Source organism: Bradyrhizobium sp. WBOS08 (genome assembly GCF_024585125.1).
In the GTDB taxonomy this organism is placed as follows: domain Bacteria; phylum Pseudomonadota; class Alphaproteobacteria; order Rhizobiales; family Xanthobacteraceae; genus Bradyrhizobium; species Bradyrhizobium japonicum_B.
The window spans coordinates 4,675,464-5,136,836 of sequence record NZ_CP028988.1; the positions used below are offsets into that span (position 1 = coordinate 4,675,464).

The window sequence follows — 461,373 nt, forward strand, 5'->3', positions numbered from 1 at the left end:
GAGGAGAAGAAGGATGAGGTGCGCTGCGTGGTGCTGACCGGCGCGGGTCGGGCGTTCTGCACCGGCGCCAACCTGCAAGGGCGCAACAACCAGTCGAAGAAGACCAAGGCCGGCCTGACGCTGGAGACCGGCTTCCACCCTTTCCTGCGCCGCATCCGCAATCTGCACTGCCCGATCGTCACCGCGGTCAACGGCCCGGCGGCCGGCGCCGGCATGAGCTTTGCGCTGCTCGGCGACATGATTTTGTGCGCGCGTTCCTCCTACTTTCTCCAGGCGTTCCGGCGCATCGGCCTCGTGCCGGATTGCGGCTCGACCTGGCTGTTGCCGCGCCTGATCGGCCGCGCGCGTTCGATCGAATTGTCGCTGATGGGCGAGCGGCTGCCGGCCGAGAAGGCGCTGGAATGGGGCCTCGTCAACCGCGTCTATGATGACGGCGTGCTGATGGAGGAGGCGATGAAGCTCGCGCGCGATCTCGCCAGCGGCCCGACCGTGGCGCTCTCTCTGATCCGCAAGCTCTATTGGGACAGCCCGGAAAATTCCTTCGAGGACCAGCTCAATCTCGAGTTCCAGTGCCAGCTGCGCGCCGGCGACACCCAGGACTTCCGCGAGGGCGTCGGCGCGTTCCTCGAGAAGCGGCCCGCGCAGTTCAAAGGCAAATGATCGAGGCGGAACTTTCGCGCAGCGTCAAGCGCTGGTGCCCGGGCGCGACCGGCGTCACGGGCGCGGCAAAGTTGTCGGGCGGCGCCAGCCAGGAAACCTGGCGTTTCGACATCACGCATCCCGATGGCGTGATCGGCGCGATCCTGCGCCGTTCGCCGAAGGGCTATGGCGCGGCGCCGACCCGCGCGGCGGGCCTTGCCGCGGAGGCGCAGCTGATGCAGCTCGCCTTCGAGGCCGGCGTGCCGTCGCCGCGCGTGCTGCACGTGCTCGTGGCGGAGGACGACCTCGGCACCGGCTTCATCATGCAAAGGATCGAGGGCGAGACCATCGCGCGCAAGATTCTGCGCGATGACGAATTTGCCGCGGCGCGGCCGCGTCTGGCACGGCAGATCGGCGGCATTCTCGCTGCCCTGCATCGATTGCCAAAGGACAAGCTGCCGGAGCTGCGCAGCCGCGGCGCGACGCAGGAGATCGCCGAGTTCGAGCGCGACTATCGCAGCCTGAACTGGCCTAAGCCCGTGTTCGAGCTGGCGCTGCGCTGGCTGCGCGACCACGATCCCGGCCCGTCCGGCGAGACCACGCTGGTGCACGGCGATTTCCGCAACGGCAATCTCATCATCGGCGCCGACGGCGTGCGAGCCGTGCTGGACTGGGAGCTCGCCCATCTCGGCGACCCCATGGAGGATCTCGGCTGGGTCTGTGTCAACTCCTGGCGCTTCGGCGAGATCGACAAGCCCGTCGGTGGTCTCGGCACACGCGAGGAGCTGTTCGCCGGTTACGAAGCTGCGGGCCGCAAGGTCGATCCGGCGCGTGTGAAGTTCTGGGAGGTGATGGGCACGCTGCGCTGGGGCATCATGTGCGGCGGCATGATGCAGCGGTTCCGCGAGGGGCCCGACCATTCGATGGAGCGCGCCATGATCGGCCGCCGCGCCAGCGAGACCGAGATCGATCTGTTGCGGCTCTTGGCGCCGCGCGGGAGCTGACACATGCAGGACGAGCCGACCCCGATCGAGCTGACCAAGTCGGTCGCCGATTTCCTCCGCAACGACATCACGCCGCTGATCTCCGGCCACCAGGCCTTCAAGCTGCGCGTCGCCATCAACATCCTCGATCTCGTGACGCGGCAGCTGACGCGGGAGGAGGGGAGTGATGCTGCGGAAGTGGAGCGATTGCGCGCGCTGCTCGGCGAGGACGGTTCGGTCACCGAGCTCAATCGCGCGCTCGCCGAGCGCATCGCCAAGGGCGAAGTCGATCTGGCAACGCCCGGTCTCGCCGAACATCTCTGGGCGACCACGATGGACAAGCTCGCCGTCGATCAGCCGAACTATGCATCGTACAAGCGGGAGCTGGGACGGGGCGGGTAGCCGTCACCCCTTCCTCCGCTGTCATCGCCCGCGAAGGCGGGCGATCCAGTATTCCAGACACGGCAGTAACGTACGGAGATGCCGCGGCGTACTGGATGCCCCGGTCAAGCCGGGGCATGACGCCGGTTATGTTGGACGTCTCGCGCGACGAACGGAGCGTCTCCTCACTTCCCCACCCATTTCGGCGGCCGCTTCTCCGAAAATGCCTTCGGGCCTTCGATGTAGTCCTGCGAGGCCACCATCGCCTGCACCGCCGGGTAGTCCCGCTGCTCGGCGATCGCCTGCTCCAGCGAGACGCCGAGGCCTTTCTGAATCGCCTGCTTGGACGCACGGATCGACATCGGCGAGTTCTTGCCGATCATCTCCGCCCAGCGCAGCGCGGCCGCAAGCGCCTCGCCCTGCGGCACCACCTCGTTGACGAAGCCGAGCTCGAAACCTTCCCTGGCGCTGACATGGCGCGCGGTGAGGATCATGCCCATGGCGCGCTTGAGGCCGATCTGCCGCGGCAGCCGGTGCAGGCCGCCGGCGAGGGCGGCGAGGCCGACGCGCGGTTCGGGCAGGGCGAAGGTGGCATTCTCCGAGGCGATGATGAGGTCGCAGGCGAGCGCGATCTCGAAGCCGCCGCCCATGGCGACGCCGTTCACCGCCGCGATAACAGGCTTGTCGCAGTCGAATCGCGAGGTGAGGCCGGCAAAGCCGCCCTTGTCCCAGCCGCGCTTGCCGCCGGCCGCCTGCCATTTCAGATCGTTGCCGGCGCAGAACGCCTTGTCGCCGCTGCCGGTGACAACAGCGATCCACTGCTCCGGATCTGCCGAGAAATCGTCGAACACCTTTTGCAGCTCGAAATGCGCATCGGTGTGCAGCGCGTTGTAGACCTCAGGGCGCGACAGCGTCACGATCGTGATCGGTCCCTTGCGTTCCACCTTGGAAAATTTCAGCTCCATCCCGTGCTCCCTGCATTTTCTCGTGAAGGAAATTGGCGTCATACTATCGCGCCTCAGTGCTCGGGCACCATCGAATTGCGCTGGTACGCCTTGCGTGGCCGTCACGTCTCGCCTTGCTTGACTTGCACGCGCTCTTCTCACCTTAATCGTGCGAAGCAAAAGTGCGCCCAGCGCCTTAACGCAAAACGATAAAATCAATCCGGGAGAGAACCTGTGGATTTCTCATTGCCTGCCGATCTCGTCGCCTATCTCGCGGAGCTCGACCGTTTCATCGCGCGCGAGATCAAGCCGCTGGAGGAAGCCGACGACAACATCCGCTTCTTCGATCATCGCCGCGAATGGGCGCGCACCGATTTCGAGAATGGTGGCCTGCCACGGCACGAATGGGAAGCGCTGCTGCGCAAGGCCAAGGACCTTGCGGATGCCGCCGGCCACCTGCGCTTTCCGGTGCCGAGGCAATATGGCGGCAAGGACGGCTCCAACCTCTGGATGGCCGTGATCCGCGAGCATTTCGCCGCCAAGGGCCTCGGCCTGCACAACGACCTCCAGAACGAGCACTCCATCGTCGGCAATTTCCCCGTTGTCACCATGCTCGACCGTTACGGCCGCGACGACCAGAAGGCGATGATCGACGGCTCGATCAAGGGCAAGTACCGCATCACCTTCGGCCTCACCGAGCCGCATCACGGCTCGGATGCGACGCACATGGAGACGCGCGCCGTGCCCGCCACGCGCGACAACGTCAAGGGCTGGATCATCAACGGCGAGAAGATGTGGACCACCGGCATGCATGTCGCGACGCACTGCGCGCTGTTCGCGCGCACGTCCGGCAATGACGGCGATGCCCGCGGCATCACCTGCTTCCTGGTGCCGGCCAAGAGCCCGGGCGTGAAGGTCGAGGAGTACATGTGGACCTTCAACATGCCGACGGATCATCCGCGCGTCAGCTTCACCGACGTGTTCGTGCCCGAGGATGCGCTGTTCGGCGAGGTCGGCCGCGGCCTCTCGCTGGCGCAATGCTTCGTGCACCAGAACCGCATCCGGCAGGCGGCGAGCTCGCTCGGCGCAGCCGTCTACTGCATCAACGAGAGCGTCAAATACGCGCGCGAGCGCAAACCGTTCGGCCGTGCGCTGGCGGAGAATCAGGCGATCCAGTTCCCGCTGGTCGAGCTCGCAACGCAAGCCGAGATGCTGCGCCTGTTGATCCGCAAGACCGCCTGGGAGATGGACCAGCTCACCGAGGAGCAGATCGAGCGCACGCTCTCGGACCGCGTCTCCATGTGCAACTACTGGGCAAACCGCCTCTGCTGCGAATCCGCCGACCGCGCCATGCAGGTCCACGGCGGCATGGGCTATTCACGCCACAAGCCGTTCGAGCACATCTACCGCCACCATCGCCGCTATCGCATCACCGAGGGCAGCGAGGAGATCCAGATGCGCAAGGTGGCGGGATTCCTGTTCGGCTATATGGGGCCGGGGAAGCATTGAGGCTTGCACGACTGTCGTAGGGTGGGCAAAGCGAAGCGTGCCCACGATCCCCTGGATACGGAAACAGATCGTGGGCACGGCGCAAACGCGCCTTTGCCCACCCTACGGCACCGCGGATCAATTCACCCGCCGATCCTTCCCCGCCCAGTACGGCTCGCGCAATTGCCGCCGCAGAATCTTACCTGAGGGATTGCGCGGCAGCGCCGGCAGGAACTCGACGCTCTTCGGAGTCTTGTAGCCGGCGATGCGGGTCCGGGTGAAGTTGATGATGTCGGTGGCGGTCGCTTGCTTGCCGGGCTTCATCACCACGACCGCCTTCACCGCCTCGCCCCACTTGTCGTCGGGCACGCCGATCACGGCGGCCTCGGCGACGTCAGGATGATCGCACAGCGCGCTCTCGACCTCGGCGGGATAGATGTTCTCGCCGCCGGAGATGATCATGTCCTTGATGCGATCATGGATGTAGAGGTAGCCGTCCTCGTCCATGTAGCCGGCATCGCCGGTCCGCAGCCAGCCATCCCTGCGCAGCGTCGCGGCGGTGGCCTCAGGCAGGTTCCAGTAGCCGGCCATGTTGGAGCCCGAGCGCGTCGCGATCTCACCGACCTGGCGCGGCGGCAGCGGCTCGCCATTCACGTCCAGGATCGCGATCTCGACGCCCGGCAGCGCCTTGCCGGCCGAGCGCATCCGCTCCAGCCCCTCGACGTGATCCTCCGGCGGCAGCGCGACGATGGTGCCCGTGGTTTCGGTCATGCCGTACAGCTGCACGAAGCCGCATTTGAACACCTCGATGCATTCCTTCAGCAGCGCCGCCGGGATCGGCGAGGCGCCGTACAGCATGTATTTCAGCCTGGAGAAATCCACCGTCCTGGCGCGCGGCTGCCGCACCACGAACTGCATCGCCGCCGGCACCATGAACAGTTTCGTGATGCCGCTGTGCTCGAAGAAGTCCAGCACCTTGGTCGGATCGAACTCGCGTGCGATCACGCCGCGGGCACCGTGATAGAGGCCCATCACGCCCCAGCCCGAGCCACCGATGTGGAACACCGGCATCGCCACCAGCGAGACGTCATCGTGCGACCACCGGTTCCACTCCGGCTTGTCCTCGGCATTGCCGGATTGCACCAGGTTGAGGAAGTTGGCGTGGCTCAGCATCGCGCCCTTCGGCTTTCCTGTCGTGCCCGACGTGTAGAGCTGGATCGCGATGTCTTTGCTGTCGATCGGAACCTTCGGATCCTCGCCGCTCTGCGCATCACGCCAGGCCGCAAAATCCTGCCATTCCGGCGCGCCGCCCTCGGTGGTGACGATGGTGCGCACGCCGGGAATCTGGTCCCTGATCTGGCGGACGAGCGTGATGAACTCCGGTCCCACGAACAGCACCGGCGCCTTGCAATCTTCGACGATGAAGGCGACCTCGGGCCCGGCGAGCCGCCAGTTCACCGGCGCCATCACGACGCCAGCTTTCATCGCGCCCATCAAGAGCTTGAAATAGAAGTCGCTGTTCTTGCCGAGATAGGCGATGCGGTTGCCGCGTCCGACGCCCATCGCAAGAAGCGCGTTGGCGACCTTGTTGGTCTCGATATCGAATTCGGCAAAGCTGGTGAGGCGGCCTTCGAACTCGTAGGCGACGGCATCGCCGCGGCTCCTGGCGCGCTCGCGCACCATGTCGGCGAGATTCGCCAGTTTCTGTGTGGACATGCTTCTCCCGTGGCGTCTTGTTTTTATACGGGGGAGTGTGGCGTCATCCGCGTGGGATGACAAGACGCTAGGCAATCGAGGGTTCGTGTCCCGGGCGCGCTGCAGCGCTTGCGCTGCTGCGCGCCCGGGACCCATTCTATCCACGTGCAAGAATCTGGGCCCCGGCTCAGCAGCGCACCACGTCGCAAGCGCGACGCGCTGCGCTGCGTCCGGGGCACGAGACTATCCCCGCTTGGCGCGGTCCTTCTCGTTCTGCGCCATGATGCTCTCGCGCGCGGTCTTCCAGTCGTCGTCGCTCCAGTCGCGGAGCTGATAGAAGTTGCCGCCCATGGCGAGGGCCTGCGCGCCGTCCATCGCGATGGTCTCGCCGTTGATCCAGTCGCAGCCACCGGAGATCAGGAACACGGCAAGGTTCTGCAATTCCTCCATGGTGCCGACGCGGCCCATCGGGTTCAACGCCTTGGTGCGCGCGCCGGCCTCGTCGCCGGGCTTGATGCGCTTGCTCATGCCCTCGGTCGGGATCTCACCCGGCGCGATGGTGTTGAGGCGGATGCCATGGCGGCCCCATTCGGTGGCGAGCGACATGGTCATGGCGTGGATCGCCGATTTGCTCATCGCCGACGGTACCACGTAAGGCGAGCCGTTGCGCACCCAGGTCACCGTGATCGAGACGACGTTGCCCGGCTGCTTGTCCGCGATCCAGCGCTTGCCGACCGCATGGGTCACGTAGAACGTGCCGTGCATGACGATGTTGGCGACGGCGTCGAAGCCGCGCGGCGACAGCTCCTCGGTGCGCGAGATGAAATTGCCGGCGGCGTTGTTGATGAGATCGGTGAGACCGCCGTCGCGAAAGATGTTCTCGACCATCTCGTCGACCGCGGGCGCGTTGCGGATATCGACGCCGTGGCTGGTGACGCGGCCGCCGTACTCGGCCATCAACTCGGTCGCGGTCTCGTCGCACACGATCTTGCGCCGGCCGCAGATGTGCACTTCGGCGCCGAGCTGGAGGAAGCGCGCCGCCATCGACTTGCCGAGACCGGTGCCGCCGCCGGTCACGAGAATGCGCCGGCCGGCGAGAAGATTTTCCTTGAACATGGCTGTTTCCCCCGTAGGGATTGTCAGTTAATTGGTCGATTGACTAAATCCGGCTGCCGGCGTCCTGTAAAGCGGCAACCGGTCAAGAACAGGGGAGAATTCGTCCATGGAAGAGCGCGTCTCGATCTCGATCTCGGAAGGCGTCGCCGACGTGCGCCTGGTGCGCGCCGACAAGATGAACGCGCTGGATCAGGCCATGTTCGAGGCGCTCGTCGCCGCAACCGAGCGGCTTTCGAAGGAGAAAGGCCTGCGCGCCGTCGTGCTCTCCGGCGAGGGCCGCGCCTTCTGCGCCGGGCTCGACATGGGGCGTTTTGCCGCCATGAAGGAGAAGGGCGGCAACGGAATTCCGGGTGGCGAAAATCGCGATCTCACCAGGCGCACGCACGGCCAGGCGAACTTTGCGCAACAGGCGGTGTGGGGCTGGCGCCGGCTTCCCGTGCCTGTGATCGCGGCCGTGCACGGCGTTGCCTTTGGCGGCGGCTTCCAGCTCTCGCTCGGCGCCGACATCCGCTTTCTGTCGGCGGATGCGCGGATGTCGATCATGGAGATCAAATGGGGCCTCGTGCCCGACATGGCGGGCACACCGATCCTGGCGAGCCTCGTGCGCGACGACATCCTGCGCGATCTCACCTATACCGGCCGCATCTTCTCCGCGCAGGAGGCGATGACGTACGGCCTCGCCACGCGCATCTGCGAGGATCCACGTGCGGCGGCGCTCGAGGCCGCGCGCGAGATCGCGGGAAAAAGCCCCGACGCGATCCGCGCTGCCAAGCGGATGCTGAACAATCTCTCGGTCGATCCGGGCCCGGCGCTGCTCGCCGAGTCCGTCGAGCAGCAGAAGCTGATCGGCAGCCCGAACCAGACCGAAGCGGTCCGCGCCAACATCGAGAAGCGCGCGCCGAACTTTGCGGATTAGCTTTCTGTCATTCCGGGATGCGCCGTAGGCGCAGGCCCGGAATCCATCGAGCCGCATGCTCTGCCTTAAAATGGATTCCGGGTTCGATGCTTCGCATCGCCCCGGAATGACGGCCTGAATGGTATCCCACATTCAACCCGACGAAAGATCGGAAAAACAACAATGAGCGAAACGTCTTACTTCCTCGGCATCGTCTCCGGCGACCGCCGACGCACCCACATGGAGGTCGCCGACCGCGCCGACCGCATCGCCTCCGGCCTCGCCAAGCTCGGCGTCCGCCCGGGCGATTGCGTGTGCATGCTGATGCGCAACGACATCGCCTTTTTGGAGGCCGCCTACGCCGCGATGCGCCTCGGTGCCTATGGCGTGCCGATCAACTGGCACTTCAAGCCGGAGGAGATCAACTACATCCTGAACGACACCGGCACGTCCGTCCTGATCGGGCATGCCGACATGCTGCATGCTCTGCGCGATGCCATTCCTGCGGGCGTTACCGTGCTCAGCGTGCCGACCCCGCCGGAGATCCTGTCCAGCTACAAGATCGATCCCGATCATCTAAGGACGCCGGACTTCGCGATCGATTTCGAATCCTGGCTCGCGCAGCACCCGCCCTATGACGGCCCGATCGTGCCGCAGCCGATGAACATGATCTACACGTCAGGCACCACAGGCCATCCCAAAGGCGTGCGGCGCAACGCGCCGACGCCGGAGCAGCAGGCGGCCGGCGAGCGCATGCGCGCGATGATCTACGGGCTCAAGCCCGGCGCCCGCGCGATCCTGCCGGGCCCGCTCTACCACTCCGCGCCGAATTCGTTCGGCATCCGCGCCGGCAAGCTCGGTGGCGTCTTGGTGCTGATGCCGCGCTTCGAAGCCGAAGAATTCCTGGAGCTGATCGAACGGTACAGGATCGACACCATCTTCATGGTGCCGACCATGTTCATCCGCCTGATGAAGCTGCCCGAGGCGGTGCGCAGGAGATACGACGTCTCCTCGCTGCGCCACGTCATCCACGCCGCAGCGCCGTGTCCGGCCGACGTCAAGCGCGCCATGATCGAATGGTGGGGGCCGGTGATCTACGAATTCTACGGCTCGACCGAATCCAGCGCCGTCACCTTCGCGACGTCGGAGGATGCGCTGATGAAGCCGGGCACGGTCGGCAAGGTCTCGCCCGGCGCCGAGCTACGCTTCATCGGCGATGACGGACGCGTGCTTGGCGTGGGCGAGATCGGCGAGATCTACTCCCGCATGGCCGAAATGGCCGATTTCACCTACCACAACAAGCCGGAGAAGCGCGCCGAGATCGATCGCGACGGCTTCATCACCTCGGGCGATGTCGGCTACATCGACGAAGACGGCTACGTCTTCATCTGCGACCGCAAGCGCGACATGGTGATCTCGGGCGGCGTCAACATCTACCCGGCCGAGATCGAGTCCGTGCTGCACGCCGTATCAGGCGTGCACGATTGCGCGGTGTTCGGCATTCCCGACGCCGAGTTCGGCGAGGCGCTGATGGCGGTGGTGGAGCCGCAGCCCGGGATTACGCTCGCTGCCTCCGATGTCCGCGCCGCGCTGAAGACGCATCTGGCCGACTACAAGGTGCCAAAACACATCGAGATCCGTAGCGGCCTGCCGCGCGAGGACTCGGGAAAAATCTTCAAGCGCCGCCTGCGCGATCCCTATTGGGAGCAGGCAGGCCGGAAAATTTAAGGCGGTGCCGTAGAGTGGGCAAAGCAAGGCGTGCCCACGAATTCTTGCTTATGGAGACAGATCGTGGGCACGGCGCAAGAGCGCCTTTGCCCACCCTCATATGGGGGTTTGTGAGTCAAGGCCTGTCGATTGGCTTGAGTGAGTTTGGCACGGTGCGAGGGCGGCGCGCGGAGCCATGCGTAGCGCAGCGCGACGACCGTGATCCGGGCGAGGATTGGCTTCCGAAGATTTATGCAGCTCACTGCATCACCTGAAAATTGTGCCATTATGGTCGGTGGTGAGCGTGGCTGTCGATGCTTGCATCTGACTCTCCGTGGGTTCGAGTGTGGAAACCCAAACCTACCGGAAAGGCCACGCTCACCGCCCATGGAATCTACGAGACAAGCGATGGGGAAAGAAATGACCGATACCGCCAACGAAGTCCTCTACACCGTCGCCGACCACATCGCGACCATCACGCTCAACGCGCCGGAGCGCATGAACACGATCTCCGGCCCGATGCTCAACGATCTGGCGCGGCTCCTTATTGAAGCCAATGAGGACAAGAACGTCCGGGTCGTGATCCTCACCGGCAAGGGTAGGGCGTTCTGCGCCGGGCTTGACCTCCGCAAAGAGCGCGACGGCAACGGTCTCAGCGCCGCGTCGTCGCCAACCACGATCAACCTCCGCAACACACCGCCGACAGTGTTACAAGCGATGGACAAGCCGACCATCTGCGCCGTCAACGGCGGCGCGGCCGGCTACGGCATGGACACCGCGCTCGGCTGCGATATCCGCATCATGGCGGAATCGTCGAAGCTCGCCGCCGCCTTCGTCAAGCGCGGCGTGGTGCCGGAATCCGGCGGCACCTGGCTGCTGCCACGCATGCTCGGCTGGGCCAAGGCGGCCGAGCTGATCTTCACCGGCCGCACGCTAAGCGCCCGCGAGTGCCTGGAATGGGGCCTCACCAACGAGGTCGTGCCGGATGCCGAGCTGATGAATCGCGCCATGGCCGTCGCGCGCGAGATCGCCGCCAACGCGCCGCTCGCGGTGCAAGCCTCGAAGCGCATGATGCGGATGGGCCTGAACGAGAACTTCTCCGACCACGTCCACCACGTCTATCTCCAGCTCCTGCCGCTGTTCAAAACGCAGGACATGGCCGAAGGCATGAAGGCGTTCATGGAGAAGCGCGCGCCGAAATTCGAAGGACGGTAGCGGGTTGCCCGTAGCCCAGAGCAATCGCATGTGGTAGCGATTTCGCCTGCGGCCATCCTTCGAGACGCCCGCCGTCGGCGGGCCCTCAGGATGAGGACCCGGTGTGCGGCACCAGTTTCGACTTGCGTCAATGCTGCTTAGCCTCATCCTGAGGAGACCGCGAAGCGGTCGTCTCGAAGGACGAGGCGCGCGCTCCGCTCGCGGAAAATGCGATATGCGCTCAATCCGGCTACACCGTCTTAGCACAGACAGATTTCGTGCCTATATAGACCGGGTCATCCACCTGCGGATCATCCAATGACCCCCGTATCCATGCTCCTCAACATCCTCTGGATCCTCATCGGCGGCGCCTGGATGGCGTTCGGCTGGGTGATCGCCGCGGTCATCATGGCCATCACCATCATCGGGCTGCCCTGGGCGCGGGCGGCGTTCAACATCGCCGTCTACACGCTGCTGCCGTTCGGTTCAAAGGCCGTTAACCGCTACGACGTCACCGGCATCGAGGATATCGGCACCGGCCCCCTCGGGGTGATCGGCAACATCATCTGGTTCGTGCTTGCTGGCTGGTGGCTGGCGCTCGGCCACGTCCTGACGGCCTTGGTGCTCGCCGTCACCATCATCGGCATTCCCTTCGCCTGGGCTCACCTCAAGCTCGCGGGCATCGCGCTGTGGCCGATTGGCAAGGTGATCGTGCCGGCCTGAGGGCACTCGGCGGCTCAAATCTCCTTCCACCAACGCCACGTTGTCGCCATGGCCAGCAGCCCAAGGGCGCCGGTGAGCGCGGTGGCGTTGTGTGAGCCGATGCGGTCGGCAAGCCACCCTAGCCAGAAGAAGCCGACCGGACCGATGCCGATGCAGACGGTGAGGACGCCGAGGATGCGCGAGCGCATCTCCGGCGGCGAAGCCAGATAGACCAGCGTGGCCTGCATCGTGCCAAAGCCGGCGCCGCCGAATCCGGTCAGGATCAAAGCGGCGCCGGCCAGCACCGGGCTCTGTGACAGCGCGAAGGTCACGACCGTTAGCATGTAGCAGAGCACGCCGCCGACGAAGGCCCGGCCGTACCATTTCGGGGTCAACCACAGCGCCAGCATGAGAGCGCCTGCGAAAGCGCCGATCCCGTCCATGGTCGCCATCAGGCCGACGCCCTCCGGGCCCAATTGCAGCCGATCGCGCCCGATCACCGGGATCATGCTGGTGAATGGCCAGGCAAAGACGTTGTAGATCACCGTCACGATCAGCACGCCGCGGATTCGCTTGTCGCTGCGCGCCCAAGCGAGACCTTCCGCGATACGCGCCAGCACCGGCCCCGCGTCCGTCGCGTGAGCGGTCCGTGCGTGGATCGTCAGGACTGTCGCCAGCGCCGCACAGTACAGCAACGTGCTCAGAAACAGGACGCCCTGGAGCCCCGCGCCGGCGAGCAGGATTCCGCCGATCACCGGGCCGATCATGCGGCTGGCATTGTTGGCGCCGACGTCGAGTGACATGGCGAGGCTCATCTTCTCGCGGCCGACGGCGTCCCCGATCATCACGCGTCGCACCGGGTTGTCCGTACACCAGCCGCAGCCGTTGATGAAGCTGGCGAGCGCGAGGTGCCAGATCTCGAGCCATCCGGCCGCGTTCAGCATTGCGAGGATGGCGGAGGTGCCGGCCATCAGCAGCACGACCACGAACAGCATCCGGCGGCGGTCCACGCGCTCCGCGAGCGCGCCGAGGAACACACCGAACAGCCCCATCGGAAGCACACGAAGCATGGTCATCATGGCGACGAGAAACGCCGATTCGGTGCGCTGGTAGACGACAATCCCCACCGCGACGGTTTCCACCCAGCGGACAGTGGCGATGATCAGCCCGACCCACCACAATCGCCAGAAGTCCGGTGCGTCGATTATCCGCCGGAACGGCGATTTGCTCACTTTATTATCTTCCTCGCGGGCACTCCTTGGCCCGTTGCTTCCACTATCGGGAGCACGCCGGACGAAACAAGCGCTTTTTCGACATGCGGTCGATGCTGGAACCAGAGCGATCTCGCCTGTGGCCATGCTTCGAGACGCCAGTGATTTGTGGGCTCTCGGGATGAGGACTGATGGCGCGGATTTCAGCGGTGGACCGCTGCTGCTGCTTGCGCGAGAACAGTGTGGATTGCTTTGCTGCGCCCGCAATGACGATATTGAGGTGGCCGTGACAGACTTGACTGTCTCGTGCCCCGGACGCAGCGCGCCCCCGGCGATGCGAAGCATCGTCCGGTTCGGCGTGGTGCGCTGCTGAGCCGGGGCCCATATTTCGGCGTGCACCTGCAGCTTCTGGATCCCGGCTCTGCGCAGCAACGCTCAGCAGGGTTGCTGCTTGTCCGGGACACGCACCCGCGGGCAGTGTGCACCGCCACCAACTTCATCTTGCGCTGCGGTAGAAAAATATCGCACACTCGGCTGTGCCGGGCACCCACGCGAGCTCGAACCAAGGAGCGAGCCATGTCCCTCCAGACCGCATCATCCGACGGCACCGATCGCGCCAACCGGCCTGAGGACGTCCAGGTCACGGAGGCCGAGGCGCGGCTGCGGGACGACATCCGCCTGCTCGGGCGCATCCTCGGCGACACCGTGCGCGACCAGGAGGGCGCCGATTTGTTCGACCTGGTCGAGCGCATCCGCCAGACCTCGATCCGCTTTCACCGCGACGAGGACCGGCTCGCCCGCCGCGAGCTGGAGCAGATCCTCGACAGCATGTCGACCTCCGAGACGGTGCGCATCGTCCGCGCCTTCAGCTATTTCTCCCACCTCGCCAATATCGCCGAGGACCAGAATAACATCCGCCAGATGCGTGCCCGCAGCGCCAATGGAGGCGGCTCTGGCGTGCTGGCGGAAACGCTCGCCCACGCCAAGGCGGCGGGCATCAGCGCCGACGGCTTGCGCGACTTTTTCAAGACCGCCCTGGTCAGCCCGGTGTTGACCGCGCATCCGACCGAGGTGCGCCGCAAGAGCACCATGGACCGCGAGATGGAGGTCGCGCACCTGCTCGACCGCCGCGAGCGCGTGGCGCTGACCGCGGAGGAGGCGGAAGCCAGCGACGAGCAGCTCCGCCGCGAGGTGCTGACGCTGTGGCAGACCAACCTGCTTCGCCGCACCAAGCTCACGGTGCTCGACGAGGTCGCCAACGGCCTGTCCTTCTACGACTACACCTTTTTGCGCGAGGTGCCGCGGCTCATCAACGCGCTGGAAGACCGGCTGGAGCAGGGCGGCGAGCAGGCCGCCGGCGAGCTCGCCTCGTTCCTGCGCATGGGCAGCTGGATCGGCGGCGACCGCGACGGCAATCCCTTCGTCACCGCCGACGTGATGCGCGGCACGCTGCGGCTGCAGTCGAGCCGGGTGATGCAGTTCTACCTGGAAGAGCTGCACGTGCTCGGCTCGGAATTGTCGATCGCGGCGCATCTCGCCGACGTCTCGGAGGAGCTGCGCAACCTGGCGGAGCGCTCGCCGGACACCTCGCCGCACCGGAGCGGCGAGCCTTATCGTCTCGCGGTCTCCGGCATCTATGCGCGCCTGACCGCGACGGCCGAAAAGCTCGAGGTCGAGATCACCCGCCGGCCCGTCGGCAAGGGTGCGCCTTACGCCAGCGTCAAGGAGCTGCAGGCCGATCTCGACGTGCTGCACCGCTCGCTGATCTCCAACAACGCCCGTGTCATCGCCCGCGGCCGGCTGCGGCTGCTCCGCCGCGCGGTGGACTGCTTTGGGTTCCACCTCGCCCGGCTCGACATTCGCCAGAACTCGGCGGTGCACGAGCGCACCATCGCCGAGCTGATGGACGCCGCCAATCCCGGCATGTCCTATCTTGCGCTCGGCGAGGAGGCGCGCATCTCGCTGCTCACCAACGAGCTGCGCTCGACGCGCGCGCTGGTCTCGCCGTTCGTCAAGTACAGCGACGAGACCATGGGCGAACTTAACGTGTTCCATGCCGCAGCGGAGGCACATGCGAAGTTCGGCTCGGACGCCATTCCCCAATGCATCATCTCGATGTGCAAGGGCATGTCGGACATGCTGGAGGTGGCGGTGCTCTTGAAGGAGGTCGGCCTCGTCCATCCCTCCGGCCGCAGCGCCATCAACATCGTTCCGCTGTTCGAGACCATCGAGGACCTGCAGGCCTCGTCCGGCATCATGGACCGCATGCTGTCGCTGCACGATTACCGGCGTCTCGTCGACAGCCGCGGCAGCGTACAGGAGGTCATGCTCGGCTATTCGGACTCGAACAAGGACGGCGGCTTCGTCACCTCGGGCTGGGAGCTGTACAAGGCCGAGATCAACCTCGTCGAAGTGTTCGAGCGCCATCACGTGCGCTTGCGCCTGTTTCACGGCCGCGGCGGCTCGGTGGGGCGCGGCGGCGGGCCGAGCTACGATGCCATCATCGCGCAGCCCGGCGGCGCGGTGAACGGCCAGATCCGCATCACCGAGCAGGGCGAGATCATCTCGTCGAAATATTCCAACGCGGAAGTAGGCCGCAACAACCTGGAGATCCTCGCCGCGGCGACGCTGGAAGCGAGCCTGCTGCATCCGCGCCGGAGCGCGCCGCGCCGCGAATACCTGACCGCGATGGATGAATTGTCGAACCTCGCCTTCAAGGCATATCGCGGCCTCGTCTACGAGACCGAGGGCTTCGTCGATTATTTCTGGTCATCGACCGTCATCAACGAGATCGCGACGCTGAACATCGGCAGCCGTCCCGCTTCGCGCAAGAAGACCCGCGCGATCGAGGATCTGCGCGCGATTCCCTGGGTGTTCTCCTGGGCGCAGTGCCGGCTGATGCTGCCGGGCTGGTACGGATTTGGCAGTGCGGTCGAGCAGTGGATCGCCGCGCACCCCGACAAGGGCATGCCGTTCCTGAAAGAGCTCTACCGGGAATGGCCGTTCTTTCGCATGCTGCTGTCGAACATGGACATGGTGCTGGCGAAGAGCTCGATCGCGATCGCCTCGCGCTATGCCGAGCTCGTGCCCGACGAAGCGCTGCGGGAGAAGATCTTCGGCCGCATCCGCCGCGAATGGCACGCCTCGATCGAGAGCCTGCTCGACATCATGGGCCAGGACCGGCTGCTGCAGGGCAATCCGCTCTTGGAGCGCTCCGTGCGCCACCGCTTCCCTTATCTCGACCCGCTCAACCACGTGCAGGTCGAGCTCTTGAAGGAGCACCGCGCGCAGAACCCGGACGAGCAGGTGCTGCGCGGGATTCAGCTGACAATCAACGGTATCTCGGCGGGGTTGCGGAATACGGGTTGAGAAGCGAATGGCGAGTAGCAAATAGAAACCCTATTCGCCATTCGCCACTCACCATTCGCGCAACCTTACACCGGATCCCAGGTGAAGATGTCGGCGGAGCGGTCGAGCTTGTAGAACGAGCCCTTCAGCGCCGGCATGCCGTGTTCGGCGATCGATTGCGGCGTCCAGCCTTCGCTCCGCTGCACCGAGCGGATCGGACGGTTCTGGCTGAACAGGAAGATCTCGTTCATGCGCACGCCGAAGATCTGCCCGGTGACGTCCTTGGCGGAATCGCCGAGCAGATAGCCGCAGAGCGGGGCGATTTTCTCCGGGCCCATCTGCTTGATCTTCTCGACTCGCGCCTTCTCGGCCTCGGTCTCGGTCGGGATGGTGCCGATCATGCGGGTCCAGGCGAACGGCGAGACGCAGTTGGAGCGGACGTTGAAGCGTCCCATGTCGAGTGCGATCGACTTCGAAAGACCGACGATGCCGAGCTTGGCGGCCGCGTAGTTGGCTTGTCCAAAGTTGCCGATCAGGCCCGAGGTCGAGGTGAAGTGCACGAAGGAGCCGCTCTCCTGCTCGCGGAAGATCCGCGCCGCGGCGTGGCTGACATAGAACGAGCCCATCAGATGCACCTTGATGACGGCCTCGAACGCCTCCACGCTCATCTTGTGGAAGATCATGTCGCGCAGGATGCCGGCATTGTTGACGACGCCGTCAAGCCGGCCGAAATGATCGGTCGCGGTCTTCACGATCTTGCTCGCCGGAATCGCTTCCGCGACGCTCTCGAAGTTCGCAACGGCCGTGCCGCCGCGCTTCTTGATCTCCTCGACCACCTCCTCGGCGGGCGCTGCGTTCGAGCCGGCGCCGTCGGACGCTCCGCCGGGATCGTTGACCACGACCTTGGCGCCTTCGCCAGCGCACAGCAGCGCGATCTCGCGCCCGATGCCGCGGCCTGCGCCGGTAACGATGATGACCTTGTCCTGCAGTGATTTGCTCATGTGGGCTCTCCGCTATGCGTTCCAAATTCCGCCGTGATTCCGGGACGCGCCGAAGGCGCAGGCCCGGAATCCATAACCACGATCGGGAGTATGGATTCCGGGCTCGTCGCTTTGCGACGCCCCGGAATGACAGCCAGTTACTTCTCGTTCGTAAACACGATCGTGCCACTTGCCGCGAACATGCCGCCGACGCCGTGGCACACCGATATCTTCGCATTGGCTACCTGCGCCGGCGCAATCCCGCGCATCTGCCGCACGCTCTCCTGCAGCGCGTACATGCCGTACATGCCCGAATGCATGTAGCTCAATCCGCCGCCATTGGTGTTGAGCGGCAGCTTGCCGCCAGGCCGAGTATTGCCGTCCGCGATGAACTTTCCGGTCTCCTCATAGGGCATGAAGCCGAGGTCGCCGAGGCCGAACAGCGGCAGGTGCGCGAACGCATCATAGATCATGAGATGGTCAACGTCCTCATGCGCGATCCCGGCCTCCTTGAAGGCCAGCGGCCCCGCGGTCTTGAACGCGCGCGAGGAGTTGAAGGTTTCCATCTGGCTGACCATCGGCGTCTCCACGCTCTCGCCGGTGCCCATGATGTAGACCGGTTTCCGCGGAAAATCCCTGGCGCGGTCGGCCGAAGTCAGGATCAGCGCGCCGCCGCCGTCGGTGACGAGGCAGCATTGCAGCAGACGGAACGGATAGGCGATCATGCGCGAGTTGAGCACGTCGGCCACCGTGATCGGGTCCTTCATCATCGCGCGCGGATTCTTCGCCGCCCATTCCCGCTGCACCACCGCCACCGAGGCAAGCTGCTCGTGCGTGATGCCATAGGTCTTCATGAAGCGCAGCACGGGAATCGGGAACATGCTGGGCGGGCCATAGACGCCGTAGGGCGCCTCGAACTGGCCGTTGAGGCTGTCGGCCGGCGTCGAGCGCGGCAATTTGCCGATCATCGACTTGCCGCTCTCGGCATGAGTGATCAGTACTGTCTTGCACAGCCCGGCCTCGATTGCCGCGGCGGCATGGCGGACGTGCAGCATGAAGGAGCAGCCGCCGACCGAGGTGCCGTCGACCCAGGTCGGCTTGATGCCGAGATAGTGGCAGACCTGCTGCGGCGTCTCGACCGCGGTGGCGAAGCCGTCGATGTCGGAGAGCTTCAGCCCGGCATCCGCGATGGCGTTGAGCGCGGCATCCGCATGCAGCTGCAGCTGCGAGGCGTTCGGGATTACCCCGAGCTCGGTGGTCTCGGCCGCGCCGACGACGGCAACCTGGTTCCTGCGCATGGCCTACCCCTTCGCCGGACGGAAGACGGGAAGGGTGATCTTGTCGTCGAGCGCTTGGAAGGCGACCTCGAGCTTCATGTCGAGCTCGAGCGCTTCGGGGGTCTGCGGGCAGTCGATGATGTTGCTCATCATCCGCGGGCCCTCGTCGAGCTCGACCACGGCGATCGCGTAAGGCGGCGTGAAGCCGGGCGCAGCGGGACGGTGGTTGATCACGTAGCTGTAGAGGAAGCCCTTGCCGCTCGCCTTGAAGATCGACACCTTGCGCGAGGCGCAGGACGGGCAGAACGGGCGCGGCGGGAAGTACACATGCGCGCAGGCGTCGCAGCGCTGCAGGCGTAATTCGCCGGCTTTGGTGCCGTCCCAGAAATGCTGGGTCTCCGGCGTCGGTTTCGGTCGCGCGCGCTGCGGTTCGGCCATTTGGCGGCTCCTCCAAGACGGGCTTGGCGCCCGCCTGTTTCGATCTTGATGCGACAATCGACCATGGTGCGTCAACGGTCCAGCAATACGCATGCATGCCATCATGCGCACAATGCTTGTGTCGAACTGAGCCAGCGCTATAGATTGCGCGCGCCAATATTCCGTGAGACAGACATGCCCGATTTTCCGACACTGGCGAAGCTCGCCGAGGACCTCGAAAGCGGCCGCACCACCGCCCGCAAGCTGGTCGAGGCGTGTATCGCCAGGATCGCCGATCCCGCAGGCGAAGGCCAGCGCACCTTCCTCCATGTCGACAAGGACGCCGCGCTCGCGGCCGCGGACGCGATGGACGGCCTGCGCAAGGTGAAGGCCGCGCCGTCGCGCTATGCCGGCATCCCGGTCTCGATCAAGGATCTCTTCGACATCAAGGGCCAGGTGACGCGCGCCGGCTCCCGCGCCCTCGACGATTCCCCGCCGGCCGAGCAGGACGCGGCGACTGTGGCGCGGCTGCGCAGGGCCGGTTTCGTCGTGATCGGCCGCACCAACATGACCGAGTTCGCCTATTCCGGCATCGGCATCAATCCACACTACGGCACGCCGAAGGGGGCCTGGAACCGGGCCGACGGGCACGTGCCCGGCGGCTCCTCCTCGGGCGCGGCGGTGTCCGTGCTCGACGGCATGGCGCATGGCGCGCTCGGCACCGACACCGGCGGCTCCTGCCGGATTCCGGCGGCCTATAACGGCATCGTCGGCTACAAGCCGACGCAGCGCCGCGTGCCGCTCGACGGCTCGGTGCCGCTGTCGTTCTCGCTCGACAGCATCGGACCGCTGGCGCGATCGGTCAGCTGCTGTGCCATTCTCGATGCCGTGCTCGCGAACGAGCCAATCGCCGCGCTGAAGCCGCGTCCCGTGAAGGGCATGCGGCTGGCGGTGCCGACCACGATCGCGCTCGACGACCTCGACGCAGCGGTCACTGAAACCTTCGAGCGCGCGCTGAAGTCGCTGGCCGATCACGGTGCCATCATCGAGCGCATCGAGATGGCCGAATTCCACGAGATCGGCCCGATGAACGCCAAGGGCGGCTTTGCCGCGTCCGAGAGCTACGCCTGGCATCGCTATCTCATCACCGCCAAGGGCGACGTCTACGACCCCCGTGTCTCCGTCCGCATCATGCGCGGCGAGGCCCAGAGCGCGGCCGACTACATCGATCTCCTCAACGAGCGTCGCTCGCTGATCGCCCGCGTCAATGCCCGCATCGCGCCCTATGACGCGCTGGTGCTGCCGACCACCGCGAACACGCCGCCGAAGATCGCCGATCTCGCCGACGACAAGGCGTTCACCACGCAGAACCTGCGCGCGCTGCGCAACTGCACCCTGATCAACATCATCGACGGCTGCGCCATCTCGATCCCTGCGCATCGCCAGGGCGACGTTCCGGTCGGCCTGATGCTGGCGGGCGCGGGCGGGTCGGACCGCCGAATCTTCGAACTTGCCGCCGGCATGGAGGCCGTCATTCGTGTTTGACCTCACTTTCACCGTCGACGCCCGGGGCACCACCACACCGTTGACGCTGCCGATCGACCAGATGGTCATTGCCGGCTGGACCGGCCGCGATCCCGTCGCGCGCGACAAGCACATCAAAGAGCTGCAGGAGATGGGCATCGCTCCGCCGGCTTCGACCCCGATCTACTACCGCGCCTCGGCGCGGCGGCTGACCCAGGACGACAGCATCGAATGCACCGGCGGCGACTCCAGCGGCGAGGTCGAGTTCGTGCTGATCGGCTGGCAGGGCCGCTTCTTCGTCGGTTGCGGTTCCGACCACACCGACCGAAAGGTCGAGGCCTATAGCGTCACGGTGTCCAAGCAGATGTGCGACAAGCCGATCGCCTCGACGCTGTGGGAGCTGGAGGACGTGATCGGGCACTGGGACAAGATGATCCTGCGCTCCTACGCCACCATCAAGGGCGAGCGCGTGCTCTACCAGGAGGGAACGCTGGACGCGATGCTGCCGGTCAAGGACCTCATCGCGCGCGGCTTTGATGGCGGCAAGTTCCCCGACGGCTGCGCCATGTTCGGCGGCACCTTTGCCGCCAAGGGCGGCATCCGCCCGGCGGAGCGGTTCGACTTCGAGCTTGAAGATCCCGTGCTGAAGCGCACGATCAGGCACGGCTATGAGGTGGTGACGTTGCCGGTGAGGGGCTAGGTCGCGCCCGGAAATCGGGTGGTTGTCGCGAGTGCGATCTGCCATACCCACTCCCGTCATTCCGGGGCGCGACGAAGTCGCGAGCCCGGAATCGATAACCACGATCGGGAGTATGGATTCCGGGCTCGCGCCAAGAGGCGCGCCCCGGAATGACGGATGGATAGGATATCGCCATGGCAATCGCGAAACGTGCTCCCGTCTATGACGCGGTCGACATCGCCGCCCATGTCGACACCCTCGATTGGCCCCGGATCACCGCCGAGCTCGACGCCCAGGGCTGCGCCGTCCTGAAGGGCCTGCTCACGCCCGAGCAATGCCGCGGCATCGCCGCGCTCTATCCCGATGACGCGCAGTTCCGCAGCCGCATCGTCATGGGCCGTCACGGCTTCGGCCGCGGTGAGTACAAATATTTCTCCTATCCGCTGCCCGATCTGATCGCGCAATTGCGGCCGGCGCTGTACGCACATCTTCAGCCCGTCGCCAATCGCTGGAACGAGGCGATGGGGATCGACATCCGCTATCCCGACAGCCATGCGGCGTTCCTGAAGCGCTGCCACGAGGCGGGGCAGGCGCGGCCGACGCCGTTGCTGCTGCAATACGGGAACGGCGACTACAATTGCCTGCACCAGGATCTCTACGGCGAGCACGTGTTTCCCATCCAGGTCGCGATCCTCTTGTCCGAGCCGGGCCGCGATTTCACCGGCGGCGAGTTCGTGCTGACCGAGCAGCGCCCGCGCATGCAGTCCCGCGCCGAGGTCGTGCCGCTGGCGCAGGGCGATGCCGTCGCCTTCGCCGTGCACCATCGCCCGGTGCAGGGGACGCGCGGCATCTATCGTGTCAATCTCCGCCATGGTGTCAGCCGGATCAGGTCCGGCCAACGCCACACGCTGGGTGTGATCTTTCATGATGCGAAATGAGCGCGAGAATTGACGTCTGATTTGTTCGACAGCGCCGCCGAGGCGCAGCCGTCGCGCGAGGAGATCGCCGACGGCGCCGTGCTGCTGCGCGGCTTCGTCAAACCGATCGAGAGCGAGCTGATCGAGGCGGTTCGCGCCATCGTGGCGCAATCTCCGTTTCGGCGCATGACCACGCCCGGCGGACACCTGATGTTGGTGGCGATGACCAATTGCGGCGAGCGCGGCTGGATCACCGATCACACCGGCTACCGCTATGATCCCGTCGATCCGCGTACCGGCGCGCCATGGCCGGCGATGCCGCCGGTGCTGCGCGATCTCGCCCGCCGCGCGGCGGAGCAGGGCGGCTTTCAAGACTTTGCGCCCGACGCCTGTCTCGTCAACCGCTATGAGCCCGGCACCCGATTATCGCTGCATCAGGACAAGGACGAGCTGGACTATTCGGCGCCGATCGTCTCGGTCTCGCTCGGCCTGCCTGCGACTTTCCTGTTCGGCGGCATGGCGCGCAGCGACAAGCCGCGGCGTTTCCGGCTTGTCCACGGCGACGTCGTGGTCTGGGGCGGGCCGAGCAGGCTCGCCTATCACGGCGTGGCGCCGCTAGCCGATGGCGAGCACGCGCTGCTCGGGCGGCGGCGGATCAATCTGACCTTCCGCAAAGTGCTCTGAGCCATTCCCAAGAGGCATCGCTGTCGTCTAAGCTTCCGCGAGGGGGGCGGCGACATGACGACTGCACAGGTCTCGAGCGGGGCGAGCACGAGCGCATCGCGCACCGGGGTCTATCTGGCCGTGCTGCAACTCGTGTTCACGCTGGGCTGGACCACCTATGTCGTCTATCTGCCGAAGCTCGCCGCCGAGGTCGGCATCGCGCCATCAGCCGTGATCCTCATTCTGATGCTGGACCAGGCGATCTTCACCATCGCCGATACCGCGATGGGGATCGCAGCCGACAGGCTCGCACCCGTCGTCGGCAGGCTCGGCCTGTTCGTCGGTGTGCTAGCGGCGATCTCTTGTGCCGCCTTCGTCGCGCTGCCCTTCGTCGCCGGCATCGGTGCCGGCGCACAGGTCTGGTTCATCGTGCTGATCGTGGTCTGGTCGATCGCCTCGTCCGCGCTGCGCGCGCCGCCGCTGACCTTGCTCGGCAAATACCGCGCCAAGCCGCAGGTGCCGTTCCTCGCGGCGCTGGCAATGCTCGGCTACGGCGTCGCCGGCGCAGTCTCGCCCTATCTCGGCGTCGTGCTGCGCGAGCACGACGCGCGGCTGCCGTTCGTGATCTCGAGCGTAGTGCTGCTGTTGACGGCGCTCGGCCTGTCCCGGATCGAGCATGATGTGGCGGTCGATACCGCGCCGCCGAAGCCGGACGAGGCGGCAAAGCCGCTCGGCCTCGTCCCGGTCGCCTTCATCGTCGCGATGGTCGCGCTTGCCCTCGGCTACCAGCTGCACTTCGCCGTGAACAGCGCGCCGTCCTACTTGCGGTTCGCCGCCCCCGGTGAATTGCAATGGCTGATGCCGGTGTTCTGGATCGGCTTCAATATTGCGATGTTTCCGGCGAGCCTCGTCGTCAGGCATCGCGGCGGCCTGATCGTGATGGGCGCCGCCGGATTGCTCGGCGCGGTCGCGGTCGCGGCGGCGGAGCTTGCCGGCAGTCTCAACACGCTGATCGCGGCGCAGTTTCTCGCCGGTGCCGCCTGGGGTTGCATGCTCATGAGCGCGGTCTCGGCGGCGCTCGCGATCGGCTCGACCGGCGCGGAGGGAAAGGTCACGGGGCTGGTGTTCTCCGCGCTCGCGCTCGGCACGTTTGCGCGCATGGCGGCCGTCGCCGGCGGTTTGCAGAAGATGCCGGAATATGCCCCGCTGCTGCACTGGACGCCGGTGGCCTGCTGGTCGGTCGCGGGCGCCGGCCTCCTGGTGATCGCAGCGGCGCGACTACAGGGCCGGTCCGGTCTCAAGGCTTCGGCGGGTGGATGAACGCCCAGGGACTGACTTCCGAATCCCGCGGCACTTCCACCGAGATCAGATATGGACCGCTGTGGCTGAGTGCTTTCTCCAGCACGGCCTTGAACTGATCCGGCGCGGTGACGCGCGCAGCCGCAACGCCGAACGATTCCGCGAGCTTGACGAAATCCGGATTGACGAGGTCGGACGCCACCACGCGGCCGTCGAAGCGTTCACGCTGGTCGCGGCGGACGTTGCCATAGGCGTTGTTGTTGAACACCAGCGTCACCACGCCGATGTTGAACTGCACGGCGGTTGAAAGCTCCTGCACCCCGAACATGAAGCCGCCGTCGCCCGTGATGGCGACCACCGGCTTGTCGGGATTGGCGACCTTGGCACCGAGCGCGGTCGGAAAGCCCGAGCCGAGCGTGCCCTGGTAGCCCGAGGTGATGAAGGTCCGCGGCTGGTAGACCGGAAACCCGTACCAGGAAGCGAAACCAACCTGCGACAGTTCGTCGGTCACGATCGCATTCGCCGGCAGCACCTCGCGCAGGATGTCGAGATACGCCATTTGCGGCTGGATGCGCTGGATCTCCGCTTGCGCGGCCGCGGTGGCCTCGCGGATCGCCTCCCGCCGGCCGCGGGTGCGGGCATAGCCGGCCTTCTTCACGGCCGCGACGAGATCGGCCGTTCCGGCCTTGGCATCAGCGACGATGGCGGCATCGACGACGACCCGGCGCATCTCAACCGGGTCGATATCGATTCGAATGGATTTCAGCCCACTCGGTTGATAGGGCCAGCGGAAGCCCGATGCCGGCAGCTCGGCGCGGGTGCCGATTGCGATCATCAAGTCGGTTGCCGGCCAGAGCTTGTAGGCCGCGGCCATGGTCAGGCCGAGCTCGTGCGCGTTGGAGACGATGCCCCGCCCGCTGCGGAAGGCGACGACGGGCGCATCGATCATCTCGGCGAGCTCGAGGATCTCCTCGCCGGCGTCGATCGCGCCGCTGCCCACGAAGATCATCGGCGCCTTGCTGGCCTTGATCAGCGCGGCCGCCTGCTTCACCAGATCGGGATCGGGCTGCGGGGCGGGCAGCGGCTCGAACACCTGCGCAGCGCCGGTGTCGGCGCGCTGGGTGAAGACGTCCCAGGGCATCTCGACCGAGGCCGGGCCGCGCCGACCCGACATCATCTCCTGGAACGCGCGCGCCACGATCGTCGGCGCGTTGCCGGGATATTCGATCCGGTCGGCCCATTTCACATAGGTGCGCAAGGTCGCGAGCTGATCCGGCATCTCGTGCAGATGGCCGCGGCCCTTGCCCAGAAACTGCGTCGGCACCTGGCCGGTGACGCACAGCACCGGCTCGTTGCAGCCGAACGCGGTCAGCAGCGCCGCGCTGGCGTTGAGCACGCCGGGGCCGGGCACCACGCTGAACACGGCGGGCCTGCCGCTGGAGCGCGCATAGCCGAACGCCATGTAGCCGCAGGCCTGCTCGTGCCGTGCACCGATCACCTTGAGCTGGGCCTGGTGGAAGGCGTCGAACAGGCCGTAGACCTGCGCGCCGGGCAGGCCGAACACGGTATCGACGCCATGTGCGACCAGGCCGCTTACGATTGCTTCGCCGCCGGTGAGGGTGGTCATTGCGCTCATCCACTTCAATTGAGGTTCAGGAATCCCCGCCGCCGCCATCTTGGCAGAACCCGCCAGCGGCTTCGAGCAACATCAGCCCGCCTGGGCTTCCGCCTTCAGGGCGTCGTGGATGTTGTTCCGCTTCCAGCTGGTATCCTTGTCGTTGATCTGCATGTCGAACGACAGCGCGAACTTGCCGGCGGCAAAGACCGGATCGAGATGGCGCGAGAGCGCCTGGAAAACGTGCTCGCCGGCCTGTTGCCGCGTCTTGAGGTCGCGGCCCTCGCCGATGCGCAGCACCATGTCGAGAAAGGCGTAGTCCTGCCTGCCGTCGGCGACCGCATAATGCTCGCAGCGGATCGCGCGCACGCGGATGCCGCCGAGCGGGAAGATGCCGGTCTCGCTGGCTGCCTTGCGCACCACCTCACACACCAGCTTCATGTCGAGACGGCCGTCGAGATTGGCCGAATATTCGATCGTGAAATGCGGCATCGCGGTTTCCTCGTTATGCCTCTTAAGCGAAGTAGCAGCTGACCGAGCCGTAGGCGCCATAGTCGGCCTGAATTGTGTCGCCCTTGCGGGTCTCGATCGGACGGATGAAGGAGCCCGCAAGCACGACCTGACCCGGTTCTAGCGCCAGCCCGAGCGGCGCGATCTTGTTGGCGAGCCAGGCGACCGCGGTCGCGGGATGATTGAGCACGCCGGCGGCGAGGCCGGTTTCCTCGAGCTGACCGTTCTTGAAACACAGCGCGCCGATCCAGCGCAGGTCTGCCTCGAGCGGGCGGATCGGTCGGCCCCCGAGCACGATGCCGGCATTCGCCGCGTTGTCGGCGATGGTGTCGAAAATCTTCCGCGTTGCTTTCGTCGTGGGATCGACGCGCTCGATCCGCGTGTCCAGGATTTCCAGTGCCGGCACGACGAAGTCGGTGGCGTTGAGCACGTCGAACAATGTGCAGTCCGGGCCTGAAAGGCGCTTGCTCATGACGAAGGCGAGCTCTGCTTCGACCCGCGTCGCGATGAAACGCCCGGTCGGGACGATCCCGCCGTCGGCAAAGAACATGTCGTCGAGCAGCACGCCGGAATCCGGTTCGTCGATGTTGAGCGCGCTCTGCATTGCCTTCGAGGTCAGGCCGATCTTGTGGCCCCTGACGATCCGTCCCTCCGCGATCTTGACGTCGACCCAGGCCTTCTGAATCGCGTAGGCGTCGGCGATGGTGATATCAGGGAAATCCTGTGAGAGCTGCCGGATCTGCGTGCGGGTGCGCTCCGCCTGATGCAGACGCCTCGCGCAAGCTTGGATATCGTCGTGGGAAAGCGCCATTTGCCATCTTACGAATTGAGGTGCGGGGAGATGCTTAACATGTTAAATGAATGCGTCAAACCCCGTTCCGGTTTGCTGCACCGCAAACTTGCGCGGTTTGAAAGGGCACCATGGTGAAAAAGCCGGTTGATCCAGCGAGCGGAAGCGCGCCCGCCGCACGACAGGTGCCGATGCGCGATTTCTCGCGCTCGCTGCCGATGTCGCTGCTGCGAGCCCGCGAGGCGGTGATGCGCCAGTTTCGCCCCTCGCTGCGCCAGCACGGCTTGACCGAGCAGCAATGGCGTATCCTGCGCGCGCTGGCGGCGATCGAAGCGGTGGAGGTCACGGAACTCGCGCGAACGGCGTTCCTGCTCGGACCGAGCCTGTCGCGCATCCTGCGCGATCTCGAAGCGCGTCATCTGATCGAGCGCAAGACGGCGAAAGCGGACCAGCGCCGCAGCATGGTCTCGATCTCGAAAGAGGGGGTGAAGCTGATGGCCGCGGTGGCGCCGAATTCGGAGGCGATCTACGCCGAGATCACGCGACGCTTTGGCGCGCACAAGCTCGCCGAATTGCAGGACATGCTGGGCGAGCTCGAACATAGTCTTGCCGGGCTCGGAAGCGCGGACGATACCCTCGCGGAGGAATGACCCCAGATATGCGTGCGTGCGCGGCGAGAGCCATGGACATTCACGCTTTTTTTCGCTCAAAGTGCGGCCCAACCCGATCGGGCGCAACAGGGAAGGAAAGGCAACGTGGCGAACAAAGTCAAAGAGATCTGGAAGTCGGGCAAGGCCGTGGTCAACGCATGGCTTGCAATTCCCTCCGGCTTCTCGGCCGAGATGATCGCGCAATGCGGCTTCGACAGCGTCACCGTCGACATGCAGCATGGCGTGCAGGATTATCTGTCCATGGTGCAGTGCTTCCAGGCGATGGACAAGCATCCGATCACGCCGATGGTCCGCGTGCCCTGGAACGAGCCCGGCATCATCGGCAAGGTGCTCGACGGCGGCGCCTATGGCGTGATCTGCCCGATGGTCAACACGCCGCAGGAAGCCAGAAACCTCGTTTCCTATGCCAAATATCCGCCGAAGGGCGTGCGCTCCAACGGTCCGATCCGCGCCGGCATGTACGGCACCGCCGGCTCCTACCAGAAGACGGCCAACGACGAGATCGTGCTGCTGCCGATGATGGAGACGCGGACCGCGGTCGAGAACATGGAAGCGATCCTCGATGTCGAGGGCATCGACGGCGTCTATATCGGCCCGTCCGATCTCGGCTTCTCCTACGGCCTCGAGCCCAAGCTCGACCGCAGCGAGCCCGAGATCCTCGCGATCTACGACAAGATCATCAAGGAATGCGGCAAGCGCGGCCTCAATCCCGGCATCCATTGCAGCGGCGCCGAAGGCGCAGCGCGCGCCATCAACATGGGCTTCAAGCTGGTGACGCTCTCGAACGAGGTCGGTCTGATGACGACCTACGCCAAGATGCAGGTCAACGCGACCCGCAAGGATGCGGGGGGCAAGGCCTGATCTCTCGTGTCCCGAACGCGATGCAGCGCGTAGCGCTGCTTCGCAGAGCCGGGACCCAGCTGCTTACCTAACACGTGGGCCCCGGATCTGCAGCGCACCGCTACCGCGCTGCGCAGCGTCCGGGGCACGATACTTTCAAGACCCAAGGGAGACCCGCCATGACCATCAGTCCCGTCATCCGCCTGCATCCCGATGATGGCGTGGTGATCGCGCGCGCCAGCCTGCCGCCGGGAACGATGGTGGCCGACGGCGTGACCACGGTCGAGCGCATTCCCTCCGGCCACAAGGTCGCGATCAAGCCGATCGCAACGGGCGAGCCGGTCAAGCGCTACGGCCAGATCATCGGCTTTGCCACGCAGGCCATCGCGCCGGGCCAGCACGTGCACGTGCAGAATTGCGGCATGGGCGATTTCTCCAAGGACTATGCCTATTGCGTCGACGTCAAGCCGACGCCGAATTTCGACCTGCCGGCGACGTTCGAAGGCATCCGCCGCCCGGACGGCCGCGTCGCCACGCGCAATTACATCGGCATCCTCACCTCGGTGAATTGCAGCGCGCATGTCGCAAGCCTCGTCGCCGACGTCTTCAAGAAGAATCCCTTCACCGGCGACAATCCGCTCGCCGATTTCCCCAATGTCGACGGCGTGGTCGCGCTGACGCACAAGACCGGCTGCGGCATGACGCAGAACGAGCCGCTGGCGCTGCTGCGCCGCACGCTCGGCGGCTATGCGCGGCACGTCAATTTCTCTCACGTCATCGTGCTCGGCCTCGGCTGCGAGGTGAACCAGATCGGCGGCCTGATGGAGGAGCAGAAGCTCGCCGGCCGCCTGCGCGCGATGGACATCCAGGAGGTCGGCGGCACCCGCAAGACCGTCGAAGCCGGCATCGCCTTCGTGCGCGAGGCGCTGGCCGACGCCAACAAGGTCAAGCGCGAAACCGTGCCGGCGAGCGAGCTCACCGTGGCCCTGCAATGCGGCGGCTCGGACGGCTATTCCGGCGTGTCGGCCAATCCGGCGCTCGGCGCCGCCAGCGATCTCATCGTCCGCCATGGCGGCACCGTGATCCTGTCGGAGACGCCGGAGACCTACGGCGCCGAACATCTCTTGACGCGCCGCGCCGTCAGCCGCGAGGTCGGCGAGAAGCTGGTCGACCTCATGCGCTGGTGGGACGAATACACGACGCGCGAAGGCGCCGAGATGAACGCCAATCCGAGCCCCGGCAACAAGGCCGGCGGCCTCACCACCATTCTGGAGAAGTCGCTCGGCGCGATGGCCAAGGCCGGCACCACTAATCTCGTCGAGGTGCTGCGCTACGCCGAGCCCATCACCAAGAAGGGCTTCGTGTTCATGGACACGCCCGGCTACGATCCGGTCGCCGCCACCGGCCAGGTCGCCGGCGGCGCAAATCTGGTCTGCTTCACCACGGGCCGCGGCAGCGTGTTCGGCTGCAAGCCGGCGCCCTCGATCAAGCTCGCCACCAACACGCCGATGTACAAGCGCATGGAAGAGGACATGGACGTCAATTGCGGCACCATCCTCGAAGGCGAGGAGAGCGTCGAGCAATGCGGCCAGCGCATCTTCGATCTCATCCTCGAGACGGCTTCGGGACGGCGGACCAAGAGCGAGAGCTTCGATTTCGGCGGCGCCGAGTTCGCGCCCTGGGTGCTTGGCGCGACGATGTAATCGCGCCGGGCGCAATCGCGACGCAGTCGCAATTGGTTGAAGTGATAAGCGACGCGCGTGGTTGCCCGCAACGCAACCATCGCTCGCTAAGTAATGATACGGAGACAGACGCCTCCCGTGCGGGTTCCCGAACTTACATCTGATTAACACTGTTCCCTTAGACAGAAGCGGTGCTGCTCCACGATGTGGTGGGCCGGCCTTTTCCAAGGATGGAAACGATGCAAGCGATACGTCCCACTGGGGTGGAACATCTCCTCGGTGAGGAGGAGCTGATCGTATCGAAGACCGATCTCAAAGGCCGCATCACCTACGCCAATGACGTCTTTCTCCGCATGGCGAAATACCCCTGGAAGGAGCTGATGGGCGCGCCCCACAGCCTGATCCGCCATCCCGACATGCCGCGATGCGTCTTCAAGCTGCTGTGGGACACGCTCCAGGCCAAGCAGGAAATCTTCGCCTACGTCGTCAATCTCGCCGGGGACGGCAGCCATTATTGGGTGTTCGCCCATGTCACCCCGACGTTCGACGACGGAGGTAACATCATCGGATACCATTCCAATCGACGCAGGCCCGATCCGGCGCCGGTCGAGAAAATCAAACCGATCTACAAGGCGCTTTGCGCGGAAGAGGCGCGCCACGCCAATGCCAAGGACGGCATGCGTGCGAGCTTCGATATGATGGTCGGTCTGCTCAAGCAAAACGGTGTCGCCTACGATGAATTTGTGCTCTCTCTCTAAGGCGCAGGGAGCGACTGCGGTCGCGTGCCTTCTCGCCGGCGTCGCGTTCGTCGGCTTGCTGCTCGGCTGGAGCGGAGCCATCGGTGCGGCGCCTCTCGGCGCGGCGATCCTGCTGCTCGGCTATTCCGCCTGGTGCCAGCATCGCGCCGCTTTGGCCGTCGATGAGGTCGCCGATGTCTGCCGCAAGGCCGCGCGCGGCGATCTCGAGGCGCGGGTCCTGAGCGAGCGGCAGGCCGGGCGGATCGGTGCCATCCAGAAGTCGGTCAACGACATGCTCGACATCACCGACGCCTTCGTCCGCGAGGCTTCGGCATCGATGGACTACGCCAGCCGCGGCAAGTATTTCCGCAAGATCCTCGCGCGCGGATTGCCCGGCTCGTTCCGCCGCTCGGCCACCGTGATCAATGCCGGCACCGACAGCCTCGGCCGCCGGGTCGTCGAGATCGCCGGCCTCGCCAATCAGTTCGGCACGCATCTCGACGAGGTTGCCGGTAGCCTCATGAGCGCCGCGACCGATCTGGAATCCGACGCCGGCCAGATGGCGGCCGCGGCGGAGGTGACCAACCGCCAGACCTCCGGTATGCGCAGCGCGTCCGAGCAGGCCTCGAGCAACGTTGCGACGGTGGCGAGCGCCGCGGAACAGCTCGCGTCTTCGATCGCGGAGATCAGCCGCCAGGTGGCTGGCTCGACCGCGAGCACCGGTCGCGCCGTCGAGGAAGCCAATCGTGCCGGCAACGAAATTCGCTCCCTCGCCGAGGCCGCGCTGCGGATCGGCGACGTCGTCAAGCTGATCAGCGAGATCGCCTCGCAGACCAACCTTCTGGCGCTCAACGCCACGATCGAGGCGGCGCGGGCAGGCGAGGCCGGCCGTGGCTTCGCGGTCGTCGCCTCCGAGGTCAAGAGTCTCGCCAACCAGACCGCGAAGGCGACCGAGGAGATCAGCGCCAAGGTCGGCGAGATGCAGCAATCGACGACCAATTCGGTCGCGGCCGTCGAGGCGATCGCCCAGACCATCGCCGAGATCGACGGCATCACTGCGAGCATTGCGGCCTCCATCCAGCAGCAGGGCTCCGCGACCCGCGAGATCGCCCGCAGCGTCCACGAGGCCTCCGCCGGCACCTCGCAGGTCTCCTCCAACGTGTCGGGCATCAGCGAAGCCGCGGCCGATACGGGCCGCGTCGCTGCCCGCGTCAACAGCGCCTCCGATCGCGTCCACGGCGAAGTCGAGACGCTCCGCCGCGAAGTGACGCAGTTCCTGCAGCGGCTGACCTCGGCGGCGTAGGGCCGCGATCGCGGCGGGATGGGGCGGGCTCTATCCGCTCGCTCGGAATCGTAGGGTGGGCAAAGGCGCACTTGCGCCGTGCCCACGCAACGGAAGTCGTGGGCACGGTGCGCAAGAGCGCACCTTTGCCCACCCTACGAGACTTGCGAGCGGAGACATACCCCTCATCCGGCGCTTCGCGCCACCTTCTCCCACAAGGGGAGAAGGAAGAAAGCACTCGACCGCATCTTGCCTAGGCACGCGCTGCCCGTTGTTAGTGCTTGATCGCACCCACATCAGGTGTTCTGCTCAAAAAAGCTGCTGGAGCACCGCCCCCCGTGTCGATCTACGTCGCATTGCATCACGTCACGCACTACAAATACGACCGTCCGATTGACCTCGGTCCGCAGACCATCCGCCTGCGCCCGGCGCCGCATACGCGCACGCCGGTCCTGAGCTATTCGCTCAAGGTCACGCCCTCCAATCATTTCGTGAACTGGCAGCAGGATCCGCAAGGCAATTGGCTCGCCCGCTACGTCTTCCCCGAGAAGACCACCGAATTGAAGATCGAGGTCGACTTCACCGCGCAGATGACGGTGGTCAATCCGTTCGACTTCTTCGTCGAGCCTTACGCCGATAGCTTTCCGTTCGAGTACCCGAAGGATCTCAAGACCGAGCTCGCGCCGTATCTCGAGACGGTCAACCCCGATCGCCTGTTTGCGAAATATCTGGACTCGATCCCGCAGGAGGCTCCGAACACCGTCAACTTCCTGGTCGAGCTCAATCGCGAGCTGCAGAAGAAGATCCGCTACATCATCCGGATGGAGCCGGGCGTGCAGACGCCGGAGGAGACGCTGGCCTCGTCCGCCGGGTCATGCCGGGATTCCGCGTGGCTGCTGATCCAGACCTTCCGTCATCTCGGGCTCGCCGCGCGCTTCGTCTCCGGCTATCTCGTCCAGATCCGCCCCGACATCGATCCGATCGAAGGGCCGCCGGAAGTGGAGAACGACTTCACCGACCTGCACGCCTGGGCCGAGGTCTATCTGCCCGGCGCCGGCTGGATCGGCTTCGACGCGACCTCCGGCATGCTCGCAGGCGAGGGCCACATCCCGGTCGCCGCCACGCCGCATTATCGCTCGGCCGCGCCGATTTCGGGCGGCGCCGGCTTTGCCGAGGTCGAGTTCGGCTTCGACATGAGCGTGAAGCGCATCCGCGAGGCGCCGCGCATCACCAAGCCTTTCTCCGACGAATCCTGGGCACGGCTCGACGATCTCGGCGAGCAGGTCGATGGCGACCTCGCGAGCGCGGACGTGCGGCTCACCATGGGCGGCGAGCCGACCTTCGTCTCGGTCGACGACCTCGAAGCGGCGGAGTGGAACACGGAAGCCGTCGGCCCGACCAAGCGCGCGCTGGGCGACGAGCTGATCCGCCGCCTGCGCGCGCGCTTCGGCTCGGGCGGTCTTCTGCATTACGGCCAGGGCAAATGGTATCCGGGCGAGAGCCTGCCGCGTTGGGCCTTTGGCTTGTACTGGCGCAAGGACGGCGTGCCGATCTGGAAGAATGCCGACCTCATCGCGAAGATCGAAAATCCGCGGCGCGCCGAGACGAAGGATGCCAAGGCCTTCATGGAAGGCACGGCGGCGCGGCTCGGGCTCGATCTCGGTTACATCGTGCCGGCCTATGAAGACCCCGCATACTGGCTTCAGAAGGAGGCTGAGCTTCCCGTCAACGTCGATCCCTCCGACTCCAAATTGTCCGATCCCGAGGCCCGCGCGCGGATGGCGCGCGTGTTCGACGAAGGTCTCGGCACGCCGCGCGGCTTCGTGCTGCCGGTGCAGCGCTGGAACGCGCCGCCGCGCTGGCGCAGCGAGCGCTGGCAGCTCCGTCGCAATCACCTGTTCCTGATGCCGGGCGATTCACCGCTCGGTTTGCGCTTGCCGATCGGTTCGCTCGGCTACGTCCCGCCGAACCAATATCCCTATATCGTCGAACAGGACCCGATGGAGGCGCGGGACAGGCTGCCCGTGTTCACGCTTCCCGCACGTCCGCAATCGCCGGTGCGGACCGCCCCTGAAAATCTCAACACCTCCATCCCGGTGCGCACGGCGATGTCGGTCGAGATCCGCGACGGCGTGATCTGCGCCTTCATGCCGCCGGTCGAGCGCATCGAGGATTATCTCGAGCTGGTCGCCGTGTTCGAAGCCACCGCCGAGGAGATGCAGCTCCCCGTCCATGTCGAAGGCTATCCGCCGCCGTTCGATCCGCGCATCGAGGTGATCAAGGTGACGCCCGATCCCGGTGTCATCGAGATCAACATCCAGCCGGCGAAGAGCTGGCGCGAGGCGGTCGAGATCACCACCGGTCTCTACGAGGATGCCGGCAAGGTTCGCCTCGGCGCCAACCGCTTCCTGGTCGACGGCCGCCACACCGGCACCGGCGGCGGCAACCACGTCGTGGTCGGCGGCTCCAGCCCGCCGGACTCGCCGTTCCTGCGCCGGCCGGATCTGCTTAAGAGCCTCGTGCTGTATTGGCAGCGGCATCCGTCGCTGTCCTACTTCTTCTCCGGCCTGTTCATCGGTCCGACCAGCCAGGCGCCGCGCATCGACGAAGCCCGGCACGACAGCATCTACGAGCTCGAGGTCGCGCTCTCGCACGTGCCGCCGCCGGGCACTCAGGCTCCGCTGTGGCTGGTCGACCGCCTGTTCCGGCATCTGCTCGTCGACATCACCGGCAATACCCACCGCGCCGAGATCTGCATCGACAAGCTCTATTCGCCGGAGGGACCGACCGGCCGGCTCGGCCTCGTCGAATTCCGCGCGCTCGAAATGCCGCCGGATCCCCGCATGTCGCTGGCGCAGCAGCTGTTGATCCGCGCGCTGATCGCGAAGATGTGGCGCGAGCCGCAACACGGCAAGTTCGTGCGCTGGGGCACCGCGCTGCATGACCGCTTCATGCTGCCGCATTTCATCTGGGACGATTTTCTGGACGTGCTCTCCGAGCTCAGGCAGTTCGGCTACCCCTTCGAGCCGGAATGGTATCTGGCGCAGCTCGAATTCCGCTTTCCCGCCTTCGGCCGCGTCCATCATGGCGGCGTGACGCTGGAGCTGCGCCAGGCGCTGGAGCCCTGGCACGTGCTGGGCGAGGAGGGCTCGGCCGGCGGCACCGTGCGTTATGTCGATTCATCGGTCGAGCGGCTCCAGGTCAAGGCGGAGGGATTCGTCGAGGGCCGCCACATCGTCACCTGCAACGGCCGCCGCCTGCCGATGACCTCGACCGGCCGCTCGGCTGAGGCCGTGGCGGGCGTCCGCTTCAAGGCCTGGCAGCCGGCTTCCGGCCTGCATCCGACCATCCCGGTCCACGCGCCGCTGACCTTCGACCTGATCGACAGCTGGAACGGCCGCTCGCTCGGCGGCTGCGTCTATCACGTCGCCCATCCCGGCGGGCGCAGCTACGACACCAAGCCGGTCAACACCTATGAAGCCGAGGCGCGGCGGCTGGCGCGTTTTCAGGACCACGGCCATACGCCGGGGCCCATCCAGCCACCGCCGGAGGAACGCACAAATGAGTTCCCCCTGACCCTCGACTTGCGGACCCCGCTCCTGCAATGAGTATGATGGTGGGGCAGGGAGAGGCGCATGGCCGAGGGCGCAGCCGAACAGGACGACAAGGCGGGTAGGGCTCCAGCACAACGTGAGAGCCAGCGTGACGGCCAGCGCCGCTTCGCGCAATGGGTCCGCGACTATCGCCGCCTGCCCGGCATCCCGGACGAGTTCTTGAGGCCCGACGGCGCCCCGCGGGCGGTCTGGAGCCGCTTCTTCGAGGCCTTCGGCGCGCTCGCGCCCGACGAGATCGAGCGGCGATTCGGCATGGCCGACCGCCACCTCCGCGAGGCCGGCGTCACCTACCGGGCCCCCGGCGACAGCGCCGATCGGCCCTGGTCGATCAGCCACCTGCCGCTTTTGATCGACGAGGCCGACTGGCAGCAGCTCTGCGCCGGCATCACCCAGCGCGCCGAGCTGCTCGAACGCGTGCTGCGCGACCTCTATGGCGAGGGACGCCTGGTCGCCGAGGGCGCGCTGCCCGCGGCCGCGATCGCCGGCAGCCCCGAATATCTCCGTCCCGTCTGCGGCGTGCCGCCACCCGGCGGGCGCTACCTGTCGCTCTATGCCGCCGATGTCGGCCGCGGGCCTGACGGCCGCTGGTGGGTGCTCGGCGACCGCACCCAGGCGCCATCGGGCGCGGGCTACGCGCTGGAGAACCGCCTGGTGCTCTCGCGCGCCTTTTCCGATCTCTACAAGTCGATGAACGTGCCGCGCGTCGCGCCGTTCTTCGAAGCCTTTCGCGACAGTCTTCGCGCGCGGGCCGACCGTGACGAGCCGCGCATCGGCGTGCTGACGCCGGGCAGCTTCAGCGAGACCTATTTCGAGCATGCGACGCTGGCGCGCTATCTCGGCTTCCTCCTGGTCGAGGGCGACGATCTCGCCGTCAGCGACAACCGCATCCACATCCGTACCGTCGCCGGCCTCAAGCGGCTCGATGTGCTCTTGCGGCGCGTGGATTCCAATTCGCTCGATCCGCTCGAGCTCGATGCGTCCTCGCATCTCGGCGTGCCCGGCCTGATCGACGTGCTGCGCAAGGACGGCGTCGTCGTCGCCAACATGCCGGGTTCCGGCGTCCTGGAGGCCCGGGCGCTGCTCGGCTTCCTGCCGGCGCTCAGCCGCCGCCTGCTCGGCGAGGAGCTGAAGATGCCGCATATCGCGACCTGGTGGTGTGGCCAGCGCGTCGCGCGCGAGGAGGTGCTGGCGCGGCTCGACGAGGTCGCGATCGAAGGCGCCTATGGGCGCGGCGTGCCCGGCTTCGACCAGAGCGGTCCGGTGCTCGCGAGCGAGCTCGATGCGACCGACCGCCAGCGCCTGATCGATGCCATCACGGCGCGCGGCATGGATTATGTCGGCCAGGAGGTGGTGCGGCTCTCGACCATGCCGGTGTGGGAGCAGGGCCAGATCACGCCGCGTCCCTTCGTGCTGCGCGTGTTCGCGGCGGCGACGCCGGACGGCTGGGCCATCATGCCCGGCGGCTTCTGCCGCATCGCCGAGCAGCCGGACGCGCGCGCGGTGTCGATGGGTGACGGGGCGCGTGCCGCCGACGTCTGGGTCGTCTCCGACAAGCAGGTCCCGACCGCGACCTTGCTGCCGGCAACCGACAAGGTGCGCATCCGCCGCATCGCCGGCGTGCTGCCGAGCCGCGCCGCCGACAATCTGTTCTGGCTTGGCCGCTATCTCGAACGCGCCGAGGCGACGCTGCGCCTCGTGCGCGCGTTGGGCTCGCCGAGCGGGCCCAACAAGGGCACCGCGGCCTCGCTGCAATCGGCCGAGCGCATCCAGCGCCTGCTGGTGGCCTGGGGCGCGGTCTCGCAGACCTCGCGCGCGGCCGCAGGGCGCATCGTGGCCGAAGCGCTGCAGAGCGAGGCGCGTTTCGGCTCGGCGCTGTCGCTGGTGCGCGCGGCGCAGCGCACGGCGACCTCCTTGCGCGAGCGGCTGTCGCCGGATGCCTGGCAGGTCATCACCGAGATGGCCGAGCGCCTTGCCTATGAGGTCGAGGACGACGACAGCGTGCTGAGCGCCGCCGAGCTGACCTTGCAGGAGCTTTCGAGCTTCGCCGGCCTGGCACAGGAGAACATGAACCGCGCCGCCGGCTGGCGCTTCCTCGACATCGGCCGCCGCATCGAGCGGGCCATCAACACCACGCGCTTCACGCGCCAATTCGCCTATGACGAGGCCTGCGACGAGGACCTCGACATCCTGCTGACGCTGGTGGATTGCCAGATCACCTATCGCTCGCGTTATCTGCTGGCGCCGCTGCTGGCGCCGGTGCGCGACCTCGCCGTGCTCGATCCCTACAATCCGCGCTCGGTGGCGTTCCAGGTGGCGACGCTGAACGAGCATATTGAAGCGCTGCCGAGCTTGAAGGAGCACGGCCTGATCGAGAAGCCGCAGCGGCTCGCGGTGGCGATGCAGGCGATGCTGGCGACGGCGGAGGCCGAGAAGCTCGAGGTCAAGATGCTGTTTGCGCTGGAGCAGGACCTGCTCGGCCTCGCGGATGCGATCGGGCAGCACTACTTCCCGCATGGCCCCAATGCCGCCCGGCCGGAAAAGCTGACGGGGCTGGCGTGATCTACGACATCCGTCACGTCACCACCTACGAATACGAGAGTCCCGTCAGCTTCGCCCGCTGCACGCTGCGGCTGGAGCCGAGAGGCGGCGGCGGCCAGGAGCTGATCTCGCACAATGTCGAGATCCGTCCGCGCCCTGCCGAGCGCCACGCGCGGCACGATTTCTTCGGCACGCTGACCGAGAGCATCGTGATCCAGGCCGCGCATCGCAACCTGCGGATCGACTCGCGTTCGCGCGTCGCCGTGTCACGTCAGCCGCCGCCGCGCGACGCCGTCAGTCCGCCCTGGGAAAGCATCCGTGACCTCGCCTTCGAAGCAACCAGCCTCGGGCCGTCCTCGCCGATCGGTTATGTCTTTGCCAGCCCGCTGGTGCCGTTGCTGCGCCCGGTCAGCGCCTATGCGAGTGCGAGCTTTGCGCCCGGCGCGGGCATCCTCCAAGGCGCGGTCGACCTCATGCACCGTATCCGCGCCGACTTCCGCTACGACGCCAAGGCAACGGTGATCTCGACGCCGCTCGGCGAGGTCTTCGACAAGCGCCATGGCGTCTGTCAGGATTTTGCCCATGTGATGATCGCGGGGCTGCGCGGGCTCGGGCTGCCGGCGGCCTATGTCAGCGGCTATTTGCGCACCATTCCAGCACCGGGCCAGCCGCGCTTGCAAGGCGCCGATGCCACCCATGCCTGGGTATCGCTGTGGTGCGGGGCGGAGCTCGGTTGGGTCGATTTCGACCCGACCAACGATCTTCTGGTCGCGAACGACCACATCGTGCTTGCGGTCGGGCGCGACTTTTCCGACGTCTCGCCGATCGACGGCATCATCGTCGGCTCGCCCAAGCAGAAGCTCGGCGTCGCCGTCGACGTGGTGCTGGTGGAGTAGGGGGCCTCGCGGCCGATTGGCGCCAGTCACCGAACCATGGTCTCGCGATCCCAGGCCTTGTAGTCGGGCGAACCCTGGGTGCGGATGGGACCGTCGTAGCCGTACTCCACCATGTGCACGGTCACGTAGTCATCGCCGAAGAACGCGACGCCGTAGGATTGCGGCAAGTCGCAGGCGCTCAGCAGCTTGGTCTCCGAAAAGAGCGGATAGCTCGCATGGTTGGTGCCGCGCAGCGACGAGACGGGAACGCCCGCAATCGATCCTGCAAGAGGCAGGTGACAATGTCCAAAGAAGACGTGGCGGATCTTGGCACGATGGCGATTGACGAGACGCCGGAACGGAGCCTCGTCGAGCAGGCCGATCTGGTCGAACGGGACGAGATGCACCGGCATGGGATTGTGATGCATGAACAGCAGGAACGGTCCGTCATGCTCGGCAAGCCGGGCCTCGAGCCAGTCGAGACGGTCGTCGCAATAGCGGCCGGCATGCGTTTCCGGATGAGCGGTGTCGAGGAACAGGCAGCGGCCGGCGGCGGTATCGTGCACGCCCTGGACGAAGCCGTGCTCGTCGGCGAGGTCGGGGAACACGCTCAGGAAGGCGGCGCGCCGGTCGTGGTTGCCGATGCACAGCCGCACCGGCAGCGGATATGCGTCGAGGCGCTGCTTGAGCCATTGATAATCGGCGAGATCGCCCCAGTCCGAGAGATCGCCGGTGATGACCATCAACTCGGCGTCATGATGGTCTTCCAGGGCATGCGCTAACGCCCGCTCGAAATTGGCGCGCGGATCGCGGCCGCCGATGGTCGCGCCGGGCGCGGTCAGGTGAATGTCGCTCAGATGCAGCAGTTTCATCGCTATCTCCAGTGATTGGGGGCACGGGGCGCCGGAGCGTCCCGTGCCGGGGCTATCGCAGACGACTCGCGGCGTGGCCTGCGCGCACGCCTCGTCCTTCGAGACGGCGCTTACGCGCCTCCTCAGGATGAGGCTAATTGGCGTCAGCGTCCGTTGAGACTGCTACCGCACACTCCGCCCTCATCCTGAGGAGCCCGCCGCAAGCGGGCGTCTCGAAGGATGGCCGCAGGGAAACGCTCTCAAGTGCGATAGCCCTGCGAGCCGGCAGATGTCGGGACGGTCAGCGCGCAGCGCCCGTGGTCTTCGGCAGCAGCTTCTGCACGTCGGCGGTCATGTCGGCGAGAACGGCCTCGGGCTCCTTGGCGCGGGCCCCCGAGATGATTGCGTTGAGATGATCCTTGATCACGTCGGTGATCTTCAGGCCGTTGTCGCCGGGGAAGGCGTACCATTTGGTGAGCAGCGCGAGCTGGCTGACCGCGGTGTAGTTGTTGGGGTTCTTGACGTAGAAGTCCTTCAGATAGACGTCGTTGGCGACCTTGTTGGGCGGCATGTAGCCGGTGGTCTCCGCCATGATCGCGGCGCCCTTGGGGCCGGTCCAGAACTTCACCGCTTCCCAAGCGGCGTCGCGCTTGGCCTTGTCTTTGGCAAGGATCAGCACGACGTTGCCGCCGGCCGGCAGCCTGCCGTTCGGAGAGACCACGTCCGGGAACGGGATCGTCTTCAGCGCGAACTTGCCGCCGGTCATCTGCGTGACCTTGTTGAGGTCCGAGGTCGAGGTGACGTGGAAGCCGGTCTTGCCCGCCGCGAACGCCGCGCGCATCGACGGCTGGTCGAGATTGGGCATGCCGCCCTCGTTGACGAGCCGCGCGATCGTGTTGATGGCGAACTTGCCTTCCGGTCCGTCGAAGGCGACCTTGGTCTCGTCGGCATTGAGCATGGTGCCGCCGCGCGCGAACACCGGGGCTTGCCACAGCCAGTTGCCGGTGATGTCCCAAGCATAGGTGACGCCGTTGGTGTCGTTGCCCAGCGCCTTGACCTTCTTGGCGAGCGCGATCAGTTCGTCCCAGCTCTTCGGCAAATTGTTCACGTCGCCGCCGGCCTGCTTCACCAGGTCGAGATTGACGTAGACGATGGGCAGCGAGATCGCGAAGGGCAGGGCATAGACCTTGCCGCCGGCGGTACCGATGTCGTACATCGCCTGATGGAAGCCCTGCTTGTCGAAATCCTTTTCGGCCGCGATGTAGCCGCCGAGCTCGGCCGGGATGTTCTTGTCGACCAGGACGCGGATGCGGTTCAGGCCCTGGAAGGACACATCAGGCATCTGGTTGGTCACGGCCTCGCGCAGCACCTTCTGGGTGGCGTCCTCGTAGGATTCGTAAGGCGCCCGCATCGTGACCTTGATCTCCGGGTGCACCTTGGCGAATTCCTCGGCGATGCGCTTGTGGGTCTCGGTGAACAGCTCCGGATAGGGATACTGCATCACGATCTCGGTCTTTGTCTGCGCGAGCGCAGATCCGGCCACGAGCGACAAAGCCGCCGCGGCGATGATGGACTTCAGCATGGATAGACTCCTGTTTGGGGTGGTTCGGTTACTTGATGCCGGTGAGGGTGATGCCCTCGATGAAACGGCGCTGGGCGAAGAGGAAAGCGATGACGAGCGGCGCGATGATCACCATCGCCGCCGCCATCAGCGGGCCGTAGCTGGTGCCAGCCTCGTTGTTGCGGAAATGGGCGACGGCGAGCGGCGGCGTGCGCAAGTGCTCGCTGTTGAGCACGATCAGCGGCCAGAAATAATCGTTCCAATGCGCGACCACGGAGAAGATGCCGAAGGCGGTCACGGCCGGGATCGCGGCCGGCAGCATCACCCGCCAGACGATGCCGAACTCGGAGATGCCGTCCATGCGGGCGGCGTCGACGAGATCGTCCGGCACCGTCTTGAAGAACTGGCGCATCAGAAAGATGCCGAACACCGAGATCGTGAAGGGCAGGACCAGCGCGGCATAGCTGTCCAGCAGGCCGGTCTTGTGCAGCAGCAGGAAGACCGGGACCGCGGTCGCCTGCGGCGGGATCAGGATCCCGAACAGCACCAGCGCGAACAGCGTCTCGCGGCCGACGAAGCGAAGTTTTGCGAGCGCGTAAGCTGCCGGCAGCGCCACCATGACCTGCAGCACGAAGATCGAAACCGTGACGATGAGGCCGTTGAGGAGGAAGCGCAGCAGATTGGCCTTGGCGAAGGCCTCGCGCAAATTCTCCAGCAGCGCGAAATGGTGCGGGATCAGGTGCAGCTCGCTGGAGAAGATCTCGGTCTGCGGCTTGGACGCGGTCGAGATCATCCAGATGAAGGGCGCCAGCATGACCGCGGCGCCTGCAATCAGCAACACGTGGCGCAGGATCGCCTGCAACGGGAAGGCAATCGCATATGGTGTGCCGGATGCGACGGCATTGGCGGTCGGCTCCCTCTCCCGCTTGCGGGGGAGGGCTGGGGTGAGGGTGCCTCCACAATGGGACAGTCCCCAAGAGGAGAAAATCCTCACCTCCTCGTGACATCCATATGCGATTGCCCTGCTTGCAAAGGGGATGAATTCGTGCGGCTCATGTGTAGTGCACCCCGCGATCGGCGAGCCGCGATTTGATCAGGGTGAGCAGAAGAACGAACACCAGGAACACGACGGTGATCGCCGCGGCATAGCCCGAGCGGAAGAACTCGAAGCCTTCCGTGTACATGGTGTGGATCAGGACCTCGGTGGATTTCGACGGGCCGCCCTTGGTCAATACGTGCACGGTGTCGAACACCTGGAACGAGCGAATGCCGGAGATCACGACGACGAAGGTCGTGACCGGCCCCAGCATCGGCCAGGTCACGAGGCGGAAGCGTGCCCAGCCGCTCGAGGCGCCGTCGATCTCGGCCGCCTCGTAGAGCTGCTTCGGGATGGAGACGAGGCCGGCGAGGAACAGCACCATGTTGAAGCCGACGGCCTGCCAGATGCCGATTGCGCACAGCGCATAGAGCGCGGTGCTGCGGTCCTGCAGCCAGGCGAAGGCCGGCAGGCCCGCGCCGCGCAGCAGCCCGTTCACCAGGCCGAATTGCGGATGCAGCATGAACTCCCACACCACCGCCATGGCGATCAGGGTCGCCATCACAGGCAGGAAGTAGATCGTCCGGTAGAGGCTGCGCAGGCTGGTGCCGCTCTGGATCAGCAGCGCGATCGCAAGGCCTGCGATCACGGCGCCGGGCACCACGATCACGACGTAAGCCAGCGTGTTGCGCAGCGCGGTCCAGAACACCTTGTCGGCGAACAGGTCCTGGTAATTGGCGAGGCCGATCCAGGCGAATTGCGGCGCGCCGAGCTGATAGTCGGTGAAGGAGAGGCCAATTACGCCGGCGAGCGGACCAAGCAGCATGATCAGCATGAGCGCTACGGCGGGCGTCACCAGGGCGTAAGCGGAATATGTGCGCCGGCTGCCATGCGCCGGTAACACCCGCCTCGCTGCGGCGGCCGGGACGATCGCCGCGTCAAGGGTCATGGAGCCGTCAGACATGGGCAACCTCGCGGATGCGCTCGGCCTGCTCCGCTCTCGGCTCGATCCGCTTCCCGGCCGAATCGAACAGCCGCACCGCATCGGGAGCGAAGCCGAACGCGACGGGACTGCCCATCGCAGGCAAGTGCCTGACGTCGGCGAGCCGTGCGATCAGGCGCAAGCCGGCGCCTTCGATCGCAAGGTGGACGAAGGCCTCCGCGCCGAGGTTTTCCAGGTGAACGACGCTTCCGGAAAATGGCCCCGCGCCCAGTTCGATCCGCTCCGGACGCACGCCGACACGGCAGTCGCCCGCGGCAGCGCCGCAGGCAAGCCGCAGAGCGATTCCCAGCACGTCGATGCCGCCGTCCTTCCTGATACGGCCGGGAAGGATGTTGATCTTGAGGCTGCCGATGAATTCGGCAACACGGATGTCGCCGGGGTCGTTGTAGATCTCTGCGGGCGTGCCGGCCTGAATCAGTTCGCCGCCCATCATGACCGCGATCCGGCTCGACATGGTCATCGCCTCGGCCTGGTCGTGCGTGACATAGATGAAGGTCGCCTTGAGACGGCGATGCAGCTCGGCGAGCTCGGCGCGCATATGGACGCGCAGCTTGGCGTCGAGATTGGAGAGCGGCTCGTCGAACAGGAAGGCTCGGGGCTCGCGCACCATGGCGCGTCCGACCGCGACGCGTTGCCGCTGTCCGCCGGACAATTGCCCGGGCTTGCGCCGCAGCAGCGGCGCGATATCGAGCTGCTCGGCGATGGCCGCGATGTCGGCGCGGATGACGCGTTCCTTGGCGCGCCGGCCCGGCAGCAGCGCCCCCAGCAGCGGCAGCCGTTCGATCGCCGAGAGGCGCCGCATCCTGAGCGGCACTGCAATGTTGTCGAAGGTACTCAAATGCGGATAGAGCGCGTAGGACTGAAACACCATCGCGAGGTTGCGCGCGCTGGGTCGAATGTGGTCTACGCCGCCGCCGTCGATGCGGACCTGCCCGGAATTCTGCGGCTCCAGCCCGGCGATGATCCGGAGCAGGGTCGACTTGCCGCAGCCGGAAGGACCGACCAGCGAGATGAACTCGCCATCCTCGATCCGGAAATCGATGCCTTTCAGGACGTCGGTGCCGTCAAAGGATTTGCGGATTGCGGAAAGTTCGATTTGCGCCATGCGCGCTGATCCCCTGCTGGCCCGTTGCGGCGCACGAGGAGTAGGAAGCGCATCTGACATTCACATAACGGTCAATGGCCCGGCTTATGGTCGCCCCAGGTTTTGCTTTCGGGGCCGGAAGACGGGGAATATCGATCTTGGGTTGCTTGTCGTGGCGTTGACCTCCTCGCGCGTCCGGGCGGTCAATGCGGTGTTCGAGACCGGCAGCTTTGCCGCTGCGGCGAGGCGGCTCGGCGTGTCGCAGCCGGCGGTGGCGCAGCTCGTGCGCGACCTCGAAGCCGAGTTTGCGGTTGCGCTGTTCGACCGGCACGCCCAGACACTGATCGCGACGCCGTTGTGCCGGCGCCTCTACGCCGCAACGAACCGGATGCAGGCACTCGAGGCGGATGCGCTGGCGATCCTCCAGCAGCGCGATGAGCTGACGGGGGGCGAGCTGCGCATCGGGCTCGGCAACGCCATGCCGGGCATGGCGCTGATCGCGGCCTTTCGCAACATGTATCCGAAGATCCAGATCAACATCGAGATCGGGAGCTGGTCGGCGATCATGGCGGCGGTGGTCGATCAGCGCGTCGACGTTGCCGTGCTGCCGGAGGTGCCGCAGGACAATCGCTTCCGTCGCGAACCCTGCGTGCAGCAGCGCGTCGTCGCGATCTGCCATCCCGTTCACGACCTCAGCCGGGAATCGCGCGTGTCCGCCGTCAGCTTGATGCAATATCCGCTGGTGTTTCGGACCCGGGATTCCGCGACCCAGCGCGTCGTGGATCGGGCCTTTCGCGCCGTCAATCTGCGTGCGAGTCCGGCGATCGTCGTCAACACGCGCGAGGGAATGCTGGAGGCCGTCGCCAACCGGCTCGGTGTCGGCTTCGTCTGGGAGCACGGCTCGAGCCGTATCGACCGCATCGCCAAGGTGGCGATCGCGGAAATGGAGGCGGAATCGCCCGAATATATCTTCTCGCTGGCCGGCAAACGCGGCAAGCTGGTCGAGCTGTTCTATCTGGCCAGAAGCCTCTCGCGCTCGGCGGATGGCGCCGACATCTTGTCCGCCCCATAAAGTAAGGGTCGTGCCCGGGGTCTTTCCGGGGTCGTCGCCTTCAGGCTGTAGCCGGGCGTGACCGCAACCGTGATGTTGCGCAGCGGGAATATAACATAATTACGAATTTTTGATGCGGAGTTTGGTCAGCCGGCCCAAGATGGGCTATGCTGGTGCTGCGTCGAGAACAACACAGAGACGTCGGGAGAGAGCGTGGGACACCAGCGGCGGACGGGGCTGCATCCATGATAACCTTACCGAGACTGGCGGCCGAATCTCTCGAGAAGTTGCTCGGTACGTTCATGCGTCGCCGGTACGACGAGACCTCTGCAAGCATCGTCGAGAGCGCGACCCGCACCGCGATGGAATGCATCGGCAACAGCGATGCGCTCTATCACAATATCGAGCATACCATGCTGGTGACGCTGGCCGGCCATTCCATCCTCAGTGGCCGGAGCCTTCACACGCATCTGTCGGCCGCGGACTACGTCCATGTCCTGATCGCCTGCCTCGCCCACGACATCGGGTATGTCCGCGGGCTGTTCGAGGAGGACGACGCCGACGGCTTCGTCATCGACGCGGCCGATACCAAGATCTCCTTGCCGCGCGGTGCATCTGACGCGAGCCTGATGATGTATCATGTCGACCGCTCGAAACTGTATGTGACGCGGCGGCTGCGTCATATTCCGGGCCTCGATCCGGAGCGCATTGCCCGCGCCATCGAGGGCACGCGCTTCCCGGCCCGCCAGGGCCAGGACTACGACGACGAGGCCTCGATCCTGCGCGCCGCCGACTTCATCGGCCAGCTCGGCGATCCCAATTATCTGCGCAAGGCCAACGCGCTCTACTACGAATTCGAAGAGGTCGGCATGAATCGCCAGCTCGGCTACGATTCGCCGGCCGATATCGTCAACCGCTATCCGCAGTTCTACTGGAACAGCGTCGCACCGCACATCCAGACCGAGATCGGCTACCTCAACAAGACCGAGATCGGCCGGCAATGGATCGCCAATCTCTACAGCAACGTGTTCCGCGCCGAGCGCGACATCTCGCTGTCCGGGCCGCAGAAATAGGCTGGTTCTAGGGATCCCAGCTCCGTAAGCAAGAACCATGCTACAAAAGACCATCACCACGGACGTCCTCGACATCGCCTATCGCGAATACGGCGCGCCGGACGGCTGGCCCTGCATCATGGGCCACGGCTTTCCCTACGACGTGAATGCCTATGCCGAGACCGCGCCTGTTATCGCCGAGGTCGGTGCGCGCGTGCTGGTGCCCTGGCTGCGCGGCTACGGGCCGACGCGCTTCCGCAGCGCCTCGACCTTGCGCTCCGGCGAGCAGGCGGCGCTCGGCGCCGATCTCCTGGCCTTCATGGACGCGCTCGATATCCGGCGCGCGGTGGTCGGCGGCTATGATTGGGGCGGGCGCGCGGCCTGCGTGGTCGCAGCGCTCCATCCGGAGCGCGTGATCGGCCTCGTCTCCGGCAATTCCTACAACATCCAGAACATCGCCCGCGCCATGGAGCCGGCCTCGCCGCCGGAGGAGGCGGCACTCTGGTATCAATATCTCTTCCACAACGAGCGCGGCCGCCGCGCGCTGGAGCGCAACCGGCGCGGCTTCGCGCGCCAGCTCTGGGCGATGTGGTCGCCGAAATGGGCGTTCGACGACGCAACGTTCGAGCGGAGCGCGGTGTCCTTCGACAACTCCGATTTCGTCGATGTCGTGATCCATTCCTACCGCCACCGCTACGCGCTGGTCGCGGGCGACCCCGCTTATGCGGAGATCGAGGCGCGGCTCGCCAGCCAGCCGCAGATCCGCGTCCCGACCATTGCGGTCGACGGCGACAGCGACGGCGTCAATCCCGGCACTGCCCATCACGCGCGCAAGTTCGAGGGCTTCTTCGAGCGGCGCGTCTTTACCGATGCCGGTCATAATCTGCCGCAGGAGCGGCCGGCGGAATGGGCGCAGGCCGTGATCGACGTCCGCAAGGCGGCTGCGGCATAGGCAGTCCAACTCCTCATCCTGAGGGCCCGCGCAGCGGGCGTCGAAGGATGAAAGGCTCCGCAGCCGGGCCTGCCTGGTTCGAGACGCGCCTTCGGCGCTCCTCACCATGAGGGTTTAGGAGTTCAGGCGCTGGACCAACCACTTCCACTCCCCCAAATTTCCCTGGTCTCCGGGAACCTTTTCCGATCGCAACCGTCCAAGCTGTGGGGCCGCTTCTGCGGCCCGTCGCAGGGGAGGATTTCGATGAAGTCGCACGTGCGTAAGCTGGAACGGGTCGCGGTGGCGCAGGCGCCGGTCGAACGGCCCGACAGGGCGGAGGTCGAGCAGGCGGTCCGGACCATGATCCGCTGGGCCGGCGATGATCCCGGGCGCGACGGCCTGCGCGACACGCCGGACCGGGTCGCCCGCGCCTTCGAGGAGTATTTTTCCGGATACGCGCAGGACCCGACCGAGATCCTGCAAAAGACCTTCGAGGAGATCGAGGGCTATGACGAGATGATCGTGCTGCGCGGCGTCCGCTTCGAGAGCCATTGCGAGCACCACATGGCGCCGATCGTCGGCCGCGCCTGGGTCGCCTATATTCCGCAAGGGCGCGTCGTCGGCATCTCCAAGCTCGCGCGCGTGGTGGACGTCTACGCGAAGCGGCTCCAGATCCAGGAGAAGATGACGGCACAGATCGCCAACACCATCAACGACGTGCTCAAGCCCGAAGGCGTCGGCGTCATCATCAAGGCGACGCATCATTGCATGACCACGCGCGGCGCGCACAAGCCCGGGACCGATCTCGTCACCAGCCGCATGCTGGGCGTGTTCCGCGACAATGCGCTGACGCGCCAGGAGCTGCTGGGCCTCGCCAATTCGGACGATTGATCCGCGCGCAAAAAGGGAAGTCTCGCCATGGCCGGGGCACAACAAGCTGGCGAGGGAACGTCCTGCCGGCAGCGAGGCCATCAGCAACTCGACGCAAGACCACTTCGCGGAACTCCGCTGAGCTGACGCGCTGACAAAAAGCAGCGCGCCGCGCGTTCACGCATGACGCCGCGGCGATAATCATCGGGGAGAAACCATGAAAGCCGCTTTGGTCCTGGCCGCAGCTCTGGCTGCCGCCTGCCTGTCGACGCCTGTCTCCGCCCAGAAATCCTACGGTCCCGGCGTCAGCGACACCGAGATCAAGATCGGCAACACCATGCCCTATAGCGGGCCGGCTTCGCCGCTCAGCATCACGGGCAAGGTGATCGCGGCCTATTTCGACGAGGTCAACGAGAAGGGCGGCATCAACGGCCGCAAGCTCAACCTGATCTCGCTGGACGACGCGTTCTCGCCGCCCAAGACCATGGAGGCGGCGCGGCGCCTCGTCGAAGGCGACGGCGTTGCCTTCATCTTCGCCACCATGGGCACGGCGCCGAGCTCGGCGATCGCGAAGTACCTCAACAGCAACAAGGTGCCGCAGCTGTTCCTGATCAGCTCGGCCTCGAAGTGGAACGATCCGGCCAACATGCCGTGGTCGATGGCGCTGCCCTGGGCGCCGAACTACACCAGCGAGGCCGCGATCGACGTCGCCTATGCCCGCGCCAAGAACCCGAATGCGCGCTTTGCGGTGCTCTATCAGAACGACGACGCCGGCAAGGAATATCTTCGCGGTGTCAAGGAGGCCCTCGGCACCGAGGCCGACAAGGCGATCGCGATGGCCTCGAGCTTCGAGGTCGCCGACCCCACGGTCGATTCCCAGGTGCTGACGCTGGCGAACACGAAAGCCGACGTCTTCCTGATCTATTCGGTGACGCCGCGCGCCTGCGCGCAGGCCATCCGCAAGGCGCACGAGGTCGGCTGGCAGCCGACGCGCTTCATCGCGAGCGGTTGCGCCAACAAGGCCACCGTGATGGTGCCGGCGGGCCTCGAAGCCGGCAAGGGCGTGCTCTCGCTCGGCGCACTGAAGCCGTTCGTCGAGACGCCGAAGAACGACCCGGCGATGACGGCTTATATCGACTTCATGAAGAAGCGCCTGCCAAATGCCGACGTCAACAACGTCGCGGGCCTCTACGGCTACACCGTCGCCGAGGCCCTGGTGGTGCTGCTGAAGCAGTGCAAGGACAATCTGACGCGCGAGAACATCATGGCGCAGGCCGCGAACCTGAAGAACGTGCCGCTGTCGCTGCTGCTGCCCGGCATCACCCTGAACACCACGCCGCAGGATTTCCGCCCGATCAAGGACGGCTACATGCTGCAATTCGACGGCAACGACTGGGTGGTCGCGAGCGAATTGCTGAAGGGGACGTGAGGGGTATCTCTCCGCGAGGAATCGTAGGGTGGGCAAAGGCGCCCTTGCGCCGTGCCCACCACCTCTCTCGGTCGCAAACAATGCGTGGGCACGCTTCGCTTTGCCCACCCTACGACACTGACTGCTTAGCCTCACCCTGAGGAGACCGCGGAGCGGTCGTCTCGAAGGGCGAGGCGCGCGCTCCATCTTTGCGAGCAGGAGACCACCCATGGACTTTCAACACACCGCCCGTTCGCTGGAGCTTCAGGAGCGCGTCCGCCAGTTCATGCGGACGCATGTCGAGCCGGTCGAGGAGCTCTATTACGAGCAGGTGAAGCCGGAAGCTGTGCGCTACAAGACGCCGCCTGTGCTGCAGGACCTGAAGAAGTTGGCGCGCGAGCAGGGGCTCTGGAACCTGTTTCTCTCCGGCGAGCACGGACCGGGTCTGTCCAATCTCGACTACGCGCCCGTGAAGGAGATCATGGGGCGCATCCTCTGGGCGCCGGAGGTCTTCAACTGCTCGGCGCCGGACGTCGGCAACATGGAGGTGCTGGCCAATTACGGCACCAGGGCGCAGCAGGAGCGCTGGCTGAAGCCGTTGCTGGAAGGGCGCATCCGTTCCGGCTTCTCGATGACCGAGCCGCAGGTCGCCTCCAGCGACGCCACCAACATCCAGTGCGCCATCAGGCGCGACGGCAACGACTACGTCATCAACGGGCGGAAGTGGTTCACCTCGGGCGCGATGAACGAGGATTGCGAGATCCTGATCGTGATGGGCAAGACCGCGCCCGACGATCCCGACCGCCATCGCCAGCAATCCATGATCCTGGTGCCCAGGAACACGCCCGGCGTCCGCATCGTCCGCGACATGCTGACCTACGGCTATGACGACGCCCCGGCCGGCCATCCCGAGATCGTCTACGACAACGTCCGCGTGCCCGCCGAGAACATCTTGCTCGGCGAAGGCCGCGGCTTCGAGATCGCGCAGGGGCGGCTCGGTCCCGGCCGCATCCATCATTGCATGCGCCTGATCGGCTGCGCCCAGCGCGCGCTCGAACTGATGTGCCAGCGCGCGGTGTCGCGCACGGCCTTCGGCAAGCCGCTTGCCGAGCAGGGCTCGGTGCGCGAGGACATCGCGCACTCCTTCTGCGAGATCGCGCAGGCGCGCCTGCTGACGCTGCAGGCTGCCGACAAGATGGACCGCGAAGGCAACAAGGCCGCGCGCGACCTGATCGCCGCGGCGAAGATCGTAGTGCCCGGCATGGCCGCCCGCGTCATCGACCGCGCCATCCAGATCCACGGCGCCGCCGGCGTCTCGCAGGACACCTTCCTCGCCCGCGCCTACGTCTACGCCCGCTTCATCCGCATCGGCGACGGACCGGATCAGGTGCACTTGGCTGCGGTGGGGAAGGAGCTGATCAGGCGCGGCGGGGTGATGGGGTAGGGCGTTGGCTCCATTGCCGGCGCCTTCGATGCAGTCGTGACGATCTCTCGTACCGGTAACCGTCCCGACAGTTCAATTCGGGCGAGATTGATTTTGGCTCACACCGATCTCAGGTGAAGTGCGACGACCGCCATCCCGAACGCAGGTCCAACCCCGATAACCTTAGGGCCTTCTCTTAAGCCGCCAATAACTTCTGTACCTCGGCGACGGTCGGAATGCGCCCGCTGCTGACCAGCTTTTCGTTGACCACAAGACCCGGCGTGGACAACACGTCATAGGCCATGATGTCCTTCATTTCGGTGACCTTGACGAATTCGGCTGGAATGTTGGCGCGGCTGGCGGCTTCGCGCGCAACAGCTTCGAGCTTCTTGCAGTTGGCGCAGCCAGGGCCGAGGATCTTGACAATTATCATGCTCATCTTCTCCTTCATCGTGTGAACGTGCTACGCGGGAGCGGCCGCGCGCTGGCGCTGCCGTAGCCAGACCAGCGAGCCGCCTATTGCGGCCACGATGAACGTCAGCGTAAGAGCCAGTGGCGCCCAACCCATGCCGTCGACCCACGCGCCGTAGATCAGGCCTGCGGTGATGCTGAACAACGCCACGGCCCCCACATAGGCGGCGGTCTTGGCGCGGCCGATCACGACCGCCACCATCAACATGCTCTGAAGACTCAATTCGGGGTCGGCCATCAGGTAGGCCAGCAGCGGACCGGGATGCATACCGAGATCGAGGAACATGCGTGCCACCGGCACTTCCACCAGAGTTGGAAAGTACATGAAGACGCCAAAGCCCACCCCCAGTGCATTGGCGAGCAGGGTGTTGCTGCCGGCAAGGCTCTCGATCCATTCCGGTCGAATGACCTGACGCACCATGCCGACCAGGAACACGCCCACCAGGAGCAGCGCAAATATCTGCTTCACGAAGCGCCAGGACTCCCACAGCCACGACCGCCAATCATCGGCAGCGAGCTTGCTCGCGAAGTGCCACACCGCCCACATGCTGAGGGCAACCGCCAGCACGCGTCCCGTCAGTCCCAGCTCCAGTCCGCCCGGCTCGGGCGTCAGGCGCGCGGCGGCCACCAGCAAGGTGGTGGCGGAGAGGCCAAGTGCCAGCCAGGTCCAGAGATTGGCGCCTTCGATGATGTTCTCCATCCCTTTCCACACGGTCGCGGCAATGAGCAACAGCAGGACAATCAGAACGGATCCGTGAAAGCCGACACCTTCCTCGCCTTTGCCAACGTCGTATGGCATCCATTGAAACAGCAAGGTCTGCCAGGCCTCGGCCCATGGCAAGGGCAGATGAACGGTCGCCATCGTGGCCGTGAACGGCCACAATTTGATGGTGCCGGCAATCAACACCGCTACAAGCGACAACAGCACGCCCAGTGCCGCCGGGGAAACGGCAGCCTGCTCGGCGAACAGGGCGTCCGTCTGGGCGTCATGGCCGACATCGTCGCGCCAGAACAGCAGTGCCATCAGCAGGCCGATTCCAATGCCGAACAGCAGGCACATCACCACGCGGGCGACGGCAAACTCCAGTCCCAGTATGCTGCCGGTGTAGGTCAACGCCATGATGTTGCCTGCAGGCGCAAAGAACAGGAAAGCGATTGCCGGGCCGATGCCCGCGCCTTTCCGGTAGATGCCTGCAAACAACGGCACGATGGTGCAGGAGCACACGGCCAGCACGGAGCCGGCTGCGGCAGCCGCCGGGTAGGATACATAGGCCGGCGTGTTGCGTCCCAGCCAGCGCGTAATGCTGGCCTTGGGGATCAGCGCCACCATTGCCCCGGCGATGAAGAAGGCCGGCAACAAGCACAGCAGGACATGCGCCGCCAAATAGGAAGCGAGGCTGCCCGTGCCGCCGATGAGCAATTTGATCGCGAGTTCCATGAGGGCGCCATCAGACCGGAACGCGCAAGTGCGGCATTGACCTGGGTCAACACAAACCGTCCCAGGGTGAATGCCGATTTCATGCCGGCGAATTGCTCAAGCGAGCGCTGTGGTCCGATTGCCCCGTCATCCCGCCTTGGCGATGCGCCCGTCTTCCGACCCCGCGCGCAGGTTCTGGAAGAATTTCTCCACCTCGCGCGACAGCGTGTCGGCGGTCTCGGCCACGCTGCCGGCCGCACTCAGCACCGAGGCGGCGGCCGTGTCGGTCTCGCCGATGGCGTCGCGCAGGGAGGTGATGTTGGCCACCAGAGTCTCGTTGCCCTGCGCGGCGCTCTGCGCGTTGGACGAGATCTCGCGCGTGGCGGCGTCCTGCTGACCGACGGCGCCGGCGATCGCGGAGGTGACCTCGTTGATCTCGCGCACCGCGCCGCCAATCTCGCGCACGGCGTCGACCGCGTTGCGGGTCGAGGACTGGATCATTGCGACGTTCTCGCTGATCTCGGCGGTGGCCTTGGCGGTCTGGCCCGCGAGCGCCTTCACTTCATGGGCGACCACGGCAAAGCCGCGGCCGGCATCGCCGGCCCGCGCGGCCTCGATGGTGGCGTTGAGCGCCAGCAGGTTGGTCTGCTCGGCGATGGCCTGGATCAGATTGAGCACGCCGTCGATGCGCTGCGTGGCCGCGGCGAGGCTCTCGATCTCGGAAATCGACTTCTCGGTGCGCTGGCCGGTCTGCTCGACCGCGCCGGCGCTCTGCCGCACCTGGCGGCCGATCTCCACCACCGAGGCGGACAGCTCCTCGGCCGCGCCCGCCACTGCCGTGACGTTGTGGGCGGCCTGCGCGGTGGCGTTGGCCGCCGTGCCGGCGCGGCTGTTCGCATCCGCGGTCACGCGGGTGATGGTCTGCGCGGTCTGGCGCATGACGGAGGCGTTGTCGCTGAGGCCGCGCATGATCGCGCCGATCGCCTCGCGAAACTGCTCGAAGGATCGTTCGATGTGGCGGGCGCGCTCCTCGCGGGCGGCGGAGTCCTGCGAGACCTGCGAGGCGAGGTTGCGGTTGCGGCGCATGGCTTCCTGAAAGACCTGGATCGCGCGGGCGAGCGCGCCGATCTCGTCGGCGCGGCCACTGTGCGGCACCACGACGTCCTCGGTGCCATCGGCGACCTGCTTGATCGTCGCGGTGATCGCGGCGAGCGGCCGGGCGATCGAGCGGGCGATGATGACGATGCCGATCACGACCAAAGCCAGCGCCACGCCGCCGAGGCAGGTCAGCACCAAGGACAATCCGTGGTTGGCCTCGGTCTGCTGCGCGATCTGCCTGGCGCGCTCGGCATAGACCTTGGACAGCACCTCGAGATCCTTGTTCAGCGCCGAGCGCACGGCGCGGTTGGCGTCGTTGTCGCCCCATTCGCGCCCTGCGGCCGCATTGATCTCGACGCCGCGCCGCACCAGCTCCTTGCGGAACTCGACGAATTGCTCGATGCGCTTCTTGAAGGTGGCGAACTGCTCGGCATCGTCTGCCTTGACGATGGTCTCCCAGCGCTTCACGACGTCCAGGATCTGCGCGTTGAACTTGAGCAGGCCGTCGCCGTATTTCTTCACCACGGCGGGCTCGGTCGACATGTAAACGCCGCGCGATTCCATCACGACCGCATAGACCAGCGAGTTGACCCGCTCGACGTTCAGCGCGGCGGCGTTCGCCGTCTCGATCGCGTTGGTCAGCTCGGTGCTGCGGCGGCTGTTGTAGTCGGACAGCACGGCGATCGCCGCCGTGAGCAGCGCGAACAGCGCGAAGATCGCGTAGAGCTTGGTGGCAAGCGTGAAACGGCCCGCCAGCTTGGCGGCATTCCCAGATCGGTCTGATGTCATGGTACTCAGGGGGCCCGGAATGGCCTGAAACGGCCGGTGAACGAGGGCGTGCAGAATTGATGCAAAACTATGCAGGATGAAGATGGATGTGGCGTTAACGCGTCGGTCAGCCCTGTTGGCCATTGGTCGAAGGAAAACTAAGATATTTCAGTGTCTTGATCCGAAGATATAGTCTTCGGATCGTCTTGGATCCGGCCAGCGGCCGACGAACCCCGGAGAGGGCCTTGGTCTACCGCCACACCATCGACGCCACGACCCACACGTTCCCGGACCTGCGCGATCTCCTGGCCAAGGCGACCCCGCCACGCTCCGGCGACCGGCTGGCCGGGATCGCCGCCGACAGCGCCGAGCAGATGATCGCGGCCCGGATGGCGCTGGCCGACGTCCCGCTCGCCCGATTCCTGCAGGAGGCGGTCATCCCCTATGAGGCCGACGAGGTCACCCGCCTCGTCATCGACAGCCATGATGCGACGGCCTTCGCGCCGGTGGCATCCCTGACGGTTGGGGCCTTCCGCGACTGGCTGTTGTCGGATGCCGCAACACCCGAGGTCCTGCGCAGGCTGGCGGGCGGCCTCACGCCGGAGATGGCGGCGGCGGTGTCGAAGCTGATGCGCAACCAGGATCTGATCCTGGCGGCGCGGAAATGCGAGGTCACCACCGCCTTCCGCAACACCATCGGCCTGAAGGGGCGGATGAGCACGCGGTTGCAGCCCAACCATCCCTTCGACGATGCCAGGGGCATCACCGCCTCGATCCTCGACGGCATCCTCCTCGGGGCGGGCGATGCCTGCATCGGCATCAATCCGGCCAGCGACGATCCGGCGGGAATCGCGCAATTGCTGCGCCTGCTCGACGAGATCATCGCGCGGCTGGCGATTCCGACGCAGGGTTGCGTGCTGACCCACATCACGACGACGCTGTCGCTGATCGGGCAGGGCGTGCCGGTCGATCTCGTCTTCCAGTCGGTCGCCGGCACCGAGGCCGCCAACCGCAGCTTCGGCGTCGACCTTGCGCTGCTGAAGGAGGCGCAGCAGGCCGGCCTGTCGCTGAAGCGCGGCACCGTCGGTCAGAACGTGATGTATTTCGAGACCGGCCAGGGCTCGGCGCTGTCGGCGGGCGCCCATCACGGCGTCGACCAGCAGACCTGCGAGGCGCGCGCCTATGCGGTCGCCCGCGCCTTTGCCCCGCTCCTGGTCAACAGCGTGGTCGGCTTCATCGGCCCGGAATATCTCTACGACGGCAAGGAGATCATCCGCGCCGGGCTGGAGGATCATTTCTGCGGCAAGCTGCTCGGCCTGCCGCTCGGGGTCGACATCTGCTACACCAACCACGCCGAGGCGGACCAGGACGACATGGACAATTTGCTGACGCTGCTCGCGGCTGCCGGCGTCACCTTCATCATGGGCGTTCCCGGCGCCGACGACGTCATGCTGAACTACCAGTCGACGTCTTTTCACGACGCGCTCTATGTTCGTGACGTCTTCGGTCTGCGCCGCGCGCCGGAATTCGACGATTGGCTGGCGCGGTCGGGCATCACCGGCGCCGATTTCCGGATTGCCGGCGATGCGGGCCTGCTGCCCGATTTTGCCTCGCGTCTGATCGCGTGAGGCGGCGCAAAGCGCCAAACTCGCTTCCTCAGGAAACTATCGGCGGCTCCAGGAATTATGCTTATGCCACAATATTGAGAAATTCCGGCTGCAGCATTACGCTATGTGTCTGGCTGGCAATTTCCGCAACCAGGTCGTGGCGGGGGAGCTTAGATGCGAGCTGAAAGTAACGGAACGTCCCGGCGGATCCTCTGTGTATTTCCGCGCTACACCTCGTCGTTCGGTACGTTCGAGCATTCCTATCCCCTGACCGACGGCGTCCGCGCCTTCATGCCGCCGCAGGGATTGCTGCTGATCTCCGCCTACCTTCCGAAAGAGTGGCAGGTCAGATTCGTTGACGAGAATCTCCGCCGCACGACCAGGGAGGAGTTCGAATGGGCCGAGGCGGTCTTCGTCAGCGGCATGCACATCCAGCGCCAGCAGATGAACGACATCTGCCGCCGCGCGCATGAATTCGACCTGCCGGTCGCGCTTGGCGGCCCCTCCGTCAGCGCCTGTCCGGATTATTATCCCTCGTTCGATTATCTCCATGTCGGCGAGCTCGGCGATGCCACCAACCAGCTGATCGAGATCCTGTCGCGCGACACCTCTCGCCCCGAGAGCCAGGTCGTGCTGACCACCAAGGATCGCGTGCCGATGACGGAGTTTCCGATCCCGGCCTACGAGCTTGCCGACGTGAAGAAGTATTTTCTCGGCAGCATCCAATATTCCAGCGGCTGTCCCTATCAGTGCGAGTTCTGCGACATCCCCGGCCTCTACGGCCGCAATCCGCGCATCAAGACGCCGCAGCAGATCATCGCCGAGCTCGATCGCCTGCGCGAATGCGGCATGACCGACACGGTCTATTTCGTCGACGATAATTTCATCGGCAACCGCAAGGCGGCGCTGGACCTGTTGCCGCATCTGATCGAATGGCAGCAGCGGACCGGCTACGTGGTCCGGCTCGCCTGCGAGGCGACGCTCAACATCGCCAAGCGGCCCGAGATCCTCGAGAAGATGCGCGAGGCCTATTTCGTCACCATCTTCTGCGGCATCGAGACGCCCGATCCCGACGCGCTGAAGGCGATGCAGAAGGACCACAACATGATGGTCCCGATCCTGGAGGGCGTGCGCACCATCAACTCCTACGGCATGGAGGTCGTCTCGGGCATCATCATGGGGCTCGACACCGACAAGCCGAATACGTCGGAGGCGCTGCTCGCCTTCGTCGAGGAATCGCGCATTCCGCTGCTCACCATCAACCTGCTGCAGGCGCTGCCGAAGACGCCGCTGTGGGACCGGCTCGAGCGCGAGGGCCGCCTGATCCACGACGACGGCCGCGATTCCAACGTCGACTTCCTGCTGCCTTATGACGAGGTCGTCGCGTCCTGGAAGCAGGCCATGGCGGTCGCTTACGCGCCGGAGAAGGTCTACGCCCGCTACCAGCATCAGTGCGATCATGTTTACACGAACCGTCTCAAGGTGCCGGTGTCGGACGAGATGAAGACCTGGCCCAACATCCGTCGCGGTCTCGTCATGCTGCGCAACATCTTCTGGAAGGTCGGCGTGCTCGGCGACTACAGGCGCGTGTTCTGGAAATTTGCGCTGGGACGCATCAGGCGCGGCGATCTCGAAGGTCTGATCGGATGCACGCTGGTCGCGCATCATCTCATCACCTTTGCGCGCGCGGCCTCCAGCGGCAGGCAGAATGCCTCGAACTATTCGATCCGGCTGCGCGAGGCCGCCGTTCCGGCCGAATGAGCGACCCGTCGGTTCCGGCCCGCCCCGCCATCGACCTCAGGTCGTTCACGCCCGCGCGCGTCGCGCTGGGCCGCACCGGTGCAAGCGTGCCGACCGGGGCGCTGCTCGATTTCACGCTCGACCATGCCCGCGCTCGTGATGCCGTGCATGCCGCCTTCGATGCGCCGCGCCTGCTCGCCGATCTCCGTGGCCTCGGCCTCGATGTCACCGAGGCGAGGAGCCAGGCGGTCGACCGCAGGGATTATCTGCGGCGGCCGGATCTGGGGCGACGGCTCGAGCCCGGCTCGGTCGAGGTCTTGAAGCGAGCGGCTTCCGCGCCATGCCAGCTCGCGCTGGTGATCGGCGACGGGCTGTCCGCCGCGGCGGTCCACGCCCATGCGGCGGCCCTGGTGGGGCGCCTGCTGCCGCTGCTCGCGGAAGGCGATGCCGTCGCCGTCGGCCAAGTCGTCGTCAGCCAAGTCGTCGTCGCCTCAGGTGCGCGCGTTGCGCTCGGCGACGAGATCGGCGCCATTCTCGGCGCGCGCATGGTCGTGATGTTGATCGGCGAGCGGCCCGGCCTGTCGGCGCCGGACAGTCTCGGTGCCTATCTGACCTTCGCGCCGAAGCCCGGCCGCAGCGATGCCGAGCGCAATTGCGTGTCCAACATCCACCACGCCGGGCTCAGCTATGACGAGGCCGCCTTCAAGATCGCCTGGCTGGTCCGCGAGGGGCTGGCCCGGCAGGTCAGCGGCGTGGCGCTGAAGGACGAGAGCGCGGACCGTGCGCCGCGTCGAATTGGCACATTCTCGCCCGGGTGACCCGCGGCAAGGGCCCGAAATCGCCGCATCTTGATCGATTCGCCCACGCTTCGCTGGCTTGCGAGAGGGGTAATTGACCTGCTAAACCCCTCGCGGCGATTTTCCGCGCATTTTCAAAGGGCAAGCCTCCCATTGGTATGGCGTTTTCAAGCCGCTCGCGGAGCGCAATAAGCTCTCAAGACCGATGATTTAGGAACTGGACAAGGCATGCTCGAAAAGCACAGCGAGAATGAGGTTCATGTCGACAAGGTCGAGCAGGGACCTACGTCCTCGATCGCCTTCGGGCTGGAGCGGCTCGGACTGATCGCCGTCCGGGCGCCGATCGTCTCCTGCATCGTCCTGGTCGCGCTGATCATCGGCGCCGTGTTCGGCATCCACCGGATCAAGATCGACGATTCGCTGTCGCAGCTGTTTCGCTCCGATACCCGCGAATTCAAGCAGTATGAAGAGGTGACGAAGAAGTTCCCGGCCGAGGAATTCGACGTCCTTGTCGTGGTCGAGGGCAAGAACCTGCTGGCGCGCGACAATTTGGAGAAGTTGCGCGACTTCGTCACCGACTTGCAGCTGGTTGACGGCACGCGCGGGCTGGTCTCGCTGTTCTCGGCGCGCCAGGCGCCGGCGCCGGGCAAGCTGCCGGCGGCTCTGTTCCCGGCCGAGCTGCCCGAAGGCGCCGACTACGACAAGTTCATCGAGACGGTCAAGAACAACGAGATCATCCGCGGCAAGCTGCTGTCGGAAGACGGGACGCTGGCGCTCATCGTGCTGTCGCTCGATCCGGAGGTCGTCGCCTCCAACAAGCTGACCAAGACCGTGGCCGACATCCGCGCGCTGATGAAGGAAAGTCTCGGCGACACCGGGCTCAACGTGCAGCTCTCCGGCGTTCCGGTGATGCAGCTCGAGATCCGCAACGCCGTCGAGCGCGACGGGCTGACCTACAACATCCTCGGCATTCTCGCCGGCTGCATCATCGCCATCATCTTCTTCCGCAAGGTCTCGTTCATGATCGCGGCGGCGTTCCCGCCGATGATCGCGATCCTGCTGGCGCTCGGCGCGCTCGGCTGGGCCAATTTCAACCTCAACATGTTCCTGAACGTGATGACGCCGCTCATCATGGTGATCAGCTTCTCGGATTCGATGCAGCTCACCTTCGCCGCGCGTGACCGGCTGATCGCGGGCCAGGACAAGTTCACCGCGTTCAAGAACGCGGTGCTGGTGGTGGGACCCGCCTGCGTTCTGACGCACGGCACCGCCGGCATTTCCTTCATCGCGCTGCAATTCTCTGACTCCGACCTGATCCGCAAGTTCGGCGAGGCGGGCCTCGCCGCCACCATCATCGCGCTGGTCGCGGTGCTGTCGCTGGTGCCGGTGTTCGGCGTGCTGTTCGTGCGCAACGAGAAGGTGTTTGCGGTCAAGTTCCAGGGCGCGGATGCCGGCGTCCAGGCGCTGCGCAATTTCTGCTACTGGATCGCCGTGCGCATGGTCGGCCGGCCAGGCCTGTTCAGTCTGATCGCCGTGCTGTTCGTCGGCGGCCTCGGCGTCATCTACGCCAATCTGGAGCCGCGCTACCGGCTCGCCGACCAGGTGCCGGACAAGCGCCAGGCGGTCGCCGCCAGCGACCGGTTGGACGCCAAGCTCACCGGCGCCAATCCGGTCAACGTGCTGATCGCGTTTCCGAAGGGGCAATCGCTCTATTCGCCGGAAACGCTTCAGACCATCGCGGAGGTGCACGCGACGGTCGAGAAATCCGCCGGGGTCGGCAATGTGTGGTCGCTGGAGACGCTGCGCCGCTGGCTGGCGGAAAAGGCCGGCAGCGGCGACGTCGCGACGCTGAAGGAATATGTCAGCGTCATCCCCGAGCATCTGGTGCGTCGATTCATCGACGCCGAGCAGGACGCCGTCGTGGTGGCCGGCCGCGTGCCGGACAAGGATTCCAGCCAGCTGCTGCCGATCGTCGACAAGCTCGACAGCGAGCTCGACGCCGTGCGCAAGAAGCATCCCGGTTACGAAATCGCGGTGACGGGCTTGGCTGCGATTGCCGCCCGCAACTCGGCCAGCATGATCGAGAAGCTGAACCACGGCCTCACGATCGAGTTTGCGCTGGTCGCGATCTTCATCGGCCTCGCGTTCCGCTCCTGGGTGGTGACGCTCGCCTGCATCCTGCCGGGCATCTTCCCGGTGGTGATGTCGGGCACGGTGCTGTGGGCGATGGGAGAGGGGCTGCAATTCGCCAGCGTCGTCGCGCTCACGGTCTCGTTCGGCCTCGGCCTTTCCGCCACCATCCACTTCCTCAACCGCCTGCGCCTGGAGAACAGGCCGGGGGTCGGCTCTGCGCTCGCGGTGGAGCGGGCGACCGTGCTGGTCGGACCGGCGCTGATCCTGACCACGGTGGTGCTGGCCTGCGGCCTCGTCGTCACCGTGTTCTCCGACCTGCCGTCGCTGCGGCTGTTCGGCTGGCTCAGCGCCTTCTCGATGGTGATGGCCCTCGTCGCCGACCTCTTCATCCTCAGGCCGACGGCGATGTGGCTGATCAATCTGCACGCCCGGCTGCAGGGGGCCGACAAGCCGGCGATCTGATCGGTTGGCGCCGGACGCTGCCCGGCACCCTCACGCTCCGATGCGGACGATCCCGTAAGGATTGAACTTGAACTCGCCCTCGGCGTAGTCCTGCTCCCGCGACAGCGTGAGCTTGCGGTCGCGCAGCGTCGCCTCGATGCCGCGCGCGGCCATGGCGTCCGCAATCTCGTCCATCAGCTTCGCCGCGTTCCGGTCGCTGCCGCGCGATCGCGCGACATAGACATCCGGCAGCCCGACGAGGTGGAAGCCGACACTTTCGTTGTGGGTGTCACCGGCGAGCGGCCGCTTGGCGAAAGCGAGGCGGCAGGTCCGGCTCATCGCTGCCGTGACGGCAAGGCCCTGGTTCGTGTTCGCGGCCGCCTTGCACTCCCGGGCCAGTTGCCGCCACCGCGCGAGGCCGTGGGCGACGCCCGCGCTCTCGCCCTTCACGGCAATGGCGCCGGCCTCGATCATCTCCTCGACGATGCGCAGGGCGGCGGCTGAATAGGCCACCGTCTTCTGCTGCTCCATCGGCGGGCTCAGCACGTAGAGCACGGCCTTGTGGTTGAGCACGGCCATTTCGTCGGCCTCGGACCACGCCTTCGGAAAGACGCGGTCCCAGCACACGCCGAACGAGCGCTCCATATGCGGATCGGGTTTGGCCTGCGAATAGGTGCGGTCGATCTCGAAGTTGAAATCCGCGATCGTCTTGACCACTGCTTCGGGAGGATGCAGCAGGCCCTCGTCCTTGCCGAGGAAGCAGAGCACGTGACGCGGCTTCACGGTCGAAGGCTGCATGGCCGCCCCTTGCCGAATTGACGGTTGCTCATTGGCGAAAGCGCGACTGGCGGCAAAGAAGCCGGCCGCCATCAGGACGTGTCTGCGAGTCGGGTTCATGGTTGCGACGATGTCAGCAAAAAGCCCCCGGGTCGCGAGAGCCGGGGGCCGTATCCTTTCGCAAGCCGGACGGGATCAGCTCTTCGTCATGGTGATGTTGACGCCGCGGATCTCGCCCTTGGAGGAGATCTGCACGGTTTGCTTGGTGCCGTTGGTGCGCAGCGAGAGATTGGCGGCAAAGCCGTTGGCCTCGACGAACACTTCGATCTGGCCGCCGCCGGCGGTGCCCTGGAGATTGCCGAAGATGTTGCGGCTGGACTCGCTCCAATTGCCGGAGATGCGCTCGCCCTGGCTGGTCACGTCGCTGGTGAGGTCGAACTTGTAGCTGTCGGAGGCGCAGTGCAGGGCCTGCTTCAGGTTGAGGCCGCTGCCGGCGACCTTGTAGTCGGCCTTGCAGCGAATGCGCTCGGTGGAGCCGTCGGACAGCGACACCGTGCCGGTGCCGCTCCATGCGCCGTCGAAACCGGCAAACGGGCCGGACGACTGAGCGTGGCCTGCCGAAACCGAGAAGAGCAGCGCCGCCCCGATGCCGGCCGCCTTGATTGCCAGTCCAGATCGCCCAAAGAATGTCATCTCGAATATCCCGTTTTAGAATGACGCCCGCTTGCGCGTGATAACGTCTCGCCACATCGAAAGTTTAGTGCTCCGAGCCAGTGGCAGGTTCAAAGCCTGGCCGCCAGAGATGGCCATTCACGACGCCTCGCGCCAGCCCGGGAGCCGCCGATTTGCGCTGTTTCGGCATGTGTCCGGCGGCAAAGGCGGGATGGAGAGATGCAGCTCTGCAACAGGTCTGCACTAAAACGCCGCAGCCTTGAATTATGACGTAGTATCAATCCCTTACATCTGTCAATCAAGGCCGAGGGAAGACCTGATTTGGTGGGTGCGGCGCCAATTTGGCCGCATTTGCCAGTGCTTGTGCCTTCTCTGAAAGCCGCTATGTCCGCGGCGATTTGCCATCAGAACAAGCCGTTCCGGTCGTCAGCCCAGTGCAGTCCGGGTCCGGTGCGATTCTGCCGCCAGAATGAAGGAATACAATGCGTAAGCTTCTCGTCGCTCTCACCCTGCTGTCGGCTTCCGTTTCGACCGCGGCATTCGCCCAGGCAGGACGCGGCACGGACGCCGAGCAGAAGGCCTGCACCCGCGACGTGCAGAAGTTCTGCCGTCCGGTCATCGACCAGGGCGATTTCACCATCCTGGCCTGCCTCAAGGAGAACCGCTCCAAGATCTCGCAGGCCTGCGACCAGGTCCTGAAGAACCACAACCAGTAAGCTCGGCCACTGGCCCACAAAAGGCGGCCCCGGGGCCGCCTTTTCGTGCCCTTTTCACCAAGGGCAGCCATCGCGAGACAGGATTGGTTTTGCGGCCGTATTCCCCTATATGGGGGCCGCGGCGGATCGCCGGCACGAGCCCGCGAGCGAACAAGCCCTTTCCATCCAGACGATTGTAAGCCAGCCCTCGATGACCTCTGCGAGCGAATTGCGATCCGGCAAGGGAGACCGCGACGAGAATTTTCCCGTCGCGTCCTGGATCATTCATCCGCGTCATCGCGCCCTGATCCTGGCCTATTACAATTTCGTCCGCACCGCCGACGACATCGCCGACCATGCGACGCTCTCGCCCGACCAGAAGCTCGCCTATCTCGACCTGCTCGAGGCGGAACTGCTCGGCAAAGGCGATAGCCAGGCCGAGGCCGTCGCCTTGCGGCGGGCGCTTGCCGAGCGCGGCATGGCGCCGCGCCATGCGCTGGACGTGCTGACCGCGTTCCGCATGGACGTGACCAAGCTGCGTTACGAGACCTGGGACGAGGTCATCCACTATTGCCGCTATTCGGCGATGCCGGTCGGCCGCTTCATGCTCGACGTTCACGGCGAGAGCACCTCGACCTGGGCCGCATCGGATGCGCTCTGCGCAGGCCTGCAGATCAACAACCACCTGCAGGATTGCGGCAAGGATTTCCGCGAGCTCAACCGCGTCTATCTGCCGCGCGATGCGCTGGCGGCACACGGCGCCTCGGTCGAGCAACTCGGGCTGTCGCAGTCGCCGCCGGCGATGCTGGCCTGCCTGCACGGGCTTGCCGCGCGCAACGAAGCGCTGCTCGACGAGGGCAGGTCGCTGGCTGCCGAGATCCGGGACTTTCGTCTCGGCGTCGACGTCGCGGTGATCCAGGCCTACGCCGACCGCATCGTGCGCCTCTTGAAGGTGCGCGATCCCCTGCGCGAGCGGGTGCATCTGAACAAGTTCGAGCTGCTCGTCTTCAGCCTTGCCGGGATGCTCGGTGAGGCCGGCCGCCGCGCGATGGGACGCAAGCCCATGTCCAGACCGGGGACCGCACATGACGCTTGAGGCGACCTCGCCCGGCGCCGATTATGGCTCGACCGCATCCGGCAGCTCCTTCTACGCCGCGATGCGCATCCTGCCGCGCGACCAGCGCGAGGCGATGTTCCAGATCTACAGCTTCTGCCGCCAGGTCGACGACATCGCCGATTCCGACGGCCCGCGCGAGCAGCGGCTCGCCGCGCTGCAAGAATGGCGCAACGACATCGACGCGCTCTATCAGGGCAATCCGCCGCCGCGGCTGAAGGATTACGTCGCCTCGGTGAAGACCTTCGGCCTCAAGCGCGAGGACTTCCTGGCGATCGTCGACGGCATGGAGATGGACGTGCCGCAGGACATCCGCGCGCCCGACATGGCGACGCTGGATCTGTATTGCGATCGCGTCGCCAGCGCGGTGGGACGGCTGTCGGTGCGGGTCTTTGGCCTGCCCGAGGACGACGGCATCCAGCTCGCTTATCATCTGGGCCGCGCGCTTCAGCTCACCAACATCCTGCGCGACATCGACGAGGACGCCGGCCTCGGCCGGCTCTATCTGCCGCGCGAGGCGCTGCTGCATGCCGGTATCACCTCCGATGATCCGAACCGCGTGATCGCCGAGCGCGCGCTGCCGAAGGCCTGCCTGCCGCTGACGCAGCGTGCGAAGGCACATTTCGAGAAGTCGGACGAGATCATGAACCGCAACAAGCGCCGCGTCGTGCGCGCGCCGCGGATCATGTCGAAATATTATCATTCCATTCTGGATCTGCTGATCGCGCGCGGTTTCAACGCGCCGCGGCAGCCGGTGCGCGTGTCGAAGGTCACACGCATCGCGATCCTGCTCCGTTACGCTTTCATCTGATGCAAAAGACAGCTCACATCATCGGTGCCGGGATTTCCGGCCTCTCCGCCGCCGTGCGGCTCGCCAATGCCGGCTTCAAGGTCGCCGTGCACGAGGCCACGCAGCAGCTCGGCGGCCGGTGCCGCTCCTATTTCGACGGCGCCACCAACCTCACCATCGACAACGGCAATCATCTGCTGCTGTCGGGCAACAGCCATGCGCGGGCCTATGCGCGCGCGATCGGCACCGAGGCGGGCCTGGTCGGGCCGGAAAGCGCGCAGTTTCCGTTCGTCGACATCAAGACCGGGCAGCGCTGGCAGATCGATCTCGGCAGCGGCCGGCTGCCGACCTGGGTGCTCGACGAGAGCCGCCGCGTGCCCGACACGGGCCTTGCCGATTACCTCAAGCTGGCGCCGCTGATCTGGGCGTCTGAGGAGACGCTGGTCGGCAAGGCCATTCCGACCGAAGGCGTGCTCTACCAGCGCCTGGTGCAGCCGCTGCTGCTCGCGGCCCTCAACGTCGATCCGCCCGAAGGTTCGGCCGGGCTTGCCGGCGCCATCGTGCGCGAGACGCTCCTGGCCGGCGGGCAGGCCTGCCGGCCGCTGATCGCCCGCGACGGTCTCAGCGCCGTGCTGATCGAGCCCGCGGTGAAGTTTTTGCAGGAACGTGGCCACATTGTTCAGCTCGGCCATGAGCTGCGTTCGTTTGCGAGCAGCAACGGCAAGGCCAGCGCGCTGAATTTCGGCGGCGAGGACGTGATCCAGCTCGGCGAGGGCGATGTCGTGGTGATGGCGGTGCCGCCGCGCGCCGCCGCCAGCCTGCTGCCGGGCCTGAAAACGCCGACCGAGTTCCGCGCCATCGTCAATGCGCATTTCCGCATCACGCCGCCGCCGGGTTCGGCGCCGATCCTCGGCGTGATCGGCGGAATCGTGGAATGGCTGTTCGCGTTCCCGAACCGGCTGTCCGTCACCATCAGCAACAGCGACCGTCTGGTCGACATGCCGCGCGAGGAGCTCGCGCAGACGATCTGGAACGACGTCTGCAAGGCCGGCGGCGTGTCCGGCGAGCTGCCGCCATGGCAGATCGTGCGCGAGCGGCGCGCCACATTTGCGGCGACGCCGGCGCAGAACGCCCTGCGCCCGGGGCCGGTCACCGCGCTGAAAAACCTGTTCCTTGCCGGGGATTGGACTGCTACGGGATTGCCTGCAACCATCGAGGGATCGGTCCGGTCCGGAGATCGCGCCGCCGATCTGGTTCTGGCCGCCAAAGCATCCTGAAAGGCGGCCCTGACGGGCAAACGTCCCGGCCAATTTCGATCCACTATCGGAGCAATCGAGCGAGATGGATTCCGTGAACGCGACCAGCCGCGAAGCCCTGAAGCCGGGGATCTTGCAACCGGGCATCCTGGAATCGAGCATTGCGTCGGCGACGCAGGGCGTCCTCGATTTCCAGCAGGCGGACGGGCATTGGGTGTTCGAGCTCGAGGCCGACTGCACGATTCCGGCGGAATACGTCCTGCTCCGCCACTATCTCGCCGAGCCGGTCGATGCCGTGCTCGAAGCCAAGATCGCCAATTATCTTCGCCGCATCCAGGGCGCCCATGGCGGCTGGCCGCTGGTGCATGACGGCGAGTTCGACATGAGCGCCAGCGTGAAGGCCTACTTCGCGCTGAAGATGATCGGCGATTCCGTCGACGCCCCGCACATGGTGCGTGCGCGCGAGGCGATCCACGCGCGCGGCGGCGCGATTCATAGCAACGTCTTCACCCGTTTCCTGCTTGCGATGTACGGCGTGGTGACCTGGCGCGCGGTGCCGGTGCTGCCGATCGAGATCGTGCTGCTGCCGTTCTGGTCGCCGTTCCACCTCAACAAGATCTCGTACTGGGCGCGCACCACCATGGTGCCGCTGATGGTTCTCGCCGCGCTGAAACCGCTGGCAAGGAATCCGAAGCGCGTCGGCATCGACGAGCTGTTCCTGCAGGATCCGCGCTCGATCGGCATGACCGCCAAGGCGCCGCACCAGAGCATGGCCTGGTTCCTGCTGTTTCGTTCGCTCGACGCCATCCTGCGCGTGATCGAGCCGCTGTTTCCCAAGAGCCTGCGCAAGCGTGCCATCGACGCCGCGCTCGCCTTCACCGAGGAGCGCCTCAACGGCGAGGACGGCATGGGCGCGATCTATCCGCCCATGGCCAACATCGTCATGATGTACGACGCGCTCGGCAAGGACGAGAACTATCCGCCGCGCGCGGTCACGCGGCGGGGCATCGACAAGCTGCTCGTGATCCACGACGACGAGGCCTATTGCCAGCCCTGCGTCTCCCCGGTCTGGGATACGACGCTGACGGCGCATGCGCTGCTGGAGGCCGGCGGCGACAAGGCGGTGCCGGCCGCCAAGCACGGCCTCGACTGGCTGATCCCGAGGCAGGAGCTCGAGCTGAAGGGCGACTGGGCGGTGAAGCGGCCCGACGTGCGCCCGGGCGGCTGGGCCTTCCAGTACAACAACGCGCATTACCCCGACCTCGACGACACCGCCGTGGTGGTGATGTCGATGGACCGCATGCGCCGGGAGCACGGCGCCACCGGCTACGACGCCGCGATTGCCCGGGGCCGGGAGTGGATCGAGGGCATGCAGAGCGACGACGGCGGCTGGGCCGCCTTCGACGTCAACAATCTCGAATATTACCTCAACAACATCCCGTTCTCCGACCATGGCGCGCTGCTCGATCCGCCGACCGAGGACGTCACGGCGCGCTGCATCTCGATGCTGGCCCAGCTCGGCGAGACCGCGGCGACCAGCAAGCACGTGGCCGACGGGGTCGCCTATTTGCGCAAGACCCAGCACCCCGAGGGGTCCTGGTACGGCCGCTGGGGCATGAACTTCATCTATGGAACCTGGTCGGTGCTCTGCGCCCTCAACATGGCCGGCGTCGACCACGGGGATCCCATGATTCGCAAAGCCGCCGCCTGGCTGGCCTCGATCCAGAACGAGGACGGCGGCTGGGGCGAGGACGCCGTCAGCTACCGGCTGGACTACAAGGGCTGGGAAGCCGCCCCCTCGACCGCCTCGCAAACGGCATGGGCCTTGCTTGCCCTCATGGCGGCAGGCGAGGTTGATCACCCGGCCGTCGCCCGCGGGGTGGAGTACCTGATTGCAACACAAAACAAAAAAGGACTGTGGGACGAGCAGCGGTACACCGCCACAGGCTTCCCCCGCGTGTTCTATCTGCGGTATCATGGTTACCCAAAGTTCTTTCCGCTGTGGGCGTTGGCGCGGTATCGGAACTTGCGGAACACCAACAGCAGGGTGGTAGGGGTCGGAATGTGACTTTGGGGACGGGGGACTATTTTACCGTGGGTCAGGCCATCGACCCGCGGCCGATACTGATCGTGACCGGATTGGTGCAGGAGGCCCGCATTGCGGCCGGGCCGGGAATGGCCGTCATCTGTTCATCCAGCAGCCCGACTCAATTGCGGGCGCTTCTGACCGTGGTGGACCCCGAGACGATTCGCGGCGTGATCTCGTTCGGCGTCGCCGGCGGGCTCGACCCGAGCCTGCGCTCCGGCGACGTGGTGCTGGCGACCGAGGTGCTGTCCGGCGACACGCGCTGGGCTGCGGGGCTCTCGCTCGGCGACGACCTGATCGAGCGCCTGACGTCGGGACGCCGCCGCGTCGTGCGCGGCAGCCTCGCCGGCGCCGAGGAAGTGGTCACCAAGCGCGCCTGCAAGGCGGCGCTGCACTCGGAGACGGGCGCTGCCGCGGTCGACATGGAAAGCCACATCGCCGCCGCCTACGCCACTGAGGCCGGGCTGCCCTTTGCCGCGGTTCGCGTCATCAGCGACCCCGCCCACCGCGCGCTGCCGGCGATCGCCCGCGCCGCAATCAAGCCGAACGGCCAGATCGACCTCGCCGCCGTGCTGCGCGGCATCGCGCGCAATCCGGCAACGCTGCACGCCCTGGTCTCGACCGGCATCGACTTCAACCGCGCGCTGCGGAGCCTGCGCGGCTGCCGGGATTATCTGATCGGGACGGAGCTGATCGGCACCGATCTGATCGAGAGCGAGGCGCTGGTGTCGAAGGCGGCCTGAGCGGGTTCGTTCGAGCTGACGAAGCAAAAGGCCCGGTCGCGCGACCGGGCCTTTTTGTTTTGGGCTGCACGGTCGTCGCCACAAATGAGCCGTCCACGCGATGGAGTTCCTTCACGCGCCAAGGGTTGAATTTAAGGTCATTCGCGCGTATCTTACGTTTGTCTTACCTCCGAAGGGTTGGGCGATGGCCGACACGGATAAGCTCACCACTGTCGTTTCCACCAAGGGACAGGTCATCCTGCCCAGCGTCATTCGTAAGGCGCGGGACTGGAAGGCTGGAACGCGGCTGACCGTCGAGGAGACTTCGGAGGGCGTCCTGTTGAAGCCTGCGCCGGCCTTTGCCGCGACGCGGCCACAAGAAGTGTTCGGCGTCTTGGCTTATCGCGGCAAGCCGAAAACTCTCGAAGAGATGGACGCAAGCGTGCTTGCCGAAGCCAGGCGGCGACATGATCGCGATTGATACCAATCTGATCGTCCGCTACCTGACCCGAGATCACGCCACTCAATCCGCGCGTGCCCGCGCCTTGATCGACGGCGAGAGGGTCTTTGCCGCCGTCACGGTGCTTCTCGAAGTCGAATGGGTGCTGCGAAGTGCGTACGGCTATCAGGCCGCGGACGTCGTGCACGCGCTTCGTGCCTTCGCGGGACTTCCGACCGTTATGGTCGAGGACGGCGCGATGGTCGCGGCAGCGCTCGACCTTGCCGAGAGGGGAATGGATTTCGCCGATGCGCTGCATCTGACGAGATCGGGACATTGCGAGGCGTTCGTCACTTTCGATCGCAAACTCGTCAAGGCGGCGAAACAGGCGGGCCATGAGGGGGTGCGCGAAGTAGGGTAATCTCGGTTGACGCGCCGGGGCTGTCCGTCTTGATCGGAGCGATGTTACTATTGTCGTAGTGTCTCACTTCAGTGGCCGGCCAGCGTGAAGCGTCGGGCAAAACACCCTAAACCCAGTCAACCCCTTCCCGCAAAAATATTCCACTTTCCCGAATTTCGGATTTGTGGCATAGAGCGGTCATTCCGGCCCTGCCAGAGGGGCGCTTCGCGATCGTCACGAGATGCGGGTCGGGGTGCGGTGGACGCGGTAGCGCCGGCGCGAGAGGCGGTGACAGGGACGGGCGACCGTTGAGTCATGCGCGACGCGCTACGACACGGCGCGGTCACAGCGGTCTTGTTGATGGTCGGGGGCGCGCACATCGGGCCCCGGATGCTGAGGCAGGGACGTCCGCGGACGGAGAAGTCGTGTGGTCCCGGCGCCCGGGGTTCTGGCGTCAAACCTCGCGGTGATGCGGCGGCCAACCGGCACGCGCATCGATCAGCGGCGAGGCGACGGGGGCAATAGTGCAACGCTCCCCGAGGAGAGCACGAAGGACACCGTTAAAACCATCCGCGCAGGGAAGGCCGGGCGACCGGCAACACCTGTGATCCACACCGTGTGCATTTTTCGTTGTGCACGGATCTGCGGGTGCCGCCGGCGCCCGGCCTTCCCTGCGCCCTCTGGTCTTTCGAGGGCGCGAAACGACAGCAAGCCTCGGGCGAAAGAAGCCGCGGGAATGCGAAGCTGTGCCTGCGAGGAAAGCGCTGATGGCAAGAGCAAGTCGGTGCCACATACGCCGTCATTGCGAGCGCAGCGAAGCAATCCAGATTGTCTCCGCGGAAAGATTCTGGATTGCTTCGCTGCGCTCGCAATGACGTGGAGAGAGCGGCGATACCCTCGCGCTCTCGTGCCCCGGACGCAGCGCAGCGTCTCTTCGACGCTGCGCTGCAGAGCCGGGGCCCATGCCGCAGCGGAGTCCGGCGCGTGCTGGGTCCCGGCTCTGCGCAGCAGCGCAAAGGGCGCTGCAGCGCGTCCGGGACACGGGATCCGGAACCCCAGCCCAAAAGAAAAGGCCCGGTCGCGATCGCGGCCGGGCCTTTTCGTGAGAGCTGCGTGCGTCCGCGCTTACGCCGCCGTCGAAGCCTTCTGTGCGGCCTTTGCCTGCGCGGCCTCGGCTTCGTCCTTGCGGATCTCGGACAGCTTCTTCTGGACCTGCTCCGAGAAGATGTACTGCGCCGGGCGCTGCTTGCTCATGTCGATCTCCGGCGCCATCGGGCCGGAGGTCTTGATGCCGCGCAGCGACACCCACATCGCCTTCAGCGGGTTGTTGAGAGCGGCGGTCGCCGCCGTCGGCTCATAGCCGCAATGGGCCATGCAGTCGGCGCACTTCTCGTAGCGGCCGGTGCCGTAGCTGTCCCAGTCGGTGGTCTCCATCAGCTCCTTGAAGGTCTTGGCGTAGCCTTCACCGAGCAGATAGCAGGGCTTCTGCCAGCCGAAGATGTTGCGCGCGGGCATGCCCCACGGCGTGCACTCGTATTCCTGGTTGCCGGCGAGGAAGTCGAGGAACAGGCCGGAATGCATGAAGTTCCACTTCTTGCCCTTGCCCATCGCGAAGACGTCGCGGAACAGCTTCTTGGTCTTGGTGCGGTTGAGGAAGTGCTCCTGGTCCGGCGCGCGCTCATAGGCATAGCCTGGCGACATCGAGACGCCGACGCCGAGCTCGACGGTGAGGTCGAGGAACTTGGCGATCTCCTCGGCCGGGTGGCCGTCGAAGATGGTAGCGTTGACGTTGACGGTGAAGCCGCGCGCCTTGGCTGCCTTGATCGCGGAGACCGCGCGGTCGAACACGCCCTTCTGCGACACCGCCTTGTCGTGGTGGTCGCGCAGGCCGTCGAGATGCACGGAGAAGAACAGGTAAGGGGAGGGCTCGAACAGATCGAGCTTCTTCTCGAGCAGCAGCGCGTTGGTGCAGAGCGAGACGAACTTCTTGCGGGCGACGAGGCCGCGCACGATCTCGCCGATCTCCTTGTGGATCAGCGGTTCGCCGCCGGGAATCGCGACCATCGGCGCGCCGCATTCGTCGGCGGCGTCCCAGCACTCCTGCGCGGTCATGCGGCGGTTGAGAATCGCATCCGGATAATCGATCTTGCCGCAGCCGACGCAGGCGAGGTTGCAGCGAAACAGCGGCTCCAGCATCAGCACGAGCGGGTAGCGCTTGCGGCCAAGCAGTTTCTGCTTGAGCAAATAGCCGCCGATACGCATTTCCTTGAAGAACGGGATAGCCATTACAAGTTTCTTTCTGGGCTTTTGAATTCGGGTGGGTCAGCTCGCGGCCAGTTGGGCCGGAAGCCGGAATTCGATGTTTTCCTCGCGGCCCGGCAACACCTGGACCTTCACCGGTCCGATCCGCCGCATCGCTTCGATGACGTCATCCACGAGGACCTCGGGCGCCGAAGCGCCGGCCGTGATGCCCACGGTCCTCGCATTCTTCAGCCACTCCGGATCGAGCTCGCTGCCGTCGGCAATCAGATAACTCGCGACGCCGGCCTCGGTGCCGATTTCGCGAAGCCGGTTCGAGTTCGAGCTGTTGGCGGCGCCCACCACCAGGATCACGTCGACCAGCTTGCTCAAGTCCCTTACCGCAGATTGGCGGTTCTGTGTCGCATAGCAGATATCCCGGATATCCGGACCTTGAATATCTGTAAAGCGGGCCTGAAGGGCCGCAATGATGTCCTTGGTGTCGTCGACCGACAGGGTGGTCTGGGTGATGTAGGCCACTGGCGTATCCGCCGGCAGCGTCAGGGCCTTAACCTCTTGAACGCTTTGAACAAGCAGCACGGGGGCGGGAACCTGGCCCATCGTGCCCTCGACCTCGGGGTGCCCGGCATGGCCGATCAGGATCAGCGTGCGGCCCTTGGTGATGTAGCGCTTCCCCTGATTGTGAACTTTCGTGACCAGGGGGCAGGTGGCGTTGAGCACCGGGAGGTCGCGCGCGGCGGCCTCTTCCTCGACGCTGCGGGCGACGCCGTGGGCGCTGAACACCGTGACCGACTTCGGCGGGACCTCGGACAGCTCCTCGACGAAGATTGCCCCTTTGTTCTTCAGGCTTTCGACGACGTGCTTGTTGTGCACGATCTCGTGGCGCACGTAGACGGGTGGGCCGTACTTCTCCAGCGCCCGTTCCACGATCTCGATCGCACGCACCACGCCCGCGCAGAAGCCGCGCGGTTGCGCCAGATAAACTTCCATGGGTTGCCCATCACGCAAGTTGCACCAATCCGCTTCAAAGTCCCCGGCGGCATGCCGATACTGACCAATGAGTTGCAATATCCGCACCATCGGTTCGCGCACGCGGTAGCCGCCCACCCCCATCGGGGCTCCGGCGCATGGAGGCGCAAGACTTTGTGTCAAAAAATCGGCAGCAAGGAAAGGTCAAATGAAACCTCCGGCCCCGTTCGAGTCCCGACGAAGGTATTATAATACGTAAACTCCCCCGAGTGCCAGGCGCGTCGAAAGTGCCCGGTCTTTCGTCACTTTCCCGCCTCAACTCCCCGGCTATACCGGCTGCCCCCGCATGATTTTGCCCGGTCTCCCGCCGTTTACTTCGAACCTCGATGCGGCGAGAACCACCCAAAACAGCAATAGGTTTCGCCTGGGAACTCCGATAAACAGCGGGCGTTTCCGGCAAGCTGTTAACCGCAGAAAGAAAAGAAGTGCTGCAAAGCGTCGTCGTTGCCATCGTCAGGGCCTGCACCCGGTTTGCCTCCCTCGTCGTCGTTATCGGGCTCCTGCTCTCGGTGGGCGCGGGCTATTACGCGTCCCGGCACTTCGCCATCAACACCGACATCAATTCGCTGATTTCTCAGAATCTCGACTGGCGCAAGCGTGACCAGCAATTCGACAAGGCGTTCGACCAGAATGAGCTGATCCTGGCCGTGGTCGAAGCCCGAACGCCCGAGATGGCCCGCGCAGCGTCAGATGCCCTCTATGCCAGGCTGAAGGGCGACAAGACCAACTTCCACTCGATGCAGCAGCTGGGCGGCGGCGAGTTCTTCGAGAAGAACGGCCTGTTGTTCCTGCCGACCGAAGAGGTCGGCAAGATCACCGGCCAGTTCGAAGCCGCCGCGCCCCTGATCGAGATCATGGCCGGCGATCCCTCGATCCGCGGCCTGACCGGTGCGCTGGAGACCGGACTTGCGGGCGTCAAGCGCGGCCAGGTCAAGCTCGACAACACCGAACGGCCCTTCAACCTGATCGCGCAGACGGTTGAGACCGTGCTCAACAAGGGCGATGCGAGCTTCTCCTGGCGCGAGCTCGTCAGCGACGAGCCGCTGAAGGATAGCGACAAACGCGCCTTCATCGAGTTCAAGCCGATCCTCGACTACAACGCATTGGAGCCCGGCAAGGATGCCACCGATGCGATCCGCAAGGCCGCTGCGGATCTGGATTTTCCGGCCAAGTACCAGGCGCGGGTGCGGCTGACCGGACCGGTCCCGATCGCCAACGAGGAATACGCCACCGTCCAGGAAGGCGCCGTCATCAACGGCGTCGGCACGGTTCTCGTCGTGCTGGTCATCCTCTGGCTCGCGCTGCATTCGTCGAAGATCATCTTCGCCGTGTTCGTCAATCTGTTCGTCGGCCTTGCGCTCACGACCGCGGCCGGCCTGATGATGGTCGGATCGTTCAATCTGCTGTCGATCGCGTTCGCGGTGCTGTTCGTCGGTCTCGGCGTCGATTTCGGCATCCAGTACAGCGTCCGCTACCGTTCGGAGCGCTACAAGCACAACGACCTCTCGGGCGCGCTGGTGCTGGCTGCCAAGCGCTCGGCGGTGCCGCTGTCGCTCGCGGCGATGGCGACCGCCGCCGGCTTCCTCTGCTTCATGCCGACCGACTACCAGGGCATCGCGGAGCTCGGTCAGATCGCGGGGGTCGGCATGCTGGTGGCGTTCATCTCGTCGATCACCGTTCTGCCGGCCATGCTGAAGCTGCTGAACCCGCCGGGCGAGAAGGAGCCGGTCGGTTACGCCTTCCTGGCGCCGCTCGACCACTTCCTGGAGAAGCACCGCGTGCTGATCGTCGGCGGCACGCTGCTGCTGGCGCTCGGCGGCCTGCCGCTGCTCTATTTCATGAAGTTCGACTTCAACCCGATGAACCTGCGCAATCCGAAGGCCGAATCGATCGCGACCTTCCTCGATCTGCGCAAGGACCCCAACACCGGCGCCAATGCCATCAACGTGATGGCCACGTCCGAAGAGCAGGCACGACAGATCGAGGCGAAGCTGGAGAAGGTGCCCGAGGTGCTCAGGGTGATGTCGCTCGACAGCTTCGTGCCGCAGGACCAGCCGCCGAAGCTGAAGCTGCTCGCGCAGGGCGCCAAGGTGCTGAACCCCGCGCTCAACCCCGATCAGATCGATGCGGCGCCGTCGGACCAGGAGAACGTCGAGGCGCTGAAATCCTCCGTCGACAATCTGCGCCGGACCGCGGGCGATGCCAAGGGACCGGGTGCGGTCGCCTCGCGCCGTCTGGCGGACGCGCTCGAAAAGCTCGCCAATGGCGACGAGGCCACGCGCAACAAGGCGCAGGACGTGTTCGTCACGCCGATGAAGATCGTGTTCGACCAGCTCAAGAACGCGATGCAGGCCGAGCCCGTCACCCTGAAATCGCTACCGCCCGACCTCGTCAGTGCCTGGAAGAGCAAGGACGGCGTCATCCGCGTCGAGGCGCTGCCCAAGGGCGATCCCAACGACAACGACACGCTGCGCAAGTTTGCTGCGGCGGTGCTCGTTGCCGAGCCGACCGCGATCGGCGGGCCGGTCTCGATCCTGAAATCCGGCGACACCGTGGTGCGGGCGTTCATCCATGCCGGCATCTATGCGCTGCTGGTGATCGGCCTGTTGCTGTGGATCACGCTGCGCCGCTTCGTCGACGTGCTGATGACCTTGGTGCCGCTCCTGGTTGCCGGCGCAGTCACGCTCGAGATCTGCGTCTTGATCGGCCTGCCGCTCAACTTCGCCAACATCGTCGCGTTCCCGCTGCTGCTCGGCGTCGGCGTCGCCTTCAAGATCTATTATGTCGTGGCCTGGCGCTCGGGCAGGACCAACCTGCTCCAGACCAGCCTGACACGCGCGATCTTCTTCAGCGCGCTGACGACGGCGACCGCGTTCGGCAGCCTGTGGCTGTCGAGCCATCCCGGCACGTCCAGCATGGGCAAGCTGCTGGCGCTTTCGCTGGTGACGACGCTCGCGGCCGTGCTGCTGTTCCAGCCGGCCCTAATGGGCAAACCCCGCAATCTCAGGGAGTAAGCAGATGTCGCCGACCGGATCGGTGGCGCTCTTCTGACCCGGTTTGGCGGCGCCGGCGGGCTTCGGGGCCGCGGGCGCAGGCGCTGGCGCGGCGGCAACCGTCGTACCTGCGGCTTTCGGCGCCGCGCCGGTGGGCTTCGGCGCGCCCTTGGCCATGGCATTGGCGGTGCTCGAGGGGATCGGCGGGCCAACCCGGGTCCAGGTCTCGCCTCCGCACAGGAAGCCCATCACGCAGCCCTTGATTTCGAGCTGGTCGGTGCCGACAGGCGTGATGGTCGCGCTGTAGATCTGGCCGTCCTGGGCGTTATAGACCTGTCCCTCCCACTGATCGGCGCCCGCCTTCTTCTTCATGTCGATCAGCGTCACCATCCCCAGCGTCGGCCTGTTCTTTTTCGAGACATCAGGATTGTTCTCGTCGCGCCCGCCGGGCTTCTTTTCCCAGGCCACGGCGCCCCACATGCTGCCATTGCATTGGGCGACGCGGATGTTGGCGACGCCGTCGGCGACCCGCCAGTCGCCGGTGGGATCGGCGGCGAGCGCCGGAGTCAGGCAGGTGTAACCGCCAGCCAGTATAAGACCGGTGTAAAGGGCTAAACGCATGGTAGTTCCTCGGCAGTGCAACATGGTTTAAAGCTGTGCTTGGAAAGTGGTCCGAAAAAGGGCAAAAGGCCGCACAGACCGATTTCAGCAACGGTCCCTTTTCAGTTGACGAGCCGGCCCTCAACCGAAGTATGTAACGGATGCACAGCCCAAATCCAGACATGTCTCAGCTATTCGCGGACCGTCAGGCCCAGCGCAGCACCCTGCATAATCGGTATCTGAACGAGCAGTTCGTTCGGGTCCTCAAGACCATCGGCTACGACGTCGGCTTCCAGAAGGGGCAGGGGCAGTATCTCTACGACCGCGACGGCGCCCGCTATCTCGACCTGTTGTCCGGCTTCGGCGTGTTTGCGATCGGGCGCAATCATCCGGTCATGCGCGAGGCGCTCAAGAGCGTGCTCGATGCCGACCTGCCCAACCTGGTCCAGTTCGACGTCTCGACGCTGGCCGGCGTGCTGGCCGAGCGGCTGCTGAAATACGTCCCGTATCTCGACAAAGCGTTCTTCGCCAATTCCGGCGCCGAATGCGTCGAAGCCGCGATCAAATTCGCGCGTGGCGCGACTGGGCGTCCCGGCATCGTCTATTGCGCCCACGGCTATCACGGCCTGACCTATGGCGCGCTGTCGCTCACCGGCGATTCGAATTTCCGCACCGGCTTCGAGCCGCTGCTGCCCGGTTGCACCCCGATCCCATTCAACGATCTGGCGGCGCTGGAAAAGGCGCTGGCCTCACGTGAGGTCGCAGCTTTCGTCGTCGAGCCGATCCAGGGCAAGGGCGTCAACATGCCCACCGACGAGTTCCTGCCCGGCGCGGCGGCACTCTGCAAGAAATACGGCACGCTGTTCGTCGCCGACGAGATCCAGACCGGCATGGGCCGCACCGGCCGCTTCCTCGCGGTCGAGCACTGGAACGTCGAGCCCGACATGGTGCTGCTGTCGAAATCGCTGTCGGGCGGCCACGTGCCGGTCGGCGCGGTGCTGACGCGCAAGGCCATCTTCGACAAGATCTTCAACCAGATGGACCGCGCCGTGGTGCACGGCTCCACCTTCTCCAAGAACGACCTCGCGATGGCCGCCGGTATCGCCACGCTCGATGTCATGGAATCCGAGAAGCTGATCGAGTCCGCCGCCAAGCGCGGCGCCGAGCTGCGCCTCGCGCTGACGCGCATGGTGCCGGGCTACGAGCTGATGAAGGAAGTCCGCGGCAAGGGCCTGATGATCGGCGTCGAGTTCGGTCCGCCGAAATCGCTGCGCCTGCGCGCCTCCTGGAACGTGCTGGAGACCGCCAACAAGGGTCTGTTCTGCCAGCTCATCACCGTGCCGCTGTTCAAGGACCACAAGATCCTCACCCAGGTCGCCGGCCACGGCAGCCACACCATCAAGCTGCTGCCGCCGCTCACCATCACCGAGGAAGACTGCAGCTGGATCGAAAAGTCGTTCGACGACGTCATCGCCGGCAGCCACAAGGTCCCCGGCGCGATCTGGTCGCTCGGCAAGACGCTGGTGGACAACGCGGTGAGAAGGTCGGCCTGAGGCCGATCGCTCAGGCCGCCTTGGGCTTGTTCACCGTCTCGATGCGGTCGAGCGCCTTGCCGAGATCACGTCTGGCGATCTGGATGTCGTAATCGTTCTGAAGATTGAGCCAAAGCTCGGCCGTCGTGCCAAGCGCCTTGGCGAGCCGAAGTGCAGTGTCGGCGGTGACGCCGGTCTGCTCACTCGCAATCCGCTCAATACGAGTGCGCGGCAGGCCGCATGTCCGCGCAAGCGCGCCGGCCGACATATTCAGAGGGATCAGAAATTCTTCACGCAGAACTTCGCCAGGATGCATGGGGTTGAGTTTCATGGGTTTGAGTTTCTTGGCCATCGTCGCGCGCTCCTAGTGATAGTCCACGATCTCGACCTCAGCGGGGCCCTGTGCCGTCCAGACGAGGCAAACTCGGAACTGGTCGTTGATCCTAATCGAATTGCTGTCCCTTGCGATCAGCGGTCAGGGCCTCGAGGCGGTTACCCGGCGGCGCCCTTAAGTCGGCGAGTTCACCTGCGGCGTGAAGATAGCGCAATTTCCGACGTGCAACCTTCACCAGGTCGGCCGGAAAGCTTTGGGACTCTCGCCGTTAAAGACCGCTTCAATCGTTTTGTCCCGAAACGTCACTGTCTGATGCGTGAGGAAAGAGATGGTATCGATCTCTGATACGTTCCCGTAACCCCCTGCGCCCGGGCACGAGACCTATTTCGCGAACTCCCGCACGGCTGCGGCCACGGCCGCCGGCACTTCTTGAGCCACGCAATGTCCGGCGCCCTCGAAGACTTGCGTGCTGGCCCGCGGAATCAGCGACAGCGCCCGCCGCGCCATCTCCCAGTAGATCGGTCCCGACTTCGCAGCGGTCGTGACGCGCACCGGGCAGTCGATCTCGGCGAGTAAGCCAAACGGATTGCCGCGGGCATCGCCAACGTAAACCTGCTCCATCGCTTCGTAGATCGGATGCAGAATTGCGGACTCGATCTCGGGCGTGCAGCAGAGTCGCACCCGGCCATGATCGAGCGGCACGAAGCCGTCGCGCACATAGGCGCGGAGCGAGGTCTCGGTCCAGTCCGCAAACGCCGGCGCCGCGCGGTAGCGCTCGAACACGGCGTCGGCGCTGTCGAATTCGGCGCGCCGGCGCAGCGTGCCTTGCAGGCGGACGACGGATTCGTCGTTCAACCCTCCCGAACGGGCCGTACGGGGGTCCATGACGGTCGGCTCCATCACGAACAGGCGCGCGAAACGTCCTGGCAGCAGTCTCGCCGCGAGCAGAAGATCGGTCGCGCCCGCGCTGTGGCCGATGCCGTAGACGTTGCGCAGCTCGAGTGCATCCATCACCTGGCGGACGTCATCGGCATAATCGAGGAAATGATAGGCCACGGGCTTGTGGCTGGCACCATGGCCACGACGGTCCAGCGCATAGACGGTGTAGGTCGATGCAAGCTCGCACGCGACCTCGTCCCAGACGGCGGCGACGAAGCCGGTGCCGTGCACGAGCAGGGCGGGCGGCTTGCCCCGCTCGCCCCATTGCAACAGGGCGAGCTCTGCGCCGGCCGGGCCGATGGAAAAGCGCTGCGGGGTGATCATGTGGACGCTACTTGGCATCCTCCAAGATCATCGTCGCACCCTTCTCCGCGATCATCGCCGTCGGCGTGTTGGTGTTGCCGGAGGTGATGGTCGGCATGATCGAGGCATCGACGATGCGCAGGCCTGCGAGTCCGTAGAAGCGCAGGCGCTCGTCGACGACCGCCATGGGATCGCTGACCGCCCCCATCTTTGCCGTGCCGACGGGATGGAAAATGGTGGTGCCGATATCGCCGGCGGCTTTCGCCAGCGAGGCGTCGTCGTCACCGACGGTGGGGCCGGGCAAATATTCGCTCGGGCGATATTTGGCGAGCGCCTTCTGCTGCATCAGGCGGCGCGTGGTGCGGATGGCGTCGGCGGCGACCTGGCGGTCGTCGCCGGTCGACAGATAATTCGGCGCGATGATGGGCTTCTCGTCCGGGCTCGCCGAGCGCAGCCGCACGGTGCCGCGCGAGGTCGGCTGGAGATTGCAGGCGCTCACGGTGATGGCGGGGAAGCGGTGCAGGGGATCGCCGAACTTGTCGAGCGACAGCGGCTGCACGTGGAACTGGATGTTGGCGCGGGCGCGCGTCGCATCGGAGCGGGTGAAGATACCGAGCTGCGAGGGCGCCATGGTCAGGGGACCGCGGCGGCGGAAGGCGTAGTCGAGGCCCATCAACCCGCGGCGGAACAGATTGTAATAGGTCTCGTTCAGCGTGCGCACGCCCTCGACCTTGTAGATCGCACGCTGCTGCAGGTGATCTTGAAGATTGCGACCCACCCCGGGCCTGTCCATGACGATGTCGACGCCGAGTGGCGACAGCCAGTCGGCGGGCCCGATGCCGGAGCGATGCAGCACCTGCACCGACCCGATCGAGCCGGCCGAGAGGATCACCTCGCGTTTCGCGCGCGCCTCGATCATCTCGCCGTTCTGGATGAAGCGCACGCCGACGGCGTGGCCTTGCTCGATGATCAGGCGGTCGACCAGCACATGCTTCTCGAGCCGCAGGTTCGCCCGCCTCAGGGCCGGCTTGAGGAAGCCGCGCGCCGAGGACCAGCGCCGGCCGCGCTTCTGGTTGACGTGGAAATAGCTGGTGCCTTCGTTGTCGCCGGTGTTGAAATCCGGGATGCGCTTGATGCCCATCTCCTCGGCGGCGTCGCCGACCGCATCGAGAATGTCCCATGACAGCCGCGGCGCTTCGATGCGCCAGCCGCCGCCGGCGCCGTGATGCTCGTTCGCGCCCAGGAAATGATCTTCGAGCTTCCTGAACAGCGGCAGCACGTCGTCGTAGCCCCAGCCGGTCATGCCGAGTTGGCGCCAGTGATCGTAATCGGCAGCCTGTCCGCGCATCGAGATCATGGCGTTGATCGCCGAGCAGCCGCCGATCACCTTGCCGCGGGGATAGGCGAGCGCGCGGCCGTTCAGCCCGGGCTCGGCCTCGGTCTTGAACATCCAGTCCGAGCGCGGATTGCCGATCGCGAAGAGATAGCCGACCGGGATATGGAACCAGATCCAGTTGTCGTCGCCACCGGCTTCGAGGATGAGGACGCGGTTCTTGGGCTCGGCCGAGAGCCGGTTGGCGACGATGCAGCCGGCGGTGCCGGCCCCGACGACAATGTAGTCAAACTCACCTTCGAGCCGCCTTGGCATTCTGCTTCCACCCAAACAAGCGTCACGCCGGGCTGGTCCCGGACATCCACGCGCTTTCTGTCCTAATAGTCGGACGTGGATGGCCAAGACAAGCTCAAGACAAGCTCAAGACAAGCTCAGACAAGTTGGAGACGAGCCGGCCGCAAGCCCGGCCATGACGAGAGGACAGGGCTACCCTCGATCTGCGGGAGTTAGCTGGACCGACGCTTGCATGGTAGATAGTCCTGTATTTCAACAAAGCTCGAGACCTCCATGCCCATCGTCAACCGCGTCGCCGACCTCCAATCCGAAATTCAGGCCTGGCGCCGGGACATCCACCAGCATCCCGAGCTGCTGTACGACGTTCATCGCACCGCAGCATTCGTGGCGGACCGGTTGCGCGAGTTCGGTTGCGATGAGGTCGTGACCGGCCTCGGCCAGACCGGCGTCGTCGGCGTCATCAAGGGCAGCAAGCCGGCCGGCGAAGGTCTCAAGGTGATCGGCATGCGTGCCGACATGGACGCGCTGCCCGTCGACGAGCAGACCAACCTGCCTTACGCCTCCAGGATCCCGGGCAAGATGCACGCCTGCGGCCATGACGGTCACACCGCGATGCTGCTCGGAGCAGCCCGCTACCTCGCCGAGACCCGCAATTTCGCCGGCGATGCCGTGGTGATCTTCCAGCCGGCGGAGGAGGGCGGCGCTGGCGGCGCGGCCATGGTCAAGGACGGCCTGATGGAGCGCTTCGGCATCGAGCAGGTCTACGGCATGCACAACGGCCCGGGCATCCCGGTCGGCTCGTTCGCGATCCGGCCTGGACCGATCATGGCGGCGACCGACGAGGTCGACATCATGATCGAGGGCGTCGGCGGCCACGCCGCGCGTCCGCACAAATGCGTCGATTCCGTGCTGGTTGGCGCCCAGGTGATCACGGCGCTGCAATCGATCGTCGCGCGCAGCGTCGATCCCCTGGAATCGGCCGTGATCTCGATCTGCGAATTCCACGCCGGCAACGCCCGCAACGTCATTCCGCAGACCGCGACTCTGCGGGGCACCATCCGCACACTCTCGCCCGAGGTGCGCAAGCTGGTCGAGAAGCGCGTGCACGAGGTGGTGGCTGGCGTTGCGCAGATCACCGGCGCCAAGATCGACCTGCATTACAAGCGCAACTACCCCGTCGTGAACAACCACGCCGCCGAGACCGAGGTGGCGCGTCGCATCGCCAAGCAGGTTGCGGGCGAAGCCAATGTGCACGAGATGCCGCCGCTGATGGGCGGGGAGGATTTCGCCTATATGCTGGAAGCGCGGCCCGGCGCCTTCATCTTCTGCGGCAACGGCGACAGCGCCGGGCTGCATCACCCCGCTTACAATTTCAACGACGAGGCGATCGTCTACGGCACGTCCTATTGGGTGAAGCTGGTCGAGGAACAGCTGGCGGCGTCGTAGTTCACGCGGCGCGCGCCGCCTTCTTCTGCAGGCTCGCGGCGATCCTCAGGTCCTCGACAAAGCGCCGATATTCCAGCGCTTTGGCTTCCGGATCTGGCAGCCGCAGCAGATAGGACGGATGCACCGTCACCAGCGCTTTTCGCCCCTCGGGAAGCTCGATGAGGCGGCCGCGGGTCTTGCCGATCGGGGTGATCTTGCCGAACACGCTTTGCGCGGCGGTTGCGCCCATCGCCACGATCAGATCGGGCTGGATCGCCGCAACTTCGCGCTCGTACCATTGCCGGCAGGCGCGGATCTCCGGCGTGTTCGGCTTCTGGTGCAGGCGGATCTTGCCGCGCGGCACGAATTTGAAGTGCTTGACCGCGTTGGTGACATAGACCTTCTTGCGGTCGACGCCGGCCTCCTCCAGCGCACGGTCCAGCATCTGGCCGGCCGGGCCGACGAAGGGATGGCCGGCGAGGTCTTCCTTGTCGCCGGGCTGCTCGCCGACCAGCATGATGTTGGCGGACTTCGGGCCTTCGCCGAACACGGTCTGGGTTGCGTCCTTGTAGAGATGGCAGGCGCGGCAATGCGCGGCTTCCTCGCGAAGCGCTTCGAGATCGTCGGCAGCGGACTTGCGTTTCATCGGAGCCTCCGGCCGCTTCTGGGGCTTGTGCGGATCGGTTGCGGCATTGGCGATCATAGCACCGGTCATGCGCTCGGCGTCCTCGATCAGGGGCTTAATGATCGAAGCCTCGGGCAGGTTCCTCCAGTATTTCTTCGGCATCTCGGCCTGCATTGCCTTCACCTTGAGCCGGGCCGGATTGAAGATGCTGGCGTAGTAGCGCCGCCAGGTTTCCTCGAGCCGGTCTTCGCCCGGCGCCTCGCTCTTGCTGACGCCCGGCGTGAACGAAAGCGAATGGCCATTCCAATGCGCGCAGAGGTCGGGAGTCAGGATCGACCAGGGCATGTCGGCAAAGCGTTTTGCGAAGAACGGCGCGGCGAGCTCGACGATGTGATGCTCCGGCTCGAACCAGGCAACGTAATGCGCCTCGCGTTCCCTGCCGATCTCGCGGAAGCGCACGAAGGCATGCATCTTATGCTCGTCGCGATGGACCGCTCTCGCCATGGCGGTGACGTGCGCAACGTCAGGATCGGTCGCGACATCGATGAGATCGTGATTGTCCTTCAGCCGAAACAGCAGCCGATAGAGGATGGCAAAGCGCTGGGGATCGCGGTGCAGGATCGCTGCTTTGGCGAGTTCGATGAATTTGCCTGACACGTTGAAGGTGCCGTCGTTCACCTCGAGGATCGGTGATGGCGCGGGCGGTGCGAACAAGTCCGCTTCGCCGCCTTGCACGGTCCAGGTGACATCGCTGGGCGGCACGTGGTGAAGCACGAGGCTGCGCGCGGCTTTGCGCCAGCCGTCGAAATCGGTTTCGGTGTCGAGGATGATGTATTGCATCAGAAGCCAAACCCCAGTTGCGTTGCCTTCGGTTTGAACCGTTCGATCAGCCGCGCGTCGTCGAGACGATGTGGTGACGGCCGGTGATCGCTGAGGACGATGAACGGCATCGCCTTGTTGCGGGGCACATGCAGCCGCGCGAGATCGGCGAGGCGGATCGTGGTGGTGCGCCGTGCCGCGATGATGCGTTCGACCGCTTTGGTGCCGAATCCCGGCACGCGCAGCAGCTCCTCGCGGCTGGCACGGTTGACGTCGAGCGGAAAGCGGTCGCGGTGACGCAGCGCCCAGGCGAGCTTTGGATCGATCTCGAGCGGCAGCATCGCGCTGTCGTCGACGATCTCGCCGACATCGAAGCCGTAGAACCGCATCAGCCAGTCGGCCTGGTAGAGCCGGTGCTCGCGCAGCAAGGGCGGCTGCACCAATGGCAAGGCGCGGCTGGCGTCCGGGATCGGGCTGAAGGCGGAATAGTAGACCCGCCTCAACTTGTATGAGCCGTAGAGATTTGAACTGGTGTGGAGAATGGTGTGGTCGGAGGCGCTGTCGGCGCCGACGATCATCTGGGTGCTCTGGCCGGCCGGCGCGAAGCGCTGCGGCTTGGCCTTCGTTCTCGTTGCGCGGTTCTCCTCGGCCTCGTCGAGCTTCAGCCGCAGCCGGCCCATGGTGCGGCGGATCGCGCGCACGTCTTTCTCGGGCGCGAATTGCTGCAGGCTGGTTTCCTGCGGCATCTCGATGTTGATGGAGAGGCGGTCGGCATATTTGCCGGCTTCCGCGATCAGCGTATCGTCGGCCTCCGGAATGGTCTTGAGGTGAATGTAGCCGCGGAAGTGATGCTCCTCGCGCAGCTTTCGCGCGACACCCACCACCTGCTCCATGGTGTAGTCGGGGCTGCGGATGATGCCGGAGGAGAGGAACAGGCCCTCGATGTAATTGCGTCGGTAGAAGTCGAGCGTCAGCTTGACCACCTCCTCGATCGTGAAGCGGGCGCGCGGCACGTTGGAGGAGGCACGGTTGACGCAATAAAGGCAATCGTAATTGCAGGCGTTGGTCAGCAGCACCTTGAGCAGGGAGATGCAGCGTCCGTCCGGCGCATAGGAATGGCAGATGCCCATGCCGGGCGCGGTCGAGCCCATGCCCTTGCCGTCGCTGGAATCCCGCTTCTCGGTGCCGCTGGAGGCGCAGGACGCGTCGTACTTGGCGGCATCGGCCAGGATCTCCAGCTTACGTTGCACGTCCATGTCTAAATCCCATTGATTCCGCTGATGAATCCGAAAGCGCGGCAATTCGATTGACTCTCCGCGCGCCGTTAGCTTTATATTAGAACATATCATGAACAAATGAGCCAGCTGCTGGTTCTTCTTTTGAAGGCCACGGCACCAATTCCTGAAGGAGCGGCGAGCATGAGCGGCGCACGTATGAGCGCGCTTGCGATCTTGCGCGGCCAGATCGAGCGCATCGAGACGGCGGAGATCGTGCATCAGCACGATCGGGTGGCGCTCGGCCACAGCGGGATCGACGACGCGCTGAAGGGCGGCCTCGCGCGTGCGGCGATCCACGAGGTGTTTTGCGAGGGGCGCCAGGGCGTGGCCGCGACGGGTTTTGTCATGGGGCTTGCGGGGCGCGTGACGGCACGCAAGCCGCTGCTGTGGGTGCGGCAGGATTTTTCGGAAGTGGAAACCGGTGCGCTGTCGATGAGCGGGCTCAAAGAGCTCGGCCTCGATCCGCGCCGCGTGGTGATGGTCCGCGCCGCCGATGTCGAGAGCGCGCTGCGAATCTCGGCCGATGCGCTTGCCTGCGACGCGCTGGGCGCCGTCGTGCTCGAGCTCTGGGGCGAGACCAGGCAGTTCGATCTGGTGGCGAGCCGCAAGCTGACGCTGGCCGCGCAAGGCTCCGGCGTCACCGGCCTGATGCTGCGCATGGCCGCGCAGCCGCTGCCTTCCACCGCGGAGACGCGATGGATGCTGCGCGCGGCGCATTCGCCGCCGGGACCTGTGTGGAACGTTTGGGGCGCGCCGCGCTTCGATGCCGAGCTTTTGCGCAATCGTCATGGCCCCTGCGGCCGGTGGATCATGGAATGGAATTGTGATGAGTGCAAGTTCAGTGAGCCGTCGACGTATTCTCAGCCTGTGGCTGCCGCGCCTGCCCATCGACCGGATTCAGCGGTTTCTTGGCAGCGCCGGACTGGGTGAATCCACGCATCCGAGCATCGTCGTCATCAAGGACAACAATGCGCTGGTGATCCATGCGCTGGACGAGACCGCCGAGCGCCTCGGCCTGTACATCGGCCAACCCTTGGCCAATGCACGGGCGATGTGTCCGGACTTGAAAGTGTTCGACGCCGATGTCGCGGCCGATGCCAAGACGCTCAGCGATATCGCCGATTGGTGCGACCGCTTCACGCCGCTGGTGGCGCTCGATCCGCCGCACGGGCTGTTCCTCGACATCACCGGCTGCGCGCATCTGTTCGGCGGCGAGGCTGCGCTGTTCACGACGCTGGTTCGTGCGCTCGGGCGGCAGGGCTTTGCCGTCGGTGCGGCGATCGCCGGCACGTCGGTCTGCGCGCGTACGCTGACGCGGCAGGCATCCGGCAGCATCGTCGCCGATGGCGGCGAGGCGGCGGCGATCGAGCGGTTTCCGGTGTCCGCGCTCGGTGCGGGCGAGGCCATCACCACGGGCCTGCGCCGCGCCGGCTTGAAGACCATCGGCGACGTCGCCTCGCGCACACGAAGCGAGATCACGGCGCGGTTCGGCGCCCGGTTCTCCACGCTGCTCGCGCATGCGCTGGGGCAGGGCGATGCGCCGATCAGCCCGCGCAAGCCGTTGCCCGATTACATCGTCGAGAAGCGCTTCGCCGAGCCGATCGCAACCGACACCATGATCGCGATGACGCTGTCGCGCCTGGCCGACACGCTGATCGCCTCCATGGAGAAGCAGGGCAAAGGCGCGCACCGGCTGGAGGCCGCCTTCTTCCGCACCGACGGCGTGGTGCGCGTGATCATGGTCGAGACCGGACGTCCCGTGACGAAAAGCGCGGTGATCGACCGCCTGTTCCGCGAGCGTCTCGATGCGCTCGCCGATCCGCTCGATCCCGGCTTCGGCTTCGACATGGTGCGCCTGTCGGCGAGCCGCACCGAGATCGTGGTGCAGGAGCAGCGCGATCTCGACGCCCATGTCCACGACAATGACGAGCTCGCCGCGCTGATCGATCGCATCGCCGCGCGCATCGGAGGAAAACGCGTCGTCGTGCACCTGCCTGAGGATACCCATATTCCCGAATGTGCAGTGATGGCCGCCCCGGCGCAGCATCATCTTGCTGCCGCCATGCAGGCCGAATGGCCCGCGCGGATCGAGAGCGAGCCGCCGCTGCGTCCCTTAAGGCTGTTCGACAAGCCGGAGCCGATCAAGGTGCCGTTCGCGGCCGTGCCGGATGGTCCGCCGCATCAATTCACCTGGCGCCGCGCGCTGCATGCCGTGGTGCGGGTGGAGGGGCCCGAGCGCATCGCGATGGAATGGTGGCGGCAGGACGGCAAGCAGCTGACGCGGGATTATTTCCGCATCGAGGATGCCGAGGGACTGCGCTTCTGGATATTTCGCGACGGTCTTTACGAGGGGGAAGTGTTCGATGGCGAGGGCAAGCCCACCTCGCCCGGCTGGTATGTGCACGGTCTCTTCGCATGAATATGTCCGCTTATGCCGAGATCGGCATCACCACCAACTTCTCCTTCCTGCGCGGCGGCTCGGATCCGCGCGCCTATGTGCATCAGGCCAGCGCGCTCGGCATTCCCGCGATCGGCATCGCCGATCACAACACGCTGGCCGGCGTGGTGCGGGCCTACAAGGAACTCGACAATGACAAGGTGCTGCGCAAGCCGAAGCTGCTGATCGGCGCGCGCATCGTTTTCATCGACGGCACGCCCGACATCTTGGTCTATCCGCGCGACCGCGCCGCCTATGGCCGGCTGTGCCAGCTCCTGACCCGGGGCAAGCGCGGTGACGACATCACGCGGATCGAGAAGGGCGAGTGCCGTCTCAGCCTCGCCGATCTCGTGGAATTTTCCGAAGGCCAACTGCTCATTCTGACGCTGCCGCATCGCTTCGACCCGGCCCAGGCGCTGGACGTTCTGGCGCAGCTGAAGACGGGCCCCGCCGAAGGCGTGTGGCTGGCGGCGAGCCTGGTCTATCGCGGCGACGACCGCCGCCGGCTGGCGCGGCTCGATGATCTCGCGATGAAGGCGAAGGTGCCGCTGCTCGCGACCAACGAGGTGCTGTATCACGATCCCGGCCGCCGTCCGCTGCAGGATGTGCTGACCTGTATCCGGGAAAAGACCACGATCGAGGCTGTGGGGCGGAAGCTGGAAGCCAATGCCGAACGGTTCCTGAAGACACCGCGCGAGATGGCGCGTCTGTTCCGCGATTTCCCCGATGCGATCGCGGAGACCATGCGGTTTGCGGACGCCATCGAGTTTTCCCTCGATCAGCTCAAATACCAATATCCTGACGAGCCGGTGCCGCCGGGCAAGACCGCACAGGGGCATCTGGAGGATCTGACCTGGGCGGGTGTCGAGAAGTATTTCGACGGCCAGATCGACGGCAAGCTGCGGGCGACGCTCAACAAAGAGCTCGCGCTGATCGCCGAGTTGAAATACGCGCATTATTTCCTCACCGTTCATGACATCGTGCACTATGCGCGCAGCCAGAACATCCTGTGCCAGGGGCGGGGATCGGCGGCGAATTCGGCCGTGTGCTACGTGCTCGGCATCACCTCGGTCGATCCGACCAAGGTCGATCTGTTGTTCGAACGCTTCATCTCCAAGGAGCGGCTGGAGCCGCCTGACATCGACGTCGATTTCGAGCATTCGCGGCGCGAGGAGGTGATGCAATATGTCTATCGCCGCTACGGTCGCCACCGCGCCGCGATCATCGCGACCGTGATCCATTACCGCCCGCGCAGCGCCATTCGCGACGTCGGCAAGGCGCTGGGCCTGACCGAGGACGTCACCGCCGCGCTCGCCGACACCGTCTGGGGCAGCTGGGGCAAGGGCCTCAACGAGATGCAGGTCCGGCAGGCCGGGTTAGATCCGCAAAATCCCATGATCAACCTCGCGGTCGAGCTCGCAACCGAGCTGATCGAATTCCCGCGCCATCTCTCCCAGCATGTCGGCGGCTATGTGCTGACCCAGGATCGGCTCGACACCTATGTGCCGATCGGCAACGCCGCCATGGACGACCGCACCTTCATCGAATGGGACAAGGACGACGTCGATGCGTTGAGCATGATGAAGGTCGACGTGCTCGCGTTGGGCATGCTGACCTGCATCAGGAAGTGTTTCGACCTGATCGACCAGCACAAGGGCGAGCGTTTCGTGCTGGCGAGCGTTCCGCAGGACGACCCCAGGGTTTACGACATGCTGTGCGCCGGGGAGTCGCTCGGCGTGTTCCAGGTCGAGAGCCGCGCCCAGATGAACATGCTGCCGCGCCTGAAGCCGCGGACCTTCTACGATCTCGTCATCGAGGTCGCGATCGTGCGGCCGGGTCCGATCCAGGGCGACATGGTGCATCCTTACTTGCGGCGGCGGAACGGGCTGGAGAAGGTGAGCTATCCCTCGCCGTCGCCGGAGCACGGCGACAGGGACGAGCTCTACAAGGTGCTGCACAAGACGCTTGGCGTGCCTCTGTTCCAGGAGCAGGCGATGCGGATCGCGATTGAAGCGGCGCATTTCAGCTCCGAGGAAGCCAATGGCCTGCGCCGCTCGATGGCGACCTTCCGCAATGTCGGCACCATCGGCCAATACGAGGAAAAGCTGATCGGCAACATGGTCGCCCGCGGCTACGATCCCAACTTCGCCAGAAGCTGCTTCGACCAGATCAAGGGGTTCGGCTCCTACGGTTTCCCGGAGAGCCACGCCGCGAGCTTTGCGCAGCTCGTCTACATCTCGTCATGGCTGAAGCATTATCACCCCGACGCGTTCTGCTGCGGCTTGTTGAACTCGCAGCCGATGGGGTTTTATGCCCCGGCGCAAATCGTCGGCGATGCCCGCAAGAACGGCGTCGAGGTCCGCGACATCGACGTGTCCTACAGCTTTGCGCAAAACACGCTGGAGCAGGGGAGCGGCAAATACTGTGCCGTCCGCCTTGGCTTCCGCCAGATCGATGGATTCCACTGGCTGGATGAAGACGAGGAGCGGCTGAAGCGCTCACAGTCGTCATTCCGGGGCGACGCGTCAGCGTCGAGCCCGGAATCCATAGCCCCGATCGGGAGTATGGATTCCGGGCTCGCGCCAAGAGGCGCGCCCCGGAATGACAACATGGAAAGAGTGCTCGACTGGGCCGACCGCATCGTCGCCGCCCGCAACCGCCGTCCCTTCACCTCGCTCGAGGACTTTGCCCGCGACACCGGTCTGCCCAAGCGGGCGCTGATCCTGCTGGCGGATGCCGACGCGTTCCGCTCGCTCGGGCTCGACCGTCGCGAGGCGCTGTGGCAGGTGCGACGGCTGCCCGACGACGTGCCGCTGCCGCTGTTCGAGGCGGCCACCGCGCGCGAGCAGCCGGACGAGCATGCCAAGCCGCTGCCGCTGATGCCGCGCGCCGAGCAGGTGGTCGCGGACTACCAGACCATCCGCCTGTCGCTGAAGGGCCATCCGATGGAGTTCTTGCGCGAGATGTTTACGCGCGAGCGCATCGTCGCCTGCAAGGAGATCAATCATGAGAACGAGCGGCGCCGCGTCCGCTGCGCCGGCGTGGTGTTGGTGCGGCAGCGGCCGGGCAGCGCCAGCGGCGTCGTGTTCATGACGCTGGAGGACGAAACCGGCATCGCCAATGTCGTGGTCTGGCCCAAGATCATGGAGCAGTACCGGAAGGAAGTGATGGGCGCGCGGCTTATCGAGGTCCAGGGCTATATCCAGAGCAGCCCCGAAAAGGTGACGCATCTCATCGCCCAGCGCATGATCGACCGCTCGCACGATCTGGTCGGCCTCGCCAACGACGCGCTGAGCCGCCAGCACCCGGTGCCGGCAGGCGCCACATTGGTCGAGCCGCTCAACGAAGACCCTCGCGCGCTCGCGGACATGCCGGCGCAGAAGATCCGCCACCCCCGCAACGTCCGCATCCTGCCGCCGTCGCGGGATTTTCATTGAGATGTGGCGCGAGCTATCACCACATTCTGAGCTGCCGTAGGGTGGGCAAAGGCGCGTCAGCGCCGTGCCCACGTTCTTTGCCTTCGTGAGAGGTGGTGGGCACGCTTCGCTTTGCCCACCCTACGAGATCCCCAGTGATAATGCCGCCCCTCAAAAATTCACCCGGTTCGAGATCGCGCCGTCCACGACGAGATTCGATCCCGTCGTGAATCCCGATACCGGGCTCGCCAGAAACACCGCCGCGTTCGCGATCTCCTGCGGCGTTGCCATGCGGCCGGTCGGATTGCGCTTCATCGCGTCGTTGTAACGCTCCGGCATGTTCTTCTCGATCATCTCCCAGACGCCGCCCCTGAAATAGACGGTGCCCGGCGATACCACATTCACGCGGATCTTCTTCTTGGCGTATTGCCGCGCCAGGCCCTTGGCCATGTGGATCAGCGCCGCCTTGATCGGGCCGTAGGAGCTGGCCGTGTCGGCCTGCGCCGCCGAGATCGAGGAGATGATGACGACGGCGGCATCGCCGTTTCTCCCGCCGCTCGCCTCGAGAAACGGCCGCGCGGCGTCGAAGGCATGAACGGCGCCGAGAACGTCGAGCCGGAAATTCTGCTCCCACGACGCGGGATCGCCGCCTTGCGCCATTGCGCCGGCATTGGAGAACAGCAGGTCGATGCCGCCGAGCTCCTTCGCCGCGCCTTCGATCCAGCCCTTCAACGCCGCGCCGTCGGTGACGTCGACCGGCCCGCCGCTGGCCTTGATGCCGTTCGCCTTCAGCTCCGCGACGGTGGCCGCAACCTGCTCCGCATTGCGTGCGCACACCGCGACATTGGCGCCTTCACCGGCGAGCGTCGCCGCAATCGCCCGCCCGATGCCGCGCGTGCCGCCGAGGACGATGGCGTTCTTTCCCTTGAGACCGAGATCCATTGTTTGGTTGTCCTTCTTGTTGGTGCAGAGAGAGTAGCTGTTTTGGCAGGAATGCTGAACTATCAATTCGTCATTGCGAGCGCAGCGAAGCAATCCAGAAATGCATCTGCGGCGACAGCCTGGATTGCTTCGTCGCAAGAGCTCGCAATGACGTGGAGAGAGACCTCGCCCACCTCACTCCGGCGCCGCTCCCACCGGCGGGCCGCCGGGTGGGCGGTGCAGGAAGGTCAGCGACGCATAGGCGCCGGTCCAGGAGCCGATTGCCGCGAAGGCGACGTAGAATGCGTTTTCGGTGTAGCTGATCACGGCATAAGAGGAGAGCAGATACCAGACCGCGCTCCAGTTCGCCGCCGGAATGCGCTTGCGCGCGATCACGGCCGAGGTGAACATGACGTAGACGGCGTCGGTGGCCGCCGTCGCGATGAATACGGCACCTGCGATGAGGGGATCGATGGCGGCCATTGCATTCCCTTATGTGCTGATGGATGGTCGTAAAAATACAGCATGATCCGGAAAAGTGTGCAGCGGTTTTCCGAAAGATCATGCTCAACTGCAAGGGAGAGAAGCAGCCATGCAAAGCCCCGCCGATATCCTCAAGGATATCTGGACCTCGGCCGGCGGCGATCCGGCCGCGCTCGAACGCGTGCGGCTGACCGGCGAGGAGCCGCAAATTCCCTCTTCATTTCGCGTGGCCGTCGCCGGCCAAGCCACGATCGCCGCCGCCGGCCTCGCCGCGGCCGAGATCTGGCGGCTGCGCAGCGGGCAGATGCAAGACGTCTCCGTCGACATGCGCCACGCCGTCGCCGAATGCCGCTCCGAGCGCCATCTGCGTCTCGACGACAAGCCGCCGCCGCCGGCCTGGGACGCGATCGCCGGTGTCTACAGGACCGGCGATGGCCGCTTCGTCCGCTGCCACACCAATTTCCCGCATCATCGCGCCGCCGTCTGCGAGGTGCTCGGTTGCGAGCCGGCGCGCGACAAGGTGCAGGCTGCGCTGATGCAATGGAGGGGCGAGGATTTCGAGACGGCAGCTTACGCGGCGGGCGGCGTGGTTGCGCTGATGCGGAGCTACGACGAATGGTCTGCATTGCCGCAGGCGCGCGCGCTCGCAGAGTTGCCGCTGATCTCGATCGAGAAAATCGGCGAAGCCCCGCCGAAGCCGTGGCCCAAAGGCGATCGTCCGCTCGAAGGTCTTCGCGTGCTCGATCTCTCCCGCGTCATCGCAGGCCCCGTCGCCGGCCGCACGCTCGCCGCGCACGGCGCTGATGTGCTGCTGGTATCGGGGCCGGCGCTGCCCGCCATCGACTGGCTTACCATCGATACCGGCCGCGGCAAGCTAACCACCTTCATCGAGCTGAAGACCGACGCGGGCAAGGCGCAATTGCGCGACCTGCTGGAGGACGCCGACATCTTCTCGCAAGGCTATCGCCCGGGAGCGCTTGCCGCGCTCGGCTTTTCGCCGGAGCATGCAGCCAAGATCAATCCCGGCATCGTCTACGTGACGCTGTCGGCCTATGGCCATGCCGGGCTCTGGGCCGAGCGCCGCGGCTTCGATTCCCTGGTCCAGACCACGACCGGATTCAATCACGCCGAGGGCCGAGCCGCCGGCCTCGATGCTCCCAAGGAATTGCCGGCGCAGATGCTCGACCACGCCACCGGCTATCTGATGGCGTTCGGCGCGATGATGGCCAAGATGCGCCAGGCACGCGACGGCGGCAGTTGGCACGTGCGTGTATCGCTGGCGCAGACCGGGCGCTGGCTCTGGAATCTCGGTCGGCTCGAAGGCGGACTGAATACCCCGGATCTTGCGGGCGAGGCCGTACATGCTGCGTTCATCGAGAGCATGCCATCCGGATTCGGCATGCTGAAGGCGGTGCGCCATTCGGCGCTGCTGTCGACGACGCCGGCGCATTGGTCTCGTCCGGCGATGCCGCTCGGCTCTCATCCGGCACATTGGCCGGCGCGAAGCTGACATGAAGCTGACAGGTCGCGATATTTTTTACGCAAACCGAAGGGCGCCAGCGTTTTTTAGGTTGTTTGAAATTCCAGTTCGGCACTATTAGCGCAACCGACAAGGCAGACATCTGCCGAGATCGTCGCAGACACGGCCGGGCTTCATGGTGGTTGAAAATACCAAGCGACTGCTGGTGTTCAGACAGCGGCTGATCACGTCCGTAGTTTTACTAGCTTTCGCCGCCGCCGCTGCCTACGGCTTCCTCGCTATGGGGCCGAAGCAAAAGAAGCACTCCGAAGTTTCCAGCCAGTCGCGCAGGAATGCGCAGGCCTTCACGCCGACGCCATCCGAATGGGCGACGCTGACGATCGAGCCGGTCAAGGCTCGCGCCTTCCGCGCCGAATACGTCACCGAAGGCAAGGTCGCCGTCGATGAGGACCGTTCGACGCCGGTGTTTTCGCCCTATGCCGGCCGCGTCACCAAGCTGCTCGCCAAGCCGGGTGAGACGCTTAAGCAGGGGCAACCGCTGTTCACGATCGAGGCCGCCGACACGGTGCAGGCCCAGAACGATTTCATCGCGGCGATGACCTCGCAGAACAAGGCGAAGTCGGCGCTCGAGCTCTCCGACATCCAGTTCAAGCGCGCCAAGGATCTCTATGAGGGCCATGCCATCCCGCTGAAGGATTATCAGCAGGCGGAAGCGACGCAGGTTCAGGCGCAGAATGACATGCGCTCCTCGGCGACGGCGCTGGAAGCGGCGCGCAACAAGCTGCGCATCCTCGGCTTCACCGACGAGGCCATCAAGGCGTTCCGGGAAAAAGGCGTCATCGATCGGGAGATCACGATCTATTCGCCGATCTCCGGCACCGTCGTGCAGCGCAAGATCGGCCCCGGTCAGTACGTCAATTCCGGCGCCAGCGATCCGGTCTTCGTGATCGGCGACCTCTCCACCGTCTGGCTCACCGCCTTCGTGCGCGAGAGCGATGCGGCTGCAGTCTGCATCGGACAGGACGTCACCGTCAACGTGATGGCGCTGCCGGGTCGTCCGCTCACAGCGAAGATCAACTATGTCGCCGCCGCAATCGACCCCAACACCCGTCGCCTGCTGGTCCGCGCCACCATCGACAACAAGGACGGCCTGCTCAAGCCGGAGATGTTCGCCAACGTCACGATCTACTCGGCGGGTGATCGCGCCGCGCCGGCGGTGCCGAAACAGGCCCTGATCTATGAAGCCGACAAGGTTCGTGTCTGGGTCGCGCGCGAGGACAAATCGGTCGAGCTGCGCCAGATCAAGATCGGCCTCGTCAATGGCAACCTGGTCGAGGTCACCGGCAACCTGAAGCCCGGCGAGCAGATCGTCACCAAAGGCAGCCTGTTCATCGACCGCGCGGCGTCCGGCAGCTGACGACGACCCAAGAAATTGAAGACCTGAATGGATCGTCTCGTCGCCCTTGCCGTCAACCGGCGCTTCCTGATGGTCGGCATGTTCGTCGCCGTGCTGATCGGCGGCCTCATCGCGTTCAACCAGCTCAACATCGAGGCCTATCCCGATCCGACCCCGCCGATGGTCGATATCGTGACGCAGAGCCCGGGACTTTCGGCGGAGGAGATCGAGCGCTACATCACGATCCCGATCGAGACCCAGGTCGCCGGCCTGAAGAACATCACGACCATCCGGACCATCTCGCTCTACGGTCTCTCCGACGTCAAGATTCAGTTCTCCTTCGCCTACACCTATGACGAGGCGTTGCAGCAGGTCTTGAACCGCCTGGCGCAGCTTGCGCCGCTGCCCGGCAACGTGCAGCCGCAGATATCGCCGCTGAGCCCGATCGGCGAGATCTTCCGCTACCGTCTCGTGGGGCCGCCGAACTACAGCGTGCTCGACCTCAAGACCATTCAGGACTGGATCCTGCAGCGCCGATTCCGCGCCGTGCCGGGGGTCATCGACGTCACCGGGTGGGGCGGCAAGAGCAAGACCTACGAGCTCCAGGTCGACTTCAACAAGCTGGTCGCCAATGGGCTGACGCTGCCGCAATTGCTGCAGGCGGTCGGCAATTCCAACGTCAATGTCGGCGGCAACACCGTCAATATCGGCCAGCAATCGGCGGTGGTGCGCGGCGTCGGCCTGATCCGCTCGATCGACGATCTCGCCAATACCATGGTGGCGCAGACCGGCGGCAATCCGGTGCTGGTCAAGGACGTCGCCACCGTCACCGTCGGCCAGAAGCCGCGCCTCGGCATTGCCGGCCTCGACGACGCCGACGACATCGTGCAGGGCATCGTCCTGATGCGGCGCGGCGAGCAGAGCTCGCCGACCATCAAGCGTGTCCACCAGCTCGTCCAGCAAATCAACAGTTCCAGCATCCTGCCGCCCGGCGTGCGCATCGAACGCATCTACGACCGAGGCGACCTGATCGAGCTCACCACCCACACCGTGCTGCACAACATGGTGGTCGGCATTGTCCTGATCGTGCTGCTGCAGTGGATCTTCCTCGGTGATCTCCGCAGCGCGCTGATCGTCGGCGCCACCATTCCGTTCGCGCTGTTCTTCGCCGTCATCATCCTGGTGCTGCGCGGGGAATCCGCCAATTTGCTGTCGGTCGGCGCGATCGATTTCGGCCTTATCGTCGATGCCACCGTGATCATGGTCGAGGCGATCTTCCGTCGCCTGACGCATACGACGCCGATCTCGGGAGCCGGGCTTATGTCGCCCGAGACGACGTTCGGCATGAAGAGCCATGCCATCCTCAGCGCGGCCGCCGACGTCTCGCGCTCGATCTTCTTCGCCGCGGCGATCATCATCGCGGCGTTCCTGCCGCTGTTCACGCTGTCGGGCGTCGAGGGCAACATCTTCGGGCCGATGGCGCGCACCTATGCCTATGCGCTGGCCGGCGGGCTGCTTGCGACGTTCACCGTCACGCCGGCCTTGTCCGCGATCATCCTGCCGGCGCATGTCGAGGAAACCGAGACCAGGGTCATGCTGATCCTGCACCGCTTGTACTCGCCGCTGCTGCAATGGGCGGTCGCCAATCGCAACATCGTGCTCGGCGGCGCGGCCGGCCTGGTGCTGATGACGGTGGCGCTCAGCCGGCTGCTCGGCCTCGAATTCCTGCCGAAGCTGGAGGAGGGCAATCTCTGGATCCGTGCCACCCTGCCGCCGACCATCTCGCTCCAGGAAGGCAATTCTTACGTCAACGAGATGCGCAAGCTGATCCGCGCCCGGCCCGAGGTCGAATCCGTCGTATCGCAGCACGGCCGTCCCGACGACGGCACCGATGCCGCCGGCTTCTTCAACGCCGAGTTCTTCGCGCCGCTCAAGCCCGTGAGCCAGTGGCCCGGCACCCGCGACAAGGAAGAGCTGACCGCGCAGTTGCTCAAGCAGCTCGACGATCGTTTCCCCGGCGTCGAGTTCAACTTCTCGCAATATCTCCAGGACAACGTCTCCGAAGCCGTCTCCGGCGTGAAGGGCGAGAACTCGATCAAGCTGTTCGGCAGCGACCTCCAGGCGCTCACCGACACCGCCAACAAGATCAAGCAGGTGCTGGCCACCGTGCAGGGCGTCACCGACCTTGCGGTCTTCACCTCGCTCGGGCAACCGACCATCCAGATCGACATCAACCGCGCCAAGGCCGCGCGCTACGGCCTTGCGCCGGGCGACATCAATGCCACGATCAAGGTCGCGATCGGCGGCGACACCGCGGGAGACCTCTACGAGCCCGGCAGCGATCGTCACTTCCCGATCATTGTCCGCCTCGCGCCGGAATATCGCAGGAGCGCGGAGGCGATCCAGAATTTGCGGATCGGCGCGCCCGGGCCGAACGGCAGCGTCACCCAGATTCCCCTCAGCGAGGTCGCCGACATCAGCCTCGTCTCGGGCGCGGCCTACATCTATCGCGAGCAGCAGGAACGCTATCTGCCGATCAAGTTCTCGGTGCGGGAGCGCGACCTCGGCAGCGCGATCGGCGAGGCCCAGCAGAAGATCGCGGAGCAGGTGCAGCTGCCGCCCGGCTCGCACATGGAATGGGTCGGCGAGTTCGGCAATCTCCAGGACGCGATCCGGCGGCTGTCGATCGTGGTGCCGATCTCGCTGGCGCTGATCGGCGTGCTGCTCTGGTTCAATTTCGGCTCGATGATCGACACGCTGCTCGCGATGAGCGTGATCCCGATGGCGATTTTCGGCGGCGTGCTCGGTCTGTTGATTTCAGGCACGGCCTTCAGCGTCTCCGCGGCGATCGGCTTCATCGCGTTGTTCGGCATCGCCGTGATGGACGGCATCATCATCCTGTCGCAGTTCAACCAGCTGATCGAAGAAGGCATGGACCGCATGACCGCGGTGGTGCGCACGGGAGAGTTGCAGCTGCGGCCGGTGCTGATGACCTGCATCGTCGCCGGCGTCGGCCTGCTGCCGGCGGCGCTGTCCGAGGGGATCGGCTCGCAGGTGCAGAAGCCGCTCGCGGTCGTCGTCGTCACCGGCATGATGCTGGCGCCGGTCGTGATCCTCGTGACCTTGCCGGTCCTGATCTCGTTCTTCTCGCGCCGCGGGCGCTGAGCGTCAGAACCCGTACAGCCGTGCCGGGTTGTCGACCAGGATCTTCTTGCGTATCTCCGCATCCGGCGCCCACACCGGCAGCTGGTTGAGCAGGCGGCCGTCGTCGATCTGATAGAGCGGCGCGATGTCGGTTGCCTTGCGTCCCTCGACTCGGCTGGAATCCGGATGCGGCCAGTCGGTGCCCCAGACGATGCGGTCCGCATTGGCCGCGATCAGAGCCCGCGCATAGGGCACCATGTCCTGGTAGTCGGGTGCGAGCTTCGAGGAGCGATAGGCGCCAGAGATCTTCACATACGCCTTGCCGGACTTGACGAGCGCGATCAGGTCGGAAAATCCGGGTTGCTCCAGGCCGAGCGAAGCCTCGAGCCCGCCGAAATGGTCGAACACGACCGGCACCGGCGCCGCCGCGACGAGGTCCCTGATCGCTGCGATCATGGCCAGCGTGGTGTAGAGCTGCACGTGCCAGCCGCGTGCCTTCATGCGCTCGACGGCGGCGGTGAAGCGCGGCCGGCCGACATTGGGATCGTTGACGCCGCCCGTCGCCAGATTGAGGCGGATGCCACGGAAGCCGTCTTGATGCATCGCATCGAGCTGAGCCTCGGTGATCTTGTCGTCGATCACGGCGACCCCGCGCGCGCTCGCGCCGCGTGCCTTCATGCCGAACAGGGTGGAGGAATTGTCGGTGCCGTAGACGCTCGGGGTGACGATCACCACGCGCTCGATATGCAGCGCCTTGTGCAGCGCGGCCATTTCTTCAGGGCCTGCCGGCTCTGGCGTATAGACGCGGCCTGCGAAGAACGGGAATTTTTCGACATCGCCATGGATGTGGGTGTGGCAGTCGCAGGCGTGCGCGGGAACGTCGAAATTGACCGGCGTCGCGGGCTGCGCCGCACGTGCGTGGGCTCTGTTGGTCATGGCGGCTCCGGCGGCAAGGGAGGCAAGCAGGACGCTGCGTCGGTTGAGCACGGGTTCTCTCCCTGCCTCGTAGTCTTGGGGTGGGATTGAAACGATATCACATCAGCTCTCTATATCCACTTCCTCAGACTTCTGAACCGAGCGGAGGCCGTCACCGCGGTCACGTCTGGAAGGTCGTGCGGCGGGTTCCCTCAGGCTGCACGAGAGTGCTTTGATGTCCGTCCGCTTGTCGTGGTTGCGCTGACAATGTCAGGCCCAACGCCCCGATGATGCGCATGACCGTCTCGAACTCGGGAGTGCCGGTTTCTCGGAGCGCCTTGTAAAGTCGGCCTTCTGAGATACGACTCCGCTCACGGCTACATGGCGTCAAAGAATCCGCTGTGGTGTTCCGAAATGGTGAGTGGCGCAGGGAGTTTCGGAAGTGTGTCGGAGGCCTACTGTCCCGACGGCGTGCGCAGGCCGTGCCAGGCGTCGCGGACCTGGTGGTAGTGCACCTCGGGCAGATAGTCCGGCGTGTTCAGGTTCAGCGTCTTGACGTCGAGATGGCCGATGGCGCTGAGCAGCGTGTAGGAGGCGATGACGCGGTCGCGCTGCGCACCGATCAGGCGGGCCTTGGCCTGGATCAGGTCGGCCTGCGAGTTCAGCACGTCCACCGTCGTGCGCTGTCCGCCGGCGGCCTCGCGCTGCACGCCCTGCAGCGCGACGGTCGCAGCTTTCACCTCGGACTCCGAGGCCGAGACCGCGACCTTGGCGCCTTCGTTGGCAACCCAGGCGCTGACCGCGGCCGTGCGCGCCTGGTTGCGAATCTGGTCGAGCACGAGCCGGCTCTGCGCCGTGATCTCCTTGGCCTGCCGGGTCTGCGCGGCGGCCTGGCCGCCGTCATAGATCGGGGCCGTGACGTTGGCGACGATCGAAGCCTGGTCCTCGGCGAAGGTGCCGAGCGTCGGATCGTTGTTGCGGCTCTTGCTGGCGCTGCCCTGGATGGTGGCGCTCGGCAGCAACACGCCTTCGGCGATGCGGATGTTGGTGGAGGCGACGTCGACGTCGAAGCTTGCGGCCATCACCGCCGGATGCTGGCGGATCGCCATCGTCATGGCGTCTTCGCGGCTCTTCGGCAGATAACGGTCGACGGCCTCGGCGGCCCGAAGCTGCGACGGTGAATTGCCGATGACCTGCGCATAGGTTGCCTGGCTGACGGCAAGCGCGACCTCGGCGGCGTTGAGATCGGCAAGGCCGCGATTGAGGCGCGCCTCGGCCTGCGCGCTGTCGGTCGGCGTGACATCGCCGGCGTTGAGGCGGCGCTGGGTGACGGCGAGCGTCTCGCGCAGGAAGGCCACGTTGGAACGCTGCGCCTCGACCAGCGACTGGTTGGCGAGCACGTTGGTGTAGGCGGTGACGGCGTCGAGCAGCACGCCCTGGCCGACATTGCGCAGCGCCTCGCGGCCCGACTGCACCTGGAGCTCGGCGGCCCGCACGTTGTTGGCGGTCCGGAAGCCGTTGAACAGGGTCTGCGTCACGGTGACGCCGATGATCCATGGCTTCAGGTTGCCGGTCTGGATGGTGTTGTCGGGCAATAGATTGCGCACTGATTGCAGGCCGGCGCTGAGGCTCGCCACGATCTGCGGCCGGTAACCGGCGAGGGCCTGCGGCACGTTCTCGTCGGTGGCGCGTTGTCGCGCCCGTTCGGCATTGAGCTGCGGATTGGTCTGGTAGGCCCTGGCGAGCGCCTCCGGCAGGGCTTCAGCCCAGGCGGCGGAGGGCAGGGCGCCACAGAGCGCCAGCGCGGCCCATGTGGCAAGCACGGCACCTGCGCCCGGTCGGCGCCGCGTCATCACGCGACCAGCTCTGGCGGCACGCCCAATCATGTAATCTCGCTTAATCCCGGCTGTCCGCCCCCGCCGACGGTGGCCTCTTAGCTGTTTAACCAGCCGAGGTCCCGCAGGCAAACTGCCGCGGGGAAAACCCCCATGAAATCCGTGCTTGTTGCAGCTGCGTCACAGGGATCCCGTGTAACGTGGGGAGCCTTACAACAGCCTGACCGTTCGGCGCCGTCACCGGTTCTTGTTCACCGGCTTGCGCTTCTCGATGAACGCCGCCATGCCCTCGGAGCGGTCCTCCAGCGCGAAGGTCGCGTGGAACAAGTTGCGCTCGACGCTCATGCCTTCGGCAAGCGTGGTCTCGAAGGCGCGGTTCACCGCTTCCTTGGCCATCGCGGCGGCAGGGCGCGACATCGCGGCGATCTTCTCGGCCGCCGCCATCACCTCGTCCATCAGCTTGTCGGCGGGCACGATGCGGCTGACGAGGCCGCTTCGCTCGGCTTCCGCCGCATCCATCATGCGGCCGGTGAGGCACAGGTCCATGGCCTTGGACTTGCCGATCGCGCGCGTCAGGCGCTGGGTCCCGCCGATGCCGGGAATGGTGCCGAGCGTGATCTCGGGCTGGCCGAACTTTGCGGTGTCGGCGGCGATGATGATGTCGCACATCATGGCGAGCTCGCAGCCGCCGCCGAGCGCATACCCTGCAACCGCCGCAATCGTCGGCTTGCGGCAACGGGCGACGCGGTCGCCGCCGATCGCGGCAAAATCCTCCGAGAACATGTCGATGAAGGCCTTCGGCTGCATCTCCTTGATGTCGGCGCCGGCGGCAAAGGCCTTCTCGCTGCCGGTCACGACGATGCAGCCGATGGCATCGTCCGCCTCGAGATCATCGACCGCGGCCGCGATCTCGCGGAAGACTCCGAAGGAGAGCGCGTTGAGCATTTTCGGCCGGTTCAGCTTGATGATGCCGACCGCACCGATGCTCTCGACGATGATGTGTTCGAACGTGCTCATGCTCCACCCACGCGTTTGATTGAGCGGGCAATGTGCCCGCTGGCGCGGATGGCTTCAAGAGGGCCGGACCGCCGGGACGCGCGGGGCCGCGCGTCCCTTGGGAACCGCGATCAGGCCATGAACATGCGCGCGGCGGACGCAAGCGTGAGCAGCGTGCCGACGCCGATGAAGATCTTACCGATCAGGGAGCTCTGGTCCCAGGCTGAGCTCTGCTGGCTGCTTGCCATTACCGGCGCCGGCCGGGGCTGGGCCTCGGTTGCGGCAATGACCGCCTTCTGTGCCGGCGGATCGTCCTGTTGCGCGGCCCGGTCGATGTCGTTGAGCTGATCGGGTGCGACGACCTGGCTCTCGGCGTTGGGGGCGCTGGTATTGTCGGCCGCGGCCTGAACATTGTCGTTGGCACGGTCCGTCATCGCGGAGGCCGCAGCCGAGGTCGGCGTGTCGGTGGCGGCGAGCTGCGCGTTGGCGTTGGCGACCGCCGGCGGCATCTGGCTCGAGGCCGGCAGGTCGTTGTCGGCCGCTTTGTTGTCGGCCGCCTTGCTCTCAGACTTGCTGTCAGGCTTGGCCTCGTCGGCCTTTGCTTGAGGATCAGCCTTGTCGTCCGGTTTCTGTGCCGTCTTGCCGGTGCTGGTGCGGCGAGACTCGTGGCGCCGATGCTTGCCCGGCTTGGCCGCGTCGGCCTGCTTGCTCGCGCTGTCCGATTTGCTCGCGGCTGAGCTTGGCTCCGCCCGCGCAGAGCCTCCGAACAGCAACAAAAGTCCGGCCACAACAATCAGGGCCGCGCGCCCGCTGGCTTTCATCATGTGATGATCTCCCCAATTCCGCCCGTCCCGGAAGCGAACAGAGACCCTGGGGCGTGACGACAGCGGGGCGGAAAATGGGAATTTTCGGGCATCACCCGGCAAGAACGGGGCAAACCGCTCTGTGCTGCCGGCCGCCGGGTGCGGGCCGGGGCGATCGGTGTTATGAGCCGTCGCGGAGATCGACGGCCGTATCGGTCGCGAGGCCCGGCCAATGATCACGAATTCGTGATCTTTGCCGCCTCGCGTAACAAATTGATCGAATGGCCGAATTGCATGGTGAGGGGCGCGCGTGCGCGGACGTGAGGACGAATGGACCGGCCTGATGCGGTCGGCCATGGCAGGCGATGATGCGGCGTATCATCGCCTGTTGAAGGCGGTCACGCCGGTGCTGCGCGCTGCGGCGAGGCGTGGCCTGGCGCGGGCCGGGCAGCCTCCCGATCAGGCCGAGGATATCGTGCAGGAGATTTTGTTGGCGGTGCACCTGAAGCGGCACACCTGGGACAGCGAAGCCCCCTTCGCGCCCTGGCTGTTCGCGATCGCCCGCAACAAGCTGATCGATGCGCTCAGGCGGCGCGGAAGGCGCATCTTCGTCAACGTCGACGATTTCGCCGAGACGCTGCCGGGCGAGGCGCCGCAGGAGACGGCTTCGGCCGGCGAAGTCGCGGCGCAACTGGGCACGCTGCCGCAGCGCCAGCGCGACGTGCTGCAGTCGATCGCGGTCGAGAGCGCCTCGATCAAGGACACGGCGTCGAAGTATTCGATGAGCGAAGGCGCGGTGCGGGTCGCCCTGCATCGCGGACTTGCGGCACTGACTGCCAAATTGCGGGACCACTAGTCATGGATACCGACCAACTGATCCGCTCGCTCGCAGCCGACAACGCTCACCGCGTGCCGCGCGTCGGGACCGTTTTGACGATGGCGCTGCTGGTGGCCGCGCCCCTGTCGATCCTGATTTTCGCGACCTTCCTCGGCATGCGGCCGGACGTGATGACGGCCATGCGCAATCCGTTCTTCGACATGAAGTTCGCGGTCACATTGTCGCTCGCGATCCCCGCGATCATCGTCAGCCTGCATCTGTCGCGTCCCGAAGCCTTGATGCGCGGCTGGGGCTGGCTGCTGCTGCTCCCCGTAGGGTTGCTGGCGGTCGCGATCGGCAGCGAGGCGATGATGGCGCCGGCGATGCCGATGACGATGCGGCTGATGGGCAAGAACTCCAGGGTGTGCCTGGTCGCCATCCCCGCGATGTCGCTGCCGCTGCTCGCAGGTGCGCTGTTCGGCCTGCGACATGGTGCGCCCTCGCATCCGGCGCTTGCAGGCGCGCTCGCCGGCCTGGTCTCGGCCGGCCTTGCCGCGACGCTCTACGCCTCGCACTGCACCGACGATTCCCCCCTGTTCGTCGCGACCTGGTACACGCTCGCGACCGCGCTGGTGACGGCGATCGGGGCTGCGGTGGGATCCAAAGTCCTAAGATACTAAAGCGGCAGCTTCACGCCGCCGGAATCGTGCTCTGCTGCATGCGGTGGAAGCGCAGCACCTGCTGCGCGGTCGACGAGCGCAGCGCCTCGTAGGTGTCGCGCAGCGTCAGCATGTCGGTCTGCGGGCCTCCCGAGAGCTTCTCGCGCATGGCGATGATGGCGCGCACGCTCGGCCAGGACACGCCCGCGACCTTGGCGAGGATCATCACGCCCTCGGTGCGGGTTTCGATCATCATGGTCTCGGCGGTCTCGACCGCGACGCCCGCGAGCGCGGCGAGCCCCGCATTGGTCTCGTCGAACTTGCCCTGCTCGGCGAAAGTGGTGAGCTGGAATTCGTCGAGGCGGCCGTCCTCGTGCAGCGATTTCACCAGCGCACGCGCCATCTCGGTCTGCTTGTTCATGGCGGCGGCGCGCATCCTCTGGGCGACTTCCTGGACCACGCTCGACACCTCGTCCGCGAACTCCGGATGCGCTGCCTCGAGCTTCCTGCGCACGCTCAAGGACGCCTTGGCGACCAGCTTCAGATAGTAATGGCGCGGCAGGTCGGGCCGCAGGCCGATGCAGGTCGCGAGGTCGTCGTCGCGTTCGGCGCGGGTGACGAGGTCGGTGAGGCTTCCCTCCGAGAGCCGCGCGCCCGGATTATTGACGGTCGACTGCACCACGTCGGCGTTGCCGCGCGTCACCAGCACGTCGGTCAGCGCCTCCGACAGCACGCGCCGGAGCGAGATCGCCTTGAGATGCGCCTGGCCTCTCGTGCGCGCGATCTCGATCAAGGTCGTCTCGTCCAGCCGTTCCGATTTCGACAGCACGGGCCCGGAGACCTCGATGACCTCGTCGAGCGCGAGCGTGCGGATGATTTGCGGCGGCGCGGCCGCGATCGGTGCGAGGCGATCGGCAAGCAGCGCCTTGGCCGACGTCTCGATCTGTTCGACCAGGCACTGGAACACGTCGTCGAACAGGCGGATGTGGTCGTCGGAATAGTCGACCGCGTTGCCCACGAAGAGATCGGTGACGCGGCGCAGCGTCTCGACCCGGCGCGCCACGGTGCCGTGCGAGAGGGCAGTCTGCAATTCCTCGAGCAGGTTCTCGGATGATTTGATGGATTTGGATCTCATTGCCCTGTCCTGGAGCGTTCGGTCCGGCGGCTTCTGTCGCGCCGGAATCAAATGGTTTGGTCAGCTGGTTGCAATGCGGTTGCGCCCTTGCGCCTTGGCGGAATAGAGCGCGCGGTCGGCGCGGGCGAGAAACGTGTCGGCAGTATCGAGGTCGCGCAGCGTCACGACGCCCGCAGAAAGGGTCACGCGCATGCCCGGGGAGAATGCACCCCAGTCGAGATCGGCGACGATGCTGCGCAGGCGATCGAGCATGCGCTGCGCGGCATCGCCCGACGTGTCCGGCAGCAGCAGCAAAAATTCCTCGCCACCGTAGCGGCCAAAGCTGTCGGATGGGCGGATATTGGCGAAAATGGTGATCGCGAAGGTGCGCAGCACCTCGTCGCCGACGGGATGGCCGTGGGCGTCGTTGATGCGCTTGAACCAGTCGAGATCGATCAGCGCGATCGCGCAGGGAGCCGAGGTCTGTCGCGACTTTTCGATCTCGGCGTCGAGAAGGCGCATGATGCAGCGGCGGTTGTAGGAGCCGGTGAGTTCGTCGAGCTCGGCCAGTTCCTCGATGCGCCGATAGGCGACCTTGAGCTCGATGCTGCGCCGGTACAGGATCTTGCGCAGGGTTGCGCCGAACAGGCCGAGGAAGGCGCACTGACCGATCACCAGCACGAAGCACAGCATCGAGGCGGTTCGCTCCAGGCGGGTGGCGACCGGCAGTCCGATCGGCAGGTCCGTGCCCAGGAAGACGAAGCCAAGCCCGCAGGTGGAAAGGCCCCAGGTGACCATCGCCTGGCGCGAGGTCATGCGCAGCGTGCCGAACGCGAAGATCAGAAACAGCACGGCGACGAACGCGACCCCGATCGTCGGCACGGCGAGCAGGAACAGCAGCTGCAGCGCCATATGCGCCGAGATCTGGAATACGGTGAGGTAGTGATCCTCAAACCGGTCGCCGAAGCCGGCTTCCGACAGCACGGTGAAGGTCCCGATGATCAGGAGACCGCCGAGCCAGAACAGCGACGGAACGGCCATGTCGACCGTGCCGCCATAGGCGTAGAGCAGCAGGACGGAGGCGCCCAGCGAATAGCTCGCGACCTGGCCGATATACATCTGGCGGCGCTGCCGGGCCCGCCGCGCCCGGACTTCGGGGGCCGCAGCCTCGGGGGCGAGGACGATATCCGCGACCTCAGCAGCATTCCTCTCGGGAAATGACGTCGCGGCCGTGCCCATGATCCCGCCAAAGGTGGATGTCAGCGTAAAAATCTACGTGGCAAGCCTTTAGGTTTGGTATCCTTTGAAACCGAATCCGAACCGTGCAGCACGGAACAAGGTGATGGGCCGGCGAAAGAAATTTTGCCGGCGGTCAGGCATCGGTTTGCGGTGCGATCGAGCCTAAGTTGGTCTTGGCGAGACAGATGTCGTGCGGCGCTGCTATGGAACCGGACGAGGCCGGGCCGCCTGTGCCGGACAGGCATTTCCGTAAGGAAGTATCTCAGTATTATGTTACCGATCTGGATTGTGGCGGCCGACGGCTGCGGGCGGGACAGGAAAAAAGCGCGTATGTGGGGTAGATCACACCGGTGCCCGTACGAGTGCGGTAAATTGAACAATTTTGCACCCCCAGTCGAACCGTCTGCTGCGCCGACCCGACCAACCTTGCGAGACGGCCTTTGAGCGTGACACAGGCGGCTTCGGACGAGGTCCTGATCGCCAGGATCGCCCAAGGTGACCGGCTCGCCATGCAGGTGCTGTACGGGCGGCACCATGTCAGGGTCTACAGGTTCGGGCTCAGGCTCGTGCGGGACGAGCAGGCGGCGGAAGACCTCATCAGCGAGGTGTTTCTCGACGTCTGGCGTCAGGCCGGCAAGTTCGAGGGCCGATCCGCCGTTTCGACCTGGCTTCTGGCGATCACCCGATTCAAGGCCCTGTCTGCGCTTCGGCGCAGGAAGGATTTCGAGCTGGACGAAGACGCCGCGAACGCGATCGAGGACACGTCCGACGATCCGGAAACGGTGGTGCAGAAGAAGGATACCAGTGCAGCGTTGCGGGGGTGTCTGACGGGCCTCTCGCCGGAACACCGGGAAATCGTCGATCTCGTCTACTACCACGAGAAGTCCGTGGAAGAGGTGGCCGAAATCGTCGGGATACCGGAGAACACTGTGAAGACGCGCTTGTTCTATGCGCGCAAGAAACTGGCCGAACTGCTGAAGGCAGCCGGCGTTGAGCGAGGCTGGCCATGATGGCTTTGAGCAAGAAGATGCTGGAGCAAGAGCCCGGTGAAATTGAACTGCTGCTGCCGTGGCACGCTGCCGGCACGCTGAACGCGCGCGATGCGCGCCGGGTCGAGGAAGCGCTGGCGCGCGATCCCGAGCTGGCCAGGCAATATGCCGCGATCCGCGGCGAATACGAAGAGACCATTCATCTGAACGAGAGCTTGGGGGCTCCCTCGGCACGCGCGATGCAGAAGCTGTTCGCCGCGATCGACGCCGAGCCGGCGCGGGCGACCGGCTCGCTGCCGCTGTCGGCGCGCATCGCGACCTTCTTCGCGAGCCTGTCGCCGCGCACGCTGGCGTGGTCGGCGGGCCTTGGCGCCGTCGCGCTCGTGCTGCAAGCCGGCGTGATCGGCGCCGTGCTGATGAAGAACCAGCCCGCGACCTTCCAGACCGCTTCGCTCTCGACCAGCGCGCCGATCACGCGCGAGCTCGGCAGCGCTGCCGCGCCGGCACGCGCCCTGGTGCGCTTCACGCCCGAGGCGCGCATTGCCGACATCACCGCGCTGCTCGACAGCTACCACGCCTCGATCATCGACGGCGCCAGGGGCGGCATGTTCCGCCTCCAGTTCGACAAGGCCATGAGCCAGGACGAGCTGGCTTCGCTGCTCGGCAAGATGCAGCGCGAGAAGTTCGTCAACCTCGCCGTCGCGGCGCCCTGAAGCATGATCCGGAAAAGTGCGCAGCGGTTTTCCGTAAAGATCATGCTTGAACGGCAAGCGGTCGGCGCGGCGCTTCTGATTGCCGGCTGTCTCGGCGTCGAGGTGGCGCAGGCGCAGGCGATCATGCGCACCCCCACCATCAGCGTGCCCTCGCGAACCCCGACCGTCTCGCCGAGCATCGCCCCGCGGGTCAGCCCCAATATCGCCGCGCGGGCCGTCAACGTCGGCCCCGGCCCTCGGACGATCGCGACCATTCCCCACACCACGACGTCGCGGATCCGGCCGCCGACGACGGTGCTGCCCCATGCGCGCTACTCGCCGAACCTGTATCCGGCCTGCACCGCGCCCTATCGCGATGCCGATGGCGAATGCCTGGCGCAGCCGAGTGCGGGCGGCGGTGGCGCAGCCAAATCCGGCAAGAAGAGCGCCGGCAAGGGCCGGGGCGACGCCACGCCGGCCGCCGCCGCCAACCTGCGCAGCTTCGCCAATGAATTCGTGGCGGAGATCGACGGCACGCTGTCGCCCGGCGATGCCGATGCGCTTGCCCGCCGGCACGGCTTGACGCGCATCTCGTCGGAGAATTTCCCGCTGATCGGAGCCACCTTCGGTCTGTTCCGCATCACGGACGGCCGTCCGTACGAGACGGTGCGGCGCGAATTCGCGGCCGACGGCAGCGTGCGCTCGATCCAGCCGAACTTCCGTTATGTGCTCCAGGACCAGAAATCGACGATCCCGAGCGGGGGCGATCCCGCCCAATATGCCCTGGCCAAGCTCCGCCTGCCGCAGGCGCATAAGCTGGCGCAGGGCGCCAACGTTACCATCGCCGTGATCGATTCCGGCATCGATGCCCGGCATCCCGAGCTCGCCAATTCCGTCGCCGACAATTTCGATGCGCTCGGCAGCACCGAGGGCCCGCACGTCCACGGCACCGGCATCGCCGGCGCGATCGTGGCGCATTCCCGGCTGATGGGCAGCGCGCCCGAAGCGCGCATCATCGCGATCCGGGCCTTTGGCGGCGCCAACGGCGGCACCGAAAGCTCGTCCTACATCATCCTGCGCTCGCTGAATTACGCCGCCGAGCACGGCGCGCAGATCGTCAATATGAGCTTTGCCGGTCCCAAGGACGCGGTGATCGAGCGCGCCATCGCGGCCACCGCCGCGCGCGGCCTCGTGCTGATCGCGGCCGCCGGCAACGCCGGCGCGAAATCACCGCCGCTCTATCCGGCCGCCAATCCCAACGTCATCGCGGTCAGCGCGACCGACCAGCAGGACAGGCTGTTCACCGCCTCCAACCGTGGCAATTACATCGCCCTCGCGGCGCCCGGGGTCGACATCTTCCTGCCGGCGCCGGACGGCAAATACCAGATGACGTCGGGAACCTCGTTCTCGGCAGCCTATGTCTCCGGCGTCGCGGCGTTGCTGCTCGAGCGCAATTACGCCTTGAAGCCGGAGGCGCTGCGCATGACGCTAGCCAAGACCGCGCGCGACCTCGGCTCGCCCGGGCGTGACGAGCTGTTCGGCGACGGTCAGACCGATGCGTTTGCCGCGGTGATGGCCGTTCCCGCCGACAGCGCCACGCCGGTCGCGGCTGCGTCCGGTACAACTAAACGTGAAGATGCCGGCAAGCGTCGCGATGAGCCCAATAGCCGCGCGATCGAACAACCCTCGCTGTCGAGCGCGGAAGAGAAATCCACGGATTTTCAGGCGGATAGGCCGACGGCGCGATAGCGGCTGCGACAAAGATGCACGCGCGCCGAAGGCCAAAAAAGCAAACGTCGCGTTGAACGTTCAGCTCCCAGCCACGACCAAATTATGTGGGAGCGGTCATCCCTCCCCATAGGTCATATCAGGCGCGAGCGCCCATCCACCCCAAGCGCCCATATGGCTCGACCCGTCCGGTTGTCCCCCCGGACGGGTCTTTTCTTTTCAGGATACTTTTTGAGCGCAGCGGATTCCGGTTCGCGTGACGAAGACGCCTCAAGACCAGAATCCGGAGCATCGATGCTTCGGGCCTCGCATTCTTTGAAACGCCGCGGACGCTCAGCTTTCGGTTGAACGGCCACGCCGGCATCCACGTCCCGCCCGGGCAAGCAAGCAGCAGGTCCGCTATGCTTGTGCGAAGCTTGACTCGAAAACGCAGCAAATCTCCGCACGACTACGGTATTTGACGACGTGGGCGGTGTCGTTGCTGGACAAGTCAAATCTTTTCCACAAAATATTCATGTCGCGTTGAAATTGATTCGTGTGCGTTGCGTCCCCGCATCCGTGTTCTCTCCTGACGGGCTGGTTCATGACACATCGCCAAGAATCCGACTGCGCGTCTGCTCGTGTCGTGGCTGCTGGCCGCGATGTCGCGGCGCGCTGGTGCGCTCTCGCCGAGCAGCGGCTGCAGCATCTCTCCGAAATGTTCGAGACCGGCCGCTGGCGCCGCTATCATTCCGAGATCGCATTCCTCGAAAACATCCAGGAAGCCAAGCTCGCGGTCCAGACCTGGCGCGCGCTCGCAACCGGTGGAGACGTCGCCGAGGCGGCGGCGAGCGTGACCCCGGCATTCGGCTGGTCGCCGGCGACCATGCCCCGCGTATTTCCGCGTGAGCAGCAGCCGCAGACCGTGCAGCCGAAGGCCGTCCACATCGCCCCCGAGACCGTCGTGCCGGTCAGGCTTGATCCGACGCCGGACGTCGTTGCCGAGATCACCGAAGTGCCGCGCGCCGCACCCCCGGCGTCATTTACAGCGCCTGCCGAGATGCCACCGCTCAAGGCTCCCGCTGCGAGGGCGCCGCTCACCGCACCCGCCGTGAGATCGCCGCTCGCCGCGCCCGCCGCAATGACCGAGTTCACCGCGCCGGAAGTGAAGCCGCCGCTCGCGGTGCCTGCCGCGAAGCCGCCGAAGGCTGTGCCTGCCGCGATGGCGGCGCTCCTGTCGCAATTCGTCCCGCCGGCCGAGGAGGTCGTCGCAGCCCCCGAGCGCGTCGTCGAATTCACCTTCAGCCTCGACGGCCTGGAAGCCAAGTACCCGCTGCTCAGGAATGCGTTCTAACGCTCCGGAGTTGGCAGAGGGAAGCAACCGCGGCTCTCGCCCCGTCATCCTGAGGCGCGAGCCCTGGGTCGCGAGGCGTCCCGTGGCGAGCCTCGAAGGATGAACGGCCCGGCCGCCAGCCGCGCCTACCTTCGGACCGCATTGCCGCCGAGCACCACCTGCGCAAATCGCTGCGCGCCCTCTGCCGACAGATCCGAGGTCACGGCACGGGCGTGATCGAGGCCGACGACGGCGCCGCGCGGGGTCTCCGAGATCATGTTGTTGTTGACGAGCGCAATGCCGGCGCCCGGCACGACGGAGACGCCCACACCCGCCAGTGCCCTGCGGATGACGTTGCCCGTGATCGCGACGTCGCGCAGATATCTGCCCCAGCCGGCGACGATGCCGTAGGACGGCGCGTTCTCGATCACGTTGCCGGTCACCGACGTATCCGCCTCGATGTAGATGCCGACGCCGGCATCGTCGTCCGGCGCGGTGCCGATCGGCCGCTTCGGGATCAGGTTGCGGATGATGTTGCCCTGGACCACGGCGATGCGGCCGCCCTCGTTGAAATTGCACACGGAGACGCCGACGGCGGCGCCATCGACCGTGTTGTTGGCGATCACCGCGGCTTCGAACGCGAACTCCGAATAGAGCGCGACCTCGCGCACGTCGCTGACGCTGTTGCCGGTGATGTGGATATTGGAGGCCGAATTGCCGCGCACCGCGGAATAGTCGCAGTTCCTGATGCGGTTGCTGCTCACGATCACGTTGCCGGCACGGAAAGCGTTGATGGCGTTGCCGTACTGGCCGGAGCCGCCGGGGCCCGCCTTGATGTTCTCGATGCGGTTATCAGCAACCAGCGTGCCGTCGTCGCCGATCGACGTGCGCAGGATCTCGATGCCGTTGTCATTGGTGCCGAGAATCGTGTTGCGGGAGACGGTGAGGCCTTTGGCATCGAACGACACCAAAGCCGTCACCGCGATGTCGGTGAAGATATTGCCGGAGATCTCGCCGGACACCTGCTCGAGCCAGATGCCGCTGCCGCCCGAATTCGTGATCTCGCAATCGGCGATGCGGACGTCGCGTCCGCCGAGCAGGTGGACCAGGCCGCGCCGGGCCGGCAGCGCAATGCCGCCGCCGTCGACGGTGATGCCGGAAAGACCGACGGAGTTCGAACCCTCGCTCAGGATCGCCGAGGTCCCGCCGGCGAAGAGAATCTTCGTTGCTCCGCGCACGCCGATCAATTGCGCGCCGTGCGGCAGCCGCAGCAGCCCGCTGCGGTAGACGCCGGGCGGCAATGCCAGCGGCATCTGCGCCCGCGCGGCTTCATCGATCGCACGTTGGAGCACGCGGGTCTGATCCTCGCTGCTGCCGGGGCGCACGCCGTATTGCGTGGCGTCGCGGCCGAGCAGGGACGTCAGCGGCGCCGCGCGCGCGGCGTCGGCCGGCATGGCCAGCGCACCGGCGATGCCGGCGGTGGAAGCTCCGATGAGGTGACGGCGATTGAGGTCCATGACGCGTCCTCCGGCGGACGCGGGCGTCCGCGAGGCCTAGGTAGCGCAGGGCGGCCGAGGGCGCGGGGATTGTTCGCGGTAGGGTTAAATGTTTACCGCAAAGATGGTGCCGTAGGGTGGGCAAAGCGAAGCGTGCCCACGATCTGGTGGCTGACGGAACGAGATGGTGGGCACGGCGCAAGAGCGCCTTTGCCCACTCTACGAAATCCGCGTGGTCCGCTGCTTCCGTGCCAGCTGCACCATTTCCATCAGCATGGCCTCGCCGGCATCGACGAGTTCCTCCAGCGTGATCCGCGGCGCCCCCTTGCGTCGTATTGAGCCGCTGCGCGCGAGCAGGGGGATATGGACGAACGCCGCAAGCTGCGGACCGCCCGCCCTGACGTTCTCGATCGCGCGCCAGCTCAAATAATTGCAGAGATAGGCGCCGGCATCGCGCGAGGACCGTGCATCGATGCCGGTGAGGCGCGCGGCGCGCAGCAGCCTTGCGGTGTGCGGGCCGAACGTCATGGCGTCCGCGCGGCCGGCGATGCCGCGCTTGCTCGATCGGGTGTTGGCGGCATCGGGCCAGAGCATGGTGACGGCATTGCGCGCGCGGGTCTCGATCCGCAGGTAAGGCGTGCGCGCAGCAAGGCCGAACATCAGAAGCGCATCCGGCTTCACTTTCGCGAGCACGTCGGGCAATTGCCCGTCGACCGCGGCATAGGTGACCGGGAAGATGTGGCTGGCGATCGCGGCATCATCGAGTGCCGGACGGCGCAATTGCGCCAGCCGTGCCACCAGCGGCTGCGTCGGGTTATGGGGGGCGCCGGGAAACGGCCCGAAGCCGGTGAGGAGAATGCGGAGTTTTTCGCTCATTGCAGCAATCCCAGGATCTGCTCGGCGGCGAGTGCCGGGGTGAGGTGGCCCTCGGCGACCTCGGCTTCGATCTTCCGGACCTTGGTGCGAACCGACGCCTCGCTGCGCAGCCGCGCCAACATGCGCTGCTCCAGCATCGACCACATCCATTTCACCTGCTGTTCGCGCCGGCGCGCGGCGAAATCGCCGGAGGCATTCATCGCCTTGCGGTGGTCGAGCACCTTCTGCCAGAGCTCGGCGATGCCGGTGCCGGCCAGTGCCGAATAGGTGACGACGGGAGGATGCCAATGCTCGGATCGCGGAGCCAGGATATGCAGCGCGCCGCGATAGTCCGCGGCGGTGATGTTGGCGCGCTTGAGATTGTCGCCGTCGGCCTTGTTGATCGCGATCATGTCGGCGAGCTCGACGAGGCCCTTCTTGATGCCCTGCAATTCGTCGCCGCCCCCCGGCAGCATCAGGGCGAGAAAGAAATCGGTCATGTCGCAGACCGCGGTCTCGGACTGGCCGATGCCGACGGTCTCGACCAGCACGACGCCAAAGCCGGCCGCCTCGCACAGCAGCATCGCCTCGCGGGTCTTCGCCGCCACGCCGCCGAGCGTGCCCGAGGACGGCGAGGGCCGGATGAAGGCGTGGTAGGAGGCCGACAGTCGCGCCATCCGCGTCTTGTCGCCGAGGATCGAGCCGCCGCTGCGCGCCGAGGACGGGTCGACCGCGAGCACCGCGACCTCATGGCCCTGTTCGATGAGGTACGTGCCCAGCGCATCGATGGTGGTGGATTTGCCGACGCCGGGCGAGCCGGTGATGCCGACACGGAACGCCTTGCCGGTGTCCGGCAGCAGCATCTGCACCAGCTCGCGCGCCAGCGCCTGATGGTCGCCGCGCCGGCTCTCCACCAGCGTGATGGCGCGCGCCAGCGCCGCGCGGCTGCCGGCGCGGAGCTCCTTGGCGAGGGTCTTGATGTCGATGGATTTGCCAATAGTCATGATTGTTTTCGCGTCCAGCCGCTAGCGGCCCGACATGCGAAGATGTCTTTCAGCGCAGGATTTCAACGGTGGAAGGTGAGCTTGAATCATGTCCCAAACGATCTCGGCTTTCGTCATATGGTAGGCATGACGTAGAAGATTTCCGAAGTCGATCATCTTGCGCCAGTCGATTTCAGGCTCGGTTCGCTTGATCTCATCCGGGATGAATCTTGAAGCCTCGCAGATGATTTCGAGAAGGCGTTCGATTGCCAGACGGGCGGTCCTTTCTGAGACGAGCTGATCGAAGCTGAGGCCCTTCACGACGCTTTCGATGTCGGTGATGGCTTCCAGAATATCTCGCAGCCGGTCTTCCGCGGTCGGCGGCATTCAGAAGACCTCAACCAGATCATCCGCGATCCGCTCGGCTATGCGCGGCTTCAGCAAGTCTCGCATCGAGATTTGCGCTCGAAGGCCGACCTCATCCTCGATCAGGTGCAGGACCCTGAAATAGTCGAACCGCGGCGTTTCCTCGCGCGAAGTGGTCTCGATCAGAACATCAAGATCGCTGTCGTGCCGGGCGTCGCCGCGGGCGCGGGACCCGAACAGGTACAGGCGGGCGACCCCCGCGGCTCTCAAGGTTGGGGCAAGCTCTCTGAGCTTTCCGACAATCGTCTCGAGCGGAATGTCTGCGACCTCTATCATGGCCCAATACTAGCACAGGGTTGCAGCCTGGCCCAGCCGCCGGGCCTCGACCGCCCGGGGTGGGGGCAGGGCGAGAACCCGCGCCGATATCACCGGCTCGCCGCTGCCGCGGCTTGCGGCTGCTTCACCTTGCGCCAGATCCACACCATCACCGGCCAGAGCAGGGCACCGATCGCCATGGCGGCGAGAATGGCTGCGATGGGACGTTCGAAGAACGGCAAAATGCTGCCGTCGGACTTGATCAGCGAGGTCACGAAGGCCTGCTCGACCATGGTGCCCATGACGATGCCGAGCACCATGGCGGCGACGGGATAGCCGTTCGTTTCCATGACATAGCCGATCACGCCGAAGGTGGCGACGGTGACGACGCCGAACATGTTGTTGCCGATCGCGAACGAGCCGACCGCGCAGCACAGCATGATGATCGGCATGATGGCCGAGCGCGGCGCCAGTAGGATGTAGGCGGCGACCCGGATCATCGCGATGCCGAGCGGGATCATCATGATGTTGGCGATGATGAACATCAGGTAGATCGCGTACATGCTCGACGCCTTCTCGGTGAACAGCGTCGGGCCCGGGTTGAGGCCCTTCATGTAGAGCACGCCGATCGCGATCGCGGCGATGGTATCGCCGGGAATGCCGAACAGCAGCGAGGGCACCCAGCCCGAGGCGATGCTGGCATTGTTGCTGGCGCCGGCCTCGACCAGGCCCTCGACGTGGCCGGTGCCGAACTTTTCCGGCTCCTTGGAGAAGCGTTTCGACATCGCATAGGAGACCCAGGCGGCCATGTCGGCACCGGCGCCGGGCAGCACGCCGATGATGATGCCGACGATGTTTCCGCGCGTCATCTGCCAGCGATAGAGCTTGGTCAGCTTCCACTGGCCGGCCAGGATGCTGCCGAATTTCCGGCGCGGCAGCGGCGGCGGCTCGGGCGTCAGCATCGCGCGCATCACCTGCGCCACCGCGAACACGCCGACCAGCGCCGGGATCGGCTCGATGCCGCCGAACAGATCGGTGAGGCCGAAGGTGAATCGCGGCACACCGCCGGGATTCTCGATGCCGATGCAGGCAACGAGCAAGCCGATGAACATGCCGGCGATCGCCTTCACCGGCGAGGAGCGCGCGACCAGAGTCGCGCACATCAGGCCGAGCAGCGCCAGCCAGAAATATTCGAAGGTCGAGAACGACAGCGCGATCTCGGCGAGTGGCGGCGCCAGGATCATCAGCGACAGCACGCCGGCAATGCCGCCGACGGCGGAGAACCACACGCCGGCCCCGAGCGCGAGCTCGGCCTGGCCCTTGCGCGTCATGGCATAGGCCTCGTCGGCATAGGCGGCGGAGGCGGGCGTGCCGGGAATGCGCAAGAGCGCGCCGGGGATGTCGCCCGAGAAGATCGCCATCGAGGATGCCGCGACGATGGTCGCGATCGCCGCGATCGGCGACAGGTAGAACGTGACCGGGACGAGCAGGGCGGTCGCCATGGTTGCCGACAGGCCCGGCAGCGAGCCGATCACGAGGCCGTATACGGAGGCTGCGAACATCGAGATGATGACCTCCCACGTGGAGATCAGCGCGAACGCATCGAGCAGGGTTTTCAGCATGGGATTACCAGGGCGTCGGCAGCAGGCCGGCGGGCAGCGGCACGCGGAGCAGCTTGCCGAAGATGAGGTGGACGGCGAAGGGCGAGAGCGCGGCGAGCGGCAGAGCCAGCTTCCACTTGGCGCCGAGCGCCGTCGAGGTGACGTAGACCATGATCGCTGCGGTGATGATGAAGCCGAGCCTGTCGGCTGCAACCACGTAGAACAGCAGCAGCAGCGGCGGCAGCAAAGCGCGCAGGTCATAGAGCCTGCTTTGCGGCGGCGGGGCTGCCGCTTGGCCGTCCTCCAGCGGGATCAGCTCTTCCTCCTCCTCGAAGGAGTGGCCGATGCCGAACACGATCGCGAGCCCGCATAGTGCAAGGCCGCAGCCGATCACCAGCGGGAACACGTTGGGGCCGACCGGCTGTCCGGGCACCGGCGGCAGGATCCAGCCGCCATAGGCGGCCGCCGCGCCGAGGGCGATGAGAAACGATCCCGTGACGGAGTCGGGAAGACGCATGGAGAGTGGTCCTGTGAAGAAGTTCTCCCTCTCCCCGCGTGCGGGGAGAGGGTCGGGGTGAGGGGGGCTCTCCGCGAGGGAGGTGAGAGTTGGACTCGCGGAGAGTCCCCCTCACCCGGAATCCGCGCTTCGCGCGCATTCCGGCCTCTCCCCGCAAGCGGGGAGAGGCGAGCAGAGCATCGCAGATCACGCCTTGCTGAGGCCGGCCGCCTTCATCGCTCCGCCCATCTGGGCGTCGCCCTTGTCCATGAAGCTGGCGAAGTGGGCGGCATCGCCCCACACCGTGCCGAAGCCGCGATTGCTCATGAAGTCCTTGAACTCGGCGGAGTCGTAGACCTTCTTCAGCGCCGCTGTGAGCTTGGTTGCGATCTCAGGCGGCAGGCCCTTCGGCGCGCCGATGCCGCGCCAGGCGCCGGTCGCGTAGTCGATGCCCATCGCCTCCTTCAGCGTCGGCACGTCCTTGAAGACCGGATTGCGCGCCGGCGCCATGATGGCGAGGCTCCTCGCCTTGCCGGCCTCGATGATGGCGCGCGCCTCCGGCACCGAGCAGGTGGTGAGGTCGAGCCCGCCGGCGGCAAGATCCTGCATCGCCGGCGCCGCGCCGTTCGACGGCACCCAGGCGACCTGGTTGGCGGGCAGGCCCATCGCCTGCATCCAGCCGACCAGCGCCAGATGCCAGATGCCGCCCTGGCCGGTGCCCGAAGCCTTGAACTTGCCGGGAGGCGCGGCCTTGATCGCGTCCGCGAGTTCCTTGACGGTCTTGTAGGGCGAGGACGAGGAGACCTGGATGCCGGGGGGATCCTCGTTCATCAGGGCCAGCGGCGTGTAGCTCTTCGGCGTCAGCTCGGTGAGGCCCTGCCAGTGCATCATCGAGATTTCGACGGTGAGCATGCCGATCGTGTAGCCGTCGGGCTGCGCGGTCGCGATCGCGCTGTGTCCGACCACGCCGGAGCCTCCGGTGCGGTTGACCACGTTGAAGGGCTGGCCGAGATCCTTCTCCAGCAGTGCGGCGACGATGCGCGCGGTCGCATCGGTGCCGCCGCCGGCGCCCCAGGGCACGATCACGGTGACCGGCCGGGCCGGATAGGCCTGAGCGAGTGCGGGCTTGAACCCGAAAGCGGCGGATGCTGCGACGGCAGCGGTCGAAGCCGCAAAGGTACGGCGCGAAATCTTGGACATTGAATGCCTCCCAGCGGCGCCCGTGACGCCGGGCGCTCTTGATCAATGGCGACATTCTAGTCGGCTTTGCAGCACCGCCGCAAGGTAGCGCTACCAAGGAGTTCGACATGTTGTGTGAAAACAGCATGCCCTTTGGATGGGCGGTCGGAAATCGGGTGGGTTTTGCCGGCATGCTTCGCCAACCTGCGCGCGTAACCACAGCCAAAGGCAAGCTATCGATAACTCAAGCCTATTACAGCGCCGTGCTGGACTGCCCGCTGGACGACGCCTGGTCGCTGATCCGCGATTTCAACAACTATCCCGCTTACATCGACGGCGTCAGCGAGAGCGTGATCGAGGACGACAAGCGCGGCGATGAAGTCGGCGCGATCAGACGCTTCTGCTATCTCGGGAACTGGATCCGGCAGCGCCTGGTCGATCATTCGGACCGGCAGCACACCCTGACCTATGCCGGTCTCGAAGCGCTGCAATATCCGCTAGAGGACGGAAACCGGACGCCGACGCCGACGCGCTATCAAGGCAGCATGCATCTGCGCCCGATCGTCGAAGGCGACCGCACCCTGATCGAATGGTCGGTTGATCTCGAGACCGAACCTGCGGACGCCGACCGCTGGCAAACCCTGTTTGCGTCCTGGATTCCCGATTGGACGGATTCGCTTGCGCGGACGTTGGTGCGGATCCATCCGCGATCCTAGCGATCGCTCACGGCTCCTCGGCGTCGCCCTTCGGCCGCGCGCCGCCGAAGATGCGGGTGCCTTCGGCGCTCAGGTAAGGCTTCAGCGTCTCCCACGGCACGAAGGCGACATACTCGCCCTCGGCATAGGGACCGACGGCGTAGGGCGGATAGAGGAAGGTGAGGCCGGAACTCTTGCCCGCTTCGGTCGAAGGCGTCAGCGTCACGGCGCCGATCTTCAGCAGGCTCGGTTTCAGCTCCTTGAACCATTCGTCGGTTGCGGTCTCGCCGGCGTCGCGCTTCTTCTTCTCCGCCTTGAGCGAGACGATGATCGCCTTCGCCATCGCCTTCATAGTCGCGCCGTTGTCGGCGGTCTCGGTGAAGAACGGACGGATCGAGATGCGCTTGGTGTCGGCCTTGTCCCACAGGATCGTGTTCACGTCCGAGTTCGGATGCGCACCCCTCGTATTCATGTAGTCGTTGCGCAGGATGCTGACATAGCGATCCGCGACGACCGAGCGGATCTCATACTTGCGCTCGAACTCCCAGCCACCGTCCCTGGAGAATTGCGGATCGGCCTTGCGCGCGGCGGCAGCTTCCGCTGCATTCTTGTCGAGCCACTTCTTGCCTTCCCGGAGGCAATCCGCCGCCAGTGCCGCGTCTGCCTTGATTTTATCGTCGAGGAATAAGCGCGCCTCGATGCTCCCAGTCTTGACGACGGCGTCGGGCTGGGGGTCGGCGGCGTGGGCGGGACTGAACAGCGCGCTGCAAACCATGGCGACAGCGAGCGCACGCGTGAGCATTGGCGCGAGAAACATCACGCAAAATCCTTCTTGCCGGAAGATAGATGCCGAAGCTACTCCGCCGCCTCGCTATGCCCAAGACGGGCGTTCAGCTTGCGGATCAGCTCCTCGGCGGCTTCCGCGATCACCGTGCCCGGCGGGAAGATCGCCTCCGCACCGGCGGCATAGAGCGCATCGTAATCCTGCGGCGGCACCACGCCGCCGACGATGATCATGATGTCGTCGCGGCCCTGCTTCTTCAGCGCGGCCTTCAGCTCCGGCACCGCGGTGAGGTGCGCGGCGGCGAGCGAGGAGACGCCGAGGATGTGGACGTCGTTCTCGACCGCCTGCCGGGCGGCTTCGTCGGCGGTCGCAAACAGCGGCCCGATGTCGACGTCGAAGCCGATGTCGGCGAAGGCCGAGGCGATCACCTTTTGGCCGCGGTCGTGGCCGTCCTGGCCGATCTTGGCGACCAGGATGCGCGGGCGGCGGCCTTCCGCCTCCTCGAAGGCGTCGATCAGCGCCTGAACTTTCTCGACCTGGTTGCCCATGCTGGACGCCTCCCGCTTGTAGACGCCGGTGATGGATTTGATCTCGGCGCGGTGCCGGCCGAACACCTTCTCCATCGCGTCCGAAATCTCGCCGACGGTCGCCTTGGCCCGCGCCGCGTCGATGGCGAGCGCGAGCAGATTGCCGTTGCCTTCGCCGGCCGAGCGCGTGATCGCCCCGAGCGCGGCATCGACGTCCTTCTGGTTGCGCTCGGCTTTCAGCCGCGTCAGCTTGTCGATCTGCAGGCGGCGGACGTTGGAATTGTCGACCTTGAGGATCTCGATGCTGTCCTCGTCGGTCGGCTTGTACTTGTTGACGCCGATCACCGCCTGCTTGCCGGCGTCGATGCGCGCCTGCGTCTTGGCGGAGGCTTCCTCGATCCGCAACTTCGGCAGGCCGGCCTCGATCGCCTTCGCCATGCCGCCGAGTTCCTCGACCTCCTGGATGTGCCCCCACGCCTTGGCCGCGAGGTCGCGCGTCAGCCGCTCGACATAATACGAACCGCCCCAGGGATCGATGATGCGGGTGGTGCCGCTCTCCTGCTGCAGGAATAGCTGGGTGTTGCGGGCGATGCGGGCCGAGAAATCGGTCGGCAGCGCCAGCGCTTCGTCGAGTGCATTCGTGTGCAGCGACTGGGTGTGGCCTTGGGTGGCCGCCATCGCTTCCACAGTGGTCCGCATCACGTTGTTGAAGACGTCCTGCGCGGTCAGCGACCAGCCCGAGGTCTGGCTGTGGGTGCGCAGCGACAGCGAGCGCGGATCCCTCGGGTTGAACGGCTTCAGGAGCTTCGCCCAGAGCAGCCGCGCGGCGCGCAGCTTGGCGACCTCCATGAAGAAGTTCATGCCGATCGCCCAGAAAAACGATAGGCGCGGCGCGAAGCGGTCGACGTCGAGGCCGGCGGCAAGGCCCGCGCGAAGATATTCGATACCGTCGGCGAGCGTATAGGCAAGCTCGAGGTCCTGCGTCGCGCCGGCTTCCTGCATGTGATAGCCGGAGATCGAGATCGAATTGTACTTCGGCATCTTTTGCGAGGTGTACGCAAAAATGTCCGAGATGATCCGCATCGAGGGCGCCGGCGGATAGATGTAGGTGTTGCGCACCATGAACTCTTTCAGAATGTCGTTCTGAATGGTGCCCGACAGCTTCTCCGGCGGAACGCCCTGTTCCTCGGCGGCGGCGACGTAGAGCGCGAGGATCGGCAGCACCGCACCGTTCATGGTCATGGACACGCTCATCTGGTCGAGCGGAATCCCTGCGAACAGCGTGCGCATGTCGTAGATGGAATCGATGGCGACGCCAGCCATGCCGACGTCGCCGCCGACGCGCGGATGATCGGAGTCGTAGCCGCGGTGAGTGGCAAGATCGAAGGCGACCGAGAGGCCCTTTTGCCCCGCCGCGAGGTTGCGGCGGTAGAACGCGTTGGAATCCTCCGCCGTGGAGAAGCCGGCATATTGCCTGACGGTCCAGGGCTGGTTGACATACATGGTCGGGTAGGGACCGCGCAGGTAGGGCGCGATGCCCGGATAGGTCTCGAGGAAATCGAGCCCGGCCAGATCAGCCTCGCCATAAGCGGGCTTCACCAGAATGCCCTCGGGCGTCAGCCATGGCTCGGCGCTGCCGGCGGGTGCTGCAGTGATTGCCCTCTCGAAGGCGACATCGGCAAAGTTCGGAATGCGGCTCATGGCTTCAACCATATCATCAATCATGATCCGGATGCTGATGGCTGACGATGGTCGCCATCTTCTCCGGTCCGTAATTCTGCTGCGTGGTCTGGCTTGGCAGGTTGGCGATGCCGACCACCCAGCCGAGCCGGGATTCGGTGCCGAACTGCCGCGTCGGGATCACCCGGTCAGGGCGATCGAAGGCGCCGGTCATGATCTCGATGCGGTCGCCGTCGATGCGGCCGAAGCTCAGCGGCGTGCCGCAGGCGGCGCAAAAGCCGCGCTCGGCAATGGTGGAGGAGCGGAAGAACGATGGCTGTCCCCTGGTCCAGGCGAAATCGGTCTTGTTGATGTCGGCAAAGGATGCGAACGGCGCACCGGCCGCCTTCTGGCACATGCGGCAATGGCAGATCGAGACACGGTTCGGCGCCGTCGTCACGGCAAAGCGCACCGCACCGCATTGGCATCCGCCGGTGAGAACGGGTTTGCTGGCGTCGGTCATGGCTGCTCCATCCGTCGGTAGGCGTCCTGCAGCGTGGCAAGCGCATCGCCTCCGGCGAAGACAAAACCCGTGACGCCGGCGGCCCGCAGCGCCGCCTCGGCATCAGCAGGACGGCCCGCCAGATAGATATGTCGGGCGCCCGCACTTTGCAGGGCCTTCGCGGCAGGTTCCGCGCGATCGGCATAGACCTTGTCGCCGGAACAGAGGCAAGCGAGCTCGGCGCCGGAGGCCTTGAAGGCGGCGGCCAGCCTGGCCGGATCGGCAAAGCCTTCGCTATCGATGGCCTCGATGCCGCCGGCCTCGAAGAAGCTCTTGGCGAAGGTCGCACGCGCCGTGAAATCGGCGGGCGTGCCGAGATTGGCCAGGAACACTTTAGGCCGCGCGCCGCGTGCCTTCAGCACGGCGTCCGATTTGTCGCGCAGCGCCTCGAACGGTTCCGCGAGCCGGATCGGCGACAGCGGATCGAACCGGTATTTCTGCTCGCCATACGGTGCCAGCGCGATCGGCGTCGCCGTCAGCACGGTTGCTTCGCTCTCGTGCAGGTTTGGGAACTCGCTGGCGCCGGTCAGCACGTCGCGGCGCTTTGCGATGTTGGCCTCACGCGCCTTGCGCGCGGCCGCGACCTTGCTCTGAAACAGGCCTTGCTGAAGCGCGGCAAAGGCGCCGCCGGCCTTTTCGCTCTCCTGGAACAGCGCCCAGGCGGCCTCGTAGAGCTGCGCGGTCAGCGTCTCGATGCCGCCGCTGCCTGCCGCGGGATCGCTGACCTTGGCGAGGTTGCTTTCTTCCAGGAGCAGGAGCTGCGTGTTGCGCGCCACGCGCCGCGCAAACGGATCGGGCAGGCCGAGCGCCAGCGTATGCGGCAGCACCGTGATCGCGTTGGCGCCGGCAAGGCCCGCTGCGAAAGTGGCGATGGTCGCACGCAGCATGTTCACGTAGGGGTCGCGCTGCGTCAGCATGCGCCAGGCCGTATCGGCGGCGATGAACAGCGGCTTCGGCGTCAGCCCGCACGCCGTTTCGATCCGCGCCCAGAGCAGCCGCAGTGCGCGGAATTTGGCCATGGTCAGGAACTGGTCCGCATCGGCGGCAAGCCGGGCATAGACCATGCCTTGCGCGGCTTCCAGCGGAATGCCGTCGCCTTCGATCGCGCGCAGGTAAGCGACGCCGCAGGCGAGCACGAAGCCGAGCTCCTGCACCTCGGAGCCGCCGGCATCGTGGATCACGCGTCCGTCGGCAGAGGCGAACGGCCCCTTGAAGCCGAGCGCAGAGAGGCCCTTGATGGCGCCGGTGATCGCGGGCGCGATTTCGTCCCAGGTGTAGGGGCTGTGTCCCCACACCGCGCAGGCCGCGAGCGGATCGAGCCCGAAGCGGATGTTGCAGGCGGCGGGATCGAGGCCTTGGCTCTTCACATATTCCGCGACATGGATCGCCGCCATCCGCGACTGCGGACCGACCTCGAGCTCGAGGCCGATCCCGGCGTCGAGATGAATATCCTTCAGGACCTTGACCACCGCGTCGGCTGATGGTTCCAGCCCGAAACCGCGCGCGCCATTGGCGCCGGCGAACACCAGCGCGAGCCCGGTCGCGCCGTTCTCCAGATCCTGCAACGCCTGCGCATTCGCGAGCGCCGCATCGGGATGGTCGATCCGCTGCATGATTTGCCAGGGCGCGGCTAGCGGCCGCCCCACCACGGGCGCGACGCCCCTGGCGCGCGGATAGAGCGGATCGATCTTGATGCCGTCATAGGTTTTGCCGAGCAGCTTCTCGAACGGCGCGCCCTTCAGTACGCCATCGACCAGCTTGCGCCAGTCTTCTGGCGTCGCCTTGGGAAAATCCGCCGCCAGCGGCAGGTCGTCAGTCACGGAGGTCATGCGGCGAGGGGCTCCCGAGCGTATCGTTATTCGCAGGCGAAATTGCCACGGCGGACCGTCCCTGCAAACGGTTGTTTTTGGTTAACCGGTATCCGGAAGCCGCTCAATGCCTTGCGTCGAGACGCTGGCGAGCCCGTCGCGCACACGAATGCCCGAGATCACGCGCTCGGGTGCGATTTCGGCCAGCGGCACCAGCACGAAGGCGCGCTCGAACAGGCGCGGGTGCGGCAGCGTCAGGTCGGGCTTCTGCAAGGACACATCGTCATAGGCGATCATGTCGAGATCGAGCGTGCGCGGGCCCCAGCGCCGATCCTTGGTTCGCGTGCGGCCGAACTTCTGCTCGACTTTCTGCAGCACGAACAGAAGCGCGTGCGGATCGAGGCCGGTCTCGATCTCGATGCAGGCGTTGATGAAGGGGGCCTGGTCCTCGTCGCCCCAGGGCGGCGTGGCATAGTCCGAGGAGCGCGCGATCAATGCGCCTTGCGCCATGCCGCAGATATGGGCGATCGCCTTGCGGAACGTCGCGCGGACATCGCCGACATTGCCGCCGAGCGCGATCAGCACGCTCGCCATGTCAGGGATGCCGCGAGCGCGTCAGCACGATGCCGACGTCGTCGAAGATCGCGGCGATCGGCGCATGCGGCTTGTGCACGGTGACCTTCACGGCGCGGATGCGCGGGAAATGCGACAGGATGGCGTCGGCCACCGCGCCCGCCGCACGCTCGAGCAGCCTGTAATTGGTGTTCTTGAACGCCGCCGTCGTGGTCGCCACGACGTCGGCGTAGGACACCGTATCGGCGAGCCGGTCGCTGCGCGAAGGCTCCGACAGGTCGGTATGGAGTTCGAGATCGATGACGAAGCGCTGGCCGACCTCGGTCTCGTGATCCATCACGCCGTGGCGGGCGTGGATCGACAGGCCGGTGACGAAGATCGTGTCGGTCATTGCTTGCCCTCGATTGCGTTCGCCACTCGCAGCGCCTGCAAGGTCTCGGCGACGTCATGGGTGCGGATGATCCTGGCGCCGCGCTGCGCGGCGATCAGATGCGCGGCGATCGAGCCGGCGAGGCGCTCTTTCGGCTCCGACGGCGATACGGAAGAGATGAAGCGCTTGCGCGAGGCGCCGACCAGGATCGGCAGGCCGAACATCTCGAACTCGCGCAGGCGCGCCAGCGCAGTCATGCTCTGCTCGGCGGTCTTGCCGAAGCCGATGCCGGGATCGAGCACGATCCTGTCGCGGGCGATGCCGGCCTTTGCGGCGATGTCGAGCGAGCGCAGGAAGAACGTCTTCAAGTCCGTGATGATGTCGATGGCGGGATCGGCATCGTCGCGGTTGTGCATGACGATGACGGGCACGCCTCTTGCCGCCACCAGCGGGGCCATGGCGGGGTCGCGCTGCAGGCCGCAGACGTCGTTGGCGATCGCCGCGCCCTGGTCGAGCGCGAAAGCCACCACCTCCGCCTTCATGCTGTCGATCGAGACCGGCACGCCAAGGGCTACGACGCCAGCCAGCACCGGCTTCAGCCGGGCAAGCTCGTCGTCCGCGCTGACCGGCCTGGCGCCCTTGTAGGGCCGGGTGGACTCGGCCCCGATATCGATGATGTCGACGCCGGCCTCGATCATCGCCCGCGCCCGTGCCAGCGCCAGCTCCGGCGCGATGAACTCGCCGCCGTCGGAGAAGGAGTCCGGGGTGACGTTGAGCACGCCCATCACCGCCGGGATCGGCCGTTCCAGCAGCGTTCGCAGCACATCTGGCCCGGCCGAGCCGGCCGGCGGGACGGATGGGGAGGGCGAGGCATTCATGGCGCCCGCTTTAGCGGGCGGGGAGGGGGAGTCAAGACCAACCCCTCGCTGTCATTGCCCGCGAAAGCGGGCAATCCAGTATTCCGAGGCAATGAGGCAATACGGAGGAGGCGCGGCGTACTGGATACCCCGCCTTCGCGGGGTATGACGAAGAAAGCGCGGAGCTAATACGTGATCTTCGGCTGCAGCTTCTTCGCCTTGGCGATGATGTCGCCGACCGACTTCTCGGACGGCAGGATTCGCAGCAGCTTCTTCTTCTCGTTGGCGTCGCGCATGCTCTGGGCGAGCCTTGCCGGATTCCTGTAGGCGAGCTCGCGCACGGTGGTGACGCCGGCGGCGCGGACCAGGCCGACCTTGGCCCGGCCCATGCCGGGGATGCGCATGTAGTCGGACACGTTGGCCCATTCCAGCAGCAGCTGCTCGCTGATGCCGGTCTTGGCGGAAAGCGCCTTGCGGCCCTTCACCGTGCCGGCCGCCTCGAGCAGCGCGTCGGTGGTGCGGATGCCCTGCGCCTTCAGCTTGTTGGCGGCAAAGACCGACAGGCCCTCAATCTCGGAGATCGGATATGTCATGATACTCGATATGAAATGCCGAACCTTCAGGCGAACTGGCTGAGGCCCGGCGTCCCCGCAACGATCTTGCCCATCTGATCCGCTCCGATTTTGTCTCGACCGTAGCGGAAAAGTTCACGGGCGACGTTCTGAATATCGGACATGCCGAGCCCCAGGCCCATCAGGCGCGTCCCGACCGCCATCAGGCCGCCTCCCATCAGCCGCGACAGTCCGCCGCCGCTCCTGGATGCCGCGATCGCGGCTTCCGCTCCGGGAATCTGATCGATCAGGGCCTGCACGCTATCGGGAGGACCCTCGCTGCGGAGGAAGCCCAGGATGATGCCGACGGTCTTTTCAGCCACAGCACTATCTATGCTGGCGCTTGTCGCCAGCCGCCCGATCAGTTCGTCCATAAGGTCCGCCCCTCAGCCGGTTTCATGCCGGAGTATTTCTTTCGAGAATGATCTTGAGCCGGTGTGATGTGAAATTCAAGCGATGAACGCGGGCGTCGAAGCGATTCATCTTCCAAGGCGCGAAAAGTGTTGCAGCGGTGCAAGAGCGGAGATGGGATCGGCGAAAAAATGCCGCGTTGCGAACGGCCCGCTCCTACTTTCGGCTGATGTCGTCCGTCTGTTTCCGGCGATGTCGCGTGCTTCGAGCGCGTTGAATGGTTTTAATCGGCGCGCGACATGCGTTAAACTACGGAACTGGTGCATTCGAGTTTCGACACGTGAAACCCGCCAAGAAGAGATCAGAGAGAATGACCGCACAGGACAGCAAGCTCGGCGATACCGACGACAAGATCTTCGTCGGCAAGGGAGACGAGCAGGCCTGGCTGACGCTGGCGCTCGCCAATCGCCACGGCCTCGTCACCGGTGCAACCGGAACGGGCAAGACCGTGACGCTCCAGGTGATGGCGGAAGGATTTTCGCGCGCCGGTGTTCCGGTCTTCGCAGCCGACATCAAGGGGGACCTCTCCGGCATCTCGGAGGTCGGCGTGCCCGCGGACTTCATCCTCAAGCGCGCCTCCGCAATGGGGCTGAATTTCCAGCCCGACCAGTTCTCGACGGTGTTCTGGGACGTGTTCGGCGAGCAGGGTCATCCGGTGCGCGCGACCGTCACCGAGATGGGGCCGCTTCTGCTGGCGCGCATGCTCGATCTGAACGACGTGCAGGAAGGCGTGCTCAACGTCGCCTTCCGCGTCGCCGACGACGCCGGGCTGACCCTCGTCGATATGAAGGATCTGCGCGCGCTGCTCGACGCCATCGTGCCCAATGGCGGGAAGAAAGCGGCGGACGCTGAGGAGGATCCGCTCGCCGTCATCCGCAAGGCCGCGCAGGGGTTCGGCAACGTCACCAAGGCTACCGTCGGCACCATCCAGCGCCAGCTCCTGGTGCTGGAGAACCAGGGCGGCACCAAATTCTTCGGCGAGCCGGCGCTGGCATTGGAGGATTTCATGAAGACCGACCGCGACGGCCGCGGCATGGTCAATATCCTGGTCGCCGACAAGCTGCTGCAGAACCCCAGGCTTTATGCGACCTTCCTGCTGTGGATGCTGTCGGAGCTGTTCGAAGAGCTGCCCGAGGCCGGCGATCTGCCCAAGCCGAAGCTGGTGTTCTTCTTCGACGAGGCGCATCTGTTGTTCAATGACGCGCCCAAGGCGCTGCTCGACAAGATCGAGCAGGTGGTCCGCCTGATCCGCTCCAAGGGCGTCGGCGTCTACTTCGTGACGCAGAACCCGATCGATGTTCCGGACCGTGTGCTCGGACAGCTGGGCAACCGGGTGCAGCACGCGCTGCGCGCCTTCACCCCGCGCGACCAGAAGGCGGTCGCGGCTGCGGCCCAGACCTTCCGGCCCAATCCGAAGCTCGACACGGCCAAGGTGATCACGGAGCTCGGCAAGGGCGAGGCGCTGGTGTCCTTCCTCGAGGGCAATGGCACGCCGGCCATGGTCGAGCGGGTGATGATCCGTCCGCCGTCGGCCCGCATCGGATCGATCACGCCCGACGAGCGCAAGGCGATCATGGCTGCAAGTCCGGTGAAGGGCAAATACGACACCGCCGTCGACGAAGAATCCGCCTACGAGATGATCCAGAAGCGCATTGCCGGCACCGCGGCGACGGCCGACAGCCCGGCTGGCGGGAGCGGCGGCGGCATTCTCGGCCAGATCGGCTCGATCGTCGGCACCGTGTTCGGCACCAACGTCAAGCGCGGCCGGCTGTCGACCGGCCAGGTCATCGCGCGCGACGTGACGCGATCGGTCACCAACCAGGTAATCGGCGGGATGGCGGCCAATATCGGCAAATCGCTCGGCGGCCAGCTCGGCGGCTCGATCGGCCGCACGCTGGTCCGCGGCGCGCTCGGCGGATTGCTGCGGCGCTAAAGGCCAAACTTCCATAGGCGCGCCTTCGGCGGGGTTGCGATGTCGTGACGTGGCTGGCACCGCCGCGGCGGCAGCGCTAAAAGCGCATCTCGACACCCGGCAATCAGGAACACGATCATGGCCAATGCGCAGCTTCAATCCGTGCTCGACCACATCGACAAGGACTTCGACAACAGCCTGGAGCGTCTGTTCGCGCTACTCCGGATCAAGTCGATCTCGGCGGATCCGGCCTTTGCCGGGGATTGCAAGGCGGCGGCGGACCATCTCGCCAAGGACATTGCGAGTCTCGGTGTTGCTACCGAGGTGAGGCCGACCGCGGGCCATCCCGCCATCGTCGGCAAGACCCAGGGAGACGGCAAGTCCGGCGGCCGGCCGCATGTGATCTTTTACGGTCATTACGACGTGCAGCCGGTCGATCCGCTCGATCTCTGGCACCGCCCGCCGTTCGAGCCCGTGGTGACCGACCACGCCGACGGCCGCAAGATCATCGTCGCGCGTGGCGCCGAGGACGACAAGGGCCAGGTGATGACCTTCGTGGAAGCCTGCCGCGCCTGGAAGAAGGTGACGGGCTCGCTGCCGATCGACGTCACCTTCCTGATCGAGGGCGAGGAGGAGGTCGGCTCGAAGAATTTCGTGCCCTTCATCGAGGCCAACAAGGACGAGTTCAAGGCCGATTACGTGCTGGTCTGCGACACCGGCATGTGGGACCGCAACACCCCGGCGATCACGACCTCGCTGCGCGGCCTGCTCTATGAAGAGCTGAAGATCACCGCCGCCAATCGCGACCTGCATTCCGGCGTGTTCGGCGGCAGCGCGATGAACCCGATCCGGGTGCTGACGAAAATTCTGGGCGGGCTGTTCGACGACGACAACCGCATCACCATTCCCGGCTTCTATGACGGGGTGAAGGATCTGCCGCCCGACATCCTCGCGCAATGGAAGAAGCTCAACCTGACGCCCGAGATGTTCCTGAAGCCGATCGGCCTGTCGATCCCTGCCGGCGAGAAGGGGCGCCTGCTGATCGAGCAGGCCTCGTCGCGCCCGACCTGCGACGTCAACGGCATCTGGGGCGGCTATATCGGCGAGGGTTCCAAGACGGTGATCCCCTCGCATGCCTCCGCCAAGGTCTCGTTCCGCCTCGTCGAAGGACAGGACCCGCAGAAGATCCGCAAAGCCTTCCGCGATTACGTCACCGCACGGCTCCCGGGCGACTGCAAGGTCGAGTTCGGCGACCATTCCGCCGCGCCTGCCGTCGCACTCGACTGGAACATGAAGCCGCTCGCCGCCGCCAGCACGGCGCTCACGGACGAATGGGGCAAGGAGACCGTGCTGATGGGCTCCGGCGCCTCGATTCCGATCGTCGCCGACTTCAAGCGCACGCTCGGCCTCGACTCGCTGCTGGTCGGTTTCGGCCTCGACGACGACAACATCCACTCCCCGAACGAGAAGTACGACCTGCGCAGCTTCCAGAAGGGCATCCGCTCCTGGGCCCGCATCCTGGCGGCACTGGCGGAAGTGAAGTAGATTCGGTGCCATAGGGTGGGCAAAGGCGCAAAGCGCCGTGCCCACCATCTCTCAATGATTACAAAGGACGAAGACGTGGGCACGCTCCGCTTTGCCCACCGTCGACACCTCTCTCCGTCATTGCGAGCGGAGCCAAACAATCCAGCGCAGTAGGGTGGATTAGCCGAAGGCGTAATCCACCAACTTCGTTCCGCACGCGCGGATGCACGGTGGATTACGCTTCGCTAATCCACCCTACGAGACCTATCCTCGTCATTGCGAGCGTAGCGAAGCAATCCAGAATCCTTCCGCGGAAACAGTCTGGATTGCTTCGTCGCATCAGCGCAAAATCGCTATGCAATCTTGTCGCGAGCTCCTCGCAATGAAGGCGGCGTGTGTCCCCAAACAAAAACGCCGCCCGGGATTGGGCGGCGTTTCATTCCAGAACGTGCAGAGGTAGTTCGGTAAAAAGACTACCTCAAACTCTTGAAAATCTCAAGACCGGTAGCCCGGAAGCTCGCGGTCGAGCTTGCGCAGCAGCGGCGGCCACACCAGGTTGGTGGCGCGCAGTTCGGCGCGATCGCGGTTGGCGAGCAGCTCGGTGTTCTTCTCGATCGCGATCTGCTCGACCGGATAGACCGGCGTGCCGAGCGCGCGGGTGCGCACCTGCATCGAGCAGGCGCGCTCGAGGTGGTACATGCGCTCGAAGGCGGAGGCGACCGAGCGGCCGACCGTCAGCGTGCCGTGATTGCGCAGCAGCATGTGGTTGTGGTCGCCGAGATCCTTCTGCAGCCGCGGCCGCTCGTCGTGGTCCAGTGCGATGCCTTCGTAGTCGTGATAGGCGAGGTCGTGGGTAACGAGCTGAGCGGTCTGGTTCAGCGGCAGCAGGCCTTCTGCGCTGCTCGACACCGCGGTGCCGTCGAGCGTGTGGAGATGCAGCACGCAGATCGCGTCCTCGCGGACCTCGTGGATCGCCGAATGAATGGTGAAGCCCGCCGGGTTGATGCTGTATTCGCTCTCGGAGAGCTGGTTGCCGTGCAAATCGACCTTGACGAGGCTCGACGCCGTGATCTCCTCGAACATCAATCCGTAGGGGTTGATGAGGAAGTGATGCTCGGGGCCGGGCACCCGCGCAGAGATGTGGGTGTCGACCAGATCGTCCCAGCCGTACAGCGCGACCAGGCGATAGCAGGCGGCGAGATTGACCCGTTGCTGCCACTCGGCCTCCGTCATATCAGACGGCACTTCCTTCAGGCGCGCTTCAGCTGGCGACATGGCTGATCCCTCCGAACATCGTTGTTGCGGGGAGGGAGCGTAGACTTGCAAATGGCTGGCAGCAAGGCGCGTCGGAAGCGCGGCACTCAAGCGTCACCCGCATGCTTGTCCGCCGTAGCTCGAAGAGCGAAGGCGGAAGTGCTACGGGAGAACATCATTTACGGCGCCGGGATCGACAGCAGGCTGGAGATGCTGCGGCCGCGGATGTCGTAGACACGGGCGAACACCACGTCGTCGCGCTTGATCTCGACCATCACCGGCGCGGTCAGGCCCTTGCAGTAGAACTCGCTGAGCGTCATGGCGAAATCGGCCGCGTTGGAATCCCAGCCGATGGTGAAGTCGGGTCCGAGGGCGACCTGCGCCGGGCGCTGCGGACCGCACACCGCGACCTTCCATTTGCGGTTCGCCGGCGGCACCTCCTGGCGCTCGACGATCTGCTCGCGCAATCCGTCGGAGGCCTGCTTCAGCGCGAGGCCCCAATAGTCCAGCATGAAGCGGTTGTCGGCGCCGCGCACGGTGCCGGCGATGTGGTTGAAGTGCGTGTATTGATAGGGATGCAGCCGGATCATCTCGGCGAGCGGCAACGCGAGGCCGAAGCAGAAGGTGGCGAGCACGACGGGCTGCCAGGTGCGGTGATTGGCGCGCAGGCGCTCCATCGCCCTAGCGAAAGCGACGCCGCCGAGCACCGCCATCGGCGGAATCACGAACACGAAATGGCGGATGCCGTTGTACAGCGCCGGCCGCTTCACCATCGCGATCGCAAGCGGAAGGGTCGCAGCCAGCGTCAGCATCAGCATGATGGTCTTGCGCCGCGCCGGCACTTCGTCTCGCGCCAGCATGGCGAAGGTGCCGAACACCGCGCCGGCCATCAGCACCAGCATCACCTCGGGCAGCTGCAGCGCGAACAGCGTCGGCAGATAGGACCACGGCATGTCGGGCACCGACACGATCGCGCCGTCGAACATCTCCTTCCACGGCTTCTCGAAGAAGTGCGAGAAGTAGGTCAGCGCCTGGAAGGGATTGCCGGGTTCCATGATCGACCACGGCCAGAGCAGGCCCATCAGGAGATAGCCGAACGCGAGGCCGGGCAGCAGCACATAAACGACATGGGCGAAGCGGCGCGCCGACTCGCGCAGGCCCTGGCTGCGCAGTTCCTCCAGGAACAGCGGGATGAAGCCGAGCACGGCGTAGACCAGGGCGAGCCCGCCGAGAACGCGGCAGCCGAGCGCAAGACCGGCGCCGAGCCCGACGATCAGGATCGTGCGCGGCGACGGCTGCGGATATTCCTCGGCGAGCCGGACGAGGCCCAGCATCAGGATGATCATGGCCACCGCGAAGGGCGCATCCTTCGGGTTCATGAACATGTGGCCGTAGAAGATCGGGCACAGCGCGAGCAACAGGAGCGCGGCAAGACCGGCGAGCGGGCCGCCGATGCGGCGGCCGAGCCGCCAGGTCACCGCGAGCCCGATCACGCCGACGATGGCGCCGACCAGACGTCGCGTCTCGAACAATTCGAGCGGAATGATCTTGTGCAGGAGGGCCGCGACCATGTCGAAGCCGCCGCCATACATGTAGAGATTGGCGAAGGAGAGCGCCGCATTGTCCTTGAAGCCGGAACCGAACATGCGCAGCAGCAGGTCGGCATATTCGGCGTGGGTGTAATCGTCCCAGCCGAGGCCATAGTCGCGGAAGGTCAGGCCCGCAACGACGGCGACCACGGCCAGCACCAGCATGGCGAGATCGTCGCAAGTCCGTTCGACCGAGCGCCGTTGAGGCGTGTCGATCGCCGACGTCGTGATGGATGTCATGGCTATTGGCGCCCCGGAATCCCCTCTTGGCCCTGCTGGTGCGCGCGGGCCTCAACCCCGGTTTCCCTATAGCGCAGTTCCATTACCAAGTAATTGGGCATTATGGCTAAATTCCTGATGCGCCGCAGCAATTCCCGATTTCAGAGCAAGCCTAGCAGTAGCTAGCCCTGTCTGAAGGGAATGTGAATAAGTCCCTGATTTCCTTCCCGTTAGGAACGCGGGCTGCAATTGGCCGTTGGCGCGGAACGGCGTATGACGATATCGTGGCGTGACGGGTCGCGTGTGGATGTGTGCGGCCGGGGGTGAGTTCGATGACCTTGGCATTGTTGATCGCGGGGATTTTCGCCGTCGTGGCGGGCCTCCTTTCGATCCTGTTCGGCTTCTCCGTGAGGGAGTTCAGCCTCGGCAGTCCCCTCATAATCGCGGGAACGATCGCCGTCTGCTCCGGACTGTTACTGGCGGGCCTCTATCTCGTGGTCGCGGAGCTGCGGGGCATCGCTCGCCGGCTGGCCGGTGCGCCGTCCGAAGTGCGGGTCAGGCCCGTGCTGCCGGGCCTCGCCGCATCAGGCGCCGTTGCGCCCGAGCTGATGCCTGCCTCGGCGGCTAGGACCGAGCCGGCGCCACCGCCGCCACCGCCCGCAGGCCTGCCGCCGTGGCAGAGCGAAGCCTCCGCGCGCGAGCGTCCGCGCCCCGAGACAGCGCCGGAGCCGGAAGCTCCGACGCCGCCCGCGACTCCGGAAGCGCCGCGCCGGCGCAACCTGTTGTTCGCCTCGACCTCGCGCAAGGAGCGCGAGCGTGCGGAGGCGAAGACGACCGAGGGCGCGCCGCCGCCTCTCGAAGCGCCTGCAGCGCCCGCGGCGCAGGACGCTCCGCCTGCCAGCTTCGACGACGCTTGGCCGAAGCCGGAGCGCATGCGCCCACCGGAGCCGCTCGTAGGTTCGCGCCGGCCGCCGCCGCGCCCGCCCGCCGCGGAAGCCGCTCCCGCGCCGCCGCCGCCCGCACCTGAGCCGGCGGCCGCACCCGAGCAGCCGCCCGTGACCGTGCTCAAGTCCGGAATCGTCGACGGCATGGCCTATTCGCTCTATTCCGACGGCTCGATCGAAGCGCAGATGCCGGAGGGCATGATGCGCTTTGCCTCCATCGATGAGCTCCGTTCCCATCTCGACCAGCGCGGCTGAGCAGAAGTGAGCGCCGCCGTTGTTGTGGCCTCGTCGGTCGTCGACTTGTCTCGGCCGAACGGCTTGTTGACAGACAATGGTCCGGCGTCGTCTATCCCGTAAGGCGCAAGGTGGAGAGAGGCGGGCCGATGTCGGACGCTGGGGCGAAGAATTTCATCGAGCTGACGGCGAGCATCGTGTCGGCCTATCTCAGCAACAATCCGACGCCGGCCGCGGAGATTCCGAACCTGATCAGCCAGGTGCACGGCGCCCTGGTGCGGGTGTCGTCCGGCCGCACCGAGACCGCGCCGCTCGAGCCGGCCAAGCCGGCGGTCTCGCTGAAGAAGTCGGTCGCGCCCGATTATCTGGTCTGCCTGGAAGACGGCAAGCGCTTCAAATCGCTGAAGCGGCATCTGCGCACCCAGTACAACATGACGCCGGAGCAATACCGCGAGAAATGGGGCCTGCCGGCCGACTATCCCATGGTCGCGCCGAACTACGCGGTGGCGCGCTCGCAACTCGCCAAGCAGATGGGCCTCGGACAGCAGCAGCGGAAGAAGGGGAAGTAGAGGCGCAGCTTTCGTAGTTCTTGTAGGGTGGGCAAAGGCGCGCTCTTGCGCGACGTGCCCACGAGTCTTCTCCAATCGCATTCAGAACGTGGGCACGCTACGCTTTGCCCACCCTACGAGAGCTCTCGATGAAGCTTCTTCACGTCGCTTCGGCGAGCGCCTCTCTCGCGTCGGTCTTGATGCGCTCGACCATGGAGCGCAGGCCGTTGGAGCGCTGCGGCGTCAGATGATCGCGAAAGCCGAACTCGTCGAACACGGCGATGGCGTCGGTGTCCAGAATCTGCTGCGGCGTGCGGCCCGAATAGAGCGAGAGCACGATCGCGACCAGCCCGCGCACGATATGCGCGTCGCTGTCGCCGCGATACCTCAGGATCGGCGCGCCATGGCTGCGGTCGACCAGCTTCTGCAGCCAGACCTGGCTGACGCAGCCGTTCACCTTGTTCTCGGCGGAGTGCTCGGCCTCCGGCATCGGTTCCAGGGTCCGGCCCAGCTCGATGACGTACCGGTAGCGGTCGTCCCACTCGTCCAGAAGCTCGAAATTGTCCCTGATTTCGTCGATCGTCGTCATGCTGGCCCATGGTTCCCGCTTCCCGCCAATATAAGGATGCGAGGCGCCGAAATCGATAGGGTTTGGCGCTAATTCGCCGCTTGAGGGCCGCGCCATTCCAGCGCGAGGTCGTCCTGGCTCAGGGTGTCGCGCGGCGCTTCGCTCGAGACGGCATCGCCTTCGCCGGCCATCGCGATCGAGCCGGTATGGTCGGGCGCCTTCTTGTCGGTCTTGTCGATCTTCTCGTTCCTGTCGTGGCCGATCTGATCTTTCTTGTCGTTGATGATCTGGTAGATCTTGCGCGCGCCGTCCTGGGCGCGCTGGCCGATGATGGTCGCGGCCTGTCCACCGACCTCGCAGGCCGCCGGCTGGCGCTTGCAGAACTGGGTCATGTCGGAGACGGCCGCGGTCGCAGCCTGAACCGCGTCGGCAGCGCCGATCTGCGGCAGCTTGTCCGATTCGGGCGTCTTGTCCCGCGGCAGGAGCACCAGCACCAGCCCGAGCCAGAATGTGATGCGGAGCAGAAAACGCATCTTGTCGACCTGTATGGTAGATCCCGTCCGCGGCGATGGTCCGCGCGCGTTCCGACCTAGCAACTCTCGATAAATCGCAAGTCATTGCCTTGAGCTTAATTCGCGGAAAATTGGCGCAAAATTCTTCGGGATCGACGGCGTCGTAAATTTTCGATTGACGCCGTGGCCCGTGATCCTGCCGGCAGGCATATCCACCAATTCGAAACCATCAGCGGGAAGATGAAACCCTGTGTTCACCATCCGCAGCGAAGACGTCGTCAAATCGTCTAAAAAGCCGCGCGATGTCCCGGCGTCCGGTCGCGCGTCCCGCCGCCTTAGCACTCGTTTAAGGTCGCTCTGACACGGTGGCTCAACGACAAGGAGGCGTTCCGGCGCGTCTTCTAAGACGATTGAGCCGAAGCGCGAGACCCGTGACAGTTTTGAGTATCATCCGCGATTGTCTCGATGCATTGCTGCATCCCTCTGCGCGTTCCGATGCGCTGATGCGAGCGCGCCATCGTGCCTTCATGGCGCCGCTGCTGCTCGGCAGCCTGGGCGCCTTCGCCGCATTCCCGGTCTATCTCGCCATGCGGGGCGCGCCGAGCGCGGTCGAGGTCGCCGCTTTCGCATGGCTGATCGCGCCGATCTTGTTGTCCTGGTTCCTGTCGCGCACCGGACGCTATGAAAGCGCGCATGTGTTGTCGTCGCTGGCACTCGCCGGCCTGATCATGGCGGTCGCGGGCAGCACCGGCGGCATCGAATCGTTCGCCGCGGTCTGGCTGGTCGTGGTTCCGCTCGAAGCCGCGCTGTCGGCCTCGCGCCGTGTCGCTGCCTTCGCCTCATTGCTCGCGCTGTCCTGTGCGGGCCTCCTGATCCTGCTCGGTCAGCTCGGTTGGTTGCCGTCAGCAGACGTCGGCGCCGCGGAACGCGGCGTGCTGATGGCCTGCGGCGTCGTCTCGGCGACGCTCTATGCCGCGGGCCTTGCCTTCGGCGCGCAATCGCTGGCACGCACCAGCGTGGCGCTGCTCTCGCGCGAAGAGGAGCGCTATCGCCTGCTCGCCCGCAACATGAGCGATGTGATCTCGCGGCATCAGCGCAACGGCGCGGTGCAGTTCATCTCGCCGGCGGCGGAGGCCATGCTCGGCCTGCCGGCGGCGCAATTGCTCGGTCACGGCCTGTTCGACCGCGTCCATGTCGCCGATCGCCCGGCCTATCTTACCGCGCTGTCCGATGCCGCGCGCGGCGAGGTGCGCAGCGTCGAGTTCCGGCTGCGGCGCGAGGCCGATGGTTCGGAGCGCGGTCAGGTCGATTTCCTCTGGGTCCAGATGCGCTGCCGGCCGGTCGACCAGGGCATGGGCCAGGATCCGCATCGAGACCTCACGCGTGAGGCCGAAGTCGTCGCCGTGATGCGCGACATCACCGACCACAAGCTGTCCGAGCAGGCGCTCGAGCAGGCGCGCAGCGCCGCCGAGGCGGCCGACGCCGCCAAGACGCGCTTCCTCGCCACCATGAGTCACGAGCTGCGGACGCCGCTGAACGCCATCATCGGCTTCTCGGAGATGATCGCGCAGGAGCAGGCCCTGATGCTGGGCGCGGCCCAGCGCCGGGAATATGCCCAGCTCATCAACGATTCCGGCCAGCATCTCTTGTCGGTCGTCAACGGCATCCTGGACATGTCGAAGATGGAATCGGGCAATTTCGAGATCGCGTCCGAGCCGTTCGCGCCGCGCGCCTCGCTCTTGCATTGCTGCAATCTGTTGGCGCTGAAGGCGCGGGAGAACGGCATCGACCTCATCACCGACGCGCCGCACGACCTGCCTGTCATGACCGGCGATCCCAGGGCCTTCAAGCAGATCGTGCTCAATCTCGTCGCCAACGCCATCAAGTTCACCGAGCGCGGCGGTCAGGTTTCCGTCTCCGCCGCGGTGACCGGCTCGCAGCTGATGCTGCGCATCAGCGACACCGGCGTCGGCATCGCGCCGGACGATCTCCAGCGCATCGGCGCGCCGTTCTTCCAGGCGGGCAAGACCTATCAGCGCCGTCACGAAGGCACCGGCCTCGGACTTTCGATCGTCAAGAGCCTCGTGGCGTTGCATCTCGGAGAATTGACGGTACAAAGCAGGTTGGGAGAGGGCACCGCCGTCACTGTCAAGCTGCCGCTCGTCTACACGCCGCCGCAAGCCAGGCCGGCCGAGAGCAAGATCGCGACGCTGACGCCGGCGCTGCGCCAGGAATTTCAAGGACAAGAATTTCAAGGACAGGAACTTCAAGGTCAGGAGCTTCAAGACCGAGCTCACGACCAGTCTCAGGACCAACCCGCTCTGGTGAAGAAAAGTGCCTAAGAAGTCTGCCAAGGACGAAGCCGCTCCGCGCCGCCGCGGTGCCAAGGCCGCGACGGTCGATGTCGAGACCGAGCGCAACCTCGTGATGCGCGTGCTGCTGCACAGCCCCAAGGATACGCTGGCCGGTCTCGTCGCGGTCGCTGCGGTCGGCGCGATCGTTGCCAATGCGCTGTTCCTGCAGACCGGCCGGCACCCGGCGCCGATGTTCGGCACCGTGATCAATCTGCCCGCGCCGTCATCGATGCAGCTGTCGAATCCCCTGCCGCGTCCGCGCCCCGTCGGCGCCGACAGCTCGCCGCTCGAGCCGCGCGCGACCGAGTTCCGCGCCGAGCCCAAGCCTGCCGAGCGCGCCGCCGAGAAGGCGCCGGAGAAGCCCGTCGAGGCGACCGCATCGACGCGCGCGAACGATCCGATGACCAACCTGGTCAAGCAGACGACCTCGACCCCGCCGTCCACCATGCGCCCGCCGGCCCCGATTCCCGTGCCGCAGAGCCCGGCCGCACGGCGTATCGCCGGGGTGCAGCGCGCGCTGTCCGAATACGGCTACGGCAATCTGAAGATCACGGGCACGATGAACGGCGAGACCCAGTCCGCGATCCAGAAGTTCGAGCGCGAGCACAAGATGCAGGTCACCGGCCAGCTCTCCGATCGGCTGCTGCGCGAGCTCGGTGCTGCGATCGGCCACCCCGTCGAATAAGCACATCCCCGCTGTCATTGACGCGGATCAACTTGCGGCATCGCCGCGAGGCGGCGTCCCGCTTGGGGCGATTTGCTTGGGATCAATGACAGCCGCCAGCCTTTGCGATCATGATCGCCCATCTTCAACGAGGAAGAGAGGGTGCCATGTTCAAGGTCTCCGTTCTGGTCTGGATCATGCTGGGTACGGTGCTGGCGGGCGTCAGCCTGATCGTCGTGCTGATGGTGCCGAGCTTCGCCGCCGATTCCATCAGAAACATCCCCTATGCGGTCGCCGTCGGCTTTGCGCTTGCCATGCCGCTGTCATATCTCGTCGCGCGCCAGATCAATGGTGGGCAAGGCATCGGCAAGGCGTGACAATCGGACGCTGACACTGGCGGCGCGCGTCACGCCGGCCTATCGTTCGACTCATGCGCTTGAAATCCAACATATGGGTCGCCGCCTATCTGCGCCGGTGCCAGACCGAAGGCGTGTTCGGCGCGGTGCGCCGGCGCGGCGCCGAGGAGGCGGGCGCGGTGTTCGTGAAGGTGTCGCTGCTCGACGGCCATGCGATGCTGTACGTGCCGGCCCCGCAGACCTCCTATGACGACGGCCGCCCCGTCGATCGCTTCTTCGTGCCGGTCGCGCCGCAACCCTTGCCGGAGCACACCATCGAGGAGCGGCTGACCAAGGAAATTCGTTTCGACCCCGATGCCTGGATCGTCGAGACCGAGGATCGCGCCGGACGGCACTTTCTGGAGCTGGCGAAGACGTAACCACCGCCGTCATTGCGAGGAGCGAAGCGACGAAGCAATCCAGAATTTCTCTGCGAAGGGATTCTGGATTGCTTCGCTGCGCTCGCAATGACGGAGCTCGCAGAGGCGTCGCGCCCAACGCTCCATCCGGGCTACGGGCTCCACCGTCCGCGCTACCGCTCCGACGATCCATCGGTGCCGGTGCGGCGCGCCGGCAGCGCACCCGGCTGCACGCCGGGCCGCGTCTGGCTCGCGCCGGCGCGGGCGCGCTGGCGTTCGCCGTCGTGCAGGGACGGCTGGTACTTGGCGCGGGTGACGGCGAGCGTGGAGCCGCGCCAGGCCGCCAGCATCACCAGCGCCGAGCGGTCGCTGAGGCGGTCGTAGAGCCGCGCCAGCCGGTACACCTCGTTCACGGAATTGCCGATCGCCGGCTTGAAGAACAGCAGGATGCGCTGGAAGTTCGGGCTCGGCATGTCGAGCGCGCGCGCCGCGACCGCGAGGGCTTCGCCGCCTGCATCGTCGACGATCTGGGCTGCGACGCGCGAGGGCAGGATCAGGCTGTCGCCGAGCTCTAGGGCGAAGCTCTCGACGTCGCCCGCGATGGCCGCCATCTCCAGGATCTGAATCGCGCGCTTGGCACGCACGGTCGGGATCCGCGGTGCGGCCTTCAGCGGGGTCTGCGCCAGATTGTGCAGGATCAGCGCGCGCTCGGATGGGCCGGCGCCGAAGAACATGTCGTGGATCTCGGCGGCGTCCTTCGGCTGCATTGCCATGCTGGCGGCCATGCGCCGTTCGGCCTCGCTCGGCGTGCGGGCTGGGGTGGGAAGCGGCGCAGGCGCCGGGATCTCGCGGGCGAGCGGAATCCTGCGGCCTTCCTGGGCCGCGACCAGCCCGAGCTTCTGCAGCACCGGCACGGGCGTCTGCGGATAGATCGCGAGCTTGGCCTTGACGGCCGCGCGCGTCGCATCGTCGACCTGGTCGATCAGCCGTGTCGCAAGCTCGGTAAATTGACGCTGCTCGTCCTCGCTGTGGACGCGGGTCTGGACATAGAGGTCGGTCAGCACGCGCAGCAGCGTCGGCCGAACATCGACGCCTTCGCGGCGGGAGAGGGACATCAGCCCGTCGAATCCGGGAAACAGCGACTTGGTCATGGAGAGATACGCGACCTGGAAAATATACTGGTCGCCAGCCTAGCGCAGGCTCCTTTAAAGGCTCGTTAAGGAAAACGAGGCGTGAAGGCCGCCGCTCGCTTTGGAGCGATCCCGTGCCTGAACGGGACGCCGCGGCCGGCCCGTGCGGCTACGGTCGCTGGGCCGCGTTTACACCCCGTTAACCATGAGCTGATCTTAATGACTCGCATGTTGCAGGGGCGCGTTCGGTCGCGCGGCAATTGAAGAGAGCTGACATGGGGACCATCATTGAATTTCCGGCCGGTCGCCGGGTGGGCTCGTCGGGCGATGTCGCTCCGCGCGCGGACATGGGAACGATCCTGATTCTTCCCGCCATCCGGATCGAGCGCGAGGCGGATGAAACCAGCGGCGACCGCGGCCCAGAGCAGGGCACAGCGCCGGGGCGTCGCCGTCGCCGTCGCTGACATCCGGCTTCAGGCAATGCCGGACACCATCCGCCAGATCCGGCCCGTCAGATCGGCCGTCCTGCTCGCACTGCTTGCCGCCACGCTCGGCGCCTGCAGCGGCGGCGATTTCGGTCGCACCCGCGAGAGCATGCGCAGCGACGACATGCATCGCTGGCTGGGCGCGGAGGTCACGTCCAGCGTCGGCCTGAAGCCTTCGCAATTCCAGCTCACCGACGAGGAGCGCCAGCTGCGCGACCTCGCCTATCCCATGATCGAGCCGCCGCTGTCGCGCCCCGCATGGAAGAGCGTGTTCGGCGACTACAAGGCGTTGCCCTCGCCCTGGCGGCAGAAGGTCGTGTTCGACCGCACCATGTACGGACGCACGCTGATCGACGAGCCGCACCGCTCGCACTCCTCCCGCTACGCGCTGCTGATCGAGGACGTGCGCAACGACATCACCCGTTTCGAGCCATTCTTCGCCTCCGCGATCCGCGTCATCGACCTCGACAGGAAGCGCGATGCCAGCATGGCCCGCGTCTCCTCGCTTTCGCCGCGGGAGAGGGACGATGCGGTCGCGCGCATGCAGGAGAACTCGCTGATCGTGCAGTGGGTGCAGCAATGCCTGGAGCAGCGCGTCTCGTCCTACCGCTGGGCGCTGGAGCGCCTGGTGATCCAGGCCCCCGACGGCATGGCTGCCGACGCCGACCGCCTGATCGGCGAGCTCGCCGCCCAGACCGCCAACCCGCCGGTCCAGGCGCAACCGCCCTACGGCCGCGCTGTCATCTCGAAGGGCTGAGCGCGCGGGCCGGCCGCCCGTCGAGGCGGCGATCGTGCGACGCGGCTTGTCGGCGCGAACCGGGCCGGACCCGGCGATCCTCCTTCCTGGCCCCGGACGGAGCCGTTGAAGCCCTGTTGAGCGCGTTCGGGAACCGCATTGATAATGCTTGTCCTTCCCGGCCGGCCGGATAGGATTGTCCCGTTTCTTCAAAGTCATTTTACCCGAAGGTCCTTCGAGATGAGCTTAGACGCCGCGCGTCCTTTCAAGAGCCGTCTGGATGTTTCCCCGCGCCACCTGCTGGCACTTGCCATTCTGCTCGGATCGGCCGGCTCCGCCGCCGCGTTGAGCAGGGAGGCAGCGCTGGAGAATTGCCGCATGAGCGTCGGCAAGCCGATCGTGCAGGCCTGCATGCGCGCAGGCGGAGGCGCCAATCTCGAAGCCTGCCGCGCCAAGGCATCGCCTCAGGTCAGGGCCTGTGCGATGGCGGCGCTGAATGCCGCCAATGGCCGCGCCAACGTCGCGGTCGAGCTTCCCAAGGAAGCTGCACCCAAGCTCGAACTCGGTACGGCGCTGCCGAAGGATTTCGTCGCGCCGCCCCGCAGCATCGCCGACATCACGGCCGTCCTCGACGGCGACAGGCCCGACGAGAAGACGATCGCGGAGTTGCAGTCGGACGCCGACGCCGTACCGACGGGGAAAGAGTCGCGGGCTGATCTGGCCCAACTCTATTTCGACCGCGCCAATGCACGTGCCCAGCTCGGCCGGCTCGCCGAAGCGATGACCGACGCCGACAAGGCCGTGGAGGTCGGGCGCGGCGCCGTCGGCCCGAACGCGCTGGGGCGGATGCTGCAGCTGCAGTCCTTGCAGCACTCGCTTGCAGGCGATCCGAAACGTGCGCTCGATATCATGCAAAGGCTGTTGCGTGAATCGGCCAGCATGCCGGGCGCCAAGGGATTGCAGTTCGTGACGAACCGCGGGATTGCGGCCGTCCTCATCCAGATGGGCGACATCGCGCAGGCTGAAGCCTATCTCCGCCGCAGCCAGACCGTGATCCAGGAGGCTCGCACCAGCGGCCATCCCAACTGGCGATCGGCTTATGCCAAGTTCGGCCAGAGCTGGGAAGGCGAGACGGAGCTCACGCGCGCCATGATCTTCGAGGCGCGCGGGCAGTTTGCCGACGCCGAGGCGGCCTATCGCAACGCCGAGCTGCGCAAGCGCGCGAGCACGAAGGCGATCCTGGCAGCGGACAATGCGCCGGCGGAAACCGTTTTGCTGCAGGCGATCGACGGCACCGTGCTGAGCCAGGCGCGCATGAAGGCCAAGCAAGGGCGCCTCGCCGAGGCCGAGGTGGATGCGCGTCGCGCGCTGCTCTCGCGCCTGAAGGACACCGGCAAGTACAACTCGGTTACGCCACGCTTCGTCATGGGCCTGGCGGGCATACTGGTCGACCAGGGTCGTTACGAAGAGGCCGAGAAGCTGGGCCGCGTCGCGCTCGAGATCAACAACAAGGTCGGCGTGCCCGAGCAATCGCAAGCGACGGTGCAATTGCTGTCGCAGCTCGCCGGCATTCTGACGCTCCGCCGCCAGAATGCCGAAGCCAGCGAGATGTTTGCGCGGATCGACAAGGCGGTCGCCGGCTGGGAGCCCCAGCGTCGCCAGGTGTTCGAGCTCAATCCCTCCCGCATCCTGTCGCTCTACGGTTCCGGGCAGTTGGACGCAGGCATCGCGGCCGCCGAGCAGCTCCTGAAGAAGCAGATCGCCCGGGTCGGGGAAAATCACTTCGATGCCGCGTCGGCTCGCGGCACGCTGGCCGTCGGCCTGATGCGTGCCAAGCGCGATGCCGAGGCGATCCGCGAGTACAAGGCCGCCATTCCGGTGATGATGGCGAGCGCCAACGAGAACGCCGATGACGAGAACACCACGGTGGTCGCCGCGCGCAGCCAGCGGCTGCAGACCATCGTCGAGAGCTACTTGGTGCTGCTCGCGAGGGCCGAAGGGACCGGCAAGGATGTCGGCGAGGAGACGTTCAGCCTCGCCGATGCCATCCGCGGCCGCTCGGTCCAGCAGGCGCTAGCGGCGTCGAGTGCGCGTGCGGCGGCCAAGGATCCCGCGCTCGCCGAACTCGTGCGCAAGGAGCAGGACCTGACCAAGCAGGTCAACGCCCAGCTCGGCACGCTCAACAATGTGCTCGCGCTCCCGGCAGCGGAACGCGACGAGAAGGGCGTTGGGCAGATCCAGGCGTCGATCGCGGCCTTGCGCAGCCAGCGGGACAAGGCGCGCCTGGAGATCAAGCAGAAGTTCCCGATTTATGCCGATCTCGTCTCGCCCAAGCCGCCGAGCGTCGCCGAGATCCGCGCGACGCTGGCCGACGACGAGGCCATGCTGTCGTTCTATTTCGGCCAGAATGGCAGCTTCGTCTGGGCAGTGCCGAAGTCGGGACCGGTGGCGTTCGCCGCCGTGCCTGCCAAGATCGGCGACATCGAGAGCAAGATCCGCAAGCTGCGCGAAGCCCTCGAGCCGCCGGCGGCGATGATCTCGGACATTCCGCCCTTCGACCTCGCGCTCGGCCACGAGCTCTACGAGTTGCTGCTCAAGCCAGTTGAGAGCGGCTGGAAGCCGGCCAAGAACCTCATCGTCGTCACCAATGGCGCGCTCGGGCTGCTGCCGCTTTCCTTGTTGCCCACGGCACCGGCCCAGGTGGCCGCCGAGGAGGACCCGCTCTTCGTCGGCTATCGCAACGTGCCGTGGCTGGCGCGAACTCATGCCGTGTCGACGGTGCCGTCCGCGGCGGCGTTGCGCACGCTCCGGCAATTGCCGCCGGGCAAGCCCGGCCGCGGCGACCTCGTCGCCTTCGGCGATCCCTATTTCAACGGTGAACAGCAGGCCGAGGCGGACGGCGGCGGGGAGAAGATTCAGGTCGCCGACGCCGGCGGCAATGTCACGCGCGGTGGCCCGCTGAAGCGGCGCAACAGTCCGAAGCTGGATGGCGTCGACAGCGCCGAGCTCGGTCTGCTGCCCCGGCTTCCCGATACCGCGGACGAGCTGAAATCGATTGCGCTGGCGCTGCAGGCCGATCCGTCGAAGGTGCTGTTCCTCGGCAAGGACGCCACCGAGAGTGCGGTCAAGACCATGAATCTGTCCGGCTTCAGGATCCTGGCCTTCGCCACCCACGGCCTCGTCCCTGGCGAGCTGAACGGTCTGACTCAGCCGGCGCTCGCTCTATCGTCGCCGGCTGTGACGGGGGAGAGCGGCGACGGTCTCCTGACCATGGAGGAGATTCTCGGCCTCAAGCTCGATGCGGATTGGGTGATCCTGTCGGCCTGCAACACCGGCGCGGGCGCCGGCGCGGGGGCCGAGGCGGCATCCGGACTCGGTCGCGCGTTCTTCTACGCCGGAACGCGTGCGCTGCTGGTGACGAACTGGTCGGTGCATTCGCAATCGGCGCGGCAATTGGTGACGGATCTGTTCAAGCGGCAGGCCGACGATCCCAGGCTGTCGCGCAGCGAGGCGCTGCGCCAGGCGGCGATGGCCCTCGTCGATGGGCCCGGCTATCTCGACAGCGAGGGCAAGACCGAGTTTGCCTATGCGCATCCGCTGTTCTGGGCGCCGTACACGATCATCGGCGATGGCGGCGTGCGGTGATGACAAGGTGAGGGAAGGGGTGAACGGACCATGATGCGGAATGTCTTGTTGGGGGTAATGGCAGCAGCTTTGTTGCTTTCGGCACCTGCGCGCGCCACGCAATTGATCACGGAGGAGGAAGCCAAGCTGCCGCCGCCGAAGGGAGCGGTCGCAGCAGACCGTCGTGGCATCCTGCGCGGTCCGAAGGTCGAATTCATCTCGCCCGGCGCTGCCGTCAGCTCACCGATGCCGCTGGTGTTGAAGTTCGAGTCGTTCGGCGGGGCAAAGATCGATCCGGAGTCGGTCAAGATGATCTTCCTCCGGACGCCGAACGTGGACCTCACCCCGCGGGTCAAGCCGTTCGTGAAGGCGGACGGCATCAACATCCAGGACGCGGAACTGCCGCCCGGCGAATACGCCGTGCGTGTCGACATCAAGGACAGCGACGGCCGGTCGGGCACGACCGTCTTCACGCTGAAGGTCGCACCCAAGTGAGCTGCCCTTATTGCTGCGCCGAAACTGCGGAGGGTGCTCTGGTTTGCGGCGACTGCGGGCGCGACATCGCCGTTCCCGCCTCTTTGGTCGCGGAGCGCGACGATCTCCTGCGCAAGCGCGAGCAGCTGCGCGATGAATTGAGGCGTGCCAGGGACGAAGTGCAAGCTATCAGACAACGACGGAAGTCGCGCTAGCGATGGAGTGTCCGTTCTGCGCCGAGACGATCAAGGACGAGGCCATCGCCTGCAAGCATTGCTCGCGGGACCTGCGCATCGTGCGGCCGATGCTACTCGAGATCGACGACATCGTCGCCGAGCTCGATAAGCTCAGGCGCGATCTCGACCGGGTCAATGTCCGGCTCGAGCGGTACAAGAACCCGCTGCGCTATTTTACGACGCATGCGGTTCTCTACGTCGCGATACCGTCCCTTCTTCTGGTGATCGCGCACGTGCTCGTGACCATCACCTTCAACGTGTCGCCGATCCCGCTTCGGATCGCCTCGATCGTCATACCTCTGCTGTTCGGATTCGTAGCCTACCCGCTGCACCGGGTTTCGACCTTGACGGCCCTGGTGCTGGCGTTCCTGGCTGCAGCCGTCAGCGTCCTGTCGATGCTGACGGTCACGGGAATTCACGATCACGTCCCGATCCTGCCGGAAGCCTGGATCGAATGGCGCGAAGTGTTCGAATATGGCGCCAGCATCCTGCTGGCCTTCGTCTCCGGCAACATCCTCAGCGTCGTGATCTTCCAGGTGCTGCCGCGCGTGCTGACCCAGGGCGGCAAGCCGAACGCGTTCGCCTTCCGCGTGGCGCGCCTGCTCGGGCAGCACGTCGGCGAAGAGCAACTGCGCCGCCGCGCCCGCCTGATCCAGGACCTGATGCAGACCGTCGGCCCGCTGGCTGGCGTCGCCGCGACCGGTGTCGGTTCCATCTATGCCGGCTTGAAGGGCCTGCTGGGATAGTCCAGCCTTTAACCCGGGCCAATTTGTCGACCGCCGTAAAGGACCCTGGTCACGAATGCTTGATCCGGATCAACGAGCGCCGCCGGCTCCGGGATATGTTAGAAAAGAGGCGTTGCAGCCCCGAAAGGCAAGTCGATCATCGATGCGGTTCGTCCGTACCATCCTGGCATTCGCGATCGCCATATCCCTGGCGATGCTGCCGGCTGGCGTGTCCGCATCCGGCCTTGCCATGTCGTCGGACATGCAGATGGCCATGCCGATCGGCGGCGACGCCGAGATGGCGATGGACGATTGCTGCCCTGACATGAAGGGAACGCCTGCCCAGACCGTCGGCTACAAATGCGGGATGGGCTTCTGCTGCGTCGGCGGGCTGGTTGCGCTCGACGACGTCAGGCCCGTCGCCTTCGGGTATTTCGCCATTGCGGCGAGCACGGTCGCCATTCCTGACGATCAGGTCGTCTCCGTCCGCGACGGCAGTCCTCCCTTCCGGCCTCCTCGAATCTGATCTCGCCAAGCTCAAGGACGCGAGCGGCATTGCCTGCGCGCGTCGACGACTGACGTGCGCGCTTCCTGCGCCACGGCGAAAGATCAGATCATGAGGACAGGACAATGCTTTCGAAGTTCAGCACAGCGGCTCTCGCCGCCACCCTTTCGCTTGCCGCTTCTGCCGCCATGGCGGGCGCCGGCGATTACGCCTTCGAGCCCGTCAACGCGCAGATGAAGAAGGGCGACGACGTCACGCTCTCGGTTCGCCTGACCAACAAGCAGACCGGCAAGCCCGTGGCGGACGCCGTCATCTTCAAGACCCGCGTCGACATGGCTCCGGACGGGATGGCGGAGATGGTCTCCGATGTCGCGCCGCTGCCCTCGAAGGAGCCGGGCGTCTACGCCTTCAAGACCGACCTGCCGATGGCCGGCCGTTACCAGGTCACGCTGTCCGCCAAGGTGCAGGGCGAGGCCGAGACCGTCACCGGCAAGGTGATCGTCACGGCGACCAAGTGAGCGTGCGGACGCCGTCCGCGGCGTCCGGACTTCCCTGTCCCATTCAGATGGACGCGCGCCCGGCGCGCGATGACACACCATGAAGACGCTGCGTCTCCTGACGATTCTCGCGCTCAGCGGCGGCCTCGCCTCGGGCGCGTATTGGTTCTCGCACGAGGGGAGTTGGTCGGTTCATGCCGAGGCGACCCTGGCTACGGCCGAGGCGAATCAGCCTCCGCTCTATTACCGCGACCCGAGTGGCGCGCCGCTCTGGTCCGCCGCTCCGAAGAAGGACGACCGCGGCCGCGACTATCTGCCGGTCTACGACGACGATCAGGCAACCGCGGCGGCCCCGAAGCCGGCAGAGGCGGCGTCGACGCGAAAGATCCTCTACTACCGCAATCCCATGGGCCTGCCCGACACCTCGCCGGTGCCGAAGAAGGATCCGATGGGGATGAATTATATCCCGGTCTACGAAGGCGATGAGGTCGACGACGGCACGGTGAAGCTCTCGCCGGGCAAGATCCAGCGCACCGGCGTGAGATCCGAGCCGGCCCGCCGGCGCGCCATCCGCGTCGCGGTCAAGGCGCCCGGCACGATCCAGCTCGACGAGCGCCGCGTCTCGGTGATCGCGATGCGCGCCGAGAGTTTCGTGCAGAAGGTCGCCGACGTCACCACCGGCACGCGCGTGAAGGCGGGCCAGCCCCTGATGGAGATCTACAGCTCGGCGGTCGCCTCCGCCGCGGCGGAATATCTCTCGACGATCAATTCGAGAACCACGGGCGGGATCGAGGCCTACGGGCGCGGCTCGCGGCAACGGCTGGTCAATCTCGACGTGCCCGAGCCTGTCATTGCCGAAATGGAGAAGACGGGCGTCGCGCCCGTCACCGTCCATTGGTCGGCGCCGCGCGACGGCATCGTGCTCGAGCGCAGCGCGATCGAAGGCATGCGCGCCAATCCCGGCGACGTGCTGTTCCGGATCGCCGACATCTCGCAGGTCTGGGCGCTGGTCGACGTCGCCGAGCGCGATCTCGGCAATGTCGCGGTGGGGCAGTCGGTGGCGGTGCGCGCGCGGAGCTTTCCCGGCCGCACCTTCAGCGGCAGGATCGCCGTGGTCTATCCGCAGGTGAACCGCGAGACGAGGACGGTTCGCGTCCGGATCGAGCTCGCCAATCCGGACGCGGCGCTGCTGCCGGACATGTACGTCGATGCCGACATCGACACGGCCGATGGCGCGCCCGTGCTGGCGATCCAGGACAGCTCGGTGCTCGACACCGGTACGCGCCAGGCCGTCCTCGTCGACAAGGGCGAGGGGCGCTTCGAGCCGCGCGAGGTGAAGCTCGGCCGGCGCGGCGGCGGCTACATCGAGGTGCGGGATGGACTCGGCGAGGGCGAGGCGGTGGTCACATCCGCCAACTTCCTGATCGATGCAGAGAGTAACCTGAAGGCCGCGCTCAAGGGCTTTGCCGAAGGAGCGCCCCAGGCTCCCGAGCCCGGTCATGCGACGGGAGAGCACAAATGATCGCCCGAATCATCGCCTGGTCGGCGCGCAATCTGCTGCTGGTGCTGTTCGGCACCGGTTTCGCCGCCGCGGCCGGTCTCTATGCGCTGATCCATCTGCCGCTGGATGCGATCCCGGACCTCTCGGACACCCAGGTCATCGTCTACACCGAATATCCCGGCCAGGCGCCGCAGGTGATCGAGGACCAGGTCACCTATCCCTTGACCACGGCGATGCTGACCGTGCCGAAATCCAAGGTCGTCCGCGGCTTCTCGTTCTTCGGCGCGTCGTTCGTCTACGTGATCTTCGAGGACGGCACCGACATCTACTGGGCGCGCTCGCGCGTCCTGGAATTCCTGAACGGTGCTGCGTCGCGGCTGCCCGCCGGCGTCAGCCCGACCATCGGTCCAGATGCGACCGGCGTCGGCTGGGTCTACCAATATGCGGTTCTGTCGAAGGAATTGAACCTGGCGGACACCCGCACGATCCAGGACTGGAATCTGAAGTTCGCGCTGGCCAAGGCCGAAGGCGTCGCCGAGGTCGCCAGCATCGGCGGCTTCGTCAAGCAGTACAACGTGGTGCTCGATCCGCAGCGGATGCGCGATCGCGGCATCAGCATGCAGAAGATCCGCGAGGCCATCCGCGCCAGCAACGCCGATGTCGGCGGCCGCACCGTCGAGCTCGCCGAGTTCGAATACGTCATCCGCGGCAAGGGCTACATCAAGAGCATCAACGATCTCGGCAACATCGTGCTGAAGACGAGCAACGGCACGCCGGTGCTGCTGCGCGACGTCGCCAATGTCGAGCTCGGACCGGACGAGCGGCGGGGCATCACCGAGCTGAACGGCGAGGGCGAGGTCGCCAGCGGCATCGTGCTGCAGCGCTTCGGCGTCAACGCCCTCGACGTCATCGAGAACGTCAAGAGGCGCTTCAAGGAGATCGCGAGCAGCCTGCCGAAATCGGTCGAGATCGTCCCGGTCTACGATCGCTCCGGCCTGATCTACGCGGCCATCGACACGCTCAAGCACACCCTGTTCGAGGAGAGCATCGTCGTCGCGCTGGTCTGCATCGTGTTCCTGCTGCACGTCCGCAGCGCGCTGGTCGCGATCCTGATGCTGCCGGTCGGCGTGCTGATGGCGTTCGGCGCCATGAAGCTGCTCGGCCTCGGCTCGAACATCATGAGCTTAGGGGGCATCGCGATCGCGATCGGGGCCATGGTGGATGCCGCCATCGTCATGATCGAGAACGCGCACAAGCACCTGGAGCGGGCAAAGCCGGACCAGTCCCGCGTGCAGATCCTGATCGATGCGGCGTCCGAGGTCGGGCCCGCGCTGTTCTTCAGCCTGCTGATCATCACCGTGTCGTTCATGCCGATCTTCACGCTGGAATCGCAGGAGGGACGGTTGTTCAGCCCGCTCGCCTTCACCAAGACGTTCGCAATGGCGGCTGCGGCCCTCTTGTCCGTCACCCTGGTGCCGGCGCTGATGGTGATCTTCGTCCGCGGCCGGATCGTGCCGGAGAGCCGGAACGTCATCAACCGTTTCCTGATCTGGGTCTATCGGCCCGTGATCAAGGGCGTGCTCCGCGCCAGGACGCTGGTGATCCTGGCCTCGCTCGTCGTGCTCGCCGTCACGATCTGGCCCGCCCGGCAACTCGGCACCGAGTTCATGCCCACGCTGAACGAGGGCACGTTGCTCTATATGCCGACGACGCTGCCCGGCATCTCGGTCACGAAGGCCGCGGAGCTGATGCAGACGCAGGATCGCATCATCAAGTCGTTCCCCGAGGTCGCCTCCGTCTACGGCAAGGCGGGGCGGGCGGCGACCGCGACCGATCCGGCGCCGACCGAGATGTTCGAGACCGTCGTCAACCTGAAGCCTAGGGAGCAATGGCGTCCCGGCGTCACCATCGACAGCCTGATCGCGGAGATGGACAAAGCGCTGCAATTCCCAGGCGTCTCCAACGCCTGGACCATGCCGATCAAGGCCCGCATCGACATGTTGTCGACCGGCATCCGCACGCCGGTCGGGGTCAAGGTCATGGGCACCGATCTCGTCGAGATCGACCGGCTGGCGCGGCAGGTCGAGCGGGTGATCAAGACCGTGCCGGGCACGTCCTCGGCCTACGCCGAGCGCGGCATCGGCGGCTATTATCTCGAGATCGTCCCCGACCGCGAGGCGCTCGCCCGCTACGGCATCCTGATCCAGGACGTGCAGGACACCATCGCCGCCGCGCTCGGCGGCCAGACGGTGACGACCACCGTGGAGGGCCGGCAGCGTTTCACCGTGAACATGCGCTATCCGCGCGACCTGCGCGACAATCCCAAGGCGATCGCTAGCGACATCCTGGTGCCGATGCCGGCGGGCGGCGCCGTGCCGCTCGGCGAGGTCGCCAAGGTCGAGCCGGCGCGCGGGCCGACCTCGATCCGGACCGAGAACGGCCAGCTCGCGACCTACATCTACGTCGACATCCGCGATCGCGACATCGGCAGCTACGTCGCGGACGCGCAACGCGCGGTGACGGAGAGCATCCAGTTTCCCGCCGGCACTTATGTGGTCTGGAGCGGCCAGTACGAATATCTCCAGCGCGCGGCAGCGCGCCTCAAGATCGTCGTGCCGGTGACGCTGACGATCATTTTCCTGTTGCTGTACCTGAACTTCAAGGCGTTGACCGAGACCCTGATCGTGATGGCGTCGTTGCCGTTCGCGCTGGTCGGCGGCATCTGGATGATGTGGTGGTTCGGCTTCAACCTGTCGGTCGCGGTCGCGGTCGGCTTCATCGCGCTCGCGGGCGTCGCCGCCGAGACCGGCGTCGTGATGCTGATCTACCTCGATCACGCCCTGGCCGAGATGAAGGCGAGGCGCGACGCCGAGGGCAGGGTCTTCACCCGGGCCGATCTCCACGACGCCATCATGGTGGGCGCGGTCGAGCGCGTCAGGCCCAAGATGATGACCGTGGTCGCCATCATGGCGGGCCTGCTGCCGATCATGTGGAGCACCGGAGCCGGATCGGAGATCATGCAGCGCATCGCGCTGCCGATGATCGGCGGGATGATCTCCTCGACGCTGCTGACGCTGATCGTGATTCCCGCGATCTTCGGCCTGGTCAAAGGCCTCCACCTGCCGCCCGAGGCCGAGGACAAGGGACAGCCGACCGAAATGACAAAGTCGATCAGCCCGGAATTGCGGGTGCTGCAGTCTGCCGAATGAGGTCGGTGATGTCGAACGGCTGTCAGAAACGTTGGGCCGATGGAATTGATCGCCGCATTGGTCGTCATCGCGCTAATATTGGGGACAGCGATGCCAGGAGATGCGCGCATGGGCTTCTACAACGACGTCATTCTGCCGCGGCTTTGCGACCTTGCGATGCGGAATAAGGAACTTGCGCCCTACCGGCAACGCGCGGCCCGCGCGGCCCAGGGCCGGGTCCTCGAGATCGGCGTCGGGTCCGGCCGCAACCTGCCGTTCTACGGAGCTACGGTGACGCAGCTTGTGGGTCTCGAGCCCGCTCCAAGGCTTCTCGAGATGGCGCGACACGCGCCGCATCTGGAGACTCCGGTCGATCTCGTTGAAGCTTCGGCCGAGGCTATGCCGATCGAGAACCGCAGCATCGACACGGTCCTGACGACCTGGACCATGTGCAGCATTCCGGACGTCGATCGCGCGATGACGGAGGCCCGCCGTGTGCTGAAACCGGGCGGGAAGCTGATCTTCGTCGAGCATGGCCGCGCGCCCGAACCGAACGTGCGCTGGTGGCAAGATCGCCTGACCCCCGCATGGATGCGCATCTCGGGCGGTTGTCATCTCAACCGGAACATCGCTGACATCTTGACTCGCAACGGCTTTCGTATCGACGAGATGCGCACCGGCTATATGAACGGGCTGAAGCCCATGACGTTTATGTACGAGGGCCAGGCGAGCCCCCGTTGATGCCTGCGACGCTCCGGCCTCGATATCCAGCGATGAAGAAAGGAATCCGAAGATGAGGGAACGCGGACATGTGATGACCCGTCGGTCACTTGCAGGGCTGATGGCGGCGGCAGTGGCGGCAGTGCTGGCCAGGCCTGCCGTTGCGGCGCAGGCCCAAGAAGCCACCATCACGGTGCATAGGGATCCGAGCTGCGGCTGCTGCGCGGGCTGGGTGCAGCATCTCCGGGACGCAGGATATGTCGTCCAGGTGGAGGAGACCGCCGATCTCGACGCGGTTCGGAATCGTCTCGGCATCCCCTCGGACCTGGCCGCGTGTCACACGGCGGAGGTCGCAGGTTATCTCATCGAGGGACATGTGCCGGCCGCAGCCGTGCGGCGCCTCCTCTCGGAGCGCCCCATTGCGAAAGGGCTCGCTGTGCCGGGCATGCCGGTCGGATCGCCCGGGATGGAAGGCGGCAAGCCGGAGCCTTACACGGTCGTGCTGTTCGGTGCCGATGGTCAAAGGCCATTCATGCGCTTTATCGGCTCGCAGGTGATCGGCTGAGCCGGATATGGCGAGCTGCGCGGGTACGCGTCTGGCGATGCTGCGATCGATGAGCTGATGCACGAGCCGAACATTGCCAATCCTCCGATGACCAGCGCTGTCGCATATGAGAGCTTTTCTCTGCGGCCATCCTTCGAGACGCCCGCTTTAGGCGGGCTCCTCAGGATGAGGGCGGAGTGCGCGGCGGCAGCTTCAACGGGCGCTGACGCCGTTGAGCGTCATCCTGAGGAGGCGCGTCAGCGCCGTCTCGAAGGACGAGGCGTGCGCGCAGGCGCCGCCACGAGTCATGCCTGCCCTGGATGACGCCAAAAGAGCCGGTGTCATCCTCCGCCGCTATGGCTGCGGCGGATAGCGGTCGAACGCCGGCAGTTCGTGCGCATGCTCCATCCAGCGAAGACGTTCGGCGACCTGGATCTGCATCGTCGCCGGCACGGCCTCGGGATCGTCGTAGGTCGCGCTCTGGATGTCGATCATTCCGGGCAACAGGCTGGCATTGAAGTAGAACAGGCCGGTGCCGCAATTGCCGCAAAAATGCCGCCGACCGTGTTCCGACGAGCTGTAGATCCTGGGCTCGCCCTTGGTCACCTTGACGGCGTTCTCCGGATACATCGTCCAGCCGACCACCGGTGCGCCGGCGTGGAGGCGGCAATCGCGGCAGTGGCACAGCGCGTGCACGATCGCGTCGCCCTCGACCTCATAACGGATTGCGCCACAGTGACAGCCGCCGGTGATGGTGCTCATGCGTTTCTCCCGATCGAATATTGGCTTTGCCGATCGATAGCTCTCGCGATTTGCGGCATCAACGGCGCAATCGGTTTGCGCTTGCGTCCTACTGTCGCGTGACAGCTGCTGCCATCACGCGCCGACCTGCGATGGGTTCTGGAGAGAATGCGTCGGGCAGACGCCTTACTGGCGGGCCGCCAAGGCCGTGGCAGCGCTGGCGGCGCCCGCTTCATACCAGCCCCGCGTCGCCTTGACGATGCGGACGACGGACAGCATCACGGGCACCTCGACCAGCACGCCGACCACGGTCGCCAGCGCGGCGCCGGAATCCAGTCCGAACAGGCTGATCGCGGCGGCGACCGCCAGCTCGAAGAAATTGCTCGCGCCGATGAGGGCGGCTGGAGCGGCGACGCACCAGGCCACGCCAAACCGCCGGCTCAGCCAGTACGCCAAGCCCGCATTGAGATAGACCTGGACCAGGATCGGCACGGCGAGGATGGCAATGACGAGCGGCTGGCTGACGATCTGCTCACCCTGGAAGCCGAACAGCAGCACCAATGTGGCGAGCAGCGCGACCAGCGACAGCGGCTGTAGCGTGCGCATGACGCGGTCGAAGCCGGCAGTGCCGCCTCGCAACAGCACCTTGCGCCACAGCTGCGCGACGATCACGGGAACCACGATGTAGAGCAGGACGGAGAGCAGCAGCGTGCCCCAGGGCACGCTGATCGAGGCCACACCCAGCAGCAGTCCCACCAGCGGCGCGAACAGGAACACCATGATCACGTCGTTCAGGGCGACCTGGCTCAGCGTGTAGTGAGGCTCGCCCTCGCACAGGTTCGACCACACGAACACCATCGCGGTGCATGGCGCGGCCGCCAGCAGGATCAAGCCGGCGATGTAGGACGAAATCTGGCCGGCCGGCAGCAGCGGCGCGAAGAGATGGCCGATGAAGAAGGAGCCGAGCAGCGCCATCGAGAACGGCTTCACCGCCCAGTTGATGAAGAGGGTGACGCCGACGCCGCGCCAATGTTTCCGCACCTCGCCCAGCGAGCCGAAGTCGATCTTCAGCAGCATGGGCACGATCATGAGCCAGATCAGGACCGCGACCGGCAGGTTGACCTTGGCGACCTCGGCGGCCGCGACCGTGCCGAAGAAGCCGGGCATGACGTGCCCCAGCGCGACGCCGACGAGGATGCAAAGCGCGACCCACAGCGTGAGGTAGCGTTCGAAGATGCCCATCGTCACGCCACGTCGTCTCGGTTGGACGTCGCGCCGTCGGAGCGGCCGATCTCGCGCAACCTGGTGCCGAGCGAGAGCTTGTCAATGCTCCGCAGCGGAAGGCTCACGAACGTATCGATCCGGTTCTTCAGATAGCGGAACGCGGTGACGAACGCAGCCTGCTTCTCCAGATCCGTGCCTTCGGCGGCGGCAGGGTCCTCGATGCCCCAGTGCGCCGTCATCGGCTGGCCTGGCCAGATCGGACAGGACTCGCCGGCGGCGTTGTCGCAAACGGTGAAGACGAAATCCATCACCGGCGCATCGGGCGCGGCGAACTCGAGCCAGCTTTTCGAGCGCATGCCGTCGGTCGGATACTCCAGGGTCTCGAGCGTGCGCAGCGCCAGCGGATGCACCGCGCCCTTTGGCGTGCTTCCGGCGGAGAAGGCCCGCAAGCGGCCGGCGCCGTCCTTGCGAAGGATCGACTCGGCCAGGATGGATCGCGCCGAATTGCCGGTGCATAGAAACAGGACGTTGTAGATCGGGTCAGGCACGGCTTCGCTCCTTCCGTTTCGGCGAGCAGCAGGATTGCAGGGTTTCGACGACGGGATTGCAGACCTCGGGACGTCCGCCGCAGCAATCGCGCAACAGGAACACCGCGATGTCGCGGAATTCGCCGAGATTGGCGCGGTACACGATCGAGCGGCTGTGCCGCTCGGAGGCGACGAGGCGCGCCCGGCTCAGGATCGCCAGATGCGCCGACAGCGTGTTCTGCGGAACCTCGAGCAGGCGGGCGAGATCGCCGGCGGCAAGACCGTCGGGCTCGTGCCGCACCAGCGTCCGGAACGCTTCCAGGCGGGTCGGCTGGGCCAGTGCGGCGAGGGCGAGGACGGCTTCTTCGTTTTCCATATATCCAGATTTATGGAATTATGGGGCCGAGTCAAGCCCCATCTCGTCCCCGGCCGCATCGTAATTCGAATATTCTAGAAATATGGTTTGACAAGCGGGGCGAACGAGTGCAGCATCAACGTCATGAAGATCGCCGATGCAGCAGCACGTCTGGAGGCCCTGGGCAATCAAACCCGGCTCCAGATCTACCGGGCCCTGGTCCGGGCCGGGCACGCGGGCATGCCCGTCGGCCGCCTGCAGGAGAAGCTGAAGATTCCGGCATCGACGCTGTCGCATCACATCAAGACCCTCGTAGCGGTCGGGCTCGTCAGCCAGGTCAGGGAATCGACCACGCTGATCTGCCACGCGAACTTTGACGCGATGCGCGGCCTCCTCGCCTTCATGGCGGCGGAATGCTGCGCCGACGAAGCCGGGTGCAAGGCGGCGCGAACGGCGGCTTGATCCTTTTGCGAGCTTGTTCGATGATTCTAGAAATATGGGAGAAGCGGGAATGGCCAGAATGAACGTCAAGACCGTCGCCATCATCGGGGCAGGGCCTGTCGGCCTCGCTGCCGCAGCTCATGTGCTCGAACGCGGCATGTCGCCCATCGTGCTCGAGGCCGGGCCTGAAGCCGCGCACGCGATCCGCCAGTGGCAGCATGTTCAGCTGTTCTCGCCATGGGAATACAATGTCGACACGGCGGCGGCGCGCCTGCTCGCGCCGACGGGATGGAATTCGCCGGACCCGCAATCCTATCCGGCCGGCAGCGAGCTGATCGACCGCTATCTGACGCCGCTCGCGACGCGCACGAAGCTGCGCGAGACAATCCGGACCTCGAGCCGGGTCACGGCGATCAGCCGCGCCGGCTTCGACAAGGCGAAGACCAGGGGCAGGGAGCTGGCGCCCTTCGAGATCCGTTATCAGAACGGCAGGGGTCCCGAGGTCCTGCATGCCGATGCCGTCATCGACGTATCGGGCACGTGGTTCTCTCCCAACCCCGCCGGCAGCAACGGTTTGCCCGCGATCGGCGAGCGCGAGCGCGCCGACCGCATCGCCTATGGCATGCCGGATGTGCGGGGCACGGAGCGCGCCAGATATGCCGGCAAGATTGTCGCCGTGCTCGGTGCCGGCCATTCCGCGGTCGGTACGCTGATCGATCTCGCGCAGCTCGCGGGCGAGGTACCGGGCAGGCAAGCGATCTGGCTGTTGCGCGGCGCCGATCCGGCCAAGGCTTTCGGCGGCGGCCGTAACGACAAGCTTTCCGCGCGCGGCGAACTGGGCTCCGCCTTTGCCGCACTCGTGACCGCCGGCAAGATCAGGGTGGAGAGTGAATTCGGTGTCACGCACCTTTCGGAGACCGAGGGTCGTCTCAAAATTTCGGCTGGCAACGGCTGCGGTGCGCGCCACGTGGTGGCGGATGAGCTCGTCGTCTCCACCGGCTTTCGCCCCGATCTGTCGTTCCTGTCCGAGCTGCGGCTGCGGCTCGATCCCGCCATCGAGGCGCCTGTCGCGCTGGCGCCGCTGATCGATCCCAACGAGCACAGCTGCGGCACGGTCCGTCCGCACGGCGCGCGCGAGCTCGCGCACGACGAGCCGGGCTTCTATCTCGCCGGCATGAAGTCCTACGGCCGTGCGCCGACCTTCCTGATGATGACGGGATACGAGCAGGTGCGCTCCATCGCGGCCGACATTGCCGGCGACAAGAAGGCTGCCGCGCGGGTCGAGCTCGTGCTGCCGGAGACCGGCGTCTGCACGCGCGGTGGTGTCGAGGCGGCGGATGCGGGATGCTGTGGCGGGCCGGCGAAGGAGGAGGCGTCGGCCTGCTGCGCCGCCGACGAAAATGCCAAGAAGGCAGGCCGCACCGGCTGCGGCTGTTCATGACCCGGTCCCACCACGGGAGGGCAATCGCATATGGGAGCGGTCTCGCTTGTGGCCATCCTTCGAGACGCCCGCCGTCGGCGTGCCCTCAGGATGAGGACCGGGATGCGCGGCACTGGTCTCAACGAGCGCCAATGCTGCTGAGCCTCATCCTGAGGAGACCGCGAAGCGGTCGTCTCGAAGGACGAGGCGCGCGCTCAGGTCTCGCAAAGCGCATATGCGATGGCCCTGCACCAGATGGGAGGAGCGCATTCGCAGCCTGAGCGGGGGATCGCTGATTGCGGCGATGTGCATCGGCCAGCTCGGCAATCTGCTGCCGCACGTGACGCTGTCGGCGAATCTGGCGCAGCATCTGATGCCGGCATGGGGGCTGTCCGCCGCCGAAGGCGGGTTGATGGCGAGCGGCTATGCGTTCGGCTACATGCTCGCCGTCCCGGTGCTGACGACGCTGACCGATCGCATCGACGCGCGGATCGTGCTGCTCTGTGGCTCCATCGTCAGCGGGCTTGCGACCATCGCCTTCGGCATCTTTGCCGAGGGATTCTGGTCGGGGACCATCATCTGGTCGCTCGCGGGATTGGGCTTCGCCGGCGCCTACATGCCGGGACTGAAGGCGCTGACGGACCGGTTGCCCGCCGGCGACACCTCGCGGGCGGTGACGCTGTACACGTCGAGCTTCTCGGTCGGCGTCGGCCTGTCGTTCCTGGGTGCGCAGATCCTCGCCGACCGCTGGGGATGGCGGAGCGCGTTCTATGTCACCGGCGTCGGCCCCGTCGCGATGGTGCTCGCGTGCCTGCTGATCGAGGGGCGGCGGCCAGCGCCGAAGTCCGGGCGTCTTCTCGACTTCGCACCCGTCCTCGCCAATCGCGAGGCGCTCGGCTACATCCTCGGCTACGGCGCCCACTGCTTCGAGCTCTACGGCATTCGCACCTGGCTGGTCGGTTTCTGGACCTTCGTCGTTGCGCATCAAGGCGAGCCGTCCTGGATGACGCCGGTGCTGATGAGCTTCTGCTTCGCCGTGATCTCGATGCCCGCCAGCATCCTCGGCAACGAGGCCGCCCTGAAATTCGGACGGCATCGCGCCATCACGGTCGTGATGATCGCCTCGGCCTGCGTCGCGCTGGTGATCGGCTTCAACGCGAGCGCCCCCGCCTGGGTGCTCGCGCTGCTACTGATGATCTACGGCGTGACGGTGCCAGCCGATTCAGGCGCGTTGACCGCCGGCATGTCCGCGGCGGCCGTCTCCGAGCATCGCGGCGCGACCCTGGCCCTGCACTCGACGGTCGGCTTCGGTCTGTCGGCGCTCGGCGCCTGGGGGACCGGCGTCGCACTCGATGTCGCCGGCGGCCCGCAGAGTGCCAGCGGCTGGCTGCTGGTGTTCATCGTGCTCGCGACCGGAATCGCGCTGGGGCCAGTGGCGCTGCTGTGGGCGCGGCGCGGGCATTCGGGCAAGCGGCCGTCGTGAACTCAGTTCCGCGGCGTGAGAAAGTCGCGCTCGGCCAGCGCAAGCGCGTCAGCCAAGAGGCGAAGCTTCCTTGTCCGATGACATGGTGCTCGCCAGAGGAGTTGCTTGCAGCTGCAAGGCTTCCGCGACGGATTGCTCCGTGCGGGTGCTTTGCACTCTCGATGATCGTAGTCTGCCGGTGTTTTGCCCGACGTGTCAAAGGTGATGACACGAAGCTTTGCGCCTCCGAGCGCGAACAAGGAGCCCAATGATTTCAATGCCCCCGCACCTGTGCATGGGGTTGTTTTCGCACTTTTTGTCTCGAGGGGGCCGAAATGGCCGCGTCAGCGCCGGCCGCGCTTGGTGTCGGCCTTGGCCGGCGGCTCGGTCTGCGGCGCGCAGGTCGCGGCCTGCAGCGTTGCCTGCGCCTGCGGCATCAGGCCGGGCTCGGGGGCGAGCGCCTTCATCACGATCAGGCCGGTGGCGGTCGGGGAATCGATGATCAGGCGGTCGGCCGCGGTGACCTCCTCGTCCTCGGGCAGCTCGCTGTGCTGCGCCTCGGTCATCAAATCGAGCTCGATCACCTTGCGGCCCGCCGAGCGGTCGTTGATGGCGTAATAGGCGATCTCGTTGCGGGTGTAGAACGACACCGAGGTGTAGGCCTGGCTCACCGGCACGGTGAGCTTGATCGGTCCGCCCGAGAGGTCGTAGCGGCAGATCGCCAGCGCGAAGGCCGGGTCCATGAACGGCATCGGCGACGTCGAGGGATCGGCGAGCGGAAGCTGGGTGACGCCGTTCACCTTCGTCATCGGCGTCAGCCGCGAATAGGCGTCCTGCGTCGCGATCCGCGGCAGCGCCAGCACGCTGACGAGATGGACCACCAGGCCCAGAACGATGCCGGCAACGATGGTGAACAGCAGGCGGATCATGAACAGCCCGCCGTGCTGATGCTGGGCATCGGCGCATCGCGCTGGGTGCGCGTGGCGACGCCGACCGGGGTGTCGTAGAGGCGCAGCATCAGCGCGTAGCGCTCGATGCCGCCGGTCGGCAGCCAGTTGCCGGCGCGCGAGCGCGAGGCGATGCGGATCTCGAACGAGCCGTCGGAGGACCGCACGATCTCCTGGCTGGTGAAGCCGTAGCGGGCAAGCGAGTTCGCGACGAGATGGCCCTTGCGGTCGTACAGCGTCAGCGTCCAGAACCGCGCCGGCGGCGTCACGCCGGAGACGATCACGTCGCAGCGGCCGTCGAGCGGCTTCTTCTTGTCGTCGGTGGTGGCGGTGAAGGCGACGCCGTCGCCGGTGCCGATCGGCAGCTCGCCGCTGCGGACGATGGTGGCGCGCGAATACGGATCGACGTCGGCGGTGCCGGTGCGCGGCCGCGCGGTCCAGGCGCCGATGGTGAGCGCGCCGATGTCGGTGCCGCGCGTCGTCGTCATCCAGGTCGCGCCGACGCCGACCACCGTCGCGAGCAGAAGGGCCGTCAATGTGATCAGGATCAGCCGCACTTGTTTCGATCAGTTCTTGCGCGGGGCCGAGGCGTTGGCCTTCTCTTCCGCATAGTTCTGCGGGAACGCGAGCGCGCTCGTCGCCGGGGATGGTTTGCTGTCGGCATCCGCCGATTTCCGCGCCGTCCTGGCTGCGTCGTCCAGCAGCTTCTCGACCCGCACCAGGATGTCGGCGCCGCGCTTGGTCAGCACCGGCGGCGGACCCGGCTTGGTCTCCAGGATCTTCGGCGCCGCGTTGGCCTGCGCGTTGCTGACATGGTGCGGCGGCAGCTTCTGGCCCATGCCGATGCCGGGGATCTCCCGGACCTCGACGCCCTGATGCGCCGCCAGCATGATGTCGTGCCAGGTCTGCGCCGGCAGCGAGCCGCCGGTCATGCGGTTGGTCGGCGAATAATCGTCGTTGCCGTACCAGACCGCGCAGGTGAAGTTGCCGGTGTAGCCGACGAACCAGGCGTCGCGATAGGCATTGGTCGTGCCGGTCTTGCCCGCGGTCGGGATGCCGTCGAGCGCGGCGCGGCGCGCGGTGCCCTCGCTGACCACGTGGCTCATCATGCCGGCCATGTCGGCGGCGACGGAGGCCGGGATTGCCTGCCGCGGCTTGGGCCCGTCGCGGTCCCAGCGCCAGACCAGGTCGCCGGCGCCGGTGCGCACCTCCAGCACCGCATGCGGCGTCACCGCCTTGCCGCGGTTCGGGAACGTGGCGTAGGCCACGGCGTGCTCGAGCACCGTGACTTCGTCCGACCCGATCGGCAGCGACGGCGTGTCGGGCAGCGGCGCCTTGAGGCCGAAGCGGCGGGCGACCTCGACGATCTTGGCGCGGCCGACCTTGGCGGGGTTCTGCGTCTTGGGCTCGTTCTTCCGGCCGATCTCGATCGACAGCTTCACCGGCACCACGTTGATCGAGCGCGTGATCGCCTGCGTCAGCGTCACCGAGCCGGAATAGGAATGGCCATAATTCTGCGGACACCAATTGCCGATGCAGACCGGACCGTCGACCACGATCGAGTTCGGCGTGTACCCGTTCAGCAGCGCGGTGGTGTAGACGTAGGGCTTGAACGAGGAGCCGGGCTGGCGATAGGCGTCGGTGGCGCGGTTGAACTGGCTGGCGCCGTAGTCGCGGCCGCCGACCATGGCGCGGATGCCGCCGTCGAGATCGGCGACGACGGTCGCGGCCTGCGTCGCGTGATAGTCGCGGCCGAACTGGCGCAGCTGGTTCTCGACCGCGTCTTCCGCCGCCTTCTGCACGTTGGTGTCGATCGCGGTGCGGACCACGAAGACGCGCTCGGTGTAGGACTTCGGGAAGGTGTCGACCAGCTTGCGCATCTCCTCGAAGGCGTAGTCGAGATAATAGTTCGGCGAGGCCTCGTCGCGGCGGTCGACCGCGAAGGCCGGATTGCGGCGGGCGCCGAACACCTGGCCCTCGGTCATGAAGCCGGCGTCGACGAGATTGTCGAGCACGACGTTGGCGCGGGCGCGTGCAGCGGGCAGGTTGATGTGCGGCGCGTACTTGGTCGGGGCCTTGAACAGGCCGGCGAGCATCGCCGCTTCCGCCAGCGTGACGTCGCGCGCCGACTTGTTGAAGTAGAAATGCGCCGCGCCATCGACGCCGAAGGTGCCGCCGCCCATATAGGCGCGGTCCAGATACAGCTTGAGGATCTCGTTCTTGGTCAGGCGCCATTCCAGCCAGATCGCGAGGAACGCCTCGTTGACCTTGCGCTCGATGGTGCGCTCGTTGCTCAGGAACAAATTCTTGGCGAGCTGCTGGGTGATCGAGGAGCCGCCCTGGCGGACGCCGCCGGCCTGCGCGTTGGTGACGAGCGCGCGCGCGGTGCCGGCGATGTCGATGCCGAAATGCTCGTAGAAGCGGCGGTCTTCGGTCGCCAGCGTCGCCTTGATCAGCACGTCCGGAAAATCTTCCAGCGGGATCGAATCGTTGTGCTTGATGCCGCGGCTGCCGATCGGATTGCCGTAGCGGTCGAGGAAGCTCACCGCGAGATCGGACTTCTTCAGCCAGTCCTCGTCCGCGGTCTCGCGGAAGGCGGGGATGGCGAGGGCGAGCATCACGACCAGGCCGCCCAGGCCCAGCGTCGCCGCCTCCGACAGCGGCTCGATGAACACCCAGCGCTTCCAGCGTCCGACATAGAACCGGTCCATGAAGGTCGAGTAGCGCTCGTAGAGCTCGCGGATGCCCTTGGCCGAGGAGAACAGCGAGGAGTCGATGCGCGCATCGAGATCCAGGAAGAAATTCCGGATCCTCTGCTTCCAATGCGATGGTATGATCTGGCGCACCTGGAACCCTTGAGGCTCGCTTCAAAAGCGTTCAAGCACCCGCCGGGGCGGCGTCGAGACGTCTTGGGGGAATGTTGCGGCAAACCCAAGGCGCCCGGCCAGCATCCGAGGGACTTGGTGTTCCTTCTAGCCGAGCAAGGCCCATAAACCAATGGTCACGCTCGCGATTTTGAACAACAGGCCTAATTGACCCCGGTTCATTACGGGCTTCGAAGGCGCCTTGCTTGCACCATCGCGGCCGCACGCCCTAGATGGCGTGGCCGTCACTCTTTTGAACCTTTGTTGAGGCGCATGACCGCAGCTCCCAAACGACCTTCAGGCCAGGAAGGATTCTTCTGGAAAACCAAGACGTTGGAAGAGATGTCGGCGGGCGAATGGGAAAGCCTGTGCGACGGCTGCGGGCGCTGCTGCCTGAACAAGCTCGAGGACGAGGATACCGGGCAGATCTACTTCACCCATGTCGGCTGCAAGCTGCTCGATGGTGCGAGCTGCGCCTGCAAGGACTATCCGAATCGTTCCGACAAGGTTCCGGATTGTGTCCGCCTGACGCCGGCCAATGTCCGCACCTTGAACTGGCTGCCGCCGAGCTGCGGCTACAAGCTCGTCGCCGAGGGGCGCGACCTCTATTGGTGGCATCCGCTGGTGTCAGGCGATCCCAACACCGTGCATGAAGCCGGCGTCTCCGTGCGCGGCCGGGTCGAAGGCAGCGAGGAGGAGATCCCGGATCAGGAGCTCGAGGACCACATCGTGCAATGGCCGGCCATTTTGCCGAGGCGGGCTCGCCTGAAGCGACGTCCGAAGGACTGAGCCGCCTCGTGCTCCAATCAATTGTTCGGGATGGCCCGGGGGCGGGATGCACCCATGCGCGGCGGTGCCTGCCCGGGAAGAACTTTGCTGTCTAGATTGGACTGCAGAGAACGAATCCTTCGCGGCGTTGCGCCGTCACACGACGTCCGAGCGAAATGAACAAGTTCGACCGGCAGGGCAATTCTGCCGACACCCAGACTTTGCCCGACGACATCGCCGAGGAGCTGTCCCGGCTGCCGAGCGAGGTCATCAGCGTCGACGACGCCCCGTCCATCACGCCGCCGGCGCCGCTGTCGCAGGACGAGGTCCGCACCATCGTCATCAGCCTGATGCTGACGATGTTCCTGGCGGCGCTCGATCAGACCATCGTGGCGACCGCGCTGCCGACCATCGGGCGCCAGTTCAACGACGTCTCCAATCTGTCCTGGGTCATCACCGCCTATCTGCTCGCCTCGACCGCGGTCGCGCCGGTGTTCGGCACGCTCAGCGACATCTACGGCCGCCGCGCCATGATCATCATCTCGCTCAGCCTGTTCGTGGCGGGCTCGGTGCTGTGCGCGATCGCGCCGAACATGCCGATGCTGATCCTGGCGCGCGGTCTTCAGGGCCTCGGCGGCGGCGGCATCATGCCCGTCGTTCAGACCGTGATCTCGGACGTCGTGTCCCCGCGCGAGCGCGGCCAGTACCAGGCCTATTTCTCCAGCGTCTGGATGGTCGGCGGCATTTTGGGCCCGGTCATCGGCGGCGTGTTCGCCGAGCACCTGCATTGGTCGATGATCTTCTGGATCAACCTGCCGCTCACGGTTGCGGCGCTCGCGCTGTTGCTGCCGAACATGAAGAAGATCCCGGTGTTCCACCGCAAGCGCAAGGTCGACTGGCTCGGCGGCGTGCTGCTGATGGCCTCGGCCGTCGTCTTCATGCTGGTGCTGACCTGGGGCGGCACGCGCTATGCCTGGCTGTCGCCGACCGTGCTGGCGATGGTGGGCGGCGCCGTCGCGCTCGCGGTCAGCTTCGTGTGGCACGCGCGCCGCGCCGACGAGCCGTTCCTGCCGCTGCACTTGCTGACCGGATCGGTGGCGCCGTTCGCGCTGACCGCCGGCGGCTGCGGGCTCGGGGCGATCACCGGCCTCACGGTGCAGCTGCCGCTCTATTACGAGTCGGTCTACCATTTGAGCGCAAGCGAGGCGGGCCTGGCGCTGATCCCGCTTGCGGCGGTCTCGACCGTCGGCGCCGCCGTCGCCGGCCGCACCATGGCCCGTGCAAAGCACTACAAGCGCGTCGCCATCATCGGCACCTCCTGGGCCGCTTTGTGCGGCCTCGGCCTCACGCTCGTCACCCTGCCGCTCTGGGGCCTGCTGACGCTGATGGCGGCGTTCGCACTGGGGCTCGGCACCACCTTTCCGGTCTGCGTGGTCTCGCTGCAGAACTCGGTCGCGCGCCCACAGGTCGGCACCATCACCGGCGCGATGAACTTCTTCCGCTCGCTGATGTCCTCGTTCACGGTGGCCGCGTTCGCGGCGATCCTGCTGATCGCGCTCGGCGTCGACGTTCCGCTCGCCGGCGAGCACCACGCCGCGGGCAGCGTTGCGATTCCCGCCGACGACATGCGCCACGCCTTCCGCTACGTGTTCGGCGCCGCCACCGCGCTGATGACCGTTGCCGCGCTGTGCCTGATCGCGATGGAGGAGCGGCCGCTGGCCGGGCCTTCGGCCAAGCAACCCGTCGAGATGGCGGAGTAGGGCTCAGCCCGCAGCATCCGGGAAGCTGCTCTTCCGCGGCAGCCGAATCGTGAATTCGGTGAACGCGCCGGGCTTGGTCGCGACCTCGATGGTGCCGCCATGCTGCTTCACCACGATGTCGTGGCTCATCGACAGTCCGAGGCCGGTGCCTTCACCGGCCGGCTTGGTGGTGAAGAACGGGTCGAACATCTTCTCCTTCACCTCGTCCGGAATGCCGGTGCCGTTGTCGCGAATGCGGATCTCGACCTGATCGCCGCGGTCGCGGGTCGCGGCGCTCACGACCGGCTCGTAACCAGCCGCCTCGCTCTCCGCCTTGCGCTTGGCGACCGCATGGAATCCGTTTCCGATCAGGTTCAGCAGCACCCGCGTGATCTCCTGCGGGAACAGGTCGGCCGAGCCGGCCGCCGGATCGAGGTCGCGTTCGAGCGTCACGTCGAATTGCGGCTGCTCGGCCCGTGCGCCGTGATAGGCGAGGTTGAGGCTCTCCTCGACCACCGCGTTGACGTCGCTCAGGCGCTGCTCGCCGCCGCCCTCGCGCGAATGCAGCAGCATGTTCTTGACGATGGAATCGGCCCGCCGTCCGTGCTGGACGATCCTGCCGAGATTGTCCTTCAGAAGTTCCGTGAGCTCGTCGACATCGGCGCGAACGTCGTTTGCGAGGGCGACGGGCGCGAGCACCTCGTTCAGCTCGTCGGCCAGTTCGGCGGAGAGCGAGGCGAAATTGTTGACGAAGTTGAGCGGGTTCTTGATCTCGTGCGCGATGCCGGCGGTGAGCTGGCCGAGCGATGCCAGCTTCTCGGTCTGCACCAGCCGGTCCTGCGCCGCGCGCAGATCCTCGAGCGACCTTGCGAGCTCTTCGGTGCGGCGCGCGACTTCGTTGAACAGGCCGACATTCTTGATCGCGATCACGGCCTGATCGGCGAAGGTCTGCAGCAGGCGGACGTGATGCTCGGCGAAGGCACCGGTCGCGCGCCGCGTCGCGATGATGATGCCAATCGCCTCGCCCTCGCTCATCAAGGGCGCGAACAGCATGCTGCGATAGCCGCGGGCACGTGCGATGTCGCGCGCGGCCGGCTCGAGCTCGGTGTCGGGCAGCTGCGCCGCCGTGCCATTGGCCACGAGCCCGTAAGGCGGAAACCGCGCGAACGGCACGGGGAACGAGGCCTGCAGCACGCGATCGCCGGCCGGGTCGGTCGGGGTGAACGCGGCAAGGTGCGCGGCGCCGTCGACATAGCGCAGCACCGCCGTCGAGAAGCCGCCGATCAGCCGGTTGGCGTTGGCGGCGATGGCGTCGAACACCGGCTGCACGTCGGACGGCGAGGCGGCCATCACCTTCAGGATGTCGGCCGTCGCGGTCTGGCGCTCCAGCGCGGCCTTTGTCTCGTTGAACAGGCGCGCATTCTCGATCGCGATGACAGCCTGGTCGGCGAAGGTCTGCAGCAACTGCACGAGGTCGGGCGCGAACGCGCCCGGCTCGGCACGCGTGACACTGATCATGCCGACCGGCGTGCCCCGGTTCATCAGCGGCATGAACAGCACGCTGCGGAAGCCGCGCAGCCGCGCCAGCTCGCGGTTCAGCTCGGGGACGTCGTCGGCCTCGCTGTCGGGAAACTGGATCGTCTCGCCGCCGCGCACCAGCGCGAAGGTCGGAAACTCCGTGATCTTGCGCGGGAACGAGGCCTTCAGCCCTTCGTCCGCCTCCGGGCTGGTCGGCGTGTAGGCCACCAGGTGCAACTCCTCGCCGATGAACTGGAGCACGGTGGCGGAGAAGCCGCCCAGCAGGCGCTTGGAGCTCGACGCAATCGCGGCGAAGACCGGACGGGCGTCGGAGGGCGAGGCCGCGATATTGCGCAGGATCTCGGCGCTGGCGCTCTGGCGATCGCGCGCAATCGCCAGCTCGCTGCGCAGCCGCGCGTTCTCGGCTGCGAGCCCAGCGGCGATGTCGTTCGGAGAGTTGGCCATTCCTGATCCGGCTTGATGCCGCGACAGGCGCGGCACAAGGCCGGATTATCACATCTTTCGCGGCGGGAGCCAGCGCCAGCGGCCGAGGCCCGGCTCACGTGCCCGGCCGCGACACCTCGGTCTCCTTGGCTGTGATGAACTCCAGCAGCACTGGAACGCCTTCCTGCGTCTTCTGGATGCCGCGCCTGATTGCGGGGACGATATCCTGCGGCCTTGTCACCCGCTCGCCATAACCGCCGAAGGCGCGCGCCATCGCGGCGTAGTCGCCGGAAATGTCGGTCGAGCGATATTTCTCGGTCGAGATCGGCATCACCTTCAGCTCGATCGCCATCGAGAAATTGTTGAGCAGGATCGACATGATCGGGATGCGCTCGCGCACCGCGGTCTCGAAATCCATGCCGGTGAAGCCGATGGCCGCATCGCCCCAGACATTGATGCAGAGCTTGTCGGGCTTGGCGAGCTTGGCGCCCATTGCCAGCCCCAGGCCGTAGCCGAGCTGCGTCGTCTTGCCCCAGCCGAGATAGGTGAGGGGCATTGTCGACTTCCAGAACGGCGAGAGCTGGTCGCGCGGGCTGCCGGCATCGTGCGTGATGATGGTGTTGTCGATGTCGACGGTGTGCTGCAAGTCCCACAGCACGCGATAGGGGCTGAGCGGGGAGTCATTGCTGGTGAGCTTCGGCATCCATTTCGCCAGCCATTCCTTATGCGAGGCCGCGATCTCGGCCGCGACCGCCGTGGCATCGCGATCCGCGGTAACGGACTTGCCGATCTCCTCCAGCAGCGCGTCGAGCACCAGGCCGGCATCGCCGACCAGGCCGATTCGAGCTTCCACATCCTTGTTGAGGTGGTTGGGATCGAGCGTGGAATGGATGATGGTCTTGCCCTTCGGCATCGCGATGCCGAAATTCGTTTCGGTGAACGAGCAGCCGATGCCGAAGATGACGTCGGCTTCGCCGAGGAATTTCGGCACCGCGCGCGGCACTGCAAGGCCGCCGGAGCCGAGCGAGAGCGGATGCGTTTCCGGGAACGAGGATTTGCCTCCCAGGCTGGTGGTGACGGGGATCGCCAGCCGCTCGGCGAGCCGCTTCAGCTGCGGCCAGGCCTGCGCGTAATGCACGCCCTGGCCGGCATAGATCACCGGCCGCTTGGCATTGACGAGCAGGCTGGCGGCTTCCCTGACATGCACGGGATCGGCGCCGTAGCGCGTGCGCAGCACCGGCGTGTAGGCGAGCGGCTCCGGCACCTCCTCGTTCCACATGTCCGCGGGGATCTCGACGATGACGGGCCCGCCGCGGCCATTCTTCAATTTGGTGAAGGCGCGGCGGAAGATGTTGGCGACCTCAGCCGCCAGGATGATCGGCTCGGACGACTTCGCGAACGGCTTCATCGCCTCGCTGGAATTGAAGTTCGGCTCGATATGCGCCAGCCGGCGCTGATAGCCCATCGGCAGCACCAGCACGGGCACGGATTCGCCGAAGCATTGCGCGACGCCGCCCATCGCATTCTCCGCGCCGGGCCCATGCTGCATGCAGAACGCGCCGATCGAGCGCCCCGAGGTCACGCGCGAGATCGCATCCGCCATGTGGATGCCGACGCGCTCCTGACGCACCATCACGGGGCGGATCTCGGCCTTCGCCGCATGCTCGATCAGATGGTTGACCGGATAGCCGCAGAGGATCTCGATCCCCTCGCGCCGCATGATTTCCGCAATGGCGGTGCCGAGCTTCATGGCGTCTCTCTCCCTGGCAAGGCCGGTTGATCCGGCGATTGGGGAGAGAGGATCAGGAAACGGCGCGATGGACAAGCGCTCCCGGTCGCGGCGATCGGAGGTCAGCCATGCAGGCGCCGATGTGCAGTGATTGCGTTGGCGCTTCAGCATCTGAGCGCGGACGCCAACGCAAGTCAGTCCTCATCCTGAGGGCCCGCCAAGGGCGGGCGTCTCGAAGGATGGCTGCAGGCGATGGGCGAGCGAAAGCGGGGCCACAATCGGTTGTGCTGCCCGACGGGCAAAACACCCCAGGGCTGGGTCGAGAGCTGCCAGCAAAAATATTCGTATTTACAGAAATTCGCTTTTGCCGTACAAGCCTGGACATCCCGCCCGCCACGAGGGGCGTTTCGCGATCGTCACGAGACGCGGGCCGGGATGCGATGGCCGCGACGGCGTCGGCGCGCATGCGAACTGCAGGGCGGGGAATCCCGTGAGCAGCGACCTGCGCGATACGACACGGCGCTGACAGCGTCTTCGCATGGCCTCGACGGCGAGCGCACGCCAGCCATCGAGAGCCCAGCGAGGATGTGCGCGGACGGAGAAGTCGTGTGGTCCTGACGCCCGGGGTTCTGGCGTCAAGTCTTGGCGGAGATGTGGCGGCCAACCGGCACGTGCATCGATCATCCGCAAGGCGACGGGGGCAATAGTGCAACGCTCCCCGGGGAGAGCACGAAGGACACCGTGAAAACCATCGCGCAGGGAAGGCCGGATGTTCCGGCATCACCTGTCGTCCACCCCGTGCGCTTTTCTGAAGCACACGCGGGACTTCGGGTGCCAGCCGGCGCCCGGCCTTCCCTGCGCCCTTGCTTTCGATAAGGGCGGAAGAGGATCGCAAAGCTCGGGCGAAACAGGCCGCGAGGATGCGAAGGTGTGCCCAACGCCAAACAGCGGTCGCGTGCCCCGGACGCAGCGCAGCGTCCCTTCGACGGTGCGCTGCAGAGCCGGGGCCCATCTATCAGCGGAACGCGCAGCCTCCCTGGGTCCCGGCTCTGCGCAGCAGCGCAAGAACGCTGCAGCGCGTCCGGGACACGAGAGACGCGGGCCGTGGCCAAACACTCTGTCATTGCGAGCGAAGCGAAGCAATCCAGGGTCTTTCCGCGGAGGCAGTCTGGATTGCTTCGTCGCAAGAGCTCCTCGCAATGACGAGTTTGCGGCGGCTTTCGCATTTCGCCGTCCGCTACGCCTTCTCCTCCAGCGCGCGGCGCAGCCTGCGGATGATGACGCCGCGGGCGCGGTCGTCGGCAGCGGCTCCGATCCTGTCGCTGATGTCGAGAACGAGCTCCGACATCTCGTTGTGCCAGTCGAGGCGGGTCACGGCCTCGGGCGCCAGCCGCCGGCGGCGGCCGACGTCGAGCACCCGCGGCTCCGGCGCGGCGAGCTCGTAGATGTCGTCCAGGATCGGCTGGTAGACCTTGGCTGCCGGAATGATGCGCCCGGCGACGCGCTCGGCGAGACCCGCGACCGCGCCTTCCTCGCCGTGGACCAGGAACAGTCCGCGGGCGATGGGGCGGCGCGCCGCGATCCAGCTGGCCATGCCGGCGCCGTCGGCGTGGCCCGAATATTCGTCGATCATGCGGATGCGGGCCGCGACCTTGATCTCGTCGCCCTGGATGCGGACCGCCTTGGCGCCGTTCTGAAGGAAGCGGCCGAGCGTGCCGTTGGCCTGAAAGCCGGCGAGCAGCACGGTGGCGCGTTCGTTCCACAGCCAGCGCTTCAGATGATGGCGGATGCGGCCGGCGTCGCACATGCCGCTTGCGGCGATGACGATATGGAATCCGGACAGGCGCATGATCGCCTTGCTCTCGTCCGGAGTCTCGGTGAACTTCAGATGCGGCGAGTTGAGCAGGCGAGAGACGTCGACGGTGGGATCGAGGCTCTCGGCATGGCGGCGAAACACTTCGGTGGCGCGGATTGCGAGCGGAGAATCGAGGAAGATCGGTGCGGTCGGAATCTCGCCGTGCTCCATCAGGTCGACGAGATCGACGATCAGCTCCTGGGTGCGCTCGACCGCGAAGGCGGGCAGCAGCAGCGCGCCGCCCGCGGCCGCCGCATCGCGCACCTCGGTGGCGAGATGCTTGCGGCGCAGCGCAGGCGTCGTGGCCTCGCGTATCCGGTCGCCATAGGTCGCTTCCGAGATGACGTAGTCGAAATCGGTTGGCGCTTCGGGATCGGGCTGCAGCAGCTTGGCCTCCGGCCCGACGTCGCCGGAAAGCAGCACGCGCAGCGGACGCGGCGCGCCGTGCTCGGCGATCTCCAGCTCGATCGAGGCCGAGCCGAGCAGATGGCCGGCGTTCCAGTAGCGGGCGCGGACGCCCGGGATCACGTCGGTCCAGCGTTCATAGTCGACCGCGCGAAACGATTGCAGCGATGCGATCGCATCGGCTTGCGTATAGATCGGGTGCACCTCCTTGCGACCGCGCGAGGCGTTGCGCCGGTTGAGCTGGGTGACTTCCGATTCCTGGATGCTGCCGGCGTCGGGCAGCATGTAGGAGCAGAGGTCGATCGTGCCGCGCGTTGCCAGGATCGGTCCCTCGAACCCCCCTCGCACCAGCTTCGGCAACAGGCCGCTGTGGTCGATATGGGCATGCGTGAGCAGCACGGCATCGACGTCGGCGGGACGAAACGGAAAGGCGCCGTAATTGAGCTCCTTCAACGTCTTCTGGCCCTGGAACAGGCCGCAATCGACCAGGAAGCGGCCGCTTGCGGTCTGGAACAGATAGCTCGACCCGGTCACGGTGCGGGCGGCACCGCAGAATCGAACGGTAATGCTCATGGAATCGTCTCCGGAAGCTGTGTCGTCGGTAGTTCGGACCGCAAGGCGGCCGCAAGACTCTCGTCGAGCGCAATCGCATTGGTTGGATGCGGCACGCTGTCGGTCGAGCGGATCGACCGGATGCCGGCTTCGGTGAATGCGGGGATCATCGCCGGCGGAAACAGCGCGTGTGTCACGACCGCATCGACCGCGGTCGCGCCCATCGCCGCCAAGGCCTTGGCCGCGGCGATCAGCGTCGTGCCGGACGAGACGATGTCGTCCACCAGCAGCGCGGGCCGTCCCGACAGCAGGCCGGGATCGGCAAAGCTGATGGAAACGGATCGATCGCCATGCCGCGTCTTTCGCGCCACCGTGTGCTGCAAGCGCAGCCGGCGCGCGATGTCGCTCACCCAGGGCTCGGACTCCATGTCGGGCCCGATCACGACGGTGGCCGGGTCGATGCCGCCCGTGGCCAGCGCGTTCGCAATCGCCGGCATGGCGGACAGGTTCTCCACGTCGATGCCTGGAAACACCGACCTGATGTCGGGGGTGCGATGCAAATGCGCATCCACGGTGACGATGCGGTCGACGGTCCTTGCGAGCAGATCACCGACGGCACGCTGGCTGATGGCTTCGCCGGCATGAAAGGCCGCGTCCTGCCGCATATAGCAGAGATAGGGCGCGACCAGCACCAGCCGCTTCGCGCCGCCGCGCCGCAAGGCCTCCGCGGCGAACAGCAGGGCGATCAGCTTGTCATTGGGTTGATCGAGCGGGGCATAGAGCAGGGTGATGTCGGCGGCGGGCGCGACGGTGACGCGCAGCTCGCCGTCGGGAAAATGATGCACGGCGATCTCGGCGCAGGACAGCCCGAGCCGGGCCGCAAGGCGCTTCGCCGCATCGCGGCCGCCGGGCAATGTCTGGAGCGCGATCGTGCTCACGAGGCCGACTTGCGCTGCGGGGCCTCGTGACCGTTGACGACGTAGCCGGTCTCCTCGGCGGCGGCATCGGCAGCCAGATCATGCTCGGGGCGGTCGAACGTGTAGACGCGATAGAGCGGCTCGCCCTGCTCGACGCGGTCGCCGATCTTCTTGAACAGGCGGATGCCGGCACCCTTGTCGAGCGGTGCGCCGGCGGTGCGGGCGAGGCGGTTCAGGCGCAGGCAGTCGATCGCGGACACGGTGCCGTCATGGGACGCCTCGACGTCGAAGCTGAGCGATCCCAGCTCGTTGCTGCAGGTCGACGGTCCCTGGGCGTCGATGATCTTCTGCATCTGCTTCAGCGCCGCGCCGCTGTCGAGCAATTCGCGCGCCCGCGCATAGCCGGCGCCGCCGCGCAGCTTCGGATCGTATTCCAGCAGATGCGCGGCGAGCCGCAGCGACTTCTCGCGCAGGTCGCGCGGCGCATCGGGCTCGTTGCCGAGCACCGCCATGACGTCATTGGCCTCGAGCACCGGCCCGATGCCGTTGCCGATCGGCTGGCTTCCGTCGGTCACGATCACCTCGACGGAGCGGCCGAAGCGGTCGCCGACGAATTCGAACAGCTTGCGCAGCCGCATCGCCTCGACGCCGCTGGTGACCTTCGCGGTCGGGCCGACCGGAATGTCGATCAACAGATGGGTCGAGCCGGCCGCGATCTTCTTGGAGATGATCGAGGCGACCATCTGCTCGCGGGTATCGAGGCTGAGCGGACGCTCGACCGAGATCAGGACGTCGTCGGCCGGCGACAGGTTCACGTGCCCGCCCCAGATCAGGCAGCCGTTGCAGGCCGAGACGATCGCCTTCATCTCCTCGACGCCGACATTCACCCGCGCCAGCACCTCCATCGTGTCGGCGGTGCCGGCAGGCGAGGTAATGGCGCGCGAGGAGGTCTTCGGGATCGGCAGGCCGTGGGCGGCGACGATCGGCACCACGACCATCGAGGTGCGGTTGCCGGGGATGCCGCCGATGCAATGCTTGTCGACGACGACAGGGGTCGGCCACACCAATTGCGTGCCGGCCTGGGCCATCGCACCGGTGAGGGCGAGCAGCTCGTCGCTGGTGATGAAGCTCGCCGAGCCGATCAGGAAGGCGGCGATCTCCATGTCCGAGTAGCGATAATGGGCGAGGTCGTTGATGATCGCGCCGATCTCGGCCTGGCTCAAGGTTCGGCCGCGGATCTTGGCGCGCACCGCCTCCAGGCTCTCCGGAGGCGCAGCGGGCCTGACCGTGACCTGCGTGCCCACGCCTTGCGCGAAGCGCCGGAACGCCGGCTCGGACAGTCCGATCTCGTCCGGTGCCGCCAGCGTATCGTCGTCCGTGATCAGCAGGGTCGCCAGCATGACCTTGTCGCCCTGGCGCAGCTCGACGCGGCTGAAGCCGCGGAAGATCTCGGCGCGCAGCGCCTTCGACTGCCTGGAGACGACGACGACATTCTCGCGGCCGGTATCGAGCCGGACCCGGCGGATCTTCAGTTGGGCGTGCGAAAGCTCTGGATGCATGGACAGGCCGGCAGGGAGGAAACTCGGCCCTCATGCTTAGACGTGGCGGCCCTGATGCTGTTGACGCAGATCATGGCCGGCGCGGCCGGCGTTACTTGATCGCCGTGCTGACCGCGTTGAACTTGCTGTTGAGGAGGGCGCCGCCCGTGTTGTTCACGGCGGTCACGATCGCCAGCGCGATCCCCGCGGCGATGAGGCCGTACTCGATGGCGGTCGCACCATTCTCATCGGCAAGGAAAGACCTAAGCAAACGCATTGCCCAACTCCTGTTCATCCGATCCAACGTATCGTCGCGTCGTCATCGAATTCGTCAATAGATCGAATAAGCTTGGTGCGCCAAAAAATTAAGCCCCGCGCGATCGCGCCTCCGCTGATACGACGGCAGTCATTAAATTAGGGTTCCGCCGGTGCGTCCAAATGGATTCAAATCGGCAGGCCCTCGCGGTCGCATCGGGAGGAGGGTGCCGCTTAACCGATTGTTGAGGCTGTTTGCCGGGCCAGCGTGCTCATCGGCGCCGTCCGGGCGCGTTCAGGGCCCGCAACATGGCGATACGGGCGAACATCACCCAGCCGCCGCCCGTCTCGGCCGCGTTGATCAGGGTCTCGACGGCGGTCTGCCAGTGCGCCTCGCGCTGGGCGTCCTCGGGCAGCTGCATGATGTAGTCCGCCGCGTCCTGGAGCGTGAGCAGCGTGCGCCTGCTGCTCACGTGCACGGGATCGTCGAACGCCGTCGACCAGGGCATGTCAGGCGGCCCGATCCGCGGGGGGTGACATCACGGCGTGATTGCAGGATGGCGCTGTCAGCCCGCCTTCTTCGCCCGCGCCGGCGCGCGGACCGGCTTGTCGGCGGCCTTCTTCGGGGCCTCCTTCGCCTTTGCCGCAGCGTCCTTGCCGCCCTTGCCGGAGATCGGCAGCAGCATCTCGCGCTGGCCCTCGACGCGCTTCTTCGGCTTCTTGGCCTTGGCTTCCTTGGCAACCTTGGCTGCGGGCGCGGTGTCCTTCTCGTTCGCGATGCTCTTCTTCAGCGCGTCCATCAGGTTGATGACGTTGCCGCCGGTCTTCGGCGCCGCCTTGGCTGCGATCGGCATGCCGCTGCGCTTCTTGTTGATGAGATCGATCAGGGCGGTTTCGTAGTGATCCTCGAACAGCTCCGGCTCGAACGCGCCGGACTTCTTCTCGACGATGTGCCGGGCGAGGTCGAGCATGTCCTTGGTGAGCTTCACGTCCTGGATGTCGTCGAAATATTCCGTCTCGCTGCGGACCTCGTAGGGGTAGCGCAGCAGCGTGCCCATCAGCCCGCTCTCGAGCGGCTCGAGCGCGATGATGTGCTCGCGGTTGGTCAGCACCACGCGGCCGATGGCGACCTTGTCCATGCTGCGGATGGTCTCGCGGATCACGGCATAGGCGTCGTGGCCGACCTTGCCGTCGGGCACGAGATAATAGGGGCGGATCAGATAGCGGTTGTCGATGTCGGTCTTCGGCACGAACTCGTCGATCTCGATCGTGTGCGTGGAATCGAGCGCGATCTCGTCGAGCTCATCCTTGGTGACCTCGATGTAAGTGTCGGTGTCGACCTTGTAGCCCTTGACGATGTCCTCGGAGGTCACCTCGTCGCCGGTCTCGGCGTCGACCTTGAGGTACTTGATCCGGTGGCCGGTCTTGCGGTTGATCTGGTTGAAGGAGACTTTCTCGGTATCCGACGTGGCCGGGTAGAGCGCAACCGGGCAGGTCACGAGCGACAGACGCAGAAAACCCTTCCAATTGGCGCGGGGGGCCATGGGCTACTCCAAACGCAACAGGGACAGACTTATGAGGATACCATCGGGGAACAACGAATCAAAGCAAGGTCGGTTGCTGAATCTTCCAACTGCGTTAACCGGCCGCTGCGCCCTGCTGTCGCTGCCCGATCCGGGCGTAACAGCCGGAACATCATATCCCATCACGCGTTGGCCCTGACATCAGCTGCGAGGAGGTCGCGGCTAATCGAAGCGACATCCAGATTGAGGGCATCATGGCAACCACGCGAGAGCAGCGTCAGATCGTGGAAACTCCGACCGAGGCGCGCCAGGGCGAGCCCGGACCTTCGGTGGCGGCGCTGCTCGCCATTTCGACCGGCCTTGCGATCCTGATCCTCGCCGTCGTTTGGTTCGTGTTCTTCCGGACCTGACGGCCGAGAGGAAGGCGGACCCTTCAGACCTGCCGCGGGTACGCGGCACATTGCGCCCGCCCTGCTGCCGGTCCGTCCGGCCGCAGGGCGGGCGCAGTCGCGTCGGCGATCGACATCCTATATGACCGAAAAGTAAGGCGGCAGGTTCCCCGCGTTCATATTCAGTTCACGCCGGAATTGCTCATCTGTTGCCGTGTTGTCGCGGTCTATTGCTGGAGAGAAGCGTGCGCCTGCTCGTTGTTGAGGACGACCCTGATCTCAATCGCCAGCTCACCAAGGCGCTGACAGACGCCGGCTATGTCGTCGATCGGGCCTTCGACGGGGAGGAGGGGCACTATCTCGGCGACAACGAGCCGTACGATGCCGTCGTGCTTGACATCGGTCTGCCGAAGAAGGACGGCATCTCGGTGCTGGAGGCCTGGCGCCGCAACGGCCGCACCATGCCGGTCCTGATCCTCACCGCACGCGACCGCTGGAGCGACAAGGTGCAGGGGTTCGACGCCGGCGCCGACGACTACGTCGCCAAACCGTTTCACCTGGAGGAAGTGCTGGCACGCATCCGCGCGCTGCTGCGCCGCTCCACCGGCCATGCCCAGAGCGAGCTCAGCTGCGGTCCGGTCACGCTCGATACCAGGACCGGCCGGGTCAGCGTGTCGGGCAATCCCGTCAAGATGACCTCGCACGAATATCGGCTTCTGGCCTACCTGATGCACCATTCCGGGCGGGTGGTCTCGCGCACCGAGCTGGTCGAGCATCTCTACGACCAGGACTTTGACCGCGACTCCAACACCATCGAGGTCTTCGTCGGCCGCATCCGCAAGAAGCTCGATGTCGACATCATCCAGACCGTCCGCGGCCTCGGCTATCTCCTGACCCCGCCGGCCGCCTGACGCGGTCCGGGGCTTGACGGACCGCCCGACAGGGGCCTTGGTCCGGTCATGACCGCCGACGTCCTGCCATCCTGCGCCTCCCGGGATATTTCCGATGGCCGCTAGCTCACTTGCCAACCGACTGTTCCTGTCGGCGACCGCCTGGCTCGTGGTGATCCTGGCCATCACCGGCGTGGTGCTGTCGTCGGTGTACAAGGACGCCACCGAGCGCGCCTTCGACCGCCGGCTCAACCTCTATCTGCGCACCCTGATCGCGGAGGTCGCCACCCCCGACGAGCCGCCGGACCGCCAGTTCCAGTCGCTGGGCGAGCCCCTGTTCGAGCTGCCGCTGTCCGGCTGGTATTGGCAGATCACGCGGACCGACACCGAAAAGCCGGAAGTGCGCTCCTCGCGCTCGCTCTGGGACAAGAAGCTGCCGAAGCTGGAGGAGCAGGGCGCCGAGCTCACCGCGGCCGGCATTCGCCTTGCCTATGTCGACGGGCCCGAAGGGCAGAACCTGCGCATGGTCGAGCGTCCCGTCGATCTCGGCGCCGACGGCAAGTTTCTGGTCAGCGTCGCCGGCGACGACACCGAGATTTTCGACGAGACGCGCAGCTTCGATTATTATCTCGGCGGCACCTTCACCGCGCTCGGCATCGTGCTGCTGCTGACGACCGTGTTCCAGGTCCGTTTCGGCCTGGCGCCGCTCAAGCGCATCTCGGAATCGATCGCCGACATCCGCTCCGGGCGGGCGGAGCGGCTCGAGGGCGAATTCCCGGTCGAGATCGCGCCCTTGGCACGCGAGACCAACGCGCTGATCGATGCCAATCGCGAGATCGTCGAGCGCGCGCGCACTCATGTCGGCAATCTCGCCCACGCGATCAAGACGCCGCTGTCGGTCATCGTCAACGAGGCCGGCGCCCACATTGCCGATCCCTTCGCGGCCAAGGTAATGGAGCAGGCGGACGTGATGCGCGACCAGGTCGCCCATCATCTGGAGCGCGCCCGCATCGCCGCGCGGGTCTCCGTGGTCGCGACCGTGACGGAGGTGGCGCCCGCGATCGAGGCGCTGCGGCGGACCATGGAGAAGATCCATCGCGATCGCGGCATCCTGGTCGAGGCCAAGGCCGATCCGTCGGCGAAATTTCGCGGCGAGCGCCAGGATCTGGAGGAGATGGTCGGCAATCTCGTCGACAATGCCTGCAAATGGGCGGTCTCACGCGTTTTCATCGAGGTCCTGGTGGATCCGCCGCCCCAGGCGGGGGCGGGCCCGCGGCTGCGGATCATCGTCGACGACGACGGCCGCGGCCTGTCGGAGGTCGAGCGGGCCCAGGTCTCCCGGCGCGGCCAGCGGCTCGACGAGTCCAAGCCCGGCTCGGGATTGGGACTGTCGATCGTGACCGACCTCGCCGCGCTCTACGGCGGCAGCCTCTCGCTCGGCGGCGCGCCGACCGGCGGCCTGCGCGCCGAGCTGGTCCTTCCGGGAATATAATCCGTTGTTCCGGCGAGGATTTCCGCCCTCGCCAAGGGCCGGCTGACGCCGGCCAGGGGGATTCAGCCCGACTTCCTAAACGGCTTCTTAAGTGGGCCCTCCTATGATCGCGCCCGGACGCATCCAAGTCCGCGATTTTACCGTGCATTACCCGGGCGCATGAGCCAGACATCGATCGAGCGGCTGAGGGAATATCTCGCGCAGCTCCCGCCGCAGGCGCAGGCGCTGCTGATGCGGGAGTTCGAGCGCGCGCTCGAGCGCGGCCAGGACACGGCGGTGGCGACCCTCGTGCTCGAGCAGTTGCGCAAGATCGTCCGCAAGACCGAGGCCGATGAAGCTCCGCCGCCGCGCACGGACGATCTGTCGCGGCTGCTGTTCCAGGTGCTGGAACCGTTCCTGGTCGAAGCCGGCGTCCCGATCCGGGTCGGCCAGATTCGCCGCTCCTCGCTCCAGCCGATCTGGCAATGGCTCGGCCGCGACGGCGCGCCGGACAAGATCAACGAATTCGAGGCCGCGCTGGCCCGCATGCCCGCCGACAGTGCGGGGCAGGTCGAGGCCTTGGCACTCAAGCTCCAGGCCGCGGCTGCGGACGCCATTTTCGCGCTGACGGGTCCCGGCGGCGGCGACAAATCGCGGGCGCTGGCCCGGGTCGGCCCGCCCAACGTGATCGAGGACCTCTATTCGATCGGAGCGGTGCTCCAGGTCCGCGAGGCCATCGCCAGCCTGAACGAGAAGCTGCCGCGGACCTTGCGCGCATTCGGCGATTCCCAGATCGCCTCGGTGACGTCGGCGCTCAACATTCCGGTGCTGCAGACGCCGCAGATGCTGCCCTTCGCGCTGTCGGTCGTGGTGCAGCGGATGACCGCGCCGTGGCAGATCATTCGCCTCGCCATCAAGATCGCCGCCTCCGACGACGAGATCCGCGTCGCGGCGACGCCTTACGGCGCTGCCATCACGATCGCGCTGCACGATCTGTCCTGTGTCGCGGCCACCTTGCGCATGGACATCAAGCGCGGCCATTTCGACAACGTGGCCGGTAATCTCAAAGCGTTGCATGACGGCGTGCGCGGTCTGCGCACCGAGCTCGACCTGCGCAACGATTCCGCCTGGGGCAAGCAGCTGATCTCGATCCGGGCCGACATCTCCAACGCGCTGCAATCCGAGATCGACAGCGTTCCCGGCCGGGTCCGCCGCATCCTGCGCCAGCGGCCCGAGAAGGACATTCCCCCGGGCGCGCGGATCGACGGTACCGAGGTGGAGGAGACCTTGGCGCTGATCGATTTCGTCGCGACCTGCCGCAATTATGCGAGCGAGCTTGCGATCAACGAGGTGACGCTGCGCACCTATTCCGATCTTCAGCAATATGTCGAACGCTCGACCGAGCAGCTGGTGCAGTCGTTGCGCGCCGCCGATCACAAGGTCCGCACCTATCGGCAACAGCAGGTGGACGCCGCGATTCGCTTCTGCCAGGTGCTGTTCGGCGACGATTACGCCTCGCTGATGAGCCGGGCCGCGCAAAACGCCGCTACCGGCGAGCGCAAATCGTCGCGCGCGAGCTGATTAAGCGCATATTTTCGTGATCACAATTTCTGGTTGACGGTGGCGGTAGCGCGCCGTACGGTTCCCGTAGAAATCCGGGGGACATCTATTTGTGGCGCATGAAACCCGTCATCAGCTCGATCGAAATTGAGAACCGTGTCGTCGTTGCCAAGTATCAAAGGCTGATGGTCGGCGCCAAAGTGGTGCTGGTCGAGAAGGCAAGCGGCCGGCAATGGTCCGAGACCATCACGCGGGTTGCGTCGCCGGTTCCCGTTGGCGCGCTGCGCATCAGATTGCCGGAGGCCGTCACGCCGGGAACGTATTTCCTGAAGGCCTTCAACGGCCACGGCGAGCAGGCCGCGCAAAGTGCGGATTTCGAGATCGGCTAAGCCGTTGGATTCGCATCGTTTCGAGACTGCGTGCGGTCGCGCCGAATTGACAATTGTCAATTGCCGCATCGTCCGGCCGTGGTGTAAAGGCACCTATAGGCGCACTTCGTGCGCTGCCGGAAGCTTGCCAGATGACGCTATGGTTCGTGTTCGCGCTGATGACGGTCGCGGCGATTTTCGCCGTGCTGTGGCCGCTTGGCCGCAAGGGACGCGCGCAAGATCAAGGTAGCGAGGTTGCGGTCTACAAGGACCAGCTGGCCGAGATCGAGCGTGATCTCGCCGCAGGTTCGATTCCGGCGCCCGACGCCGAGGCCGCGCGCATCGAGATCAGCCGCAGGCTGCTGGCCGCGGCCGCCAGCGAGCCCGCGATGGCAGCGACCTCGAACGTGACATGGCGCCGCGCGGCGGCCGTGCTGGCGCTCGCCGGCCTTCCGCTCGTTGCGATCGGCGTCTACATGCCGCTCGGCTCGCCGAAGCTTCAGGACTTTCCGCTGGCGCAACGGGAGCGCGTGCCGGGCAAAGCGCAGTCGCTCGAGAATCTCGTCGCACAGGTCCAGCAGCATCTGGAGACGAATCCGACCGACGGCCGCGGCTGGAACGTGCTGGCGCCGGTGCTGCAGCGGCTCGGCCGGTTCGACGATGCGGTGCGCGCCTATCGCAACTCCCTCACCTACAATGGCGAAAGCGCGGAGCGCCGGGCCGATCTCGGCGAAGCGATCGCGGCCGCCGCCGGCGGCGTGGTGACCGCCGAGGCCAAGACCGAGTTCGAGCGGGCCCATGCGCTGGACGCGGACGATCCCAAGGCCAATTACTTCCTCGGCCTTGCCGCCGAGCAGGACGGCCGCAAGGACGATGCAGCCAATATCTGGCGCGGGCTGCTTGCGAAAGCGCCCGCCGATGCGCCCTGGCGCGCTCTGGTGCAGACCTCGCTGGCGCGGGTCGGCGGCGGCGGCACGATGCCGGCGCTGTCCGATGAGACGATTGCCGCGTCCAAGGACATGGCCGAAGGCGATCGCAACGCGATGGTGCGGGGCATGGTCGAACGTCTGGCCACCCGGTTGAAGCAGAACGGCGACGACGTCGAGAGCTGGCTGCGCCTGGTGCGCGCCTATCTCGTGATGGGCGAGCGGGACAAGGCGATGGGGGCGTCGGCCGATGCCCGGCAGGCGGTGGCCGGCGATGGCGAGCGGCTGCGCCAGCTCAACGAAGGCCTCAGGACGCTCGGGCTCGGCGGATGACGATGTCGGGACGACAGAAGCGGAGAACGGATACGCCATGACGCGCAAGCAGCGACGTATGACCATCATCGGCGGCTCGCTCGCCGTGCTCGCGCTCGCGGCCGCGCTGGTGCTCAACGCCCTTCGCGACTCCATCGTGTTCTTCTCGACGCCGACCATGGTCGCCGAGAAGCACGTCGAGCCGGGCAAGCGGTTTCGTCTCGGTGGGCTGGTGCAGCCCGGCTCGCTGCAGCGTGGGGACAATCTCGCGGTGACGTTCGAGGTCGCCGACGGCAACGCCAAGCTGCCGGTGGCCTACAAGGGCATCCTGCCCGACCTGTTCCGCGAGGGGCAGGGCGTCGTGGCCGAAGGTGCGCTCGACGCCAACGGCGTGTTCAAGGCCGATACCGTGCTTGCCAAGCATGACGAGACCTACATGCCCAGGGACGTCGCCGATGCCCTGAAGAAGCAGGGGCACTGGAAGGACGATTACGGCGGCAAGCCCGCTGACGGCGGCAAGACATCTGATGCGGGCAAGCCGGCGACGACGGCGCAGGGCAATCCGCAAGGAGCGGTGCGGTGATCGCAGAAACCGGACATTACGCCCTGGTGCTGGCGCTTGGGCTCGCACTGATCCAGTCGGTCGTGCCCCTGATCGGCGCGCGCCTGCGCGACGCAGCGCTCATGAACGTGGCGCGCTCCGCGGCGCTGGCGCAGCTTCTGTTCGTCGGCGCTTCGTTCACGGCGCTCGTGATGCTGCACGTGAACTCGGATTTCTCGGTCGCCAACGTCTACGAGAATTCCCACTCGATGAAGCCGCTGCTCTACAAGATCACCGGCGTGTGGGGAAACCATGAAGGCTCGATGCTGTTGTGGGTGTCGATCCTCGCGCTGTTCGGCGGGCTGGTCGCCGCCTTCGGCAACAATTTGCCGCTGTCGCTGCGCGCGCACGTGCTCGCCGTCCAGGCCTGGGTCGCCGGCGCCTTCTATCTCTTCATCCTCGTGACGTCGAACCCGTTCCTGCGTATCGCGAGCCCGCCGATCGAGGGACGCGATCTCAATCCGGTGCTCCAGGACATCGGGCTCGCCGTGCATCCGCCGATGCTCTATCTCGGCTATGTCGGTTTCTCGATCTCGTTCTCCTTCGCCATCGCGGCGCTGATGGAGGGACGGATCGACGCGGCCTGGGCGCGCTGGGTGCGGCCGTGGACGCTGGTCGCCTGGATCTTCCTGACGCTCGGCATCGCCATGGGCTCGTACTGGGCCTATTACGAGCTCGGCTGGGGCGGCTGGTGGTTCTGGGATCCGGTCGAGAACGCCTCGCTGATGCCGTGGCTCTCCGGCACCGCGCTGCTCCATTCGGCGCTGGTGATGGAGAAGCGCAACGCGCTGAAGGTCTGGACCATCCTGCTCTCGATCCTGACCTTCTCGCTGTCGCTGCTCGGCACCTTCCTGGTGCGCTCGGGCGTCATCACCTCGGTGCACGCCTTCGCCACCGATCCCACCCGCGGCGTGTTCATCCTGCTGATCCTCTGCCTGTTCATCGGCGGCAGCCTGTCCCTGTTCGCAGGCCGCGCCACTTCGTTGAAGCAGGGCGGCCTGTTCGCGCCGATCTCGCGCGAGGGTGCGCTGGTCCTGAACAATCTGCTGCTCACGGTCGCCTGCGCCGTCGTGCTGTTCGGCACGCTCTATCCGCTGGCGATGGAGATGCTCGCCGACTTCAAGATGTCGGTCGGTGCACCGTTCTACAACCTCACCTTCGCGCCGCTGTTTGCCCTGTTGCTGCTGGCCGTGCCGTTCGGGCCGATGATGGCGTGGAAGCGCGGCGACCTGCTCGGCGTGACGCAGCGCCTGCTCGCTGCGGGCGTTGCCGGGCTCGTCGCCGTTGCCATCGCCTGGGGCTGGGCCACGGGCGGCAGCACGCTGGCGCCGCTCGCGATCGGGCTTGGCGTCTTCGTCATCGCCGGCGCGGTCACCGACATCGTCGAGCGGACCGGGCTCGTGCGGCTGCCGTTCGCGACCGTGCTGCAGCGGGCGCGCGGCCTGCCGCGCTCGGCCTGGGGCACCGCATTTGCGCATGCCGGCCTCGGCGTGGCGCTGATCGGGATCGTCTGCGAGACCACCTGGAACAGCGAATATATCGCGACGATGAAGCAGAACGAGGTCGCCCACATCGCCGGCTTCGACGTGAAGCTCGACGGTGTGCTGCAGCGTCAGGGCCCGAACTACCGCGAGATGATCGCCGAGTTCAACGTCAGCCGCGACGGCGCCCCGCTCAGCGTCATGACGCCGTCCAAGCGCAGTTTCACCACCCGCGGCTCTTCGACCACCGAGGCCGCATTGCTGACGCGCGGCGCGAGCCAGCTCTATATCTCGCTCGGCGACGCCAACGCCGAGGGCGCCATTGCCGTGCGCATCTATTACAAGCCGATGGTGCTCATGATCTGGTGGGGGCCGGTGCTGATGGCGTTCGGCGGCGTGCTGTCGCTGTCCGATCGGAGGCTGCGGGTCGGCGCGCCGAAGCCGGCGCGGACGAAGCAGCGCCTCCAGCCGGCGGAGTGATCCGATGCGCCGGATCATGGCCGCGTTCGCCCTGTTGATGCTGCTGGCTTTGCCTGCGGCCCACGCGGTGCAGCCCGACGAGATCATGTCGGATCCCGCCAAGGAAGCCCGTGCGCGCGAGCTGTCGCGCGAGCTGCGCTGCATGGTCTGCCAGAACCAGTCGATCGACGATTCCGATGCGCCCCTGGCGCGCGACCTGCGGCTCCTGGTGCGCGAGCGCATCGGCGCCGGGGACAGCAATTCGCAGGTGCTCGACTTCCTGGTCGCGCGCTACGGCGAGTTCGTGCTGCTGAAGCCGCGCTTCGAGCGTCAAAACGCGCTGCTGTGGCTGCTCGGACCGCTGCTGCTGATCGGTGGCGGCGTGGCGTTGTGGCTGCAAATCCGCCGTCGCGCCCATGGCGGTGCAGACGTACCTGCACCGCCGCTGACGGCCGACGAAAAAGCGAAGCTCGCGGCCTTGATGTCCGAGGAGACCAAATCTCCGTAGCCGCGCGATCATCGTTGTGGCCACGTAGTCCTACGTAGATCGCTGGCTCACCGCCGCGCGGTTCATGGTATTTTGACCTTTGTCTGGAAGCTTGTCGCGAGCTTCGATTCCAGACTCCGAGTTTCTCCGATGTTCGCGAACAGCAATCTGACGATCCGCTTCCTGGTCGGCGCCGTCGTCGCTGCACTGTTGTTCTTGCTGGGCATCGGCGGCGGCACCGGCTTCGTTGCGGTGCTCTATCTCAACAACGAGATCACCAGCCTGTCCTCGAATTTCGCCGCGCTGAGCGGCCCCGCGCGCGACCATGCCATGCAGATCTATCAGCAGGCGCAGGCCGCGTTCTCCTACTTCCTGGTCGCCTGCGGTGTGATCGCCGTCGTCGCCTTCGCGATCTGCCTCACGACCTGGTTTGCCGTCCGCAACGGCATCCTCAATCCGCTGGCGGCGATCGTCCATGCGATGCGCGAGGTCGCCGACCAGAAGTTCGAGACGCCGGTTCCGGGGCTCGGCCGCACCAACGAGATCGGCCTGCTCGCCGGCGCGCTGGAGGTGTTCAAGACCAACGGCATCGAGCGGCGCCAGCTCACCGAACGGCAGCTGCACGAAGCGCAGCACCAGGCCGAGCGATCGAAATTCCTGGACGACCGGATCAAGCGCTTCAACGATCTCGTCGCCAGCGTCGTCGATAGCGTGGCGTCATCGGCGGTGCACCTGAAGAGCAACGCCGAGACGCTGTCGCGGACGGCCAACGACACCAGCACCAAGGCCAATGCGGTGGCGAGCGCGGCAAGCCTCGCCAGCGCCAGCGTGCAGACGGTGGCAGGTTCTGCCGGCGAGATGACGAATTCGATCGGCACGATCAGCCGCCGCGTCACCGACGCGACCCAGCGCGCTGAAGGAGCGGCGTCCGAGGCGGAGAGGAGCCGCGACACCATCCACACGCTGTCGGATGCTGCCGACAAGATCGGCGAGGTCGTTCAGCTGGTGCAGGCGATCGCATCGCAAACCAATCTCTTGGCGCTGAACGCCACCATCGAGGCGGCACGGGCAGGGGAGGCCGGCAAGGGGTTTGCGGTGGTCGCCTCCGAGGTGAAGAATCTTGCGCATCAGACCAGCAAGGCGACGGAGGAGATCACCTCCCACGTCGCCAGCATTCAGGGCATCACCGCACAGACGCGCGATGCGATCGACGGCATCTCCAAGACGCTGTCGGAGATATCGTCCATCATGTCGGGCATCGAGGTCGACACCTCCCAGCAGCGCAACGCGACGCAGGAGATCACGCGCAGCGCCCAGGACGCCGCGCGCGGCACCCTCGACGTCTCCAACCATATCGTGCAGATCACTTCGACCTCCGCCGAGACCGGCCGCATGGCCGCCGAGGCGCGCGATTCCGCCGTCGATCTGTCGCAGCAGGCGGAAACTCTGAAGCGCGAAGTCGACGAGTTCATCGTCAGTGTCAGAGCGAGCTGAAGCGCGCAAAAAGCCCGTCCCACGCCATCTCGGGGGAACTCGCGTTAAGTTCCTGTGGGATCACAATTTTCGGACTGCGATTAACTGCCGCATCCGCGTTGCAGCTTCATTACGAAAGTTTAACCCCGCCGCCAGCGCACGGTAAGGCGGGAGTCCCCATCTTCAGGTCCGCAAGGTGCCGTCCTCAGGCATCACATGGATTTCAAGGCCCTGGAGATCTCTGCATGTCCGACCGTATCGACCTCTCGAACCTTCCGTCCTACCGGCAGCCGCGCCGGTCGGTGTTCTCCGCGCGCAGGCTCGCGCTGATGGCCTCGGTCGTCGCCGGCCTTGGCGCCGCCGTCTATGGCTTTGGCACGTCGACCTCGCCGGCCGACCTGTTCTCGAGCCCGGCGCATGCGCAGGTCAACAACGAGGTCCGCAAGGTCGAGCGACCCATCGGCTTCGCCGACGTTGTCGAGCGCGTGAAGCCGTCGGTGATCTCGGTGAAGGTCAACATGAAGGAAAAGACTGCGAGCAACGATGACGGCGACGATTCCTCCTCGCCGTTCCAGCCGGGCTCGCCGATGGAGCGCTTCTTCCGCCGCTTCGGTGGTCCGGAGGGCTTTCCCCCGGGCATGAAGGGCGGCCGCGGCCGCGTCGTGCAGGGCCAGGGTTCCGGCTTCTTCATCTCGGCTGACGGCTTTGCCGTGACCAACAATCACGTGGTCGACGGCGCCGACAAGGTCGAGGTCACCACCGACGAGGGCAAGACCTACACCGCCAAGGTGATCGGCACCGACCAGCGCACCGACCTCGCCTTGATCAAGGTCGAGGGCAGCTCGAGCTTCCCGTTCGCCAAGCTCGCCGACAGCAAGCCGCGCATCGGCGACTGGGTGCTCGCGGTCGGCAATCCCTTCGGTCTCGGCGGCACCGTGACCGCGGGCATCGTTTCGGCGAGCGGCCGCGACATCGGCAACGGTCCCTATGACGATTTCATCCAGATCGACGCGCCCGTGAACAAGGGCAATTCCGGCGGTCCGGCTTTCGACACCAACGGCGAGGTGATGGGCGTCAACACCGCGATCTACTCGCCCTCCGGCGGCAGCGTCGGCATCGCGTTCTCGATTCCGGCCAGCACGGTGAAGAGCGTGGTCGCCCAGCTCAAGGACAAGGGCTCGGTCAGCCGCGGCTGGATCGGCGTGCAGATTCAGCCCGTCACGTCCGACATTGCCGACAGCCTCGGCATGAAAAAGGCCGAAGGCGCGCTGGTGGCGGAGCCGCAGGCCAACGGTCCGGCCGCGAAGGCCGGCATCGAATCCGGCGACGTGATCACGGCGGTCAACGGCGAATCCGTCAAGGACGCGCGCGAGCTTGCCCGCACCATCGGCGGCATGGCGCCCGGCGCGACCGTGAAGCTCAACGTGCTGCACAAGGGCCAGGACAAGGTCGTCAACCTCACCCTCGGCCAGCTGCCGAACACGGTCGAGGCCAAGGCCGACAACGACAATGACAGCGGCAAGGGTGCGAGCAAGGGCACCGATGTCCCCAAGCTCGGCATGACCGTTGCCCCCGCCAATTCGGTGGCCGGCGCCGGCAAGGAAGGCGTCGTCGTCACCCAGGTCGATCCGAAGAGCGCCGCGGCCGAACGCGGCTTCAAGGAAGGTGACGTGATTCTCGAAGTCGGCGGCAAGAGCGTCGCCACCGCCGGCGAAGTCCGCGATGCCATCACCGCGGCGCGGACCGACAACAAGAACAGCGTCCTGATGCGCGTGAAGAGCGGCGGCCAGTCGCGCTTCGTCGCGGTGCCTCTCGCCAAGGGGTAAGCCTTCAGGAGGCTCTCGAGATGAAGGGTGTCGCCGGCATCAGTCGCCCCCGCCGCCGGCGCCCTTCGGGGAAGCAGCGTAACGTCAGCTTCCCCTTGCTACCTTCCGGTGGAAAAACGCCCCCCTCCGTCGGAAGGCCTAGGGCGGTGAAGTCCCCCCAGCTTCACCGCCCGCCTTTTTCTCCATGCCAGCGTCTCCCCCTCGGCTTGCATGGGATCGCCGCTCGCGCCATGTTTAGAGAAGGTTGACCTCCTTGACCGCCGCCGAACGCACGATGCGCCTCCTCATCATCGAAGACGACCGCGAATCCGCCGACTACCTCGTGAAGGCGTTTCGCGAGGTCGGACACATTGCCGACCACGCCGCCGACGGCGAGGAGGGCCTCGCCATGGCCGAGAGCGGCGACTACGACGTGCTGGTGGTCGACCGCATGCTGCCCAAGCGCGACGGCCTGTCGCTGATCGGCGCGCTGCGCGATAAGGGCAACACGACGCCGGTGCTGATTCTGTCGGCGCTCGGGCAGGTCGACGACCGCATCAAGGGCCTGCGCGCCGGCGGCGACGATTATCTGCCGAAGCCCTATTCCTTCGCCGAGCTGCTGGCCCGCGTCGAAGTGTTGTCGCGCCGCCGCGGCGGGCCCGCCGAGGACACGCTCTACCGCGTTGGCGACCTCGAGCTCGACCGGCTCTCGCACCGTGTCGCCCGCGGCAAGGACGAGCTGACGCTGCAGCCGCGCGAATTCCGTCTGCTCGAATATCTCATGAAGCATGCCGGCCAGGTGGTGACGCGCACCATGCTGCTCGAAAATGTCTGGGACTATCATTTTGATCCGCAGACCAACGTGATCGACGTGCACATCTCGCGGCTGCGCTCCAAGATCGACAAGGGTTTCGAGCGGCCGCTGCTGCACACGATCCGCGGCGCCGGGTATATGATCCGCGACGGCATGCGATAAGGCGAGCTCGCCCGTTGCGCCGATCGACTGGCGGCGAGGTAGCGCCTGCAATCGTCGGCTGCGTCACCGGCCTGCTGCTCCTGCCCGGACGTTGTCGGACGATATTGGCCGACCCCCTCATCGGATGGCAAGAATACCCGACGTGTGGTAGGGGACATCCCACCTGGATGAATCCGTCCCCGATCAGGAAGGATATTCAAGCTTGCAAGTCGCCGCCTTCCCGTCCGACCGAGCTGAAGAGATCCTCGTGTCGGCTTCCAGGCTGTTTGCCCGCCATAGCTATGCGAACGTGACGATGGAGCAGGTCGCAGCCTCGGTGCGATCGGTGCCGGGGGCGCTGTACCACTATTTCCGCGACAAGGAAGACCTGATCTTTCACTGCTACCTGCGCGGACTTGCGCTCTACAGGCACGAAATCGAGACCGCGGCCGAGCCCGGTATCGACGCGCTCGAGGTCGTCAGGCGATTTATACGTGCCCGGCTGCGGCCTGAAGGCCAGCGCATGATCCTGTTCACCGACATCGATGCCCTGGCCGCGTCCTACAGCAACGATGTGCACGCCAGGCGTTGGCAGAATGCCGCGCTGCTGGCCGGCATTCTGAAGCGTGGCGTTGCCGACGGCTCGATAGCCTGCGAGGAGCCGCTCCTGACGGCCGTCGCCCTCATCTCCATCCTGGATTGGGTGCCGTTCTGGTTCTCCGAGCGCGACTATTATTCGCGCCAGCAGGCGATTGATGCGATTGATGACATCATCACGCATGGAGTTTATCGGCGTGAGATTGCCTTGCCGGACATGCCTCAAGCGCCGAGCCTGGCACCGTTTCTCCAGTCCCGCTCCAAATTGAACAAGCGCGCCGCGAAGCTGGACAGGATGCTCTCGATTGCCTCTGACAGTTTCAACCGAAGGGGAGCGTCCGGCACGTCACTCGAGAGCATCGCGGCGGACGCCGGCATGACCCGTGCCGGCATCTACTATCATTTCAGCGAAAAAGAGCGCCTCTTGCTGGCTTGTTTGCGAAGAGGGCTGGCCGGCGAGATCGGCATTCGAGAGCATTTGCAGGATCTCGGGCTCGGGCCGTTCGATTATGTCGTTCAGAGAGTGCGTCTGTTGTTGATGCTGCACGACACGCCTTGCGGGCCCAAGGCGACCTACCACAACATCAACTATCTCAACGACGTCGACCGGAAGCACTATGTCGGGCAGGTGCTCGCGACGATCGGGCAGGACCAGAGAAATCATCAGCGTTGGATCGATGAAGGATATTTCCGGAGCGTCGACACCCACTTCGCCGAACGCGTTCTGACTGGAATGGGCCACTGGTACCCGATCTGGTTCAGGGGCGAGCGGAGCTGGTCTCCGATGCAGATTGCCGATCATTTTTCGCGGCTGTTCCTCGCGGGACTCAAGCCGCGTCGCGGGGTGGTATAAAGCAACCAATCAGCCGCAGATTGAGCGCAGGATTGAGGTCAAAAACTTGCCTGTGAATTCAATGTTCCGGAAGCGTGCGGTGTCCTCCCGTCTATGAGCCGCAATTATTTCTTGCACCAAAACTTTACACAGTATTCAATGTTGGGGTAGCGAAAGCTGGCGCGACCGACGTTGTGAATCAGCTTCGATCGCCAAGGAACAAGAACACGCAAAAGGGAGAAGGCCAGGATGCACAAGCTCGTAATTGCTGCGGCGGCAGCGCTGACGATGCTGGGAGGAGCAGCATACGCGCAGGAAACCATCAAGCTCGGCTACATCGATCCGCTGTCCGGCGGCGGCGCCAGCATCGGTGAAGGCGGCTTGAAGACGTTCCAATATCTGGCCGATGAGATCAACGCGAAGGGCGGCATATTGGGCCGCAAGATCGAGATTCTGCCCCTCGACAACAAGACCAACCCGCAGGAAAGCCTGGTGCAGGCGCAGAAGGCCATCGACGCCGGCGCCCGCTTCATCACGCAAGGCAATGGCTCGTCGGTCGCCGCAGCGCTGTCCGACTTCGTCACCAAGAACAACACGCGCAATCCCGGCAAGGAAGTGCTCTACTTCAACTATGCCGCCGTCGATCCAAGCCTGACCAACGAAAAATGCAGCTACTGGCATTTTCGCTGGGATGCCAGCTCCGACATCAAGATGGAAGCGCTCACCAGCTATATGAAGGATGTCCCCGCGATCAAGAAGGTGTACCTGATCAACCAGGACTACTCCTTCGGCCAGTCGGTGCGCGCTGACGCGCGCAAGATGTTGGGCGCCAAGCGGCCCGACATCCAAATCGTCGGTGACGAATTGCATCCGCTGCTGAAGATCACCGACTTCTCGCCTTATATCGCCAAGATCAAGGCTTCGGGCGCCGATAGCGTCGTGACCGGCAATTGGGGCCAGGACATCGCTCTGCTGCTCAAAGCCGCTGCCGACGCCGGCCTGAAGGTCAATTGGTACACCTACTATGCCGGCGGCGCTGGCGGTCCGACCGCGATCAAGCAGACCGGTCTGGATCATCAGGTGTTCCAGATCACCGAGGGCTTTGCCAATTCCGGCCATCAGCCGGCGATGGATTTCGAAAAGGCTTTCCGCGCCAAGGTCAATATGTCGCTGTGGTATCCGCGTGCGGTCAACGAGATGCGCATGTTCAAGGCCGCGGCCGAGAAGGCCAACTCGCTCGATCCCGTGAAGGTCGCAGCAGCCCTCGAGGACCTCAAGTTTGAGGTGCTGGATGGTGGAGAGGGCGTGATGCGTAAGGACGATCACCAGTTCTTCCAGCCGATCTACATCTCCTCCTTCGGCAAGCTCGCCGCAAACGAGCCGTTCGACGAGGAAGGCACCGGCTGGGGATGGCACCTGGTTTCCAAGATCGACACTTCCAAGACGATGGTTCCCACGACCTGCAAGATGACCCGGCCGTAAGCTGGACCGGCTTCACCTTCCCGCAGCCGGCAGCGGCTCGCGGGAAGGTCGCTGTTCGCATGCCTGCCGACGAGTTTGCCGAGGCTGTTCTGTCCCGGCCAGAGGTGTGAATATTGTGCTTGAACTGATCGTTATATCGACGCTGAACGGTCTTCTGTTCGGCATGCTGCTTTTCCTGCTGTCGAGCGGCTTGACCGTCATCTTCAGCATGATGGGGGTGCTCAACTTCGCCCATGCCAGCTTCTACATGCTCGGCGCCTTCTTCGGCTTCCAGCTCACCAAATGGATCGGCTTCTGGCCGGCGCTGTTGCTGGCACCGCTGCTGGTCGGCGCGATCGGCATGGCGGTCGAGCGCTACGGCCTGCGCAATACGCACAAGCACGGCCATGTGGCGGAGTTGCTCCTGACCTTCGGTCTTGCGTTCGCGATCGAAGAAATCGTGGCGATGATGTGGGGCAGAAGCCCCGTCGACTACCGCGTGCCGGCGCTGCTCGACTTTCCGGCCTTCACGATCTTCTCGACGAATTATCCCGCCTACAAGATTTTCATGCTGGCGGTGTCGGTCCTAATCTTCATCGTGCTGCTGATGGTGCTCAAGCGCACGCGGGTCGGCCTGATCGTCCAGGCCGCGCTGACGCATCCCCACATGGTGGGGCATCTCGGTCACAATGTCGGACGCATCTTCATGCTGGTGTTCGGCGTCGGCAGCGCGCTGGCGGGAATTGCCGGCGTGATCGCAGGTCCCGCGCTGGTGACGCAGTCCGACATGGCCGCGGCTCTGGGACCGATCCTGTTCGTGGTCATCGTGTTCGGCGGCCTCGGCTCCTTGCCGGGCGCCTTCATTGCCTCGCTCGTCATCGGCCTGATACAGACCTTTGCGGTGGCGCTGAACGGTTCGCTGGCGAGCGCGTTCGGTCCGCTCGATCCGTCGGCGGGGCCGTCCGTGCTCACCGACATTTGGAACGTCACCATCGCCCAGGTGGCGCCGATCGTGCCCTATTTGCTGCTGGTGATCATTCTGATCGTACGCCCCATGGGCCTGATGGGGACGCGCGAGACATGAACGCGAAGATGACATCGACATCGGCATCGACAGTCGCCGAGAAGTCGGCCGGCGACAGCCTGCGCTTCTACGGCATATGGCTTGCCGGCATCGCCGCGCTGATCGTGCTGCCGCTGATCTTCTCCTCCGGCGGCTCGTTGACGTCCTTCAGCCTGATCGGCATCGCGATCGTGTTCGCGCTGTCCTACAACATCCTGCTCGGCCAGACCGGCCTCTTGTCGTTCGGCCATGCGGTGCATTACGGCCTCGGCGGCTTCGCTGCGTGCCATATGATGAATGCGGTGGTCTCCCACGGCTGGCCCATCCCGCTGCCGTTCATTCCGCTGTTCGGTGGGCTCGGCGGCCTCGCTTTCGCGATCGTCATCGGCTGGCTGATGACCAAGCGGGCCGGCACCGTGTTCTCGATGATCTCGCTCGGCATTGCCGAGCTGGTGGCATCGTCCTCGTTGATCCTGCGTTCGGTGTTCGGCGGCGAGTCCGGGATATCGACCGACCGAACCGCTTTGCCGAAGATCCTCGGCTTGAGTTTCGGCCCGCAGCTTCAGGTCTATTATCTGATCGCGTTCTGGCTGGTCATCGCGGCCATCGCGATGTATGCGCTGACGCGGACCCCGCTGGGGCGGATCAGCAATGCGGTGCGGGACAACCCCGAACGCGTCCAGTTCATCGGCTATGATCCGCACGTGGTCCGCTACATCACCTTCTGTTTTGCCGGCTTCTTCGCCGGCGTGGCGGGGGGACTGGCCGCGATCAACTTCGAGATCGCCAACGCCGCCTATCTCGGCGCGATCCAATCCGGCCTCGTGCTGTTCTCGACCTTCATTGGGGGCGTCGCCTTCTTCTTCGGGCCCATCCTGGGTGCAATCCTCGTGACCTATCTTCAGCTTGGGCTGACCAGCGTCACTGGCGTCTGGCAGCTCTATTTCGGCATCATCTTCATCGGCATCGTGATGCTGTCCCCCGGCGGCATCGCCGGGCTCATCATGATGCACCGGCCGCTGGTTCGCGCCGGAACTCTGCCGACGGTGATTCCTTCCTATCTGCTCGCGGCGGTGCCGACCCTGGCCCTGGCTTGCGGCGTGATCCTGACGATCGAATCGATCGCGCGTACGCATAGCGGTCAGGGCAATCCGATCAACCTGTTCGGCATTGCCTTCAACCCGGCGTCGCCGGTGACCTGGGCGAGTGCGGCGATCCTCGTCGCCGGCGGCTTCTTCGTCGCGCGCCTGAGCTGGCGGCGGGTCGGCGAGGCATGGGACCGCGCGGCGACGGTCGCGCGCGACCGGGGGTATTTGGCATGACGGCAGCGATCGAAGTCCGCGCTGTCGAAAAGCGCTTTGGCAATGTCGGCATCATCCGCGATCTCAATCTCAGCATCGCGCAAGGTGAGCGTCACGCCATCATCGGTCCGAACGGTGCCGGCAAGTCGACGACGTTCAATCTCATCAGCGGCCATATCAAGCCGACCTCGGGCGAGGTGAGGCTGAACGGCGATGTGATCTCCGGCCTCAGGCCGTTCGAAATCAATCGGCGCGGTCTGTCGCGCTCGTTCCAGGTCACCAACGTATTCGCGCGCATGTCGGTGTGGGAGAACGTCCGCTGTGCCGTGCTGTGGGCGACGGGGCACCGTTACGCCTTCTGGAAGAACGTCGACAGCCTGCCGGAGGTGCGCGAGCGCACGGCGCAGATCCTCGACGACATCCATCTGACGCATCGGCGCGATGTTCCGGCCGGCTTGTTGACCTACGCCGAGCAGCGCGAGCTGGAGATCGGAATCACCATCGCGGGCGGCGCAACGGTCGTGATGCTGGACGAACCGACGGCGGGCATGAGCCACGCCGAGACCGAGCGCGCGGTGGCGTTGATCCGGCGCCTGACCGAGGGCAAGACCCTCGTCATCGTCGAGCACGACATGAGCGTTGTGTTCGGCCTGGCCGACCGCATTTCCGTGCTGGTCTACGGCCACATCATCGCTTCGGGCACGCCGGAGGAGATCCGGCGCGACCCGAAAGTCAAGGAAGCCTATCTCGGCGAGGAGGCGCACTGATGCTCGAGGTCAGGGACCTGCACGCCTATTACGGCAAGAGCCACATTCTCCAGGGCGTCGATCTCGACGTTGCCGCGGGCGAGGTCGTTAGCCTGCTCGGCCGCAACGGCGTTGGACGTTCGACCACGGTCAAGGCGATCATGGGCGAGGTCGCTCCGCAAGGCACGATCCGCTTCAAGGGCAAGGACATCGCCGGGCTGCCGAGCTACAGGATCGCGCGCCTCGGTCTCGGCTATGTGCCGGAGCATCGGGACATCTTTCCGGGTTTGACGGTCCGCCAGAACCTGCTCCTCGGCATCAAGGATACGCGACGTCCCGGCAAATGGCAGCTTCAGGACATGCTCGACATGTTTCCGAACCTTGCCGCGCGTGCGGATACGCCTGCAGGGGTGCTGTCAGGCGGCGAGAAGCAGATGCTCACGACTTGCCGGACCCTGATGGGCGACCCGGATCTCATCATGATCGACGAGCCTACCGAAGGTCTCGCCCCGCTGATCGTACAGCAGGTCGGCGACCTCATCGCCCGCATTGCGCAGGCAGGCGTTGCGATTCTGCTCGTCGAGCAGAAGCTGTCGATTGCGATGAAGATTTCCAACCGCGTCTACGTCATGGGGCACGGTCGTGTGGTCTTCGAAGGTACGCCCGAGCAACTGAGATCAAACAGCGACGTTCGCGCGCAATGGCTGGAAGTGTGAGGGGGCGTCCCCGGTAGCGCGCGTCCCTTTGTTGGCGGATTTGACGGCAGTGCGCTGATGGCGCCACCAGGGGCGTTGGCCGGGAACGACTGATGTTCCTCAGCGTGGTCGGGAGGGAAGCCCCACGGCCGATCACTGCCCCGGCGTCCGGCCAGCCAGGCTTACCCCAGTATCCCGTGGACGCGAGCTTGCCGGGAATTAACTTGGTTCCGGTCGAGTGCCCCTTTAACGTTCCCCGTCCGCTTATCACCTGCCGTCACGGATGGCTTTGCGCATCAGTCGTCCCAAGGGACCTGTGGGCAGGGACCACAATGTATGAAGCTATGTTATTGCAAACAAAGCGGAAATGCGAGAAGTGACGATGCTCGCGATGGCAAGCCCGGTCTTGAAACTGGACACATGATCCGTGACGGCATTCGGTAAACTCGTCCGCACCACGGCGTTCCGGCTCACGCTGGTCTATCTGCTGCTGTTCGCGATGTTCGCGGCCTCGCTGCTGGCCTATTTCGCCTGGAATACGCGGCGGCTGATCACCGAGGAGATCACGCAGACCGTCAATGCCGAGACGTCGGAGATCAGCGAGATCTATGGCCGCCGCGGCCTGCGCGGCCTCGTGCTCGCGATCGAGTACCGGGCGCTGCGGCCGGGGGCCAACCTCTATCTCGTGACCACGCCGACCGGGCAGGCGATCGCCGGCAATGTCGGCTCGCTGGCGCCCGGCGTGATGGCGACGCGCGGCTGGTCGGAGACCGGCTACCGGCGCCTCGAGGACGCCGACGACCGCGACCATCGGGCGCTGGTGCGCGTCACCGAACTGGAGAACGGCTTTCGCCTCCTGATCGGCCGCGACCTCGCAGAGCGGCGGCGACTGTTCGGCATCGTCGCCAAGGCCGCGCAATGGTCGATCCTGATCGTCGTCGTGCTCGGCCTCGGCGGCGGTGTCTTCGTCGCGCGCCGCGTGCTCCGGCGGATCGACGCCATGACGGGGACCACGCAGCGCATCATGTCCGGCGATCTCAGCGAGCGCCTGCCGGTCGGGCGCAGCGGCGACGAGCTCGATCGCCTCGCCGAGAATCTCAACGCCATGCTGGAACGGATCGAGGCGCTGATGGCGGGGCTGAAGGAGGTCTCCGACAACATCGCCCATGATCTCAAGACGCCGCTGACGCGCCTGCGCAACCGCGCCGAGGAGGCGCTGGCGCGTTCGGAGGGCGAGGCCGACTACCGGGCGGCGCTGGAGCGCACCATCGAGGAATCCGACGGCCTGATCCGCACCTTCAACGCGCTGCTGATGATCGCGCGCGCCGAGTCCGGGCAGGCGCGCGGCAACATGGATGATTTCGACGCGGCCGAGGTTGCCAATGGCATCCACGAGCTCTACGAGCCGCTCGCCGAGGACGACGGCATGACCTTGAAGGTCAGGGCCGAGCCGACGCCAATTCACGCCAACCGCGAATTGGTCAGCCAGGCGCTCGCCAATCTGGTCGAGAACGCGATCAAATACGGCAAGCCGGTGGCGCAGACCGGCGGTACCGTGGTCAGCATGGACGCCCGGCCGATTCTGATCGAGGCTCGGCGCGAGGGCGACCAGGTGCTGCTCAGCGTCACCGATCGCGGTCCCGGCATTCCCGAGGCCGACCGCAAGCATGCCGTCGAGCGATTCGTGCGGCTGGAAGCGAGCCGCACGCTGCCGGGCTCGGGGCTCGGCCTCAGCCTCGCTTCTGCGGTTGCGACATTGCATGGCGGTGAGTTGAGGTTGGGCGACGCCCAGCCCGGTCTCGTCGCCACGCTTGTGCTGCCTGTGCGGGCCGATGCCGGCGACAGGGTTGCTCCGCCAATGCCGGATGTGCCACAGAAGGTGGCATGAACCACTCCGCGCCGGGAAACGCGGACAAGCATGGCGAGAGGCTGGCCGCGCGCTTCGCGGAAGCTCCCCATATTGCCGCTTCCACAACCGACGAACGACGTCTTGAAGGCTGGCTGGGCGAGCTCGAGCCAGCCCAATCGGCTCGTCTCGAAGCGCTGCTGGCGCATCCCTTCGCGAAGGACATCCTGGCCGGTATTGCGGAATTCTCGCCCTATCTGTTCGATCTGGTGCGCGCCGACGCGGTGCGCCTGATCCGGCTGCTCGAATGCGATCCGGATGCGCATCTGGCGGAACTCATCGCGGACGCCAGGGCTGCGGTGCTCGCGGCGGCGGACGAGGCCGAGGTGATGCGGCTGCTTCGCCGCATGAAAGCGGAGACCGCGCTGCTGACCGCCTTGTGCGACATCGGCGGGGTCTGGCCGGTGATGCGGGTGACGGCGGCGCTGACCGATGTCGCGGTGTCCTCGGTGCAGGCGGCGCTGCAATACCTGCTGCGGCAGGAAGCCGCACGCGGCAAGCTCTCCCCGCCCAATCCCGAGGCGCCCGAAGAGGGCTGCGGGCTGATCGTGCTCGCCATGGGCAAGATGGGCGCGGGCGAGCTGAACTATTCCAGCGACATCGATCTCATCGTGTTCTTCGATCCCGATGCGACGACGCTGGCGGCGGACATCGAGCCGCAGCCGTTCTTCGTCCGGGTCACGCAGGGGATGGCGCGCATCCTGCAGCAGCGCACCTATGACGGTTACGTCTTCCGCGTCGATCTGCGCCTGCGGCCCGATCCGTCCTCGACCCAGGTGGCGATTTCGCGCGACGCCGCGCTGAACTATTACGAGCGCGAAGGGCGCACCTGGGAGCGCGCCGCCATGATCAAGGCGCGTGCATGCGCCGGCGATGCCCGGGCGGGCGAGGCGCTATTGGCCGAGATCGCGCCATTCGTCTGGCGCAAGCATCTCGACTTCGCCGCGCTCGCCGACGTCCACGACATGAAGCGGCAGATGCAGACCTATCGCGGCCAGAGCGAGGTCGCGGTGGAGGGGCACAACGTCAAGGTCGGCCGCGGCGGCATCCGCGAGATCGAGTTTTTCGCCCAGACCCAGCAATTGATCGCCGGCGGCCGCCATCCGGAATTGCGGGTTCGGCCGACGCTGAGGGCGCTCGACATTCTCGCTTCCAGCAACTGGATCACCCCGGCCGCGCGCGACGAGCTGACCGTTGCCTACGAATTCCTGCGTCGGGTCGAGCATCGCCTCCAGATGATCGCCGACGAGCAGACCCATGCGCTGCCCGAAGACAAGGAGGCGGTCGAGCGCTTTGCGCGCTTCTTCGGCTATCCGGATCGCGAATCCTTTGCGGGCGACCTGCTGCGGCAGCTCAAGATCGTGCAGGGGCACTACGAGAAGCTGTTCGAGGGTGACGATCCGACCGGCACGGCCAGTCTGCCGGCGCTCGACTACAGCGCCGGTCCTGACGATCCGCGCCTGCTCCAGCACTTGGCGACGCTCGGCTTCAAGAAGCCTGCCGCCTTGGCGCAGACCGTGCGCGACTGGGTCACCGGCGACTATCGCGTGTTCCGCAATGAGGCGACGCGGAATGCCTTCGTCGAATTCGTGCCGGCCCTGATCGACGGACTTGCCCATGCCGAGGAGCCGGATCGCGCCGTCGTCGCCTTCGATCAATTCCTGGGAGCCTTGCAGCGCGGCGGCCGTCTGTTCACGCTGCTCGGCCAGAACCGCGACCTCGTCGCGCTGGTGGCGCTGGTGTTGGGCGCGGCACCCCGGTTAGGGGAGATGCTGGCACGGCAGCCGCAGCTGATGGACGGCCTGATCGATCCGCGCTTTTTCGGCGCCATGCCGGACCGGCAGGAATTGTCGGGACGGTTGGCCGCGACCGTGCAGGATGCCGGCTCCTACGAAGAGTTTCTCGATCGCCTGCGCCTGTTCGGGCAGGAGAGCCTGTTCCTGATCGGCACGCGAATTCTCTCCGGCACCGTCTCGGCGCAGCAGGCGAGCACGGCCTTTGCCGACGTCGCCGAAGGCATCGTCCACACCGTGCACGGCCTCGTTGCCGACCGCTTCGCCGCCCAGCATGGCCGGATCAAAGGGCAGGAGACCGCGATCATCGCGATGGGACGGCTCGGCAGCCGCGAGATGACGGCCTCGTCCGATCTCGACCTGATCCTGCTCTACGATTTCGACAGCGACCATCCGGACTCCGACGGGCCGAAATCGCTCCAGGGTGCGCATTATTTTGCCCGTTTCACCCAGCGCCTGATCAGCGCATTCACGACGCGCACCAATTACGGCGTGCTGTACGAGATCGACATGCGGCTGCGTCCCTCGGGACGCGCCGGCCCGGTGGCCTCGAGCCTCGTCTCGTTCGCGGATTACCAGGCCAACGAGGCCTGGACCTGGGAGCACATGGCCCTGACGCGCGCCCGCGTTGTGTCGGCTTCGCCCGAATTCCGCCAGCGGATCGAGCGCGTCATCCGCGACGTCCTGACCCGCCATCGCGATCCCGCCATCACCGCCAACGACGTCGCCGACATGCGGCGCGCCATCGCCCAGGAGAAGGGCGAGGCCGATTGCTGGGATCTCAAGCACGCCGCCGGCGGCATGGTCGACATCGACTTCATCGCGCAATATCTCCAGCTCGTGCATGCGCACGACAAGCCGGAGATCCTGGACGTCAGCACCCTGCAGGTGCTGGAGAACGCATGCCGGCTCGGCGTCCTTCCGCAATCGGAGACCGAGATCCTGCGTGCAGCCGCGCGGCTCTACCACGATCTGACTCAGATCCTGCGGCTGTGCGTCAGCGACCGCTTCAAGCCCGAAACGGCCGGCAACGATCTGCAGCGCGTGATGGCGCGCGCCGGCGATGCGCCGGATTTCTCGTCGCTGGAGGCGCGCGTGAAGGAAACTCAGGGCGAGGTGCGACGCGTGTTCAGGGCGCTGCTGGAAGGCTCGTAGCCTGCTTCAGCGAGGTGAGCGCCTCGCGGACGTCGGGCTCCAGGCCCGCGCCGCCGGAATCGAGATGGGCGAAGATCGCGCGCTTCATCCTCGGGTCCCAGAACTTCTTGATGTGCTCGGCAATTCCCGGCACGGCCTTGCCGTGGCCCTGGCTGCGGAAGAACGTGCCGATCTGGTTGGCCATGTAGATCAGGCGGTCAGGCGACATCGGCAACCTCCGTGGCATGGCGAGCCACGATCCGGCCGCCATGCGTGAATATCTCGAATCCGTCCTGCCGCGCGATCGCGACCAGCGTGATGCCGGCGGCTTCCGCCGAGCGCACCGCGAGCGCGGTCGGTGCCGAGACCGCGACCATCACCGGCGCGCCGATCGCGGCGGCCTTCTGCACCATCTCGACCGAGACGCGGCTCGTCAGCAGCACCAGGCCGCCGCGAGGATCGGTGCGGCTGCGCGCCAGTGCGCCGGCGAGCTTGTCCAGCGCGTTGTGGCGGCCGACGTCCTCGCGCAGCGCGACGATGCTGCCGGTAGTCGACCAGAACGCGGCGGCGTGAACGGCGCGGGTCTGCAGGTTGATCGACTGCAAGGGCGCGATGGCCTGCATCGCCGCCATGATCTGTTCGGGCGTGAAGCTCTGCCCCTGCGGGACCACCGCCGCGGGCCGCACGGCTTCGGCGATGGACTCGATGCCGCAGATGCCACAGCCGGTGGGCCCGGCGACATGGCGACGGCGCTCGTTGATGCGGGCGGCCTCATCCGGTGCCAGCCACATCCTGAGCTCGATGCCGTCGTCAAGGCGAACGATGTCGAGCGACTTGATGTCGTCGACCGACTTGATGATGCCCTCGCTCACGCTGAATCCGACCGCGAAATCTTCGAGGTTCTGCGGCGTCCCCATCATGACGGCGTAGGTGCCGCCATTATAGGTCAGCGCCAACGGCGTCTCCTCCGGAATGAAACGCGTTCCTTCGGACGCCACGCCGTTGCGCCAGATTCCGCGATCGATCGCCTGAACCGCGACGTGCATGAGAATCACTCCGCCGCTTCGGCCGGCACGATGCGGCGAGATTGCCGCGCCTGCGCGTCATAGGCCTTCTGCCAGTCGGACGGGCCGTTCGAGGGCGACACCTGCACCGCCGTGACCTTGTATTCGGGACAGTTGGTCGCCCAGTCCGAATAATCCGTCGTGATGACGTTGGCCTGCGTGTCCGGATGGTGGTAGGTGGTGTAGACGACGCCGGGCGCCACGCGATCGGTGATCTCCGCGCGCAGTGTGGTCTCGCCGGCGCGGCTCTTCAGCCGGACCCAGTCGCCGTCACGCACGCCGCGCTGCTCGGCATCGTGCGGGTGGATCTCGAGGCGATCCTCGGCATGCCAGACCACGTTGTCGGTGCGCCGCGTCTGCGCGCCGACATTGTACTGGCTGAGGATGCGGCCCGTGGTGAGCAGCAGGGGATAGCGCGGGCCGGTGCGCTCGTCGGTCGCGACATATTCGGTCACGACGAACTTGCCCTTGCCGCGAACGAAGCCGTCGATATGCATCACCGGCGTACCCTCCGGCGCCTTCTCGTTGCATGGCCATTGCACCGAGCCGAGCTCGTCGAGCTTGGCGTAGGAGACGCCGGCGAAGGTCGGCGTCAGCGCCGCGATCTCGTCCATGATCTCGGACGGGTGGCTGTACTTCATCTCGAAGCCCATCGCCTTGGCGAGGCCGATCGTGACCTCCCAGTCGGCCATGCCGTTCTTCGGCGTCATCACCTTGCGCACGCGCTGGATGCGGCGCTCGGCGTTGGTGAAGGTGCCGTCCTTCTCGAGGAAGCTCGAGCCGGGCAGGAAGACGTGGGCGTAGTTTGCGGTCTCGTTGAGGAAGAGGTCGTGAACGATGACGCATTCCATCGCCGACAGCGCCGCCACCACGTGGCTGGTGTTGGGATCGGATTGGAGGATGTCCTCGCCCTGCACGTAGATGCCCATGAAGGTGCCTTCGACCGCGGCGTCGAACATGTTGGGAATGCGCAGGCCCGGCTCGGGGTTGAGCTTGACGTTCCACAACGCCTCGAACTGGTCGCGCACGGCATCGCCGGAGATGTGGCGATAGCCGGGCAGCTCGTGCGGGAACGAGCCCATGTCGCAGGAGCCCTGCACGTTGTTCTGGCCGCGCAACGGATTCACGCCGACACCGGGACGGCCGATATTGCCTGTGGCCATCGCGAGGTTGGCGATCGCGATCACGGTGGTCGAGCCCTGGCTGTGCTCGGTGACGCCGAGCCCGTAATAGATCGCGCCGTTTCCGCCGGTGGCGTAGGTGCGGGCGGCCTCGCGCAGGTCCTTGGGATCAACGCCGGTGAGGATGGCGGTGGCTTCCGGGCTGTTCTTGGGCTGGGCGACGAAGGCCGCCCATTCCTCGAACTCGCTCCAGTCGCAGCGTTCCCGCACGAAGGTTTCGTTGACGAGGCCCTCGGTGACGATGACATGCGCGATCGCCGTCATGACCGCGACGTTGGTGCCGGGCATCAGGGGCAGGTGCAGCGCCTTCACGTGCGGAGATTCCACCATCTCGGTGCGGCGCGGATCGATCACGATCAGCTTGGCGCCCTGGCGCAGCCGCTTCTTCAGCCGCGAGGCGAACACCGGGTGGGCGGAGGCCGGGTTGGCGCCGATGACGACGACGACGTCGGTCTCCTCGACCGAGTCGAAATCCTGCGTGCCTGCGGAGGTGCCGAAAGTGGTGGCAAGGCCGTAGCCGGTCGGGGAGTGGCAGACGCGGGCGCAGGTGTCGACGTTGTTGTTGCCGAAGCCGGCGCGGATCAGCTTCTGCACCAGATAGGTCTCTTCATTGGTGCAGCGGGACGAGGTGATGCCGCCGATGGCGTCGCGGCCGTATTTCTTCTGGATGCCGCGCATCCTGGCGGCGGCAAACGAGAACGCCTCGTCCCAGGACACTTCGCGCCAGGGCTCCTCGATCCGCTCGCGGATCATCGGTTTCAGGATGCGTTCCCTATGATTGGTGTAGCCCCAGGCGAAGCGGCCCTTGACGCAGGAATGGCCGCGATTGGCCTTGCCGTCCTTGTAGGGCACCATGCGCACGACTTCCTCGCCGCGCATCTCCGCCTTGAAGGCGCAGCCGACGCCGCAATAGGCGCAGGTGGTAACGACGGAGTGCTCGGGCTGGCCGATCTCGATCACGGACTTTTCCGTCAGCGTCGCGGTCGGGCAGGCCTGCACGCAGGCACCACAGGAGACGCATTCCGAGCCGAGGAAGCTTTCGCTCATGCCGGGGGAGACGCGGCTGTCGAAGCCGCGGCCGGAGATGGTCAGCGCGAAGGTGCCTTGCACCTCCTCGCAGGCGCGGACGCAGCGCGAGCAGACGATGCACTTGGAGGGATCGTAGGTGAAGTACGGGTTGGACTCGTCCTTCGGCATCCAATGGTCGTTGTCGCAGCCGTGGGATTTGGCGAAAACGTGGTTCTCACCCTCATAGCCGTAGCGCACGTCGCGCAGTCCCACGGCGCCGGCCATGTCCTGCAATTCGCAATCGCTGTTGGCGCCGCAGGTCAGGCAGTCGAGCGGATGGTCGGAGATGTAGAGCTCCATCACGCCCTTGCGCAGCTGCTTCAGCCGCTCGGTCTGGGTGCGCACGACGAGGCCGTTCATGGCCGGCGTGGTGCAGGACGCCGGCGTGCCGGCGCGGCCTTCGATCTCGACCAGGCAGAGCCGGCAGGAGCCGAACGCGTCGACCATGTCGGTGGCGCAGAGTTTTGGAATCTGGTGGCCGGCATCCATCGCGGCGCGCATGATCGACGTGCCTTCGGGCACCGTGACCTCGTTGCCGTCGATGGTCAGCGTCACCATCGTTTCCGATTTGGAAGCCGGCGTGCCGTGGTCGATTTCTTCGATCAGAGACATCATCGTTCTCCTATTCCGCGGCCTGAAGCGTGGCCGGGGAGGGGACGAAATCCTCCCGGAAATGCTTCAAGGCACTGAGCACAGGGTAGGGCGTGAAGCCGCCGAGTGCGCAGAGCGAGCCGAATTTCATGGTGTTGCAGAGGTCCTCGACCAGCGCGATGTTTTCGCTGACGCGCTCGCCGTTGATGATCTTCTCGATGGTCTCGACGCCGCGGGTCGAGCCGATCCGGCACGGCGTGCACTTGCCGCAGGATTCCATGGCGCAGAACTCCATGGCGAAGCGCGCCTGCCGGCGCATGTCGACGCTGTCGTCGAATACGACGATGCCGCCATGGCCGATCAGGCCGTCGCGCGCGGCAAAGGCCTCGTAGTCGAACGGCGTGTCGAACAGCGCACGGGGGAAATAAGCGCCGAGCGGCCCGCCGACCTGCACGGCGCGAACCGGGCGGCCGGTCAACGTGCCGCCGCCGATATCGTCGACGAGCTCGCCGAGCGTCACGCCGAACGCCGTCTCGAACAAGCCGCCGTGGCGGATGTTGCCGGCGAGCTGGATCGGCATCGTGCCGCGCGAACGGCCCATGCCGAAATCCGCATAGGCCTTGGCGCCTTCGGCGAGCACGAAGGGGACAGCCGCGAACGACAGCACGTTGTTGATCACGGTCGGCTTGCCGAACAGGCCGTGATGCGCCGGCAGCGGTGGCTTGGCGCGCACGATGCCGCGGCGACCTTCGAGGCTTTCCAGCAGCGAGGTCTCCTCGCCGCAGACGTAAGCGCCGGCACCGACGCGCACTTCGAGATCGAAGGCTTGCTTCGAGCCGCCGATATTCGTGCCGAGATAGCCGCCGCGCCTGGCGGCGACGATGGCAGCAATCATCGCCTCGACCGCGTGCGGATATTCGCTGCGGATATAGATGTAGCCCTTGGCCGCGCCGACGGTGAGACCGGCGATGGTCATGCCCTCGATCACCAGGAACGGATCGCCTTCCATGATCATGCGGTCGGCGAAGGTGCCGCTGTCGCCCTCGTCGGCGTTGCAGACGATGAACTTGCGGTCGGCCTTGGCCTGCGCGACGGTCTTCCACTTGATGCCGGTCGGGAAGCCCGCGCCGCCGCGGCCACGCAGGCCCGACGCGGTGACTTCGTTGAGGATGGCATCCGAGCCAAGCGAGAGAGCCCGCGCGAGACCCTTGTAGCCGCCATGGGCGCGGTAGTCGTCGAGCGAGCGCGGATCGATCACGCCGCAGTGGGCGAAGGTGAGGCGGGTTTGGCGCTTCAGCCAGGGAATCTCGTCGGTTGCTCCTATCCGCAACAGATGCGGCGCGTTGCCGGCGAGCGCGTCGAACAGCGAGGGCACATCGGCTTCCGTCACCGGACCGAAGGCGATGCGGCCTTGCGGCGTCGCCACCTCGACCAGCGGCTCCAGCCAGTACATCCCGCGCGAGCCGGTCCTGACAATCTCGATCGCTACGCCGCGCTCGGCTGCCGCCTGCTCCAGCGCCAGGGCAACCTCGTCGGCGCCGACGGCGATCGCGCCGGCGTCGCGTGAGACGAACAAACGCAAGCTCATCGCTGCGCCTCCGCAACCAGCGCATCGAGACGGTTCTGATCGAGCCGGCCGATCAGGCGGCCGTCGAGCATCGCGGACGGTGCGGTCGCGCACAGGCCGAGGCAGTAGATCGGCTCCAGCGTGACGCGATCGTCGGGCGTGGTGCCGCCGAGCGACACGCCGAGCTTCGCCTCGGCGCGCGCTGCCAGCGCATCGCCGCCGGCGGCCTGGCAGGCCTCCGCGCGGCACAACTTCAGCACATGGCGGCCGGCCGGCTTGTGGCGGAAATCATGATAGAACGTGAACACGCCATGCACTTCGGCGCGCGACAGATTGAGCGCCTGTGCCACCATGGGGATGGCGGCCTGCGGCACATAGCCGAACGCCTCCTGCAGCGCATGCAGGATGACCAGCGTCGCGCCTTCCTGGTTGGCATGCTCGGCGATGATTTCGCCGCCGCGCGTCTCGTTCCAAGGCTCAAAAACCGCTGTCATTCTTCATTCTCAACCTGAGCGTTTCCTTCCGCGCAAACTAGTTGGAATCATTCTCAGATCAATAAAGCTGTTCCGTGCTGCGATTGCGGATTCGGATCGATTTGCAAACGCTATCGGTCGATCCGAAACGGCAATTAAGGTCGTTCCGCCGGCCGGTTTTTGTGTGTTGGGAAGGAGCAGGCGTGCTAGCTTGCACGCCACGACAGAGCTCGAGGGGACGACCGTTTGATCGACAAGCTTGAATTATTGCTGGCGCTGGCGAAGGAGCGGCATTTCGGGCGCGCGGCGGAGGTCTGCGGCGTCACGCAACCGACGATGTCGACCGGGCTCAAGCAGCTCGAGGAGATCCTCGGCGTGATGCTGGTGCAGCGCGGATCGCGCTTCCAGGGTTTTACGCCCGAAGGCGAACGGGCGCTCGACTGGGCGCGGCGGATCGTGGGCGATGCCCGCGCGATGCGCGACGAGATCAACGGGCTGAAGCACCAGCTCTCCGGCGAGATCCGCATCGCGGCGATCCCGACCGTGCTCGGCATGGTGGCGTCGCTGACGACGCCGTTTCGCGCCCGGCATCCCGAGGTGCGCTTCAGCATCCGCTCGACGACCTCGTCGGAGGTGTTGGGGCTGCTCGAAAATCTCGAGGTCGATGCGGGGCTGACCTATATCGAGAACGAGCCCATCGGCAAGGTGCGCACCATTCCGCTCTACAACGAGAGCTATCGGCTCCTGACCGCGCCGGACGCGATGTTCGGTGACCGCGAGACGGTGACCTGGACCGAGGTCGGGCAGGTGCCGCTATGCCTGCTGACGCCAGACATGCAGAACCGCCGCATCATCGACCGCGCGCTGCGCTCGGTCGGTGCGGAGGCGACGCCGACACTGACCTCGAACTCGCTGCTGGTCCTGTTCACGCACGTCAAGACAGGACGCTGGGCGAGCGTGATGCCGGCCAAGCTTGCCGAGACGCTCGGTCTTTCCGACACGGTGCGCTCGATCCCGATCGTCGAGCCCGACGTCAATTACAGCATCGGCATGGTCATCCCGCAGCGCGATCCGATGACGCCGCTGATCGCGGCGCTGGTCAACGTCGCGCGCGAAGTCGCGCCGACGCTGCAATTGTAGATTCGAGCAAGCGCCTCGTCCTTCGAGACGCCCGCTTCGCGGGCTCCTCAGGATGAGGCTCCCTTGCATCGGTGTTCGCTGAAGCTGCTGCCGCGCATGCAGACCTCATCCTGAGGGCCCGCCGGAGGCGGGCGTCTCGAAGGATGGCCGCAGGCGAGCGTCCGCCGTGCGCTACGCCGCGGCCGAAATCCCCGACGCCGCCTTGATCGCGTCGCGCGGCAGGGTGACGCGGACGACGGTGCCGACCTCGATCTTGGAGCGCAGCCGCATCGAGCCGCCGTGGAGCTGCGCCAGCGAGCGGGCGATGGCGAGGCCGAGGCCCGAGCCGTGATAGGTCTTGGTGAGCTGGCTCTCCACCTGCTCGAACGGGCGGCCGAGCCGTGCCAGCGAGTGCGGCGCGATGCCGATGCCGGTGTCGGCGATCATCAGCACGATCCGGTCCTCGAGCTGCCGGCTGCGCACCACGACGCGCCCGCCGTCGGGCGTGAACTTCACCGCATTGGAGAGCAGGTTGACGATGATCTGCTTGGTGGCGCGGCGGTCGGCGACGACGGAGATGGATTTTTCGATGTCGGCGTCGAGCGTGATGTGCTTGTCCTGGGCCCGTCCGGTGACGACCCGCAGGGATTCCGCCAGCGTTCGCGACAGGTCGAGCTGTTCCAGGTCGAGCTTCATGCGGCCGGCCTCGATCTTGGACATGTCGAGGATGTCGTTGATGACCTCGAGCAGATAATGGCCGCTGGTCAGGATGTCCTGGCAATATTCCTGGTACTTTTCGCTGCCGAGCGCGCCGAACATGCCCGAGCCCATGATCTCGGAGAAGCCGATGATGGCGTTGAGCGGCGTGCGCAGCTCGTGGCTCATATTGGCGAGGAATTTCGACTTGGTCTGGTTGGCTTCCTCGGCGCGGGTCTTCTCGCGCTGGTACTTCTCGGCGAGATCGGCGAGCTCGACGGCCTGGCGCTCCAGCGCCGCCTGCGAACGCTTCAGGTCGATGACGGTGGCGCGCAGGCGCAGATCGTTGTCGACCAGCTTCTGCTCGTGTTCCTTGATGCGGGTGATGTCGGTGCCGACCGAGACGTAGCCGCCGTCCTTGGTGCGGCGCTCGCTGATGTGCAGCCAGCTGCCGTCGTCGAGCTGCGCCTCGAAGGTGCGCGCGCCCGGGCCTTGGGCAACGGTCTCGTTGTGGCGGGTCCGCACCTCCGGCATGCGGCCGACCTCGAGCACGGTCTCGTAGGAGGTTCCGGGGATGACGGCGGTCTCGGGCAGCTTGTGCAGGCGCTGGAAGTGCGAGTTGCAGAGCACGAGGCGGTCGCTCGCATCCCACAGCACGAAGGCTTCCGGAATCGTCTCGATGGCGTCGCGCAGGCGAAGGTCGGCTTCCACCGTCCTCTCGGCGAGGCTCTTCTGCTCGGTGATGTCGACGGCGATGCCGATCAGGTGGACGCTGGAATCGGTCGCGCCGCGGGTCTTCTCGCAGCGGACGCGGAGCCAGATCCAGTGGCCGTCCACGTGCTGCATGCGGAAGGTCTGGTCGATGTGGTCGATCTTCTCCGAGATGAGCTGGTCGGCGATCGCGAACAGGTCGATGTCGTCGGACTTCACCAGCGCGTTGACCTCGCCGAAAGTGAGCAGCTCGTGGCGGCCGTCGAGGCCGAGCATCGAGAACATCGACTGCGACCAGAAGATCCGGCCGCGCGACAGGTCCCAGTCCCAGAGGCCGCAGCGGCCGCGGTTGAGCGCGGTGTCGATGCGGCCGCGCACGGCGTCGTTGATGAGGTCGCCTTCGCGGGCGCGGGTGGACTGCCAGTGGAAGGCGAAGCCGAGGATCAGGACGACGAATCCCGTGGTCGCCGACAGCGTCACCGAGAGCGCGGCGTCCGAGCCCCAGATCGGCTCGTTGCGCTCCTGGATCACGGTGACGAAGCCGGGCAGCGACTTGATCTGCCGCGAGGTCGCCATCGCGGCATTGCCGCTCGGCAGCGTCATGTCGGAGATGTTGCCGTCGCGGGTCGGCGCCGCGAGCAATTGTGCCGTCGTGATGGCATCGAGCAGACGGTCGTTGCCCGAGGGATCGCTGTCGACCGGGACGCGGGCGAGGACGCGGCGGTCGATCCCAGCCGAGGTGACGATGACGTGGCGGCCCGAGGCCATGCCCCAGGACGGGATCAGGTCCGGCAGCAGCGTCGGCAGGCCGTCGATGTTCTTGAGACGCTCCTGCCGCACCGAGGTGAGGCGGTCGATGCGGTCGGCCAAGAGATCAGCGAGCGCCGAGATGTCGTGGCGGATCACCAGCCGCTTCTGACGGGTCTGGTCGACCACCTGGACGAATGCCCCGAGGCAGATCGTGATCAGGAAGGCGATGATGAGCGTCGGCACGGCGCGACGAAGCGCCGGCTCAGCGATCAAGAGCCGATGATAGGCAGGTTTCGCGATCGATTGCGCCAATCCCTTGATCGAATCGGATTGGACGCACGCGTTCGCGGCGTCTGCACGCGACATGCCTTCGGCCCCCTGAAAACCAGCTTGCAACTGAAGTCCGGAAGCAGCCCCACATCGCTTCCGAATCACAGCGATTTGAATCCAGTTTTCGCAGGCTGTCGAGAGTCAACGAATCGTTAACGCGAAATTATTCTTATCCAATGCGCAGTTTGTGCGCCGCGTTCCGCAAAGTCACGGGCGGAAGGAGTCCGAAACGAGAACGTGTGACTCTTCGCGCCCTGTTCGTCTCGTTTGCCTCGTCACGCGCGCGGCGGTTCGGCGTGACTGATCACGCGCTTCACGCTCGGGAACGCGCGCCGCAGCGCGCGCTCGATCGCGTCGACATGCTCGTGCACCTTGGTCACGCTCATCGACGGTGTCGCGCGGCAGTGGAAGTTGACGATCTCGCCCGCATCGGTGTTGCGGACCCGGACATTGTGGATGTCGTGGATCTCGCCGCCGCCGGCAAATTCTGCCAGTGCGGCGGCGATCGTCCGCACCCTCTCCGGCGTGGCGTCGACCCCGAACGGAAGTTCCGGTTCCAATGGCTCGATATGGACATCGACCTCGACGTCCTCGCCGAACTCCTCCTGGATATTGCGCTCCAGCGTGTTGGCGATCTCGTGGGCGGCCTCCAAGTGCATCCCGCCATCGACCTCGAGGTCGATGCTGACGATCAGCTTGGCCGAATCTTTGATCGTACCCAGATCGTGCACCGTGACATGGTGGACCGCGAGGCCCGAATTGCGCGCGATCACCATGATGCGGTCACGCACGGTCTCGTTGTCGCGCGCGACCGGGACGGGGGTGAAGGAAAGGTCGGCATCCCCGAATGCCTGGTCGACGGCGGCATGCGCCTTGCGCTTGATCTCCTCGACACGGTCGATCGGATAGGTTCTCGGGACCTTTGCAATGGTGTCGATGAAGGTGGTCGCCCCGACCATGCGCACGCGTAAGCGCTCGACGTCGATCACTCCCGGCACGCTGCGGATCGCGGCCGTGGCCTTCTCCTGCGCGCCCTCGGGGGCCCGGTCGACCAGCGTCTGCACCGTCGAGCCGGCCATGCGCAGGCCGAGCGCTGCGATCATCACGGCGACCGCAGCAGCCGCCGCGGCGTCGCCCCACCAGAAGCCGAGGCCGGCGAGGATCAGGCCTACGATCACGGCGAACGAGCCCATCACGTCGGAGGCGAAATGCAGTGCGTCGGCGGCCAGCGCCTGGCTCCGCGTCTCGCGCGCGGCGCGGTGCAGGGCGCGGGCGCGCCAGAGGTTGACGATGATGTCGATCACCAGCACGACGAAGGGCACGGCCGAAATGGTCGGCGGCGGGGTTCCCTCGCTGAGCCGGCTATAGGCCTCGACCAGGATGCCGCCGGCGAGCACGTAGAGCAGGGCGGTGACGCCCAGCGCCGAGATGCTCTCCAGCTTGCCGTGGCCGTAATGGTGCTCCTCGTCCGCGGGCTTGTCGGACACCCGCACCACCGCCCAGGTGATGATGGTCGCGACCAGGTCGATCGAGGAGTGCAAGGCCTCGGAGATCAGGGCGAGCGAGCCGATCGCGATCCCGACCGCGAACTTGGCCGCCGCCATGCCGCCGCTGGCGAAGATCGAGATCGCGGCGACCGAGGTCTTGTTGTGCTGGGAGGTCATGGCGGGGATTTAGCAGGGCGGGGGTGAACATCAAGCGGCGATCCACAGAAGTAGTCGCGAGTGAGTTGCAGGAGCGATCTAACTCGTGCACCGCGCTGTAGAGTGGGCAAAGCGAAGCGTGCCCACGTATCCTTCGCGACCGAGAGAGGTGGTGGGCACGGCGCAAATGCGCCTTTGCCCACCCTACGAGACCGAGGCTGGATCGACGGCTACGGCACCGTGACCACGATCTTCCCGAGATGCCTGTTCGCCTCCATGTGCTCGAACGCCCGGTCGATATCGGCGAACGCAAACACCTTGTCGATCGGCAGCTGCAGCTTGCGCGACTCCACCGCGCCCCAGATGTCGTTGCGCACTTCCGTAAAAATCTCGCGGACCTCCTCGATGGTCCGGGTGCGGAAGGTGACGCCGACATAGTCGATCCGGCGCGCCGCGTGCAGGTCGAAGTTGAAATCGGCATGGGTGCCGCCGAGCCGGCCGACATTGACGATGCGGCCCTTCACCTTGGTCGCGGCGAGGTTCTGATTGGCGACCTTGCCCGAGACCTGGTCGACGATCAGATCTACGCCTTCGCCGCCCGTCGCCTTCAGGACCTCGTCGACCCATGTCGGATCGGAGCTGTCGACTGCGAGATCGGCGCCGTACTCCTTCAACCGGCCACGGCGGGTGGCATCGGTGGAGGAGCCGATCACGAGCTTGGCGTCCTTGAGCCTGGCGATCTGCATTGCCATCAGGCCGACGCCGGAGCTCGCACCCTGGATCAGCACGCTCTGGCCTGGCTGCACGCCGCCAACAGTGACGACGGCGTTGTGCATGGTCGCGAGGGCCACCGGGAGCGTGGCGGCCTCCTCGAAATTCATGTTCGAGGGCGCGTGGAACAGCCGGCCGTGATCGGCCAGCGTGTATTCGGCGAAGGCGGCGCTACCCGAGCCCATGACGCGGTCGCCGATCTTGACGCCCTTCGCATTGGGTCCGAGCTCGGCGACCTCGCCGGCCCATTCCATGCCGAGCACGGTGCCGACACCGCCGGCCGCGCCATGGGCGTGACCCCTGCGCATGCCGGTGTCGGCGCGGTTGAGCCCGCAAGCGCGGACCTTGACGAGCACCTGCGTGCCTTTGGGCTTGGGTTGAGCGACGTCGGAAATCCGAGCGCCGTCAGGGCCGTAGATATAAGCCTTCATGAATTGCTCTCGCCTCTTGCGGTGACTATTCGGCCGCCTCGCGTTGCGGCTCAACAATCATTCCCTCCAGCCGGCCGCGAATGATCGCTTCCGCCTCGCGCACGATGCGGGAGACGAGTTCGGCGCAGCTCGGGATGTCCTGAATCAGGCCCTGGACCTGGCCAGCCGACCAGATGCCTTCGTCGGAATTGCCTGTGGCGTAGACCATCTTGCCGCGGGCGCCCGCGACGAGCTCGCGGATGTCCTCGAACTTGGCGCCTTCCTTCTCCATCGCGACCACCTTGGTCGATATCGCGTTCTTGGCGACGCGCGAGGTGTTGCGCATGGTGCGGAAGATCAGCTCGGTCTCGCGTTCGTCATTGGCGACGATCTTCTCCTTGATGAGCTGGTGGATCGGACTCTCCTTGGTCGCCATGAAGCGGGTGCCCATGTTGATGCCGTCGGCGCCCAGCGCCAGCGCCGCGACGAGGCCGCGGGCATCGGCAAAGCCGCCCGAAGCAATCATCGGGATCTTGACCTTGTTGGCGGCGGCCGGGATCAGGATCAGGCCGGGCGTGTCGTCCTCGCCGGGATGGCCGGCGCATTCGAAGCCGTCGATCGAGATGGCGTCGACACCCATGCGCTCGGCCGAGAGCGCGTGGCGCACGCTCGTGCATTTGTGCACGACCTTGACGCCATGCTTCTTGAACTCGTCGACATGCTCCTGCGGCTTGTTGCCGGCGGTCTCGACCACCTTGATGCCGGCTTCGATGATGGCGGCGCGGTATTCGGCATAGGGCGGCGGCTTGATCGCGGGCAGGATGGTGAGGTTGACGCCGAACGGCTTGTCGGTGAGGTCGCGGCAGCGCGCGATCTCCTTGGCGAGATCCTCCGGCGTCGGCTGGGTCAGCGCCGTGATGAAGCCGAGCGCGCCGGCATTGGCGACGGCGGCGACCAGCTCGGCGCGGCCGACCCATTGCATGCCGCCCTGGACGATCGGGTGCTCGACCCCGACGAGTTTGGTGAACCGTGTCTGCAGCATGGATGTGTTTCCCCCTGCGCCTCGCGTGACGCTTTCTGATCGATTGACTGCGGGAAAGATGCAGCGGGGGGTGGCAAAAGTCTATTGCGTCGCCGGGCGAGGCATCATGAGGAAGGCGAGGAGATTCCGCGGGGCGGACAATTCGGATGATCCCGTGTCCCGGACGCGTTGCAACGCCCATAGCGCGTCGAAGACGCGCGTGAACGCGCTTATGGCGTTGCTGCGCAGAGCCGGGACCCAGCAGGCCGCGCGGCATGCTGATCCATGGGCCCCGGCTCTGCAGCGCATCACTTCGTGCTGCGCAGCGTCCGGGGCACGAGAGTTCGGCTTTCATGCCAATTGCTTGTATTGAATGCGAAGCTACTGCGCCGACAGCCGCACCATCTGGCGGCCGCCGTTCATTTCCTTGAGGCGGTTGACGAAGTTTTCCGGGCGTTGCCAGCGGTTGGGGACCTCGAGGCCCATGAACTCGGCGATGTCGCCGATGAAGCCGGTGCAGTTCATGGTCTCGGCATTCCACACCGGCGAGTTCGCCTGCAGTTTCTTGATATAGGCGAACACGCGCTTGGCGTCGGCCTCGTTCAGATAGACGCGATAACTCGCGGTCAGATATTCCGGATCGAGATCGCCGTAGCTGGCGCCGGTCTCGGACGGCACGAAGGTGATGTGACCGAGCACGTAGGCCAGCGTGTCGCCGGCGGGCGTGAGGCCTGCGACCTCGACCGCCTTCTCGCTGGTCTTGCCGTACCAGACGAAGGCATGACCCCAACTCGCGGCCGTGCGGGCGCGGAAGTCGACGTAGTAAGGACCTTTTTCCACGCGCGCGACGGAGCGCCGCGTCGATTGCGGCGCCGGCCGCGACGTGGAGTCCGTCGTGGCAAGCGCATTGGCATCGCCAACGCGCTTGTTCGCTTCGTGCGCCGAAGCCGCGGGCATCAGGCACGCGATCATCGCCGCGAGCGCGAGCCCGGCAAGAATGCAGGATCCCGATCGATCAGGTTTGTTCGTCACGCTGTGCCCCTCGACTGCCGGCCGCTTACGCTGGTCTTGCGCGCATCGCGCCGGCGCGTCAGTAGCGCGCCGCGACCGGGCCGGGCGCCTTGCCGATCGGGGCCTTTCCAACCGGGCTCTTGCCAATCGGCATCTTTCCGATCGGCGCCTGCTCAGAATAGACCGGCACGGGCTGGCGGCGCGGCAGGTCCGCAGCGTTCGCAGCCGTCACCAGAGCAAGCGTGGCACCCAGAGCAATTACAATCTTCTTCACAGTGATACCCCTAGAAGGTTTGGCCCAAACACGGCCATGCCGTGCCCCCAGACACGCCTTACAGAAGGGCGGCCGAATGCGTCCAAGTTGCGGCGCACGCGGGACATGTTGGCGGCTTATGTCTGACGCGCGCAGATGTGATTTGTCCGGATGTTTCGAACGGCGCGGTGCAGGTTTCCAGGCAACGCCTCACCCGATCCGGTTCAGATTATTCCTGATCGTCGCGAAGATGCCGCCGATGTCCTTGCGCAGCGCATCGAGCGCGTTGAAATTGTCGAAGACGCGCGCGAGGCGGTCTTCGACCTCGCGCTTGCTCTTGGCGAGCGCGTCGACGCGTGAGGCGAGCGTCACTCCGGCGCTCGCCTCGATCTCGCCGACGGTCCTGGCGAGGAGATCGCGGGTGGCCCCGACCTCCGCGATCATGGCCTCGATGCCGAATACCGGCGCCTTGAGCGGGACGAGGTCGGCCTGCGCCTTCGACAGCTCCGTCTTGAAGGCGTTCAGCGTCGCAAGCGTCTCCTGCAAGGCGCCGAGGCGCTCGCGCGACTGGAGGACGAACGCGTTCAGCGCATTCTGGCGGTCTGCGAGGGACGCTCCGTCGGCGTCCGTCTCGACCTCGGCGAGCGCGCGCTCGACCTGGGCCCGGCGTTGGCCGAGCTCCTCGAAGTCGAGCCTAATGCCCTTGAGAATGTTGAAGCTGTCGTCGATGCGGGCGAGGCGCTGCTCGATCTCGATCTTGCCCTTCGACAGTGTCTCGACACGCGTGGCAAGCGGCTTCTCGCCGCCGGTTTCGAGTTCGTCGATGGTCTTGGCAAGACGATCATGGCTGAGACTGAGCTCTCCGATCAGGGCGTTGATGCCGGTGTCCGAGGACCGCAGCGGCGCCAGCTCGGCGTGGGATTTCGCCAGATCCTCCCGGTACTGATTCAGAGTCGCAAAGGTGTCCTGGACCGCGTTCACCCGCCCCAGCAGCGCCGAGACGTCGCGCGCGATGTCTCTCTGCCGGTCGGCGAGGTTGTTCCTGCGGTCGTCGGTTTCGAGGTCGTGCAGCGAGCGTTCGAGCTGGTTCTGGCGGTCGCGGATCTCGGTGAAGACGGGCTCGACCGCACGGCGCTGCTCGGCCACCTTGCCGACCATGTCGCGCAGATGCTGCTGGCGACGGCGGATCTCGGCGAGCTGGTCGTGCATGTCGGCGGATTCGTTGCGGCCCTGCTGCAGCAGTGCGCGCTGCTCGGTCTCGCCCAGCTTGTCGTGGAGGGCGGAGACCGCCTCCCGGGGATCGCTGTCGATCAGGTGCTGGACCGTGGCGTCGAGGTGGCTTTGCAGGGCGTGGGCGACGACGACGTCCTCGCGGGTCTTCTTGAGGCGCTCGCGCAGGGTGTCGAGGCGCCGGTCCTGGCGCGACAGCCGCCAGACGGAAGCGCCGATCAGCGTCAGCGCCAGCGCGGAGACCGCGCCGGCTGCGACGCGCTGCGGCGTGGGCAGGCTGGCGAACCAGGCGGGCAACTGACTGACATCGTATCCGAACACCTGCTGGGCGAAGATCGCGGCGACGGCCAGCAGGCCGAACCAGGCAACCAGGAAAAACAGCCACATCGTGAATTCCTCACGCCGGCACACATTTCCGCCATGATTGCCAACAGCGGAACCGGGCGCAAGGGGCCGGTGGGGCACCGGCCGCGCGTCGGGACGCAAATCCCCAACTGGCCGCATCAGCCGATGGGCCGGGGACGATGAAAGGCTGTAGGGACTTCCGGAAGTGGGAAATCCCTGGATTGGACCTGGCTGTCGCGGCAGTCGCCGACCCGAATCGGTGCGCGCCTTATTTCCCTAGGAAGCTCGAGCGTATCTTGTCGGCGAACCAGACGACGAAGATCGCAGCGAACGCGAGGGCAAAGTACAGAGCCGTCCACAGAAGGGCATTACCGGCAGTCGTCATGGCATCCTCCCTTGCATCAGAACTCGGTGTTTTGCCGGTGAGGATAGTGGCGGCCGCGACGGCGCGATTTGCGCAGGATCAATTTTGCCGCGCTGCAGCAAGGACAGCGCGTGGTTCGGGAGCGGGCCTGCCAAAAGACGGGCTACAGCCGAAACTCGTTGGTGAGCTCACCGATGCCGTCGATCGCGACGGTCACCGTGTTCAACTGCTCCTTCATCACGCCGACGCCGACCGAGGTGCCGACGGCGATGAGATCGCCGGGAAGCAGGGTCATGTCGTGTGAGATCCTGCTGACCAGCTCCTGCGCCGAGAAGATCATGTCGGAGATCGGGTAATTCTGCCGCTCCGCGCCGTTGAGGATGGTGCGGACCGTGAGCTTGGCCGGATCGAGGCCGGTGGCGATGACGGGACCGAACGGACCGTAATCGTCGATGCCCTTGGCGCGGGCCCATTGCGGGAAAGTGGGATCGCTGGTCAGGATGTCGTTGGCGGTGATGTCGTTGACGCAGGTGTAGCCGAAGATGAAGCTGTCGGCTTCGTCAGGCGAGACGCGGGCGCAGGTCCTGCCGATGACGATGCCGAGCTCGCCCTCATAGGTGGTCTTGCCGTCGTAGTAAGAGGGCCGGCGGATCACGGCGCCCGGCGTCGTGATGCTGGTGGTGGCCTTGAGCAGATAGAGCGGCTCCGGCGGCTCGGGCTGGTTCAGCTTGGCGGCGAGCGCGTGGAAATTATTCCAGAGCGCGACGATCTTGCTGGGGGCGCATGGCGCGAGCAGCTCGACCTCCGACAGCGCCAGCGTCTTAGCCGTGGCGGCGTTGCGGCCGAACATCTCGCCCTCATGCACGCTGATGCCTGATGCGGTCAGCGTGCCGAAGCCGGTCGTGCCGGCGTGGCGGAAGCGCAGCCACTTCTTGCTCCCGGCGGCCATCACGCCACGGCCAATGCGCGCGGATCCGCCGGCGCCGAGACGCCGTCATAGAGGCCGGCGATGCGGGCGCGCTGGGTCACCATCGCCAGCACCGAGTCGAGCGCGGGCGTCGGGATGCCTGTGAGGCGGCCCATCTCCTGCACGACGGTGACGAGCGGATCGATCTCCATCGGGCGGCCGCGCTCGAGGTCCTGGAGCATCGAGGTCTTGTGCGCACCGACCTTGCGAGCGCCCTCGATGCGGCGCTCGACGTCGACGCGGAATTTGACCCCGAAGGTCTCGGCAATCGCTTGGGTCTCCATCATGATCGCGCGCGACAGCGCACGCGTGGAGGGGTCGGTACAGATCACGTCGAGCGTCGCGTGCGTCAGCGCGCTGATCGGGTTGAAGCAAACATTGCCCCAGAGCTTCAGCCAGATCTCGTCGCGGATGCGGTCGAGCACCGGGGCCTTCAGCCCGGCGGCGACGAACAGATCGGCGAGGCGCTGCACGTCATCGGTGATCTCGCCGGAGGGCTCGCCGAGCGGGAAATTGTTGCCGTAGACGTGGCGGATCACGCCGGGCGCCTCGATCTCGGTGGCGGGATAGACGATGCAGCCGATGGCGCGCTCGGCGCCCAGCTCGCGCCACTGCCGGCCGCCGGGATCGATGCTCTCCAGCGTCGCGTTCTCGTATTGGCCGCCGTGCTTGTAGAAGTACCAATAGGGGATGCCGTTGACGGCGGTGACGATGCGGGTGTGGGGGCCGAGCAGCGGCTGCATCGTCTCGATCACGCCGGTGATCGAATGCGCCTTCAGCGTGATGATGATGTAGTCCTGCACGCCGAGCTCGGTTGGATCGTCGGTGCAGCGCGGATGCACGACGTGCTTCTCCTCGCCCGCGAGCAGCATCAGGCCGCGCTCGCGCATTGCGGCAAGGTGCGCGCCGCGTGCGATGAGGCTGACATCGGCCCCTGCGCGCGCGAGCTGAACCCCGAGATATCCGCCGATCGCGCCGGCGCCGTAGATGCAGATCTTCATGAATTCCTCGCGGGGCCCAAAGTTGGAAGTGTTGCGATGGCTCGTGCCAAGCGCTCTCTGCACCTCTCCCGCTTGCGGGAGAGGTCGGCGCGGAGCGCCGGGAGAGGGCTTTCTCCTCTTGGGGAATATCCCCCAGCGGAGACACCCTCTCCCCCGACCCTCTCCCGCAAGCGCTACTGGATTCACACATCACTCTGGTTATCCCGTGGGGGGAGCATGAGGTGGGCGCCGCGTTTCATGGCTTGGAACTCGAGCCAACCCTGAAGCATGACGACCGGACCCGGCTTGCCGTAATAGCCCCCCTTTTTCCAGGCGACGGTCGCCAAACCGTCCCAGTCCGAGCTCCATGCCATCCTCCTGTCCAGGATGGACACGGAATCAGACATCCTTTCGGTCTTCAACAACGATGTGTGAATGCCGTAGCCCGCAAGCGGGAGAGGGGGCGCTTCCTTTCCGTGGCTGAAAGTGTGCGCCTCTCTAGGCGGCCGCTTGCGGCGTGCCGTTGAGGGCCTCGTCAACGGCAGCGGCGATGTCGCGCATGCTGATGACGGAGACGAGGCTGTAATCGTCGATCACCGGCAGATGGCGGATGTGGTGCCGGTTCATCAGATGCCGGACGTGCTCGATCGTGTCGCTCGAGCTGCAGGACACCAGCTGCTGCACCGAGACGAGCTGCGAGACCTTGACGTTGACGGCGTTCGCGCCGTGCTCGGCGACGGCGCGCACCACGTCGCGCTCGGTGAACATGCCGACCGCGGTGTTTCCTTCCGAGCGGACCACGTCCTTGACCACCAGCGCGCTGATGTTGTTGGCGCGCATCAGCTTGGCGGCGATACCCACCGTCTCGTTCATTCGCACCGTGACAACGCGCGGCGTCTTCTTGCGCAGAATGTCTCCGACCAGCATTGCAACCTCCCTGGGTGAATGTTGGGAGAAGTGTGGTATACATAATGCCAATCGTCAAGCGCGGGATTTGGCCGATCCGAAAAATCTTGCGACAGCGATCCTGACGTTTGTCGCCGCGACAAAAAGAAGGGGCGCAGCGCTGCGCCCCTTTCTTGTCGAGCAAACACGTGTGGCGGTTACGCCGTCTCGGTCTTGGCGCTGCCGGTCGCTGCCGCGGTGCTCTCGGCATCGTTGCCGAGGATGAAGGCGCGGCGCAGCGGCTTGATCACGAACAGCGCCATCAGCGCCGCCGTCGCGTTCAGGGCCACCGCGACCACGAACACGGCCTTCCAGCCATAGGCCGCCGAGATCACGCTGGCGAGCGGAACGAGCAGGGAGGCGGTGCCTTTCGCGGTATAGAGCATGCCGTTGTTGGTGGTCGCGAATGTCGAGCCGAAGGTGTCGCCGCAAGTCGCCGGGAACAGCGAGTAGATCTCGCCGAATACGCCGAAATAGATCGCGGTCGCCAGCACGAAGACCGACGGGATGTGACCGTAGGCCGACAGCGTCAGGAGCATCAACGCGGCGGTGCCGAAAGCGATGAACATGGTGTGCTCGCGGCCGATCGTGTCGGAGACGAAGCCGAAGAACGGGCGGCCGAAACCGTCCAGGATGCGGTCGAGCGAGATCGCGAAGGTCAGGGCCGCCATCTGGAAGCCGGCGAGCGTGACCGGCGTGTCGGCGATCTTGAAGTCGTGCGCGATCGGGGCGATCTGCGCCGCCGTCATCAGTCCGCCCGAGGCGACCATGACGAAGACGAGATACATCACCCAGAAAACAGGGGTGCGCAGCACCTGCGGCGGCGTGAAGTCGATCCTGGTCTGCGGCAGATTGAGCTGCTTCCTCTTCGGCGGGATCGACAGCCGCGGCGGCTGGATGAAGAAGGCGAGCACGAACACGATCACGCCCTGGCCGATGCCGAAGGTCAGGAACGCGTGCTGGTAGCCGCTCGCCGCGATCATGCTTGCGATCGGCACCACGGTGAGCGCGGCGCCGGCGCCGAAGCCCGCAGCGGTGGCGCCGGCGGCGAGGCCGCGGCGGTCCGGAAACCATTTCAGCGCGTTGCCGACGCAGGTGCCGTACACCGCGCCTGCGCCCATGCCGCCGATGATCGCGGCTGCGTAGAGCAGGGTGAGGGAATCGGCCCAGGAGTTGAGGATCCAGGACAGCGCGATCATCACGCCGCCGAACATGACGACGATGCGCGGGCCATACTTGTCGACGAACCAGGCCTCGACCGGCACCAGCCAGGTCTCGGTGACGACGAAGATGGTGAAAGCGAGCTGGATCGCGGCGCGTCCCCAATGATGGGCCGCATCGATCGGATCGACGAACAGCGTCCAGCCATATTGCAGATTGGCGATCATCGCCATGCAGACGATGCCCATGCCGAGCTGGAGCCAGCGGAAGCCGGAGCGAAGAGGCGCAGCCGTGACGGCGCCGTCCGAGCTGGAAATCATCAGAACCTCCCAACGCGCCCGGTTGATTGCGATACAGGTTGGCAAGATGACCTGATGTCGCAAATATTGTGGCTTATCGTCGCAGGCGCTGATCCGGAGATTGGTATGCAATATTCCAGATTGCAAGCCCAAACTTATCCGCCTTCGGCATAGGGCCGAGTTCCAGCCGCGATCCTCTGAGCTTCCCAGCAAACGAAAACGCCCGGCCGCGAGGCCGGGCGTGTGCTCGATGAGGAGCTGTGGGAGCGGGTCAGACGGTCGAGTTTGCGACCACGACCTTGCGCCAGGGCTTGAGCACCGCGATCGCCAGCAGCGAAGCCAGGATGTTGGCGCCGGCTGCGATGATGAACACGCTGTCCCAGGTGCCCGACGATTGCTGCATGTAGTTGGCGATCGGCACCAGCAGCGCGGCGGTGCCCTTGGCGGTGTAGAGCAGGCCGGCATTGGTGGTCGCGAACTTGGCGCCGAACGTGTCGGTGCAGGTCGAGGGGAACAGCGAGTAGATCTCACCCCAGGCAAAGAACACGAAGCCGGAGAGCAGCACGAACCAGATCGGATCGTGGCCCCAGAGGTAGAGCATCCAGATGCCGAAGCCTTCCATGCCGAAGGCGATGAACATCGTGTTCTCGCGGCCGATCATGTCGGAGATCCAGCCGAAGAACGGACGTGTCAGGCCGTTGAGCACGCGGTCGATCGTGGCCGCGAACGTCACCGCCGTCATCGTCACCGCCATCAGCGTGACCGGCACGTTGTCGACCTTCCAGTCGGCCGCGATCGGCTTCAGATTGGCCGTCACCATCAGGCCGCCGGCACCGACGATCACGAACATGAAGTACATCAGCCAGAAGATCGGCTGACGCAAAACCTCGGTCGGCTGATAGTTGCGCCGGGTCTGCAGCAGATTGGCGTTCGGCACCACGTTCGGCACCTGGCCCGCCTTCGGCGACAGCAGGAAGAAAGCGAGGATGCAGATGATGATGCCCTGGCCGAGACCAAAATAGAGGAAGGTGGTCTGGAAACCGCTGTCCTTGATCATGGCCTGGATCGGCGCGACGGTGAGCGCGGAGCCTGCACCGAAGCCCGCGGCGGTGATGCCCGCGGCAAGACCGCGCTTGTCCGGAAACCACTTCAGCGCATTGCCGACGCAGGTGCCGTAGACGCCGCCGGCGCCGATGCCCGCGATGATCATGCCGAGATAATAGCCGTTGAGCGAGGTCGCCTGCGCGTTGATCGCCCAGCCGATGGCGCAGAGGACGCCGCCGACCAGCACGACGATTCGCGGACCGTATTTGTCGACGAACCATCCTTCGATCGGCACCAGCCAGGTCTCGAACAGCACGAACAGGGTGAAGGCCCATTGGATCGAGGCGCGATCCCAGCCGAACTTCTTCTGGATGTCAGGGACGAAGAACGTCCAGCCGTATTGATAGTTGGCGATCATCACCATCGCGCCGACGCCGATGGCCAATTGCGCCCAACGATAAGCATCGCTCACACGGGCGGCACCAGGAGCCGCTGCTGCCGACTGCACCATATCCGTCATTAATAACCCTCCCGAACGCGCTCATTTTTATGCATGCGCTGGCGGGCATCCTGGTATGCATTATGCCAAGATTCAAGCTGAGGACGGGGAGGTGCGGCAAAATAACGCGGCCCTGTTCACATGCGTCAAGAGCGCCGGCTTGTAAAGCCCGAACTGTCGGCGGCGTGCGGCGGCGGCGCGAGTTGATTAACGCAAATTATTGATATGGATGGTATTTTCAGCGTTGCGGCGAAACCGCGGACGCGCCGTCGAACCCCTGTCCGCTGGGGATTTTCCACGCAGCCACGCGCGCGCCGCCGGTGCACGATGGGTGGAGAGACCGCCCAATACCGTGGAATTCTATATTCCAGAAGTCCGGCCTGCGGCAATTTGGCGAGGGAAGCAGTGCGCTGGCGCCGGCTCGCGGCGCCTCAGGCCATCGAGGTGCGCAGCCGGCTGTAGCCTTCCTGGATTGCCGACCAGAACAGGGCGACCAGGCCGAGCGCCATGATCGTGCTGACGAGGCCGTTGGAGAAGAAGATGCCCAGCGATCCCTGCGATCCCAGTAGCGATTGCCGGAAGGCTTCCTCCGCCTTGTCGCCGAGCACGATGGCGAGCACCAGCGGTGCGAGCGGATAGTTGCACTTCTTCAAGAGATAGCCGAGCACGCCGAACACCAGCATCAGCATCACGTCGAAGGTGCTGTTGTGCACCGAATAGGCGCCGATCGCACAGAGCACCAGGATGAGCGGCGCGATGATGCCGAAGGGCACGCGGAGGATCGCGGCGAAGACCGGCACGCAGGTGAGCACGACGATGAGGCCGGCGAGATTGCCGAGATACATCGAGGCGATCAGGCCCCAGACGAACTCTTTCTGCTCGACGAACAGCATGGGGCCTGGCTGCAGGCCCCAGATCAGCAATCCGCCGAGCAGGACGGCGGCGGTCGGGGAGCCGGGCACGCCGAGCGACAGCATCGGCAGCAGCGCTGCGGTGCCCGCGGCATGCGCGGCCGTCTCGGGCGCGATCACGCCCTCGATCTCGCCCTTGCCGAAATTGTTGCCGCGCCGTGCCAGGCGCTTGGCTATGCCGTAGCTCATGAAGGAGGCCGGCGTCGCGCCGGCAGGCGTGACGCCCATCCAGCAGCCGATTAGGCAGGAGCGCAGCGAGGTCATCCAATAGGCCGGCAATTCCCGCCAGGTGTGCAGCACGACCCTGAGATTGATGCTGGCCTTGCCGCCGCGGAACGCCAGCCCTTCCTCCATGGTCAGCAGGATCTCGCCGATGCCGAACAGGCCGATCACGGCGATCAGGAAGTCGAAGCCGTTGAGCAGCTCGGTGACGCCGAAGGTCAGCCGCAATTGTCCCGTGATGGAATCGAGGCCGACCGCCGCCAGCGCAAAGCCCATCATCATCGCCGCGATGGTCTTGAACGGCGGCTCCTTGCTGAGGCCGACGAAGCTGCAGAAGGCGAGGAAATACACTGCGAACTTCTCCGCTGGCCCGAATCTGAGCGCGAAGCCCGCGACCAGCGGCGCAACCAGCGTGATCATGATGACGGCAAACAGCGCGCCCACGAAGGAGGAGGTGAAGGCGGCGGTCAGGGCTTCGCCGGGCTTGCCCTGCTGCGCCATCGGATAGCCGTCGAAGGTGGTCGCCACCGACCAGGGCTCGCCGGGTATGTTGAACAGGATCGAGGTGATGGCGCCGCCGAACAATGCGCCCCAATAGATGCAGGACAGCATGATGATCGCCGATGTCGGCGGCATGCTGAAGGTGAGGGGAAGCAGGATCGCGACGCCGTTGGCGCCCCCGAGCCCCGGCAGCACGCCGATGATGACCCCGAGCGTGATGCCGATGATCATCAGCATGATGTTGTAGGGCTGCAGGGCGACCGCGAAGCCGTGAAACAGATTGGCCAACTCTTCCATATCGATACGTCCTGCAGCAGTGACGGAAATGACGGCTCGGCTCTTACAGGCCGAGCCATTCCTCGAACGGACCCTTGGGAAGCGGGACCAGGAACCAGCGCTCGAAAACGAGATAGGTCAGGACCGGCATGCCGACCGCGATCGCGATGGTCGTCACCCAGCGATAATTGCCGAGCCAGCGCATGAACCAGGCGATGAAGACCATGGAGGCGACGTAGAGGCCGATGAACGGCATCGAGCCGACATAGATCGCGGTCGGCACGACGACGCTCATGACCTGGCGCAGCTGTCCCCATTCAGCGAACAGCCGGCCGTCGTCGTCGCGTTGCGCATGCCAGAGGTTGATAGCGCTCGCGCCGACGATCGCGGCGCCGATGTAGAAGGGGAAGAAGCCGGCACGCGGGCCCTCCGCGCCCCAGTTGATGCCGGCCTTCAGGCTGCCGAAGATCACGATCAGGCCGAACACGCCGATCAGCAGCGCCATGCCGATTTCCAGCGTCTTGTGTGCCGGGCCAGATGCGGATCCGGATCGTTCAGTCATGGGACCTCCAGCAGAATCGCAGTCTGTCGCGGCTACGGCCGCGCGAGGGCGATCGGCGCCCTCAGCCGTCGTCGATGTCGCGGATCAGTTCGCGGTTGCGAGGAAGCCGGCTTCCTTCATCAGGGTTTCGTGGCGCTTCTCCTCCGCCTCGACCCACTTGGCGTAGTCGGCGCCCGCCAGGAAGGTCGTGTTGAAGGCGCCGCTCTTCATGAACTCCTGCCATTCCGGCGTGGCGCGGACCTTCTTGAACAACTCGACGTAATATTCGACCTGCTCCTTCGTGGCCTTGGGCGCCATGAACACGCCGCGCAGCATGAGATATTCCATCGCGAGGCCCTGTGACTTGCAGGTCGGAATATCCTTCCAGGCCTTGCCGTCGGCGATCGGCTCGTCATAGGTCATCGGCTGGGCGTCGAAGACGCAGAGCGGACGCAGCTTGCCGCCGCGCCATTGCGCGACCGCCTCGATCGGATTGTTCACGGTCGAGTCGAGGTGATTGCCGACAAGCTGCACCGCGACCTCGCCGCCGCCCTTGTAGGGGATGTAGGTGAACTTCGAGCCGATCGCCTTCTCGATGCCGACCGTGATGATCTGGTCTTCCTGCTTCGAGCCGGTGCCGCCCATCTTGATCGAGCCAGGCGAGGCCTTCTTCACGGCATCGACGTAGTCCTTGACGCTGTTGTACGGCTTCTCGGCATTCACCCAGAGCACGAACTCGTCGAGCGCCAGCATCGCCACCGGCGTCAAGTCTTTCCAGTTGAAAGGAATTCCCGTCGCCAGCGGCGTGGTGAACAGGTTCGACAGCGTGATGATGATCTTGTGCGGATTGTTCGCCGACGTCTTCACGTCGAGGAAGCCTTCGCCGCCCGCGCCGCCGGCCTTGTTGATGACGACCAGCGGCTGCTTCATCAGATTGTGCTTGGTGACGATGCCCTGGATGGTGCGCGCCATCTGATCGGCGCCGCCGCCGGTGCCCGCGGGCACGATGAACTCGACCGGGCGGACCGGCTCCCAGGCCGCACGGCTTGCCGTGCTGCTGGCGCATGACATCGCGATTGCCGCCACAGCGACATTCAGAACGAGTGGCTTCATCTGTTTCTCTCCCTGTCGAACCCTCACCGCAGCCGCTCTTTGTCGGCTTGCGTCAGCCCATCTCAAGTCATGTGCCCGGGGGCAACCTAGCGGTTGATCTCCCAAGTCCCAATCGAAATTCTATGAGCGGGGACGACGCGCGGCATCCGGTCCTTTCGGCTAAGGTTTGGCCAGGGCGCGGCACATCTGTCCCTGGGCCGTACCTCCGCTGCGTTGAGTCCTCCGCCTGCTACCCTGGATTGTGCAATTGCTTTAGATTGATTGAAGCATGGTATGCGAGATGCCAGTAGACAAACAATCGGCTCGGGGCGTCGCGCAGTGGACTAATTGTCGCAGTTGGGGCCCGGCCGCGGGAGGCGGTGCGATAGAAAATGGCCCCGGCATGCGGGGCCATTTGATCAGATTTCGTGTCTGCGGAGGCTGCCATCCCGCCATTTGACGGGCGGGCGCCGGCCGTTACAGGCCGAAACGCGGCAGATCGCCGTTATGGTTCGAGATCTCGGCGCTTGCCATCAGAAAGCTGTCAATCGCGGCCATCAGGCGGGCGAACAGCGAGGCGGACGGGGCGAGAGCGACGGAAGCGGTCTTGGACATCGGAATTCCCTTTCTCGAGACGGCCGGTCTTAAGACAGTCAGTCTTGGCGTCTCATGGCGAAGGGGAATTTATGTATACCAGATGCCAGTGTCCACGCTCTTGTTTGCATGGCAGCATTCGATGCACTGCATTGCAGCATAATGCGGGATTGCGGAGCCGGAGGGTGGCCAAATCGTTCGCTCCGAGGCGGGATTCCGATGGCGATGGGCGCCAGGTTCTGGCCGCACTGCAGCGGACGGGCCTTGGCAGGACAAGTCAAAGCCGCTAGTGGTCTGCCCCCTTCCAGTCATCTGTCAGAGTGGTTCATGTCGAGCGCCTCGCCCGCCGTCTCGATCGGCATCGATTTTGGAACCAGCAATACGGTTGTCGCGCTTGCGGCGGACGATCGCCGGGTCGAGGCCATCCGGTTCGACCACGGCGGACAGCGCCACAGCGTCTACGTGTCGGCGCTGTGCTTCTGGGAGGACCGGCCCGGCGCCGGCGCCCAGGCCGAGGGCGGCCCGTGGGCGATCGAGACATTCCTCGAAGGCCGTCACGTCTACCGTTTCCTGCAGTCGTTCAAGACCTTTGCGGCGAGCAGCAGCTTCAACACCACGCAGGTTTTCCGGCAGCGCTTCAAGTTCGAGGACATCCTGGCGGCGTTCCTGCGGACATTGGCGCGCCACGGCGGCGAGAAGCTCGGCTTCGAGACCTCGACCATCACGGTCGGCCGCCCGGTGCGCTTTGCCGGCGGCAATCCCGACGAGGCGCTGGCGATGCAGCGCTACCGCGCCGCGTTCGAGCGCTTGGGCGCCGGCCATGCCCGCTATGTCTACGAGCCCGTGGGCGCGGCGTTCTCGTTTGCCCGCAGGCTGGAGCGCGATGCCACCGTGTTGGTTGCGGATTTCGGCGGCGGCACCAGCGATTTCTCCGTGATGCGCTTCTCGCGCAAAGGCGGTGCCCTTCGCGCCGAGCCGCTCGGACATGCCGGCATCGGGATCGCCGGCGACACTTTCGATTACCGGATCGTCGACCACGTGGTCTCGCCGCGGCTCGGCAAAGGCTCCAGCTTCCGCTCCTTCGACAAGGTGCTGCCGATCCCGAGCGGCCACTACACCAATCTGGCGCGCTGGCATCAGCTGGCGATGATGAAGAGCAACGGCGATCTGCGCGAGCTTCGGGAGCTTGCGCGCACCGCGCTCGAGCCTGAGCTGCTCGAGGACTTCATCACCATCGTCGATCTCGACCTCGGCTTTGCGCTGTACCGCGCGGTGTCCGACGCCAAGGTCGCGCTGTCGGCGCAGGACGAGGTCGACTTCCGTTTCCAAGGCGGCGGTGTCGACATCGGCACAGCCATCACGCGGAAGAATTTCGAATCCTGGATTGCCGACGACATCGCCCGGTTAGGTGCCACCGTCGACAAGGTGCTGGCCGAAGCCGGCATCGCCGCGCGCGAGATCGAGAAGGTCTTCCTGACCGGCGGCAGCTCGTTTGTGCCGGCAGTGCGAAAGCTGTTCGCCGAACGCTTCGGCAACGAGCGGCTGATGTCGGGCGACCAGTTCGAGTCGATCGCCTACGGGCTTGCGCTAATCGGGCACAGCCCGGATCCGGATCGCTGGACCGCAGGCGGCGGGCTGGCCGCGAAGACGTAGCAGGCGGCGCGCAGCGTCCCTTGCGGGAGGCTGTTCGGCGCTATTTCTGCTGAATTCGGTTCAGGTAGTCGATCACCGCGAGAATGCGAGTCCGCACCACGACCTCCGGGTTCTGCTGCGGCCCGGCCTTCTGCCAATAATAGGAATCGACGGCGTGAGGCAGGTTGACGATCGGGTTGAACCGTTCGCCCCAGATCGGCATTTCACGCGTGCCGTGCGCCGGGACCGATTTCGACCCATAGATGGTTTCGTAGACGGCGTTGGTGGGAAACACCCCGTTGTTGTTCTTGGCCAGCATGGTCAGGTCGGACGGCGGGGTCTTGAGCTGGCCGCTGACCGGTCCGTTGCCCTTTGCCTGAGGGCCGTGACAACTCGCGCATGAAGACTGGAATTCGGCCTTGCCAATGTCGACGTCTTCGGCGTGAGCGGAGGCGGCGAAACCGGCGGCAAGACCGGCAATGATCAAGCATTCGACAGCAGATCTCATCATCTCGCCTCCGATCGGCAGGGAAGACTCGTGCTCCTAGCCGCTTCGCCATCTCAACAGTTTGACGCATATCAAGACCGCACACCAGTGTCGTCGCCTGGGCAAAGGCCCGCAGCAGGCGCGCCGGCATCTTTTGCGGGGTTGAGAGAGTGCGTAGGGTGGGCCAAGGCGCGCTCTTCGCGCGCTGTGCCCACGCGTCTGTCGCCGCATCGGAAAGGTCGTGGGCACGGCGCTTTGCGCCTTTGCCCGACCCTACGATGCCGACGTCGCCGCTACTGATTGATCTCCGGCTCGACCAGCTTCGCCAGATTGCGCAGCGATTCCTGCCAGCCGAGATAGCAAGCCTCCGGCGGAATGACGTCGGGAATGCCGGCTTGCGTGATCTCGATCTCGGTGCCGACCGAGACCTTCTTCAGGTTCACGGTCACCTGAATTTCGCCGGGCAGGTTGGGGTCGTCGAACCTGTCGGTGTAGCGCAGCCGTTCGCCGGGGACGAGCTCGACATATTCGCCGCCGAACGAATGGCTGTTGCCCGTGGTGAAATTCCGGAACGACATCTTGAACGTGCCGCCGACCTTCGGCTCGAAATGATGCACGGTGCAGGTGAAGCCGTTCGGCGGAAGCCATTTCGCCATCGCATCCGCCTCCAGGAAGGCGCGATAGACCTTCTGGGGGCTGGTGGCGAGAACGCGGTGCAGGCGGACAGTGCTGGGCATGGTTGTTATCCTCTTTGTCTCGATGGGCCCGAGATTGGCGTCTATGGCCCATTCATGTCACGAGGACGACCGGGAAGCCGTCGATCCGACAAGGCGCGGCGGATTCTTTTCGCGGGTGTTCCGCCGGTCTCCTAGACGGCTGCGACATCCTGCGGCGTCATCGTGAACGCCAGCCCGTAGCGGCCGATGGTCGGATTGTTCTGCGCGCCCAGGGCGCCAAGCGACCCGGGCGAAAGCGGGCCTGCGATCACGGCCTCGACGACATCGGCATCGTAGCCTGACAGCAGCACGATCCAGTCGGCGGCGCCGTCCTTGCCGCGGATCTGCTGTTCGGTGGTGGGCGCGCTCGTCCGCGGGGTATCGGTGAGCAGGAGGTGAGCGCCGGTCAACCCCGGTTGCTGCGCCAATGTGCCGAGCGTGTTCGCGAGCTGCGCCTGCAAGTCCGTCTCGCGTCCGCCCTGCGGTGACAACCTGATCGTCGCGAGCGAAGTCGCAACGCCACCACCGAAGCTTTCGACGAGGCGGCACTGGCTGCGGATCATGCCGAGATGATGCGGCATCATTTTCGCCGACCACGGCGTCGGCGCGTTGAGCCGGTCGAGATATCCCTTCGAGGTGAGCACCTCATACTCCGCGAGCTCGTAGAGCACGAAGAAACCTTCCGCGTCCGTCCTGCTGGTCCAGCGCGATCCGCGCCGGAAGCCGGGAATGCTCATCCGCTCCGGAAAGTGCTCATGCGAATGCCAGTCGCCGAACTCGGCCCGCTGCTCCGGCCGAACGTTCCACCACATCGCGACGGCGGCCTTGCCCAGCAGTGACATGGAGAGCTCCTTGTTTTGCACAGGGCTATCGCATTGAGAGCTTTTCCCTGCGGCCATCCTTCGAGACGCCCGCTTCAGGCGGGCTCCTCAGGATGAGGACAGAGCGCGCGGTAGCAGCTTCAACGAGCACTGACGCCGATGAGCCTCATCCTGAGGAGGCGCGTGAGCGCCGTCTCGAAGGACGAGGCGTGCGCGCAGGCCGCAACCAGTGATATGCGATAGCCCCGACTTCTTGCGGGCACTTTGCCTCAACACCGACAGCGGCGGCAAGGTGTGCTCTGCTGTCCTGGTTCGCCGTTCGCGGCAGCTGGCATTCAGTTGCTCGACGCCGATCCGGCGCTGCAGGTGCTATCTGATACCCGCGCTTTCTAGCCTACCAGAACGCCATTCGTGATGTCTTCCAGGGCAAGGCGCACCATGGCGCCATCGTAAGGATCAACAGCGTAACCAACCTCGCTGTAAAAGCCGCCCCGCTACAGCCCGGCAGAGGTAATCGCGGTAGAGCGCGGGCAGTAGTTGGCTGTACGGTCAAAAGCTCGCCCAGCTACGTTGAGCGCCAGAATCTCACGCTGCGCATGCGCAGAAGGGGGGCGCGTCTCACAACGGCTTCTCAGAAATGCTCACCGACCACGCTGCGGTAGTCAGCTCGTGCGTGGCTCACTACACTTTACACCGTCTCCGAGCCCTTGGACCACGACCAGCGGTCGCCATCGGCGCTGCGGATCGGCTCTGGACGATTGGGGACCTCATTGAGGCAGTACTGCCGCAGTCGATGAGCCGGTCCGCGCAAAGCGCAACTTCATCGTAATTCGTGGTGGAAAGGGCTAGCGGCTGTGCTGCTGGTTGTAGACTCGGGATAAGGAATCACCGAGAGTTCCCGATGGTGTGCCGATTCGGCGCATCCATGGAAAACCGGGGTCGTAGGACACCCCGGGTTTCCGTGAACATCAACAAGGTCTTGGGGACGCTTGCAGAAGTCATCCACAACGGCACCGTAGTGTGCTGTGACTCGCTGTCAAGCGCCCTCTTGGCCTTTTTTGAAAAGGTCAATGAAATGAAGCCTCCGACTTATCAACTGACGTTTGATGACGCTGTGGATATCTGGCTCCATCACTGGAGCGGGGAATTCCAGCACAGAATCGCTGCACGCTACGACGTGAACCCGGGTCGGGTGAACGAAGTGCTCAAGGGCTCTCGCCATGCCGGCAGCCGCGAAGTTGCTGAAACGCGGAAGATGGCCGCTTAGCCAAGACCTACGGCGGCGCGGATACGCGCGAGTGTGCGAGAAATCCGGGCAGGAGCTACGGGGATCGTTGCGTAAATTTCCCCTTTGTATTGAGCCCAGCTAATCGCCTTCAAGCGTTCACGAGCTTCATTTGGGCTCGCGGCCTTGATCTCAATGCCCCACTCCGCGTCGTCGAATTTGTACTCGAACAAGTACCGTTGAAACTCATCTGAATTGGAGACTGACATGTTTTTCTACCTCTACAAAGACGGGCGAAGTCAATGGCGCTGGACGCTGTACGCGGCCAACCACAAGAAAATTGCGGACTCGGGTGAAGGTTACTGGAACAAGGCTGATGCCCAGCACGGCATCGATCTTGTGAAGGGCACGAACCACGCGACGCCCGTCTACGAAAAGTGAATCTGCGCAGTTAAGAAAAGATGAACGTCCGGCCGGCGTGCCGGGCGTTTTCTTTTGTGCCCTAGTTTGCAAGAGGGCGTTCCAACTAGGCCGTGCGGCCAGCGTCCCGATGTGCACTCCCGGCACGACCTTCACGATGGCATACTACCTCTGTTTTGCCCGACGAGTCAGATTTTTTCGTTAAACCAGAAATATCGTTGCTGACCAATGGGATGGCTACTGTGCATGGGGTTGTTTTTCCACTTTTTGGTTTGAGCCTGCGACGTCGCGCCTTCCCAAGCAAAAAGGCCGCCCCTGCGGGCGGCCCTTCCGTCTTGGTCGAGAAGCTGTCGCTTACTCCGCGGCCTGCTTCTGCGGCGGGTCGAGTGCGCCGGACTTGTGGATCTCGGCGACCTGGTGATCCGAGAAGCCGAGCACCGAGCGCAGGACCTCGTCGGTGTGCTCGCCGAGCAGCGGGGAGCGCTGCACGTCGCTCGGGCTGTCCGACAGCTTGATCGGGTTGCCAACCGAGACGTACTTGCCGCGGGTGGGGTGGTCGACCTCGACCACCGTGCCGGTCGCGCGCAGCGACTGGTCCTCGGCGATCTCCTTCATCGACAGGATCGGGCCGCAGGGGATGTCGTCCTTGTTGAGGATCTCCATCGCCTCGAACTTGGTCTTGGTCATCGTCCATTGCTCGATGCGGGCGAAGATCTCGTTCAGGCGCGGCAGGCGGGCGGCCGGCTTGGCGTAGTTCGGATCGGTCTTCCAGGTGGGCTCGCCGATCACGTCGCAGATCTTCTCCCAGACCGGAGCCTGGGTGATGAAGTAGATGTAGGCGTTGGGATCGGTCTCCCAACCCTTGCACTTCAGGATGCGGCCGGGCTGGCCGCCGCCGGAATCGTTGCCGGCGCGCGGCACGGCGTCGCCGAACGGCACGCCTTCGCCGAACTGGCTGTACTCCTTGAGCGGGCCGTGGGCGAGGCGCTGCTGGTCGCGCAGCTTGACGCGGCAGAGGTTGAGCACGCCGTCCTGCATCGCGGCGGTGACGCGCTGGCCCTTGCCGGTGTTGGTGCGCTGATAGAGCGCGGTGACGATGCCGAGCGCCAGGTGCAGGCCGGTGCCGCTATCGCCGATCTGCGCGCCGGTCACGAGCGGCAGGCCGTCGCGGAAGCCGGTGGTCGAGGCGGCGCCGCCGGTGCACTGCGCGACGTTCTCGTAGACCTTGCAGTCTTCGTACGGTCCGGGGCCGAAACCCTTGATCGAGGCGACGATCATCTTCGGGTTGATCGCCTGGATCTTCTCCCAGGGGAAGCCCATGCGGTCGAGCACGCCGGGGCCGAAATTCTCCACCAGCACGTCGCACTTCTTGATCAGCTCGGTGAGGACCTCCTTGCCCTTGGGGTTCTTGGTGTCGAGCGTGATCGAACGCTTGTTGTGGTTGAGCATGGTGAAATACAGGCTGTCCACGTTCGGGATGTCCTGCAGCTGGCCGCGGGTGATGTCACCCACGCCCGGACGTTCCACCTTGATCACGTCGGCGCCGAACCATGCCAGCAGCTGCGTGCAGGTCGGTCCGGACTGGACGTGCGTGAAGTCGAGAATGCGAACGCCCTCGAGCGCTTTGGTCATCGTGTTGCTCCGTACTCTTGTGTCTGCCCCTGCACCCGGCAGGGAATAAGGGTTGAGGGGTGGACTTACTTCTTCTTCTGCAGAACGCTCTGCGGATTGAGGTTGCCGATGCGGCCGCTCTCCGAGCCTGCGGCCGGATCGATCACCGCGTTGATGAGCGTCGGCTTACCGGACTTCATCGCGTCGTTCACGGCGCGCTTCAGCTCGTCGGGCGAGGTCGCATTCACGCCGACGCCGCCGAAGGCCTCCATCATCTTGTCGTAGCGCGCGCCCTTGACGAACACGGTGGTCGCCGGATCGGAATTCGCGCCGTTGACGTCGGTGCCGCGATAGATGCCGTCATTGTTGAAGATGACGACGCAGATCGGCAGATTGTAGCGGCAGATGGTCTCGACCTCCATGCCGGAGAAGCCGAAGGCCGAGTCGCCTTCCACCGCCAGCACGGGGTGGCCGGTCTCGAGCGCGGCCGCGATCGCCTGGCCCATGCCGATGCCCATCACGCCCCAGGTGCCGACGTCGAGACGCTTGCGCGGGCGGTACATGTCGATGACGCCGCGGGCGAGGTCGAGCGTGTTGGCGCCTTCGTTGACGAGGATCGCCTCGGGATAGTCCTTGATGACGTTCTTTAAGACGCCGAGCGCGCCGTGATAGTCCATCGGCGATTTGTTGTTCATCAGCTTCGGCGCCATCTTGGCGACGTTCTCTTCGCGCTTGGACGAGATCGCCTTGGTCCATTCGGCGGGCGGGGCGGTCCAGCCCGTTGCCATCGCCTGGTTGAAGGCGGAGACGACCGAGCCGATGTCGCCGACCACGGGCGCGACGATCTCGACGTTGGAGTCCATCTCCTTCGGTTCGATGTCGACCTGGATGAACTTCTTCGGCGCTTCGCCCCAGCTCTTGCCCTTGCCGTGCGACAGCAGCCAGTTCAGCCGCGCGCCGATCAGCATGACGACGTCGGAATCCTTCAGCACGGTCGAGCGGGCCGCGCCCGCGCATTGCGGATGGGTGTCGGGGAGCAGGCCCTTGGCCATGCTCATGGGGAGGAACGGCACGCCGCTCTTCTCGACGAAGCTCTTGATCTCCTCGTCGGCCTGGGCGTAGGCCGCGCCCTTGCCGAGGATGATGAGCGGACGCTTGGCGCTCTTGAGCACGTCGAGCGCGCGCTTCACCGAAGCGGGCGAGGGGATCTGCGCGGGCGCGGCATCGATCACCTTGACCAGCGATTTCCGGCCGGCCTCGGCGTTCATCACCTGGCCGAACAGCTTTGCCGGCAGGTCGAGATAGACGCCGCCCGGACGGCCCGAGACCGCGGCGCGGATGGCGCGGGCGAAACCGATGCCGATGTCCTGGGCGTGCAGCACGCGATAGGCCGCCTTGCACAGCGGCTTTGCGATCGCGAGCTGGTCCATCTCCTCGTAATCGCCCTGCTGGAGATCGACGATCTCGCGCTCGGAGGAGCCCGAGACCAGGATCATCGGGTAGCAATTGGTGGTGGCGTGCGCGAGCGCGGTGAGACCGTTGAGGAAGCCGGGCGCCGAGACGGTGAGGCAGACGCCGGGTTTCTTGGTGAGATAGCCGGCGATGCCCGCGGCATAGCCGGCGTTCTGCTCGTGGCGGAAGGAGATCACGCGAATACCGGCGGCCTGCGCCATGCGGCCCAAATCCGTGATCGGGATGCCCGGCACATTATAGATGGTGTTGATGCCGTTCAGCTTGAGCGCGTCGATGACGAGATGGAAGCCATCCGTCAGCTCCTGCTCGGTGCCCGGTGCCTCGGACTTGGTCGCGGTATTCAGCATGGGCCTTGTCTCCCTGGTCTCAAGTGGTGGGGCGAGTTGTTCGCCCTTCTGGTGAATGGTGGCAAATGAACGGCTACGTGAACAATTCCTGGCCGTGCGCTTCGACGTAAGCAGCAAGGCCGAGAGTGTGATCCCGGGCGCGCTTCTCGGCGAGCTCGGTGTCGCGGGCTTCCAGCGCTTCGATCATTGCAAGATGCTCGGGCAGCGAGGTCGCGGTGCGGTCCTTGCGTCCGATCGTCAATTGGCGATAGCCGCGCACGTGCAGCAGCAGGTCGTTGGTGAGATCGACCAGCACCGGCGATTCCGACAGCGAGATCAGCGCCTGGTGGAAGGCGATGTTGGCGCGCGAATATTCCTCGACATGGTCCTCGGGCAGGCGATCCTTGCCGAAATCCTTGAAGAAGTCGCGTAGCGCGGTGATGTCCTTCTTGCGCGCGGTGGTGGTGATGAGGCGCGCCGCCATGCTCTCCAGCGCCGCCCAGGCGCGGATCATGTCGACGATCTCGCTCTTGGTCCTTCGCACCACCATGATGCCGCGCCGTGGCACCGTCTTCACAAAACCGTCCTGCTCGAGCATCGCGATCGCTTCCCGGATCGGCGTGCGGCTGACGCCCAGGCGTTCGGACAGCGCGCGCTCGTCGAGCATCACCGGCTCCGGCGTCGAGTAGATGTCCATCTTGAGGATGGCTTCCTTCAAGGCGTCGTACGCCTTGTTCTTGAAGCTGCTCTCCGGGGCAATACGAACGATTGCGATGTCTGCCTCGGCCATGTTCGGCAACGCCTTGGTTGGTTTCCGTAGTGACACGACGAATCTCCTCCAGTGGGGAGTCGTCTTTTACAGGAATATTGACAGGAAAGTTTTTGGCATACCACATGCCAGAATGTCAAGGCGGCGATTTTTTGCGGCGTTCTAAGTGATGCAGCAGCTTGACAAGTTGGCTTCTGGCATACCAAATGCCATCGCCAGCCATTTTTGATCCAGGGCGGTGGAGTAATCTCAGGCTTGATGCCGCTCCGGCCCGCGACATGGAACAGAGCGCGGCGAATGGCAAGCATCACGGGCAGCCGCAACCACGCGCGCGCTTTGAAAAGAACGAACTGAGGTCAAGGGAGAAGCCACATGTCCAATTCCAAAGATGCCGTCCGCAAGGTGCTTGACCAGGTCAAGGCGGACAACCGCACCAGCCTGACGGCCCCGGAAGGCAAGCTGGTCTGCGACGCCTACGGCATTCCGGTGCCGAAGGAAGGCGTGGCGAAGTCGGCGGGCGAAGCCGGCAAGATGGCCTCTTCGATGGGCTTCCCGGTGGTGATGAAGATCGTCTCGCCGGACATTCTCCACAAGACCGAAGCCGGCGGCGTCATCGTCGGCCTGAAGACGGCGGACGAGGCCGAGAAGGCCTACGAGACCATTCTGTCCAACGCCAAGAAGTACAAGGCCGATGCCAAGATCGAAGGCGTCCAGGTGCAGCAGATGCTGGCCGGCGGCACCGAGGTCATCGTCGGTTCGATCACCGACGGCTCGTTCGGCAAGCTGGTGGCCTTCGGCCTCGGCGGCGTGCTGGTCGAGGTGCTCAAGGACATCACCTTCCGCCTCGCGCCGGCGACCAAGGAAGACGCGCTGTCGATGCTCGACGGCATCCAGGCGCATGAGATCCTGAAGGGCGTGCGCGGCGGGGAGCCGGTGAACCGCTCGGCGCTCGCCGAAATCATCGTCAAGGTCTCGCAGCTCGTCACCGATTTCCCCGAGATCGTCGAGCTCGACCTCAATCCGGTGTTCGCGACGCCGAAGGGCGCCACCGCCGCCGACGTGCGCATCGTCGTCGACTTCGCCTATGTGCCGAAGCCGAAGCCCCGCCCGACCGAGGAGATCGTCGCGGCGATGAACCGCATCATGCAGCCCAAGGCGGTCGCCGTGGTCGGCGCCTCCGCCGAGGACGGCAAGATCGGCAATTCCGTGATGAAGAACCTCATCAACGGCGGCTACAAGGGCGACATCTACCCGATCCATCCCAAGGCCGCCGAGATCCTCGGCTACAAGGCGTACAAGAGCGTCAAGGACGTGCCAGGCGTGATCGACGTCGCGGTGTTCGCGATCCCCGCCAAGTTCGTAGCGGCGGCGCTGACCGAATGCGGCGAGAAGAAAATCCCCGGCGCGGTTTTGATTCCGTCGGGCTTTGCCGAAGCCGGCGCGCCGGAGCTGCAGGCCGAGATCGTCGAGGTCGGCAAGAAGTACGACATCCGCCTGATGGGGCCGAACATCTACGGCTTCTATTATACGCCGGCCAATCTCTGCGCGACCTTCTGCACGGCTTACGACGTCAAGGGCCACGCCGCGCTGTCGTCGCAGTCGGGCGGCATCGGCATGGCCATCATCGGCTTCTCGCGTTCGGCGAAAATGGGGGTTTCGGCCATCGTCGGCCTCGGCAACAAGTCCGATATCGACGAGGACGATCTGCTCGCCTTCTTCGAGCAGGATCCGAACACGAACCTGATCGCGCAGCACTGCGAAGACCTCAAGGACGGCCGTGCCTTTGCGGAGGCTGCAAAGCGCGTCTCCAAGAAGAAGCCGGTCGTCGTGCTCAAGGCCGGCCGCACCTCGGCGGGCGCGAAGGCGGCGTCCTCGCACACCGGCGCGCTCGCCGGCAACGACAAGATCTACGAGGACGTTCTGGCACAATCGGGCGTGATCCGGGCCCGCAGCTTGCGGCAATTGCTCGAATTCGCTCGGGGCGTTCCGGTGCTGCCGACGCCGAAGGGCGAGAACGTCCTGATCATCACCGGTGCCGGCGGCTCGGGCGTGCTGCTGTCGGATTCCTGCGTCGACAACGGACTGTCGCTGATGTCGATGCCGCCGGATCTGGATGCGGCTTTCCGCAAGTTCATCCCGCCGTTTGGAGCTGCCGGAAATCCCGTGGATATCACCGGCGGCGAACCGCCGATCACCTACGTGAACACCGTGAAGCTCGGCCTGTCGGACGAGCGCATCCATTCGCTGATCCTCGGCTATTGGCACACCATCGTCACCCCGCCGATGGTGTTCGCTCGCAACATGGTCGAGGTGAAGAAGGAGATGGAGGCCAAGGGCTTCGTGAAGCCGATGGTCGCCTCGCTCGCCGGCGACGTCGAGGTCGAGGAAGCCGCCGAATATCTCTACCAGAACGGCATCCCGGCCTACGCGTATTCGACCGAGCTTCCGGTCGAGGTGTTGGGTGCGAAGTACAAATGGGCGCGCGGGGCAGGGCTGCTCTGAGCCTTCTTCGCGTTCTCTTGTGAGGCGACCTTGACTGGTCGCCGCGCCGGAAGTGCCTAACCTCTCCCATAGGGAGAGGTCGGCGCGGAGCGCCGGGTGAGGGGTTCCGCGCCATCGGTAACCTGAGGCCCCTCACCCGATTTGCTGCGCAAATCGACCTCTCCCCGATGGGGAGAGGTGAAACGGAGATCGCGCGCAGAGGCAGGTCGCGATGAACAAGAACGTGATCCGGCGCAAATCGCTCGAGCCCAAATCGGCTGCGGACGCCGATCATGAGATCCGCGACGGCGGCGTGCAGTCCGTCGACCGCGCGCTCTCCATCCTGGAAACGCTGGCCGAGGACGACGAAGGCTACCGCCTCAGCGATCTCGCGATCCGCACCGGCCTGTCGGCCTCGACGGTGCATCGCCTGCTCGCGACGCTGGAAGGCCGTCGCTTTGTGCAGTTCGATCGCGCCGAATCCAAATGGCACGTCGGCTCGCGCGCCTTCACGGTCGGCGCGAGCTTTGCGCGGCGGCGCAATTTCTCGACGCAGGCGATTCCATACTTGCGCAGGCTGCGCGATCTCACGCGCGAGACCGCCAATCTCGCCGTCGTCGACGACGAATTCATCATCGTTCTGACCCGCATGGAGAGCCGCGAGATCATGCGCTCGCTGACCCAGGTCGGCGGCCGTGTCCCCATGGTGACATCGGGCGTCGGCAAGGCGGTGCTTGCGACCTATTCGGACGATGATGTCGGCGCCGTCATCCGCCATCACGGCATGCCGCGCCTGACCGAGAAGTCGATCGTGCGGCCGAGCGATCTGTTCAAGGAGCTCGAAAAGATCCGCAGGCAGGGTTTTGCGCTCGACGATGAGGAGGCCTGCATGGGCCTGCGCTGCATTGCTGCGGTGGTATACAACGACTGTGCCGAGCCGCTCGCGGCGATTTCCGTCTCCGGCATGACCAGCCGCCTGACCGACGACAGATTGCCGGACGTGGGCCAGATCGTGCGCGAGGTCGCCGGCGAGCTGACCGTCGCGCTGGGTGGGGTGATGCCGACGCCTCGCTAAAGCGCAGGAATCTGGGCGCTGTCGCTGGACAGCATCGGCCGTTTTGGCTGATATGCGACCAAACGACACAATGCGGCAAACGTCCGCATGAGCCTGGAGAGCGTCCTCATGTTCCAATTTTCCGCGCGCCTTGCCGGCGCAGCCGTCGCGCTGACCCTTCTGGCAGCGACGCCATCCCTTGCCCAGCAGCTCGAGCTCAAGCTGATGGCGCCGGCGGCCCCGGGCGGCGGTTGGGACCAGACCGCGCGCTCGATGCAGCAGGCCCTGGTGGCCTCCGGTGTGGCGCGCAGCGTGCAGGTCACCAACGTTCCCGGGGCCGGCGGCAGCGTCGGCATCGCCCAGTTCGTCAACGGCGCCAAGGGCGACGGCAACCAGATGATGGTCAACGGCTTCGTCATGGTGGGCGCGCTCGCCATGAACAAGTCGCCGGTGACGCTGGAACAGGTGACGCCGATCGCGCGCCTCACCGAGGAGATCCAGGTGATTGTGGTGCCCGCGAACTCGCCGATCAAGACGGCGCAGGATCTCGCCGCCGCCGTGAAGGCCGACATCGCCAAGGTGACTTTTGCCGGCGGCTCGGCCGGCGGCGTCGACCATGTGATGGCGGCACTGTTCGCCGGCGCGGTCGGCGCGGACGCGAAGAAGATCAACTATATCCCGTTCTCCGGCGGCGGCGAGTCGCTCGCCGCGATCCTCGGCGGCAAGGTCACCGCGGGTATTTCGGGCCTCAGCGAATATGAAGGGCAGATCAAGTCCGGCAAGCTGCGCGCGATCGGCGTCACCTCGGAGAAGCGCATCCCGGGCAGCGATATCCCGACCTTCAGGGAGCAAGGCATCGACCTCGTGATCGCCAATTGGCGTTCGGTCGTCGCGCCTCCCGGCATCACGCCGGAGCAGCGCAAGACCTTGAGCGATGCGGTCGAGAAGATGGTGAAGTCGGATGCCTGGAAGGAAATCCTCAAGCAGAAGGGCTGGGATGATGCCTATCTCGGCGGCGATGCCTTCGCCGACTTCCTGAAGAAGGAAACCGTGCGGGTCACCGACGTTCTGAAGTCGGTCGGCCTGGTCAAATCATGACCTCGGGCGATCCTGCCCGGCCGCCGCGGCGCGTCGATCGCGCCGGTGTCGTCATCGCTGCGCTGCTCGCGGGTCTTGCCGCCGTGCTGGTCCTTGACGCGCGGGGCCTGTCATCCACCGCGATGTACGGCATGGGGCCGGAGGCGATGCCGGTCGTGGTCGCCAGCGGTCTTGGGCTGCTCGCGATCGGCAATTTGATCGACGCGCTGCGCGGCCATCTGCCCGCGCGCGAACGCGCCGATCCGGTTCCGGTGCTTCTGATCCTGATCGGTCTGGCGCTGCTGATCGCCATCATCGGCTTTGGCGGCGGCTTCATCCTGGCGACCTCGGCGCTGTTCGTGACGACATCGGCGGCGTTCGGGCGCCGCGCCATCCTCGTCGACAGCATCATCGCGCTGGTGATGTCGACGCTCATCTATCTCGCGTTCGACCGGCTGTTGACGCTGAGCCTGCCAGCCGGCCCGCTGGAGCGTTTGCTGTGATGGACACTTTTGCGGCGCTGGCTCACGGCATGGCGGTTGCCGTCCAGCCGATGAACCTGCTCTATGCGCTGATCGGCGTGTTCCTCGGCACCGCCGTCGGCGTGCTGCCCGGCATCGGCCCGGCGCTGACGGTGGCGCTGCTGCTGCCGGTCACCTACAAGCTCGATCCCGGCGGCTCGCTGATCATGTTCGCCGGCATCTATTACGGCGGCATGTATGGCGGCTCGACGACCGCGATCCTGATCAACACGCCCGGCGAGAGCGCCTCGATGGCGACCGCGCTCGAAGGCAACAAGATGGCCAAGGCCGGCCGCGGCGGGCCGGCGCTCGCGACCTCCGCGATCGGCTCCTTTGTGGCCGGAACCATCGCCACCATCGGTCTTGCCTTCCTCGCCCCCTGGCTGGTCGATTTCGCCGTGCGCTTCGGCCCCGAGGACTATTTCGCGCTGATGTGCGTCGCCTTCGTCACGGTGTCGGCGACCTTCGGCGATTCCCCGATCCGCGGGCTGACCAGCCTGTTCATCGGCCTGACGCTCGGCCTCGTCGGCATCGACAAGCTGACGGGTCAGGCGCGGCTCGCGTTCGGCGTGCCCGAGCTGCTCGACGGCGTCGAGGTGACGACGCTTGCGGTCGGCCTGTTCGCGGTGGGCGAGGCGCTCTATGTCGCCTCGCGCCGCCATCACAGCGAGGAGAAGCTGGAGCCGGTGCGTGGCTCGCTGTGGATGACAAAGGAAGACTGGAAACGCTCGTGGAAGCCCTGGCTGCGCGGCACCATGTTCGGTTTTCCGATCGGCGCGCTGCCCGCGGGTGGCGCGGAGATCCCGACCTTCCTGTCCTATTCGACCGAGAAGCGTCTCACCAAACATCCCGAAGAGTTCGGCAAGGGCGCGATCGAAGGCGTCGCGGGGCCGGAAGCCGCCAACAATGCCTCTGCTGCCGGCACGCTGGTGCCGTTGCTGACGCTGGGCCTGCCGACCTCGGCGACGGCCGCGATGATGCTGGCGGGCTTCCAGCAATACGGCCTCAACCCGGGGCCGCTGCTGTTTGCCGAACGGCCGGACCTGGTATGGGGCCTGATCGCCAGCCTGTTTATTGCCAATTGCATGCTGCTGGTGCTCAACTTGCCGCTGGTCGGCCTGTGGGTGCGGCTGCTCGCGATCCCGCAGCCCTGGCTCTATGCCGGCATCCTCGTATTCGCGACCATGGGCACTATCGCTGCAAAGCCGTCGGTGGTGGAATTGTCGATGCTATCAGGCTTCGGCGTGCTCGGCTTCCTGATGCGCCGGTTCGATTTCCCGATCGCGCCGGTCGTGGTCGGCCTGATCCTCGGCCCGATCGCCGAAAGCCAGCTGCGCCGCGCGCTCGCGATCAGCCTCGGCGATCCCATGACGCTGGTTCAGAGCCCGATCTCGGCGACGCTGCTTGCCGTGGCGTTGATCGCCCTGCTGGCGCCCTTCGTCTTGAAAGGGCTCGGCCGCTTCAAGGCGAACGAGGATTAGCGGAACTCGCAGTGGCAGGTGTGCCCGGTGCGTAAGGTGCCGCTTTATTTGAATTGCCCTTGCCGGCCTGCGGGGGCGATCATTGTTCGGCTGTCCAATCATGCGAGAAGTCCTCATGACCAAGCTGACTCGCTTCACCGTCGCGCCCCTGCACAGCATGACGCGCCGCCTGGCCGACGTCGCGTCTGAGCGCGTTGCGCCCGATCTCGTCATCACGGGCGGGCGGGTGCTCTCGACCTATTCCGAGCGGATCCATCCGGGCCGGGAGGTCTGGATCTCCGGCGGCCGCATCGCGGCGGTGAGGCCGATCGGTACAGCGAAGAAGGCGTGGAGCGGCGTCGCGACCTATGATGCCGCCGGCGGCATCGTCGCGCCGGGTCTGGTCGATCCGCACATACACATCGAATCCTCGATGGTGACGGCCTGCGCCTATGCCGAGGCCGCGCTGCTCAACGGCACCACCACGATCTTCTGCGACAGCCACGAGATCGGCAATGTGATGGACGTCGCCGGCGTCGAGGCGATGCTGCAGGACGCGCGCCAGGCGCCGCTCTCGATTTTTTTGACGGTGCCTTCGACGGTTCCTGCGACATCGGCTGAACTCGAGACGGCTGGCGGTGATCTCACGCCGGACAAGATCGCGGGTCTGTTCGATCGCTGGCCCGAAGCCGTAGCGCTCGGCGAGAAGATGGACTTCGTGCCGGTGACGATGGGCGACGAGCGCAGCCACGCGATCCTCGCGACCGCCCTGAAGCGTGGACGTCCGGTGTCCGGCCACGTCTACGGGCGCGAATTCGTGGCGGCTTATGCTGCGAGTGGCGTCACCGACACGCATGAGGCGATCGACCGCGACATCGCCGACGATCTGCTCGATGCCGGCGTCTGGGTATTCCTGCGCGGCGGACCGCCGACGACGCCCTGGCATTCGCTGCCGCAGGCGATCCGGACCATCACCGAGCTTGGGGCCTCGCACAAGCGCACGGCGGTGTGCACCGACGACCGCGATGCCGACGATCTCATGCTGTTCGGTCTCGACTGGGTGGTGCGCGAAGCCGTGAAGGCGGGGATGTCGCCGGAGCAGGCCTGGTCGATGGGCTCGCTGCATGGTGCGACGCGCTTCGGCATGGATGGCGACATCGGCGGGCTCGGCGGCGGCCGCCGCGCCGATCTCGTGCTGATGGATGATCAGCTGAAGCCGCAATGCACCTGGTATGGCGGCGAGCTCGTGGTCGAGCATGGCAAGATCACGTCACGTCTCGATCAGGCGTTGTCGCAGCGCTATCGATATCCCGACGCGGCTTACGCGACCGTGAAGCTCCCGGAGAAGGTTAAGCTGACGCCGGAACTCCCGGCAGAGGCGTGTACGGTCAACGCCATCAAGACCGCGCTGCCCGGCATTACGCTGATCCATGATAAGGTTAGGATCGAGCCTGCAAAGGACTGGCCGTCGCTATTTGCCCGCTACGGCCTGTGCTTCGTCGCCGTGGTCGAGCGCCACGGAAAATCGGCCGGCAATGTCGCCCACGGCCTCCTGAAGGATTTCGGCCTCAAGCGCGGCGCGGTCGCCTCCAGCGTCGGGCACGACAGCCACAACATCATCGTCGCCGGTACCAACGAGCCCGACATGCAGGTCGCGATTGCCGCCATCAAGGCGCAGCAGGGCGGCGTTTGCGTCGTTGCCGACGGCGAGGTGAGAGCACTGGTTCCGCTGCCGATCGCGGGACTCCTATCCGACAAGCGCGTCACGGAAGTGGCCGAAGAGGTCAAGGTCTTGAAGAAGGAATGGGCGGAGGCCGGCTGCACCATCCCCTACATGGGCTTCAATTTGATTCCCCTATCGGTCATTCCGGAAATTCGCATCACCGACAAGGGTCTCGTGCTGGTGCCGCAGATGGAGCTGGCGCCGCTGTTCGAGTAGGTCGATCTGGCGAGATTACTGCGCCGGGGCCGTTGCCCGCCCCTTGCATTGACTACTGATTATCAGTACATTGGTGCTGGGGCCGTACCATGGAATTCGAATGGGACAACGCAAAGGAAGGCGCTAACCGAAAGAAGCATGGGATAGACTTCCAGACCGCGGCGAAGGTGTTCCTGGATCCTTTCGCCATCGAGTTCGACGATCTCGATACCGCCGGCGAGTTGCGCGTTAACATGATCGGGCTCGTCGATGGCCGGATGCTCTTCGTCACCTACACGATGCGAGGCGAGACCGTCCGCATCATCTCCGCGAGAGGAGCAGAGCCGCATGAAAAGAGAAAACATCACGAAACTTAGGCTTGATCCGAAGAAGCCGCCAAAGTCGGATTGGCGCGCCTTCGATGCCATGAGCGAAGAGGAGCGTCATCGCGCCGCCGTTTCGGACCCTGACGCGAAGCCTGCCACCGATGCTCAGCTTGCACGTGCGAGCCGTGTCCCGAGTGTGCGTGCGCTGCGTCAGAAGCTCAATCTGACGCAGGAAGAATTCGCTGCGCGCTTTCACCTACCGCTTGGCACGGTACGAGATTGGGAGCAGGGCGCGCATCGCCCCGATAAGGCTGCGCAGGTGTTGTTGACGGTGATTGCACGGGACCCGGACGCGGTGGCGCGGGCGCTTGAAGGTTAGTTGGTGTTGTCGGCCCGGTTCATAGGGCGACGTTTCAGGGAATTACCGATCTAACCGTTTGAGCCCGCCGCGTTTTTTCCACGGCTGCCGCATCGTGGAAAATAAAATCGATCTCGTTGAGATCGGCTTCCGCGCAACCGATGATCTCGCTCGCTGACTTGAACCAAGCGAGGTCCGATATGGCGAAGATGCGAGCCGTCGATGCAGCCGTGCGAATTCTGGAGAGAGAGGGCATCTCGACCGCCTTCGGAGTTCCCGGAGCCGCGATCAATCCGCTGTACTCGGCGCTGAAGAAGCGCGGCTCGATCCACCATATCCTGGCACGACACGTCGAGGGCGCTTCGCATATGGCGGAGGGCTATACCCGCGCCAAGGCCGGCAATATCGGCGTCTGCATCGGAACCTCGGGGCCGGCGGGCACCGACATGATCACCGGGCTTTACTCCGCGATTGCCGATTCCATCCCGATCCTCTGCATCACCGGACAGGCGCCGCGGGCGCGGCTCTACAAGGAGGACTTCCAGGCGGTCGACATCGAGTCGATCGCAAAACCCGTGACCAAATGGGCGGTGACGGTGCGCGAGCCGGCGCTGGTGCCACGGGTGTTCAGCCAGGCGTTTCATGTGATGCGCTCAGGCAGGCCGGGGCCGGTGCTGATCGACATGCCGCTCGACGTGCAACTCGCCGAGATCGAATTCGACGACGAGACCTATGAGCCGCTGCCGGTCTACAAGCCCATTGCCACGCGCAAGCAGGTCGAGAAGGCGCTGGAGATGCTCAACGCCGCCGAACGGCCGCTGATCGTCGCGGGCGGCGGCATCATCAATGCCGACGCGTCGGACCTGCTGGTGGAATTCGCCGAGATCGCTAACGTGCCCGTGGTGCCGACGTTGATGGGGTGGGGCGCGATCCCCGACGATCACGTGCTGATGGCCGGTATGGTCGGGCTTCAGACCAGCCACCGCTACGGCAACGCCACCATGCTGGAATCCGACTTCGTGCTCGGCATCGGCAACCGCTGGGCCAATCGCCACACCGGCTCGGTCGAGACCTACACCAAGGGCCGCAAATTCGTACATGTCGACATCGAGCCGACGCAGATCGGGCGCGTGTTCAATCCCGATCTCGGCATCGTCTCGGACGCGAAGGCCGCGCTCGAGCTGTTTGTCACCGTCGCCAGGGAGTGGCGGCGGGCGGGCAGGCTCCGCGAGCGCCAGGCGTGGCCCGCTTCCTGCCGCGATCGCAAGAAGACCATGCTGCGCAAGAGTCATTTCGACAACGTGCCGATCAAGCCGCAGCGCGTCTACGAGGAGATGACCAAGGCTTTTGGTCGTGACACCTGCTACGTCACCGTGATCGGCCTGTCGCAGATCGCCGGCGCGCAATTCCTCGGCGTCTATCGCCCGCGCAACTGGATCAATGCGGGACAGGCCGGGCCGCTCGGCTGGACCTTGCCTGCCGCGCTCGGCGTGCGCGCGGCCTGTCCGGATCGCGACATCGTCGCACTGTCAGGCGACTACGACTTCCAGTTCCTGATCGAGGAGCTCGCGGTCGGGGCGCAGTTCAATTTGCCCTACATCCACGTCGTCGTGAACAATTCCTATCTCGGCCTGATCCGGCAGGCCCAGCGCGGCTTCGAGATGGACTATCACGTCCAGCTCTCCTTCGAGAACATCAACGCGCCCGAGATCGGCGTCTACGGCGTCGACCATGTCGCGGTCGCCGAAGGCCTCGGCTGCAAGGCGATCCGCGTCACCGATCCGAAGGACGCACAGGTCGCGTTCGCGATCGCGCGCGAACTGATGGCCAAGCACCGCGTGCCCGTGGTGGTCGAGTTCATCCTCGAACGCGTCACCAACATCGCCATGGGCACCGAGATCGACAACATCGTCGAGTTCGAGGAGGTGCTGGACCTGCCGCTCGATGAGGTCGGGACCGTCAGGCCCGGCGTGCTGCAGCCGGCGGAATAGGAAGAGCATCATGCCGAAATTCGCCGCGAACCTCACCATGCTGTTCAACGAGATGCCGTTCCTCGACCGCTTCGCAGCGGCGAAGGCGGCGGGCTTCTCCGGGGTCGAATATCTCTTCCCCTACGATTTCGACAAGGCGCAGCTGCGCGAGCAGCTCGAAGCCCATGGCCTGACGCAGGTGCTGCATAATCTGCCGGCCGGAAACTGGGCAAGCGGCGAGCGCGGCATCGCGATCCTGCCCGATCGCACCGCCGAGTTCCGTGACGGCGTGTTTCGCGCCATCGACTATGCTAGGGCGCTCGACTGCGAGCAGCTCAACTGCCTCGTGGGGATCGCGCCTGTCGATGCTGATCCGCGCGAGCTGAACGAGACGCTGGTCGGAAATCTGCGCTTTGCCGCCTCGACGCTGGCCCGCGAGAACATCAAGCTGCTGGTCGAGCCGATCAACACGATCGACATTCCCGGCTTCTTCCTCAACGGCACCGAGCAGGCGATGCAGCTGATCTCGGAGGTGCGGTCGAACAACCTCTTCCTCCAGTACGACATCTACCACATGCAGATCATGGAGGGCGATCTCGCCCGCACCATGCAGGAATATCTGCCGGAGATCGCCCATATCCAGCTTGCCGACAATCCCGGCCGGCACGAGCCGGGCACCGGAGAGATCAACTATCCCTTCCTGTTCCGCCATCTCGACGCGATCGGCTATCGCGGCTGGATCGGCTGCGAATACAAGCCGCGCACCACGACGCTGGAAGGCCTGTCGTGGCACGCCGCGCAGACGTTCGAGACGTAAGCGCGGCCACAACGACCGTGCGCCCTCTCTCCCGCGAGCGGGAGAGGTGCACCGAGCTCGCGGATGAATTTTGCTCCTCCAACTGTGAGACATCAGGCCATGATCGACATCGGCTTCATCGGACTTGGCACCATGGGACGGCCGATGGCCGGCCATCTCCTGGCGGCGGGCCATCGCGTGCTCCTGCATGACGTCGCCCCCGTTGCGCCGGAGCTGATCGCGGCCGGCGGCATTCCCTGCAAATCCGGCAAGGAGGTCGCGGAGGCGGCGGATGCGGTGATCATCATGGTGCCCGACACCCCGCATGTGGAGGCCGTGCTGTTCGGCCAGGACGGGGTCGCCAGCGGGATCTCCAAGGGCAAGATCGTGGTCGATATGAGCTCGATCTCGCCGCTGGCGACGAAGGAGTTCGCGAAGAAGATCGAGGCGCTCGGTGCCGACTATCTCGACGCGCCGGTGTCGGGCGGGGAGGTCGGGGCCAAGGCAGCGAGCCTCACCATCATGGTCGGCGGCCCGGAGCGGGCTTTCGTCACCATGAAGCCGATCTTCGACAAGCTGGGCAGAAACGTCACCCGCGTCGGCGGCAACGGCGACGGGCAGACCACGAAGGTCGCCAACCAGATCATCGTCGCGCTGACGATCGGGGCAGTGAGCGAGGCGCTGTTGTTTGCGTCGAAAGCCGGCGCCGATCCGGCGCTGGTGCGGCAGGCGCTGATGGGCGGCTTTGCCTCCTCACGGATTCTCGAAGTGCACGGCGAACGGATGGTGAAGCGCAATTTCGATCCCGGCTTCCGCATCGAGCTGCACCAGAAGGATCTCAATCTCGCGCTCGAAGGCGCGCGCTCGCTTGGCCTGTCGCTGCCGAGCACGGCGGTGGCGCAGCAATTGTTCTCGGCCTGCGCCGCCCATGGCGGCAAGGGCTGGGATCATTCGGCGATGGTGCGGGCGCTGGAACTGATGGCGGGCCACGAGATCGCCGCGGCTTGAACTGTTACGCCGTAACAGTCTCCAGATCTGGCGTCTCTTTCGCCGCAGGGAACTGGAACAACGGTCCGGCCCCGCGGTTGAAGGCGCATAGCAATCACTGGAGGCTCAAGAACATGAAGACCCGTTTTGCGATTACGTTGGCCGCCGCTTCGTTGCTGGTGTCGAGCGCGGCCTTTGCCCAGTCGACGACCGAACAAGGCGCCAGGGACGGCGCGCGTGCAGGTGGCGAAATCGGCGGACCGATCGGCGCAATGGTTGGCGGCACAGTCGGTGCAGCCGTTGGTGCCGGCCTGGAAATTCCGAACGCGGTGCTGGGCGGAATCCCGCGCAACGATTCCGTGGTGATCCAGGAGCGCGTCGTGGTCGGGGAGCCGTTGCCGCCGACCGTGGTGCTTCGTCCCGTGCCGAACTACACCGAGTACCGCTATGCCGTCGTGAACGACCGCCGCGTGATCGTCGAGCCGCGCACGCGCCGCGTCGTCAAGATCATCGACTGATCGGCGACAGTCCTATGGGTTGAAAGAATGGGCCCTGCGGAGCGTCACTCCGCGGGGCCTTCGCTTGTCGCGACGGGCCTTGCGCGAAAGCGCGTGAGCAGCCACTCGACCGCGGCCGCGAGCGCAAAGCCGATGCAGGCAGTGAGCGCGTCGACCATGAAATCCGCCAGCCGGGCGTGGCGGCCGGGTGCCCAAAATTGCATCAGCTCGAGCACGGCGATCAGGACCACGGCGGCCGCCGCGATCAGCAGGCGCCGGCGCCGATAGGCGAGGCCGAAGGCCAGCCCGACCAGGATGAATGCGAGTGCATGTTCGCCGTCTTGGCCGAGGTCGGAATGAGGACGTAGGCCGGGGGGACCGAGTGTGGCGAAAGTTACGGCGGCTGCGAGCAGCCAGGCAAATGAACGTACCAAAATGGACATTCGCTCCGCTTAGCACACATGGCAGCGGGCCGGTAACCTTCCGTCCATCAGATCGCCGTGTAGTTAATGACCAAACGTTAAAGTGGCTCGCGCACGCCGAGCCCGTGCATGAAGCGTTCCCGGATCTGCACGGGATCACGCCTCGTGGTTCCGACCCCGGGCTTGTCGTCGATCCGGACGGCGATCAGGTGTGGCTCGGCGGCGGACATCGCCGCGTCGAGCAGCCGCTCGAAATCCTCCTCGTCCGCCGCCCAGGCGCTGTTGGCAAGGCCGGAGCCGATGGCGATGGCCACGATGTCGGCGACGCCTGCCGCGGGTGTCGGCTGCGCGCCGGTGATCTGGTAGATGCCGTTGTCCATCACGACCATGACGAGGTTCTTCGGCTTCAATGTCGCGATGGTCGAGAGCGCGCCGAGCTGCATCAAGAGCGAGCCGTCGCCTTCGAGTGCGAAGACGCGCCGATCCGGCTGCGCCAGGGCCACGCCCAGCGCGATCGGGAAGGCGAGCCCCATGCTGCCCAGCATGTAGAAATTCTGCGGACGGTGGCCGGCGGCCCAGAGGTCGAAATTGGTGTTGCCGATGCCGCCGATCACGGCTTCCTCGCGCTCGAGCTTTGCGATCAGCCGCGAGGTCACGTCGAAGCGGCTCATGACCTTCGTGTTGCGCGTGTTCATGGTGGCGCTCACTTGTCGAAAACCTTGCCGCCGGTGAGCAGCGGGTTGAGGATCAGCGCCACCGGCGCCTGCGTGGTGACGGCCTGCTTGATCGAGCGGTCGGCGATGAATTCGAGTTCGTCGAGCCGGGTGATGGTGTGATGCTCGAGCGCCAATGAATCCAGCACCGGGCGCATGGTACGGCAGACCAGCGATTGCCCGTAATTGAACTCGCCGAGCGTGCCGCGTTCGGACACGAACATGATCAGGGGGATCTGGTAGGGCACCGCGAGCGAGGCCAGCACGTTGGCGAGCGTCGCAAAGCCGGAGGTCTGCATCAGCACCGCGCCGCGCCGGCCGCCCATCCAGGCGCCCGAAACGATCCCGACCGCCTCTTCTTCGCGCGCGGTGGCAAAGGTGATGAAGAACGGATCGGCGTGCAGGTTCTTGATCAACGGAGTCAGCACGCGGTCGGGCACGTAAGGGACGAGGCTGATCTCGTTTCGTTTCAGGGTTTGCAGGACGATGCCGTGCCAGCTCCCGTCGCTGGCCCCCTGTGCCGCCTGAGGAGGCGAAGTCTGCTGTTCCGCAATCGCCATGGCGATCTCCCTCGCGCCGCGCCTGCTTCTTGGTCTTTGCCATCGCCATTGCGTTGGCCGTCGCGGCAGTCTGCCGAACTTGACGGAGCGGGCGGGATTGTCAACATGTCCGGGCCGGCACCGTGATCTGCGCCAGACCGCCTGCCGTGGCCGGCACCGCCGTGTCATAAGCGGCGACGATTGGAAAATGGGGGGAGGCAGGGACGGGCGCATCGCGCTGACCTTGCGCAGTCCTTTGAGAGAGCCGGAAGGGTCCTGATGTCCGTCAACAACAAGCGTGTCTTCTACGTCAAATACCTGGCCAATCCGATCTATGTCGACATCCTGAAGGCACGGTCCGACGTCCGGCTCGACCGCATCGAGAACGAGAGTCCCGAAGACTTTTACGCGCCGATCCTGAGCGCGGCGCATGTCTACCAGATCGGCGCCGCCCGCGACGAGCTCGCCCCGCATTTCCATGTCGATGCCGCCTTCCTGAAGCGCACCCCGAACCTGCTGCTCGTCTCCAGCAACGGCGCGGGCTTCGATCCGGTCGATGTCGAGGCCTGCACCGATGCGGGGGTGCTGGTCGTCAATCAGTCCGGCGGCAATGCCCATTCGGTCGCCGAGCACGCGCTGGCGATGATGCTGACGCTGTCCAAACGCATCATCCAGTCGGATCGCCGCCTGCGCCGCGAGCGCGACGTCAACCGCAACGAGCTCGTCGGCAACGAGGTCGAGCACAAGACCGTAGGCATCATCGGCCTCGGCAATGTCGGCCGCCGCATCGCCGCACTTTGCAAGGGCCTGCTCGGCATGAAGGTGCTGGCCTACGACCCCTATCTCTCGGCCGAGGTGATGGCCGAGCGGGGTGGGGAAAAAGTCGAGCTCGACGAGCTATTGCGCCGCGCCGATTTCGTCTCGATTTCCTGTCCGCTCGACAAGGGCAGCCGCAACATGATCAGTACGCGCGAGTTTGCGCTGATGCAGCCGCATGCCTACTTCATCACCACGGCGCGCGGCTTCATCCACGACGAGGATGCGCTGCTCCAGGCGCTGCGCGACAAGCGCATCGCCGGTGCCGGTCTCGACGTCTGGTCCAAGGAGCCCCCGCCGCCGGAGCATCCGCTGCTCCAGTTCGATAACGTGCTGGCAAGCCCCCATACCGCGGGCGTGACGGTCGAGGCGCGCCGGAACATGGGCCGGATCGCGGCCGAGCAGGTGCTGGACACGGTCGACGGCAAGCGCCCGCCGCGCATCATCAATCCCGAGGTCTGGCCGCGCTATGCGGAGCGCTTCAAGCAGGCTTTCGGCGTGACGCCGGGATAGGGACAGCCACATTGCCGTTCCGGGAGGCAGCGCGGCGGGGACTCGCCGCCCGACATTGATCCGCGTCAAAATCTCCTTTTCCGGCCCGGCCTAAATGGGACTAGAGTGTGCTGTCGGGGCAGCAGGGAGGTCCCATGTCAACCTATGTCGTCAAGTTCATGAAGAACGTGCTCGGTGAGTACGGCCGGCAGAGCGAGGTTTGCCAGGGCACGCTGGAGATCGACGCCGCCGACGAGAACGAGGCCAGGGAGCAGGCGAAAGCGAAATTCTGCAAGGATCAGGCACTGCATCACTGGTCGCTGCATGCCGACCGCATCCATGTGAAGCCGGCCGACTTTCCGTCGTAAGGCTCGCTGCCTCCGGCGCGGCTCAGGCATGATCCGGAAAACTGCGCAGCGGTTTTCCGGAAGATCATGCTTAAGCAACAACTAGAGCGCGATGACGATTTATCCCGATCGTATCGCGTTTTAGCGTTTCGCCTCGCCGAACACCACCATCGGCACCGCGCGGTTGACGATCTCGCGCAGCGCGAAGCTCGATTGCACGCGCGCAACGCGCGGCAACCGGGACAGCTCGGTCCGGTGAATGCGCTCGAAATCCTGGATGTCGCGGGCCAGCACGATGAGGATGTAATCGTCGGTGCCCGACATCAGGAAGCAGCGCACGACGGAGGGGCATTTCACCACCTCTGCCTCGAAGGCCTTCAGCGCATCGTCGCTCTGGCTCTCCAGCGCGATGCGAACCAGCACAGTCGTGGTGAGGCCGAACTGGCCGAGGTCGAGCGTGGCCTGGTAGGCCTGGATGTAGCCGTCGTCCTCGAGAGTCTTCTGTCGCCGTGCGAGCGCCGTGCTCGACAGGCCGATCTTGCTGGCAAGCTCGGCATGGCTGGCGCGCGCATTGGTCGTGAGTTCCGCGAGGATCGCGAGGTCTTTCCGGTCGAGGGCCAAGGTTTCGTTTCCAGCGTGAAAGAGCATTTCGGCGCCGGAAACCGGCGCGGACGCGTGGAAACTAGCGGATATTTGCACGAAACCAAACCGGCCCCATCGCTACGATGATGATCGGAATCGATCCGTTGGCGAAGGAGCTCAAGATGCGCGTCGGTGTTCCCAAGGAGATCAAGGCGCAGGAATATCGCGTCGGGCTCACCCCGGGCGCGGTCCGTGAATATGTCGCGGCCGGTCATCAGGTCGCGGTCGAGACCGGGGCCGGCGCCGGCATCGGCGCATCCGACGAGGTGTATCGGCGGGCAGGGGCCGATATCGCCGACAGCGCCCGCGACGTCTTAGCCAAGTCCGAGATGATCGTGAAGGTGAAGGAGCCGCAGAAAAGCGAGTGGGCCCAGCTCCGGGAAGGCCAGATTCTGTTTACTTATCTTCATCTTGCGCCGGATCCGGAGCAGGCCAAGGGCCTGCTTGCCTCGGGCTGCACTGCGATCGCCTATGAAACCGTCACGGACGCGAGCGGTCACCTCCCGCTGCTTGCGCCGATGAGCGAAGTCGCCGGCCGCCTCGCCATCGAGGCCGCCGGCGCCGCGCTCAAGCGATCGGCCGGCGGCCGCGGCCTGCTGCTCGGCGGCGTGCCCGGCGTGCAGCCGGCGCGCGTCGTCGTGCTCGGCGGCGGTGTGGTTGGCACGCAGGCGGCGCGCATGGCCGCGGGTCTCGGCGCCGAAGTCACCGTGATCGACCGCTCGATCCCGCGCTTGCGCGAACTCGACGATCTCTTTGCCGGACGCGTGCGCACCCGCTTCTCGACCATCGAGTCGGTCGAGGAGGAGGTGTTCGCCGCCGACGTCGTGATCGGCGCGGTGCTGGTGCCGGGCGCCAGCGCGCCGAAGCTGGTCACACGCGCGATGCTGACATCGATGCGGCCCGGCGCCGTGCTGGTCGATGTCGCAATCGACCAGGGCGGCTGCTTCGAGACGTCGCATCCGACCACCCATAGCGATCCGACCTATGAGGTGGACGGCGTCGTGCACTATTGCGTCGCCAACATGCCGGGCGCAGTGCCGGTGACGTCGAGCCAGGCCCTGAACAACGCGACGTTGCCGTTCGGCCTGATGCTGGCCGATAAGGGTTTTGCCGTGGTGCTGGAGAACCCGCATCTGCGCAACGGCCTGAACGTGCATCGCGGGCGGATCACCAACAAGGCGGTGGCGGAAAGCCTCGGGCTGGATTTCGCTCCGGTGGAGAGCGGGCTGGCGGCGTAGAGAACAATTGCGGCCTTACCCTGTCGTCAGCCTGTACTGCCGCAGATCCGGATCGTGGGTCATGCGCCAATAATCGACGAACCGCCATGGCATTGCCGAGAACACGCGGCCGCTCGCATTGCGGTAATAGGTGCTCATGCCCGGATGCGTCCAGATCATCGCCTCGTGCTCGGCGTCGACCTTGCGGACATAATCGTCGAGCACGTCCTGGCGGACGTCGATCGCAGCGACGTCCTGCTCGATCATGTCGACCAGGCAGGCCGAGATGTAGCGGCTCTGGCACTCCGACTGGAAGATCACGCTGCCGCCATGGGCGGGGCCGGAATTGGGGCCGAGCATGCAGAAGAAGTTCGGAAAGCCGGGCACGGTGAGGCCGAGGAAAGCGGTCGGATTGTCGTTGGCCCAGGCCTGCCGCAAATCCTTGCCGTCGCGGCCGCTGATGTTGAGACGGGCCGCCATTTCCGTCACTTTGAAGCCGGTCGCTACCACGATGATGTCGGCGGGACGGTGCTTGCCGTCTGCGGTGACGATGCCCGTCTCGTCGAAACGATCGATCGCATCGGTGACCAGCTCGACATCGTCCCGCCGCAAGGTCTTGAACCAATTGTTGTCGAGCAGGATGCGCTTGCCGTAGGGCGGATAGGTCGGCACGCATTTCTCGATCAGGTCGGGCCGGCCCTGTAGCTCCGACATGATGAAGTCCGTCAGTTCCTGGCGGTGCCGGTCGTTGCCTTTGTTGACGGCGCGCTCGGGATGCGGCCATGCCGGATCCTTGCGCAGGAAAGGCAACAGGCCGTCGCCGTAGCGCCAGAACATGTTGAAGCGGTACCACTGCACATAGAACGGCAGATGCGCCAGCAGCCAGCGTGCGCCCTCGCTGATCGGATCGGCATAGCCCTTCACCGGCCGCGCCCATTGCGCGCTGCGCTGGTAGACCGTGACCGAGGCGACGCGGCCTGCGATCGACGGCACCAGCTGCATCGACGTCGCACCGGTGCCGATCACGGCGACATGCTTGCCGTCAAGCTTGATCTCATCTGACCACAGCGCCGAGTGCAGGATCGTCCCCCTGAAGTCCTCTTCGCCCTTGAAGCGGGCGCGGGAGGGGTCATTGAGCTGGCCGATCGCGCTGACCAGCGCGGTGGATTCGAACGCCTCTTCGCCGTCCTTGGTTCTCAGCGTCGAGATCCAGCGCCGCTTGCCTTCGTCCCAGCGCGACGAGGTCAGCTCGGTGTTGACGCGCAGATGCTTGCGGATGCCGTATTCGTCCGCGACCTTCTGGAGGTAGCCAAGCAATTCCTCGCGCTGGCAGAAGTAGCGGGTCCATGCATTGCCGGAGCCGAACGAGTAGGAATAGGAATGGTTCGGTGTGTCGACGCCGCAGCCGGGATAGCGGTTGATCCACCAGGTGCCGCCAAGCTCGGCGTTCTTCTCGACGATGGTGTAGGGGATGCCGAGATGGCCGAGTGCGACGCCAAGCGCAATGGCGCAGACGCCGGCGCCGACAATCAGCACATGCTGCCCGGCGAGCTTGTCGCTCGAGGGCTGCTTGCTCCAGCGCGCCTCGCGTGAGACAAATCCCATCTCCTCGCGCATCAGGGGAGCGTATTCTGGCGCGACGTTCTCGCCGAGACAGGCGCGCATCATCCTCAGCAGCAGCTCCTCGCCGGGATCGGCGATGACTGGCTTGGGCCTGCCATTTGCGAACAGCTCGACCACCGCGGCGCGGATTTCGTCCTGGATCTCCGGCGGCACGCCGGCCTCGGGGTCGGGGATGAGGCGGATATCGCGTTTGGGCAGGTACGGCGGGGCGAGCCATTTATCTTCGCCGGTCATGTGCACCAGCACCATCAGCAGGCAGCGGATGTCGCCTTCTGCGATGGTCGAAGCAAGGTCGAGCCTGTGCGGAGAGTCGATGTTCATGGCGTGTCCTGGTCTTCGGATGGACTGAAGAGGCCGCGCGTCATCAGCTTGCGATAGGCGGATATGACGTGGTCGGGAACCGCGGTGACGCCGCCGGCCGAATAGGAGTAGCGGCGGCTGAGATAGCCGCGTGCGCCCATCAGCATGTGGACGATCGCCTCGAATTCTTCATCGCTGTAATGCTCGATCGCGCCGGCAAGACGGGCCCGTCGCAGGATGCGGACATAGGCGACCGAGATGTTGTCGAGATGCTTCTGATAGCCGATCGGCGCGAAGAACTCGGCCTCGTTGAGGATGCGCAGGAATTCCGGCACCTCGCGGATGAAATCGAAGAAGGCGGCAAAGCGCTCGATCTCCTGCCGCGCCGCGTGCGCGTTGCCGGTGCGGGCGCGGATGAACTGGACCATGTCGAGGCCGATCTTCGGCAGCAACTGGTCGAGCAGCTCCTGTCGGTTCCCGAAATGATTGTAGAAGGTGCCTTGCGCGACGCCGGCTTGTTCCGTGATACGGGCGACGGAGGCCTCGGCATAACCGTGCTTGCCGACGACCTTGGTGGCGGCGTCAAAGATCTTCTGCTTGGTCCAGGCGTTGCGCTCGACGCGGTTGAGCCTTGTCACCTTGGCATTGGCTTGCGTCATTCAGACGTCTCCAGCTCGGCGCGCAGCACGCGCTTGAGAACCTTTCCAGATGGGTTGCGCGGCAGGCTGTCGCGGAAGATCAGCTGTTTGGGCACTTTGAAGCTCGCCAGCCGAGTACGGCAGTGCGCGGTGAGGGCAGGGAGCTCGAGGCGCGCCCCTTCGGCGAGCACGACGACAGCGACGGGGCGCTCGCCCCAGCGGGCGTCGGAGAGGCCAATCACCGCGACTTCGCGCACCTCAGGCAGATCGTAGATGACGCGTTCGACCTCGGAGGAGGCGATGTTCTCGCCGCCCGAGATGATCATGTCCTTCTTGCGGTCGGTCAGGTACAGGAAGCCCTCGTCGTCGAGATAGCCGACATCGCCGCTGCGGAACCAGTCGCCGAAGAAGGCGGACGCCGTCTTCTCGGGATCCTTCCAGTAGCCGCGCGTGATCTTGGGTCCCCGCAGGCAGATCTCGCCATCGACGTTCGGCGGCAAGGTATTGCCGTTCTCGTCGCGAATCTCGATTTCGACATGAGCGATGGCTCGCCCGGTCGAGCCGATCTTCTCGATCTCGCGGCCCGTTTCCATGATGGTGTCGCCGCCGACGGTCTCGGTCAGGCCGTAGGCATCGATGTAGCGCGCATTGCGGAAATATTCGGAGAAGGCGCGGATCCGCACTTCCGGCGTCTTCTCGCCGCCGCCGATCGCCCATTGCAGGCTGGAGACATCATAACGGTCCCGCGTCGGGCAGGTGAGCATCGCCGTGGTCATCACGGGGGCGAACCAGGCGGCGGTGAGCTTGTCCTCTGCGATCGCCGCAAGCGCCGTCTCCGGCTCGAAGCTGCGCTCGATATGCATGAAGCCGCCATGCCAGAGCACGGCAATGCCGGGCAAATCGAGCGCGCCGACGTGATAGAGCGGACCGACAACGAGCAGGCGCGTCTCGGCACTGAGGCCTAGTGCGACAGTCTGGTCGGCCGACTTCCAGTAGAAATTATCGTAAGTGAGCATCACCCCCTTGGGGCGATCGGTCGTGCCGGAGGTGTACATCAGCCGCATCAGGTCCGATGGCCGACGGACGTGCATCGGTGCGGGCGGGGTGTCGCCAGCCAGATGCGTGATGCTCTGCTGCGCGATCTCGTTCAGCACGACCGTCTTGGCGCCTGCTGCATTCGCGGCCAATTCCTCGTCGACGATCAGAAGCCGCGCGCCGGAATTGCCGGCGATGTAGCCGACCTCGTCGCGGGAAAGACGGAAATTGATCGGCAGGAACACCGCGCCGAAATGGCTGGTCGCAAACACAAGCTCCAGGAATGCCGCGCTGTTCTTCATCAGCACGGCGACGACATCGCCCGCGCCAACGCCCTGTGTCGCCAACCAGCCGGCGGCCTTGCGGACCCGGGCGTCGAAGGCCGCGTAGGAGATCTCCTCGCCACGATATTTCAGCGCAGGTCGGTCGGGCGCGCGGCGGGCATGAAAGGCGATGAAGCTTGACAGGTTGATCATTGCGCTTGTTTTGAGCCGGTTGGCGGCCTCATTTCCTCCCTCGATGAATTCTGACTCGTAATTCATCTTTGGCTTGACGTCACCCCCCACCCTCTGAAATCCTCGGAAATACGGAGACGACACGATCTCCGACAGGGACAGGAACGCCGACCCGCAAGAGGGAGGGGAAAATGAAGAGAACCCGCACGCCGGGCATCAGCCGCCGTTCAACATTGGCGCTGATGGGCGCCGGTGCGATGACTTTCGCCGCGCCGTGGGTGGCACGTGCCCAAGCCAAGACCGTCAAGATCGGAATGCCGACGATCCTGTCGGGCCGCGTGGCGCAGCTCGGCACGTCCTCGCGCAATGCGGTGATGCTCGAGGTGGAGAAGGTCAATGCTGCCGGCGGCCTCGCCGGCCGTCAAATCGAGATGGTGATCCGCGACTCCAAGGGCCAGCCGCAGGAAGCCGCGCGCGTCGCACGCGAGCTCGTCAACACCGACGGCTGCGAGCTGCTGCTCGACGGTGAGGCGTCGTCCGGATCGTTCGCGGTGCACGAGGTCGCACGCGATCTCGGCGTGCTCTGCATCCACACTTGCTCGGAAGCATCCTCGCTCACGGCCGATCCGAAGCAGCACATCCCCAACGCGTTCCGTTGCGTGCGTCAGGGCATCCACGATTCCATCGTCGGCGGCAGCTACGCCGCTGGAATCGCGAAGACCAAGGGCTTGAAGAAATGGGCGACCTGCTCGCCCGACTATGCCTATGGCCGCGACACCACCGGCGAGTTCACGCTGTACCTGAAGCGCTTCGCTCCCGATGTCGAGGTCATCAGCGAGTCCTGGCCAAAGCTGTTCCAGCCCGACTACACCGAGGTGGTGACGAAGATCCTGCAAGCCAAGCCGCAGGCGCTGTATTCCTGCCTGTGGGGCGGCGATCTCACCTCCTACATCGACCAGGCCAACATCTACGCGATGTTCAGCCAGATGGAGGTGTTCGCGGTCAACATGGCCGACTACACCGCACTCACGGTGGTGAAGAACCTGCCGAAGGGCATTCACTCCGGCAATCGCTACATCAAGACGTTCCCGACCACGCCGGAGAACGCCGCCTGGGGCGATGCCTACAAGGCCAAGTACAACGAATATCCGACCAACTGGTCGTGGCAGAACGCGACCGCGGTGATGTTCCTGGCCGAAGCCGCCAAGAAGGCGAACTCGGCCGACGGCAAGAAGATCGCGGAGGTGCTGAAGGGCCTCACCATCAAGTGCCCGTTCGGTGCCGACGGGACCGTGACGATGCGCGGCGACGACCACACCTTGGTCGGCTACGCCATCGGCTGGGGTACCACGATCCCGCAGGAGCCTTATGTGCCCGAGGTCAAGGCCGGCGACTGGAAGACCATCTTCGAGCTCGAGGCGGAGTGGAAGAAGAGCAAGGGCTACACCTGATGTGATGCGCGGCGGAGGCGGGCGACCGCCTCAGCCGCTTTCGTTTGGTCCTCCGCGCCGTCCCAGGCGCGCGACAATGAAAGTGCTTCCGTGGATCTCGATGCCCTTGCCGGCTGCCTTGCCAGCTCCGCCTGCCTGGTGACGCAGACCACCAGCGGCCTCATTATCGGCATGCTGCTGTTCCTGGTCGCGGTCGGACTGACCCTGATCTTCGGCGTCCTGAAGGTGGTCAATTTCAGCCACGGCGCCTTCTATATGTTCGGCGCCTATTTCGCGATGACCGCCTATCAGCTCACCGGCAGTTTTGCACTTGCGATGCTGGCGGGGGCGGCCGGTACCGCGGCTCTCGGCCTGATCTTCGAGCGCGTCTTCATGAGCCGCGTTTATGGCGCGGACGTCTTGATGCAGCTGCTGGTCTGCTATGCCTTCGTGCTGATCTTCGACGATGTGGTACGCATCATCTGGGGACCCGAATTCAAGTCGATGGGCATGCCCGCCGCATTCCAGGTGATGCCGCTGTTCATCGCCGGCGGCGTGGTGCCGCCCTATTATCTGCTGCTGATTGGTGTCGCGCTCGTCGCCGCGATCGTGCTCGGCCTCGGGCTCGCGCGCAGCCGCATCGGCAAGGTGATCCGCGCCGCCGCGCATAATCCGGGCATGGTCTCCGCGCTCGGCATCAATACCGGCCTGATCTATGGCGGCGTATTCGCGCTCGGCGGCATGCTGGCGGGCCTTGCGGGCGCGCTGGCCGCGCCAGTGCGCTCACTGACCCCCGGCATGGGATTCTCGGTGCTGATCGAATCCTTCATCGTCACCGTGATCGGCGGCATGGGCTCGATCCTGGGCGCGCTGATCGGCGCGCTGTTGCTCGGCCTCATCAGGTCGTTCGGCTCGCTCGGCTTTCCCCTGTTCACCGAGGGCCTGATGTATCTGTTCATGGTGATCGTACTGGTCTCGAAACCCACCGGCCTGTTCGGCAAGGAGGCGGCATGACCGAGCTCGAGGCCGGACGCGCCGAGAGTTCGGTGCCCGTACGCGGCGGCGTCGCGCTTGGGCGCTATCGCGACATCCTGATCGCGCTGATCGCCTTCGCGGTGCTGGCAAGCCTTCCGCTGGTCACGGGCAGCAAGGCGCTGCTTGATTTCGTCATCCGCTGCTCGGCTTACGGCCTGTTCGCGACTTCGCTCAATCTCTTGGTCGGCTACACCGGATTAACCTCGTTCGGTCATGGCATGTTCTTCGGCCTTGGCGCCTACGGCTTCGGCCTGATCATGCAGAAGATCGCCGTGCCCATTCCGGTCGCCTTCATCGCGACGCTAGCGATCACCGCAATGGTTGCCGCGATCATCGGCGCGATTTGCGTGCGGCTGAAGGAGATCTATTTCGCCTTCGTCACGCTCGCCTTCCAGATGCTGATCCACTCGACCATATTGTCCTGGGCTTCGTTCACTGGCGGCGATCAGGGCCTGCGCGGCGGCATTCCTCGGCCGGTTTTCCTCGGCGTGGATCTGTCCAATCATGTTCATCTCTATGTCACGAGCTGCGCGCTGCTCATCCTCGGCCTGCTTGCGATGCGCCAGATCGCGCAATCGCCGTTCGGCTACACGCTGCGTATGATCCGCGACAACGCCGCGCGCGCGAGTTTCCTCGGCATCGACGTCTGGCGCGCCAAGCTCACCGTGTTCGTGCTGGCCGCACTGTTCGCCGCGATGGGCGGCATGGTGATGGCGCTGTTCGTCTCCGGCGCCTATCCGGAATTCGCCTATTGGACGATCTCGGGGGAGGGCATCTTCATCAATATGCTCGGCGGCGTCTCGACGTTCCTCGGTCCGATGGTCGGCACCGTGTTGCTGCTCCTGCTCAACGACACCGTGACGCGGTTCACCGAGTATCACGGCATCGTGCTCGGCGTGGTTATCCTGTTCTTCGCGCTGGGCCTGCGCAAAGGCCTGCTCGATTTCGTCGCCGAATGGCTTTGGGATCGGCGCGATGCAGGCAAGGGGCGCTAGCCATGCTCGAGATCCGCAACCTCGCAAAATCCTTCGGTGGCGTGAAGGCGACGAACGACGTCTCGCTCGATTTCCCCGACGGCTCGCTCACGGCGGTGATCGGCCCGAACGGCGCCGGCAAGAGTACCTTCTTCAACCTGATCACCGGCGCCTTGAAGCCGGATTCCGGCCAGGTTTTGCTCGACGGCGTCGAACTTGCCGGCCGTTCACCGCCCGAGATCGTGCGGCACGGCATCGGCCGCGCCTTCCAGGTCGCGAGCATCTTCAAGTCGCTGACGGTAGAGGAAACCATGCTCGCCGCCGTCAGTGCCGACCAGCGCACTTCCGTGGTGCTGCACAAGCGCTTTCCCTTGCCTGAGACGCGAGACCGTGCCGAGCATGTGATGGAGCTGCTGGGGTTGGCGAGCAAGCGTCATCGCACGGCGGCGACGCTGTCGCATGGCGATCAGAAGCTGCTTGATATCGCGCTGGCGCTCGTGCTCGAGCCAAAGGTGCTTCTGCTCGACGAGCCGACTGCCGGCATGGGGCCGGAAGAGCGCTGGCGCATGATCGACAAGGTGCGCGAGCTCTGGGAGAGCCAGAAGATCACGGTCGTCTTCATCGAGCACGACATGGACATCGTGTTCAAGATCGCCCCAAAAATTGTCGTGCTCTGCTACGGCCGCATCCTGGCGACCGGCACGCCTGACGAGATCCGCAACAACAGCGCCGTGATCGACGCTTATCTCGGCACCGAGCACGCGGGAGCGGCTGCATGAGTGCCGTCGTCATCGAAGTCGCCGATCTCGACGTCTATTATGGCACCAGCCAGATCCTGTTCGGCGTTGGCCTCTCGGTGCGGCAGGGTGAGACCATGGCGCTGCTCGGCCGCAACGGCGCTGGCAAATCCACCACCATGAAAGCGATCATGGGTCTTGCACCGCCGCGGCGAGGCCGAGTGAGCCTGCGCGGCGCGGTGATTTCCGGCCGGAGGCCGCACTATATCGCGCGCGCCGGCCTCGGCTTCGTGCCGGAGGATCGGCAGATCTTTCCGGAGCACAGTGTCGAGGACAATCTCGTCATCGGTCGCAAGAAGGGGCCGGAAGGCCAGGACGAATGGCCGATCAAGCGCATCTACAACGTCTTCCCGCTGCTGGAGCCGCTGCGCCATCGCATCGCCGGACGCCTGTCGGGCGGCGAGCAGCAGATGCTGGCGATCGCACGCACGCTAATGGGAAACCCGGCGCTGTTGCTGTTGGACGAGCCGAGCGAGGGGCTCGCGCCGATTATCGTGCAGCGGATCGGCGAGCTGTTGCGTCAGCTGCGAAGCATCGGATCGACCGTGTTGATCGCCGAGCAGAACATGCATTTTTGCCTCGGCCTTGCGAGCCACGCCACGGTCATCGACAAGGGGCAGATCGTCTATGCCGCCGGAATCGACGAGCTGAAGGCCAACGATGCCATCCGGCGGCGTTATCTGGCCCTGTAAGTCGCGCGCCGGTGCCTAAGTAGGCCGGGAGAAGAAAACCATTGTCCGGAGCCTGCTTGACGGAAGGAGTTTTTCCCCTGCGCGACAAAAACGCCATTCGCTTCCATTGCCGTTTGGACGGGAAACGACGACATTCCCACCAGGAATTGATGGATCGGCAGCTATGGAACGCACTGGATTTGAGCCCTTCGGCGAGCAGCTGGTGTCCGCGACGGACACTCAGCCGCGGTCGCGTGCGTCAAAGATGCTGTTGCGGGTCGGCACTGGTCTGTTCTGGTCGCTGGTCGCCGGCATCGTGCTGGCGCGTGCGGCTTTCTTCGAGCCGGGCATCTATGACGGCTTCAGCCGGGTCGCCTCGCTGGCCAAGAGCTTGATCTTCTGACTCAGACCATTCCGGTCTGAGGACAGGACTTCCCTCGGCCCTGATATGTCGAAAACTTATTCCCCATCGAGCTGACGCTGCGTATAAATATTTCTCCTCGGGGAGAGATTTGTGTCGCAGAATCAAGCATCCAGTCCGGCCGATGCCAAGCCGGCCACCGCCGCAAGCCGTATCGCGGCGCTGATCCCGGGTATCCTCCTCTGCGTCGCTGTCGCCGGTGTCTCGGCCCTGCTGGAGCGGGCGGAACTGGGCTTTTTCGAGCATCCCTATGTCGAAGCGCTGGTGATGGCGATTCTGCTCGGCATGGCCCTTCGCAGCTTCTGGAAGCCTGCGCCGCGCTGGCAGGCCGGCATCGCCTTCAGCGCCAAACAGCTGCTCGAAGTCGCGGTGATGCTGCTGGGCGCCTCCATCAGCTTCGCCGCCATCGCCGCCTCCGGCATCGCGCTGCTGGCCTCGATCGCCGCGGTCGTCGTGGTCGCGCTCTGCGCCACCTTCGGCCTCAGCCGGCTGCTCGGCCTGTCGACGCGGCTGTCGATCCTGATCGCCTGCGGCAACTCGATTTGCGGCAATTCGGCGATCGCGGCGGTGGCGCCGATCATCGGTGCCAACAACGACGAGATCGCGTCCTCGATCTCCTTCACCGCCATCCTCGGCGTGATGATGGTACTCGGACTTCCGCTGCTGATCCCGCTGCTGCAATTGTCGGCGACGCAATACGGTATCCTCGCGGGCCTCACCGTCTATGCGGTGCCGCAGGTGCTGGCGGCGACGGTCCCGGCCGGCCTCGTCTCGACGCAGATCGGCACGCTGGTGAAGCTGATGCGCGTCTTGATGCTCGGACCGGTGGTCGTCGGCCTGTCGCTGGTCGCCTCGCGCTGGCAGAACGACGCCAAGAAGACCAACGTCGGCTTCTTCCGCCTGGTCCCCTGGTTCATCCTCGGCTTCCTCGCGCTCGCGACGCTGCGCTCCCTCGAGATCGTTCCGCCCACTGTGGTCGGCCCGGTGACGAAGATCACGGGCTTTCTCACCGTGGTGTCGATGGCCGCGCTCGGTCTCGGCGTCGACGTGCGCGTGCTCGCCAATGTCGGGGGACGGGTGACCGCAGCCGTGACGCTGTCGCTGCTGCTGCTGCTCGGCATCAGCATCGCGCTGGTGCATTGGTTCAAATGATCAGGGCAGAACTGCCGTAGGGTGGGCAAAGGCGCGAAGCGCCGTGCCCACGATCTCTCCAGTATGGCGACAGGTGGGGGCGCGCTTCCGCCTTCGCTCTTCGAGCTACGGCGGACAAGTCGCTTTGTCCCCCCTACGGGCTCGTCATCGCGGCAAGCACGACTGCTGAATCAGATCACATCCGCCAGGGAGTGCCCATGCAGCTCGATGCTCAGCCCCTGCATGCCCATGTCGCTGATCTCGCCGCCCATGGCCTTCAGGCTCTCTTCGCGGATCAGCGACATCAGCCCGCGGCGTAGCGCCAGGAACTCCGACGACATCATCATCGCCTGCTGCCGCGGCCGCTCCAGCGGAATCGGGATCTCCGCCTTGATCGAGCCGGGGCGCGCGGTCATGCAATAGACGCGATCGGACAGGAAGATCGCCTCGTCGATGTCGTGGGTGACGAACAGCACCGAGATCTTGAGCCGCTGCCACATATTGGTGAGGATCTGCTGCATGATGACGCGGGTCTGCGCGTCGAGTGCACCGAACGGCTCGTCCAGCAGCAGCACCTTCGGTCCCGTCGCCAGCGCGCGGACGATGCCGACGCGCTGCTTCATGCCGCCAGAGAGTTTTTCGGGATAGTGCTTCTCGAAGGCTTCAAGCCCGGCAAGGCCGAGCAGCGTACGCGCCGCGCGCTCGCGCTGCGAGCGCGGCATGCCGCGCATCTTCAGGCCGAACTCGACGTTCTCACGCACCGTCTTCCAGGGAAACAACGAATATTGCTGGAACACCATGCCGCGCTCGGCGCTGGGACCGCTGACCTTCTCGCCGTCAACGGTGACGATCCCGGTGGTGGGCTTGAGGAAGCCGGCGACCGCGTTGAGCAGGGTCGACTTTCCGCAGCCGGAGGGGCCGACGATCGAGACGAACTCGCCGGGCTTTACGTGGATCTGCGTATCGGTGACGGCCTGCACCGGTCCCTCGATGGTCTCGTAGGCGAGGGAGAAGTTCTTGACCTCGACATGGCCCTTCGGCGTGCCCGCAATCATCTCGCTCATGTCGACCTCCATGGCATCACCAATTTTCCGGCGCCTCTGATCAGGACGCTCGATCCGAGCCCGAGCACGCCGATTGCGATCATGCCGAGCGCGATGTCGGCGTACTGGACCAGCGAATAGGCCTCCCAGGTGAAGTAGCCGATGCCGTATTGACCCGAGATCATCTCGGCGGCGATCAGCGATACCCAGGCGACGCCCATGCCGACCGTGAGGCCGGTGAAGATGTGCGGCAACGAGGCCGGGAAATACACCTCGCGGAAGATCGAGCGCTCGCGGGCGCCGAGACATTGCGCGGCACGCACCAGCACGGGATCGACCAGCGACATGCCGTGCAGCGTGTTGACCAGGATCGGGAAGAACGAGCCGAGGAAGGTGATGAAGACGATGCTCTGCTCGTTGGTCGGCCACAGCATGATCGCCATCGGCACCCAGGCGATCGCCGGGATCGGCCGCAGCACTTCCGCGACCGGGAAGATGATCTCGTGCACCAGCTTGAAGCGGCCCATGATCAGCCCGATCGGGACGCCGACGATGGCGGCGAGCGAGAAACCGATGAAGATGCGCCGGCAGCTCAGCACGATGTGCATCAGGAATTTGGGATCGTGGATCGCCGTGTTGAAGCTTGCATAGACTGCGAGCGGCGAGGGCACGTTGGTGAAGCGCACGAAGAACACGACGCGATAGGTGGTCAGCAGATGCCAGACCAGCAGGAGCGCGAGCAGCGAAATCACGCCGATTGCGGTCGCGCGCAGCCCAGCCCGATTGAGCCGGTACCAGCGCAGCGCGAGTGTGCCGAAGGTAGGCGGCGCCGCAGGCTGGGCGCTGACGGCGGGCGCTGGTCCCGCCTCTGCAATGGCTGTTGCCGGCATGCTGTCCTCGGGATGTCTGAGGAGGGCGGGACTGCTCACGTCTTGCCTCCGCCGACGGCGGCCTTCACCGCGTCGTCGAAGCCGAGCACCTTGCCGCCGACCTTGGCGGCATAGGCTTCGGCGTCCTTCTTGAGCAGGAACGGGGCGACCTCGCCGTTGCCGACCGCAAAGAAGGCTTGGTCGGCGAACAGCTTGATGCCGCGCGTCGTGTCGAAGACATAGGCGACGTTGATCTTCTTGCCCTTGGCCTTGTAGTCGGCGTACGCACCGAGGGTGCAGGCGGCGGACGAGAAGGGCAAGATGCCGGCATCATCCACCCAGACCTCGCCGGCCTTGCGCGGATCGGCGATCGGCTTCTTGCAGAAGGCATCTTCGCCGGAGATCTCGTAGTTCTTCGTGCTGGCCAATTGTGCGTCGTAGTCGAGCTTCATCTCGGCATAGGCCTTGCGGATGTAGCTGTCGTCGACCCATTTTTTCGGATCGAATTCCTTCATGCGGTTGAGGTTCTGCAGAACCTTGACGTCGGCCGTGGCGGCATCGATCAGAGCGGGCTTGATCGTCGGATCGGTGGTCATGTTGCCGCTCGGCCCCAGGAAGATGTAGACGACTTCCTTGTTGATGCCGGTCCATTCCTGGATTTTTTCGGCGGCCAGCTTGGGATCGTCGCGCAGCCACTGATTGGCGGCGATCAGCGCCTTGAAATAGGCCACGACGACCTCAGGATATTTTTCGGCGAAGTCGGTGCGGACCACGATGCCGTGGAAGGTCGGCAAGTTCGTCTCGACGCCGTCGAAGATCTTGCGCGCGAAGCCGCGGAACGGCAGCAACTCGGCGAAGGGGACGAAGTCGGCATGCGCATCGATCTTCTTCTCCTGGAGATTGGTCGAGCCGACCTCCGGGCTCTGGCTGACGAGCTGGAAGAAGTCCGATGCGTAGCCGCGATCCTGCATCGCCTTCAGCACCATGCCGTGCGCGGCGGAGCCGAAGGGAACGCTGACCAGCTTGCCCTTGAGATCGGCGAGGTCGTAGTAGGGCGAATCCTTGTGAACCACCATGCCGTTGCCGGAGCCGGACAGGCTGTAGGCGGCGATGCCCATCAGCCGGCTCTTGCTCTCGGGATTGCTCTCGAAGGTGAAGCCGTTCACGATCAGGGGGTAGTCGCCCATCATGCCGATCTGCAGCTTGTTCGCCATCATCGCATTGGTGACGGGCGGACCCGAGGTGAAGTTCTGCCATTCCAGCGCGAACTTGATGTTGGCGTATTTGCCGTCCTTGGGCAGATATTTTTCCAGGAGATGGAGCTGACGGATGACGACGCCAGCGGTCACCGTGTTGGTCGTGGTGTCCTGCGTTCCGATACCGAGCGTGACGGTTTCCGCCTTGGCCGGTTGCGTGACGAGTAGCGCCAGCGACGTCACCGACATCGCGATCGAGAGCGTGGGAAGATGGCGGACCATTCTCATCCTCATTCGGTTGGATGTGCTGTGGTTGCCATGATTGGGTGAGGGCGAGGGCAGGGCAAATCCGGAATGGTGACCGCAGTCGATTAGTTGCCGGGAAAAGGTGATTGCATACTCCTTGGGCAGTCCTGCACTATAAAGCCGCTTGCCTGTGCACCGGCCTTGGTCGCAAATTCGCCTAGTCAGCTGCGTGACCGCGCATCTCCTCCAGCACGTCGGTCCGGCAGACCACGATCTGCGACCGCTTGGTCTGCACGATTCCCTTTTCCTGCATGCGCTTGAGGCTGATGGTGACCCACTGCCTGGTGGCGCCGACCATGTGGGCGATGTCGGCGTGGGTGAAAGCCGCCGCGATCACGGTGCCGTCGGCATCGTCGACGCCGTAGAGCTCGACGAGATGCAACAGGAGATGCGCAAGGCGCTGCGTGATCGAGCGCGTCCCCAGCATCTGCGCCAGCGCCGAATAGCATTTGCCCTTGAAGGTCAGGCCCTCGATCAGGCCGATGGCGAGGTTCGGGATCTCGGCGGCAAGGGACCGCAATTCCTTGCCGGGCAGGTGCACGACGCTGCAATTGCTGGACGCAACGCCGGACCATTGGTGCACGGTGCCCTCGAACACTTCGGGTCCGCCGACGAAATTGCCGACATGCCAATAGGCGAGCGTGATCTCGCGCCCCTGCGGCGAGGTGTAGAACACGCGGATACGGCCGCTCTCGATCAGCCAGATGCCGTCATGCTTGCCGCCCTGGTTGAACAGCGTCTGGCCGCGGTTCAGCACCTTTCGCCGGCCCTGTTTCAGCACCGCTTCCCGCTCGCGCGGCGACAGCTTGTCCATCAGCGGTGGCGGTCCGCCGATCCATTGCTGGTTCTCGGTGAGCAGCAGCGACGAGCTGCCCGCAGGCCGGACTGCCGGGGGAACGGCCCCGCGAACCGCATTCGCTGCCTGCAACATCGTCTGCCTCCGGAACGTTCAAATCGTTCTAAAGAGGAGCAATGTCCGTGCCAGATGGAATGCGCCAACCTCCGGCGTCATTCCGGGATGCGCGCAAGGCGCGCAGACCCGGAATCCATAATTGCGAGCGGGGGTTATGGATTCCGGGCTCGCCCTCCGGGCGCCCCGGAATGACGACATTGGTCAACGCCCCGCCAGGCTCAGCAGATACGTCTTCGGGTAAATCCCCCTGTCATGCCCGTCCGAGAACGAGATGTTCAGCCCGTAGCCGAGATCGCCGACCTCTGTGATCGCAATTCCCGGAAACGTCTCCGGGAAGCGGCCGTCGAAGCGGGCGCGCGTGCAGTGAGCGCACTTGCAGGAGAGGCGGAGTGTTTCGGCGGACACGCGCAGCGTATCGTCCTGCGTGGTGCGGACGAGAAGCGCGGCCAGATCAGCGCTGGCTTCATAGTCGGCCACGGTCGGCGCCACCAATGCGGTCATGGTCATGACGAACCTCCGGCTTCTATCTATGTCGGTGCGGGCGTGCACGAATAGCAACTAATTGCCGGGGCGGGCATGACCACCGCGCTCAGGTCGATCATCGCTCCATGAAATGGGAAACTAATCGACCGGAACTCTCACTTCCGAATTGCCGGACTCTCCTCTCTCCGAGACCTTGGCATCATCGAGAAGGAGAGACCATGAGTGCATTCCAGAAGGAGACGGTTCTGTCAGTCAAGCACTGGACCGACTCTCTGTTCAGCTTCACCGCGACCCGCGATCCCGGCTTCCGCTTCCAGAACGGCCAGTTCGCGATGATCGGGCTCGAGGTCGAGGGCAGGCCGCTCATGCGCGCCTACAGCATGGCCAGCGCCAACCACGAGGAGGCGCTCGAATTCTTCTCGATCAAGGTGCAGGACGGCCCGCTGACCTCGCGCCTGCAGAAGATCAGGGAGGGCGACATCATCCTGGTCGGCCGCAAGGCGACGGGCACGTTGATCACCGGCAATCTCATTCCTGGAAAGCGGCTGCTGCTGCTCTCGACCGGCACGGGCCTTGCGCCCTTCGCCAGCCTGATCAAGGATCCGGATGTCTACGAGAACTACGAGGCCATCGTGCTCGCCCATGGCTGCCGTCAGGTCTCCGAGCTCGCCTATGGCGAAAATGTCGTCGAAAGCCTGCGCAACCACGAATTCTTCGGACCGCTGATCCGCGACAAGCTGGTTTACTACCCGACCGTGACCCGCGAGCCCTTCCGCAATCGCGGCCGCATCACCGATCTGATCGCCTCGAACCAGCTGTTCGAGGATGTCGGGCTATCAGGGCTCGATATCGAGACCGACCGCATCATGCTGTGCGGCAGTCCTGCGATGCTGGAAGAGCTTCACGCGATGTTCTCCGCGCGCGGCTTCGTCGAGGGCAATTACAGCCGGCCCGGTCATTTCGTGATCGAGAAGGCCTTTGTCGAGCGCTGAGGCGCAAATCGCGCTCGGGCGACAACTAATTGCTATCGCCGCGACGCCCCCTGAACAACTCTGATGCAAAGGCGCCGGGATCGGCGAACCAGGAGCAAGTGATGGCACTAGATCAGATCGTCGACGGACTTTCGGAGGTTTCCTGCGATGTGCTGGTGATCGGCGGCGGCACGGCCGGCCCGATGGCGGCGCTGAAGGCGAAGCTGAAGAACCCGAAGGCCAACGTCGTCCTGCTCGAAAAGGCCAACGTCAAGCGCTCCGGCGCGATCTCGATGGGCATGGACGGGCTCAACAACGCCGTCATCCCCGGCTATGCGACGCCCGAGCAGTACACCAAGGAAATCACCATCGCGAACGATGGCATCGTCGACCAGAAGGCGGTCTATAAATATGCCCAGAACTGTTACTCGATCATCGAGGAGCTCGACAGCTTCGGCATCCGCTTCCTGAAGAACGAGAACGGCGATTACGCGGTCAAGAAGGTGCACCACATCGGCACCTACGTGCTGCCGATGCCGAACGGCGAGACCGTGAAAAAGGCGCTCTACCGCCAGCTCCGCCGCGCCCGCATCCTGATCTCCAATCGCTACATGGCGACGCGGCTGCTGAAATCGTCGGACGGCCGCATCGCCGGCGCGGTGAGCGTCAACACCCGCACCGCCGAGATGCTGGTGATCAAGGCCAAGGCCGTGATCCTGTGCATGGGCGCCGCTGGCCGCCTCGGCCTGCCGACCTCCGGCTATATGTTCGGCACCTACGAGAACGCCGCCAATTCCGGCGATGGCTACGCCACGGCCTATCATGCCGGCGCCGCGCTCGCGAACCTCGAATGCTTCCAGATCAACCCGCTGATCAAGGACTATAACGGCCCGGCCTGCGCCTATGTCGCCGGTCCCTTCGGCGCGTACACGGCCAATAACGAGGGCTCGCGCTTCATCGAATGCGATTACTGGTCGGGCCAGATGATGCTGGAATTCTACAACGAGCTGTTGTCTGGCAAGGGCCCAGTGTTCCTCCAGCTCAAGCATCTGCATCCGGACACCATCTCGGAGATCGAATCCACGCTGCACAAGGTGGAGCGGCCGACGCGCGGGCTGTTCCAGCAAGGACGCGGCGTCGACTACCGCAGCGAGTCGATTGAGATGCATATCTCCGAGATCGGCTTCTGCTCGGGCCACAGCGCCTCCGGCGTATTCGTGGACGACAATGCGCGCACCACGGTGCCCGGCCTCTACGCCGCCGGCGACATGGCGAGCGTGCCGCACAATTACATGCTCGGTGCCTTCACCAACGGTTCGGTCGCCGGCATCGACGCCATGGAGTTTGCCGACAGTCACGATTTCGCGGAGTTCGATGCGGCCGACGTCGCGATGGAGCGCGACCGCGTGATGGCGCCGACGAAGCGCGAGGATGGCATTCCGCCGAATCAGATCGAGTACAAGACCCGCCGCCTCGTCAACGACTATCTCCAGCCGCCGAAGGTCACGCGCAAGTACGAGCTCGGCATGCGCCGTCTCGCCGAGGCGAGGGAGGACATGCAGGAGCGAATGATCGCGCGCAACGCGCACGAGCTGCTGCGTGCGCTCGAAGTGCAGTCGATCATGGACTGCGCCGACATGGCCGCGCACGCCTCGCTCTACCGCGAGGAGAGCCGCTGGGGCCTCTATCACTGGCGCACCGATTTCCCGGAGAAGGACAACGAGAACTGGTTCTGCCACACCCTGCTGTCCAAGCAGGACGGCAAGATGACCAGCGAAAAGCGCGCCGTCGAGCCCTATGTCGTCCCGATCGCGGACGACGAGAAGGACCTTTACGACAAGCAGCGCATTCGCGCCTCCGCCTGATCCACCGCGCCACAGCAACAGGAGACATCAAATGCCTCTCGCGTCCTATCAGACCTCGGTTCCGGTGGTCGTCGACGACGCCAAGTGCATCGCCGACAAGGGCTGCACCGTCTGCGTCGACGTCTGTCCGCTCGACGTCTTGCGCATCAGCGACATGACCAACAAGGCCTACATGGCCTATGACGAGTGCTGGTACTGCATGCCCTGCGAGGCCGATTGCCCGACCGGCGCCGTCACCGTCAACATTCCCTATTTGTTGAGGTGATCATGTCGAGCCCGTTCGAATCCTATGACGATCTGGAAGACGCCGACGAGCGCTTGCAGGCGGCCGATCCCGCCGAGCGCCGCGTCGCCATCATCGCGCTCGGCCATTCCGGTGATCCCGCAGCCGTCGCGCATCTCGCCAACATGGTCGCCGATCCCGACGCCGGCGTGCGCCAGCAAGTGGCGATGGCGCTCGGCGAGTTCGACGGGCCGGAGGCGGCAAGCGCGCTGGTCAAGCTGCTGGTCGATCCCGAAACGATCGTCGCGGCCGCCGCGGCCGACAGCATGGCCGAGTTCAAGGATCCCGCCTGCGCGGAGGTGATCTTGCCGTTGGTGAGGCACGCCCACGCCTTCGTCCGCATGGGCGCGCTGCGTGCGCTGAAGGAGCTGCGATGCAGGGACACGCTGAAGCCGGCGCTGGAAGCGCTGCAGGATACCGATGCCGCCGTGCGCGTGCAGGCCATCGGCGTGATCGGCTTCCTCAAGCTGGAGGAATCCATCCCCGCCCTGACCGCGCTGATCAACGATCCCGACGCCCATGTCCGCCGTGCCGCCGTGAGCGCGCTGGCGTTCTCGCAGATGAAGCCGGCGGCCGAGACCATCACCCGTGCGCTGAAGGACGGCGACTGGATGGTGCGTGAGATGGCCGCGGAGACACTGGGCCTGAACGTCAATGGTGCGATCGCGGCTGATCAGCTCGTCGCTTGCCTCGCGGACGAGTTCTGGCAGGTGCGGCTGAAGGCGATCCGCAGCCTCGGGAGGATGAAGATCGAACGTGCGGTGCGGCCGATCGGCAATTGCGTCAACCACGACCAGGCCAACCTGCGCAAGGAAGCCGCCGCCGCGCTCGGCGAGATCGCGCATCCCGACGGTGAGGCATTCCTCGCCGTGATCGCCGACGATCCCGATCCCGATGTCCGCAAGAATGCGCGTTGGGCACTGCAGCAGATCGCAGCCCGCAAGGCCCGGGCAGGGGCCTAGCGGCGCCGCTCTGGACATCCGGAGCCAGACGTTTATTTGTCTTCGCCAACGAGATCGGCTGCTGCGAACGGCCGATCCCCTGGATAGAGCGAGGACGCCGCCATGACGACATTGACCGTGAAGGACCTTCTCCCCGAGGATGGAACGAAGGGGACGCTGGTCGGCCGCGTCTGGCTGCCGCAGGTGAACGGTCCGGCCGTCGTCGCCGTGCGGGGCGATGGCGTATTCGACGTCACCGCAAAGTTTCCGACCGTCAGCGCGCTCTGCGAGGAAGACGAACCGGCCAAGGCGCTCGGCGCGACCAAGGGCGAGCGCATCGGCGATCTCGAGGCCCTCGTGGCCAACACGGCACCCGATGGGCGTGATCCGAAAAAGCCCTGGCTGCTCGCGCCGGTCGATCTCCAGACCCTGAAGGCGGCGGGCGTCACCTTCGTCATCTCGATGCTGGAGCGTGTGATCGAGGAGCGCGCCAAGGGCAATCCGGCCTCGGCCGAGGCGATCCGCAAGGAGGTGACGCGGCTGATCGGCGACGATCTGTCGAAGCTCAAGCCGGGCTCCGATCAGGCCATGCACCTGAAGCAGGTGCTGATCGACCAGAACGCCTGGAGCCAGTATCTCGAAGTCGGCATCGGCCCCGATGCCGAGGTCTTCACCAAGGCCCCGACCATGTCCTCCGTCGGCACCGGCATGGATGCGGGCCTGCACCCGAAATCGACCTGGAACAATCCCGAGCCTGAACTCGTACTGTTCGTCTCCAGCCGCGGCAAGATCGTCGGCGGAGCACTCGGTAATGACGTGAACTTGCGCGACTTCGAAGGGCGCTCGGCGCTGCTGCTGTCGAAGGCCAAGGACAACAACGCCTCCTGCTCGATCGGGCCGTTGCTGCGCCTGTTCGACGACAGCTTCACGCTCGACGATGCGCGCAAGCTCGACATCAGCCTGAACGTCAAGGGCACGGACGGGTTCGTTCTCGACGGTCATTCCTCCATCAGCAAGATCAGCCGCGACCCGACCGACCTCGTCGCGCAGACCATCGGCAAGATCCATCAATACCCCGACGGCTTCGTGCTGTTCCTCGGCACGATGTTCGCGCCCGTGAAGGACCGCGATGCGCCGGGACAGGGCTTCACCCACAAGCGCGACGACATCGTCACGATCGCGGCACCCGAGCTCGGCAAGCTCGTCAACCGCATGCGCACCAGCGACGAGTGCGAGCCCTGGACCTTCGGCATCGGCGCGCTGATGAAGAACCTGGCGCAGCGGAAGCTGATCTAGCTCTTCGCCTCAGCGCAAAATACGCGATAGACGCGGAACTCTATCCACACCGTCATCGCCAGCGCAGCGAAGGCAAGCCGGAATCTTGGAGATTCTGCATTGCCTCGCTGCGTCCGCTATAGCGGGAAGAGAGCGCGCGCGACCGTTTATCGCCGCCGTTGCGGACAGAGCACTTGCATCCAAATCCGCAAAATTCCCTTTACTGCCCGTTGCATCACTGGAACAAAATCCCGCTTAGCGTGTCATAGAACCGCGCGCTGCTCCTCCGTGCATTTCCCCAAAATAGTCAAATAATATGACTAGTCGGAACCCATCTTCCGTGGAATAGTACCCGCCATCGCCCGCAAAGGGCGGTCTTTGCGGGCGCCACGCGACCGATCCGGCGCCCAGGACAAATCTTGGGAGACGCGCCTGACGATCCTCAAAGCCCTCTTTGCGGTCAGCGCCACCGCCGCGTTGCTGATCGCGCAGCCCGCCCGGCGGTGTTCGACGCCGCGTTGCGGATGCCCGGAGGCGGGCGGTTGACGGCGATCGCGATCATCCTGCTGGTGCCCGTCATCGGCGGCGCGCTGCTGCTGCATCTCACCCGGTTCGGCGCCAACGTCTACGCGCTCGGCGGCAGCCTGGTCGCGCTCGCGCGCCGGCCGGCGGCGAAGAGCGCAGGGGCCGTCCGATGACCTCGCGCATCGTGGTCATCCCGACGCGGCGGGCCCACTCCAATCATGCGGAGGTCGCCCGCTCGATCGGCATCGACATCATCGCCGGACGTTACGCGGAGGGGACGCGCCTGCCGGGCGACGCCGAGATGATCGCGATGTTCGGCGTGTCGCGGCCGGTGCTGCGGGAGAGCGTGAAGACGCTGGTCGCCAAGGGGCTGCTCACCACCAAGGCGCGGGTCGGCACCGTCGTGCGCGAGCGCGGCGCCTGGAACATGTTCGACGCCGACGTGCTGGCCTGGCACCTGGACGCCGGCATCGACAAGCGCTTCCTGAACGATCTCGCCGAGATCCGTCTTGCGGTCGAGCCGCGCGCGGCGATGCTGGCGGCCACGCGGCGGTCCGAGCAGGACCTGGCCGAGCTCCGGCACAGCATGGAGCGGATGCGGCTCGAAGCGTCCGACTCGGTCGGCTTTGCCGATGCCGACCTCGCGCTTCACGTCGCGGTGGCGCGCGCCTCCGGCAATCTGTTCATGCGCTCGATCGGCCACGTCATCGAGGCAGCGCTGCGCGCCTCGTTCCTGCTCAGCGCCCCGGTCGAGCCGGAGGACCGCGACACGGTGCTGCAATGGCACCAGAACATCGTCGATGCGATCGCGGCGGGCGATGCCGACGCCGCCTCGGAGGCGATGGTCTTCGTCATTCACAACGGCATGCATCGCCATGAGGGCACGGTTATCGAGACCGCAGCGGCCGAGACGGTGCCATCGGCCGAATCCGGAGAGAGATCGTGACGGAACTTCGCATCGCCATCGTCGGTTTCGGCAAGATCGCGCGCGACCAGCACGTCGGCGCAATTGCGGCGGTGCCGGGCGCGATGCTGGCGGCGATTGCCAGCCGCAATGCCTCGCTGCCGGGCCTGCCGCACTTCGCGACCATCGAGGAGCTGCTGGAGAAAGGTCCGCCGATCGACGCCGTGTCGCTGTGCACGCCGCCGCAGGTGAGGCGCGCGCAGGCGGCCGCGGCGCTTGCTGCTGGCAAGCATGTCATGCTGGAAAAGCCGCCGGGCGCCGGCGTGGCCGAGCTCGATCCGCTGGTCGAGATGGCGGCGCAGGCAAGGCGAACGCTGTTTGCGACCTGGCATTCACGCCATGCGCCGGCGGTCGAGCCCGCGCGACAATGGCTCGCCGGGCGACGCATCCAATCGGTGCACATCAGCTGGAAGGAGGATGTCCGCGTCTGGCATCCCGGCCAGAGCTGGATCTGGGAACCAGGCGGTCTTGGCGTGTTCGATCCCGGCATCAATGCGTTGTCGATCCTGACCAGAATCCTGCCCAGGCCGGTGTTCGTCACCGCGGCCGAACTTGCCTTTCCCGCAAACTGCCAAGCGCCGATCGCTGCGAGCCTGACCCTGACCGACATAGGCGGCCTGCCTGTGACCGCCGAGTTCGACTTTCGCCAGACCGGGCCGCAGAGCTGGGATATTGTCGTCGATACCGATCGCGGCCGGATGACCTTGTTCAATGGGGGCGCGCGCATGGCCATCGACGACAAGGTTCTTGCCGAAGCTCCCGATGAGGAATATCGCGGACTCTACCGGCGCTTCGTCGAGCTCGCGGCGACCGGCGCAAGCGACGTCGATCTGACACCGCTGCGTCTCGTCGCCGACGCCTTCCTGCTCGGCAAGCGCACAATTGTCGAACCGTTCGTGGATTAGACATGGCTGGCTCAACAATCGAAAAAGATGTCTTCGGGAGACTGCCTGATGGCCGCGATGTCGAGCGCATCGTGCTGCGCGGGGCAGGCGGATTCGAAGCGCGGATCATCACCCATGGTGCTGTGCTTCAGGCGCTGATCGCGCCGGATGCGAAGGGCGGTCATGACGACGTCGTGCTCGGCCACGACACGTTCGCCGGCTTTCTCTCGGAACGAAAGTTCTTCGGCGCCACCGTCGGCCGCTACGCCAACCGCATCGCTGGGGGGCGGTTCTCGCTGGATGGCGAGACGGTGCAGCTTGCCGTCAACAACGGGCCGAATGCCCTGCACGGCGGTCTCGATGGATTCGACCGCAAGCTCTGGGAGATCGTGGAGATCGACGAGGGCGCAGAGCCCGCAGTGACGCTCGCCTATACGAGTCCGCACGGGGAGGAGAACTATCCCGGCAAGCTCGATGTCCGCCTGACCTATCGCGTCACCGGCCCGGCCGAACTGTCGCTTTCCATGGAAGCGCGCAGCGACCGGCCGACCATCGTCAACCTGACCAACCACAGCTTCTTCAATCTCGACGGCGCAACGTCAGGCGCGTCCATCCTCGACCACCGCCTGACGGTCGCCGCCGAGCATTTCCTCGCGATCGATCCCACCGCCATTCCGCTGCCGGAGCCGCCGCGTCGCGTTGCCGGCACGCCGTTCGATTTCCGCGAAGCTCGGCCGGTCGGCGAGCGCATTCGGCAGGGCGATCAGCAATTGCAGAACGGCAGGGGCTACGACCACACCTATTGCCTCGGCCGCGACGGCAAGCTCGCGCTCGCCGCAAGGCTGGAGGCGCCGCGCTCGGGGCGGATCATGGAGCTGTTCACCGACCAGCCCGGCCTTCAGGTCTATTCCGGCAATTACCTGGACGGCACGATTTCGGGGAAGGGCGGCAAGCTGATCCGGCAGTCGGACGCCATTTGCCTGGAGCCGCACATCTGGCCTGATGCGCCGAACCGGCCGGATTTTCCGAGCCCGCGCCTCGATCCCGGCCAGGTCTATCGCCATCACACGGTGTATCGCTTTGCAGTGAGGTCGCCATGATGGAGCAGGTGCCGACCACCGTTCTCTCGGACGACCCCTGCCATCTCGGCGAGGGCCCGACCTATGACGTGACCACCGACACCGCCTGGTGGTTCGACATCCGCGAGGGACGGCTGTTCGAGGCGCAACTCGGCAGCGGCAGCATCCGCGTCCATGCGCTCGGCCGGATGGCGAGCGCGCTCGGGCGCATCGATGCCGAACGGCAGTTGATCATCGCCGAGGACGGGCTTTACATCCGCAAGCTCGCCGATGGCGCCATGACGCTGTTCCTCGCGCTCGAGGCGGACAATCCCGTCACGCGCTCCAACGATTGCCGCGTGCACCAGTCTGGCACGTTCTGGATCGGCACCATGGGCAAGAAGGCCGAGCCGAGGGCCGGAGCGATCTACGCGCTCCATCGCGGCAAGATCTCGACGCTGTTTCCCGGCATCAGCATCCCCAATTCGATCTGCTTCTCGCCGGATGGCGCCACCGGCTACTTCACCGACACTCCGCGCGCCGTGCTCTATGCCGTGCCGCTCAATCCCGCGACCGGCCTGCCGCGCGGCGAGCCGGAGGTGCTGCTGCGCCATACCGGCATTGGCGGTCTCGACGGCTCGGTGTGCGACGCCGACGGGCAGATCTGGAACGCCTGCTGGGGCGCGAGCCGGATTGACGTCTATTCTCCGCAAGGCGAACGCCTGCGCTCGCTCGGCGTGCCGGCGCGGCAGGCGAGTTGCCCGGCCTTCGTCGGCCCCGACCTGTCGCGTCTCCTCGTCACCTCCGCCTGGCAGGACATGGACACGGCCGCGCGCGCCGCCGATCCGCAAGCCGGTTACACCTTTCTATTGGAGGGCTCCGCGCGCGGTCGCGCGGAGCCCGACGTCAAGCTCGCATAGGAGACAAGAAAGCAACCACGGCACGTTCTCGACGACACGAACAGACAATCTGATACCCAAGGGAGTGAAACATGCAGAAACTGAAGACCGCATTCCTCGCACTGGCGCTGGCGGGCGCTGCGACGATGGCCACGAGCCTTCCCGCTGCCGCCCAGGACAAGGCGACCGTCGGCATCGCCATGCCGACGAAGTCGTCGGCGCGCTGGATCGACGACGGCAACAACATGGTCAAGGTGCTGAAGGAACGCGGCTACAACACCGACCTGCAATATGCCGAGGACGACATTCCGAACCAGCTCTCGCAAGTCGAGAACATGGTGACCAAGGGCGCGAAAGCACTGGTGATCGCCGCAATCGACGGCACGACGCTGTCCGACGTGCTCAAGCAGGCGAAAGCAAAAGGCATCACCGTGATCGCCTATGACCGCCTGATCCGCGGCACGCCGAACGTCGACTATTACGCGACCTTCGACAATTTCCAGGTCGGCGTCTTGCAGGCGCAATCGATCGAGCAGGGGCTCGGGCTGAAGGAAGGCAAGGGCCCGTTCAACATCGAACTGTTCGGCGGCTCGCCGGACGACAACAATGCCTACTTCTTCTACAACGGCGCGATGAGCGTGCTGAAGCCCTACATCGACAGCGGCAAGCTCGTCGTCGCCTCGGGCCAGATGGGCATGGACAAGGTCGCGACCCTGCGTTGGGACGGTGCCACGGCCCAGGCCCGCATGGACAACCTGCTCAGCGCCTATTACGGCAACAAGAAGCTCAATGCCGTGTTGTCGCCTTATGACGGCATTTCGATCGGCATCATTTCGTCACTGAAGGGCGTCGGCTATGGCAGCGCCGGTCAGCCGATGCCGATCATTTCAGGGCAGGACGCCGAGGTGCCTTCGATCAAGGCGATGCTGCGCGGCGACCAATATTCGACCATCTTCAAGGACACCCGCGACCTCGCCAAGGTGACCGCCGACATGGTCGACGCCGCGCTCGCCGGCAAGCAGGTCACGGTCAACGACACCAAGACCTACGAGAACGGCGTCAAGACCGTGCCGTCCTACCTGCTCAAGCCGGTCGTGGTCTACAAGGACAATTGGGAGAAGGTCCTGGTCGACAGCGGCTACTACAAGAAGGCGCAGTTCCAGTAACTGAGTGCCACGTCGTTCCGGGGCGCCCGAAGGGGCGAACCCGGAACCTCGAGATTCCGGGTTCGATGCTTTGCATCGCCCCGGACTGACGGCGGAGGATAAGAAGGACACGCTGCGATGACCGCCATGCTGGAGATGCGTAACGTCAGCAAGAGCTTTGCCGGTGTGCAGGCGCTGCGCGACGTCAACTTCTCGGTTCACGCCGGACAGATCCACGCGCTCGTCGGCGAGAACGGCGCCGGCAAGTCGACGCTCATGAAGGTGCTGAGCGGGGTCTACCCGTACGGCAGCTACGAGGGCACCATCGTCTTCGAAGGCGAGGAGCGGCGCTTCCGCGACATCAACGATTCCGAGGCGCTCGGCATTATTATCATCCACCAGGAGCTGGCGCTGATCCCGCTGATGTCGATCGCGGAAAACATCTTCCTGTCGCATCCGCCCTCGAAGCTCGGCGTGATCGACCGCGACGAGGTGTACCGGCGCACGCAGGAATTGCTGGCCCAGGTCGGCCTGAAGGAATCCCCGGATACGCTGATCACCGATCTCGGCGTCGGCAAGCAGCAATTGGTCGAAATCGCCAAGGCGCTGTCCAAGCGGGTGCGGATGCTGATCCTGGACGAGCCGACCGCCAGCCTGAACGAGGCCGACAGCGCCGCGCTGCTCGAGCGCCTGATGGCCTTCCGCGAGCAGGGCATCGGCTCGATCCTGATCTCGCACAAGCTCAACGAGGTCGCCAAGGTTGCCGACCACATCACCGTGCTGCGCGACGGCCGTACCGTCGACAGCATCGATTGCCATGCCGAGCCGATCCAGGAAGATCGTATCATCCGCAGCATGGTCAATCGCGATATGGCCCACCGCTTCCCGGAGCGTGACGCCAAGATCGGCGAGCCTGTGCTCGACGTCGCCAACTGGTCGGTCTACCACCCGATCCATCCCGAGCGGCAGGTGATCAAGAACGTCGATTTCGGCGTCAGGCGCGGCGAGGTCGTCGGCATTGCCGGATTGATGGGCGCCGGACGCACCGAATTTGCCATGAGCCTGTTCGGCCGGTCCTGGGGAACCAATATCAGCGGCACGATCCGGCTGGAGGGGCGGGAGATCGTGCTGCCGAGCGTCGCGGCGGCGATCGATGCCGGCCTCGCCTATGTCACCGAGGACCGCAAGCAGCTCGGCCTGATCCTGGCCGACGACGTCCGCAAGAACATCACGCTCGCCAGCCTCGATCAGGTCGCGCCAGGCCGGGTGATCGACGACATCGCCGAGCTGAAGGTCGCCAGCGACTACCGCACCCGCATGCGAATCCGCTGCTCCGACGTCTACCAGGAGACCGGCCAGCTCTCCGGCGGCAACCAGCAGAAGGTGGTGCTGTCGAAATGGCTGATGACCGACCCCAAAGTCCTGATCCTGGACGAGCCGACGCGGGGCATCGACGTCGGTGCCAAGTACGAGATTTACTGTATCATCAACGAGCTGGCGGAGGCTGGCCGCGGCGTCGTGGTGATCTCCTCGGAGATGCCCGAGCTGCTCGGCATCTGTGACCGCATCTGCGTCATGAACGAGGGCGCCTTCGTTGGCGAGTTCAGGGGCGCGGACGCGACGCAAGAGAAGATCATGCGCGCCATCATGCGCAACGAACGAAACGTTGGGAACGCCGCGCCCGCGGCCGCGGAAATGGGAGGAATGCAGCCATGACCGACAAGACGGTGTCGCTGCCCGAGGAGCGCCGGCACGGCAGCTTCATCAAGAATAATCTGCGCAACTACGGCATGCTGATGTCGCTGATCGCGATCATGCTGTTTTTCCAGGTCATGACCGGCGGCACGCTGCTGCAGCCGCTCAACCTGACCAATCTCGTACTTCAGAACAGCTACATCGTCATCATGGCGCTCGGCATGCTGCTGGTGATCGTCACCGGCCATATCGACCTCTCGGTCGGCTCGGTCGCCGGCTTCGTCGGCGCGGTGGCCGCCGTGCTGATGGTGACCTACAAGGTCGACTACACGCTCGCCTTCATCGCCTGCCTGCTGCTGGGGGCAGCGATCGGTGCGGCGCAGGGCTACTGGGTGGCCTATTTCGGCATTCCGTCCTTCATCGTCACGCTGGCGGGCATGCTGGTGTTCAAGGGGCTCGCGCTCGCGGTGCTGCAGGGCCAGTCACTCGGCCCGTTCCCGGCAACTTTCCAGAAGCTGTCCTCCGGCTTCATTCCGGAGCTGCTGCCCGAGGCCGGCACGCTGCATCCGACCTCCATGCTGATCGGCGCCGTGCTCGCGCTCGGCCTCGTCTATGCCAGCGCCAAGGGGCGGTCGCGCGAGCAAGCGCATGGCATCGAGGTCGAGCCTTACGCGTTCTTCCTGGGCAAGAGCGTCCTGCTCGCCTGCGCCGTGCTCTATTTCACCTATCTGATCGCCTCGCATCGCGGCCTGCCGAACGTGCTGGTGATCATGACCGCCTTGATCGCGCTCTACGGCTTCGTCACCCGTCGCACCGTGATCGGTCGGCAGGTCTATGCAGTCGGCGGCAATGCGAAGGCGGCGAAGCTGTCGGGCATCAAGACGGAGCGGCTGACCTTTCTCACCTTCGTCAACATGGGCGTGCTCGCCGCGCTCGCCGGCCTCGTCTTCGCCGCGCGCCTCAACACCGCGACCCCGAAGGCCGGGCTCGGCTTCGAGCTCGACGTCATCGCCGCCTGCTTCATCGGCGGCGCCTCGGCCTATGGCGGCGTGGGTCGGGTCGGCGGCGCCGTGGTCGGCGCCATGATCATGGGCGTGATGAACAACGGCATGTCCATCCTCGGCATCGGCATCGACTATCAGCAGGTCATCAAGGGCCTGGTGCTGCTCGGGGCGGTGTGTATCGACGTGTATAACCAGCGGCGGTAGTCGCTACGGTGATTCCGTAGGGTGGGCAAAGGCGCAAAGCGCCGTGCCCACCATCTCTCTCGATCGCGAAAATGCGTGGGCACGCTACGCTTTGCCCACCCTACAACGACGGCGCTACGGCAGCGGTGATTGCGTCGTGAACAGCACCGCCGCGATCGCGACGGACAGGCTCACCGCCGAGATCGTTGCCACGGTCGACAGCACCCCCATTCGCCGGAGCGCGAGGGCGAACACGATGATGATGGGGGTCGCCGTCATCAGCCCGATCTGTGCATCGCTCATCTCTTCGCTCGCCGTTTCGCGGAACCGCTCGATGGCATCCACCCTATGACGGCGGGGCGGGCGGAACGTTGCGGCAGCGCAAACGCGCCTCTGGCCGGTCGCACTATTTGTCCGGCGACAAAGTCGGAACTGCGCATGTGGGATATCTGTCCGGCGGCTTGATGCGGAAGGCAGATGTCGGCGACGGACCTCGAACAGGAAGGCAGCGGCTGGGGAATCCTGGAAGATCTTCCCGGCGATCCCATGATCTGGGTGCTCATCTTCAGCGAGCTCGCCGCCTTCGGCCTGTTCCTGGGTGCCTTCGTCGTCGCTCGTGCGCTTCACCCGGCGGTCTTCGCGGCCGGTCAGGCCACGCTTGATGCGCATCTGGCGGGACTCAACACCATCGTGCTGGTGACCAGCGGCTGGGCTGCCGCACGGGCGACGGCTGGAGCACGCGCCGGCGAAAGGGGACGTGCGCGCGGCTGGCTGTTCGGCGCCATGGCGCTCGGCGCGCTCTTCATCGCGGTCAAGCTGCTCGAATATGCCGGCGAGATCGCCTCGGGAAACGGCCTGGAGACCAGCCCGTTCTTCACGTTGTACTTCCTCCTCACCGGATTCCATCTGCTGCATGTCGGCCTCGGCATCGTGATTCTCGCCGTGGTTTCCCGGGGTGCCCGGGCGGCAAGCGTCGAGACCGGAACCGCGTTCTGGCACATGGTCGACCTGCTCTGGATCGTCATGTTTCCCATCATCTATCTGGTGCACCCGTGATTCCCGATCGTCTCGACCTGGCCTGGATCGTGTTGATCGGCCTCGCGCTCGCGACCCTTCTGGTTCCCGCGCTGGTGTCGCGACCCTTGTTCGCCAATGCCTTGCTGCTCACCTTCGCCGCCCTCAAGGGCCGCCGTGTCGTGCTCGACTTCCTCGACCTTCGCGCGGCGCCGGCGCTCTGGCGCGGCCTCGTCAGTGCCTGGATCCTCATCGTGGTGCTGTTCGCGTGGCTCGCATCCGCCATCGTCGTTCTGATCTGACCCCCATGTCGCGCATCTTCGCGCTCGTTGCGCTTCGACAAAGATTGATCGGCGCCCTTCGGCAATAAATCGCATCACCGAATTCTGAGACTCAAACCGGAAAGGATTGGCAATGGCTGAACGCCTGACCAAGTCGGCCGCTCGAAATGTGTTCTACGGCGGCTCGGCCTTTTTCTTCGCCATTTTCATAGGGCTGACGGCACACAGCCACTACTACATCGCCACGACGTCCACGGACGCAACCACGCTGACGTCGTCGGTCGCCCGCGGCAAGCATGTCTGGGAGAAGAACTCCTGCATCAACTGCCACACCCTGCTTGGCGAGGGCGCCTATTTCGCGCCTGAGGTCGGCAATGTCTGGGATCGCTGGGGCGGCAACGAGGATCCGGCCGCCGCGCGCGAGACGCTGAAGGCTTGGATGCAGTCGCAGCCCTCCGGTGCGCCGGGCCGGCGGCAGATGCCGCAGTTCAACCTCACCAACCAGGAGCTCGACGATCTCGCCGACTTCCTGGAATGGACCAGCAAGATCAAGCGGCAGGAATGGCCGCCGAACAAGGCCGGCTGAGCGCTTTCCTCTTTCAAGACAGAGAGAACCCTAGATGAAATATCAAACCCAGAAAGTCGCGATGCTGTATTTCTACGGCGCGCTGACCCTGTTCCTGGCCCAGGTCCTGTTCGGCCTTCTCGCCGGAACCATCTACGTCCTGCCCAACACGTTGTCGGCCCTCCTGCCGTTCAACATCGTCAGGATGATCCACACCAACGCGCTGATCGTGTGGTCGCTGATCGGCTTCATGGGCGCGACCTACTTCCTGCTCCCGGAAGAGACCGAGACCGAGCTCTATAGCCCGCTGCTGGCGAAGATCCAGTTCTGGATGTTCTTTGGCGCGGCCGGGGCCGCCGTGGTCGGCTATCTCTTCCACTATCACGAGGGCCGCGAATTCCTCGAGCAGCCCTTCATCCTCAAGGTCGGCATCGTCGTCGTCTGCCTGATGTTCCTGTTCAACGTGACGATGACGGCGCTGAAGGGCCGCAAGACCACGATCACCAACATCCTGCTGTTCGGCTTGTGGGGTGTTGCGATCTTCTTCCTGTTCGCCTTCTACAATCCGGTGAACCTTGCCGTCGACAAGATGTACTGGTGGTACGTCGTCCATCTCTGGGTCGAAGGCGTCTGGGAGCTGATCATGGCCTCTGTGCTCGCTTATCTGATGATCAAGCTCAACGGCATCGATCGTGAGGTGGTCGAGAAGTGGCTCTACGTCATCATCGGTCTTGCCCTGTTCTCGGGCATCCTCGGCACCGGCCACCACTTCTACTGGATCGGCGCACCCGGCTACTGGCAGTGGATCGGCTCGCTGTTCTCCACGCTCGAAGTGGCGCCGTTCTTCACCATGGTGATCTTCACGGTGCAGATGACCTGGAAGGCCGGCCGCAAGCATCCGAACCGCGCCGCGTTGCTGTGGTCGGTCGGCTGCTCGGTGATGGCGTTCCTCGGCGCCGGCGTGTGGGGCTTCCTGCACACGCTGTCCTCGGTGAACTACTACACCCACGGCACGCAGGTCACTGCCGCACACGGCCATCTCGCCTTCTTCGGCGCCTATGTGATGCTGAACCTGTCGGTGATGGCCTATGCGATCCCGCAGCTGAAGGGACGTGCGCCCTATAACCAGTGGCTGTCCATGACGAGCTTCTGGATCATGTGCACGGCCATGATGGTGATGACCTTCGCGCTGACCTTCGCCGGCGTGGTCCAGGTCCACCTCCAGCGCGTGCTCGGCCAGGGCTACATGGACGTGCAGGACCAGCTCGCGATGTTCTACTGGGTCCGTCTCGGCTCCGGTGTGTTCGTGGCAATCTCCGCGCTGATGTTCGTCTGGGCCGTGCTGGTGCCGAGCCGCGAAAAGCAGGCGGTCATTCCCGCCGCGCTGCAGCCGGCTGAGTAAACGTAAAAGGCGGCCGCGGTTCGTCGCGGCCGCCCTCTCTTTGTGAAATCCGGAGGAAGATCATGAACGCAGCACTTCTCGCCGTGGCGGCACCTCGGCCCGAGCTGCCGGCCTATGTTGCGAGCGGCAACGAATGCGCGCTGTTCGAACACGCCTGGCGCCATCAGCTCCCCGTGCTGCTGAAGGGGCCGACCGGCTGCGGCAAGACCCGCTTCGTCGCGCATATGGCGGCGCGGCTGGGGCTGCCGCTTCACACCGTTGCCTGTCATGACGATCTGACCGCTGCCGATCTCACCGGCCGTCATCTGCTCAGGGGCGGCGACACCGTGTGGACCGACGGTCCGCTGACGCGCGCCGTACGCGAGGGCGGCATCTGCTATCTCGACGAGGTCGTGGAGGCCCGCAAGGACGTCACCGTCGTGCTGCATCCTCTGACCGACGATCGCCGCATCCTGCCGCTGGAACGGACCGGCGAGGAGCTGGTGGCGCCACGCAGCTTCATGCTCGTCGTCTCCTACAATCCCGGCTACCAGACGCTGCTGAAGGCGCTGAAGCCCTCGACTCGGCAGCGCTTCGTCGCCATCGAATTCGATTTCCTGCCGCCGGAGCAGGAGATCGGCGTCGTGTCCGCTGAAAGCGGGCTGTCGCCGGAGCAGGTGCGGCCGCTGGTCGGGCTGGCTGGCCGGCTGCGTGCGCTCAAGGGGCACGATCTGGAGGAGGGCGTCTCGACCCGGCTCGTGGTCTATTGCGCCACCCTGATCGCCGCGGGCACGGCGGTCGCCGATGCCGTGCTGGCCGGCATGATCGAGCCGCTTACCGACGACCCCGACGTCAAGGCGGCGCTGCTGGACGTCGCACGCGCCGTCATCGGGTGAGGGCGCACCGATGCTCGACTTCCTCGAACTGGAGGAGACGGTCGGCCGCGCCTGGCACAGGATGGTCGGCGGCACCGCGAGCTATCCGGTTCACGACGAACACGCCGTCGCGCTGACCGAGGTGAGGGGGCGGCTCGCGGTGGTCTTCCGCGCGCTCGGCGGCGAGACCGGGGTGCAGATTGCAAGCGCAGGCGCGCGAAAATCGGGGCACCGCCTCGGCTGGCGGCAACGCATCGGCCTCGGAGACGAGCGGCTCGAGCAGCCGGGTCGTGACGCTGCGACCATCTTCCTGCCCGATCGCATCTCGATCTTTCCCGACCGCGCGTTGAACGCGGCGCTCTATAGCTGGCTTGCGGCGTGGTTCGCCGCCGCGCCGATCGACACGATCACGGAAGCCGATCCGCTGCGGCGGGATCTGCTGGTGTTGCGCCGGGCAAGCGAGACGGCGGTGTTTGTGCTCATGCAATTTCCCGGTCTTGTCGGCGATTACGCGAAGCTCGCCGCAGCAACCGCGGAAGCCCGGCCCCGCCGTCCCCTCCCGCGGATCGAACAGGAGGTCGAGCAGATCGTGCTGGCCCTGCTCGGAACCGGCAAGGCGCCTGCCGGCAAGCTGTGGCCGGCGATGATGGGCACGAGCCCGCTGCCGGACAAGGCGCCGCCGGGCTATCGATCGATCCTGCCGTGCCCGCTCTGGGGGGATTGCTGGACGCGCGAACTCTCGCCCGCTCATGCCGGCGAGGACGAATGCGCAGCGGGCGCGGAAGCCGCGGCTGAGAACGATCGCAAACGCTTTGCCGTCCGCGAGCGCGAGGACAATGCCAACCGGCGCGATCCTTTCGTGCTCAACCGCTTCGAGAAGATCCTGGCGATGGCCGAGATGGTCAATGTCGACCGTCCGGCCGACGACAGCGAGGACGAGGATGCGCAGAAGGCGGCCGACGATCTCGAGGAGATCACGCTCAGCCGCCGCACCGGCAAGCCGGCGAGCCGGTTCAAGTTCGATCTCGACCTGCCGCCGGAAGCGCTCGATGCCTCGAAGCTGAATGCGGACCTCACCTATCCCGAATGGAACTATCGCAGCGGCTCCTATCTGCCTGACCATTGCCGCGTGCTCGCAGGCGCGGCCTCCGAGCAGGGTGAGAGCTGGACGCCTGACGATGCCATGCGCCGGCACATCCGTCAGGTGCGCCGCCGCTTCGAGGTGCTGCGGCCGCGCCACGAATTGATGCGCGCACAGGCCGACGGACACGACCTCGATCTCGACGCGCTGGTGCGGGCGCAATGCGACCTGCGTGCCGGCAGTGGCGGCAGCGGTCTCGATCGCATCCATGTCGCCATGCGTCCGCAAGGGCACGATCTCGCCGTCACGCTGCTGGTCGACGTCTCGCTGTCCACCGACGCCTGGGTCGACGGCTACCGCGTGCTCGACGTCGAGAAAGAGGCGCTGCTGGTGCTCGCCCACGGGCTCTCGGCCTGCGGCGACCACCACAGCATCCTGACCTTCACTTCGCGCCGGCGCTCCTGGGTGCGGCTCGAAACGGTCAAGGCCTTTGGCGAACCGATGAGCGCGACGGTTGAGCGCCGGATCGGCGCGCTGAAGCCCGGCTATTACACGCGGATCGGCACGGCGGTGCGCCACGTCGCGGCCGAGCTCGTGCGCCAGCCGCAACGCAAGAAGCTGCTGATCGTCCTCACCGACGGCAAGCCGAACGACGTCGATCATTACGAGGGTCGCTTCGCGGTCGAGGACACCCGCAAGTCGGTGCAGGAGGCGCGCCGGCTCGGCATCGCCGCCTTCGGCGTCACGGTGGACGCCACCGCGCAATCCTACTTCCCGACCCTGTTCGGCCGCGGTGGCTACGCCATCGTCGGCAACATCAAGCGGCTGCCCGCGGCGCTACCGGCGATCTACCGGCAGGTCGCGCATTGACGAGAAACCCCGGCGCCTCGTTCTCCTGTGAGCTATTGCTCACATTGTGGGCATATGATCGAATGGCCGGATGGAGCAGGACCGGCCGAGCCCCGAACTGATCATCTTCGATTGCGACGGCGTGCTCGTCGACAGCGAGCTATTGAGCTGCCGGTGCCTGTCCGAGGTGCTGGCCGAGTTCGATATCGCGCTCAGCCAGCAGCAGGCGCTCGAGCTCTTTCTCGGCCGCAGCACCAAGGCAATCGAGCAGCATTATCGTGGCCTCGGACAGACCGTGCCGGAGAGCTTTCTGCCGCGCTTGAAGTCGCAAGTGCTGTCGACCTTCGCAGCGTCGCTGCAGCCGATCCCCGGCATTGCCGGCGTGATATCCGACTTGTCGGTGCCGTTCTGCGTGGCCTCGTCCAGCGATTTCGACCGCGTGACGCTCTCCCTCGACGTCACCGGCCTGCGGGTGCATTTCGGCGAGCGGATCTACACCGCGCAAATGGTCAGGCATGGCAAGCCGGCGCCGGATCTCTTCCTGCTCGCGGCGGAGAAGATGGGAGCGCGGCCTGCACGCACGCTGGTGATCGAGGACAGCGTCAGCGGCGTTGCGGCGGCCAAGGCGGCCGGCATGACGGTCTGGGGATTTGTCGGCGGCAGCCATTACCGCGGCCGTGATGGGCAGGCTATATTGGCCGGCGCGGGGGCCGACCGGGTCTTCGCGCGCATGAGCGATTTCTGGGAGGCGTGAGGCCCGCATGGCCGCCGACAACGACAAGTCGCGATTGGACGATGCCGCGCGGGCCGGCTGGCTTTATTTCATCGCCGGTCACACCCAGGACGAGATCGCAAAGATGCTCCAGGTCTCGCGCGCCTCGGCGCAGCGGCTGGTCTCGCTGTGCCTCGCCGAACGCCTCATCACCTTTCGGCTCGAACATCCCATCGCCGCCTGCATGGAGCTTGCGGCGCGTCTGAAGCAGCGGTTCGACCTCGTCCATTGCGAGGTCGTGCCGGCCGATCCGGCTGCTCCCCAGGCCACCGCAGGCATCGCGGAGCGCTGCGCCAATCTGCTCGATGCGACGCTGCGGTCAGAGACGCCCGTGATCGTGGCGCTCGGCACCGGCCGTGCCGTGCGCGCCGCGGTCGAGCGCGTCACGCCGATCGACCGGCCCAATCACCAGATCGTCTCGTTGGTCGGCAACATCTCCGCCGACGGTTCGGCGAGCTTCTACGATACCGTCGGCCGGCTCGCGGACCGCACCGGAGCGCGGCACTATCCGATGCCGCTGCCGTTCCTGATGTCGTCGGAGGACGAGCGCAACAAGATGGTCCGCATCGAGCCGATCGCCAAGGTGAAGGCTGTCGCGGCCAAGGCGGATCTGCGCCTCGTCGGCATCGGCCAGATGGACCAGAAGGCGCAGGTTCACGTCGACGGCTTCGTCACCCGCGACGAATTGTTCGAGATGATGCGGCTCGGCGCCATCGGCGAGATCACCGGCTGGGCCTATGATTCCAAGGGACGTCTGCTCAAGGCCGGCACCAACAAGCGTCTCACCAGCATCCCGCCGGAAGTGCCGGCGAAGACCACGACGATCGGTGCCGCGGTGGGTGCAGCTAAGGTCGCAGCCATCGCGGCCGCCCTGAACGGCGGGCTGATCAACGGCCTCATCACCGACGAGACCACGGCAAGGGCGATTCTGGAGCGGTAGGGCGGCGGGCTAGCTTCTCGCGCCGCTGTCATCGTCCGCGTAGGCGGACGATCCAGTACGGCGCGGCCTCTCTCTTAGGGCAAACCAACTTACGACACGGAGTACTGGATGCCCCGCCTTCGCGGGGCATGACACCGAGGTTTGGGCCGGCCCCTTCCGCACCGCAGCACTCATAAGTTGCGGGAGCGCCCACGCGCCTGCTTGACAACGGCCGCTGCTCCGTTGAACATACACCCAACGCGTGGGCATATGCTCAAACGCGATTGAGGGGAGGTCACCGTGAAGCTCATCCTGGGCGCCGTCTGCGGCGCATCTGCACTTTTGCTGGCCGTCCCCGCGATGGCCGAAACGACCCTGACGATCGCCACCGTCAACAACGGCGACATGATCCGCATGCAGGGGCTGACGAGCGAATTCACCAAGAAGAACCCCGACATCACGGTGAAATGGGTAACGCTGGAGGAGAACGTGCTGCGCCAGCGGGTCACCACCGACATCGCCACCAAGGGCGGTCAATTCGACGTGCTCACCATCGGCACCTACGAGGTGCCGATCTGGGCCAAGAAGGGCTGGCTGGTGCCGCTCGCCAATCTCGGCGGCGACTACGATGTCGCCGACCTCCTGCCCAAGATCAAGGACGCGGTCTCCGTCGACGGCAAGCTCTACGCCGCACCGTTCTACGGCGAGAGCTCGATGGTGATGTATCGCACCGATCTGTTCGAGAAGGCCGGCCTGAAGATGCCGGAAAAGCCGACCTGGGATTTCGTGGTCGATGCCGCCAGGAAGCTCACCGACAAGGGTGCAGGCACCTACGGCATCTGCCTGCGCGGCAAGGCCGGCTGGGGCGAGAACATGGCGTTCCTGTCGGCGATGGCCAATTCCTACGGTGCGCGCTGGTTCGACGAGAAGTGGCAGCCCCAGTTCAACACGCCGGAATGGAAGACGACGCTGACGACCTACGTCAACCTCATGAAGGACGCCGGCCCGCCCGGCGCGAGCTCCAACGGCTTCAACGAGAACCTGGCGCTGTTCAACGCCGGCAAGTGCGCGATGTGGATCGACGCCACGGTCGCGGCATCCTTCGTCACCAACCCGAAGGACTCCAAGGTCGCGGACAAGGTCGGTTTCGCGCTGGCGCCCAACACCGGCCTCGGCAAGAACGCCAACTGGCTGTGGGCCTGGAATCTCGCGATCCCCGCCGGCTCCAAGAAGACGGAGGCTGCCGAGAAGTTCATCGCCTGGGCGACCAGCAAGGACTACACCAAGCTCGTGGCGTCGAAGGACGGCTGGGCCAACGTGCCGCCGGGCACGCGCACCTCGCTCTACCAGAACCCGGACTATCTGAAGGTCGCCCCGTTCGCGAAGCTGACGCTGGCCTCGATCGACGCGGCCGATCCGAACAAGCCGACGGTGAAGCCGGTGCCTTATGTCGGGGTGCAATACGCCGCGATTCCCGAATTCCAGGGCATCGGCACCCAGGTCGGCCAGCAATTCTCGGCCGCGCTTGCGGGCTCGATGACGGTCGATGCCGCGCTGACTGCGGCGCAATCGGCGACCGAGCGCGAGATGAAGCGCGCCGGTTACATCAAGTGAACCCGAGCTCGACCTCCTGAGCTCACACTTGCGGCCATCCGCCGATTCCCGGATGGATGGCCGCCTTCTTCCCGAGGTTTCGCTTTGACGCGTTTTCTTCCCGCGAACCGGTCTCCAACTCGCTTGAAAATGCTCTGAAGGAGAAGTCAGGCATGGCAACCCTGCAGACGCAGCTCCTTGCGCGCTCGCTCCTGACGCCTGCGGTCGGGCTGCTCTTCATCTGGATGATCGTTCCGCTCGCGCTGACGATCTATTTCTCGACCCTGCATTACAGCCTGCTCGATCCCGGCTCCGAGTCGTTCGTGGGCCTGGAGAACTTCCGCTACTTCCTCACCGATCCCGCCTTCCTGGCCTCGCTTCGGAACACGCTGGTGCTGGTCGGCTCCGTGCTCGCGCTGACGATCCTGCTCGGCATTCCGCTCGCGCTGCTGATGGACCAGCCGGTGATCGGGCGCAATGTCGTGCGGCTGATGGTGATCGCGCCATTCTTCGTGATGCCAACGGTCAGCGCGCTGGTCTGGAAGAACCTGTTGATGCATCCGGTGTCCGGCCTGTTCGCCTGGCTCGCCTCGTTGTTCGGCCTGACGCCGATCGACTGGTTCAACGACGTGCCACTGTTTGCGGTGATCCTGATCGTGACCTGGCAATGGCTGCCGTTCGCGACGCTGATCCTGCTCACCGCGCTGCAATCGCTCGACGAAGAGCAGAAGGAGGCGGCCGAAATGGACGGCGCCCGCGCGCTATCGACCTTCATCTACATCACGCTGCCGCATCTTGCGCGTCCCATCACGGTGGTGATCCTGATCGAGACCATCTTCCTGCTGACGGTGTTCGCCGAGATCTTCGTCACGACAGGGGGAGGGCCGGGCCTGCAAACCACCAACATCGCCTTCCTGATCTATTCGCAGGCGCTGATCCAGTTCGACGTCGGCACCGCCTCGGCGGGCGGCCTCGTCGCCGTGGTGATCGCCAACGTCGTCGCCTTCTTCCTCGTCCGCATCGTCGGCCGCAATCTGGAGGCTTGAAGCATGGCGCGGATGGCGACGACGCGACGGGTGGTGGTCTCGACGATCGGAGCGTGGTCCTTCGGCTTCCTGATCTTCTTCCCGATCCTGTGGATGATGCTGACGAGCTTCAAGACCGAGCTCGAGGCCTTTGCCATACCGCCGTCCTTCCTGCTCTTCCACTGGACCACGGAGAACTATGCCACCGTGCAGGAGCGCAGCGACTATTTCCACCACGCGATGAACTCGATCGTCATCGCCGGCGGCTCGACGCTCATCGCTCTCTTGATCGCCATTCCTGCGGCCTGGTCGATGGCGTTCTCGCCGACCAAGCGCACCAAGGACATCCTGCTCTGGATGCTCTCGACCAAGATGATGCCGCCGGTCGGGGTCTTGGTGCCGATCTACCTGATCTACAAGTCCTTCGGTCTGCTGGATTCCCGCATCGGTCTCGTCTTCATCCTGTGCCTCGGCAACCTGCCGATCGTCATCTGGATGCTCTTCACCTATTTCAAGGAAATCCCGCGCGACATTCTCGAAGTCGCACGCATGGACGGCGCCACCATCGGCCGCGAGCTGGTCTACGTGCTGACGCCGATGGCGATCCCGGGGCTGGCGTCCACGATGCTGCTGAACCTGATCCTCGCCTGGAACGAGGCGTTCTGGACGCTCAATTTGTCGACCTCGAACGCGGCGCCCCTGACCACGTTCATCGCCTCCTATTCGAGCCCGGAAGGGCTGTTCTGGGCAAAGCTGTCGGCGGCCTCGACGATGGCGATCGCGCCCATTCTCGTCCTCGGTTGGTTCAGCCAGAAGCAGCTCGTGCGCGGGCTCACCTTCGGCGCGGTGAAGTAGAGGGGCTGCCGGATCATGGGTCAGATCACACTTCAAGGCGTGCAGAAATCGTTCGGCCCCGTGCACATCATCAAAGGCGCCGATTTGGATATCGCCGACGGCTCCTTCGTGGTCTTCGTCGGTCCGTCCGGCTGCGGCAAGACGACCTTGCTGCGGCTGATTGCCGGTCTCGAAGACGTCTCCGGCGGCAGGATCCTGATCGACGGCAAGAACGTCGTCGACACGCCGCCCGCCAAGCGCGGACTGTCGATGGTGTTTCAGTCCTACGCGCTCTATCCGCACATGAGCGTGCGCGGCAATATCGGCTTCGGCCTGAAGATGGCGGGGCTGCCGAAGGACGAGATTAACCGCAAGGTCGAGGCCGCCGCCGCCACGCTGAACCTCACGCCCTATCTCGACCGCAAGCCGCGCGAGCTCTCCGGCGGTCAGCGCCAGCGCGTCGCGATCGGCCGCGCCATCGTGCGCGAGCCCAAGGCGTTCCTGTTCGACGAGCCGCTGTCCAATCTCGATGCAGCGCTACGCGTGCAGATGCGCATCGAGGTGACGCGGCTGCAGAAGCAGCTCGGCACGACCGCGATCTACGTCACCCACGACCAGGTCGAGGCCATGACCATGGCCGACAAGATCGTCGTGCTCAACGGCGGCAAGATCGAGCAATATGGCTCGCCGCTGGAGCTCTACGAGCGGCCGGCCAATCTCTTCGTCGCCGGCTTCATCGGCTCGCCCAGGATGAATTTCGTCACCGGGGAGCTCGCTGCGCAGCAGGGCGCGACCACGATCGGCGTACGGCCGGAGCACCTCAAGATCGATCGCGACGGCGCCGGCGGCTGGCTGGGCACGATCGCGGTCGCCGAGCATCTCGGCAGCGACACCTTTCTTTATGTCGAAGCCGGTGCGCTCGGCATGCTGACGGCGCGCTATGTCGGGGAATTGAGCCTGCACGCCGGCGACCGCGTCTCGCTGTTGCCGGACCCTGCGCGCATCCACCGCTTCGACGAGGCCGGCAACGCGCTTCGAAGCTGACAAGAAACGTCAAGACAACGGAAACACCGCCATGTACCTGGAAAAATTCAAGCTGAACGGCAAGACCGCGTTCATCACCGGCGGCGGGCAGGGCATCGGCCTTGGCTGCGCGGAAGCGCTGGCTGAAGCCGGCGCCAGGGTGATCATCGGCGACCGCGACGGCAAGGTCGCCGACAGCGCCAAGGCCAGCCTGAAGGCAAAGGGCTTCGACATCGAGACCGCAATCATGGACGTGACCGATACCAGGCGGGTGGCGGAAGTCGCGAACGACCTCGTCGCCCGCCACGGCAAGGTCGACATTCTCGTCAACAATGCCGGCATCGCCCGCAGCGAAACGCCGGCCGAAACCGTCACCGACGAGCACTGGCTCAATGTCATCGACGTCAATCTCAACGGCACGTTCTGGTGCTGCCGCGAATTCGGCAAGCACATGCTGAAGGCGAAAAGCGGCGCCATCGTCAACGTCGGCTCGATGTCCGGCTTCATCGTCAACAAGCCGCAGGAGCAGTGCTTCTATAACGCCTCCAAGGCTGCCGTGCATCACCTGACCAAATCGCTGGCCGCCGAATGGGGCGCGCGCGGCATCCGCGTCAATGCAGTGGCGCCGACCTATATCGAGACGCCGCTCAACGCCTTCGTGAAGAGCAATGCCAGGATGTACGACGCCTGGATCGGTGGAACTCCGATGGCGCGGATGGGACAGGTCGAGGAGATCGCCTCCGTCGTGCTGTTCCTCTCCTCGGAAGCCGCGAGCCTGATGACCGGCAGCATCGTGCTGGTGGATGGCGGCTACACTTGCTGGTAGGCTCACCGTCAAAACCGACGGAAAGCGACCGGGAGCCACAATGCCGCGAGCGTATATCGGCGTCGACGTAGGGACCACCAGCACGCGGGCAGGAGTGTTTGACGAGGCCGGAAACCTGCTCGCGACCGCGCGGCATCCGATCCGAATCTGGCACGAGGCCGGCGACGTCGTCGAGCAGTCGTCTCAGGACATCTGGGAGGCCTGCACGACGTCGGTGCGAGCGGCGATGGCGCAAGCGAGCATTTCGCCCGACAGCATCAGCGGCATCGGCTTTGACGCCACGTGTTCGCTGGTTGTCCTCGACAGGCAGGGCGAGCCGCTCACCGTCAGCGCGTCCGGCGAGGCGCAGCGCAATGTCATCGTCTGGATGGATCATCGTGCCATTGCCGAGGCACGGCTGATCAACGAGACCGAAGATGCCGTGCTGCGCTATGTCGGCGGCTCGATCTCGCCGGAGATGGAAATGCCGAAGCTGCTATGGCTGAAGCGGCACCTTCGTGGCAGCTTCGACGCCGCCGGCCACTTCTTCGATCTGGCGGACTATCTGACCTGGCGCGCGACTGGCTCGCTGCAGCGCTCGACCTGCACCGTCACCTGCAAGTGGAATTATCTGGCCCACGACGGCGGCGGCTGGAGCGCGCAGTTCTTCAAGCGCATCGGCCTGTCGGACTTCGTGAACGAGAGATACGCCCGCATCGGCACCGAGATCGTCGCCCCCGGCGCGCGGCTCGGCCGCGGTCTCACCCGCACGGCCGCGGCCGAGCTCGGCCTGTTCCCGGGCACGCCGGTCGGTGCCTCGTTGATAGACGCCCATGCCGGCGGCATCGGCGCTATCGGCGGCCGCGACGGCTCGGGCGGGGACAGCGATGTCTGCGACCGGCTCGCCTACATCATGGGGACGTCGGCCTGCATCATGGCGACGACCAAGGAGCCGTGCTTCGTGCCGGGTGTGTGGGGACCCTATTACTCCGGCATGGTCCCGGACTTCTGGCTCAACGAGGGCGGTCAGTCTGCCGCGGGCGCCGCGATCGACCATCTGCTCAAGTCGCATCCGGCCCATGCAGAGGCCAGCGCGGCGGCGCGCGGCGAGGGGCTCGACCTCATCGACTTCCTCGAGCGCCGGATCATCGCACGCGCCGGCGATGCCAGCCGCGCCGCGCTGCTCGCCCGCGATATCCATGTCCTTCCTGAGTTCATCGGCAACCGCTCGCCCCACGCCGATCCGGATACGCGCGCGGTGATCGCGGGCCTCGATCTCGACACCGACATCGCCTCGATGGAGCGGATGTTCGTCGCCGGTCTGTGCGGGCTGGCCTATGGACTCGCCGAGGTGATCGAGGCCTTTGCCGCGCATGGCGTGCGCGCCAGCATGATGATCATGGGCGGCGGCGCCAGCCGCAGCCCGCTGGTACGGCAGATCATGGCCGACACGACGGGGCTCACCGTCGCGTTGCCGCAGACGAAGGAGCCGGTGCTGCTCGGTGCCGCGATGCTGGGGGCGGTGGCCGGCGGGGCCTATGCGTCGATCGGCGAGACCATGGCCAGGATGTCGGCGCTGGGACGGAAGAGCGAGCCGACCGCGCCCGACATGGCGGCGTTTCACACCCGCAAGCGCGAGGTCTACAAGCTGCTGCGCGAACTCGATCGCGGCAGCCGCGCGGCGATGAGCGGCATCGCGAGAGGTTGAAGGACATGCTGATTGCCTGCGGCGATGCGCTGATCGATTTCGTGCCGACGCGAACCGCCGAGGGACGCGAGGCGGTGATGCCGGCCGTCGGCGGCTCCTGCCTCAATGTCGCGATCGGCATGGCGCGGCTGGGCGCGCCGACCGGCTTCGTCGGCGGCATCTCGACCGATCTGTTCGGGCGGATGATCGCAGATCATGCCGCGGCCTCTCACGTCGACCTCGATCTCGCGACCCGCAGCGATCACCAGACCACGCTGGCCTTCGTCCGCATCGTCGCGGGCGAGTCGCACTACGCCTTCTACGATGCCGAGACCGCGACGCGGAACTGGACCTACCGGCGCGGGTCCATTCGCTTCGACACGGTCGAGGCCGTCCATGTCGGCTCGACCACCCTGGTCAACCACCACGGCGCGGCCGAGACCAAGGCCCTGATTGCGGACGCGCGGGCGGCTTCGACGATCTCCTTCGATCCGAATTGCCGGCCCAATCTGGTCAAGGACAAGCCGGCCTATCTCGCGCGCATGGCGGAGTTCGCGAACCAAGCCGATCTCATCAAGATGTCGGACGTCGACTTCGACTATCTCTTCGGCGAGGAGCCGTATCCGCAGCGCGCGCGCGTGCTGCTCGGGCAGGGCACCAGCCTCGTCGTCATCACCCGCGGCAATCATGGCGCGATCGCCTGGCACGCGGGGGCAGGCCAGATCGAGGTCGAAGCACCCAAGGTCGACGTTGCCGACACGATCGGCGCGGGCGACAGCTTTCAGGCGGCGCTGCTGTTTGCTCTGCATAAGCAGGGACGCATTGCCCGGGAAGCATTGCAGGACATCAGTGCCGACGAACTCCGCCACGCGCTGTCCTTTGCCGCCAATTGCGCCGGCCTCACCTGTACGCGCCCGGGCGCCGATCCGCCCTGGAGCAAGGAGATCACTCGGAGCTGGTAGAGCGCCTCACATCCGCGCGACCGCCTTCTCGGCGCATTTGAGAAATCTGGAGATCACCGGGCTTTGGGAATCCCGTCGCCAGCAGACGGCGATATCGAGGGAGTCGGTGGCATCGCGCAGTGGCCGGAACACGATGCCGCGCGGCGCGCCAAGCTTGGCGCAGCTCGGCACGATCGCAAAGCCTTCGCCGGCGAGAACCAGGCTCATCGCCGAATGCACCGTCTCGACCCGGCTCGCGATCGGCATCACGATCTGATGCCGGCGCAGCAGGGCCGCGACTGCGGAGGAGGCCGGATCCTGCTCCGGCGGCGGCAACGCGATCAGCGGGCGGCCGTGCAACCGCTCCATCGGCACCGCACTCAGCCGTGCGAGTGGCGAGCGGATCGGCATTGCCAGCATGAATGGCTGCACGCCGATCCGCGCCACCTGGATCTCGGGATGGTTGATGGCCGGCATGCACAGCGCGACCGTGACGCTGCGATCGAGCAGCCGGGCTTCGCGCGTCGACGCGCTGAGCTCGGCGAATTCGAGGTCGACGCCGGGAATGGATCGCCGCAGCTCCGGAATCAAAGATGGCAGCATCGCATTCGCCAGCACGAACATGTAGCCGACCGAGAGCCGCCCGCGCTTGCCGGCGGCGACCGCGCGCGCGGCTTCGGCGCCGTCGACGGCCAGCGCCAGCGCCTCGCTCGCGCGGGCCAGCAGCGCCTGGCCGGCCTCGGTCAGGTCCATGCCCCGGGTGCCGCGGCGGAACAGCGGCGCGCCGATCTCGGCCTCGAGCTTGCGGATCTGGACCGAGAGCGGAGGCTGCGCCATCCGCAGCCGCTCGGCGGCCTTGCCGATGCTGCGCGCCTCGGCGACGGCGACGAAATAGCGGAGCCGGCGAAGATCCATTGGCATACCGAAAACGTATGGGTTGACGATCAAAATCGTATTGGACGGCGAGTTAACAAAACTGTCATTCTCGCTGTCAATGTCTTGTCGGTGTCCTGGGGCCAATTGCGGCCCGCTTCGGAGCGTGATGTGGCGATCAAGGGCGACCCCTGTTTCTTGTCCGCAACCGAGCTGCGCGGCCTCATTGCCGCAAAGAAGATTTCGCCGGTCGAGATCGTCCGTGCCGTGCTCGCGCGCGCCGAGGCGCTCCAACCCGAATTGAACTGCTTCATCACGCTCTGTGGCGAGGAGGCGATGGCGCAGGCGCGCGCGGCCGAGCGCAAGCTGATGGCCGGTGAGCCGCTCGGTCTGCTGCACGGCATCCCCGTCACCGTCAAGGACATCGTCAACACCAGGGGCGTCAAGACCACCTTCGGTGCCGTTCCCTACAAGGACAACGTGCCGAATGAGGACGCCGTCGCGGTGGCGCGGCTGCGCAGCGAAGGCGCGATCCTGATCGGCAAGACCACCACGCCGGAATTCGGCAGCAAGTGCCTGACGGATTCTCCGCTGTTCGGCCGGACCCGAAACGCCTGGGACGCCTGTCGCTCCTCCGGCGGCTCCAGCGGCGGCGCGGCGGTTGCGGTCGCCAGCGGCATCGCGCCGCTTGCGATTGCGACCGATGGCGGCGGCTCGACGCGGATTCCCGCCGCCTGCAACGGCGTGGTCGGCCTGAAGCAGAGCAACGGCATCATCCCGCACAGCCAGGCGCTCGATGTGTTCGGCAACCAGACCTATGTCACGCCGACCACGCGAACCGTCGCCGACACCGCGCTGATGATGCAGGCGATGGCGGGCGAGGACGCCTGCGATCCCTGGTCGATCGGCGTGCCAGTGCCGGACTTCATCGGCAGCGCGGCGCCGCGCGGCGATCTGCGTGGGCTCAGGATCCTGTACTGCCTGACGCCGCCGGGCCGTCCGGTGTCCGCGGAGGTCACCGCCAATTTCAAGGCGAGCCTCGACCGGCTGGCAGGGCTGGGGGCCGAGCTCGAGGAATTCTCGGGCGACGGTTTCGACATCGAGCCGATCTGGCGCGCCATCAACCACACGGTCTGGCGCACGCGCTTTGCCAACCTCGCCGCCGAGCACAAGGACGAGCTGAGCGAGGCTTTCCTCAAGCAGCTCGCACTTGCCACCGAGGTCAGCGGCGTCGACTACCAGGAGGCGATGTTCGCGCGCACCGCACTGTTCCGCCGGGTGCAATCGTTGCTTGCGCGAGGGCACCTGCTGGCGATGCCGACCCTGACGCGGACGGCGTTGCCGATCGGCCAGGACTTGTTCGGCACCATCGAGATCGACGGTCGGCATTTCGACAGCGTTCGCCCGCATTGGTTCCCCTGGACCATGCCGTTCAACATGACCGGCCATCCCGCCATCAGCCTGCCTTCCGGCTTCGGCCGTGACGGCTTGCCGATCGGCTTGCAGCTGGTCGGCCGCTTCCGCGCGGATGCGGAGCTGCTGCGCGTCTGCGCCTTGTTCGAGGCCTCCGCAGGGCTTCTGTCCCGCTGGCCGGAATGACGACATGCCCCCGCAGCTAAAGGCTTGCCTCTGTCGTCCGGACATGTTGATCGTGCCGCAGCTGAGCCCTGAAGCCGAGCGCGCATGAGCGTATTTGTCCTCCGACGTCTGGTGACCTTGCTAGCGACGCTGGTCGGCGCATCGCTGATCATCTTCCTCGTGCTCGATGCGCTTCCCGGCAATGCCGCGCAGATGCTGATGGGCGCCGATGCCTCGCCGGACGCGGTGCGCGCGCTCACCATCAAGCTCGGGCTCGACCAGCCCCTGGCGGTTCGCTATCTGCAATGGATCAAGGGACTTCTGTCCGGCGATCTCGGCAATTCCTATGTCTACGGCACGCCGGTCGCCAGTCTGATCGGGGAGCGGTTGCTGCTGACCGTGCCGCTCGCGATCATGGCCATGTCGATCACGGTGACGCTGGCGCTCTCGGCCGGCGTCTACACTGCCGCCAACCACAACAAGCTCGGCGACGTCGGCGTGATGTCGCTGACGCAGATCGGCATCGCGCTGCCCAATTTCTGGTTTGCGATCCTGCTGGTGCTGTTGTTCTCCGTGCGGCTGCAATGGCTCTCGGCGGGCGGCTTTGCCGGCTGGGAGGACGGCATCTGGCTCGGCTTCAAATCGCTGCTGCTGCCGGCGATCTCTCTCGCGGTGGTGCAGGCCGCGATCCTGGCGCGCGTTACGCGCTCCGCCGTGCTGGAAGTGCTGCGCGAGGATTTCGTCCGCACCGCGCGCGCCAAAGGGCTCGGCAAGCGCGAGGTGCTGTGGAGCCACGTGCTGCGCAACGCCATGATCCCCGTGATGACGGTGATGGGGCTGCAATTCGCCAATCTGCTGGCCGGCACCATCGTGATCGAGAACGTGTTCTACCTGCCGGGGCTCGGCCGCCTGATCTTCCAGTCGATCGCCAACCGCGACCTGATCGTGGTGCGCAATTGCGTGATGCTGCTCGCGACCATGGTCGTCATCGTCAATTTCGTGGTCGACGTGCTCTACGCCTTGATCGATCCCCGCATCAAGGTCCACGACCTGTGAGCGCGCCCATGACCATCGACGCGCCCCTCGCAACGCGGCCGTTGCCGGCCCGGACCTTCTGGCGCCGCGCGCTGCGCCACCGCAGCTTCGTGCTCGGCGGCGCGTTGAGCCTTCTCGTGCTCGCCTCGGCACTCATGTCGCTGGTGTGGACGCCGTGGTCGCCTTACGAGATCGACATCGCCTCGAAGCTGCGGCCGCCGTCGGCGACGCATTGGCTCGGCACCGATTCCTTCGGCCGCGACATCCTCTCGCTGCTGCTTGCCGGCGCCCGCTCCACCATCATGGTCGGAATCATCGCCGTCAGCATCGGTCTCACCTTCGGCGTCACGCTCGGCCTGATCGCCTCGGCGCGCCGCGGCTGGACCGAAGAGATCATCATGCGCTTCTCCGACTTCACCTTCGCCTTTCCGGCCGTGCTGTCCGCGATCATGCTCGCCGCGGTGGCGGGGCCGGGCATGGTCACATCGATCGTCGCGATCGGCATCTTCCAGATCCCGACGCTGACGCGGCTGACGCGGGGCTCGGCCAATGCGATCTGGGCGCGCGAATTCGTGCTGGCCGCGCGCGCCGCGGGCAAGGGGCGCTTCCGCATCACCATCGAGCACGTGCTGCCCAACATCCTGTCGATCCTGATTGTGCAGGTCACGATCCAGTTCGCGCTCGCCATTCTCGCCGAAGCGGCGCTGTCCTATCTCGGCCTCGGCACGCAGCCGCCGCAACCGTCCTGGGGGCGGATGTTGAACGATGCGCAAACCCTGCTGTTCCAATCGCCGATGCTCGCGGTCTATCCGGGCGCAGCGATCGCCATCGCGGTGCTGGGCCTCAATCTGCTCGGCGACGGCTTGCGCGACCTGCTTGATCCAAGATTGGCGCGCGAGCGATGACCATGGCCGAGCGCTCCGACATGCCTCTGATCGAAGTCGAGAATCTCGGCGTCCGCCTCAACACCAGTCGCGGGCCGGCGCAGGCCGTACGCGGCCTCAGCTTCTCGCTGAAGCGCGGCGAGACGCTCGGGCTCGTCGGCGAGTCCGGTTGCGGCAAGTCGGTCACTGCGATGTCGCTGATGGGATTGCTGCCGGATAGCGCCGTGGTCTCGGGCAGCATCAAGCTCGATGGCCACGAGCTAGTGGGATTGCCGGATGCGGATTATTGCCGCCTGCGCGGCAACCGCATCAGCATGATCTTCCAGGAACCGATGACCGCGCTCAACCCGATGCACACGATCGGCGATCAGGTCGCCGAGCCCCTGCGACGGCACAAGACATACTCGGCGGCGCAGGCGCGCAGAGAGACGATCGCCTTGCTCGACCGCGTCGGACTGCCCGATCCTGCGCGGCGCGTCGATGCCTATCCGCACCAGTTTTCCGGCGGCCAGCGCCAGCGCATCACCATCGCGATGGCGCTCGCCTGCGAGCCGGACCTCTTGATCGCGGACGAGCCGACCACCGCGCTCGACGTTACCATCCAGGGCCAGATCCTCGACCTCATTGCCGATCTCGTCGAGGAGCGCGGCATGTCGATGATCCTGATCTCGCACGATCTCGGCGTCATCGCCGAGAACGTGCAGCGCATGATGGTGATGTATGGCGGCGCCGTCGTCGAGAGCGGACCGACCGAAGAGGTCTTCCGCCGCATGGGCCATCCCTATACGCAGGGCCTGTTCCGCGCCCGGCCGAAGCTCGGCGCGCGCAAGGGGACGCGGCTGCAGACGATCTCGGGCACGGTGCCGGAGCTGGCCGATCTGCCAACGGGGTGCACCTTCTCCGACCGCTGTCCGCTGGTGATCGATGCGTGTCGCGCCGCGCTGCCGCCGATGGTGGAGGTCGGACCGCGCCATGGCGTGCGCTGCATCAGGACCGACGTGTCGATGGCAGAACGTGTCGGAGCGCTGACCGCATGACCGCCGCGCCGCTTCTCGACGTGAAGGATCTCGAACAGCGCTATGCGCTGCCGCGGGAAAGCCTGTTCCGGGCGCCGGGGCAGGTGCGTGCGCTCAATGGTGTCAGCGTGCAGGTGGCCGCGGGCAAGAGCCTCGGCGTCGTCGGCGAATCCGGCTCGGGCAAGTCGACCTTCGCGCGGCTGGTGATGGCGCTGGAGCGGCCGACGTCGGGACAGGTCGCGCTGCTCGGCCGCGATCTCAACCGCATTCCCGCGGACGAATTGCGTCGCGCCCGCCGTGATTTCCAGATGGTGTTCCAGGATCCCTACGGCTCGCTCGATCCGCGCCAGACCATCGCGCGCATCGTGGCCGAGCCGCTGACCGTGCTGGAGGGAGCCGACCGCACCACGTTCCGCGACCGCGTCGCCGCGGTACTGCGCCAGGTCGGCTTGCGCGATGCCGACATGGAGAAATATCCGCACGAGTTCTCGGGCGGACAGCGCCAGCGCATCGCCATCGCGCGCGCGCTGATCACCCAGCCCAAGCTGATCGTCGCCGACGAGCCGGTCTCCGCGCTCGACGTCTCCGTGCAGGCCCAGGTGCTGAACCTGATGCAGGATCTCCAGGAGCAGTTCGGCCTCAGCTATATCCTGATCAGCCACGACCTCGCCGTCGTCGACTATCTCTGCGACGAGGTCGCGGTGATGTATCTCGGCCGGATCGTCGAGCAGGGGCGGCCCGAGGACCTTTTCGAGCATTGTGCCCATCCCTATACGCGGGCGCTGCTGGAGGCGGTGCCGCGGGCGCGTGCCGGCGGAGGTCGGCGGCGGCGCGGCGGCCAGGCCATCGCCTCGCAATCGGCGGCGGCGGCCGGATGTCCCTATGCCGCGCGTTGCCCGCTTGCCGAGCAGCATTGCCGCGAGGCCCTGCCTGCGTTACGCAAGGTCGGCGAGGGACACCTTGCCGCCTGCCACAGGGCGGAGGCCGTGATGGCGTTGCCGCAGGTCGCGATGGAAGGTTAGTGTCCGGAGCCGGATTGGCGTAGGCTGAAGAACGGAACAGGCCGGGGAGTTACGCATGTTGAGGAAATTGTCGATTGTCGCCGTAGCGGCTGCGCTCGTCGCGGCGCCTTTGCCCGTGCTGGCGCAGAGCAAGAAGGACAGCGTCGTCATGGGGATGACGCTGGAGCCGCCGGGGCTCGATCCCACCAATGCCGCCGCCGCGGCGATCGCCGAGGTCACGCTCTACAACATCTACGAGACGCTGACCAAGATCAACGAGGACGGCTCGGTCTCGCCGCTGCTGGCCGAGAGCTGGACCGCTTCACCCGATCTGAAGACCTACACCTTCAAGCTGCGCAAGGGCGTCAAATTCCACAATGGCGAGCCGTTCGATTCCGCGACGGTGAAGTTTTCGTTCGAGCGCAACGCCGCGCCGACCAGCACCAACAAGGACAAGAGCCTGTTCCAGGCGTTCGAGAAGGTCGACGCGCCCGACGCCAACACGATCGTGATCACCCTGAAATATTCCGAGCCAAACCTGCCTTTCCTGCTGGGACAGGCGAGCGGCTCGATCGTCGAGCCCAAGAGCGCTGGCACCAACGTCACCCAGCCGGTCGGGACCGGCCCCTATCAGCTGGGCGCCTGGGCCAAGGGCTCCTCGATCACGCTCAACAAATGGGCGGCCTATCGCAACGCCTCCGCAATCAAGCTCTCGAAGGTGACGATCCGCTTCATCTCCGATCCGGCCGCCCAGGCCGCGGCGCTGCTGTCGAACGACGTCGACGCGTTTCCGCGCATTGCAACCCGCGTCGTTGCCCAGTTCAAGAGCGATCCGCGCTTCACGGTGCTGATCGGCGGATCCAGGGCCAAGACCATCGTCGCGATCAATCATCGGAAGAAGCCGCTCGACGACGTCCGCGTTCGCCGCGCCATTCTCGCTGCGATCGACCGCAAGGCGTTGATCGACGGCGCCGTCGAGGGGTTCGGCACGCCGATCGGTAGCTTCTACACGCCGGGATCGCTCGGCTACGTCGACACCACCGGCGTCAATCCCTACGACCCCGAGAAGGCCAAGAAGCTGCTCACTGAAGCCGGCGTCACCGCGCCGCTCGAGCTGTCGCTGAAGCTGCCGCCGCCGCCCTATGCGCGGCAGGGCGGCGAGATCGTCGCGGCCCAGCTCGCCAAGGTCGGCATCGTCGCCAAGATCGAGAACGTCGAATGGGCGCAATGGCTGTCGCAGGTGTTCGCCGGCAATGGCCCGCACAATTTCGACCTCACCATCGTCAGCCACGTCGAGCCGTTCGATCTCGTCAAGATCACCGAGCCCGACTACTATCTCGGTTACAACAACGAGAAGTTCAACGCGCTCTACAAGCAGATCGTGTCGACGCCGGAAGAAGCCGCCCGCGCCAAGCTGCTCGGCGACGCCCAGCGCATGCTGGCCACCGACGCCGTCTCCGCCTACCTGTTCCAGCCGCAATGGCCCACCGTCATCAACAAGAAGCTGAAGGGCGTCTGGAAGGAAGTCCCGCAGTTCGAGAACGATTTCTCGGCCTGGGCCTGGGAGTAGGCGCACTCGATCCGGTCGAGCCCGTGACTGCAATCTTGGCCTTTCCCGTCGGGGAGAGGCCGATCGTTTGCCTGTTCCAGATCAAAAACTGAAAAACAACCCCATGCACAGTAGCCGGGCGTAGTCATTTCAATGGCTTGCGCGTTGCGCGTTCGATGGTCGAGGCGATGCGCGGGACCGTTGTCCCGCCGGGCAAAACAGCGATCTTCGCAATTCCTACGTTGCGGAACAGGAGTCCGCGTTAACCATCGCCGACAGTTTCAACCCGAACGCAATCGCTTCGAAGTTTCTTAAATTTTGCCGGGTTACCTCTGTTGGGCATGGTGACCTTGGGAGGCATATGAGCAAGCGGGCCAAACGCAGGAAGGCGGAGACGCTCGCAATCCCGATGGCGGCGCGGGTTGCACTCGGCGCCGTGGCTGTCGCCGCGTTGGGCTACGGCTTGCTGTCTCGCCCGGGGGGCGTGCAACCGGCGCGGAAGCCGGCCGCGCCCCAGGCCCAGGCATCGTCAACTCCGATTTACGTGGCGCCTCCAGTTCATGCATCAGCGCCGGCTCCAGCTTCAGCTCCGGTTCCGGCCCCCGCGCCTCTGGTCGAGCCTCCAAAAGCTGCTGACGGCCCCGGCGCTTTTGCCCGGCAGGTGGTTGACTATGCGAGCCGCCAGGCACCGGGCACCGTGATCATCGATACCAAGAACACGTTTCTCTATTTCGTCCTGAACGACACGCAAGCGATGCGCTACGGCATCGGTGTCGGCCGCGAAGGCTTCACATGGTCCGGTGAGCAGACCGTGGCCCGCAAGGCAGAATGGCCGGATTGGCATCCGCCCGCGGAGATGGTCACCCGTCAGCCTTATCTGCCGCGGTTCATGGCAGGTGGCCCGGGCAACCCGCTCGGCGCCCGGGCGATGTATCTGGGCGACACCGAATATAGAATTCACGGCACCAACAAGCCCGATACGATCGGCAAGCGGGTTTCCTCCGGCTGTATCCGGCTCACCAATGAGGATGTCGTCGATCTCTATGAGCGGGTGAAGATCGGAGCGAAAGTGATCGTGCTTCCGACGAGTGCTGCGCGTCGACCATCCCAGGGCGTGCCGTCCGACGCCGCTTTCCGGTTGCCGGACCAAGCATCGCCGTCGAACCGGTCCTTGGCAGCCAACGCGAAGATGCCGTCGTCTGGACCTGACATCGCCGAAGCCCGGTAACTCGATTCTCCATCTGAGTGAAGGCGGCGGCGCATCGTTCGGGAAACGATGCGCCGCCTCTCTCATGCGGCTCTTGCCTCGACATTGCCGATCCAGTCGCGCGCGAGCGTCACGTCGGCTTGCGACAATTGATGGCCCGCCGGCAGGATCCTATGGGTCACGCTCGCGCCAGCTTGCGAGAGCAGGGCCGCGAGCCTGGCCGAATTGCCGGCCGGCACGATTGGGTCGCCCTGACCGGACAGCAGCAGGATCGGCTTTCCGGCGAGATCCGCCGTTGGCGGATCAGACAGCGGCACCATCGCGCGCAGCAGGATCGCGCCGGCAAGCACGTCCGGCTCCAGCAGCAACAGCGCGGCGGCGATGTTGGCGCCGTTGGAGAAGCCGACCGCGACAGGCGCGGCGATGCCGTAGCGCTGCCGCGCCTCGCTCACGAAGTCGCCGAGCTCATGCGCGCGGCGGCGCACGTCTTCCTCGTCGAACACGCCTTCCGCGAGGCGGCGGAAGAAGCGCGGCATGCCGTGCTCGAGCACGCGTCCGCGCGGCGACAGCAGGGCCGAGCCGGGCGAGACCATCTTGCCGAGCCCGAGCAGGTCGTTCTCGTCACCGCCGGTGCCGTGCAACAGCAGCAGCGGAGGGGAGCCCGCGCGGGTCGCGGGCTCGAAGCGGTGGATGAAGGCGCTCTCGGTCATGACACGGTCTCTTCCAGGCTCGGCAGCACGTCCTCGATCTGCTTGCGGTGCTGCTCGAGGAATGCAGGCAGCTTGAGGTCGCGTCCCAGCGTCGCGACGGGCTCGTCGACGGCGAAGCCGGGGATGTCGGTTGCGATCTCGAACAGCACGCCACCGGGCTCGCGGAAGTAGATCGAGCGGAAGTAGTTGCGGTCCCTCTGCTCGGTCGGATGCAGGCCGTGATTGCTCACGAGCTTTTGCGCCATCCGGCCTTGCTCGGCATCGTCAGCCGCGCGGAACGCGATGTGATGCACCGATCCGCCGCCCTGATGCCCGCGCAAGAACCCCTTGGCCTCGTAGATGTCGACGATGCTGCCTTCGGCATCGCCCGCGGCCTTGAAGCGGATCACCGATCCCTCGCGGCCGGTCTCCTTGAAGCCGAACACGTCGGTGAGGACGGCGGCGGTCTTCGCCGCGCCGTCGAGCAGCAGCGTCACGCCGTGAAAGCCGCGGATCGCATGCTCGGCCGGCACGTCGCCATTGCTCCAGCCGGGCTCGCCTTCGGCACCTGCTATTCCCACCAGCGCGAGCGCCATGCCGTCGGGGTCGGTGAACGGCAGCACGGACTCGCCGAAGCGCTTCTCCAGCGCCTCATAGGCAATGCCCTTCTCGGTGAAGCGCTGTGTCCAGTAGCCGAGCGAACGTTGCGGCACGCGGAAGGCGGTCTGATGGGTCTCGCCGACGCCGCGGCGTCCGGGCGACACGCCAGCCCACGGGAAGAAGGTCAGGATGGTGCCGGGGCGGCCGGTCTCGTCGCCATAATAGAAGTGATAGGTGCCGGGATCGTCGAAATTGACCGTTTTCTTGACGAAGCGCAGGCCCAGATCCCGGGTGTAGAAGCCGAAATTGCGGATGGGGTCGCCGGCGATCGCGGTGACATGGTGCAGTCCAGACATGGTCGTCCTCCTGAGTTCGGGGGAGCGTTTTGCTCTGGCCGGAAATATTGTTCCGCTATGGATTGGAGACAATCCATGCAAATATGACGGCTATGTCTACGATTTGGAAACAATCGGCAAGGGCAGCCCTTGGATAAGCTCGGCAGCCTCCGGGCGTTCGTGAAGGTGGTGGAAAGCGGCAGCTTTGCGGAAGCCGGCCGGCAGCTGCGGCTGTCGCGTTCGGCGATCAGCAAGTACATCGCCGACCTCGAGGAGAGCCTCGGCGTCCAGTTGCTGATCCGGACCACGCGGCACGCCAGCCCGACCGAGAACGGCAAGCGCTATTTCGAGCGCGCGCTCGTCATCCTCTCGGAGGTCGAGGCGGCCGACCAGGCGGTGACGCAGGCGCAATCGGCGCCGCGCGGGCTGCTGCGCGTCAACGCGCCGATGTCGTTCGGCACCATGCGGCTCGGTCCGGTGCTCGCCGATTTCATGGCGCGATATCCGGAGCTTCAGCTCCAGATCGTGCTCAGCGACGATCTGCTCGATCCCGTGCAGGACGGTTTTGACGTGACGCTGCGGATCGCGGAACTGGAATCCTCGAGCCTGATCGCGCGAAAGATCATGCCGGTATCTCGCATGATCTGCGCTTCGCCGGATTACCTCTCGCGGCACGGCACGCCAAAACATCCGCAGGATCTGCGCGAGCATAATTCGCTGACCTATGGCTTTCTGCTGACCGGCAATCAGTGGAAGCTCACAGGGAGCGACGGCGACCACTGGATCCAGCCGGCCTGGTCGCTCTGCGTCAACAATGCCGAGGTGCTGCGCGACGTCGCGATCAAGGGCAGGGGGCTGGCGCTGCTGCCGGAGTTCATCGCTTCCGACGCTTTGAAGAGGGGCGAGCTGCGAACCGTGCTGGACGACTATGCCGCGCCGCCGCTCGCACTCTATGCGGTGTACCCGCCGACGCGGCACCTGTCGGTGAAGGTGCGGCTGTTCATCGATTTCCTGGTTGAGCGGTTTGGGCGGGAGGACGAGGGCGTGCGAACGACCTGAGACTAAGCACGAGACTCATGAGTGCGCGCATCTCAAAGTTCGATATCGAGCCGAACTTCCACATCCTCACCAATGCGCGCAAGCCTGCGCGCTCGTGTCTCCGCAATCGCCGACGAAAAGTCGTGGACCATCTCTTTCACTTCGGGCGCCAAGTCGGCCGCGTTGACGATCTTGATCACATAGGGCGGCTTGAGAGCATTCATCCCGCCGCCAAAGATCGAGTCGAGAAATGCTCCCGCAATATCGCCGTGCCATTCTGGCGCTCCTAACGCAGCCTTGAGCGCCCGTCGAAAATCCTGAGCAGTCTTCCAGCTGCTCGCATCGAGTTCGATGTCGCGCATAGCATACCAAGCAATGTCTAGCCGACGGTACGCTGCTCTTCCGGCTGGAGCAACTCGTCTAGCGCGCTCATCGAGGCCTTCTGTAGCCCGGCGAGGTCCTGCGCGGCGCTCTTGCACTCGGCGGCGGACATCGTTGCCGTCGCCTCCTCGACCTCGCGGCAGCGCTCGAACAGGCGGACGAGGCCGAGCGCGGCGGCGGCGCTGCCGAGCTGGTGCGTGGCTCGCGCGAGCTGCCTATGGTCGCCGGTCGCTGCAGAGGCGATGATGTCCTCGATCAGTCTGTCGCTGGTTTCCTGCAGCAGATGATGCAGCTTTGCGATCTGCCCCCGCCCCAGTAGCTCCTTCTGGTTGTCGAGGAAATTGCGGTCGATCAGCGCCCCCGCCGCGAGTTGCGTGGCGGCCGGCCCGGCCGGGGTATCCTCGATCGCCTCCCGCAGCGCGCTGATCAGGATCGGCTTGCTGACGATCTTTTCGATGCCGGCGTCCGCGAGGCGCTGCCGGGCGCTGGATGAGACGTCCGCTGTGACGGCGACGATGCGCGGCGTGCCCGGCAAGCCGAGCCTGCCGATCCGAGACGCCGCTTCCACGCCATCCATGTCGGGCATGTGCAGATCCATCAGGATGACGTCGAACGGACGATCGCGAGCGAGCGCGACGGCCGATGCGCCGTTCCTGGCGATCGTGGGGTGATGGCCGAGCCGCTTCAGGATCGCTTCCCCGACCTCGCAATTGACGGGATCGTCGTCGACCAGCAGCACGCGGCGCGACCGCGACGGCGGCGGCAGCACGCCTTGCGCGATGCCGCTTGCGGCCAGGCCCAGCGGCACCTCGAAGCTGAACGTGCTGCCCGCGCCCGGCGTGCTCGCAACCGTCAGCTGGCCGCGCATCAGGCGGACCAGGCGCCGCGCGATCGCAAGGCCGAGGCCCGTGCCGCCGAACCGCCGCGCGATGCTGTCGTCGGCCTGGACGAAATCCTCGAAGATCCGCTCGTGCATGTCGGGCGCGATGCCGATGCCGGTGTCGCGAACGGTGATACGCAGCAGGACGTGATCGTCGTGCCGCTCGGCGGCTGCGGCCACGGCGATCCCGCCCGACGGCGTGAACTTGACGGCGTTGCCGATCAGGTTGAGCAGGATGCGATTGAGCCGGACGGGATCGCCATGCACCGAGGCGTGGACCGACGCATCGCAGGCAAGATCGAAGGTCAGTCCCTTGCCGAGGGCCTGCGGACGCATCAGCTCGGCGGCGGTCTCGATCAACTGGTCGAGGCGGAAATTGCGCGGCTCCAGCGTCTCCGCGCTGGCCTCCAGGCGCGCATATTCGAGGATGGTGTCGACCAGGGCGATCAGCGTCTCGCCCGACGCGGCCGCGGTCGCAAGGTGGCGCCGCTGCGCCTCACCGAGGCTGCCGTCGTCGAGCAGTTGCAGCACGCCCATGACGCCGTTCAGCGGCGTGCGCAGCTCGTGGCTGACGACGGCGAGGAAGCGCGACTTGGTCTCGTTGGCCGCTACCGCTGCGCTACGCGCGCGCTCGGCGGAATCGTGCTCGGCGAGTGCGTGATCGCGAGCCTTCTCCAGCTCGGAGGTGCGCTCGATCACCTTGCGCTCGAGCGTCGCGTAGGACTCGCGCAAGTGCGCCGCCATCCGGTTGAACTGGTCGCCGAGCGCTTCCAACTCGTCGCCGGTCTTGATCGCGAGCCGCAGACCGAGGTCGCCGCTGCCAATCCGCCGCGCGCCCTGCGTCAGCAGCTGGATCGGTCCCGTCATGCGCCGGCTGAGGAAGAACGAGACCAGCACCGCACCCACCAGCAGGACGGCGAGGAGAAAGGTCGAACGGCCGATCGATGCATAGATCGGCGCATAGGCTTCGCTGAGCGGCAGCTCGACGAACACCAGCCAGCCGAGCGAGGGCACCGTCGCGTAGGTCGACAGCACGCGCTGGCCGGTCAGATCCTCCTTGACCAACCCGCCGGAGGGCGGCCCGACGCCGTCGAGCGCGGCGCGTACGTCCGCATGGCCGGACAGATCGCTGCGCTGCAGTGCCCGCCACAGATCGGGATGCGCGATCAGGACTCCCATGCGGTCGACCACATAGGCCTTGCCGGTGTTGCCGACCCTGATCCCGGTGACGAGGTCCCAGATGAAACGCAGATTGACCTCGGCGGCGATCACGTTCGGATTGCGGCCGGTGCCGCGCGTGGCGAGCGTCATGAACGGCTCGGTGTCGGCGAAGAAATAGACCGGCCCGTAATAGGCGCGGCTTTCGTTGGCGCCGCGGAAGGCGGGCGAGGCGGACAGATCGGCCTTGCTGCCGATCCGGTCGGCGACACGGCGGGACACGCGCACCTGCTCGAGCCCGCGCGAGTCGAGCTCGGCGATTTCCGCGATTGCCGGCGAGAGCCGCAGAAGACGGATGGCGTTGAGGCGCTCGTCCTCGTTGGTCGACAGCTCCGGCGGCAGGCGCGAGAGCCATCTGATCTGGCTCTCGATCTGGCCGACGAACTGGCCGATCTGGATCGCCGCGGACGCTGCCTGCTCGCGCTGGGTTGCCGCCAGCAGCTGCTTCTGCTCGCGATAGGAGAACCAGACGTCGAAGCCGGTGTTGATGGCGAGCGCGGCAAAGGCGAGGGCGAGGATCGAGTAGAGATATTTGCGGAACAGCCGCCCGGGAGGCGCTCGCAAGTCTCCCTGGTCGGCCGTCCCGTTCACTCGCGGATCTCGTCGGCGCGCGCGAGCAGCGTGAACGGAATGGTCAGTCCCAGCGAGCGGGCAACCGTGCGGTTGATCAGGAGCTCGTATTTCCGCGGCGACTGCACCGGAAGATCGCCTGCCTTGGTGCCGCGCAGGATGAGATCGACGTAGTCAGCCGAGCGCACTTCCAGCGTCGGCCCGTAGCTCATCAGCCCGCCGGCATCCATGAAGTAATGGAATGGATAGATGGTGGGCACGCGATACTTGGCCGCCGCCGCGACGACCGCCTGCCGGTTGACGACAAGGAAACTGTCGACCAACGCGATCATCGCAGCCTTGGGCGGTTCGGAGAAACGCCTGACGGCTTCGTCGATCTCCGCCGGCGCGTTGACGGGGGCGGGGACAGCGGACACTCCGGACTGCATCGCCTCCTGCTCGATCGAATCGAGGAAGAAGCGCCCGCCGCGAGGCGTGGTCGCCGGGTTGAACAGGATGCCGACGCGCGCAATGTCAGGCACGGCTTCCCGGATCAGCTGCAGCCATTTGCCGCCCATCTCGGCCGTGCTGCTGGTGAAGCCGGTGACGTTTCCGCCGGGATGCGCAAGGCTCTGGACGAAGCCGTTGCCGACCGGATCGTTGGCGGTCGCAAAGACGACCGGAACAGTCTTGGTGGCGGCAAGGACCGCCGCGGTTTCGATCGTCGATCCCGTCAGGATCACGTCCGGCTTGAGCTCGAGCAGTTCCTGAACGGCCGCCTTCAGCCTGTCCGGTGCGCCGAAGCTCGAGCGCAGCTCGAGGCGGAAATTGACGCCTTCGACCCAGCCGCGCTGCCTCAGGCCGACGATGAGATTGCCGAGGCGAGAGGTCGCGCTGTCGATCATGCTCCGCCTCGTCAGCTCGTCGTCGAGCGGCAATGCGGTCAACGAAGCGACGATCCGCATGCGGTCCGACGTCGCGCCGAGCGCGATCCATCCCGCGGCGGTTGCTCCCGCAAGACGAATGAAGCCGCGGCGATCGACCGCGAGCGCGGAAGGCCGTTCGGTCATGGAGTTCTTTGCATGCTGGCTCGCCCCAGTCCGGATGCTTAGCGCGAACGGCCGGCGTTCACAATTGATCAAAAAATGCCCTTGTGAATGTTCATTCGCAGCGTTTGGCAGCCCGATACCGTATTCGTACGCGGGCCGAGAGTCGTTGTTTCGATCTTAGTCCCCTCGACGGCGTCCTGTAACGCCTTTTGGCGTTGCAACATTTTCCGCCTCTGTTGCGGTGACGGGTCGGGGAAGTCGATTTCGCAGCTGCCGATTTTTGGAAAGCGTTCTTTCAAGTTGTTTCGAAGGTTTCCGATGCGCAAACTCTATCTCATTCCGGCCGTCGTCGGCCTGCTCACCTCCGTTGCGGCCGGACCGCTGGCAGCCCAGGGCGCCGTGCCGAAGCAGAAGGCCGCACCTGCACCCAGAGCTGCGGCGGCCGGCGCTCCCTCCGCAGCCGGCACGCCGGTCGCCGCCGGGACGAACTCGGCGGAAGCGCCGGGAGCGGAGGACAAGGTCAAGGCGATCGACGGCTTCCGCTCGGCCAAGTTCGGCATGAACGAGGCCGATGTGCGCGCGGCGATGGCAAAGGACTTCGCCCCGAAGCCCGATGCGATCAAGGTCCAGGACAACGCGTCCGAGTTGACGCGCAGCCTGCTTCTCCCCGTTCCCGAGCTGCTGCCGAACGGCGGCACCGCCGAGCTCTCCTACGTGTTCGGCTACAAGTCGAAGTCGCTGATCCAGGTCGGGGCGGTCTGGTCGAAGGGGACCGACGCGGCGATGACGCCCGAGAAGCTGTTCTCCAACGCCAACATCCTGCGCGCCCATTTCATGGGCGAAGGCTTCAAGCCCGACTCCATCGCGGTCAACATGCCCGTCGCCGGCGGCATCGTCATGTTCCGCGGCAGCGACGCCAGGGATCGCTCGGTGATCCTGCTGCTCCAGGGCACGTTCGAGACCAAGGACAACAACCGCGTGCTGACGCCGACCAGCCTGCTGCTGTTCTACGTCGCCGATGCCAAGAGCCCCGACATCTTCAAGCTTCCGCCCGGCCAGTTCTAAAGGCCTGGCGATCGCAACATTCTCCCACCCCATCGTGGATCGGCGCCAATGCCGATGAAGAGGATCTGAAATGCGCGGACCATCTGCGACGCGAGACGCTGACGAACGGGGCCTGCGCGGACTTGCGCAGTTCCGCTCGATGTCGCTGCTCTGCGCGATGCAGATGGTCTTCCTGCCGGTGTACAGCGTCCGCGGTCAGGCGCAGACGGCGAACGTCATCGTGCCGGATGGGCGCACAGGGACGTCCTTGCAGACCTCCGGCAGCGTCACCAATGTCACGACCTCGACGGTCTCCGGCAACAACGCCTTCAACTCGTTCTCGCAGTTCAGCGTCGGGCAGGGCAACACGGTCAATCTGCAACTGCCGAACGGAACGCAGAACCTCGTCAACATCGTTCGCGACGCCCCCGTCCACGTCAACGGCACGCTGAACTCCTATATGAACGGTGCGATCGGCGGTAACGTCTACTTCGCCGATCCCAAGGGATTCGTGGTTGGCCGCAGCGGCGTGGTCAATGTCGGCAGCCTCAACGTCTCGACGCCGACGCGCGAGTTCACCGACAGCCTGATCGGCACGAACGGGCAGATCAACCACTCGGCCGTCGGCAACCTCATGGCCGGCTCGTTCCCGGTCTCGCCCGACGGCAACATCCGCATCTACGGCCGGGTCAACGCCCAGGACGGCGTGCGCCTGACCGGGCAGAACGTCTATGTCGCCGGCGCCAGCCAGCGCGACATCGCCAATCTCGACCATGCCACGAAGTTCGCAGCCTCGGTCAACTCGAAGGGCCTGCGCAGCGCCGGCGCGATCACCGTCAGCAACGGATCGATCCATATCGGCGCCGTCAACAACGCTCGCGTCAACGGACGCCTCGCCGCGCACAGCAAGACCGCGACGCCGAGCAACATCACCGTGCAGGCCGGCAACAATATCGGTATCGGCGGCAACGCCAGGCTCGACATCGCGAGCAGGACGGGCAATGCCGGCGAGATCCGCCTGAAGGCGGCGCAGAACCTGACCGTGGCGGGCGGAGCCAGGTTCAACGCCAGTTCGAAGACCGGCAATGGCGGCCTGGTCGACTTCAGCGCCAACGGAATCATCGACGTCGGCCGCGGCGTTGCGGTCAACGTTGCCGCGCCGAACGGCAAGGCCGGCACGCTGCTGTTCGATCCGATCGACCTGGTGGTCGGCGATGCCAGCCAGGGCGACACCGGCGTGACGCTCTCCAACAGCTCGATCGCGAATGCGATCGCCGGGCTCAGTGCCGGTGCCGACTACCTGATCCAGGCCGATCACTCCATCACGCTCGCCGCGCATGCGGTGATCGACGCCCGCCGTCTCGACGGCTCCGGCCATTCGACCGGCAACGCCAACAACGTCATCATCGACGCGCCGAACATCGAGATCATGAATGGCGCACAGATCCTGGCCCAGTCGGTCAATTTCGGCGGGACTTCCTACGCCGACGGCAATGTGACGCTGCGGGCGACGGCGAGCGACATCAAGCTGTCCGGTCAGGCCACGGCGTCCACCGCGATCACGGTCGACGGCAAGATCACCGGCGGCACCGTCTCGATCACCGCGACCTCGACCGCCGTGTCGAGTTTCCTCGACGGTTCGCCGGTCGGGGCGCTGGCGCTCGTCGGCTCGGCGCTTGCCGGCTCGCTGCTGGGCCTCAACGGCGGCTATGTCGCGGCCAGCGCCACGGCGACCATCAACATCAACAGCCATGCCGACATCAACGGCCGCGGCGATGTCACCATTTCCGCGCATGCATCGGAGACCGCCTCGGATCCGGCGATCGCGTCCACCTTGCTCGGCAGCCTCACGCCGGTCGCGGCCGGCGTGGTCGTCGGCAAGATCGACGGCGTCGCCACGACCAACGTGGCCTCCGGCGCGACGGTCAATGCCGGCGGCAACCTCGAGATCAAGGCCCTCAACGACGCCACCATCGCCGTCTCGGCGCTTGCGGCATCGACGAGCGCGCAGATCGTCCCGACGGTGGCCTATTCCAAGGGATCGGTGACGACGATCGCCAATGTCGAGAGCGGCGCGCACATCGCCGCCGGGACCGTGAACGCGAGCGGCAGCACCCTGAAGGTGCGCGCGATCAACAACAACTCGTTCTCGACCAGCGCAACGTCGGTTGCCGCACCCGGACTGGGGGCGAGCGGCGGCGTCGGCGGAGCGTTCGCCATCAGCGACATCACGACGTCCGTGACTGCGACGCTCGGCGCATCGCTCGGAACCGATGTGGCCAACCGGATGAACGCCTCCGTTCTGGTCGAGGCGACGTCCGACACCACCAGCAACTCCACCATGGCTTCGTCCATCGCCGGGCTGCCGGCGCTGATCGCGGCGATCGAACGGGGGCTGCGCGCCGTCACCGCGCCGACGTCGATCATACAGGACCACATGTCCTCGCTGATGCCGCTGAACTTCAATTTCAAGGCTGCGGCCGCACTTTCCCTGGCCAACAGCACCCAGAGCGCGACGGCTGCGATCGCGCAGAATCCCAGCGGTGGTGCGCCGAGCATCTATGCCAGCGGCAACGTCGCCGTCGCCAGCAACGTCATCGACCGCGGCGTTCGCAGCAACGCGACGGCCAGCGCAATCACCAAGGACGTAGTGTCCGGCGAGAGCACGGCCATCAGCGCGGCCGTCGCCTGGGGCAATTTCACCCACAATTCGAATGCTTATGTCGGCAACGGAGCCTTGATCAACGCGGCGAACATCGCCGTCGACGCCGCCACCGAGCTGCCCATCACCAATACCTGGCTGAAATGGGACGGGCTCGGTGCGGTGTTGAGCCACCTCAACGGCAATCTCGGCGTTGGCGGCAACATCCTGACCAGCTATGCCAATGCCACGGCCGATGCCGGAGACACGATCGGGATCGCCGGTTCGCTGAACCATTTCGTCGTGAACAACAACACGACGGCCTGGGTCGCGGGCAGCGCGAGCCTGACCGCGACCTGCACGACCGCGGCCTGCGGCAGCAGCTGGTCGGCCGGCATGGACAATGGCGATCTCCACAGCTACGACGCCAGCATCCAGATCGCGGCGACCACGACCACGGCGTCGATCGACGCAGCTGGCAATGTCGGCACGCTCGGCTTCCTGACAGGCAACACGTCCGGCGGCTCCTCGGTTGGCGGCGCGCTCAACTTCGTCCAGTTCAACACCAAGACCATCGCCGGCATTTCGGATCGGGCGACGGTGCGCGCGGCGGACGACATCGCCGTCAACGCGATCACCTCCGACCGGTTCGTCGCGGTGGCCCCGACGTCCGGCAAGGCCGCCGGGGCGCTGGCGCTGAACGGCATCACCTCGCTCGGCTTCCTGAACAACACGACGCATGCGTCGATTTCGAGCCAGGCCACCGTCTATGCGCCGACGGTCGGGATCCTGGCACAGCAGGATCTGTCGGTGGTGACGCTGGCCGGTGCCATGAGCAGGAACACCAGCGGAGGCTCGGCGGTCGGTTTGGCGGTCGCCTACCTCGGCGCAAATGCCGACACCTCGGCCTATATCGGCGACAATCATTCCGACATTCGCCCGGGTCCGTTCAGCGCCGACGACCCGTTTGCCGGCACGGGCGGCGGCAGCGGAGCCGTCAACGTCGACAATCTGACGCTCAGCGCGACCACCTCGGGGCGCATCACCGCAGCTGCCGTCGCGGCCTCGATCTCCGAGCCGCAGGCATCCAGCTTCTCCGACAAGGCGGGCGCGGCCGGCGCCGGCGCGACCGGAGGGGCCGGAGGCGTTACGACGGCCGCGAGCAAGATCGGCTCGACCTCGGGATCGAGCACCGAAGGTTTCAGCATCGATCTCGCCGGCAGCTCGTCGATCAGCGACGTCTCGCTCGGCACCAGCGCCTATCTCAGGAATACGACGGTCAACAAGTACACCACGACCGGCACCGTGGTGACCAACACGATCGTCCAGGCGCTCAACGACACCATGCTCAACAATGGTTCCGGCTCGGCGGCGCTCAATCTGGCCGGCGCCTCCGCGCAAGGAGCCGCGATCGGCGGCGCGATCGCCGCGGCGATGTCGAGCAATGCGACGCTCGCCTACATCTACGGCACCACCATGAACAATCAGAGTTCGGTGACGGTGCAGGCGCTCAATGGCGGCTCGGAGATGGTCGTTGCCATCGGCGTCGCGGGATCGAAATCCAACGCGGCGTCGCTGTCGGCCTCGGTCGGCATCATCACCGACAGCGCCAATGCCTATATCGAGAGCTCCACGATTACGGGCCAGTCCGCGGGCGTCAACCGCGCGCTCGAGGTCGACGCCTACCAGACCACGAACGTCGCGATCGGCGGTGGTTCGCTGTACATCTCGGGCGGCCAGGCCGGCGTCGGCATCGGGCTGACCTATGCGTCGATTGCCGATCCGACGGGCGCAAACGCGACGGACGCGCATATCCGCAGCAGCTCGATCTCGAACTACGACAGCCTGCTGGTCATGGCCGCCAGCGCCAGCGTGATTGCGGCCGGCGCAGCCTCGGGCGGGGCGGGGTCGAACGGACTCGCCGGCGCCATCGTCGTCAGCGAGATCACGTCGACCACGACGGCCTATATCACCAGCGGCGCAACGGTGAACATCAACGTCGGCCGCGTGACGGTGCTGGCGGACAGCGGTGCAGTGTCGGCGCTGGATACGGCGCTTGGAAACCTCGTCAAGAAGTCGAACAACAATCTTCTCGCCTCGGACACCTGCACGGTTGCCGGCGGCACGGGCGGGCAGAACTGCATCGATTTCGGCGCGGCCGCGCTCAACGACGGCACGGGCAACGGGCCGGGGGCCAGCATCGTCTCCGTCGCCGGCCTGATTCAGGCTGGCAAGAACAATGTCGGCGCCTCGATCGTCTATAACACCATCGCGACCACCCATTCGGCCTCCATCGCCAACGTCCTGATGTCGGCGGGCAGCAACGGCAATGTCAGCGTGGGCGCGGTCGATTCGTCGAAGATCCAGGCGGTCACGATCGGCTTCGGACTTGCAACCGGGCAGTTTGCCGGCGTCGGCGGCACCACGATCAGCTCCATCGCCAATACCGTCTCGGCTTCTATCGGCAACAACCTGTCGAGCACGACCCAGTCATCCGTCACGGCTCGCAACATTTCCGTCACCGCGACCGACAGTTCCAGCATCACCGGCAGCGCCGCCCTTGCCGGGGCTTCGACGCAAGGCAGCGCCGCCGGCCTGGCGCTGGTCAACAGCAGCATCGCCAACAATGTCAGCGCCGGCGTCACCGGCTCCAAGCTGACCGCCTCAGGCAACGTTGCAATCAGCGCCAACTCGAACGCGAGCATCTCGACCGTCGCCGTCGGCATCGCGATGTCCTCGCAGGTCGGGCTGGCCGGCTCGGTCGCCACGAATCTGATGGGGACCAACGTCACCGCCAGCATCACCGCCGCCGGCACCAACGGCGCCAACGGCGCCGACGTCACCGCCACCAACAATGTCGGCGTGATCGCCGGCAACGACGACAAGGCGGCGGTGTTCGCCGGGGCCGTGTCGATCAGCAAGGGCGCGGCCGGCGGTGCGGGCTCTCTGGTGACCAGCCAGATCACCGGGACCACGGCGGCCTTCATCAGCGGCGCGAATACCAAGGTCGACGCGCTCGGCACCAGCACCACAGATACGCTGTCGGTCAACAACGGCACGCTCGTCCATGCCTTCGACCTCGGCGCCGCCCACGCGCCGACCGACGACACGCCGGATCTCTCGGAGAACCAGGACAGCGTGCGCGGTCTTGCCGTGGTCGCTAGCTCGCACCAGGCGGTCGTGACCAACGTTGCCTCGCTCGCCGCGAGCAGCGGCATCGCGATCATGATCAATCCGATCACCAACGTGATGAGCGGGGCGACCAGGGCCTATATCGACAGCGCCGCCATCGACACGCGCCTGACCTCGTCGGCGCTGGCGCCGCAGATAGAGGTCGCCGCCTCGAGCTTCTCCTATTCCGGCGCGTTCGGTGCAGGCATCGTTCCGCCCACCGGCAATGGCGGCGGTGGCGCCACCGTCATCAGCACCACCATGTCGCGCCAGACCTTCGCCTATATCACCAACGCCACGCTCGGCGGCGTCCAATCGTCGAGCGCGACGGTCGGCGCAGTCACCGTGAAGGCCAACGCGGAGCAGGATGCGTCCTCGATCGCGGTCGGCTTCAACACCGGCTCGGTCGGGCTGAACGTCTTCCAAGCGACGACGGAAGCCTATGTCGACGGCGGCGCGCTGACGGCCTCGTCGCTGACGGTGAACGCCAACAACACCACCGGCATCTTCTCCGCGAACGGCTCCGGCGCTTACGGCAGCCAGGCCGCGATCGGCGCGGCATTCCTGGTCCAGGTTTCCTCGAACCGGACCCTGGCCTATGTCGGCGACGAGTACCACTACGAGGGCGGCAGTGCGCCGCACACCACCGCACTGAATTTGAGCGGTGCGCTCGACGTTCGCGCCAACACCAAGAACCGCTTCGAGGCCTATGCGGTCGGCGGCGCGCTCTCGACCGGCACGGCAGCGATCGCCGGCATGGCCAATATCGAGATCGCCAACAACACCACCATCGCCGGTGTCTACGACACCACGCTGCAATCGGTGACCGGCGGCGCGGCCGGCGCGGTCACCATCAACGCCACCGAGGACGTCGCGATCAAGGAGATCGCCGGCGCGCTCGCGGTCGGCGCCAGCGGGGCAGGGGTCGGCGTCGGAGCCGCCGCCAACATCGTCGCGTTCAAGAGCCGGACCGTCGCGGAAAGCCGCAACAGCAATCTCAATTCGTCCGGTGCGATCAACGTCAATGCGCTCAGCACCAAGGAGGTGCTGTCCTACGCGGTGACGGCGGGCATCGGCGGCAGCGTCGGCATCGGTGCGACCGTCGGCGTCATCATGATCGGCACCAACACCGCCGATCCGGATACGCAGGGACAGCAGACCGGCCAGCTCAATCAGGGCGGCAACGGCACGATCGCGGCGGTAAACGCGAGGACCAACACCACACAGGGCAGCGACGCGGTCGCGAGCGGGACGGCCGGCAATCCCGGCAATGCAAATGTGACGTCCACCTACAACGTCAGCAGCGTACTCACCGGCGGCAATGACAGCGTCACCGCGCAGATCGCGGGCGGCAACGTCACCGGCACGCAGGTGAATGTCGGCGCCACCAGCGCCAACGCGGCCAAGATGTATCTGCTCGGCGCCGGCTTTGCGAAGAACGCCGGCATCGGCGCCGGCATCGGCTACACCAGCGTCAACAGCAGCGTGCTGGCCAATCTGAGCGCGATCGTCTCCGCGCCCTCCGTGACCGTTGCGGCGGTCGTGAAGGATGCCAGCACCGGACCTTATGCCGGCAAGACCATCGACACCGAGGCGATCGCGGGCGGCGCGGCGCTTTACTTCGGAGCGCAGGCGGCCGTGGCCTTCGGCAATGTCGCGAACACCGTGACGGCCCAGCTCGGCGGCCAGGTCACCGGCACGGGCGGCACCGGCGTCGCCGTCATGGCGCAGGATGCCTCGACCCAGGTCGTCTTCACGGGCGGCGTCACCGGCGGCGCCGCGGCGGTCGGCGCTTCGGTCGCGACGGCCGGTCGGTCGAGCTCGGTCGCGGCGAAGGTCCTGGACGATGCCACGGTCAATGTCTCGACGCTGGCGGTCGGTGCATCCAGTGCCGGCAGATTGTCGACGACGGCAACGGCGTTGGGCGGCGGCATCCTCGCCGGCGTCGGCGCGGACGCGGAGGCTCACGAGAATTCGAGCGTGACTGCCGAGATCGGCGCAGGCTCCTCGATCACGACGTCCGCGGCCGGTGTCGGCACGCTGGTGACGGCCTCGATCATGCCCAACCTGTCCAGCGAAGCGATCGGCGTTTCGGTCGGCGGCGGCGCGGTCGGTGTCGCCATCGCGAAGTCCACGGTCGGCGCCACGGTCACGGCGGATGTCGGCAACGACGTCGTCTTCTTGGGCGGTGCGCTCGCGGTGACCGCCATGGCGCTGGTTCCGACCGGCGGCACGACGACCTGGGCCAAGGCGCTCGCCGGCGGCGGTGGCTCGCTGATCGGCGCGCAGGGCAGCTACGCCAAAGCCTCCCAGAACGCGACCGTCAGCGCGTATGGCGGAACGGGGATCGAGCTTCCGAACGCAGACGTGGTCATCGCGGCCCAGAACGACAGTGCTCAATATGCCGAGGCGACCGGCCTCTCGACCGGCTTCCTGGCACTGGGGGCGACCGTCGCCGAGACCTCGTCGAATGCGCACACCTACGCCTATCTGGGCGCGCCCGCGGACATGGATAATCTCAATCACGCGGGCTATACCGGCATCCTCGAGATCACGGCGACCGGCACGGATGCCAATGTCTCCAATGCGACCGTCGGCGCAGGCGGCACCTATGCCGGCGCGGCGGCGGTCGCCACGACCAATACCACAGCGGTCACCAACGCGCGCTTCGACGGCGGCACGAGCGACGACACGCTCTATTTCGGCGGCCTCAAGATTGCGGCAGAGCACACCACCAATTATGCCGCGAGCGGCGATGCCTACCAGGCATCGACGGCCGGCGTCTCCGCCGGCAAGGCGCAGAACGACGTCGTGTCGACCACGACGGCGGAGATCGGAACTCATCTGATCATCAATTCGGCAGGTGGCGACATGGTCGTCACTTCCAACGACATCGTCAACCAGGCCGGTGGCGGCGCGCGGTCCGGGTCCGGCGGCTCGTTCTCGGGGGCGGCTGCGCTGAGCGATTCCCATGTCACCCAGACCGTCACCACCAACATAGGCGCGGGGACGATCCTCAGTCTCAACGGTGATCCGCGCACCTCGACGGGCGTGATCGACATCGAGGCCTACAACACGCTGAACACAAGGGACACGGCGAGCCTCGCCACGGCCAGCTTCTTCGCCGGCGGCGGCGCCGAATCCAACATGACGGCGAACGCCACGCTCGCGGTCAATATCAACGCCCGCGAGCTGTTCAGCGTCGGCAAGATCTTCGTCGGCTCGGCTGCGAAGATGGCGGCCTCCAACAATGCCAATGCCAGCCTCTACGGCGCCATCGCGGGCGTCGGCGCCAGCACCAACAGCTGGGTCCATGCCAACCAGGCCGTCAATGTCGGCAGCGGCACGACCATCCAGGCCTGGCGCGACATCAATATCTTCGCCGGCATGTCGGGCGACACCATCACCTTCAGCAGCATCCAGGCGACTGCGACGACGGTCGTCTACAACAATACGGCCATTCCGATCTCGACGCTTTATCGCGGCACGGCCAATGCCGGCGACACCACCAGCCTCACGCTCGCCGACGGCTCGCGGGTGCTCGGCGTTCGCGACATCTACCTGGGTGCAACCCAGGGGCAGGTGACCGCGTCCGGCAATGGCAGCAACTACAATCCGTACCTGGACATCTTCAGCGCCAAGAACAGCGACAACCACAGCCACACCAGCGGAACCGGCGATGTCGCGCTCAATGGCCTGGTGGTGGCGGGCATCAACAGCGACGTGCTCATCACGATCGAGCTCGGTGCAGGCGCACCGACGCTGAGCACGACGAGCCCCTATTCCTCGTTGTCGCCCAACCTGGAATACGTCTCCGATGTCGACCATTTCAGCCCGGTCAAGAGCTGGAACCACCAGACGGTGCAATACACCGTCGTCGGCGGCTTCAATCCCTACCAGAACGTCGTCAACCAGCTCGTCAGTTTGACCGGTCTGACCGAGACGCAAGTCCGGTCCGCCCTCGCGATCCGGACGCCGACGCCGACGATGGCGCCGTCCGGCGCCGATCCAACCGGCGACATCCAGCGCCAGATCAACGCGTTGATCCAGCAGGCGCCATATACGTCCGACGCCCCCGGCAGCGCCTTCGCGTTCGGCGACATGCTGGTGTCCGCCGGCAACGTCTCGATCCTGGCGCAGAAGCTGACCGGAAACAGCCTCGCCGGACATTCGGCGCCGGCGGTCATCGCCCGCGGCTCGCCGATGATCAAGGTCGAGAACCGCGGCCTCGACTTCATGGACTTCGCGAACCTCACCGTCACCAACGTGACCGGCGGCAACATCACCTACCGGCAGATCGACCATGTCGACCCGGATTCGCATTCCAACGTGACCTTCACCGCCACGCCCAGCGCGACGCCGATCATCGACATCTCGGCGACCTACAACCGGGTCGATCCCGACAGCGGGCTCGGCGTCGACGGCAACGGCAACCAGCTGACGCGCAAGCCCGACATCTATTTCGACGGCATCGTCACCAATGAAGGTGGTCTGCTCAAGATCACCAACAATCTGGGCAGCATCGTCGCGTCCCAGTCGCTCAATGCCGCGACCATCCAGATGGTCGCGCCCAATGGCTCGTTCGTGTTCCTCGGCGGCATCGGCAGCTTCTACAATTCCAACCACGACGTCACCGCGCAATGGGCCGGTGTCCAGTACAAGCCAGCCAACAACGACACGCTGACGGCGGTGATGGCGGCGGCGACCTTCCTCGGCGCCTATGGCGCCTACGAGTACAGCCCGCATATCGGCGCGGGCGGCAATCACCCTTATTTCTACTATTGCTGCGTCGACGGCAATTCCGGCGTTCAGCAAACGGCTGCCAACAGCACGATCTTCACGGCGCGCATGCTGATGACCTATTACGACGGACTGTCGCTCTATTCGGCGATCTTCCTGCCGATGGGATCCGGCGCACCGGGGAACGGCAATCCCAACGCCGGCAGCGTGGGCAGCGTCGCCACCCTGGCGGCAATGGAAGGACCGACGGTTCAGACCATCTCGACGGCGCCGTGGGAGCGGAACACCTATGCCGGCCAGGGCGTCTTCAGCAACACGACCTACGACTACACCACGACCTCGACGGATGCCCAAGGCAACACCGTCACCACCAACCACACGTCGACCTTCTATTCGCCGTTCAATTGCTCGGGATGCGCGGCCTACTTCCAGGTCGTCAATATCCAGAACGACGTGATCACGCCGAGGACTGCCAATACGAACGCGCAGTCGAACTGGAGCTCGACCACGCCCTCGGGATACCAGAACCCGGCGAACGCGCCCTTCATCCTGGGACAGGCGATCATCATTTCGGCGGGCGTCATCAACGTCAACGGCCTCATCCAGAGCGGCACGAGCAGCAATTACTCGGTCGACATCGGCGGCGGCGCGTTGTCCGCGATCAACAGCCTCAAGAACGACAGCGCGGCCTTCGCGCAGGCCCAGGCCAACGCCCGCAACGGCAGCTATTACGATATCACGGCCGCCGCGACGACGCGGGTCGCCAGCGATCTCAAGATCGGGGTGAGATACAATGCGCTCACCGACCAGATCCTCGTCAACGGCGTGGTGCAGGGCTCGGGCGGCTACGTCTATCTGAACGGCAAGATCATCTCGACCTCGACCGAGAACGGCGTGTCGCAAGGCACCATCGCGGTCAAGGGTGGTGCCGGATCGATCACGGTCAACAATACGACCGGGCTCCAGCTCGTCACCAACACCATCAACACCGGCGTGAGCGCGCCCAGCGTGATCCAGATCGTCGATCAGCTTCAGCAGCAGACCACGTGGTACGTCTACAATCCCTCCGCTGCGGGCGCCCAGCAAGTGTCGACGTACAGGACGGCCGGCGTCAATGCGAGCGCATACACTGGCGCCATGCTGACCGGGATGAGCGGAACGGCGGGCATCCAGTACGCGGTGAAGCCCAACATGTACTACCAATGGGTCGACACGGCGACGCTCGACCGCCCGACGACCAGCACGCAGTTCGATTATGGCTGGCACTATACGCCGAATGCGGCGACCGGGGAGAACTGGACCCGCACCGTCAGCCTGGTCGAGAACGTGATGCAGGCCACCGGCGGGGGCGGCAACACCGGCCAATTGCAGACCGCCAACTTCCAGGAAGTCATCACCGCGACCGGTTCCTATCACAATGCCGGCGGCAACACGCATCCCGAGAAGTGCTGCGGCGCGGACGCCCAGTTCAACTGGTACCAGCAGATCTACGATCATTTGACCCTGACGCTGACCAACACGGTGAAGGCGTCGAACCCGATCAACATCCAGTTCAGCGGCGGCGGTGCGAGCACGGTCAATGTCAGCTCGAACTCCGGAATCGTCATCAACGGGCCGATCAACAATCTTTCGGGGTCGACGACGGTGATCGCGACAGGTGCCAATTCGGCCATCGCGTCCGGGGCGAACGCGACCAACCCGATGATCTCGGGCAAGAACGTCACGCTGCAGGCCGATGGCGGCATCGGTTCGCTCGGCGCCAACGGGAGGCCGGTCCAGGTGCAGGTCTACGGTGGCAATCTGACCGCGGCATCGATCGACCACGACATCGCGATCGCGGCGGTCGGCGCGCTCTCGATCAACCAGGTCGCCGTCAATTCGGGTGTCTCTGGCCGCGCGCTGCAGGGCAGCGTCTTCATCTCGGCGACCGGCGACATCAACTCGGCGGCTGCTTACAACGTCGCCAGCCCGGTCGTGATCGGCAAGAATGTCGAGATCAATTCCAGCGCCGGCGCGATCGGTGCGACGAGCGCCGTCGTCAACGGCGCATCCACCCTGACCAACATCAATCCTCTGGTGATCCAGGCGACGGGGACCACGCAGCCGGACGGCACCGTCGACGGCGGTGTTCTCGACAGCGCTTCAGCCACCGGAACCTACATCGTCCAGTCCAAGGGCGATCTGCGCCTCGGCACGGTGCAGTCCACCGGCGGTCCTGTATTCCTGGAGGCGGCCGGCGCCGACGGCAACCAGGCCAGCATCCTGAACGGCCGGCCGGCGGTCGGTCTGACCCCGGCGCAGAGCCAGCATCTCCAGGACGTCTGGGCGAGCCTCGACCTGCTCAGCGGCAATGCCGCGACGAATGCCGTCAACAGCTACCAGTCGATGGTGACGTCGGCCTATAACGACTACTTCCAGCTCAGGAACATCGCCTTCCCGAACGGCAGCACCTACGCTCCGACTTCGGTGGGGCTGACCGTGCTGCGGGCGCAGGTGGCTGCCAAGCTCGGCATCGATCCCGCCGACGTCACGGCGACGCAGATGAAGACCGAGGCCACGACGCGGTTCCTGAAGGATCAGTTCCTGCTGGGCCAGATCAGCACCGACCAGCTCAAGAGCTCGCTGACGACCTTGCTCGGCAGCGCACCCGCGGATCCGTTGGGGACGCTGTTCGGCAGCTCGTTGTCGTCGACCCTGTTCACGAAGCTGTTCGACGGCGTTTCGACGGCCAATCAGCGCCTGCCGACCAATACGGCGCTGCAAACCGCGCTGAACGCCTACAATGCGAGCTACTCCTATACGCTTGCATCGACCGAACGGGTCTACGGCCTCATCACCGCGGGCTCGCAGTGGACGCAGAGCCAGCTCGCCTACACGGTGTCGTCGTCGGCCGTCGGCGCGGCGCCGCCGCCGATCGACGACAACGTGATCGCGAATGTCAGCGCCAACCAGATCATGCTCTACGCGCCGCGCGGCTCGGTCGGCAATTCGGCCGCGCCCCAGACCTTCACCTTCACCAGCGTCGATTCGTCGTCGCTGACGCCGGAGCAGAGGGGCCTGCTCGCCACGGCCGGCCCCGGCCAGCTCACCGTCGGCGCGGTCACCGACCCGACAACCCATGTCACGACCTATACGGTCAGCCTGTCGCAGCAGAACCTCGTCGTCGTCGACAATCCGATCGCGATCTCGGCGAAAGCGCTGACGAATGTCTATCTCGGCAGCAAGAACAACCTCGCGCTCGGCGGCGTCACCGCGAGCTACGGCCCGATCGCCGCCGCGCAGGCCAACGGCATCGAGGTGACCGGCCGCGGCGACGTCAAGCTCGACGCGGTCACTGGCATCTCCGCCAATGCGGGTGGGGCCGTGATTTCGGGCGACATCGCCAACCTGACCCTGATCGCGGAACGCGGCAATGTCGGCGCGAGCTCGAACGCTCTCCAGATCGCCTTCGCCGATCCCGGCAACGACCAGCTGGACCAGGTCTCGTCGGCCCAGGGCATCTATGTGAAGCAGACCACCGGCGATCTCATTCTCGGCAACATTTCTGCTGGCAATGCGATCCAGCTCGCCGCGACCGGCAGCATCTACGCCGAGGCCGGCTTCACGGACCGCGACGCGATCCACATTCTCGGCACCGACCTCGATCTGCGCGTCGGCGGCCATATCGGCTTCAACGGCGGGGCCTTCCAACCGCTGCAGGTGAACATCTCCGGCACGGTGACCGGCTCGGCAGTCGGCGACCTCAGCATCCTCGCCGTCACCGGCGACTTCGTGGTCGGCAGCAGCGGCACCTCCGGGATGCTGACGGCCGGTGGTGCGCTGACGTTGAACGTTGCGCGCGGCGCGCTCACCGTCAATGCCGGCATCGCCAGCGGCGGCCTGATGCAGCTGCTCGCCAATCGCGGCATGACCTTTGCCGCCGGCACCGGCGTGGCGCCGGTGGTTGCGACCAGCAGCTCCGATGGTGTCACGCTGGTCGCAGCGACGCTGTCGATGGGCGCCAATTCGGCCATCAACGCGGCCGGACTGATCTCGCTGACCACCACGGGCGATGCGACGATCGGCCAGCTGAACTCGTCGCTCTCCTATGCGGCGGCCTCCAATGCACCCTCGATCATCGTCACCGCCGGCGGCGTCGCCTCGCTGGGAGCCATCGTCGACAACGGCGATGGGCAGACCAAGTTCGTCGCTTCGGGCGCGGGCGCAGGGCTGTCGTTGACCGCGTCGAACGGCATCGGCAATGCGACGAGCCGGTTCGTCCTCAGCGCCGCGCGGCTGTCGGCGAGCACGAGTGCCGGCGACATCTATGTCGAGGCTCTCACCGACACCGAGGCCAGCCTGCTGTCCGCGGCGAAGGGCAGCGTCGACATCATCGGCACCGGGGGGCTGACGCTCGACCAGGTGCTGGCGGGCACCGCGACCGGCGCGAGCGGGTCTTTCCGCGCCGTGGCGAGCAATGGCAGCATCGTCATCGGCACAGCCGACAGCAGCGGCTCGCAGACGGTCCATGCGACGGCGAACGTGACGTTCAAGTTGCTCGCGACCACCGGCCATGGCGGCGATGTCGGCAACATCAACGTCACGGCCGACACCGGCTTCATCCTGGCGCAAACAGCAACCTCGGGTGGGGTGACCACGCTGGGCTCGGTCTCGGCCCACGGCTCGGCGAGCCTGCTGGCCGCTACGACCATCACCGGCAACACGTTCGCCGCCGCCACCGGTTCAGGTCTGCTGACCGCCGGCGGCCCGATCAACTGGAACACGCTTAACGTCGGAACCACGCTCGGCGCGACCGCGGAGCAGGGCAGCATCACGTTCCAGACCGCGCAGAGCGGCGGCACGCAGACCGTCCACGCCCGCGACAACGTCATCTTCAATGCGTTGACGGCGACGGGTATCAACGGCGATGCCGGCAGCATCAACGTCACCGCCGAGAACGGTTTCATCCTGGCGCAGATGGTGATGGCGGGCGGCGCGGCCACGCTCGGCTCGGTCTCGGCCCACGGCTCGGCCAGGCTGATCGCGGCGGGCACCAACACCGGTCATAACCTCACGGCCTCGACCGGCAACGCGATCCTTAGCGGCACGGTCGTTCAGTGGGACAATCTCGATGTCGGCGGCTCGCTCGGCGTCACCGCGACGACGGGTGCGATCAACCTCGGAACGGCCGTCAGTGGCGGCACGCAGACCTTGCATGCCGTGAACGATATCGTTTTCAGCCAGCTCACCACGACGGGCATCCCGGGCGATATCGGCGACGTCGACCTGCGCTCCGATACGGGTGCGATCCGCGGCGGATCGATCTCCGCCAACGGCGACACGCATTTCGTCTCGGCCGGCCCGGTCTCGCTCGACCGCATCCGGGGCAACACCATCAAGATGACCTCGCCGGGTGAGCTGACCATCGGCTGGGTCAGCGTCGTGAAACAGCTCGACCTCGCCGCCGACACGATCAACGTCAAGGGCGAGCAGATCCGCTCGACGCCGGCAATTCCGTTGGTCATGAACATCACCGGCTACAATGGCGGCGTCGCGAAGTCCGCCGACGTCGCGATCGACCCTGAACTCATCATCATCAACCAGTTCAGGGTGGTGGATGCGACCTTCTGGACCGACGCGCCCGCCGTCTCGATCATCAACGGCTACGTTCCGGGTCAGCTGATGCTGACCACGGCGAACGCGCAGGTGTTGCTCAACAATCGCACGCCCGCGCCGTCCAATTGGCCCGCGCTCCAGCTCTACCAGCCGGGCGGCGTGTTCACGATGAGCCAGGCCGGCAACGCCAATGTCAGCAATGCCTATGTGGTGTTCTACACCGGCAACATCTCGGCGACGGTGACCAATTACGGGCCGAGTCACACCTGCTGCTACGACTTCACCGGCGCCAGCATGGTGCGCAACATCTCGGTCGACGGCGAGGGCAACGAGAGCATCGAGACCTGGCTTGCGAAGAAGGATGCCGGGACGTTCTACCTGCTCGGCCTCTCCGGCCAGGCGCGGCTCGACGCGCTGCTGATGCCGCGGCCTGTCGAGGCCGTGGGCAACGGCCCCGCCGTGAACATCGAGGGGCTCAGCGAGGTGCGCAAGCCGCGCCAGAAGGGGCAGCGCGTGGATCGCGCGGGCTGGAAGGACGCTGCGGTCCAGACAATAAAACCGGCCGTGAGCCGTCTGGCGGAGGCGTGGTAAGGGAATGCGGGTTCTGCGGGCAGCTTTGGCGATCGGGCTTGCAGCGTCCTGCCTCGCATCCGCGCGCGCCCAGTCGATCAATCCCGGCGTAATCCAGACCGACGTCGACCGGCAACGGCGGCAGCTCGAGCAGCAGAGCGCGCCGCCCAAGCTCACCGGGCCGGCGGTGGTCGGCGGCGAGCGGGAGAAGTCCCAGCTCCTCAAGCCGGGCGGGCCGAAATTCCGCCTGCGCAAGGTCACGTTCGACGAGTCCAAGTTCATCACCCCGGCCGAGCTGGACGAGATCGCGAAGAAATATGTCGGCAAGGACGTCGACATCGCCGCGCTGCTGCAGCTCGTCGCCGACATCAACGCCGTCTATGCCGCGCGCGGCATCGTCACGGGTATCGCGACGCTGCCCGAGCAGGACGCCAAGGGAGGCGTCGTTCGCATCAAGCTGACCGAAGGCCGGCTGCAGAAGACGACCGTGGAGGGCAACAAGCAGACCCGCGCCGACTACATCCTTCAACGCGTGAAGGAGCCAGAGGGCGAGGTGCTCGACGTTCCCAAGCTCAACCGCGACGTGATCTGGTTCAACCGGACCAACGACGTGCAGATCAAGGCGCTGCTGCAGCCCGGCACGAGTTTCGGCCTCACCGACCTCCAGTTCGCGGTGATCGAGCCGCCGACCGACACCTTGCAGCTGTTCGTCGACAACCAGGGCGCGGAGAACACCGGGCGCTGGGAGGGCGGGGGCTTCTACAAGCGCCACGGCCTGTTCGGCGTCGATGATCGCCTGACCTTCTACGGCGTCCGCTCCGACGGCAATCTCAACGGCAATGTCGCCTACAGCATCCCGGTCAATCCCTGGGGCGGCCGCGCCGGCGTCAGCTATACCGAAGGCAAGATCAAGATCATCCAGGGTCCCTTCGTCGCGCTCGACGTCACCGGCCGCTCGAGCCAGGCCGCGGTCAATTTCAGTCAGCCGGTCTGGGTGACGCAGGATTGGCTGGTGCTGGTCAACGCCGCCTTGACCGAGGGCAAGACGGTCAGCCGCTTCGGTACGGTTGCCGTCACCGACAATCACTACGACAAGACCACGGCGGGCATCTCGGTGACCAAGTCCGGCAATACCTATTCGATCACGGTCTCGCCGGCGGTGAACTACATCGCCTGGCATGATTACGTGCTCGGCAACAACCGCGCGTTCAACACCTATACCGGCTCGCTGATCGCGACCAGCGCCGCGGGGCCGGCGAACTTCAGCGCCAACGTGCTGGCCAGCTGGCAATACACGCCGGAGACGCTGCTGCCGGGCGACCAGATCTTCTCGATCGGCGGCCCCACGACGGTGCGCGGCTATCCCTCCAACGCGGCGTCCGGCGACAGCGGCTATTATTTCAACGCGGAGCTGCACTACAATTGGTCGCAATGGCTCAGGGGCTTCGACACTTATATCTTCACCGATTGGGGTGCGGTGTATTCGACCTTCCCCGGTGTCACCGAAATGTCGTCAGTCGGCGTGGGATTTTCCTGGACCTATGCGCCGTTCATGACGTTCGAGGCGAATTATGCGACACCGCTGAAGGTGTCGGTGTCCACCCAGAACCATTACGAGGCTTATGGCCGCGTCATCTTCCGGCCGCTATTGATGTTCCAGAAGGAAAGCGCGGCGCCGGCGGCGGACAGGAGCAAGTCGTAGCGCCTGCGAGCGAAGGGACAGCATAGAACGCCGCCTCTTTCGGTCGTCATTGCGAGCGCCGCTCTCTCACCCGTCATTGCGAGGAGCCCTTGCGACGAAGCAATTCAGAATCCCTCCGCGGAAAGATCTCTGGATTGCTTCGCTGCGCTCGCAATGACGGAGGATGGAGCTGGGCCGGCCTCTACCGCCTTAGCGTAAACTCGTCCGATCCGCGCCGGTGCTCCCATTTCGCCTGCTCGAGCTCCGGCTGATCGCATTCGGCTTCCGGATAGCCGATGCAGAGATAGGCGATGAACTTCCAGCTGGCTGGCACGTCGAGGATGGCGTGCACGCGATCCGGATTGAGGATCGACACCCAGCCGAGCCCGATGCCTTCGGAGCGCGCGGCGAGCCACATCGCGGTGATGGCGGCGACCACGGAATATTCCGTGGTCTCCGGCATGGTGGCGCGGCCGAGACCGTGGCCGATGTCGCCGGTCTTGTCGGCGAACACCGCGAGATGGCCGGGCGCCTGCTCGAGGCCCGACAGTTTCAGCGTGGCGTAGCGCGCGGCGCGCTCGCCGGAATAGCGGCTCAGCGCATCGGCGTTGCACGCCCTGAAATCGTCGATCACGGCGCGGCGGCACGCGGCATCGTCGACGATGACGAAGCGCCAGGGCTGGCTGAGGCCGACCGAGGGCGAGAGGCAGGCGGTCTCGATCAGGCGGTCCATGGCGCCGTCCGGCAGACGATCGCTGCGAAAGCGGCGCACGTCGCGGCGCCACACGAACAGCTCGTGCAATTGCCGGCGGAAGCTGTCGTCGAACTCGACCATGAATCAGCCTCCGATCTGGAAGGAAGCGGCGACCAGCAGGATGATGATCTCGCCCAGCTGCTCGAACGCGCCGAGGATGTCGCCGGTCTGCCCGCCGATCTGACGGATCGCGAGCCGCGCCAGCATCAATCCGGCGAGCGACAGCAGGATGAGGCCGACCAGCGCCTTGCCCGGACCAAGGGCCAGGACGAGCGCGAGCATCCCGACGGCAAAGGCGAGGGCGATGCTCCGGCCCGGCGGCGCGCCGGCGCTTGCCGACAGCCCGTCCGGCCGGGCGGGCGGGACCAGGGCCATGAAGGCCGGCACGCCGGCGCGGGCAGCAGCATGCGCGGCGCAAAGCGCGAGTGCGACGGCAACCGGATCGGCGATGGTCGCGAGCGCGCTCCAGCGCAGGCCGAATGAGAGAATCAGCGCGCATACGCCGTAGGTGCCGATGCGGCTGTCGCGCATGATCTCCAGCTTGCGCTCGCGTGTGCGGCCGCCGCCGAGCCCGTCGGCGGTGTCTGCTAGGCCATCTTCGTGCAGCGCGCCGGTGACGAGGGCGGTCGTAACCAGAGCGAGCAGGGCAGCAAGGTTCGGCGTCAGCCCGAACCACATGGCAACCTTGTAGGCGAAAGCGCCGGCAAGGCCGACCAGCACTCCCGCGACGGGAAGCGCCCAGGTCGCGCGCGCGATTGCGCCGTCACCTGCCGGCTTCGACGATGCCACGGGAAGGATCGTCACGAACGACGCCGCCATTCTGAGATCGGCGACGATGTCTTTGAGAAGCTCGGCGCGCGGCATCATTTCAGTTTCATGGGAAGGCCGGCGACGACGAATTCGACTTCATCGGCGGCGGCCGCGATCATCTGGTTCATGATCCCGGCGGCATCGCGAAAACTGCGCGCCAGCGCGTTGTCGGGCACGATGCCGAGGCCGACCTCGTTGGTGACGAGGACAACGGGGCTCTTCAGACGGGGCAGGGCGCTGGCGAGCTCGGTCACCTCGTGCTCCCAGTCGCGCGTCGCATGCATCAAATTGGAGAGCCACAGCGTCAGGCAGTCGACAAGCCGCGCGCCGCCGCCATCGCTCGCGACCAGCGCGGACACGAGATCGAGCGGCACCTCGCGCTCGATCCAGTCGGTTCCGCGCCTCGCGCGATGCTTTGCGATGCGCGCTTCCATCTCGGTGTCGAGCGCCTCGGCCGTTGCGACATAGACGGGCTGCCCGGGAAAGGCGCGCGTGCGCATTTCCGCGCGCTTGCTCTTGCCGGATCGCGCTCCGCCGGTGATCAAGATGACGGCCATCGAGGTCTCCTTTGGGCCTGACTAATCATCAAACGCGGTCAAAGACAAAGCCGAAATCAAGCGCGAAGGGGCTTGCGCTCGCGCCTTGCTTTGCGCAACAGGGGCGGGACAGGAGGCGGGATTGGGCTTTGCGGGCGCGATGGTGGTGGCGATGGCGGTGGATGCCCTCCTGGGCTGGCCGGCATGGCTGTTCGCGCGGATCGGCCATCCCGTGACCTGGCTGGGGCAGGTGATTGCGGCTATCGATCGCGGCTGGAATCGCGCCTCCGATGCCCCGGCGCTGCGCCGCGCTGCCGGCACCGCCGGAGCGCTCTTGGTGATTGCAGTCTCCGTCGTGATCGGCTGGATGATTCAGTCCTTGCTTCCCATAGGTTGGATCGAGATCGTGCTGGTCGGCATCCTGGCCTGGCCGCTGGTCGCGCTGCGTTCGCTGCATGATCACGTCGCTGCGGTCGCGACCCCGTTGCTGGCCGGCGATATCGCCAGCGCCCGCGCGGCGGTCTCGCGCATCGTCGGTCGCGATCCCACGGCGCTCGACGAGGCCGGCATCGCGCGCGCGGCGATCGAGAGTCTTGCCGAGAACACCTCCGACGGTATCGTCGCCCCGGTGTTCTGGGGCGCGCTGTTCGGCCTTCCGGGCATTCTGGGCTACAAGGCCATCAATACGCTGGACTCCATGATCGGCCATCGCAGCGAACGGCACGAAGCCTTTGGCTGGGCCGCGGCGCGCATCGACGATGTCGCCAATTTCATCCCGGCGCGGCTGACCGGATTCCTGTTCGTGCTGCTGGCACCGCGTCGGTCGGAGGCGCTGGCGTGCATGACGCGCGATGCGCGCCGTCATCGCTCGCCGAACGCCGGCTGGCCCGAAGCGGCGATGGCCGGTGCACTCGGCGTACGGCTCAGCGGTCCCCGCATCTATCACGGCAGCATCACGAACGAACCCTGGCTCAACGAGGGCGCGCGCGATCCGCTTGCCGCGGATATCGGCGAGGGACTGACGGTCTATCGCCGTGCCATGCTGCTGCTCGCCGGCGTGCTTGCGATCCTGGCCTTCGCGTGAAAGAACGGGGCATGCGTGAGCACGGCGGAAATCTCGATCAAGCCCAGGAGCGTTTTGGCGGACGCGCCGAGGATTGGATCGATCTGTCGACCGGGATCAACCGGTCGCCGTATCCCGTGGGCGAACTGAGCGCGCGTGCGTGGAGCGCGCTGCCCTCGCGTGCCGAGATCGACGCGCTGCATCAGGCCGCGCGGCACGCCTATCGCACCAGCGCGCCGATCGTCGCGCTTGGCGGCGCGCAGGCCGCCATTCAATTGCTGCCGCAGCTTGCGCCGCCCGGCCGCGCCCGCATCCTCGCGCCGACCTATAATGAATATGCCGGGGTGCTGTCGGCCGCGGGCTGGGATGTGCAGGAGACCGGTGATCTCGACGCGTTGGCCGGTGCGGACCTCGCCATCGTCGTCAATCCCAACAATCCCGACGGCCGGAATCATGCGCCGAAGGATTTGCTGGCGCTAATGCCGCGCGTCGGCCGCCTCGTGATCGACGAGAGCTTTGCCGACGCCGTTCCGCTGCTGTCGCTTGCATCCGAAGCGGATCGGCCGCGGCTGCTGGTCCTGCGCTCGTTCGGGAAATTCTACGGGCTTGCCGGCCTGCGGCTGGGCTTCGCCGTCGGCAATGCCGCCGACATCGCCAGGCTCGCTGAGTTCTCGGGTCCGTGGCCGGTCTCGGGCGCAGCAATCGCGATCGGTTGCCGCGCCTTGCGCGACAATGCCTGGGCCGCGGCCACATCCGCGCGGCTTGCGCACGACTGCGTCCGCCTCGACGAGATGGCGCGACCGCAAGGCTGGACCTTGGTCGGCGGCACGCCGCTGTTTCGTCTCTACCAGACGCCTGACGCGCTGGCTGCGCAGGAGAAGCTGGCTCATGGCCATATCTGGTCGCGCGTGTTTGCGCGCGAGCCGACATGGCTGCGCCTCGGGCTACCCGGCAGCGAAACCGAATGGACACGCGTCGGAAAAGTCCTGGACTAGATTACGATAAACACGAGCCTGATCGCTGCAACGAGCGAGGTGCACTCCCTCTCCCGCTTGCGGGAGAGGGTCGGGGAGAGGGTGTTTCCGCAACGGGGCAATCCCCCAGAGGAGAAAGCCCTCACCCGGCGCGCGGGACGATGCTTCGCATCGCCCGGACGCGCCGACCTCTCCCGCAAGCGGGAGAGGTGAACGAGCCGCGCCACCGGTTCACCTCTAGCGCGTTAGCGCGAGCAGGCCTGCGACGTCGAGATGTTTCTCGATGTGATCGGCCAGCGCCTCGAGCGCGCTTTCGACCCGGCCCAGATAGGGCTCATTGCCGGCGGGAATGTCGAGCTTTGCCAGATACGCCTTGCGGAAATCATCCGACGTGAACAGGCCGTGCAGATAGCTGCCCTGCACGCGGCCGTCGCGCGAGATCGCGCCCTCGGGCTCGCCGTTCAGCTTTGCGAAGGGGCGGATGCGATCCGGTCCGTCGGTGCGGCCGATGTGGATCTCATAGGCCTCGATCGCCTGTTTCGTGGCAGCATGCACGGCCGCAACACGCGTCAGCGTCTTCTGCGGGCTCATCACCGTCTCGACATCCAGCAGCCCAAGTCCGGGCGTGTCGCCCGCGGGGCCCTCGATGCCATCTGGGTCGGCAACGCTGCGCCCCAGCATCTGATAGCCGCCGCAGAGGCCGAGCACGTGGCCGCCGCGGCGATGATGCGCGAGCAGGTCGATGTCCCAGCCCTGCGCGCGCAGGAAGGCGAGATCGCCGCGGGTGGATTTCGAGCCGGGGATGATGACGAGGCGGACGTCGCCGGGAATCGCTTCACCTGGGCGCACCATCACGAGATCGACGCCGGGCTCCAGCTTCAGCGGATCGAGGTCGTCGAAATTGGCGATGCGCGACAGCGCCAGGCAGGCGATCTTGCATTGGCCGGGCTTGCGCGCGTCGCTCAGGCCGAGCGCGTCCTCGGCCGGCAGCTCGCCGGCGCGCGTGAACCAGGGCAGCACGCCGAAGCCGCGCCAGGCGGTCTTGTGTTCGATCAGCCTGTAGCCGTCGTCGAACAGCGTGGGATCGCCGCGGAATTTGTTGATGACGAAGCCTTGAATCATCGCGGCATCCTCGGGGTCGATCACCGTCTTGATGCCGACGAGCTGCGCGATGACGCCGCCGCGGTCGATGTCGCCGACCAACACGACCGGTACGTCGGCCTTGCGGGCAAAACCCATGTTGGCGATGTCGGCCTTGCGCAGGTTGACTTCCGCCGGGCTGCCGGCACCTTCGACCAGCACGAGGTCGGCGCGCGCCTTCAAGCGCTCGAAGCTCTCCAGCACCGCGCCCATCAGCGAGGGCTTCATTGCCGCGTAGTCGCGCGCGCGCGCCGTGGCGATGCGCTTGCCGTGAACGATGACCTGCGCGCCGACATCGGTCTCGGGCTTCAGCAGCACCGGGTTCATATCGGTGTGCGGCTCGACGCCTGCGGCGAGCGCCTGCAAGGCCTGGGCGCGGCCGATCTCGCCGCCATCGATGGTGACGGCCGCGTTGTTCGACATGTTCTGCGGCTTGAACGGCACCACGCGCAGGTCTCGCCGCGTGAACGCGCGCGCCAAGCCGGCGACGATGAGCGATTTGCCCACGTCCGAGCCGGCCCCCTGGATCATCAGCGCGCGTGCCATCGGCGCCCTTCTAAAGCGCTTGGGATCGAGTTGAATCAAGCGGCTGCGCGCTCGGTGCACCTCTCCCGCTTGCGGGAGAGGTCGGCGCGTCCGGGCGATGCGAAGCATCGTCCAGCGCGCCGGGAGAGGGTTCTATCCTCTTGGGGAATCCCACCGCGGAGACAACCCTCTCCCCAGCCCTCCCCCGCAAGCGGGGGAGGGAGCACGCTTCCCTCGGCGCAGCATTTGAACCTGGTCTCATCATCAACTTCAGAACTCGACGCCGGCCTGCGCCTTGATGCCGGAGCGGAAGGGATGCTTGACCAGCGTCATCTCGGTGACGAGGTCGGCGATCTCGATCAGTTCGTCCTTGGCGTTGCGTCCGGTGAGCACGACGTGAGTCAGCGGCGGCTTCGAGGTGGTCAGGAACCCGACGACCTCGGCGATGTCGAGATAATCGTAACGCAGCGCGATGTTGATCTCGTCGAGCACGACCATCCGCAAGCTCTCGTCGAGGATAAGCTCCTTGGCCTTCTCCCAGCCGGCGCGCGCGGCGGCGATGTCGCGGGCGCGGTCCTGCGTCTCCCAGGTGAAGCCTTCGCCCATCGCGTGGAACTGGCAGAGCTCGCCGAAATGGCCGGTGAGCAGGCGCCGCTCGCCGGTGTCCCAGGCGCCCTTGATGAATTGCACCACCGCGCAGGGGAAGCCATGGGCGACGCAGCGCACGATCATGCCGAAGGCCGAGGACGACTTGCCTTTGCCGGCGCCGGTATGGACGATGATGAGGCCCTTCTCGCCGCTCTTGGTCGCCATGATCTTGTCGCGGGCGGCTTTCTTCTTCGCCATTTTCTGGGCGTGCCTGGCGTCGGTTTCCTCAGGTGTTTGGGTGTCCGGTTCAGGCGTCATTGGATCCGGTCCTTCGGCTTGACAAGAGGCGGCCACCGGCAAATGGTGACCCGGCGTTGGTTCCTGTCCTATGACAGGCGAAGAGGGAATGCGATAGGGGCCGAATCGGCAAGATTGGGGTCCAAAATGCAGCCGCCCCCGCGACCGTGACCGGAGAGATGCCCAAAGCCACTGATTTCCACGGAAATCGGGAAGGCGGGGATCGAAGGGCAAAACCCTGCTCCGCAAGCCGGGAGACCTGCCAGCGCGGACGAGTTTTGGACCGGCGGACGGGGTGTTCCGCGACGGGGAAACGGACCTTCTGACGAATGGTCCGTGTGCCTCATCGCCTCCCGCTGTTATCTGGAAGAGGCGATGACCGTCACACTTCACGTCTGCATCACCTGCCGCGCCGGCCAGACGCTTGGCGAGGGCGAGACCACGCCCGGCAAGCGCCTGCACGGTGCGATCCTCGAGGCCGGCGTGCCCGAGGGCGTCAACGTGGTTCCCGTCGAATGCTTGTCGGCCTGCAGCCAGGGCTGCTCGGTGGCGCTCAGCGCGCCCGGCCGCTGGTCCTATGTCTATGGCCGCCTGTCGGAGGCGAACGCGCAGGACGTGGTCGCGGGTGCTGCGGCCTATGCGGCCGCGCCGGATGGGCTCGTGCCCTGGCGCAGCCGGCCGGAAATATTCCGCAAGCAGTCGCTTGCCCGCATTCCCCCCATTGCAATCGTGCCGGAGGCCGCCGAATGAGCTCGCTCGCAAAAGTTCCGGTTACGGTGGTCACCGGTTTCCTCGGTTCCGGCAAGACGACGCTGATCCAGCATCTGCTCGCGAATCCCAACGGCAGGAAGCTCGCGGTGCTCGTCAACGAGTTCGGCAGCGAGGGCGTCGACGGCGAGATATTGAAGTCCTGCGCCGACGCCAATTGCCCGGAAGAAAACATCGTCGAGCTCGCCAATGGCTGCATCTGCTGCACCGTCGCCGACGATTTCATCCCGACCATGGAGCAATTGCTCGCGCGCACGGTGCGGCCCGATCACATCCTGATCGAGACCTCGGGCCTGGCGCTGCCGAAGCCGCTCTTGAAGGCGTTTGATTGGCCTGAGATCCGCTCGCGCATCACGGTCGACGGCGTGATCGCGCTGGCCGATGCCGAAGCCGTCGCGGCCGGCCGCTTCGCGCCCGATCCTGACGCCGTCGAGGCGCAGCGCGCGGCGGACGTCAATCTCGATCACGAGACGCCGCTGTCGGAAGTGTTCGAGGACCAGATCGCCTGCGCCGACATCGTGCTGCTGACCAAGGCCGATCTCGCCGGCAGCGCCGGGATCGAAGCGGCCAAGGCGGCGATCATTGCCGAGATGCCGCGCCGCGTGCCGATGCTGCCCATCACCGACGGCGCGATCGACGCCCGCGTCATCCTCGGGCTCGGCGCTGCCGCCGAGAACGATCTCGCCGCGCGCCCCTCGCATCATGACGGCGAGGAGGAGCACGAGCACGATGATTTCGCTTCCGTCGTGATCGACCTTCCTGAGGTCGCCGACATCGATGCGCTCGTTGCCTCCGTGCAGCGCCTGGCGCGCGAGCAGAACGTGCTGCGCGCCAAAGGCTATATCGCGGTCGCGGGCAAGCCGATGCGCCTGCTGCTTCAGGCCGTGGGCGAGCGCGTGCGTCACCAGTTCGACAAGCCCTGGGGCGCAGGTCTCAGGCAGTCCAAGCTCGTCGTGATCGGTGAGCACGGCGATATCGATGAGGCCGCGATCAGGTCAGGACTTGGTATCTGATGCACGTCGTCTTCCGCGAGAGCCGCGGTCTGGAGGAGACCGCGACGCCCAGGGACATCGGCCACGACCCGGCCGATCTCGTGGTGCTCTCGTATTCGGATTCCGACCTTGCGGCGTTCGCGGCCGGGTGGCGCCGTGGCCGCCATAGCCTTCCGTCGCTGCGGCTCGCCAATCTCGCGGAGCTGCGCCATCCGCTCTCGGTCGACACCTATATCGAGAAGACGCTGTCGCAGGCGCGCGGCATTCTGGTGCGGCTGATCGGCGGCGAATCCTACTGGTCCTATGGTCTCACGGCCCTGCAGCAGCTGGCGCAGGATCGCGGCGTCGCGCTCGCCGTGCTGCCGGCGGACGGCCGCGACGACACGCGGCTCGATGCCTACTCGACCTTGCCCCTGTCGACGCTGCGCCGGCTCAAGGTGCTCTGCGACACCGGCGGTCCGGTCGCCGCGCAGGCGGCGATCGCGCAGCTCGCGCTGGCCTCGGGACTTTATGCCGGACCGGTCACTGGCGAGCTGACCGTGCCCGAGATGGGCTTCTACGATCCCTCGCGCGGCGTCATTGCTGCGCCGGCCTCGCGTGCGGGCAGGCCGCTCGCGCTGGTGGCTTTCTATCGCTCCTATCTCACGGCCGCGGATACGGGTCCGGTCGATGCCCTGATTGCCGCGCTGCGCGAGGAGGGCTTTGACTCCTACGGCGTGTTCGTCACCTCGTTGAAAGCGCCCGGCGTCGCCGATTGGTTGCGCGCGCATCTCGCGCAAAATCCTCCGGCCGCGATCGTCAACGTGACGGCATTCTCGGCCATCGGCGACGACGGCACGACGCCGTTCGACCAAGCTTCGTGCCCGGTGTTCCAGGTCGCGCTCGCGACGGCGCGGCGCGAGGACTGGGCAGAGTCGCTGCGCGGTCTCTCGCCGGGCGATCTCGCCATGCATGTGGTGCTGCCCGAGGTCGACGGCCGGCTGTTCGCAGGCGTCGTGAGCTTCAAGTCGGCCGCGATGCGCGATCCCGATCTGCAATTCGCCCATCTGGCGCACGGGCCGGACGAGGAGCGCGTCAAGGCCGTTGCCGCGCGCGTTGCGGCCTGGTGGCGACTTGCACAGAAGCCTGCCGCCGAGAAACGGGTCGCGATCGTGCTCTCGAACTATCCGGGCCGGCCGCACCAGATCGCCCATGCGGTTGGTCTCGATGCGCTGGCCTCCGCTGAAGGGTTGCTGTCCGATCTGGCGCAGGCCGGCTTCGATGTTGCGCCGGTCGATGCGCTCGGCGAGACGCTGCTGAAGCAGAGTCTAACCTGGGACGTTGCCGATTATCGCGCGGCCCTCTCGCGCCTGCCGCAATCCCTGCAAGACGATCTCGCGCAGGCCTGGGGCGCGCCGGAGGATGATCCCAGCTGCAACGGCGGTGCGTTTCAATTCGCGGCCATCGCGTGCGGCCGCTCCATCATCGCGGTTCAGCCCGAGCGCGGCGATGCGGTCACGCGCGATGCCGATTACCACGATCTCGCCCGCACGCCGCGCCATGCTTATGTCGCGTTCTATCTCTGGCTCCGCGCCCAGGGGATCGATGCCGTCGTGCACATGGGCGCGCATGGCACGCTGGAATGGCTGCCCGGAAAATCCGTGGCGCTGTCGTCCGCGTGCTGGCCGGAAGCGCTGATCGGCGATCTGCCCGTCATCTATCCCTTCATCGTCAACGATCCCGGTGAAGCCGCGCAGGCCAAACGCCGCATTGGTGCCGTCACCATCGGCCATCTGCCGCCGCCGCTGGAAACATCCGCGGTGCCGGAAGGCTTGCGCCGGCTCGAACGTCTGCTCGACGAATATTCGACTGCCGATGGTCTCGATCCCGCGCGCCGCCAGCGGCTGATCGCAGCGATCCGCGACGAAGCGCGTGCGGCCGGTCTCGAAGACGATCTCGGCCTCGATGCTTCGGCCGCGCCGGCTGAGGCGATTCCACGGATTGATCGCTTCGTCTGCGATCTCAAGGAAAGCCAGTTCGGCGACGGCCTCCATGTGTTCGGCCGCGGCGCCTGCGGTGACGCCGAGCGCGGCGCGCTGCTTGCTGCGCTTGGCGGCAAGCGCGTCGCGCCGGGACCTTCGGGCTCGCCCTATCGCGGTCGCCAGGACGTGCTGCCGACCGGGCGCAATCTCTTTGCCGTCGACCCGCGCGCGGTGCCGACGCCGTCCGCACATGCGCAGGGGATAAAGCTCGCCGAGGAGCTGCTGCGCCGTCACCTGCAGGATCATGGCGACTGGCCGAAGGGTCTCGTGGTCGATCTCTGGGGCTCGGCGACGATGCGCACGGCGGGCGAGGAGTTTGCGATGGCGCTGCATCTGGCCGGCCTCGCGCCGCGCTGGGATCACGCCTCCGGTCGCGTCACCGGCTACGACATCGTCGCGCCGGCCGAGCTCGGCCGCCCCCGCATCGACGTCACGCTGCGCGTGTCGGGTCTGTTCCGCGACGTCTTCTCCGGCCTTGCGCAATTGTTCGAGGCCGCCTCCGAGGCGCTCGCCGCGCGCGAGGACGAGGGCGAGGAGAATCCGTATCGCCACCGCGCCTCCCGTGTGTTCGCGCCGCGGCCCGGACAATATGGCGTCGGCCTCTCGGCGATCCCCGATGCCTTCACGCCGGAGACGCGGGATGCCGCCGGCGAAGCCTGGTTGTCGGCCTCGTCCTGGGCGTTCTCGGCCGACGGCGAGATGCAGCACGATCGCGCCGGGATCGAGGCGCGGCTCGCCTCAGCCGATGCCTTCGTCCACGTCCAGGATTTGCCGGAAACCGACCTGCTGCTCGCCGCCGATTATGCCGCGCATGAAGCCGGCATTGCGGCCGCCGCTGCGCATCTCGGTGCGGCAGGACCATCGCTCTATCATCTCGACACGACGCGCCCCGAGCAGCCGCATGCGCGTACGCTGACCGAGGAGATTTCCCGCGTCGTCCGGGCGCGTGCCGCCAATCCGGCCTGGATCGCCGGCATGATGCGCCATGGTTTCCGCGGGGCCGCCGAGATCACCGCGACGCTGGAGCACATGGCCGCGTTCGCCCATCTTGCCGGCGCCGTGCCGCCGTATCTGTTCGATCTCTATTACGATGCGACGCTCGGCCATGATGACGTCCGCGCCTTCATGGCGCGCGAGAATCCGTCCGCGCTCGCTGCGATGGAAAGCTGTTTTGCGCGCCTGCACGACGCCGCGCTCTGGCAAACGCGCCGCAATTCGATCGCCGCGGCGCTGCGGGAGGCCTCATGAGCGCTTCCGCAATCAAGGGCTGGTGTCCCGGCGCGCTGCGCCCGATGCTGTCGGGCGATGGGTTCGTGGTGCGGGTGCGCCCGTTCGGCGGGCGTCTTGAAGTTCCACAGATCACTGGGCTTGCCGACCTTGCCGGGCGGCACGGCAATGGCCTGATCGACGTCACGAGCCGCGCCAATCTCCAGATCCGGGGCGTGAGCGAAGAGAGCCATCGCCCGCTGCTCGACGGCCTTGCGCAACTGCGGCTGCTCGATCCCGACGCTGAGAGCGAAGCCCGGCGCAACATTCTGGTGACGCCGTTCTGGGGCGGCGGCGACGAAACGCAGTCGCTCGCTGCCGAACTGGAGGAGGCACTCGCCGAGTGCGGCCTCGCGCTTCCGACCAAGTTCGGGTTCGCCATCGACGATGGCAGGTCGCGGGTACTCGCCAGCGATTCCGCCGACATCCGCATCGAGCGCGATCGCTCGGGCCGTCTGCTGGTGCGGGCCGACGGTGCGAGGCTCGGCCGCTCCGTCGAGCGCGGCGAGGCCGTGGGCACGGCGCTTGCGCTCGCAAGCTGGTTCATCATCTCGGGCGGCGCGAAGGGCGGGCGAGGGCGGATGGCGGCCCATATCGCGTCCGGTGCGGCATTGCCCCAATCGCTGCGGGGCGAGACCGAGCCTGCGCCCGTGATGGCCGCCTCGCGGCCCGGGCACTATCCGCAAGGCGCGATGGTCGGCGTCGCGTTCGGACAGATGCTGCACGCGACGCTGCACCACCTCGCCAGTAGCGGACATGCGCTGCGCATGACGCCCTGGCGGATGCTGCTGAGTGAAGGCAGGCGCGAGATGCCGAGCGCGCCGGGTCTCATCACCGAGCCGTTCGATCCTGCGCTGCGCGTCATCGCCTGCAGCGGCGCGCCGCGCTGCCGCGAGGCTCATGCCGATACGCGCGCGCTGGCCGCGGCGCTCGCCCCGCGCATCGCCGCCGATGCGCGGCTGCACGTCTCGGGCTGTGGCAAAGGCTGCGCCCATTCGGGCCCGGCCGCGGTCACGCTGGTCGCGACGCGCGCCGGCTTCGATCTCGTCCGCGGCGGCTCGACGCGCGATGAGCCGGTCCTGCGAGGCCTGAGCGGCGCTGACATCGTCAGCGACCCCTCCATCCTGGTGGGAGGGAATTGATGTCGCATACCTACGAGACCGATGGCGCGGCGATCTACCGGCAATCCTTCGCCACCATCCGGGCCGAAGCCGATCTTGCCCGCTTCACGCCGGACGAGGAGCCCGTGGTGGTGCGCATGATTCACGCCGCCGGCATGGTCGGTCTGGAATCGCATATCCGCTTCACGCCAGGCATGGCGGCAGCCGCGCGCGCCGCCTTGCAAAGAGGCGCGCCGATCCTGTGCGACGCGCGCATGGTCTCGGAAGGGATCACGCGCGCGAGGCTGCCCGCGGCCAACGCCGTGATCTGCACGCTTGGCGACGAGACCGTGCCTGCACTTGCGCAATCGATGCGCAACACTCGTTCGGCCGCGGCGCTCGAGCTATGGCGGCCGCATCTCGCCGGTGCGATCGTTGCGATCGGCAATGCGCCGACGGCGCTGTTTCATCTGCTCAACATGCTGGAGGATCCTGACTGCCCGCGGCCGGCGGCGATCATCGGTTGCCCGGTCGGCTTCGTCGGTGCGGCCGAATCCAAGGCAGCGCTGATGGCCGATCCGCCAGCGCCGGCGCTGACGGTCGCGGGGCGCCTCGGCGGCTCCGCGATCACCGTTGCCGCCGTCAACGCGCTGGCGAGCCGGAGCGAATAGCGATGGGACGGATCATCTGCTGCGGTCTCGGCCCCGGCGCTCCTGATTTGATGAGCGTGCGCGCCGATCGCACCGTGCGCGGCGCCAGCCACGTCGCTTACTTCCGCAAGAAGGGCCGGCCGGGCCAGGCCCGGCGCATCGTCGAGGGCATGCTTGCAGCCGGCGTCACCGAATATCCGATGGAATATCCGGTCACGACGGAGATCGCTTTCGACAGCTCCGAATACATCCACTTGCTCGCCGGTTTCTACGATGAATGGGCCGAGCGCCTGGCGCGGCTTTCGCGCGCCGTCGATGTCGTCGTGCTCTGCGAGGGCGATCCTTACTTCTACGGTTCCTTCATGCATCTGCATACGCGCCTGCAAGGCCGCGTCGAGATCGAGGTGATCGCGGGCATTCCCGGCATGGTCGGCTGCTGGAACGGCGTCGGACAGCCGATCGCGCTCGGCGACGACGTGACCACCGTGCTGATGGGCACGCTTCCCGAAGACGAGCTCGAGCGGCACATGCGCGATTCCGATGCGCTCGTCGTCATGAAAACCGGACGCAATCTTGCAAAGGTGCGCCGTGCACTCAGCTCAGCCGGCCGGCTGGATGACGCCTGGCTGGTCGAGCGCGGCACTATGCCGGGCGAGCGCGTGGTGCGGCTGGCCGAGATCGACGCCGCCGACTGTCCCTATTTCGCGATCGTGCTGGTTCACGGCAAGGGCCGGCATCTGGACGCCGCCGAATGACGGGCTCCCTGACCATCGCGGGCCTCGGGCCGGGCAGCGATGCGCTGGTGACGCCTGAGGTCACGGCTGCGCTTGCGTCCGCGACCGATATTCTGGGCTACGCGCCCTACGTCGCGCGCGTGCCGCGGCGAGCCGGGCTCACCCTGCATCCTTCGGATAACCGCGAGGAGCTGCAGCGCGCAAGCGAGGCATTGCGGCTTGCCTCCGAAGGCGGGCAGGTCGTCGTCGTGTCCTCCGGCGATCCCGGCGTGTTCGCGATGGCCTCCGCCGTGTTCGAGGTGCTCGAACAGGCGCCGCAATATCAGGCGCTTCCGATCCGCGTGCTGCCCGGCATCACCGCGATGCTGGCCGCCGCCGCCCGCGCCGGGGCCCCGCTCGGCCATGATTTCTGCGCGATCAACCTCTCGGACAACCTCAAGCCCTGGGCGGTCATCGAGAAGCGCCTGCGTCTTGCGGCCGAAGCCGATTTCGCGATTGCGATGTACAATCCGCGCTCGGCGAGCCGGCCGGAGGGCTTTGGCCGCGCGCTCGCGGTGCTGAAGGACGCCGGTTGCGGCGAGCGCCTCGTGATTTTTGCGCGCGCGATCAGCGCAGCCGATGAGAAGATCGTGACGGTGACGCTGAACGAAGCGACGCCAGAGATGGCCGACATGCGCACGCTGGTGATCGTCGGCAATTCGCAGACACGCCGCGTCGGCCGCTGGGTCTATACGCCGAGGCGGGCAGAATGACCGAGCCATTGCATCACGTCAGCGACGCTCTCGACCCGCCGCCGCTCGGGCAGCTCCGGCCGCGAGATCATGATCACGGGCAGGGCGAGCCTGCGGGCCGCGTCGATCTTGGCACGCGCGCCGTCGCCGCCGGAATTGCGGGCGACGATCCAGGCGATGCCGCGCCTGCGCATCATCTCGAGCTCCCCATCAAGCGTGAACGGTCCGCGCGATACGATCACGTCGGCCGTGAGGGGCAGGGGCGCTTCGGGCGGATCGACGAAGCGCAGCGTGTAGCTGTGCTGCGGCTTCGCCGCAAACGGCGCGATATGCTGGCGGCCGATGGCGAGGAACACGTTTGCGGGCGCCTCCGGCAGCGCGGCGACGGCGGCGGTGACATCTGCAACCTCAGTCCATCTGTCGCCGGAGGCCCTGGTCCAGGGCGCGCGCTCCAGCGCGATCAGCGGCGTACAGGTTTCCGCGCACGCTTCGACCGCATGACGGCTCATCTCGGCAGCGAACGGATGCGTCGCGTCGATCACGTGGGTGATTCCCTCACGACGGATGTAGTCGGCAAGTCCGCTCACGCCGCCGAAGCCGCCGATGCGGGTTGGCAGCGGTTGATCGGCGGGCGTGCGGGTGCGGCCGCCATAGGAATACACGGCATCAAGCCCGGCGCGCGCGATCTCCGCGGCGAGCAGGCTCGCATCGGCCGTTCCGCCCAGTATGAGGGCGCGCATCGTGTCTGATCCCTGGCTGACCATCATTGGTATCGGCGAAGATGGCCTTGCCGGCCTGTCCGAGGCAAGCCGAAAGGCGCTTGCCAACGCCGAAACTGTTTTTGGCGGTGAGCGGCACCTAGCGCTTGCGGGTGTGGCGGCGCGTGGCCGTCTTTGGCCGGTGCCATTTGATGCAGAGATCGTGCTGGGTTGCCGCGGCCGGCCGACTGTGGTGCTCGCCTCCGGCGATCCTTTCTGGTATGGCGCGGGCGCAAGCCTTGCGGAGAGGCTTGAGGCGGGTGAGTGGATCGCGCATTCGGCGCCGTCGACGTTCTCGCTGGCTGCGGCGCGGCTGGGCTGGCGCCTCGAAACGACTGTTTGCCTCGGTCTCCATGCGGCGCCGTTCGAGCGTCTTGTGCCGCATCTGGCGCGGGGGGCACGCATCATCTGCCTGGTGCGCGATGGGAACGCGACAAGTGATCTCGCGAGATGGTTGACGGAGCGCGGATGGGGCGCCTCAGCATTCTGGACCCTTGCTGCGCTTGGCGGACCGCATGAAAGTATTCGCGAGCATCGCGCTGAGAGCTGTCCAACATTTGTCCCGGGAAAGCTCGTTGCTGTCGCGCTGGAGGCGAGGGGGTCCGGCGGCCTGTCTCGCAGCTCGGGCCTGCCGGACGCTCTCTTCGCTCACGACGGCCAGATCACCAAGCGGCCTGTGCGCGCGCTGGCGCTCTCGGCGCTGTGGCCCTTCGCAGGCAGCACGTTGTGGGACATCGGCGCCGGCTCGGGCTCGATTTCAGTTGAATGGGCGCTGTGTGGCGGGACGGCGATCGCCGTCGAGGCGCGTGAGGACCGCGCGGCCAACATCCGCAGCAATGCGGAAGCGTTTGGGCTGGCTCACAAGATCACTGTCATCACGGGGAGGGCGCCCGAGGCTCTCGCTGGGCTGAAAGCGCCGGATTCCGTGTTTATCGGTGGCGGGCTCAATGAGGCGATGTTCGACGCCATCTGGTCGCGGCTTGCGCCGGGGGCGCGGCTGGTCGCACATTCCGTCACACTGGAAACCGAAGCGCTGTTCGGGGAGCTGCACCAGCGCCATGGCGGCGAGCTGATGCGAGTCGAGATCGCGCATGCCGCGCCGCTCGGCCGCTACCGCTCCTGGGAGACGGCACGTCCGGTGGTGCAATGGAGTACGGCCCGATGAAAGTCGCCGGACTCGGATTTAAGAGTCACGTGACGCTGGCCTCGCTGCGGGAGGCGCTTGTGGCGGCAGGCGGCCTCGAAGGGCTCGACGCGGTGGCAACGGTCAGCGACAAGGCCGATGCGGAGGCGCTGCAGCAGCTCGCACGCGAGTGCGGTGTGCCGATCAAGGCTGTTCCGGTTGACATGTTGACCGATATCGCAACGCCGACTCACTCACATCTCGTGATGGAGAAGTTCGGTACCGGATCGGTCGCAGAAGCCGCGGCGCTCGCGGCGGCTGGTCCTCACGCGCGGCTGATCGCGACGCGGGCCGTCTCCAAGGATCGCACTGCAACCGCCGCGATCGCGGAAGGAGACGGCGCATGACGGTGCATTTCATCGGCGCTGGGCCTGGCGCACCTGATTTGCTGACCTTGCGCGGTCGTGACCTGATCGCGGCCTGCCCGGTCTGCCTCTATGCCGGCTCACTGATCCCTCAAGGCGTGCTGGCGCATTGCCCGCCCGGCGCGCGCATCGTCAACACGGCGCCGCTATCGCTCGACGACATCATCGCGGAGATCGCCGCGGCGCATGCGGAGGGCAAGGATGTCGCGCGGCTGCATTCCGGCGATCTCTCGGTCTGGTCGGCGATGGGCGAGCAGCTCCGCCGCCTGCGCGCGCTCGGCATTCCCTATACGGTCACGCCGGGTGTGCCGTCCTTTTCCGCTGCTGCGGCAGCGCTGGAGGCCGAGCTGACGCTGCCGGGCCTTGCGCAGACGGTGGTGCTGACGCGCACGCCGGGCCGCGCCAGTGCGATGCCTGACGGCGAGAAGCTGGCCGCGTTCGCCGCGACCGGCGCGGTGCTCGCGATCCATCTGTCGATCCACCTGCTCGACAAGGTCGTCGCCGAGCTCACGCCGCATTATGGCGCGGATTGCCCGGTCGCGATTGTCTGGCGCGCGAGCTGGCCGGACCAGCGCGTCGTGCGCGCGACGCTGGCAACGCTCGATGCCTCAATCGGCACGGAGATGGAGCGCACCGCGCTGATCCTGGTTGGCAGGACGCTGGGGGCTGCGGATTTCGACGAGAGCCGTCTCTATGCCGCCGACTACGACCGCCGCTATCGGCCCGTCGGCGCCGAGCCGCGCTTTCCGGAGGCGTCGTGATGCCGGCTGGCCTCGTCATCTCCGCACCGGCCTCCGGCGTCGGCAAGACCACACTGACGCTGGCGCTCGCGCGGGCCTGGCGTCATCGCGGCTTGACCGTGCAGTGCTTCAAGAGCGGGCCGGATTACATCGATCCGGCCTTTCACGCCGCCGCCACGGGACGCGCCTCCGTCAACGTCGACAGCTGGGCGATGGATCGTGGGACGATCTTGCATCTGGTGAGCCGCGGCACGGATGCGGATATCGTGCTCGCCGAGGGTTCGATGGGCCTGTTCGACGGCGTCGCCGCGCGCGGCGTCTGCGGCACCGGCGCCACCGCTGATATCGCGGAGATGCTGGGCTGGCCGGTGCTGCTGGTGATCGACCCCTCGGGGCAGGCGCAGACCGCAGCCGCCATCGCCGCAGGCCTGCGCGATTATCGGCCCGGCGTGAGGCTCGCCGGCGTCGTGCTCAACCGCGTCGCCAGCCCGCGCCACGAAGATCTGGTGCGGCGGGCGCTGAACGATTCAGGCATCGCCGTGTTCGCCGCGCTGCCGCGCCATGCCGAGATCAGCCTGCCGAAGCGGCATCTCGGCCTGGTGCAGGCCGAGGAGCAGGCCGAGATCGGCAAGCTGATCGACGAGGCCGCGCGCTTCGTCGCCGGGCATGTCGATCTCGATGCGGTGTTGCGCTCCGCGGCTGTTTGGTCGCCGCAACCGGCGACGAGCGGCCTGAACGTGACCCCGCCCGGTCAGCGCATTGCGCTGGCGCGCGATGCCGCGTTCTCCTTCATTTATCCGCATATGCTGGAAGCCTGGCGCGCGGCGGGCGCTGAGATCGTGCCGTTCTCGCCGCTGGCCGATGAGGCACCGGACGCGAGCGCCGATGTGTGCTGGCTGCCCGGCGGCTATCCCGAGCTTCATGCCGGCAGGATCGCGTCCAATGTACGCTTTCGCAGCGGCCTGCGTGCCTTCGCCGAGACGCGGCCCGTGCATGGCGAGTGCGGGGGCTATATGGTGCTGGGGACAGCTTTGACCGATGCGGACGGTGTCCGCCATGAGATGACGGGCCTGCTTGGCCTCGAAACCAGCTTTGCCAAGCGCCGCATGCATCTGGGCTATCGCCTCGCGGCGCTCGCCGCACCGATGCCGGGACATCGTCCCGGCACGCGTCTACGCGGCCACGAGTTCCACTATTCGACCATTCTCGCCCAGCCTGACACGCCGCTGGCCGTCGTGCATGATGCAACCGGCGCCGTCATCGCCGAGACCGGCTCGCAGCGCGGCCATGTCAGCGGCACCTTCTTTCATCTGATCGCGGAGGACCGGTGAGCGGGTTCGTTTCCTTCGTCTCCGCCGGACCCGGCGATCCCGAGCTGCTCACGCTCAAGGGCGCCGCGCGGCTGCGCGAGGCCGACGTCGTGCTCTATGACGATCTCGCCTCGGGTGCGATCCTCGATCTCGCCCGGCCTGGCGCCAATCTCGTCGCGGTCGGCAAGCGCGCAGGGCAGCCCTCGACCAAGCAGCATCACGTCAACCGCCTGCTGGTCGACTATGCCGCAACAGGGGTGCGCGTGGTGCGGCTGAAGTCCGGCGATGCCGGCATTTTCGGCCGGCTCGAGGAGGAGATCGAGACGCTGCGCGAGGCCGGCATCGGCTATGAGATCGTTCCGGGCGTCACCTCGGCCTGCGTCGCCGCCGCGCAAGCCGGCATTCCCCTGACGCGGCGCCACACCTCGCGCCGGGTGCAGTTCATCACCGGGGCCGACGTCACCGGCGAGCTGCCGCCGAATCTGAATTGGGCGGCGCTGGCCGATCCCGAGGCGACGACCGTGGTCTATATGGGCCGGCGCACCTTTCCAGCGCTTGCCGCAAAATTGATCGCGCACGGCCTCGCCGCAGAGACCCCGGCGCTGGTCGCCGAATCCCTTGGCCGCCCCGACGAGCGGCTGGTCCGGACCACGGTTGCCGAGCTGGCCGAGCAGCTTGCCCGCGGTGGCGCTCCTTCGACCGCCGCCGTGATCCTGTTCGGTGCGCTGGCCGGGGATTATCCGTCGTGATCGCCAAGGCCGCGCCTCGCCCCTTGACGCAGGCTCGGCGAAAGGGGCACACAGGAGAAGCAAGGTGCTCGACGCGGCGCAAAGCGCCGGAGCATAATCGGGAATGGGGATGGGCGGACCAAGTTGCGGCGCCCAAAACCCCAGCCGCCCCCGCGACTGTAAGCGGTGAGGGACTTCGATCAGCCACTGGGCCGCAAGGTTCGGGAAGGCCGGAGAACCCAGTGAACCGCGAGCCAGGAGACCGGCCCTGCACGTTTTGAGGCCAAGGCCGTCGGGTGTGACGGCAGGAAGGATCTGAGCCATGCATATCGAACCCGGTCTAGTGACGGGCGCCAAGCTCGTGCTGAGTTACGCAACCGGCATCGCCGCAGGCGGCGTTGCCTTGAAGCTCGCGACCGAAACCGTGCGCGAGCAGGGCATCGGCTCGTTCGCAGGCCGGACGCTCGCCACCACGATCCTCGTCTTCATCTTCTTCGAGATCCTGCCGCACTTCCCGGTCGGCGTCTCCGAGGTGCACTTCATCCTCGGCTCGACCTTGTTCCTGCTGTTCGGCGCTGCGCCCGCGGCCTTCGGTCTGGCGTTCGGCCTGCTGCTTCAGGGCGTGCTGCTCGAGCCGGTCGACCTGCCGCAATACGGCATGAACGTCACGACGCTGCTGGTGCCGCTATTCGCGATCCAGGCGATCGCCACGCGGATCATTCCGCGCAATACGGCCTATGTCGATTTGAAGTATCGGCAGGCGCTGGCGCTGTCGACCACCTATCAGGCCGGCGTGATCGCCTGGGTGGCGTTCTGGGCGCTTTATGGCTCCGGCTTTGCGATGAGCAACCTCGCCGGCATCGCGACGTTTGCGGCGTCCTACGCGCTGGTGATCGTGATCGAGCCGCTCGCCGATCTCGCCGTGCTGGCGCTGGCGAAGTCGCTGCGCGGCGTCACCGCGGCCGGCCTCGTCACTCCGCGCCTGCACAACGCAGCTTAACTGAGACAAGGGGCGGCCGTCATGGCCGCCCCCACGCGCAATGCTCACGCTCTCCCTGATCGGCATCGGTTGCGGCGATCCCGGCCAGCTCACGCGCGCCGCCGTTCAAGCCATCAACGCCGCCGATCTCGTCCTGATCCCGCGCAAGGGAACGGCGAAATCCGATCTCGCCGATCTCAGGCGGACGATCTGCGCGGATGTGCTCACCAGCGACACGACGGTGATCACCGAGTTCGATCTTCCCGTGCGCGATGCCGCCGAGGCCGATTATCGCAAGGGCGTGGACGACTGGCACGATGCGGTCGCCGCGACCTGGTCGCAGGCGATCGCAGATCATCTGGGAAGCGACGGCAAGGTTGCGCTGCTGATCTGGGGCGATCCTTCGCTGTATGATTCCTCGCTGCGCATCGCGCGGCGGCTCGCTCCCTTGCCCAGAATCGAGGTCGTGCCCGGCATCACGTCGATCCAGGCGCTGTGCGCGGCCCATGCGCTGCCGCTCAACGATATCGGCGAGCCGTTTCTGGTCACGACCGGGCGGCGCCTGCGCGAAGGCGGCTGGCCGCAAGGAATCGACACCGTGGTGGTGATGCTCGACGGCGGCACCGCATTCGAATCGTTGGATCCGGCAGGGATTCACATCTATTGGGGCGCCTATCTCGGCATGCCCGATCAGATCATCATGTCCGGCGCCCTCGCCGAAACCGGCCCGCGTATCGTCGCGGCACGGCAGGATGCGCGCGCGCGGCATGGCTGGATCATGGACAGCTACATTCTAAAGCGCAGGCGTTAAGCGAGGCAGCATGCTCCCCGAATGGGTCACCACGAACTGCCCCGTGATCTCCGCGCTTCATCGCGAGGCGGCGATCGCGCGTCAGGCGCAGCTGACGAAGCCGACCGGCGCGCTCGGCCGGCTCGAGCAGCTCGCGATCGAGCTCGCAGGTCTGCAGGCAACCGAGCAGCCGCGCGCGGCGCGGGTGCCGATCATCGTCTTCGCGGGTGACCACGGCATCGTCGCGCAGGGCGTCTCGGCCTATCCGCAAGAAGTGACCATCGCGATGATGGCCAATTTCGCCTCCGGCGGTGCTGCGATCTCGGTGCTGGCGCGCGAGCTTGGCTCGCGCTTGGAGGTGGTCGATGCCGGTACGCTGGCTGGTGAGGAGATGACGGGCATCGTCACCGACAAGCCGCGCCACGGCACCCGCGATTTCAGCGTGGAGGCCGCGCTCCTGCCTGCGGAGCTGGCGTTTGCCTTCGAGGCCGGCCGGCGCGCGGTTGCGCGGGCGGAGGCCAACCAGCCCGATCTGTTGATCTTTGGAGAGATGGGCATCGGCAATACCACGACGTCGGCGGCGATCGCGGCGAGCCTGCTCGGCATCAGCGCCGAGGAGATCGCGGGCAGCGGCACCGGCGTCGATGCGGCCGGCCGGGCGCACAAGACGCGCGTGATCGATACCGCAATTGCGCGTCACGGCGTTGCGGGCGCGGCGCCGGAGAATATCCTGTGTGCCGTCGGCGGGCTCGAAATCGCCGCTATCTCGGGCGCGATCATCGCGGCCGCGCAGCGCCGCATCCCGGTGCTGATCGATGGCTTCATCGTGTCGGTCGCAGCGCTCGCAGCGGCGCGGCTGAACCCGTCCTGTCATCCCTATCTGCTGCCGTCGCACCAATCGGCCGAGCAGGGCCATCGCCTGGTGCTGCGCGCTTTGAACGCGCAGCCGCTGATCAGCCTCGATCTCAGGCTCGGCGAAGGATCGGGTGCCGCCATCGCGCTGCCGCTGGTGCGCTTGGCCTGCGCGCTCCACAACGGCATGGCGACTTTTGCAGAGGCCAATGTGCCTGACAGGCCTAGCTGATCCGCTGATTGACCGAGACGACGCGCCATCCGGCCGCGAGCCGATCGATCCGGGTCAGCGACAGCGGCTCGACCACGAAGCGCAAGGCGGCCTGCGGCGTCAGATCGAGCGCGATGCACAGCGCGGCGCGGATGGTGCCGGAATGCACGACCAACGTGGCTGGTCCCGCTGCGATCCGCGACAGACCGAGCCGCACGCGCGCGACCTGATCCGCAAAGCTTTCGCCGCCCGGCGGCCGTCCACCGGCCGGATCGTCCCAGAACTGCGCATAGGCCGCGCCGCCTTCGGCAGCGAGCGCGTCGTGCCGATGGCCGGTCCAGTCGCCGAAATCCTGCTCGCGGAATTCGCTGACCTGCTCCGGTTCGAGCCCCAGCGCACGCGCGGTCTCGACCGTGCGCCGCGACGGGCTGGCGTAGCTCCCAGCGTCCGGTGGCAGGCGCTGCCGCAGCGCGTCCAGTTGCGCGCGATCGCGGAGATCGGCCGGCGCATCGGCGGCATGGATCGTCCCTTTGACGCCATTGACCGGCGCATGCCGTATCAACCAGAGGAAGGTCTCGCCTTCCATGCTCTCATCTCCGAGGAAGTTGTTCGCTGTGGCAGTAACGCCGCAATAGGCACATTGACTCCGTTGTGATGGTAATCCTAGATGCTCGCGACGGTTTCCCCGAGAGGGGATGAAAAGGGAATGCGGTGCGGGGACGTTGTCCCCAATGCCGTGGCTGCCCCCGCAACTGTGAGCGGATAATCCTTCGTCAGAAGCCACTGGGTCCTCGGTCCCGGGAAGGCGACGAAGTGGTGATGACCCGCGAGCCAGGAGACCTGCCGTCAGCCGTGGTCACACGCGAAGATGTCGGTCGGGGAGTACAGACATTCGGCTTCATCGGACGGCTGCAAGGCCAAAGGTGAGACCTCGTTCGCTGTGACGTGCCACTGACGTCATACCGAGGTTTTGTGCCGTGTCTCCTGTTTGCATCTTACGACCACGCCGCGTCCTGATTGCCTCCGCTGCCCTCACATCCTTGGCCGTGCTCGATCTGCCCGCTGCGCTGGCGCAGCAGGTTCGCGAACCGCTGCCGCCGGTCGAGGTGTCGCCGGACCAATCCCGCAAACCAGCCAGGTCAACCGGCCGGGAGGCGCAAAGCCCGCGCCGCGCGGCGGCGCGCAAGCCCGCCGCTGCATCCACAGCGCCCAAGCCGGTCGCCCCGGCTGCGACGGCGCCGACGCCGCTCAACACCAATGCGGTGGCCGAAAGCGCCTCGCGGCTCGGCCTGACGGTGCGCGAGATGCCCGCGACCGTCGAGGTGATCTCGGCCGAGACCGTGCGCGAGCAGGGCTACCGCACCGTCTCCGACGTCGCCCAGGGAGCCGTCGGGGTCACCTCCGGCGACAATCCCGCGGAGCCTTCCGCCTTCTCGATGCGCGGCTTCACCAACAGCCAGATCAACACGCTCTACAACGGCATCAAGATCGGCCCGCAGAACATGACCTCGCGGATCATGGACACCGCCAATCTGGAGGCCGTGGAATTCCTGAAAGGCCCGGCCTCGCTGATCTCGGGCGAGGGCGCAGCCGGTGGCGCGATCAATTTCATCACCAGGCAGCCGCACACCGGACTGATCCGGAACGAAGCCGATTTCTCCTGGGATTCCCTGAACTCGTTCCGCGCGCATTATGGCTCGGGCGGCAGCACCAAACTGCAGGGCCTCGACTACCGCTTCGACGTCAGCCGCGCCGCGCTCAACGGCTTTGCCGACGACACCAACACCAAGATGCTGGATGTGTCCGGCCAGCTCAACTACCGCATCTCCGACAGCCTCAAGGTCTGGGGTGCGATCGAGTATCGCGAGGATCGTGGCAAGGCCTATTGGGGCGCGCCGCTGGTGCCTATCGCTTATAGCAGCTCGCATGCGACGAGCGGCATCGTTTCGGGCAATTACGTCTCGAACTACAACAAGACCAATCTCGGCGCGGTCACCATCGACGACCGCACCTTCGACACCAATTACAACGTTCTCGACAATCGCAATGTCGCGCAGGAAGTCTGGTTGCGCGGTGGCTTCGAGCTGAAGCTCGCGCCCGATCTCACGCTCAAAAGCCAGGCCTATGGCTATGGAGCGCAACGCAGCTGGTTCAACAACGAGGTCGAAGCGTTCAATTCCGCAACGAACCTGGTCGATCGCGAGCGCTTCTACGTCGCACACAGCCAGCGTCTCGTCGGCAACATCACCGACCTGATCTGGGACACTGACATCGCAGGCTTCGACAATCGGCTGGTCACGACCCTGTCGTCGAGCTATCTCGATTTCGTCAGGCCGGGCGCGGCAAACTTCCCCGGCGATTCAGTTTCGCTGGTCGACCCTAACCGCGGCTTCTATGGCCTGCTGACGACGCAGCAACAGACCGCGCGGATCGACAACGAAGCGCTGTCGTTCGAGGACCGGCTGAAGCTGACGCATAACTTCGCGCTGATTGGCGGCCTGCGCCTCGAGCATATCGGGCTCGACCGCAACTCGACCGACTCCGCCGGGGTCGTGAAAGCGGGCTTCCCGTACACCAAGGACTGGGCGCCGGTGACGGGCCGCATCGGCTACACCTGGGAGGCGGTGCCCGGACTGACATTCTTCAGCCAGTACGCGACCGGCGCTGACGTGTCGGCCAACAACATCTTCCTGCTCTCGCCGACCCAGCCATTGGACCTCACCACCGCGCGCACCTATGAGACCGGCGTCAAGCATCTGTTCTGGGACAACAGGGCGGAGTGGTCGTTCTCCGCCTACGACATCGTGCGCAAGAACGTCTATGCCGCGGCCGGCGGGCAGGCGCTCAATATCGCCGGGCGGCAGGAGTCCAGGGGCGTCGAGCTTGCGGCGTCGTTGCGTCCGATCGAGCCGCTGCGGCTCTGGGGCAACATCGCCTATGTCGATGCGCGCTATGCCGACTATAATTTCGCCGGCGGCTCGTTCTCCGGCAACACGCCGCCGAACGTGCCGCGGATCGTCGCCAATGCCGGCGCGTCCTGGCGCTTCTTCACGCCCTGGCCGGTGGAGCTCGGCATCACCGGCCGCCATGTCGGCGACCGCTACAACACCGATGCCAATGTGGTGACGATGAAGGCCTACACCGTCGCCGACGTCTATGCCTTCGTCGACATCCCCAAGACGGTATTTGGCGCGGTCGACCAGGCCCGCCTGACCTTCCGCGTCCGCAACATCACCGACAAGCGCTATGCGATCTGGGGCGATCCGTTCTATCCCGACCAGATCCTGCTCGGCGCGCCGCGCACCTACGAGCTCTCGGCGGCGTTCAAATGGTAGGATGCTGACCGCATGATGGGCGCGGTCGTCCTGTTGCATCGATGGCTCGGCATCGCGTTCTGCCTGCTGTTCGCGATGTGGTTTTCGACCGGCATCGTGATGCACTTCGTTCCGTTTCCGTCGCTGACGGAGGCGGAGCGCTTTGCCGGCCTCGCGCCGGTGGAGGGTGCGGAGACGAGGATCGCGATCGCCGACGCGGTCGCCGCGAGCGGAATCAGCGACGCCACACGCGTGCGTTTGGTCGAGCGGCGCGGCGGATCGGTCTATATCGTGTCGGGCCCATCGCGCGTCCGTGCGGTTCGTGCCGCCGACGGGCAGGATGCAGCTTTGATCCCCGCCGATCTCGCGCTCGCCATCGCGCAGGATCACGCCGGCCGCCGCGGGCTCGATGCCGCGCGGGCCGGGATCGTGGCGCTGGCGGATTACGATCAGTGGAGCGTGCCAAACGGCTTCGACCGCCACCGGCCCTTGTTTCGCATCGCGCTCGGCGACGCCGCTGGAACGGAGGTCTATGTCTCGTCGCGCACTGGCGAGGTCGTCCTCGATACGACGCGAGGCGAGCGCGGCTGGAATTGGGCCGGCGCTGTGCTGCACTGGATCTATCCCACGGTTCTGCGGAGCAATTGGCCGTTGTGGGATCGCGTCGTCTGGACGCTGTCGCTACTTGCGTTGCTCGCGGCTGCGCTGGGCGCGGTGCTCGGGATGGTACGGATCAGGATGCGAGATCGCCGGATCTCGACACCCTACCGCGGCTGGCATGCGCTGCATCACCTCATCGGTCTTGCAGCAACGGTCTTCGTGTTGACCTGGATTTTCAGCGGCTGGCTTTCAATGGATCACGGCCGGCTGTTCTCGCGCGGGGAGCTGAGCCCCACCGAGGCCGGCGTGATGAACGCGGCACCGGACTGGACGGCGGCTCCGTCATTCGATCGAGAGCCGACAGCGTCGCCGGTCCGCGAGGTTGAATGGTTCGCCATTGGCGGTCAACTCTATCGCCGCGATCGCTCCGCCCTCGGCGTCCAGACCTTGGCCATGGCAGGGGATGCCCCCCGCGCGGACTTCCTGACTGCGCGAGAGTTCGAAGGGCTCGCGGCGCGACTGGCCACGGGATGCGGTACGCCGTCCGTTCTTGCCGCAAACGACGATTATCCTGCACATTCCGCCGTCGCCGGAGCTCCCGTCTTTCGCGTCCGCTGCGGCGATCTCTGGTTCGACATCGACGGTGCCGGCGGCCAGGTGCTGCAACGGCTGGATGCGTCGCGGCGCGCCTACCGCTGGTTCTACAGCGCGCTGCACACACTCGACTTCCCCATACTCATGGCGCGGCCGCTTCTGCGCGATGTTCTCATCGTCGGGCTCTGTGCGCTGGGTTTCGTGTTCTCCCTGACCGGCGTCGTGATCGGCTGGCGGCGCTTGCGGCTCTCTCTGATGACCTGACCCACGCGAACCAGCCGCGATCTCGACGTGCTGCGCATGCCGGGGGAGCCCAGATCGCAATGAGATCCTGCTGGCGAAGGGCCGGTTAGTGGCATACCATTTGCTTGCCAATGAGTTCTGGTTTCACCTGCTCTTGGCCAACGATGGCCGGCATCACGGCATTACTGGGAGGACTTCATGGATCGCAGGACCGTATTGAAGGGACTGGCTGGCGCGGGCGGTCTGGCATTGACTGGCCTCTCGGCCCCGGCCATCGCGCAAGGCGCATCGGCCCGCACGCTGCGCTTCGTGCCCCAGGCCAATCTTGCCAATTTCGATCCGATCTGGGGCACGCAATATGTCGTGCGTAACGCCGCCGCGCTGGTCTGGGACACGCTTTACGGCATCGATTCCTCGCTCCAGCCGCAGCGCCAGATGGTCGAGTCCGAGGAGACGTCCGACGACGGCAGGATTTGGACCTTCCGCTTGCGCCCCGGTCTCAAGTTCCATGACGGCGAGCCGGTGCTGGCCAAGGACGTGGTCGCGAGCCTGTCGCGCTGGGCGGCGCGCGATCCGATGGGCCTGATGATCATCGCGATCCAGCAGGAGCTGACGGCCGTCGACGACCGCACCTTCAAATGGGTCTTGAAGCAGCCCTTCCCGAAAATGCTCTATGCGCTGGCCAAGAACAACGCGCCGTGCTCCTTCATCATGCCCGAGCGCATTGCCAAGACCGACCCCTTCAAGCAGATCACAGAATATGTCGGCTCGGGTCCCATGAAGTTCGCCAAGGGCGAATGGGTGCCGGGCGCCAAGGCCGTATTCGAGAAGTTCGCCGATTACGTGCCGCGCCAGGAGAAGGCATCCTGGCTCGCCGGCGGCAAGCAGATGATGGTCGATCGCGTGGAGTGGATCGTGATGCCGGATCCGGCCACCGCCGCGGCTGCCCTGCAGAACGGCGAGGTCGATTGGTGGGAGAACCCGATCGCCGATCTCGTGCCCGTGCTGAAGAAGAACAAGAACATCAGCGTCGATATCGGCGATCCCCTCGGCAATATCGGTTCGTTCCGCATGAACCATCTGTTCGCGCCGTTCAACGATGTGCGCGCGCGGCGCGCTGTGCTGATGGCGATGAACCAGGAAGACTACATGCGCGCGATCGTCGGCGACGATAACGCGCTGTGGAAGCCGCTGCCCGGCTTCTTCACGCCTGACACGCCTGTTTACAACGAGCTGGGCGGCGAGATCCTCAAGGGCAAGCGGGATCTCGACGCCGCCAAGAAGCTGCTCGCCGAGAGCGGCTATTCCGGCCAGCCGGTGACGTGCCTGGTCGCGCAGGACCAGCCGATCACGAAGGCGCAAGGCGACGTCACGGCCGACCTCCTCAAGAAGCTCGGCATGAATGTCGACTTCGTCGCGACCGATTGGGGCACGGTCGGCTCCCGCCGTGCGGCGAAGACGCCGCCGGGGCAGGGCGGCTGGAACATGTTCCACAGCTGGCACGCAGGCGCCGACTGCATCACGCCCGCCGCCTACACGGCCATCCGCGCCAACGGCGACAAGGCCTGGTTCGGCTGGCCCAACAGCCCGAACACCGAGAAGGAGATCACGGGCTGGTTCGAGGCCAAGAATGTCGAGGAGGAAAAGGCCGCGATCGGCAAGGTCAACAAGGCGGCACTCGAGGATGTCGTCTACGCGCCGACCGGCTTCTTCCTGACCTATACGGCATGGCGCAAGAACGTCTCCGGCATCACCAAGGGACCGCTGCCGTTCTTCTGGGGCGTGTCGAAATCCGCATGATGCTGCGCTGAAGCCAGATGCTCTCCTACATCCTCCGTCGCATCGTCGCGACCCTGCCGGTCATGGCGATCGTCGCGCTGTTCGTGTTCAGCCTGCTCTACATCGCGCCGGGTGATCCCGCCGTGGTGATCGCGGGCGACCAGGCAAGCCCGGAGGATGTGGAGCGCATCCGCCAGAGCCTCGGTCTGGACCGGCCGTTCCTGGTCCAGTTCGGAAGCTGGGTCTGGCGCATCCTGCACGGCGACCTCGGCACCTCGATCTTCACCAATCTGCCGGTGTCGGCGATGATCGGGCAGCGCCTCGGACCGACGCTGTCGCTGATGATCGTCACGCTGCTGCTCACGATCGTGGTGGCGGTGCCGCTCGGCGTGGTGGCGGCGTGGAAGGCGGGTAGCCTGATCGACCGCGTCATCATGGGCTTTGCCGTGTTCGGCTTCTCGCTGCCCGTCTTCGTGGTCGGCTACATGCTCGCCTACATCTTCGCGCTCGAGCTCGAATGGCTGCCGGTGCAAGGCTACACGCCGCTCAGCTCAGGCTTCTGGCCGTGGCTGGAAAACCTGATCCTGCCGGCGATCGCGCTCGGCTGCGTCTACATCGCCCTGGTCGCGCGCATCACCCGCGCGGCCATGCTCGAAGTGCTGCAGCAGGACTACATCCGCACCGCAAAGGCCAAGGGACTCGGGCAAGGGGGCATCCTGTTCATTCACGCGCTGAAGAATGCGGCGGTGCCGATCGTGACGGTGATCGGGATCGGCATCGCGCTGCTGATCGGCGGCGCGGTCGTGACCGAGAGCGTGTTCGCGATTCCGGGCCTTGGCCGGCTCACGATCGATGCGATCCTGCGGCGCGACTATCCCGTGATCCAGGGCATCGTGCTGCTGTTCAGCTTCGTCTACGTCCTCGTCAATCTGATGATCGACGTCATTTACACGCTCGTTGACCCGAGGATCCGCTATTGACCGACACGACCGTCAATCCGCAATCGCTTCCAGCCGGGTTCGTGCTTGCACCACAGCTGCCCGAAATCCTGCGGCCGGTCACGATCCGGCGCGGCTTCCTCGGATTCCTGCGCGGCCATCCCACCGTTGCGATCGGCGGTGCGTTGCTGCTGACGCTGGTGCTGATCGCTGTCTTCGCGCCCTATCTCGGCTCGGTCGATCCGACCGCGCTCGCGCCGGCCAAGCGCACGCGGGCACCGTCGGCCGATTTCTGGTTCGGCACCGACGTGCTCGGCCGCGATATCTATTCGCGCGTGCTCTACGGCGCGCGGGTCTCGCTCACGGTCGGGCTGTCGGTGGCGATCTTTGCGTCCGTTGCCGGCCTTGCCATCGGCATGGTCTCCGGCTTCATCCGCTGGGCCGACGGCATCCTGATGCGCGTCATGGACGGGCTGATGTCGATCCCGCCGATCCTGCTCGCGATCGCGCTGATGGCGCTGACGAGGGGCAGCGTCGGCAACGTCATCCTGGCCATCACCGTGGCCGAGATCCCGCGCGTCTCGCGCCTCGTTCGCAGCGTCGTGCTGTCGCTGCGCGAGCAGCCCTATGTGGATGCGGCGGTCGCCTGCGGCACGCGCACGCCGATGATCATCCTGCGCCACATCCTGCCCAACACGGTGGCGCCCATGCTGGTGCAGGCGACCTATATCTGCGCCAGTGCCATGATCACCGAGGCGATCCTGTCCTTCATCGGCGCCGGCACGCCGCCGACCATCCCGTCCTGGGGCAACATCATGGCCGAGGGCCGCGCGCTGTGGCAGGTCAAGCCCTACATCGTGTTCTTCCCGGCAGCGTTTCTCTCGGTCACCGTGCTCGCCGTGAATCTGCTCGGCGACGGCCTTCGCGATGCGCTCGACCCGCGCATGGCCAAGAGCCTGTAATGTTGCCTGTGATGTCGCATCTGATGGACCGAGGCTGATCGCGATGGCCCTGCTCGAAGTCGACAACCTCCAGACCCATTTCCGCACCCCCGGCGGCATCAACCGCGCGGTCGACGGCGTATCCTTCCATGTCAATGAAGGCGAGACGCTGGCCATCGTCGGGGAATCCGGCTGCGGCAAGTCGGTGACCTCGATGTCCCTGATGCGGCTGATCCCGGAGCCGCCGGGCCGGATCGCTGGCAGCATCCGCTTTGCGGGCAGGGACCTTCTCGAGCTGTCCGATCGCGAGATGCGCGCCATTCGCGGCAATGACATCTCGATGATCTTCCAGGAGCCGATGACGAGCCTCAACCCGGTGCTCACCGTCGGCCGCCAGATCCGCGAGACCTTGATGATCCATCAGGGCCTCGACAAGCAGGCCGCCGAGGCGCATGCGATCGAGATGCTGACCCTGGTCGGCATCCCCGAGCCGAAGCGGCGGGTGCGCGAATATCCGCACCAGCTCTCCGGCGGCATGCGCCAGCGCGTGATGATCGCCATCGCGCTCGCCTGCAATCCGAAGCTTCTGATCGCGGACGAGCCCACCACCGCGCTCGACGTGACGATCCAGGCGCAGATCCTCAAGCTGATGCTGGACCTCAAGCGCCGGGTCGGCGCCGCCATCATCCTGATCACCCACGATCTCGGCGTCGTCGCCGAGATCGCCGAGCGCGTCATGGTGATGTATGCCGGCCGCAAGGTCGAGGAGGCGCCGGTGGCCGAGCTGTTCCGCTCCCCGCGTCATCCCTACACCCAAGGCCTGTTGGGTGCGGTGCCGCGGCTCGGCTCCTCGCTGACGGGCACCGCGAGGCGGCTGGCCGAGATTCCGGGACAGGTGCCCGATCTGCGCAAGCCGATCGCCGGCTGCGTCTTCGCCGGCCGCTGCGCGCTCGCGACCGATCTGTGCCGGCAGTATGCGCCCGGGCTCGAAGAGAAGGGCCCGCGCCACATCGCCGCCTGTCACTACGCGGCCAAGGGAGCCATCGCGGCATGAGCCCTCCGCTGCTCCAGGTCAACGACCTCAAGAAGCATTTCCCGGTCAAGGCCGGGCTGTTCAGCCGCAAGTCCGAATTCGTCTATGCGGTCGACGGCGTCTCCTTCGAGATCGCGCGCGGCGAGACGCTGTCGCTGGTCGGCGAGTCCGGCTGCGGCAAGTCGACGGTCGGCCGCGCCATCCTGCGGCTGTTCGATATCACCGCGGGGCAGGTGATCCTCGACGGCCAGCGCATCGACGATGCCGCGCCGAGCACGATGCGTCAGATGCGTCGGCGGGTGCAGGTGGTGTTCCAGGATCCGTTCTCCAGCCTCAACCCGCGCATGCGGGTGCGCGATATCCTGGCCGAGCCGATCCGCAATTTCGGCCTCGCCAAATCCGCCGAGGAACTCGAAGTCCGCCTCACGGCGCTGATGGACACCGTGCGATTGCCGCGCGAGGCGCTCAATCGCAGGCCGCACGAATTCTCCGGGGGCCAGCGTCAGCGCATCGGCATCGCCCGGGCGCTGGCGGCCGAGCCCGAGCTGATCGTGTGCGACGAGGCGGTGTCCGCGCTCGACGTCTCGGTCAAGGCGCAGATCGTCAATCTGCTCCAGGATCTCCAGAGCGAGTTCGGCCTCGCGCTCTTGTTCATCAGCCACGACCTCGCGATCGTCGAGCACATGACCCACCGCGTTGCCGTGATGTATCTCGGCAAGATCGTGGAGGTGGCGCCGCGCCGCGAGATCTTTGCCGCGCCCAGACATCCCTACACCAAGGCGCTGCTGTCCGCGGTACCGTTGCCCGAGCCGGGTGCCCAGCGTAACCCGATCATCCTCAAGGGCGACGTGCCGAGCCCGATCAATCCGCCGAAGGGGTGCCGCTTCCACACCCGCTGCCCCCTCGTGTTCGATCGCTGCCGCGCCGAGGAGCCGGTGCTTCGCGCAGCCGGAACCGAGCAATGGGTGGCCTGTCATCTCGAAGAAGCCGCTCCAGAGGCAAGCCCGGAAGGGTGAGTTTCACGCTGGAGGCGGCAAGCTGCGGAAATAGCGGGCGGTGTGTTTGATTCACGCCACCCGGATCGTCACAGTAGCCGACACGCGCTGATCCGCGTCAGCGCGCGGCGAACGGATTGACTCGCGCGGGCAACACAGTCGACGGAGACTTGCTGGCAAAAGCGCGCGTCTTGGGTTGGACCCGCGAGCCGTCGATCACCTCAAGCCGGCCGCAGCGGTTCAGGGTGTGGAGCTTCCTGCCGGGCCACGCCGGTCCGGGCTTAAGGGAATGGCGCACGGTCTGCCTGAAGGCCGTTGGCGACAGCTCGACCACTTCCGCCAGCGCGAGCGCCGCGCCGTATCCGTCGGCGCAGTTCTGCACCGGACGCCACAATTTATCGTTGATGGTGACGAAATTCCCTGCCGGCCGCGTGCTCGCGCGGTCGATCAGGACCGGATTGCTGGCATGGGGCAACCAAGGCCCCAGGAGGCGCTCCGCGTAATAGATCGCCAGCGAATCCGAATAGCCGCCGGTGCCGTCGCGCCAGGCGCCGAACAGATAATGCAGGCCGTTGTGCTGCGTGATCGTCGCGTCGGCCAGCTCGAGACCGGACAGCAGCGTCGCGTGCCGCTCCCATTTGTCGGGGAAGCGCACGCATTTGTAGAGGGCGACGTCGCCGTGGGTCGAGCTCTCCGGGATCATCCACAAGGCGCCGTCGTGTTCGATCAGGAACGGATAGGAGAGATGCCAGGGCTCCTCCAGCACCGGCACGACCTCGCCGACCGGTCCGTTGTCATCGAACTCGACCGCCGAAATGATGCCTTTTCCGACGCGGTGATCGAGGTCCTCGAAGAACACGAATGTTCGTCCCTGCCAGGTGATGGGAAAGGGATCGGCGTAGAAGTGGTTTCCGGGATCCTTCAGAACGTTCCAGCCCGGACCTGAGAGATCTCCGGTCTGCCAGACCCCCGCGCCGTCATTGAAGCGCCATCCGACATGCCAATGCGGGGCATAGCAGCAGAGACGATAGATCTCCTTGGCGATCGATACGGCGAGGCCGCGCACGACATAGGCCGTCGGCTGCCGGCCGACGCCTGCTCCGGCGGGGCGCGCCAGTTGCGGCACGATGCGCGGCCGTCCCGACAGGATCGCCGCCACCATGGTCAGGGTTCGCGCCATGACGGTTTCGAGCGCGCCGCTGAGGCCTGCGGCAATTTCGCCGGATGGATGGCCGCGATCGACGACCGAGCCGTCGACCTCGTTGATGATCTCGATCACCGGCAGGTCGCCGGCCAGAATGGCGGCGAGCGCGGCATTCTCGCCGGCAATTCCGTTGAACAGCGGACGGAGATACAGCCGGGCGGAGCTGCCGGGATCGCGCGCGCCGCCGGTGAAATCAACGATCACGTCGGCGGTCTCGGTATGAGCCTGCGTGCGCTGCGGAATGACGTCGAGCCTGTTGGCGCCGCTGGGCTTGCCCCTGTGCAACACCACGCGTTCGAGCTCGAAAAGGCTGTCGAGGCCCGCGGGCCGCGGTTCGGCATTTGCGGTCCACGCGATTTGAACCGGAACATCCCGGCCGTCGATCGACAGCGTCTTGCGGCTCATCCACCGCCGCGCGTAGTCCCGTTCACAGCGAAACTCGATGATCATGTCGAGCCGATCTATCCAAGGTTTCAGGTCAAATGACCTCGTCGAGAATACGAACGTATTCCTCCACCATGGCATCTACCGAATAGCGCAGCCTCAAGCCTTTGGCGTTTTGTCGCAGCGCCTCGCGCAAATCTTGGTCCGTCAGCAGCAGGGAGACGGCCGCCGAGAGCTTCGCGTGCTCGGAGGCATCGACGAAGAGCGCAGTCGGTTTGCCTTCGCAGGACAGCACTTCGCGCAGCACGGGAAGATCGGTCACGACGGAGGGAACACCGGCGTTGGCAGCCTCGACCGCGGCCAAGCCGAAGGTTTCGGCCTGTGTCGGGAACACGAACACGTCGAGACAGGCGAGGAAGTCCGCCATCCGGCTGGGGGGAATCTCGCCGAGCAGATGCAGCCTGTCGGAGACCTTCAGCTCATCCGCCAGCAGCTTCAGCCGGGCCTCGTCGGCGCCCTGGCCGGCGAGCGCGAGATGCCAGGACGGCTCATCTGGCAGCAGACGTATCGCCAGGTCGAGCCGCTTGTGCGGATGCAGCCTCGCGGCGCAGCCGAGCAGGACGCTGTCGCGCGGCAGATTGAATGCCTGTCGTGCAGCGTCCTTCGACAGGGTGAGGGCCTTGTCGTCGAAGCCGTGCGGCACGTGCACCATGCGCGCCCGGTAGGCTGCGGGGTAACGCGAATATTCGCGCTCCATGTCCTTCGAATTGAGCGTGATGCGTTCGAAGAAGCCGAGGCTGCCCATGACGATGTCGGTGGTGCGGACCGGCCGGCTCATCGCCAGCGCGGATGAAACCTGATTGGCGACGACAGGGGCGCGGCTGACGAGGCGCGTCATGCCGGCGCCGATCACGTTGCCGAAATGCTGGAACGTCAGGACGGCGTCGGGCCTGATGGTCCAGATGTGACGGCCGAGCGTCCACAGCATCCGGAGCAGCGCGACCGGATTGCCCGGCCGGCTCGGCGCGCAATAGAGCGTATCGGGCGGCTCGTCGAACGAATCCGATTTACGGAAGAAGAACAGATTGGTGACGCGGTAGCCGCGCGCGGTCAGCCCGGCGCCGAGCAGCCTGGAGATCTCCTGCGCGCCGGCGTTCTCAGCCTGGGTTTGCGCGAGCAGCACGTGCGGCTTAGTTCCGCGGTTCGACCGCGCGGGTGCGGCTGCGGTCGTCTCGCCCAAATCCTTGTTCGGCTGATAATGCAGCACGGCTCCCGACCCGCTCAAGAAACGAAATCTTCACCTTCTTAACTCCGTACCTATCATGCGGGCATCGCGCGGACACCGGCTAGCCTCAAACGGAGTTAATGCGAGGCGCGACCGTCGACATCGATCACGCAGTTATTTCGCTGGTTCCCGGACGCTGCGCAGCGAGCGCGTTAACCAATCGATCTTGCGCGCCGCTGATGCGTGAACGCGAGCTAGTCGCCGGAGTCGGCGCCGCGTACGGCATAATTACCGCGTTTGATTCCGCTGAAGCGCAACAGCACCAGAATTGAGGGATCGACCCCTGAGCGCCGACGACAGATCACGTTCAGGGCAATGGTCGCGAGCGCCAGCGACACCGTGGCGGAAATCGCCGCGCCAAGCAGCCCGAGCCAGGGAATGAGGACGAGAAATCCCACCAGCCGCAGTGCGACGTTCGCGGCCACGACGGGAACATAGATTCGTTCGTGGCCTGTCAGCTGCAGGATCGCAGCGGCGGGGCCGCCCGCGGCCTGGATGGCGGTTCCGATCGCAAGCACGATCAAGACGGAATGCTGTTCGGTGAAATGGGGGCCGAACAAATTGAGGAGATAGGTGCCGCCGATCCAGACCGTGGCGAGTCCGGCGGCCACGCACAGCGCGGTCACCTCCGCCATCAACCGCAGGGTCCGCTCGAACTCCCGATGATTCTTGCTGAAGTACAGCGAGGGCAGCCGGCGCGCGCCGAACGTGTACAGCGCCGCGGAGACCATGGCGAAGATGTTGGCGAGGCGCGAGGCGGCAAAGTAGATTCCGGCCGTCGTAGGATCCAGCATCCAATAGACCAGGATGACGTCGAAATACTGGTTGGCGACCTCGAGGATGGATGCGATCCAGAAGTGAAGGGCGCTGGACCGCCAGCGCGACGTTTCCGAGCGTGCCGGCGTGCCGCGCAGATCCGGCAGCACACGGACGACCGAAATGATCTGCGACGCCAGGCTGACCGACATGGCAATGGTCATCACCGCGAACAACTCGGCGGGGTCGAGTTGCCGGTGCCCGAGCAGCACGGCGAGCAGGAAGGCCACGACGATGGCCCGCCAGAAGAACTCGCGATTTCCTTCGCCCATGAGAATGCTGACCAGCGAGCGTGCGACCTGGCTGCCGAGCATGATGCCGGCATTCACGGCCGTATAGGCCGACACCGCCAGGATGAGCACCCACCAATCGCCTCTCATGTGCGCTGCAATGGCAATGCCGGCGATCACGATCAGCATGGCGATCGAGGTGATCTTGAAGCTCGACAGCAGGACGCCCTTGGTGAGATCCGGCCTGCCGCCGACCTGGTACTCGTTCAGGAAGCGCACCAGCAGCGATTCCTGGCCGACCAGTCCCACCACCGCGGCGATCTGAGCCACCGAAAGCCAGGTCGCGAAAATGCCGAAGCCATCGGGCGACATCGTTCGTGCCGCCAGCGAGAACAGCGCAAACGCAAGTGCGCCGCTGCCAACCTTCAGGAGGATGGTTCCGACCACACCGCGCGTGACGTCACGCCGCAACAATTGAAGGATGGATTCGATCATGAAAGACTAAGGAGCTGCTCTCTCCCGAAGGGACTGTTCGGACGCCGACGGCAATCTAGCATGCGGAAAAACCGCGAGTGTTAATGGTGGCAAGCGGGATCTTGCCGGCGACATCAGCCTCGTGGTTCCAATTGCTTCACTGTGAAACATCGCCGTCCTCGTTGTCTCAAATGGAGCAGGCCTTGGCCGGACCGAATGAAGGCGTAGCGCCGTATCGACGGCCGATAACGGCGAGATCGGTCGCTCGAATGCGGGTTGGCCCGCCCGCGTTTCCGGCCGCCCGAAGTTACGGGAATCCCGAGCAAGAGGCGTGCCGGCCATCGTCGCGACAGCCGGCTCGCAGCTCCGTTAACCTCGATAGCGAGAAATGATCGCGTTTGGTCCTGCGATGCGACATCAGGCCGGAGAATTGCACGTGCGACTTTAGTTGACCGTGGGAGCCTTGGATCATGACGGCGGACAGAACCGGGACCGAGCCGATCGCCAAAGCCGGCACTTTGAGGACCGATGCCGACATCGCGATCGTCGGCGGCGGCCTTGCGGGATCGCTTGCGGCGGCCGTGCTGGCGCGGGCAGGGCACCGCATTGCCCTGATCGACAAGCGCGCGGTCTATCCGGACGAATTCCGGGTCGAGAAGATCGGCGGGCATCAATTGGCGATGCTCCGCAAGCTGGGCTTCCTCGGCGCGCTGGAGAATGTTGCCTGTCGATATGATCAGGTGCTCAATATCCGGGAAGGCAAGGTGGTCGACGTCAGCGTCGGTCAGGCCTACGGCTTTCCCTATACCGATCTCGTGGCCATGGCGCGCAGCCAGATGCCCGATCCGTCCGGCCTGATCGTCGACGAGGTCACTGCGATCAGCTGCAGCGACGACGTCCAGCATCTCGAACTGGCCTCCGGACGGCGCGTGACCGCGCGCCTCGTCGTTCTCGCCACAGGCATGTCGGAAGCTGTCGCTTACAAGCTCGGGATCAGACGGCGTGTGCTGGCCGAGCGCCATTCGGTGTCGTTCGGCTTCACAATCGTCCGCCAGGACGGTCGCCCGTTCGATTTCGAGGCGCTGACCTGTTATGGCGAACGCACGGCGGACGGCATCGACTATCTCAGCCTGTTTCCCGTCCGCGCCGGCATGCGGGCCAATCTCTTCATGTTCCGCGACCCAACCGATCCGATCATGCGCGAGCTGCGTCGCGAGCCGGAGGCGACGGTCTTGCGCCTGCTGCCGGGATTGCGGCCCTATCTCGGCGACTTCCGCGTCATCGGCCGGGTCCAGAACTGGGTGATGGATCTGACCGTCGTCGAGGGACACCTGCGGCCTGGCGTCGTGCTCATCGGCGATGCATTCCAGACCAATTGTCCTGCCGCCGGCACCGGCGTCGCGCGCCTACTGGTGGACGTCGATCGTCTGTGCACCGAATATGCGCCGCGATGGCTCATGACATCAGGCATGGGCCAGGAGAAGATTTCGCAGTTCTATTCCGATCGCGACAAGATCGCGGCGGACCAGCAATCGCTGAAGATGGCGCGCTTCCGCCAGGCCCTGACGTCCCGCGACGATATCGGCTGGGACGTCCGGCGCCGGTTGCACTTCCTGCGCCGCAGCCTGGCACATCGTGTCGATCAGATGCATCCGGGCTGGCTCGGGCGCGTTCGCGGCGCGTTGCGCGCCTGAGTCCGTTGTCCTTTGTCTGCCGCCGGATCAGCGCGTGGGCGTCGGCGTGCGGGCAGGCAGGAGCCGCAAGTCCGCCAGCCGCTTGGCCGCCAGCTTCAGCCAGGGCGCCTGCTTCAGCGCGAACAGGGCGATGGCGCCTGCGGGGCTGCCGGCCTGCGTGACCGCCCACATCGGCGACGGCTGTCCGCCGAACAATTTCTTGTATGGCTCGTCACCAATGGTGAAATCGAGCATCTGATCGCCGCGCTCGATACAATCCCGCGCCACCTGCTCGAACATCTGTGCGCCGATCGACTGGCTCTTGTACCCGGCAATGTCGAAGGCGCTCATGATGACGAGGAAGCTGCCACGATGGCACAGTCCGAGCACAGCCGCAATCACTTCGCCGTCCATCTTCATGGCGTAGAGGCGCACGAAGCTGCCGAGGCCACGAAGAGCGACGTCGGAATAGAAGCCGAAATATTCGGGGCGCTGAAGCAGGTCGCCGTCGCCTTGTGCCTGAAAGCGCGGACCGCGAAATTTCTTCATCACCTCCAGTGCCTCGAGCACGGAGGCGCCGTCGGTGCAACATGAGAAGCTCAGCGCGCCTTTCTTCTGGAGCTGGCGATATTTCTTTGCAAGCTCCTTCTGATAGGAGCGATCGATCGCGCTGGCCCGCCATTGCTCGAACGGTGCGACGAGAACCGTCGCGTAGGCATTGGTGTCCATCGACACGCGGCGCGAGGCCGCCAGGAGTTTTTCGATCGGAAGCCGCGCGTCGGGCAGCTTGGTCATGCGCAGCAGATCGAACGGGCGAACGAGGCGCCGAATCTCCGCGCATGCCTCCGCGTCGTCGAGCAGTTGCGAGAACACCTCCGGGCTGCAAACCGGTGCCAGATAGTCGGAGACGCGCAGGTCGGCAAACTCGACCGTTCGGATCGGCCCCCGCCGGATCCGCAGCAGGGGCAGCACCATCGCAAGCGCCCCCGTCGCGCGGGTGCGGACCACGACGACCAGTGCTGTCGCGCCGGCATCCGGGGCGAGCCTGGTGTAGAGGCTGTGCAGCCAGATCGGATGCTGGAACGCGGTCGCGGCCGAGCGATCGAGCAGCTCGGCATATTCCGGGGACAGAAAGTCGAACGATTGCTCGATGACGATGTCGAACGTGTTGCTAGGCTTGTTCATGCGCAATCAAGGACACCGGGCAATTCGCGAAGATCGATCGAACTGTCGCTGCGCTTTATAGCAGGCTCGTTACGGGCGAGACACCAGCACTGTGCGATTTGCATCAATGCGTTCAACCATGTTGGTATCGTTACCAAACTCTTAAATCAGATCCGTTTGGATATCGTGCCCCGATCGCGGCGGTTCATCGACCGCGACCGCGAGGATTGCAGCCGCACGATCCTGCAATTGCACCATGCGGGCAAGTTGCGGCTGTTCGCCGTGACGAGCGATCGGCGGTCGCGCGGCGTCACAATGTCGGCATGAGCCCGAAAAGCGTGTCGCGAGGAATCGGTCCAGCTATTTGTTGGCGCGATGTCAGAGGCGGACGCTGGTCGTCGCAAACGCTTGGGCGGCGGGCTCCTGCACTCTGTTCAAGACCATCATCCCCGCAATCGCGATCAGTACGGCCGCGACACAACCAAGCAGAAAAGCCTTCATCTTCGGACTCTCTCGATCGGAACATCAAGCCATCTATACGATACATCCTTGATGTGACCAGCCGGAAACCAGCGTCCGGCCGATGCCAAAAGTCGGTTATTGCGGCGCACGCTTCGGAACGGAACGCGGCTTGGCCCATTTCAGTACGGACATGGGAGGATTCCGCGTGAAACTGCTGACAACGTCTTTGTGCCTCGCAGCCCTTTGCCTTTCCGGAAGCGTCTGGGCGCAACCCGCACAATCCGGCTCATCGGCTGCGCAAACCCCGCCCGAGGACAAGGGCCAGCTCCAGCCGCAAGGCTGGACCGGTCCGATCAATACGGGATCGGGTGGCGCGCCCGCCGCAAGTCCGCAAGGTCAGAGCCCGCCTGGAATGCAGGCTGCGCCCGAGGGATCGTCGAAAACCACGACGGCGCCGGCCAAGTAGGCCGGTTCCGATGTTCATCTTGGCCGGCTCTTCTGGCAATCTTGGGAGCTGGATTTGACCAGGGCCGGCCAGGAATGACGAGATCACCTCTGTGCGCGAAATTGGCCGCCGCGCTGTGGGCCGTCTTTGCCGTCGCATCCGCGCACGCCGACATGGCGGGGCACGGTGGCCCGATACGGGCGCTTGCCGTTTCTCCCGACGGCGAGGAGCTTCTATCCGGCAGCTTCGACACGTCCGCGATCCATTGGTCGCTCAGGACGGAGAGTGCAGAGCAGGTGCTTCGGTATCATGCCGATGGCGTCAATGCCGTCGCCCTGCTGAAGGACCGCCGCATGATCACGGCCGGCGCGGACGCACGGATTGCGGTGTGGACGGCGGGCCGGCCGCAGCCGGACCGCGTGCTGGAGGGACACGCCGCGCCGATCGTGGCGCTTGCCGTCTCGCCCGATGGATCGCTGCTCGCCTCGGCATCGTGGGATCGGACGGTGCGGCTCTGGTCGCTATCGGACGGCACGTCGCGTTTGCTCGAAGGGCATTCGCAGAACGTCAACGGCGTCGCCTTCACGCCGGACGGCAGGCTTGTCAGCGTTGGCTACGATCTTGCGCTGCGCATCTGGCGTTTGCCGGATGGCCAGCCCGAGATCGTGACGTTGCCGGCGCCGCTGAACGCCGTGGCCGTGGCGCCGGATGGTGAGATCGTCACGGCCGCGGTCGATGGCAGGCTGCGCATGTTGACAGGGGAGGGCAAAGTCAGCGGCGAGGTCGCGGCCGGTCCCACGCCGGTGGTGGCTTTGGCACTATCGGCGGACGGCGCCTTGATCGCTGCGGCCGGCATCGGCGGCACAGTGGCGATCATCGATCGCAGGTCGCGCAGCCTGCTGCGAACATTGATCGGACCTGGACTGCCGGTATGGTCGGTAGCCTTCCTGTCGGATCGCGAGACGCTGCTGACGGGTGGCGCGGACGGCAAGATCAGACGCTGGAATGCGCGCACCGGCGAGCCCATCGGCTCGATCCTGGCAGGATCGCCGCCCGATCCGCTTGCCGCCTATGCCGGCGATCATGGTGCCGATGTGTTCCGGGCATGCGTTGCCTGTCATACGCTGTCGGAGAAGGAGGTGCAGCGCGCGGGTCCGACGCTTGCCGGATTGTATGGCCGCAAGATCGCGTCGCTGCCGGGCTACCGCTTCTCCGATGCCCTGAAGACGATGGACATCATCTGGACGCCGGAGACGGTTGCGAAGCTGTTCGAAATCGGGCCGAACGCCTATACCCCCGGCACCAAGATGCCGGAGCAGCGCATCGGCTCGGCCGAGGATCGCCGCGCGCTCACCGATTTCCTTGGCCGGGTGACGTCGCGCTAGAGCATGCTCCGGAAAAGTGCGCAGCCGTTTTCCGGAATGATCATGAGCAGCCGCGGCCTCAGATCGAATCCCAATTGTCCATCGGAAGATCCTTCATCTCCGGATGTTGCTTGAGGATCTGAATGACGTCGATGCCGGGGTGCTCCTTGAGCGCTTCCGCGACGCAATGGTTGACGTATTTGCGGCGCGACATCCACGCGACCTTCTTGCCCTTGGCTTCGGCCTTGCAGCCGACGATCGCCTGCTTCAGGGCAACCTTCTGTGCCTTGGTCAGCGGCGGAGCGGCAGCTTCGGCCGCGCCGCCGCCGAGAGCGATGGAAATCATGCACGTCGACAGAGCTGTGATCAAACGAGACATGGTGATGCTTCCCCCTGGTTTCCTGCCCCTGATGTCTGGTGGTCTTGTCTAGTCCTTGCCCTCGCGCTGGCGTAGATAGTCGTCCGTCGTCCGCGGCGGCGTTCGTTCGGGAACGCCCTTGAACGGATCGAATTGCTGCTCGCTCGTGACGATGACGCGGCAGTCGGCGCACATCCTGAGCGTCTCGACCAGCTTGTCGCCGGCCGGATACATCCAATGGCGGCCCTCGAGCTTGGCTGCGATGCGGTCGATCGTGCTCTTCACGCCGAACGGCGTGCTGCAACGGATGCAGAGCGCCGGCTCCTCCTCCTTGAGAACGGCGGCAGGCGCGCGGGCCGCGCGGAAATCGATCTGCGGCTCCAGGCTGATGACCTTTTCCGGACAGGTGCTCTGGCACAGCCCGCATTGCACGCAGGCATCCTCGATGAATTTCAGCACGGGCCGATCGGGATCGTCCCGCAGCGCGCCGGTCGGGCAGGCCGAGACGCAGGAAAGGCACAGCGTGCAGCCGCTGGCGTCGACGCGGATCGCGCCGATCGGCGCGCCCTGCGGCAACGCGATCACGTCGACCGGCTGCGGCGCCAGGCGATGCAGCTCGCTCAATCCGAAGCGCAAGAGGTCGCGCCGCTTGCCTACGGTCTTGAAGGTCGCGGGCGTCGCGACGGCCGCGAGGGGGCCGATGCCGGTCAAATGCTCGCCGAGCGCGTCGGGATCGTCCGTTTCGATGGTGGCGAGGCGGCGGCCGGAAAATCCGAGACCACTGAGGATCGGCTCGGCCATGCCAATCGTCTGCAACAATCCGCTCACATCGTGGCGCGGCTTGGCGCGCAGCAGATAGCGCACGGCGGATACGCCGTAGGCGAAGGCGCCGACGATCGCCTCGAGCCCGAGCTGTGTCAGCTCGTTGACGGCAAAGGGAAGCACGTTCGCCGGCAAGCCGTCGCCGTGACGTGCCAGGGCATCGATCAGCGGCGTGCCGTGCGGGCCGTCGTGAAACAGCAGCACGGCGTTCGCGCCGCCCGCCTCGCGGTAGGCGAGCAGCATGGCGCGAATTCGCTGCAGCTGCGTGTCGGCGGGCGGCAACGTGTAAGATGCAGCGCCGGTCGGGCAGGCGGCGGCGCATTGGCCGCAGCCCGCGCAGATATTCGGGTCGATCGCGACATGATCGCCAACGGGGGTGATCGCCCCGGTCGGGCAGAGATCGAGACAGCGATGACAGCCTGTCCGCTTCGAGCGCGAATGGGCGCAAAGAGCGGGCGTGACATCGACATATTTCGGCTTGTCGAAGCTGCCGACGAGATCGCGGGCGGTCAGCACGGCGCGCAGCACCGCAGCGGGATCCTTGGTGTCGGCGCGAAGATAGCCGTCGCGCAAATCGTGCGCGGGAAACAGCGGCACATCGCCGGAAAGATCGAGCACGATGTCGCAGCGCGAGGTGACGCCGCTTCGCGCCGCATCCAGCACGAAGCGATCGCGCGAGGAGGGGCGGGGACGCGCGTAGTCGTCGATCGCAAGCTCGAAGGCGCCGAAATGCCCCTTCGCGGAGCGGATCGTCCCCTTCACGATCGGGAAGACCGTCGCGGCGGGCGGCACGGTGTCGTCGAGCTGCTTCAGCATCACGGTGACGTCGAGGTGATCGGCAAGCAGGCGGCCGGCCTCGATCGCTGCCTCATCGCGTCCGTAGATCAGGACCACGCCCTCGCTCGACAAGGTGAGAAGCGGATAGTCCGGTGCCTGGACGGAAGCGGACGCGAGCAGGGCGGCCATTTTCGCGCCGGCGCGCGCACCGTCGCGCGACCAGCCGGCGGTTTCGCGGATATTGACGAAACTGATCGCATCACCCCGGTTGCCGGCTTCGTCCGAGAACTGCGCCGCCTGCTGCGTGCAGGCGACGGTCAAGGCACCTTCTGCCGCCGCGATCCTGCGGAAATGATCCAGCTCCGCACCGCAGAGATGACTGAAGCTCTTGATCTCGCTGCCCGGACATCCGCGCCGGATCGCGGCCGCGTCGAGGCGCATCGTGCCTTCGCACGAGCAGATCAGGACGGTCTTCGCTGGCTGCTCCAGGTGAACCCCTCCGCCATTCGGACGCCGGCGGCGGACTCGCGCCGGCCTCTCGTCTCGTATAGACATTATCCATCGGGAAGAAAAGGAAAGCGGAGGACGGCCTGCCGTCGACCCCAGTGAGCCATGTTTCCGTGGCGGAACCGATTCACTTGCCGCCGCCGTTCACGTTGGTGCGGCTGCGTGAGAGCGGCGACGCCTTTGCCCACGCATGCCGCATTGCACCGGAAAGCGGCGCCGGCACGCTCGTCTATGTCGGCCGCTTCGACCTCGCAGAGTTCGCCGTCGTGTTCGAGCCGGCCGAGCCCTTGCGCAGCGCGCGGCGCGCATTCTACGCCGGCATGGTCGCGCTCACCGATGCACTTCGCGCCTATGCGCCGCCGAGCAAGCCGATCACGATCGACTGGCCGGATGCGGTCCGGATCGACGGCGGGCTGGTCGGCGGCGGCCGGATGGGCTGGCCGTCCGATGCCGACGAGGATACGCCGCCGCCCTGGCTGGTCTTCGCAGCGATGATCCGGACCGTCGCCATGAACGATGACGAACCGGGCGTTCACCCGCTGGCCTCGGCCCTCGATCAGGAAGGCTTTGGCGAGGCCGGCGCGGCGCAGATCACGGAGAGCTTCGCCCGCCATTTGATGCTGGCGCTTGACGGCTGGCGCGTCGATGGCTTTGACAGCCTCGCGCGCGACTATCTCACGCGGATGCCGCGTGAAAGGCAGACAGTTCAGCGCATCGACGATCGCGGCAATCTGCTCACGCGCCGCCTCGGCATGGACAAGACCGAAAGCAACGACCTCGTGCGGGCGCTCGCGACGCCATCCTGGCTCGATCCGGCGCTCGGAGGGCCACGCCTATGAAGCTCCTGCGCACCATCGCACTCGATCCCTCCGACACCTTCATATTCGATGTGGCGGCAGAGCCGGGCGAATGGGCCGTCTCCGGCGCTTTCCGCTTCTGGGACTGCGACGGATCGAAGCTGGAAGGCAAGCCGCGCGCGGCGTTTCGCGGCGGCTTCCTCGGGGTGCAGTCCTGGGGCTGGTCGACGCTGGCGCAGATCGTTCCGGCGACGGAAGACGACTACCGCAGCCTGGTCGATCTCCTGGCGAGGCAGCTCGTCGATCGTTTCGGCGCGCCGGACATGGCCGTTGCGAGGGCGGCCGCGGAAGAAGAGGTCGCGTTCGCGCAGTCGCTTTGCAGCCATCCGATCAGCGCGCTTATTGCAGTGCACCGCAGCTCGAGCGATGGCGAGGTGCGCGAATCCTTCCGCCGGCTGCAGCTCCGCGAAGGGCAGGGGCACAGCAAGGCGTTCTCCTTCATGGCAATGGAGGACGACGTTCAGCCCGACGGCGATCTCAAGCTAGCGGATCTGGGCCGGGAGCCGATCATCAGATGAACGATTTCTGGATCGCCTGCGGCCATCACCTGCTCGATCGCGACGAGGGCGGCGGGCTTCGCGTCACCGACGAGTTCCTCAAGGCCTATTTTGCCCGGCCGGAGCTGATGCCGCCGGAGGACGCGTGCCCGGTCGAACGCCGGCTGCACCGCGAATTGCTCGCCGAGCCACGGCGCATCGTCAGCGCTGACGAGATCGCTGGAATCGTGGATGCCGATGCCCGGGAGAACTGGCGCTTCGTGCTGGCGTTTCGCGATCTGCTGGTGCGGCATCCGACGCTCGAAGCCGCTTATCTTGCATTCGTACGGTCCGGCGCGAACGATTTGCCGCCGCTGTTCGTCAACCAGCTCGTGCACGTCATCCTGCGCAATGCGCTCGACGGCTGCGAGGATCCGTTCGTGCTGCGCGCGGCCGAGCTGTTCTTCCGGATCCAGCGCGTCCTGCCGCATGAGCAGGCCCTGTTGCTCGGCGACGAGGAGATCGTCGGCGGCCGGAGTCCGACGCCGGTGCTCTCTCTGATGTCGATGCTGGGGGCGACCATCGATGCGACGGTCGAGGTCTTGAGCGAGGACAATGCGCAGGCCTATTGGCAGCGCAGCGATCAGTTCGACATGGCGCTCGACCTCACGCCCGATGGGCGGGGACCTGCGGCGCTGGCCCTGGCGATGACGCGCTGGGTCTCCCATCTGCTCGGCATCGACGTGACGATCGAGCCGCTGCGGGCGCTGCAGGACGCCAGGCTGACCTGGTATGTCGGGCTCGACGCCGACGCCACCAGGCTTGGCGATCGTCTTTGGCGCGGTGAAGAGCTCGACGAGCGCAGCGCGGACCGCGTGCTCGCGCTGTTCCGGCTGACCTTTGCGGATTCCAGCCAGGCGCTCGACGATGTCGGGGCTGAGCCGGTCTATTTGATCCTGTCGATGACGCCCGATCAGAAGCTCCGGTTGAAGCCGCAGAATCTGCTGACCGGACTGCCGGTGAAACGCCTGGAGATGGCGACATGAGCCCTGCGGCGCTGCCGACCCTCTCGATTCCCGTCGGCGTCGTGGTCGAGCGGCGCAAGGCCGCCTCGCCTTGGGTCGATTTCGTCTGGCGCGGGATCGCCGTGCTGCCGGACGAGCCGACCACAAGGCCCTGGACCGTGCTTCGCGAGCAGGACGACACGACCCTGTTCTATGCCGGCAGCGCCGCCATCGAGCTCTATCCGTCCGAAACGGCGCGCTATCGCGACAATCTGGCTTCAGGCAATCCAAGCCTGTGGACCGTGCTGTCGCCATCGGAAGGCGTTTTTCCCTATGCGGTTGCGGCGGTGACCGCCGATCCCGCGGAGGGCGAGGGCTTCACCGAAGCCGCCGACAATCTGGTCGAGGCGGTGCCGATGCCGGAGGCGCTGCTTGAGACAATTGAAAAGTTCGTTGCCGAGCATCATGTCGAGCGGGAGTTCGTCAAGCGCAAGCGGCGGCGCGCCGACCCGGAGGCGCTGGCCCGGCGCGAACCCGAAGGCGGACAGGAATGAGCGAGGAGGAGTTCCTTTCGCGGTGGTCCCGCCGCAAGCGCGAATCGTGGGCGGAGCCGGCGAAGCCTGCCGAGGCGCAGCCCGCGCCGCCGGCCGAGACCGAGAATGCCGAGAGCGAGCTTGACCTCTCCAGCCTGCCGTCGATCGACGACATCAATGCGGCGACCGACATCACCGCGTTCCTGAGGAAGAACATCCCACAGGAATTGAGCCGTGCGGCTCTTCGCCGCGCCTGGGCGACCGATCCCGCCATTCGCGACTTCGTCGGGCTTGCGGAGAACGCATGGGACTTCAACGACCCGACCGCGATGCCGGGCTTTGGGCCGCTGGATTGCTCCTCGGAGGAATTGGCCGCGCTGGTCGATCGCGTCGTCGGCGGTGTCCGCGAGGCACTGCAATCCGCACCGGAGGCCTTGATCGAAGCGGCGGATTCTCCGCCGCAATTGCATCGATCCGATCCGGCACCGACCGCCGATGTCGCCGAGCCGCCGGAGGCGACGGAGCCTTTGGCCATCTCTGTTGCAACGCAACCAACGGCGATTGACCGATCAATCGACCATGCTGAGCCGATCAGAGCTCGCAGCCATGGTGGCGCGTTGCCGCGCTGAGCAACGCGACCAAAGGCTATAGGCTTTGCCTATGGGGAACGATTGACCGTCCGCGGAACCCGGATTACGCTTGCGTACTGCTTTGTAACAAAAGCGATAATCAAGCAGACGGGACTTGGATGGGAGGTCCACGTGCGTGATGACGGGCTTGATCGCGCGATTGATGCCGCAGGCGGCATCGCTCAACTCGCGCGCAAAATCGGGATCAGCCAGCCCTCAGTCTCGACCTGGACTCGCGTGCCCGCACAGCGGGTGATCGCCGTCGAAACCGCGACCGGTGTTTCCCGAAACGACCTGCGGCCCGATCTTTACTGCGAGCAAGCAAAATCCACTGAGCCGGTCGATCCCGTCGATGCCGCGCGTGCGCAGGAATACGCGCTGCTGGCGACGCTGCTGTCTGTGCCTCCGTCGAAGCGCCTGCTCGATCGACTCGCTGCGCTGACGGGTGATGCAACGCCGCTCGGGCGCGCACATGCGGCGCTGGCCGACGCCGCCGCGAGCGCGGTCGCAGCGCAAGTCGAGCGCGAATATTTCGATCTGTTCGTCGGCCTGGGCCGTGGCGAATTGCTGCCCTACGCGTCCTATTACCTGACGGGTTTCCTGAACGAACGGCCGTTGTCGCGCCTGCGCGCCGATCTGACGGCGCTCGGCATCGAGCGGATCGCCAACAATTCCGAACCCGAGGATCACGCCGCTATCCTGTGCGAGATCATGTCGGGACTTGCCGACGGCAGCTTCGAGGCTTCGCCCGAGGCGCAGCGTGCATTCTTCGAAAAGCACGTGTCGCCTTGGATGGGACGGCTGTTCGCCGACATGGAGAGTGCCGGCAACGTCCGCTTCTATCGGGCGGTCGGCGCGCTCGGGCGCACCTTCATCGAGATCGAGACGGAAGCATTCACATTCGCCAACTGATCGACGCGGGTCGGTCCGGGAGAGATGCGATGAGTGACGAGACGAAAGCAAAGGTCGGACGCCGCGACTTCCTTCGCAAGGTCGGCATCGGCACGGTCGGCGCCGGCGCGACGCTTGCAACGCCTTTGGTCGGGTCCGCGCAGGCGGACAGCGAGAACAACGATGAAAAGCGCAAAGCGCGCTACAAGGAATCCGATCACGTCAAGACGTTCTACCGCGTCAACCGTTATCCGGCCTGACAGGGAGGCTGCCCGTGCTTATCAAGCGAACACACCAGCGGTCCGATCGCCGCGGCTCCGTCGCCGAAACCCTCGCAGGCCAGGGCGGCGGACTTGACCGCCGTACGTTCCTGCGCAGGTCCGGCCTTGCCGGCGGCGCCCTTGCTGCGCTCGGTACCATGCCGGTCGGCAGCGTGCGGAAGGCGGAAGCGGCCGCTGCCGGCCCGCTCGCGGCCGGCGCCGTGGTCAAGAAGAGCATCTGCACGCACTGCGCGGTGGGCTGCACCGTGACGGCGGAAGTGCTCAATGGAGTCTGGATCGGGCAGGAGCCGAGTTGGGATTCGCCGATCAACCGCGGCTCGCATTGCGCCAAGGGTGCCTCGGTGCGCGAGCTCGTGCACAGCGATCGCCGGCTGCGCTATCCGATGAAGCTCGTGAACGGGCAGTGGACGCGCGTGTCATGGGACACCGCGGTGAACGAGATCGGCGACAAGCTGCTTCAGGTCCGGGAGAAGTCGGGCAGCGATTCGGTCTACTGGCTCGGCTCGGCCAAGATGACCAACGAGGGCTCCTACCTGTTCCGCAAGCTCGGCGCCTTCTGGGGCACCAACAACACCGACCATCAGGCGCGAATCTGCCACTCCACCACCGTCACCGGCGTCGCCAATACCTGGGGCTACGGCGCGATGACGAACAGCATCAACGACATGCGCAACTCCAAGACGATGCTGTTCATCGGCAGCAACGCGGCGGAAGCGCATCCCGTCAGCATGCAGCACCTGCTCGAAGGCAAGGAGCTCAACAAGGCGAACTTCATCGTCTTCGATCCGCGCCTGACCCGTACCGCGGCGCATGCCACTGAGTATGTCCGGATCCGTCCCGGCACCGACATTCCCGTCCTGTACGGCATGATGTGGCACATCCTGAAGAATGGCTGGGAGGACAAGGAGTTCATCGCCCAGCGCGTCTACGGTTTCGACGACCTGCGCAAGGAGGTCGAGAAGTGGAATCCGCAGGAGGTCGAGCGCGTCACCGGCGTGCCCGCCGCGCAGCTCGAGCGCGTCGCCAAGATGTTCGCGACGGTCAAGCCGGCGACCATCATCTGGTGCATGGGGCAGACGCAGCACACCGTCGGCACGGCCAACGTGCGCGCGAGCTGCATCGCGCTGCTGATGACCGGCAACGTCGGCAAGGCCGGCGCCGGCGCCAACATCCTGCGTGGCCACGACAACGTGCAAGGCGCGACCGACGTCGGCCTCGATATCGTGACCCTGCCGTTCTATTACGGCCTGGCGGAAGGTGCCTGGAAGCACTGGTCGCGGGTCTGGGAGGTCGATTACGAGTACCTGGTCTCCCGCTTCGACGAGAAGAAGCAGATGGAGACCCCAGGCATCCCGCTGACGCGGTGGTTTGACGCCGCGCTGTTGCCGAAGGCCGACGTCGCGCAGAAGGACAACGTCAAGGCCGTGTTCGTGCAAGGCCATGCCAGCAACAGCATCACCCGCATTCCGGAATCGATGAAGGGCCTGAAGGCGCTGGAGCTGCTGGTGATCGCCGATCCGCACCCGACGACGTGGGCGTCTCTGGCGGTCGAGGCCGGGCGCAAGGACGGCGTCTATATCCTGCCGGTGGCGACGCAGTTCGAGTGCACCGGATCACGCGTCGCATCCAACCGCTCGATGCAGTGGGGCGAGCAGATCGTCAAGCCGATCTTCGAATCCAAGGACGACCTCGAGATCATCTACCTGATGGCGAAGAAGCTCGGCTTTGCCGACAAGATGTTCAAGAACATCAAGGTAGAGAGCAACCTCCCCGTAGCCGAGGACGTGCTGCGCGAGATCAACCGCGGAAGCTGGTCGACGGGCTATTGCGGCCAGTCCCCGGAGCGCATCAAGGCGCACATGAAGAACCAGCACAAGTTCGACCTGGTAACGATGCGCGCGCCGAAGGACGATCCGGAAGTCGGCGGCGACTATTACGGCCTGCCTTGGCCGTGTTGGGGCTCACCCGAGGTGAGGCATCCCGGCTCGCCGCTGCTCTACAACAACAACCTGCATGTCATGGATGGCGGCGGCGCCTTCCGCCCACGCTTCGGTATCGAGCGCGAGGAAAAGCTGCCGGACGGTACGACGCGCAAGGTGAGCCTGCTCGCCGACAAATCCTTCTCCAAGGGCTCGGATATCCAGGACGGCTATCCCGAGTTCACGCTGGCGAGCCTGAAGAAGCTCGGTTGGGACACGGATCTGACCGAAGCCGAAATGGCGACGATCCAGCGGGTCAACCCGGCCAATCCGGACGCGGTCTCCTGGGCCCTCGACCTTTCCGGCGGCATCCAGCGCGTGGCGCTGAAGCACGGCTGCGTGCCGTTCGGCAACGGCAAGGCGCGCATGAATGCGTTCGGCTTGCCGGACCCGATCCCGGTCCATCGCGAGCCGATCTACACGCCGCGCGTCGATCTCGTCGAGAAATATCCGACATTGCCCGATGCCAGGCAGTTCCGCCTGCCCAATATCGGCTTCTCCGTGCAGAAGGCGGCGGTGGAGAAGGGCATCGCAAAGCAATTCCCGCTGATCCTCTCCTCCGGACGTCTCGTCGAATACGAAGGCGGCGGCGAGGAGACCCGCACCAATCCATGGCTCGCCGAATTGCAGCAGGACATGTTCATCGAGATCAGCCCGGCCGATGCCGCCGATCGCGGCATCAAGGATGGCGGCTGGGTCTGGGTGAGCGGCGCCGAGAACAATTCGCGCGCCAGGATGAAGGCGCTGGTGACCGAACGCGTCGGCAAGGGCGTCGCCTGGATGCCGTTCCATTTCGGCGGCTGGCTCGGCGGCGTCGACCTGCGCAAGAACTATCCCGCCGGCACCGATCCGATCGTGCTGGGCGAGAGCGCCAACACGATCACGAGCTACGGTTACGATCCTGCAACGGGCATGCAGGAGCCGAAGGTCACGCTTTGTCAGATCGTCGCAGCCTGAGAGGAGCACGCACATGGCTCGGATGAAATTTCTCTGCGACGCTGATCGCTGCATCGAGTGCAACGCCTGCGTCACCGCCTGCAAGAACGAGCACGAGGTGCCGTGGGGCATCAACCGGCGCCGCGTCGTCACCATCAACGACGGCAAGCCGGGCGAGCGATCGATCTCGATGGCCTGCATGCACTGCACGGACGCGCCCTGCGCGGCCGTGTGCCCGGTCAACTGCTTCTACACCACGGCCGATGCCGTGGTGCTGCACTCCAAGGATCTCTGCATCGGCTGCGGCTATTGCTTCTACGCCTGCCCGTTCGGCGCGCCGCAATATCCGAAGGTCGGCAACTTCGGCTCGCGCGGCAAGATGGACAAATGCACCTATTGCGCCGGCGGCCCCGAGGCCGACGGCAGCAAGGAGGAATACGAGAAATACGGCGCGAACCGGCTGGCCGAAGGCAAGCTGCCGCTCTGTGCCGAAATGTGCTCGACCAAGTCGTTGCTTGCAGGCGACGGTGAGATCATTGCGCAAATCTACAAGGAGCGCGTCATGAAGCGCGGCTATGGCTCGGGCGCCTGGGGCTGGAAGACCGCTTATCGCGAGACGATCGAGTCCTGACATGGGCAATCGAAGGGCGCGCAATACCGGGGAGGACGTCATGGCGTCGTTTGGAAGGTTCGTTCGTCTGGCGCTGGGCGCCTTCGCGCTGCTTTTCCTGGTCACGGCGGTGCCCGCCGGCGCACAACAAGTCAATCCGACCGCGAGCGCGGTCAAGGAGCAGCAGCTTCTGCAGGAGCTCAACCGGATTCAGGGCCGCGTCAGCATTCCCGATCAGCGCTCCGGCGTTCTTGAGCAGCCGCAGGGACGGGAATGGCGCGAATTCCGCAATGTGACGCTGCCCTGGATCGGCGGCATTGCCATCCTCGGCATGATCGCGGCCATCGTGATCTTCTATCTGACCGTCGGCATGGTGCGTCTCGAAGCCGGACGCTCGGGCCGCACCATCGTACGCTTCAACGCTTTCGAGCGGTTCGTGCACTGGCTGACGGCAAGCTGCTTCATCGTCCTGGCCATTTCCGGGCTGAACATCACGTTCGGCCGGCCGCTGCTGCTGCCGCTGATCGGCTTCGAGGCATTCTCGGAATGGTCGCAATGGGCCAAGTACGCGCACAACTATCTCAGCTTCCCGTTCACCATCGGCGTCGTCCTGATCTTCCTGATGTGGATCGGCGGCAACATCCCGAACAAGGTAGATATTGAATGGGCCAAACGCGGCGGCGGCCTGATCGGACATGACCATCCGCCGGCCTACCGCTTCAATGGCGGCCAGAAGATGATCTACTGGATCGTCGTGATCGGCGGCGGACTCGTCGCAGCGTCTGGCTACGCGCTGATGTTCCCGTTCTACGGGACGGGCATCGAGGGCATGCAAATGGCCCAGATCGTCCACTCGATCGTGGCGGTCCTGTTCGTCGCCGCGATGATCGCGCACATCTATATCGGCACCATCGGGATGGAAGGTGCGTTCGAGGCCATGGGCTCGGGCGAGGTCGACGTCAACTGGGCGCGCGAGCACCACAGGCTCTGGCTCGAGCAGCAGAACGCGCGAACCGGACCGAACGACGGGCAACCGCAGCCCGCGACCGCGCCGGCGGAGTAGAGCGCGCAGCCCGAACGCGGGCAGCCGGCTATGGGGCCGGCTCCTTGCCAAACAAGACGGAACGGTCCTGGATGTCCTGTTCGTGGAGCCGGGCCGTTTGGCCTGTCTGCATGTCCTGAATGGACGCCATGCCGCTCCGAGCGGAGCCGAACAGGGCTTGCGATCTGAGCATGGTGCTGGCCGCACCGGCCAGAGCGAGGGCTGCAATGAGCGAGAGCATGACGCGGTTCATGCGCATCTCCGTCGGCCATCTCCACCCGACATGATCAATACATCCGGATCGTCCCGTTGGATGTGAGCCACTTCACGCGATCGGTTCCATTTTCGTCGAGGCGGCCGACGCGCTCCGCACGATTGCGCTCTCTATTCTCTCTGCCGAATTTCAGCAGCGCTGATTTGGAATCTTTCAAAGAAGAACTTTGGAATCTTTCCAGGTCGCAGCGCGACTACATCGCATGATCGAGACATTCTAAATCGCCGTGCACGCATTTGCGTTGCCGTCACGAGAGCGTGTTTCTAAAGAGGCGATGCAGATTGCTGAGCATCGATGTTGCAGGCGGAGGCCGTCAACGCGAAGCGTGAGGCTGCGGACGATTTGGTTGAAGGCCACACGTGCCGGCCGCGTTCGGACGCGAAGAGCGATGATCCGTCATCGTCCTGCGTGCCGAGCGACCGCCTCACGGTGGGCCGCGTGCTATCGATGAAGGATTTTCTTGAAATGCGGCGTACGGGTGGGGTCGGTACGGTAGCTCGCTTTGCTGCGGCGCTGCTGGGTGGCGTGGCGTTGCTGGCGTGGTTCGAATCGCCCGCTCGGTCCCAGACGTCGCAAGGCGGCAGCACGCTTCCACCCGTCACCGTCGATGCGCCAGCGCAGCAAGCGGCTCGCCGTGCGCCAATAAGGCGAAGCGACGCCCGCGTCCGATCGACGCCGCGGCGCGCGCCGCAGGCCCCGGCCGTCGCGGTGCAATCGCAACCGAGTGTCGTGCCCGAATTCGCCGGCGGCCAGGTCGCTCAAGGCGCGCGGCTCGGACTGCTCGGAAACACCAGCACGATGAAGTCGCCGTTCAACGCGACGAGCTACACGGACAAGTTCATCCGGGATCAGCAGGCGGCAACGGGTGCGGATGCCTTGATCCTCGATCCGTCCGTGCGAAGCTCGCACCCGACGGGCGGCGTGGTGGATTCCTTCAACATTCGTGGATTTCCGATCAACGAAGGCAACAACGGTGAATTCGCCTTCGAGGGTCTTTACGGAATCGCGCCGTCGTATCGCATCTTCACTGATTACGTCGAGCGCATCGAGGTGCTCAAAGGTCCCTCGGCCGCGCTCTCCGGCATGGCGCCCAATGGCGGCGTGGGCGGCGTCATCAACATCGTGCCCAAGCGCGCGGAAGAGGACCTGACGCGCCTCACCGCAAGCTACGGCTCCACTGCTCGTTTCGGCGGGCACTGGGATGTTGCGCGGCGCTACGGCGACGGCAAGGAATGGGGCGTGCGCGCCAGCGGGAGCGTCCGCGGCGGCGACACGCCGATCGATCGCCAATCCGAGGCGACAGGTGTCGGATCGCTGGCTCTGGACTATCGGGGCGAACGGTTCAGGTCCTGGCTCTATCTGATCGCGCAGACCGATCGGTTCGATGCGCCGTCACGTCCCTTCCTGATGGCTCCCGGCCTGCAGGTGCCAAAGGCGCCGGACGGCCGGCTGAACGTCACCCAGCCCTGGGAATGGTCGCACATCACCGACCAATCCGCCTTGCTGAAGACCGAGTACGATGTCAGCGACCAGGTCACGCTGTTTGCGGATGTCGGCGGATCCCGCACCAATGTCGAGCGGTTCTTCGGCCTTCCGACGATCGTCAACGCCAACGGCAACACGACCTCCACGCCCCAATTCTTCGGACTGAGCATCGATCGAAGCACCTATGATGGCGGTGTTCGCGCCCGCTTCGATACCGGCTTCGTCCATCATTCCGTGGCCTTCCAGGCTTCGGTTTATCACGACGAACTGCACCGGCGGCTGACCAACGGCAGCCCGGTCACGTCGAACATCTACAATCCGACCGTCGCGCCGACCCAGTTCGCCAACGAGATCAGCGACCGCCCGCGGCTCTCAGACAGCGAGCTCACCGGTCTCTCCATTGCTGACACCTTATCCGTGCTCGACGAGCGTGTGCTGCTGACCCTGGGTGTCCGGCGCCAGGGCATCGAGGCGCACAACTACCTCTCCAACGTCGGGACGTTGACGTCGTCCTACGACAAGAGCGCGGTTACCCCGGTGGTCGGCCTCGTTGTCCGCCCGGTGGAGAATGTCTCGCTGTATGCGAATTATGTCGAAGGCCTCGCGCGAGGCGACGTGGCTCCCCAGAACGCATCCAATTTCGGCGAGGTGCTGCAGCCCTACGTCGCCAAGCAGTACGAAGCCGGCGTCAAGGTGGACTTCGGCCGGATCGCAACGACGTTCAGCGCCTTCCAGATCTCGAAGGCGAGCGGCGAGCTGTCCGCCGGGCGCTTCGCGGCGACCGCCGAACAGCAGGTACGCGGGCTCGAGCTCAACGTCTACGGCGAGCTCATGCCGGACGTGCGCGTGCTCGGAGGCGTTTCGCTGCTCGACGGCACGCTGACAAAGACTGCCGTCGCGACGAATGTGGGCCACACGCCGATCGGCGTTCCGAACGTTCAGGCCAATATCGGCATGGAATGGGATCTGCCGTGGATGAGAGAGCTCACGTTGAACGGAGCCGTCATCTACACCGGCAGGCAGTTCATCGACACCGCCAACAAGCAGCCGATTCCGGAGTGGACGCGGCTCGATCTCGGCGCCCGCTACACCACGGCGATCAACGGCAGGAAGACGGTCTTCCGCGCCAACATTCAGAACGTGACCGGTGAGAGTTACTGGTCCAGCGTGGCCTCGTTCGGAACGTTCTTCCTGGGAGCGCCACGCACCTATCTGCTGTCGATGACCGTGGACATGTGAAACGGCTCCGGCCGCGCGTGACGGCGGTCGCGGGAGTCGTGGGCAACGTCCGCGGAACGGTCAACTTGGTCGGCGAGGTGGATACTTGCTTGCCAATCGGCGCAGCTCATCCGTGCCCGGCGCCGCGCCGCGCCGGAACATGAATCGTCTGTTGAATCAATGAGGTAGCTTTCCCATCCATGCGCCTTCGACCGTCAGGTCGAAAGTGGCGCGGCTCTTGCTCTTGCCAGTATGAGGGTTCTTGATAAACGTCATACTGTGGGACGGGGCGGATGGAGCAGGCGGTGAGGCAGAGTTTGCGGGCGATCGAATCCGGCACGCTGGTGCTGTTCGGCGGGCTCGTCGCCGCCAACGTCGCGGCATGGGCCTGGGCCTTCGCGCTGTTCGGCGACCGGCCGACGTTGCTGGCGACGGCGCTGCTGGCCTGGGTGTTCGGTCTGCGTCATGCCGTCGATGCCGATCACATCGCCGCCATCGACAACGTCGTGCGCAAGCTGATGCAGACGGGTGGCGCGCCGCAGAGCGTCGGCCTCTATTTTGCGCTCGGCCATTCCACAGTCGTCGTGGTCGCGACCCTGTTGCTTGCGTTCGGCGTGGTGAGCCTTGGCGGCGACAGCCTGCTCCGGGAGATCGGCGGCCTGATCGGCACGTCGGTGTCGGCGCTGTTCCTGCTCGTGATCGCGGCCATCAATCTCGTCATCTTCGTCGGTCTGTGGCGGACGTTTCGCACCGCACGGGAGCAGGGGGTTCACGACGCTGAAGGACTGGAGAGGTTGCTCGCCAATCGCGGCGTCCTCGCCCGACTGCTCGGGCCGCTGTTCCGCCTGGTCACCAAACCCTGGCACATGTATCCGCTCGGATTCCTGTTTGGACTGGGCTTCGACACAGCGACCGAGATCGGCCTGCTCAGCATCTCCGCCACCGAAGCCGCGCGCGGCGCTTCGCTCGCGGACATCCTGGTCTTCCCTGCGCTGTTCGCAGCCGGCATGGCGCTGGTCGACACTGCCGATTCCGCGCTGATGGTGAGCGCCTATCGATGGGCGTTCGTCGATCCCCTGCGCAAGCTCTGGTACAACCTCACGATCACCGGCGCCTCCGTGGCGGTCGCGCTGCTGATCGGCGGCATCGAGGCGCTCGGCTTGGCCGCCGACCGGCTCGGCCTGTCGGGGACGATTTGGACACTGGTCGAGGGCCTCAACGAGTCGCTCGCCAATGTCGGCTTCGCCGTGGTCGCGCTGTTTGCGATCGCCTGGCTGGTCTCGGTCGTGCTCTATCGCCGTACCTTCGAGAGTGGCCGGCCCCAGGCCGCAGCGGAAGCTCTGGAATGCGCCGATGCGACCGAAGCGGTGTGAGCCCGGTCGTGGCGGCGCGCTGACGGCCCTGTCGGCCCTGCTGCTGCTCGCCGACGACGGCCGCGCCCTGGCGCAGGGCAGTCCGACCTCGGGCGAACTGCCGCCAATCGAGATCGCTGGCGGCGAAACGTCGGCGCGAAAGAAGCCGGCTGCAGCGCGCCGCACCGGCAAGCCGCCCGCGGCCGGCCACCGCATCCTTGTGTATCCAGCGGCGGCGCAGGGCGCGGATGTCCGCAGCGTTGCCTCGGGTGCGAAGCGCCAGCCCGGCATGGCCAGCGAGATCACCGTCTCGGGCGAGGAGCTCAACGCCCGCCCTTTCACGCGGCCAGGCGAAGCGCTCGAAGCGGTGCCGGGTCTCATCGTGACGCAGCATTCCGGCGAGGGCAAAGCCAACCAGTATTTTTTGCGCGGCTACAATCTCGATCACGGGACCGACCTTGCCATCAGCGTCGACGGCGTCCCCGTCAACATGCGCACCCACGGGCACGGCCAGGGCTATGCCGATCTCAACTGGCTGATCCCGGAAACCATCGCGGCGGTGGACGTGCGCAAGGGTCCCTACTTCGCCGACGAGGGCGATTTCGCCTCGGTCGGCAGCGTCCATGTCGGCCTGATCGACCGCACCAGGAGACTGGCGCAGGTCACCGTCGGCAGCTTCGGCTACCGCCGCATGCTCGGCATGGATTCCGCGAAGCTCGGCGACGGCGCGTTGCTCGTGGCCGGCGAGATCGGCACCTACGACGGCCCGTGGGACAATCCGGACAATGTGCGAAAGCTCAACGGTCTCGTGCGCTACAGCCAGGGCACCGCGACCGATGGCGTGTCCGTCACCGGCATGGCCTACACGAACGCCTGGAATTCGACCGATCAGGTGCCGCAGCGTGCGATCACCGGCGGCTTGCTCGATCGGTTCGGTTCGGAAGATCGGACCGACGGCGGCAACGCCAACCGGTTTGCATTGTCAGGCCGCATTGCGCAGACCGACGAACTCGGCTCGTGGCGAGCCAACGCCTATGTGGTGAAGAGCCAGCTCGATCTCTTCAACAACTTCACCTACTTCCTCAGCGATCCCGTGCTCGGCGATCAGTTCCACCAGCACGACGATCGCCTGATGGCGGGCGCCAATGTCTCGCGCACGCTGGACGGCTCGCTCGCCGGCCTGCCGATGCAGACCACCCTCGGCCTGCAATCGCGCTACGATGCGATCGATCTCGCGCTCAGCAACACTTTCCAGCGCGGCTTCCTCTCCAACGTCCGCAGCGACAAGGTCGGCGAGGGCAGCGTCGGCCTCTACGCCGAGAACACGGTGCGCTGGACCGACTGGCTCAGAACGACGGTGGGCTGGCGCGGCGACTATTATGCCGCCGACGTCACCTCGCGGTTCAATGCCGGCAATTCCGGCCGCGCCGACGCCGCGCTCGGCAGCCCGAAATTCAGGATGGTGCTGGGTCCGTTCAGCCAGACCGAGTTCTTCCTCGGCGCCGGCTACGGCATGCACTCCAACGACGCCCGCGGCGCGACCACGACCGAGGACCCCAGCGATCCCGCGACGAGGCTCACGCCGTCGCCGCTCCTGGTCCGGACCAAGGGCGCGGAGGTCGGCGTGCGCAGCAGGATCGTTCCCGGCCTGGACACCTCGCTCAGCGTCTTCATCCTGGACCAGGATTCCGAGATCCTGTTCGCGGGCGATGCCGGCGACACGTCGGCGACGCGCGCCAGCCGCCGCTACGGCTTTGAATGGACCAACCATTATCGGCCGAGATCGTGGATCGACATCGATGCCGATCTCGCCATGACCCATGCGCGATTCCGCGGCTATAACAGCGAGCAGGCCGAGGTCTATGCCTCGCTCGCCGGCTATCCCGAGGCGCAGATCGGCAACGCACCCGGCAACTACATTCCGAACGCGCCGGCGATGGTGGCGTCGGCCGGCGTCACGCTGGGCGAGCGGACAGGCTGGTTCGGAACCTTGCGCTGGCGCTATCTGGCGTCGAGCCCGCTGACGGAGGACAACGCGTTCCGCTCCTCCGCGACCAGCATCTTCAACGGCCGTCTCGGCTATCGCATGGACAACGGCTGGCGCCTCCAGCTTGACGTGCTCAACCTCTTCAACACCAGGGCGAACCAGATCACCTATGCCTATGGCTCGCTGCTCAAGACTGATACGCTCTACAACCTCTGCACATCAGGCACCGCGCCGGCTTCGGTCTGTCAGAACGGCGTGATGGACTACGCGCTGCATCCCGTGGAGCCGTTGACGTTCCGGGTTACCATCGCCGGGGCGTTCTAGGTTTGCGCGGGTCGCGCATCCGGGATTGCTGGACCATGGGTGGGTTGTGGTAGTGAACGGCCAGATGGCGGCACGTCGCAGCCTGAAAGCGCAGCAGGGGACCGCCGATGATCCGTGACCTCGATCTCGCCGAGTTTGAACTGCATCCGCAGCGCGGCGCGGTGCTGGCCGAGGTGCATGCTCGCCCATTCACCCGGCTGACGGCGCCGGTCACGGTGCTCCGCTTTGCTTTTCTGGGCCAGGGCGAGGTCGCGGCGGCGGACCGGCAAGAGTTCGTGGCGTTCTGCACCTCGCACGGGCAGGCGCCGCCGGAGGACGGGACCAAGCATCACCAGGTGACGATCGGCACCACCCAGCTGCGCTGGGAGCAGCATTCTGAGTTCAGCACCTTCACCTGGATCCTGGGCGGCTCCGAGACGTCGGCTCGCAGGTTCGGCGAGATCGACGCCGAGTCCGCCGCGCTGATCCGGTCGCTGCGCCAGTCCGGGCAATTGCTGGTGGCGGTCAAGCTCGAGGTCGAGCAGACCTCGGCGGCGCTGGAGCGTGCGCAGCAGCTGTTCGAAAGAGGCAGCCTCGCCATCGCGGCGGTCCGCAGCGGACCCGCGGTCGTCGCATCCGACTTTCGCACCGACGATCAGGGTTTCGTTCGCATCCTAGGAGATGCAAGGCGCCGAAGACCTCAAGCTCAACAATCATCTCCTGACGGAACTGACCGCATTGGCGGCTTCGCTCGAAAGGGGCGCGGCCGGCAGCTCGTTTCGGTTCGGCGCCAGCCGGGCCTACAACGAGATCGTGCAGGCTCGCCTCGCGGTGATCGAAGGCGGCGAGATCGCGGGCTATCCGACCTGGTCCTCCTTCCTCGCCCGTCGCATGGCACCGGCCATGCGCACCTGTGCGACGATGGAGGACCGGCAGGCCGACCTGTCGATCAAGCTCGCGCGCGCGGCTGATTTGTTGCGGACACGCGTCGACGTCGAGCTCGAGGAGCAGAACCGCGATCTGCTGCGCTCGATGAACGACCGCACCCGGTTGCAATTGCGGCTGCAGAGCACGGTCGAAGGCTTGTCGGTGGCGGCCATCGGCTATTACGTCGTCAGCCTGTTCGGCTATCTCGCCAAGGGCGCCCATGACGGCGGCCTGCATGTCGAGCCTTCGCTGGCAACCGCGATCTTCGTGCCGATCGCCGTCGCGGTGATCTGGATCGTCACCCGCAATATCCGCAGGCGGCACTTGAAGCATGACGAAATATCCGGCGCTCACGATTGAGGCGCAAACGAGCCTCTTGCGCTTCGAAGGCGAGCGGATCTCGACGACCTTGTGTCGCCCCCTGTCAATCCCCTCACTTGAAAATATTCCACTTTACCGAAATTCGGTTTCGGCGTATGTGTCGGCTATCCCGGCTCAACCAGGAGGGGCGATCTCGAGGTCGTCTTGATCGCGAGCCGGGCTTGCGGTGGACGCGGCAGCGTCGGCACGAGAGGTGCGGGCAGGGCGGGTAGTCCCTGTGAGCCCGACACCCGCGTGCAGACGAACGGCGCTGTTCAGTTCGTCGCGCCAACATTCGATGGCTACGTGCACGATGCTGTCGACCCTGTGGCGCTCACGAATGCGCGTACGGCAAAACCGTGTGGTCCTGGCCGTCGTTGCTACGGTCAAGCCGGATCGAAGATGTGCGCGAGCCCAACCGGGTGGACGGCATCATCAATTCGACCGGCGAGGGAGGCCAGAAGGAAAGTTCGGCTCCCGGGAGAGCACGGCATAAGCCGTCCGACCACCGCGCAGGGAAGGCCGAATGATCGGCACCACCTGTATGCTGCTGTGCGGTTCTTCTGCGTGTGCATTTTTGCGCAGCGGACCGTGGGTGCGTTGTCAGCACCCGGCCTTCCCTGCGCCCTCTTGGATTTGAGGGTGGAGACGCAAGCAAAGCTCGGGTGGTTTCAGCCGCGAGAACAAGAAGGCGTGTCTATGACTCGAGGTATCTGCCACAAACGCGATCTCGTAGGGTGGGCAAAGCGCAGCGTGCCCACGCGCCTATCGCCGCATCGGACAGATCGTGGGCACGGCGCAAGGGCGCCTTTGCCCACCCTACGGCCTGCGTGTGCATTTTGCGCAGCAGACCGCGGGTGCGTTGTCAGCACCCGGCCTTCCCTGCGCCCTCTTGGATTTAGAGGGTGAAGACGCAAGCAAAGCTCGGGCGAATTGCGCCGCGAGAGCGAAAAGGCATGTCTGTGAGTCGAGCTGCGTGTCACAACCTCGATCTCGTAGGGTGGGCAAAGCGCAGCGTGCCCACGCGTCTATCTCCGCATTTGAAAGGTCGTGGGCACGGCGCAAGTGCGCCTTTGCCCACCCTACGACACCGCCGCTGGGATGTGCACCGGAGCATTGCAATGACGCAGAGAATATGCGCTACCCACCGCTCTCGTGCCCCGGACGCAGCGCAGCGCTTCGCCGGCGATGCGAAGCATCGTCCGCTGCGGTGCGCTGCAGAGCCGGGGCCCATGTCGCAGCGTGTACCGTGTTGCCGCCTGGGGCCCGGCTCTGCGCCGCAACGCTCGCGTTGCGGCTTGTCCGGGACACGATGGTCTTGCAATGACGCGGGAGGGGCCGCCGGCGTCGACGCCGGAGCATCAAGCCACGCCCTTGCGATGATTCAGGTATCGAAGCGCGAGCTTGATGAAATTGTGCACCACCATCGATGTCTCGTCCGCTCTGAAGACCAGAAACACATCGGCTGTGGGCGGCGAGGGCCGGATCGGACGGAAGACGATGTCGGCGGTGGTGAAGCGCGCGATCGACTGCGGCACGAGCGCGACGCCGAACCCCGCCGCGATCAGGCTCGGGATCGACTGGGCGTCGACGACCTGCTGCGACACCTTTGGCAGGAAGCCGGCATCGACACAGCAGGTCTGCACGTATCGCGCGAAATCGGAGCTATCGGGATCGAGGACGACATGATCCTCGGACGCGAGCTCACCGAGCGCGATGCGCTTGCGGCGCGCCAACTGATGGGTGCGCGGCAGTGCGATGACGACCTCTTCCCGCCACGCCAGCTTGCTGGAAAGGTCGCGCTCGGAGGGAATTCCGCGAATGAGACAGATGTTGGTCGTGCGGCTGAGCAGCGCCGCAATCTGCAATGCCGGCGCCTGCTCATGCACCGTCATCCTGACCTGCGGGGCGACTTTGCGGTAGGCCGCGAGCAGCTCGGCGAGACGGCCGCGCAGGATCGAGCCGGTCGCTCCGACATCCAGCGTTCCGATCAGGCCGGCGCCGATCGACCGGGCCTCGTCTTCCGCGGCTTTGACTTGTTGCAGGATGGTGCGCCCCCGCACCAGCATGGCCTCACCCGCCTGCGTCAACTCGACCCTGCGGCTGGTCCTGTAGAGCAGCGGGGTCGCGAGCTCTGCCTCGAGGGCCTGGATGTGCTGGCTGAGCGGCGGCTGCGAGAGGTTCAGCCGCCGGGCGGCGCGGGTGAAGCTGCGCTCTTCGGCAACCGCGATGAAGTACCGAAGCTGGCGGAGATCCATAGCGAAAACCTAACAATCGTGTCATTCTATAAATTGGACTTGGTGTCGCACCTGGTCAACGAATGACCGGTGGAGCCTTCTGAGTGTCCCGTCGCGGGCCTGCAGACCCTTTGAAGGCTGAGTGCTTGAGGTTGGCTATGGTGACGCTCTCGATCGAGCCTTTGACGAAGCAGGCGTTCGCTCCGTTCGGAGACGTCGTCGAAACGGAAGGCAGGACGCCGCTATCGATCAACCAGGGTTATGCTCAACGCTTCAACGGGCTTGCCGATATCGACGTTGCCGCGGAAGGCGGAGAAGTCAACATCAGCTGGTTCGTCGCTTCGGTGCGGCCCGCGCCCATCGCGATCCGCTTGATGGAGCGCCATCCGCTCGGGAGCCAGCTGTTCATGCCCCTGAACGGCGCCGACTGGCTGGTCGTCGTTTGCACTGACCCCAGCGTCTCGTCCAGCTACCGGGCGTTCGCGGCAAAGGGCCATCAGGGCGTGAACTATGCTAGAAACTGCTGGCACCATCCACTCCTGGTTCTCGAGGACGCAAGCGCGTTCCTCGTTGTCGACCGCATGGGGGATGGCGCCAATCTCGAAGAACATTGGCTGAGCGAGCCGCTACAGCTCGGCGTCCAGTCGGCTGCAAGCTGATACATTCCCATCGCTAACCTTCACGAGGCTTGATGATGTCATCGCGCACCTATCACGTACCGCAAGGCGGCCTTCCGTCCCAGACGGACCTGCTGAGCGGCCGCGCGGTCTTCACGAACGCATACGCCGTCATCCCCAGCGGCGTGCAACGCGATATCGTCGTCAGCCACCTGCCGCACTGGGACAACACGCGGCTCTGGGTGTTGGCGCGACCGCTGTCCGGCTTCGCCGAGACGTTCTCTCATTATCTCATGGAGATCGCGCCGGCCGGCGGAAGCGACATGCCCGAGCCGGACAAGGATGCCGAAGGGGCGCTGTTCGTCGCAGGCGGCACGTTGATGCTCAAATTGGCAGAAGGTGAACGTGAACTGAGGCCTGGCAGCTTCGCCTATCTGCCGCCCGGCTGCGCCTGGAGCGTTCGCAACCGCGGCCCTGGCCCTGCACAGGTGCACTGGATCCGCAAGCTGTACCAGCGCGTGCCGGGGTTGGCCGAGCCCGAGGCGATCGTGACCAACGAAGAGTCCATCGAACCGGTCGCGATGCCTGGCACGGAGGGGAGGTGGGCCACCACCCGCTTCATCGATCCGGCCGATATGCGCCATGACATGCACATCAACATCGTGACGTTCGAGCCGGGGGCGACGATCCCCTTTGCCGAGACGCATGTCATGGAGCACGGGCTGTACGTGCTCGAGGGCAAGGCGGTCTACCGTCTCAATCAGGACTGGGTGGAGGTCGAGGCCGGCGACTACATGTGGCTGCGCGCCTTCTGCCCCCAGGCATGCTACGCCGGAGGCCCGGGCCGGTTTCGCTATCTCCTGTACAAGGACGTCAACCGGCACATGAATCTGCGGCAGGGCCCGCCGCTGCTCTAGCCCCGGCGGTGGTCCGCGCGCGCCGCTGCGATCTAGTCGATCGCGGTGCGCGAGCGGCGGGGGCTGCTCTGAAGCTCGGGATAGCCGGTGAGCATCAGCTTGTCGGCGCGGACGCCCCAGCTCTCCAGGCGGTCGAGGAAGCTCATGCCGAGCAGGTTGGTCTTCATCTGCCCGCGCTGGACGACGAGGGCCGGCACCGACTTTTCGACGAGATGGCCGACGGAGAGACGGTCGAGCGTGAGCCGGGCCGCCTTGGTATGGCCGTTCGCGGTCTCGAGTTCGACATCGTATTCGAGCATCTCGAGCGGCAGCCCGATGGCTTTCGCGGTTTCCCAGGTCAGCACCACCGAGGTCGCACCGGTATCGATCACCATCGGCGCTGCGACACCGTTGATCTTCGCACGCAGCGCAAATTCGCCGCCCTGTCCGCGCGGAATCTGCACGGCGGGGGCAGGCGCCACCGTCTGCGCGCGAAAGATGTGCGAGACCTTGTGACCGGCGCGCGCGATCCGCTCGGGATCGCCATAGGCGACGACCGCGCCGGCCGTGCCGGCGAGCATGACGAGGACGAGCAGGAAGCGGATCATCGCGCGCCTCCGCGGGCGCGCAGGCCGGTCAGGCGCGCTTCGGCGATGCCGCGATCGGCGCAAGCCCGGCTTCCGTCATGCGTTCCGGCAACAGGGCCATGACCGCGCGCCGTTCCGCGCTGTCCATGGCGTGCCAGCGCGCGATCTCGGGCAAGGTCCGGCCGCAGCCGAAGCACAGCTTGGTCCTGGGATCGATCATGCAGACGGCGACGCACGGCGTTTCTTGACTCATTCGGACATAGTGGAGGATTGTCGGGCATGTCTGCAAGCATCTGGTTAGGAGCCTGTGCCGGCGCTCATGATCGGCTTGTGGCGCGGCCGGCGCTTCTCGTCGGGCAGTACGGAACCCTCCGGCTGGAGCGGTGGAGAATCGTCCGACAGCGGCGCAAGCGCGCTCATCACCCGCTCCGGCGGGAAGGTGACGATCACCTCGGTGCCGATGCGCAGCTTCGATTTCAGCGTGAACGTGCCGCCATGCAGGTCGATCAGATTCTTGGCGATCGGCAGGCCGAGGCCTGCGCCCTGTTCGGCCGATTTGATCGAGTTGGAGCCCTGGCCGAACGAGGCGAGCACGACCGGAATCTCGTCCTCGGGGATGCCCGAGCCGGTATCCCTCACCGAGAGATATTGTCCGCCCGAAGCGGTCCAGCCGGCCTTGAGCCAGATCTCGCCGCCCTGCGGCGTGAACTTGATCGAGTTGGAGATCAGGTTGAGCACGACCTGGCGGATCGCGCGCTCGTCGGCCCAGAGCCGCGGCATGGACTGCTCGAACACCTCGTGGATGGTGATGCCCCGGCTCGAGGCGCGCAGCTTCATCAGATGGTGGCAGTCGGCGACGATGCCGACCAGCGACACCGCCTCCTCGTTGAGCTCGTAGCGGCCGGCCTCGATCCGCGACAAATCGAGGATCTCGTTGATGAGGTTGAGCAGGTGGACGCCGGAATTGTGGATGTCGGCCGAATATTCCTTGTAGACCGGCACCGCATGCGCGCCGAAGATCTCGCTCTTCATCACCTCGGAGAAACCGAGGATGGCGTTCAGCGGCGTGCGCAGCTCGTGGCTCATCTGCGCCAGGAAGCGCGACTTGGCGACGTTGGCGGATTCGGCGCGGTGGCGCGCTTCGTCCGAGATCGCCTTGGCCTGTTCGAGCTCGCCGATCAGCGCGTCTTTCTCGGCGCGCGCCTCCAGCGCCGCGAAGGTCGAGGAGTGCAGGCGATGCGCCAGCAGCACGAAATAGCCCTCGGCCGCGAGCGAGAGCGCGGCCAGGATGTAATTGTCCAGCGAGCCGGTGAACGCAAAGCTCAGCGCCATGGCGACCGCGACCGGCGCGGTGGCGGCAAGGGCCGCGATCGGCAGGTTCGCCGCGACCATGCTCGATACCGCGATCACCAGCAGCATCAGGAACATCATCAGCGTTTCCGTGACCATGTCGAGCACGGGATGGATCAGGATCGCCATCCAGCACAGGCCATAGAGCAGATCGAGCACGACGAAGCGTGTCCGCCATGCGCGCGTCGCCGCGGGCGAGGCGGGCTCTGTCAGGAAGCGCCGGCAGCTGCGGATCATCGCCGCGTGAATGCAGAGCATGCCGACGGTCCAGGCTGCGGCCGGGATCGGCTGCATCCACAGCCCGAACAGCAACCCGGTCGCGACCACCAGCAGCATCACGACATAGGACGCCGACAGCCGGGTCTGGGCGTATTGGCGCAGCATCTCGGCGTCGAAGGCCGGCCGGGTTCCGCTGGTCGACGTTAACTTGTCGCGCGCCTCGCGCACCCGCTGCGCCGCAGCCCGTCGGCTGCTCGCCGATGGAGCGCTCACCGGCTCGGCCGGAAGCTGCACAACCTCGGGCTTTTCAGCGGGGTTACTCATCAAGCAACAACGATTCCTGCCCACGCCGGACGCGGGCCTTCTGCATTGTCTATCTCTGGCAAGAAATCCTTAAGAGGTGACTTAAGGAGCTAAAGAATTACGTTAACGGGGCGTTAATCCAAGGCCCGGTTCGACCTCCGCTCGCGGAACCCGCAGGCCCTTCACCTGAAGAAAACGAGCGTGACCAACGCGAACACCGGCAACAGCAGGACGGAGGTCCAGGCCATGTACCCGAAAAAGCCCGGCATGGCGACGCCGCTCCCTCGCGCGATCGCGTACACCATGAAGTTGGGCGCGTTGCCGATGTAGGAGTTTGCGCCCATGAACACCGCACCTGCCGAGACCGCGGCAAGGGTCACCGCGCCATTCGTCATCAGATGCTTGGCGTCGCCTCCAGCGAGTTCGAAGAAGACGAGATAGGTCGGCGCATTGTCGAGAAAGGACGAGAGCAAGCCGGTCAGCCAGAAATAGGCGGCATTGTTCGGCGTGCCGTCGGCATTGGTGACCATGTTCACGACGGCGGCAAACGCGCCGGACTTGCCGGCGTTGAGGATCGCAAGCACGGGAATGATGGTGATGAAGATGGCGGCGAACAGCTTTGCCACTTCGATCATGGGCCCCCACGAAAAGCCGTTCGCGTCGTGGTCCTCCTTCGAGGTGACGGCGAGAGATGCGAACACGACGCCGATCATCACGGCATCGCGCAGAAGATTCTGCAGCTGAAGGTGCGTGCCGAGAACCTCGAATCCGCCGAGATCGAGCTTGGCACTCAAGAGGATCGCAGCGATGATGACGCCCATCAGAGCGAAGTTGAGGCCTCCGCTGACCCGCAACGGATTGTCCGGCGTCGGGTCCGGTTTGACGCGGCCTTCCTTGCGATACAGATAAGCGTCGATGCAAAAGAACAGGACGAGCAGAATCCAGGCGGCGAACGTCGTCTGGGGGAACAGGTGCGTCGTCGTCCAGAAGAAGTCCACGCCGCGCAGGAATCCCAGAAACAGCGGCGGATCTCCCAGGGGCGAAAGCGAGCCGCCGATGTTCGACACCAGAAAGATGAAGAAGATGACGACGTGCGCGTTGTGCCGCCGGTCGTCATTGGCGCGGATCACCGGCCGGATCATGACCATCGACGCGCCGGTCGTGCCGATGACGCTCGCGATCAGGGTGCCTAGCGCGAGCAGCAGCGTGTTCAGGACCGGCGAGCCGTGAAGATTGCCGCGCACCACGATTCCGCCTGCCACCGTGAACAACGCAAGGAGCAGCAGAATGAAGGGGATGTATTCGAGCAACGCGGTATGAACGAGAGCCTGGATGGTCGGCAGCGGGCCGTGCCCGACTAAAAGAGGCAGCACGATCAGGGCACCCCACATCGCGGCAATCTTGCCCTGGTGGTGCTCCCAGAAGTGAGGCGCTGCGAGCGGAAAGATCGCGATCGACAGCAGCATGCCGGCGAACGGAAGCGCCCATTGCGGGCCGATGCTGGCGCCATCGAGCGATGCGGCGAGCGCTTGCGAAGGAGATGCAGCCAGGATCAGGAGCGCGACCGGCAGGCGCACAACAACAAGGATGGCGGCGATCACGCTAAGCAAGGCTTCCCCCGAAGGCTATTTTTCTTTCCGTTCGACCGCTTGGCCGATGCTTCGTCGCGGCCGAGGTCGCGACGAAGCTCGGATGCTGCACGCCCCCGAACGACGCGGCAACAGCTCCTCAGCGCTGCAGGCGCGCGAGCAGGCTCGACGTATCCCAGCGCTTGCCGCCCATCTTCTCGACCTCGGAATAGAACTGATCGACCAGCGCGGTGACAGGCAGGTTGGCGCCGTTGCGGCGGGCTTCGGCGATCGCGATCGAGAGGTCCTTGCGCATCCATTCGACCGCGAAGCCGAAATCGTACTTGTCCTCGTTCATGGTCTTGTAGCGATTTTCCATCTGCCAGGACTGCGCAGCCCCTTTCGAGATGGTCTCGATCACAGCAGTGACGTCGAGGCCGCTTTTCTTGGCGAAATGGATACCCTCGGAGAGACCCTGCACCAAACCGGCGATGCAGATCTGGTTGACCATCTTGGTCAGCTGGCCGCTTCCGGCCGGCCCGAGCAGTTTGCACATCCGCGCATAGGCGCCTGTGATGATCGGCTCGGCGCCGGCATAGGCATCGGGCGCGCCGCCGCACATCACCGTCAGCACGCCATTCTCGGCGCCGGCCTGGCCGCCGGAGACCGGTGCGTCGACGAATTTGAAGCCGGCCTTGGCCGCGGCTGCGTCCAGCTCGCGCGCGACCTCGGCGGAGGCGGTGGTGTGATCGACGAAGGTCGCACCCTTCTTCATCCCGGCGAAGGCGCCGTCGGGGCCGATCGTGACCGCGCGCAGATCGTTGTCGTTGCCGACGCAGCACATCACGAAATCCTGACCTTCGGCGGCCGCCTTCGGGGTCGCCGCGGTCTTGCCGCCGAACTTGTTCGTCCATTCCTTCGCCTTGGCCGCGGTGCGGTTGTAGACGGTGACCTCATGGCCCCCTTTTTTCACGAGGTGTCCGGCCATCGGGAAGCCCATGACGCCGAGACCGAGGAAAGCGACTTTAGCCATGTGTGGTACCTTGTCCGTAGATTTGAGCTTTACGGTTGTAGCAGGGCGAGGGCGCCGGGCGGCACCCTCGAAGTTCCGCTGCGAGGGCGGATCGGAGGCGCACCATAAACCGTTAAGCCGGGAGGGCAACGGCTTCGTTTGGCGGCCCCCTGTGCTAGGATGGCGGGACCTAAGGACTTCGAAAAAGGGAGCGAAACATGGCATCGAGCTTGGGCGGCGTGAGCGTTGGCGTCCTCGATCATTTCAACATCCGGACCCGCAATCTGGCCGAGACCGTCCGTTTCTACGAGGACGTGCTGGGGCTGGAAAACGGCGCCCGTCCGAATTTCGCCTTCCCCGGCGCCTGGATGTACAGCGATGGCCGGGCGGTGGTGCACCTGGTCGATATTTCCGCGACGGCGGAGCCGCAGAAGCCGGATTCCGGCGTCGTCCATCATGTCGCCTTCGTCAGCCGCGGTTTTGACGGCATGAAGCAGCGGCTGGCCTCCAAGGGGATGAAGTTCGACGCCCGCCAGGTGCCCGGTGGCGAGCTCTGGCAGATCTTCGTTCACGATCCCAACGGGGTCATGATCGAGCTGAACTACGAGGCCGCCAAGGAGCAGGGGGCGGCGCCCGCCGAGATGGCTGACGATATCGGCAGGCAGTAGCCTTTTGGGCGTTTCCGCTCTAATGGGGCATCCTAAAGTATCGTGCCTGGCCCTGCCGGAAAGCCGCTTCCCGCTTCGCGCTGGTGCGGCCCTCCGGGTCCGGATCAGGCTCCGTCCAGGAGATGCACTTTGAGCGTGACGCAGCAACAGGTTCTCGACAGCCTCGCCAGGATCAAGTCCCCCCGCGGGGTCGCGCTCACCAATGCCGATGTGCTGAGCGCGATCAGCGCGTCCGACGGCAAGGTGTTCTTCTCGATCAATGTCGATGCCGCCGAGGCCAGGGCCTGGGAATCCATCCGGGCCGAGGCCGAGGCCGCCGTGCGCAGCATCCCCGGCGTCACCACCGTCATGGTGGCACTGACCGCCGAGCGCAAGCCGGGCTCCGCACCGCCGCCGCCTCCGCAGCCCAGTCGCGGCGCGCCGGGCGTGCAGCCGGCCCATGCCCACAAGCCGCCGCAGGGAGGCGGCTCGCCCATGGCGCGGCAGTCGGAGATCCCCGGCGTCGCCGCCGTGATCGCGGTCGCCTCCGGCAAGGGCGGCGTCGGCAAGTCGACCACCGCGCTGAACCTGGCGCTCGGCCTGCGCGATCTCGGGCTCAAGGTCGGGCTGCTCGATGCCGACATCTACGGCCCCTCGGTGCCGCGCCTGACGGGCCTGCGCGACAAGCCGGAGCTGAACGACGAGCGCAAGATGATTCCGCTTCGGCGCTTCGGCCTCGCGATCATGTCGATCGGTTTCCTGGTCGAGGAAGAGACCGCGATGATCTGGCGCGGTCCCATGGTGATGTCGGCGGTGACGCAGATGCTGCGCGACGTCGAATGGGGCAAGCTCGACGTTCTCGTGGTCGACATGCCGCCGGGCACCGGCGATGCCCAGCTTACCCTGGCGCAGAACGTGCCGCTCAAGGGCGCGGTGATCGTCTCGACCCCGCAGGACCTGTCCCTGATCGACGCGCGGCGGGGACTTGCCATGTTCAAGAAGGTCAACGTGCCCGTGCTCGGTATCGTCGAGAACATGAGCTATTTCCAGTGCCCGCATTGCGGCACGCGGTCGGACATTTTCGGCCATGGCGGCGCGCGGCACGAGGCCGAGAAGCTCGAGGTGCCGTTCCTCGGCGAGATCCCGCTGCACATGGCGATTCGCGCGACCTCGGATGCCGGCAACCCCGTCGTCGACAGCGAGCCGGACGGTCCCCATGCGGCGATCTACCGCGCCATAGCAGGGCAGGTCCGGGACCAGCTCAAGGGCGTCATCGCGGCGGCCTGAAGCGGCCGCCGGCGCGCCGCCTCGTCCCCTTGGGAGACATGCGACTTTCGTAGAGCCCCGTCATGCCATTGTCGCGTTCCGAAAACGCGCCTTCCGTGTTAAAGGCCCACCGCAGTCAAGCCCCTTCGGTTCGACGCTGCCCTGTCGCGTCGCCGGAATCAGCGGCGGCACAAGAGAAGTTCAAGGGGAAACGCCCCAGCAAGGAGAGACCTGAAGATGAAGCGTCGTGATTTTCTGAAAGTGTCGGCAGCAGGCGCGGCGGCGACCGCAGTGGCCTCGCCGGCGATCGCGCAGTCCTCGCCCGAGGTGAAGTGGCGCCTGACTTCGAGCTTCCCGAAGTCGCTCGATACCATCTATGGCGGTGCCGAGCAGGTGGCGAAGTACGTCGCCGAGATGACCGACAACAAATTCCAGATTCAGGTGTTCGCCGCCGGTGAGCTCGTTCCCGGCCTGCAGGCGCTCGATGCGACCACGAACGGCACGGTCGATATGTGCCACACGGTGTCCTACTACTACGTCGGCAAGGACCCGACCTTCGCGATCTTCGCCTCGGTGCCGTTCGGCCTCAATGCGCGCCAGCAGAATTCCTGGCTGTTCCAGGGCGGCGGCAACGAGCTCGCCAACGAGTTCTTCAAGAAGTCGAACGTGATCGGTTTCCCCTGCGGCAACACCGGCACGCAGATGGGCGGCTGGTTCCGCAAGGAGATCAAGACCGTTGCCGACCTCTCCGGCCTCAAGATGCGCATCGGCGGCATCGCCGGCCAGGTGCTCCAGAAGGTCGGCGTGGTGCCGCAGCAGCTCGCCGGCGGCGACATCTATCCCGCGCTGGAGAAAGGCACCATCGACGCCGCCGAGTGGGTCGGCCCCTACGATGACGAGAAGCTCGGCTTCGCCAAGGTCGCCAAGTACTACTACTATCCGGGCTTCTGGGAGGGCGGTCCCACCGTCCACGCCTTCGCCAACCTGGAGAAGTTCAACGCGCTGCCGAAGAACTACCAGGCCATCCTCGCCAACGCGACCACCCATGCCAATACCTGGATGGCGGCACGCTACGACATGCAGAATCCGGCGGCGCTGAAGCGCCTGGTTGCCGGCGGCACCCAGCTTCGTCCCTTCACCAACGAGGTGCTGGAAGCCTGCCTCAAGGCGACCAACGAGCTCTGGGCCGAGGTCTCGGCCAAGAACGCCGACTTCAAGAAGGTGATTGATGCCATGCAGGCCTACCGCTCCGACGAATATCTGTGGTGGCAGGTTGCCGAATATACCTACGACAGCTTCATGATCCGCTCGCGCACGCGCGGCTGATCGCCTAGACCCAAAGTCGCAAGACCGCAGAGCCCGGCCTCCAGGAGGCCGGGCTTTTTCTTTGCCCCGGTGCGATCGGGGGATGGCATTGCGTCCCGGCTTGCGTCATGCTGGCCCCAAGCCTCGGCAAGAAGGCCCACAATCGCAAACCATCAGGGCAGGAAATCATGAAGAGAAGAGACTTCATCAAGGTCACCGGACTTGGCGCGGCCGGCGCCGCCACGCTCGCGGCTCCCGCGATCGCGCAGTCGATGCCGGAGATCAAATGGCGTATGCCGACGAGCTGGCCGAAGTCGCTCGACACGCTGTTTGGCGGGGCCGAGATGATGTGCAAGATGGTCGCTGAGGCGACCGACAACAAATTCCAGATCCAGATCTTCGCCGCCGGCGAGATCGTTCCGGGCCTCCAGGTGCTCGACGCCGTGCAGAACGGCACCTGCGAAATCGGTCACACCGCGTCCTACTATTATTTCGGCAAGGATCCGACCTTCACCTTCGGTTCGGCCGTGCCGTTCGGCCCCAACATGCGCATCAACCAGGCCTGGTACATGCTGGGCGGCGGTCGCGACGTGCTCAACGAATTCTACAAGAGCTACAACGTCGTCTCGCTGCTCGCGGGCAACACCGGTTGCCAGATGGGCGGCTGGTTCAGGAAAGAGGTCAATACGCCCGACGACCTCAAGGGCATGAAATTCCGCGTCGGCGGCTTCGCCGGCCGCGTGCTCCAGAAGCTCGGCGTGGTGCCGCAGCAGCTCGCCGGCGGCGACATTTATCCGGCGCTGGAGAAGGGCACCATCGACGCCGCCGAATGGGTCGGCCCCTATGACGACGAGAAGCTCGGCTTCTACAAGATCGCGCCGCACTACTACTATCCCGGCTGGTGGGAAGGCGGGCCGATGCTGATGGCCTTCGTCAACCTCGACAAGTGGAACGCGCTGCCGAAATATTACCAGAGCGTGCTGGAGCAGGCCGGCCACTATGCCAACAACTACATGATGGCGCGCTACGACAATGCCAATCCGCTGGCGCTGAAGAAGCTGCTCGCCGGCGGCACCAAGCTGCACCCGTTCTCGCCGTCGATCATGGACGCCTGCCACAAGGCTGCCAAGGAGCTGCACGCCGAAGTCGCCGCAAGCAACCCGAACTTCAAGAAGGTGCACGACTCGCTCGCCAAGTTCACGAGCGACAGCTACTCCTGGTTCCAGGTCGCCGAGGTCGGCTACGACATCTTCATGGCGCGCCGCTCGCAGAGCTGATTGCGTCATCTCTCGCAGGCAGCGCCCCGGTGTGAAAGCTCCGGGGCGCTGCCATGTTTGGAGGGCCCAGACTTGAAAACTGAAAAACAACCCCATGCACAGTAGCCAAGGGATTGATAAGTCATCGGAAAAAATTGGCGATCCAAGCGGTCTTCGCCGAGGCGGAACGGTGCTGAGCTTCGATCCAGACGACGTTCAGAGAGCGCTGCGCAGGGCATGGTCGTCGTCCACCGCCAGCCAATGGACGGCGAGCAATCCGGCGGCAGGGCAATGCAATGTCACCGCGCTCCTCATTCAGGAGCTCTTCGGCGGCGATTTGCTCAAGACCCCTCTGCCGGCGGGCGACCACTTTTACAACCGGATCGAGGGCCGGAGGTACGACTTCACGGCGTGTCAGTTTGATCAACCGATCGCATACAAGGACGAGCTGACGAATAGGGCCGATGCAGAGTCAGGCGCGACGAACGATCAGCTGACTGAGCTCAGAGCGGCATTTGGCAGGCACCGGACCGCACCAGGCTAGCTGTGGCAGCCACGCTCTGTGTCGTCAGCTCGTTGCGCCGGTTTCCGAGCATGGCAAACTCTCAGCGAACAACGCCAGCCACGTCGTCCGTGCTCGGAATGAGCCAATCGAGCCCCAGTAGTCCGGCTTCGATGATCACGAACGCGATAATGCCGCCGAGCCAGCCGAAAAAGACGATCGAGAAGGTGCCGAGCAAGATCGCGCAAAAGACGTCGGCAAGCACCTTGCAGATGCGGAGGTCTCGGTTCTCTCCGGTTGGAAAATAAGGCATCGGGCTTCTCCAGCGCAGCTCTGACCTTGAACTTAGCCCCAGCTCGAGGCGACGTCTACTCGGCCAGAAGAGTGGCGTCGCCAGGGAGCGACTTGGGTTCATTGCGGCGCAAGCTTCTCCGGTCAGTCTTTGGGCTGGCCGAAATCGAGTGGCGGCGGCAGCTCGATGTTCGGGATCTCGATCTTGATCTTGTCCAGATCCACCTTCGCGGGCGCGTCCAGCAGTCCAGTCACGGTTATCGGGAATGCGATGACAACAGCAACCATGATCGCCTGCAGGCCGATCCAAGGTATCGCGCCCCAGTAGATGTCTGAACTCTTGACCTCCTTCGGCGCCACACCGCGCAAGTAGAACAAGGCGAAGCCAAAGGGGGGATGCAGGAAGGAGGTCTGCATGTTGACGCAAAGCATGATACCGAACCAGATCAAGGCGGCATCTGCCCCGACGACAGAGGTGAGCAGCTTGAGCGCGATCGGCGCGATCATGGGGATGATGATGAAGGCGATCTCGAAGAAGTCGAGGAAGAAGGCGATGAAGAAGATGAACAGATTGATGAAGATCAGGAAGCCCCAAACGCCGCCCGGCAGCGATGTGAGCATGTGCTCCAGCCAGACACCGCCGTTGCACCCGAGGAAGACGATCGAGAAGCAAGTCGACCCGATCAGGATGAAAGTCACCATGCAGGTGATGCGCATGGTGGTCTCATAGCCCTGCTTGACCAAAGTGCGCAGGTCCGGAATCCGGATCGCCTCGATGCAGACCCAGGCGACTGCAAGATACGCAATCGCGAATGCGACCTTGAACGGCAGATTCGGCGTGAAGTAGATGCCGATGATGGTGCCAACGCCGGCGGCGGCGACACCGACGAGCAACACCTTGTGACCGGCCGAGCTGAAATCCTTGTGATGGATGACGGCGAGGACGATCGCGCCGACGGCGCCCATTGCGCCCGCTTCAGTCGGCGTGGCGAGGCCGAGCATCATCGTGCCGAGCACCACGAAGATCAGAACGGCAGACGGAATGATGCCCAGAAGGCATTTGCGCCAGAGCGCCCAGCCCTTGAGCGTCCTCGCTTCCTTGGGCACCGCCGGGACATGGTCCGGCTTGAAGATGCTCAGGAAGAAGGTGTAGCCCGCGAACAACGCGATCTGGAGGATCGATGGTCCCCAGGCGCCCAGATACATGTCGCCCACCGACTTGCCGAGCTGGTCGGCGAGCACGATCAGAACCAGCGAAGGCGGGACCAGTTGGGTTATGGTGCCGGAGGCTGCGAGCACGCCCGTAATGTAGCGTATATTGTAGCCGTAGCGGATCATGACCGGCATCGAGATCAGCGCCATCGCAATGACCTGCGCAGCCACGGTGCCCGTGATCGCACCAAGGATGAAGCCGACGATGATCACGGAATAGCCAAGACCGCCGCGAACGGGGCCGAACAATTGCCCCATCGAGTCCAGCATGTCCTCTGCGAGGCCGCATCGTTCGAGGATCGCGCCCATGAACGTGAAGAACGGGATTGCCAGCAGCAGCTCGTTGGCCAGGACGCTGCCGTAGATGCGCTCCGGGATGGCCTGGAGGAAGCTGAACCCGAAGAAACCTTCGTGGATCGCGAGAAATCCGAACGAAAGCCCGAGAGCGGCGAGCGTGAAGGCGACGGGAAAGCCGATCAACATCGCCAGGACAAGCCCGCCGAACATCAGCGGGGGCATCATCTCGATCGTGATCATTGGGTCGGCCGCTCGTATTTTGCATCGATGGTGACTTCGCCGCGCAAGGCCGCTGCTCGCTTGATGACTTCCGAGACGCCTTGCAACGCCACCATGAAGAAGCCTGCCGGCAGGACAAACTTGATCGGCCAACGCAGGAGGCCGCCGGCATTGTTGGACATTTCACCGATGATGAACGAGTTGTAGAACATCGCCCATGACAGGTAGCTGAGGAGCAGGCAGGCCGGGACGAGGAAGATCAACGTCCCGATCAGGTCCAGCCACAATTGGCCGCGTTCGGAAAGCATGAGGTACAGAATTTCGACACGCACGTGCTCGTTGCGCTTGAAGGTGTAGGACGCGCCGAACATCACGACGACGGCGAACATATACCACTGGGTTTCGAGCCAGCTGTTGGAGCTGTAGCTGAAGGCGTAGCGGATCATCGCATTTACAGCGCTGACCAGACAGGCCGCGAGCACCAAAACGTTGCAGACGTTCCCGACCTTTTCGTTCAGCCAGTCGATAGCTGTACTTATCGCCAACAATGGGCGCATCGATATCTTTCCCCGCTCGCTGAGTGCTGAGCTCAATCGAGCAGGCCATGGTGCTGCATCAGCAGCCCTTCACGTCTGCGTCGGAGCTAGTTCACCCCCTGATGCTTCCGCCCGCTCTTGTGGTCGGCTATCGGCGAGACATGTGAGTAGCCCAGCCGTGCATGAAGCAGGGCACCTTTACCTTCGGCAATTTTCTGGTCAACAGAAAAATGGACAGATTGCCGCAGCACTGTGAAAATAGATCTCCGGCTGGTCTGACGATCGTGACCGAGCAGATGCTGAGATCGCCGTGCGCGTGCCGAGGTCCGTCTAACCTTCCACGTCGTACTGCTTGCAGAGGTGATCGCCGATCTGGACAAGCATGGCCACGCATTCGGGGTAACCGGGCTGATCCGAGGTGGCCTGATCCGCGCTGGCTCGAAACTCCCAGGACCTGCCATCGCGGAGGATCGAGATGGTCATTCCGTCGGGACAATCGGCATGAACCTTCAATTCAGCCCTCGCCATGGCGATGAGTTCGCTTTCCGTCTTCACAGGTCTGCTCATCACGCCTAACCTTTCGCCGCGGGCGCTCGATTGATGTCCAGTGCGCAAGCTTACACGAAGCTGACGGCATGAAAAGGCGGGCAGGACCTATCTTTGCGCTGGTTGAAGCCGCGCAAATGATGGAAGACAGCGACGATGCGGCGCGAGCCGTGTGGTGATACCGAAGCATCCGGCGGACATGTCATGCGCCTTCTGATCGTCGAGGACAATGCCGAGTTGTCGCGGCTCGTCGCGGGCGGGCTGGCCGCGGCCGGCTATGAGAGCGACATCGTCGGCAGCGTCGCCGAGGCGCGCGAGGCGGTGAGCAGCGTCAGCTATGCCGCGATGATCCTCGACCTCGGGCTGCCCGACGGCGACGGCCTGTCGCTGTTGCGCGAGCTGCGCGCCAGGATGGAGCCGCTCCCCGTGCTGGTGCTCACCGCACGCGGCGGCTTGCAGGACCGCGTCGGCGGCCTGCGCAGCGGCGCCGACGATTATCTCGCCAAGCCATTCGCAATGGAGGAGCTGGTGGCGCGGCTGGAGGCGATCCTGCGCCGGCCCGGCCAGCTGCTCGGCCGCTCGCTCAGTCTCGCCAACCTGGTCTACGACACCGAGAGCCGCCAGATCTTCGTCGACGACCAGCCGCGGATCATCTCCGCGCGCGAGACCTCGGTGCTCGAGATCCTGCTGCGCCGGCAGGGGCGAGTGGTGCCGAAGAAGAACGTCGAGGACCATATCTTCGGGCTGGACGGCGAGGTCGCCTCCAACGCCGTCGAGGTTTATGTCTCGCGGCTGCGCAAGCAGCTCGCCGAACACGGCGCCAAGGTCGTGATCCACACCATCCGCGGCGTCGGCTATCTCATGGACGCGGAGAAATAGCGTGGCCGAGACCGGGTCCCGTGCCAGGTCCAGTGCGACGTCCTATGGCGGGTCGCCGACGTTCAAATCGCTGATCTGGCGCATCGTGTTCCTGCACATCCTGGCGGTCGCGGTGGCCGCGCTCTTCCTGCCGCTGGTGCTGTTCTGGCTGCTCAATTCCGAGATCGGCCAGCTGCATCGCGATGCCATGCGCGCGCAGGCCGAAGTGCTGGCGGAGCGCATCGTCGCGCAGCCGGGCGGCCTGTTGACGTTCAATCTGCCCGACAGCCTCAAGGGCCTCTATTCGGAAGCGTATGGCCGCTATCAGTACGACATTCGCGATGCCGACGGCCATTTGCTGTTCTCCTCGCACCGGCGCGCTGCTGCCGCCGCACCGCGCGCGTCGGAGAGCATTTCCGGCGCGGCGGTCACCCGGGAGATCGACGGCAAGACAGTGCGGGTCCAGGTCGCCGAGGATCTTGCGCACCGCGACGTCATCATCGACGACATCGTCTCGAACTTCTTCCGGCGCGTCGGTTGGATCACGATTCCGATCCTCCTGGTCCTGCTCGCCACCGACATCATCATCTTTCGCCGTGCGATCGCGCCGCTGTGGAGGGCCTCCGAGAAGGCCGCCAATATCGGCCCGGCGCGCACCGACATCCGCCTGCCGACGGAGCAGATTCCGCGCGAGATCCTGCCGCTCGTCACCGCCGTCAACCAGGCGCTCGACCGGCTCGAGGGCGGCTTTCGGGTGCAGCGGCAGTTCACGGCGGACGCCGCGCATCAGTTGCGCACGCCGCTTGCGATCCTGCGCACGCGGATCGAGACGCTCGACGATCGCGCGGCGCGGCAGGCGCTGCATGCCGACATCGAAACCATGAGCCGCCTCGTTGCCCAGCTGCTGGAGATCGCCGAGCTCGACACATTGGTGCTCGATCCCAAGGAGACTGCGGATTTGCGCGCCGTCTGCGCCGAGGTCGTCGGCTCGATCGCCCCGTTCGCGATCGCGCAGCACAAGGACATCGCGCTGAAGGGCACCGATGCGCCGGTCCTGATCCACGGCAATGCGGAGAAGTTGCAGCGCGCGATCTTCAACCTCGCCGAAAACGCCATCAAGTTCACGGCCAAGGACACCTGCGTCGAGGTCGAGGTGGGCGACGACGGTTCGGTCCGCGTGCGTGACCACGGACCGGGCATCGCGGAGGCCGAGCGCGAGCTGATCTTCCAGCGCTTCTGGCGCGCCGACCGCCGCCGCAGCGACGGCGCGGGCCTCGGACTCTCGATCGTGCGCGCGGTGGCGGACGATCACGCCGCTACGGTTGCGGTGGAGAATCTTCCCGGCGGCGGAGCCGAGTTCACGCTGCGGTTTCGGCTGGCGGATGCGGCAAAGGCTGTTGAGAACAACTGGTGCGGCAGTGACGCTGCACCCTCTCCCCCTGTGAAAGAGGGTGGCGCGCCGCGTTAGCGGCCTCTCCGCGAGTCCCACTCTCAATTGACGCGTGGAGAGAACCCCTCATCCGGCGCTTCGCTCCACCTTCTCCCGCAAGGGGAGAAGGAAGAAGGCTCGTCCCGCTACTTCTGCGGCGGACCGAGATCCAGCGGCGGCAGCTCGATCTGCGGCACCTCGATCTTGATGGTATTGGGATCGATGGTTGACTGCACACCCTTGTAGTGCATCACCATCGCGGGGAAGGCGATGACCAAACCGACCATGATCAGCTGGATGACCACGAAAGGCACCGCGCCCCAATAGATCTGGCCCGTGGTGACGGGGTCCATCCGCTTGCCGGTGATGCGATCGGTGTATCGCTCCTTCGGCGCGACCGAGCGGAGATAGAACAGCGCGAAGCCGAACGGCGGATGCATGAACGAGGTCTGCATGTTGACGCCGAGAATGACGCCGAACCAGATCAGGTCGATGCCGAGATGCTCGGCGGCAGGCCCGAGCAGCGGGATCACGATGAAGGCCAGCTCGAAGAAGTCGAGGAAGAAGGCCAGCACGAACACGAGGGCGTTGACGAAGATCAGGAAGCCGATCTGGCCGCCGGGCAATGAGGTGAGCAGGTGCTCGACCCAGACGTGGCCGTTGACGCCATAGAAGGTCAGCGAGAAGATGCGGGCGCCGACCAGGATGAACACGACGAAAGCCGACAGCTTGGCCGTCGATTCCGTGGCTTGCCGGATCAGGTCCCAGCTGAGCCGGCGCTTCACGGCGCCCAGGATGAGGGCGCCGGCCGCGCCCATCGCGCCGCCTTCGGTCGGGGTTGCGATACCGATGAAGATGGTGCCCAGCACGAGGAAGATCAGGAACAGCGGCGGCACCATGACGAAGGTGGTCTGCTGCGCCATCTTGGACAGGAAACGGAAGCCGGTCAGCCTGTCGACGACCCAATTCACCACGGCGACCGCGAACGCGAAGACGATGCCGTAGAACATGCTGAGCACGACGTAATCGGCGCCATGCGTGCTCGAATTGCGCATCATGAACCATCCGAACACGCAGCTCGCGATGAACAGCATACCGAGCGAGACCAGGCCGCGGTCGCCATTGTCTTCGCGGAAACCGATGGCGTCCTTCGGCAGGCCGGGTGCTGCCGCGGGGAAGATCATGCTGACGAGGAAGGCGTAGAGGGCGTAGAGACCTGCGAGCACGAGGCCGGGGATGAAGGCGCCCTCGTACATGTCGCCGACGGACTTGCCGAGCTGGTCGGCCATCACGATCAGAACCAGCGAGGGCGGAATGATCTGGGCGAGCGTGCCGGAGGCAGCGATGACGCCGGCTGCCACGCGGCGGTCATAGCCGTAGCGCAGCATGATCGGCAGCGAGATCAGGCCCATCGAGATCACGGAAGCCGCCACCACGCCCGTGGTCGCGGCGAGCAGCGCGCCGACGAAGATCACGGCATAGGCGAGGCCGCCGCGGACGGTGCCGAACAATTGGCCGATGGTGTCGAGCAGGTCCTCGGCCATGCCCGACCGCTCCAGCACCAGTCCCATGAAGGTGAAGAACGGAATGGCGAGCAGCGTGTCGTTGTTCATCACGCCGTAGACGCGCTCCGGGAGGGCCTGGAGGAAGTCGGGGTGGAACTGGCCGAGTTCGACGCCGATCACGGCATAGAACAGGCCGACGGCGCCGAGCGAGAATGCCGCGGGATAGCCAAGCAGCAGCATGACGACCAGCGACACGAACATGATGGGCGCCATATTGGCGATGATGAATGCGGTCATGAAATCCCCCTACACCGTCGCCAACGGCTATTTCTTTTCGATCGCTTCGACGAGATGCTCGACTTCCGCCTCCAGCGCCGACACCTGGGATTCATGCGGGTCCGGGATCAATCCGCGCATCACCGCAATCCGCTTGATCAGCTCGGAGATGCCTTGAACGAGCAGGAACGCGAATGCGATCATGATCAGGGATTTGGCCGGCCATTGCGGCAGTCCGCCGGCGTTGCCGGATTGCTCGTTGATCTGGAAGGAGCGCAGGAAGAACGGCACCCCCGTGATGATCATCACGATGCAGATCGGAAACAGGAAGAATACGTGGCCGACGACGTCGATGATGTTGCGGGCCTTCTTCGGCAGCGTGTTGTTCACGATGTCGATGCGGATGTGCTCGTTGTCGAGCAGGGTCCAGGGCGCACAGAGCAGGAAGACGATGCTGAACAGCACCCATTGCAGCTCGAGCCATGAATTCGAGGAGGTGTCGAACGTCTTGCGGATGATGGCGTTGACCGCTGAGATGATCACGGCGAGCACGATCAGCCACGCCACGCGCTTGCCTGTCCAGCGCGTGAACGCGTCAATCCTGCTGCTCAGCTTAAGGAGCGCTTGCAACGATAGGTCCTCCCCCGATTGTGCCCCGGCCGTCTTGACTGCGCCGAGATGGCGCGTGGCTTATCTCGCCGTGCAGGCATGAGGCCGCCGCACCAAACCAGCGGGCGTGCCGCCAGTCAATCGGAAGTTTGTTGATAGTTAAGGGGAATAAGCCCGTAGTCCGCCGGTGTCAGCCGCCGGTGACGCTCATGTGCCTGCTGACGCTCGGACGGTCGTGGCGGCGATCGATGATGAAATCGTGACCCTTGGGCTTCAGGCCGATGGCGCGGTCGATCGCATCCGCAAGCAGCACGTCGTCATCGGATGCACGCAGAGGTTTGCGCAGATCCGAGGCGTCCTCGTGGCCGAGGCAGGTGTGCAGCGTTCCGGTGCAGGTGATGCGAACCCGGTTGCAGGATTCGCAGAAATTGTGCGTCATCGGCGTGATGAAGCCGAGCTTGCCGCCGGTTTCGGCGACGCTGACATAGCGGGCCGGACCTCCGGTGCTCTCGGCGAGGTCGGTCAGCGTGAATTGCTGGGCAAGGCGCGCACGCACCAGCGACAGCGGCAGATATTGGTCGATGCGGCCCGAGCCGATCTCGCCCATCGGCATGACCTCGATCAGCGTCAGGCCCATGCCCTTGCCGTGAGTCCAGCGCATCAGCTCGGGAAGCTCGTCCTCGTTGAGGTTCTTCAGCGCCACCGCGTTGATCTTGACGGCAAGGCCCGCGGCGCGCGCGGCCTCGATGCCTTCCAGCACCTTGTCGATCTCGCCCCAGCGCGTGATCTCGCGAAACTTCTTGGGGTCGAGCGTGTCGAGCGAGACGTTGATGCGGCGAACGCCGCAATCGGCGAGCTCGCTCGCATGTTTCGCCAGCTGGGTGCCGTTGGTGGTCAGCGTCAGCTCGTTCAGGGCGCCGCTCGACAGATGCCGCGACAGCGAGCGCACCAGCGTCATCACGTTGCGCCGGACCAGCGGCTCGCCTCCGGTGAGGCGCAGCTTTTTGACACCCTTGGCGATGAAGGCCGAGCAGAGCCGGTCGAGCTCCTCCAGCGTCAACAGGTTCGCCTTGGGCAGGAACGTCATGTCTTCCGACATGCAGTAGAAGCAGCGCAGGTCGCAGCGGTCGGTCACGGACACGCGCAAATAGCTGATGGTCCGCCCGAACGGATCGGTCATCGGGGTCGACAGCGCGGCGGATCCGTTCATGCGAGAGGCCTTGTCACTGATGGCGACGGGCGCACCTCGGCTTCAAGCGGTGGCTTCAAGCGGTGCTCGGGACGCAATCTAAGCACCGGACGCGGCGAGGACAATCGGGTGGTATACTTAGCTCAGCGCCGGCCGGCGTTCGGATCGGGGAACGGCGAGGCCGCAGCCGGAGCAGCCTGAGCTGGTGCCGCAGCAGGCGCCGCTGCGGCCGGTTTCGGTTTCCTCGGCCGGTGCGGCTTGCGGACCGGTTTGGGCGGCGTTGCGGGCTGCAGTTCCGCAAACACTGGATTCGGGTCCGTGGTCACCGAGGCCGGGGTGGTGAAATCCCCAGGATTCTTGATCAGGTTCACCGGGACGGTTGCCGGCTGGTACTTCGGCAGCGCGAAAGCGACCGTGAAGGGGACATCGGGAGCTGGAACCGAGACAGAGCAGGGGGTCTTGCAGCCGGGGCCGAGCGAGGTCGTGGCGTCCGCACCCGGGGGATTGGATTCGAGCCGGACCTGGACCGTTGGCGGGGTCGATTTGAAGACGTCCCAGGACATCGAGGAGCAGCCGCCAAGGCTGGCCGCTCCCAACAGGCCCGCTCCCGCTAACGCAGCCGCGATGACACGACGCATGATCCATCCACTTCAACTGCGACGAACCGCCACACAAGACCCGCACCGACCTTAGGAGTGTCGTTTGAGGCAGGCAACCGGCGGGCGGCGCATAGTCAACGAATGGTTAATGCGGGGGCGCGTGAGAATAAACCAGCTATTTCATGAGGTTGACGGCGTTATGCGGTCATCAGGCTGCTGGCGGCAGCCGGCAGGTCGCGCATGTGATGGATCAGCCGGTCAGGCTTTAGCTCGGCAATCGGCACGTCCGTGTAGCCGAAGCTGACCCCGATCACCGGCACCCCGGCCCGCCGGGCTACCCCGACATCGGTTCCGGCATCGCCGACCATGATGCTGGCTTTGACCGCGCCGCCGGCCCGCGCCACCGTTTCCCGGAAGATGGTCGGATCGGGCTTCTGGACGCCAAAAGTGTCGGCGCCGCAGATCGCCGCGAAGCGGCGGCTGAGGTCGAGCTGGTCCAGCAGCCGCTTGGAGAGCCATTCCAGCTTGTTGGTGCAGACCGCGAGGCGGTGGCCTTGAGCCGAGAACTGGTCGAGCGCGGCTTCGAGCCCGTCGAAGGGGCGGGATTCGACCGCGATATGATCGGCATAATAGGCGATGAAATCCGCGGTCATCCGGTCCATGTCGGCGGGCGTGACGGTGCGGCCCTCCGCCTCCAGCCCGCGCTCGATCAGCTTGCGGGCGCCGGCGCCGATCATGTTGCGGGCCGAGGCCATCGGCACCGGCGGCAGCCCTTCGCGGTCGAGCACGTAGTTCAGCGCGGTGATCAGGTCGGGCGCCGTATCCACGAGCGTGCCGTCGAGATCGAAGACGATGGTGTGTGGGGAGGTCATGATCCAAGCGCTACCGGTCCGGTCGCGTCCACGCAAGGGGCGGGCCCATAAGATCACCTTATAGGCCTGTTCCCGCGCGGAAAACGAGGCTACATAAGCCGCCGAAAACGGTCGCTGTCGGCGGCTCACGAATTCAGAGGCGGGCGCAACGTGAACATGGACCAGTTGAAGCGACAGGCTGCCGCCCGCGCGCTCGAGGAGGTGCGGGACGGCATGCAGCTCGGGCTCGGCACCGGCTCGACCGCCAAGCATTTCGTCGAGCTGCTCGGCGAGCGCGTCGCCGCCGGGCTGAAGGTGATCGGCGTGCCGACCTCCGAGGCGACGCGCCTGGACGCGACGCGTTGCGGCGTGCCGCTGACCACGCTCGACGAGATCGACCATCTCGACATCACGGTCGACGGCGCCGACGAGATCGATCCCGCGCTCAACCTGATCAAGGGCGGCGGCGGCGCGCTGCTGCGCGAGAAGATCGTGGCGGCGGCCTCGGATCGCATGATCGTGATCGCCGACGACAGCAAATGGGTGCCGACCCTCGGCAAGTTTCCGCTGCCGGTCGAGGTCATCCCGTTCGGCCTCGGTGCGACGCGCCGCGCGATCGAGAAGGCATTCGCCGAATGCGGCGTTTCCGGGCAAATGGCGGTCCGCAAGGGCAAGGACGGCCACGTTTTCGTCACCGACGGCGGCCACTGGATCATCGATGCCCAGCTTGGGCGGATCGAGGATCCTGCCAGCCTCGCCAAGGCGCTGAGCGCGATCCCCGGCGTCGTCGAGCATGGATTGTTCATCGGCTTGGCCAGCTCTGCCGTTCTGGCAGGTGGCGAGGGAATCCGCGTGATTGAACGGCGCAAGCCGAAAGGAGACTAGGAATGAAGAGCTTTTTGAAATTCTTGCCGGCCGCGACGCTCGCTGCGGGCTTGGCCCTCGCGGCCGTCCCGGCCGTGGCGCAGCAGAAGGCGCCCGCGGCGCCGGCCCAGTCGAAGGCTTCGCCTGGGGCTATTGCGGCCGCCAAGGAGATCCTGCAGATCAAGAACGCCAGCGGGATGTATGCGGGCGCCGTGCCGGGCCTCGTCGAGAAGACCAAGAATGCGCTGATCCAGCAGAACCTCAACTACCAGAAGGACCTCAACGAGGTCGCCCCGATCGTGGCCCAGCAGCTCAACGGGCGCCAGAACGAGATCGGCGAGGGCATGGCGCAGATCTATGCCAGCGAGTTCACCGAGCAGGAGCTGAAGGATCTCGTCGTCTTCTACAAGTCGCCGCTGGGCAAGAAGCTGCTCGACGCCGAGCCGCGCGCCATCGGGCTCAGCATGAACTTCATCAATTCCTGGGCCCAGACCTTCTCTGAGACCGTGATGGGGGCCTTCCGCGCCGAGATGCGCAAGCGTGGCAAGGAAATCTGACAGATCCTATCTGACAGGGAATTCCTCAAGCGCGTCATCGCGCTTCAGGTTGTTGTTTGAGCATGGTCCTCTCGGAAGACCGCTGCACGCTTTGCGCTGGCACGGCCCTCCGGGATCGGACCATGAATGAGAGGTCGGAGTGGACAATGGCTGAATTCGACGTCGACCTCTTCGTTATCGGCGGTGGCTCGGGCGGCGTGCGTGCCGCCCGCATCGCGGCCGGTCACGGCGCGCGCGTGACGATCGCGGAAGAGTACCGCATGGGCGGGACCTGCGTGATCCGCGGCTGCGTGCCGAAGAAGCTGTTCGTGATCGGCTCGCACTTCCGGCAGGATCTGGAAGATGCCGCCGGTTTCGGCTGGACCGTTCCGCCCGCGAGCTTCGACTGGGCGACGTTGATCGCCAACAAGGACAAGGAGATCGCGCGGCTGGAGGCGGCCTACACGGCCAATGTCGAGAAGTCCGGCGCGCAGATCGTCAAGAGCCGCGCGGTGATCGAGGACAAGCACACCGTCCGTCTGCTCGAGAACGACCGCAAGATCACCGCGAGATACATCCTGATCGCCACCGGCGGCGCGCCCAACCATGGGGCCGCGATCCGCGGCATCGAGCACGTGATCTCCTCCAACGAGGCGTTCCATCTGAAGAAGCTGCCGAAGCGGATCGTGATCCAGGGCGGCGGCTATATCGCGCTGGAATTCGCCGGCATCTTCGCCGGCTTCGGCTCCGACGTCACCGTGGTCTATCGCGGCGACAACATCCTTCGCGGTTTCGACGAGGACGTCCGCGCCCATGTCCGGGCCGAGATGGAGAAGCAGGGCATCACCATCCTAACCGGCTGCACGGTGGCGAAGGTGGATCGCCACGGCGAGGAGTTCACCACGCATCTGTCGAACGGATCGAGCCTCGCCTCCGACCAGGTGATGTTCGCGATCGGCCGCCATCCGGCGGTGGCCAATCTCGGGCTGGAGAAGGCCGGTGTCGCCATCAATCCCGCCAACGGCGGCATCGCGGTCGACCCTTTCTCGAAGAGCTCGGTCGACAGCATCTACGCGATCGGCGACGTCACCCATCGCTTCAACCTGACGCCGGTCGCGATCCGCGAGGGCCATGCCTTCGCCGATACCGTGTTCGGCAAGCGCGAGGTGAGGGTCGATCACGCCAATATCCCGACCGCCGTGTTCTCGCAGCCGGAGGTCGGGACGGTGGGGCTGACCGAGACCGAGGCGCGCGCGCAATTCAGCCACGTCGACATCTACAAGACGACGTTCCGCCCGATCAAGGCGACGATGTCGGGCCGCGACACCCGCGTGCTGATGAAGCTCGTGGTCGACGGTGCGACCGATCGCGTGCTCGGCTGCCATATCGTTGGCGATGCCGCCGCCGAGATCACGCAAGCCGTCGCGATCGCCGTGAAGATGAAGGCGACCAAGGCCGATTTCGACGCCACGATCGCGCTGCATCCGACCGCGGCCGAGGAGCTCGTCACCATGCGCACGCCGACCGCGCGGCACGTGCGCCCGGCGGCGGAGTAGGGCCCGATTAGTGATCTGGCGAGGCGGCTGCTCGGAGTTCACCTCTCCCCAGCGGGGAGAGGTCGGATTGCGGAGCAATCCGCGTGAGGGGGCGCCGGCAACCAGTAACATCGCAACCCCTCACCCGGATTGCATCTTGCGATGCAATCCGACCTCTCCCTACGGGAGAGGTGGACCAGCGGCTTCCGTCGACTTGACCAAGCCGCACCCACTCAGCCGTACAGATACCCGACCGGCTTGCCTTCGGTCCGCAGCGGACGGATATCACTGTGGGTGATGATCTGACCGGCAAGGCCGTCGATCTCGTCACGCTGCGCAGGCGTCCAGCTGCGCAGCTCGTTCATGCCCTTGAGCAGGCCGAGGCGGAGCAACTGGGTATTTTCGCCGAGGCCGACGAGACTGATCGAATCCTTACCCGCCGTCACGACGTCGCCGGCGGCAAGCTCGAAGGTCTCGCCGGCTCTCTTCCTGAATTCGGCTAAGCCGCGAATGACGCGGTAGATCACGACCTCGCCCTTGGCAAAGCAGGTCGCATCGGCGGCGATCGACGTGCTCTTCGGCAGCAGCGACTGGCCGCGCGGATCGGTTGCGATGATGTGGCCGGTGACGAGACGGCCACTCGGGCCTTCGATGCCGATATCGCGCAGATAAACCGGCATGGCCGATTTGACGGAGCCATCGGTGAGCGGCTTGAACAGCGCATCCAGCGCCAGCGGATCCTGCAGCCAGAAGCCGGCATCGGCCGGCCGGTCGTGCAGCTTGTGGCTCCAGGCCACGCGCGGCGTCTCGGCCTCGTTGATCTGGTCCGGACCCACGATGGTCGGGTTCGGAAAGGTGGTGGGATCGGTGATGAAGGCTTCGAGGAACTTGCCCGAATAGCCCATCGAGATCGGGTCGGGCACCACTGTCTGGGGCGTCTTCAGGCTCTCGTCGGTCGACAGACCCGACCAGGTGTAGAACAGCTGGCGGTGCACGATCGCGCTCTGCAGCATCACCGCGCCGGGGCCGACATTATAGAAACGCCCGTCATAGTCGAAGGTGAAAGCGCCCGAGGTGACCAGCACGAGCTGAAAGCCGCCGGGCGGAAGATGCAGATGGAAATCGGTGGGACCGGTGTCGGGACGGTAGATCGGCAGATTGGTCGCGACTTCGTGCAGCAGGAAGGTTTCGTTGTTGGCGTGAAAGCCTTCGTTGGCGCGATTGTAGAGCGTTTGCGGACGATACGTCGCCTCGAACTTCGCATTCCGGTCGCGATCGATTGCGACGAAGTCCTGCATGTTGAGGCGAAGCGGCGCGCCGTTCGGATGAGTCAGGCCGATCGTCTTGAGATCGCCCGCAGCATGCACATTCATGACGTTCTCCGCTCTGCGCCGTTGCTTCGCTCGCAACGTCATTGCGAATTTTGGGCCAGTCGGTTGACGAAGCGTCAAGCGAGCCCGGCGCGGCGATGCAGGCGTGCCTGTGCAGAAGAAAATTCGATGGTTGCACGGGACGTTAGATCGATGGCTGGGTCTGATCGTCAGGCGCCGGTGCGAGGGGGCGCGTGCTTCTGGGGCGCGACGGCGCTGTCTAATTTGTCAGCAAGCTTCGCCAGTGCGTGCAGCGCGTCGGGGAAAGCGCGTGCGCTGCGGGCCTTGAGATGGGGGTCTTGGGATGAGCGAAATCGTCGGATCTAGGCCTCGCGGCGATTGACAGATTGTTCATGTTTTGTTCTTATGCTGTCTCCGAGATGGAGGCGGCCATGGACAACCGTATCAGCGAAATTCGCAGAACCATCAGGGCGCTTCGCGTCAGCATGCGCGAAGCCGAGGCGATCATGCATGAGCAGATCAACCGCGACGAGGATTGCAGCTTCGTGGCGCAGGAAGTCATCAAGATGCGCGCTGTCATGAGCCTGCTCGCGAAAGAGCGGATCGCGCTCGGCGATCACGAGCCGATCCTCGTGAACAATTTCTTCATCCCGCGGCGCCGGCCGGCGCGAAAGCCGGTCGCGGCGCTTTCACCCGCCGCCGAATCCGCGTTCCGTCCGCGCCTGGTAGCGCGGGCCTGACGCGGAGGGCGCCTCAATCGAAGGCGCGGGGCGCGGCCCGATCCGGCTTGCCGGCCGGGCTGTCCGCCCACTTTGCCATCTCCATGGTCCGCGCATCGACGCCCTCGCACCACAAGCAGCTCGGCCGCGCGCGGTCGTTCTCGGACAGGATCGGAACCAGGCTGTGGCCGCAACCGGTGCACCAGGTGATGTCAGTCATTCATTCCCCCACGGCCTGCCAAATTCAGAAATGACGTTCTCGTTCGCAAAGCTTGCGCAGGCGCTATGACGGCGCAGGAGCGCTGCGTTGGACAGGCGCGCTCGTTCCGGACAGGGTAGACGTAGCAATCCATCGTGACACGGCTGTGATGTCGTCGCCGTTGTCGCGATAGGCGCGAAGCTGGAATTCGGCCGAGCTGCCGCGGTCGACGATAACGCGGCAATGCTCGATCTCGGCGGTGCACCCGAGCAGGTCGGCGTCCTCGGCGGTGGCGTCGATGATCCGGGAGAGCATCTCCGAAATCGTGACCGGTCCTTCCCGGGAGGCGAAGATGCAATCGGTCCCGTAGCGCTGGGCGCGCCATTTGTTCTCCACCGCGATGGCGCGGTCGACCGCCGTGACCTCCTTCGACAAATGAGGCCGCAGATAGAGGTGACGCGTCAGGCAGCGATAGAGCGAGGCGATGGCAACGGCATCGTCAACGAAGGTGCAGGTGTCGGGCGCACGCAGCTCGAGCGTCGGGTGCCGCATCGAAGGACGCATCGCCCACCAGATGTGGCTCTCGTCGGGGATGACGCCGGAGCGCTGCAAGGCGCCGACATATTCGTCGTAGTCCCGCCGGCTCTCGAACAATTCGGGCAGGCCGGTGCGCGGCAGCTCGGAATAGGCGGCGAGCCGGTAGCCCTTCAGCCCGGTCTTGTGCGACGCCCAGAACGGCGAGGATGCCGACAGCGCGATGAACAGCGGCAGGTGCGGCAGCATCGCCCGCATCACCGCCATGCGCTTCTCGGGATCCGGCAGCTGAACATGCACATGCATGCCGCACATCATGTTGCGATGGCCGATGCTGCGTAGATCCTCGATCATCTCCTCATAGCGCGGTTTCGGGCTCGGCTGCGACATGCGCCACACCGCCGTCGGGTGCGTGCCGCAGGCCATGATCGCGAAGCCATATTGCGCGGCGACGTTCGCGACTTCGCGCCGCAGGAAGCGCAGCTCCTCGCGGGCATCGTTAACGTCGACGTGAACGTTGGTGGCGACCTCGAGCTGGGATTGCAGCATCTCGCGCATGGCCTGGCCGCCGGTCGACCAGTTCGCCGATTCGAACAGCTCGTTGGGAGTCTGGATCGCGACTTCGAGGCTGCGGCGGTCGGCCAGGAAATACTCCTCCTCGATGCCAAAGGAATAGTCGGTGGCCTTGCCGCGTCCGCCGGCGGAACGGATGACGACGTGCTGCTTGTCGTCGGAAGACTCGAGACGCAGCAGTTTCAAAACGTCGGAAGCGATTGACATTTGGCCACCCGGCAAAGGCACTATCTGCGGGCGATAATCCTTTTGACCGGAACCGGTTCCGCATCGCTCTCACTGGAAATTGCAAGCTCGAACGGAACAATCTTTGCGCTCTCGGATGCACGCGCGATCAAGGCGTGATTGGGAGGCACCTCGATCCAGTCCGATTCCTTGTCGAACGGCTCGGACACGACGATGACCTGGCCGCCGTCCTCACGGAAATAGAGCGTGTTCGCGGCGTCGTTGACCGCGACGCGGAAGGCGTAGAGGTCCCTGCCGTTGGCGATCGCACTGGTGAAGCGCAGCCGTTCGCGCAAGTGGCCTTCATTGACGAGACCGACGAGCGCTTGCAGCACCCGCCGCGTCGCCTCGAGCGGATCGCTGTCGAGGCCGGCGCCCATCATCGCCAGGAACACGGCTTCTGAGTCTGTCGTGCCCAGCCGCGAGGGGTAATAGTCGTTGGGAATGAGCGCCTCAACCTTGCGCCGCAGACGATTCCAGCTCCCGACGAATCCGTTGTGCATGAACATCCAGTGCCCGCAGGCAAACGGATGGCAATTCTGCCGCGTCACCGCAGTGCCGGTGGCGGCGCGCACATGGGCAAAGAACAAATGCGAGCGCAGATGCCGGCAGAGGTAGCGCAAATTTTCGTCCGACCACGCCGGTCGCGTCTCGCGATAGAGGCCGGGCTCCGGATGCTCGCCGTACCAGCCGAGACCAAAGCCGTCGCCGTTCGAGCCCGCCGTCGATTGCAGCGAGCGGATGCTCTGCGCGACCAGGGAATGCTCGGGTTCGGTGACATAAGGCTCGAACGACGTCGTCTCGCCCCGGTATGCGATCCAGCGGCACATGAGTGTATCCTGTCGGGAGATGCCGTGATGTGCAGTAACTCATTGGCCTGCATGAGGTTCCTGACCGCTGGCGAGCTGCCCGCCGGGTTCTGCCAGTGCATACGGCCGCAGGACGAGCGTCGCGGTCACTGACAAGTTGTGGTAGCCACGGCGTTATTGCCAAAGAAGAAAGGGTCAGCGTGGAGCTGACCCCCTCTGCAGCACTGTAACGGTCAAGAAAAAGCGCTCACTTCTTGCACTTCTTGGCCGCCTCCTTGTCCGCATACGGACCACAATTATAGGCGTTGGTCAGTTCGTCCATGGTCTGCGGCCAGCTATCCATGGAGCCCGCCCGGGCACCATTCTGGGGCGTGCCGAGCTGGCTGATTCCCCCGTTCTTCACCTGCTGGGAATGACGTGGGTCTGCTTGTGCATCAACCGCGAAAGATGCGGAGAGAAAACCGGCTGTAAGAAGGCCGACGAACAGCGTCTTGGTCATCATGGTTTTGTCCTTTTGGAGTTTGAGTTCAGACATCCGTTGGTGGCTACGCAAATCGGATGGGTTCGAGATCAGTGCGGATGGCGTGACCGACATCACAATCAGCGATCAGTATCGTTGCCACGCGCGGCGCACGATCGATCGGACCGAGCATTCAGATGCTGCCACGTCCGCTTTTGACCCATCGGCGAAGTAGCAGCGCACCTCCGTTGAGGTCCGCTCAGTGAGGCATGGCGACCAGATTTGCTCAGGTTGAGTTCTTCGCATTTTGACCCGAAGCGGATCATCGTCTCCGGCAGCACTCGTCAATTCGCTGGTACTTCGCTAAGATTGCAATCTTTGGTTATTCCAAGACAAGGGAGGAAGTTCAGTGGGATTTCGTATTCTTGCAAGATTGTTATCCGCATGCGCTTTGATCCCGATCGGAGCAGCATTGGCGCAACAACCGCTTCCGCCGGGCGTGCCAGAGAAGATGCCCGCGGATATCCCTTATGGCACGCCTATATCGATGGAGTTAGCCCGCCAAGCGGTAGACGCCGCAGTCACTGACGCCGCCAAGCGCGGCTGGAAAATGTCTGTTGCTGTTGTCTCTCCATCGGGAGATTTGACCCACCTGGTGAAGATGGATGACGCCATGCTCGCATCGCCATCAATCGCTCAAAACAAGGCGCGTACCGCTGCTCAGTTTCGGCGTGACACCAAGATCCTGTTCGATCTCACCGAGCCCGGTCATAACTACGTGATGACACTCGACCGCACTCTAGTGGCCTCACCTGGCGGCCTGCCAGTTATCCTTGAAGGCAAACTCATCGGTGCGATCGGTTGCAGCGGTGGGACTGGACCGCAGGACGCCGTCGTCTGTCAGGCAGGCGTTGATGCACTCAATCGTCGCTGAGCAAAAAGAACTGCCGGCCCGGTACAAATTTCGGGCCGGCAGTCATTCAATAGGCTAGCCAAGCAACGTCCGCTTTTTGCCCGTGGCCCTGGAACAAGATGTGGCTCGCAGTCTGTCTAGAATGGCCAGCTATGAACCCGATGCGTCCGACGGCACGCTGATCGAGCCGCCCGCCGATGGTCCACCGCCGAAGACAGGCGCATCGAGCGACTGACGCAGCAAGCTTACGCGCAGGGTCATCTGCAACCGTCCGACTTTGACGACGTCGCACGCAAGGCGGTGAAGCGCTTGTCAGGGGTGAACGCGTGACGGTTCGCTCTTAAGCAAGCTGACATCATATGTTGCGGCGTCGATCGCCAGGCAGTCATCAGTCGAGGCTCGCATTGCAGTGCCAATGCATGCAGATCTGACGCCCGGATGACGGGTTTGGAAAGTGTCGCTCCCACGGCGCGTTCCGACAGATATGGAACCGATGCGGCGGCTGGTCGCAGTCATTTTGCCTTGATTCCGACAGACGCACCTATATTTCTGGTGCGAACAAGAATCCGGGCCCCTCTGGCGAGGACGCCGACAATGTCGGCAAACCTCGTGATGTCGGATGACCTGTCCCGCGCGAATGCGATGGATGGCCGATCGTCGGGCCCCTGATGTTCTCTCCGACTCCGTCGACCCCCATCGCAGCTCCGTGCGGCCATTTCGCAAGACCAAGGGAGCAACGATGTCTGACGCCAAGCATTCAAATCCCATCGAGATCGAGATCGCAGAGCCGTCCAGCCTGAACGAGCAGGCCGCGGCCGCGCTGGTGATAGCCGGCGCGCTCGTCGCCGTGGCCGACCGGCAGGTTTCGCCGGTCGAGCGCGACGAGGTGATCCGGTTCATCAGGGATCGCGGCTTGGCGCCGCATCTCGACGACGAGAGGCTGTTTGCAATGTTCGACGCACTCGCCGAACGGCTGGAGGAGCCGGATTTCGCCAATGTCGTGATCGACACGCTGCGGCCGGTCTCGGACATGCCGTTGTCGTCACATCTGATGGAACTGTCGCAGCGGGTCGCGGCCGCCGACCAGGACGTCCATCCCCACGAAGTGCAGGCGATCAAATTGTTGCGCCTGCTGACGCTGGCGCTGCCGCGCGCGAAGCCGATCCCGTCGCGTCAGGTGCGCGCCGAACGGCAATTCGCCACAGAGGAGTAAGCATGAGCGAAGCATCGAACGGGCGTACGCGTGAGGCCGCGGGTCCCGCCAGTGAGCTGGCGGGGGGTGACCCGCGCCTCGACAAGCTCGTCGATCGACTGCCGCCGCGCATGGGCGATACCGTCACCTATCTGCTCAAACCGTCGAGCCGCTGGGTCAGAATTCCCTCGGGCGCGCTGCTCATCTTCGGCGGCGTGTTGTCCTTCCTTCCAATTCTCGGTGTCTGGATGCTGCCGCTCGGCCTGGCTCTGCTCGCCGAGGACGTCCCTGCGCTACGCACCTCCCGTTCAAAAGTCTTCGACTGGATCGAGCGCCGCAAGCCGCATTGGCTCGAATCGTCGGCCTCTAGGAATGATCAATCATGACTGAACTCATCACCGCCGAAGCGCTGACCGCGCTGTTCCAAGTCATCCTGATCGACCTCGTTCTCGCCGGCGACAACGCCGTCGTCATCGGCCTTGCCGCAGCGGGACTGCCGGCCGAGCAGCGCCGCCGCGCCATCATCGTCGGCATCGCTGCCGCCACCGCGCTGCGCATCGCCTTTGCCGGCGTCGCGACCCAGCTGCTGCAGGTCATCGGCCTGTTGCTTGCCGGCGGCGTGCTGCTGCTCTGGGTGTGCTGGAAGATGTGGCGCGAGCTGCGCGAGCAGTCTGCGCATTCGCGGCAACTCGCCTTCAGCCACGGCGGCGGCCAGGACGCTGCCCCGGTGCAGTCAAAGACCTTCGGCCAGGCCGCGTTGCAGATCATTGCAGCCGACGTCTCGATGTCGCTCGACAACGTGCTCGCGGTCGCGGGCGCCGCGCGCGAGCACCCTTACATCCTCGCTTTCGGCCTGTTGCTCTCGGTCGCGATGATGGGCGTCGCCGCCGATCTGCTCGGCCGCGTGCTCCAGAAGCAGCGCTGGGTCGCCTATGTCGGTCTTGCCATCATCATTTACGTCGCCTTCGAGATGATCTATCGGGGTTCGCTCGAGCTCGCGCCTGTCATCGCGAGTCTCTGAGGCAGCATGCCTGCTTGCAACCCGGAGTGATCAATGACGTCTGAACCCAAAGCACCTTCGGCGCCGGCCGCGCCGCTGCCGCCGGTCGGCCTGCTTCCGAAGCTGATCTTCGGCTCGCGCTGGCTGCAATTGCCGCTCTATGTCGGCCTCATCGTCGCCCAGGCCGTCTATGTGCTGTTGTTCCTGAAGGAGCTCTGGCACCTGGTCCTGCATTCGTTCGACGCCAGCGAGCAGCAGATCATGCTGGTCGTGCTCGGGCTGATCGACGTGGTCATGATCTCGAACCTGCTGATCATGGTGATCGTGGGCGGCTACGAGACCTTCGTCTCACGGCTGAACCTCACCGGCCATCCCGACGAGCCGGAATGGCTCGGTCACGTCAATGCCAGCGTGCTCAAGATCAAGCTCGCGATGGCGATCATCGGCATCTCCTCGATCTCGCTGCTCAGGACCTTCATCGAGGCCGGCAATCTCGGCACGACGCGCAGCAATTTCACCGAGAGCGGGGTGATGTGGCAGGTGCTGATTCACATGACCTTCATCGTCTCCGCGGTCGGAATCGCCTGGGTCGACCGCCTCAGCGAGAGCGGCCATCGCGAGAAAGCCGCCCACCACTGACGAATCCGGCCGCCTGAGACCTCCCGAGCGGCCAAGCCTGGAGCCCGCCTGATCCTCCGATCCGGCGGGCTCTTTTTTTGCAGGATCGATAAAATTGTCTGCAATCCGTTCAGCGGCGGCAAAGCCTGCGGACAAGAAGCCCGGCGCCTTAAACCGGGTCTTTGGAACCGGTCTGCATCCTGCCTGCAAAAGGGCAGGGCTATGGGCATGGCAGTTCTCAGGGAGACCGTCGCAGCCGTCGCAGGAGTCTACGCATTCCTGCTGGTCTGTGACGCATTGTTCGGGGTCGGCGAGGCGCGCTTCGATGACGCCTATTACCGCGCCAGCTTCTACGCGCCGCGGCCGAAGGAGTTTCGGTTTGCGAGCGACACGCCGCCGGCGGTCCGCGTCAGCGAGGCATTCGCGCAATTCGCGCCGGGCGATGCAAAACCGAACAGGCGGTACTCGTCGCTCACGACCATCATTCGCTGACGCGGTCTCACTCCCCCTGCACCCATTCCGCGACGCCGCGCCAGAGCGTGTCGCGGTGTTCGGGACGGAAGAAGCCGAAATGGCCGATTGCCTTGGCGCCGACCTCGGACGGCTTCACGGTCAGCACCTCCGGCTTGATCGCGGAGAACCCGCTCGTGAGCAGCTCGACCGCGGGCCGCGTCGCCCAGGGATCGTCGGAGAAGCACAGCGCGCGCAACTCGCCCTTGAACCTGGTGAAATTGTCCAGCGCCGGCAGCTTGGAATCGAAGAGATAGCGGGGGCTCGAGACCCACTCGGCCCATTGCAGGAACACCCCCTTGGGCAGATCCTCGCCGATTCCGGCCCAGCCCGGCGCATAGCCGAGCGTGTGGGCCAGAGGTACGCCGATGAGGTTCATGAAGGCGAAGACGCGGTACTTCTCGGGTGAGGTCATCAGCCGCCAGGTCGCGGCCTGTGAGGCCACCAGGGCCGCGCGCGAGATCTCGGTATTGTTCTCGATCAGCCCGAGCGCCTGGCCGCCGAAGGAATGGCCGATATAGGCGAGCGGCAGCGTATTGTACCGCTCGCGCATCCAGCGCACCGCGGCGGTGACGTCGAGCGCGGCCCAGTCCGACATCGAGGCCTTGAAGCCGACCAGCGACTTCGGCTGGTTGTAGCCGACCATCGCCGGCAGGCGGGAATCGCCGATGCCGCGATAGTCGTAAGTGAGCACCGCGCAGCCGCGATGGGCGAGGTAGGAAGCAAAGCCGCGATAGATCTTGCGCGGGACCGCGGTCGCCGAGTTGATCAGCACGGCGTGGCGCTTGGCACCCCGCGGCAGGAACAGGGTGCCGGTGAGCCCATACCCGTCGGCCGCCGGGAAGCTGATCTCGTCGATGAAAACGTCGTCCAATGCCGCGCCCATGGCCAGAAGGTATTTGCCAGTTTCCTCAAGCTTTCCCAGCAAATGCGAATTTGGCTTTCGCCGCAAGGGCTTGCGACGCCAAACGGATTTACAACTGGCGGGGCGGAACGAGCCTGTGTATAAGGCGGCGCTCACAACCCCTAGATCAGGTTGTGCTTTTTGCTTCACGGAGAGATTGCGATGTCCGAGCGGTGGACGCCCGAGTCCTGGCGCAGCAAGCCGGTGCTACAGGTGCCCGACTATCCCGACGCCAAGGCCCTGGCCGACGTCGAGGCGCAGCTTGCGACCTTTCCGCCGCTGGTGTTCGCGGGCGAGGCGCGCAACCTGAAGAAGGCCTTGGGCCGCGTTGCGGCCGGCGAGGCCTTCCTGCTTCAGGGCGGCGACTGCGCCGAGAGCTTTGCCGAGCACGGCGCCAACAACATCCGCGACTTCTTCCGCGTGCTGCTGCAGATGGCGGTGGTCCTGACCTATGCCGGCGCGGTGCCGGTGGTGAAGGTCGGCCGGATCGCCGGTCAGTTCGCCAAGCCGCGCTCGTCGCCGACGGAGAAGGTGAACGGCATCGAACTGCCGAGCTATCGCGGCGACATCGTCAACGACATCGCCTTCACCAGGGAAGCGCGAATCCCCGATCCGCAGCGCCAGCTGATGGCCTATCGCCAGTCGGCCGCGACGCTCAACCTGCTGCGCGCCTTCGCCACCGGCGGCTTCGCCAATCTCGGCAGCGTGCATCAATGGATGCTGGGATTCCTCAAGGATTCCCCGCAGTCCCGCCGCTACAAGGAGCTGGCCGACCGCATCTCGGACGCGCTCAACTTCATGCGCGCCTGCGGCCTCGATCTCGAGAGCCATCCGGAGCTGCGCGCCACCGATTTCTACACCAGCCACGAGGCATTGCTGCTCGGCTACGAGCAGGCCCTGACCCGCGTCGATTCCACCACCGGAGACTGGTACGCGACCTCCGGCCACATGATCTGGATCGGCGACCGCACCCGCCAACTCGACCACGGCCATGTCGAATATTTCCGCGGCATCAAGAACCCGATCGGGCTGAAGTGCGGCCCGTCGCTGAAGCCCGACGAGCTGTTGAAGCTGATCGACGTGCTCAACCCCGACAACGAGGCGGGCCGGTTGACGCTGATCGGCCGCTTCGGCTCCGACAAGATCGGCGAGCACCTGCCGAACATGATCCGCGCCGTCAAGCGCGAGGGCCGGGTGGTGGTCTGGTCCTGCGATCCCATGCACGGCAACACCATCACCTCGACGTCCGGCTACAAGACGCGGCCCTTCGACCGCATCCTGTCCGAGGTGAAGTCGTTCTTCGCGATCCATGCCGCCGAAGGCACCCATGCCGGCGGCGTGCATCTGGAGATGACGGGCCAGGACGTCACCGAATGCCTCGGCGGCGCCCGCGCGATCACCGACGAGGACCTCAACGACCGCTATCACACGGTCTGCGATCCCCGTCTCAATGCCGAGCAATCCATCGACATGGCTTTCCTGGTCGCTGAGCTGCTCAAGCAGGAGCGCGCCGGCAAGGCCCAGCCGATGCCGGTCGCAGCGGGGCTCTGACACCTTGCTGCGGATCTGGAAGGCCACGATCAATTCCCGTAACGGTCTGGCCTTTGCGTTCAAATCGGAGCAGGCCGTCCGCGAGGAGATCTTTGCGCTTCTGCTGTCGGTGCCGCTCGCCTGGTTCATCGGCGCGACCGCGATGCGCGCGGTCGAATTGGTGTGCTCTGTCGCCTTCGTGCTGACGGTCGAGCTGCTCAACACCGCGATCGAGAAGCTCGCCGACCGGCTGACCATGGACCACGACAAGCAGATCGGCCGGGTCAAGGACATGGGCTCGGCGGCGGTCGGCGTGGCGTTGCTCATGGCCGGTGCGTTCTGGATTTTCGCCATCGTCGAGCGGTTGGGTTTCGTCTAGCCTTCGGAGCGTGGGTGTCCGAGGCTCCTTCACCTCTCCCCAACGGGGAGAGGTCGATTTTCGTCTCGCGATGCGGAGCATCGTCGAGCGCAAATCGGGCGAGGGGGCTGATTTCCCACGAGAGACCTTAACCCCTCACCCGAATTGCATCTCTGATGCAATTCGACCTCTCCCTTCGGGAGAGGTGAAAGCGAGCGCCCGATGACCGAACGTCTCAACGCATTCGCGGTCACGCTCGCCCAGCTCAATCCGACCATGGGCGACATCGCGGGCAATGCCGCCAAGGCGCGGGCGGCGCGCGCACGAGCGATCGCCGATGGCGCCGATCTCGTGCTGTTTCCGGAATTGTTTATCGCCGGCTATCCGCCGGAAGACCTCGTGCAGAAGCCGGCCTTCCAGGCCGCCTGCCGCGCCGCGGTGGAAGCGCTCGCGCGCGAGACCGCCGATGGCGGGCCTGCCATGCTGGTCGGCACGCCCTGGGTCGAGGAGGGCAAGCTCTACAATGCCTGCGCGCTGCTCGACGACGGCCGCATCGCGAGCCTGCGCTTCAAATGCAACCTGCCGAATTACGGCGTGTTCGACGAGAAGCGGCTGTTTTCGCGCGGGCCCGCTGCGGGCCCGGTGACCGTGTGCGGCGTGCGCATCGGCGTGCCGATCTGCGAGGACATCTGGCTGGAGGAGTCCGAGGATTACGAGAACGTGGTCGAGACGCTGGCCGAGACAGGCGCCGAGATCATCCTGGTTCCGAACGGCTCGCCTTACGCCCGCGGCAAGAACGACGTGCGCCTGTCGGTCGCGGTCGCCCGTGTCACCGAGAGCGGGCTGCCGCTGGTCTATCTCAACCAGGTCGGCGGCCAGGACGAGCTGGTGTTCGACGGCGCCTCCTTCGCACTCAACGGCGATCTGTCGCTCGCGGCGCAATTGCCGGCATTCGAGGACAGCATCGTCACGCTGCGCTTCACCCGCAATGGCGAGGATTGGCGCTGCGCGGGGCCGGTCGCTACGCTGCCCGAAGGCGACAAGGCCGATTACGCTGCCTGCGTGCTGGGATTGCGCGACTATGTCGGCAAGAACGGCTTTCCCGGCGTGCTGCTCGGCATTTCCGGCGGCATCGATTCAGCTTTGTGCGCGGCGATCGCGGTCGATGCGCTCGGTGCCGATCAGGTGCATGGCGTGATGCTGCCGTATCGCTACACGGCGGCGCACTCGATCGCCGACGCCGGCGAGCTCGCCGGCCATCTCGGCATCCGCTACGAGGTGCTGCCGATCGCGGAAGCCGTCAGCGGGTTCGAGACCATTCTCTCGGGCCTGTTCAAGAATCTGCCGCCTGATGTCACCGAGGAGAATCTCCAGGCCCGCACCCGCGGCACGCTCCTGATGGCGATCTCCAACAAGACCGGCCTGATGGTGGTGACGACGGGCAACAAGTCCGAGATGTCGGTCGGCTATGCTACGCTCTATGGCGACATGAACGGCGGCTTCAATCCGATCAAGGATATCTACAAGACGCAGGTGTTCCGGCTGGCAAGCTTGCGCAACGGCTGGAAGCCGGACGGCGCGCTCGGACCCGCCGGCGAGGTGATCCCGCCCGACATCATCACGCGGCCGCCGACCGCGGAGCTGCGCGAGAACCAGACCGATCAGGATTCGCTGCCGCCCTATGACGTGCTCGATGCCATCCTGGAGCGCCTGGTCGAGCGCGAAGAGCCGCTGGACCGGATCATTGCCGCCGGCTTCGACCGCGAGATCGTCACCCGCATCGACCATCTGCTCAACGTCGCCGAATACAAGCGCCGCCAGGCCGCGCCGGGGGTGAAGGTCACGCGAAGGAATTTCGGCCGCGACCGCCGCTATCCCATCACCAACCGCTTTCGCGACAAGGGTGAAGCATTGCCTGCGGCGGACGAAGCGCTGGTGTCGCGCGCGAGCAAGGCCTCGATCGACGCGTTCGAGGGGTGAGTGGGAGGCGGGCGATGGCGCTCAGGAGTTTGCTGTCATCATCCGCGAAGCCGGATGATCCAGTACTCCGCGGCGGACGTTATCGAACAACAATTCCCGCCGCGGAATACTGGATGCCCCGCCTGCGCGGGGCATGACCGTTGAGACGAGAGCGGGCGCCTTACGCTACTTCTGCTGCTGCGGAAGGAAGGTCGGGCCTACCGAGCGGATAGGCTTGTTCTCCGACGAGGTCGCGGAGGCCGCATCCGCCGGCGGCGTTGCAGCCGGTGCATTCGCGGTCGTCGGCGCGGGAGCGGCGCCCTTCTTGGCATTGGCAGGCGTGCCCTTGTTGAGCCGCTGCTGCTGCATCTTCTTGGCGCTCTCCTCGGTGACGATGATGTCGCCCTGCTGCTCGGCCGCGGCCTTGTCGTCGGCGGATTTCAGCGCATCCGCCCAGGTCTGTCCTGCGGCCTTGCAGGAGCAGGACGGATTGAACTCGCTGCGGAACTTGAACGCGGTCGGCAGCGCCGTATAGGGCTGGCCGCTGATCGAGACCGCGGAGTTCATGTCTTCGCCGGGATTGCGGTGGGTGTAGAGCACGGCTTCCGCGGCCGGGCACAGCGCCTTGCAGGTCTTCTCGTCGTCGGGGAAGCGCGCCGGCACCGTCGCGAACGAGACCGGGAAATAGGCGCCATCGCAGGTGCGGACGCACACGGTGCGGAAGGTGCCGGATTGCGGTCCGAGATCGGACGGCGGCATGCCTTGCGGATTGTTCGGATTATTGCCGCCGAACAGATTGCTCAGGAAGTTGCCGCCGCCTTGCTGCTGCGCCGCCGCCGCATATTGCGGGCCGCAATTGTTCTGCGCCAGCGCCGCCAGCACCGAGCGGCGTTGAACGTCGCGTTCCGGGCTGAAGCCGCCCGGACCGCCACCGCGCAGGCGCTCGAGATTGCCGGTGATCTGGTCCAGATTGGCGCGCATCTGCTGGATCTGGGTGTTGACCGGGCCGCATTGCGCCGACTGGCCGCTGAACAGCGAGAAAAAGCCGGAGGAATCGCAGCCCATGCGCTTGGCCTGCATGGTGACGCGGTCGAGCTCGGCCTGCTGGCGGGTCTGGGAATCCTGGTAGCGGCGGACCTGCTCCTCGCGCGCGGGGTCGCCACCGCCGCCGCGATCCAGCGCGGCGAGCTGGCCCTCCAGGCGCACGCACATCGGATTCGGCCCGACGCCGTTCTGGCCCGCTTGCGGCGGCGGTCCGGGCGGACCGGCCTGCGCGAAAGCACCGGTGACGAGCACGGCCGTGCTCAACAGCACGGTGCAGGCAAGGAGACAGCGAGCACGGGAGGGAGACAGGAATTCAGGCATATCCGCCATTCTAGCGAGGTCACGGCCCAATGTGACTTTCCAACTTGACTTGGAGGGCCGAAGCGCGCCCTCCCAATAGCCGCTTCCTGCGGCATCGTCACGTCGTTTCGGGGACCAATAGACCGGCCTAAGCTGCGCCAGCTCCGAGCAAATTCAGCGCTGGCAGGTGATTGCGACATATTCGTCGCAATGGCCATGGGAGCAATTTGTGCCGGATTTGGGGACGGAGCCGGTAATTTCGTCGGGATCGACCCGGCGATAGGCTGATGCCTGGGCAAAATCTCGTGACTGGCAATAGGTGCGCGCGGCGGAGGCGCCGCATTTGACACCTTTGGCCAGGCACTGGTCGACGCCGTAGCCGCTGGCCTGGTTGGCGATGATGAAGACGCGGGTCTCGGCGCAGGCGTTGGATGCGGCGAAGACGAAGGCGCTGGCAATGAGCGCGGGCAAGAATCGCATGAAAAGGCACCGGGGCAAAAAAGGGGAACTGCCGGTTCCAGAATGGGCTCAAATGGTTAGGGGATCGTGAACCCTCAGGACGGACCAGCCTTGCGGGAGACAAAACGGGGGCTTTCGCGGCTCTCTTGACGCAGGGGCGCCTGATGGCCCATATGTTCCGCATGAACGGTCTCCTCGCCATTTGCGCCATTTGCCGCGAGATTACGAGCTAGCGATTCGCTGGCTGGAGCCGTCTTTTCTCAAACACGTTGAGAGCCTTGGACGCCCGGCCGCAAGGGATGGGTTGTCATGGAATTGCGCCTCTACGATACGCTGAGCCGGGACAAGCGCGCCTTTGTGCCGCTCGATGCTAGCAACGTCCGCATGTATGTGTGCGGGCCGACCGTCTATGACTTCGCCCATATCGGCAATGCGCGGCCGGTGATCGTGTTCGACGTGCTGTTCCGGCTGCTGCGTCACACCTACGGCGAGGCGCACGTCAAATATGTCCGCAACATCACCGATGTCGACGACAAGATCAACGACCGTGCCGCGCGCGATTTCCCCGGCCTGGCGCTGAACGAGGCGATCCGCAAGGTGACGGAGGAGACGGGCCGGCAGTTTCATGCCGACGTCGATGCGCTGGGCTGCCTGCGGCCCAGCGTCGAGCCGCGCGCGACCGAGCACATCGCCGAGATGCGCGAGATCATCGAACGGCTGGTGAGGGGCGGCTTCGCCTATGTCGCCGAGGACCACGTGCTGTTCTCGCCGCAGGCGATGAACGCGGCCAATTCCTCGCTGCCGCGCTACGGCACGCTTTCGAAGCGGTCACTCGACGAGATGATCGCAGGCGCGCGCGTCGATGTCGCGCCTTACAAGAAGGATTCGACGGATTTCGTGCTGTGGAAGCCGTCGAAGCCCGGCGAGCCGTCATGGGCCTCGCCGGCCGGCATCAAGGCCGAGGGCCGTCCGGGCTGGCACATCGAGTGCTCGGCGATGGCCTGGAAGCATCTCGGCGAGCATTTCGACATTCATGGCGGTGGCATCGATCTGGTGTTTCCGCACCACGAGAACGAGGTGGCGCAGACCTGCTGCGCGTTCCATCGCGAGCGCATGGCGAACTACTGGATGCACAACGGCTTCCTCCAGGTCGAGGGCGAGAAGATGTCGAAGAGCCTCGGCAACTTCATCACGATCCACGAGCTGCTGAAGGACTGGCCGGGCGAGGTGCTGCGCCTGAACATGCTGAAGACGCATTACCGTTCGCCGATCGACTGGACCTTGAAGTCGCTGGAGGAGAGCGCCAAGACGCTCGACGACTGGTATCGCATCGCGGCGGACGTCGAGCCCGGCAAGCCGGCTGCGTCCGTCGTCGAGCCGCTGCTCGACGATCTCAACACGCCGCTGGCGATCGCGGCACTGCATGGTCTGCGCGGCGGAGACGTGAGCGCCCTGGCGGGCTCGCTGCGGCTGCTCGGCTTCCTGTCCGAGAGCGCTGCGCAGTGGGAGGGCCGCAAGCAGCAGGCGAGTGGCGTTGATGCCAGGGAGGTCGAGCGCCTGATCGCTGAGCGGACTGCCGCCCGTAGCCGCAAGGACTTTGGGGAATCCGACCGCATCCGTGATCTGCTCGCCGCCATGGGCGTCGCGATCAAGGATTCCAGGGAAGGAACGACGTGGGAGATTGCGCGATGAAGCGGCCCGACACGCCTTTCCCGCGGCACTGGATCTATTACATCGCGCTGAAGATCGCGCTGCTCGCGGGCGCCGTGGCGCTGGTGCTCAAGCTCTATGGGATGTGGTGAGGACGATGGGACAGACTTTGCCAAAGCCCGCACTTAGGCCGTTCCTGCCCGAGGACGTGCCGCTGCTTGCCGCGATCTTCACCGCCAGCATCGAAGAGCTGACCGGGGAGGACTATAGCGAAGCGCAGCAGCAGGCCTGGATGGAGCTCGCGGAAGGCGAAGAGTTCGGCAAGCGGCTCGCGGCCGACCTGACGCTGATCGCGACCATCGAAGGCTCGCCGGTCGGTTTTGCGTCGCTGCGCGGCAACGACCACATCCGCATGCTCTATGTGCATCCGGCCGTGGCCGGGCACGGCATCGCCGCCATGCTGATCGACGCGCTGGAGAAGCTTGCCGGCGGCCGCGGCGCGCAAAGCCTCACCGTCGACGCCAGCGACACCGCCGAGGGCTTCTTCGCCAAGCGCGGCTACACAGCCCAGCAGCGCAACAGCGTCACCGTCAACGACGAATGGCTCGCCAACACCACGATGAAGAAGACGCTCGGAGCGCCGCAATGAGCAAGGAGCGCCTTTATCTGTTCGACACCACGCTGCGCGACGGCGCGCAGACCAACGGCGTCGACTTCACGCTTCAAGACAAGCAGGTCATCGCCGCGATGCTGGATGATCTCGGCATCGACTATGTCGAGGGCGGCTATCCCGGGGCCAATCCGCTCGACAGCGAGTTCTTTGCCAGCAAGCCCAAGCTCGATCATGCGCGCTTCACCGCGTTCGGCATGACGCGACGGGCCGGGCGCTCGGTCTCGAACGATCCGGGCGTGGCCGGGCTGTTGGAAGCGAAGGCGGATGCGATCTGTTTCGTGGCGAAGGCCTCGGCCTATCAGGTGCGCGTCGCCCTGGAGACGACGAAGGAAGAGAATCTCGCCTCGATCCGCGACAGCGTCGCGGCCGCGAAGGCCGCCGGCCGCGAGGTCATGCTCGATTGCGAGCATTTCTTCGACGGCTACAAGGAAGATGCCGCTTTCGCGCTGGCCTGCGCCAAGGCCGCCTTTGATGCAGGCGCGCGCTGGGTGGTGCTGTGCGACACCAACGGCGGCACCATGCCTGACGAGGTCGAGGCCATCGTCACCGAGGTGACGAAGCACATCCCCGGCGATCACGTCGGCATCCACGCCCATAACGACACCGAGCAGGCGGTGGCCAATTCGCTCGCCGCGGTGCGGGCCGGCGCGCGGCAGATCCAGGGCACGCTGAACGGCCTTGGCGAGCGCTGCGGCAACGCCAATCTCTGCTCGCTGATCCCGACGCTGAAGTTGAAGCAGGGTTTTGCCGATTCCTTCGAGATCGGCGTCACGACGGAGAAGCTGGCGACCCTCGTCAAGGTCTCGCGCACGCTCGACGACATGCTCAACCGCGTGCCGAACCGGCATGCTCCTTACGTCGGCGAGAGCGCCTTCGTCACCAAGACCGGCATTCATGCCTCCGCGGTGCTGAAGGACCCGCAGACCTACGAGCACGTGCTGCCGGAGACGGTGGGCAATCACCGCAAGGTGCTGGTCTCGGACCAGGCCGGACGATCCAACGTCATCGCCGAGCTCGAGCGGGCCGGCATCGCTTACGAGAAAAGCGATCCGAAGCTGACGCGCCTCGTCGAGGAGTTGAAGGAGCGCGAGGCGCAAGGCTACGCCTACGAGTCTGCCAACGCCTCGTTCGAGCTGCTGGCGCGTCGCACGCTCGGCAAGGTGCCGCATTATTTCGAGGTCGAGCAGTTCGACGTCAATGTCGAGCAGCGCTACAACGCGCTCGGCGAGCGCGTCACCGTGGCGCTCGCGGTGGTGAAGGTCGACGTCGCCGGCGAGCACCTGATCTCTGCGGCCGAGGGCAACGGCCCCGTCAACGCGCTCGACGTCGCCATGCGCAAGGACCTCGGCAAGTACCAGAAATACATCGAGGGCTTGAGGCTGATCGATTACCGGGTGCGTATCCTCAACGGCGGCACCGCCGCGGTCACGCGCGTGCTGATCGAGAGCGAGGACGAGAACGGCGACAGCTGGACCACGGTCGGCGTCTCCCCGAACATCATCGACGCCTCGTTCCAGGCGCTGATGGATTCGGTGATCTACAAGCTCGTGAAGTCGGCCGCGCCGACGTAGGCGACGGCGGTGCTACAAACGCCGTCATTGCGAGGAGCCCTTGCGACGAAGCAATCCAGACTGCCTCCGCGGATGCATTTCTGGATTGCTTCGCTGCGCTCGCAATGACGAGGAGGAGAGGGCAGGGGCATGATCGACCACATCTCCGTCGGCGTTAGCGATCTCGATCGCGCCGCAAAGTTCTACGAGGCCACGCTCGCAGCGCTCGGCCTGACGCGTCTCGTCACCCGGCCGCGGACGGTGGGCTTCGGCAAGGCCTATCCGGAGTTCTGGATCAACTTACGCGAGACGATGCCTCGCGTGCCCCCGGAAAGCGGCGTGCACATCTGCCTGCGGTCCAAGACGACGGACGAGGTCGATGCGTTTCATGCCGCGGCTCTCGCGGCGGGCGGGGCCTCCGACGGTGCGCCCGGCATCCGCCCGCACGATCGCGTGCGCTACTACGCGGCCTTCGTCGTCGATCCCGACGGCAACCGCATCGAGGCGGTGACGTTTCCGCAAGGATAGCGCGCGGCCTACAGCCGGCGCGCCACGTCGGGCGCAAGATCGCGCTGGCTGTCAGGAATCTGCGCAGCGGCGGCGCGCAATCGCGGAACGATCTCCTCGACCTTGTCGGCCTTGAGGATATCGACGGTGAGACCGGCGCGGATGAATTCGGTTTGGCGCATGTGGGCCACCAGAGAGAACAGCGGCTCCCAGAAATTGTCGATATTGGCGAGCAGCACGGGCTTGGCGTGACGGCCGAGCTGCTGCCAGGTCAATTGCTCGACCAGCTCCTCGAGCGTGCCGAGGCCGCCGGGCAGGGCGACGAACGCGTCGGAGCGCTCGAACATCAGCCGCTTGCGCTCGTGCATGTCGGGCGTGACGACCATCTCCTGCACGCGCGTCAGCGCATTCTCGCGCATCCGCAGGAAGTCGGGGATGATGCCGGTGACCATGCCGCCGTGATCGAGCACGGAGGTTGCGACCGCCCCCATCAGCCCGAGCGAGCCGCCGCCATAAACGAGGCGGATCTTGCTATCCGCCAGCGCCTTGCCGAGCGCTTTCGCCGCCTCGATGAAGTTGGGATTGGTTCCAGGGCCGGAGCCGCAATAGACACAGACGGTTTTGATCGTGCTCATTGGTGCCATGATGCATTGCAGCGAAGAGGCGTCAAGCCCTTCAGGTGATTCGATACTCCCGGAAATCTACCGGTAAATGGCGGCAAACAATCGAAGATTCGCCATTTGACGGGGTGCGCTGGCATCGGGAAGGCTCTATATGACAGGCGAAAATCGTAAATCTCGACGACGCCCGCATCCGGTGGGCTTTCAGGCTTCTTGATGGACCAACCTCAATCGTTCGACGGCGCCGACGTTCCTGCCGGCGGCGCGCCCGAGCAGGGGACGCTGATGGGCACGCTGGCGCATCTGTGGCCCTATATCTGGCCGGGCGACCGCTTCGACCTGAAGATGCGCGTGGTGTGGTCGCTGGTGCTGCTGCTCGCGGCCAAGCTGATCACGCTCGCGGTCCCGTTCAGCTTCAAATGGGCGACGGACGCGCTGACCGGCGCCAACACCGCGCCGGTCGCGGCCGACAATTGGCAGCTCTGGGTGATCGCCTCGCCGTTGTTGCTGACGGTGAGCTACGGCGTGATGCGCATCCTGATGGCGCTGCTGACGCAATGGCGCGACGGCATCTTCGCGCGCGTCGCCATGCACGCGGTGCGCAAGCTTGCCACCATCACCTTCATCCACATGCACGAGCTGTCGCTGCGCTTCCACCTCGAGCGCAAGACCGGCGGCCTCACCCGCGTGCTGGAGCGCGGCCGCGAGGGCATCGAAGTCATCGTCCGCATGGTGATCCTGCAGCTGATCCCGACCATCGTCGAGGTCTCGTTGCTGATGGCCGTGCTGCTCTGGCAGTTCGACTGGCGCTACGTGGTCGCCACCCTGATCATGGTCGCGCTCTACATGTACTACACCTACATCGCGACCGAGTGGCGGATCGGCATCCGCCGCAAGATGAACGATTCCGACACCGAGGCGAACACCAAGGCGATCGACTCGCTGCTCAACTACGAAACCGTGAAATATTTCAGCGCCGAGGCGCGCGAGGCGCAGCGCTACGACAAATCGGTGGAGCGCTACGAGGAAGCGAGCGTCCGCACCTACACCTCGCTCGCGGTGCTCAACACCGGACAGGCGGTGATCTTCACGCTGGGCCTGACCGCGACCATGCTGATGTGCGCGATCGGCGTGCGCAACGGCACCAACACGGTCGGCGATTTCGTGCTGGTCAACGCCATGATGATCCAGCTCTACCAGCCCCTGAACTTCATGGGCATGGTCTATCGCGAGATCAAACAGGCGATCATCGACATCGAGAAGATGTTCGGCGTGCTCGGCCGCGAGGCCGAGATCAAGGACGCCCCCGATGCCAAGCCGCTGGTCGTCTCCGCCGGCACCGTACGCTTCGAGGACGTGCGCTTCGCCTATGAGCCGACGCGTCCGATCCTCAAGGGCATCAGCTTCGAGGTGCCGGCCGGCAAGACCGTCGCCATCGTCGGCCCGTCGGGCGCAGGCAAGTCGACCATCTCGCGCCTTCTGTTCCGCCTCTATGACGTCTCCGGCGGCAGGATCCTGATCGACGGCCAGGACATCCGCAGCGTGACGCAGGATTCGCTCCGCGCCTCGATCGGCATGGTGCCGCAGGATACCGTGCTGTTCAACGACACCATTCGCTACAACATCCGCTACGGTCGCTGGGACGCCAGCGATGCCGAGGTCGAGGAAGCGGCGCAACTGGCGCAGATCGACCATTTCATCCGCATGGCGCCGAAGGGCTACGAGACCCAGGTGGGGGAGCGCGGGCTCAAGCTGTCCGGCGGCGAGAAGCAGCGCGTCGCGATCGCGCGCACCGTCTTGAAGGCGCCACCGATCCTGGTGCTGGACGAGGCGACCTCGGCGCTCGATACCCACACCGAGCACGAGATCCAGGGCGCGCTCGATCGCGTGGCGAAGAACCGCACCTCGCTGGTGATCGCGCACCGGCTCTCGACCATCGTCGGAGCCGACGAGATCATCGTGCTGGATCAGGGCCGCATCGCCGAGCGGGGCACCCACGCCAAGCTGCTCGCCCATGGCGGCCTCTATGCCAGCATGTGGAACAGGCAGCGCGAGGCCGAGGCGGCGCGCGAGAAGCTGGCGCAGATGGCCGACACCGGCGAGGCCCCCAACCGCGAGCCGCCCCCGGTCGATGACGCCCTGACGACGCCTGCGGCGGCGGTGTGACCTTGTCTCCGGTCCCAACTCTGGCCTAAACAGGCCCGCGCGACCTGCGCCATTAACCCCGAGCGGCAGATAACGATGTCCATTCTCGATTCGATCCAGCGTCAGATCCCGCCGATCCACAAGGAGGGTTATCCCTTCATCGGCGGCTTTGCGCTGGCCAGCCTGGTCCTGTTCTGGTTGTGGTCGCCTCTGGGCTGGATCGGCACGATCCTGACCGTGTGGTGCGCGCTGTTCTTCCGCGATCCCGTGCGCGTGACGCCGGTGCGCGAGGGGCTGGTGGTGTCGCCGGCCGACGGCCGCGTCTCGATGATCACCATGGCGCTGCCGCCGGCCGAGCTCGGCCTCGGCGACCGGCCGCTGCCGCGCATCTCGGTGTTCATGAGCGTGTTCAATTGCCACGTGAACCGCGCGCCGGTCGCGGGCCGGGTGGATCGCATCGCCTACCGCCCCGGCCTCTTCATCAATGCCGAGCTCGACAAGGCCAGCGAGGACAACGAGCGCAACTCGCTGGTCATCTCGACGCCGACGGCCCGCATCGGTGTGGTGCAGATCGCAGGCCTCGTCGCCAAGCGCATCGTCTGTTTCGTCCGGGAAGGCCAGGCGATCGGCGCCGGCGAGCGCTTCGGCCTGATCCGCTTCGGCTCGCGGCTCGACGTCTATCTGCCCGTTGGCACCAAGGCACTGGTCTCGGAAGGGCAGACCGCCATAGCCGGCGAGACGATTTTGGCCGATCTTGCCGGCGACGATCCCGGCCGCGCCTTCCGCGCCAATTAACCAATAGTCGGTCCAGGAGGGCCTTCCGCTGCGATGGCGGAGGGGGGCGCGGCTTGCTATATCTCGCCTCGAGGTGAGGACAGCCATGACGCCCTACGATCTGAGAGATCCCGATGTACGCCGCCGCCGGTTCCGCCCGATACCGGTGCGGATGCTGGTGCCCAACGTCATCACGCTGCTGGCGATCTGCGCCGGCCTGACCTCGATCCGGCTGTCGATCGAAGGGCGGATGTCGCTCGCCGTCTATGCCATCGTGTTCGCGGCCGCGCTCGACGGCATCGACGGGCGCATCGCGCGCATGATCAAGGGCCAGTCCAAGTTCGGCGCCGAGCTCGACAGCCTCGCCGATTTCGTCAATTTCGGCGTTGCGCCCGGCCTGATGCTGTATTTCTGGCAGCTGCACGAGCTCGGCAATGCCGGCTGGATCGCCGCCATGGTGTTCGCGATTTCCGGCGGCCTGCGTCTGGCGCGCTTCAACGCCACCATGGACGATCCCAACAAGCCGGCCTTCGCCGCCAATTTCTTCACCGGCGTGCCGGCGCCGGCCGGCGCGATCACCGTGCTGCTGCCGATCTACGTCGCCTTCCTCGATCTCGGCCGCATGCCTGCGGCGGTGACGGCGGCCTACACGCTCCTGATCGCTTTCCTGATGGTGTCGCGCCTGCCGGTGTTCTCCGGCAAGACCAAGCGCATGCGCGTGCCGCCGGAGCTGGTGCTGCCGGCCTTCGTCGCGGTGATCGTCTTCATCGCGCTGCTGATCGCCTATCCCTGGCACGTGCTGTCGATCGGCACGGTGCTGTATCTTCTGGCTTTACCGCTCGGCTACAAATCCTATCGCGACCAGGCCCGCGCGATGCAGGCTGCGGCGCCTGCGGGAGACGAGGTCTCCTCGCCGCCCTCGGCACCGACGCTGACGAATCTGTCAGAGCCGCCGCAGGACGACGACGACCGGCCCGGACGCCTGCACTGAGCCGCGACACGCGGATATCTGCCATGAGGCCCCCCGAGTTGGGTTGAGACCCGATCTCGGCTATATCGCCCTGTGACGGCGGCATCGCGTCAATCAGCCGCCAATCTGGGAGAGAACGCCGTGACCGATAAAGCGACCGGGCCGCTGCCCGCTTCCGTCCTCGAAGCGCTGGGCCGCTACGACACGCCGACGATCTGCAATGCCATGGAGATCGTGGCGCCCGAGCGCCGGCTGATCGGCTACACCACCAAGCAACTGGTCTGCCCGTTCCCCGATTTGCCGCCGATCGTCGGCTATGCCCGCACGGTTGCGATCCGCTCGGTGCTGAAATCCTCGCTTCCCGCCGAGGAGCAGTCGAAGCGCCGCATTGAATATTACGAATATGTCGGCACCGGCCATGGGCCGCGCATCTCCGTGATCCAGGACATCGACGGTCCCGACGTCGGCTACGGCGCGTTCTGGGGCGAGGTGCAGAGCAACGTGCACAAGGCGCTCGGCTGCCTCGGCGTCATCACCGACGGCTCGATCCGCGACATCCCGCAATGGGCCCCTAGCTTCCAGGCGCTGGCCGGCTCGATCGGGCCGTCGCACGCCTGGGTCCATGCCGAGAGCTTTGGCGGCGAGGTCCGCGTCGCCGGCATGACCGTGAGGTCTGACGACCTGATCCACGCCGACCGGCACGGCGCCATCGTGATCCCGCTCGACGTCGCGGCAAAGCTGCCCGAGGCTGCCGAGCTCTGCGGTCGCCGCGAGACGCCGATCCTGGAGATCGCCCGCAGTCCCGATTTTTCGCTGGAAAAGCTGAAGGCCGCGTTGAAGCGCTCGGCGGAGATCCACTGAGCCTACGGCGATGACGCCGGTCGCGTGCTGCCTTGTTCGGCCAGGAACAGGGCAGCCTGATCCGGCTCTCCCAGCACGGCGGCGGCACATCCGATCAGGGCGAAGCCGCCGGCGAAGTCCCAGAGGGTGATGTCGTCCGCGCTGTTGGGGCTGTGAAGCAATCGCGCCGCGAGCAGGGCGAAGGCCGCCTCGACAAAGAGCAGGGCGCTGAACGCCGGCAGGACCAGCTCCGGCTCGAGCAGATGGAGCGCCAGCACCGCCGGCAACGCGGTGAGAACACCGAATAGCGTCAACATTGCAATCGCTCCCGCGATCGAGCATGTGCAGGCGCAGAATAGCAGATCATTAACCGGCCCGCCCGTGGCGCAGGGCCGCAGTTCGCTTGGGAACTCAGCTTCGATGGCGAGCGAGCAGTTCCTTAAGGCTCCGGCCGTGGTTCCGGACTGAATTGCCCGAACCGTGGCTCGGTCCCGGCCAGCAGGCGCTGAATGTTGCTGCGATGGCGCACGATCACATAGATGCCACCTGCAAGCACCAGCAATCGATAGGGCAAGGGTTGCTGGAGGACGCAGACGAGGGCGATCGCCGTCAGCGCGGCCAGCATCGAGCCCAGCGAGACGATGCGCGACACAGCCAAGGCGACAGCAAAAGCGATTGCTGCTCCGAGCCCGACCGGCCACGCCATCGCAAGCAGGACGCCGAGCCCTGTCGCCGCGGATTTGCCACCGGTGAAGTTCAGCCAAATCGAGAGGGCGTGTCCCAGCAACGCGGCAAGTCCGGAAAGACACACGGCCCAGTCGATCCAGCCTTGCGGATCGAGTGCGGCCGGCGGCGTGCCTGATGGAAACGTGAAGACCCAGCCAAAGAACCAGCGGGCAAAGACAATTGCCGCGGCACCCTTGAGCACATCAACCAGAAGCACAGCCAGCGCGGGCCATTTTCCGAGGATGCGCAGCACATTTGTCGCGCCGGTCGATTTGGAGCCGTGCTCCCTGATGTCGATACCCCTCATCAACTTCCCTGCGAGATAACCGGTGGGCACAGAACCAAAGAGATAGGCGATGGCCAATCCAATCGCGCACGCCAGCCAGAAAACCATGGGAGACCCCTCGACGCTCCAGTGTCGGCCATAACGGCTGCGTGTTCATGCGTCCGCCGCCCGGAGGGCGAGGACATCATCGGCCGAGGGCGCTTTTATGGTTAGTGAAACGTTGAGATCCCTGTCGGCAAGCGGCAAAGCCGGTATCCCCAAGCGCACTGGGCCGGTCCGGCGTGCTGGCTCAACTTAACCTTTACGCGGCTTTAAGGGCGGCGCTCTAGGGTTTGCGATGCGGTTCGGGGTTGGGCCGCACCAGCGGCCAGGACGGCCGTTGTCGCGTACGCGTTGGAGTCGAGAATGGATATCGCAACACTCGTCGGGTTGGCCGCGGGCGCCACAGTGGTGTCGACGCTGATCTTGATGGGCGGCAGCTTCGGGATGTTCTACGACATCCACGCCGTGATCGTCATCTTCGGCGGCTCCTTCGCCGCAACGATGATCCGCTTTCCATTGTCCGCGATGATCCACGGCGTGCCGCTCGGCGCGAAGTTTGCCTTCACCCTGAGCCGCCTTTCGGCCCACGATCTCGTCGACGAACTCGCCCGCATCGCCGAAATCGCCCGCAAGCAGGGTCCGGTCGGGCTGGAAAAGGTCGAGACTGACGAGCCGTTCCTCGCCAAGGGCATCCGCTACGTCGCCGACGGCTACGACCTCGATTTCATTCGCGACAATCTGGAGCGCGACCGCGACAACTTTCTGATGCATCTCGACGAAGGCAGCAAGATCTACCGCGCCGTCGGCGACTGCGCCCCGGCGTTCGGCATGATCGGCACGCTGCTCGGCATGGTGCAGATGTTCTCCAACATGTCGGATCCTTCCAAGCTCGGTCCGTTCATGGCCACCGCGCTGCTGGCGACCCTGTACGGCGCTGTTGTCGCCAACCTGGTCTGCCTGCCGATTGCCGACAAGCTGCACGGCAAGCTGCTCGACGAAGAGACCAACCGCACCCTGATCATCGACGGCATCCTGATGATCCGCGACTCCAAGAGCCCGACCCTGGTGCGCGAAATGCTGCTGGCCTATCTGCCGGAGAAGCATCGTAACACCGAGGGAGAGCCGGTGCCGGCCTAAGGCCGCTGCCCGGAATTTGAGAGATGGCCAAGAAGAAGCGCGGCAATGCTCACGGCGGCGGCCACGGCTGGTTCGTGACCTTCGCCGACCTGATGGCGCTGCTGCTGGCGTTCTTCGTGATGCTGGTCGCGTTCTCCACACAGGATGCCAACAAGCTGAAGATCGTCGCGGGCTCGATGCGCGAGGCGTTCGGCGTGCAGAGCGAAGCGCGCTACTCCGGCATCGTCGAATCGGACGGTCTGCCGACGCGCCCGCGGCTCAAGAACGTCGACCACATCCAGCCGGAAGATGCGTCCAACACGCCGACGCCGGATCAGGAAGACCGCGAGAAGACCTCCGGCGCAAAGATCAAGGTCGACCGCAATTTCGCGCTCGCCGCAGCCTCGCTGCGCCAGGCGTTGCAGGACATGCCGGAGCTGACCGAGATGTCCAAGCACATCATGTTCGAGGAGACCAAGCAGGGCCTCAACCTCGAGATCGTCGACCAGGACGGCCGCTCGATGTTCGCCGACGGCTCCAAGGTGCCCTATGACAGGACCCGCCGCCTGGTCGAGAAGCTCGCCATTCCGCTCAAGGCCACGCCGCTCCGCGTCTCCATCGCCGGTCACACCGCGGCCGGCTTCGTGCCGAACCGCAGCGATTACGGCGCCTTCGATCTGTCGGCCGACCGCGCCAATGCCGTGCGTCAGATTCTCGAACGCGAGGGCCTGCCGCCGTCGCACATCTTCGCCGTCTCCGGCAAGGCGGACACCCAGCCACTGTTTCCGGACGATCCTTCGCTCGCAGCCAACCGGCGAGTGACCATCACCCTGATGCGCGAGGATCCGCCGCTGCCGCCAAATCTGAAGCCCTGACCGGGCACGGTGCGCGTCGGCTTCCGACGCGATCGTGCCCGGAGGATGACTCTCTTGCGCTACCATGTTACCTGAGGCATGTCGTTGCGCGGGCGATGAGCGTGGCTGCAGCGTCACAGCATCCGGCTCCGCGCCTGCTATGGTGGTGCGCCGATTGACAGGCGCACCGGAAGCGTCAAAAGGCGCCGGATCAATTCCCAGGGAAGAAGAGTTCTTCACCCTCATGACGGCGAGCATCACACAGGCCGAGACCCAGGAAGGGCCGGTCAGATCAGGTTTTTGGGCCCTTACGCTCGGAAGCATCGGCGTCGTCTTCGGCGATATCGGCACCTCGCCGCTCTACGCATTTCACGAGGCGGTCAAGGGAGCGGCCCATGGCGAGCCGGTCTCACGGGTCATCGTGCTCGGTGTGCTCTCGCTGATCCTGTGGGCCCTTTTGATCGTCGTCACCGCCAAATACGTCCTGCTGCTGCTGCGTGCCGACAATAACGGGGAGGGCGGCACGCTCTCGCTGATGGCGCTCGGTCAACGCGCGCTCGGGCGGCGAAGCTGGGTCTTGATGGCGCTCGGTGTGGTGGGCGCCTCCATGTTCATCGGCGATTCCATGATCACGCCGGCGATCTCGGTGCTTTCGGCGGTGCAGGGCCTCAAGCTCGCGACCCCCGCGCTCGAGCACTATGTCGTGCCGCTCACCGTCCTCATCCTGGTGCTGCTGTTCGCGGTCCAGAGCAAGGGGACCGCCTTGGTCGCATCGGCCTTCGGGCCTGTGATGGTGGTCTGGTTCGCCGTGATCGCGGTGATGGGGGCCGTCCACATCGCCGACGACCCCACCGTGCTCGCGGCAATCAATCCCTATTACGCAGTGCAGTTCGTGCTGTCGCACGGCGTTATCGGCCTCGTGACGCTCGGCGCCGTGTTCCTGGCGGTGACCGGCGGCGAGGCGCTTTATGCCGATCTCGGCCATTTCGGCCGCAAGCCGATCCAGTCGGCCTGGATGTTCTTCGTGCTGCCCGCGCTCCTGATCAACTATTTCGGGCAGGGTGCGCTGGTGCTGTCCGATCCCAGCGCGATCGAGCACTCCTTCTATCGTATGGTGCCCGAGAGCCTGGTGCTACCGCTGGTCGGACTCGCGACAGCCGCAACCGTGATCGCGAGCCAGGCGGTCATCACCGGCGCCTATTCGCTGGTCCACCAAGCCGTGCAACTCGGGCTCCTGCCGCGTTTCGAGGTGCGTTACACCTCCGAATCCCATGCCGGCCAGATCTATCTGCCGCGCGTCAACCGCCTGCTGCTGATCGGCGTGATGCTGCTGGTGTTGCTGTTCCACACTCCCAGCAATCTGGCTTCGGCCTACGGTATTGCCGTCTCCACCACCATGGTCGCCGATGGCATCATGGGCTTCGTCGTGATTTGGAAGCTATGGAACTGGCGCGCGGCGACGGCCGCGGCCGTGATCGTCCCCTTCGTCATCGTCGATTTGAGCTTCTTCAGCGCCAACCTGCTCAAGTTGCTCGAAGGCGCCTGGGTGCCGCTGCTGTTCGGAATCGTCATGGCGGGGACGATCTGGACCTGGCGCAAGGGCTCCGGAATTTTGATCCAGAAGACGCGACGGATCGAGGTGCCGCTCGACGATTTGATCCGCAGCCTCGAGAAGCGGCCCCCGCACATCGTCAAGGGTACCGCGGTGTTCCTGACCAGCGATCCCGCGTTCGTGCCGACCGCGCTGCTGCACAATCTCAAGCACAACAAGGTGCTGCACGAGCACAACGTGATCCTGACCATCGAGACCGCGCACACGCCGCGGGTCGACCTGGCGGAGCGATTCCGCATGGAGAAGATCAGCGACAAATTCTCCAAGGTCCGTCTGCGCTTCGGCTTCATGGAGCAGCCGAACGTGCCCAAGGCGCTCGCGATCGCGCGCAAGCAGGGCTGGCAGTTCGACATCATGTCGACGTCGTTCTTCGTGTCACGGCGATCGCTGAAAGCATCGGCGCAGTCGGGCATGCCGCTGTGGCAGGATCATCTATTCATCGCGCTCAGCCGGTCCGCCAACGATGCCACCGACTATTTCCAGATCCCCACCGGACGCGTGGTTGAAGTCGGAACCCAGGTCACCATCTAGAACGAAACTGCAGTAGCTATGCGGATTTGCATAGCTAAGGCCTGATAACGGGCTAGGCTATGTCGGTAGCGCAGGACTATAAGCCGCGCGCTCCGCCGTTGTGCAGTGAAGCATTTTAGAGGCCGTAGGCTCTCCCATGACAAGTGATGTAGCGATTTCCGCCCCGGAAACGGTGGCGGCCAATGGGCATGGCGATGCCCATACCACCGCCGGTTTCGGGGCGCTGACGCTCGGCAGCATCGGGGTGGTCTATGGCGATATCGGCACCAGTCCGCTCTACGCCTTCCGCGAGGCGGTGATGGCCGCCTCGGGCGCAGAGGGGCTTCCGACGCCGGCCGCGGTGCTCGGCGTGCTCTCCCTGATCCTGTGGGCGCTGATCGTCGTGGTGACGCTCAAATACGTCGTGATCCTGCTCCGGGCCGACAACAACGGCGAGGGCGGCACGCTGGCGCTGATGGCGCTGGCCCAGCGCGCGGTCGGCACCGGCGGGGCGACCATCGTCCTGCTCGGCATCATCTCCGGCGCGCTGTTCTACGGCGACGCCGTGATCACGCCGGCGCTCTCGGTGCTGTCGGCGATCGAGGGCATGAAGGACGTCACGCTCAGGTTCGAGCCCTATATCGTGCCGCTGACGGTGCTCATCCTGGTCTGCCTGTTCGCCGTGCAGTCGCGCGGCACCGCCCGCGTCGCCGCCTTCTTCGGCCCGATCATGTGCGTCTGGTTCGCCGTCATCGCGGCGGCGGCAATCCATCCGATCATCCAGCAGCCGCAGGTGCTGCTGGCTCTGAACCCGCTCTACGCCGTGTCCTTCATGCTCCACCACGGCATCATCGGTTTCGTGACCCTGGGCGCGGTGTTCCTTGCCGTCACCGGCGCCGAGGCGCTCTACGCCGACCTCGGCCATTTCGGCAAGCGGCCGATCCAGTTCGCCTGGCTGTCGATCGTGCTGCCCTCGCTGGCGCTGAACTATCTGGGGCAGGGCGCGCTCGTGCTCAGCGACCCCGGCGCGATCGTGAGCCCGTTCTTCCAGCTGTTCCCGCAAGGCTTCTTCCGCGGCTGCATGGTCGTGCTCGCCACCATGGCGACCGTCATCGCCAGCCAAGCGGTCATCACCGGCGCCTATTCGCTGACGCGCCAGGCGATCCAGCTCGGCCTGCTGCCGCGCTTCGAAATTCGCCATACGTCTGAAGCCCATTCCGGCCAGATCTTCATCCCGCGCATCAACCAGCTGCTGCTGGTCGCGGTGGTGCTGTTGGTGCTGCTGTTCCGCTCCTCGAGCGCGCTGGCTTCGGCCTACGGCATCTCCGTCACCGGGACCATGGTGGTCACGGCGATGATGGGCTTTGTCGTGGTCTGGAAGGGCTGGCGCTGGAAGCCGCTGGCGGCCGCGGCGCTGATTGCCCCGTTCCTGCTCCTCGATCTGACCTTCCTGAGCGCGAACCTGCTCAAGGTGCTCGAGGGCGGCTGGGTGCCGCTGGCGCTCGGCGCGCTCATGATCATCGTGATGTACACCTGGCGGCGCGGGAGCCGGCTCCTGTTCGAGAAGTCGCGTAAGCTCGAGTTCCCGCTCGCCGAGCTCGTCGCCATGCTGGAGAAGCGGCCGCCGCAGCGCGTGCCCGGCACCGCCGTGTTCCTGACCTCGGATCCCCTGAGCGCGCCGACGGCGCTGATGCACAGCCTGAAGCACTACAAGGTGCTGCACGAGAAGAACGTCATTCTCACCATCGAGACGGCGCAGACCCCGCGCATCGATCCGTCCGAGCGGGTCAAGCTGGAGCAGATCTCGCCGACCTTCTCCAAGGTGACGCTCAGGTTCGGCTTCATGGAATCGCCCAACGTGCCGAAGGCGCTGGCGATCGCCCGCAAGCTCGGCTGGCAGTTCGACATCATGTCGACCTCGTTCTTCCTGTCGCGGAGGGCGCTGAAGCCGGCCGCTCATTCGGGCATGCCGCGCTGGCAGGACCGGCTGTTCATCTCGCTCAGCCGCTCCGCCAACGACGCCACGGACTATTTCCAGATCCCGAGC

At 65.5% G+C, this 461,373-nt stretch carries 397 protein-coding genes, 3 pseudogenes and 3 riboswitches (2 of these 403 running past the window's edge); of the genes and pseudogenes, 239 read left to right on the forward strand and 161 right to left on the reverse strand.

The window, feature by feature from the left end:
- The 3 genes in view from DCM80_RS21975 to DCM80_RS21985 are tightly spaced (at most 3 nt apart) and all read left to right on the forward strand, a layout consistent with a single transcriptional unit that may run on beyond the window.
- On the forward strand, positions 1–660 hold the 3' portion of the coding sequence (locus tag DCM80_RS21975) for an enoyl-CoA hydratase/isomerase (protein WP_257193655.1). The gene continues 129 nt to the left of window position 1, outside the view; only the last 660 of its 789 coding nucleotides appear in the window; the start codon falls outside the window, past its left edge; its stop codon occupies positions 658–660.
- The gene (locus DCM80_RS21980; protein ID WP_257193656.1) at positions 657–1,643 is read left to right on the forward strand and encodes a phosphotransferase family protein; all 987 of its coding nucleotides are present in this window, start codon (positions 657–659) and stop codon (positions 1,641–1,643) included. Before DCM80_RS21975 ends, DCM80_RS21980 begins: the two co-directional genes overlap by 4 nt.
- Before the next feature lie 3 nt (positions 1,644–1,646).
- Positions 1,647–2,024, forward strand: coding sequence for a DUF6285 domain-containing protein (locus DCM80_RS21985; protein ID WP_257193657.1), 378 nt, complete (start codon positions 1,647–1,649; stop codon positions 2,022–2,024).
- A 164-nt stretch (positions 2,025–2,188) separates the two neighbouring features.
- Here the strand turns inward: DCM80_RS21985 and DCM80_RS21990 are convergent, their stop codons facing one another.
- A complete protein-coding gene (locus tag DCM80_RS21990) occupies positions 2,189–2,968 on the reverse strand; it encodes an enoyl-CoA hydratase-related protein (protein WP_257193658.1) in 780 nt (259 codons plus the stop codon).
- A gap of 213 nt (positions 2,969–3,181) precedes the next feature.
- Between DCM80_RS21990 and DCM80_RS21995 the strand changes: the two genes are divergently transcribed.
- Entirely contained in the window at positions 3,182–4,456 is a 1,275-nt protein-coding gene (locus DCM80_RS21995; protein WP_257177415.1) for an acyl-CoA dehydrogenase family protein, read from the forward strand.
- Positions 4,457–4,573: 117 nt separating this feature from the next.
- Here DCM80_RS21995 and DCM80_RS22000 read toward each other — a convergent pair whose 3' ends face one another.
- Together DCM80_RS22000 and DCM80_RS22005 are read right to left on the reverse strand one after the other, a co-directional pair.
- Positions 4,574–6,151, reverse strand: coding sequence for a fatty acid--CoA ligase (locus DCM80_RS22000; protein ID WP_257193659.1), 1,578 nt, complete (start codon positions 6,149–6,151; stop codon positions 4,574–4,576).
- Between the two features lie 222 nt (positions 6,152–6,373).
- A complete protein-coding gene (locus DCM80_RS22005; RefSeq protein WP_257193660.1) occupies positions 6,374–7,246 on the reverse strand; it encodes an SDR family oxidoreductase in 873 nt (290 codons plus the stop codon).
- A 106-nt stretch (positions 7,247–7,352) separates the two neighbouring features.
- Between DCM80_RS22005 and DCM80_RS22010 the strand changes: the two genes are divergently transcribed.
- The 4 genes from DCM80_RS22010 to DCM80_RS22025 all read left to right on the forward strand — a co-directional run bounded on the left by DCM80_RS22010 (position 7,353) and on the right by DCM80_RS22025 (position 11,765).
- Positions 7,353–8,162, forward strand: a complete 810-nt coding sequence (locus tag DCM80_RS22010; protein WP_257193661.1) for a crotonase/enoyl-CoA hydratase family protein — start codon at positions 7,353–7,355, stop codon at positions 8,160–8,162.
- Between the two features lie 162 nt (positions 8,163–8,324).
- The gene (locus DCM80_RS22015) at positions 8,325–9,869 is read left to right on the forward strand and encodes an acyl-CoA synthetase (protein ID WP_257193662.1); all 1,545 of its coding nucleotides are present in this window, start codon (positions 8,325–8,327) and stop codon (positions 9,867–9,869) included.
- Between the two features lie 399 nt (positions 9,870–10,268).
- Entirely contained in the window at positions 10,269–11,063 is a 795-nt protein-coding gene (locus DCM80_RS22020; protein WP_257193663.1) for an enoyl-CoA hydratase/isomerase family protein, read from the forward strand.
- 297 nt (positions 11,064–11,360) lie between these two features.
- A complete protein-coding gene (locus tag DCM80_RS22025; RefSeq protein ID WP_257193665.1) occupies positions 11,361–11,765 on the forward strand; it encodes a YccF domain-containing protein in 405 nt (134 codons plus the stop codon).
- 14 nt (positions 11,766–11,779) lie between these two features.
- Here DCM80_RS22025 and DCM80_RS22030 read toward each other — a convergent pair whose 3' ends face one another.
- Positions 11,780–12,976 (reverse strand): MFS transporter, encoded by a 1,197-nt coding sequence (locus DCM80_RS22030; RefSeq protein WP_257193666.1) that lies wholly within the window; start codon positions 12,974–12,976, stop codon positions 11,780–11,782.
- Between the two features lie 555 nt (positions 12,977–13,531).
- On the opposite strand from DCM80_RS22030, the gene ppc reads away from it, so the two are divergent.
- On the forward strand, positions 13,532–16,324 hold the full coding sequence (ppc, locus tag DCM80_RS22035; RefSeq protein WP_257193667.1) for a phosphoenolpyruvate carboxylase: 2,793 nt from the start codon (positions 13,532–13,534) through the stop codon (positions 16,322–16,324).
- A 65-nt stretch (positions 16,325–16,389) separates the two neighbouring features.
- Here ppc and DCM80_RS22040 read toward each other — a convergent pair whose 3' ends face one another.
- The 3 genes from DCM80_RS22040 to DCM80_RS22050 all read right to left on the reverse strand — a co-directional run bounded on the left by DCM80_RS22040 (position 16,390) and on the right by DCM80_RS22050 (position 18,998).
- Positions 16,390–17,304, reverse strand: coding sequence for an SDR family NAD(P)-dependent oxidoreductase (locus DCM80_RS22040; RefSeq protein ID WP_194407049.1), 915 nt, complete (start codon positions 17,302–17,304; stop codon positions 16,390–16,392).
- Positions 17,305–17,441: 137 nt separating this feature from the next.
- On the reverse strand, positions 17,442–18,581 hold the full coding sequence (locus DCM80_RS22045; protein WP_257193669.1) for a thiolase: 1,140 nt from the start codon (positions 18,579–18,581) through the stop codon (positions 17,442–17,444).
- Positions 18,582–18,584: 3 nt separating this feature from the next.
- Entirely contained in the window at positions 18,585–18,998 is a 414-nt protein-coding gene (locus DCM80_RS22050) for a Zn-ribbon domain-containing OB-fold protein (RefSeq protein ID WP_100178942.1), read from the reverse strand.
- Positions 18,999–19,172: 174 nt separating this feature from the next.
- Between DCM80_RS22050 and DCM80_RS22055 the strand changes: the two genes are divergently transcribed.
- From DCM80_RS22055 to DCM80_RS22075, 5 genes are all read left to right on the forward strand, one after another.
- The gene (locus tag DCM80_RS22055; protein WP_257193670.1) at positions 19,173–20,522 is read left to right on the forward strand and encodes an amidase; all 1,350 of its coding nucleotides are present in this window, start codon (positions 19,173–19,175) and stop codon (positions 20,520–20,522) included.
- On the forward strand, positions 20,515–21,201 hold the full coding sequence (locus DCM80_RS22060) for a DUF2848 domain-containing protein (protein ID WP_257193671.1): 687 nt from the start codon (positions 20,515–20,517) through the stop codon (positions 21,199–21,201). Before DCM80_RS22055 ends, DCM80_RS22060 begins: the two co-directional genes overlap by 8 nt.
- 173 nt (positions 21,202–21,374) lie before the next feature.
- Positions 21,375–22,118, forward strand: coding sequence for a 2OG-Fe(II) oxygenase (locus tag DCM80_RS22065; RefSeq protein ID WP_257193672.1), 744 nt, complete (start codon positions 21,375–21,377; stop codon positions 22,116–22,118).
- Between the two features lie 9 nt (positions 22,119–22,127).
- A complete protein-coding gene (gene alkB, locus DCM80_RS22070) occupies positions 22,128–22,781 on the forward strand; it encodes a DNA oxidative demethylase AlkB (protein ID WP_257193673.1) in 654 nt (217 codons plus the stop codon).
- A 54-nt stretch (positions 22,782–22,835) separates the two neighbouring features.
- Positions 22,836–24,080 (forward strand): MFS transporter, encoded by a 1,245-nt coding sequence (locus tag DCM80_RS22075; protein WP_257193674.1) that lies wholly within the window; start codon positions 22,836–22,838, stop codon positions 24,078–24,080.
- Here DCM80_RS22075 and DCM80_RS22080 read toward each other — a convergent pair.
- The 3 genes from DCM80_RS22080 to hpaH form a co-directional block, all read right to left on the reverse strand.
- Positions 24,058–25,686 carry a thiamine pyrophosphate-dependent enzyme gene (locus DCM80_RS22080; protein ID WP_257193675.1) on the reverse strand — a complete coding sequence of 543 codons (1,629 nt, stop codon included), beginning with the start codon at positions 25,684–25,686 and terminating at the stop codon, positions 24,058–24,060. The genes DCM80_RS22075 and DCM80_RS22080 overlap by 23 nt on opposite strands.
- Before the next feature lie 81 nt (positions 25,687–25,767).
- Positions 25,768–26,166, reverse strand: coding sequence for a 5-carboxymethyl-2-hydroxymuconate Delta-isomerase (locus DCM80_RS22085; protein ID WP_257177431.1), 399 nt, complete (start codon positions 26,164–26,166; stop codon positions 25,768–25,770).
- A gap of 22 nt (positions 26,167–26,188) precedes the next feature.
- Positions 26,189–26,995 (reverse strand): 2-oxo-hept-4-ene-1,7-dioate hydratase, encoded by an 807-nt coding sequence (gene hpaH, locus DCM80_RS22090; protein ID WP_257193676.1) that lies wholly within the window; start codon positions 26,993–26,995, stop codon positions 26,189–26,191.
- 110 nt (positions 26,996–27,105) lie between these two features.
- Here hpaH and hpaR point away from each other — a divergent pair, with 110 nt between their 5' ends.
- The 8 genes from hpaR to DCM80_RS22130 all read left to right on the forward strand — a co-directional run bounded on the left by hpaR (position 27,106) and on the right by DCM80_RS22130 (position 39,234).
- Complete coding sequence (gene hpaR, locus DCM80_RS22095) at positions 27,106–27,624, forward strand: homoprotocatechuate degradation operon regulator HpaR (RefSeq protein WP_257193677.1); 519 nt, start codon at positions 27,106–27,108, stop codon at positions 27,622–27,624.
- 105 nt (positions 27,625–27,729) lie between these two features.
- Positions 27,730–28,506 carry an HpcH/HpaI aldolase/citrate lyase family protein gene (locus DCM80_RS22100; RefSeq protein WP_257193679.1) on the forward strand — a complete coding sequence of 259 codons (777 nt, stop codon included), beginning with the start codon at positions 27,730–27,732 and terminating at the stop codon, positions 28,504–28,506.
- 158 nt (positions 28,507–28,664) lie between these two features.
- Complete coding sequence (locus DCM80_RS22105; RefSeq protein WP_257193681.1) at positions 28,665–30,188, forward strand: UxaA family hydrolase; 1,524 nt, start codon at positions 28,665–28,667, stop codon at positions 30,186–30,188.
- A 218-nt stretch (positions 30,189–30,406) separates the two neighbouring features.
- Positions 30,407–30,925, forward strand: a complete 519-nt coding sequence (locus DCM80_RS22110) for a PAS domain-containing protein (RefSeq protein WP_257198001.1) — start codon at positions 30,407–30,409, stop codon at positions 30,923–30,925.
- Positions 30,903–32,207 carry a methyl-accepting chemotaxis protein gene (locus DCM80_RS22115; protein ID WP_257193682.1) on the forward strand — a complete coding sequence of 435 codons (1,305 nt, stop codon included), beginning with the start codon at positions 30,903–30,905 and terminating at the stop codon, positions 32,205–32,207. Before DCM80_RS22110 ends, DCM80_RS22115 begins: the two co-directional genes overlap by 23 nt.
- A gap of 317 nt (positions 32,208–32,524) precedes the next feature.
- The gene (locus DCM80_RS22120) at positions 32,525–35,794 is read left to right on the forward strand and encodes a DUF2126 domain-containing protein (RefSeq protein WP_257193683.1); all 3,270 of its coding nucleotides are present in this window, start codon (positions 32,525–32,527) and stop codon (positions 35,792–35,794) included.
- A 27-nt stretch (positions 35,795–35,821) separates the two neighbouring features.
- The gene (locus DCM80_RS22125) at positions 35,822–38,359 is read left to right on the forward strand and encodes a circularly permuted type 2 ATP-grasp protein (RefSeq protein ID WP_257193684.1); all 2,538 of its coding nucleotides are present in this window, start codon (positions 35,822–35,824) and stop codon (positions 38,357–38,359) included.
- A complete protein-coding gene (locus DCM80_RS22130) occupies positions 38,356–39,234 on the forward strand; it encodes a transglutaminase family protein (RefSeq protein WP_257193686.1) in 879 nt (292 codons plus the stop codon). The genes DCM80_RS22125 and DCM80_RS22130 overlap by 4 nt, the downstream gene beginning before the upstream one ends.
- 26 nt (positions 39,235–39,260) lie before the next feature.
- Here the strand turns inward: DCM80_RS22130 and DCM80_RS22135 are convergent, their stop codons facing one another.
- From DCM80_RS22135 to DCM80_RS22155, 5 genes are all read right to left on the reverse strand, one after another.
- Positions 39,261–40,085 carry a phosphodiesterase gene (locus tag DCM80_RS22135; RefSeq protein ID WP_257193688.1) on the reverse strand — a complete coding sequence of 275 codons (825 nt, stop codon included), beginning with the start codon at positions 40,083–40,085 and terminating at the stop codon, positions 39,261–39,263.
- A gap of 280 nt (positions 40,086–40,365) precedes the next feature.
- The gene (locus DCM80_RS22140) at positions 40,366–41,646 is read right to left on the reverse strand and encodes an ABC transporter substrate-binding protein (protein WP_257193689.1); all 1,281 of its coding nucleotides are present in this window, start codon (positions 41,644–41,646) and stop codon (positions 40,366–40,368) included.
- A 28-nt stretch (positions 41,647–41,674) separates the two neighbouring features.
- On the reverse strand, positions 41,675–42,439 hold the full coding sequence (locus DCM80_RS22145) for a carbohydrate ABC transporter permease (protein WP_306594654.1): 765 nt from the start codon (positions 42,437–42,439) through the stop codon (positions 41,675–41,677).
- A 238-nt stretch (positions 42,440–42,677) separates the two neighbouring features.
- Positions 42,678–43,625 (reverse strand): carbohydrate ABC transporter permease, encoded by a 948-nt coding sequence (locus DCM80_RS22150; RefSeq protein WP_257193690.1) that lies wholly within the window; start codon positions 43,623–43,625, stop codon positions 42,678–42,680.
- On the reverse strand, positions 43,618–44,769 hold the full coding sequence (locus tag DCM80_RS22155; RefSeq protein WP_257193691.1) for an ABC transporter ATP-binding protein: 1,152 nt from the start codon (positions 44,767–44,769) through the stop codon (positions 43,618–43,620). The genes DCM80_RS22150 and DCM80_RS22155 overlap by 8 nt, the downstream gene beginning before the upstream one ends.
- Before the next feature lie 151 nt (positions 44,770–44,920).
- Here DCM80_RS22155 and DCM80_RS22160 point away from each other — a divergent pair, with 151 nt between their 5' ends.
- The 6 genes from DCM80_RS22160 (at position 44,921) to DCM80_RS22185 (ending at position 51,504) form a co-directional block, all read left to right on the forward strand.
- Positions 44,921–45,820, forward strand: a complete 900-nt coding sequence (locus DCM80_RS22160) for a LysR family transcriptional regulator (RefSeq protein WP_049820255.1) — start codon at positions 44,921–44,923, stop codon at positions 45,818–45,820.
- Positions 45,821–46,044: 224 nt separating this feature from the next.
- The gene (locus DCM80_RS22165; RefSeq protein WP_028135309.1) at positions 46,045–46,872 is read left to right on the forward strand and encodes a metal-dependent phosphohydrolase; all 828 of its coding nucleotides are present in this window, start codon (positions 46,045–46,047) and stop codon (positions 46,870–46,872) included.
- 37 nt (positions 46,873–46,909) lie between these two features.
- Entirely contained in the window at positions 46,910–47,803 is an 894-nt protein-coding gene (locus DCM80_RS22170) for an alpha/beta fold hydrolase (protein ID WP_257193692.1), read from the forward strand.
- 243 nt (positions 47,804–48,046) lie between these two features.
- The gene (folE, locus tag DCM80_RS22175) at positions 48,047–48,673 is read left to right on the forward strand and encodes a GTP cyclohydrolase I FolE (protein WP_257177446.1); all 627 of its coding nucleotides are present in this window, start codon (positions 48,047–48,049) and stop codon (positions 48,671–48,673) included.
- Positions 48,674–48,869: 196 nt separating this feature from the next.
- The gene (locus DCM80_RS22180; RefSeq protein WP_257193693.1) at positions 48,870–50,081 is read left to right on the forward strand and encodes an ABC transporter substrate-binding protein; all 1,212 of its coding nucleotides are present in this window, start codon (positions 48,870–48,872) and stop codon (positions 50,079–50,081) included.
- Positions 50,082–50,289: 208 nt separating this feature from the next.
- Positions 50,290–51,504, forward strand: a complete 1,215-nt coding sequence (locus DCM80_RS22185; protein WP_257193694.1) for an acyl-CoA dehydrogenase family protein — start codon at positions 50,290–50,292, stop codon at positions 51,502–51,504.
- 175 nt (positions 51,505–51,679) lie between these two features.
- On the opposite strand, the gene DCM80_RS22190 is transcribed toward DCM80_RS22185, so the two are convergent.
- From DCM80_RS22190 to DCM80_RS22200, 3 genes are all read right to left on the reverse strand, one after another.
- Positions 51,680–51,934, reverse strand: coding sequence for a thioredoxin family protein (locus DCM80_RS22190; RefSeq protein ID WP_257193695.1), 255 nt, complete (start codon positions 51,932–51,934; stop codon positions 51,680–51,682).
- Positions 51,935–51,946: 12 nt separating this feature from the next.
- Positions 51,947–53,392 (reverse strand): permease, encoded by a 1,446-nt coding sequence (locus DCM80_RS22195; RefSeq protein WP_257193696.1) that lies wholly within the window; start codon positions 53,390–53,392, stop codon positions 51,947–51,949.
- A 126-nt stretch (positions 53,393–53,518) separates the two neighbouring features.
- A complete protein-coding gene (locus DCM80_RS22200) occupies positions 53,519–55,258 on the reverse strand; it encodes a methyl-accepting chemotaxis protein (RefSeq protein ID WP_257193697.1) in 1,740 nt (579 codons plus the stop codon).
- Between the two features lie 224 nt (positions 55,259–55,482).
- On the opposite strand from DCM80_RS22200, the gene DCM80_RS22205 reads away from it, so the two are divergent.
- The 4 genes from DCM80_RS22205 to DCM80_RS22220 all read left to right on the forward strand — a co-directional run bounded on the left by DCM80_RS22205 (position 55,483) and on the right by DCM80_RS22220 (position 61,976).
- Positions 55,483–56,865, forward strand: coding sequence for an ethanolamine ammonia-lyase subunit EutB (locus DCM80_RS22205; protein ID WP_257193698.1), 1,383 nt, complete (start codon positions 55,483–55,485; stop codon positions 56,863–56,865).
- A gap of 153 nt (positions 56,866–57,018) precedes the next feature.
- Positions 57,019–58,605 carry a B12-binding domain-containing radical SAM protein gene (locus DCM80_RS22210; protein ID WP_257193700.1) on the forward strand — a complete coding sequence of 529 codons (1,587 nt, stop codon included), beginning with the start codon at positions 57,019–57,021 and terminating at the stop codon, positions 58,603–58,605.
- Positions 58,602–59,402: an ethanolamine ammonia-lyase subunit EutC gene (gene eutC, locus DCM80_RS22215; protein ID WP_257193701.1), complete on the forward strand. Its 801-nt coding sequence runs from the start codon at positions 58,602–58,604 to the stop codon at positions 59,400–59,402. Before DCM80_RS22210 ends, eutC begins: the two co-directional genes overlap by 4 nt.
- A gap of 207 nt (positions 59,403–59,609) precedes the next feature.
- The gene (locus DCM80_RS22220; protein ID WP_257193702.1) at positions 59,610–61,976 is read left to right on the forward strand and encodes an RND family transporter; all 2,367 of its coding nucleotides are present in this window, start codon (positions 59,610–59,612) and stop codon (positions 61,974–61,976) included.
- A 30-nt stretch (positions 61,977–62,006) separates the two neighbouring features.
- Here DCM80_RS22220 and DCM80_RS22225 read toward each other — a convergent pair whose 3' ends face one another.
- A complete protein-coding gene (locus DCM80_RS22225) occupies positions 62,007–62,852 on the reverse strand; it encodes a hypothetical protein (protein WP_257193703.1) in 846 nt (281 codons plus the stop codon).
- 75 nt (positions 62,853–62,927) lie between these two features.
- Positions 62,928–63,425, reverse strand: a complete 498-nt coding sequence (locus tag DCM80_RS22230; RefSeq protein ID WP_028135322.1) for a hypothetical protein — start codon at positions 63,423–63,425, stop codon at positions 62,928–62,930.
- Between the two features lie 461 nt (positions 63,426–63,886).
- Between DCM80_RS22230 and DCM80_RS22235 the strand changes: the two genes are divergently transcribed.
- The 8 genes from DCM80_RS22235 to DCM80_RS22270 all read left to right on the forward strand — a co-directional run bounded on the left by DCM80_RS22235 (position 63,887) and on the right by DCM80_RS22270 (position 70,927).
- On the forward strand, positions 63,887–64,120 hold the full coding sequence (locus tag DCM80_RS22235; protein WP_257193704.1) for a hypothetical protein: 234 nt from the start codon (positions 63,887–63,889) through the stop codon (positions 64,118–64,120).
- A gap of 190 nt (positions 64,121–64,310) precedes the next feature.
- Positions 64,311–65,195 carry a squalene synthase HpnC gene (gene hpnC / locus DCM80_RS22240; protein ID WP_257193705.1) on the forward strand — a complete coding sequence of 295 codons (885 nt, stop codon included), beginning with the start codon at positions 64,311–64,313 and terminating at the stop codon, positions 65,193–65,195.
- Positions 65,185–66,024 carry a presqualene diphosphate synthase HpnD gene (gene hpnD / locus DCM80_RS22245; RefSeq protein WP_257193706.1) on the forward strand — a complete coding sequence of 280 codons (840 nt, stop codon included), beginning with the start codon at positions 65,185–65,187 and terminating at the stop codon, positions 66,022–66,024. The genes hpnC and hpnD overlap by 11 nt, the downstream gene beginning before the upstream one ends.
- Positions 66,024–67,280, forward strand: coding sequence for a hydroxysqualene dehydroxylase HpnE (hpnE, locus tag DCM80_RS22250; protein ID WP_257193707.1), 1,257 nt, complete (start codon positions 66,024–66,026; stop codon positions 67,278–67,280). The genes hpnD and hpnE overlap by 1 nt, the downstream gene beginning before the upstream one ends.
- Before the next feature lie 64 nt (positions 67,281–67,344).
- The gene (gene shc, locus DCM80_RS22255) at positions 67,345–69,327 is read left to right on the forward strand and encodes a squalene--hopene cyclase (protein ID WP_257193708.1); all 1,983 of its coding nucleotides are present in this window, start codon (positions 67,345–67,347) and stop codon (positions 69,325–69,327) included.
- A complete protein-coding gene (locus DCM80_RS22260; RefSeq protein ID WP_257193710.1) occupies positions 69,261–70,088 on the forward strand; it encodes a phosphorylase in 828 nt (275 codons plus the stop codon). The genes shc and DCM80_RS22260 overlap by 67 nt, the downstream gene beginning before the upstream one ends.
- A gap of 184 nt (positions 70,089–70,272) precedes the next feature.
- Complete coding sequence (locus DCM80_RS22265) at positions 70,273–70,548, forward strand: AbrB/MazE/SpoVT family DNA-binding domain-containing protein (protein ID WP_257198004.1); 276 nt, start codon at positions 70,273–70,275, stop codon at positions 70,546–70,548.
- Entirely contained in the window at positions 70,535–70,927 is a 393-nt protein-coding gene (locus tag DCM80_RS22270; protein WP_257193711.1) for a type II toxin-antitoxin system VapC family toxin, read from the forward strand. The genes DCM80_RS22265 and DCM80_RS22270 overlap by 14 nt, the downstream gene beginning before the upstream one ends.
- Before the next feature lie 1,104 nt (positions 70,928–72,031).
- Here the strand turns inward: DCM80_RS22270 and hpnH are convergent.
- On the reverse strand, positions 72,032–73,192 hold the full coding sequence (hpnH, locus tag DCM80_RS22275; RefSeq protein WP_028135332.1) for an adenosyl-hopene transferase HpnH: 1,161 nt from the start codon (positions 73,190–73,192) through the stop codon (positions 72,032–72,034).
- Positions 73,193–73,228: 36 nt separating this feature from the next.
- Positions 73,229–74,155 (reverse strand): 4-hydroxy-3-methylbut-2-enyl diphosphate reductase, encoded by a 927-nt coding sequence (gene ispH, locus DCM80_RS22280; RefSeq protein ID WP_028135333.1) that lies wholly within the window; start codon positions 74,153–74,155, stop codon positions 73,229–73,231.
- A 464-nt stretch (positions 74,156–74,619) separates the two neighbouring features.
- Between ispH and DCM80_RS22285 the strand changes: the two genes are divergently transcribed.
- Positions 74,620–77,208, forward strand: a complete 2,589-nt coding sequence (locus DCM80_RS22285) for an MMPL family transporter (protein ID WP_257193712.1) — start codon at positions 74,620–74,622, stop codon at positions 77,206–77,208.
- On the opposite strand, the gene DCM80_RS22290 is transcribed toward DCM80_RS22285, so the two are convergent.
- Entirely contained in the window at positions 77,176–77,808 is a 633-nt protein-coding gene (locus DCM80_RS22290; protein WP_257193714.1) for a DUF2147 domain-containing protein, read from the reverse strand. The two genes, DCM80_RS22285 and DCM80_RS22290, sit on opposite strands and share 33 nt — an antisense overlap.
- Before the next feature lie 140 nt (positions 77,809–77,948).
- On the opposite strand from DCM80_RS22290, the gene hpnO reads away from it, so the two are divergent.
- A complete protein-coding gene (hpnO, locus tag DCM80_RS22295; RefSeq protein ID WP_257193715.1) occupies positions 77,949–79,340 on the forward strand; it encodes an aminobacteriohopanetriol synthase HpnO in 1,392 nt (463 codons plus the stop codon).
- Between the two features lie 10 nt (positions 79,341–79,350).
- Here the strand turns inward: hpnO and DCM80_RS22300 are convergent, their stop codons facing one another.
- The 4 genes and pseudogenes from DCM80_RS22300 to DCM80_RS22315 form a co-directional block, all read right to left on the reverse strand.
- Positions 79,351–79,671, reverse strand: a complete 321-nt coding sequence (locus DCM80_RS22300) for a HigA family addiction module antitoxin (RefSeq protein ID WP_257193717.1) — start codon at positions 79,669–79,671, stop codon at positions 79,351–79,353.
- 12 nt (positions 79,672–79,683) lie between these two features.
- Positions 79,684–79,938 (reverse strand): annotated as a pseudogene (locus DCM80_RS22305) (type II toxin-antitoxin system RelE/ParE family toxin).
- A 96-nt stretch (positions 79,939–80,034) separates the two neighbouring features.
- Positions 80,035–80,916 carry an alpha/beta fold hydrolase gene (locus DCM80_RS22310; RefSeq protein WP_257198006.1) on the reverse strand — a complete coding sequence of 294 codons (882 nt, stop codon included), beginning with the start codon at positions 80,914–80,916 and terminating at the stop codon, positions 80,035–80,037.
- A gap of 7 nt (positions 80,917–80,923) precedes the next feature.
- Entirely contained in the window at positions 80,924–82,543 is a 1,620-nt protein-coding gene (locus tag DCM80_RS22315) for a GMC family oxidoreductase (RefSeq protein ID WP_257193718.1), read from the reverse strand.
- A gap of 252 nt (positions 82,544–82,795) precedes the next feature.
- Here DCM80_RS22315 and DCM80_RS22320 point away from each other — a divergent pair, with 252 nt between their 5' ends.
- Positions 82,796–83,968 carry a M20 aminoacylase family protein gene (locus tag DCM80_RS22320; protein ID WP_257193719.1) on the forward strand — a complete coding sequence of 391 codons (1,173 nt, stop codon included), beginning with the start codon at positions 82,796–82,798 and terminating at the stop codon, positions 83,966–83,968.
- A gap of 1 nt (position 83,969) precedes the next feature.
- Here the strand turns inward: DCM80_RS22320 and DCM80_RS22325 are convergent, their stop codons facing one another.
- Together DCM80_RS22325 and DCM80_RS22330 are read right to left on the reverse strand one after the other, a co-directional pair.
- Positions 83,970–85,412, reverse strand: a complete 1,443-nt coding sequence (locus DCM80_RS22325; RefSeq protein ID WP_257193720.1) for a UdgX family uracil-DNA binding protein — start codon at positions 85,410–85,412, stop codon at positions 83,970–83,972.
- Entirely contained in the window at positions 85,412–86,647 is a 1,236-nt protein-coding gene (locus DCM80_RS22330; protein WP_257193721.1) for a putative DNA modification/repair radical SAM protein, read from the reverse strand. Before DCM80_RS22330 ends, DCM80_RS22325 begins: the two co-directional genes overlap by 1 nt.
- Positions 86,648–86,809: 162 nt before the next feature.
- Between DCM80_RS22330 and DCM80_RS22335 the strand changes: the two genes are divergently transcribed.
- The 3 genes from DCM80_RS22335 to DCM80_RS22345 are packed head-to-tail and all read left to right on the forward strand — an operon-like array spanning position 86,810 to position 92,542.
- A complete protein-coding gene (locus tag DCM80_RS22335; protein WP_257198008.1) occupies positions 86,810–87,598 on the forward strand; it encodes an ImuA family protein in 789 nt (262 codons plus the stop codon).
- Positions 87,495–89,087 (forward strand): DNA polymerase Y family protein, encoded by a 1,593-nt coding sequence (locus DCM80_RS22340; protein WP_257193722.1) that lies wholly within the window; start codon positions 87,495–87,497, stop codon positions 89,085–89,087. The genes DCM80_RS22335 and DCM80_RS22340 overlap by 104 nt, the downstream gene beginning before the upstream one ends.
- On the forward strand, positions 89,084–92,542 hold the full coding sequence (locus DCM80_RS22345) for an error-prone DNA polymerase (RefSeq protein WP_257193723.1): 3,459 nt from the start codon (positions 89,084–89,086) through the stop codon (positions 92,540–92,542). Before DCM80_RS22340 ends, DCM80_RS22345 begins: the two co-directional genes overlap by 4 nt.
- A 150-nt stretch (positions 92,543–92,692) precedes the next feature.
- Here the strand turns inward: DCM80_RS22345 and DCM80_RS22350 are convergent, their stop codons facing one another.
- Together DCM80_RS22350 and DCM80_RS22355 are read right to left on the reverse strand one after the other, a co-directional pair.
- Positions 92,693–93,463 carry an SDR family NAD(P)-dependent oxidoreductase gene (locus DCM80_RS22350; protein WP_257198009.1) on the reverse strand — a complete coding sequence of 257 codons (771 nt, stop codon included), beginning with the start codon at positions 93,461–93,463 and terminating at the stop codon, positions 92,693–92,695.
- A 174-nt stretch (positions 93,464–93,637) separates the two neighbouring features.
- Entirely contained in the window at positions 93,638–93,925 is a 288-nt protein-coding gene (locus DCM80_RS22355) for a hypothetical protein (RefSeq protein WP_257177478.1), read from the reverse strand.
- 109 nt (positions 93,926–94,034) lie between these two features.
- Here DCM80_RS22355 and DCM80_RS22360 point away from each other — a divergent pair, with 109 nt between their 5' ends.
- The 3 genes from DCM80_RS22360 to DCM80_RS22370 all read left to right on the forward strand — a co-directional run bounded on the left by DCM80_RS22360 (position 94,035) and on the right by DCM80_RS22370 (position 99,966).
- On the forward strand, positions 94,035–95,435 hold the full coding sequence (locus DCM80_RS22360) for a CoA transferase (protein WP_257193724.1): 1,401 nt from the start codon (positions 94,035–94,037) through the stop codon (positions 95,433–95,435).
- A 145-nt stretch (positions 95,436–95,580) separates the two neighbouring features.
- Positions 95,581–96,822 (forward strand): efflux RND transporter periplasmic adaptor subunit, encoded by a 1,242-nt coding sequence (locus DCM80_RS22365; protein WP_257193725.1) that lies wholly within the window; start codon positions 95,581–95,583, stop codon positions 96,820–96,822.
- A 27-nt stretch (positions 96,823–96,849) separates the two neighbouring features.
- Complete coding sequence (locus DCM80_RS22370; RefSeq protein WP_257193726.1) at positions 96,850–99,966, forward strand: efflux RND transporter permease subunit; 3,117 nt, start codon at positions 96,850–96,852, stop codon at positions 99,964–99,966.
- 3 nt (positions 99,967–99,969) lie between these two features.
- Here the strand turns inward: DCM80_RS22370 and DCM80_RS22375 are convergent, their stop codons facing one another.
- From DCM80_RS22375 to DCM80_RS22390, 5 genes are all read right to left on the reverse strand, one after another.
- Positions 99,970–100,932, reverse strand: coding sequence for an amidohydrolase family protein (locus tag DCM80_RS22375; RefSeq protein ID WP_257193727.1), 963 nt, complete (start codon positions 100,930–100,932; stop codon positions 99,970–99,972).
- Between the two features lie 109 nt (positions 100,933–101,041).
- On the reverse strand, positions 101,042–101,251 hold the full coding sequence (locus DCM80_RS31310) for a DNA-binding protein (protein ID WP_373569363.1): 210 nt from the start codon (positions 101,249–101,251) through the stop codon (positions 101,042–101,044).
- Positions 101,252–101,315: 64 nt separating this feature from the next.
- Entirely contained in the window at positions 101,316–102,746 is a 1,431-nt protein-coding gene (locus DCM80_RS22380; protein WP_373569364.1) for a TolC family outer membrane protein, read from the reverse strand.
- 186 nt (positions 102,747–102,932) lie between these two features.
- The gene (locus tag DCM80_RS22385; RefSeq protein WP_257193729.1) at positions 102,933–103,712 is read right to left on the reverse strand and encodes an enoyl-CoA hydratase; all 780 of its coding nucleotides are present in this window, start codon (positions 103,710–103,712) and stop codon (positions 102,933–102,935) included.
- Positions 103,713–103,822: 110 nt separating this feature from the next.
- The gene (locus tag DCM80_RS22390) at positions 103,823–104,515 is read right to left on the reverse strand and encodes a hypothetical protein (RefSeq protein ID WP_257193730.1); all 693 of its coding nucleotides are present in this window, start codon (positions 104,513–104,515) and stop codon (positions 103,823–103,825) included.
- Positions 104,516–104,804: 289 nt separating this feature from the next.
- Between DCM80_RS22390 and DCM80_RS22395 the strand changes: the two genes are divergently transcribed.
- Entirely contained in the window at positions 104,805–105,350 is a 546-nt protein-coding gene (locus DCM80_RS22395; RefSeq protein WP_257193731.1) for a sigma-70 family RNA polymerase sigma factor, read from the forward strand.
- 2 nt (positions 105,351–105,352) lie between these two features.
- Positions 105,353–105,991 (forward strand): NrsF family protein, encoded by a 639-nt coding sequence (locus DCM80_RS22400; protein WP_028135357.1) that lies wholly within the window; start codon positions 105,353–105,355, stop codon positions 105,989–105,991.
- A gap of 10 nt (positions 105,992–106,001) precedes the next feature.
- On the opposite strand, the gene DCM80_RS22405 is transcribed toward DCM80_RS22400, so the two are convergent.
- A complete protein-coding gene (locus DCM80_RS22405) occupies positions 106,002–107,105 on the reverse strand; it encodes a DUF2336 domain-containing protein (RefSeq protein WP_257193732.1) in 1,104 nt (367 codons plus the stop codon).
- Positions 107,106–107,165: 60 nt separating this feature from the next.
- Positions 107,166–108,323, reverse strand: a complete 1,158-nt coding sequence (locus DCM80_RS22410; protein ID WP_257193734.1) for a GGDEF domain-containing protein — start codon at positions 108,321–108,323, stop codon at positions 107,166–107,168.
- 440 nt (positions 108,324–108,763) lie between these two features.
- Between DCM80_RS22410 and DCM80_RS22415 the strand changes: the two genes are divergently transcribed.
- The 4 genes from DCM80_RS22415 to DCM80_RS22430 all read left to right on the forward strand — a co-directional run bounded on the left by DCM80_RS22415 (position 108,764) and on the right by DCM80_RS22430 (position 113,065).
- Positions 108,764–109,333 carry a sigma-70 family RNA polymerase sigma factor gene (locus DCM80_RS22415; protein WP_028135360.1) on the forward strand — a complete coding sequence of 190 codons (570 nt, stop codon included), beginning with the start codon at positions 108,764–108,766 and terminating at the stop codon, positions 109,331–109,333.
- Entirely contained in the window at positions 109,330–110,025 is a 696-nt protein-coding gene (locus tag DCM80_RS22420; protein WP_028135361.1) for a hypothetical protein, read from the forward strand. The genes DCM80_RS22415 and DCM80_RS22420 overlap by 4 nt, the downstream gene beginning before the upstream one ends.
- A gap of 42 nt (positions 110,026–110,067) precedes the next feature.
- Positions 110,068–111,753, forward strand: coding sequence for a S8 family serine peptidase (locus tag DCM80_RS22425; protein ID WP_257193736.1), 1,686 nt, complete (start codon positions 110,068–110,070; stop codon positions 111,751–111,753).
- Between the two features lie 604 nt (positions 111,754–112,357).
- Entirely contained in the window at positions 112,358–113,065 is a 708-nt protein-coding gene (locus tag DCM80_RS22430) for a TIGR03809 family protein (RefSeq protein ID WP_257198011.1), read from the forward strand.
- 125 nt (positions 113,066–113,190) lie between these two features.
- Here DCM80_RS22430 and DCM80_RS22435 read toward each other — a convergent pair whose 3' ends face one another.
- The 8 genes from DCM80_RS22435 to DCM80_RS22470 all read right to left on the reverse strand — a co-directional run bounded on the left by DCM80_RS22435 (position 113,191) and on the right by DCM80_RS22470 (position 120,356).
- Positions 113,191–114,561, reverse strand: coding sequence for a TIGR03808 family TAT-translocated repetitive protein (locus tag DCM80_RS22435; protein ID WP_257193737.1), 1,371 nt, complete (start codon positions 114,559–114,561; stop codon positions 113,191–113,193).
- Between the two features lie 198 nt (positions 114,562–114,759).
- A complete protein-coding gene (locus DCM80_RS22440) occupies positions 114,760–115,416 on the reverse strand; it encodes a pyroglutamyl-peptidase I (protein WP_257193738.1) in 657 nt (218 codons plus the stop codon).
- On the reverse strand, positions 115,413–116,399 hold the full coding sequence (gene meaB / locus DCM80_RS22445) for a methylmalonyl Co-A mutase-associated GTPase MeaB (RefSeq protein ID WP_257193739.1): 987 nt from the start codon (positions 116,397–116,399) through the stop codon (positions 115,413–115,415). The genes DCM80_RS22440 and meaB overlap by 4 nt, the downstream gene beginning before the upstream one ends.
- 21 nt (positions 116,400–116,420) lie before the next feature.
- A complete protein-coding gene (locus tag DCM80_RS22450) occupies positions 116,421–116,765 on the reverse strand; it encodes a DUF86 domain-containing protein (RefSeq protein ID WP_257193740.1) in 345 nt (114 codons plus the stop codon).
- Positions 116,766–117,080: a nucleotidyltransferase family protein gene (locus tag DCM80_RS22455; protein WP_257193741.1), complete on the reverse strand. Its 315-nt coding sequence runs from the start codon at positions 117,078–117,080 to the stop codon at positions 116,766–116,768.
- Between the two features lie 89 nt (positions 117,081–117,169).
- Positions 117,170–118,681: a tripartite tricarboxylate transporter permease gene (locus DCM80_RS22460; protein ID WP_028135370.1), complete on the reverse strand. Its 1,512-nt coding sequence runs from the start codon at positions 118,679–118,681 to the stop codon at positions 117,170–117,172.
- A 4-nt stretch (positions 118,682–118,685) separates the two neighbouring features.
- On the reverse strand, positions 118,686–119,177 hold the full coding sequence (locus tag DCM80_RS22465; protein ID WP_257193742.1) for a tripartite tricarboxylate transporter TctB family protein: 492 nt from the start codon (positions 119,175–119,177) through the stop codon (positions 118,686–118,688).
- A gap of 186 nt (positions 119,178–119,363) precedes the next feature.
- Positions 119,364–120,356: a tripartite tricarboxylate transporter substrate binding protein gene (locus DCM80_RS22470; RefSeq protein ID WP_257177499.1), complete on the reverse strand. Its 993-nt coding sequence runs from the start codon at positions 120,354–120,356 to the stop codon at positions 119,364–119,366.
- Positions 120,357–120,394: 38 nt separating this feature from the next.
- On the opposite strand from DCM80_RS22470, the gene DCM80_RS22475 reads away from it, so the two are divergent.
- Complete coding sequence (locus tag DCM80_RS22475) at positions 120,395–121,051, forward strand: SRPBCC family protein (RefSeq protein ID WP_257193743.1); 657 nt, start codon at positions 120,395–120,397, stop codon at positions 121,049–121,051.
- A gap of 7 nt (positions 121,052–121,058) precedes the next feature.
- Here DCM80_RS22475 and DCM80_RS22480 read toward each other — a convergent pair whose 3' ends face one another.
- The 9 genes from DCM80_RS22480 to DCM80_RS22520 form a co-directional block, all read right to left on the reverse strand.
- A complete protein-coding gene (locus DCM80_RS22480; protein WP_373569365.1) occupies positions 121,059–121,847 on the reverse strand; it encodes a DUF3298 domain-containing protein in 789 nt (262 codons plus the stop codon).
- 38 nt (positions 121,848–121,885) lie between these two features.
- Positions 121,886–124,042 carry a methylmalonyl-CoA mutase gene (gene scpA, locus DCM80_RS22485; protein ID WP_257198013.1) on the reverse strand — a complete coding sequence of 719 codons (2,157 nt, stop codon included), beginning with the start codon at positions 124,040–124,042 and terminating at the stop codon, positions 121,886–121,888.
- A 16-nt stretch (positions 124,043–124,058) separates the two neighbouring features.
- Entirely contained in the window at positions 124,059–124,523 is a 465-nt protein-coding gene (locus DCM80_RS22490) for a GFA family protein (protein WP_257177503.1), read from the reverse strand.
- On the reverse strand, positions 124,520–126,391 hold the full coding sequence (locus DCM80_RS22495; RefSeq protein WP_257193745.1) for a methylmalonyl-CoA mutase subunit beta: 1,872 nt from the start codon (positions 126,389–126,391) through the stop codon (positions 124,520–124,522). The genes DCM80_RS22490 and DCM80_RS22495 overlap by 4 nt, the downstream gene beginning before the upstream one ends.
- Before the next feature lie 81 nt (positions 126,392–126,472).
- Positions 126,473–126,964, reverse strand: a complete 492-nt coding sequence (folK, locus tag DCM80_RS22500) for a 2-amino-4-hydroxy-6-hydroxymethyldihydropteridine diphosphokinase (RefSeq protein WP_257193747.1) — start codon at positions 126,962–126,964, stop codon at positions 126,473–126,475.
- Between the two features lies 1 nt (position 126,965).
- Positions 126,966–127,334, reverse strand: coding sequence for a dihydroneopterin aldolase (folB, locus tag DCM80_RS22505; protein ID WP_257193749.1), 369 nt, complete (start codon positions 127,332–127,334; stop codon positions 126,966–126,968).
- Positions 127,331–128,191, reverse strand: a complete 861-nt coding sequence (gene folP, locus DCM80_RS22510; RefSeq protein WP_257193750.1) for a dihydropteroate synthase — start codon at positions 128,189–128,191, stop codon at positions 127,331–127,333. The genes folB and folP overlap by 4 nt, the downstream gene beginning before the upstream one ends.
- Before the next feature lie 164 nt (positions 128,192–128,355).
- Complete coding sequence (locus DCM80_RS22515) at positions 128,356–128,763, reverse strand: DUF4332 domain-containing protein (RefSeq protein ID WP_097662917.1); 408 nt, start codon at positions 128,761–128,763, stop codon at positions 128,356–128,358.
- Between the two features lie 26 nt (positions 128,764–128,789).
- On the reverse strand, positions 128,790–129,155 hold the full coding sequence (locus DCM80_RS22520; protein WP_257193752.1) for a DUF2267 domain-containing protein: 366 nt from the start codon (positions 129,153–129,155) through the stop codon (positions 128,790–128,792).
- Positions 129,156–129,502: 347 nt separating this feature from the next.
- Between DCM80_RS22520 and DCM80_RS22525 the strand changes: the two genes are divergently transcribed.
- Positions 129,503–131,125, forward strand: a complete 1,623-nt coding sequence (locus DCM80_RS22525) for a DUF853 domain-containing protein (protein ID WP_257193753.1) — start codon at positions 129,503–129,505, stop codon at positions 131,123–131,125.
- Positions 131,126–131,242: 117 nt separating this feature from the next.
- Complete coding sequence (locus DCM80_RS22530) at positions 131,243–132,649, forward strand: M20/M25/M40 family metallo-hydrolase (protein ID WP_257193754.1); 1,407 nt, start codon at positions 131,243–131,245, stop codon at positions 132,647–132,649.
- Positions 132,650–133,123: 474 nt separating this feature from the next.
- On the opposite strand, the gene DCM80_RS22535 is transcribed toward DCM80_RS22530, so the two are convergent.
- Entirely contained in the window at positions 133,124–133,903 is a 780-nt protein-coding gene (locus DCM80_RS22535) for a class II aldolase/adducin family protein (RefSeq protein ID WP_257193756.1), read from the reverse strand.
- A gap of 158 nt (positions 133,904–134,061) precedes the next feature.
- A complete protein-coding gene (locus tag DCM80_RS22540) occupies positions 134,062–135,711 on the reverse strand; it encodes a glycosyltransferase family 39 protein (RefSeq protein WP_257193757.1) in 1,650 nt (549 codons plus the stop codon).
- 311 nt (positions 135,712–136,022) lie between these two features.
- Between DCM80_RS22540 and DCM80_RS22545 the strand changes: the two genes are divergently transcribed.
- Both DCM80_RS22545 and DCM80_RS22550 read left to right on the forward strand, forming a co-directional pair.
- Positions 136,023–136,889 carry a DUF308 domain-containing protein gene (locus DCM80_RS22545; protein ID WP_257193758.1) on the forward strand — a complete coding sequence of 289 codons (867 nt, stop codon included), beginning with the start codon at positions 136,023–136,025 and terminating at the stop codon, positions 136,887–136,889.
- A gap of 128 nt (positions 136,890–137,017) precedes the next feature.
- Entirely contained in the window at positions 137,018–137,437 is a 420-nt protein-coding gene (locus DCM80_RS22550) for a MucR family transcriptional regulator (protein ID WP_028135388.1), read from the forward strand.
- Between the two features lie 139 nt (positions 137,438–137,576).
- Here DCM80_RS22550 and DCM80_RS22555 read toward each other — a convergent pair whose 3' ends face one another.
- Positions 137,577–138,005, reverse strand: a complete 429-nt coding sequence (locus DCM80_RS22555) for a SufE family protein (protein ID WP_028135389.1) — start codon at positions 138,003–138,005, stop codon at positions 137,577–137,579.
- A 68-nt stretch (positions 138,006–138,073) separates the two neighbouring features.
- Entirely contained in the window at positions 138,074–138,517 is a 444-nt protein-coding gene (locus tag DCM80_RS22560; RefSeq protein WP_257193759.1) for a DUF5330 domain-containing protein, read from the reverse strand.
- Positions 138,518–138,927: 410 nt separating this feature from the next.
- On the opposite strand from DCM80_RS22560, the gene DCM80_RS22565 reads away from it, so the two are divergent.
- The 4 genes from DCM80_RS22565 (at position 138,928) to DCM80_RS22580 (ending at position 142,289) form a co-directional block, all read left to right on the forward strand.
- Complete coding sequence (locus DCM80_RS22565) at positions 138,928–140,838, forward strand: PAS domain-containing sensor histidine kinase (RefSeq protein ID WP_257193761.1); 1,911 nt, start codon at positions 138,928–138,930, stop codon at positions 140,836–140,838.
- Positions 140,831–141,535 carry a peptidoglycan-binding domain-containing protein gene (locus DCM80_RS22570; protein ID WP_257193763.1) on the forward strand — a complete coding sequence of 235 codons (705 nt, stop codon included), beginning with the start codon at positions 140,831–140,833 and terminating at the stop codon, positions 141,533–141,535. The genes DCM80_RS22565 and DCM80_RS22570 overlap by 8 nt, the downstream gene beginning before the upstream one ends.
- Before the next feature lie 146 nt (positions 141,536–141,681).
- Positions 141,682–141,891, forward strand: coding sequence for a hypothetical protein (locus DCM80_RS22575; RefSeq protein ID WP_028135393.1), 210 nt, complete (start codon positions 141,682–141,684; stop codon positions 141,889–141,891).
- Positions 141,892–141,944: 53 nt separating this feature from the next.
- Complete coding sequence (locus DCM80_RS22580; RefSeq protein WP_257193764.1) at positions 141,945–142,289, forward strand: DUF1491 family protein; 345 nt, start codon at positions 141,945–141,947, stop codon at positions 142,287–142,289.
- 152 nt (positions 142,290–142,441) lie between these two features.
- Here DCM80_RS22580 and DCM80_RS22585 read toward each other — a convergent pair whose 3' ends face one another.
- Positions 142,442–143,419, reverse strand: a complete 978-nt coding sequence (locus DCM80_RS22585; protein ID WP_257193765.1) for a DUF2336 domain-containing protein — start codon at positions 143,417–143,419, stop codon at positions 142,442–142,444.
- A gap of 254 nt (positions 143,420–143,673) precedes the next feature.
- On the opposite strand from DCM80_RS22585, the gene DCM80_RS22590 reads away from it, so the two are divergent.
- From DCM80_RS22590 to DCM80_RS22640, 11 genes are all read left to right on the forward strand, one after another.
- The gene (locus tag DCM80_RS22590) at positions 143,674–143,862 is read left to right on the forward strand and encodes a hypothetical protein (RefSeq protein WP_028135396.1); all 189 of its coding nucleotides are present in this window, start codon (positions 143,674–143,676) and stop codon (positions 143,860–143,862) included.
- A gap of 16 nt (positions 143,863–143,878) precedes the next feature.
- The gene (locus tag DCM80_RS22595; RefSeq protein WP_257193766.1) at positions 143,879–144,640 is read left to right on the forward strand and encodes a hypothetical protein; all 762 of its coding nucleotides are present in this window, start codon (positions 143,879–143,881) and stop codon (positions 144,638–144,640) included.
- Positions 144,641–144,859: 219 nt separating this feature from the next.
- Positions 144,860–148,264, forward strand: a complete 3,405-nt coding sequence (locus DCM80_RS22600; protein ID WP_373569366.1) for a CHAT domain-containing protein — start codon at positions 144,860–144,862, stop codon at positions 148,262–148,264.
- 57 nt (positions 148,265–148,321) lie between these two features.
- Complete coding sequence (locus DCM80_RS22605; RefSeq protein ID WP_306556656.1) at positions 148,322–148,738, forward strand: hypothetical protein; 417 nt, start codon at positions 148,322–148,324, stop codon at positions 148,736–148,738.
- A gap of 196 nt (positions 148,739–148,934) precedes the next feature.
- Complete coding sequence (locus DCM80_RS22610; RefSeq protein WP_257177524.1) at positions 148,935–149,699, forward strand: hypothetical protein; 765 nt, start codon at positions 148,935–148,937, stop codon at positions 149,697–149,699.
- 142 nt (positions 149,700–149,841) lie between these two features.
- Positions 149,842–150,204: a hypothetical protein gene (locus DCM80_RS22615; RefSeq protein WP_257193769.1), complete on the forward strand. Its 363-nt coding sequence runs from the start codon at positions 149,842–149,844 to the stop codon at positions 150,202–150,204.
- Between the two features lie 104 nt (positions 150,205–150,308).
- The gene (locus tag DCM80_RS22620) at positions 150,309–150,701 is read left to right on the forward strand and encodes a FixH family protein (protein WP_257193770.1); all 393 of its coding nucleotides are present in this window, start codon (positions 150,309–150,311) and stop codon (positions 150,699–150,701) included.
- A 79-nt stretch (positions 150,702–150,780) separates the two neighbouring features.
- Positions 150,781–152,202, forward strand: coding sequence for an efflux RND transporter periplasmic adaptor subunit (locus tag DCM80_RS22625; protein ID WP_257193771.1), 1,422 nt, complete (start codon positions 150,781–150,783; stop codon positions 152,200–152,202).
- The gene (locus DCM80_RS22630) at positions 152,199–155,390 is read left to right on the forward strand and encodes an efflux RND transporter permease subunit (protein ID WP_257193772.1); all 3,192 of its coding nucleotides are present in this window, start codon (positions 152,199–152,201) and stop codon (positions 155,388–155,390) included. The genes DCM80_RS22625 and DCM80_RS22630 overlap by 4 nt, the downstream gene beginning before the upstream one ends.
- 108 nt (positions 155,391–155,498) lie before the next feature.
- Positions 155,499–156,110: a class I SAM-dependent methyltransferase gene (locus DCM80_RS22635; RefSeq protein ID WP_257198014.1), complete on the forward strand. Its 612-nt coding sequence runs from the start codon at positions 155,499–155,501 to the stop codon at positions 156,108–156,110.
- A gap of 73 nt (positions 156,111–156,183) precedes the next feature.
- Positions 156,184–156,654 carry a DUF411 domain-containing protein gene (locus tag DCM80_RS22640; protein ID WP_257193773.1) on the forward strand — a complete coding sequence of 157 codons (471 nt, stop codon included), beginning with the start codon at positions 156,184–156,186 and terminating at the stop codon, positions 156,652–156,654.
- 333 nt (positions 156,655–156,987) lie between these two features.
- Here the strand turns inward: DCM80_RS22640 and DCM80_RS22645 are convergent, their stop codons facing one another.
- The 4 genes from DCM80_RS22645 to DCM80_RS22660 all read right to left on the reverse strand — a co-directional run bounded on the left by DCM80_RS22645 (position 156,988) and on the right by DCM80_RS22660 (position 159,501).
- Positions 156,988–157,395, reverse strand: coding sequence for a GFA family protein (locus DCM80_RS22645; protein WP_257193774.1), 408 nt, complete (start codon positions 157,393–157,395; stop codon positions 156,988–156,990).
- A 165-nt stretch (positions 157,396–157,560) separates the two neighbouring features.
- Positions 157,561–158,616 carry an ACR3 family arsenite efflux transporter gene (gene arsB / locus DCM80_RS22650; RefSeq protein WP_257198015.1) on the reverse strand — a complete coding sequence of 352 codons (1,056 nt, stop codon included), beginning with the start codon at positions 158,614–158,616 and terminating at the stop codon, positions 157,561–157,563.
- A 2-nt stretch (positions 158,617–158,618) separates the two neighbouring features.
- Positions 158,619–159,146 (reverse strand): arsenate reductase ArsC, encoded by a 528-nt coding sequence (locus tag DCM80_RS22655; protein WP_257193775.1) that lies wholly within the window; start codon positions 159,144–159,146, stop codon positions 158,619–158,621.
- The gene (locus tag DCM80_RS22660; protein ID WP_257193776.1) at positions 159,139–159,501 is read right to left on the reverse strand and encodes a helix-turn-helix transcriptional regulator; all 363 of its coding nucleotides are present in this window, start codon (positions 159,499–159,501) and stop codon (positions 159,139–159,141) included. Before DCM80_RS22660 ends, DCM80_RS22655 begins: the two co-directional genes overlap by 8 nt.
- A 123-nt stretch (positions 159,502–159,624) precedes the next feature.
- Between DCM80_RS22660 and DCM80_RS22665 the strand changes: the two genes are divergently transcribed.
- From DCM80_RS22665 to DCM80_RS22675, 3 genes are all read left to right on the forward strand, one after another.
- Positions 159,625–159,942, forward strand: coding sequence for a helix-turn-helix transcriptional regulator (locus DCM80_RS22665; protein WP_257193777.1), 318 nt, complete (start codon positions 159,625–159,627; stop codon positions 159,940–159,942).
- A gap of 58 nt (positions 159,943–160,000) precedes the next feature.
- Entirely contained in the window at positions 160,001–161,362 is a 1,362-nt protein-coding gene (locus tag DCM80_RS22670) for an NAD(P)-binding domain-containing protein (RefSeq protein WP_257198016.1), read from the forward strand.
- Positions 161,363–161,645: 283 nt separating this feature from the next.
- Entirely contained in the window at positions 161,646–162,824 is a 1,179-nt protein-coding gene (locus DCM80_RS22675) for an MFS transporter (protein WP_257198017.1), read from the forward strand.
- Positions 162,825–163,147: 323 nt separating this feature from the next.
- On the opposite strand, the gene DCM80_RS22680 is transcribed toward DCM80_RS22675, so the two are convergent.
- From DCM80_RS22680 to DCM80_RS22690, 3 genes are read right to left on the reverse strand one after another with little or no spacing between them, the layout of a single operon-like run.
- Positions 163,148–163,732, reverse strand: a complete 585-nt coding sequence (locus tag DCM80_RS22680) for a DUF1254 domain-containing protein (RefSeq protein ID WP_257193778.1) — start codon at positions 163,730–163,732, stop codon at positions 163,148–163,150.
- Positions 163,729–164,307, reverse strand: a complete 579-nt coding sequence (locus DCM80_RS22685; RefSeq protein ID WP_257193779.1) for a DUF1214 domain-containing protein — start codon at positions 164,305–164,307, stop codon at positions 163,729–163,731. Before DCM80_RS22685 ends, DCM80_RS22680 begins: the two co-directional genes overlap by 4 nt.
- Positions 164,308–164,316: 9 nt before the next feature.
- Positions 164,317–166,596 carry a transglycosylase domain-containing protein gene (locus DCM80_RS22690; protein ID WP_257193780.1) on the reverse strand — a complete coding sequence of 760 codons (2,280 nt, stop codon included), beginning with the start codon at positions 166,594–166,596 and terminating at the stop codon, positions 164,317–164,319.
- 291 nt (positions 166,597–166,887) lie between these two features.
- Between DCM80_RS22690 and DCM80_RS22695 the strand changes: the two genes are divergently transcribed.
- Entirely contained in the window at positions 166,888–167,403 is a 516-nt protein-coding gene (locus DCM80_RS22695; RefSeq protein WP_257193781.1) for a YcgN family cysteine cluster protein, read from the forward strand.
- Between the two features lie 155 nt (positions 167,404–167,558).
- Positions 167,559–169,142 (forward strand): MDR family MFS transporter, encoded by a 1,584-nt coding sequence (locus DCM80_RS22700; protein ID WP_257193782.1) that lies wholly within the window; start codon positions 167,559–167,561, stop codon positions 169,140–169,142.
- A 3-nt stretch (positions 169,143–169,145) separates the two neighbouring features.
- Here the strand turns inward: DCM80_RS22700 and DCM80_RS22705 are convergent, their stop codons facing one another.
- The 8 genes from DCM80_RS22705 to DCM80_RS22740 all read right to left on the reverse strand — a co-directional run bounded on the left by DCM80_RS22705 (position 169,146) and on the right by DCM80_RS22740 (position 179,878).
- Positions 169,146–171,104 carry a GAF domain-containing protein gene (locus tag DCM80_RS22705; protein ID WP_257193783.1) on the reverse strand — a complete coding sequence of 653 codons (1,959 nt, stop codon included), beginning with the start codon at positions 171,102–171,104 and terminating at the stop codon, positions 169,146–169,148.
- A gap of 94 nt (positions 171,105–171,198) precedes the next feature.
- Positions 171,199–172,983 carry a thiamine pyrophosphate-requiring protein gene (locus DCM80_RS22710; protein ID WP_257193784.1) on the reverse strand — a complete coding sequence of 595 codons (1,785 nt, stop codon included), beginning with the start codon at positions 172,981–172,983 and terminating at the stop codon, positions 171,199–171,201.
- A gap of 1,066 nt (positions 172,984–174,049) precedes the next feature.
- Positions 174,050–175,645, reverse strand: coding sequence for an MBL fold metallo-hydrolase (locus tag DCM80_RS22715; protein ID WP_257193785.1), 1,596 nt, complete (start codon positions 175,643–175,645; stop codon positions 174,050–174,052).
- Entirely contained in the window at positions 175,642–176,562 is a 921-nt protein-coding gene (locus DCM80_RS22720; RefSeq protein WP_257193786.1) for a ribose-phosphate pyrophosphokinase, read from the reverse strand. Before DCM80_RS22720 ends, DCM80_RS22715 begins: the two co-directional genes overlap by 4 nt.
- Entirely contained in the window at positions 176,559–178,100 is a 1,542-nt protein-coding gene (locus DCM80_RS22725) for a thymidine phosphorylase family protein (protein WP_257177545.1), read from the reverse strand. The genes DCM80_RS22720 and DCM80_RS22725 overlap by 4 nt, the downstream gene beginning before the upstream one ends.
- Before the next feature lie 91 nt (positions 178,101–178,191).
- Complete coding sequence (locus DCM80_RS22730; RefSeq protein WP_126256157.1) at positions 178,192–178,356, reverse strand: Flp family type IVb pilin; 165 nt, start codon at positions 178,354–178,356, stop codon at positions 178,192–178,194.
- 250 nt (positions 178,357–178,606) lie between these two features.
- A complete protein-coding gene (locus DCM80_RS22735; protein ID WP_257193787.1) occupies positions 178,607–178,843 on the reverse strand; it encodes a hypothetical protein in 237 nt (78 codons plus the stop codon).
- Positions 178,844–178,900: 57 nt separating this feature from the next.
- Entirely contained in the window at positions 178,901–179,878 is a 978-nt protein-coding gene (locus DCM80_RS22740; protein ID WP_257193788.1) for a Ku protein, read from the reverse strand.
- A gap of 233 nt (positions 179,879–180,111) precedes the next feature.
- Between DCM80_RS22740 and DCM80_RS22745 the strand changes: the two genes are divergently transcribed.
- From DCM80_RS22745 to DCM80_RS22840, 20 genes are all read left to right on the forward strand, one after another.
- Positions 180,112–180,267, forward strand: a complete 156-nt coding sequence (locus DCM80_RS22745; RefSeq protein WP_187435894.1) for a hypothetical protein — start codon at positions 180,112–180,114, stop codon at positions 180,265–180,267.
- Positions 180,268–180,491: 224 nt separating this feature from the next.
- On the forward strand, positions 180,492–181,157 hold the full coding sequence (locus DCM80_RS22750; RefSeq protein ID WP_018315821.1) for a response regulator transcription factor: 666 nt from the start codon (positions 180,492–180,494) through the stop codon (positions 181,155–181,157).
- 94 nt (positions 181,158–181,251) lie between these two features.
- A complete protein-coding gene (locus tag DCM80_RS22755) occupies positions 181,252–182,628 on the forward strand; it encodes a sensor histidine kinase (RefSeq protein ID WP_257193789.1) in 1,377 nt (458 codons plus the stop codon).
- Between the two features lie 159 nt (positions 182,629–182,787).
- On the forward strand, positions 182,788–184,188 hold the full coding sequence (locus DCM80_RS22760; RefSeq protein WP_257193790.1) for a hypothetical protein: 1,401 nt from the start codon (positions 182,788–182,790) through the stop codon (positions 184,186–184,188).
- A 98-nt stretch (positions 184,189–184,286) separates the two neighbouring features.
- Positions 184,287–184,556 (forward strand): hypothetical protein, encoded by a 270-nt coding sequence (locus DCM80_RS22765; RefSeq protein ID WP_028135430.1) that lies wholly within the window; start codon positions 184,287–184,289, stop codon positions 184,554–184,556.
- 131 nt (positions 184,557–184,687) lie between these two features.
- Positions 184,688–185,794: a c-type cytochrome biogenesis protein CcmI gene (ccmI, locus tag DCM80_RS22770; RefSeq protein WP_257193792.1), complete on the forward strand. Its 1,107-nt coding sequence runs from the start codon at positions 184,688–184,690 to the stop codon at positions 185,792–185,794.
- 37 nt (positions 185,795–185,831) lie between these two features.
- Positions 185,832–186,356 carry a cytochrome c maturation protein CcmE gene (gene ccmE / locus DCM80_RS22775; protein ID WP_257193793.1) on the forward strand — a complete coding sequence of 175 codons (525 nt, stop codon included), beginning with the start codon at positions 185,832–185,834 and terminating at the stop codon, positions 186,354–186,356.
- Positions 186,353–188,335, forward strand: a complete 1,983-nt coding sequence (locus DCM80_RS22780; RefSeq protein WP_257193794.1) for a heme lyase CcmF/NrfE family subunit — start codon at positions 186,353–186,355, stop codon at positions 188,333–188,335. Before ccmE ends, DCM80_RS22780 begins: the two co-directional genes overlap by 4 nt.
- Positions 188,336–188,339: 4 nt before the next feature.
- Positions 188,340–188,822 carry a cytochrome c-type biogenesis protein gene (locus DCM80_RS22785; protein WP_028135434.1) on the forward strand — a complete coding sequence of 161 codons (483 nt, stop codon included), beginning with the start codon at positions 188,340–188,342 and terminating at the stop codon, positions 188,820–188,822.
- Positions 188,823–188,951: 129 nt separating this feature from the next.
- Positions 188,952–190,295, forward strand: coding sequence for a methyl-accepting chemotaxis protein (locus DCM80_RS22790; protein WP_257193795.1), 1,344 nt, complete (start codon positions 188,952–188,954; stop codon positions 190,293–190,295).
- Positions 190,296–190,519: 224 nt separating this feature from the next.
- The gene (locus tag DCM80_RS22795; protein ID WP_257193796.1) at positions 190,520–192,100 is read left to right on the forward strand and encodes a Do family serine endopeptidase; all 1,581 of its coding nucleotides are present in this window, start codon (positions 190,520–190,522) and stop codon (positions 192,098–192,100) included.
- A gap of 274 nt (positions 192,101–192,374) precedes the next feature.
- Complete coding sequence (locus tag DCM80_RS22800; RefSeq protein ID WP_049820256.1) at positions 192,375–193,055, forward strand: response regulator transcription factor; 681 nt, start codon at positions 192,375–192,377, stop codon at positions 193,053–193,055.
- 202 nt (positions 193,056–193,257) lie between these two features.
- Positions 193,258–194,484, forward strand: a complete 1,227-nt coding sequence (locus DCM80_RS22805; RefSeq protein ID WP_257193797.1) for a TetR/AcrR family transcriptional regulator — start codon at positions 193,258–193,260, stop codon at positions 194,482–194,484.
- Between the two features lie 228 nt (positions 194,485–194,712).
- A complete protein-coding gene (locus DCM80_RS22810) occupies positions 194,713–195,945 on the forward strand; it encodes a branched-chain amino acid ABC transporter substrate-binding protein (RefSeq protein WP_257177557.1) in 1,233 nt (410 codons plus the stop codon).
- A 115-nt stretch (positions 195,946–196,060) separates the two neighbouring features.
- Positions 196,061–197,008, forward strand: a complete 948-nt coding sequence (locus DCM80_RS22815; RefSeq protein ID WP_257193798.1) for a branched-chain amino acid ABC transporter permease — start codon at positions 196,061–196,063, stop codon at positions 197,006–197,008.
- An 8-nt stretch (positions 197,009–197,016) separates the two neighbouring features.
- Entirely contained in the window at positions 197,017–198,309 is a 1,293-nt protein-coding gene (locus tag DCM80_RS22820) for a branched-chain amino acid ABC transporter permease (RefSeq protein WP_257193799.1), read from the forward strand.
- Positions 198,306–199,055 carry an ABC transporter ATP-binding protein gene (locus DCM80_RS22825; protein WP_028135442.1) on the forward strand — a complete coding sequence of 250 codons (750 nt, stop codon included), beginning with the start codon at positions 198,306–198,308 and terminating at the stop codon, positions 199,053–199,055. The genes DCM80_RS22820 and DCM80_RS22825 overlap by 4 nt, the downstream gene beginning before the upstream one ends.
- On the forward strand, positions 199,055–199,750 hold the full coding sequence (locus DCM80_RS22830) for an ABC transporter ATP-binding protein (protein ID WP_028135443.1): 696 nt from the start codon (positions 199,055–199,057) through the stop codon (positions 199,748–199,750). The genes DCM80_RS22825 and DCM80_RS22830 overlap by 1 nt, the downstream gene beginning before the upstream one ends.
- Before the next feature lie 406 nt (positions 199,751–200,156).
- Positions 200,157–201,617 (forward strand): HAMP domain-containing sensor histidine kinase, encoded by a 1,461-nt coding sequence (locus tag DCM80_RS22835; RefSeq protein WP_257193800.1) that lies wholly within the window; start codon positions 200,157–200,159, stop codon positions 201,615–201,617.
- Positions 201,614–204,583: a bifunctional [glutamine synthetase] adenylyltransferase/[glutamine synthetase]-adenylyl-L-tyrosine phosphorylase gene (locus DCM80_RS22840; protein WP_257193801.1), complete on the forward strand. Its 2,970-nt coding sequence runs from the start codon at positions 201,614–201,616 to the stop codon at positions 204,581–204,583. Before DCM80_RS22835 ends, DCM80_RS22840 begins: the two co-directional genes overlap by 4 nt.
- Here DCM80_RS22840 and DCM80_RS22845 read toward each other — a convergent pair.
- From DCM80_RS22845 to DCM80_RS22865, 5 genes are read right to left on the reverse strand one after another with little or no spacing between them, the layout of a single operon-like run.
- Entirely contained in the window at positions 204,558–204,791 is a 234-nt protein-coding gene (locus DCM80_RS22845; RefSeq protein ID WP_257193802.1) for a formate dehydrogenase subunit delta, read from the reverse strand. The two genes, DCM80_RS22840 and DCM80_RS22845, sit on opposite strands and share 26 nt — an antisense overlap.
- Entirely contained in the window at positions 204,781–205,608 is an 828-nt protein-coding gene (gene fdhD, locus DCM80_RS22850) for a formate dehydrogenase accessory sulfurtransferase FdhD (protein ID WP_257193803.1), read from the reverse strand. Before fdhD ends, DCM80_RS22845 begins: the two co-directional genes overlap by 11 nt.
- Before the next feature lie 5 nt (positions 205,609–205,613).
- Entirely contained in the window at positions 205,614–208,487 is a 2,874-nt protein-coding gene (gene fdhF / locus DCM80_RS22855; RefSeq protein ID WP_257198018.1) for a formate dehydrogenase subunit alpha, read from the reverse strand.
- 10 nt (positions 208,488–208,497) lie between these two features.
- Positions 208,498–210,054 carry an NADH-quinone oxidoreductase subunit NuoF gene (locus tag DCM80_RS22860; protein WP_257193804.1) on the reverse strand — a complete coding sequence of 519 codons (1,557 nt, stop codon included), beginning with the start codon at positions 210,052–210,054 and terminating at the stop codon, positions 208,498–208,500.
- Positions 210,051–210,527, reverse strand: coding sequence for a formate dehydrogenase subunit gamma (locus DCM80_RS22865; protein WP_257193805.1), 477 nt, complete (start codon positions 210,525–210,527; stop codon positions 210,051–210,053). The genes DCM80_RS22860 and DCM80_RS22865 overlap by 4 nt, the downstream gene beginning before the upstream one ends.
- Before the next feature lie 225 nt (positions 210,528–210,752).
- Between DCM80_RS22865 and DCM80_RS22870 the strand changes: the two genes are divergently transcribed.
- Positions 210,753–211,646 (forward strand): LysR family transcriptional regulator, encoded by an 894-nt coding sequence (locus tag DCM80_RS22870; protein WP_028135446.1) that lies wholly within the window; start codon positions 210,753–210,755, stop codon positions 211,644–211,646.
- A gap of 171 nt (positions 211,647–211,817) precedes the next feature.
- On the opposite strand, the gene DCM80_RS22875 is transcribed toward DCM80_RS22870, so the two are convergent.
- The 16 genes from DCM80_RS22875 to DCM80_RS22950 all read right to left on the reverse strand — a co-directional run bounded on the left by DCM80_RS22875 (position 211,818) and on the right by DCM80_RS22950 (position 231,213).
- Entirely contained in the window at positions 211,818–214,148 is a 2,331-nt protein-coding gene (locus DCM80_RS22875) for a PAS domain-containing sensor histidine kinase (protein ID WP_028135447.1), read from the reverse strand.
- A gap of 239 nt (positions 214,149–214,387) precedes the next feature.
- Positions 214,388–215,776: a cation-efflux pump gene (locus tag DCM80_RS22880; protein ID WP_257193807.1), complete on the reverse strand. Its 1,389-nt coding sequence runs from the start codon at positions 215,774–215,776 to the stop codon at positions 214,388–214,390.
- 209 nt (positions 215,777–215,985) lie between these two features.
- Positions 215,986–216,957, reverse strand: a complete 972-nt coding sequence (locus DCM80_RS22885) for a zinc-binding dehydrogenase (protein WP_257193808.1) — start codon at positions 216,955–216,957, stop codon at positions 215,986–215,988.
- 25 nt (positions 216,958–216,982) lie between these two features.
- Complete coding sequence (locus tag DCM80_RS22890; RefSeq protein WP_257193809.1) at positions 216,983–217,978, reverse strand: nitronate monooxygenase family protein; 996 nt, start codon at positions 217,976–217,978, stop codon at positions 216,983–216,985.
- A 360-nt stretch (positions 217,979–218,338) separates the two neighbouring features.
- Complete coding sequence (locus tag DCM80_RS22895) at positions 218,339–218,989, reverse strand: hypothetical protein (RefSeq protein ID WP_257193810.1); 651 nt, start codon at positions 218,987–218,989, stop codon at positions 218,339–218,341.
- 58 nt (positions 218,990–219,047) lie between these two features.
- Positions 219,048–219,248, reverse strand: coding sequence for a hypothetical protein (locus DCM80_RS22900; protein WP_049820038.1), 201 nt, complete (start codon positions 219,246–219,248; stop codon positions 219,048–219,050).
- Positions 219,249–219,431: 183 nt separating this feature from the next.
- Entirely contained in the window at positions 219,432–220,838 is a 1,407-nt protein-coding gene (locus tag DCM80_RS22905) for a hypothetical protein (protein ID WP_257193812.1), read from the reverse strand.
- Positions 220,839–221,323: 485 nt separating this feature from the next.
- Positions 221,324–222,109, reverse strand: coding sequence for a fumarylacetoacetate hydrolase family protein (locus tag DCM80_RS22910; RefSeq protein ID WP_257193814.1), 786 nt, complete (start codon positions 222,107–222,109; stop codon positions 221,324–221,326).
- On the reverse strand, positions 222,109–223,128 hold the full coding sequence (locus DCM80_RS22915; protein ID WP_257193815.1) for a 2-dehydropantoate 2-reductase: 1,020 nt from the start codon (positions 223,126–223,128) through the stop codon (positions 222,109–222,111). The genes DCM80_RS22910 and DCM80_RS22915 overlap by 1 nt, the downstream gene beginning before the upstream one ends.
- Before the next feature lie 477 nt (positions 223,129–223,605).
- Positions 223,606–224,034 (reverse strand): CBS domain-containing protein, encoded by a 429-nt coding sequence (locus tag DCM80_RS22920; RefSeq protein WP_257177572.1) that lies wholly within the window; start codon positions 224,032–224,034, stop codon positions 223,606–223,608.
- A gap of 176 nt (positions 224,035–224,210) precedes the next feature.
- Positions 224,211–225,533, reverse strand: coding sequence for an oxalate/formate MFS antiporter (oxlT, locus tag DCM80_RS22925; protein ID WP_257193816.1), 1,323 nt, complete (start codon positions 225,531–225,533; stop codon positions 224,211–224,213).
- A gap of 250 nt (positions 225,534–225,783) precedes the next feature.
- Positions 225,784–227,076: an oxalate/formate MFS antiporter gene (oxlT, locus tag DCM80_RS22930; protein ID WP_028135458.1), complete on the reverse strand. Its 1,293-nt coding sequence runs from the start codon at positions 227,074–227,076 to the stop codon at positions 225,784–225,786.
- A 410-nt stretch (positions 227,077–227,486) separates the two neighbouring features.
- Entirely contained in the window at positions 227,487–228,986 is a 1,500-nt protein-coding gene (locus tag DCM80_RS22935; RefSeq protein WP_257177575.1) for a tripartite tricarboxylate transporter permease, read from the reverse strand.
- A 43-nt stretch (positions 228,987–229,029) separates the two neighbouring features.
- Positions 229,030–229,527, reverse strand: a complete 498-nt coding sequence (locus DCM80_RS22940; RefSeq protein ID WP_028135460.1) for a tripartite tricarboxylate transporter TctB family protein — start codon at positions 229,525–229,527, stop codon at positions 229,030–229,032.
- A gap of 84 nt (positions 229,528–229,611) precedes the next feature.
- The gene (locus DCM80_RS22945) at positions 229,612–230,619 is read right to left on the reverse strand and encodes a Bug family tripartite tricarboxylate transporter substrate binding protein (protein WP_373569367.1); all 1,008 of its coding nucleotides are present in this window, start codon (positions 230,617–230,619) and stop codon (positions 229,612–229,614) included.
- 456 nt (positions 230,620–231,075) lie between these two features.
- Positions 231,076–231,213, reverse strand: coding sequence for a hypothetical protein (locus DCM80_RS22950; protein WP_194388353.1), 138 nt, complete (start codon positions 231,211–231,213; stop codon positions 231,076–231,078).
- A gap of 306 nt (positions 231,214–231,519) precedes the next feature.
- On the opposite strand from DCM80_RS22950, the gene DCM80_RS22955 reads away from it, so the two are divergent.
- The gene (locus DCM80_RS22955) at positions 231,520–232,845 is read left to right on the forward strand and encodes an Hsp70 family protein (RefSeq protein WP_257193818.1); all 1,326 of its coding nucleotides are present in this window, start codon (positions 231,520–231,522) and stop codon (positions 232,843–232,845) included.
- Between the two features lie 40 nt (positions 232,846–232,885).
- On the opposite strand, the gene DCM80_RS22960 is transcribed toward DCM80_RS22955, so the two are convergent.
- The 3 genes from DCM80_RS22960 to DCM80_RS22970 form a co-directional block, all read right to left on the reverse strand.
- Positions 232,886–233,311: a cytochrome c gene (locus tag DCM80_RS22960; RefSeq protein WP_257193819.1), complete on the reverse strand. Its 426-nt coding sequence runs from the start codon at positions 233,309–233,311 to the stop codon at positions 232,886–232,888.
- Positions 233,312–233,604: 293 nt separating this feature from the next.
- Complete coding sequence (locus tag DCM80_RS22965; protein WP_257193820.1) at positions 233,605–234,048, reverse strand: SRPBCC family protein; 444 nt, start codon at positions 234,046–234,048, stop codon at positions 233,605–233,607.
- Positions 234,049–234,179: 131 nt separating this feature from the next.
- A complete protein-coding gene (locus DCM80_RS22970; RefSeq protein ID WP_257193821.1) occupies positions 234,180–234,869 on the reverse strand; it encodes a hypothetical protein in 690 nt (229 codons plus the stop codon).
- 940 nt (positions 234,870–235,809) lie between these two features.
- On the opposite strand from DCM80_RS22970, the gene DCM80_RS22975 reads away from it, so the two are divergent.
- The gene (locus DCM80_RS22975; protein WP_257193822.1) at positions 235,810–236,115 is read left to right on the forward strand and encodes a hypothetical protein; all 306 of its coding nucleotides are present in this window, start codon (positions 235,810–235,812) and stop codon (positions 236,113–236,115) included.
- A gap of 225 nt (positions 236,116–236,340) precedes the next feature.
- A complete protein-coding gene (locus DCM80_RS22980; RefSeq protein ID WP_257193823.1) occupies positions 236,341–236,514 on the forward strand; it encodes a DUF1508 domain-containing protein in 174 nt (57 codons plus the stop codon).
- 333 nt (positions 236,515–236,847) lie between these two features.
- Here DCM80_RS22980 and frc read toward each other — a convergent pair whose 3' ends face one another.
- The 3 genes from frc to DCM80_RS22995 all read right to left on the reverse strand — a co-directional run bounded on the left by frc (position 236,848) and on the right by DCM80_RS22995 (position 240,693).
- Positions 236,848–238,125, reverse strand: coding sequence for a formyl-CoA transferase (gene frc, locus DCM80_RS22985; RefSeq protein WP_257193824.1), 1,278 nt, complete (start codon positions 238,123–238,125; stop codon positions 236,848–236,850).
- A gap of 65 nt (positions 238,126–238,190) precedes the next feature.
- Positions 238,191–239,924 carry an oxalyl-CoA decarboxylase gene (oxc, locus tag DCM80_RS22990; RefSeq protein WP_257177582.1) on the reverse strand — a complete coding sequence of 578 codons (1,734 nt, stop codon included), beginning with the start codon at positions 239,922–239,924 and terminating at the stop codon, positions 238,191–238,193.
- Between the two features lie 73 nt (positions 239,925–239,997).
- Positions 239,998–240,693 carry a GntR family transcriptional regulator gene (locus DCM80_RS22995; protein WP_167380903.1) on the reverse strand — a complete coding sequence of 232 codons (696 nt, stop codon included), beginning with the start codon at positions 240,691–240,693 and terminating at the stop codon, positions 239,998–240,000.
- A gap of 351 nt (positions 240,694–241,044) precedes the next feature.
- On the opposite strand from DCM80_RS22995, the gene DCM80_RS23000 reads away from it, so the two are divergent.
- The 12 genes from DCM80_RS23000 (at position 241,045) to DCM80_RS23055 (ending at position 254,138) form a co-directional block, all read left to right on the forward strand.
- Complete coding sequence (locus DCM80_RS23000) at positions 241,045–243,174, forward strand: acetate--CoA ligase family protein (protein WP_257193825.1); 2,130 nt, start codon at positions 241,045–241,047, stop codon at positions 243,172–243,174.
- 211 nt (positions 243,175–243,385) lie between these two features.
- The gene (locus DCM80_RS23005; RefSeq protein WP_257193826.1) at positions 243,386–244,228 is read left to right on the forward strand and encodes an IclR family transcriptional regulator; all 843 of its coding nucleotides are present in this window, start codon (positions 243,386–243,388) and stop codon (positions 244,226–244,228) included.
- 108 nt (positions 244,229–244,336) lie between these two features.
- Positions 244,337–245,305, forward strand: coding sequence for a tripartite tricarboxylate transporter substrate binding protein (locus DCM80_RS23010; RefSeq protein WP_257193827.1), 969 nt, complete (start codon positions 244,337–244,339; stop codon positions 245,303–245,305).
- Positions 245,302–245,787, forward strand: a complete 486-nt coding sequence (locus DCM80_RS23015) for a tripartite tricarboxylate transporter TctB family protein (protein ID WP_257193829.1) — start codon at positions 245,302–245,304, stop codon at positions 245,785–245,787. Before DCM80_RS23010 ends, DCM80_RS23015 begins: the two co-directional genes overlap by 4 nt.
- Complete coding sequence (locus DCM80_RS23020) at positions 245,787–247,286, forward strand: tripartite tricarboxylate transporter permease (protein ID WP_257180887.1); 1,500 nt, start codon at positions 245,787–245,789, stop codon at positions 247,284–247,286. The genes DCM80_RS23015 and DCM80_RS23020 overlap by 1 nt, the downstream gene beginning before the upstream one ends.
- A gap of 115 nt (positions 247,287–247,401) precedes the next feature.
- Positions 247,402–249,204, forward strand: coding sequence for an adenine deaminase (locus DCM80_RS23025; protein WP_257193830.1), 1,803 nt, complete (start codon positions 247,402–247,404; stop codon positions 249,202–249,204).
- A gap of 89 nt (positions 249,205–249,293) precedes the next feature.
- On the forward strand, positions 249,294–249,560 hold the full coding sequence (locus DCM80_RS23030) for a BrnT family toxin (protein ID WP_257193831.1): 267 nt from the start codon (positions 249,294–249,296) through the stop codon (positions 249,558–249,560).
- Positions 249,532–249,888 (forward strand): DNA-binding transcriptional regulator, encoded by a 357-nt coding sequence (locus DCM80_RS23035; protein ID WP_257193832.1) that lies wholly within the window; start codon positions 249,532–249,534, stop codon positions 249,886–249,888. Before DCM80_RS23030 ends, DCM80_RS23035 begins: the two co-directional genes overlap by 29 nt.
- Before the next feature lie 179 nt (positions 249,889–250,067).
- Positions 250,068–251,858: a glyoxylate carboligase gene (gene gcl / locus DCM80_RS23040; RefSeq protein ID WP_257193833.1), complete on the forward strand. Its 1,791-nt coding sequence runs from the start codon at positions 250,068–250,070 to the stop codon at positions 251,856–251,858.
- 10 nt (positions 251,859–251,868) lie between these two features.
- On the forward strand, positions 251,869–252,654 hold the full coding sequence (gene hyi, locus DCM80_RS23045) for a hydroxypyruvate isomerase (protein WP_257193834.1): 786 nt from the start codon (positions 251,869–251,871) through the stop codon (positions 252,652–252,654).
- A 99-nt stretch (positions 252,655–252,753) separates the two neighbouring features.
- Positions 252,754–253,641, forward strand: a complete 888-nt coding sequence (locus tag DCM80_RS23050) for a 2-hydroxy-3-oxopropionate reductase (protein ID WP_257193835.1) — start codon at positions 252,754–252,756, stop codon at positions 253,639–253,641.
- A gap of 113 nt (positions 253,642–253,754) precedes the next feature.
- Entirely contained in the window at positions 253,755–254,138 is a 384-nt protein-coding gene (locus tag DCM80_RS23055; RefSeq protein ID WP_257193836.1) for a DUF1236 domain-containing protein, read from the forward strand.
- A 44-nt stretch (positions 254,139–254,182) separates the two neighbouring features.
- Here DCM80_RS23055 and DCM80_RS23060 read toward each other — a convergent pair whose 3' ends face one another.
- The 3 genes from DCM80_RS23060 to DCM80_RS23070 all read right to left on the reverse strand — a co-directional run bounded on the left by DCM80_RS23060 (position 254,183) and on the right by DCM80_RS23070 (position 255,812).
- Positions 254,183–254,560 (reverse strand): VanZ family protein, encoded by a 378-nt coding sequence (locus DCM80_RS23060; RefSeq protein ID WP_257193837.1) that lies wholly within the window; start codon positions 254,558–254,560, stop codon positions 254,183–254,185.
- Between the two features lie 77 nt (positions 254,561–254,637).
- Complete coding sequence (locus DCM80_RS23065; protein ID WP_257193838.1) at positions 254,638–255,234, reverse strand: thiamine pyrophosphate-dependent enzyme; 597 nt, start codon at positions 255,232–255,234, stop codon at positions 254,638–254,640.
- Between the two features lie 8 nt (positions 255,235–255,242).
- Positions 255,243–255,812, reverse strand: coding sequence for a thiamine pyrophosphate-binding protein (locus DCM80_RS23070; protein ID WP_257193839.1), 570 nt, complete (start codon positions 255,810–255,812; stop codon positions 255,243–255,245).
- Positions 255,813–256,070: 258 nt separating this feature from the next.
- Here DCM80_RS23070 and DCM80_RS23075 point away from each other — a divergent pair, with 258 nt between their 5' ends.
- Both DCM80_RS23075 and DCM80_RS23080 read left to right on the forward strand, forming a co-directional pair.
- Positions 256,071–257,120, forward strand: a complete 1,050-nt coding sequence (locus DCM80_RS23075; RefSeq protein WP_257193840.1) for a hydroxyacid dehydrogenase — start codon at positions 256,071–256,073, stop codon at positions 257,118–257,120.
- Between the two features lie 134 nt (positions 257,121–257,254).
- Positions 257,255–257,467, forward strand: coding sequence for a hypothetical protein (locus DCM80_RS23080; RefSeq protein WP_257177597.1), 213 nt, complete (start codon positions 257,255–257,257; stop codon positions 257,465–257,467).
- Between the two features lie 120 nt (positions 257,468–257,587).
- Here the strand turns inward: DCM80_RS23080 and DCM80_RS23085 are convergent, their stop codons facing one another.
- Positions 257,588–258,067: an Lrp/AsnC family transcriptional regulator gene (locus DCM80_RS23085; RefSeq protein WP_257193841.1), complete on the reverse strand. Its 480-nt coding sequence runs from the start codon at positions 258,065–258,067 to the stop codon at positions 257,588–257,590.
- Positions 258,068–258,210: 143 nt separating this feature from the next.
- Between DCM80_RS23085 and ald the strand changes: the two genes are divergently transcribed.
- A complete protein-coding gene (ald, locus tag DCM80_RS23090) occupies positions 258,211–259,326 on the forward strand; it encodes an alanine dehydrogenase (RefSeq protein ID WP_257193842.1) in 1,116 nt (371 codons plus the stop codon).
- A 15-nt stretch (positions 259,327–259,341) separates the two neighbouring features.
- Here the strand turns inward: ald and DCM80_RS23095 are convergent, their stop codons facing one another.
- Genes DCM80_RS23095 through DCM80_RS23105 form a run of 3 tightly spaced genes read right to left on the reverse strand, consistent with a single transcriptional unit; the run spans position 259,342 to position 263,377 of the window.
- Positions 259,342–261,249: an NAD(P)/FAD-dependent oxidoreductase gene (locus tag DCM80_RS23095; protein ID WP_257193843.1), complete on the reverse strand. Its 1,908-nt coding sequence runs from the start codon at positions 261,247–261,249 to the stop codon at positions 259,342–259,344.
- Positions 261,246–261,887 carry a TetR/AcrR family transcriptional regulator gene (locus tag DCM80_RS23100; protein WP_257193844.1) on the reverse strand — a complete coding sequence of 214 codons (642 nt, stop codon included), beginning with the start codon at positions 261,885–261,887 and terminating at the stop codon, positions 261,246–261,248. The genes DCM80_RS23095 and DCM80_RS23100 overlap by 4 nt, the downstream gene beginning before the upstream one ends.
- On the reverse strand, positions 261,884–263,377 hold the full coding sequence (locus DCM80_RS23105) for an AMP-binding protein (protein WP_257193845.1): 1,494 nt from the start codon (positions 263,375–263,377) through the stop codon (positions 261,884–261,886). The genes DCM80_RS23100 and DCM80_RS23105 overlap by 4 nt, the downstream gene beginning before the upstream one ends.
- 170 nt (positions 263,378–263,547) lie before the next feature.
- Here DCM80_RS23105 and DCM80_RS23110 point away from each other — a divergent pair, with 170 nt between their 5' ends.
- From DCM80_RS23110 to DCM80_RS23140, 7 genes are all read left to right on the forward strand, one after another.
- On the forward strand, positions 263,548–264,807 hold the full coding sequence (locus tag DCM80_RS23110) for an ABC transporter substrate-binding protein (RefSeq protein ID WP_257193846.1): 1,260 nt from the start codon (positions 263,548–263,550) through the stop codon (positions 264,805–264,807).
- A gap of 90 nt (positions 264,808–264,897) precedes the next feature.
- Positions 264,898–265,800, forward strand: a complete 903-nt coding sequence (locus DCM80_RS23115; protein WP_257193847.1) for a branched-chain amino acid ABC transporter permease — start codon at positions 264,898–264,900, stop codon at positions 265,798–265,800.
- Positions 265,797–266,816, forward strand: coding sequence for a branched-chain amino acid ABC transporter permease (locus DCM80_RS23120; RefSeq protein ID WP_257193849.1), 1,020 nt, complete (start codon positions 265,797–265,799; stop codon positions 266,814–266,816). The genes DCM80_RS23115 and DCM80_RS23120 overlap by 4 nt, the downstream gene beginning before the upstream one ends.
- 2 nt (positions 266,817–266,818) lie before the next feature.
- Positions 266,819–267,574, forward strand: a complete 756-nt coding sequence (locus tag DCM80_RS23125; RefSeq protein ID WP_257193850.1) for an ABC transporter ATP-binding protein — start codon at positions 266,819–266,821, stop codon at positions 267,572–267,574.
- Complete coding sequence (locus tag DCM80_RS23130; RefSeq protein ID WP_257193851.1) at positions 267,571–268,284, forward strand: ABC transporter ATP-binding protein; 714 nt, start codon at positions 267,571–267,573, stop codon at positions 268,282–268,284. Before DCM80_RS23125 ends, DCM80_RS23130 begins: the two co-directional genes overlap by 4 nt.
- A gap of 163 nt (positions 268,285–268,447) precedes the next feature.
- Positions 268,448–268,666 (forward strand): hypothetical protein, encoded by a 219-nt coding sequence (locus DCM80_RS23135; RefSeq protein ID WP_028135498.1) that lies wholly within the window; start codon positions 268,448–268,450, stop codon positions 268,664–268,666.
- Positions 268,667–268,777: 111 nt separating this feature from the next.
- A complete protein-coding gene (locus DCM80_RS23140) occupies positions 268,778–269,836 on the forward strand; it encodes a YeiH family protein (RefSeq protein ID WP_257193852.1) in 1,059 nt (352 codons plus the stop codon).
- A gap of 170 nt (positions 269,837–270,006) precedes the next feature.
- Here DCM80_RS23140 and DCM80_RS23145 read toward each other — a convergent pair whose 3' ends face one another.
- The 5 genes from DCM80_RS23145 to DCM80_RS23165 all read right to left on the reverse strand — a co-directional run bounded on the left by DCM80_RS23145 (position 270,007) and on the right by DCM80_RS23165 (position 274,649).
- Positions 270,007–270,891, reverse strand: a complete 885-nt coding sequence (locus DCM80_RS23145) for an ABC transporter ATP-binding protein (RefSeq protein ID WP_373569368.1) — start codon at positions 270,889–270,891, stop codon at positions 270,007–270,009.
- A complete protein-coding gene (locus tag DCM80_RS23150) occupies positions 270,876–271,787 on the reverse strand; it encodes an ABC transporter permease (protein ID WP_257193854.1) in 912 nt (303 codons plus the stop codon). Before DCM80_RS23150 ends, DCM80_RS23145 begins: the two co-directional genes overlap by 16 nt.
- On the reverse strand, positions 271,784–273,205 hold the full coding sequence (locus DCM80_RS23155) for an ABC transporter substrate-binding protein (RefSeq protein ID WP_257193855.1): 1,422 nt from the start codon (positions 273,203–273,205) through the stop codon (positions 271,784–271,786). Before DCM80_RS23155 ends, DCM80_RS23150 begins: the two co-directional genes overlap by 4 nt.
- A gap of 181 nt (positions 273,206–273,386) precedes the next feature.
- The gene (locus DCM80_RS23160; RefSeq protein WP_257177614.1) at positions 273,387–274,160 is read right to left on the reverse strand and encodes a Crp/Fnr family transcriptional regulator; all 774 of its coding nucleotides are present in this window, start codon (positions 274,158–274,160) and stop codon (positions 273,387–273,389) included.
- A 183-nt stretch (positions 274,161–274,343) separates the two neighbouring features.
- Positions 274,344–274,649 (reverse strand): DUF971 domain-containing protein, encoded by a 306-nt coding sequence (locus DCM80_RS23165; RefSeq protein WP_257193857.1) that lies wholly within the window; start codon positions 274,647–274,649, stop codon positions 274,344–274,346.
- Positions 274,650–274,843: 194 nt separating this feature from the next.
- Here DCM80_RS23165 and DCM80_RS23170 point away from each other — a divergent pair, with 194 nt between their 5' ends.
- The 13 genes and pseudogenes from DCM80_RS23170 to mmsB all read left to right on the forward strand — a co-directional run bounded on the left by DCM80_RS23170 (position 274,844) and on the right by mmsB (position 288,338).
- Positions 274,844–275,617, forward strand: coding sequence for a ferredoxin--NADP reductase (locus DCM80_RS23170; protein ID WP_257193858.1), 774 nt, complete (start codon positions 274,844–274,846; stop codon positions 275,615–275,617).
- 101 nt (positions 275,618–275,718) lie between these two features.
- Positions 275,719–277,461, forward strand: a complete 1,743-nt coding sequence (locus DCM80_RS23175; protein WP_257193859.1) for a fumarate reductase/succinate dehydrogenase flavoprotein subunit — start codon at positions 275,719–275,721, stop codon at positions 277,459–277,461.
- A gap of 31 nt (positions 277,462–277,492) precedes the next feature.
- Entirely contained in the window at positions 277,493–277,726 is a 234-nt protein-coding gene (locus tag DCM80_RS23180; RefSeq protein ID WP_007593252.1) for a ferredoxin family protein, read from the forward strand.
- Positions 277,727–277,728: 2 nt separating this feature from the next.
- Positions 277,729–278,706 (forward strand): HEAT repeat domain-containing protein, encoded by a 978-nt coding sequence (locus DCM80_RS23185; protein WP_257193860.1) that lies wholly within the window; start codon positions 277,729–277,731, stop codon positions 278,704–278,706.
- A gap of 102 nt (positions 278,707–278,808) precedes the next feature.
- On the forward strand, positions 278,809–279,981 hold the full coding sequence (locus tag DCM80_RS23190; protein ID WP_257193861.1) for a fumarylacetoacetate hydrolase family protein: 1,173 nt from the start codon (positions 278,809–278,811) through the stop codon (positions 279,979–279,981).
- Positions 279,982–280,463: 482 nt separating this feature from the next.
- Positions 280,464–280,604 (forward strand): annotated as a pseudogene (locus tag DCM80_RS23195) (sugar ABC transporter permease YjfF); the annotation flags it as partial.
- A gap of 50 nt (positions 280,605–280,654) precedes the next feature.
- Positions 280,655–281,431: a FadR/GntR family transcriptional regulator gene (locus DCM80_RS23200; protein ID WP_257193863.1), complete on the forward strand. Its 777-nt coding sequence runs from the start codon at positions 280,655–280,657 to the stop codon at positions 281,429–281,431.
- The gene (locus DCM80_RS23205) at positions 281,428–282,354 is read left to right on the forward strand and encodes a Gfo/Idh/MocA family protein (protein ID WP_257193864.1); all 927 of its coding nucleotides are present in this window, start codon (positions 281,428–281,430) and stop codon (positions 282,352–282,354) included. The genes DCM80_RS23200 and DCM80_RS23205 overlap by 4 nt, the downstream gene beginning before the upstream one ends.
- A 2-nt stretch (positions 282,355–282,356) precedes the next feature.
- Positions 282,357–283,433 carry an aldose epimerase family protein gene (locus DCM80_RS23210; protein WP_257193865.1) on the forward strand — a complete coding sequence of 359 codons (1,077 nt, stop codon included), beginning with the start codon at positions 282,357–282,359 and terminating at the stop codon, positions 283,431–283,433.
- Positions 283,433–284,311, forward strand: coding sequence for an SMP-30/gluconolactonase/LRE family protein (locus DCM80_RS23215; RefSeq protein ID WP_257198020.1), 879 nt, complete (start codon positions 283,433–283,435; stop codon positions 284,309–284,311). Before DCM80_RS23210 ends, DCM80_RS23215 begins: the two co-directional genes overlap by 1 nt.
- Before the next feature lie 71 nt (positions 284,312–284,382).
- Positions 284,383–285,456, forward strand: coding sequence for a multiple monosaccharide ABC transporter substrate-binding protein (chvE, locus tag DCM80_RS23220; protein WP_257193866.1), 1,074 nt, complete (start codon positions 284,383–284,385; stop codon positions 285,454–285,456).
- A gap of 117 nt (positions 285,457–285,573) precedes the next feature.
- A complete protein-coding gene (gene mmsA, locus DCM80_RS23225) occupies positions 285,574–287,151 on the forward strand; it encodes a multiple monosaccharide ABC transporter ATP-binding protein (protein WP_257193867.1) in 1,578 nt (525 codons plus the stop codon).
- Complete coding sequence (gene mmsB, locus DCM80_RS23230; protein ID WP_257177625.1) at positions 287,148–288,338, forward strand: multiple monosaccharide ABC transporter permease; 1,191 nt, start codon at positions 287,148–287,150, stop codon at positions 288,336–288,338. The genes mmsA and mmsB overlap by 4 nt, the downstream gene beginning before the upstream one ends.
- A gap of 114 nt (positions 288,339–288,452) precedes the next feature.
- Here mmsB and DCM80_RS23235 read toward each other — a convergent pair whose 3' ends face one another.
- Complete coding sequence (locus tag DCM80_RS23235) at positions 288,453–288,662, reverse strand: hypothetical protein (RefSeq protein WP_257198121.1); 210 nt, start codon at positions 288,660–288,662, stop codon at positions 288,453–288,455.
- Positions 288,663–288,794: 132 nt separating this feature from the next.
- Between DCM80_RS23235 and DCM80_RS23240 the strand changes: the two genes are divergently transcribed.
- The 15 genes from DCM80_RS23240 (at position 288,795) to DCM80_RS23310 (ending at position 303,983) form a co-directional block, all read left to right on the forward strand.
- The gene (locus tag DCM80_RS23240) at positions 288,795–289,373 is read left to right on the forward strand and encodes a cytochrome c oxidase subunit 3 family protein (RefSeq protein ID WP_257193868.1); all 579 of its coding nucleotides are present in this window, start codon (positions 288,795–288,797) and stop codon (positions 289,371–289,373) included.
- A complete protein-coding gene (locus DCM80_RS23245) occupies positions 289,373–289,633 on the forward strand; it encodes a cytochrome C oxidase subunit IV family protein (protein ID WP_028135518.1) in 261 nt (86 codons plus the stop codon). Before DCM80_RS23240 ends, DCM80_RS23245 begins: the two co-directional genes overlap by 1 nt.
- 112 nt (positions 289,634–289,745) lie before the next feature.
- The gene (locus DCM80_RS23250; RefSeq protein ID WP_028135519.1) at positions 289,746–290,198 is read left to right on the forward strand and encodes a cytochrome c; all 453 of its coding nucleotides are present in this window, start codon (positions 289,746–289,748) and stop codon (positions 290,196–290,198) included.
- Positions 290,199–290,232: 34 nt separating this feature from the next.
- Positions 290,233–291,579 carry a cbb3-type cytochrome c oxidase subunit I gene (locus DCM80_RS23255; RefSeq protein ID WP_257193869.1) on the forward strand — a complete coding sequence of 449 codons (1,347 nt, stop codon included), beginning with the start codon at positions 290,233–290,235 and terminating at the stop codon, positions 291,577–291,579.
- Between the two features lie 62 nt (positions 291,580–291,641).
- Positions 291,642–292,454, forward strand: a complete 813-nt coding sequence (locus DCM80_RS23260) for a CbbQ/NirQ/NorQ/GpvN family protein (protein ID WP_257193871.1) — start codon at positions 291,642–291,644, stop codon at positions 292,452–292,454.
- Between the two features lie 10 nt (positions 292,455–292,464).
- On the forward strand, positions 292,465–294,384 hold the full coding sequence (locus tag DCM80_RS23265; protein ID WP_257193872.1) for a nitric oxide reductase activation protein NorD: 1,920 nt from the start codon (positions 292,465–292,467) through the stop codon (positions 294,382–294,384).
- 70 nt (positions 294,385–294,454) lie between these two features.
- Complete coding sequence (locus tag DCM80_RS23270; RefSeq protein ID WP_257193873.1) at positions 294,455–295,117, forward strand: HAD family hydrolase; 663 nt, start codon at positions 294,455–294,457, stop codon at positions 295,115–295,117.
- Positions 295,118–295,124: 7 nt separating this feature from the next.
- A complete protein-coding gene (locus DCM80_RS23275) occupies positions 295,125–296,075 on the forward strand; it encodes a sugar-binding transcriptional regulator (protein ID WP_257193874.1) in 951 nt (316 codons plus the stop codon).
- Positions 296,076–296,414: 339 nt separating this feature from the next.
- A complete protein-coding gene (locus DCM80_RS23280) occupies positions 296,415–297,668 on the forward strand; it encodes a sugar ABC transporter substrate-binding protein (RefSeq protein WP_257198021.1) in 1,254 nt (417 codons plus the stop codon).
- Positions 297,669–297,820: 152 nt separating this feature from the next.
- Positions 297,821–298,693, forward strand: coding sequence for a carbohydrate ABC transporter permease (locus DCM80_RS23285; RefSeq protein WP_257193875.1), 873 nt, complete (start codon positions 297,821–297,823; stop codon positions 298,691–298,693).
- Positions 298,694–298,696: 3 nt separating this feature from the next.
- Positions 298,697–299,527, forward strand: coding sequence for a carbohydrate ABC transporter permease (locus DCM80_RS23290; RefSeq protein ID WP_257193876.1), 831 nt, complete (start codon positions 298,697–298,699; stop codon positions 299,525–299,527).
- Between the two features lie 15 nt (positions 299,528–299,542).
- Positions 299,543–300,550: an ABC transporter ATP-binding protein gene (locus tag DCM80_RS23295; protein WP_257193878.1), complete on the forward strand. Its 1,008-nt coding sequence runs from the start codon at positions 299,543–299,545 to the stop codon at positions 300,548–300,550.
- Positions 300,551–300,581: 31 nt separating this feature from the next.
- Entirely contained in the window at positions 300,582–301,355 is a 774-nt protein-coding gene (locus DCM80_RS23300) for an SDR family NAD(P)-dependent oxidoreductase (RefSeq protein ID WP_257193879.1), read from the forward strand.
- Positions 301,356–301,395: 40 nt separating this feature from the next.
- On the forward strand, positions 301,396–303,042 hold the full coding sequence (locus DCM80_RS23305; protein WP_257193880.1) for an FGGY-family carbohydrate kinase: 1,647 nt from the start codon (positions 301,396–301,398) through the stop codon (positions 303,040–303,042).
- 5 nt (positions 303,043–303,047) lie between these two features.
- The gene (locus DCM80_RS23310) at positions 303,048–303,983 is read left to right on the forward strand and encodes a carbohydrate kinase (protein ID WP_257193881.1); all 936 of its coding nucleotides are present in this window, start codon (positions 303,048–303,050) and stop codon (positions 303,981–303,983) included.
- Between the two features lie 6 nt (positions 303,984–303,989).
- On the opposite strand, the gene DCM80_RS23315 is transcribed toward DCM80_RS23310, so the two are convergent.
- Entirely contained in the window at positions 303,990–304,877 is an 888-nt protein-coding gene (locus DCM80_RS23315) for a LysR family transcriptional regulator (protein ID WP_257193882.1), read from the reverse strand.
- Between the two features lie 135 nt (positions 304,878–305,012).
- Between DCM80_RS23315 and DCM80_RS23320 the strand changes: the two genes are divergently transcribed.
- The 7 genes from DCM80_RS23320 (at position 305,013) to DCM80_RS23350 (ending at position 313,126) form a co-directional block, all read left to right on the forward strand.
- Entirely contained in the window at positions 305,013–306,434 is a 1,422-nt protein-coding gene (locus tag DCM80_RS23320; protein ID WP_257198023.1) for an amidase, read from the forward strand.
- 84 nt (positions 306,435–306,518) lie between these two features.
- Positions 306,519–307,469: an ABC transporter permease gene (locus tag DCM80_RS23325; RefSeq protein ID WP_257193883.1), complete on the forward strand. Its 951-nt coding sequence runs from the start codon at positions 306,519–306,521 to the stop codon at positions 307,467–307,469.
- Positions 307,466–308,353: an ABC transporter permease gene (locus DCM80_RS23330; RefSeq protein WP_257193885.1), complete on the forward strand. Its 888-nt coding sequence runs from the start codon at positions 307,466–307,468 to the stop codon at positions 308,351–308,353. The genes DCM80_RS23325 and DCM80_RS23330 overlap by 4 nt, the downstream gene beginning before the upstream one ends.
- A gap of 2 nt (positions 308,354–308,355) precedes the next feature.
- Complete coding sequence (locus DCM80_RS23335; RefSeq protein WP_257193886.1) at positions 308,356–309,369, forward strand: ABC transporter ATP-binding protein; 1,014 nt, start codon at positions 308,356–308,358, stop codon at positions 309,367–309,369.
- Positions 309,366–310,370 (forward strand): ABC transporter ATP-binding protein, encoded by a 1,005-nt coding sequence (locus DCM80_RS23340; RefSeq protein WP_257193887.1) that lies wholly within the window; start codon positions 309,366–309,368, stop codon positions 310,368–310,370. The genes DCM80_RS23335 and DCM80_RS23340 overlap by 4 nt, the downstream gene beginning before the upstream one ends.
- 55 nt (positions 310,371–310,425) lie before the next feature.
- Positions 310,426–311,919, forward strand: a complete 1,494-nt coding sequence (locus DCM80_RS23345) for an ABC transporter substrate-binding protein (RefSeq protein WP_257193889.1) — start codon at positions 310,426–310,428, stop codon at positions 311,917–311,919.
- Between the two features lie 340 nt (positions 311,920–312,259).
- Complete coding sequence (locus tag DCM80_RS23350) at positions 312,260–313,126, forward strand: L,D-transpeptidase (protein WP_257193890.1); 867 nt, start codon at positions 312,260–312,262, stop codon at positions 313,124–313,126.
- Positions 313,127–313,188: 62 nt separating this feature from the next.
- On the opposite strand, the gene DCM80_RS23355 is transcribed toward DCM80_RS23350, so the two are convergent.
- Together DCM80_RS23355 and DCM80_RS23360 are read right to left on the reverse strand one after the other, a co-directional pair.
- Positions 313,189–313,815, reverse strand: a complete 627-nt coding sequence (locus tag DCM80_RS23355; RefSeq protein ID WP_257193891.1) for an alpha/beta hydrolase — start codon at positions 313,813–313,815, stop codon at positions 313,189–313,191.
- Entirely contained in the window at positions 313,812–314,750 is a 939-nt protein-coding gene (locus DCM80_RS23360) for a ring-cleaving dioxygenase (RefSeq protein ID WP_257193893.1), read from the reverse strand. Before DCM80_RS23360 ends, DCM80_RS23355 begins: the two co-directional genes overlap by 4 nt.
- A 129-nt stretch (positions 314,751–314,879) precedes the next feature.
- Here DCM80_RS23360 and DCM80_RS23365 point away from each other — a divergent pair, with 129 nt between their 5' ends.
- Positions 314,880–315,788, forward strand: a complete 909-nt coding sequence (locus DCM80_RS23365) for a LysR family transcriptional regulator (RefSeq protein ID WP_257193894.1) — start codon at positions 314,880–314,882, stop codon at positions 315,786–315,788.
- Between the two features lie 32 nt (positions 315,789–315,820).
- On the opposite strand, the gene DCM80_RS23370 is transcribed toward DCM80_RS23365, so the two are convergent.
- Genes DCM80_RS23370 through DCM80_RS23380 form a run of 3 tightly spaced genes read right to left on the reverse strand, consistent with a single transcriptional unit; the run spans position 315,821 to position 319,865 of the window.
- A complete protein-coding gene (locus DCM80_RS23370; protein ID WP_257193895.1) occupies positions 315,821–316,129 on the reverse strand; it encodes a hypothetical protein in 309 nt (102 codons plus the stop codon).
- 17 nt (positions 316,130–316,146) lie between these two features.
- On the reverse strand, positions 316,147–318,837 hold the full coding sequence (locus DCM80_RS23375) for a hybrid sensor histidine kinase/response regulator (RefSeq protein ID WP_257193896.1): 2,691 nt from the start codon (positions 318,835–318,837) through the stop codon (positions 316,147–316,149).
- On the reverse strand, positions 318,834–319,865 hold the full coding sequence (locus DCM80_RS23380) for an ABC transporter substrate-binding protein (RefSeq protein WP_257193897.1): 1,032 nt from the start codon (positions 319,863–319,865) through the stop codon (positions 318,834–318,836). Before DCM80_RS23380 ends, DCM80_RS23375 begins: the two co-directional genes overlap by 4 nt.
- 297 nt (positions 319,866–320,162) lie before the next feature.
- On the opposite strand from DCM80_RS23380, the gene DCM80_RS23385 reads away from it, so the two are divergent.
- From DCM80_RS23385 to DCM80_RS23395, 3 genes are all read left to right on the forward strand, one after another.
- Positions 320,163–320,909 carry a hypothetical protein gene (locus tag DCM80_RS23385; protein ID WP_257177656.1) on the forward strand — a complete coding sequence of 249 codons (747 nt, stop codon included), beginning with the start codon at positions 320,163–320,165 and terminating at the stop codon, positions 320,907–320,909.
- A gap of 70 nt (positions 320,910–320,979) precedes the next feature.
- On the forward strand, positions 320,980–337,626 hold the full coding sequence (locus DCM80_RS23390) for a leukotoxin LktA family filamentous adhesin (RefSeq protein ID WP_257193898.1): 16,647 nt from the start codon (positions 320,980–320,982) through the stop codon (positions 337,624–337,626).
- 4 nt (positions 337,627–337,630) lie between these two features.
- Positions 337,631–339,307 (forward strand): ShlB/FhaC/HecB family hemolysin secretion/activation protein, encoded by a 1,677-nt coding sequence (locus DCM80_RS23395; RefSeq protein WP_257193899.1) that lies wholly within the window; start codon positions 337,631–337,633, stop codon positions 339,305–339,307.
- A gap of 181 nt (positions 339,308–339,488) precedes the next feature.
- Here DCM80_RS23395 and bluB read toward each other — a convergent pair whose 3' ends face one another.
- The 3 genes from bluB to cobU are packed head-to-tail and all read right to left on the reverse strand — an operon-like array spanning position 339,489 to position 341,407.
- Positions 339,489–340,121 (reverse strand): 5,6-dimethylbenzimidazole synthase, encoded by a 633-nt coding sequence (gene bluB, locus DCM80_RS23400; RefSeq protein ID WP_257193900.1) that lies wholly within the window; start codon positions 340,119–340,121, stop codon positions 339,489–339,491.
- Between the two features lie 3 nt (positions 340,122–340,124).
- On the reverse strand, positions 340,125–340,907 hold the full coding sequence (cobS, locus tag DCM80_RS23405; protein WP_257193901.1) for an adenosylcobinamide-GDP ribazoletransferase: 783 nt from the start codon (positions 340,905–340,907) through the stop codon (positions 340,125–340,127).
- Positions 340,904–341,407, reverse strand: a complete 504-nt coding sequence (gene cobU, locus DCM80_RS23410) for a bifunctional adenosylcobinamide kinase/adenosylcobinamide-phosphate guanylyltransferase (RefSeq protein WP_257193903.1) — start codon at positions 341,405–341,407, stop codon at positions 340,904–340,906. Before cobU ends, cobS begins: the two co-directional genes overlap by 4 nt.
- Positions 341,408–341,528: 121 nt before the next feature.
- On the opposite strand from cobU, the gene cbiB reads away from it, so the two are divergent.
- Together cbiB and cobD are read left to right on the forward strand one after the other, a co-directional pair.
- On the forward strand, positions 341,529–342,470 hold the full coding sequence (gene cbiB, locus DCM80_RS23415) for an adenosylcobinamide-phosphate synthase CbiB (RefSeq protein ID WP_257193904.1): 942 nt from the start codon (positions 341,529–341,531) through the stop codon (positions 342,468–342,470).
- Between the two features lie 11 nt (positions 342,471–342,481).
- Positions 342,482–343,444 carry a threonine-phosphate decarboxylase CobD gene (gene cobD / locus DCM80_RS23420; RefSeq protein ID WP_257193905.1) on the forward strand — a complete coding sequence of 321 codons (963 nt, stop codon included), beginning with the start codon at positions 342,482–342,484 and terminating at the stop codon, positions 343,442–343,444.
- A gap of 216 nt (positions 343,445–343,660) precedes the next feature.
- Here the strand turns inward: cobD and DCM80_RS23425 are convergent, their stop codons facing one another.
- Both DCM80_RS23425 and cobO read right to left on the reverse strand, forming a co-directional pair.
- Positions 343,661–345,109 carry a cobyric acid synthase gene (locus DCM80_RS23425; RefSeq protein WP_257193906.1) on the reverse strand — a complete coding sequence of 483 codons (1,449 nt, stop codon included), beginning with the start codon at positions 345,107–345,109 and terminating at the stop codon, positions 343,661–343,663.
- Positions 345,110–345,358: 249 nt separating this feature from the next.
- Entirely contained in the window at positions 345,359–345,994 is a 636-nt protein-coding gene (cobO, locus tag DCM80_RS23430) for a cob(I)yrinic acid a,c-diamide adenosyltransferase (RefSeq protein ID WP_257193908.1), read from the reverse strand.
- A 40-nt stretch (positions 345,995–346,034) separates the two neighbouring features.
- A riboswitch (cobalamin riboswitch) is annotated at positions 346,035–346,255 on the forward strand.
- A 93-nt stretch (positions 346,256–346,348) separates the two neighbouring features.
- Between cobO and DCM80_RS23435 the strand changes: the two genes are divergently transcribed.
- Genes DCM80_RS23435 through cobJ form a run of 7 tightly spaced genes read left to right on the forward strand, consistent with a single transcriptional unit; the run spans position 346,349 to position 354,256 of the window.
- Entirely contained in the window at positions 346,349–346,723 is a 375-nt protein-coding gene (locus DCM80_RS23435; protein WP_257193909.1) for a DUF1636 domain-containing protein, read from the forward strand.
- Positions 346,720–347,754, forward strand: coding sequence for a cobalamin biosynthesis protein CobW (gene cobW, locus DCM80_RS23440; RefSeq protein ID WP_257193910.1), 1,035 nt, complete (start codon positions 346,720–346,722; stop codon positions 347,752–347,754). Before DCM80_RS23435 ends, cobW begins: the two co-directional genes overlap by 4 nt.
- Positions 347,754–351,002, forward strand: a complete 3,249-nt coding sequence (gene cobN / locus DCM80_RS23445) for a cobaltochelatase subunit CobN (protein ID WP_257193911.1) — start codon at positions 347,754–347,756, stop codon at positions 351,000–351,002. The genes cobW and cobN overlap by 1 nt, the downstream gene beginning before the upstream one ends.
- On the forward strand, positions 350,999–352,162 hold the full coding sequence (gene cobG, locus DCM80_RS23450) for a precorrin-3B synthase (protein ID WP_257193912.1): 1,164 nt from the start codon (positions 350,999–351,001) through the stop codon (positions 352,160–352,162). Before cobN ends, cobG begins: the two co-directional genes overlap by 4 nt.
- Positions 352,162–352,791 carry a precorrin-8X methylmutase gene (locus DCM80_RS23455; protein ID WP_257193914.1) on the forward strand — a complete coding sequence of 210 codons (630 nt, stop codon included), beginning with the start codon at positions 352,162–352,164 and terminating at the stop codon, positions 352,789–352,791. The genes cobG and DCM80_RS23455 overlap by 1 nt, the downstream gene beginning before the upstream one ends.
- 2 nt (positions 352,792–352,793) lie before the next feature.
- Positions 352,794–353,525, forward strand: a complete 732-nt coding sequence (locus tag DCM80_RS23460; protein WP_257193915.1) for a precorrin-2 C(20)-methyltransferase — start codon at positions 352,794–352,796, stop codon at positions 353,523–353,525.
- Positions 353,522–354,256, forward strand: a complete 735-nt coding sequence (gene cobJ / locus DCM80_RS23465; protein ID WP_257193916.1) for a precorrin-3B C(17)-methyltransferase — start codon at positions 353,522–353,524, stop codon at positions 354,254–354,256. The genes DCM80_RS23460 and cobJ overlap by 4 nt, the downstream gene beginning before the upstream one ends.
- Here cobJ and DCM80_RS23470 read toward each other — a convergent pair.
- The gene (locus tag DCM80_RS23470; protein WP_257193917.1) at positions 354,232–354,975 is read right to left on the reverse strand and encodes a cobalt-precorrin-6A reductase; all 744 of its coding nucleotides are present in this window, start codon (positions 354,973–354,975) and stop codon (positions 354,232–354,234) included. The genes cobJ and DCM80_RS23470 overlap by 25 nt on opposite strands.
- A gap of 1 nt (position 354,976) precedes the next feature.
- Here DCM80_RS23470 and cbiE point away from each other — a divergent pair, with 1 nt between their 5' ends.
- From cbiE to cobT, 8 genes are all read left to right on the forward strand, one after another.
- Positions 354,977–356,158: a precorrin-6y C5,15-methyltransferase (decarboxylating) subunit CbiE gene (cbiE, locus tag DCM80_RS23475; RefSeq protein ID WP_257193918.1), complete on the forward strand. Its 1,182-nt coding sequence runs from the start codon at positions 354,977–354,979 to the stop codon at positions 356,156–356,158.
- Positions 356,155–356,523: a cobalamin biosynthesis protein gene (locus tag DCM80_RS23480; protein ID WP_257193919.1), complete on the forward strand. Its 369-nt coding sequence runs from the start codon at positions 356,155–356,157 to the stop codon at positions 356,521–356,523. Before cbiE ends, DCM80_RS23480 begins: the two co-directional genes overlap by 4 nt.
- Positions 356,520–357,302 carry a precorrin-4 C(11)-methyltransferase gene (gene cobM, locus DCM80_RS23485; protein ID WP_257193920.1) on the forward strand — a complete coding sequence of 261 codons (783 nt, stop codon included), beginning with the start codon at positions 356,520–356,522 and terminating at the stop codon, positions 357,300–357,302. Before DCM80_RS23480 ends, cobM begins: the two co-directional genes overlap by 4 nt.
- Complete coding sequence (locus DCM80_RS23490) at positions 357,302–358,612, forward strand: cobyrinate a,c-diamide synthase (RefSeq protein WP_257193921.1); 1,311 nt, start codon at positions 357,302–357,304, stop codon at positions 358,610–358,612. The genes cobM and DCM80_RS23490 overlap by 1 nt, the downstream gene beginning before the upstream one ends.
- Positions 358,609–359,340: a uroporphyrinogen-III C-methyltransferase gene (cobA, locus tag DCM80_RS23495; RefSeq protein ID WP_257193922.1), complete on the forward strand. Its 732-nt coding sequence runs from the start codon at positions 358,609–358,611 to the stop codon at positions 359,338–359,340. The genes DCM80_RS23490 and cobA overlap by 4 nt, the downstream gene beginning before the upstream one ends.
- Before the next feature lie 45 nt (positions 359,341–359,385).
- Positions 359,386–359,605, forward strand: a riboswitch (cobalamin riboswitch).
- Positions 359,606–359,641: 36 nt separating this feature from the next.
- Positions 359,642–360,319: an energy-coupling factor ABC transporter permease gene (locus DCM80_RS23500; protein ID WP_257193923.1), complete on the forward strand. Its 678-nt coding sequence runs from the start codon at positions 359,642–359,644 to the stop codon at positions 360,317–360,319.
- A gap of 40 nt (positions 360,320–360,359) precedes the next feature.
- A complete protein-coding gene (gene cobF / locus DCM80_RS23505) occupies positions 360,360–361,109 on the forward strand; it encodes a precorrin-6A synthase (deacetylating) (protein ID WP_257193924.1) in 750 nt (249 codons plus the stop codon).
- Between the two features lie 10 nt (positions 361,110–361,119).
- A complete protein-coding gene (cobT, locus tag DCM80_RS23510) occupies positions 361,120–362,172 on the forward strand; it encodes a nicotinate-nucleotide--dimethylbenzimidazole phosphoribosyltransferase (protein ID WP_257193925.1) in 1,053 nt (350 codons plus the stop codon).
- On the opposite strand, the gene DCM80_RS23515 is transcribed toward cobT, so the two are convergent.
- Entirely contained in the window at positions 362,165–362,737 is a 573-nt protein-coding gene (locus DCM80_RS23515; RefSeq protein ID WP_257193926.1) for a histidine phosphatase family protein, read from the reverse strand. The two genes, cobT and DCM80_RS23515, sit on opposite strands and share 8 nt — an antisense overlap.
- Before the next feature lie 74 nt (positions 362,738–362,811).
- Positions 362,812–363,014: riboswitch (cobalamin riboswitch) on the forward strand.
- A 114-nt stretch (positions 363,015–363,128) separates the two neighbouring features.
- Here DCM80_RS23515 and DCM80_RS23520 point away from each other — a divergent pair.
- From DCM80_RS23520 to DCM80_RS23550, 7 genes are all read left to right on the forward strand, one after another.
- Complete coding sequence (locus DCM80_RS23520) at positions 363,129–365,486, forward strand: TonB-dependent siderophore receptor (protein WP_257193927.1); 2,358 nt, start codon at positions 363,129–363,131, stop codon at positions 365,484–365,486.
- A 12-nt stretch (positions 365,487–365,498) separates the two neighbouring features.
- Positions 365,499–366,923, forward strand: coding sequence for a PepSY domain-containing protein (locus DCM80_RS23525; protein WP_257193929.1), 1,425 nt, complete (start codon positions 365,499–365,501; stop codon positions 366,921–366,923).
- A gap of 177 nt (positions 366,924–367,100) precedes the next feature.
- Positions 367,101–368,702: an ABC transporter substrate-binding protein gene (locus DCM80_RS23530; protein ID WP_257177682.1), complete on the forward strand. Its 1,602-nt coding sequence runs from the start codon at positions 367,101–367,103 to the stop codon at positions 368,700–368,702.
- 17 nt (positions 368,703–368,719) lie between these two features.
- On the forward strand, positions 368,720–369,661 hold the full coding sequence (locus DCM80_RS23535; RefSeq protein ID WP_063195829.1) for an ABC transporter permease: 942 nt from the start codon (positions 368,720–368,722) through the stop codon (positions 369,659–369,661).
- Complete coding sequence (locus tag DCM80_RS23540; protein WP_257193930.1) at positions 369,658–370,581, forward strand: ABC transporter permease; 924 nt, start codon at positions 369,658–369,660, stop codon at positions 370,579–370,581. Before DCM80_RS23535 ends, DCM80_RS23540 begins: the two co-directional genes overlap by 4 nt.
- Positions 370,582–370,624: 43 nt before the next feature.
- Complete coding sequence (locus DCM80_RS23545; protein WP_257193932.1) at positions 370,625–371,614, forward strand: ABC transporter ATP-binding protein; 990 nt, start codon at positions 370,625–370,627, stop codon at positions 371,612–371,614.
- On the forward strand, positions 371,611–372,609 hold the full coding sequence (locus DCM80_RS23550) for an ABC transporter ATP-binding protein (protein ID WP_257193934.1): 999 nt from the start codon (positions 371,611–371,613) through the stop codon (positions 372,607–372,609). Before DCM80_RS23545 ends, DCM80_RS23550 begins: the two co-directional genes overlap by 4 nt.
- Before the next feature lie 97 nt (positions 372,610–372,706).
- On the opposite strand, the gene DCM80_RS23555 is transcribed toward DCM80_RS23550, so the two are convergent.
- From DCM80_RS23555 to DCM80_RS23565, 3 genes are all read right to left on the reverse strand, one after another.
- Positions 372,707–374,242 carry a hypothetical protein gene (locus tag DCM80_RS23555; protein ID WP_257193936.1) on the reverse strand — a complete coding sequence of 512 codons (1,536 nt, stop codon included), beginning with the start codon at positions 374,240–374,242 and terminating at the stop codon, positions 372,707–372,709.
- Positions 374,243–374,270: 28 nt separating this feature from the next.
- Positions 374,271–375,443, reverse strand: a complete 1,173-nt coding sequence (locus DCM80_RS23560) for a glycosyltransferase family 4 protein (protein ID WP_257198024.1) — start codon at positions 375,441–375,443, stop codon at positions 374,271–374,273.
- Positions 375,444–375,655: 212 nt separating this feature from the next.
- A complete protein-coding gene (locus DCM80_RS23565; RefSeq protein ID WP_257193938.1) occupies positions 375,656–377,002 on the reverse strand; it encodes a lipopolysaccharide biosynthesis protein in 1,347 nt (448 codons plus the stop codon).
- A gap of 449 nt (positions 377,003–377,451) precedes the next feature.
- On the opposite strand from DCM80_RS23565, the gene DCM80_RS23570 reads away from it, so the two are divergent.
- Positions 377,452–378,675, forward strand: coding sequence for an NAD(P)/FAD-dependent oxidoreductase (locus DCM80_RS23570; protein WP_257193939.1), 1,224 nt, complete (start codon positions 377,452–377,454; stop codon positions 378,673–378,675).
- Positions 378,676–378,702: 27 nt separating this feature from the next.
- On the opposite strand, the gene DCM80_RS23575 is transcribed toward DCM80_RS23570, so the two are convergent.
- Positions 378,703–379,839: a GNAT family N-acetyltransferase gene (locus DCM80_RS23575; protein ID WP_257193940.1), complete on the reverse strand. Its 1,137-nt coding sequence runs from the start codon at positions 379,837–379,839 to the stop codon at positions 378,703–378,705.
- Positions 379,840–380,820: 981 nt separating this feature from the next.
- Here DCM80_RS23575 and DCM80_RS23580 point away from each other — a divergent pair.
- A complete protein-coding gene (locus DCM80_RS23580) occupies positions 380,821–382,110 on the forward strand; it encodes a c-type cytochrome (RefSeq protein WP_373569421.1) in 1,290 nt (429 codons plus the stop codon).
- A gap of 58 nt (positions 382,111–382,168) precedes the next feature.
- Here the strand turns inward: DCM80_RS23580 and DCM80_RS23585 are convergent, their stop codons facing one another.
- Both DCM80_RS23585 and DCM80_RS23590 read right to left on the reverse strand, forming a co-directional pair.
- On the reverse strand, positions 382,169–382,435 hold the full coding sequence (locus tag DCM80_RS23585) for a hypothetical protein (RefSeq protein ID WP_257193942.1): 267 nt from the start codon (positions 382,433–382,435) through the stop codon (positions 382,169–382,171).
- Positions 382,436–382,516: 81 nt separating this feature from the next.
- A complete protein-coding gene (locus DCM80_RS23590) occupies positions 382,517–384,487 on the reverse strand; it encodes a 4Fe-4S binding protein (RefSeq protein WP_257193945.1) in 1,971 nt (656 codons plus the stop codon).
- A gap of 179 nt (positions 384,488–384,666) precedes the next feature.
- Between DCM80_RS23590 and DCM80_RS23595 the strand changes: the two genes are divergently transcribed.
- From DCM80_RS23595 to DCM80_RS23640, 10 genes are all read left to right on the forward strand, one after another.
- Complete coding sequence (locus DCM80_RS23595) at positions 384,667–385,392, forward strand: biotin/lipoate--protein ligase family protein (RefSeq protein WP_257193946.1); 726 nt, start codon at positions 384,667–384,669, stop codon at positions 385,390–385,392.
- Complete coding sequence (locus DCM80_RS23600; protein ID WP_257193947.1) at positions 385,389–385,928, forward strand: DUF6505 family protein; 540 nt, start codon at positions 385,389–385,391, stop codon at positions 385,926–385,928. The genes DCM80_RS23595 and DCM80_RS23600 overlap by 4 nt, the downstream gene beginning before the upstream one ends.
- Positions 385,925–386,932 (forward strand): DUF6352 family protein, encoded by a 1,008-nt coding sequence (locus DCM80_RS23605; RefSeq protein ID WP_257193948.1) that lies wholly within the window; start codon positions 385,925–385,927, stop codon positions 386,930–386,932. Before DCM80_RS23600 ends, DCM80_RS23605 begins: the two co-directional genes overlap by 4 nt.
- Positions 386,929–387,444 (forward strand): DUF3305 domain-containing protein, encoded by a 516-nt coding sequence (locus DCM80_RS23610; RefSeq protein ID WP_257193949.1) that lies wholly within the window; start codon positions 386,929–386,931, stop codon positions 387,442–387,444. The genes DCM80_RS23605 and DCM80_RS23610 overlap by 4 nt, the downstream gene beginning before the upstream one ends.
- Positions 387,441–388,052: a DUF3306 domain-containing protein gene (locus tag DCM80_RS23615; RefSeq protein ID WP_257193951.1), complete on the forward strand. Its 612-nt coding sequence runs from the start codon at positions 387,441–387,443 to the stop codon at positions 388,050–388,052. Before DCM80_RS23610 ends, DCM80_RS23615 begins: the two co-directional genes overlap by 4 nt.
- Before the next feature lie 132 nt (positions 388,053–388,184).
- Positions 388,185–388,964 (forward strand): molecular chaperone TorD family protein, encoded by a 780-nt coding sequence (locus DCM80_RS23620; RefSeq protein ID WP_257198026.1) that lies wholly within the window; start codon positions 388,185–388,187, stop codon positions 388,962–388,964.
- A gap of 29 nt (positions 388,965–388,993) precedes the next feature.
- On the forward strand, positions 388,994–389,203 hold the full coding sequence (locus tag DCM80_RS23625) for a twin-arginine translocation signal domain-containing protein (RefSeq protein ID WP_008553089.1): 210 nt from the start codon (positions 388,994–388,996) through the stop codon (positions 389,201–389,203).
- 14 nt (positions 389,204–389,217) lie between these two features.
- The gene (locus DCM80_RS23630; protein WP_257193952.1) at positions 389,218–392,160 is read left to right on the forward strand and encodes a formate dehydrogenase subunit alpha; all 2,943 of its coding nucleotides are present in this window, start codon (positions 389,218–389,220) and stop codon (positions 392,158–392,160) included.
- A gap of 13 nt (positions 392,161–392,173) precedes the next feature.
- The gene (gene fdh3B / locus DCM80_RS23635) at positions 392,174–392,770 is read left to right on the forward strand and encodes a formate dehydrogenase FDH3 subunit beta (protein ID WP_027571966.1); all 597 of its coding nucleotides are present in this window, start codon (positions 392,174–392,176) and stop codon (positions 392,768–392,770) included.
- A 40-nt stretch (positions 392,771–392,810) separates the two neighbouring features.
- Positions 392,811–393,812: a formate dehydrogenase subunit gamma gene (locus DCM80_RS23640; protein WP_257193953.1), complete on the forward strand. Its 1,002-nt coding sequence runs from the start codon at positions 392,811–392,813 to the stop codon at positions 393,810–393,812.
- A 28-nt stretch (positions 393,813–393,840) separates the two neighbouring features.
- Here the strand turns inward: DCM80_RS23640 and DCM80_RS23645 are convergent, their stop codons facing one another.
- The gene (locus DCM80_RS23645) at positions 393,841–394,044 is read right to left on the reverse strand and encodes a hypothetical protein (protein WP_257193954.1); all 204 of its coding nucleotides are present in this window, start codon (positions 394,042–394,044) and stop codon (positions 393,841–393,843) included.
- A gap of 486 nt (positions 394,045–394,530) precedes the next feature.
- On the opposite strand from DCM80_RS23645, the gene DCM80_RS23650 reads away from it, so the two are divergent.
- From DCM80_RS23650 to DCM80_RS23665, 4 genes and pseudogenes are all read left to right on the forward strand, one after another.
- Entirely contained in the window at positions 394,531–396,789 is a 2,259-nt protein-coding gene (locus tag DCM80_RS23650) for a TonB-dependent receptor (RefSeq protein WP_373569369.1), read from the forward strand.
- 272 nt (positions 396,790–397,061) lie between these two features.
- The gene (locus DCM80_RS23655) at positions 397,062–398,141 is read left to right on the forward strand and encodes a HoxN/HupN/NixA family nickel/cobalt transporter (protein ID WP_257193957.1); all 1,080 of its coding nucleotides are present in this window, start codon (positions 397,062–397,064) and stop codon (positions 398,139–398,141) included.
- Positions 398,122–400,431, forward strand: a complete 2,310-nt coding sequence (locus DCM80_RS23660; protein ID WP_257193958.1) for a TonB-dependent receptor — start codon at positions 398,122–398,124, stop codon at positions 400,429–400,431. Before DCM80_RS23655 ends, DCM80_RS23660 begins: the two co-directional genes overlap by 20 nt.
- Positions 400,432–400,538: 107 nt before the next feature.
- Positions 400,539–401,697: pseudogene (locus tag DCM80_RS23665) on the forward strand (DUF3422 domain-containing protein).
- Between the two features lie 1,361 nt (positions 401,698–403,058).
- Here DCM80_RS23665 and DCM80_RS23670 read toward each other — a convergent pair.
- Positions 403,059–403,955 carry a LysR substrate-binding domain-containing protein gene (locus DCM80_RS23670; protein ID WP_257193959.1) on the reverse strand — a complete coding sequence of 299 codons (897 nt, stop codon included), beginning with the start codon at positions 403,953–403,955 and terminating at the stop codon, positions 403,059–403,061.
- Between the two features lie 137 nt (positions 403,956–404,092).
- Here DCM80_RS23670 and DCM80_RS23675 point away from each other — a divergent pair, with 137 nt between their 5' ends.
- Both DCM80_RS23675 and DCM80_RS23680 read left to right on the forward strand, forming a co-directional pair.
- A complete protein-coding gene (locus DCM80_RS23675; protein WP_257193962.1) occupies positions 404,093–404,593 on the forward strand; it encodes an ureidoglycolate lyase in 501 nt (166 codons plus the stop codon).
- 35 nt (positions 404,594–404,628) lie between these two features.
- On the forward strand, positions 404,629–405,468 hold the full coding sequence (locus tag DCM80_RS23680; RefSeq protein ID WP_257198027.1) for a bifunctional allantoicase/(S)-ureidoglycine aminohydrolase: 840 nt from the start codon (positions 404,629–404,631) through the stop codon (positions 405,466–405,468).
- A gap of 32 nt (positions 405,469–405,500) precedes the next feature.
- On the opposite strand, the gene DCM80_RS23685 is transcribed toward DCM80_RS23680, so the two are convergent.
- The 5 genes from DCM80_RS23685 to DCM80_RS23705 form a co-directional block, all read right to left on the reverse strand.
- The gene (locus DCM80_RS23685; RefSeq protein ID WP_257193963.1) at positions 405,501–406,055 is read right to left on the reverse strand and encodes a TIGR02281 family clan AA aspartic protease; all 555 of its coding nucleotides are present in this window, start codon (positions 406,053–406,055) and stop codon (positions 405,501–405,503) included.
- Between the two features lie 28 nt (positions 406,056–406,083).
- A complete protein-coding gene (locus DCM80_RS23690; protein ID WP_257193964.1) occupies positions 406,084–406,287 on the reverse strand; it encodes a DUF1289 domain-containing protein in 204 nt (67 codons plus the stop codon).
- 44 nt (positions 406,288–406,331) lie between these two features.
- Positions 406,332–407,927, reverse strand: coding sequence for a HAMP domain-containing sensor histidine kinase (locus tag DCM80_RS23695; protein WP_257193965.1), 1,596 nt, complete (start codon positions 407,925–407,927; stop codon positions 406,332–406,334).
- A 161-nt stretch (positions 407,928–408,088) separates the two neighbouring features.
- Positions 408,089–409,504 carry a sodium:proton antiporter gene (locus tag DCM80_RS23700; RefSeq protein ID WP_373569422.1) on the reverse strand — a complete coding sequence of 472 codons (1,416 nt, stop codon included), beginning with the start codon at positions 409,502–409,504 and terminating at the stop codon, positions 408,089–408,091.
- Between the two features lie 130 nt (positions 409,505–409,634).
- Positions 409,635–410,507 carry an NAD(P)-dependent oxidoreductase gene (locus DCM80_RS23705; protein ID WP_257193966.1) on the reverse strand — a complete coding sequence of 291 codons (873 nt, stop codon included), beginning with the start codon at positions 410,505–410,507 and terminating at the stop codon, positions 409,635–409,637.
- 197 nt (positions 410,508–410,704) lie between these two features.
- Here DCM80_RS23705 and DCM80_RS23710 point away from each other — a divergent pair, with 197 nt between their 5' ends.
- From DCM80_RS23710 to DCM80_RS23730, 5 genes are all read left to right on the forward strand, one after another.
- Positions 410,705–411,154, forward strand: a complete 450-nt coding sequence (locus DCM80_RS23710; protein WP_257193967.1) for a VOC family protein — start codon at positions 410,705–410,707, stop codon at positions 411,152–411,154.
- A gap of 129 nt (positions 411,155–411,283) precedes the next feature.
- Positions 411,284–412,420 (forward strand): Mrp/NBP35 family ATP-binding protein, encoded by a 1,137-nt coding sequence (locus DCM80_RS23715; RefSeq protein ID WP_257193969.1) that lies wholly within the window; start codon positions 411,284–411,286, stop codon positions 412,418–412,420.
- 216 nt (positions 412,421–412,636) lie between these two features.
- Complete coding sequence (locus DCM80_RS23720; RefSeq protein ID WP_028135634.1) at positions 412,637–413,725, forward strand: TRAP transporter substrate-binding protein; 1,089 nt, start codon at positions 412,637–412,639, stop codon at positions 413,723–413,725.
- A gap of 167 nt (positions 413,726–413,892) precedes the next feature.
- Positions 413,893–414,981 carry a TRAP transporter substrate-binding protein gene (locus DCM80_RS23725; RefSeq protein ID WP_257193970.1) on the forward strand — a complete coding sequence of 363 codons (1,089 nt, stop codon included), beginning with the start codon at positions 413,893–413,895 and terminating at the stop codon, positions 414,979–414,981.
- Positions 414,982–415,153: 172 nt separating this feature from the next.
- Positions 415,154–415,504: a hypothetical protein gene (locus DCM80_RS23730; RefSeq protein WP_257198030.1), complete on the forward strand. Its 351-nt coding sequence runs from the start codon at positions 415,154–415,156 to the stop codon at positions 415,502–415,504.
- A 61-nt stretch (positions 415,505–415,565) separates the two neighbouring features.
- Here DCM80_RS23730 and DCM80_RS23735 read toward each other — a convergent pair whose 3' ends face one another.
- From DCM80_RS23735 to DCM80_RS23750, 4 genes are all read right to left on the reverse strand, one after another.
- Complete coding sequence (locus tag DCM80_RS23735; RefSeq protein WP_257193971.1) at positions 415,566–415,775, reverse strand: hypothetical protein; 210 nt, start codon at positions 415,773–415,775, stop codon at positions 415,566–415,568.
- 122 nt (positions 415,776–415,897) lie between these two features.
- Positions 415,898–417,502, reverse strand: a complete 1,605-nt coding sequence (locus DCM80_RS23740) for a TRAP transporter large permease subunit (RefSeq protein WP_257193972.1) — start codon at positions 417,500–417,502, stop codon at positions 415,898–415,900.
- Positions 417,499–418,038: a TRAP transporter small permease subunit gene (locus DCM80_RS23745; protein ID WP_257193973.1), complete on the reverse strand. Its 540-nt coding sequence runs from the start codon at positions 418,036–418,038 to the stop codon at positions 417,499–417,501. Before DCM80_RS23745 ends, DCM80_RS23740 begins: the two co-directional genes overlap by 4 nt.
- A 309-nt stretch (positions 418,039–418,347) precedes the next feature.
- Complete coding sequence (locus tag DCM80_RS23750; RefSeq protein ID WP_257193974.1) at positions 418,348–418,584, reverse strand: hypothetical protein; 237 nt, start codon at positions 418,582–418,584, stop codon at positions 418,348–418,350.
- A gap of 183 nt (positions 418,585–418,767) precedes the next feature.
- Here DCM80_RS23750 and DCM80_RS23755 point away from each other — a divergent pair, with 183 nt between their 5' ends.
- Both DCM80_RS23755 and DCM80_RS23760 read left to right on the forward strand, forming a co-directional pair.
- Positions 418,768–419,442, forward strand: coding sequence for a response regulator transcription factor (locus DCM80_RS23755; protein WP_257193976.1), 675 nt, complete (start codon positions 418,768–418,770; stop codon positions 419,440–419,442).
- 1 nt (position 419,443) lies between these two features.
- On the forward strand, positions 419,444–420,889 hold the full coding sequence (locus DCM80_RS23760) for a HAMP domain-containing sensor histidine kinase (RefSeq protein WP_257193977.1): 1,446 nt from the start codon (positions 419,444–419,446) through the stop codon (positions 420,887–420,889).
- A gap of 107 nt (positions 420,890–420,996) precedes the next feature.
- Here the strand turns inward: DCM80_RS23760 and DCM80_RS23765 are convergent, their stop codons facing one another.
- From DCM80_RS23765 to DCM80_RS23785, 5 genes are all read right to left on the reverse strand, one after another.
- On the reverse strand, positions 420,997–422,652 hold the full coding sequence (locus tag DCM80_RS23765; RefSeq protein ID WP_257193979.1) for a TRAP transporter large permease subunit: 1,656 nt from the start codon (positions 422,650–422,652) through the stop codon (positions 420,997–420,999).
- A 27-nt stretch (positions 422,653–422,679) separates the two neighbouring features.
- A complete protein-coding gene (locus DCM80_RS23770; protein ID WP_257193981.1) occupies positions 422,680–423,261 on the reverse strand; it encodes a TRAP transporter small permease subunit in 582 nt (193 codons plus the stop codon).
- 169 nt (positions 423,262–423,430) lie between these two features.
- A complete protein-coding gene (gene moaA, locus DCM80_RS23775; protein WP_257193982.1) occupies positions 423,431–424,450 on the reverse strand; it encodes a GTP 3',8-cyclase MoaA in 1,020 nt (339 codons plus the stop codon).
- Positions 424,451–424,572: 122 nt separating this feature from the next.
- On the reverse strand, positions 424,573–425,067 hold the full coding sequence (locus tag DCM80_RS23780) for a hypothetical protein (RefSeq protein ID WP_257193984.1): 495 nt from the start codon (positions 425,065–425,067) through the stop codon (positions 424,573–424,575).
- 158 nt (positions 425,068–425,225) lie between these two features.
- A complete protein-coding gene (locus DCM80_RS23785) occupies positions 425,226–425,900 on the reverse strand; it encodes an HAD family hydrolase (RefSeq protein WP_257193985.1) in 675 nt (224 codons plus the stop codon).
- 150 nt (positions 425,901–426,050) lie between these two features.
- Here DCM80_RS23785 and rpiA point away from each other — a divergent pair, with 150 nt between their 5' ends.
- The 3 genes from rpiA to gor all read left to right on the forward strand — a co-directional run bounded on the left by rpiA (position 426,051) and on the right by gor (position 428,835).
- On the forward strand, positions 426,051–426,764 hold the full coding sequence (gene rpiA, locus DCM80_RS23790; RefSeq protein ID WP_028135645.1) for a ribose-5-phosphate isomerase RpiA: 714 nt from the start codon (positions 426,051–426,053) through the stop codon (positions 426,762–426,764).
- Between the two features lie 2 nt (positions 426,765–426,766).
- Entirely contained in the window at positions 426,767–427,300 is a 534-nt protein-coding gene (locus tag DCM80_RS23795; protein WP_257193987.1) for a DUF2059 domain-containing protein, read from the forward strand.
- A gap of 146 nt (positions 427,301–427,446) precedes the next feature.
- Positions 427,447–428,835, forward strand: a complete 1,389-nt coding sequence (gene gor, locus DCM80_RS23800; protein ID WP_257193988.1) for a glutathione-disulfide reductase — start codon at positions 427,447–427,449, stop codon at positions 428,833–428,835.
- A 212-nt stretch (positions 428,836–429,047) separates the two neighbouring features.
- On the opposite strand, the gene DCM80_RS23805 is transcribed toward gor, so the two are convergent.
- Positions 429,048–430,187, reverse strand: a complete 1,140-nt coding sequence (locus tag DCM80_RS23805; RefSeq protein ID WP_257193989.1) for a glucuronate isomerase — start codon at positions 430,185–430,187, stop codon at positions 429,048–429,050.
- 389 nt (positions 430,188–430,576) lie between these two features.
- Here DCM80_RS23805 and DCM80_RS23810 point away from each other — a divergent pair, with 389 nt between their 5' ends.
- A complete protein-coding gene (locus DCM80_RS23810; RefSeq protein ID WP_257193990.1) occupies positions 430,577–430,885 on the forward strand; it encodes a hypothetical protein in 309 nt (102 codons plus the stop codon).
- Between the two features lie 13 nt (positions 430,886–430,898).
- On the opposite strand, the gene DCM80_RS23815 is transcribed toward DCM80_RS23810, so the two are convergent.
- From DCM80_RS23815 to DCM80_RS23830, 4 genes are all read right to left on the reverse strand, one after another.
- Positions 430,899–431,084 carry a hypothetical protein gene (locus DCM80_RS23815; RefSeq protein WP_028135649.1) on the reverse strand — a complete coding sequence of 62 codons (186 nt, stop codon included), beginning with the start codon at positions 431,082–431,084 and terminating at the stop codon, positions 430,899–430,901.
- A gap of 63 nt (positions 431,085–431,147) precedes the next feature.
- A complete protein-coding gene (locus tag DCM80_RS23820) occupies positions 431,148–432,377 on the reverse strand; it encodes a carboxylate-amine ligase (RefSeq protein WP_257193991.1) in 1,230 nt (409 codons plus the stop codon).
- Positions 432,378–432,397: 20 nt separating this feature from the next.
- Complete coding sequence (locus DCM80_RS23825) at positions 432,398–433,225, reverse strand: class II glutamine amidotransferase (RefSeq protein WP_257193992.1); 828 nt, start codon at positions 433,223–433,225, stop codon at positions 432,398–432,400.
- Between the two features lie 226 nt (positions 433,226–433,451).
- Positions 433,452–433,706, reverse strand: coding sequence for a hypothetical protein (locus DCM80_RS23830; RefSeq protein ID WP_257193993.1), 255 nt, complete (start codon positions 433,704–433,706; stop codon positions 433,452–433,454).
- Between the two features lie 367 nt (positions 433,707–434,073).
- On the opposite strand from DCM80_RS23830, the gene DCM80_RS23835 reads away from it, so the two are divergent.
- The 6 genes from DCM80_RS23835 to DCM80_RS23860 all read left to right on the forward strand — a co-directional run bounded on the left by DCM80_RS23835 (position 434,074) and on the right by DCM80_RS23860 (position 437,879).
- Entirely contained in the window at positions 434,074–434,598 is a 525-nt protein-coding gene (locus tag DCM80_RS23835) for a heme-binding protein (RefSeq protein WP_257193994.1), read from the forward strand.
- Positions 434,599–435,316: 718 nt separating this feature from the next.
- The gene (locus tag DCM80_RS23840; protein ID WP_257193995.1) at positions 435,317–435,790 is read left to right on the forward strand and encodes a TerB family tellurite resistance protein; all 474 of its coding nucleotides are present in this window, start codon (positions 435,317–435,319) and stop codon (positions 435,788–435,790) included.
- 2 nt (positions 435,791–435,792) lie between these two features.
- The gene (locus tag DCM80_RS23845; RefSeq protein ID WP_257193996.1) at positions 435,793–436,155 is read left to right on the forward strand and encodes a hypothetical protein; all 363 of its coding nucleotides are present in this window, start codon (positions 435,793–435,795) and stop codon (positions 436,153–436,155) included.
- The gene (locus DCM80_RS23850; protein WP_257193997.1) at positions 436,152–436,790 is read left to right on the forward strand and encodes a TerC family protein; all 639 of its coding nucleotides are present in this window, start codon (positions 436,152–436,154) and stop codon (positions 436,788–436,790) included. Before DCM80_RS23845 ends, DCM80_RS23850 begins: the two co-directional genes overlap by 4 nt.
- A 33-nt stretch (positions 436,791–436,823) precedes the next feature.
- A complete protein-coding gene (locus DCM80_RS23855) occupies positions 436,824–437,408 on the forward strand; it encodes a TIGR00645 family protein (RefSeq protein WP_257177758.1) in 585 nt (194 codons plus the stop codon).
- 207 nt (positions 437,409–437,615) lie between these two features.
- Positions 437,616–437,879, forward strand: coding sequence for a hypothetical protein (locus DCM80_RS23860; RefSeq protein WP_257193998.1), 264 nt, complete (start codon positions 437,616–437,618; stop codon positions 437,877–437,879).
- Positions 437,880–437,886: 7 nt separating this feature from the next.
- Here the strand turns inward: DCM80_RS23860 and DCM80_RS23865 are convergent, their stop codons facing one another.
- The gene (locus DCM80_RS23865; protein ID WP_257193999.1) at positions 437,887–438,783 is read right to left on the reverse strand and encodes an alpha/beta fold hydrolase; all 897 of its coding nucleotides are present in this window, start codon (positions 438,781–438,783) and stop codon (positions 437,887–437,889) included.
- 180 nt (positions 438,784–438,963) lie between these two features.
- Here DCM80_RS23865 and DCM80_RS23870 point away from each other — a divergent pair, with 180 nt between their 5' ends.
- The 3 genes from DCM80_RS23870 to DCM80_RS23880 all read left to right on the forward strand — a co-directional run bounded on the left by DCM80_RS23870 (position 438,964) and on the right by DCM80_RS23880 (position 442,669).
- On the forward strand, positions 438,964–440,352 hold the full coding sequence (locus DCM80_RS23870) for a class II 3-deoxy-7-phosphoheptulonate synthase (protein WP_257194000.1): 1,389 nt from the start codon (positions 438,964–438,966) through the stop codon (positions 440,350–440,352).
- A gap of 4 nt (positions 440,353–440,356) precedes the next feature.
- Positions 440,357–440,710, forward strand: a complete 354-nt coding sequence (locus tag DCM80_RS23875; protein ID WP_257177762.1) for a diacylglycerol kinase — start codon at positions 440,357–440,359, stop codon at positions 440,708–440,710.
- 201 nt (positions 440,711–440,911) lie between these two features.
- Positions 440,912–442,669, forward strand: a complete 1,758-nt coding sequence (locus DCM80_RS23880) for an NAD+ synthase (protein ID WP_257194001.1) — start codon at positions 440,912–440,914, stop codon at positions 442,667–442,669.
- 165 nt (positions 442,670–442,834) lie between these two features.
- On the opposite strand, the gene DCM80_RS23885 is transcribed toward DCM80_RS23880, so the two are convergent.
- Positions 442,835–444,022, reverse strand: a complete 1,188-nt coding sequence (locus tag DCM80_RS23885; protein WP_257194002.1) for a DUF2865 domain-containing protein — start codon at positions 444,020–444,022, stop codon at positions 442,835–442,837.
- A gap of 144 nt (positions 444,023–444,166) precedes the next feature.
- On the reverse strand, positions 444,167–444,472 hold the full coding sequence (locus tag DCM80_RS23890; RefSeq protein ID WP_257194003.1) for a hypothetical protein: 306 nt from the start codon (positions 444,470–444,472) through the stop codon (positions 444,167–444,169).
- A gap of 288 nt (positions 444,473–444,760) precedes the next feature.
- On the opposite strand from DCM80_RS23890, the gene cysS reads away from it, so the two are divergent.
- The 4 genes from cysS to DCM80_RS23910 all read left to right on the forward strand — a co-directional run bounded on the left by cysS (position 444,761) and on the right by DCM80_RS23910 (position 448,852).
- A complete protein-coding gene (cysS, locus tag DCM80_RS23895) occupies positions 444,761–446,143 on the forward strand; it encodes a cysteine--tRNA ligase (RefSeq protein WP_257194004.1) in 1,383 nt (460 codons plus the stop codon).
- A gap of 115 nt (positions 446,144–446,258) precedes the next feature.
- Positions 446,259–446,750, forward strand: a complete 492-nt coding sequence (locus tag DCM80_RS23900; RefSeq protein WP_257194005.1) for a GNAT family N-acetyltransferase — start codon at positions 446,259–446,261, stop codon at positions 446,748–446,750.
- Positions 446,747–448,345 (forward strand): citramalate synthase, encoded by a 1,599-nt coding sequence (gene cimA, locus DCM80_RS23905; RefSeq protein WP_257194006.1) that lies wholly within the window; start codon positions 446,747–446,749, stop codon positions 448,343–448,345. The genes DCM80_RS23900 and cimA overlap by 4 nt, the downstream gene beginning before the upstream one ends.
- 129 nt (positions 448,346–448,474) lie before the next feature.
- Positions 448,475–448,852, forward strand: a complete 378-nt coding sequence (locus tag DCM80_RS23910; protein ID WP_257194007.1) for a VOC family protein — start codon at positions 448,475–448,477, stop codon at positions 448,850–448,852.
- 8 nt (positions 448,853–448,860) lie between these two features.
- On the opposite strand, the gene DCM80_RS23915 is transcribed toward DCM80_RS23910, so the two are convergent.
- Positions 448,861–449,466 (reverse strand): TIGR00730 family Rossman fold protein, encoded by a 606-nt coding sequence (locus DCM80_RS23915; protein WP_028135672.1) that lies wholly within the window; start codon positions 449,464–449,466, stop codon positions 448,861–448,863.
- Positions 449,467–449,667: 201 nt separating this feature from the next.
- Here DCM80_RS23915 and DCM80_RS23920 point away from each other — a divergent pair, with 201 nt between their 5' ends.
- The 4 genes from DCM80_RS23920 to DCM80_RS23935 all read left to right on the forward strand — a co-directional run bounded on the left by DCM80_RS23920 (position 449,668) and on the right by DCM80_RS23935 (position 454,201).
- Positions 449,668–451,617: an ABC transporter ATP-binding protein/permease gene (locus DCM80_RS23920; protein WP_257194008.1), complete on the forward strand. Its 1,950-nt coding sequence runs from the start codon at positions 449,668–449,670 to the stop codon at positions 451,615–451,617.
- 69 nt (positions 451,618–451,686) lie between these two features.
- A complete protein-coding gene (locus DCM80_RS23925) occupies positions 451,687–452,391 on the forward strand; it encodes a phosphatidylserine decarboxylase (protein ID WP_257180901.1) in 705 nt (234 codons plus the stop codon).
- Positions 452,392–452,476: 85 nt separating this feature from the next.
- On the forward strand, positions 452,477–453,361 hold the full coding sequence (locus tag DCM80_RS23930) for a phosphatidylcholine/phosphatidylserine synthase (RefSeq protein ID WP_257194009.1): 885 nt from the start codon (positions 452,477–452,479) through the stop codon (positions 453,359–453,361).
- A gap of 120 nt (positions 453,362–453,481) precedes the next feature.
- A complete protein-coding gene (locus DCM80_RS23935) occupies positions 453,482–454,201 on the forward strand; it encodes an RraA family protein (RefSeq protein ID WP_257194010.1) in 720 nt (239 codons plus the stop codon).
- 2 nt (positions 454,202–454,203) lie between these two features.
- Here the strand turns inward: DCM80_RS23935 and DCM80_RS23940 are convergent, their stop codons facing one another.
- Positions 454,204–454,497 (reverse strand): hypothetical protein, encoded by a 294-nt coding sequence (locus DCM80_RS23940; protein ID WP_257194011.1) that lies wholly within the window; start codon positions 454,495–454,497, stop codon positions 454,204–454,206.
- Positions 454,498–454,619: 122 nt separating this feature from the next.
- The gene (gene plsY, locus DCM80_RS23945; RefSeq protein ID WP_257194012.1) at positions 454,620–455,300 is read right to left on the reverse strand and encodes a glycerol-3-phosphate 1-O-acyltransferase PlsY; all 681 of its coding nucleotides are present in this window, start codon (positions 455,298–455,300) and stop codon (positions 454,620–454,622) included.
- Positions 455,301–455,597: 297 nt separating this feature from the next.
- Here plsY and DCM80_RS23950 point away from each other — a divergent pair, with 297 nt between their 5' ends.
- The 4 genes from DCM80_RS23950 to DCM80_RS23965 form a co-directional block, all read left to right on the forward strand.
- Positions 455,598–456,371 (forward strand): motility protein A, encoded by a 774-nt coding sequence (locus tag DCM80_RS23950; protein WP_257194013.1) that lies wholly within the window; start codon positions 455,598–455,600, stop codon positions 456,369–456,371.
- Between the two features lie 23 nt (positions 456,372–456,394).
- Positions 456,395–457,225 carry a flagellar motor protein MotB gene (locus tag DCM80_RS23955; RefSeq protein ID WP_028135680.1) on the forward strand — a complete coding sequence of 277 codons (831 nt, stop codon included), beginning with the start codon at positions 456,395–456,397 and terminating at the stop codon, positions 457,223–457,225.
- A gap of 223 nt (positions 457,226–457,448) precedes the next feature.
- Positions 457,449–459,347, forward strand: a complete 1,899-nt coding sequence (locus DCM80_RS23960) for a potassium transporter Kup (protein WP_257177775.1) — start codon at positions 457,449–457,451, stop codon at positions 459,345–459,347.
- A gap of 136 nt (positions 459,348–459,483) precedes the next feature.
- On the forward strand, positions 459,484–461,373 hold the 5' portion of the coding sequence (locus DCM80_RS23965) for a potassium transporter Kup (RefSeq protein ID WP_257194014.1). It continues 39 nt past the right edge of the window; 1,890 of the gene's 1,929 nt are visible here — the first part of the coding sequence; its start codon is at positions 459,484–459,486; its stop codon lies beyond the right edge, outside the window.

What these genes read in the sequence shown, in the direction of transcription:
- DCM80_RS21980 (WP_257193656.1), top strand. Translation starts at nt 657, where the DNA reads ATGATCGAGGCGGAACTTTCGCGCAGCGTCAAGCGCTGGTGCCCGGGC.
- DCM80_RS21985 (WP_257193657.1), top strand. Translation starts at nt 1,647, where the DNA reads ATGCAGGACGAGCCGACCCCGATCGAGCTGACCAAGTCGGTCGCCGAT.
- DCM80_RS21990 (WP_257193658.1), bottom strand. Translation starts at nt 2,968, where the DNA reads ATGGAGCTGAAATTTTCCAAGGTGGAACGCAAGGGACCGATCACGATC.
- DCM80_RS22000 (WP_257193659.1), bottom strand. Translation starts at nt 6,151, where the DNA reads ATGTCCACACAGAAACTGGCGAATCTCGCCGACATGGTGCGCGAGCGC.
- DCM80_RS22005 (WP_257193660.1), bottom strand. Translation starts at nt 7,246, where the DNA reads ATGTTCAAGGAAAATCTTCTCGCCGGCCGGCGCATTCTCGTGACCGGC.
- DCM80_RS22010 (WP_257193661.1), top strand. Translation starts at nt 7,353, where the DNA reads ATGGAAGAGCGCGTCTCGATCTCGATCTCGGAAGGCGTCGCCGACGTG.
- DCM80_RS22015 (WP_257193662.1), top strand. Translation starts at nt 8,325, where the DNA reads ATGAGCGAAACGTCTTACTTCCTCGGCATCGTCTCCGGCGACCGCCGA.
- DCM80_RS22020 (WP_257193663.1), top strand. Translation starts at nt 10,269, where the DNA reads ATGACCGATACCGCCAACGAAGTCCTCTACACCGTCGCCGACCACATC.
- DCM80_RS22025 (WP_257193665.1), top strand. Translation starts at nt 11,361, where the DNA reads ATGACCCCCGTATCCATGCTCCTCAACATCCTCTGGATCCTCATCGGC.
- ppc (WP_257193667.1), top strand. Translation starts at nt 13,532, where the DNA reads ATGTCCCTCCAGACCGCATCATCCGACGGCACCGATCGCGCCAACCGG.
- DCM80_RS22040 (WP_194407049.1), bottom strand. Translation starts at nt 17,304, where the DNA reads ATGAGCAAATCACTGCAGGACAAGGTCATCATCGTTACCGGCGCAGGC.
- DCM80_RS22045 (WP_257193669.1), bottom strand. Translation starts at nt 18,581, where the DNA reads ATGCGCAGGAACCAGGTTGCCGTCGTCGGCGCGGCCGAGACCACCGAG.
- DCM80_RS22050 (WP_100178942.1), bottom strand. Translation starts at nt 18,998, where the DNA reads ATGGCCGAACCGCAGCGCGCGCGACCGAAACCGACGCCGGAGACCCAG.
- DCM80_RS22055 (WP_257193670.1), top strand. Translation starts at nt 19,173, where the DNA reads ATGCCCGATTTTCCGACACTGGCGAAGCTCGCCGAGGACCTCGAAAGC.
- DCM80_RS22065 (WP_257193672.1), top strand. Translation starts at nt 21,375, where the DNA reads ATGGCAATCGCGAAACGTGCTCCCGTCTATGACGCGGTCGACATCGCC.
- DCM80_RS22075 (WP_257193674.1), top strand. Translation starts at nt 22,836, where the DNA reads ATGACGACTGCACAGGTCTCGAGCGGGGCGAGCACGAGCGCATCGCGC.
- DCM80_RS22080 (WP_257193675.1), bottom strand. Translation starts at nt 25,686, where the DNA reads ATGACCACCCTCACCGGCGGCGAAGCAATCGTAAGCGGCCTGGTCGCA.
- DCM80_RS22085 (WP_257177431.1), bottom strand. Translation starts at nt 26,166, where the DNA reads ATGCCGCATTTCACGATCGAATATTCGGCCAATCTCGACGGCCGTCTC.
- hpaH (WP_257193676.1), bottom strand. Translation starts at nt 26,995, where the DNA reads ATGGCGCTTTCCCACGACGATATCCAAGCTTGCGCGAGGCGTCTGCAT.
- hpaR (WP_257193677.1), top strand. Translation starts at nt 27,106, where the DNA reads ATGGTGAAAAAGCCGGTTGATCCAGCGAGCGGAAGCGCGCCCGCCGCA.
- DCM80_RS22105 (WP_257193681.1), top strand. Translation starts at nt 28,665, where the DNA reads ATGACCATCAGTCCCGTCATCCGCCTGCATCCCGATGATGGCGTGGTG.
- DCM80_RS22110 (WP_257198001.1), top strand. Translation starts at nt 30,407, where the DNA reads ATGCAAGCGATACGTCCCACTGGGGTGGAACATCTCCTCGGTGAGGAG.
- DCM80_RS22115 (WP_257193682.1), top strand. Translation starts at nt 30,903, where the DNA reads ATGAATTTGTGCTCTCTCTCTAAGGCGCAGGGAGCGACTGCGGTCGCG.
- DCM80_RS22125 (WP_257193684.1), top strand. Translation starts at nt 35,822, where the DNA reads ATGGCCGAGGGCGCAGCCGAACAGGACGACAAGGCGGGTAGGGCTCCA.
- DCM80_RS22135 (WP_257193688.1), bottom strand. Translation starts at nt 40,085, where the DNA reads ATGAAACTGCTGCATCTGAGCGACATTCACCTGACCGCGCCCGGCGCG.
- DCM80_RS22140 (WP_257193689.1), bottom strand. Translation starts at nt 41,646, where the DNA reads ATGCTGAAGTCCATCATCGCCGCGGCGGCTTTGTCGCTCGTGGCCGGA.
- DCM80_RS22145 (WP_306594654.1), bottom strand. Translation starts at nt 42,439, where the DNA reads ATGCTGGCGCCCTTCATCTGGATGATCTCGACCGCGTCCAAGCCGCAG.
- DCM80_RS22150 (WP_257193690.1), bottom strand. Translation starts at nt 43,625, where the DNA reads ATGTCTGACGGCTCCATGACCCTTGACGCGGCGATCGTCCCGGCCGCC.
- DCM80_RS22155 (WP_257193691.1), bottom strand. Translation starts at nt 44,769, where the DNA reads ATGGCGCAAATCGAACTTTCCGCAATCCGCAAATCCTTTGACGGCACC.
- DCM80_RS22165 (WP_028135309.1), top strand. Translation starts at nt 46,045, where the DNA reads ATGATAACCTTACCGAGACTGGCGGCCGAATCTCTCGAGAAGTTGCTC.
- DCM80_RS22170 (WP_257193692.1), top strand. Translation starts at nt 46,910, where the DNA reads ATGCTACAAAAGACCATCACCACGGACGTCCTCGACATCGCCTATCGC.
- folE (WP_257177446.1), top strand. Translation starts at nt 48,047, where the DNA reads ATGAAGTCGCACGTGCGTAAGCTGGAACGGGTCGCGGTGGCGCAGGCG.
- DCM80_RS22180 (WP_257193693.1), top strand. Translation starts at nt 48,870, where the DNA reads ATGAAAGCCGCTTTGGTCCTGGCCGCAGCTCTGGCTGCCGCCTGCCTG.
- DCM80_RS22185 (WP_257193694.1), top strand. Translation starts at nt 50,290, where the DNA reads ATGGACTTTCAACACACCGCCCGTTCGCTGGAGCTTCAGGAGCGCGTC.
- DCM80_RS22190 (WP_257193695.1), bottom strand. Translation starts at nt 51,934, where the DNA reads ATGAAGGAGAAGATGAGCATGATAATTGTCAAGATCCTCGGCCCTGGC.
- DCM80_RS22195 (WP_257193696.1), bottom strand. Translation starts at nt 53,392, where the DNA reads ATGGAACTCGCGATCAAATTGCTCATCGGCGGCACGGGCAGCCTCGCT.
- DCM80_RS22200 (WP_257193697.1), bottom strand. Translation starts at nt 55,258, where the DNA reads ATGACATCAGACCGATCTGGGAATGCCGCCAAGCTGGCGGGCCGTTTC.
- DCM80_RS22210 (WP_257193700.1), top strand. Translation starts at nt 57,019, where the DNA reads ATGCGAGCTGAAAGTAACGGAACGTCCCGGCGGATCCTCTGTGTATTT.
- eutC (WP_257193701.1), top strand. Translation starts at nt 58,602, where the DNA reads ATGAGCGACCCGTCGGTTCCGGCCCGCCCCGCCATCGACCTCAGGTCG.
- DCM80_RS22220 (WP_257193702.1), top strand. Translation starts at nt 59,610, where the DNA reads ATGCTCGAAAAGCACAGCGAGAATGAGGTTCATGTCGACAAGGTCGAG.
- DCM80_RS22225 (WP_257193703.1), bottom strand. Translation starts at nt 62,852, where the DNA reads ATGAACCCGACTCGCAGACACGTCCTGATGGCGGCCGGCTTCTTTGCC.
- DCM80_RS22230 (WP_028135322.1), bottom strand. Translation starts at nt 63,425, where the DNA reads ATGACATTCTTTGGGCGATCTGGACTGGCAATCAAGGCGGCCGGCATC.
- DCM80_RS22235 (WP_257193704.1), top strand. Translation starts at nt 63,887, where the DNA reads ATGCGTAAGCTTCTCGTCGCTCTCACCCTGCTGTCGGCTTCCGTTTCG.
- hpnC (WP_257193705.1), top strand. Translation starts at nt 64,311, where the DNA reads ATGACCTCTGCGAGCGAATTGCGATCCGGCAAGGGAGACCGCGACGAG.
- hpnD (WP_257193706.1), top strand. Translation starts at nt 65,185, where the DNA reads ATGACGCTTGAGGCGACCTCGCCCGGCGCCGATTATGGCTCGACCGCA.
- hpnE (WP_257193707.1), top strand. Translation starts at nt 66,024, where the DNA reads ATGCAAAAGACAGCTCACATCATCGGTGCCGGGATTTCCGGCCTCTCC.
- shc (WP_257193708.1), top strand. Translation starts at nt 67,345, where the DNA reads ATGGATTCCGTGAACGCGACCAGCCGCGAAGCCCTGAAGCCGGGGATC.
- DCM80_RS22265 (WP_257198004.1), top strand. Translation starts at nt 70,273, where the DNA reads ATGGCCGACACGGATAAGCTCACCACTGTCGTTTCCACCAAGGGACAG.
- DCM80_RS22270 (WP_257193711.1), top strand. Translation starts at nt 70,535, where the DNA reads ATGATCGCGATTGATACCAATCTGATCGTCCGCTACCTGACCCGAGAT.
- hpnH (WP_028135332.1), bottom strand. Translation starts at nt 73,192, where the DNA reads ATGGCTATCCCGTTCTTCAAGGAAATGCGTATCGGCGGCTATTTGCTC.
- ispH (WP_028135333.1), bottom strand. Translation starts at nt 74,155, where the DNA reads ATGGAAGTTTATCTGGCGCAACCGCGCGGCTTCTGCGCGGGCGTGGTG.
- DCM80_RS22290 (WP_257193714.1), bottom strand. Translation starts at nt 77,808, where the DNA reads ATGCGTTTAGCCCTTTACACCGGTCTTATACTGGCTGGCGGTTACACC.
- hpnO (WP_257193715.1), top strand. Translation starts at nt 77,949, where the DNA reads ATGCACAGCCCAAATCCAGACATGTCTCAGCTATTCGCGGACCGTCAG.
- DCM80_RS22300 (WP_257193717.1), bottom strand. Translation starts at nt 79,671, where the DNA reads ATGGCCAAGAAACTCAAACCCATGAAACTCAACCCCATGCATCCTGGC.
- DCM80_RS22310 (WP_257198006.1), bottom strand. Translation starts at nt 80,916, where the DNA reads ATGATCACCCCGCAGCGCTTTTCCATCGGCCCGGCCGGCGCAGAGCTC.
- DCM80_RS22315 (WP_257193718.1), bottom strand. Translation starts at nt 82,543, where the DNA reads ATGCCAAGGCGGCTCGAAGGTGAGTTTGACTACATTGTCGTCGGGGCC.
- DCM80_RS22320 (WP_257193719.1), top strand. Translation starts at nt 82,796, where the DNA reads ATGCCCATCGTCAACCGCGTCGCCGACCTCCAATCCGAAATTCAGGCC.
- DCM80_RS22325 (WP_257193720.1), bottom strand. Translation starts at nt 85,412, where the DNA reads ATGCAATACATCATCCTCGACACCGAAACCGATTTCGACGGCTGGCGC.
- DCM80_RS22330 (WP_257193721.1), bottom strand. Translation starts at nt 86,647, where the DNA reads ATGGACGTGCAACGTAAGCTGGAGATCCTGGCCGATGCCGCCAAGTAC.
- DCM80_RS22335 (WP_257198008.1), top strand. Translation starts at nt 86,810, where the DNA reads ATGAGCGGCGCACGTATGAGCGCGCTTGCGATCTTGCGCGGCCAGATC.
- DCM80_RS22340 (WP_257193722.1), top strand. Translation starts at nt 87,495, where the DNA reads ATGAGTGCAAGTTCAGTGAGCCGTCGACGTATTCTCAGCCTGTGGCTG.
- DCM80_RS22345 (WP_257193723.1), top strand. Translation starts at nt 89,084, where the DNA reads ATGAATATGTCCGCTTATGCCGAGATCGGCATCACCACCAACTTCTCC.
- DCM80_RS22350 (WP_257198009.1), bottom strand. Translation starts at nt 93,463, where the DNA reads ATGGATCTCGGTCTCAAGGGAAAGAACGCCATCGTCCTCGGCGGCACG.
- DCM80_RS22355 (WP_257177478.1), bottom strand. Translation starts at nt 93,925, where the DNA reads ATGGCCGCCATCGATCCCCTCATCGCAGGTGCCGTATTCATCGCGACG.
- DCM80_RS22360 (WP_257193724.1), top strand. Translation starts at nt 94,035, where the DNA reads ATGCAAAGCCCCGCCGATATCCTCAAGGATATCTGGACCTCGGCCGGC.
- DCM80_RS22365 (WP_257193725.1), top strand. Translation starts at nt 95,581, where the DNA reads ATGGTGGTTGAAAATACCAAGCGACTGCTGGTGTTCAGACAGCGGCTG.
- DCM80_RS22370 (WP_257193726.1), top strand. Translation starts at nt 96,850, where the DNA reads ATGGATCGTCTCGTCGCCCTTGCCGTCAACCGGCGCTTCCTGATGGTC.
- DCM80_RS22380 (WP_373569364.1), bottom strand. Translation starts at nt 102,746, where the DNA reads ATGATTGGGCGTGCCGCCAGAGCTGGTCGCGTGATGACGCGGCGCCGA.
- DCM80_RS22385 (WP_257193729.1), bottom strand. Translation starts at nt 103,712, where the DNA reads ATGAGCACGTTCGAACACATCATCGTCGAGAGCATCGGTGCGGTCGGC.
- DCM80_RS22390 (WP_257193730.1), bottom strand. Translation starts at nt 104,515, where the DNA reads ATGATGAAAGCCAGCGGGCGCGCGGCCCTGATTGTTGTGGCCGGACTT.
- DCM80_RS22400 (WP_028135357.1), top strand. Translation starts at nt 105,353, where the DNA reads ATGGATACCGACCAACTGATCCGCTCGCTCGCAGCCGACAACGCTCAC.
- DCM80_RS22405 (WP_257193732.1), bottom strand. Translation starts at nt 107,105, where the DNA reads ATGAGATCCAAATCCATCAAATCATCCGAGAACCTGCTCGAGGAATTG.
- DCM80_RS22410 (WP_257193734.1), bottom strand. Translation starts at nt 108,323, where the DNA reads ATGGGCACGGCCGCGACGTCATTTCCCGAGAGGAATGCTGCTGAGGTC.
- DCM80_RS22420 (WP_028135361.1), top strand. Translation starts at nt 109,330, where the DNA reads ATGATGGCTTTGAGCAAGAAGATGCTGGAGCAAGAGCCCGGTGAAATT.
- DCM80_RS22425 (WP_257193736.1), top strand. Translation starts at nt 110,068, where the DNA reads ATGCTTGAACGGCAAGCGGTCGGCGCGGCGCTTCTGATTGCCGGCTGT.
- DCM80_RS22435 (WP_257193737.1), bottom strand. Translation starts at nt 114,561, where the DNA reads ATGGACCTCAATCGCCGTCACCTCATCGGAGCTTCCACCGCCGGCATC.
- DCM80_RS22440 (WP_257193738.1), bottom strand. Translation starts at nt 115,416, where the DNA reads ATGAGCGAAAAACTCCGCATTCTCCTCACCGGCTTCGGGCCGTTTCCC.
- meaB (WP_257193739.1), bottom strand. Translation starts at nt 116,399, where the DNA reads ATGACTATTGGCAAATCCATCGACATCAAGACCCTCGCCAAGGAGCTC.
- DCM80_RS22450 (WP_257193740.1), bottom strand. Translation starts at nt 116,765, where the DNA reads ATGCCGCCGACCGCGGAAGACCGGCTGCGAGATATTCTGGAAGCCATC.
- DCM80_RS22455 (WP_257193741.1), bottom strand. Translation starts at nt 117,080, where the DNA reads ATGATAGAGGTCGCAGACATTCCGCTCGAGACGATTGTCGGAAAGCTC.
- DCM80_RS22460 (WP_028135370.1), bottom strand. Translation starts at nt 118,681, where the DNA reads ATGCTGAAAACCCTGCTCGATGCGTTCGCGCTGATCTCCACGTGGGAG.
- DCM80_RS22465 (WP_257193742.1), bottom strand. Translation starts at nt 119,177, where the DNA reads ATGCGTCTTCCCGACTCCGTCACGGGATCGTTTCTCATCGCCCTCGGC.
- DCM80_RS22470 (WP_257177499.1), bottom strand. Translation starts at nt 120,356, where the DNA reads ATGTCCAAGATTTCGCGCCGTACCTTTGCGGCTTCGACCGCTGCCGTC.
- DCM80_RS22480 (WP_373569365.1), bottom strand. Translation starts at nt 121,847, where the DNA reads ATGTTTCTCGCGCCAATGCTCACGCGTGCGCTCGCTGTCGCCATGGTT.
- scpA (WP_257198013.1), bottom strand. Translation starts at nt 124,042, where the DNA reads ATGAGCCGCATTCCGAACTTTGCCGATGTCGCCTTCGAGAGGGCAATC.
- DCM80_RS22490 (WP_257177503.1), bottom strand. Translation starts at nt 124,523, where the DNA reads ATGACCGACGCCAGCAAACCCGTTCTCACCGGCGGATGCCAATGCGGT.
- DCM80_RS22495 (WP_257193745.1), bottom strand. Translation starts at nt 126,391, where the DNA reads ATGACCTCCGTGACTGACGACCTGCCGCTGGCGGCGGATTTTCCCAAG.
- folK (WP_257193747.1), bottom strand. Translation starts at nt 126,964, where the DNA reads ATGGCGAGCGTGCTGATCGCGCTCGGCGGCAATGTCGGCGATGTCCGC.
- folB (WP_257193749.1), bottom strand. Translation starts at nt 127,334, where the DNA reads ATGACCGACACGATCTTCGTCACCGGCCTGTCGATCCACGCCCGCCAC.
- folP (WP_257193750.1), bottom strand. Translation starts at nt 128,191, where the DNA reads ATGAATGCCTCGCCCTCCCCATCCGTCCCGCCGGCCGGCTCGGCCGGG.
- DCM80_RS22515 (WP_097662917.1), bottom strand. Translation starts at nt 128,763, where the DNA reads ATGACATATCCGATCTCCGAGATTGAGGGCCTGTCGGTCTTTGCCGCC.
- DCM80_RS22520 (WP_257193752.1), bottom strand. Translation starts at nt 129,155, where the DNA reads ATGGACGAACTGATCGGGCGGCTGGCGACAAGCGCCAGCATAGATAGT.
- DCM80_RS22525 (WP_257193753.1), top strand. Translation starts at nt 129,503, where the DNA reads ATGACCGCACAGGACAGCAAGCTCGGCGATACCGACGACAAGATCTTC.
- DCM80_RS22530 (WP_257193754.1), top strand. Translation starts at nt 131,243, where the DNA reads ATGGCCAATGCGCAGCTTCAATCCGTGCTCGACCACATCGACAAGGAC.
- DCM80_RS22535 (WP_257193756.1), bottom strand. Translation starts at nt 133,903, where the DNA reads ATGTCGCCAGCTGAAGCGCGCCTGAAGGAAGTGCCGTCTGATATGACG.
- DCM80_RS22540 (WP_257193757.1), bottom strand. Translation starts at nt 135,711, where the DNA reads ATGACATCCATCACGACGTCGGCGATCGACACGCCTCAACGGCGCTCG.
- DCM80_RS22545 (WP_257193758.1), top strand. Translation starts at nt 136,023, where the DNA reads ATGACCTTGGCATTGTTGATCGCGGGGATTTTCGCCGTCGTGGCGGGC.
- DCM80_RS22550 (WP_028135388.1), top strand. Translation starts at nt 137,018, where the DNA reads ATGTCGGACGCTGGGGCGAAGAATTTCATCGAGCTGACGGCGAGCATC.
- DCM80_RS22555 (WP_028135389.1), bottom strand. Translation starts at nt 138,005, where the DNA reads ATGACGACGATCGACGAAATCAGGGACAATTTCGAGCTTCTGGACGAG.
- DCM80_RS22560 (WP_257193759.1), bottom strand. Translation starts at nt 138,517, where the DNA reads ATGCGTTTTCTGCTCCGCATCACATTCTGGCTCGGGCTGGTGCTGGTG.
- DCM80_RS22575 (WP_028135393.1), top strand. Translation starts at nt 141,682, where the DNA reads ATGTTCAAGGTCTCCGTTCTGGTCTGGATCATGCTGGGTACGGTGCTG.
- DCM80_RS22580 (WP_257193764.1), top strand. Translation starts at nt 141,945, where the DNA reads ATGCGCTTGAAATCCAACATATGGGTCGCCGCCTATCTGCGCCGGTGC.
- DCM80_RS22585 (WP_257193765.1), bottom strand. Translation starts at nt 143,419, where the DNA reads ATGACCAAGTCGCTGTTTCCCGGATTCGACGGGCTGATGTCCCTCTCC.
- DCM80_RS22590 (WP_028135396.1), top strand. Translation starts at nt 143,674, where the DNA reads ATGGGGACCATCATTGAATTTCCGGCCGGTCGCCGGGTGGGCTCGTCG.
- DCM80_RS22595 (WP_257193766.1), top strand. Translation starts at nt 143,879, where the DNA reads ATGCCGGACACCATCCGCCAGATCCGGCCCGTCAGATCGGCCGTCCTG.
- DCM80_RS22600 (WP_373569366.1), top strand. Translation starts at nt 144,860, where the DNA reads ATGAGCTTAGACGCCGCGCGTCCTTTCAAGAGCCGTCTGGATGTTTCC.
- DCM80_RS22605 (WP_306556656.1), top strand. Translation starts at nt 148,322, where the DNA reads ATGGCAGCAGCTTTGTTGCTTTCGGCACCTGCGCGCGCCACGCAATTG.
- DCM80_RS22610 (WP_257177524.1), top strand. Translation starts at nt 148,935, where the DNA reads ATGGAGTGTCCGTTCTGCGCCGAGACGATCAAGGACGAGGCCATCGCC.
- DCM80_RS22615 (WP_257193769.1), top strand. Translation starts at nt 149,842, where the DNA reads ATGCGGTTCGTCCGTACCATCCTGGCATTCGCGATCGCCATATCCCTG.
- DCM80_RS22620 (WP_257193770.1), top strand. Translation starts at nt 150,309, where the DNA reads ATGCTTTCGAAGTTCAGCACAGCGGCTCTCGCCGCCACCCTTTCGCTT.
- DCM80_RS22625 (WP_257193771.1), top strand. Translation starts at nt 150,781, where the DNA reads ATGAAGACGCTGCGTCTCCTGACGATTCTCGCGCTCAGCGGCGGCCTC.
- DCM80_RS22630 (WP_257193772.1), top strand. Translation starts at nt 152,199, where the DNA reads ATGATCGCCCGAATCATCGCCTGGTCGGCGCGCAATCTGCTGCTGGTG.
- DCM80_RS22635 (WP_257198014.1), top strand. Translation starts at nt 155,499, where the DNA reads ATGGGCTTCTACAACGACGTCATTCTGCCGCGGCTTTGCGACCTTGCG.
- DCM80_RS22640 (WP_257193773.1), top strand. Translation starts at nt 156,184, where the DNA reads ATGACCCGTCGGTCACTTGCAGGGCTGATGGCGGCGGCAGTGGCGGCA.
- DCM80_RS22645 (WP_257193774.1), bottom strand. Translation starts at nt 157,395, where the DNA reads ATGAGCACCATCACCGGCGGCTGTCACTGTGGCGCAATCCGTTATGAG.
- arsB (WP_257198015.1), bottom strand. Translation starts at nt 158,616, where the DNA reads ATGGGCATCTTCGAACGCTACCTCACGCTGTGGGTCGCGCTTTGCATC.
- DCM80_RS22660 (WP_257193776.1), bottom strand. Translation starts at nt 159,501, where the DNA reads ATGGAAAACGAAGAAGCCGTCCTCGCCCTCGCCGCACTGGCCCAGCCG.
- DCM80_RS22665 (WP_257193777.1), top strand. Translation starts at nt 159,625, where the DNA reads ATGAAGATCGCCGATGCAGCAGCACGTCTGGAGGCCCTGGGCAATCAA.
- DCM80_RS22670 (WP_257198016.1), top strand. Translation starts at nt 160,001, where the DNA reads ATGAACGTCAAGACCGTCGCCATCATCGGGGCAGGGCCTGTCGGCCTC.
- DCM80_RS22675 (WP_257198017.1), top strand. Translation starts at nt 161,646, where the DNA reads ATGTGCATCGGCCAGCTCGGCAATCTGCTGCCGCACGTGACGCTGTCG.
- DCM80_RS22680 (WP_257193778.1), bottom strand. Translation starts at nt 163,732, where the DNA reads ATGATCCGCCTGCTGTTCACCATCGTTGCCGGCATCGTTCTGGGCCTG.
- DCM80_RS22695 (WP_257193781.1), top strand. Translation starts at nt 166,888, where the DNA reads ATGACCGCAGCTCCCAAACGACCTTCAGGCCAGGAAGGATTCTTCTGG.
- DCM80_RS22700 (WP_257193782.1), top strand. Translation starts at nt 167,559, where the DNA reads ATGAACAAGTTCGACCGGCAGGGCAATTCTGCCGACACCCAGACTTTG.
- DCM80_RS22705 (WP_257193783.1), bottom strand. Translation starts at nt 171,104, where the DNA reads ATGGCCAACTCTCCGAACGACATCGCCGCTGGGCTCGCAGCCGAGAAC.
- DCM80_RS22710 (WP_257193784.1), bottom strand. Translation starts at nt 172,983, where the DNA reads ATGCTGAAGCGCCAACGCAATCACTGCACATCGGCGCCTGCATGGCTG.
- DCM80_RS22715 (WP_257193785.1), bottom strand. Translation starts at nt 175,645, where the DNA reads ATGAGCATTACCGTTCGATTCTGCGGTGCCGCCCGCACCGTGACCGGG.
- DCM80_RS22725 (WP_257177545.1), bottom strand. Translation starts at nt 178,100, where the DNA reads ATGCATCCAGAGCTTTCGCACGCCCAACTGAAGATCCGCCGGGTCCGG.
- DCM80_RS22730 (WP_126256157.1), bottom strand. Translation starts at nt 178,356, where the DNA reads ATGCGTTTGCTTAGGTCTTTCCTTGCCGATGAGAATGGTGCGACCGCC.
- DCM80_RS22735 (WP_257193787.1), bottom strand. Translation starts at nt 178,843, where the DNA reads ATGCCCTGGTCGACGGCGTTCGACGATCCCGTGCACGTGAGCAGCAGG.
- DCM80_RS22740 (WP_257193788.1), bottom strand. Translation starts at nt 179,878, where the DNA reads ATGGCCCCCCGCGCCAATTGGAAGGGTTTTCTGCGTCTGTCGCTCGTG.
- DCM80_RS22745 (WP_187435894.1), top strand. Translation starts at nt 180,112, where the DNA reads ATGGCAACCACGCGAGAGCAGCGTCAGATCGTGGAAACTCCGACCGAG.
- DCM80_RS22755 (WP_257193789.1), top strand. Translation starts at nt 181,252, where the DNA reads ATGGCCGCTAGCTCACTTGCCAACCGACTGTTCCTGTCGGCGACCGCC.
- DCM80_RS22760 (WP_257193790.1), top strand. Translation starts at nt 182,788, where the DNA reads ATGAGCCAGACATCGATCGAGCGGCTGAGGGAATATCTCGCGCAGCTC.
- DCM80_RS22765 (WP_028135430.1), top strand. Translation starts at nt 184,287, where the DNA reads ATGAAACCCGTCATCAGCTCGATCGAAATTGAGAACCGTGTCGTCGTT.
- ccmI (WP_257193792.1), top strand. Translation starts at nt 184,688, where the DNA reads ATGACGCTATGGTTCGTGTTCGCGCTGATGACGGTCGCGGCGATTTTC.
- ccmE (WP_257193793.1), top strand. Translation starts at nt 185,832, where the DNA reads ATGACGCGCAAGCAGCGACGTATGACCATCATCGGCGGCTCGCTCGCC.
- DCM80_RS22785 (WP_028135434.1), top strand. Translation starts at nt 188,340, where the DNA reads ATGCGCCGGATCATGGCCGCGTTCGCCCTGTTGATGCTGCTGGCTTTG.
- DCM80_RS22790 (WP_257193795.1), top strand. Translation starts at nt 188,952, where the DNA reads ATGTTCGCGAACAGCAATCTGACGATCCGCTTCCTGGTCGGCGCCGTC.
- DCM80_RS22795 (WP_257193796.1), top strand. Translation starts at nt 190,520, where the DNA reads ATGTCCGACCGTATCGACCTCTCGAACCTTCCGTCCTACCGGCAGCCG.
- DCM80_RS22800 (WP_049820256.1), top strand. Translation starts at nt 192,375, where the DNA reads ATGCGCCTCCTCATCATCGAAGACGACCGCGAATCCGCCGACTACCTC.
- DCM80_RS22810 (WP_257177557.1), top strand. Translation starts at nt 194,713, where the DNA reads ATGCACAAGCTCGTAATTGCTGCGGCGGCAGCGCTGACGATGCTGGGA.
- DCM80_RS22820 (WP_257193799.1), top strand. Translation starts at nt 197,017, where the DNA reads ATGACATCGACATCGGCATCGACAGTCGCCGAGAAGTCGGCCGGCGAC.
- DCM80_RS22825 (WP_028135442.1), top strand. Translation starts at nt 198,306, where the DNA reads ATGACGGCAGCGATCGAAGTCCGCGCTGTCGAAAAGCGCTTTGGCAAT.
- DCM80_RS22830 (WP_028135443.1), top strand. Translation starts at nt 199,055, where the DNA reads ATGCTCGAGGTCAGGGACCTGCACGCCTATTACGGCAAGAGCCACATT.
- DCM80_RS22840 (WP_257193801.1), top strand. Translation starts at nt 201,614, where the DNA reads ATGAACCACTCCGCGCCGGGAAACGCGGACAAGCATGGCGAGAGGCTG.
- DCM80_RS22845 (WP_257193802.1), bottom strand. Translation starts at nt 204,791, where the DNA reads ATGTCGCCTGACCGCCTGATCTACATGGCCAACCAGATCGGCACGTTC.
- fdhD (WP_257193803.1), bottom strand. Translation starts at nt 205,608, where the DNA reads ATGCACGTCGCGGTTCAGGCGATCGATCGCGGAATCTGGCGCAACGGC.
- fdhF (WP_257198018.1), bottom strand. Translation starts at nt 208,487, where the DNA reads ATGTCTCTGATCGAAGAAATCGACCACGGCACGCCGGCTTCCAAATCG.
- DCM80_RS22860 (WP_257193804.1), bottom strand. Translation starts at nt 210,054, where the DNA reads ATGAGCTTGCGTTTGTTCGTCTCACGCGACGCCGGCGCGATCGCCGTC.
- DCM80_RS22865 (WP_257193805.1), bottom strand. Translation starts at nt 210,527, where the DNA reads ATGACAGCGGTTTTTGAGCCTTGGAACGAGACGCGCGGCGGCGAAATC.
- DCM80_RS22875 (WP_028135447.1), bottom strand. Translation starts at nt 214,148, where the DNA reads ATGTCGCGTGCAGACGCCGCGAACGCGTGCGTCCAATCCGATTCGATC.
- DCM80_RS22880 (WP_257193807.1), bottom strand. Translation starts at nt 215,776, where the DNA reads ATGACCTCCCAGCACAACAAGACCTCGGTCGCCGCGATCTCGATCTTC.
- DCM80_RS22885 (WP_257193808.1), bottom strand. Translation starts at nt 216,957, where the DNA reads ATGAAGGCTTATATCTACGGCCCTGACGGCGCTCGGATTTCCGACGTC.
- DCM80_RS22890 (WP_257193809.1), bottom strand. Translation starts at nt 217,978, where the DNA reads ATGCTGCAGACACGGTTCACCAAACTCGTCGGGGTCGAGCACCCGATC.
- DCM80_RS22905 (WP_257193812.1), bottom strand. Translation starts at nt 220,838, where the DNA reads ATGTGGCTGTTTTTCCTGGTTGCCTGGTTCGGCCTGCTGGCCGTCGCC.
- DCM80_RS22910 (WP_257193814.1), bottom strand. Translation starts at nt 222,109, where the DNA reads ATGGCCGCCGGGAGCAAGAAGTGGCTGCGCTTCCGCCACGCCGGCACG.
- DCM80_RS22915 (WP_257193815.1), bottom strand. Translation starts at nt 223,128, where the DNA reads ATGAAGATCTGCATCTACGGCGCCGGCGCGATCGGCGGATATCTCGGG.
- DCM80_RS22920 (WP_257177572.1), bottom strand. Translation starts at nt 224,034, where the DNA reads ATGCTGGTCGGAGACATTCTGCGCAAGAAGACGCCGCGCGTTGTCACG.
- oxlT (WP_257193816.1), bottom strand. Translation starts at nt 225,533, where the DNA reads ATGATTTCCAGCTCGGACGGCGCCGTCACGGCTGCGCCTCTTCGCTCC.
- oxlT (WP_028135458.1), bottom strand. Translation starts at nt 227,076, where the DNA reads ATGACGGATATGGTGCAGTCGGCAGCAGCGGCTCCTGGTGCCGCCCGT.
- DCM80_RS22935 (WP_257177575.1), bottom strand. Translation starts at nt 228,986, where the DNA reads ATGGAAGAGTTGGCCAATCTGTTTCACGGCTTCGCGGTCGCCCTGCAG.
- DCM80_RS22940 (WP_028135460.1), bottom strand. Translation starts at nt 229,527, where the DNA reads ATGACTGAACGATCCGGATCCGCATCTGGCCCGGCACACAAGACGCTG.
- DCM80_RS22945 (WP_373569367.1), bottom strand. Translation starts at nt 230,619, where the DNA reads ATGAAGCCACTCGTTCTGAATGTCGCTGTGGCGGCAATCGCGATGTCA.
- DCM80_RS22950 (WP_194388353.1), bottom strand. Translation starts at nt 231,213, where the DNA reads ATGTCCAAGACCGCTTCCGTCGCTCTCGCCCCGTCCGCCTCGCTGTTC.
- DCM80_RS22955 (WP_257193818.1), top strand. Translation starts at nt 231,520, where the DNA reads ATGTCGAGCGCCTCGCCCGCCGTCTCGATCGGCATCGATTTTGGAACC.
- DCM80_RS22965 (WP_257193820.1), bottom strand. Translation starts at nt 234,048, where the DNA reads ATGCCCAGCACTGTCCGCCTGCACCGCGTTCTCGCCACCAGCCCCCAG.
- DCM80_RS22970 (WP_257193821.1), bottom strand. Translation starts at nt 234,869, where the DNA reads ATGTCACTGCTGGGCAAGGCCGCCGTCGCGATGTGGTGGAACGTTCGG.
- DCM80_RS22980 (WP_257193823.1), top strand. Translation starts at nt 236,341, where the DNA reads ATGTTTTTCTACCTCTACAAAGACGGGCGAAGTCAATGGCGCTGGACG.
- frc (WP_257193824.1), bottom strand. Translation starts at nt 238,125, where the DNA reads ATGACCAAAGCGCTCGAGGGCGTTCGCATTCTCGACTTCACGCACGTC.
- oxc (WP_257177582.1), bottom strand. Translation starts at nt 239,924, where the DNA reads ATGCTGAATACCGCGACCAAGTCCGAGGCACCGGGCACCGAGCAGGAG.
- DCM80_RS22995 (WP_167380903.1), bottom strand. Translation starts at nt 240,693, where the DNA reads ATGGCCGAGGCAGACATCGCAATCGTTCGTATTGCCCCGGAGAGCAGC.
- DCM80_RS23000 (WP_257193825.1), top strand. Translation starts at nt 241,045, where the DNA reads ATGTCCAATTCCAAAGATGCCGTCCGCAAGGTGCTTGACCAGGTCAAG.
- DCM80_RS23005 (WP_257193826.1), top strand. Translation starts at nt 243,386, where the DNA reads ATGAACAAGAACGTGATCCGGCGCAAATCGCTCGAGCCCAAATCGGCT.
- DCM80_RS23010 (WP_257193827.1), top strand. Translation starts at nt 244,337, where the DNA reads ATGTTCCAATTTTCCGCGCGCCTTGCCGGCGCAGCCGTCGCGCTGACC.
- DCM80_RS23015 (WP_257193829.1), top strand. Translation starts at nt 245,302, where the DNA reads ATGACCTCGGGCGATCCTGCCCGGCCGCCGCGGCGCGTCGATCGCGCC.
- DCM80_RS23020 (WP_257180887.1), top strand. Translation starts at nt 245,787, where the DNA reads ATGGACACTTTTGCGGCGCTGGCTCACGGCATGGCGGTTGCCGTCCAG.
- DCM80_RS23025 (WP_257193830.1), top strand. Translation starts at nt 247,402, where the DNA reads ATGACCAAGCTGACTCGCTTCACCGTCGCGCCCCTGCACAGCATGACG.
- DCM80_RS23030 (WP_257193831.1), top strand. Translation starts at nt 249,294, where the DNA reads ATGGAATTCGAATGGGACAACGCAAAGGAAGGCGCTAACCGAAAGAAG.
- DCM80_RS23035 (WP_257193832.1), top strand. Translation starts at nt 249,532, where the DNA reads ATGAAAAGAGAAAACATCACGAAACTTAGGCTTGATCCGAAGAAGCCG.
- gcl (WP_257193833.1), top strand. Translation starts at nt 250,068, where the DNA reads ATGGCGAAGATGCGAGCCGTCGATGCAGCCGTGCGAATTCTGGAGAGA.
- hyi (WP_257193834.1), top strand. Translation starts at nt 251,869, where the DNA reads ATGCCGAAATTCGCCGCGAACCTCACCATGCTGTTCAACGAGATGCCG.
- DCM80_RS23050 (WP_257193835.1), top strand. Translation starts at nt 252,754, where the DNA reads ATGATCGACATCGGCTTCATCGGACTTGGCACCATGGGACGGCCGATG.
- DCM80_RS23055 (WP_257193836.1), top strand. Translation starts at nt 253,755, where the DNA reads ATGAAGACCCGTTTTGCGATTACGTTGGCCGCCGCTTCGTTGCTGGTG.
- DCM80_RS23060 (WP_257193837.1), bottom strand. Translation starts at nt 254,560, where the DNA reads ATGTCCATTTTGGTACGTTCATTTGCCTGGCTGCTCGCAGCCGCCGTA.
- DCM80_RS23065 (WP_257193838.1), bottom strand. Translation starts at nt 255,234, where the DNA reads ATGAACACGCGCAACACGAAGGTCATGAGCCGCTTCGACGTGACCTCG.
- DCM80_RS23070 (WP_257193839.1), bottom strand. Translation starts at nt 255,812, where the DNA reads ATGGCGATTGCGGAACAGCAGACTTCGCCTCCTCAGGCGGCACAGGGG.
- DCM80_RS23075 (WP_257193840.1), top strand. Translation starts at nt 256,071, where the DNA reads ATGTCCGTCAACAACAAGCGTGTCTTCTACGTCAAATACCTGGCCAAT.
- DCM80_RS23080 (WP_257177597.1), top strand. Translation starts at nt 257,255, where the DNA reads ATGTCAACCTATGTCGTCAAGTTCATGAAGAACGTGCTCGGTGAGTAC.
- ald (WP_257193842.1), top strand. Translation starts at nt 258,211, where the DNA reads ATGCGCGTCGGTGTTCCCAAGGAGATCAAGGCGCAGGAATATCGCGTC.
- DCM80_RS23095 (WP_257193843.1), bottom strand. Translation starts at nt 261,249, where the DNA reads ATGAACATCGACTCTCCGCACAGGCTCGACCTTGCTTCGACCATCGCA.
- DCM80_RS23100 (WP_257193844.1), bottom strand. Translation starts at nt 261,887, where the DNA reads ATGACGCAAGCCAATGCCAAGGTGACAAGGCTCAACCGCGTCGAGCGC.
- DCM80_RS23105 (WP_257193845.1), bottom strand. Translation starts at nt 263,377, where the DNA reads ATGATCAACCTGTCAAGCTTCATCGCCTTTCATGCCCGCCGCGCGCCC.
- DCM80_RS23110 (WP_257193846.1), top strand. Translation starts at nt 263,548, where the DNA reads ATGAAGAGAACCCGCACGCCGGGCATCAGCCGCCGTTCAACATTGGCG.
- DCM80_RS23120 (WP_257193849.1), top strand. Translation starts at nt 265,797, where the DNA reads ATGACCGAGCTCGAGGCCGGACGCGCCGAGAGTTCGGTGCCCGTACGC.
- DCM80_RS23125 (WP_257193850.1), top strand. Translation starts at nt 266,819, where the DNA reads ATGCTCGAGATCCGCAACCTCGCAAAATCCTTCGGTGGCGTGAAGGCG.
- DCM80_RS23130 (WP_257193851.1), top strand. Translation starts at nt 267,571, where the DNA reads ATGAGTGCCGTCGTCATCGAAGTCGCCGATCTCGACGTCTATTATGGC.
- DCM80_RS23135 (WP_028135498.1), top strand. Translation starts at nt 268,448, where the DNA reads ATGGAACGCACTGGATTTGAGCCCTTCGGCGAGCAGCTGGTGTCCGCG.
- DCM80_RS23145 (WP_373569368.1), bottom strand. Translation starts at nt 270,891, where the DNA reads ATGGAGGTCGACATGAGCGAGATGATTGCGGGCACGCCGAAGGGCCAT.
- DCM80_RS23155 (WP_257193855.1), bottom strand. Translation starts at nt 273,205, where the DNA reads ATGGTCCGCCATCTTCCCACGCTCTCGATCGCGATGTCGGTGACGTCG.
- DCM80_RS23160 (WP_257177614.1), bottom strand. Translation starts at nt 274,160, where the DNA reads ATGTTGCAGGCAGCGAATGCGGTTCGCGGGGCCGTTCCCCCGGCAGTC.
- DCM80_RS23165 (WP_257193857.1), bottom strand. Translation starts at nt 274,649, where the DNA reads ATGACCATGACCGCATTGGTGGCGCCGACCGTGGCCGACTATGAAGCC.
- DCM80_RS23170 (WP_257193858.1), top strand. Translation starts at nt 274,844, where the DNA reads ATGAGTGCATTCCAGAAGGAGACGGTTCTGTCAGTCAAGCACTGGACC.
- DCM80_RS23175 (WP_257193859.1), top strand. Translation starts at nt 275,719, where the DNA reads ATGGCACTAGATCAGATCGTCGACGGACTTTCGGAGGTTTCCTGCGAT.
- DCM80_RS23180 (WP_007593252.1), top strand. Translation starts at nt 277,493, where the DNA reads ATGCCTCTCGCGTCCTATCAGACCTCGGTTCCGGTGGTCGTCGACGAC.
- DCM80_RS23185 (WP_257193860.1), top strand. Translation starts at nt 277,729, where the DNA reads ATGTCGAGCCCGTTCGAATCCTATGACGATCTGGAAGACGCCGACGAG.
- DCM80_RS23190 (WP_257193861.1), top strand. Translation starts at nt 278,809, where the DNA reads ATGACGACATTGACCGTGAAGGACCTTCTCCCCGAGGATGGAACGAAG.
- DCM80_RS23200 (WP_257193863.1), top strand. Translation starts at nt 280,655, where the DNA reads ATGACCTCGCGCATCGTGGTCATCCCGACGCGGCGGGCCCACTCCAAT.
- DCM80_RS23210 (WP_257193865.1), top strand. Translation starts at nt 282,357, where the DNA reads ATGGCTGGCTCAACAATCGAAAAAGATGTCTTCGGGAGACTGCCTGAT.
- DCM80_RS23215 (WP_257198020.1), top strand. Translation starts at nt 283,433, where the DNA reads ATGGAGCAGGTGCCGACCACCGTTCTCTCGGACGACCCCTGCCATCTC.
- chvE (WP_257193866.1), top strand. Translation starts at nt 284,383, where the DNA reads ATGCAGAAACTGAAGACCGCATTCCTCGCACTGGCGCTGGCGGGCGCT.
- mmsA (WP_257193867.1), top strand. Translation starts at nt 285,574, where the DNA reads ATGACCGCCATGCTGGAGATGCGTAACGTCAGCAAGAGCTTTGCCGGT.
- mmsB (WP_257177625.1), top strand. Translation starts at nt 287,148, where the DNA reads ATGACCGACAAGACGGTGTCGCTGCCCGAGGAGCGCCGGCACGGCAGC.
- DCM80_RS23240 (WP_257193868.1), top strand. Translation starts at nt 288,795, where the DNA reads ATGTCGGCGACGGACCTCGAACAGGAAGGCAGCGGCTGGGGAATCCTG.
- DCM80_RS23250 (WP_028135519.1), top strand. Translation starts at nt 289,746, where the DNA reads ATGGCTGAACGCCTGACCAAGTCGGCCGCTCGAAATGTGTTCTACGGC.
- DCM80_RS23255 (WP_257193869.1), top strand. Translation starts at nt 290,233, where the DNA reads ATGAAATATCAAACCCAGAAAGTCGCGATGCTGTATTTCTACGGCGCG.
- DCM80_RS23260 (WP_257193871.1), top strand. Translation starts at nt 291,642, where the DNA reads ATGAACGCAGCACTTCTCGCCGTGGCGGCACCTCGGCCCGAGCTGCCG.
- DCM80_RS23265 (WP_257193872.1), top strand. Translation starts at nt 292,465, where the DNA reads ATGCTCGACTTCCTCGAACTGGAGGAGACGGTCGGCCGCGCCTGGCAC.
- DCM80_RS23270 (WP_257193873.1), top strand. Translation starts at nt 294,455, where the DNA reads ATGGAGCAGGACCGGCCGAGCCCCGAACTGATCATCTTCGATTGCGAC.
- DCM80_RS23275 (WP_257193874.1), top strand. Translation starts at nt 295,125, where the DNA reads ATGGCCGCCGACAACGACAAGTCGCGATTGGACGATGCCGCGCGGGCC.
- DCM80_RS23280 (WP_257198021.1), top strand. Translation starts at nt 296,415, where the DNA reads ATGGCCGAAACGACCCTGACGATCGCCACCGTCAACAACGGCGACATG.
- DCM80_RS23285 (WP_257193875.1), top strand. Translation starts at nt 297,821, where the DNA reads ATGGCAACCCTGCAGACGCAGCTCCTTGCGCGCTCGCTCCTGACGCCT.
- DCM80_RS23290 (WP_257193876.1), top strand. Translation starts at nt 298,697, where the DNA reads ATGGCGCGGATGGCGACGACGCGACGGGTGGTGGTCTCGACGATCGGA.
- DCM80_RS23295 (WP_257193878.1), top strand. Translation starts at nt 299,543, where the DNA reads ATGGGTCAGATCACACTTCAAGGCGTGCAGAAATCGTTCGGCCCCGTG.
- DCM80_RS23300 (WP_257193879.1), top strand. Translation starts at nt 300,582, where the DNA reads ATGTACCTGGAAAAATTCAAGCTGAACGGCAAGACCGCGTTCATCACC.
- DCM80_RS23305 (WP_257193880.1), top strand. Translation starts at nt 301,396, where the DNA reads ATGCCGCGAGCGTATATCGGCGTCGACGTAGGGACCACCAGCACGCGG.
- DCM80_RS23310 (WP_257193881.1), top strand. Translation starts at nt 303,048, where the DNA reads ATGCTGATTGCCTGCGGCGATGCGCTGATCGATTTCGTGCCGACGCGA.
- DCM80_RS23315 (WP_257193882.1), bottom strand. Translation starts at nt 304,877, where the DNA reads ATGGATCTTCGCCGGCTCCGCTATTTCGTCGCCGTCGCCGAGGCGCGC.
- DCM80_RS23325 (WP_257193883.1), top strand. Translation starts at nt 306,519, where the DNA reads ATGAGCGTATTTGTCCTCCGACGTCTGGTGACCTTGCTAGCGACGCTG.
- DCM80_RS23335 (WP_257193886.1), top strand. Translation starts at nt 308,356, where the DNA reads ATGGCCGAGCGCTCCGACATGCCTCTGATCGAAGTCGAGAATCTCGGC.
- DCM80_RS23340 (WP_257193887.1), top strand. Translation starts at nt 309,366, where the DNA reads ATGACCGCCGCGCCGCTTCTCGACGTGAAGGATCTCGAACAGCGCTAT.
- DCM80_RS23345 (WP_257193889.1), top strand. Translation starts at nt 310,426, where the DNA reads ATGTTGAGGAAATTGTCGATTGTCGCCGTAGCGGCTGCGCTCGTCGCG.
- DCM80_RS23350 (WP_257193890.1), top strand. Translation starts at nt 312,260, where the DNA reads ATGAGCAAGCGGGCCAAACGCAGGAAGGCGGAGACGCTCGCAATCCCG.
- DCM80_RS23355 (WP_257193891.1), bottom strand. Translation starts at nt 313,815, where the DNA reads ATGACCGAGAGCGCCTTCATCCACCGCTTCGAGCCCGCGACCCGCGCG.
- DCM80_RS23360 (WP_257193893.1), bottom strand. Translation starts at nt 314,750, where the DNA reads ATGTCTGGACTGCACCATGTCACCGCGATCGCCGGCGACCCCATCCGC.
- DCM80_RS23370 (WP_257193895.1), bottom strand. Translation starts at nt 316,129, where the DNA reads ATGCGCGACATCGAACTCGATGCGAGCAGCTGGAAGACTGCTCAGGAT.
- DCM80_RS23380 (WP_257193897.1), bottom strand. Translation starts at nt 319,865, where the DNA reads ATGACCGAACGGCCTTCCGCGCTCGCGGTCGATCGCCGCGGCTTCATT.
- DCM80_RS23385 (WP_257177656.1), top strand. Translation starts at nt 320,163, where the DNA reads ATGCGCAAACTCTATCTCATTCCGGCCGTCGTCGGCCTGCTCACCTCC.
- DCM80_RS23390 (WP_257193898.1), top strand. Translation starts at nt 320,980, where the DNA reads ATGCGCGGACCATCTGCGACGCGAGACGCTGACGAACGGGGCCTGCGC.
- DCM80_RS23395 (WP_257193899.1), top strand. Translation starts at nt 337,631, where the DNA reads ATGCGGGTTCTGCGGGCAGCTTTGGCGATCGGGCTTGCAGCGTCCTGC.
- bluB (WP_257193900.1), bottom strand. Translation starts at nt 340,121, where the DNA reads ATGGTCGAGTTCGACGACAGCTTCCGCCGGCAATTGCACGAGCTGTTC.
- cobS (WP_257193901.1), bottom strand. Translation starts at nt 340,907, where the DNA reads ATGATGCCGCGCGCCGAGCTTCTCAAAGACATCGTCGCCGATCTCAGA.
- cobU (WP_257193903.1), bottom strand. Translation starts at nt 341,407, where the DNA reads ATGGCCGTCATCTTGATCACCGGCGGAGCGCGATCCGGCAAGAGCAAG.
- cobD (WP_257193905.1), top strand. Translation starts at nt 342,482, where the DNA reads ATGCGTGAGCACGGCGGAAATCTCGATCAAGCCCAGGAGCGTTTTGGC.
- DCM80_RS23425 (WP_257193906.1), bottom strand. Translation starts at nt 345,109, where the DNA reads ATGGCACGCGCGCTGATGATCCAGGGGGCCGGCTCGGACGTGGGCAAA.
- cobO (WP_257193908.1), bottom strand. Translation starts at nt 345,994, where the DNA reads ATGACGCCTGAACCGGACACCCAAACACCTGAGGAAACCGACGCCAGG.
- DCM80_RS23435 (WP_257193909.1), top strand. Translation starts at nt 346,349, where the DNA reads ATGACCGTCACACTTCACGTCTGCATCACCTGCCGCGCCGGCCAGACG.
- cobW (WP_257193910.1), top strand. Translation starts at nt 346,720, where the DNA reads ATGAGCTCGCTCGCAAAAGTTCCGGTTACGGTGGTCACCGGTTTCCTC.
- cobN (WP_257193911.1), top strand. Translation starts at nt 347,754, where the DNA reads ATGCACGTCGTCTTCCGCGAGAGCCGCGGTCTGGAGGAGACCGCGACG.
- cobG (WP_257193912.1), top strand. Translation starts at nt 350,999, where the DNA reads ATGAGCGCTTCCGCAATCAAGGGCTGGTGTCCCGGCGCGCTGCGCCCG.
- DCM80_RS23455 (WP_257193914.1), top strand. Translation starts at nt 352,162, where the DNA reads ATGTCGCATACCTACGAGACCGATGGCGCGGCGATCTACCGGCAATCC.
- DCM80_RS23460 (WP_257193915.1), top strand. Translation starts at nt 352,794, where the DNA reads ATGGGACGGATCATCTGCTGCGGTCTCGGCCCCGGCGCTCCTGATTTG.
- cobJ (WP_257193916.1), top strand. Translation starts at nt 353,522, where the DNA reads ATGACGGGCTCCCTGACCATCGCGGGCCTCGGGCCGGGCAGCGATGCG.
- DCM80_RS23470 (WP_257193917.1), bottom strand. Translation starts at nt 354,975, where the DNA reads ATGCGCGCCCTCATACTGGGCGGAACGGCCGATGCGAGCCTGCTCGCC.
- DCM80_RS23480 (WP_257193919.1), top strand. Translation starts at nt 356,155, where the DNA reads ATGAAAGTCGCCGGACTCGGATTTAAGAGTCACGTGACGCTGGCCTCG.
- cobM (WP_257193920.1), top strand. Translation starts at nt 356,520, where the DNA reads ATGACGGTGCATTTCATCGGCGCTGGGCCTGGCGCACCTGATTTGCTG.
- DCM80_RS23490 (WP_257193921.1), top strand. Translation starts at nt 357,302, where the DNA reads ATGCCGGCTGGCCTCGTCATCTCCGCACCGGCCTCCGGCGTCGGCAAG.
- DCM80_RS23500 (WP_257193923.1), top strand. Translation starts at nt 359,642, where the DNA reads ATGCATATCGAACCCGGTCTAGTGACGGGCGCCAAGCTCGTGCTGAGT.
- cobF (WP_257193924.1), top strand. Translation starts at nt 360,360, where the DNA reads ATGCTCACGCTCTCCCTGATCGGCATCGGTTGCGGCGATCCCGGCCAG.
- cobT (WP_257193925.1), top strand. Translation starts at nt 361,120, where the DNA reads ATGCTCCCCGAATGGGTCACCACGAACTGCCCCGTGATCTCCGCGCTT.
- DCM80_RS23515 (WP_257193926.1), bottom strand. Translation starts at nt 362,737, where the DNA reads ATGGAAGGCGAGACCTTCCTCTGGTTGATACGGCATGCGCCGGTCAAT.
- DCM80_RS23525 (WP_257193929.1), top strand. Translation starts at nt 365,499, where the DNA reads ATGATGGGCGCGGTCGTCCTGTTGCATCGATGGCTCGGCATCGCGTTC.
- DCM80_RS23530 (WP_257177682.1), top strand. Translation starts at nt 367,101, where the DNA reads ATGGATCGCAGGACCGTATTGAAGGGACTGGCTGGCGCGGGCGGTCTG.
- DCM80_RS23535 (WP_063195829.1), top strand. Translation starts at nt 368,720, where the DNA reads ATGCTCTCCTACATCCTCCGTCGCATCGTCGCGACCCTGCCGGTCATG.
- DCM80_RS23545 (WP_257193932.1), top strand. Translation starts at nt 370,625, where the DNA reads ATGGCCCTGCTCGAAGTCGACAACCTCCAGACCCATTTCCGCACCCCC.
- DCM80_RS23550 (WP_257193934.1), top strand. Translation starts at nt 371,611, where the DNA reads ATGAGCCCTCCGCTGCTCCAGGTCAACGACCTCAAGAAGCATTTCCCG.
- DCM80_RS23555 (WP_257193936.1), bottom strand. Translation starts at nt 374,242, where the DNA reads ATGATCATCGAGTTTCGCTGTGAACGGGACTACGCGCGGCGGTGGATG.
- DCM80_RS23565 (WP_257193938.1), bottom strand. Translation starts at nt 377,002, where the DNA reads ATGATCGAATCCATCCTTCAATTGTTGCGGCGTGACGTCACGCGCGGT.
- DCM80_RS23570 (WP_257193939.1), top strand. Translation starts at nt 377,452, where the DNA reads ATGACGGCGGACAGAACCGGGACCGAGCCGATCGCCAAAGCCGGCACT.
- DCM80_RS23575 (WP_257193940.1), bottom strand. Translation starts at nt 379,839, where the DNA reads ATGAACAAGCCTAGCAACACGTTCGACATCGTCATCGAGCAATCGTTC.
- DCM80_RS23580 (WP_373569421.1), top strand. Translation starts at nt 380,821, where the DNA reads ATGACGAGATCACCTCTGTGCGCGAAATTGGCCGCCGCGCTGTGGGCC.
- DCM80_RS23585 (WP_257193942.1), bottom strand. Translation starts at nt 382,435, where the DNA reads ATGATTTCCATCGCTCTCGGCGGCGGCGCGGCCGAAGCTGCCGCTCCG.
- DCM80_RS23590 (WP_257193945.1), bottom strand. Translation starts at nt 384,487, where the DNA reads ATGCGCCTCGACGCGGCCGCGATCCGGCGCGGATGTCCGGGCAGCGAG.
- DCM80_RS23600 (WP_257193947.1), top strand. Translation starts at nt 385,389, where the DNA reads ATGAAGCTCCTGCGCACCATCGCACTCGATCCCTCCGACACCTTCATA.
- DCM80_RS23605 (WP_257193948.1), top strand. Translation starts at nt 385,925, where the DNA reads ATGAACGATTTCTGGATCGCCTGCGGCCATCACCTGCTCGATCGCGAC.
- DCM80_RS23610 (WP_257193949.1), top strand. Translation starts at nt 386,929, where the DNA reads ATGAGCCCTGCGGCGCTGCCGACCCTCTCGATTCCCGTCGGCGTCGTG.
- DCM80_RS23615 (WP_257193951.1), top strand. Translation starts at nt 387,441, where the DNA reads ATGAGCGAGGAGGAGTTCCTTTCGCGGTGGTCCCGCCGCAAGCGCGAA.
- DCM80_RS23625 (WP_008553089.1), top strand. Translation starts at nt 388,994, where the DNA reads ATGAGTGACGAGACGAAAGCAAAGGTCGGACGCCGCGACTTCCTTCGC.
- fdh3B (WP_027571966.1), top strand. Translation starts at nt 392,174, where the DNA reads ATGGCTCGGATGAAATTTCTCTGCGACGCTGATCGCTGCATCGAGTGC.
- DCM80_RS23640 (WP_257193953.1), top strand. Translation starts at nt 392,811, where the DNA reads ATGGCGTCGTTTGGAAGGTTCGTTCGTCTGGCGCTGGGCGCCTTCGCG.
- DCM80_RS23645 (WP_257193954.1), bottom strand. Translation starts at nt 394,044, where the DNA reads ATGAACCGCGTCATGCTCTCGCTCATTGCAGCCCTCGCTCTGGCCGGT.
- DCM80_RS23650 (WP_373569369.1), top strand. Translation starts at nt 394,531, where the DNA reads ATGCGGCGTACGGGTGGGGTCGGTACGGTAGCTCGCTTTGCTGCGGCG.
- DCM80_RS23655 (WP_257193957.1), top strand. Translation starts at nt 397,062, where the DNA reads ATGGAGCAGGCGGTGAGGCAGAGTTTGCGGGCGATCGAATCCGGCACG.
- DCM80_RS23660 (WP_257193958.1), top strand. Translation starts at nt 398,122, where the DNA reads ATGCGACCGAAGCGGTGTGAGCCCGGTCGTGGCGGCGCGCTGACGGCC.
- DCM80_RS23670 (WP_257193959.1), bottom strand. Translation starts at nt 403,955, where the DNA reads ATGGATCTCCGCCAGCTTCGGTACTTCATCGCGGTTGCCGAAGAGCGC.
- DCM80_RS23675 (WP_257193962.1), top strand. Translation starts at nt 404,093, where the DNA reads ATGGTGACGCTCTCGATCGAGCCTTTGACGAAGCAGGCGTTCGCTCCG.
- DCM80_RS23680 (WP_257198027.1), top strand. Translation starts at nt 404,629, where the DNA reads ATGTCATCGCGCACCTATCACGTACCGCAAGGCGGCCTTCCGTCCCAG.
- DCM80_RS23685 (WP_257193963.1), bottom strand. Translation starts at nt 406,055, where the DNA reads ATGATCCGCTTCCTGCTCGTCCTCGTCATGCTCGCCGGCACGGCCGGC.
- DCM80_RS23690 (WP_257193964.1), bottom strand. Translation starts at nt 406,287, where the DNA reads ATGAGTCAAGAAACGCCGTGCGTCGCCGTCTGCATGATCGATCCCAGG.
- DCM80_RS23695 (WP_257193965.1), bottom strand. Translation starts at nt 407,927, where the DNA reads ATGAGTAACCCCGCTGAAAAGCCCGAGGTTGTGCAGCTTCCGGCCGAG.
- DCM80_RS23705 (WP_257193966.1), bottom strand. Translation starts at nt 410,507, where the DNA reads ATGGCTAAAGTCGCTTTCCTCGGTCTCGGCGTCATGGGCTTCCCGATG.
- DCM80_RS23710 (WP_257193967.1), top strand. Translation starts at nt 410,705, where the DNA reads ATGGCATCGAGCTTGGGCGGCGTGAGCGTTGGCGTCCTCGATCATTTC.
- DCM80_RS23720 (WP_028135634.1), top strand. Translation starts at nt 412,637, where the DNA reads ATGAAGCGTCGTGATTTTCTGAAAGTGTCGGCAGCAGGCGCGGCGGCG.
- DCM80_RS23725 (WP_257193970.1), top strand. Translation starts at nt 413,893, where the DNA reads ATGAAGAGAAGAGACTTCATCAAGGTCACCGGACTTGGCGCGGCCGGC.
- DCM80_RS23735 (WP_257193971.1), bottom strand. Translation starts at nt 415,775, where the DNA reads ATGCCTTATTTTCCAACCGGAGAGAACCGAGACCTCCGCATCTGCAAG.
- DCM80_RS23740 (WP_257193972.1), bottom strand. Translation starts at nt 417,502, where the DNA reads ATGATCACGATCGAGATGATGCCCCCGCTGATGTTCGGCGGGCTTGTC.
- DCM80_RS23745 (WP_257193973.1), bottom strand. Translation starts at nt 418,038, where the DNA reads ATGCGCCCATTGTTGGCGATAAGTACAGCTATCGACTGGCTGAACGAA.
- DCM80_RS23750 (WP_257193974.1), bottom strand. Translation starts at nt 418,584, where the DNA reads ATGAGCAGACCTGTGAAGACGGAAAGCGAACTCATCGCCATGGCGAGG.
- DCM80_RS23755 (WP_257193976.1), top strand. Translation starts at nt 418,768, where the DNA reads ATGCGCCTTCTGATCGTCGAGGACAATGCCGAGTTGTCGCGGCTCGTC.
- DCM80_RS23765 (WP_257193979.1), bottom strand. Translation starts at nt 422,652, where the DNA reads ATGACCGCATTCATCATCGCCAATATGGCGCCCATCATGTTCGTGTCG.
- moaA (WP_257193982.1), bottom strand. Translation starts at nt 424,450, where the DNA reads ATGAACGGATCCGCCGCGCTGTCGACCCCGATGACCGATCCGTTCGGG.
- DCM80_RS23780 (WP_257193984.1), bottom strand. Translation starts at nt 425,067, where the DNA reads ATGCGTCGTGTCATCGCGGCTGCGTTAGCGGGAGCGGGCCTGTTGGGA.
- DCM80_RS23785 (WP_257193985.1), bottom strand. Translation starts at nt 425,900, where the DNA reads ATGACCTCCCCACACACCATCGTCTTCGATCTCGACGGCACGCTCGTG.
- DCM80_RS23795 (WP_257193987.1), top strand. Translation starts at nt 426,767, where the DNA reads ATGAAGAGCTTTTTGAAATTCTTGCCGGCCGCGACGCTCGCTGCGGGC.
- gor (WP_257193988.1), top strand. Translation starts at nt 427,447, where the DNA reads ATGGCTGAATTCGACGTCGACCTCTTCGTTATCGGCGGTGGCTCGGGC.
- DCM80_RS23805 (WP_257193989.1), bottom strand. Translation starts at nt 430,187, where the DNA reads ATGAATGTGCATGCTGCGGGCGATCTCAAGACGATCGGCCTGACTCAT.
- DCM80_RS23810 (WP_257193990.1), top strand. Translation starts at nt 430,577, where the DNA reads ATGGACAACCGTATCAGCGAAATTCGCAGAACCATCAGGGCGCTTCGC.
- DCM80_RS23815 (WP_028135649.1), bottom strand. Translation starts at nt 431,084, where the DNA reads ATGACTGACATCACCTGGTGCACCGGTTGCGGCCACAGCCTGGTTCCG.
- DCM80_RS23820 (WP_257193991.1), bottom strand. Translation starts at nt 432,377, where the DNA reads ATGTCAATCGCTTCCGACGTTTTGAAACTGCTGCGTCTCGAGTCTTCC.
- DCM80_RS23825 (WP_257193992.1), bottom strand. Translation starts at nt 433,225, where the DNA reads ATGTGCCGCTGGATCGCATACCGGGGCGAGACGACGTCGTTCGAGCCT.
- DCM80_RS23830 (WP_257193993.1), bottom strand. Translation starts at nt 433,706, where the DNA reads ATGATGACCAAGACGCTGTTCGTCGGCCTTCTTACAGCCGGTTTTCTC.
- DCM80_RS23840 (WP_257193995.1), top strand. Translation starts at nt 435,317, where the DNA reads ATGTCTGACGCCAAGCATTCAAATCCCATCGAGATCGAGATCGCAGAG.
- DCM80_RS23845 (WP_257193996.1), top strand. Translation starts at nt 435,793, where the DNA reads ATGAGCGAAGCATCGAACGGGCGTACGCGTGAGGCCGCGGGTCCCGCC.
- DCM80_RS23850 (WP_257193997.1), top strand. Translation starts at nt 436,152, where the DNA reads ATGACTGAACTCATCACCGCCGAAGCGCTGACCGCGCTGTTCCAAGTC.
- DCM80_RS23855 (WP_257177758.1), top strand. Translation starts at nt 436,824, where the DNA reads ATGACGTCTGAACCCAAAGCACCTTCGGCGCCGGCCGCGCCGCTGCCG.
- DCM80_RS23860 (WP_257193998.1), top strand. Translation starts at nt 437,616, where the DNA reads ATGGCAGTTCTCAGGGAGACCGTCGCAGCCGTCGCAGGAGTCTACGCA.
- DCM80_RS23865 (WP_257193999.1), bottom strand. Translation starts at nt 438,783, where the DNA reads ATGGGCGCGGCATTGGACGACGTTTTCATCGACGAGATCAGCTTCCCG.
- DCM80_RS23870 (WP_257194000.1), top strand. Translation starts at nt 438,964, where the DNA reads ATGTCCGAGCGGTGGACGCCCGAGTCCTGGCGCAGCAAGCCGGTGCTA.
- DCM80_RS23880 (WP_257194001.1), top strand. Translation starts at nt 440,912, where the DNA reads ATGACCGAACGTCTCAACGCATTCGCGGTCACGCTCGCCCAGCTCAAT.
- DCM80_RS23885 (WP_257194002.1), bottom strand. Translation starts at nt 444,022, where the DNA reads ATGGCGGATATGCCTGAATTCCTGTCTCCCTCCCGTGCTCGCTGTCTC.
- DCM80_RS23890 (WP_257194003.1), bottom strand. Translation starts at nt 444,472, where the DNA reads ATGCGATTCTTGCCCGCGCTCATTGCCAGCGCCTTCGTCTTCGCCGCA.
- cysS (WP_257194004.1), top strand. Translation starts at nt 444,761, where the DNA reads ATGGAATTGCGCCTCTACGATACGCTGAGCCGGGACAAGCGCGCCTTT.
- DCM80_RS23900 (WP_257194005.1), top strand. Translation starts at nt 446,259, where the DNA reads ATGGGACAGACTTTGCCAAAGCCCGCACTTAGGCCGTTCCTGCCCGAG.
- cimA (WP_257194006.1), top strand. Translation starts at nt 446,747, where the DNA reads ATGAGCAAGGAGCGCCTTTATCTGTTCGACACCACGCTGCGCGACGGC.
- DCM80_RS23910 (WP_257194007.1), top strand. Translation starts at nt 448,475, where the DNA reads ATGATCGACCACATCTCCGTCGGCGTTAGCGATCTCGATCGCGCCGCA.
- DCM80_RS23915 (WP_028135672.1), bottom strand. Translation starts at nt 449,466, where the DNA reads ATGAGCACGATCAAAACCGTCTGTGTCTATTGCGGCTCCGGCCCTGGA.
- DCM80_RS23920 (WP_257194008.1), top strand. Translation starts at nt 449,668, where the DNA reads ATGGACCAACCTCAATCGTTCGACGGCGCCGACGTTCCTGCCGGCGGC.
- DCM80_RS23930 (WP_257194009.1), top strand. Translation starts at nt 452,477, where the DNA reads ATGACGCCCTACGATCTGAGAGATCCCGATGTACGCCGCCGCCGGTTC.
- DCM80_RS23940 (WP_257194011.1), bottom strand. Translation starts at nt 454,497, where the DNA reads ATGTTGACGCTATTCGGTGTTCTCACCGCGTTGCCGGCGGTGCTGGCG.
- plsY (WP_257194012.1), bottom strand. Translation starts at nt 455,300, where the DNA reads ATGGTTTTCTGGCTGGCGTGCGCGATTGGATTGGCCATCGCCTATCTC.
- DCM80_RS23950 (WP_257194013.1), top strand. Translation starts at nt 455,598, where the DNA reads ATGGATATCGCAACACTCGTCGGGTTGGCCGCGGGCGCCACAGTGGTG.
- DCM80_RS23955 (WP_028135680.1), top strand. Translation starts at nt 456,395, where the DNA reads ATGGCCAAGAAGAAGCGCGGCAATGCTCACGGCGGCGGCCACGGCTGG.
- DCM80_RS23960 (WP_257177775.1), top strand. Translation starts at nt 457,449, where the DNA reads ATGACGGCGAGCATCACACAGGCCGAGACCCAGGAAGGGCCGGTCAGA.